We start from the raw sequence: 407,151 nt of genomic DNA on the forward strand, positions 1-407,151 counted from the left end.
AAAGCGTGTGGTCGCCGCCCATGCTGAGCGCGAGTCTGGATGTGGGCGGTGGCCAGGATTCGTAGTTCCGCCACTGCGGCTCGTGACCGAGCACGTAGAGCGTGACGGGCGGATCGTCCATGATTCCGTTCTCGATGCCACGCAACCAGTAGTCCCACCACCGCAGGGCGATGGGCAGGAAATCGACCGCCACGAACGGGGAATCCTGCGGCAGGGTGTGCACCCACGGGCCGACCAACAGTTTCTTGGGCCCGGAAAGCTGTTCGTAGAACCGGGTCACCGCGTCCGGGTAGATGTCCAGCCAGCCACCGACGCACAGCGCCGCGGCGGTGACCGAGCGCGGATCGATCACCCGCTCGCGCCAGCCGGGATCACCGGGCCGATGCCGCGCCATGTCCAGCAGCAGGGGCTCCTTCTCCCGGATCCGGTGCTGCCACCGGAGCTGCTCGGCGGGATCGCCGTTCCGGTGTACCGGTGGAAGCAACTGTTCGGCGAGCATCTGCGCTCCCCAGCGGGCGAACAGTCCCAGATCACCCCGTTCCCCGTGGTACCGCTCCGGATGCAGCGAGCACGCCAGGGGAATGATCGCGCGCAAGGCGGGGGGACGGCGGGAGGCGGTGCGCATCGTCAGCGCCCCGCCGTAGGAGATCCCCCACATCCCGGCCACGCCGGTGCACCACGGCCTGCCCGTGGCCCACTCGAGCACCGCGATCCCGTCCTCGCCCTCCCCGGTGTCCAGCCGGGGGCGCTGGGTTCCGCCGGACGCGCCGACACCGCGAAGATTCGCGAGCACACCCGCGTAACCGCGTTCGGCGAACCAGCGAAAGGGGTGATCGTATCCCCGCCCGCCGAACATGTCCTTCCGATAGGGAATGAGGCTGACCAGTACCGGAACCTGCTCGGCCCCGGCGGGCAGATACACATCGGCGGACAGGGTGACGGCCGGATCAGCGGTCGGGATGCGGACATCACGGTGCACCTCGACCCGATACCGGTCCTCGGCGGGGTTCTGTCGTTTCGTCACTGATACTCCTTGTCCTCGCACCTCGGCGGCAGCACCGCGAGCGGGCGGACGGGTGATCCGGTGGCTCCGGTGATCTTCAGCGGGATCGCCACGAAGAGGAACTCGATCGGCTCCGCGGCGGCGAGCTCTTCCAGGTCGAGCACCTCGAGAAGGTGGACACCGTGCTCGACGAGGAGCGTGAAGTGCGCGGCGAGCACGGGGCGCACACCGCCGGGCGGAATCCGGTCGGTGGCGATCGTATCGCTGCCCACCGCACGGACACCGAGCTCGGCGAGATACTCCGCAGCCTCCCCGGTAAGCCCCGGAACCCCGGTGCCGCGGCCGAGATAGGCACTGGGATCACCGTAGAGCTGTGGCCATCCGGTGCGCACCAGCACGACCTCGCCCGGCCGCGCCCGTGTCCCGCTCAGCGCGGCGCGCAGGTCCCCGGCGGTGATGCCGTATCCGGATTCGAGGCGCCCGATCCCGTGCAGCGCCGGAATGTCGGCGAGCACACCCCGGCAGAGAAACGGGGCGACGGTCTCGATGCCGTGCACCGCGAAGCGGCCGCCGGGGCTGGCCGCGGTGGCCTCCCAGCCGCCGTGCAGCCGGTTGTCCAGAGACACGTGGCAGAGCGCGTCGATGTGGGTGCCGACGTGCCCGCCGGTCATGATCAGTTCGCTGGCGCCGGATCCGCCGGACGAGTCGACATCGTCACCGTGGCGGTGCAGGAGCGCCATCCGGAAACCGGGATGGCTCGGCGAACACGGCATCCCGGTTTCCAGCGGCTGAGCCAGATCGACGATCCGCGCGGTGGCGAGCGTGCCGAACAGGCCGAGGTCGTCGGTGATCATCGGTCCTCCTCGGCTTCGTTCTCGCCCGGTTCGGCGTCCTCCTGGACGCAGCGGTAGGCGGCGAGCGCAACGGCGCGATCGACGAACCGGCCGTCCGGCAGCCGAACCGCGCCGACACCGTGCGCTTCGGCATCCCGCATCGCGGCGAGGATTTCCTCCGCCCGCTCGATCTCGGCCGCGCTCGGCGCGAAGGCGGCGCGGATGACGGGCAGCTGCCGGGGATGGATCGCGGCCCTTCCCCAGAACCCGAACGCCCGCCCGCAGCGGCAGGACTCCGCGAGCCCGGCATCGTCGTCCAGATCGGTGAACGCCGACATCGCCGGTGGCGGCAGACCGGCCGCGGCCGCCGCGATCACCATCCGGCCGCGCGCCCAGGAAAGTGCCCGTTCCTCGGTCGACCGTAGTTCGGCCAGCAGATCGGCCTCGCCGAGTGCGATACCGGCCACTCCCCTGGTGGCCGCGATCTCGGCGGTCCGTTCCAGTCCGGCGGCCGATTCGATGAGGCAGTGAATGTCCGGCGCGGTGTCGCTGCAGAGGAATTCCCCGGCAAGGGCCACCTCGTCGGGACCTTCGACCTTGGGCAACCGCACCCCTTCGACCGCGGGATGCTCGGCGAGGGCGAGCAGATCCCGCTGCCCGAGATCGGTCCGGATCGGGTTGATCCGCACCTGGATCACCGGATCCGGTGGGTGCTCGGCCAGTTCGGCCAGCGAGTCGAGCACCATCCGGCGCGCCGTTTCCTTCGTACTCGGCGCGATCGCGTCCTCCAGGTCGAGGATGACCACATCGGCGCCCGAGCGCAGGGCTTTGCGCAGCTGATCGGGCCGGGTTGCCGGGACGTAGAGCAGGGTCAGCGGGAACCCGTACCCGGTCATGCGATCACCCCGGCCGCGCGCAGCTGCGCGATCCGGTCCCCGTCGTAGCCCAGTTCGCTGAGCACCTCGGTGGTGTGGGCGCCGAGCGACTGCCCCGCCCAGCGAACCTCGCCCGGTGTCTCGGACAACCGGAACAGCACGTTCTGCAGCGTCACCGAACCGAGCTCGGCGTCCGGGAGCTCCACGAAGGTGCCGAGCGCCTGGTACTGCGGGTCGGCCGCGATGTCCGGAACTTCGTAGATGGGGCTGATCGCGGCCTCGGCCTTGGCGAACGCCGCCTGCACATCGACCGCGGAGCGTGCCGCGATCCAGCTGCCGACCGCCTCGTCCAGTTGTTCCGCGTGCCGGGCACGCCCACTGCCGGAGGCGAACCAGTCGCACTCGACCAGATCGGCCCTGCCGACCAGGCGCAGTACCCGTTCGGCGACCGACTGCGCGCTGGTGGAAACGGCGAGCCAGCGCCCGTCCGCGGTGCGGTAGATGTTGCGTGGCGCGTTGCTCGCGGAGCGGTTCCCCAAGCGCCGCGGCACCACACCGAACGCCCGATAGGCCGCCATCTGCGCGCCGAGCATGGTCAGCATCGGCTCGATGATGGCCAGATCGACGACCTGACCGCGCCCGGTGCGGTCCCGGGCGGCGAGCGCCACCATGATCGCGAAGCTGGTCGCCAGCCCGGCGACCCCGTCCGCGAGGGCGAGCGGTGGCAGGGTCGGTGGCCCGTCCGGTTGCCCGGTGGTAGCGGCGAACCCGCTCATCGCCTCGGCGAGAGTGCCGAATCCGGGTTCACCACACCGCGGTCCGATCTGGCCGAACCCGGTGACCCTGGCGACCACGAGCCCCGGGTTGAGCTCCCACAACCGTTCCGGCGCCAGTCCCCAGCGCTCCAGGGTTCCCGGCCGGAAGTTCTCGATCAGCACATCGGCCCCGGCCAGCAGACCGAGGGCGATCTCCTGCCCTTCCGGATGCGCGAGATCGATCGCCGTGCCGCGTTTACCACGGGACAACTGCTTCCATTCCAGGCCCGCGTTGTCCGCGAGGCAACCGTGGCCGCGCACCGGATCACCGAGGCGCGGGTGCTCGATCTTGATCACATCGGCGCCGAAGTCGGCCAGCATCGTGGCGGCCAGTGGACCGGCGAACAGGGTTGCGGCATCGATCACCCGTAGGCTGCTGAGCGGCATACATATAACTTATAACTTACTGCTTGCATGTCAAGGCCCTCGAGCGTTTGATGGAGTCGAGAGTTTGATGGAGTGAGACGCCGTTATCGTGACGGCACCAAGCAGCGCTCGAACAGGGACAGGGTGAATCCAGGACGTGGCACGCAGGAAAGCGTCAGTACCAGGGGAACCCAACGGCCCGGTGGCCACCGCGGCCGGTAGCCGCCCGCCCACCAGCCGGGCCGATTACGTGCACACCGTGCTGCACAAGGAGATCCTCGACGGCACCCTGCAACCGGGAACCCCCGTGCTGCAGGACGAGATCGCCGGGCGCCTGGGGGTCTCCATCACCCCGGTCCGCGAGGCACTGCGCCGCTTGGAAAGCACCGGACTCGTCACCTATCAGGCGCATTACGGCGCCACCGTCACCGAACTCAGCCCGGCAGCCCTCACCGAGCTCTACCAGCTGCGCGCCGCCATCGAAGGACTCGCCGCCAACCTCGCCGCGAACCACATCACCGAGGACGACCTCGCCGAACTCCGGGCCATCCACGCGGAGATGCAGTCCGCTCAGCAGGCCCACGACACCACGGCACTGGCCGAGGGCAGCAGGCGCTTTCACGCCACCATCGCGCACATCGGCGGGCCCGCGCTGCTTTCCCGGCATCTGGCCGGGCTCTGGGACAGCTATCCGGTTCCGCACACCGCCTCCGTGTGGCAGTTCGCGGATGTGGCCGCCCGGTGCGTAGCCGAGCACGGGAAACTGATCGGGGCGCTGGAGAACGGGGACGGTGTTACGGCCCAGCGGCTCATGGAGGACCACATCACCGGTGTTCCGGAGGACCGGGAGGCGCACGAGCTGGACGGGCCGCCCTGCTGAGGCGCCCCCCTGCGGAACCGGCCCGCCGCAGCCGGGCGAATGTCCTTGTGCCAGTACCGCATCGGCGGTTTCCCACCACCACACGCGGAACAGCATGAGCACATCTTGCGGTTTTCTTACCGTGTGCCCGTGAACACTGCCCCTGCGCCGTGGAATACCTACAGTTCTCGGTGTCCAGGCGATTCCGGTGATGCGGGGAACGATGTCGGCGAGAACGCAGCGGTGGCGGCCATCCGGGCGCGGGCCCGCGTGGCGCAGCCCATTGCGCGGACCGTGGCTGACCTCCGTTTTCGGCGCGGTCCTGCTGGCCACGCTGCCGCTGGTGATCATCACCGGTCTGCTGGACTACCTCGCCTACGGGCCGCGGTTCGGGCAGGCGATCCCCGGGGATGTCGGCTGGCTGCATCTGCCGTTCTTCGATTGGCCGACCCGGCCGTCCTGGCTGTTCCGGCTGACCCAGGGCCTGCATGTGGTGCTCGGCCTGATCGTGATCCCGGTGGTGCTCGCGAAACTGTGGTCGGTGATCCCGAGACTGTTCCATTGGCCGCCCGCGCGCTCGCTCGTGCAGGTGCTCGAACGGCTGACGCTGCTGCTGCTCGTCGGCGGGATCCTGTTCGAGATCGCCACCGGCGTGCTCAACATCCAGTACGACTACCTCTTCGGTTTCAGTTTCTACACCGCGCACTACTACGGCGCCTGGGTGTTCATCGGTGGTTTCCTCGCACACGTCGCGCTCAAGCTGCCGAAAATGGTGCGAGCACTGCGATCCCGTTCGTTGCGCACGGAGCTGCGCACCTCTCGCGCGAATACCGAACCGGAACCACGGGATCCGGACGGGCTCGTGGCGCGGGGTCCGCGAAGGCCGACGATGAGCAGGCGCGGCGCGCTCGGGCTGGTGTTCGGCGGTTCGGCGCTGCTCGGCGTGCTGAGCGCGGGCCAAACCCTCGGCGGGGCCAGCCGCTCGGCGGCAATTCTGTTGCCACGCGGGCGAAGCTACGGCGATGGGCCGAACGACTTCCAGGTGAACCGTACGGCGAGCGCCGCCGCTATCACGCCCGCGGCGACCGGCTCGGCGTGGCGGCTGACCCTTTCCGGTGGCGGCGCGCCGCTGCGGTTCGACCGGACCGTGCTCCAGGCCATGCCACAGCACACCGCCGAACTCCCGATCGCCTGCGTCGAAGGCTGGTCGACCACCCAGACCTGGAGTGGCGTGCGGCTGCGCGATCTCGCCGCGCTCGCCGGGATACCGGAACCGGCATCGGCAGTCGTCAGTTCCCTGGAACGGTCCGGATTCAACCGCGTGACGCTGCAGGCGAACCAGGTGCTCGACCCCGAATCCCTGCTCGCGCTACGGGTCAACGGTGCCGTGCTCAGCCCCGATCACGGCTTCCCCGCGCGGATCATCGTGCCCGCACTGCCCGGGGTGCACTGCACCAAATGGGTCCGCTCGATCGAATTCCGGAAACCGTGACATGCGGGCGAACGCGATCAACGGCGCGCACCTGCTCATCCTGCTCGCCAGCCTCGCACTGGCCGGGTACGCCGCCTCCTTCGTGCTCGGCGACCCGCTCGCCCTGATCATGCTCGCCTGGTTCCTTGGCGCGGTGATCGGGCACGACCTGATCCTGTTTCCGATCTACGCGCTCGCCGACCGGGCGGCGGACCGACTCGCGAACCTCGCACCGGTATCCCCGCTGAACTACGTCCGGGTCCCCGTGCTCGGTACCGCGCTGACCTTCGTGCTGTTCTTTCCCGGCATCATCGGCCAGGGCGCGCCGACCTATCGCGCCGCCACCGGGCAGACGCAGGAGCCCTACCTCGTGCGCTGGCTCATCCTGGTCGGCGTCCTGTTCGCGACGAGCGGGCTCTGCTACGCGATCCGGTCGTATCGCGCGCGACGCTGAATCCGCGCGCAGGACTGCTTCGAAACCGTCCTGGCCGCGGTGCCACCGCGGCACTGGGATGTTTCCTCGGAGTGCGCGGGGTGGAGCGTGCCGGATGTGGTCGGCAGCACGATCCGGGGTCTGGAACTCGTGCGGCACCTGGCGGCCGGGCGAGCCGGCCGGTGCGGATCCCCGCGACACCGGGCAAAGCGCACGTGCCGCGTTCTCGCTCACCGTGGCCTCGCTGGAAAATCCCGCACCACCGGCCTTCGTCGCGGCGCACCCGGAAGCGCGGCTGCGGGATTTCCCCGGCGTCGTCACGCTGGAATTCCTTGCGCACAGCTGGGATATCGGGCACCCGGCCGGGGTCGATGAGCGGGCATGCAGGCTGTCCTTCCTCGGCAGGACAGCCTGACCAGCTCAGGGCTTGCGACCGACGCCCGCGTAGACCCCGGACTTCTCCGGCTCGGTGTCGGTCTCGGTTTCGTCCGGCCGCCATTGCGGGGTGAACACCAGGCCCGGTTCGATGAGCTCGAAGCCGTCGAAGAACGGCTCGATCGCCGTCTTGCTGCGCAGTGTGACGGGGTTCGCGGTCTTGCGGTAGGAGTCCCCGAATGCCTGTAGATCCGGCCGGTTGTCGGTGGTTCCGTGCGAGATCGCCATGTAGCTGCCCGGGCAGAGCGCATCCCGGTAGCGGCCGAGGATGGCGCGCGGATCGTCCTCGTCCGAGATGAAATGCAGGATGGTGCACATGATCAGGGCGATCGGTTCGTCGAAGTTCAGCAGTCGCGTGGTGACCGGGTCCTCGAGAACCGCGGCGGGTTTCCGGAAATCGCCGGCCACGATGTCCGCGTTCGGGTTGTCCGCAAGGATCCGTTTACTGTGCATGACCGCGACGGCCTCGTTGTCCACGTAGACGACGCGCGCCTCCGGATCGGTTTCCTGGGCGATCTCGTGCACATTGCCCACCGTGGGGATCCCGGAACCGAGATCGAGGTACTGGTGCACACCGAGGGCGGACAGCTCCCGGACCACGCGCCGCAGGAACCGGCGGTTCAGCGTGGCCACGTACTTCACATCGGGCAGCAGCTGCTCGGCCTGTTGCGCGAACTCGCGGTCCACCGCGAAGTTGTACGCGCCCCCGAGGTAGTAGTCGTAGACCCGCGCCGCGTTCGGCCGGTCGAGATCCACGTCCAACTCGGCCCACTCGTCGTCGATGCCACCCACTGGTTTCACAGCCCTTCCATCATCGGCCATCACGGCAGCAGCACCCTACCGCACCGCCCGAGCCGGGAAACCCTTGTCCCACCAGGGTTTCCCCGGTGCCCCGAAGGAGTGAGGCAACTTGCAGGTCATCCTTGACGCAACTGGCTGGTTGCCATATGGTAGCAACCATTCAGTTGCTATACAATGGAGGTGGTCATGGGCTTTCCCGATCGCATCGAACGGACCCTCGAGCTGGCGCATCCGCCAGAGGTGGTGTGGCGGGCGCTCACCACGGCCGAAGGGCTCGGCACCTGGTTCGGGGACGAGTCGGCGCGGATCGAGCTGCGCCCCGGTGGCCTCGCGCGGATGACCTGGACCCATGGCCATGCGGTGGACATGGTGGTGGAACGGGTGGAAGAACCGCGGGTGTTCGCGTTCTCCTGGCCGGCCTCCGACGGCGAGGACCCGGTGCACACCTATGTCGAGTTCACCCTCGAACCGGCGAACTCCGGAACCCGGCTGACCATGATCGAGACGGGGTTCGCCCGGCTGCCGGGTCAGGAAGCCTACGAATCACACACCGAGGGGTGGACCCGCGAACTCGGCGAACTGGTCGACTATCTGAATGCCGCATGACACCGAGGCGATCGCCGAGCAGGTCTTCATCGCCCTCGCCGATCCGAGCAGGCGCGCCATCCTGACCGCGCTCGCCGCGCACGGCCCGGCCACGGCGACGGATCTCGCCGAGCGGCTGCCGATCACCAGGCAGGCGATCGCCAAACACCTGAACCTGCTGACCGAGGCCGGATTGGTCACCGCCGAGCCCGGGGAACGGCGCCGGGTGCGTTATCGGCTGTGTTCGGCCCCGATGCGGGTGGCACAGCAGTTCCTCGCGGCGATGGCCCGCGACTGGGACGGCCGTTTGGACGCACTGCGCGAACACCTGAACCGAGGAGAGAACCATGACGAATGACGCACTGCCCCCGGTGGTCGATCGGGCCACCTGGCGGGCCGAGCGGAATGCCCTGCTGGACCGGGAGAAGGCGCACACCCGCGAGGGCGATGCGATCGCGGCGGCCCGGCGGCGGCTGCCCATGGTGGAGGTGAACCCGGAGCTGCCGCTCACCGGCCCGGACGGTCCGGTACGCCCGCTGGACGTGTTCGAGGGACGCACCCGGCTGATCGCCTATTTCCACATGTGGCACACCGGAAAACCGGCCGCCGAACAGTGCGAGGGCTGTACTTTCTACAACAGCCAGATCCGCGAACTGTCCTATCTGCACGCCAGCGACGTCACCTATGCCACCTTCTGCCAGGGCCCTTACGTGGAAAGCGTGCGCTATCGCGATTTTCTCGGCCTGGACATGCCGTGGTATTCGGTGCTCGACAGCGCGGAGGAACTGCTCGCCGGGCGCGGGCCGTTCCTGCTGGCGAGTTATCTGCGCACCGGCGGGCGGGTGTTCGAGACCTATGCGACGAGCGGGCGCGGTGTCGAGGTGATGGCGCCGAGCTACGGGCTGCAGGACCTGACCGTGCACGGCCGCCAGGAGGACTGGGAGGACTCCCCTGACGGATGGCCGCAACCGTTCGGCGCAGGCGGGTTCGAACGCACCGGTGGCCGGCCGACCGCCCAGTGGTCCCGCCTCGAATCCTGAGGACAACCGGAGCCTCCTGCCACACCGTACGATGAGCCCAAGATTCGCGGTTCGGCCAAGGGCAGGGGATGTCATGAGCCGGGCCGGCGCGACCGCGCGGACATGGATCCGGTCACCACGAGCGGTTTCCGGGCGGGCCTGGTCTCCAGGGCGCCGGGCCGGACACCTTCGCCCAGCGGATCTCACCGCGCGGCTGCGGGGTCTTCGAGATCGACCAGCCGGAAACCCAGGACCGGAAACGGCGGCGGCGCACCGAATCGGGCCGTCAGCTCCCGGAATTCGTTCCGGTCGATTTCGAAGCCGGGGAATCCTGGCGGGAACGACTGGCGGCGGGGTTCGCTCCGGAGCGTCCCTCGGGCGTCACCGCGACTGGGGTCGTCATCTACCTCACCGAGGACGCGATCGGGGCCACGCTGCGCGAGATCGCGAGCCTCGCCCCGGGTTCCCTGCCGGCGTCGAGGTTCCTGCCGCCCATCGAACTCGCCGCGCCATCCGAACGGGCGCTCATCGAGCAGGTGGCGAAATCCGCGCGCGCCTCCGGGACCCCGTTCCGCAGTTTCTTCCGCCCGACCGAAATGCTCGCCCTGGCCCGCGCGGCCGGATTCGCCACGGCGCACCACGTGCCCTCGGCCGAGCCGACCGAGCGCTCCTTCGCGAACCGGACGGACGGCCTGCGCCCGACGAGCGGCGAGGCGTTCCTACTGGCGAGAACCTAGTGATGCTGCCCGGAGAAGAGCGCCATTAGCCCGAACGTGTGTCAAGACCTTTCGCAAAGCACCTCCTGTTGGTAAGAATTTCACCGTCAGTTGGCCGGTGTCATTCAACGGAAAGCATGAGGGTGCAGATGAGCGAAGTGAAGTCGACCAAGCGTGGCCGGATCGCCGCCGCCGTGGGAACCTCCCTGGTGGTGTCGGCGCTGTCGCTGGGTCTCGGCGCCGCCCCGGCCTCCGCGGCGGGCGCGAGCGCCAAGAGTGTCTGCTCGGGTTCGGCATCCGGCGCCCTGCTCAAGTGGGGACCGGTCTCCAAGCAGTGCTCGTACACCAGCCCGGCGAGCGGCTGGAAGGGCAAGCTCAAGGTCTCCTGGAAGGTCCAGGAGAGCACCAACCAGTACGCGTGCGTGCAAGCCAGGATGGGCAAGGCCAAGCACCCGGACAAGTGGCAGTCGGTCGGCTGCGGGCAGTCCGGTTCCGGCTCGGTCAAATGGCCGGCGAACAGCGCATCGAACCTCGAGGTCCGTGCCCAGGCAAGGCCGAACTCGCCGTTGGTCAACGTCGACTACTCGATCTGAGCGCGCGACCGAGGGGCGCCCCGCACCGCGGGGCGCCCCTCGGTCTTCGCACGGCACAGAGCCTAGGCAGTGGAGCCGAGAATGGACTCCGATTCGCGAATTCCCTCCTCACTGCGCCGCTTTCCGGCCAGCGCCCGTTCCGCCTGGCGGGCGCGCAGTTCGAGGTGCGCCGTCGCGGGTTCGGTGTAGCCGTAACGTTCCCGCGCCTGGGCCGGGGTGAGGACCTCCGGGTTGCGGGGCGGCACACCGAGCAGCACGGGCGCGACGACCGAGACGGTGCTCGGGGAGAGCACGCCGAGCAATCGGAGTTCGGCCTCGCGGTTGAGGTGGGTGAGGGCGAAGGTGATCCTGGCCAGCGGCCGCACCAGCGCGTCCATGGCACGGCTCTGCCGGATCCCGCCGAGTTCGCGCATCCATCGCGGCATGGTGGCCACGGTGGCCTTGCGCAGCGCGAAGGCCATGGCCTTGGTGGCCGGGCGGAAGACGGCGGGCAATGTCGGCAGCATGACATCGGCCTGCAACAGGTGATTCATGGTGTCCTTGGCGACCTGGGAACCGACCAGTTGCGGGCGCATCTCCTCGAAGTACTGGCGAACCTCCGCACGATTGCGGGGAATGTGTTCCCCCGCGCAGGTCTGCAGTTCGGCGGCGACGGCGCACTCCTGCCAGTAGCGCAGCTCGTCCTGCTCGGAGAGCTTGCCGGGACCATAGCGCTCGTAAGCGTAGAGGATCGAGTGCCACGCGGTGAGGTGGATCCACAGCTGCGAACGGGGATCATTGGCGTCGTATTGCCCACCGGAGAGCGGTTCGATCCCGACCGCCTTGGAGTGCACCTTGACCAATACATCGGCGGCTTTGGATGTGGCCCGGCTGTCCCCGAAGGCGACCAGGGCGAAGTAGCGCAGGGTGCGGTCGTAGCGGGTGCGCGGCCGGTCCCAGATCGCGTGTGTCTCGTCCACCGAGGCGACCAGCGCCGGATCGAGTTCCTCGACGACCACCGCACGCTGGAACCCCACCGTCAGCGAGGTCGGGTAGCTCCATACCCGCCAGGTCACCGAATCCGGCCCGAAGAATCCGTAGTCCTCGGCGGGCTCGACGGTCTTCCGGTTCGGGACAGCGACTGACCGTGCCATGAGCATCTCCTCTTCGAGCTACCTACTGACGAGTAGGTAGCGTAGCAGGCTTTCGCCGAATCGGGCATCCCTCGCGCGGAGAAGATTCCACGTCCGGAACACGCCAGACCACGCGGCCGCGGTGTCGTTCGCTGGTCGGAGCCAGTGCCCGCGCAGCGGAGGAGGCCGATGCGGACCCGGAACATCCTCGGCCAGTTCGTCCTGCTCGCGCTGGCCTGGGGAACGAGCTTCCTGTTCATCAAGATCGGCCTGCGCGCGCTGAGCCCGGCCCAGGTGGTGCTGGCCAGGCTGGTGTTCGGCGCGCTCGCGCTCGGCACGCTGCTGCTGGTCACCCGCAGGCCGGTGCCCCGCGAGCCACGGGTGTGGGCGCATCTGACGGTGGTGGCCGCGCTGTTGTGCGTGCTGCCCTTCCTGTTGTTCTCCGTGGCCGAGCAGCGGATCTCCTCCGGACTGGCCAGCATTCTCAACGCCACCACCCCGCTGCTCGCGCTCACCTTCGCCGCGGCGTTCGTCCGGGGTGAACGGATCACCAGGGACCGGGGAATCGGGCTCGGTCTCGGGTTCGCGGGCGTGCTCACCATCATCGGGCCGTGGCACGCCTTCGAAGGCGGTGACCTGCTCGCCGAACTGGCCTGTCTCGGCGCGACCACCTGTTACGGCCTCGCGTTCGCCTATCTGCGACGGTTCCTTGCCGGGCGCGGTGTCGCCGGGCGCGGGATGAATGCCGCCTCGCTCGCCTTCGGCCAGGTGCTGACCGGCGCGGTGCTGATGCTGCTGGTCACCCCGTGGCTGCCGAGCACCCCGGTCACCGGACTCGATCCGGTCGTGGTGCTGAGCATGCTCGCCCTCGGCGCGTTCGGCACCGGCTTCGCCTATGTGTGGAACAACAACATCGTCGCCGCATGGGGCGCCGCGAACGCCGCCGCGGTCACCTATCTGTCACCCGTGGTCGGCGTGCTGCTCGGCGTGCTCCTCCTCGACGAGCCGCTGAACTGGAACCAACCGCTCGGCGCCGTCCTCGTCGTCCTCGGCATCCTCGCCGCGCACGGCCGCCTCCGAGTCCTGCGCGGGAGCGGATTCCTGCGCGGCCGCTGAACCGGTCGACTGTTCGAGAAACCGGAGCAGTTCGACCGGGAACGGCAGCACCAGCGTGGAATTCTTCTCCGCGGCGACTTCCACGACGGTCTCCAGCAGGCGCAGCTGCAAGGCGGACGGGGTCGAGGCCATGGCTTCGGCGGCCTGGGCCAGTTTCGTCGAAGCCTGCAGTTCGCCCTCGGCGGAGATGACCCGGGACCGGCGCTCCCGTTCCGCCTCGGCCTGCCGGGACATGGACCGTTTCATGGTCTCGGGCAGGGAGACGTCCTTGATCTCCACCCGGTCGATGTGAATGCCCCAGCCGAGGGCCGGGCTGTCGATCATCATCTCGAGGCCCTGGTTGAGGTGTTCCCGGTTGGACAGCAGATCATCGAGCTCGCTCTTGCCGATGATGGAACGCAGCGAGGTCTGGGCGACCTGGCAGATCGCCGAGCGGTAGTCCTCCACGTTGACGATGGCCTGCCAGGGATCGGTGACCTGGAAATAGATGACCGCGTCCACCCGGACGGTCACGTTGTCCCGCGTGATGCCGTCCTGCGCGGGCACCGGCATGGTCACCACCTGCATGTTCACTTTGTGCAGCCGGTCCACGCCGGGGACCAGCACGGCCAGGCCGGGACCGCGCACCCGCGGCAGGGTGCGGCCGAACCGGAACACCAGTCCGCGCTCGTACTGCTTCACCACCCGCAGGCTCGCCCCGAGCGCGCACAGGCCGAGGACGATCAGCGCACCGAGCAGGCTGATGATCGTGACAATCACAGCACTCATAGCCACTCACTCCCAACAAACGAGGAATGCGCGTCTCTGACGGTACTCCTGTTGGCGCGGTTCGCACCCTCGGAAACGATTCATCGTAATTCTTTCGATTCCCTGACATCCGGTCCGGATGCGCTGTGCGGGCGGGCGTATCCGGTTAGCTTCCGGGGATGCGAGTGCTTGTCACGGGCGGGGCGGGATTCATCGGTTCACACATCGCGGATCTGCTCGCCGAATCCGGCCACGAACCACTGCTGCTCGACTCCTTCGCCGAGCAGGCACACGGCGGCCGGGTGCCCGGGTACTGCGTGCGGCACGAGCTGGTGCGCGGTTCGGTCACCGATGCCGCGCTGCTGCGCGAGCTGCTTTCCGGCGTGGACGCGGTCAGCCATCAGGCCGCCGTGGTCGGGCACGGTGTCTCGGCCGCCGATGCGCCGGATTACGCGCTGCACAACGATTACGGCACCGCGGTACTGCTCGCGGCCATGTACGAGGCCGGGGTGCGGAAGCTGGTGCTCGCCTCCTCCATGGTGGTCTACGGCGAGGGCCGCTATCACTGCGCCCGGGACGGGATCGTCACTCCGGCCCCGCGCATCGAGGCCGATCTGGCGGCGGGCCGCTACGATCCGCGCTGCCCGGAGTGCGGGGCCGAGCTGGAATCCCGGCTGGTCCCCGAGGACGCCCCGGTCCGCCCGCGAAGTACTTATGCGGCAACGAAACTGGCTCAGGAGAACCTGGCGACGGCCTGGGCCGTGCAGACCGGTGGGAGCGTGTTCGCCCTGCGTTACCACAACGTGTACGGGGCACGGATGTCGCGGGACACCCCGTATTCCGGGGTCGCCGCGCTCTTCCGGTCCGCGCTGCGCGAAGGCAAACCGCCACGGGTGTTCGAGGACGGCGGGCAGCGGCGGGATTTCGTGCACGTCACCGATATCGCGCTGGCGAACCGGCTCGCCGTGGAAACCGAGGCGGGGCGCGGGGAATCGGTGCCGCTGAACATCTGCTCCGGGGATCCGCACACGATCGCGGAGATGGCAACGGAACTGGCCCGTGCCTGTGGTGGACCGGCCCCCGAGATCGTCGGCGGCGCCCGGACGGCCGATGTGCGCCATGTGGTCGCCGATCCGGAGCGCGCGCGGTGGCTGCTCGGGTTCCGCGCGCGGACCGGATTCGCCGAGGGAATCGCGGATTTCGCGCACGCCCCGTTGCGCGGCTGAGCTCAGGATTCCGGCGAGTCCAGCAGGGTGTGCAGGCCTTCGGCGATCTCCCGCGCGGTCTCGGCCGAGCGCGCCAGCATGACCTTCTCGTAGGCGCGCACCCCGTCCTGTGCCCCGTGTTCGGCGATCGCCTCGGCGAGTTCGGCCCCGTCGAGCATGGCCAGGTTCGCCCCGACCCCGAGCGGGGCCATCAGGTGCGCGGCATCGCCGAGCAGGGTGATCCCGGGAACCCCATCCCAGTGGTGCGGCACCGGAAGTCCGTACAGCGGGCGGTGTTTGAGCTCGCCCTCGGCCTCGGTGATCAGTGCGAGCAAGCGCGGATCCCAGCCCGCGTAGTCCGCGAGCAGCCGGGCGCGCACCGCCTCCGGATCGGCGAAGTCCACGTCCGCGAACCAGTCCAGCGGCACCGATTGCGCGGCATAGCAGCGGATGCTCCCGTCCCCGTTGCGTTGCAGGGACAGTCCCTTGCCCGCGACCTTGGCCAGCGCGGAGCCGTTGCCGACCAGTTCGGCGATCTCCGGGTGCCGGGTGTCCGCATCCGGCAGCACGAGTTCGACGAAGGTCACGCCGAGGTATTCGGGAACGGCGTCCGAGAGGACGGGACGTACCTTGGACCAGGCCCCGTCCGCCCCGACCACCACGTCGAAGTCCCGGCTGCCGCTCTCGAAGCGCATCCGGGCCCCGCCGTCCGCGATCGGGGCGACGCCCAGCAGGCGCTGTCCCCATTCCACCGTGCCCTCCTCGAGCGAGTCGAGCAGCATCCGGCGCAGTTCACCGCGGTCGATCTCGGGCGCGAAGGTGTCCCCCTCCTCGGGAACCAGGTGGGTCAGCAGGTTCGCCGCCGTGTCGTAGCGCCGCCATTCCTGCCCCTCCGGCCGGGAGATGGCCAGGAACTTCTCGAGCAGTCCGGCCGAGCGCAGCGCGAGCTGGCCGTCGTCGGCGTGCAGGTCGAGCGTGCCGCCCTGGTCCCGGGCCTCGAGGGAGTCCTCGCGTTCGAAGACCGTGACGGAGAAGCCGTGCCGCTGCAGGACTCGTGCGCAGGTGAGCCCGCCGGGACCGGCGCCTGCGATAGCTATTCGTGGGTTCATACCTCCCAGAAAAGCACACTCACTTCAAAAGTGCAATCACTACACTTTTTAAGTCACACAACTCATGGGGTACGGTGGCCACATGGCTGTGCTGACCCGATCGGACCTTCGCTGCGCTCCTCACTCGCCGGCGCTCGCTACGATGCTCACGAAAGATCCGCTCTCGTGACCGAGGAACCGCAGGGGCGCGAGCCACAGGGACGTCGCGAGCGCAAGAAGGCCCGCACCCGTCAGGCACTGGCCGATGCCGCGCTCGAACTTTTCCTCGAACGCGGCTTCGAGGCGGTGAGCGTGAAGGAGATCGCCGATACCGCGGACGTCTCGGTGACCACCCTGTTCAAGCACTTCCCGAGCAAGGAAGCGCTGGTGTTCGACCAGGAACAGGATGTGGAGGTCTCCCTGGTCGCCGCGGTGCGCAACCGCCCGGAGGGCATGTCGATCCCCGAAGCACTGCACACCTTCGTGCGCTGGTCCACCGAACCCGAGCTCGCCCGGGAAATGGAGCAGTTCACGCGGCTGGTCGAGGACACCCCGGTACTGCGGGAGTACTCCAACCGGATGTGGATGCGGCACAAGACCGCGCTGGCCCGGGCGATCGCCGCGGAGAGCGGGGCACCCGAGGACGATCTCCGCTGCGCCGCGCTCGCCCACTTCGCGCTCTCCACCGGCGAACTGATCCGGGACAGCGCGGACCAGCAAGGAGCCGCCGAGGCCGCGTTCACCCTGCTCGCCGAGGGCTGGGGCTAGCGAGAAAGAGGCAAGCGCACTTCGAAGCGGCATCCGGGACCATGATTGCGCACCCCGATGTGGCCGTGGTGCGCCTCGACAAGGCCCTTCGCGATCGCGAGCCCGAGCCCTCCCCCACTGCCCGCGCCCGGGGTGCGTGCGGTGCTGCCCCGGAAGGCGACGTCGAACACCCGCCCGATCTCCTCGTCGGGAATACCGCCGCAGCCGTCGTCCACGGTGAGCACCGCGTCGGCGCGTTCCACGCCGAGTTGCACGGCCACGGTGCCGTCCGGCGGGGTGTGCCGGATCGCGTTGGACACCAGGTTGCGCACGATCCTGGCCAGTTCCGGATCGCTGCCGAGCACCACCGGCGTGGCCCGCGCCTCGGCCCGCACCCGGACCTGCTTGCCCTGCGCGATCGGGGTTTGCGTGGAAAGAGCGTCGCTGACCACATCGTGCAGCGGGACCTCGGCCATGCTCAGCCGCAACGCGCCCGCGGTGATCCTGGAGAGCTCGAACAGATCGTCGACCATGCCGGAGAGCCGCTGTGCCTCGGTGCTGATCCGCTCGGCGTAGTCGGTGACCTCGGCCGGTTCGGCGACCATCCCGTCGGCGAGCGCCTCGGCCATCGCGCGGATCCCGGCCAGCGGGCTGCGCAGGTCGTGGCTGATCCAGGCGACGAGTTCGCGCCGGGCCGATTCCGCGGCCCGTTCCTTGTCCCGCAGTTCCCGCTCCCACACACTGCGCCTGCCGATGACCCGGGCGAGCACGATCGCGATCGGCACGGTGACCAGGGCGACCATCAGGCATACGAGCAGCATCGTGGTGATCATCGGAGTGAACATGAACCCGCTGATCCCGAGCACGCCCACCAGCGTCGCGAGCACCGGGATGAGCACCAGCACGGTGAGCGCGGTGCCCATGGATCGGTTGCGCAGCAAGAAAAGCAGCAGGCCGCCGAGCGCGATCACGGGCAGCGCGAAGGCGAGTGCCCACGGCAGGATGTCCAGCAGATGCCCGAAAATATCGGCCATCGGTTCCTTCGGCTCGATCACGAGGCCACCTCATCGGGATCGTAGCGGTAGCCGACACCCCAGACCGTGGCGATCCGCTCCGGGCGGGCCGGATCCGCTTCGATCTTCTCCCGCAGCCTGCGCACGTGCACGGTGACCGTGGACTGGTCGCCGAAATCCCAGCCCCAAACCTGCTCCAGCAGATCCGCTCGGGAGTACACGGTTCCCTTGTGTGCCAGGAAAAACGCGAGCAGGTCGAATTCCCGGACGGTGAGCGCGAGCTGGGTGTCGCCGAGCACTGCGCGCCGGGAACCCAGTTCGAGCCGCAGCGAGCCGTCGCGCAAAACCTGATCGACCTCGCGGACCGGCGTCTGTGCCCTGCGCAGCACCGAGGTCACCCGCAGCGCGAGCTCGCGCGGGCTGAACGGCTTGGTCACGTAATCGTCCGCGCCGAGGCTCAGTCCGGCGATCCGGTCCTCCTCCTCGCCGAGCGCGGTCAGCAGTACGACGGGCAGTTGCCCGCGGGCCCGGATCCGTTTGCAGACCTCGAGCCCGCTCGTTCCGGGCAGCATCACATCGAGCACGACCAGATCGGGCGCGCCCTGTTCGAGCATGCCGAGCGCGGTCTCCCCGTCCCCGGCGACCTGGACGGAGAACCCGGCCGCCGCGAGATAACGGCGCACCACATCGCGCACCGTCGCATCATCATCGACCACGAGCACGGTCCGCATGCGTTCTCCTCGTCACCAGTTCGTCAACAGCAGATGGTTCACCAGCAGCGCCGTGCCCGCCTGGGCGAGCAGCCACCACCGCCTGCCGCGCGCGGGCAACAGTGCCGTCGCCGCGAGCAACCACACGTCGAACGGTAACCAGATCCGCTCCACCTCGGCCTTCGACATGCCCGAAAGGTCGGCGAGCAGCACCGCGAGCAGCGCGGCACCGGCGAGCAGCACCACCGCGCTCCTGCGGTGCGCGAACGCACGACGCAGCGCGGGCAGCACGGCGGGGCCGACGGCGAGCACGAGCGAGGCGAGGTTCGCCCACACCCAGTACCAATAGGGCCGCATCGCCCCCACGTCGTCGTGGTAGTAGCGGTGGTGCAGCTGCGCGTATCCGTCGAACCACCAGAACCCGGCCAGGGTGAACGCCGCGACGACCGCGAGCACCCCGAGGATCGCGAGCACCGCCACCGACCAGGAGCGGGTGTAGATCAGCACGGCCACCGCGAGCAGGCCGATCAGCACCAGCCCATAGGACAGGTACAGCGTGCAGCCCAGCAGCAGCCCGGCGGCCAGCGCCACCGGAACGCGCACCGGAACCCGGCAACGCGTGGCGAGCGCGAGCAGCGCGATCGCGCTCGCCGACACCCCGGTGAACACCGCGTCCGCACTGGCCCCGATCCACACCGCGCCGGGAAACAGCACCAGGAAGGGCAGCATCGAACGCGCGGCATCGGGGCGCCCGAGCAGGGCGAGCGTCGCGGGAACGGCGACCACGGCCAGGCAGCCGAACAGCACACAGGCCACCGCTGCCGGACCACCCCCGGGGAGCCCGATCCGCTCCAGCCACACGAAAAATAGCGTCGCCCCGGGCGGGTGACCGGACACGTGGGTCGTCCAGGAACCGGGAACCCCGACCGGGATGCGCGCGCTGAACGTGGCCAGCATCCGCGGGATATCGGTGATGCCGGGGACGTCGTGCAGGTATTCCGGCCATTGCACGAGCCGGCCCGCGAGGCCGGTGCGCCAGCCGTCGATCATGGCGAGCGAGAAGGTCCAGCCGAGCGCGCACAGATAACCGAGCGGCAACAGGTACCGCAACCGCAGCCGTGTGGCAGTGGGCCCATAGCAGACCACGAGGACCGCGAGCAAGACTGCGGGCGCGGTGCCCCAGCCCGCGTGCGGTTGCCAGATCGCGAAGATCGGCGGGGCCGGCTCGAAGAGCACCACACCCGATTCCGGGCGGTTCAGATAGGCACCGAGCGCGGCCGCCGCGGCGACAAGGGCGAGCTGGACCGCCACGGCGACCAGATCGGCCCGTATCCCACGCACCGCCGCACGTTAACGGGCGCACGACAACGGAATCCAGTCCTGGTCCTGGTCCGTCATCACTCGGTAAGAATTGCCGAGACGTCAGAATTCGGTAAGCACCAGGTGCCTTCCGGTGGCTCGGAAACCGACCTAGCGTTCCCCGTATGCGAACCGTTGACGTGGTGCTCCCCTGCCTGGACGAGGAGAAGGCGCTGGCCGGGGTACTCGGCGCGCTCCCCGCCGGCTACCGGGCGATCGTGGCGGACAACGGATCCACGGACGGTTCCCCACTGGTGGCCGCGCGGTACGGGGCTCGGGTGGTGTACGAGCGGCGGCGCGGTTACGGGGCCGCGGTGCACGCCGGACTGCTCGCGGCGAGCGCGGAGATCGTCTGTGTGCTCGACGCGGACGGTTCGCTGGATCCGCGCGAGCTGCCGGAACTCGTCGCGCTGCTGGATTCCGGTGCCACGCTCGCGGTGGGGCGGCGGCGTCCGCGCGGTCGCGGGGCATGGCCCTGGCATGCGCGGCTGGCGAACACGGTACTCGCCACGCTGCTGCGAGCCAGGGGCGCCCCGGTGCACGACATCGCGCCGATGCGTGCCGCCCAGCGGTCTGCGCTGCTCGAGCTCGGAGTGACCGATCGCGGCTTCGGCTATCCACTGGAACTGTTGCTGCGCGCGGCAAAGGCGAACTGGACCATCGCCGAACGGGATGTCGTGTACCGGCCGCGTGCCGCGGGCACCACCTCGAAGGTCACCGGAACGGTACGCGGCACACTGCGCGCGATCCGGGACATGGCGCGGGCGATCGCATGAGTGAAGCTTGCAAGCGAATCGTGGACACCATGCGCCGAAAGAAATCGAGCACTGTCTCGCGAAGCGAGGCGATCGCATGATACCGGCCTGTGTGCTGGTGCTCGCGAAGGCACCGGTTCCAGGATGCGTCAAGACCCGGCTCTGTCCACAAGCGACTCCCGAGCAGGCGGCCGCGATCGCGGCCGCCGCGCTGCTGGACACCCTGGATGCGGTACGCGCCAGCGGGGCGCGCGGGCTGCTCGCGCTCTCCGGTGCGCCGGAGGAGGCCGTGCGCGCCGGGGAATTGGCCGGGGCGTTGCGTACGGTCACCGTGTTCGGGCAGCGCGGAACCGGGCTCGCGGAACGGATCGCGCACGCGCACGCCGATGCCGCCGAGCTCGTTCCCGGGGCGCCGGTGCTGCAGATCGGCATGGACACCCCGCAGGTCTCCCCCGCGCTGCTCGCCGATTCGGGCGCGCGGCTGCACCGGGAACCGGCGGTACTCGGCCCGGCGGACGACGGCGGCTGGTGGGCACTCGGACTGCGAGATCCCTTACACGCCAAGGCGATCACCGGGGTACCCATGTCGACTTCGGACACCTGCACGCATACGCGGGCCGCGCTACGGGAATCCGGTGTGGCACCGGGAGCGCTGCCCGCACTCTCCGATGTGGACACCATGGCCGAGGCTCGCGCGGTCGCCGCGCTGATCCCGCGAAGCCGGTTCGCCGCCGAAGTGCGGGGCTGCCGGTGACCGCTTTCGATCTGAGTCTGACCGGGAGCGTTCCCTGGCTCGAACTGGCGAGCGGGGAACGGATCGAGCTTCCGGTGCACCGCTGGCGGCGCGCCCCGGATACCGAGGATGCCGTGCTGCTCGGCCGCTGCGCCGGTCCCACCATCGATCTCGGCTGCGGCCCCGGCCGGTTCGTCGCTGCGCTGACCGAACGCGGGATTCCCGCGCTCGGCGTGGACAGTTCACCGATCGCGATCGGGCTGGCGCGGGCCCGCGGCGCTCCGGTGCTGCACCGGGATGTGTTCACCGCGCTGCCGCGCACCGGGAACTGGCGGCATGTGCTGCTCGCGGACGGCAATATCGGCATCGGCGGGGACCCGGAACGCCTGCTGCACCGGGCGGCCCGGTTGCTCGAACGCGGTGGCAGCGTGCTGCTCGAACTCGGCCCGCCAGGGCACGGCCTGCGCCGCGAACGCGCCCGGATCGCCAGCAGGGACTGGTTCCACTGGGCTTTTCTCGGCGCGGACGCGGTCGGCCCGCTCGCCGACCGCGCCGGGCTGCACCGGATCTGGTCGGCGCGCGCCGGTCAGCGCTGGTTCACCGAGTTGCGCAAGCCCTGAGCGGTCCTTCGGGGATGCCTCGTCCCTGGGGCCTACCCGAGGATCAGCCCACAGGCCGACGCGCTCGTAACCACCCGATTGGGTAGGTTCACGTTGTGTTCACTACGTCAACCGAGACCCTGGCCCGAGTCCACGCCGAGATAGTCGCCGTGGCGAGAGAGATCCTGCGTGAGCCGGAACTGGCCATCGCACCGGAGGACGATCTGCGCGAGCAGCTCGGCCTGGACAGCGCCGATCTCGCCGAATTGCTGGTCATGCTGGAGGAACGCCTCGGTGTTCCATTGCCCGAACGGGCACTGATTCCCAGCGCGGACTGGGATCCCCTCGCTACGGTCGATACACTCACGCGCACCGTGGCCCGGGAGTGCGACCGTGCTCGACATTGACCGCGTGGCCAAAACCCTCGGCGACCGCACGGTGCTCCAGGACGTCTCACTGAGCGTGCCGCCCGGTGAACGGGTCGCGGTCCTCGGTCCGAACGGGGCGGGCAAGAGCACCCTGCTCAAACTCGTCACCGGCGTGTGGCGCCCCGACCACGGTTCGGTGCGCATCGGGGACGCGGCACCGCGCGAGCGGACCGGCCGGCTGCGGCTCGGCGCGGTCTTCCAGGAGCCGGGCCTCGATCCGTTCATGACCGCGCGGGAAACCCTGCGGATGCACGGAGTTCTGTACGGCCTTTCCGGGCGCCCGCTCGCGCGGCGGTGCGCGGGCGCGCTCGAGGAAGTGGAGCTGACCGAACTCGGCGGGCGGGAGAACCGGCACCTTTCCGGTGGCCAGCGGCGCAGGCTCGAACTGGCCCGCTGCCTCGTGCATCAGGCCTCGGTGATCGTGCTCGACGAGCCGACCGCCGGGCTCGATCCGCTGGCCAGGGAATCCCTCTGGGCGACGATCGACCGGCTGCGCGCCGAACGCGGGATCGCGGTGCTGTTCACCACCCACCATTTCGAGGAGATCGACGGCTGCGACCGGGTTTTCCGGCTGCGTGCAGGGCGATTGGAGGACTGTGGTGCACCCGACCGCGCGGCTTTCGTCTCCGCGTTCGCCCATTGACGGGCTGGCCTATCCGGCACGGGTGACCCTGGTCACCGCACGCCGCGAACTCGGCAGGCTGATGCGGGCCAGGGTGCGGCTGCTGGCCGGAATGGTGCAGCCGATGATCATCCTGTTCGCGCTTGGCGCCGGGCTCAACGCCGCGGTGCGCACCACGCCCGAGGGCACGCCCTACCGGCTCTATGTCACCGCGGGGGCCGCGGTCACCGCGCTGACCACGACCTGTATGAACTCCGCACTGTCCATTGTGGGCGATCGGCAGTCGGGCTTCCTGCGCTCGATGCTCGTCTCGCCCGCCTCGGCCTTCGCACTGCTGTTCGGCAGAACCCTCGGGGTGAGCCTGATCGGCACCGCCCAAGTGCTGGTAGTCGCGCTGCTCGCGATACCCCTGGGCGTCAGCGTCAGCGTGGGCGGGCTCGCCCTGACCGCACTCGCCGGTGCGGTGTGCGCGTTCGCGATCTCCGGGATCGGTTCGCTCATCGCGGCCGCGCTGGACCGCCAGGACAGCGTGAACGCGGTGAACCAGCTGGTCCTGCTTCCGCTGATCTTCCTTTCCGGCGGGATGTACGCGCTCGATTCCGCACCGCTCGCCCTGCGGGTGGCCGGATTCGCCGATCCGCTGCGCTACGCGGTCGATGTGCTGCGCTACTGCTTCGTCGGTATCGCGCCACCGCACTGGCTGCCCGGTGAGATCGGTCTCACCCTCGCCGCCGACTGCCTGGTGATGGCCGCGGCCGGGATCGCCGCGCTGCTCGCCGCCTCCGTACTGCTACGCAATGAACGTCATTAGGAGCTCACCCATGACACCAGAGGATTTCCACGACCGGATCGAGGAACGCGCGAAGGACAGCGCGGCACCGGTCACGTTCTCCGGGGACACCGGTTCCTGGAGCGAGCTGTTCCATGCCGCGCACGGGATCGCCGACTGGCTGAGCGCATCGGGGGTGCGCCGCGGCGATGTGGTCGCGATCGTCGCCGAGGCCGATTCCGGTACCGCGGCGAGCATCCTGGCCACCTGGAAACTGGGCGCCACGGTGAGCGTGCTCGCCGGCTCCTCGAGCACCAAACGGGCCGGGCTCGGCTACCCGGAATGGCTGCGCCTGCGCCTCGAACAGCTGCGGGCCAGGGCACTGGTGACCACCATCGGCGAGCTCGACACCGGTTGGCGGGCAACCGAATCCGGCCCGCTCGGTATGCACGCCCTGCGCAATCCCGGTGATACGGCACAGTTCGCGGATCCGCCGGTGATCCTGCAGCTGACCAGCGGATCGACCGGGACCCCGAAGATCGTCCCGGTCAGCGCGGAGTCCGCGATCGCGAACGTGGAGGCCACCGCACGGCATCTCGGCCTCACCGGCGAGGATTCGGTGGTGAGCTGGCTTCCGCTCAACCACGATATGGGACTGATCGGCACCTTCGTGCTTCCCGCGCTGCACGGTCTTCCGCTTCGACTGTCCACTCCGGACTCGTTTGTGCGCAGCCCGATGAGCTGGCTCACCGACCTCGCGCGAAACCGTGCCACGCTGACCTTCGCGCCGCATTTCGCCTACGCGCTGCTGGCCCGTTACGGCCGGATCCGCACCCCGGAAGAGGACATCGATCTGTCCGCGCTCCGGCACTGCCTCAACGGCAGCGAGCCGATCAACGCCGCGGAGTTCGCGGCCTTCGGGGAGTTCGCCGCCCGCTACGGAATGCCGGAAACCGCGCTGCGGCCCGGATACGGCATGGCCGAGCTCGGTCTGGTGTTCAGCACCGTGGTTCCCGGTGAACCCATGCGCACGGTGACCGCCGATCCGAACAGCCTCGTCTCCGGCGGCATTCCGCGCGAGGACCCGGAAGGCAGCACCGTCACCGGCTGCGGCAAGCCGCTTCCCGGTTATTCCGTCGACATCCGCGATGAGCGCGGTGAATCGCTGCCGCCCGGATCGGTCGGCGAGATCTGCGTGCACGGGCCGAGCCTGTTCCCCGGATACCTCGGCAGTCAGGGCGCGGACCACTTCTGGGCGGACGGCCACTACCGCACCGGCGATCTGGGTTTCCTGCGCGATGGCGAGGTCTTCGTCTGCGGGCGGATCTCCGATGTGATCATCGTGCGTGGGGAAAACCTGGTGCCCCAGGACATCGAGCACGAGGTCGCCGGTCTGGACGAAGTGCGTTCCGGGAACGTGGCCGCGTTCGGGGTCACCGATTCCGGGGCGGAGGCCGTGGTGGTCGTCGCGGAGACGAACAAACCGAGCGAGGAACTGCGCGGCCGGATCGCCCGCCGGGTACGCGAGGCGATCGCGGTGCGCCCGGCCGATGTGGTGCTGCTCGGCACCGGCCGACTGCCCAAGACCACGAGCGGGAAACTGCAACGCCAGCAGTGCAAGCGCAGCTATCTGGAAGGGGCGTGGTCGAAGTGACCCTGCTCGGTACGAACTTCGCGCGCACCGAAAAGCAGGTCTCCCGGCGCATCGACGGCGAGGAATGGCTCGGCATGCAGTGCTTCGTGGCGCTGCGCGGGCAGACCGTGCTCGAGCTCGCCGCCGGGGAGAGCGCCCCGGGGATCGCGATGACCACCGATGATCCGCTGCGCTGGACCTGCTCCTCCAAGGTGGTCACGGCGAGCCTGTTCGCGCGGCTGGCCGACGCGGGCCTGATCGATCTGCACGCCCCGATCCCCGGCTACACCGAGCCGGTCACCGCCGCACGGCTGCTCAACCACAGCGCCGGCCTCGGCGAGCGGGCCGAGGAACCGTTCCTCGCGCCCTACGGACGGGTCGCGGAACGGGCCGGAACCGAACCGCACCATCCCGGCTTCCCCGTCGGACGGCAGCGCCGGTACAGCTCCTTCGCGAACTTCGCGGTGCTCGCCACGCTCGCCGAACGGGCCACCGGCCGCGCGTTCACCGAACTCGTGAACCGGGAAGTGTTCGCCCGCTCCCACGTGCTCGATTCCAGCTTCACCGCCGAACCCGCGCCGACCTGGATCGGGGATTCCGGCTCGGTGCGGCCCGCGCTCGGCGAGCTGATCCCGGCCGAAAGCCTCGGCGCGGTGTTCCCCGGTGTCGGCTGCTCCGGTCCCGCGCGGGATCTGGCCGCCGTGGTGCGCGAGATGTCCCCGCACGCCGAGGATCGTCCGCGCAGCGCGCCCGAGTTCGTCACCGCGACCGCGCCCTTCGTGCCCTGCCAGCGTTCCGGGGACACCGCCGAATGGGGACTCGGTTTCGTGGTGGGCTGGTCGCGGTTCGGCCGCTGCGCCTCCCCGGACAGTTTCGGGCACGCCGGATGCCGTAGTTCCCTTGTCATGCACGATCCGCGGCACGACCTGAGCATCGCGGTCATCGGCAACACCATTTCCGAATCGCTGGTGCGCAGCGAGCGGGTGAAGCCGTTCATCCCGGCGATCTACGACGATCTCGGGCTCTGAATTCTTGTCGTCGAGCAGAGTCTTGTTCTAGAGCAGGGTCTTGTTTTAGAGCAACTGCTCTGTTACGAATGGGGCATGCCGAGACCACGCACGCACGATCTCGATCAGGTACTCGATGCCGCCGAGCACCTGATCGCGACGCGCGGCGCGGCCGAACTGACGGTGCGCGGGCTCGCCACGGAATCCGGGGTGTCCAACGGGGCGATCTACCACGCCTTCGGTTCGCTGCCCGCGCTGCTGGCCAGGGTGTGGCTGCGCGCGGCCACGGATTTCCTCGACCGGCAGGAAACGCTCGCCACGGAGGCGGGCGATCCGGAAGAAGCGGTCCGCGCGGCGGCACGGGCGCCCGCGGTGTTCGCCGGGGATCGCCCGGACGCGGCCCGCATGCTGCTGACCGTCCGCAAGGAAAACCTGCTCGGCCCACGGGTACCCGATGAGCTCGCGGAAGCCCTGCACGCGCTCGACAACCGGGTGCTCGCACTGCTCGTCCGGTTGGCCAAGGCGCTGTGGAATCGCGGAGACGGTGCGGCGGTCGAGGTGATCACCACCTGCGTGGTCGATCTGCCGACGGCCCTGTTCCGCAGGGAGCTCGCCTGGCCGGGCGGCGCCGTCGGCACCGATACCGAACGACGACTCACCGCGGCCGTGCGCGCGGTGCTCGCCATCCCACCCCCGGACCGAGGGAGCTGACCATGCCCGAACTGCGCAAGCACGACGAGGTGTTCGTACTCGATCTCGGCGAGACGGAGAACCGGTTCTCCCCGGACTGGCTCACCGCGCTCGGCGAGCATCTGGACACCGCGTCCGCCGAGGCGGGCGCGCTCGTCACGAACGGTTCGGGAAAGTTCTACACCAACGGGCTCGACCTCGAATGGCTGCTCGCCAACGCCGACCAGTACGCGGACTACGTCGCCCGGGTGCACGAGCTGCTGGCCAGGCTGCTCACCTTCCCGGTGCCGACCGTGGCCGCGATCAACGGCCACGCCTTCGGCGCGGGCGCCATGTTCGCGCTGGCCAACGACTATCGCGTGATGCGCGCCGACCGCGGCTACTTCTGCTTCCCCGAGGCGGATATCGATATCCCGTTCACACCGGGGATGGCCGCGCTCATCCAGGCCAAGCTGACCCCGGCCGCGGCGATGGCCGCCATGACCACGGCACGGCGCTTCGGCGGCCCGCAGGCGCGCGAACTCGGGCTCGTGGACGAGGTCGCCGAGCAGGAACAGGTGCTCGAGCGGGCGATCGAACTGGCCCGCCCGCTCGCCGGTAAAGACCGGGGCACCCTCGGCACGATCAAGTCCACCATGTTCGCCACCGCGGCGAGCACCCTGCGGGGGCCGATGCCCACACCCTAGGCGTTTCCCGAACGCCGATCCCCCTGCATCCGGGGCGTATGTGTTGCGTGGAACGGGTTTTCCCGTCGCGCGGGCACCGATCGGCCAGGGCGGCGAAGGTTTCGATCTCCACCGGCTGCCCGCGCGTCGTCGCGGTGAAGGAGTGCAGGGTCATCGCGCGGACATCCGCCACGAGCTGCGCAGGAACCCGGCCACGGCCCCCGGCGTTGACCCGACTGTGACTGACGATACGGCGCACGCTGCCCGGCCGCGCTGGGGATACCTGGCCGCCCTCTGGTGCCTGCTGTTCGCGGTGCTGCACCTGTACTGGGCGCTGGGCGGCACACTCGGCCTCGCTTCCTCAGCGGGTGCCGAACTCGCGAGCAGGCGCCCGTCCTGGTTCGTTCTCGGCGGGTTGTGGGGTGTGGCCGTGGTGTTGCTGATCGGTGCCGGGTTCTGTGCCGGGATGGTCCGGTGGCGGTTGTCGGGCACGCTCCAGCGCGCCGTGGCGGTACTGGGCTGGCTCGGTGGCGCCGTGTTGCTGGCACGTGGTGTTCTGGTGGAACTGCTGCTGGCGACCGATGCGACCGGGCTCGCCACCGAGGTGGGTGCCGAGCAGACCCGGTGGAGTCTGTTCCTGTGGAATCCGTGGTTCGTACTCGGCGGTGCACTGGTCCTGCTGGCGGCCAACGGACTTCACCGTGGCCGGGGCTGATCGGGGATGCTCGCGTAGTGCGAGGCATCGCCCTGCAGCACCGAACTGCGCCGCCCGGCCACGCTCACCGGAACGTCCCCGGCGAGCGTGATCCGGTGCAGCCGCCGCGGCTGATCGTCGTAGTCGGCGATCGCGTAGTGCTGGGTGGCGCGGTTGTCCCAGATCGCGACATCCCCGCTCTGCCACTGCCACCGCGTGGTGTTCTCCAGCTGGGTCACCCTGCGCTGCAACAGGCCGAACAGCTCGGCGGACTCGGTGCTCGCGAGTCCGGTGAACCGGCGCAGGAAATGCCCGAGCAGCAGGGCGCGCTCGCCGGTCTCCGGGTGCACCCGGACGGCGGGATGTTCGGTCTCGTACACCTGCGCAACGAACTCCTCGCGGTGCGCGCGTTCCTTCACATCCACGCCGCCGCCGTGCCCGATGGCGGCCGCGTAGTCGTAGACATTGCTGTGCACCGCCCACAGTTCGTCCACCAGCGCCCGCAACGGTCCGGGCAGATTTTCGTACGCGGCAACGGTATTGGCCCAGGTGGTGCTGCCGCCGTAAGACGGGAGCTGGACGGCGCGCAGGACACTGATCGCGGGCACCCGGTCCACGAAGGTCACATCGGTGTGCCAGCTGTTCGCTTTCGAGTAGTCCGCGTCGATGGGGAGAATATTGGCGTTCTCGGCATTGCGCACGGTCGGATGCGCGAGCGTCGGCGTACCGAGCAACCGGGCGAAGGCCAGCTGCCCGTGCTCGTCGAGATGCTGTTGCTCGCGGAAGAAGATCACCTTGTGCCGCAGCAGGGCCGCCCGGATCTCGGTGACCGTCTCCGCGTCCAGATCACCGCCGAGCCGCACCCCGTCGATGCGCGCACCGATCCGCGCACCGAGCTGTACCACTTCCGTTCCTGTGCTGTTCGGCACTCCCGCTCGAATCGTCATGCACCGCAGAATGCGCCGCAGCCCGGCGAACGAGCACCCGTTCCTTCATCGTGGCCGCCCTTGACGCGGACTCCGAACGGCTCGGTCACCGATCGAGCAGGCCCGCCCGCTGCAGCTGCTCACCCACGAAGGCTCGTTCGGTCGCATCGAGTGGAACCTGTGGGGGCGCCGTAGTCGGATGGGCGATGATCCCACGCAGTTCGAGCGCGGCCTTGAAGGCACCGAGCGCCGAGGAACCGCGCCCCATCCGCTCGGTACCGCCCGCATGGACGATATCGGACAGCCGCACGAGGCGTTCCTGTTCGCGCGCCGCCTCCGGGTACCGCCCGGCCACGGCGTGTTCGTAGAGCCGCACATAGCCGTGCGGATCCACGTTGCCGAGCCCGGGAACCAGTCCGGCCGCGCCGATGCCCAGCGCGTAGTCGGCGGTCAGCTCGGAACCGGTGAACACCGCGAACTCGGTGAGTTCCCTCGCCCGCAGTTCGAGCAGCAGCCTGCGCAGCGCCCCGTCCTCGCCACTGGAATCCTTGAGCCCGGCGAGCACCCCGTCCGCGGCGAGCCGGGTGACCAGGCCCGCGGACAGCTTGCTGTGCACCGAAACGGGCAGATCATAGGCATAGACGGGCAATCCGGCCCGCCCGGCGATCGTGCGGAAATGCCACTCGATCTCGTGCTCGTCGGTGCGCGCGTAGAACGGCGCGGTGGCCACGATCGCGTCGGCGCCCGCCTCGCGCGCGGCACGGGCGTGCTCGAGTACCCGCAGCGGGCTCATGTCGATCGCCCCCGCCAGCACCGGAACCCGCCCGGCCACCTGGGCGACGACCAGATCGAGCACCTCGCGCCGATGCTCGTCGGGCAGGTAGGCCACCTCGCTGGTGGAGCCGAGCACGAACAGCCCGTGCACCCCGGCCTCGAGCAGATGCGTGACGAGCCCGGCAAGGGATTCCTTGTCCACCAGCCATTCCGGAGTGAGCGGGGTGCACACGGGCGGGATGACACCGTGCAGACGGGTCACAGTGGAGCTCCTTCTCGTTGGGTCTTCCGGTAGTTCTGGCCATCGAGTGCGTCCGCCGACCAGGCCGCCGCCGGGCGGAGCAGGCGCTGCAAACGGTTCGGCGCGTCGATCCCGATGAGCACAAGCACGATCAGGGTCAGTCCGAAGGACAGCACCGCGAGCGCGGTACCGAGGGAGAGCTGACCGCCGAGACTCGCGCCGAGCGCCGGGGCGACCGCACCGCCGAGCGCGCCCACGTTGTAGGTGAACCCGAGACCGGCCGCGCGCTGACCGGTCTCGAAGTAACCGCCGATCCATTTCGGCAGCAGCCCGGAAATGCCCTGGCCGAACACCTGCTGCACGAACAGCAGCGCGCCGAGCAGCAGCAGGCTGTGCCCGCCGACCGCGAACACCGGGAAGATCACCAGCTGGGAGAGCAGCAGGCTGCCCGCATAGGCCCGGCGGGTGCCGAACCGGTCCCCGATGAACCCGGCGACCCAGCAGCCGACCGCGGCCCCGAACCCGGCGAAGAAGACCACGTTCGCCGTTTCCGCCGGGCTGTAGCCCAGATCGGTCTTGACGTAGGTGGGCAGCAGGGACTGGATCGGCCAGGAGTAGAGGAAGGCGGCGAACACGATCACCATCACCGCGATCGTCGCGGGCCAGCGCGGTCCGGAGAACTGCACCAGATAAGCGAGGAACACCACCGCGGCCAGTACGCCGAGCACCGCGATGAGCGGAACACTGGACACCGCCTGGGTGAAGATGAGCACCAGGCAGACCAGCGCGAGCACCGCGCCGAGCAGGTTGAGCGGCGCGCGCTTGCCGGTGAACAGCACCCCGATCATGGTCGGCGTGCTGTTCCCGCGCGACCAGTCCGGTGACTCGGGAAGGCTGCGGCGCAACCAGATCGCGAGCGCGATCGGGGCGAGCCCGATGAAGAACAGGGCACGCCAGCCGAACGCGGGCACCACGAGCGCGTAGACCTGCGCGGCGATGATCGTCCCGAAGGAATAGCCGGAGATCAGGAAACCGCTCGCCTTGTTGCGCAACCGCTGCGGCCAGGACTCGATCACATAGGTCGAACTGGCCCCGTACTCCCCGGCCATGCCGAGCCCGATCACCAGCCGCGCGGCGAACAGTACCCCGTAGCTCGGCGCGAGCCCGCAGGCCAGGGTACCGAGCGAGAACAGCACGATGCTCACCACCATCGCGGTCCGCCTGCCGAACCGGTCCCCGAGCGCGCCGAGCGCCATGCCGCCGATCCAGCGGGAGATGAACGCGGCCGAGACCAGGCTCGCAGCCTCCACCGTGGTCAGCCCGAAACTGTGACTGACCTCGGTCAGCACCAGGGTGATCAGCACGAAGTCGAAGCCGTCGAGCAGATAACCGAGCCAGGCGGCGAAGAACGCCTTCCACTGCCCGCGGTCGAGCTGGCGGTACCACCCTCGTTCGCGCACGGCACCTCCACGCCTCGCTGCGATTCACTCCGGAGATGTTGGACGTTGGACGTCCTGTGTCCTGGGTACGATAGGGCGAGCCGCGCACCTTGTAAAGGAGCAGTTCTTGACCGCACTCGACCCGCTGCCGCGCCGCATCCTCGGCCTCATCCAGGAGCGCGGCCTGCGCACCGGCGATCCGATGCCGACCGAGCTCGAGCTGATCGACCAGCTCGCGGTGTCCCGCAACACGGTCCGCGAGGCGATCCGGTCACTGCGCGCGCTCGGGATCGTGGAGATCCGGCACGGGCACGGCACCTTCGTCGGCGAGGCCTCGCTGCACACCCTCTCCCCCTCGCTGACCTTCCGCGCGCTGTCCGGGGACATCGAGGGACTGCGGAATCTGGTCGAGGTGCGCGCGCTGATCGAGATCGGCACCATCCGCAGGCTGGCCGGTGAACTCGAGGCGGCGACCCTGGACCGGCTCGACGAGCTGTGCACCCGGATGGAACAGGTGGAACTGCACGCCGAGGCGGACCGGCAATTCCACCACACGCTCTACGCCGGGCTGGACAATCCGCTGATCGGGCAGCTGGTGGACCTGTTCTGGACCGCCTATCTGGACGCGCGCGCCGGGATGCGGGTGCCGGAATCGAGCGCGACCGACTGCGTCGCGGACAACCACCGCGCCATTCTCGCCGCGCTGCGCACCGGGGATCCCGAGGCGGCGAGCCAGGCGATGGCCGCGCACTTCGCCGATCTGCAGCACCGGCTCACTCCCTGACCGGCTCCGCGAACCGGCGGTCGATGTCGGGAATCCAGAAACAGATCTCCAGGGTCTTCAACCGGGATACGTGCCAGAGCTTGCGTCCTTCGCGCAGCGCGCTCACCGCGCCGATGGCGGCCAGCACGGCGACCGCCGCCGCGACCAGGCGGTGCCCATCGGGGATGAGCTCGGCCAGTGCGACGACCGTGACCAGGGCGGCGGCCAGCGCGATGTTGCGCAGCATGAGCGACTGCGCGCGCATCCGGGCGATCTCCGTGGCGGCCTCCTTATCGTGGATCTCGGCCGCGGCAAGCAGCAGCGCGGGATCGGCGCGCACGTACGCCCGGTCCCGCGCCTGCGGCACCCTGCGCAGAAATCCCTCCTGCGCCGCGTCCGGGCTCCGGCTCCAGCGCGGCGGCAACCGTTCCAGCTGACTGCCGAGCGGATGGCAGAGGTGCCCGAGCAGATAACTGGCCACCACGGCGGCGACCACGAGCACCGGCGTCGGCATCGCAGTCAGTGCTGCCGGATCCAGCACGCCGAGCCGCAGCAGCACGTAGATCAGGATGGACAGGTGCACGGCGCCCGGTACCGCGAAGCTGAACAGATCGATGATGCTGACCGCGAAGGTCACCGGCTGCCTCCTGAGTTGAGCACGGCACGACCCGATGATCCTGACACAGCCGGCTCAGAGCTCCCGCAGATCCGCCTCCGCCTGAGCGAGCAGCGCCTCGACCGCGCGCACCGCGGCCTCGGGAGCGTTGGCGCGCACCGCGTCCAGGATCGCGCGGTGCGCGGGCTCGGGATCGGCCCAGTGCTCCCGCGCGTGCACGATCCGGTCCCGGACCCCGAGCCCGGCCACGATCACCACATCCATCCTGGAGAGCAGTTCGTTGTGCGCGGCATCGAGCAGGGCGCGGTGGAATTCCAGGTCCGCGGCGATCATCGCGTCCGCATCCGTGTGCGCGGCGACCATGGCGGCCATCGCGGATTCGAGCGCGACCAGGTCTTCCTCGGTGCGCCGCACGGCCGCGAGCCGGGCACCCGCGGGTTCCACGATGGCGCGCACCTCGGCGAGATTGCCCAGGAAATCCCGGTCCGGGCGGGCGCCACCGTGCCAGCGCAGCAGATCGGCATCGAGCAGGTGCCACTGCGCGCGCGGGCGGACCACGGTCCCCCGCTTCTGCCGGGATTCCACCATTCCCTTGGCACCGAGCACTTTCAGCGCCTCGCGCACCACGGTCTTGCTCACCCCGAGCTCGCGCTCGAGGTCCTCGGCGAACAGCGTCGAGCCCGGTGGATGGTCCCCGCGCACGATTCCGGTGCCGATCGCCTCGACGATCTGGCCGTGCAGTCCGCGCGCGGTCACGCGGACTCCTTGGCCACGCTCCACCCGCCGTCCACGACGAGTTCGGTTCCGGTGATGAACGAGGCCTCGGGCGCGGCGAGGAAAGCGACCGCCGCCGCGACCTCCTCGGCCCGCCCGAACCGGCCGGCCGGGGTGGCCGCGACGGTGCTCGCCCGGCCGGACTCGTCCACCCGGTCCCAGGCGCCGGTCAGCACCGGACCGGGGAGCACGGTGTTCACCCGGATCCGCGGCGCGTACTCCACGGCGAGCTGACGGGCCAGCGAACACAGCGCCCCCTTGCTCGCCGCATAGGCGGGATGCGCGGGCAGCCCGGTGTGCGCGTGCACCGAGGAGGTGAACACGATCGCCCCGGAGTTCTCCCACAGCAGCCCGTGGCAGGCACGCACCCCGTGGTACGCACCGCCCAGGTTGACCGCGATCTGGCGCTCCCAGTCCTGCGGGCTCAACTCCTGGACGGGCCGCCGGATGACGGTGAACGCGTTGCAGTGCAGCACATCCAGGCGTCCGTACTCGGTACGCAGCTGTTCGGCGAGCGCGGACCAGTCGGTCTCATCGGCCACATCCGCGCGCCGATAGTCGACCCGGTGCCCCTCGGCGCGCAACTGCCCGGCGAGCTCGGATCCGTCGGCGATATCGGCGAGCAGCACCGCGGCGCCCTCCTCGGCGAGCCTGCGCACCGTGGCCGCGCCGATCCCGGACGCGCCCCCGGTGACCAGGGCGACCCTGCCGGTGAACCGCTCGCTTCCCATCGCGCCTCCTTACCGAAGTTTCGACATTAATTATGCATAAATCTTGACGGAGCACGCACCGAGGCCGCAAGATCCTTGCCGGCTCCCGATTCCCGGAGGTGCACATGCGCACAGCGGCCGTCCTCTGCCTCGCGGTACTGCTCACCCTCACCATGACCGGAGCGAGCGTGGGCGAACAGACCAGGATCACCGTGGACGGCTCTGCCGCGGGCCGAACCTTCGACGGGCTCGGCGCGCTGTCCGCCGGTGCTTCCTCGCGACTGCTGATCGACTACCCCGAACCGCAGCGTTCCCGGATCCTCGACTATCTGTTCAAACCCGGCTACGGGGCGAACATCCAGCTGCTCAAGATCGAGATCGGCGGGGACACCAACTCCACCGACGGCAGCGAACCGAGCCACGAACGCGCGCCGGGTGCGGTGGACTGCGGACGCGGCTACGAGTGGTGGCTCGCCGAGCAAGCGGTCAAGCGCAATCCAGGCATCAAGCTGGGCGCGCTCACCTGGGGCACCCCCGGCTGGGTCGGCGAGGGCAAACAGACAGTGTGGACGAACGAATTCATCGACTACCAGCTCTCCTGGATGCGCTGCGCGAAACAGCACCATCTGAACATCGACTATCTGGGCGGCTGGAACGAGAAGGGCAACGATCCCGGCTGGTACACCCGGTTCCGCGCGGCACTGGACGAACACGGCTATCGCAAGGTGCAGCTCGTCGCCGACGACAGCTTCGACTGGGATGTGCTCAAGGACATGGGCAAGGACAAGGAATTCGCGCGTGCCGTGGACGTCGTCGGCCAGCACTACCCCTGTGGTTACCTCACCGAGCACACCGACTGCACCAGCCCGCAAGAGGCCAAGGCGGCGGGCAAACCCCTGTGGGCGAGCGAACAGGGATCCCAGCGCTACGACCTCGGCGCCACCGCGCTCGCCCGGTCGATCAACCGCGGCTACACCGATGGGCGGATGACCGGGAACATCAACTGGGCACTGGAATGGTCGGCCTACAAGGGGCTGCCGTTCGACGGGGACGGCCTGCTCGAGGCGAACGAACCCTGGTCCGGGCACTACGCGCTCGGCGCCAGCGTCTGGGTGCTCGCGCAGACCACCCAGTTCACCGCGCCCGGCTGGCGTTATCTGGACAGCGGGAGCAGCCGTATCCCGGGCGGCAGCGTGGTCAGCCTGCGCGAGCCGAAGGGGCCGGACTGGAGCAGCATCGCCGAGACGCTGAACGCCAAAACCCCGCAGCGGCTGGCTTTCCAGGTCTCCAATGGGCTCAGCGACGCCCCGGTGCACGTGCGCGCGACGAAACCGGATTCCCCCGAATCACGCGACTGGTTCGCCGACAAGGGCACGATCAGTCCACACGACGGGAAGTTCGAATTCACCGCACAGCCTGGAATGGTGTACTCGTTCTCCACGAAGGGCGGTCAGGGCAAGGGATCCGCGAGCGCACCGGCCGCGCATCCCTGGCGGCTGCCCTATTCCGAGGACTTCGAACACGGCCCGACTCCGCGCTACCTCTCCGATCTCGGTGGTTCCTTCGCCACTGCGCCGTGCACCGGCCGGGCGGGACACTGCCTGCGCCAAGAGGTCGACCGGCAGCCGGTGCAGTGGAACAAGCTGCACAACGCTCCGAAAACGGTGATCGGCGATCCGGACTGGACCGACTACACCGTGGGCGTGGACGCGCGGCCGGCCGCCGAGGGCACGGTGGATCTGGGAGCCCGCGTGGTGAACGGCACCAGCGGCTATCATCTGCTGCTGCACAGTGACGGCAACTGGCAGCTGGTGAAACGCACCGCCGATGGCACCCAGAAACCGTTGAAGGAAGGCAAGATCGGCTCCGACTCCGGCTCCGGCTCCGGCTCCGGCTCCGGCTCCGGCTCCGGCTCCGGAAAGGGCTGGCATCGCCTGGAACTGCGCCCCCGCGGGGCCCGGGTGACGGCAACCGTGGACGGTCAGCAGCTGGCCACGGTCGCCGATCCGGATTACACGATCGGCCAGGTCTCGCTCGGCCTGGACGGTTGGCAGCACGCGCAGTTCGACAATCTCCGGGTGACTCGATGAACCGGTTCGTGCTGGCCGTTTCCGCGATCTCCGCGCTCGGCGGGATGCTGTTCGGCTACGACATCGGGGTGATCTCCGGGGCGCTGCTGTTCCTGGCGCACGATTTCGGGCTCGGCCCGTTCCTGCAGGGTGTGGTGACCAGCGCACTGCTGGTGGGTGCCGCGGTCGGCGCGCTGGCCGGTGGCCGGCTCGCCGACCGGTTCGGCAGGCGGGCGGTGCTCATCACCGCTGCCGGGGTGTTCGTGCTCGGCGCGCTCGGTTCGGCGTTCGCCCCGGAGACCTGGACCCTGGTCCTCGCGCGGTTCGTGCTCGGCCTCGCGGTCGGCTCGGCCTCGCTGGTGGTTCCGCTCTACATCGCCGAGATGACCCCGGCGGCCAACCGGGGCGCGCTCGTCTCGCTCAACCAGCTGATGATCACCATCGGCATCCTGGTCTCCTACCTGATCAATTCCGCCCTCGCCCCGGCGCAGGCCTGGCGCTGGATGCTCGGGCTGGCCGCGATCCCGGCGATCGCGCTCGGCATCGGCATGCTGCTGCTCCCGGACACCCCACGCTGGTTCCTGAGCAAGAACCGCCCGGAGGACGCGGAATCCGTACTGCGCAAGGGAAGGCCACCAGCCGAGGTGGAACCCGAGCTGGCCGAGATCGGCCAGGTGCTGGAAACCGAACGCGGTGCCGCACGCGGACTGTCCGCGCTGCGCGGGCCGCGGGTGCGCCCACTGCTGATCGTCGGCGTCGGGCTCGCGATCATCCAGCAGATCACCGGGATCAACACGATCATCTACTTCGCACCGTCCATCCTGCGCGCCACCGGATTCGGCACATCCGGGGCGATCCTGTCCACGGTCGGAGTGGGTGTGGTCAACGTCGCGCTCACCGTGGTCGCCATCGGGCTGATCGACCGCATCGGGCGCAGGCCGCTCGCACTCATCGGGCTCGCCGGAATGGCACTGTCCGCCGCCCTGCTCGGCGCGGTCTACCTGTTACCGAGCCTGACCGGATTCGGTGGCTACGCCGCCTTCGTATGCATCGCCGCCTACGTGGCCTGTTACGCCGTCAGCCTCGGTCCCGTGGTGTGGCTGATGATCTCCGAGATCTATCCGCTGCGGATCCGCGGCTCCGCGATGAGCGTGTCCACCATCGCGCTGTGGCTGACCAATGTGCTCGTGGCGCTCACCTTTCTGTCCCTGTTCTCCGCGATCGGGGCCAGCGCCACGTTTTGGATCTACGCCGGTATCTGCATCGCCTCCTGGTTGTTCACCTACCGGCTCGTGCCGGAGACCAAACAGCGCACCCTGGAACAGATCGAGGCAGAGCTGGCTGCGTGATCATGGCGGCGCCGAGCGCCTCCGGGGCCGACAGTTGATTAATGCCCTTGGACAAACTTCTTGTGTCACTTCGGCAGTTAATCCATTGCTCGGTTGCCGATGCAACCGGATCCTTAAGTGCGGGCGATGTGCGAGGTGGTGAGCGAGCTGACTCGTACCACCGACGGCGCCACGTATTTCGCGAAAAGGATCTCCGGTGTGTGGCAACACTATGATCTCCCCGGCGAGCATCCGCTGGTCGGCACCGGCGCGCCCGACTACGAGCTCACCGGCGGAACCCACTTCGCCGACCACCTGCACGACGGCCGGGCGCTCCCGCTCGACCCGTCCGGTGCGTTACCGGATCTGGCCGCCGGGTATCGCGACCGCATGCGGACCATCACCACCGCCCCGCCGTGCGGAAAGGCGCCCCCGGCACTGTTCGTGCGGCCCGACGGGTACGTCGCCCTGGCGGGCGAACCGGATCGGCACGCACTGGAAATGGTACTGAAAACCTGACTCGGCGTTCCATCGGGGTATATACCTTCGTGACTGGTTGACTGATTTCATTCATTTTGTATTCGCCGTTTCGTGTCGAGCGATTCTGCTATTATGGAGTCATGAACGCTGGGGTTGTTGTACAGGATTCGGCCGAGAAATTGCTACGCAGACTGGGCGACCAGTTCATGGCCATTCGCCGCGCCGAGGCGGGAATGCTCGATCTGGTGGCACAGCTGGACAAACGCGGCGCGCCGGTGGAGTTCGGTTACCGCGGCTCGCCCGCACGCATGGTGGAAGACGTGGGTCGGGTGGGTCTCGCCGAAGCACGCCGGATCGCCGAACGAGCACGGGCCTTGTTCGGTGCGCTCGGAATCAGTGGTGAACCACTCTCGCCGGATCTGCCGAATACCGCGGAAGCCTATTCACGCGGGGATCTCGGCGCCGAGCATGTGGACCGAATACGAAGATTCGCCACCGAGCTGCCTGCCGATGTGCTCACCGGAGGATCCTGGCCGATCGCGGAGAACTGCCTGGCGCAGATCGCCAGTGAGACCGGGCCGCGTGGGTTGAGCCGCCCGATCCGGGAACTGCATGCGCGGCTCGATCCGGATGGGCAAGCGCCGAACGACCACGAACCCTCGCGCCCGTGGCGGGAAATCTGGGTGCAGCAGCGCGCCGATGATTGGCTCATCGAAGGCCACCTGGACCAGGAAACCGGCCTGAAACTGCGCAGCGTTCTCGACGCACTCAATAAGAACCGTAGCCCGGAAACCGTTGACGGCGCCACGGTGTTCCGGCGGCCGAGTGAACGCGACGCCGATGCGTTCGCCGAGATCGTCCAACTCGCTGCGAATCCGGAAAGCCTTCCCGAAAACGGCGGCGAACCGTTCACGATCGTGGTCACCATGAGCGAAGAATGCCTGCGTGAAGGCGTCGGCGCAGGCACCACCATGGACGGCAGTACCATCCCCGCCACACAGCTGCGCCGAATCGCCTGTGATGCCGGAGTCATCCCTACCGTGCTCGGCAGCGAGGGTGAAGTGCTCGACATGGGCTGCCGGGAGCGCACCGCACCACCCAAACTCCGCCGCCGCCTCATCGCCCGGGACCGCGGCTGCGCACACCCGGACTGCGATAAGCCGCCCGCACTCACCCAGGCCCACCACGTTCGGCACCACGCCAACGGCGGCTACACCACCGAAGACAACATGGTGCTGCTCTGCGCCTACCACCACACCTTGGTCCACCACACCGCGTGGGAAGTCCGCATCCACAACGGGCGGCCCGAATTCAGCCCACCCGGCTATCGCGCGGCGATCTCCGCGGGCCGCCAGACAAGACGAACATCCGGCTCGCCCTCCGCATTGCGGGATCCATCGGTGCGCTGCACGGCGAGAAAACCGTGCCGCTCGTGAAACAGCCGCGCCGGTTGGTTGACCTCGAAGGTCCACAAGCCCAATCCCTGGGGACGCAAGCGCTTGGCCAACGCGATGAACCGATCCCCCACGCCACAACCCCGCCAGGACGGTTCCAGGTACAGCTGCTCCAGTTCCGCGTCCTCGAGCACGAGAATCCCGATCACGGCTTTTCGGGAAACAGAATCCTCATGCACGGCCACCCATGCCTCGCAGTCGGGCACCACCACCGCCGAGAACCAATCCCGCACCTCGTCGTCGTCATGCGCGCGCCGCACGGTCGACAGGGCGGCGGCGAAGGCCCGCAACCACACCTCGGCCATACCGGGCGCATCGGCGGCCTCGGCGCGCCGGAACACGAGATCGGCGGCATCCGGGACCGCATTCATCGCGAAGATCTTGACTCACCAGGAAAGGCGGCGGCCGTCCCGGAAGAACCCGCCGGTCGGTCCGTCCTCGGGGATGTCCACGGCCCACAACACGCTCGCCGCACCGGCCTCGATCGTCCGCCCACCGCGGCCGCCCATCCGGGTCGCGACCCACCCGGGGCAGACCGCGTTCACCAGGATGCGGTCCCTACTGCATTGCGCGGCGAACACCCGGGTGACCGCGTTCAGCGCGGCCTTGGACACCGCATAGGCCGGGGTTCCCGCGCCCATATCGGAGAGCGCCCCGATCCCGCTGGAGACGTTCACGATGCGCCGCCCCGGACGGTTCCCGCGCATCAGCGGCAGCAGCGCGGTGATGGTGCGCCAGGCTCCGATCGCGTTCACCTCGAGCGCCTCGGTGACGATGCGCATGTCCGCGCCCGCGGGATCCTGCCAGGTGTCGTAGTGCACGCCCGCGTTGTTGACCAGCACGTCGACCCGGCCGAATTCGGTGCGCAGCAACTCCCCCAGAGCGGTGGTACCGCGCTCCTCGGTGACGTCGAGTTCGGCGACGAGCACCCGGCCGTTCGCGCCGAGATCGCGTGCGGCCTGACGTCCCGCCTCGGCGTCGCGGGCACCCAGTACGGTGCGGTATCCACGGCTGAGCAGCTGCTCGACCACGGCGAGACCGATCCCACGATTGGCCCCGGTGACAACGGCGATCCGGTCCACGAGGACGATCGTACGAATTAGCGGCCCGATTGACGAGACTCCGAAATCAACAGATCAGCAGAGCCGACAGATCAGCTCAGCGCGGCGGCCACCCCGGGAATGCGCGCGCGGTAGTGCTCGAGCAGGATCCGCGCGGTGTCCACCGAGTCCACCAGCGGGTGCAGCGCGAAGGCGGACAGCGCGGCGCGGCGCGAATGGGTCACCGCGGCCGTGATGGTGTGCCGCTCGCATTCCTTGACCTGCGCGACCAGGCCGAGCTGATGCCCGGAAAGCGGAGCGGTGGCCAGCGGACGGGCCCCGTTCGCGTCCACCGCGCAGCCGACCTCGATGACCGCGTCCCCGGGCAGTTCCGGAAGCGTGGACCCGTTGCGCACGTTGAGCAGCATGCTGGCGTGCTCATCGCGGGCGATCGCGGACATGAGCTCGAGCGCGACCCGCTCGTATCCGCCACCCTCGACATCCGCGGCGGCGCGCTCTCCCTCCCGGTTTTCGGCCATATAGGTGGCATCGCGTTCCCGCCGGGTGCGTTCCCAAGCGGCGAGCGCGGTCTCCGGTGTCTCTGCGGCCCCTGCCTCGGCGACCGCCTCGTAGAACGCGGCTTGCTGGCGCAACAGGAACTCGCCCCTGGTCGCGGCCCCGCCCTTGATGGCCGCGATCGCCTCGCGGGTCCGGTAGTAGTAGTACAGGTACTCGTTGGGCAGGCAGCCGAGATCGTGCACCCACTCGGGGCCGAACAGTTCGCCCTCCTCGATGCCCGCGAGCAGCCCGGGCTCGGCGAGCAGTTCGGGGAGCACATCCCGGCCGTCGTGGCGCAGCCCGCGCAGCCAGCCGAGGTGGTTGAGCCCGGCGTAGTCGAGCCCGGTGCGCGCGGGATCGAGACCGAGGGCGACCGCGGCGCGGCGGCCGAGCCCGATCGGCGAATCGCAGATCCCGATCACCCGTTCGCCGAGCACGCCCTGCATGGCCTCGGTGATCATGCCGGCGGGATTGGTGAAGTTGATGACCCAGGCGTGTGGGCACAACACCGCGCAGCGTTCGGCGATGTGCCGGGCCGCGGGCACGGTGCGCAGCCCGTAGGCGATCCCGCCGGGACCGGTCGTCTCCTGGCCGAGCAGCCCGAGATCGAGGGCGACCCGTTCGTCGGCGGTGCGCCCCTCCAGACCGCCGACCCGGATCGCGGAGAACACGAAGTCGGCCCCGGCCAGCGCCTCGTCCAGTTCGGTGGTCGCGCGCACCTCCGGGGCGCCCGGCACGGTCGCGGCGAGCCCGGCAAGCACCCGGGTGATCGCCTCGAGCCTGCCGCGGTCCAGATCGTGCAGCACCACCTCGTGCACCGGGCCGTGCGCGCCCAGCAGCGCGCGATAGACCAGCGGAACCCGGAATCCGCCGCCACCGAGGATCGTCAGTCGCATGCCAGCATTACCTCCACCCCTGCCGCGGAACAGGTGTCCAGTGTCGCGGAATCGGCGCCCGCATTGGTGACCAGCACGTCGAGTTCGTCCACCCCGCAGACCCGCAATGCCCCCGTTCCCGGGAACTTGCCCTTGTCGGCGAGCAGCACCACCTGCCCGGCCGCGGCGATCATCGCGCGTTTGATCGGCGTCTCCACGAGCGTGCTGTCCAGCACCTGGCCGTCCCCGTGCACCCCGCTCGCCCCGATGAACGCCCGATCCGCCCGCACCTGGCGCAGCGCGTCCTCGGTGAGCGCGCCGACCAGCGAATGGTAGGTGCGCCGCACGAGCCCGCCCAGCACGAGCAGTTCCACGCACTCGTCCGCACGCAGTTCGTCGAGTACGGCCAGGCTGGAGGTGAGCACGGTGACCCGCCGCCCGCGCAGCCGCCGGGCCAGATGCGCGACCGTGGTGCCGATGTCCAGCAGCAGCACATCCCCGTCGTTGACCAGTTCGAGCGCGCACCCGGCCACCGCATCCTTGTCCTCGGGGGCGATCGCGGCGACGTTCGCGAAGGGCATGTCCACATCGGCATCGGCCTCCGCGTGCGCACCGCCGTGCACCCTGGTCAGGGTGCCCTGCCTGGACAGTTCGGCGAGATCGCGGCGGATCGTGGAGGCGCTGACCCCGAGGGAACCGGCGAGCGCGGCCGCCGACATGGGACCGGAGCAGCGCAGCCGCCGCACGATCTCGGCGCGCCGTCGGTGCTGGATCACGCACCGAGCATAGCAGTCGCACTGCGCGTTTTCGCTCGGAAGTGCGCACTAATGATTGTCTTCGCGCATTTTCGTGGTTAGAGTGCTGGGGTCCCGCCCAGCGTCGAGAGGACCATCCCGTGGCCGCGACCGCGTACGATCCGCTGGCCGGTAAGCGCCTCCCCGACAGTCCCGAATTCGACGTGTTCTTGTATGGCACCGTTTTCCTCGACATCGTGTTCACCGGGCTGCACGCGCTGCCGGACGCGGGCACCGAGGTGATGGCCGACGGAATGGGGTCCTGTCCCGGCGGCATCGCCAACCTCGCGATCGCCACCAGCAGGCTCGGCCTGCGCACCGGACTGGCCGCCGCGTTCGGGGACGACGACTACGCGGACTTCTGCTGGCGCACCCTCGCCGAACAGGAATCGATCGACCTGTCCTGTTCGCGGCGGTTCGCCGAATGGCACTCCCCCGTGACGGTCTCGCTCGCCGCCTCCGGTGACCGCACCATGGTCACCCACAGCCACGCCCCGCCGATGGCCGCGACCGAGATGATCGGGCACCCGCCGCGGGCCCGCGCGGTGATCGTGGACCTGGACGAGACCGAGCCGCTGCGCCGCGGTGAGCAGGCTTCCTGGGCCGAGCTCGCCCGAACGGACGGCGCACTGGTGTTCGCCGACGTCGGCTGGGACGCCAGCGGGAACTGGCCCGCGAGCCTGCTCGATCAGCTCGAACTCGCGCACGCCTTCATGCCGAACGCGGGCGAGGCGATGGCCTACACCAGGACCGAGACCCCGCGGGACGCGCTGTACGAGCTCGCCGACCGGGTCCCGCTCGCCGTGGTCACCAACGGCAGGCACGGTGCTATGGCCATCGATTCCAGCACCGGCGAGGAGGCGGAGGTCCCCGCGCTGCGGGTGGACGCGCTGGACGCCACCGGCGCGGGTGACGTGTTCGGCGCGGGAATCGTGCTCGGCACCCTGGCGGGCTGGCCGCTGCCGCACCGGCTCGCGTTCGCCGGTGCCTGCTCGGCGCTCGCGGTGCAGCAGTTCGGCGGATCCCTCGCCGCGCCCGGCTGGGGCGACATCGCCGACTGGTGGCACGCGGTGCGCGACGGCATGAACTCCTGCGCCTACCGGGAATCCCTGTTGCGCCGCTACGGTTTCCTGGACGAACTGATCCCGGTCTTCCCGGTCGGCGCGGTCCGCAGGGCGGCGGCGACCATCGCACGGGCCGCCGACGTCGGGGACTTCTGATGCGCAGGCTCGCGGTGTTCGCCGCCGTCGCCCTGCTCGCGGCCGGTTGCGCCCCGCCCGGCGCGGAGTTCGCGGAGAACCAGCCCGAGGGCAAACCGGTGTCGGCGATCAGCACCGATCCGGCGAAAGCGGGAAAGGTGACCCTGAACGTCTGGGACCAGGAGGTGCGCGGCGGGCAGAACGAGCAATTCAGCCAATTGCTCGCCGAATTCCAGAAACGCTATCCGAACGTCACCATCAATCGCACCTCGAAAAGTACCGATGACGTGCGCACCACACTGAAACTCGCGCTCTCCGGGAACAATCCCCCGGATGTGGCCGAGGTCAACCAGGGCTATCCGGACATGGTCGCCTTCGTCAAGGCGGGCATGCTCACCCCGCTGGACAATTACGCGCAGGTGTACGGATGGAAGAAACGCTATCCGAAAACGCTGCTCGATCTGAACAGCTCGGACCGGAAACGGTTCGGCACCGGAACTCTCTACGGGCTCTCCCAGATGGGCGAGTACGTCGGGGTGTTCTACAACAAGAAGAAACTCGCCGCGGCCGGACTCGAACCACCGAAAACCTGGCAGGAGTTCACCGGCGAACTCGAAAAACTGAAAGCGCGCGGCGAACTGCCCATCCAGTTCGGCAATCTGGACCGGGAGGCGGCGATCCACGTCTTCGGGGTGCTCGCCAACCAGTTCGCCGGGCGGGAAGCGCTGCGCTCGCTGATTCTCGGCAAAGGGCGCGGATCCTGGACGGACCCGAAGATCGTGCAGGCCGCCCGGGTGCTGCAGGACTGGACGCGCCGTGGGTATCTCACGCCCAACGGGAACGGGCTCGGCTACGACGATTCGGCCAAACAGTTCGCCGCGGGCAAGGGCGTCTTCATGATCACCGGGACCTGGGAGACCGAAGTGCTCGGCGCGCCGATGGGGAACAACCTCGGCCTCATCCCGCCACCACCATTGCAACCCGGCGCAGGCCCGGCCACCATCGGCGGGGAGAACTTCGCGCTCGCCATCTCCAGCAAGTCCCGCCATCCCGATGTCTCCGCCGCACTGATCGATTTCCTCACCGACGAACACGCGGCGAAGGTGCTCACCGAAACCGGGAACCTGCCCGCGGTTCCCGGGAACAACGCCGAGCGGCTGCCCGCGGACAGTCCCCGGCGCGCGATGCTCGACGGCTGGGACCGGATCAACGCCGGTGGCGGGCCCGCGCCCTATCCGGACTACACCACGCCGGACTTCTACGACACGATCACCGCCGCACTGCAGGAACTCGTGGACGGGCGACTGAGCCCGGAACAGTTCACCGCAAAGCTGCAAGCCGACGCGGATCACTTCCGGCAGGGACGGTGAGCCATGACCGACATCGCGGGCCGCTACCGCAAGCGGGCGCCCGGTGAGCCGCGGGCAGTCGGCTACCTCTACATCCTGCCCGCCCTCGCGGTGTTCACATTGTTCGTGCTCATCCCGCTGGGGCGCGCGGTGTGGATCTCGCTCTACGACTGGGACGGCCTCTCGGTCGGCACCTGGGCGGGATTCCGCAACTACACCACCCTGTTCACCGATCCCGAGCTGCGCGCGCCGTTCGCCAACGCGCTGATCCTGCTGCTGTTCTTCGCCGCGCTGCCGATCGTGCTCGGCCTGTTGCTCGCCTCGGTCTCCTCCCGGGTCCGGTTGCGCGGGCTGACCTTCTTCCGCACCGTGCTGTTCCTGCCACAGGTGCTCGCGCTGGTCGTGGTCGCGATCGTCTGGCGGTGGATCTACGCCCCGGACGGGCTGCTCAACGCCGCGCTGCGGGCCGTCGGTCTCGGTGACCTCGCCCGCGGCTGGCTCGGCGACTTCCACCTCGCACTGCCCTCGGTCGGCCTGATCGGCACCTGGGTGGAGACCGGGCTGTGCATGGTGCTGTTCCTGGCCGGTTGCCAGCGGATCCCGCGCGAGCTCTACGAAGCGGCGCGGCTGGACGGGGCGGGCGCGGTCCGCGAGTTCTTCACGGTGACCCTGCCTTCGCTGCGCCCGGAGATCGCGGTCGCCGCGACGCTGACCATCGTGGCCGGGCTGCGCACCTTCGACCTGGTGTACGTGACCACCGCGGGCGGTCCGGGCGACGCGACCTCGGTGCCCGCCTACGAGGTGTACCACCGCGCCTTCGAGACCGGGCAGGTCGGCTCGGCGGCCGCCATCGGGGTCGCGCTCACCGTCCTGGTCTTCGCCATCACCCTCGTGGTGACCCGGCTCATCGAAGGGCGGGAGAAATGAACTCCCACGGTGAGCGCCTCGCCAGCTATGTGATCCTCACGCTGTTCAGCGTGATCGCCCTGGTGCCCGTGCTCGGCGTGCTGTTCACCGCGTTCTCCAGCCAGCGCTCGCTGCGCACCGGGTTCGCCCTTCCGGACGGGCTGCACCTGAGCAATTTCGCGGATGCCTGGACCCGCGGGCATTTCGGCGCCTACTTCGGTTCCTCGGCGCTCGTCACGGTCACCGTGGTGCTCGCCGCCGGGTTGTTCTCGATCCTGGCCGGTTACGCCTTCGGCACCATGCGGTTCCCCGGAACCACGCTGCTGTTCTCGGTGTTCCTCATCGGGCTCACCCTGCCCGAGGAAGCGCTCGTGGTGCCGCTCTACTTCGATCTGCGCTCGGCGGGGCTCACCGAGACCTACTGGTCGCTGATCCTGCCGCAGACCGCGCAGTCCGTCGCGTTCGGCACCTTCTGGATGCGTGCCTACTTCCGCAGCGCGCCACGGCCGCTGATCGAAGCGGCACGGATCGATGGTGCGTCCAGCTGGACCACCCTGTGGCGGGTGCTCGTTCCCGCGGGGCGCCCGGCGATCACCACCATGGTCGTGATCACCTTCATGTGGACCTGGAACGAGTTCCTGCTCCCGCTGGTGATGGTGAGCTCGGACGCGCTGCGCACCGTCCCGCTCGGGCTGGTGTTCTTCCAGGGCCAGCACAGCGCGGAGTTCTCGCTGCTCGCCGCGGGCGCGGTGCTCGTGGCGCTCCCGGTCGTGATCGTCTACATCGTTCTGCAGCGCCGGTTCATCGAGGGCATGCTGACCGGCTCGATCAAGGAGTGAGGATGCTCAGGAAATCGGTGCTGTCGACGGCTCTCGCCGCGCTGGTGCTCGCCCTGCTGCCCGGAATCGGCGCAGCGGCCCCGAAATCCGCGAAACCGGGGCACGTGGATGTGCTGTTCATCGGCGCGCACCCGGACGATGAGCACAACAACCTCGCCACCTTCGGGCAGTGGCGGGAGAATTCCGGCATCAGCACCGGAGTCGTCACCATCACCCGGGGCGAGGGCGGCGGGAACGCGGTCGGCCCCGAGGAGGGCCCGGCGCTCGGCGTACTGCGCGAGGGCGAGGAACGCAGGGCGGTCGGCCGCGCGGGCATCCAGGACGTGCACAACCTGGACAAGGTCGACTTCTTCTATACCGTCAGTGCCCCGCTCACCAGGAAGGTGTGGGACGAACAGGACACGCTCGACCGGATCGTGCGACTGGTGCGGGAAACCACGCCCTCGGTGATCGTCACCATGAACCCCGCGCCCGTCCCCGGCCAGCACGGTAACCACCAGGAGGCGGGCCGGCTGGCCACCCAGGCCTACGACGACGCGGCCGATCCGGCGAAGTTCACCGGGCAGGGGCTCGCGCCGTGGAGTGTCGGCCGGTTGTTCGAGGCCGATGCGGACGGTTCCGGTGGCACCGGTCCCGATTGCCCGTTCACCCCGGACGATCCTGCCGAACAGGTCTACGGCGTCTGGGAGGGCGCCTACTCCCGCGAGCACCGCAGCAGCTGGGCCAAGGTGCAGGCGCAGTCCGCGCGCGACTACCGCAGCCAGGGTTTCGGGGACACCGCCGATCCGCCGACGGACCCGGCCGAGATCGACTGCGACCGGTTCACCCAGATCGATTCCCGGGTGCCCTACACGCTCGGCAACACCGCACCGGATGCCATGCTCGAAGGTGCCGCACTGCCCGGAAAAGGCGGCCTGCCACGGGGAACCGGGCTCGAACTGAGCACATCCGAGCAGCATCCGACCCCGGGAAACAGTTTCACCACCACGGTGACCGCACACGCCCCGCACCACGCCCCGCTGCCCGGTGCCCGGATCACGCCACAGCTGCCGGAAGGCTGGTCCGTGCGGGGCGACGGGCGGCTCGACGGGGACGGGAAGGCCCGGTTCACCGTGACCGTGCCACGCGAGGCGAAGACCGGCACCGGGTACCGGATCGGCGCCGAACTCAGCAGCGCGATCGGGCACGGGCAGACGGCGCGCGAAATCGAGCCCGCCCCCGCGGTCACCGCTGTCCCCGCCCGGTTGCCGCAGTACACCGACTTCGACGACTGGTCCGCCCGCACCGGGGTTCCCCAGTTGCAGGGCGGCTGGGAGAACACCCTCTCGCTGGGTTCCGGTGAATCCCGGACGATCCCGGTGCGGCTGCACAACAACGGCGAGCGAGCCGAATCGGGCACGGTACGCCTCGACCTGCCGAAGGGGTTCACCGCCTCCCCCACCACCCGGGACTACCGCGGCCTCGCTCCCGGTGCGGACACCACGGCCGAATTCACCGTCACCGCCACGGACAAGCAGCTGCCCACCGCCGACGACGGCGACTACCGCTACACCGTGCACACCACGAGCGGTTCCGGAAGCCAGGACACCGGCGCGGCACTCGATCTGGTCCCGGCGACCCGTATTCCCGCGCTCGATTCCGCCCCGAAACTCGACGGGATCGCGGGACCCGGCGAATATCCCGGTGCCAGCCTGCCGATCTCCCGGCGCTGGGAAGGCGATCCGTGCACCTCAGCACGGGACTGCTCCGGGTACGCCAAGGTCTCGCGGCATGGGGACACGCTGTACGTGCTCACCCACGTCACCGACGACAAACCGGGCACCGCACTCTCCGCGAAGGACTGCAAACGGCACTGGCGCACCGATTCGGTGGAGATCGACATCGATCCGCGCGGCACCGGCGAGAACACCGCGACCACCTTCAAGACCGGGATCCTGCCGTGGACCGCCGAGGGCGGGCCGTGTTTCGAACGCGATGCGGACAACCACCAGGGCGGCGCGGAAACCGCACCCGGAATGCGGGTCGCCGCGAAGACGGACCAGCCCTATACCGGCTACACCGTCGAGGCCGCGATCCCGATGGCCGATCTGCCCTCGGCGGTGGATCCCGCCCGGATGGGGTTGAACATCCTGGCCTATGACTCGGACACCACGGACAAGACCGGCCAGACCCGCATAGGCTGGTCCCCGTTCTCCGGGGTGCAGGGCGATCCCTATCGCTGGGGGCACGCCGAACTGCCCGGTTATCAGCCACCACCGGACCGTCCTGCCCAGCCGAGCGAGCCGGTCATCGCCAAGACCGCGGCACGCAGCATCGACTCCCCCGCCTCCATCGCCCAGTCGGCCCGTGACGGGATCCCACTCGCCGGGCAGCAGGCGGCACCCACCGGGGACCGCGCGCGGCTGGCCGGACCGGCACTGCTGCGCGGGGGAACACTGACCGCGCTGGTGCACGCCACCGGACCGGGAACCGCACATCTGTACGCCTGGACTCCGGACGGCAGGACGCTGGGCTCGCGCACGATCCCGGTGCACGGCCCGGGAACGCAGCGGATCGAGCTCCCGGTGACCGGTACCCCACCGGCGGGCACCCGGACGCTGCTCGGTTTCGCCGCCGAGCAGGGCGGCACCGCCAGCAGCACGGCGCCCATTCTCGGGAACCGAGCACCATAAAGGGGATAACGATGTCCCATTCGTCCGTTCGGCCCCTCGATCCCGTGGTACAAATTGCTGCGTCGGTACCGACCTCGACGGACAGGAGTACGGTTCGCGATGCGTAGCAAGGTCCAGAAAATCACCCCGCAAAAGGCCGAGACGATGCTGGAGGCGAACACCTCGAACCGGCCCCTTTCCAAACCGGTGGTGCGCGCCTTCGCCGAAGCCATGCGCCGCGGCGAATGGCAGGTCACCCACCAGGGCATCGCCTTCGACACCAACGGCGTGCTCGTGGACGGACAACACCGGCTCGCCGCGATCGTCGCCGCCGAACAACCGGTCGAGATGACCGTGTTCACCGAAGTCCCCGCGGACACCTTCGACGTACTCGACACCGGAAAGCGCCGCAACGCGGCCGATGTACTCGCCATCGAGGGCGAAAAATCCTCGGTGATGCTCGCCGCGATGCTGCGCACGATCTACCTGGTGGCGAACCGCCCCGATGTGAACTGGTCCTCCGGTTCCGCCTCGGTCACCAATACCCAGATCCTGGAGACCCTCGAAGCACACCCGAAAGCCCGGGAATACGTGCACCTCGGCGAGCGCATCTCCGCGGCCACCGGGATGATCAAGTCCGCGGCCGGCGCGGCGAGCTACCTGGTGGACGCCGCCAACAAGCGCGTCGACCTCGAGGACTGGTACGAGGGCATCATCGAGGGCGCCGGGCTGCGCCGCAACGATCCCCGGCTGACCTTCCGCAACACCATGTTCCGGATGGCCCGCAAGGAGGCCGGGCAGGTGCAGCACCGCAGGGAGAGCCGCGAGCACGTCACCCTCTACGTCAAGGCGTTCAACGCCTGGGCGAGGGGCGACAACCTGACGCAGCTGCGGTACGCGGCGCGCGAGGAGTTCCCGCCCATCGCCAAGATCTAGGGTCGCGTGTCGTCAGAGCTCATCGCAGGACGAGTGCTGAACCAGGAACCGGTAGTCGATGCGAAAGCCGGCCCACTGCGTGGGAAATCAGGATAACCGCCGGAATCGACCCTCGAACGGCGAAGAACAGACAGCTTTCCTTCACGCATTACGGTGACGAGAACAGCGCCACCAGCCATCGCCTCGAGCTCGCCGGACGGCATTATCCCGAGCCGCGCGAAGCCGTGAACGCCCGCAGCGCATGCCACCGAGGGCAGCCAGGGCTGTGTTCGCATTGGCACGCCGTCAGAGCCGCTGCCCCCTGGTGCACACGAACTCGTAGAACCAGGACCGGAAACGCGGGTCGAGCATCAGCTCGTAGTAGGCGCGCAAATCCTCGGCGGCGAGGCCCTCGTTCAGCGCGAGCTTCTCGACTTGCCGCACGAGGTTGCTCGACAGCAGCGACGCTGTGCCGCCGCCTTGCGCCGTGTGGATGAAGCTGCGCGCCTCGATGTTCACCAGCCCGACTTCCCGCATCCGCTCGTCAACCTCGTGCGCCCAGGTGAAGGACACCGCGCCTGCGTTCGCGGCGGCGGCATGCGCGGTCTGCTGCACCCGGTGGAACAACGCTTCCTCGGCCGGGCTCGAGGCGGTGACCACCCGGGTCTGCGGACCCACGTAATCGCCGATCACCAGCCAGCCGCCGGGGGTAAGCCGGTCGGCGAGCATGGCCAGCAGCCCGGCACGCCGGGATAGGTGCATCAGCACCAGCCGGACGTGGATCAGGTCGAACTTGCCCCGGCCCGGCACACCGTCGGTGATGTCGTGGCGCAGAACTTCGACTCCCGGAGACTCGGCGAGGTGAGTGGTGTCGACGTCGACAGCGAGGACGTCGGCGCCATACCCGGCGAGCCAGCGGCTGATCGAACCACCGCCCGCGCCGACGTCCAGGCAGCGCATGCCCGGCCGCAACCCCGTGGCCTCCAGGCATGCTGTGCTCTGTGGATCGAGCAGCTCTGCGAGATATCTGACATGGTCGGCCGCGAGCTCCGCGTCGTCGCCGAGCACGTAATCCGGCAAGTCCTTGGCCGTCATCGGTTCCTCCCCTGCTCGCCTGTCGATTCGGCGAAAGCTACACAGCGGGGCTTTCACCCTGCTTTCGCCGTGTTTTCGCCGATCGCGGCCGGCCTGGCCGGTGCTGGGGTACCGTCGAGGACGGTGCAGAGTTTGGGGGCGCAGGGTGAAGTTCGAGGTTCTTGGCCCGGTGCGGGTCCGGGCGGCCGGCGCGGACGTCCCGATCGGCGGGCGGCTGCGGCGGCGCTTACTGGCCGTGCTGCTCGTGCACCCCGACGAACCGGTGCCGGCCGAAATGCTCCAGGAGATCCTGTGGGGTGATCGCGCCGGGCCGCAACGCCTCCAGCTACAGGTGCACCGGCTGCGCGCGGCGCTGGGCGATGAAGCGGGGCTCCTCTCGCACGAACCCGGCGGGTACCGGCTTCGAGTACAGCCCGGCGAGCTGGACGCGGCGGTGTTCGAGCGCCTCGTCGCCGAGGCAGGTGAAAGCGGCGACCCCGACCGGTCCGCGCGGCTGCTGGACAAGGCGTTGCGTCTCTGGCACGGCACCCCGTACCAGGACGTGGACCTTCCGGTGCTGGCCGGTGAGATCGAGCGGCTGTCCGAGTGCAGGCTGCTCGCCGTCGAGGAGTACTACGGCGCGCAACTGCGCCGAGGACGGCACGCCGAGATCGTCGGCGGACTCGCTGACCTGGTCCGCGCGCACCCGTTGCGGGAGCGGCTGCACGGGCTGCTGATGGTGGCCCTGCATCACGCGGGCCGGCAGGGCGAAGCGCTGAAGGCATATCGGGCGGCACGGGCAGTGCTGGTCGCCGAACTCGGCGTCGAACCGAGCAGCTTCCTGCGGTCCCTGCACCGCAGGCTGCTTTCCGGTGAGACGGCCGAACCCGCCGGGCGAGCGCTCCGCGGCGTGACACCCGCCCAGCTGCCGCTCGTCGCGTCCGGATTCGCAGGCCGCGCCGCCGAACTCGCCCAGCTGGACAGGCACAGCGCAGCCGACGGCGGCTTCCGCCCGATTGCCGTCATCGGAACGGCCGGCGTCGGCAAAACCGCGCTCGTCATCCGCTGGGGCCATCGGGTGCGGCATCGGTTCCCGGACGGACAGCTCTATGTGGATCTGCGCGGCTACGGCCCGGACCCGCCGGTGCCATGGGCCGAGGCGCTCGCCGGTTTTCTGCGTGCGCTCGGAGTGGACCCGTCCTCCATCCCGCCGGACGGCGCGGAACGCGCGGCACGGCTGCGCACCTTGGTGCACGACAAGCGAATCCTGCTCATCCTGGACAACGCCCACGACGCTGGCCAGGTGCGTCCACTGCTCCCGGGCACGCCGACCTGCCTCGCCGTGATCACCAGCCGGGATGCGCTGGCCGGGTTGACCGTCCGCGAGGGCGTGGACCGGATGCCGCTGGGCACGCTCACCGTCGAGGACGCGGGCGATCTGCTTACCGAACAGCTTCCCGACCACGATTCCGGCGAACTCCGTGCACTGGTGCGAAGCTGCGTCCGGCTGCCGCTTGCGCTGCGGATCGCTGCCGAGCGGCTGCGTACCGGGCCGGCGCTCGACGACCTGGTCGCGGAGCTGGACGACGAGCAGGCCCGGCTGGACGCACTGGAGACCGGCGACGACCCGAACACTTCGGTCCGCGCCGTGCTCGCCGCATCGTACCGCCATCTCGACCCGGCGACCGCGCACCTGTTCCGGCTGTTCGGCCTGCACCCGGGCAACATCGCCGACCTGCGCGCGATCGCCGCGCTGCACGGTGAAGGGGAGCCAAAGCAGCTGCGCCGCCAGGTCGAGGCACTGGTCCGGGCGCACCTGGTCGAGGTCACCGCCGAGCGCCGCTACCGGCTGCATGACCTGTTGTGGAGCTACGCCGCCGAACTGGCCGCCGCCGATCCGCCCGAGCACCGGCGGGTCGCGCTCGGCCGGTTGCTGCAGCACTACGTGGGCACCGCGGCGGCCGCCGCGCGGTTCATCGCCGGGCACGAGTTCGACCGGCAGCTGCCGACCGCCTGGGCACCGCCGACATACGAGGCGGCCTTGTCCTGGCTGGACGCCGAGCGCACGAACCTGGTGCGGGTCGCGGCCGCCGCGGCCCGGTACGAGTTCCCCGAAACGGTCGCCGACCTCGCGCGGGTCCTGTTCGCCTACCTCGACCTCGGCTGGCACTTCGACGAGGCACGCGAGCTGTATGGCCTGCTGCGCACGGTCGCCCGAAACCATCTCGAGCGAGGAATAGCGGCGCGTGGCCTCGGCCTGGTCGCGTTCCGGGAGGGCCGGCTCACCGAGGCGGAAAGCTGTTTCCGAGACGCACTGGCCGAGCACGAACAGGCAGGCGACCCAGCGCCGTTGGGGTTGACGCTCAACTGCCTCGGCATCGCCGCCGGCTTCTCCGGCCGGAGCGATCAAGCGATCGTCTACCTGCGTCGTTCGCTTGACCTGTACCGCGAACACGGGCCCCGCCCGTCGATGCACCGGCCGCTGGTGAACCTCGGACTGCTCTGCCGGCGAACCGGCAGGCTCGAAGCAGCCGCCAGCTGCTTGCGCGAGGCGCTCACCGTTGCCGAGGAGAACGGCCACCGGCCGGGCGTCGCCCAAGCTCTCTATGGGTTGACCTGCCTGTGCCGCGATACCCGGCAGTACGACGAGGCGCTCGAACACGGTTACCGTGCCGTCGAGACCGCCCGGCGTTGCGGATTCCGGTTCCTCGAAGGCTTGGCCCTCAATCGGCTCGGCACGGTCTACCGCTGCCTGCACGATCAGGATCAGGCGTCCGCGTGTCATCAGGAGGCGCTTTCGCTGGCGAGAACGACCGCCAACCCGCACCTGGAAGTCATGTCGCTGAACGCCATCGCCGACACGCATGCTGCAAGCGGAGCCGACGCCGAAGCAGCCACTTGCTACACGGAAGTCTTGCGGCACACCGCAAACGGCGAGTTCGGCTACGAGCGCGCCCGTGCCTACGAAGGACTCGGTGACTTGCACTCCAGCGCGGGCGACCCAGACCTCGCGGCCGGGCAGTGGAACTGCGCCAGATCGCTGTACCGCGGCCTCGACCAGGCCGGAGCGGACCGGCTTGAAGACAAGCTTGCCGAGGGCGAGGGGTGACTGTCGCGTGGGCAAGGTGCCGAAGAGCTGGAGCCGCCGAACCGAATTGTTCCGCGGAAAGCCCGGGAACGCGGCGATCGGCATATCCGATAACCATGAATCCGGGAAGCAACAACACGATCAGCGAGGCACGGGACCGGATAATTACGAATCCAATTCGACCGGAAAGGGCACCGGGCCGCGCACTCCGGGCCGCAGCCGCAGCAACCGGCCGGCGAGCGGCTGCTCCGCGCGCTGCTGTTCGGTGAGCAGATCCCGGGCCGTGGTGACGTACAGCTCGTCCCGGCCCGGGCCGCCGAAGGCACAACTGGTCGGGTGCGAGACCGGCAGCTCGATCACCGAATCGAACCGCCCGTCCGGGGCGTAGCGGTGCAGCGCCGCGCCCCGGATGAGCGCAACCCAGACGAATCCGTCCTCGTCCACGGTGAGCCCGTCCGGGCGCCCGTGTTCCTCGGTGAATTCGGCGAACACCCGCCGCGCCCCGAGTTCCCCGCTTTCCGGGTCGTACGCGATGGCCTCGACGCGCATGCTCGGCGTGTCCACGTAGTAGAGAATGCCGCCGTCCGGGCTCCAGCCGAGCCCGTTGGAGATGGTCACACCCTCGAGCACCGGTTCGAACGCCCGTGCCCGGTTCAGCCGGTACAGGCAGGCGGTCCCCGGCAGCTGCGCGGTGTGCATGGTGCCCAGGTACAGTCGTCCGCGCGGATCGGCGGCACCGTCGTTGAACCGCATATCCGGCCGGTGTGGCACCTCGGCGAGCACCGCACCGGTACCGAGCTCGATCAGCCGATGCCCCACCGCGGCGAGCAGCGAGCCGTCCCGCGCGGGCAGCACCGCGGAGACCGGTTCGCCGAGGTGCACGCTCGTTTCCGCACCGTCGGCCGGATCGGTGCGGTGCACGAAACCACCCGGGATGTCCACCCACAGCAGGGTTCCGCTCGCCGCGTCCCACAGCGGCCCCTCGCCGAGACCCGCGGTGACCGCACCGAGCGGTTCGATCGCGCTCATTCGGCAGCCGCGCGGAAAGAACGGGCCGCGGTCGCGAGTTCCTCCGCCTCGAAGGAGCCGTCCTTGCCGACGCCGAGCAGCCGGGTGCCGATGCCCACCGCGCTCGCCCCCTTGGCGAAGCACTCCCGCGCGAGCTCCGCGGTGACCCCACCGGTGGCCATGAAGGCAGGCGTGGACAGTGGGCCACGCAGCTGGGCGAGGTAGTCCGCGCCGACCGCGTTGATCGGGAACACCTTCACGATGTCCGCTCCCGCGCGCACCGCAGCCACCACCTCGCTCGGGGTGAACGCGCCGGGCACCGAAACCAGTCCGAGCCGTTTGGTCGCCGCGATCACCTCGGCATCGGTGTTCGGGGAGATCACGAACTCCGCACCGTGAACCGCGGCGCGCTCGACCTGTTCCGGTTCGAGCACCGTGCCCGCGCCGATCCGCACATCCGCGCCGAATTCCTTGCGCAGCGCGGAAATCGCCGCGAACGGTTCCGGGCTGTTGGTGGTGACCTCGAAACTGCGCAGCCCGTGTTCGCGCAGTGCCGCGGTCAGCCGGACACAAGCCGCGACGTCGATCCCGCGGTAGATCACGGTGATCCTCGTACGCAGCAGGTGCTCGAGTACCTCGTTCACGTGCTCTCCTTCTTCTCCGGCGCGGCGAGTGGATCGGCCTTGCGGCTGAGCCTGCGTCCCCCATCGATCGGCACCTCGGCGCCGGTCATGAACGAGGACTCGGCCGAAACGAGAAAACACACCAGGGCGGCCACCTCCTGCGGGGTGCCCATCCGGCCGAGCAGGGTCGGCGGCTCGGCACCGAACGAGCGCCCGTCGAGCGTGCTGTCGAAGGACGGGGTCGCCACCACCCCGGGCACCACGGTGTTCACCCGGATGCCGAGCGGGGCGAGCTCCACGGCCAGTGACGCGCTCGCCGCCCGCACCCCGCCCTTGCTCGCCACATAAGGACCGTAGCCGGGCACCGGAAGCGCCTCCTGCAGGCTGGCGAAGTTCACGATCGCCCCACCGCGTCCCATGGCCCGCAGTCCCCGCGCCATCGCCGCACTGAGCAGGCCGAGCGCGGTCACGTTCACCCGGAAAACCCGCTCCAGCTCGGCGAACCCGGCATCCAGGAATCCCCCGGAGGGATAGGCGGCCGCGCAGTTGACCAGAATGTCGGTCCCCGCCTCGACCCGTTCGGCGAGCGCGCCGATCTGTTCCGGCTCGGCGAGGTCGGCGATCAGGTGCTCGTCCAGTTCGGTCACCCGCCGGTCCCGGTCGACCGCCAGCACCCGCGCGCCCCGCTCGGCGAGTGCGGTGGCCACGGCGCGCCCGATCCCGGCGGCCGCACCGGTCACCACGGCCGAGCAGCCCGCGATTCCGGTCATCTCACCCCTTCGTCGCGGTCACGTAGGCCAGTGCCCCGGAAACGTGCAGCCGGACATCGGTGAACCCGCACTCGTCCAGCCATTCCCGCACCTGCGTGGTGTTCGCGCTCGGCCCGAGCAACCCGAGCGCGTGCCCGAGCACCTCCTGTGGGCGGTACCGCGCACCGGCGTCGGTGCGGAACCAACTCGCGCGCAGGGCACCACCCGGACGCAGCACCCGCGCGATCTCGGCGAGCGCGGCACCCGGATCGGGGAAACAATGCAGCCCGGTCAGGCTCACGCACAGATCGAACTCCCCGTTCGCGAACGGCATCCGCGCCACATCGCAGGCCTGCGTGTGCACCTGATCGGTCACCCCGTGCCGCTCCGCGGTCCGCTTGGTGCGCTCGAGCATCGCCGGGGCGATGTCCGCGGCGACATAGCGGATGCCCTGGTCCCGGCGCAGCCCGCGCAGTGCCACCCCGCTGCCGCAGGGCACGTCGAGCACCGCGCTGCCCTCGGGGAGCTCGCCGATCGCCTCGGTCGCCGCGTAGAGCAGGCCGATATCGCTGCCGAAGGCCATCCGCGCGGTCGGTTTGGCCAGCCACGGGCGATCGATCCCGAAGGAGTACACCATCGCCCAGGGATGGTTCAGCCGCCATACCTCGCTCACGTTCATGGCAGCCATCGTGACACGGATTAGCGGTTCAGAGCAGTACGTCCAAGAGGAACACCATGCCGAGGCCGCACACGCTCACCAGCGTCTGGGTGCTGGTGTGCACCTTCGCCGCCTGGCCGAGCGTCATCCCGAAGGACTCCTTGACCAGCCAGAAACCGGCGTGGTTCACGTAGTTCAGCCCGATCGAGCCCGCCCCGATGGCGACCACGAGCAGCGCGGTGTGCCAGCTGTCCAGGTGCGCGGCCAGCGGGGCGACGATCCCGGTCGCGGCGACGATGCCCACCGTCGCCGAGCCGGTGGACAGCGAGAGCAGCAGCGCGACCAGCCAGCCGAGCAGCAGCACGCTCAGGTGCATGTGCGAGGCGGCGGAAGCGACCGCGTCCCCGATCCCGGTGTCCGTGAGCACCTGGTTGAACGCCCCGCCACCACCGAGGATCAGCAGCACCCCGACGATCGAGCGCAGCCCATCGGAGACGGATTTGCGCACCGCCTCACCGGGCCGCCCGCGAACGAGCGCGAGGGCGATCAGGGCGACGAGGAAGCCGATCAACATCGCCACTACGGGTTCCCCGAGGAAGGTGAACACCGCGCGGGCACCCGAGCCCTTGGCGAACACGATCTCCGCGACCGTGCGCGCGAGCATCAGCACCACCGGGATCAGGATGCAGGCGATCGCCCAGCCGGTCGGCACCCGGTGCTCGGGTTCGTCCTTGTCCCCCGCGAACTGCTCGACGAGCGCCTTGTCCGGGACGACCTCCACCCGGGGTGCGAGAAACCGCGCGAACAGCGGGCCGGAGATGATCACGGTCGGCACCGCGCAGATGAATCCGGCCAGGATCGTCTGGCCGAGCGGGGCGTGCAGCCCGGAGACCACGGTCAGCGGGCCGGGATGCGGGGGAACCATGCCGTGCAGGGTGGCCAGCGCGGCGATCGCGGGCACGGCCAGCTGCACATAGGGCGAGCGCAGCCCGGCCTCGGTCTGCACCCGGTGCGCCACGCTGAACACCAGCGGAAGCAGCACGATCAGCCCGACCTCGAAGAACATCGGGATACCGATCACGAACGCCGCCCCGGCCATGTACCAGGGCAACAGCCTGCTGCTCGCCCGGGACACGATCGCGGTGGCGATCCTGGTGGTCGCCCCGGAATCGGAGAGCAACCTGCCGAGCATCGTGCCCAGCGCCAGCGTGATGCCCACATCACCGAGCGTGCCGCCGGCGCCGTTCTCCAGCGATTTCGCGATGTGCCCGAGCGGTTCCCCCGCGGCGAGCCCCACCGCGAGCGAGACCACCAGCAGGGCGACGAAGGGATGCAGCCGCAGCCGCGAGTTGATCAGCGCGATCAGCACCGCGATCGCGACCACGAGCACCCCGATCAGGTACCAGACCTGCACGTTTCCCCTTCTTCCCGGTTCGCGGCGACCCCGGGCGAAGTTTAGCTATGCTTTACATTCGCTGGTCGCTGGGGTGAACCGGTCGAACGGGACGGTCTCAGATGACCCCGAGGGCGAGCATGGCGTCGGCGACCTGGATGAACCCGGCGATGTTCGCCCCGGCCGAGTAGTTGCCCGGCACCCCGTACTCCTCGGCCGTTTCCAGGCAGCGGTCGTGGATTCCGCGCATGATCTCGCCGAGCCTGCGTTCGGTGTGCTCGAAGCTCCACGAATCGCGCGAGGCGTTCTGCTGCATCTCGAGCGCGCTGGTCGCGACCCCGCCCGCGTTCGCGGCCTTACCGGGGGCGAAGGCGACCCCCGCGGTGGTGAGCAGCTTCACCGCGTCCGGGGTGACCGGCATGTTCGCGCCCTCGGCGAGGATCCGGCAGCCGTTGCGCGCCAGCACCGTGGCGTCCTCGGCGTCGAGCTCGTTCTGGGTGGCGCTGGGCAGGGCGATATCGCAGGGCACCTGCCACACGTTCCCGCTGGTGGCCAGCCGGGCGTCCGCGCCGCGCAGCCCCGCGTACTCGGCGAGGGTCCCCCTGCGCACCTCCTTGACCTCGTTGAGCAGGGCGAGGTCGATGCCCTTCTCGTCCACCACGTAGCCGGTGGAATCGGAGCAGGCCACGACCGTCCCGCCGAGCGCGTGCACCTTCTCGATCGCGTATCGCGCCACGTTCCCGGAACCCGAGACCACGACCCGCTTGCCGTCGAAGGAGTCCCCGTTCGCGTGCAGCATCTCGTCCACGAAGAACACCACGCCGTAGCCGGTGGCCTCGGTGCGCACCTGGGAACCGCCGAAGGAGTGTCCCTTTCCGGTGAGGATCCCGGATTCGTAGCGGTTGGTGATCCGCTTGTACTGGCCGAACAGGTACCCGATCTCGCGGCCGCCGACCCCGATGTCCCCCGCGGGAACATCGGTGTACTCCCCGATGTGCCGGTACAGCTCGGTCATGAAGGACTGGCAGAACCGCATCACCTCGGCGTCCGAGCGGCCCTTCGGGTCGAAATCCGAGCCGCCCTTACCGCCGCCGATCGGCATCCCGGTCAGCGCGTTCTTGAAGATCTGCTCGAAACCGAGGAACTTCACCACGCCCAGGTACACGCTCGGATGGAAGCGCAGCCCGCCCTTGTACGGGCCGAGCGCCGAATTGAACTCCACCCGGAATCCGCGGTTGATCCGCACCGTCCCGGCATCGTCCACCCAGGGCACCCGGAAGATGATCTGGCGTTCCGGCTCGCACAGCCGGGTCACCACCGCCGCGTCGGTGTAGCTCGGGTGCTTGGCCATGACCGGGCCGAGGCTGTCCAGTACCTCGTGTACCGCCTGGTGGAACTCCTGTTCACCGGGGTTGCGCCAGAGCACCTCGTCGTAGATGTCCTGCATCTTCTCTCCAAGGCTCGGCATACCCGATCCTCCGCTTCCTGCACGTCGCCAAAAGGCACAGGTTATCGGCGATCCCGGATACATCGGCCCCGAGGTGACGCGGCTAACGCGCGCCGCGCTGAGTGAAGTCCCACACCGCGCGGGCCATCCGGTGCACCGCGTCGGTCCCGGCGGCCGTCGTGCCCCGGGTGGTGAACACGACCAGCACCTCGGAACCGGGCACGAGATAGTAGCCCGCGTCGTGGGTGACGAGATCGTCCAGGGTCCCGGTCTTGTGCGCGACGGGCGCACCGGGCGGAAGCGCGGCGGGAATCAGCTCGTTCAGCCGCTGATCGCGCAGGAACCCCAGGGCGATGGCGCGGGCGGGCCCGGCGAGCAGCCGCCCGTCCCACAGAGCACGCAGCAGCTTCGCGATATCGGCCGCGTCCAGGTAGTTCTCCTTCCCGTGCTGCTGCGCCTCGGTGTCCATCATCTTGCGCTGCAGGACGGTGGCGTGCAGCCCGAGCGAGCGGATCAGCGCGTTCACCGGGCCGAATCCGATCCGGTCGATCAGCAGGTTCGTCGCGGTGTTGTCGCTGTAGATGATCATGTACCTGGCCAGCCGGTGCAGGCTGACGTCCTGGGGCAGCTTCTCGTGCTGCAACTGCCCGGTGCCGCCGACCACATCGGAGCGGTCCACGCGCACCCGTTCGGCGAGCGAGAGCTCTCCGCGCTCGGCCATCCGCAGCAGTTCGGCCAGGATCGGCAGTTTGATCACGCTGGCCGAGGGCATCCTGGTCCGCGCGCGGAATTCGATGCGCTGCCGGTGTCCTCCCGCGGCGAGGTTCTGCACCGAGACCCCGACCTGGGCCTCCGTGGTGTGCGCGATCGCGGCCAGCCGCGCGCGCAGCGGTGCCCAGTCCCCCGCGCCGTGCCCGGGGGGCGCCGCGACGGACGGCGCCGCGGTCGCGAGCACCCCGAGACAGGTGAGCAGGACGGCCAGGGTTCGTGCTCGCCTCATCGCTGCTCCCGTCGTCCGGACTTGCGCAATACCGTGCCGCGTCTGCCGCCGAGTTCGCCACCGATGAGCGCGAATTGCCCGCCGAGCAGCACGTGTTCGGTGCCGCGCGCATAGGCGAGCGGGTGCGCGTAGCTCGCGGTGTCGACGATGGTCTCCGGGTCGAACACGGTGATGTCCGCGATCTTCCCCTCGGCGAGGATTCCCCGTTCGGCGAGCCCGATCCGCGCGGCGGGCAGCGAAGTCAGTTTCCGCACCGCCTCGCTCAGGCCGAGCACCCCGCGATCCCGGTGGTATCGGCCGATCGCGCGGGCGAAGGTACCGAAATGCCGCGGATGCGGGTGCCCGGCGTTATGCACGTCGAGCACCCAGCCGTCGCTGACGATGGCACTGCGCTCATACCCGAGCACGATGTCCACATCGGACTCGGCCATGGCGTGGTTGACGATCCACACGTTCCCCTCGTGCGCGGCCAGGATGTCCAGCGCGGTCTCGGCCGGTGGACGGCCCCGTTCCCCGGCGATCGTGGCGAGCGTGGCACCGATCCGGTCTGCGTAGGGGCCTTCGGGCAGCGCTGCGAGCACGGTTGCCTCGGGCAGGAAGGTGCGCCCGGTCTTCGCGGTCAGTTCCGCGGCGATGCGCGTATAGCTTTCCTCGTCCCGCAAGCGGTTCACCAGTCCGGCGAACCCGCCGTCGAGTGCCCAGTTCGGCAGCCGCGAGCTCAGCCGGGTGGAAGACGCCGCGTAGGGATACACATCGCAGGCCACGTCGATTCCCTCGGCGCGCGCGGATTCGATGCGGCGCAAGGCATCGGACACCTTGCCGTGATTGGCCGGTCCCATCGCCTTGAGGTGCGAGACCTGCAACCGCACCCCGCTGCGCCGCGCCGTCCCGATGGCCTCGTCCACCGCATCGAGCAGCGCGTCCCCCTCATCGCGCATGTGCGTGCTGTAGAGCAGATCGTACGCGGCGGCCTCGGTGGCCAGGGCGACCACTTCCTCGGTCGCCGCGAAGGATCCGGGCGCGTAGATCAGCCCGGTGGAGAGCCCGAACGCGCCCTGGTGCGCCGCCTCGGCGAGCAGCTCCCGCATGAACCCGAGCTCCTCCGCGGTGAGCTCGCGGTGTTCGGTTCCCGCCGCGGCCACCCGCAGCGCCGCGTGCCCGACCATGGGCGCGAGGTTCACCGCGGGGCCGGCGGCCCCGATCGCCGTCGCGAACCCCGCGAAATCCGGCCAGGTCAGTTCCGCCTCAGCGCTGACCTCCCGGGCCATGATCGCGGTGAGCGCCGCGTCCCGCCCGCCCACCGAGGGAAACGGGGAACTGCCGCAGTTTCCCGTGACGATCGTGGTGACCCCTTGGCGCACATAGGATTCCGCGCCCGGATGCACCGTGATGGTGAAGTCGGCGTGCGAATGCAGGTCGATGAACCCGGGCGCGAGCACCAGTCCCGAGCAGTCGAGCACGGTATGCGCGTCCGTCCGGCCCACATCGCCGATCAGGGCGATCCGGTCACCCGAGACGGCGAGATCGGCCCTGCGCGGCGGATTTCCGGTCCCATCCACCACGGTTGCACCGCGCAGCAGCACATCGAACACGATTCGGTTTCTCCCTACAGTAGAACGAACAGGATCAGCAGATACATCACCGCGGCCGGGATGAGCAGTACCCAGCCGACCGAGAGCATGGTGCGCAGCCTGGTGGACTCGGCGAATCCGAGCACCGACATCATGTTGGCGTTCGGGAACGGTCCGTAGGTGTCCGCCTTGGAACCCCACAGATAGGTGACCGCCCAGGCGGCCGGGGTGATCCCGAGACTGGTGCCCAGCGCCCCGAACACCTTGTTCAGCAACACGACGTGCGCCGCCGTGGCCCCGGGAACCCCGAGCCAGCCGAGTAGCGCGACCCCGGCGGCGAAGCCGAGCGCGGGCAGGTCGTGCAGCGTCGGGCCGAAATGCGCGAGCAGCACATCATAGGGCTTGAGCTCGTTCACGATCTCGAAGAACGCCGAGAGCATCCAGAACAGCAGAAAGGTCTCGATCATCCGGCCACCGCCCCGGCAGATCGCCGCGACCGCCGCATCGGCGCGCAGCCCACCGGCGAGTGCGGTGACCACGGCCAATACCGGGAGCGCGACAAGCGGGAAAGTTGTGCCCGATCCGGAGACCGTGGCATAGCCGACGGCAAGCACCAGCGCGATACCGAACACGATGCTCGCGCGCCTGCTGTGCTCTCCGGAGCTCTGTTCGCCGGAGTCACCGGCCAGTTCCGGGGCGTAGAAGTCGTCGCCCCGTTCGACCGCGCGCCGTTGCACCCGCGGCACGATCAGCAGCGAGAGCAGGATCGAGAGCACCGCCAGCGGTCCCGCGGCGACCAGCACATAGGTGCCGTAGTCCACTGTGGACGCGTCCAGGATCGCGATGTTCGAACCCGCGAACGGGGCGAGCGCGAGACCGGCGCAGCCGCCGAGGAACATCATGCTCGCGGTGGCCGAGCGGGTGAATCCGGCGCGGGCGAGCACCGGGAGCACGATCGGCGCGGCGATCGCGAGCGCCCCCCGCGAGGGTGCCGAGCGCGAACACCAGTACCAGACAGGCCGCCATCACGCCGAGTTGCAATGCGATCGCGCTGTCCTTGCGCACCATGCGCAGGATTCCGCGCACGATCACATCCGCGACCCCGGTCACCCGCAGCACCTCGCCGAGACCGGCACCGAGCACCACGATCAGCCCGATCATGGTGACGCTGTCCCCGAGCGAGTGCCCGAGCAGTTCACCGACCCCGGACGGCGAGCGCTGATCGAGCAGAATCCCGGAGAGCAGCGCGAAAACCGTGGCCAGCAGCAGGTTCATCCCCGAAAGGGAGAGCACCGCGTAGAGCACCACCGGCGCGAGCCCCCACACCGTCGGGGTGTGCACGAGCGCGCCCAGCACCGCACTGCCGATCAGCGCGGCGAGCGCGATGCCGTAGCGCATCAGCGCCGCGGTCGATCGGCTTGTCCGCATTGACATCCGCACTCCAAGTCGGCCGGGTGTTCGGAACCGGGTCCGGCCCGCCGAACAGCCTTGGTGAGCCGAGCGCCACCTTGTCCAGAATGCCGGAAACCGTCACCATGACCGGATGAGCGCAGTATCCGTGCGGGATTCCGTCGACGAGGTGGACCTGGCGTTGATCAATGCCGTGCAGGTGCGGCCGCGGGCATCCTGGTCCACCCTCGGGCGTGCGCTCGAACTCGACCCGGCAACCGCGGCACGGCGCTGGGAACGGTTGCACGCCGCCGGTCTCTCCTGGGTCACCTGCGTGGTCGGGCCCGCGCGGCATACCGATTTCTGCATGGCCTATGTGGAGATCGGGTGCGCACCGGGACAGCTCGACGCCGTGGCGAACACCCTGGCCGCGCACCGGATCGTGCGCTACGTGCATCAGCTCAGCGGTCCGTACGGGCTGCTCATCGTGCTCGCCAGGCGCTCACCCGCGCTGATCTCCGAATTCCTGCGGGATACCGTCGATCCGCTCCCCGGGGTTCACTGCTGGCAGGCCGAGCTGCGCACCGTCGGGTACAGCGAGGCGAGCAGCTGGCGACTGCGCAGCCTGTCCCCGGCACAACGGCACGCCCTCGATCCGGCACGGAACGACACCGCCGCACCCACCCGCATCGATGCGACCGATCAGCGGATCTACCGGCTGCTGCACGAGGACGGGCGGATGCCGTTCACCGAGCTCGCCGAACGCGCCGAGATCAGCGAGCCCACCGCGCGGCGCAGGCTCAACCGATTGCTGGACAACCGCTATCTGCGGCTGCGCTGCGATATGGCGCAGTCCATCTCCGGTTATCCGGTCACCGCCGTCATCCGGGCGAGCGTCGCCCCGGAACGGCTCGACGAGATCGCGCGATCGCTGGCCACCTGGGCCCAGCTGCGGCTGTGCTGCGCGCTGACCGGGGAACGCAACCTGTTGCTCATGGTCTGGCTGCGGGCACTGCACGAACTGCCCCGGTTCGAGGCCGAGATCACCGAGCGCACGCCGGGGCTGCGCATCGTGGACCGCGCGACCTGCCTGCACACCGTCAAACAGATGGGCAGGCTGCTCGATATCGAGGGGCGCAGCATCGGCAACGTCCCGCCCGATCAGGAAAGCTTCCCGGTGCGCTGACCGCCCGTCGCGGTGCCGTGTCGTGCCCGGCCGGGGACCACACCACCAAAGTCGAGCCGCGCGCGAAGAACTCGATACCAGCACCCCGAATTCGATATCGTTTTCCCGCATATACGTGGTCGCTTTCGTTTCCGCATATTCGGCCGGTTCATCCGCACTGGTTCCCTTGAGGGAAAACACTGGCCCGCATAAGAGCGCGCCTTGCCGTAATCCGTCCCGACCCCTTGTTTTCACGGCACGGCCCGATTGATCCGCGTCCGTGAACAACAGCGCATCCGCCTTCCTTTTTCACTCAGCGAGGCGATCCGCGCTTTTGCCCAGGATTCGCTTCCCGCCGCGCTCACCGGATCATCCGGGCACTCCTCCGAACTCGCACAACCATAACGATCACGGCGGCTGACGGCGTATATCGAACCCCACTTGACGAACCGACTCATGTCATCATCTCCGCGAATCCGCCGGTTCATCGCCAAAGCCTCAGTGCCCCGAAAGAAAACCCCCGAAAGACGGCGCTCCGCAATGCGAGAAACCCCCAAACCGGTCGGTTTGGGGGTTTCTCACTGTGCGCCGTCAGGGACTCGAACCCCGAACCCGCTGGTTAAGAGCCAGCTGCTCTGCCAATTGAGCTAACGGCGCCTGCTGGACCTACTGTCCCGCGAACGAAAAAACTCTAGCACGGTCCGAACCGGGGTCATTCACCGGGGGTCCCGGTTCATGTCCTTGCCCGGGAGGTGGTGGGCACCGGGCATCATCGGTCAAGAGCCGAGCCTGGCCACCAGCACGGAATCGACCGGCGCCACACTGCCGACGGCCGCACGCAGGATGTGGCCATGCTCGGCACGCACGGCGCTGATCGTCTTCACGGGGCCCGGCACCGGCCCGTCCCGATCAGTGGGCCCGTCCAGACCCTGACGGACTGCGAGCTCACCGCCGCGGCGTACCGAGGATCGGCTCCACCGCGCGCCGGACCTCGCGCGGCAGCCCTGCACGGCACGATCGCGACACAGCGCAGCGCCCCCACCGGCTGATGGGGGCGCTGCTGCCTGCATGGAGCGGCTGACGGGAATCGAACCCGCGTAGCTAGTTTGGAAGACTAGGGCTCTACCATTGAGCTACAGCCGCATGCACCCTCGGAAGGGCACATGCCCGATCATAACGTGTCCACGGTAGGCTGTTCACCGGGACCCACACGGGACGTGGCGCAGCTTGGTAGCGCATCCGCTTTGGGAGCGGAGGGTCGCAGGTTCAAATCCTGTCGTCCCGACAGCATGGCCGTGACCAGCGAAAACACCTCGCCGGTCACGGCTTTTCTCGTGCGCGGGAGTGAGCACAGCGCTCAGTGACACTCCGCTCGAGAGGTTTTGGACATGCGTACTGAGGTCCCCGAACCGTTCCTGTCGCTCATCAAAGAGTGGTGTCGATCACTCCGCAGCGAAGGGAAGAGTCCCCGCACGATCCGGGGCTATCGTGACGCTGCGTGTTGGTTCCATGCATGGCTCGCCGACGACGAGGACGCCCCTGCCGAGCCGCGCGATGTTCAGACATCACAGGCGCGTGCCTGGATCGCCCACCGCATCGAGACGACCAGCCTCGGCAACGCGAACAACAACTACCGCGCCCTCCAACAGTGGTTCAACTGGCTGCTGGCCGAGGACGAAATCGACGTTCATCCGATGGCGCGAATGAAACCACCGAAGGTGCCGGAGCAGCCTGTCCCGGTCGTCTCCGACACGCTGATGAAACGCGTCCTCGACGGTTGCAAGGGCCGCGACCTCCGCGCCCGCAGAGACGAGGCGATCATCCGGTTGTACTGGGACACCGGGGCACGACTGTCCGAGATCGCCAACCTCGATCTCGACGACCTGGATCTCGAAGTCGACGTCATCCGTGTCGTGGGAAAGGGCGGCAAACCCCGGGCAATCCCCTTCTCCACGAAAACCGGACAAGCACTCTCCCGCTACCTACGAGTACGCAAACAACACCCACAAGCCGACTTGGTGTCAGCACTCTGGCTCAGCGATCGCGGCCGCGGGCCCCTCCAAGCCAACGGCATCAAGCTGATCATCCGCCGCCACGAACGAGCCCACGCCGCAGCACGACGCTTCAGACTCGGGAACCACCTATGAACCGTTGTCCAGCACGCCCATCGTCGACGGCAACGCGCGCTGGACAAGGTGCGAAGAGATTCCTTCGAAGACATCGACCCGACATGCCCCCGCCGGTGAACGCATCGAACGCGCCCGACAGACACGCCTCGCCGACTATGCCAGAATGAACCATCTCAGCTCGCTGCGTCGGCGGAATCGCGCACGCCAATGGATTCTCCCCAGCACTGTGCCGTTTTGACATCGCCGGGATCACGGCGTGCGGCGGCCACCAGAAAACTGGGATCGATCAGCACCCGCGGGAAGAACAGAAAGCCAGCTCCGGGAACACCCGGATCCGGCCGTTACCGGCGAAAAACGGTGCACCGCCGACCATGATCACCACGGGCACCACCGCCAGGGCCCACTGCGGGTGTCTGTTAATTCTCGGTTCGCGGCCCGCGTTCGCCGGTCACGGTGCGTTCGGTGCGGAACCGGGTTTCCGGCCGTGGAAACGGCGGTGCATATCGTGTATCCGTTCAGCGATCTCGGGGACCGGACCGCTGACCTCCACACCGGGCACGACGGCCTTGATCGGCAGCGCCCGTACTGGCGCGGCCGGCACCGACAGCTCAGCCAGCCAGTTCGCCAGCTGCTCGGCCGAACTCGCGTAGACGATGCGACCGAGACCGGCCCAGCCGTGCGCGGCGGCGCACATGGGGCAGTGCTCACCCGAGGTGTAGACGGTGGAGCTCGCGCGCTGGCCGGGCGTGAGATTGTTCGCCGCCCAGCGCGCCAGTTCGAACTCCGGATGACGCGTACGGTCTCCACTCGACACTCGGTTGCGGTCCTCGAACAACACCTCGCCGTCCTCGGCGACCAGGAGCGATCCGAACGGTTCATCACCGGCCGCGAGGGACTCGGCCGCCAATTCGACGCAACGGTTCAGGTACCGCAATTCGGTTGCGCTCATCAGCGTACGGCCCTCCCAATGGGGACAATGGGGATTTTACCGGAAACGGACGGATCTTCAGGCGGTCGGCGCATCCGCCACATGCCGCTCACCGCCGTTGCGCTGCTGCCACCGCCGGTAGACCTCGACGGCCGACTCACGCGGTGCATAGCGCATCGGCAACCGGCGTTCGGTGTAGTCCTTGGCGAACTCGTCGTAGAAGGTACCCAGCTCGAAGTACTTCCGGTCATCCACATAGTGCGGCTCATAGGCAGCACGCGTGGTCAGGAAGACGACCTCATCCGGGCTGCAGTAATAAAGGGCCCCCAGACACATCGGGCAAGGCTGGGCCAGCACATAGATGGTGCATCCGGTCAGATGCTCCGTGCCGAGGCCGGTACACGCCTCCCGGACCGCGAGTATCTCGGCGTGCGCGGTGGGATCGTGGGTCTGCGCGACCTTATTCGCGCACTCGGCGAGAACAGCGCCGTCCCGCTCGATGACCGTCGCGAAGGGGCGCCCTCTGGCTTCGACATTCCGGCGGGCAAGGTCGATCGTGCGCTGAATGAAGTCCATGATTCCTCGATCGCGTGGGTAATTCGCATGCTCCGACGCGTCCCAGCCTGCAGCAACCGAGCTATAGTGTCCAAGACGAAGAACTCATGATCACCATTGGTATCACCTATAGTCCTCGCATGAGACCGGAACTGCGGCACCTGCGCTACCTGCTCGCCGTCGCCGAGCACGCCAACTTCACCCGCGCCGCCGAAGCGCTGCGGGTCTCCCAACCGACGCTGTCCCAACAGATCGGGCAGCTCGAGCGGGCACTGGGCGCACCACTGCTGGACCGCACCGGAAAGACCGTGCGCCTGACCGACACCGGCGAAACCTACCTCCGCTACGTCCGAGCGGCGCTACGCGATCTGGCGGCAGGGGAACGCGCCGTTGCCGACGTCCAAGACCTCACCAGCGGACACCTGCGCCTGGCGATGACTCCCACGTTCACGGCGTACCTGCTGGGGCCTGTCCTCACCGCATTCCACGAGCACCACCCCGGACTGAGCCTCGACGTGCGGGAATTCACCCAAGACCACATCGAGGCCGCCCTGCTCGCCGACGAACTCGACCTGGGCATCGCCTTCCGGGGCCCACACCCGAGCGGCATCGAGAGCACCGAACTCTACGAGGAGTCCCTCGATCTGGTCGTCGGCCCCCATCACCCGTACGCGGGCCGCACCGGCAGCCTCCCGGTCAGCGAAGTCAGCAGCAACCGGCTGGCCCTGCTCAGCACCGAGTTCGCCACCCGCCGCGAGATCGACGCCTACTTCGCCGAACACCGGACACAGACACACCTCGCGGTCGAGGCCAACTCCGTGACCGCACTGACCGAGGCTGTCGGCCACACCGAACTGGCCACCATCCTGCCCGACGCCATCACCCGCGACCACCCCGAGCTCTACCCGGTGCGGCTCGACCCGGCCATCCCCACCCGCACCGTATGCCTACTCCACCGGAAAAACGCCTACCACAGCGCGGCTTCCCGTGCCTTCGAACGAATCGTGCACCGATACGACCCGTACCGGCCGACCTGACGCGGTGCAGATCACGAACCAGCAGATCGATGCGTCCGGTGCCGACGACGGAATCTCTTACAGGCGCAGGATCGTGGCGAGCAGTCGCGGTGAGCGCCCGATCGCCTCGGTGGCGGACTCCCCCGGGATGGCGCAGCCATCAGTCCGAGCACGAGGGCGGTGTCCATCCATACCCGGGGCGATGCGTCCAGGTCCGGCAGGTCGGCCGGTTCACGTCCCGAGAACCAGGTGCGGATCCCGGGGAGTGGGCAGCTCTGCAAGGCGCAGCCGGTACCGACGAGCGGTCCGGTGCGCTGTCCCGCCACCGGGCGAGGAGCGGTCGTTGAGGGCTGTCCAGTCGTGTAGCCGGGGTTCGAGTGCGGTGACCCGCCGGTTCCGCGCGCAACGGCCCGTCCCCGAAGTGCTGGTCACCGAGACCGTGATCGGGCGGCACATGCCGATACCGCACAGGAACCGGAAACGAAGTGCCCCAGAGCGGCGTGCTCTCCACCAGGATCCGGCACCTCGCGTCCGGGCCGAGTCACCCGTATCCCGATGAGTGGGAGACACGCTGGCAGGGGACGCGGCTCGGTCATAACGTCTTCGTTGTCGCGGCACGACGAGGAGAGGGCTGGTCGCGCATGACACTGGTCGACAGCCCACCGGAGCACACCGCCCGCGAACCCGGCGGTGGCGCGGCACTTCACGGCCACCGCACCAGCCACCGGCTCGTGGCCGATTCCGATCTGGCGAACCGGTTCTCACCGCAGCCAGCACCGAACGAGTGCCGCATGGCGGTGAGGACCACCAGCCGCACCCTGACGAGCCGCACGAAATGAGAGACGATTACATGTACCCGACACATCCCGTCCTCGACGCCATCGCCGAGTATGCCGAAGAGCTGCGGCGCCTGGAAACGGAATCCATCGAGCTGCGCAAGCTCGCCCCGGAGATCGTCAAGCGATTCCGCGAAATCGGCGTCATGCGACTCTTACAACCCGGACGGTACGGTGGAATGGAGGCGGATCCGAGAGTTTTCAACGAGGCCATGTACGCCATCTCCCGCGCTTCGAGCTCGGCGGGCTGGGTGACCGGCGTGGTGGGTGTCCACGCCTGGCACATCGGCCTGTTCGACGACCGGGCTCAGCGCGAGGTCCTCGGCGAAAACCCGGACACCTGGTTGAGTTCTTCCTATGGACCGGCCGGAAAGGCCAAACGTGTCAAGGGCGGGCACGTGCTGACCGGCCGCTGGGGTTTCTCCTCCGGCAGTGACTACTGCGACTGGGTTTTCGTCGGCGGCCTCGTCACCGACGAGGCCGGTGGGCCACCGGAATATCGGCACTTCCTGCTTCCCCGTCCGGACTACGAGATCGTGGACGTGTGGCACGCGTCCGGACTGGTCGGCACCGGTAGCAACGACATCGTGGTGAGTGAACAGTTCGTGCCGGATCACCGGTCGCTCAACGTCTCCGACACGATGGAGCGCAACGTTCCCGGAAAGGAGATCAACACCTCGCCGATCTACAACCTGCCTTGGTTCGGCGTGCTGCTCAATTCGGTGGTCGTCCCGTTGATCGGGATGGCGTCCACCGCGCTGGATGAAGCACTCCAGATACACCGGACCAAGGTCTCCGCCAATCCGGCCATGGTGCCCAATGATCTGACGCTGACCCGGTTCGCCGAGGCATCCGGGGCGGTCGATCTCGCCCGGGATCTGTTACTGCGCAACCTCGGCGACCTGTACGACACCGCGTGCGCAGAACAAGGACCGACGCTCGCTCAGCGGATGCGCGGCAAGCGCGATCACATGGTCGCGGTCGAGCTCGCGGTTTCCGCGGTCGACAAGGCATACCAGAGTGGCGGACCGAGGTCGATCTGGAATACCAGCCTGATCCAGCAGCTGTGGCGGGACGTGCACGCCGGTCAGCACCATGCGATGAACCTCCCGGACGGCGCCTATCCGGTCTACGGCCGGTACCTGCTTCAAGGTGAAGCCATTCTGCCCAACATCGTCGGCGCCTTCTGACCGGCAACAGATTGGAAAGGACCGATCATGCCCATCCACTCACTCGGCTATCTCCGACTGAACGTGACCGACATTCCGGCCTGGCGGAGATTCGCCGGGGAATTCCTTGCCATGCAGGAGGTTTCCGGATCGACCGAGGGAGCACTGCACTACCGCATCGACAGCTTCCACCACCGTCTCGCACTGATCCCTGCCGAAACCCCCGGGCTCGCGGCAGCCGCTTTCCAGGTCACCGACTCCCGGGATCTCGACCGGATGGTCACCGAACTGGAAACGGCCGGATCGACCGTCACCCGAGGCAGCAAAGAGGACTGCGAGCTCCGGCAGGTCAGTGGCTTCGTTTCCTTGACCGATCCCGGTGGCAACCCGATCGAACTCTTCCACGGGCCACGGTTCGACCACTCGGTTCCCGTCACGCCAGGAGTCTCCGCGTTCGTCACCGGCGACCTCGGGATGGGCCATATCATCCTGAACATGGCCGATGTCGAAGCAGGCTACCGGTTCTACGTCGACCTGCTCGGCTTCAGTGAACGAAATACGACCGAGTCGCCCGACGGGACGCTCTATTTCCTCGGCTGCAACGCCCGCCAGCACACCCTCGGGCTGGCTCCGGCCGCCGGCCCCGGACTGCTGCATTTCATGTTCGAAGGCGTGAACCTCGACGACGTCGGGCGGGCATTGGACCGTGCATACCGATACGAGGTGCCGATGATGCAGTCGCTGGGGCGGCACACCAACGACAATATGGTCTCGTTCTACGTCTGGTCCCCGGACCTGCACGCGGTCGAGTTCGGCTATGACGGCGAGCGGGTCGATCCGGACACGCCGAGCTATGACATCACCGAGGGCGCGTTCTGGGGCCACCATTTCACTCCGCCGCCCTCCCCCACCGGGTGAACCGGCGGCGGCGGTGGACGACGCGATGACCCGGTTCTCGCATCACGGCACCGGAGCTGATCCGGATTCGGTGGCCGATGCCCCGATCCTGCTCAGTGAGAACGGTCCAGCAGTCGCGGCGGTCGTGTCCTAGATTGCCAGCAGAAGACTCCTCACGAGTGCCGGCTCGGTGGTGCTTCCACCGTCGGCCCGGAGTTGCCGCACAACACCTTGTGCGACGGGACGCGGAAAGGGCCGGCATGGGAAAGCGGGAACCGGCGGCACCGGTATCGATGATCGACCGTGTAGTCGACATCCTTGATTCATTCCTGGTCCCGGGAGGTCTGACGCTGGCCCAGGTCGTCGGCAGGACCGGGCTGCCGCGTTCCTCGGCACACCGGATCCTCGATCAGCTGGTCCGGACAGGTTGGTTGCGGCGTGACGAGTTCGTCTACCACCTGGGCGCCAGGGTGCGCGATCTCGGCGCCATCGCCGCGCATGAGCAGGAACTGCGGGCGGCCGCCGCACCGCACCTGCGGGAGTTGCACGCTTCGACCGGGCTGGCAGCACAACTGTCCCTATTGGACGGTTCCGATATCGCCCTGCTGGACAACGTCGCCGGGCGGTTCACCGCGCGGGTATCCGGCCGCGCCGGTGATCGATTCCCCGCCGTGCACACCGCTGCGGGCAAGGCGATGCTCGGATTCGCCACCGACGCCGTGGCCGAAGCCGTGCTGGCAACGCCGGGCGTCGAGGTAGCCCGGACGCGCGCGGAACTCCGGGCAGTGCGGGCCTGTGGCATCGCCTTCGATCGGGAGGAAGCGCTGCACGGCATCGGCAGCGTGGCGGCGCCCCTGACCGCGCCCGGTGCCCGGCCGGCGGCGATCGCGGTGAGCGGGCCGATACAGCACCTCGACATGAAGAGACTCGTCTCGCCGGTGCGCGCCGCAGCCCACAAGATCACCTGCGCGTTGAGCTGTTCTCCCTCGGCAGAAACCATCGGCTACGTGGACTGCAGCTGGCCGGTCTATCCCCGGCATCACCTGCACCCGCTCAACGACGAGAACGGCACCACCGTGGCCTAACCGAAGTAGTCAGCGACGCGACACCGGACCGGGTACCGCGGCCGCTGTCTCGGGCCAGCGGAAAACCCTTGACCTGAACGGAAAATCGAACGAAGACAAAACCCGCTGCGCACATTCATGGTACGCAACGGGTTGCTCGGTCGACGGCTCGCGGCCCGTTCAGCCAGCCGGGCGCGGCACCGCAGCGAACGGCACCACCGTAGCCAACGGTGCGGCGAACAGCACCTCCTCGGCACTGCCAGGTCCGCTTCCCCCGCCCTGCGCCTCGTGCTCGGCGATCGCCGCAGCGGTCTCGATCGGATCCTCGTCCAGGTACAGCACCCGCGCGCGCACTTCCCCCTCTGCCCAGACACGCGGCTCGCCTCCCTCCGGCCAGAACGGATCCTTCGACTGCGTCAGGCGAAACGTCCAGCCACCCATCACCCCGGGTACGTCCAATAATTCGGGCAGGTGTTCCCGGTCGTACCAGCGGTACAGTTCGTGGGCCTCCGCGCCGAGCGGATCGGCGATCCTGGACAGCGTCACGTGCACACCGCGGTTGGGGCAGTAGGGCAGGACGTCCTCGGAAACCAGCGTACGTGCGGCGACGTATCCCTTCAGCGGCGCGAAGAATCCCATGAAGCGACGCACCACGCTCGGAACGGCCGGTCCTCTTCCCCAGTGCACCGAGTCGATGGCGAGCCGGTCCCATTCGGCAATGCTGCGCTCGTATGGCGCGCGGAACCAGTACATCGTCATGGAATCGACACCGGAAAAGCCGTCGGTGCACCGTTCCACCGAATCGGCATCCGCCAGCCTGGTCCAGCGATCCCCCCACGCTACGCCGGGAAGCGCGCGGTTTTCCGGCAGATGGTCGTACAACTGCCAATCGTGATAAACGGGCAGATATTTCGGATCCGTAACATCCACGAACGAAAAGAAGGCGCGCTCGGAGAACATCGAAACCTCTTCATGTGCGGAATAAACAGCGAATGCTTGCGAGGTATCTTATCGCGGATTCGACTTCGGGCCAAGTGCGCACCGGCCCCGGAGGCCAGCGCCAGCCGGCCTGGCGGGGTTCACCGCGCGGCGTGAACCTCCGGCATCACCGCTTCAGCGAACCAGCGCAGGAAATCGAGATACTCGGTGATGGAACCGATCGCCGCGGGCGCTTCGATCACGGTTCTGGTGATCCCGATCGTCCGGTATTCTCCGGCATAAGCCTCGATCAACCGGTCCCGCTCGGCCGTCAGCCCGGCGGCACTCATGTCCGCGAATGCCGTGGGCAACACGGCGCCACCAGGTGGTGTCAGCCAGTTGACATCGAAGGTCTCCGCTTTTCCGTCGAAATCCTGCTGCGAGCGCAGATAGTCCAGCAGCGGCGGGATTTCCTCGATACCGAGGCCGGTCGGGTTCGGCTGCCACCCATCATACCGAGCGGCGCGGCGCAGCGCCGGTTTGGAATTGCCGCCGATACAGATCGGCGGGCGGGGACGCTGCACGGGCCTGGGTTCGACGGCAAGTCCGGTGATCGTGAAATGATTCCCGTGGTACTCGGGCATGGAGTCGCTCCACAACGTGGTCAGCGCAGCCAGACTCTCATCGGTGATCCTGCCGCGTTCGGCGAACGGCACGCCGAGAGCCACGAATTCCTGTTCGGCATGGCCGACGCCTACCGATATGTTCAGTCGTCCACCGGACAGCACATCGATCGTCGACAGCGCCTTGGCCAACCGGAGCGGATGATGGTACGGGAGCACGAGGACCGCGGTGTCCAGCCGGATGCGGCGCGTCGCGGCAGCGGCGAAAGCCATGACCGACAACGCGTCCTGCCAGTACGCGCCGAGCCGTGGAACCTCGAATTGCGGCACACCGAGATGTTCGGAGACCGAGACCGTGTCATAGCCCAGCGCATCGATCTCGCCGAGGAGATGACGGAATCCGTCCGCGTCGAGTTCCCCCGCCCAATCATATTTTCCGGGAAGCCGATTGGTCCCCGGAAGGATGATGTCGAATTTCATGACGGTCACCTTTCCACGGCCGACGGCCAGCCGGGCAGTCGATAGAGCGGATCGGCACTCGATGGATGTCCACTCGGACCTTCGCCCTCCTTGTGCCGGAACAGACCAGCGTCGCTGCGGGTCCAATCCCTCGTGGCCAACCGCTCGGCGATCCGCCACTGGCCGCTTCGCCGTTCCATCCGGTCTATATAACGGAATCCCGTGGTGAAATCGTGGTCCGGTTCCCCGCCAAGGACAGCCCGGTGCGTGGCTGTGCCGTACGACTCGCACCGGGCCGCATCGCCGTCCAGTTCCACGAGCTGCTGCCCGATGAGATGGTGCGTTCCCGCGAAGCGCCGCAGAATTTCGCTCAGCCAGGCGATGTACGCCTCGATGTCTCCGGTGAATCCGGTGTGCCGGTCGATGGCATCCGGGTGGTAACACGTCCGGAGCAGGTCGAAATCGCGCCGGTCCACGGCCCGGCAGTAGCGGAACACGACTTCGGTGATCTGCTGGCGATCGATCAGTTCGGAAAGCTGCTTTGGAGTCACGACAACCACTTGCCCCTTCCGCCGGTGAGCATCGCGCAGATCGGCGTGCGTGCGTGGGATGCGTCGCCGCGCCTATCCGCCACGCGGCCCGTTTCGCTAGACTACCAACCAGACGCTTGGTCTCATAGGAGTTTCCCGGACTCGGACGCAGCAATCCGTTCGCAATCGACGAAAGAAGGCCGACAACATGGCAGTGAGGATGGGCGTCAATACGCCGATCGTGCTGCACGTCCCGGACCGCAACTCCGAATGGGAGCAGACGGCGGGAATCGCAGAGGTGGTGCGCATCGCCGAACGAGCCGACGAATTGGGCTATGACTTTCTGACCTGTAGCGATCACGTCGGCGTTCCACAAGGCTCACCGTCTCCGATGATGGGCGGAATGCGCGGAACCCGTTACTGGGATCCACTGGCCACGTTGTCGTATCTAGCCGCCCGCACTCGAGGAATTCGGCTGTGCACCAACGTTCTCGTCCTCGGCTACCATCATCCGCTCGCGATCGCCAAACGGTTCGGCACCCTGGACATGCTCAGCGGCGGGCGGCTGATTCTCGGTGTCGGTGTCGGCAGCACGGCCGAGGAATTCGCCGTACTCGGTGCCCCGTTCGACGACCGGGGACCGCGCGCCGACGACGCGATCGGTGCCCTCCGTGCGGCGATGTCCGAGCGGCTGCCATCCTATGACGGCCGGTATTACCGGTTCTCCGGACTGGTGATCGAACCTCACGCGGTGCAGCGAGAAGTGCCGATCTGGGTGGGCGGCAACACCCGGCGGTCCGTACGGCGGGCCACCGAGCTCGCCGACGGCTGGCTGCCCGCGGCACTGTCCCCCGAACAGCTGCGCACCAGGCTCGAACAGCATCCACCGTCCGGACCACGATTCGAGGTCGTCGTCAGTACCACCGAAGCGCTCGATCCGGTGGGCGACCCCGATGGTGCCCTCCGGACGGTCACCGCGCTCGAGGAGGCTGGTGCGACCACCGTCCTGCCCCGCCTGCTGCACCATTCCGAGCAGCACTATCTCGAAGGATTGCAGGCGCTGGCCGAGCTCTCCTGTTTCGTGCCGCGGCCATGAGGACCGGTGCCCGCCACGGCGGCCGAGCCCGGGTGACCGCCCCGTGTTCGGTGATCCTGCTGCTGAAGCGCACCAGGGTGTCGTGATACCGGGGCGTGCGGCTCGGCACCTCCGCGCACCCGTTTCTCCGGAACTCTCTACGGGTGCCACCGACGTCATCATGCGCCCCCTGCCCGTGCGACGCGCGTGATCGCCCATCCGCTGCCTCACCGAACCGGACGAGGTGAGCGCCCGGACGTGGCAGCCCAGCCGTGGTTCGGTGTGCGGTGCATCAACGTGGTGCACGGGTACTCTCGGCGAGGGAAGCCCTGGGTGGCACACCGAGACATCGCCCGGTCCGGCGATCACCGATGTGAGAACGGAATCGTGCCGGGCGCCAGCGCCTGGAAGCGGTACAGCTGCGACGCCCCGGAACCACCACCGGTCGTGATGTAGCCTGCGCGCTCACCAGGTTTGATCACGACATTCGAAACCTTGTATCCGTCCGGTAGCGAAGGCAGCGCGACTCGTCCGATGATCTTGCCGAGCTTGTTGATGACGACCAGTTCCTTGCTCGCCAGTTCGGCCTGATAGACATTACCCGCGGAATCGACCGTATTCGAATCGGCGCCGGAACCGTCCAGATTCGCCATGACCCGCGGATAACCGGAAAACCGCGTGGTGTCCATCGTGCCGTCCGGATTGAGCCCGATCTGATCGACACGGTTGGCCTGCAGCTCACCGACCCAGATCTGGTCTCCCTCGGGCGACAACGAGATTCCGTTCGGCCTCGCCAGTCCGGCGGTGACCTGGTCCAGCGCTCCATTCGGCTGCAGCCGGTAGACACCACCGACCGGGTCGGCAAGTGTCCCGTCGAACGAAGTGAAATAGAGATTTCCCTTCTTGTCGAATACCATATCGTCCGGATAGACCGGCGAACCGTGATAGTCCTCGACCACTGTGCGCATCCCGGTCCCGTCCCGATTCATGCGCATGATCCTGCCGTTCACCAGATCCGCCAGGTAGACCGAACCGTCCCGATCGACCGCGATACCGGAGAACACGCTTGTCTTGTCGCGGTAGAGCGGCACGCTCTTGCGGGTGGACATGTCCAGTTTGAACACCCGGTTGCCATCGGCGTCGCCGCCGACGCTCACCCAGTACAGGTTGCCACTCCGGTCGAATCGCGGGGCTTCGGCGAACGGCTCGGCGTCCGCCTTGCTCGGCTGTTCCAGCGTGGCATACGGCCGGGCCACCAGAGTGACTCGATCATTATGCACCGCACCGGAACCCGGCTCGCCCATCGCGCGGTCGGCATGGCCGCCGAACACGTACGAGGCCGCGAAACCGGCCACGACCGCGGCGGCGAGTACGCTGGTGCGCCGCCCACGAGAACGCCATCGAGAATTCATGTATACCGCCCATCGTCATCGTTTTCAGGGGTTTGCCCGCACTGGCCAGACCGCACGATCCGGATCGCCGGTGGACGTGATTCACCGGCCGGGGCTGGAACCTTTTCCGTGTCCTGCGCGGCACCCGAACCTCCCCGCCGGGTGATGTCCGGGTGAACCCGGCGCGACAGGGTGCGCGGGCCGTATCGGAATGGGGTGACACCACCCGAAAACTGGCGGTGTCAACGTCCCGCATGCCATGATCGCCTCGGCGCACCGGCGAATCACCTCGCACATCCGGGCGGGGGGCGAACGGGAGCCGAGCACGAACGCTCGTGACGGAAACCGAGCGGCCTTCGCGAAAAGAATCGAGGAGTTACCATTGGCGGACGAGACAAAGTGCCGGAAATGGACCATCGGCGATCGAACAACCGGCCGGTTCGCATGACCGGCCGACAGGACGCCACGGTCCTCGTGGAACGCCGTGGTCGAATACTGCTCGTGACGCTGAATCGCCCGTCGGCGCGCAATGCCATCGACGGCGCCGTGGCGGAAGAACTGGCGGCGGCCGCGCGTGAACTGGACAGCGACCCGGAGCTTTCGGTCGGCGTGCTCACCGGGACGGGGCAGGACTTCTGCGCCGGTATGGACCTGAAAGCCTTCGCCCGCAAGGAAGACATGAGTCCGGTCGTGCGCTTCATCCGCGAGGGGACCCGCAAGCCGCTCATCGCCGCCGTCGAAGGCCACGCCGTCGCGGGTGGTCTCGAGCTGGTACTCGCCTGTGATCTGGTGGTCGCCGCGTCCGACGCCCGGATGGGAATTCCCGAAGCGACCGTCGGCCTGTTCGCCGCCGGTGGCGGGCTGCTGAGGCTTCCCGATCGCATCGGGTCGAGCCTGGCGCTGCAGATGGCGCTGACCGGGGACCCGGTTTCCGCCGAACGGGCATACGCCGCCGGTTTCCTCGCTCGGCTGGCCGAACCCGGAGAAGCGGAACAGGAGGCGCTGCGCTTGGCTGAGCGAGTGGCACACAACGCGCCACTCGGTATCGCCGCGTCCAAGGAGCTGATCCGTGCGGGCCGCGGTATGACGGAGGCACAGTTCTGGGCGTACCAGGCACCGCTGCGCGATCAGGTGTTCACATCCGGGGATGCCCGGGAAGGTCCACGGGCCTTCGCGGAGAAACGTCCGCCCCGCTGGACCGGAACCTAGGCGGACGAACGAGATGACCGGCCGCCTCCGGTGCTGAACCGTTGTGCGGCAACGCATTCCGGAACCACCTCGCGCGGAGTTCTTCGGCATGCCCGAAGACGCGGCGGTGCGCTCACCGATCGACCGTGGGCGCACCGAACTCAATTCGACCGGGGTGCGGGAGGCGGGCAGGGCCGCCACGCAGACCTGTTCGCCCGACAGCCCGGCAACGGCCGGATCGGCGATGGCCGGATGGCCAGCCAGGCTCAGCAGCACCGGATTCGCCGGGCACGCGACGATATCGCCGTGTCGCACGCCTCGCCTGTGCCAGGCGGCGGCCATCCGGTTCGCACTGCTGTCGAGTTCGACGAAGCGGATCGACTCACCGGCCAGGGTCGCGGCGGGCGCGTCCGGATGGATGCGCAGACCACGATCGAGCAGGTCCCCGATCAGCATCCGCATAGCGCCTCCCGGTTCCGTCAGGTTCCCGATTGGGCGTGACTATCCGTCCCCGGCACCGCGGCATCGGAGCCCGTTCGCCGAGTCACGCGACCGGACCGTGTCAGTCACCGCTTCCCTGTGTCGGCCCGATTTAAGTGTACTCTATTCAGGCGATCAGGTTCAATGAACCGAGTCGGGCATGGTCGGCAAAGCACCCGAAGCCGCCGGGTCCGTACACCATAATCTGACGATATTCGCCCATTTCCATTAAAATGGTGCCATCCGCGGCTGCCGCTGGACATGGCCGAGACCGAGGTGATCTTCCTACCGCCAGTCGGTCCGACCAAAAATAAGTATACTCTTCTTTGTACCGGCAGGAAGCGAGACGGCAACGGGGCGACCGCCCCGGTTCCCCGGATGTGCCCGGGTCAGGCGGTCATTCCGCCGTCGATCACGAAATCCTGCCCGGTGCAGTACGAGCTCGCCGCACTGATCAGGAAGGCCACCAGGGCGCTTGCCTCCTCAGGGGCACCCGGCCGGGAGATCGGGATGGTCGCCACCGCGCCGCCGCCCGCGCGTGTTTCCTCGGTGATCATCTGGGTGTCCATCGCGCCGGGACAGATCGTGTTGACTCGGATCCCGTACCGGCCCAGCTCGGCCGCCGCCGACCGGCTCAGCCCCCGGACCGCCCATTTGGACGCCGAGTAGAGCGCGGCCGTCGAATAGCCCCGGATACCGGCTACCGAGGCTATGTTCACCACGGCGCCACCATGTTCGCGCATCAACGGGAAGACCGCCTGCATCCCGTTCACGGCACCGAGTACGTTCACCCGCATCTCCAGATCGAACAGGCGCTCATCGGATTCCAGCAGCGAAACCGGCTCGTAGACGCCGGCATTGTTGACCAGTGCGTCGATCCGGCCATACCGGCGCCCGATCTCCTCGACGACCGCCGTCCACTGTTCCCGATCCGTGACATCGAGCCCGAGGCCGAGCGCCGCCGAGCCCGCTTCGTTCAGTCGCGCGGCGGCCGATTCGGCGGCACCGGCGGCGAGATCGGCGAGCACCACCCGGGCTCCGCTGTCGGCCAGCACCCGTGCGTGTGCCGCACCGAGTCCGCCGCCTCCGCCGGTGATCAGCACTACCTTGTCATCGAGATCGATGATGGGTTTCGCCATCTGCCCTCCACTCACTGACAAATGTTCGGTGAGACCGCGGTCGCAGCATCTTCCGAGCCGAAGGAGAGCAGCGAACGGGGCCTGGGGCGGCGTGGACACACACCGGAGCCGCCGCTTTCCATGATCACGGGAGAAACAGGCGATCGGCCACCGGCGTCTCGGACAGCGGGAATCCGGCTCGACCGGGCGCCGAATTCTCGTAGTTTCCGGATGGCGGCCGGTTTCCGCGCGCCGCCACGGCCACGATGACACCCGCGGAGCGGCGAGCAGTGCTCGGCACCGCCCATTCCGGAGGTTGCGGATGACCGATACGGCTACGGCCGACCGGGTGAACGAATCGGTGGGCGCGGCCATGCGGCACGCGCTCGAACTCGGCGAGACCGGAATCCAGGTGGCGGCATACCGACACGGGGAACTGCTCGTCGACCTGAGTGCGGGCATCGCGGATCCGGCCACCGGGGCGCCCGTCCGCCCGGACACCCTCTTCCACGTCTTCTCGGTGTCGAAAGCGGTCACCGCCACCGCCGTGCACGTGCTCGCGGCCCGGGAGGCGCTCGACTACTCGGCTCCCGTAGCGCGGTACTGGCCTGAATTCGGCGCGAACGGCAAGGGACGGATCACCGTGCAGACCTTGCTCAGCCATCGGGCCGGTATCCCCTGGATGCCGGACGGGGTGACACCGCGGCTGCAGGCCGACTGGGCCTGGATGATCCGGCGGATCGAAGCACTCGCACCCGCCTTTCCGCCAGACACCACGAACTGCTATCACGCCCTGGTGTGGGGGTGGGTCGTCGGAGAACTGGTGCACCGCGCCGATCCGGAACATCGCGACTTCCGGACCTTCGTCACCGAGGAGTTGTTCGCGCCGCTCGGCATCGAGGACATCCACTTCGGCCTGCCCGAGGATGCGGTGCACCGCCGTGCCCCGGTACTCGGCGGGGAACCGCCTGATTCGGCTTCCGGGGAACACTTCCTCGGCATGCCGAGAGCGGTCTATCCCGGCGCGGCCGCCTTCAATCTGCCGGAGACCCTGCGCGCGGTGCATCCCGGTGCGGGCGGCGTGGCCACCGCGCGAGCGATGGCGCGGTTTTTCGCGATGCTCGCCCAACGTGGCGAACTGGACGGGGTCCGGGTGCTGCCCGCCCGGCTGGTCGACCGGTTCTGCACCCCGCGCGAGAACATGGCCGGACCGGACCGGTATCTCGGCAAGCCCGCACCCATCGGCGCGTACGGCTACTGGCGCGGCGGCGCGGGAGCGCACCCGGTGGTCGGCGAGCATCCGGCGCTGCTCTATCACCCGGGCGCCGGTGGTTCGATCGCCTGGGCAGAGCTGGACACCGGACTGTCCGTGGCGATCTGCCACAACGGCATGCATCCCGGAGCTGTCGACCCGGACCGGCACCCGTTCGTCCCGATCGCCGACGCCGTCCGGAGATTGTGCCGCACGTCCTGATGCCATCCGCAAGTCCCGGCGCTGCAGTCGTTCCGCGCGCCCCGCCGACGACCACAGAGGAGAACCCCGCCATGTCCACCGCACGTGAGGAGCTCGTCGAGCTGACCCGATCGGTGGCCGGTGCGGTCGGGCGCACCGGCGTGCGCCAGAAGCGGATGCGCGTTTTCCGGACGGCTGCGCGCGGCGGTGGACGAGCTGGAGCGCAGTCGCCTCTCCGGGGTCCCCCGGATGTCGTTCACCGAGGCGGTCGGCGCGCCGCAGTACACCTGGCAGAACCACGATCCCGCTCTGCCCGGTCACCTGGACGAGGGCCCGGCCGGAGTCATGCACGGTGGGGTCTCGGCCTGGCTGCTGGATTCGCTGCTGTCCAGTTTCGTGCAGTACCACGGGATCCCCGGCGTGACCGCCACGCGCACGGCGGACTGCCGAAGGCCGATCCCACTCGATCGCGGGCTCACCCTCACCGGCCGTCTGGACGGGGTCCGCCCCACACAAGGCCAGCGCGACGGGCACGGTGGCGGTCGAGGCACGTGGCGTGTTCGTGCGCCGGAAACAGCGGCGATGAGACCGGCTGGCCACTGCCACCGCGTTCAGGGGGCGAGTCTGCGGAAGCAGCGCACGGCGAGCTCGGCGGGTGAATCGGCTTCGGCCTGTTCTGCTGCCCATGCTTCGAGGGCGACCCTGATCGCGTCCGTGGCCGCCGCCGCGACCAGCCGCAGTTCGAGCTCCCCGGTTTCGGCCGCGATGCCCGCCAGCACCGGGACCAGCAGTGTCTCCGACTCACGGTTGACCCGGTACCAGACCTCGGCGAGGGAGGAGTCCTTCGCGGCGGCCCGCAACAGCCGTCGGGTGCGTTCGAGACGGTCCGTCTGGTCGGTGTCCTGCGGCGTGAGCGCCCCGCGGATGGCCTCCTCGACCGCCGGAAGCAGCCGCGCGCCACCGGGGGTGTCCGCGAGCCGGGCGCGCCACATGTCCCCGCCCACGGCAAGAGCCGGTGCGACGGCGTCCTCTTTGCTCCGGAAGTAGCGGTAGAAGGTGCGCAGCGAAACTCCGGCCGCACCGGCGATGCCCTCCGCCGTCACTTCCCCGGGACCGTGGTCGGCGAGCAGCCCGAAGGCCACCTGTGCGATGTCGAGGCGGGTGGCGGCCTTGCGCCGTTCGGTCAGGGAAAGGTTCCGGTTGTCCACGGACCAAGACTCTCAGACCAGCCAATGTGACACACCATGCATATCTGACACGTTTTGCCACTACGGCATACACTGGACATGTAGGTTCGGATGAGCCAAAGAGATGAGAACCATGAATCGTTTCGAAGGACGCCGGGTGCTGGTCACCGGGGCCGGTTCCGGCATCGGCCAGGCGAGCGTGCTGCGGATCCTGTCCGAGGGCGGGCGGGTGGTCGCGGCCGACCGCAGCGAGGCGGGCCTGGCGGACACCGTGTCCAAGGCCGGGGCCGGTGCGGACCGGCTGACCGAGATCGTGCTGGACATCGGGAACGAGCAGTCCGTGCGCGCGGGCGTGGCGTCCGCGGTGGACGCACTCGGCGGCCTGGACGCGCTGGTGAACGCGGCGGGCATCCTGCGCTCCTCGCACACCCACGAGACCTCGCTCGACCAGTTCGAGCAGATCCTGCGGGTGAACCTGGTCGGCACCTTCCTGGTCATCCGCGAGTCGATCCCCGCACTGCTCGAGGGCGAGCGGCCGGCCGTGGTGAACTTCAGCTCCACCTCGGCGACGTTCGCCCACCCGTACATGGCCGCGTACGCGGCGAGCAAGGGCGGCGTGCTGTCCATGACCCATGCGCTGGCCGCGGAATACGCCAAGCAGGGCATCCGCTTCACCGCCGTGCAGCCGGGATCCATCTCGTCCGGCATGACCGACGGTTCCGGGCAGAGCAAGGCCAGCACGGGCCCCGGGCTGCCCGAGGACGCCGACATGGCGCTGTACGCGAAGCTGCAGCCGGCGATCGGTCAGGGTTTCGCCGGTCCGGAGACGGTCGCCTCCGTGGTCGCGATGCTGGCCAGTGAGGATGCCGCTTTCATCACCGGAACCGAAATCCGGATCGACGGGGGCACGCACTACTGAATGGTTCCGCGCGGTCGTCACCACCGAAGCCGACGGGGAACGGAGCGGCTTCACGGTACGGCAACGACCCGGCCGATCAGCTGCCCTGACTCCAGTCTCCGGTAGGCGTCCTCGATATCGGCGAGCGCGAACACCTCCGTCGGATTACTGATCGCGCCGGTCCGCGCCAGTTCGATGACCGCGCGTGTGTCGGCTATATCGGATCCCTGGAAAGTGAACACCTCACCGTCGCGCGGCAGCCCGGAAAACCAGTTCCCACCGAAACCGCCACCGCCCGCACCGACCAGTCCGAACGCGCCGCCCGCGGCGAGCGCGCCGAGCCCGGCGGCGATCGAACCGTCGGTGCCGACGAAATCGAGCACCACATCGGCCCCGGCGCTGCCGGTGAGTTCGCGGATCCGCACGGCCGTGTGTTCGTCCACACCGTGGATCGCTTCGTCCGCACCGAGTTCGAGCGCCTGAGCGCGCCGGTTCTCCGCGTGGTCGACGACGATGGTGCGCGCGGCACCGAACAGCCGCACGTACTGCACGGCGAACCTGCCCAGTCCCCCGGCGCCGAGAATCACCGCGGTGGCACCGGGTAGCAGCCGGGAGCGCACCCGCCGGACCGCGTGATAGCTCGTCGAACCCGCATCGGTCAGCGGGCCAGCGGTCACCGCGTCGAGTCCGCCGAGCGGCAGCAGATCTCTGGGATCCTCGACCAGGACGTACTCGGCCAGACCGCCGTCTCGCCCGTATCCGCGTCCGGCGCTGCCGCCTGGGCACGCGTTGTCCTGGCCGGTGATGCAGTACCGGCAATGCCCGCAGGACGCCGCCGCGACGAGCGCCACCGCGTCCCCCTCATCGAGGCCCAGCTCGGTGTGCGGGCCGATCCCGGCGATCCAGCCGGTGGTCTCGTGGCCGAGGGTGAACGGCATCGACCAACCCAGCGGTTCCCCGAACTCGGCGGGGATGCCGATCATGCCCAGATCGGAATGGCAGAGCCCACATCCGGCGACCTTCATCAACACCTGTCCCGGTCCCGGCACGGGCACCGGGACTTCGCACAGTTCCGCGGCGCCCCGCCAGGACCGGATTCGATACGCCTGCATCAGCCTTGTCCTTTCGACTGCCCGGCGAAGCGGCGCCGGTCACCGGTTGGCTTCCACCATGCGACGGAACCCGGTCCGCCACGAGACCGTGCAGATCGGCCCACCCACCAGTTCGCGCAGCTTGCCCGCATCGGGGCACACTCCCATGATCGCGGCCTCGGAGTGCCGCACGCTCGCCTCGCATCCGGCAAGGCGTGCGAGGTATCCGGTCCACTCCGCGATGCCGACCTGCTCGTCGCCGCACCAGTTCACGATCGTCGGCGGTGTGCCCGCCGCGCCGAGCAGTATGGGCAGGGTACGCACCATGTCGTCGAGGTGGATCGGGGCGAAGACATCCGGAAAACCCGGATGCACGGCCACCGGTTCCCCGTCGAGCACCGTCCGCAGATGCATCAGCGGGAACCCCGTGTGGTCGCCGTAGGGAACGTTCAGCCGGGCGATGGTCACCGGCAGCTCGAACAGCCGGGCGCAGGAGCGCACCACCGCCTCTGCGGCGATCTTCCCGATGCTGTAGGTCGGGAAGACCTCGCGCATGCAGTCCCCGAGCGGATCGTGTTCCGCCCGTGGCTGCGGATGCGGCGCGTAGACCGCGGTCGAGGAACAGTGCAGGAAGGCCTCGGCATCCCGGTAGCGGGACACCAGCATGGCGGCCGGTTCGACGTTGTTGCGGTGCGCCCGCTCGAAATCCGGCTCGGTGAACAGGTCGACGGCGAAGTGCAGGACGTAGTCGGCATCGGGCAGTTCCTCGGCGAGCTCTCGCGGTGTGCGCGCCGCGAGGTCGATGGTCAGCGGCCGGACTCCCGCCGCTTCGAGGCGTTCTTTCGCGCCGGAGTCGCCGAACCTGGCCGCTCCCCACACCGTGTTGCCGACCGCGAGTGCGCTCGCGACCGCCGAACCGACGGCACCACTGGCCCCGGTGACGAGGATTCGCCTGCCGGTGATCATCCGGTTTCCCTCCCTGATCAGTGGCCTCGGCCGGATTCCGGATACCGGTCAGGACCGGGCCGCGGCGGGTGCGACCGGCGTGTCCGAGCGCATCCGCCCGGCTGCGTGCCGCGCCACGATCGTGCCGTACACCAGCCCCTGGCCGATGGTCGCGCCCGCGCCCGGATACACCTTCCCGAACACGTTCGCGGCGGTATTGCCGATGGCGTAGAGCCCGCCGATCGGGGAACGGTCGGCGCGCAGTACCCGGCCCTGCCCGTCCGCCCGTAGTCCACCGCAGGTGCCGAGATCACCGAGCACGATGCGCACCGCGTAGAGATTCCCCTGCAACGGGCGCAGATTCGGGTTCGGCGTCATGCTCGGATCGCCGTAGTAGCGATCGTAGGCGCTGGCACCACGGCCGAAGTCCTCGTCCACCCCGGCCCCGGCCAGTTCGTTGAACCGCCGCATCGAGGCGGTGAACCGCTCGGCGGGCAGCCCGATGCTGCGGGCCAGCGCGGCCGCGGACGAGGCCTGGTGCGCGATACCCGCCGCGAACCAGCTCTGTGGCAGCGGCATCCGGGGGAACACCCCGGCGGCGAACACATAGCTGTTGCGGTAGCGCTGGTCGAACACCAGCCACATGTCCCCGACCGGATCACCGGCGCGCTCCCGCCCGAGCACGGTCTGCCCGAAGCTCATGTAGTCGGTCGCCTCGTTGACGAACCGGTTCCCGTTCTGGTCGACGAGCAGCGAACCGGGCAACGAACGCTCCGCGAGCAGGACCAGCGGATCCTGACCGGGCAACGGGGCGACGGCCGGGAACCACCATGCCTGGTCCATGAGGTCGAGGTCGGCGCCCGCCTGCTCACCCGCCCGGATGGCATCCCCGGTATTGCCCTTGTTGCCCAGGCTCCACCCGGCTTCCAAAGCCTCCGACTGGTAGGTGTGCCGCCAGGCCAGGTCGTGGTCGAAGCCCCCCGCGGCAAGCACCACGCCGCGGCGCGCCCGCACCGTGACCATGCGGCCGTCCTGTTCGAGCACCGCACCCGTCACCCGGTCGTCCTCGATGAGCAGGTGCCGTAGCGAGGTGCGCGTCCACACCGGGATTCCGGCGCGCAGCACGCCCACGTAGAGCCCAGCGGCCAGCGCCTGTCCACCCGCCACGTACTCGCGGCCGATGAGCTTGCCGCCGATGCCCTGGGCGACCCGGCGCAGCGCCTTCGGGAAACCCTTGCGCGGCATGCGGAACATCAGGTTCATCCACTTGTAGTCGAACCCGGTGATCGGCATCGGCAGCGGTGATTCCAGCGAGGAGGGCCGCAGGCGCGCGCGTTCCTTGCCGAGCACCCCGAGATCGAACGGGAGACATTCGCAGGTGCGTCCGGCCGCGTTACCACCGGGCAGCTCGGGGTGATAGTCCGAGTAACCCTTGCTCCACATGAACCGCATCGGGGTGCTGCGTGCCAGCATCCGGACCGTTTCGTCGCCGTGGCGCAGGAAATTCGTCCACCGCTCGTCCGGCGCGCTACCGTGCACCGCGGCGCGCACGTACTCCTCGGCCCGCTCCGGCGAATCGATCGCCCCCTGCTCCGCGAGCAGCGAACTCGCCGGTATCCAGAAACCTCCGCCGGACCGCGCCGTGGATCCGCCGACATAGTCGGTCTTCTCCACGATCAGCGCGCTCAACTCCTGCTGCCGCGCGGCGAGCGCCGCCCCCATCCCGGTACCGGAGCCGACCACGAGCAGGTCGACCACGGTGTCGTGCGCTCGAGTCGGCGGTGGTGGCGTACTCGCATGCATGGTCTTCTCCTCATCGGGTCATGGGGTCATCGCGTCGACGAGCGGGTGACGGGAACCTTCTCCGGAGCTCACCATCGGCTTACGGTCCGGGAAACCTCTGTTCCCACTCATCGGGACCGTCGTCCGCTTTCCCGGTGAGCGGGACAGTCGATTTTCCGCGGATGCACCGCTGGGGATCCTGGAAACCCGGTAACGGTGGAAGGGACGACGATGGCCGCACAACCGCAACGCACTGTCATGCCGAGACACGTCGACGAGATCGGCTCCTTCGACCTCGAGACCGATGTGCTCGTGATCGGCTACGGCTGCGCGGGCGCCGCCGCGGCCCTGGAAGCCGCACGCAGCGGTGCACGGACGATGCTGCTCGAACGGGCAGGCGGGCCCGGTGGCTCCTCGGCTCTTTCCGGCGGCGAGATCTACCTCGGCGGCGGGACCCCGATCCAGCGAGCCTGCGGCTTCACCGACACGCCCGAGGAGATGGCCAAGTTTCTGCTCGCCGCTCTCGGCCCCGATGCGGACGACGAGAAGATCGGCCACTACGCCGAGCACAGCGTCGCGCATTTCGAGTGGCTGACCGAACACGGAGTGCCGTTCAAGCCGAGCCTCTGGGACTCGCCGAGCTGGGTGCCGCCGAGCGACGACGGTCTCATGTGGATGGGCGAGAACAGCTGGCCGTACAACGAGATCGCCGTTCCGGCACCGCGCGGGCACCGGCCGACCGCCGAGGGATTCGGCGGCCGGCTGCTGATGGAACGGCTCGCCGCCGCGGTGTCGGCCGCGCGAGTCGACGCCCGGTTCGACAGCTACGTCACCAATCTGGTGCTCGGCGCGGACCGCGGGGTGGCCGGTGTCGTGGCTCGAAGGTACGGCGCGGAGTTCACCGTCCGTGCCCGGAACGGCGTCGTGCTCACCACCGGTGGTTTTGTGGACAACGAGGAAATGCTCGCACTGCACGCGCCGCAGCTCGTCGGCCTCGGCAAGAACAGCGACGGCGCCGATGATGGCCGCGGCATCCTGATGGCGCAGGCGGCCGGCGCGGCGGTGAAACACATGTCCGCAGGCCAGATCGGCATCTCGCTGATCCCGGGGATGATCGCGCGCGGCATGATCGTGAACGGCAAGGGCCAGCGGTTCATCAACGAGGACACCTACCCCGGCCTCGTCGGTCAGGCGGCGCTTTTCCGCCAGGGCATGGACGTCTGGGTGATCATCGACGAACAGGGCTACGAGGCGATCCCCGAGGCGGAACGCTGGGGCGTACGGCCCACCCAGGTCGCCGATTCGCCCGGGGAGCTCGCCGAGCTCATCGGTCTGCCTCCCAGCGCGTTGCGCTCCACCGTCGAGGTCTACAACCGGCACGCGAAAAACGGCGAGGATCCCCTGTGTCACAAGGATTCCCGCTGGCTGCGGCCATTGTCCGCACCGTTCGCCGCGATCAGCGTTGCGGCGGGTATGAACGCACCGGCCGAAGGCGGAGTCGAAAGCGGCAAGGGCGCGTCCGTGTTCACCATCGGCGGGCTGCGCACCACCGTCCACGGCGCGGTCCTCGACCTCGACGGGGCGGCGATCCCCGGGCTGTTCGCGGCGGGCCGGGCCACCTCTGGGCTGCATTCCTGGGGTTATGTCAGCGGCACCTCACTCGGCGACGGCACATTCTTCGGCCGGTATGCCGGGCGCGCGGCCGCGGGCGGGAACGGCACCCCGTGACCGAATCCGCCCGGCGGTTCGCCGTCGACGAACTGCATGCCTTCACCGCGGCCGTCTTCGAAGCACTCGCCGTGCCTGCCGAGGACGCCGCCCGTACGGCGCGGATCCTGGTGGACGCCGACCTTTCCGGGATCACCACGCACGGTCTGTCGAACCTCGCCGAGCACTGGCACTACGTCCGGGGCCTGCGCGCCGGGGTGGTCGAACCGTGCCCGCGGATCGAAGTGCTCCGGGAGACCGGGGCGACCGCGGCGCTGGCCGCGGGCGCCGGACTGGGCCCGGTGGTGGCCGACCGGGCGATGCGGATGGCGATCGACAAGGCCGAAGCCCACGGCGTCGGCACCGTGACGGTGCGCGACGGTCGTCATTTCGGTGCGGCGGGTTATTACGCCAGAATGGCCGCCGAATGTGGCCTGGTCGGGATCGTCATGGCGCACACTTCCCCGAGCGGCGTCCCGCCCGGGGCGACGGTCCCCGCGGTCGGCACGAACCCGATCGCCATCGGTGCACCGATTCCCGGCGCCGCCCCGTTCGTGTTCGACATGGCCGTCACCGCGGCGGCCGGGACGAAGGTGCTCAACGCCGCCCGGGATGGTCGCAGGCTCCCCCCAGGGCTGATCGTGGACGCCGAGGGACGCACGACAACCGATCCAGGGCGGTCCGCCGGTCTGCTGCTGCTCGGCGCGGGAACCGGCGGCGGGCACAAGGGTTTCGGTCTCGGCGTGATGGTGGACATCCTCAGCGGGCTGCTCTCCGGTACCGGTACCGGTCTGTTCCAGCAGTACGGTCCGGAGTGGCGGATCGGCTACTGGATGTCCGCCTGGCGCATCGAGGCGTTCACCGATCCCGAGGACTACGCCCGGGAGGCGAGCCGGATGGCGGAGGGCCTGCATGCGCTGGACCCCGCGCCGGGAACCGCCGGCGTGCTGCTGCCCGGCGAGCGGGCCGCCCGCTGCCGGGAGGAGAACCGGTCCGGTGGCGTGCCGCTGCACCACGCCGTGGTGGACGGCTGCCGCTCGGTCGGCGCGGACCTGGGAATCCCGTTCCCCGCGCCGCTTCCGGCCACCTGAGCCGGGCCCGGCTGCGGCGCCGCGCGCCCGGACCGTCCCGCTCAACGGGAGGGCGCCGGACGCCGCACCGCGGCGGACCTAGCATCCCTGACGGCAGCAGGACCCGTCGTGTCCGGACAACTCCGGACCCCTTTCGATTCGGCAGGTGATTCCCGGATGACGACCGTTGACGTTGCTTCGCGGACGAGTCGCGGTGCGTACACGTTGAACTACCACGAGGCGGGGTCCGGTCCAGCGCTGGTCATGCTGCACGGCTCGGGGCCGGGCGTCTCCGGGATGTCGAACTTCGCGGCGAATCTCGGTCCGCTTTCCGGACATTTCCGCACCATCGTGCCGGACATGCCGAGCTTCGGGGACAGCCCGGCGGCCACGTACAGCAGGCCCTATCCGGAACATGCGGCGGACGCGGTGATCTCGCTGCTCGACGATCTGGGCATCGACAAGGCGCATCTGGTCGGGAACTCGATGGGCGGATTCGTGGCACTGGAGACCGCCTTCCACTATCCGGAGCGGGTGGGCCGGATGGTGCTGATGGGCCCGGGCGGGATAGCGGCGGAGCTGTTCTCGCCGCCGGTATCGGAAGGTGCGAGGCGGCTGTTCGAGTTCATGGACGCGCCTTCCGAGGAAGCGATGCGCGCCTGGGTGGACACCATGGTCTCCGACCCGTCGACGGTGTCCGCGGACGTGATCCGGGAACGCACCGAACGCGCGCTCGCCCCGGGAGCGATCGAGCGGATGCGCGCGGTGTTCGGTTCGCTCGGCAATCCTTCGGCGCACGGTCCGATGTGGACACGAGCCGACCGGATCGCCACACCGACCCTGGTGACCTGGGGACGTGACGACCGGATGTTGCCGCTGGAGGGCGCTTTCTTCGGCGTGCGCCGGATGCCTGCCGCCGACCTGCACATCTTCTCCCGCTGCGGGCACTGGGCGCAGGTCGAGCGCAAGACCGACTTCGAGCGGCTGACCGTCGAGTTCCTGAACTCACCGGCCTGACCTTCGATCACCGGCCTCCGGCTCCGCGGTGGGATCTCCGCGCGGCCGGAGGCGTTTCGTGCCCTGACCGGCGGTCACGCCTGATCGTCCCCGAGGGCCGGCGGCGAGAGCCGGTCGTTCGCCGTGACCCCGCCGTCGACGAACAGGGTTGTCCCGGTGACGAACGCGGCCTCCTCGCTGAGCAGGAATCGCACCGCCCCGGCGACCTCCTCCGGCTGCCCCAGCCTGCCGAGCATCGCGTCCCGGTTCATCCGGTCCGAGCGCGCGCGATCACCGAGGCTGCGGCGCAGCATGGGGGTCTCGATGTAGCCCGGGCAGACCGCGTTGACCCGGACACCGGCGGGTCCGAGCCGGGCGGCCAGCGACCGGGTCAGGCCGAGCAGCCCGGCCTTGGATGCGCTGTAGGCGGGGATGCCGCCCTGTCCGAGCGCCGCGTTGATCGAGGAGATCCCGACGACGGCGGATCCCGGAAGCGCCCGGAGGTCCTCTTCGAGTGCGGCGCTCAGATAACCGTAGGCGGTCAGGTTGACGTCGAGAACTCGCCGCCACTCGGCCGGATCCAGCTCGGTCAGCGGCCCCGAGTCCACGATCCCCGCCGCGTGCACGAACCCGCCGATCCGGCCGACGACCGAGCGTGCCGTGTCGAGCGCGGCCGGATAACCGTCCACTTCGGACACATCGATCGCGGTGGTCTGTACGGGGACCTCCAGTTGCCCGGCCACCACGGCCAGTCCCCGTTCGTCACGGTCCCAGAGGACGACCGGCCGTCCGCGGGCGGCCAGCAGCCGCGCGCAGGCGGCACCGATGCCGGAGGCGCCACCGGTCACCAGGACCGGGCTGCGCGGGGCGAAAGCCGCCTCCTCGGATTTGCTCGGCATGATGTGCTCCCTCGGATCGGTCTTGGTCAGGTTTTCCGGCCGCTGATCGCGAACCGGCCGCGCGAAAGAGAGAATCGCTCCGGCTTGCCGGACTCAGCTGCCCGAACGATTCCCGCTCCCGGTGCCGGACTCGCGCACCACCGACTCGCGCACTGCGGACCGCATCACCTGCCCGGTCGCCGGGGTACGCGGAATGACCTCGGTGACGACCACCCGCCGCGGATGCTTGTAGTTCGCGAGTCCACCGAGCCCGGCGCGCAGCGTGGCCACATCCGGGACCGGAACCCCCGGCTCGGGTACGACCACCGCGCAGACCAGCTCGCCCCACTGTTCGTCGGGAAGCCCGACCACGGCGGTGTCCGCGACCCCGGGTAGTTCCCGTAAGGCGGCCTCCACCTCGGCGGGCGCCACGGTCTCGCCTCCCGAGCGGATCACTTCTCGCTTGCGGCCGGTGATGTGGATGAATCCGTCCTCATCGCGGTACCCGATGTCGCCCGAGTAATACCAACCGTCCCTGACCGCGGCCGCGGTCGCCTCCGGCAGGCGGAGATAGGAGTTCATCAGCGTCGGCCCGCGAAAGAGCAGTTCCCCGTCCGGCGCGAAGCTCACCACCCCGGTCGGAGCCGGACGGCCGACGCTGCCACGCTTCGCGTCGAGTTGCCACTCCCGCAGCCCGGCGACCGGTCCGGCCTCACTGCTGCCGTACAGGACCGCCTGCTCCGCGTTCGGAGCGCGATGGCGCAGCCGCTCGAGCAGATCGTCGCCGACGCGGGAGGTTCCGGTGTAGGCATGACGCAGGCACCCCAGATCCCCGTCCGCGGCCAGCACCCGGTCCCAGACTGCCGGAATGCAGTACATCCCGCTCGGACGGCGCCGCTCGACCGCGGCCATCATGGTCGGCGCGTCGGCCCGTTCCACGAGATGGACCGCGGTGCGGGACATCCAGGCCTCGATCACGTACTGCCATCCGCCGTAGTGGTACAGCGGGAAACTGGTGAGCAGGCCACCGTCGCCGCGGATCATCCCGCCGAAACTCGCCCCGCCGGACGTGGACCGCAGCCACGTGGCGCGGTGGCTGACCGAGACTCCCTTGGGACGGCCCGTACTCCCGCTCGTCAGGTAGATGATGTGCGGATCGGTGTCGGCGAGCTCGGTGTCGACCTCCGTGCTCGAGGCCGCCGCGGCGAGGGTGAACAGATCATCGGGTGCGTCCGTGTCCATGGTGACGACCTCGGCGCCCGCATCGCGGGCGCCGTCCCGGCGTTCCTCGTCCACGGCGACCAGGCGCGGGCGGAGATAGTCCACGATGCCTGCCGTCTCCTCCGCGCTCAGCACCGGGGACAGCGGCGCGAAGATCGCCCCGATTCGCGCACTGGCCAGAAAACCCGCCAGCGAGCGCAGGGATGTGCCCGACCACCAGCCGAGGACATCACCGTGGCGCAACCCGAGCCCGAGCAAGGCGTGCGCCACCCGGTTGGCCTCGGCGTCCAGATCGGCGAACGAGATCGTGTCATCGCCCAGCGAAGCCGCGGTCGCACGGGGTTCCAGGATCGCCGCGTTCGCCACCGTGTCACCGATCAGCAGGTTCACGTCGAGTCCTCCTCATCCGCCGGCTTGACCGGGATCTCATTTTGGATTAAAAATCAAAACATGACAAGCGCCCGCCCGGCCGCCCCTCCGGCCGAACTCCAGCTCCTCCTGATCGGGATCGGTGGCCAGGGCATCCAGCTGATCGGCAAGACACTCGCGCAGGCCGCCACCAACACCGGCAAACACGCCATGCTCGCCGCCGACTACGGCGGTGAGATGCGCGGCGGCCCCTCGAACGCCTCCGTCGTGATCGGTACCGAACCGCTGCGCTCACTGCCGATCCTGCCGAGCGCGACGGCGGCGATCGTGGCCAGCCACAAGTTCGCCGGACCGGTGCCGCAGCGCCTGCGCGAAGGCGGCCTGCTGTTGCGCAACTCCTCGGTGGTGGACAGCGGTGCGGGACGCGAGCATCACCGGGTGGTCGAGGTCCCGGCGACCGCGATGGCCACGGAGCTCGGTGCGCCGCAGGCGAGCGGGTTCATCCTGCTCGGCGCGTTCAACAGGCTGACCGGACTGGTGCCGGAGGCGGAACTCGTCACCGCGATGACCGCGCTGCTGCCGCCGTACCGGGCCCAGCACGCGACCAAGAACGCCGAGGCGCTGTCCGCGGGAGCCGCCGCGGTCGCCGGGCAGGAGGCACCGAGGTGAACACCGCCGTCGCCAAGCCATCCATGCAGTTGCTCGAAGGGGCAACGGCCATCGCCGAATCGGCCATCCTCGCGGGCTGCCGGTTCTTCGCCGGTTACCCGATCTCCCCGTTCACCCCGCTGCTCGAGCACATGTCCCGGGCACTGCCCGAGAACGGCGGTGTCTGCATCAACGCCGAGAGCGAGATCGAGGGCGCGAACATGGCGCTCGGTGCGGGCGCGACCGGGGCGATGGCGGCTACCGGCTCCTGCGGCCAGGGCCTCGCGCTCATGCAGGAGACCATCGCCGAGGCCGCGCTCAACGAGACGCCCATGGTCGTGTTCAACCTGGCCCGTAACCAGCAGGACTACTTCCAGGCGACCAGGGGCGGCGGCTGGGGCGACTACCGCACCATCGCCTTGGCGCCCAAGGACATCCCCGAAGCCGTCGAGCACACCCAGCTGCTGTTCCACCTCTCCCGGCGCTACCGGGCGCCGACGCTCCTCTACGGGGACCCGCTGCTGGCCCAGACCAGGGTCGGCGTGCACCTGCGCAGGATCGAATTCGACGAGTTGCCGCCGCAGGACTGGGCGCTGGACGGAACCGGCGGCGGCACCGGGGAATCCCGCCAGATCTGGACCTGGGCGATGGGCAAGGCCACGAATCCCGGGCTCGGGCCGGACGGACACTGGCAGCAGGTGGCCGCGAAGTTCGACCGGATCGCCGAGCTCGAACAGCGCAGCGAGCAGCGCTACGCCGAGGATGCCGACACTCTCGTGGTGTCGTTCGGCTCGGCGGCCAAGTTCATCGAACACGTCGTGGAGGAATTGCGCGCCGAAGGACACCGGATCGGCTGGTTCCGGCCGATCTCGCTGTGGCCGTTCCCCGGTCCCGCGCTGGCCGGGGCGACCGCCGGGATCAAGCGCGTGCTGGTGTTCGAGCTGAACGCCGGGCAGATGCTCGAGGATGTGCGGCAGTACGCCAGGGACCGCGACGCGATCCGGTTCATCGGCGGCGTCAGCATCCACGAATCCGGACTCTCGTACGGGCCGCTGCTCGACGCCCCGGAGATCCGTGCGCGCATTCTCGCCGCCATCGCCGAGGATTCGACAAGGAGTACATCATGACCCAGGAACTCCGGATCGTTCCGACCGACCGTCCACCGGCCGACGGCAAGGCGCGCAAGGTCGCCGATTTCCGCCCTTCGCTCATGCTCGGCGAGCACGGGCTCTGCCCCGGCTGCGGGGAACCGGTCGCGCTGCGCATCCTGCTGGAGACCCTGCAGGATCTCGGCATCGTGAACAACTCCATCGGCGTGGTCGGGCACGGCTGTTACGGCAGCTTCGTCCGGATCATGGACGTCGACGTGTTGCAGTGCCTGCACGGGCGGGCGCCGTCCTGCGCTACCGGGATCAAACGGATGCGCCCGCAGACCGCCGTGTTCACGATGCAGGGGGACGGCGACATGGTCAACGAGGGACTGCAGGAAGTGCTGCACACCGCGGCACGCGGGGAGAACGTCACCGCGATTCTGCTCAACAACGGGGTGTTCGGGGATACCGGAGGACAGCAGACCGCGACGACCGTACTCGGCCAGCGCACGAAGACGAGCATCGAGGGGCGCGACCCAGGACTGCACGGGCATCCGATCCCGGTCGCCGATCTGGTCGCGAGCCTCGACGGCGTCGGCTATGTCGCTCGCGGCGCGGTGGGCACAGCCGGATCGATAGCCCGGACCAAGCGAATGATCCGCGCCGCTTTCGAAAGCCAGCTCGCCGGTGAGGGATTCAGCCTCGTGGAGATCCTCACCATGTGTCCCACCGGCTGGTTCGTCGGCGCCCCACAAGGTCCGGACTACCTCGCGGAATCGATGGAGCAGGTCTTCCCGCTCGGCGACCTCCGCGCCCGGCCGAAGCCGTCCGGAGCAGGCGCATGACCGGGTACGAGGCGGGCCTCACCCCCGCGCAGGCCCGGTCGCGCCTGGTCCGGGTCAAGACCAGTGACGCGGTCGCCGACAACGTGCTCGACCTGCTGTTCGCCGGAGAACTCCGCCCTGGTGACCGGATCGACATCGATGGCCTCGCCGAGATGCTCGGGGTGAGCAGGGCTCCGGTACGCGAGGCCCTGGTGATGCTGGAGCGTGACGGGCTCGTCGAGATCCGGTATCACCGCGGCGCCTTCGTGGCCGACCTCGACGCCGCGGCGGTCCGGGAGAGTTTCGAACTCTACGGACTACTGACCGCACTCAGCAGCAGACGGGTCGCCGAACGACGTGATCCTGCCGTGCTGGAGGCGCTGGACACCGCGATCGCCGAGATCGAGGAGGCCGATTCGGTCGACGAGTTCGAGATCAAGGCGCGCGAGTACCGGCGAATCGTCAACCGTGCCTTCGCCGGAAGCAGGCTGCGCGCCGTACTGCGCACCTTCAGCGGACTCGTCCCCGCCGCGTCCCGGTTGACGATGCCCCGCTCGATCGACCGCGAACGCGACCTGCTGCGCGCCGAGCACGCGGCGATCGGACGTGGTGATCCGGACGCGGCGACCGAAGCCGTCGTCGAACACATCTGGATGCTCGGCGAACTGGCGGTGCAGACACTGCGGGAGCGCGAGGTGATCGGCGAGGAGGAAGACGAGGACGCGGACCGGCGCGACCATGCCGAGATCGCGCGGACCCTCGACGTGCTGGAGTCGAAACGCCGAGCACGGAAGGGAGCGGCGAAATGAACCAACCACGGGGAACGGTGGTCATCGACACCGAGCGGTGCAAGGGCTGCGAGCTCTGCATCGAGGCGTGCCCACCCGATGTACTGGTGATGTCGACCGAGGTGAACGAGACCGGCTACCGCTATCCCCTGCTGCAGTCCGGGTGTACCGGCTGCACCGCCTGCCGGATGGTCTGCCCGGACCAGGTTTTCGAGGTCTACCGGTTCGACGCACGAGGTGCCTGACTCGCCGGATGGGCACGCGCCACACCGGCACCGGCGAGCTCCGAACGAACTGCCACAAAGGAGTGCAGTGATGTCTTCGGTCGATCCCCGGCTGGTGTCCGCATCCACCGGGAACGAGCACTTACACCGTCCGGGCGCCAGGACTTTCCTCGCGGTGAATCTGGGTAACGCGCTCGAATGGTACGACTGGTCGATCTTCGCGGTTTTCGCCGTCTATTTCGCCGATGACTTCTTCGGCAACGGCGATGGCGTCTCCAGTCTGCTCTCCACATTGGCGACCTTCGCGGCCGGATTCGTGATGCGCCCGCTCGGCGGCCTCGTCTTCGGCCGGATCGCCGATCGCCGTGGCCGCCGCGGTGTCCTCGTCCTGACGATGATGATCGTCGCCGCGGGCAGCATCCTGCTCGCGCTCAGCCCGACCTACCGGCAGATCGGACTGGGTGCCTCGGTGTGGCTGCTGGTGCTCCGGTGCGCACAGGGCTTCGCGCACGGCGGTGAACTCGGCGGGGCCTACACCTACATCGCCGAGATTGCTCCCGCGGCCAAGCGCGGTCTGTGGGGCAGCACCGTGACGATGTCCACCGTGGTCGGTACGGTGCTGGCGACTCTGGTCGGCGCGCTGCTGCGGACCGGGATCAGCGAGGAGCAGATGGGCGCGTGGGGCTGGCGGGTTCCGTTCGTGATCGGCGGGCTGCTCGCGCTACTGGGCCTGTGGCTGCGCCGGGGCCTGCACGAGCCGGAGGTGTTCACCCGCTCCGCGGAGACGGTCGCGGCGGACCGGCGCGTCACCGGGCTGTGGGCACACCGCGGCGCGCTGCTGCGGGTCGTGGCCATCGTGGCGGGCAGCACGATGATCAACTACGTGTGGTCGGTGAACGCACCCGCCTATGCCATCAGCTTCCACGGCATGAACGACACCGCGGCGCTGTGGGTCGGCATGGGAGCCAACCTGTTGTTCCTCAGCACGCTTCCGTTGGCGGGCATGATCTCCGACCGGTACGGCCGGAAGTTCAACCTGATCGTCTGGGGTATCGGCTCGGCAGCGCTGGCGTTCCCACTCTCCGCGTTGCTCGGCCCCCATCCGATGAGCCTGCTGCTGGCCATGATGCTGGCCCTGGTGGTGCAGTCGTTCAGCGGGAGCATCCAGGTCGCCCTGTTCGCCGAGCTGTTCAGTACCCGGGCCAGGGCCGCGGGTGTCGGTCTCGCGGTGTCGATCTCCGCCGCGATCTTCGGTGGTACGGCGCCGTATCTCGACTCCTGGCTCACCGCACGGGGCTTTCCGGAGGTGTTCACCGGATACGCGGTCGTGCTCGCACTGATCGGCATCCTGGCCCTGGTGCGCATGCCGGAGACCAAGGGCATCGATCTGGGCGTCCACAGTGGACTGAGCACACGGCTCAGATGAGATTGTCCTCCACGGTGAACCCGAACTCGCCGCGGCCGTACATGGCCAGTGCCCGCTCGACGTCGTTGGCCACGTGCACGCTGCCCGCGTGCGCGTCCCGCCAGGCGCGTTCGATCGGGTTGCCGCGCCGCAGCGAGTTGCCCCCGGCCATCTTGAACAGGATGTCGATGGCCTCCAGCGCGCGTTCGGTGCCGCGCACCTGGTCCCGCCGGGTGCGCAGGCGCAGCTCCATCGGGATCTCGCGCCCGCCGAGGGCGCATTCGTAGAGCTCGCGGATGTTGCGCTCCTGCTGCAATACGGCGGCGTCGACCTCCGAGGCAGCCCTGGCCACCGCCACGTGGGCGAACGGGTCGTCGACGAACCGGTCCCCTCCGTAGCTCAGGCGCACCCGGTCGCGCAGCACGGTGAGGTAGTCGCGGTAGCAGCCGGTCACGATGCCGATCAGCGGCGCGGTGACCGTGGTGGTGAAGATCGAGGCGAACGGCATCCGGTACAGCGGCCCGCTGTTCACCCGCTGGCCCGGCCCGCGCAGCTGGACCTGGTCGTAGTTGCGGATGCAACGGTGCTCTGGGACGAAGGCGTTCCCGACGAGGATGTCGTCGCTGGCCGTCCCGCGCAGCCCGGTGGCATCCCAGGTCCGCTTGATCGTGTAGTCGGTCCGGGGCACCAGCACGCTGAGCACATCCACCGGCCTGCCGTCCTGCCCGAGCACACAGGCGCCGAGCAACGCCCAGCTCGCATGCCCGCATCCCGAGGAGAAGCTCCACTGCCCGGACAGCCGGTATCCGTTCTCCCCCACCGGTTCGAGCCAACCGACCGGAGCGTAGGCCGAGGACACCAGGGTGTCCGCGTCCTGCCCCCACACCTCCTGCTGGGCCCGCTCGTCGAACAGCCCCAGTTGCCATGGGTGCACACCGAGCACCGCGGTGATCCAGCCGGTGGACCCGCAGGCCGCGGACAGTTCGCGGACCACCTGGTAAAACTCGACCGGGTTCGTTTCCATCCCACCGAACCGCTTCGGCTGCAGCATCCGGAACACGCCGGCGGCCTTCAGCTCCGTCACGGTCCGTTCGGGCACCGCCCCCTCGGTGTCGGCGTCCGCTGCCCGGGACGCGATCCCCTCGAGCAGTTCGCGCACCGCTTCCCTGACCTGGTTCATCGACACACTCCCAACCGCACCGCCGCCATAGTGGGCCATCCGCCGACGCCGCTGCCAGGTTTCGTCCCGCCCACCGGGAACCGAGCCCCGTACATGCCCGGTCGGCGCTACCGTAACCGCCCTCGGTACAACGGAAGGGATCGGGACGATCGTGATTCGTGAGGACAATCGGCTGGCGGACCTGCCCATGACGACACTGTCGTGCCGCACCTGTGCCGCCGAGGTACTGGTGCGCAAGGCCAGCTGGCAGCAGACCAGTATCCAGTGGGACTGCACCGCATCCGCGGCCTGCCTCGAACGGCAACGGCACCGGGAGAAGGGTGTGCCGTTCGCGGCCTGTACCGCACTCAGCGAGTCGATCTCCCGCGCGGCGGTCTCCGGCGAGTTGGACATCGCTCAGGAGTAGGCCACCGCGCTCGCCGGAAATCCCGGTCAACGGGACGTTTCCGATCCGGTGGGGACCGGCGCAGCGACTCTCCGGACCAGGAGGTTGATCAACGGGATGAGCACCCAGCACGGCTCCCGGCGGATCTAGCGTGGACCCCATGACCGTTTCGAGAACCGTGCCGTCGCGGAGTGAGACCGCACCGACACCACACACGATGCGCCGGGCGATGGGCAATTTCGCGACCGGTGTGACCGTCGTGTGCGGCCTCGACGAGGACACCCCGGTCGGCTTCGCCTGCCAGGCCTTTGCCAGCGTCTCACTCGAACCGCCGCTGGTGCTGTTCTGCGCGGACCACCGCGGCCGGGCCTGGCCGCTGATCCGTGCTGCCGGGCGGTTCAGCATCAACGTGCTCGCCGAGGAACAGGACGAGCTCTGCGCACGGTTCGGAACCCGTCAGGGCCGGAAGTTCGACGGCCTGCCCTGGCAACGATCCCGTTGGGACACACCCAATCTGCCCGGGGTGCTCATCCGCGCCCACTGCGCGGTGGACGATGTCCACGTGGCCGGGGACCACGATGTGGTGATAGGGACCGTGCTCGAGATCGAGGAGCCCGGCGCGCACCGGCGTCCGATGGTCTTCCACCGCGGCGGGTTCGGTATCCAGGACGAGACCGGCAGCTGACCGGCCTCCGACGGGGCCGGGCAGCGTTCCGGCCCGGCTCACTGGCGAACAGCGAGCCGGGCCGGATGTGCGGATGATCAGTCGTCCGCGCTCAGTGTCGCCAGCGGTTCGGCGGCGGACCAATCGTGGCCCCAGTAGGAATCCGCGGTGATCTCCTCAGCGGTGTAGGAATCCTCGTCGACCAGCATGCCCTGGGTGCCGTACTCGATGTCCCAGCCACCGGGGGCCCGGACGTAGAACGAGACCATCTTGTCGTTGGTGTGCCTGCCAAGTGTCGAGGAGATCGAGAACCCGGCACCGCGCACCCGGTCCAGTGCCCTGCCGACCGCGTCCAGCGAGTCGACCTCGACCATCAGGTGCACCACACCGGGCGCACCGACCTGCTCGGCGGGCAGCACCGCGAGGCTGTGGTGGCGCTGGTTGACGCCCATGAACCGGATCCGCGGCGCGGCCCCATCGGCATCCGGCGGCCCGGCCTTCATCGCGCCGCGCGGCAGGAAGCCGAGAACCTCGGTGTAGAAGGAAACCGTCTCCTGCACCGCCGTGGTCGGCAGCACGATGTGCCCGAGCCCCTGTGCCCCGGTGACGAAGCGCTGCCCGAGACCGGTCAGCAGTGGGGAATGGTCGAGCACCGGGCCGAAGAAGACCTCCACCTCGACCCCCGCCGGGTCGGTGAAGGTGATGGCCTGTTCCACGTCCCTTGCGGCCGCCTCGGCGGGTGAGAGCTGCTTGACCGCGATACCCGCGGACTCGACCGCCCGGCCGATCGCGGCCAGTGCGAACTGGTCCCGCGCTTCCCAGCCGACGGCCAGCACCTGGTCGAGGACGCCGGGCAACACGCTGACCCGCGCCGCGCGCTCATCGACCCGCAGATACAGGCCGCCCGGCTCCGGTCCGCTGCCTTCGGCGAACCCGAGACAGTCGATGGCCAGCTCCCGCCACCGTTCGATGTCGGCCGTCTGCACTTTGACGTACCCGAGACCGCGAATTTCACTCATTGCGTTTCCCCGTTCGGATTGTGTTTTCAGATCATGACCCGCAACGGGCCAGGGGGTGGCTCGATGTCCAGTCCGCCGAGCGCCGAGGAATGGAACGCCGCGCCCGGAACGTGCACCGCGTGCACCATGCCCATGTGCGCGTCCCGCCAGAAACGCTGGATCGGATGGTTCATCCGCATCCCATTGCCGCCGGAGCGATCGACGATCTCATCGAGCGCGCGCACAGCCCGGCGCGCGGCCTGGATCTGGGTCCTGCGCCCCCGCGCCCGCTCGGCGAAGCTCGGCCATTCCCCGGCCGCGGCCCGGTCGTAGAACCACTTGATGTTGTCCAGCAACGCCGAACGGGACGCGGCGATCTCCGCGGATGCCTCACCGACCGCGTAGAGCACATAGGGGTCATCGCGGATCTGGGTCCCGGTGACCTGCACACGGTTGCGCTGATAGGCGAGGTGATGGGCCAGCGCGCCCTCGGCCATCCCGATCACCGAGGCGGTGATGCCGAGCGGGAACGCCTGGGTGAACGGCATCCGGTAGAGCGGATTCGTCAATCCGGCCTCGGCCGCCGCTTCCCCGCAGGCGACCCGATCGTAGGTGAGCACCCGGTAGTCCGGGACGAAGGCGTCCTCGACGAGGATGTCCTTGCTCCCGGTCCCGCGCAGTCCCACGACATCCCAGGAGTCCTCGACGATCCGGTAGTCGGCGCGCGGAATGAGCACGTGCATCTGCTCCACTTCGGGCAGTGGCTTGCCGTCCGCATCCCCGATCACCGCGCCGAGGAAGAGCCAGTCGCAGTGGTCGGTCCCGGAAGAGAACTGCCAGTGACCGCTGAAAAGGTAGCCGCCGTCCACCGGACGCAGCACACCCATCGGAGCGTACGGCGAGGCCATCCAGGTCTCCTGGTTCTCGCCCCACACCTCCTCCTGCACCCGCGGATCGGCCATCGCCAGCTCCCAGGGATGCACCCCGACGACGCCGGCCACCCAGCCGGAGGATCCGTCCAGCGCGGCCAGCCTCATCACCGCTTCGGCGAACTCCACCGGGTGGCTCTCCGAACCGCCGTACTTCTCCGGCTGCTGCATCCGGATGATGCCGGAATCCCGGATGAGACGGGCTGCCCTGTCGTCAAGGCGGCCCAGCTTCTCGTTGCTCGGGCCGAGCTCGGCGATCCGGTCCGCGTTCTCGTTCAGGAACTCGATTGTCTTCTGGCTCATGCCATCCCCAACTCCGTTGGTCTGCTGTGGATCTGGGCACACACGAGTCCGGGCACGGTCTCGGTGAGTTCGTCTTCGACGGGATTCCCCGCTCCCGCCTGGAATCCTGTCAAGGGCGGGGGCCTGGGCACCCGGCGGCTCTCGCCGACCGGGAGAGTGATCGCGTCCCGGTGCTCATTCGTCATAGCTGACCCGGAGGTGATCACTCAGCGGGACGGACTGGCAGGCCAGTACGATGCCGTCGGCGAGGTCCTCGGGTTCGAGTACCTCGTTGCGCAGCATCTCGACTTCCCCTTCCAGGACGAAGCAGGCGCAGGCACTGCAGTTTCCCTCCCGGCAGGAGAACGGCGCGTCCACACCGGCCTCCAGGAACGCGTCCAGCATCCGCTCGCCCTTCGGGCAGGATACGGTCTGTGTCTCGCCTTCGAGCTGTACTTCCACGGTGGCCGAGGGGCCGCTGTGGTCGAGTGCGGACCGCGGCTCCGCGAAGGGATCGGTGTCCAGCGAGAAGAACTTCTCCTGGCGGACGCGTTCGGCGGCCACACCGGCGGCGGCCGCGGCGGCGGTGACCGCGGCCATGTAGGGCTGCGGTCCGCAGACGTACATCTCGCGGTCCCGGTACGGGCGCAGATGCTCGCGCAACAGCTCCATCGAGGGCAGCCCCTGTACCGATTCCAGCAGATGCACCGTGTGCAGCCGGTCCGGGTGTTTTCCTTGCAGGGCGAGCAGTTCCTCGCCGAAGATCACCGACTGCTCGTCGCGGTTGGCATAGATCAGCGCCACCCGGCCGGTGCCGCCGTGCAGCACCGACTTGAGGATCGACATCATCGGGGTGATGCCGCTGCCCGCGGCGACCAGCAGCAGATCCGCGTCCAGCGAGGACGGCGTGAACATTCCCGAGGGCCGCAGCACTTCGAGCTCGTCGCCGACGTTCAGGTTGTCGCAGAGCCAGTTCGAGCCATACCCCTCGCCGGTGCGTTTCACCGTCACCTGCATCGGCTCGCGGAGCAGTGGCGAACTGGACAGCGAATAGCAGCGCGCCGCCCCGCCCTCCCGATCGGTCGGCACGTTGATCGTGAGGAACTGGCCGGGGCGGTAGCTGAACCGCTCGGCATCACCCTCCTCCGGTTCCAGCACGATCGAACGGGCGTCCTCGGTCTCGGCACGGATCGCCGCGACCCGAAGCTTGTAGGAATGTGTCACCGACATCCGGCGTCCTCGCCCCGGGCGGGCCCGATCGGCTCGCCACCGTGCCGGTCGAGTACAGCCGTCATACGCCGACTGCCTGCTGCTTGGCGAGGTTGTCGGCCACTTCCTGCTTCCAGGCTTCGATGGCCTTCGAGGTATCGATCTCGAATTCGAACCGATCGGTCATCTCCGGGGTCACCTCGGCGGCGTCCACATAGAACTGTTCGTACCAACGGCGCAACTGATAGACCGGACCGTCCTCCTCGCACAACAGTGGGTTGTCGATGCGCGCCTTGTTCTTCCAGATCTGCACGTCCTGCAGGAACCCGGCCTCGACGCCCTTGGCCATCGCCTTGGCCATCGACTCGGACTCCTCGGTGGGCATACCTTCCGGTTTCTTCACTCGCAGCCCGTATTGCAGGATGAAGCTGTCCTTGGTCACGGGGTAGTGGCAGTTGATCAGCACCGTGTCGACCATGCCTGCCTCGAACTCGTAGCTCAGGTAGTCGATCATGTAGGATGGTCCGTAGTACGACGCCTCGGAGTACTGCTTGAGCAGCTTCGGCATCGGCTTTCCGTCCTCGTCCACGTACATCAGCAGATCGTCACGCTGATGCCCCTCGTAGTACTGGGTGGCCACGTGCCCTTCGAACACATTGCGGCAGGAGGTCGGGAACGCACCGTGCACATAGAAGAAGTGCGCCATGTCGACCACGTTGTCGATGATCTCCCGGCAGTTGACGTTGACCAGGATCGGTTTCCACAGCCAATCGGTCCACTCGCCTTCCTCGAGCCCACGGATCGCGGGCACGGCGAACTCCTCGGGAGGCTGGTTACCCTCCGGGTCGTTCCAGACGAACAGCAGCCCGTCGCGCTGCATCGTCGGCCACGCCTTGGTCCTGGCCCGCAGCGGCACCCGGCGTGAGTACGGGATCTGCTTGCACCGTCCGTCGCCGCCCCAGCGCCAGTCGTGGAACGGGCAGGCGATCTCGTTGCCCCGCACGGATCCCTGGCTGAGGTCGCCGCCCATATGCCTGCAGTAGGCGTCGAGCACGTTGACGGTGCCGTCCTCGCCCTGGAACACCACCAGTTTGCCGCCGAACGCGTTGATCGTGTGCGGCTGGCCATCGCCGTAGCTGCTGGCCAGCCCCAGGCAATGCCAGCCACGAGCGAATCGTGTGGTGACCTCGGTGGCCTCAATGGAACGCACTTCGGCGTCGTTGGCATCGACAGCTGACACGTCGACCACGGTCCCTTCCTCATCGAACAACGGAGCCTCACTGAACACCGGAGATCATCGACGTTAATCGGGCCGACGGAACCCGATCCCGCCCGATCCTGCTGACCGGGACACCATCCGCAGGCTGCGCTGACGCCCGCCGGACAGCGGTCCGCGCCCGGTGCGGCCGGGGAATCCGCCCGATCGACGGAACACGTCAGTCGACGACCACAGAGCTGTACTCGGGTGGCGGCGCGAGGAACCGGCGATTCGAGACGGGTGCCTTGCCGTCCACGTCGAGCACGCCGAGTTCTTCACCGAGCTCGGCGCCGACCAGCACCCGGCCGGAGTAGGCCATCCGGTCCGGGGAATCGGCCAGCGCAGCGATCACCCGGCCGGTGAACTCCGGAGATTCCGCCAGCCCGGCCAGTTTCCCGTAGCGCTCGTTCCCCGCGGCAAGCACAGCCTCGGTGCGTTCGGTGCGCAGCAGCCCCATCCAGACCGACACCGCCGCCACACCGTGCGGCCGCAGATCGTGCGCCATATCGTGCGCCATCTTGTCCACGCCGGCCTTCACCGCACCGTAGGCGGGACCGTGCATGTAGCACATGCCGCCGAACGCGGAGGTGTGCACCAGCAGACCGGCCGGGCTCCGGGTCAGCAGCGGTGCCCCATAGTAGCCGGACACGTAGCTCGACCGCAGTCCGACATCGAACATCCGTTGCATGGCAAGCGGTTTCCGCCAGAACGGTCCCGGATCGACCAGCTCGTCCGGGACGATGAACGCGTTGCTGACCAGAATGTCGAGCCTGCCGTGTGCCCGCTCCACCCGGTCGAACAGCGCGGCCGTCTGCTCGTCCTCGGCGTGGTCGCACACCACCGGGATGCCGGTGCCGCCCCGGGCGCTGATCTCCTCAGCCGTCGCGTAGACGGTTCCCGGCAGCGGGGCGGCCCCCTCGACCTCGGTGCGCCCGGTGACGTACACGGTCGCCCCGGTCGTGCCGAGCGCCAGTGCGATGCCCTTGCCCGCGCCGCGGCTCGCACCGGTGACCACGGCCACCCGGTCGGCGCTCATCGCCGCTGCGCCATGTGCAGCGCGGCGAGATGGCTGAACACCATGGAGGAACCGATCGGGTTGCCACCGCCGGGGTAGGCCGTCCCGCTCACCGCGGCCATCGAGTTGCCCGCCGCGTACAGTCCCTGGATCGGCGCGCCGGAGACGTCCAGCACCCGCGCGTCCGGATCGGTGCACAGCCCGCCTTTGGTGCCGAGATCCGAAAGCCCGAAGGCCACCGCGTGGAACGGCGGCTGCTCGATGGGCACCAGCGGCGACCGGTCACCCGTGAAGAATCGATCGTAGGGCTCCTCCCCTCGCCGGAAATCGGTGTCCACCCCGGACTCGGCCATCCGGTTGAACCCCCGCACGGTCGCCGCAAGCCGATCGCCGGGCACGCCGATCCGATCGGCCAGCCCGCCGAGAGTGGCGGCGCTGTGCCACAGTCCCGCCCGCTCGTAATCGGAGGACTCACCGAGCGGGACGCTGGTCGACTGCACCGGTGGCCGTGCGCCCGACCGGTCGTCGTAGACCATCCAGAACGGCAAGCGGATATCCCCATCGCGCAACCGGTCCAGCACCACACGGCCGATCCGGTCGTAGGGCAGCGACTCGTTCACGAACCGCTCGCCGTGCACGTCGACGAAGATCCCGCCGGTGAACCAGAGGGAAAACGTGGACCGGCCGTCGGGATGCGTGATCCCCGGCGACCACCACGCCTCGGACATCAGATCGGTGTCCGCGCCGAACTCGATCGCAGCCTGGATCGCCGCACCCTGATTTCCTTGCGGGGCCATCGAATCCCGTGCCGCGCCGGGCACTCCGTACCGATCGCGCAGTCCCTGGTTGCGTTCGAATCCACCGGAGGCGATCAGCACCCCGCGTCGTGCACCGATCCGCCGTCTCCCCTGCCCCGTCGAGACCAGCGCGCCCTGCACAGCCACACCGTCACCGAGCAGCCCTTCGCACCTCGCGGCCGTGCGCATGGTGACGCCGTCGCGCCGGGAAAGGGCCAGCAACAGCCTGCCGAGCAGCGACTGACCGCCGATCAGCTCGTCCGGGAGCGGCACTTCACCGCGATCGCTCGGCAACGGTGGACGCAACCGTTCGCGCAGCGAGCCGAGCCGTGCCGCGGGCATCGACGGAGCCATGATGTGCCGTCCGTCGCCTCGTGCCTTCGGCGCGGATCCGTAGTAGTCCGGCCACGGATACTTGCGGAACTCGAAGGCGTCGTCGCTTTCCAGGTAATCGATCAGCCGGGGCCCGTTGTCCAGATAGGCATCCTGCAGCGCGCGCGGGGTGCGTTCACCGACGACCGCGCGATAGTAGGCTCGCGCATCCTGTGGCCGGTCGTCATCGCCCGCGCGGCGCAGCGCCGCGTTGCCCGGCAACCAGAGCCCGCCGCCGGAGTAGGCCGTCGTACCGCCGAAGTACTCGGTCGACTCCACGACGAGTACCGAGAGTCCTTCGCGTGCCGCGGTGTAAGCGCCGGTCAGCGCGCCGCCCCCGGAACCGGCGACCACCACGTCGTATTCCTCGTCCCAGGCCCGTTCAGACATCATCGGCATACCGTTCCGGTCGCTCTCGGCAGGATGCGGCGCGCCCGCGGCGGCCCGCTTCCGGACATGCTCGCCCGCGAGCCGAGCCCGGTGGCCGGTCCATCCCACTCATCAGGACGGCCGCTCCCCTGCCTCTATGGCGGCGGTCGGTTGCTTCAGTGACCACGCCTGCGCAGTTCGCCCGCGCTGCGCGGTTTGGGCTTCGCCGGCCCGCCGGCACGTCGCTTCGACTGCGCGGCCAGCAGCTCGTCCAGCTCGGCCAGCATCAGATCCATCCGGTCCCGCTCGTCCGCGTAGTAGCGCTCGGACCAGCGCAGCACCAGCTCGGGAAACGCCCAGTCGGGCTCGGTGGCTGCGCCCTTGGCATCCGCCTCGGCGTACCGGCGCAGTTTCTCCGCGCGCTCGCGATGAGCTGCCAGCCGCTCGCGGAGCGAATCGGGGGCGCCGAGGTGTCCGAGCCACATGCGCAGCATCACGCTGTGTTTGAGCACCACCGGTTCCAGTACGGATTCGTTGGCCCACCTGGCAAGCGCGGCCGCGCCGGGTTCGGTGATGGAGTAAAGCCGCTTGTCCCGCGCGTCGTTCCTGCTGACCACCCGCGAGGCGGTGTAGCCCAATTCCTCCAGCTTGCGCAGCTCGGTATAGATCTGGCTGAACGACGGCGACCAGAAGAAGAACTGCAGGCTCCAGTCCGCCCACTTCTTCACGTCGTAGCCGGAGAGCTCCGAGCCGAACGAGAGCAGGCCCAATACCGCCCAGCTCGTGGTTCGCAACGCCGGGAGCGCTTCGTCGTCGGTCCGCTCGGCTGCCATAACTGCACGATATCTCGCCTCACCAATCGTCACCGCGGTCCGGTCGGGCACGTGCGCCGCCACCGATCGGTCCGTTCCGGCGGCTTCCGGCGACTGGTCGTGAGTATACCTATTAGGTATAGTCGCCTCAGCGGGTGTTCTCGCCGAAAGGGAGTCGCGTGCACAACGAAGTCATCGGTCCGCCGCCGGAGCCCGCGGGCCGTCCCCCACCGGTTCGGCAGGCGGATCGGCCCTGTTCCGGGCAGACCCCGGCCGCGCTCGGGCAGCCGCCCGATCCCTGCCGGTCCGTTTCCGGCACCGGCACGCACGCACACCCGGTCGCCGGACCGGCGCACCCCGAAAGGTCCTTCGCCCGAAGGATTTCCGGACCTTTCCTACGCACCCGCGGCTGATCTCTCGACGGCAGCGCCGTGCGCAGCTTTCACCGATCCCCGGCAAGGCCGAAGGAGCACGTACATGGAGCAGAACGATCCCGTCGACGTCCTGGTCATCGGCGCCGGATTCGCGGGGATCTACGCGGTACACGCCGTCCGCGAAGCCGGTTTCACCGTGCGCTGCCTGGAGGCCGGCGCCGGAGTGGGTGGCACGTGGTATTTCAACCGCTATCCGGGCGCGCGCTGCGATGTGGAGAGCATCGACTACTCGTATTCCTTCGACGACGTGCTGCAGCAGGAATGGAAATGGAGCGAACGGTACGCGACACAGCCGGAAATCCTGGCCTATATCAACCACGTCGTCGAAAGATTCGGCCTGCACAGGGATATCCGGTTGAACTGCCCGGTGGTCGCGGCACATTTCGATGAGCACGTGACGATGTGGCGGGTGCGGGCCGAGTCCGGAGAAGAGCACTCGGCACGCTATCTCTTCTGTGCCACGGGATCGCTTTCCGCGGTCAACAAACCCGATATCCCCGGCATCGACCGCTTCCGCGGCCGGATGATCCACACCGCACGCTGGCCCGAGGAGGGAACCGGGTTCGAGGGTATGCGAGTCGGGGTCATCGGGACCGGATCCTCCGGTATCCAGTCGATCCCCATCCTCGCGCGCGAGGCCGAGCACCTGACCGTCTTCCAGCGCACCCCCAACTGGAGCGTGCCCGCGTTCAACCGTCCGCTGACCGAAGCCGACCAGACGCGCATCCGCGAGGAGTACCCACGGCGCCGCCGCGTCTCCCGGGCGAGCAGCGGCGGATCCGTGCACGTTCCACAGCCGAAGAACGCGGCCGACTGCACACCGTCCGAGCGGGAGCAGGCGCTGGAACGCGGCTGGCGCACCGGCGGCGTGTTGTTCGGCAAGACATTTCCCGACCAGTACACGAATCTCGCCGCCAATGGCTATGCCAGCCGGTTCGCCGAGCGCAAGATCCGGGCGGTCATCGACGATCCCGCCACCGCGGATATCCTCATCCCGAAGAACCAGCCGATCGGAGCGAAACGCATCTGCACCGATTCCGGTTATTACGAAACCTTCAATCGCGCCGATGTGAGCCTTGTCGATCTACGCGCCGAGCCGATCCGCGCCGTCACGGAAACGGGTATCGAAACGGACCGGTCGCGGTTCGAGCTGGACGTGCTGGTGTTCGCCACCGGTTTCGACGCGATGACCGGTGCACTGAACCGGATCGATCTCCGTGGCGCCGGCGGAAGACGCATCCAGGATGCGTGGCAGGACGGTCCGGTGACCTACCTCGGCTACCAGGTGCCGGCGTTCCCGAACCTGTTCCTGCTCAACGGACCCGGCTCCCCCTCGGTGCTCGCCAATATGGTGCTGACCTCGGAGGCACAGGTCGACTGGCTGGTGACGCTGCTACGGACCGCACGGCAGCAGGGCACGAAACGAATCGAGGCGCGTTCCGACGCCGCGGAGAAGTGGACGACGCGGATCGACGAAGCTGCGGAGGAAACCATATTCGTGCATACTGATTCCTGGTATCTGGGCTCGAATATCGCCGGAAAACCACGCCGTTTCATGATGTATCCGCTCGGCCTCGGCAACTACCGGAAAAGCTGCGATGAAATTGCGGAAAACGACTACGAAGGGTTCATGTTCGACGGACACTGAGCCATCGGCCGGTACAGCTCCATGAGCTGCGCCGGGCATGAGGAAGCTTGCCCTACCACGAAAGGGAGGAACTCAGTATTCTCGATAATCGAGCACGCGCTTGATGATGACATCGTCACCGAAGGAGCTGACCGTGTCACGCACATGCGATACGAACCGGAAACCCGTTTCCGCCTGCGGCACCGACGGACACGAAACGGGTCTGCGGGCGCTCCACGGTGGCACACACGAGAACGGCGACTCACACAGCGGAACGCACCCGCCCGGCGCCCCGATATCCGCTTGCGCCGCGGGGCGAACGGCTGCGCTCGGGTACACACGACCGGAGGAGAGATGACACCAGTTTCCGCGGCGATAGCATCCGCAGCCACGACATCCGATCCGCCCGGGCCTGCCGAACCGGCCCGGTCCTCCGATAGCGCCGTGCCGCAGTCCATGTTGGAGCGCATGACCCTGATCATGAACTGCTTCTACGGCAAGGCGGTTCGGCACAGCATCGAGGATGTCGCCCGGGCGACCCAGCTGCCCCGCTCGACCACGCACCGCATCCTCGTGGATCTGGTCCGGCTCGGCTGGCTCACGCAGACACCCGCGGGCTACGGCATCGGCAGCAGGGCACTGTCCTTCGGCAGCGACGGCGGATACGGCGGGCTCCGCAAGGCCACCGCACCGCTGCTGCACGATCTGGCCATGCGCACCGGCATGGTCGCCCATCTCGGTGTCCTGGTGGACGCCGAGATCTACTACCTCGACAAGGTCGGCGGGCGGTTCGCGACGAAAGTGCCTTCGCAGGTCGGCGGCCGCGCACCGGCACACTGCACCGCCCTCGGGAAGTCCATGCTGGCCTGCCTGCCGCCCGAACAGGTCGACCGACAGCTCGCCGGCGGCCTCGGCAGGCACACCGAGCGCACGATCTGCCGCCTCGACACGCTGCATCACGAGCTCGGGAGAATCCGCGGGCGCAACGGGATGGCCTTCGAACGCGGCGAATGCTCTCCCGCCGTGGCATGCGTGGCCGTGGCGATCCGCTCCGCGGACGGCCCGGTCGGCAGCATCTCGTTGTGCGGCGAGGCGGGCACGCCACTGGAGCGGATCGCACCACTGGTGGTACAGGCCGCCAGGGAAGCGACCCATGATCTGTTCGGTCCGGCGCGCAAGAACACGGCGGGGCGCAAACATCCGCCCGAGCTCGGGCCTACCTGGTCGGTCGAGGCGATGAACGCGTTGCTCGCGATCGGCTCCGGGCAGGACTGGATCTAGCGCCGCCGCACCGCGGACACGCATCGATCGGCAAGGCGGATCCGGCCGCACGAACGTCGCTGCGGCACTTCTGTCCAGAAAGGACAGACGAGGCAATACCTCATGCTCCGAAGCAAAACGATGCGATCTGTTGCCAGGCAAGCGATAGCTTTGCAAACCACTGTCCACTCGGTACGATCAGCGGATGCGCTATGCGGTCATGGCCCCCGTATCGGCCGGTGTCACGGCGGACCCGGATTGGATCGGCGGGTTCGCCGAACACGCGGAACAGTGCGGCTTCGAGTCGTTCGTCGTGGTGGAGCACGCGGTGGTCGTCACCGGATACGAGAGTGTCTACCCATACGACCGGTCCGGCAAGATGGAACTCGGTCCCGGATGCGACATCCCCGACCCGCTCGATCTGCTTGGCTTCCTCGCGGCGCGAACGAGCAGCATCGGTCTGGCCACCGGAATCCTCGTGTTGCCCAATCACCATCCGGTGGTGCTCGCCAAGCGGGCCGCCACGCTGGACGCGCTCTCCGGCGGACGACTGCGGCTGTGTGTCGGCGTCGGCTGGATGAAGGAGGAAATCGAGGCCTGCGGCACCGATTTCACCACCCGGGGCAGACGGGCGGACGAGCAGATCGATGTCCTTCGGGCGCTCTGGAACGGAGACAGCGAGCACGGCGTGAGTCACCACGGCGAGTTCTTCGCCTTCGACCGTGCGGTGACCCGGCCCATTCCGGCCCACCCGATACCGGTGCACATCGGCGGACACAGCCTGGCGGCGGCGCGCCGCGCGGGGCGGAGGGGGGACGGCCTGCAGCCGCTCGGTGTCAGCGGGGAGAAACTCGCCCGGCTGGTGCGCGTGATGCGCGAGGAGGCCGAAGCCGCCGGGCGCGACCCGGACGCGCTGGAGCTGACCCTCGGCCACGGCGTTCCGGCGGTCACCGTGGAGAAGGCCGAATCGCTTGCCGCCCGCGGGGCCGACCGGATCCTGCTCGCCCCGACACCTACCGAGGATCTCGCCGCCGCGAAGGACGAACTCTCCGCCTGCGCGCAACGACTGGCGCTGCGCTGAACATGCGACCGACAAGTGCGGACCACCTCGCTCTCACCGATCTGGTCGCCCGGTACGGCGCGCTGGTCGATGACCGTTCCCCGGCTGTCGCGGACCTGTTCTGCCCGGACGCGGTGCTCGGCTTGCCCGAGCCTCCGGAGAGCCTGGAACCGGTGGCCGAGCACGAGGGACGGGCCATGATCCGGGAAGCCCTTGGCGCACTCGGAGATTTCCCAGTCACTCAGCACGCCCTGGTCGGCTCGGTGTTCGACGATGGAGCGGCGCAGGGCGAGGCGACCGGGCGCATCGCGTGCATCGCGCACCATGTCCGCGAGCGCCCGTCCGGCGAACTCGGCCGCATCACCTGGCACCTGCGCTACCTGGACCGGTACCGGCACACCGCACAGGGCTGGCGGATCGCCAGCCGGGCCGTGCACATCGACTGGATCGAGACTGCCAGACCGCGCGGCTGGCGGATCGGCGGGCAGCGGTGAACCGGCGGGTCTGTGTCGTCACCGGGGCAGCCGAGGGCATCGGCACGGCCATCGCCCGGCGGTTCGCCGCAAGCGGGGATGTCGTGGTGCTCAACGACGTCGACGCCCGCGCGGCGGAGCTGACCGCGCAGCGGATCGAAGGCTCCGGCGGCCACTGTGTGCTGGCCTGCGGGGATATCACCGAGGAGCCGGTGGTCGCCGAGGTCGCCGAGACCGCGTTGGCGGTCGCGGACGGGCGGGTGGACGTACTGGTGAACAACGTCGGCGACTTCCGGCCCGCCGCGTGGACCTTCCTGCACTCCACACCACAGCAGTGGCAACGGCTCTACGAACTCAACCTGTGGCACGTGCTGGCACTGACCCACGCCTTGCTGCCCTCGATGGTCGAGCGGGAGCAAGGCGTGATCATCAACAACTCCACCGTCGAGGCGTTCCGCGGCATCCCGGGCAAGGCCGTCTATTCCGCGTTCAACGCCGGGGTTTCCGCGTTCACCAAGAGCCTGGCGGTCGAGGTCGGCCAGCACGGGATCCGGGTGAACGCCATCGCCCCGGATCTCGCCGACACACCGCAGACACCCGCGGCGGCGATGCTGCACGGTCGGGATCCGGACCTGATCCGCACCTGGGTTCCGCTCGGCAGGTTCGGTGATCCGGACGACTACGCGGCGGTCGTCGAATTCCTGGCCTCGCCGCAGTCCTGCTACCTGACCGGACAGACGATCCCGGTCGACGGCGGCACCCTGGCCGCTTCCGGCTGGTACGGCAGGGCCGACCGGAAAGGCTGGACGAATCTGCCCAACGAGGCCTGAACCCGGCTCCGCTACGACATCGGCGAAGGAGACCACATGCGCAAGCAGCTCGAGTTCGGATTCACGGCCGGGGATCTCGTGCTGATCACCGGTGCGGGCAGCGGCATCGGCCGGGCGACCGCGGTCCGCGCCGCCGAGCTCGGACTCTCCGTCGCGGCCTGGGATCTCGATCAGCCGGGCGTGGCGCAAACCGCTGAACTGATCACGCGCGCCGGTGGCCGTGTCCTGCCGGTTCTGGCCGATGTCGGGGACGCCGCGGCCGTGGAACGCGGATTCTGCGCCACCCGGCGGGAATTCGGTGAGATCCGTTACCTGGTGAACAACGCCGGTCCTTCCTCGGCAAGCGAGATCGAGTTCGATGCGGGTGTCCGGATCGCCGTCGGCAGCGTCCGGCGGATGACCGAGACCTGGCTGAGCGAGCCGGTGCCTCCCGGCGCCGCACTGGTCAACATCGCCTCGGTCGCCGGGAACTTCCTCGGCACCGCCTCGGACTGGTACTCCGCCTCGAAAGCGGCCATCGCGGGCTACACCAGGCATCTGGCCGGCTACCGCAGCGACGAAGTGCGCAGCAACGCGGTCGCCCCCGGCATGGTGGACACCCCGCGGCTGCGGGGTTTCGCCGCGAGCGAAGTGGGGCAGCGTTCGCTGCAGCTCAACCCGATGGGCCGCATGGCGGTCGGCGATGACATCGCGTTCGCGATCCTGTTCCTGCTGTCCCCGCTCGCCACCTACATCAACGGAGTAGTGCTCCCGGTCGACGGAGGCTGGCTGATCGCCCAGTAGCCGATCGTCCGGTCGTCCGGTTCCGGTCGGCGCGCTCAGGCGCGCAGCCCGAACTCCTGCCGGGCGATCAGCCCGCGCATCACCTCGGAGGTGCCCCCGCCGATGGTCTCCAGGATCGTCTGCCGCCAAAGGAACTCGGTGTCCGTGCCGACCGCAAGCGCCTGCTGCGCACCGAATTCCAGCCCGGCGTGGGCGATATCCTGTGCCAGCGTAGTCCCTGCCAGCTTGTGATAGGCGGCGGGAACCGCGGAAGGCGCGCCGCTGATCACCTCGCCGAGCAAGGCCAGCCCGAGCGCTTCCACTTCGGTGACCCGCACGGCCAGCTGGCCCATCCGGCGCCGCACGACCGGATCCCCGGCCACCCCGGCATCCTCCAATGCAGCCAGCACATCGTGCAGATCGCGCCGCAGCCGCTTCGGCGGGAACTGCACGTGTCGCTCCACCGCGAGTGCCGAGGAGACGACCTGCCAGCCCTGGTCCTGCGCGCCGACCCGATTCGCGGCAGGCACCCGCACACCGTCGAACCTGACCTCGTTCAGCCGCCCGCCGTCCAGCGTCGGGATCGGCGATACCGAGACACCCGGTGTGTCCAGCGGTACGATCAGCACGCTGAGCCCGCGCGACCGGCTGTCCTGCGCTCCGGTGCGACACAGCAGCCAGATGTAATCCGACCAGTGTGCGTTGGAGGTCCAGCATTTGGCGCCGTCGACCACATACTTCCGGCCGTCTCGGCGGGCACGGGTACGCACCGAGGCCAGATCGGATCCGGCGTCCGGTTCCGAGTAGCCGAGGCAGAAATTGATCCGGCCGCGGCGCAGTCCGGCCAGGAACCGGTTCCGCTGTTCGTCCGTGCCGTGCGACATGAGTGCCTTGGCCACCAGACCCGGTCCCATCGGCGGCCGGGCGGCCCGGGCATAGGCCAGCTCGTCCCAGAGAATGAACTCGTAGGCCGGGGAAAGCCCACCACCGCCGAATTCCTCCGGCCAGGACAGGGAAAGCCAGCCCCGTTCGCCGAGCGCCCGGTAGACCTGGCGTACCCCGTAAGCGGTGTCCGTACCGCGGTGGAAATAGCCATTCATCCCACGGAACTCGGTCAGGAATTCGAGCACCTCGGCACGGAAAGCCTCTTCCTCACGCGTGAAACCGAAATCCATGTCAGTCTTCCGTACCGGTGGTCCAGCGCGGCTCCCGGCCCTCGGCGAACGCGCGCGGCCCTTCCTTCGCGTCCGGATGCGCCCAGTGCATCCGCAGCAGCGCCCAGCCGTACTCGCAGGCCTGCGCGTACCCCATTTCCAGCGAACCCCAGATCGCTTGCTGGGAAAGGGAAACCGCGGCCGGTGAGTTGCGCGCGATCGCCTGCGCCATCTCCTCGGCGGTCTCCATCAGGCTGTCCGATGTGGTCAGTTCATCGACCAGCCCGAGCTGATAGGCGCGTTCGGCAGGCATCCGGTAGCTCTTGCCCATCATGGTCATCCGCAGCGCGGACCCCAGTGGCAACCGCTTCGCCAGCCCGATGTTCTCCATCGCGCCGACCAGCCCGACGTTGACGTGCGTGTCCAGGAAACTGGCGTGGTCCACCGAGACCACGATGTCGGCATCCACCACGAAGTGCAGTCCCGCACCGGCCACTACTCCGTTCACCGCGCTGATCACCGGCTTCCACACCCGGTTCTGCTTCGGTGACCAGTAGACCTCATCGGTGAGCGGGCCGGTTCCGGTGCTCATGCCGCCGCGCTCGGCGACCGCGCCGACGTCCGCACCGGTGCAGAAGTGCCGCTCGCCGGAGCCGGTGACGATCGCCGCGCGGATCCACGGGTCGTCGCGTACCTCGCCCCAGATCTCCTTGCACCGCGGCATCATCGAACCGGTCAGCGAGTTGCCCCGGTGCGGGCGGTTCAGGGTGATGTACGCGATGTGGTCACGCTTCTCGAAAAGCACCTCGTCACTGGGCGCCTCGTCCTGCTCACGCATCATGGCCGACCTTTCTGGAAATACCCTGCCAAAACCTGTTCACCGGAGCCGTCGGCATAGCCGGGCGGTGTCGCCAGCGCCCGGATGCGCTGTGCCACCCGGCCGATCGGGCCTTCCACGGAGTAGCCGATCGCGCCGAAACCCTGGTGCGCGGTCAGCGCCGCGCCGACCGCGGCGCGGGAAGCCGACAGCCGTGCGGAGACTGCGAGTACTTCTCCGTCCTCGTGCCCCTCGTCCATGGCGAGCGCGGCCATCATGGTCAGCTTCTCGGCCGAGGTCAGCGCCAGGCCGGCGGTCACGATGGGATGTGCGACCGCCTGGAACGAACCGATCGCCTTGCCGAACTGGATCCGGGTCCGCGCGTGCTCGGCGACCCCGTCGAGCAGCCGCCTGCCCGCACCCCACAGGTACGCCGCAAGCGCGAGATCGGAGAGTGCCCGCGCGGTCGGGACCCGGTCCAGCGCCTGGGCCAGACGCAGCCCGACCCGGCCCCACGGTTCGCCGCCGAGCATCTCGACCGGCTCGACCTCACCGACCGGATCGGCCAGCCACGCCCCGTCGCCATCGGTCTCGATGAACACTCCGGCCAGCGGCGCCCAGGGCAGCAGCGGTCGCTTTCCGAGCGAGACCAGTGCCTTGCCCTGGCTGAGCAGGACGGCCTGTCGCTCGGGCAGCGCATGGGTGGCGAACACGGTCGCCGCGATCGGTCCCGGCGCGGCGGCGCGGCCGAGTTCCGCACAGGCCGTCACGATCTCACCGGCCCCGGCACCCTCACCGGGAACGGCGAGCGACAACAGGCCGAGTTCGGCCAGGCCGTGCCAGAACGGCCAGGGGAAACCCTCGGCAGCACGCACCTGCTCGGCGCAGTGCGCCGCGCAGTAGTCGCGCACGCTCTCCGCGAGCATGCGCTGTTCGTCCGTTCTGCGCAGCGAGACGCTCATGACGCCCTGCCCCACCGTGCGGCGACCACGGCCCGATCGTGTCCCCGGCGGCCGCCGAGCTCGGTACGCAGTGTCTGCATGCGCAGCGTCCACAGATGCAGGTCGTGTTCGGTGGTGAGCCCGACCGCGCCCATGATCTGGTGCGTCTCCCTGGTGACCCGGCCGAGCGCGGCCATCGTGTGTGCCGCGGCGACCGCGGCCGATTCCGCCCGGGCGCCGGAAAAGGCGGCCTCGTAGACCAGCCAGCGCGCTCCCTCGACGGCCACGCTCAGCTCGGCAAGCCGGTGCTGCAGGGCCTGGAACGAGCCGAGCGCTCTGCCGAACACCTTGCGGTCTTTGGCATAGGTGACTGCGATATCCATGGCTTGGCGCATCATTCCCACTGCTTCCGCGGACACTCCGACCCGCCACCAGTTCATCATGGCCGCAGCCGTTCCCGGGCCGAGCTCACGGCTTTTCCGGGATACCGGCCGGGCGAGCGGATAGCCATAGGCGGAGGGCACCGGTTCGGCCGTGTCCGGGTCGAGTTCGGCGAGCACGCAACGCGGCCCGTCGGCGAGCAGCATCCGGGTGGCCTGCGCGCCGTAACGGATCGGGCCAGGGTCCCCGGCGACGGCGAGCACCACCGGGCCTTCCGGCGGTTCGAGTCCGAGTGCGGGCAGCACCAGCATGCGCGGCACCGGGGTGACCGCGCCGAGCCGCATGGCGATTCGTTCCACCGCGAGTGTCGCGTCCAGCGGACCGGCTTCCTCGGCACCGAACAGCTCCTCGAAACCGCCTTCGCGCAACGCGGCCTCCAGTTCCCGGTCGTAGGCGCCGAGCTCGGCCAGTTCCCGGCTGCGCTCGGTCCCGGCATGCCGGTCGAGCAGGGTGTCCAGGGCTTCGAGCAGCGCGCGCTGGGTCGATGAGAGTTCGAAATCCACGGCTAGTCCTTCGGCAGTTTCAGGATGAGGCGGGTGATCAGGTTGAGCTGGACCTCATAGCTGCCCGCCGCGATTCCCGCGCCGAGCGAGTTGCGGAACTGGGCGTCGCCGAGCTCCCCTTCGGCGAGTGCCTCGCTGCCGAGAACATCCACGGCCAGGTCCCCGACCGCCCGCTCGGCCAGCACCATCGCCGCGCGCGCCTGGTTCGCCAGTGGCGAGGGTTCCTTCGCTTTCGCGCGTTCGTCGATCACCCGGTACACCAGTACCCGTGCCGCCTCGCACTGTGCGCGCGCCGCGCCGAACTGTTCCTGAATGCCTTCGTCCCCGAACAGGCCTGCTTCGCGGCACCGCTCGGCCAGCCGGTCGAGCACCAGAGCGGCCCGTGCGTAGCGCGGTGCTCCGACCCGTTCATAGGCGAGGGTGCGCCGCACGATCCGCCATCCCTCGTTCTCCTCGCCGAGCAGACACTCGGCCGGGATCCACGCGTCGGTGAGGAACAGTTCATTGAACGAATGCTCGCCGACCAGCCCGCTGATCCTGCGGACCTCGACTCCCGGTGTGTCCAGCGGCAGCAGGAAAACCGAGATCCCGGCCCGCCCGGACGCGGTGGAACCGGTGCGGGCCAACAGGAAGCAGTAGTCCGCGACGTTCGCGTACGAGGTCCAGATCTTCTGCCCGTTCAGCACGAAACCGTCCCCCTCGCGGACCGCCCTGGTGCGCAGTGCCGCGAGGTCGGTTCCGGCCTCCGGTTCGGAGAATCCCTGACACCAGAACACTTCGCCGCGCGCGATCGGCGGGAGCAGTGTGCGGCGCTGCTGTTCGGTGCCGTATTTGATGAGCGCCGGTCCGACCCAGTTCACGTTCATGTACTGGGGACCGCGCGGTTCACCGCGCTTCCACATCTCCTCACCGAGCACGAAATGCTGCCAGGCACCCTGGCCGCCACCGCCGTATTCGGGCGGCCAGTGCGGGGTCAGCCAGCCTTTGTCGGCCAGCTTGCCGACGAACGCGCGGGAGAACTCGCTGTAGACCGCGCTGCCGAGTCCGGTCTCGGAACGCTGCCAGTCGGCGAGCTCCCGGTCCAGGAACGCGACGAGCTCACGACGGAAGGCCGCGTCCTGCTCGCTCCAGGCGAACTCCATCAGGTCCCCCCACCCGGCCAGTTGTTCCTTCGGCTCATTCCGGCAGCTCCCCTCACGGAGACGATATCCAATTCAGTACACTCTATTGTTCGTTCCGTCGATCGACAAGACCGCACCCAGTGCGCGGACGATCACACGCGCCACTCTGTAGCCACAGGCTTTCGCGGTACGGCAGTCGATTCGCCTGTCTTGTCAGTACACGTTAAAGAGGATACTCTTTTAGCCAAGGGTGAGGGTCAGGACACGGAGGTCCCGATGGTCGAACAGGAACCACACCTGCCGGAGCCGTCTCCGCCCGCCACCGATGGCCGGCAGCTGCGCAAGGTGACCCTGTCGAGCCTGCTGGGCACCGTCATCGAGTACTACGACTTCCTGATCTACAGCACGATGGCCGCCCTGGTGCTCGGCGACCTGTTCTTCCCCTCGATGAATACGGCCATGTCGACCATTGCCTCGTTCGGCACTTTGGCGGCCGGCTACGTGGCTCGCCCGCTCGGCGGCCTCGTCTTCGGACACTTCGGCGACCGGCTCGGCCGCAAGTCGATGCTGATGGTGACGATGACGCTGATGGGCGCGGCCAGCTTCCTGATCGGAGTGCTGCCCACCTATGGCTCGATCGGCATCGCGGCTCCGCTGCTGCTGGTCCTGCTCCGGGTGATCCAGGGCCTCGCCGTCGGGGGCGAATGGGGCGGCGCGGCGCTGATGGTGGTGGAACACGCCGACTCCCGGCGCCGGGGATTCTGGGCGGGCATCATGCAGCTCGGTTCGCCACTCGGCTCGTTCCTGTCCACCCTGGTGCTCACGCTGGTCACATTGCTGCCCCAGTCCGCCCTGCTGTCCTGGGGCTGGCGACTGCCGTTCCTGCTGAGCGCACTGCTGCTGATGATCGGGCTCTACATCCGGCTGCGGGTGACCGAGAGCCCGGTGTTCCGGGCCGCGCTCGCCGAGCGGAAAGCCACGAAGCAGCCACGGGTTCCCGCCCTGCAGGTGCTGCGCCATCCGCGTGCGCTGGTGCTCGCCTGTGCAATCGGCATCGGACCGTTCGCACTCACCGCGCTGATCAGCTCGCACATCCTCGCGTATGCCAAGGGACTCGGCTACGAGACCGCCGATGTCGCGCGGGCGCTGCTGCTGGTGGCGGCCGTCGGGATCGTGTGCATCCCGCTGTTCTCCGCGCTCTCGGACCGGTTCGGGCGCCGTGCTCTCGGCCTGACCGGCGCTCTCGCCACGGTCGCCTACGCATTCCCGCTCTACGCCATGGTCGACAGTGGCTCCGTCGCGGCACTGACCATCGGCCTCATGCTCGGGCAGGTGCTGCAGAATCTGATGTACGCGCCGCTGGCACCCATGCTCTCCGAGATGTTCGGCACCGGCGTCCGCTATACCGGTGTCTCACTCGGCTACCAGCTGGCCAGCCTGATCGGCGCCGGCTTCACCCCGCTGATCGCCAGCAGCCTCGTCGCGGCGACGGGCGGGTCGAGCGTGCCACTGAGCATCGTGGCCACGGTGGGCGCCGTCATCACCATCGCGGCGATGGTGCTGCTGTCCGAGACCCGTGGCCGCGATCTGACCGCGGTCCCGTCCACACCGACCGAGGACGAACGGTCCACAGTGGACGGTGCGAGCGGCTCCGCGCGGAGGAGCTGAATGCGCACGACGATCGCCGAGGCCGCCGCGGCCCTGCGTTCCGGCGCGACCACCGCGGTGGAACTGCTCCGGTCCCGCCTCACGGCCGCGGATGCGCACGACACCGACCTCGGTGTCTACCTGTCCAGGTTCGACGACACCGCGTTCGCCGCGGCCGCCCGGGCCGACGCCGAGCTCGCCACGGGGCAGGATCGCGGTCCGCTGCACGGCATTCCCTTCGGGGTCAAGGACTGCATCGCCGCCGAAGAGGGCACGGTCACCGCGCAGAGCACGGTACCGGGCGCGGCCCTGCGGCAGGACGCTCCCGTCGTGGCACGGTTGCGCGCGGCGGGCGCGGTACTCACCGGCAAGACCACCATGATGGAGTTCGCGATCGGCGCACCGGATCCGGACGCGCCGTTCCCGCTGCCGCGCAATCCGTGGCACACCGCGCACTACACCGGGGGCTCCACCTCGGGCTCGGCCAGCGGCATCGCGGCGGGCATGTTCCTCGGCGGGCTCGGCACCGACACCGCGGGCAGCATTCGCTATCCGGCGGCGGCCTGCGGAGTGACCGGGCTCAAGCCGACGTTCGGCCTGGTACCCAAGAGCGGCTGCATCCCGCTCGGTGACAGCCACGACCACGTCGGCCCGCTGGCGGCGACCGCGTGGGACTGCGCCATGATCCTCAGCGTCATCGCGGGCAGCGCGCCGGACGACCCGAGCTCGACCGGCCGCGGATTCACCGCCCGCGCCGGGCACCGGGGACGCCCGCTGGCCGGTCAGCGCATCGGTCTGACACGGTTGCCGGGCGGGAATCCGGACGTCTGCCCCGAACTCGGGCCCGCGCTCGACGCGGCGGTGACCGAACTGCGCGCGTGCGGCGCCGAAGTCGTGCCGGTGGAGCTGCCCTGGTACGAGGAACTGACCTGGGTGGCGCGGCTCGGGCTGGCCGCCGAGGCGTTCGCCTACCACGCGACGGGGCTGCGCGAGCACTGGTTGGAGTACGGCCCCGGGACCAGAATGGCCATCGTGCGCGGATCGCTGATCTCGGCGGGCGATTTCGTGCAGTTGCAGCGCGTACGCCGGGCAGGTCAGCGTAAGCTCGCCGAGCTGTTCACCGGTGTCGACCTCGTGGTGACACCGACCTCGACGCACGGCGCGCCCGAGTTCCGGCGGCTGTGCACCGACGGTATGGCGGAAACGGCCTTCACCGCGTACTGGAACGCGGTCGGCAATCCGGCGGTGTCGGTGCCCATGGGGTTCACCGCCGAGGGGCTGCCGCTCGGGATGCAGATCGCGGGCAGGCCGTTCGAGGACGCAGGCGTTCTCGCGGCCGCCGATGCCTACCAGTCGCGCACCGACTGGCACCGCCGCTCGCCCGCCCTGTCCGTTGCCGCAGTCGAGGAATCGTCCCGATGAACACCGCCCCTTCGGACATCGTCCCCGCCCTGCTCGCCGCCGCGGGGCTGACCGTCTCCGCCGAGGAACAGGCGCGGCTGATCGCCGAGTATCCGGCCTGGAGGGCACGGATGGACACGCTGTACGCCCTGCCCGAGGCCCGCTACGAGTCACCGGCACCGGTGTTCGGCGCGCAGCCCGGCCACACGAGCGAGCGCCCATGACACCTTCCTGCCGCGCCGGCTCGGCCACACCGCCTCCCGTTCGGGACGGGAGGGCATCATGGAACGGACCCGGAAAGGAGCGACGCCCGTGGGCAGTGCACTGACGGTCCCGGACTGGTTGCGCACCATCGGCGACCAACCGCACGGGGCGAACCGGCGCGCCCTGCTCGACGAGTGCGGTGAGCTCACCTTCACCGAACTCGTCGACGCGGTGGACGCGGTGAGCGCCGGGCTACGCGAGGCCGGGCTCCGGCCCGGCGACCGCGTGGTCACCGCGATGCGGCCATCCATCCCGCACCTGGTGGCCATCCTCGGCGCGATGGCGGCCGGAATGGTGGCCGCACCGCTGAACATCCGGCTCACCGCACCGGAAGCGCGCACCTACCTCTCCGCCCTCGAACCCGCGGCGCTGCTCGCCGACCCGCCACACGCGCAACTCGCCCGCGGGACCGGTTTCCGGACCATCGAGCTGGCATCGGCCGCTCGTGCGCTGCCCATCGCGCAGCGGCTGGCACCGGTACACGGCGGCCCGGCCGAGCGTTACCTGCCGGATGAGCAGGACCTCGCGGTGATCTTCGGGACCGGCGGAACCACCGGCACCCCGAAGGGGGCGGTGCACACGCATCGAAGCCTGTGGCTCTGGCTGAACACGTGCGTGCTCGGCAATCCCCGGAGCCTGAACGATGTGGACCTGTTCTTCTCGCCCTTCTTCCACATCACCCTGGGCACCAACCTGCTCGCCCCGCTGATCGCCGGCGGGCAGGTGTGGATCCAGTCGCGTTTCGAAGCCGCCACGGCCCTCGCGGCGATCGACCGTGGCGCCAGCAGGCTGATGGGTGCGCCGACCATGTTCGAGGAGATGCGCGCCCGGCCGGAGTTCGCCACCAGCAGCCGCGAGCACGTCACCGCGATCCGGTTCGGCTCCGCGCCGTCCACCGGTGAGTTCGTGCGCGGGCTGCTCCGCGATTTCCCCAACGCGCGGATCCGCGCCGGGTTCGGAGCCACCGAGTTCGGCTCGGTGCTGGGCTTCGATCACGAGGACCTGCTCGCCGGGCGGTTCACCGGCGTCGGCAGACCGCTGCCCGGGGTCACGGTGCGGATCCTCGGTCCGGACGGCGAGCAGGTGCCGCCGGACACCGTCGGCGATCTGGTGGTGTCCTGTCCCTGGCAGACCAGCGGCTACTACGGCCTGCCCGCGGAAACCGCCGCGACCTTCCAGCCCGACGGCGTGCACATCGGCGATCTGGCCTCGCGGAGCGCCGAGGGCTGGGTGCACATCGCGGGCCGCCGCAAGGAGATGATCATCAGCGGTGGAGAGAACGTCTACCCACGTGAGGTGGAGGAAGTGCTGCTGCGTCATCCGCGGGTGACCGACGCCATCGTCTACGGCATGCCGGACGAGCACTGGGGGGAACGGGTCGAGGCGGGCATCGTCGCCGCGAACGGTGCCCCGCCGGAACTCGACGAGCTGCGCGACTACTGCCGCGCCGAACTGGCCGGCTACAAGATCCCGAAAACCTGTCGGCTGCTGACCGAGATCCCGTTGACGGCCAACAACAAGCCGGACCGCCGGACGGTTCGCGAACAGGCGCTCGCCGGCCACGGGAAGGGCTGACCCTCCGGCGCTCGGCCGCGGTGCCGCCTGAGGAGGTCAGTCCACCGCCTCGCGCAGCACTGCCTTGCGGATCTTCCCGGTCGAGGTCTTCGGCAGCGCCCCGAAGCGGATCTGCTTGGGCACCTTGAAATGCGCGAGACGGCCGCGCAGCCAGCCGATCAGCTCCGCCTCGGTGACCGCACTCGCCTCGTCGGCGCGCACGAACGCCACCGGCACCTCGCCCCACTTCGGATCGGGTCTGGCCACCACCGCCGCCTCCGCGACCGCCGGATGCGCCAGCAGCACCTGCTCCACCTCGATCGAGGCGATATTCTCGCCGCCGCTGATGATCACGTCCTTGAGCCGGTCGCGGACCTCGATGTAACCGTCCGGATGGCGGACCGCGACATCCCCGGTGTGCAGCCAGCCCCCGGTGAACGCGGCCGCGGTGGCTTCCGGGTCGTCGAGATAGTGCGACATCACCGTGTTCGAGCGGATGACCAGTTCGCCGAGCGCGCTGCCGTCGGCCGGGACGTCCTCGAACGCCTCGGTCACCACCCGCGCCGATTCCACGTTCACGGTGCGCACACCCTGCCTGGCCATCAGCGCCGCCCGCTGCTCGGGCTCCTGCGAGCGCCACTCCGGTCGTGGCACGCAGACCAGCGAGGGCCCGTATGTCTCGGTCATCCCGTAGAGGTGGACGATCCCCACACCGAGCCGGGACATCTCCTCGATCGCGGTCGGCGAGGGCGCCGCTCCCCCGACCGCGAACAGCACCCGCTGATCGAACGGCGCACCCTCCTGGGCTCCACGGTGCTCGACAAGCGAGTCGAGCACGACCGGGGCCCCGCACAGGTGCGTGATACCGGCTTGCCGGATTACCTCGAGCGCGTGCACCGGATCCACCTTGCGCAGCGCGACATGCCGGGCCCCCGCTGCGGTCACCGCCCACGTATAGCACCAGCCATTGCAGTGGAACATCGGCAGCGTCCACAGGTAGCGCGAGTCCGGCCGCAGTCCCGCGGAGACCACCTGGCCGAGCGCGTTGAGGTAGCCGCCGCGGTGGGTGTAGACCACGCCCTTCGGACCTCCGGTGGTGCCCGAGGTGAAGTTGATGCTCAGTGGCTGCCGTTCGTCGCCGGGCAGCCGGAGCGGCGCCGGTGTCGCCGTGCGCAACCAGCCGGTGTAGCCCTCGGTGTCCACGGTGTCCTCGGCCCCGATGGTCACGACCTCGCGCAGCGAGGTCACCCGCTCCCGGATCCCGGCGACCCGGTCGGCGAGCGTGTGGTCGACCACCAGCACCTTCGCCCCGGCCAGCCCCAGCACCAGTTCGTACTCCTGCCCGGAAAGCCGGGTGTTCAGCGCCACCAGCACGCACCCGGCACCGGGGATCCCGTAATGCGCTTCGAGCAACGGAAGATCGTTGGGGGCGAGCACCGCAACCCGGTCCCCGGCCACCAGGCCGAGCTCGATCAACCTGCCCGCCAGCCGCTGCGCCCTCTCCAGCAGCCCGGACCAGCTGACCTGCGCCCCGGCGCCGGTGCGGACGCCGATGTCGTCACCGCCGATATCGGCCGCGCGGTGCAGAAAGCTCAGCGGACTCAGCGGAACCTCGTTCGCCTCGGCGGGATCGTGCACCCGGGGCATGCTCACCTCCTCCTCACACCACGGCCACGGGGCGCAGCGGGGATCCCGTGCCACCGCGTACGGTCAGCGGAAGACCGAGGAACAGGAACGTACTGACCCCGTTCGCGGACAGTTCCTCGCAGTTCACCCATTCCATGATGTGCACACCGTGCTGCTGCAACAACAGCACATGCACCGGAAGTGGACTGCCCGGCACCGTCGATGGCCGCACCTCGAACGCTACGGTGTCCGCGCCGACATAGCGAACGCCGTGGGAAACGAGCCATTCCGCCCCGTCCAGCGCCACCCCGCTGCCCGCGCTGTGTTCGTCGATCTTTTTCATGTCCGGCCAGTACTTCATTTGCCCGGTGCGGACCAGGACGATGTCCGAGGGACCGATCGTGACGCCGGCTTCCTCCGCTGCCAGCCGCAGGTGTTCCGCACCGATCGCGAAGTGCGGCGCCAGCACGTCCGCACCGAGCGCGCGCGGCACGTCGAGCAACACCCCGCGGCCGATGATGGGCGCGAGCTCCGAGGCGTCGCCGCGCAGCGCACCGTAGTCGCCGAGCGCGGTGGCCGAGGACTGTCCGCCGTGCCACTCGTCCTCGCTGCCACAGGTGACGTGGCAGAGGGCGTCGATGTGGGTGCCGGTGTGCAGCGTCCCGGACACCAGCTCCGAAACATACCCGACCTCCACCTCGTTGTCCCCCCTGTCGGCGAACGGGAACCGGCCCTCGTTGCGCTGCCCCTGCGGGGAGTTGTAGGTGACGACCTCGAAGCGCGGGTACCCGCCGAACGACGGCATGTGCCGCCACCAACCGGAGGCGAGTTCGTACACCCTCCCCTCAGTGGGGACGCCGAGACCACGCAGCACATCCGCGGCGGGTGCAGGGTTCTCAGGACTCATCGGGATCTCCTTCGCACGAGCCGATCCGCGGCACCCCCGGACGCCGGCCGAGGCAGCCGTGCGCAGTACCGCACCCCGGGACGCCCGGTCCGGACGGCCAGGTTTCCTCCGCATCGCCGTGCGGCAGTCGCCGGTAGCCCGGCCGCGACCTCGAACCTCTCTTCGTCACATCCTAAAGAGTATACTCTTTAGGAGACAAAATCGAGTACGATCATAAGGATCATCAACCGATTCAGCCCATCCAAACGAAAATCTGGTCAGCCGCGAAACCTTCAGGGCAAGAAAGAGTGTACCCTTTACCGTAAAGGTGTGCCGATACGTCCAGCACGGCGGTGCCGTCACAGCAGCCGGGCGATCGCCTGCAGATGCCGCCGCATGCGGTACTGGCCGAGCGGAGCGTCCCCGGCGATGATCGCGGCGACGATCGCCCGGTGCGCCTCGTGGGACTCGACGGCGGCCTCGTGCTGCCCCTCGCTGTCGGCGCCGCCGGTATCCCATTCCTGTTGAACGATTTCCTGGTCGAGTTGGGTCAATACCTCGACGAACAAAGTGATCGCCGGATTTTCCGCGAGTTCGGCGATCACCCGGTGCAGATTACGCGCATGCCCACGCGTGACACCCTGCTCGATAAACTTTTCCTCGACACGCAGGGCATCTTTCAGCAGCACGATTCCCGATTCGGTGAGATTCTCCGTCGCCTGCACGATGCCCGCGAGTTCGAGCGCCGTGCGAGCCTCGAAAAGCTGCTCCCGGGTCACCTCGGCATGCCGCAGATAGACCCTCGCGGCGTTGCGCACCACGCCGGGATCCGGTTCGGTCACCACCAGGCCACCGCCCGGCCCCCGGCGCATCGTGGCCATCTGCTGGTATTCGACAAGCCGGACCGCCTCCCGGAACACGGCCCTGCTCACCGAATATCGCTCGATCAGCTCGCTCGCCGAACCGAGCACCGAGCCGGTAACCCAGCCACCGGAAATAATGTCCTTTTCGATCTGCTCGGCGACCTTTTCCGCGAGCCGCTGATTGGGTTTATCGGTCACCGCCGGTTCCACCGATCCTTCGCCGGCCATTGATCGACCCCCGTTTTACCGTACGTCCGCAGGCTCACCGATTCTGTCCTGACCACCATAGCTCATGATCGATTCGAACCGCGCTGTCCACTTTCCCGCGCAGCGAGCCAGACACCGGAACGGCCGGTGCGCCGACCCACACACTGCAACCGCGCGGTGGCCCCGCCGCGGGTCAACCCTTCGGTCACCGGACAACCGATCCGGAACACAGCGCCGGGCACCGCGGCTGCGTGGCGATTTCCGAACAGGGGACCCACGAATGGAGCCAGGGTCGCCTTCTCGTGCGAGCCGCTATCTGGACAGACCCACCGAGCGGATCAGAGTCTGTCTCGGACGGCGTCCTACTCGGTGTCGGGGCGCCGGCGTCGTTCAATCGGTGCCGATGTGCGAGCGCGATCGGTTTCGGCGTGGCTGGCCCGTTCTTCGGACTCCCGAAGTACCTCTTCAGCCATGGACTCGGCGGTCTCCTCGTCGGGGACGACCTCTGTTTGATCTGCGTAGTCGGTGTCACCGGGGTGCTGCTCCTCGGGCAGGAGGTTCGCACGCTGTCGGATTCGTTGTTGATCGGGCTGATCAGGAGTCGACATGGAGACACCTCGCGATCTTGTCCACGGCAAGCGGCGGTCGTCGGTCATTGTCGCATGGCCGTGTCCGGGCCAAAGCAGCTCCTCGGTGTCGAGGGACCACGTCTGCCCGGGCCGTTGGCAACCGACGAGCCCGGAGAACTGGTGAACGAACGTCGGTGAGGTCAGTCGGTGTTGGTGTCGTTGTCGGCGACGAGCCATCGTGCGACATCGATCAGTTTTACGTTGCTGTCCTGGGAGACTCGGGACAGCATGGCGAAGGCGCGGTCACCGTCGATCTTCTCTCGATTCATGAGGATCCCTTTCGCCTGGCCGATCAGATCCCGGTTGGTCAGCGCCGCACCCAGGTTGTGCTGGTTCATCGCCTCGGCATAGGCCACCGCGGCGTGTTGGGCGAACAGATGCCCGATCACCTGGGATTCTTGTCCGAACGCGTGGGGTCGATGGGCGTACAGATTCAACGCGCCGAGTGTGTCGTCACGGACGTAAAGCTGGAATGACAGCGTGGCGTGGACGCCGAACTCGACGGCGTGTTCGGCGAAACGCGGCCAGCGAGGGTCATTCGTCATATCCGCGATCTCGACGGTCTGCTCTTCGCGGAGCGCGCTCAGGCAGGGCCCTTGGTCCAGCTCCACCTGTAACGCATCCAGCCTGGTGGCAAGTTGATTGGTCGGCGCATCCGAAACGATCTGATGACCGGCAACAAGTGAAATCCCGGCTTCGTCGGCGCCCGGCACGGTCGTGGCCGCGAGCTTGACCATACCTTGAATGGTCGCGCCCCGGTCGGGCTGCTCGTGCAATTCGACCGCGATCCGCGCCATCGTCTCGGCCAGCTCGTGGTCCCGCGGACCAGAGGGGTCTTGCAACGGTTTCATTTCCCTGCCTCATATTCTCCCGATCAGAGCTCCGAACGGACCGGGTCGGCCGCGCAATCGAGAGCGGCAGCCACCGTCGTTCCGGTACTCCTCGCGCTTGTCGTCGCTCACGATGTTACGTGTCTCCAGACGTTGTCGGCCCCACCGGACGCCTGCTATCCGTCGGCCCTGGCCACGACCGGTACTTCCCAGCCGCTGCCGGTCTCGGTCCAGGCGGCGCTACGGGTGAAGCCTACTGCCACCAACTCATCCTCGACCTCATGCGGATCGGTGGGCTGCTGACCCAGTTCGACGGTCCGCGCCGGGATGCCACGGTCGTCTACCACCGTCAGTTCCGCTGCTGCACGCTCGATACGGGCGAGATAAGCCAAAACGACACTCCATTACTCGTCATCATTGCGAACGAAACGGCGCTCTACCCGATAACGGCGGAATCCAAACACGACAGCGCGATCGACGTGTCGTGATCCCCCATCGCCTTTCGGGTTCAGCGGCCACGCTCGGAGGATGATTGTTCGCGGGTCGATGTTCAGCAAGCAGCCGTCAGGGCCACTTCCATCCCGCCATGAACGACGACCCGGCATGGTAACCGGAGCTGCCGCATTTCCTCGGCGGATCCGGATGCTGACGGCACCGGAACCAGCGAGGACCACCTCGCGGATCGGCCACGCGGGCAGGAACGGGCGGCCTGGTATGCGCCGTGGTGTTGCATACCAAGCGAAAGCCTCGTACGGTCGGACACAGACAGGCGGTGAAGCCAACGCCGCATCCGTAAACCACAAGCGACGGGTTTGCGTATGCCATATGTTGGCGGTGCGACCCGGAGCATGTTTCGGGAGCGTGCCGATGTGCATACCGCTGGATGATGTTGCTGTCCCTTCCCCGGTCCTTCCTGGCGAGCGCGGTGCCGCAGTGGCCTCGCTTTCGCCGCTGCGATTGTATCGGCGCGTCGAAACCGCTGGGATCCTGGTGCTCACCGCGGTTGGTGAGGTGGACACCACGACGACGCCGATACTCGACAAGGAACTAGACCACATCGCGGCCCAACCATCGGTTCGGGCGGTGGTGGTCGATTTTTCCTCGGTGACGTTTCTCGGCGTGGCCGGAATGGAACTACTACTGCGAGCCGCCGGATGCGCGGCCGTACGTCGGCGCGAATTCGCGCTCGTGGTCGGAAATCCGGCGATGTGGCGAACCCTGGAGATAACGGGGGCCGAACCGGCTCTGCTGTGTTACGGGTCGCTGCACGAGGCCGTCGAGGCAGCTGCGACACACTCGCAATACCTGGCTGCCATCGGCAAAACCGGAGAGACCCGAGTATCGACCGATGGGAACGCCGATGAAACCTGATACCGATGTCGGACACGCGCAGATCGAACAAGGGCTACAGGCCTACATCGCCCTGCCCGGCCATCTCACCGAATACCCGCACAAGGATGTGGCACTGACCTGGGATCAGTCCTGTGGATAGGCATGCGCGCTCGAACCGGGGCCCGGTGCGGAATTGTCCACACTGGCCTATTACGGCGACGCGCTCGTTCCGGAGCCGCGCGAGGTGATCGCGTTCGCGCGGACCGTTCTGGCCCACGGGCCCCGCATTCTCCGGTCGAGCCTGGCCGCGCACCCAGTCCACTGCTTCGCGAAAAGCACGACGGAACCGTTGGTGTTACGAACCCTGTTCCGGTCACTGAGCCTGGTTGAGCCGCTGCGCGCTCTGCCGTAGGTGCTGGACCATTGCCGTGGTGGCCGGGTTCAGCGGTCGTTCGGCGGCCAGTGTCAGGCCGACGGTGTGGCCGATTCCCTCGAGGTGGACCGGGAGGACCGCCATGCTCGGGTCCCCCTGGTCGATCGGGCTGGGCAGCACTGCCACTACGTCCGAGTCGATGAGCAGCTGGCGCATGGTGAGGAACGAGGTGGTCTCGACTCGGTTGACGGGCAGACCGAGGCGGTGACGGACGAAGTAGTCTTCCAGGTCTCGCCGCAACCTGGTCTGGGTGCTGGGGAGGATCCAGGGGTAGTCGAGTAGGTCCGTGAGCGTAATGTCGGCCTGCTCGCGTGCGGGGTGATGTGCTCCGACGACGATCTGCACCGGTTCCTCGTACAACAGGTGCCGGACGACCGCGTCGTTGCTGGGGGCGGTCACGCGTCCGACGACCACGTCCAGCCGGCCCGCTACCAGGTCGACCAGAAGTGTCTCGGGGGATCCTTCCCGTACCTCGATGGTCAGGTGCGGGTGGTCGGTCTTCAACGCGGTGATGGCCTTGGGCAGCAAGAGAGTCGCCCCGGTCAGGTGCGATCCGATGACGACCGTGCCGCGATCGGCATCGGCGATCTCGGCGATATGGCGCGCGGCCTGCCTGAGCTGGGCAATGACCGCTCGCGCCTGCTCGGTAAAGGCCACGCCATAGATGGTCGGGGTGACACCCCGGGCGCCGCGATCGTAGAGGGGGACGCCGAGGATCGATTCGAGCTCGTGCAGCCCTCGGGTCAGCGCCGGTTGGGTCAAGCGCAGGGCCGCAGCGGCTCCGAGAACGCTACCCTCTTCTGTCAACGCGTCGACCAGGACCAGGTGGCGTAGTTTCATCCGGCCGTCGAGCAGCCGCGGGATGTCCATGACCGCACAGTATCGGCCCATCGAGGCGGAGCGCGTGATCATGCACCGGGACGCGGCGCGGCGGGAGTCGTGCCGGTACCTCGACACAGTAGCGCCAGGCGAGCAAGGTATGCCGGTTCCTTATACCTCACACGAAAACCCGTATTGGTCAGTTATGCCACACCGGCGGGAGACTGGCCGCACCGTCAGGAACTCCGTGATTGGACCGGTATGAACAACAACGCCAGTGGATCGGGATCCGTGGATTCCACGAAGGATTCGGGGGCACAGCTGGTGCTGCTCGGCACCCAGAGTGGACCGATCCCTGGTACGCGGGCAGGCATTGCCACCGCACTGGTGGTGGACGGGGCGATCTACCTCGTCGATGCCGGCAGTGGTCTGCCTCGCCAGTTCTTCAGTGCCGGCCTCGAGTTCTCCCGGGTGCGCGGAATGTTCATCACGCACCTGCACTCGGACCATGTGGCCGACTACTTCAACTTCTTCTCGCTGAACTGGACGAACTGGGACTTCCACCGACAGACAGTCGAGGTCTACGGTCCGGGAAGGGCTGATGCCACCGGTCCCGACGACTCCGGTACACCCGGCCTGCCGAGCACGCCGGATGCGCCGCTTGTCGCTCCGGAGCTGCCGACACCGGGGATCACCGACCTCACTCGGTTGTCGATCGCGGCACATGCCTATGACCTCAACCAGCGGCTGCGCTCGACTCGCCGTGTCGGCGGCCGGGCGCTGGAGTTCACCGGGTTGGACGGCCGCCCGATGCTGCGGTCGCATGACATCACGGTGCCGACCGATGCCAACGTCGCGGTGCCCTGCCCGCCGATGGCACCGATTTCGGTCTATGCGGACGATAAGGTCACGGTCACCGCGACGTTGGTGCAGCATCCTCCGGTGTTCCCGGCCTTCGCCTTCCGATTCGAGACCGCGTACGGATCGGTGGTGTTCAGTGGCGATACTGCCCCATGCAAGAACCTGGCCGAGCTCGCCCAAGGCACCGACGTGCTGGTGAACGAGGTCATGGCCGTTGATCCGGCTGTGGCGCGTTTCGCCGGCACACCGTTGTACGAGTCGATGGCTCGCCAGTTCACCGATGCTCACACACCGCACCGCACCCGGCCGGCGGGACCGGGCGTGGCGGAGGTGCCGGGTGTCGGGGCGCTGGCCCAACGAGTGGGTGCAAGGTCACTGGTGCTGACCCACATCTATCCCGGAGACGGCTCGGTGCCGGACGAGGAGTTCCAGACAGCCGCTGCTGAGGAGTTCGCCGGTTCGGTCGTCGTCGGCCACGATCTGATGTCGCTTGATCTCCGCCGGTCGACCACCACGTCTTCGGCCCGCTGAGTCTGGTCAGTGCCTGCACGGAAGGACATCCGGACCATGACAGCTCTACAGTTCGCATCACTGGCAACACTGGTGGCGATGTTCGTCCTGACGGTGTGGCGGAAGGTGAACATCGGGCTTATCGCGTTGCCCGCCGCCTACATCCTGTCCCTGGTGGCGGATGTCCCGGGGAAGGCGTTCATGAGCATGTTCCCGGTGAAGCTGGTGATGCTTGTCATCGGTGTCACGCTGCTGTTCGCGCATGTGGACCGCAGCGGGCTGCTGGAACACTCGATCCGGACCGCTATGCGATACGGCGGGCAGCGCACGTGGGTGGTCGCCGGGATCTGCTTCGTCATCCCCGCCGCGCTCACCGCCGCCGGAGCCTACGGTCCCGCATCCGCCGCGATCATCATGCCGATCGCGTACAGGCTGTCCAAGCAGGCGAAGATCAACTATTTCACCCTCGGTACCGCGACCATCTTCGGTGCGATCGGCGCGACCTTCTCTCCGTTGAGCGCCAGCGGCGCCCTCGTCAAGTCACTGTCCGCCAAGGCCGGTCGGGACTACTCCACCGGTGCGTTGTTCATCCTGCCGCTCATCGGTACTGCCGCCATCACCGCGGTCACCCTGCTTGTCGTTCACCTGCTGGAGTCGCGAGCCTGCACGGTGCGCCGCTCGGCTGCCCGCGAGGCGCTCACGGTGGAGGACCCCGACCACGAGACGGTCACGGCGCAGGCAACCACCACGAGCTCGGCTCAGCGCGGACACGGGGAAGCCCCCACCCGCGATAGCCCGGCGGGCACAGCGCGACACGGTTGGTCCGGCGTTATGGACACGGACGCGGCCATTATCCCTGAACGGCGCAAGCACCTCACCTCCTACGAGCTGGCCTGCCTGTGCACCGTCGTCGGTATGTTGATCGCGGTGTTCGGCTTCAATCTAGACGTCGGTTTCGTCTCCCTTGCAGGCTCGCTGCTGCTGTTCCTGGTCTTCCGCCCGCCCGAGAAGGACATCATCAACGCCATCCCCTGGCAGGTCGTCTTCCTCATCAGCGGTTTGCTGATGTACATCGGGGTGCTCACCAAGATCGGCACGCTCGAAGCCATGGCCACGGTTCTCTCCGGTATCGGCACCCCGGTCCTCACGTTGCTGGCGTTGGCCTACTTGTGCGCCCTGATGTCCAACGTCGAGTCCGCTGCGATCCTCGTCCTCGGGATCCTGGTGCCCGTCGCCCTGGCCGTCTTCGGCAGCTCACCGATCGCGCTACTCGCCGCACTCATCGTCGTCGCATTGTGCTCCGCCGCACCGGCACTCAACCCCGCGCATATCGGCGGGGCACTCGTCCTCGCCAGCGACGACCCCGCACGCGAACCATTCACCTTCAAGAAGCTGCTCTGGCACGCGATCGCCGCCACACTCATCGTGCCCGGCGTGGTCACCCTGACCGTCATACCGCTTGTCACATGACAACCACCCAACGCCACCGACGGGCGCGCACGAAACTCGGCTCTGGCGCACGCCTCCGCGCTTGTTCTCCAGATCAGAGTCGCCTGTGCCAGCCGCAACGAGCAGCTCAGCTTCCAGAAGGGCTTGTTCAGGCCGCGACTCACATTGCCTAAGAGGGGCACGAGTCCATTTCGTGACCTTCACACCCTGCCGGGGAGTCAGACGTGGCGTGGCGAGCCGCCGCGCGCAGTCTGCCACCGGCGCGGGCAACCCCACAAGCGGGGAGCCGGGTACCACGGACCCCACTGCGGGACGCCACGGTCAGCACTGACCGCAAAAACCCGCCGCACGTCAAGGTAGGTCCACTGTGGACAGATAGAAGTTGATCACCGTTACCCTGGCTCCATTGTCCCTTGGCAAGGGGAACAACTGGAAATGCGACATCAACTGGTCGACCGCCGAAACCCCTGGTTCGGTCACCGTATCGCGCAACGGCAAAACGCCCGCCAAGGACACCGGACCGAACCGCGGGTCCGGCCTCACTCAGCGAGGTAGGTCTCGTGGCAGGTGGCGATATCCGCACGATCACCCGGCGAAGAAGACCGGCGTTGCGCGGCGAAATTCCACGAACACCACGCTATCGGGACCGCTGTCCACAAAGGCCGGTCGGCCAGCCATCGTGCCGGTCAGCGAACAGCGGTACACGCACCAGAACAGATCAAACCCGGCCAGATCTTTGAAACAGGACAGTCCGTACGTGTCATCGGATTGACCGAGTGTGCCAGAGGGTGCCGGAGCGTTCCCAGGCCCATGCGTGAGCCGGAGTACGGCTTGCGTTCGGCCGATGAGCGTGACGGCGGCTCTCGCCGGGCTTCGCCCGGACGTTCTGCCGGCTGAGCTCGCCGATCCGGTCTCGCGGGTGGGCGGTCAGCGGACCCGCTGGTTGATCGAGCGCACCAGCTCGATGAACCGGCGGGGTTCCTCGGCGTGCATGTCGTGGCCGCTGTCGACCTCGACCAGCTCGACGTCCCTGATCAGCGAGGCAATCCGGCGAGCGTCGTGGTCGTCGATGGCTCCCTGCAGAATCCCGTCCGGTCCGTACTTCCAGTTCGCGTGGATCAGCGTTGTGGGTGCTCGGATCCCGCGCAGTGTCTGCTCATGATCGAATCCATGATCCCAGTCTCCGGTGTAGAAGGCGTCGCCGAAGCGGGGATCGTAGTTCAGCATCGAGCGCTGCATGTCGTTCCAGCTGGGCGGCATGAACAACAGCGTGATCGGCCGGTCCGGATGCCGGACATGCCGGCGTAGTCCGGTCCGGATGATCCGGTCCGCGCTATCACCGAAGAAGTCCCAGAGCTTCTGGTGGGTGAAGCTGTAGGCGATCCAGTCGGTCTCGCCGGACTGGAGGAAGGCATGGCAGTTGCTGGCCAGGTCGACCCAGTTCCAGGTTTTCCGTGCCCGCGGCAGAACAGTGGTGAAAAGCGGCGGGTCCTCCAACACCGCGGCGTGCACAAGATCGGGCCGGTGGCCGGCAAGCCAGGCCGCCAGCTGACCACCCGACGAGTGCCCGGATACGGTGACCGGCGTTCCGATCACGTCCTCGATGAAACGGGCGAGATCGGTCCCGATCGCCGAGGCAGAGTACTTCTCTGGCACTCGATCGGAGCCGCCGTGGCCGTATACATCGATGGCGAAAACGGAGAAGTCCCCGGCAAGCTCGGGCAGTACCGGGGCGTAGCTTTGCCAGTCGACACCCTGCCCGTGGATCAGCAGCAACGGCGGTTTCTCGCCCGCCGGTCCGGCCGCGTAGTTGATCGTGGATCCGTTGATGATCACGGTCTGCTCGACGAACCCGGCGCATCTGGTCCGTGTTCTGGCCGCGTCGTAGGCTTTCACGTTCCGGACAGCCCACCCGCCGGCTGCGATCCCGGCCATGGCCACCAGCGAACCGCCCGCGGCGAGTGCGATACCGGCCTTGCCGATGTTCGCGGTGCGGAACCTCATGGACCGATCATATCCGGCTCGTCGCTCGCCGTCCCCGTCTTCGCTGCCGGCCATCCGGATCGCCGTGCCCAGCATGACCCGTCCCGCGCCGGGGCTGCTCCTGCGCCGGGAAACATGGCTTCATTCCGGTGGCTCTCAGCACGGGAGAGCTCGCGACCACATACGCGGATTGTCTCGAGCTGACCGATTGCCGGTGGACTGGTACAACCCCGCCACGATGCCCGGCGTGTCGGGCGGGAAGACACGGCCCCTGACACAGACCCGGGCCGGGGGCGATAATGGGTAGGTGACACCGACTCAGTTACGTGCGTTTGCCGCTGTTGTGCGTTTGGGTTCGGTGCGGCGCGCCGCTGCTGAGTTGGGGGTCTCGGAGGCGGCGGTGTCGTTGCATGTCGGACAGCTGCGCAAGGAGTTGTCCGATGAGTTGTTCACGCGGGCGAATTCGGGGCTGGCGTTCACGCCGGGTGGGTTGCGGTTGGCGCGGCGGGCGGCGGAGATGCTGAGTTTGCAGGAGCGCACGGTCGTGGAGGTGAGTCAGGCGGGGCACGGTCGGCGTTTGTTGCGGGTGGGGGCTTCGAGCTTGTTCGCCGAGCATGCGGCTCCGGGGTTGATCGAGGCGTTCACGGCCCGTGCGGCGGATTTGGACGTGGAGTTGGCCGCGCACAGCCCGGAGCAACTGCCCGGTCTGCTGCATACGCGAACGGTGGATGTGGCCCTGGGGCCGCGTCCGGCGGTGGTCGACGCGGGTGTGGTGTACCGGCCGTTCCTGAATTATCAGATGGTGCCGGTGGCCGCGGCCGAGCATCCGTTGGCGGCTGGGCAGGCGGACCCGGCGCGGTTACGGGAGCAGACGTGGCTGCTCGGCCCGTCCGCGGCCTCAGAGGTCGGCACGGTCGCCGATGTGCTGCGGCAGCTGGGGATACCGGAGGGGCGCCAGCGGATATTCCAGAGCCATGCCGCTGCGTTGGAGGAGGTCAAACGCGGCCATGGCGTCACGCTCGCGCTGGCGTTCACGGTGCGACCGGATCTGTCCCGGGGCACGCTCGTGAGCGTGGGTGGGGGCGCACTGTGCTGGAACGGGGCGTGGCACACGGCGGTCCTCGCCGACAGTGGTGCCCCGGCCGCGGCGTCGGAGCTGGTGCGGTTCCTGTCGACTCCCCGTGCGACACAGGCGATGGTGCGTGGACCGGGAGTACACGCGGGCCGGTTCCGCCCGGCCGTGCACGTCACGTTGTGGAGTTAGCGGGTCGCTGTCCCGGTGATGACGGTGATGGCCGCACCAAGTGATTCGAGTGTGCCGGCAGGCAACAGTGCGTCACAGTAAGGCAGGGCGGCGGCCATCGCGGCCACTCGGGGACTGAAACCACGTGCGCCGGCGCGGGGGTTGAGCCACAGCACGCGGTGGGCTCGGCGACGCAGCCGTGCCATGGCGCGGGCGAGCTCCTCCGGGGGATCACTGTCCCAGCCATCGGAGGCGATCAGCACGATCGCACCGCGGGTGAGATCGGCATGCGGCCCGGAAAGGAGAGCGCGGAGGTTGGTGGCGATGCGGGTGCCGCCGAACCGGTCGGTGACGAGCTCGCTGGCGTGGTCGACGGCTTGCCCGGCGCAGCGGTGCCGCAGCACGGTGGTCAACCGGGTGAGTGTGGTGCCGAAGGCGAAGACCTCGGTGTGTGTTTCCACCGCCAGGGCGCGCATCAGGTGCAGATAGACAGTCGCCTGGGCGTGCATGGATTGGCTGACGTCGGCCAGGAGCACGACACGGCGGGGTTTGTCTCTGGGACGGTGTCGGGCGAGGTGGGCCGGTTCCCACCCGGTACGGCGCGCCCGGTGCAGCGTCTCGCGCAGGTCGATGGTGCGGCCACGATGGTCGTTCACTCGGCGACGGCTGCGGCGGGTCGGCCAGTGTGGAGCCGCTTTCCGTAGCCAGGAACCGAGTTGGGCCAGCTGCATGTCGTCGAGGTGTTCGAATGGGACGTCCGGCGTCCCGCTCCGGGGACTCGGGCTGCGTAGCGCGATCACGATGCCCCCATCGGAAGTGTCGGTGCGGGACACCGGGTCGGGAAGTGTGCTCCACGGAAGGGGGTCGTCGTCAGGACCGTGCTCGGGTTGACCGGGGCCGGTGCCCGCGTCGTCGGCGTGCCCGCTTGTCTTCGCCAGCGGAGTTCGCCGGGCATGCGGGTCGACCGCGAGCGTCGCCTCGCCGAACACCTGCGCGAACACCGTGTCGAAGATGCCGATTTCGCTGTGCCGGTTGACGAGGCTGATCCGGGCGCTCCAGTACAGCCGGGTGATCGAGTCCGGGGCGCAGGCGGCCAATGCCTTGGTGAACGTCTCGACCGCCGGTGATCCGACGGTCAGGCCGTGTCGGCGCAGCCGCACGGCGAACGCGGTGGCGAACGCGGCCCGGTCCACGGCGGGCAACAGCGCCGTGGACCGTCCCGATGACTCAACTCGAGGTGTTTCCACGGCCACGGCCGATCATGATGACGACCGCGACGAGCGCGAGTACGGCCGCGGCGACCGGCAGGGCACGTTTGGCGACCGAATCACCGGCCAGCGAGAGGACGTCCACCGGTGCCGTTTCGCCGCTGCTGTGCGTACCGGGCCGGGTTGCCGCCGGGGCGACGGCTCCCGTCGGCCCGGTGCGAGCCTCGCCGGTCGTGCCGGAGGCCTTGTTCACCGGCTCGGGTGTGGGCTTGGGCAGGATCTCCGCCTCCAGCGCCGTGGTGAACCGGCCGAGGAGTTTCTCCGACACCTCTTGGATCATGCCGCTGCCGAACTGGGCGACTTTGCCGGTGACGGTCAGATCCGTGTCGACCGTGACGGTCGTCTTCTCGCCGGATTCGCGGAGCCCGGCGGTGATGGTGGCGGAGGCATTGCCGGATCCCCGGGTTTCCTTGCCTTTCGCGTGGATCACGGCGTGGTGCTGGGTGGGGTCTTTCTCGGTGAAGGTGATGGTGCCGGAGTAGGTCGTGGTCACCGGTCCGACCTTGATCTTGACCTGACCGGAGTAGACGTCCCCCTCAGCGCCGGTCAGTTGGGCACCGGGCATGCAGGGAGCGATGCGCTCGATATCGGTCAGTACCTCCCAGGTCTTGTCGATCGGTGCGTTCACGGTGAACTCGTTGTGCAGTCGCATTCGGTTCCTTGTCGTTGTCGGTGGTGGTCGTCGGCCTAACCGGTCGCCCGGCCCGGATCGCCGTCCCCGCTCGAATCGGCGGCATGCAGTTCGGCGAGGGCCTCGGCGATCGTGTACCGGTCGTCCGGGGTCTTGGCCAGGGCGCTGAGGGTGCGTACCGCGTCGGTGCGGACCAGTTCGGTGGCTCCGAGCGCGGAGAGCGCGGCGACCCAGTCGATGGTCTCGGCCAGGCCGGGGGGCTTGTCGAGGTCGAGCTCGCGCACCCGTCCGAGGAAGGCCGCGGCGGAATCGAGCAGCGCGGTGTTGGCGGTGGGCACACGACGGCGGAGGATTTCCACGGCACGGGCCGGTTCGGGGTATTCGATCCAGTGGTACAGGCAACGGCGGCGCAGGGCGTCGTGCAGTTCACGGGTGCGGTTGGAGGTCAGCACCACGATCGGGGCGTGTTCCGCGGTGACCGTACCGAGCTCGGGGATGGTGATGGCCGATTCACCGAGGAATTCGAACAGCAGGGCCTCGAATTCGTCGTCGGCGCGGTCGATCTCGTCGATGAGCAGCACCGGTGGGATGGGCCCACGGTGGCGCACAGCCGCCAGGATCGGGCGCTCCTGCAGGAACTCTTCGGTGAAGAGATCCGCGTCCTGCAGTTGTCTCCCGCGTGATTCGGCGAGCCGGACGGCCAGCAGCTGACGCTGATAGTTCCACTCGTAGAGGGCTTCGCTCGCGGTGAGTCCCTCGTAGCACTGCAGCCGGATCAGCGCAGTGCCCACCATGCTGGCAAGGGCCTTGGCCGCGGTGGTCTTCCCGACGCCCGGCTCGCCCTCCAGCAGCAGTGGCTGCCCCAACGTCAGCGCGAAGAACAGCGCGGTGGCTGCTCCGTCATCGACGAGATAGTCCACCCGGTCCAGCCGTTCACGGATGTCGTCGGGATCGGTCACCGGGATGCTCATCCGCGGACTCCGGTCTCGGCCAACAGCATCTGGTAGTCCTCCCAGGTATCCACATCGGGCGGTACGGTCGTTTCCACCGCGAGCTCGACGACCTCCGGGGTGCGCTCGAGCAGTGACCAGACGGCCTTGTCACCGTGCAGGGCGGCCAATTCCCGGAACAGCTCGGCGTGGAACCAGAAAGGATGCCCCACCCCGTCGGTGTAGCGGCACACCCCGGCCGGACTGGCACCGGCGGCGCGCAGCAGTTCCCGGACCGTCTCGGGCCGGATACCGGGCTGGTCACCGGGCAGCAACACGAGCCCCTCCGCCCGTGGATCCACTGCGGGGATCGCCTGGCGCAGCGAGTTTCCGCACCCGTGCCGGTGATCGGGTACCTCGACGATCCGCGCTCCGGACAGGTCGACGCGAGCCCGGACTCCCTCGGCCGCCCCGCCGAGGGTGACCAGCAGCTGGCCGAACGCGCAGCGCCGCGCCGTGTCCATGGTCGCGTCCAACAGGGTCGCCCCACGGTAAGGCAGAAGCTGTTTCGGGTGCCCGAGCCGCCGGGAACTCCCCGCGGCGAGTACGAGACCGGTCACGAACACGGTGTCACCGCCCGGTTTCCGGTCAGGTACCGGGTACGGCAGGTATCGGCGCAGAACCACACGTCGGCACCGTCGACGACCGCGTGCGGCGTGTCCGGGCCGACCGTGACCGTCATCCCGCAGACGGGATCCTCGGCGATCCCCGGTTCCGCCGGTGCGACGCCGGGCACGCCGAGGTGCTCGAGGCGGATCGCGGCGATGATCTCGGCCATGATCGACACGGCTATCTCGGGCGCGGTGCGCGCACCGATGTCCAGGCCGACCGGTGCGTGGATCCGAGCCCGTTCGTTCTCGGTGAGTTCCATCTCCGCGAACAGCGCTTCGGCGCGCCGTTTGCTGGCCACCAGCCCGATGTAGCCGATCCCGGCTTCCAGCCCGGCGCGAATGCTGTCGGTCTCGTCGTGGCCGTGGCTGGCGATCACCACGGCCGTGGCTCCCGTGGGCTCGCCGGTGCGCCGTGGGGCGAACTCGAGCAGTTCGGCCATGTTCGTCACGGCGTCGGCGATCGGGGACTGTCCGGCGATCCACAGCACGGGCGAGGGCAACAGAGGCTCGAGGAAGATCTCCAAGGCACCACCGGAAAGACAGGGATTGACCACCACCCGTGCGCCCGGTGTGTCGGGGAATGCGGTCTCCCCCTCGGGCAGTACGCGCAGCAGCACGGACTGCCGGTCGTGCAGGGCACCGAGCGCGGCGGTGCGGACCGAGTTCTCGGCGCACTGCCCGCCGACGAATCCCTCGATGACACCGTCGGGCAGCACGATCGCATCGTCGCCCGGACGCACCGAGGTGGGAACCTGGGCGCGGACAACGACGGCGTGCACGAAAGGCACACGCCGGGTACTCAACTCACGCATCCGTGTCGCTGTACCGGTTCGCATCTCAGATCGGGGGTTGTGGGTTGCCGCACATCGCTTCCCATACCCGGGACGGCGTCAGTGGCATGTCCGCGTGGTGAACGCCGAACGGCCGCAGTGCGTCGATGACCGCGTTGACGATCGCGGGCGGGGAACCGACGGTCGCCGATTCGCCGACGCCCTTGGCGCCGATGGGGTGGTGTGGGGACGGGGTGACGGTGTAGCCGGTCTCCCAGTCGGGAACCTCGAGCGCGGTGGGGATGAGGTAGTCCATCAGCGAGCCGCCGAGGCAGTTGCCGTCCGAGTCGAAGGCGATCATCTCCATCAGCGCCATGCCGACGCCGTCGGTCAGCCCGCCGTGCACCTGGCCTTCGATGATCATCGGGTTGATCCGAGTGCCGCAATCGTCGACGGCGATGAACCGGCGGACCGTGACATGCGCCGTGCCGGGATCGATGTCGACTACGCAGATGTAGGCGCCGTGCGGGTAGGTGAGGTTCTCCGGGTTGTAGCAGATCTGTGCCTCCAGACCGCCCTCGATGCCCTCCGGCAGGTCGCCGGCGCCGTGTGCCCGCATGGCGATGTCCTGGATGGTCACCGATTGTTCGGGATCGCCGGCGACCTGGAAACGCCCTTTCTCCCATTCCAGATCCGCGATCGAGACCTCCAGCATGCCCGAGGCGATCAGCTTGGCCTTGTCCCGGACCTTGCGTGACACCAGTGCGGCCGCGGCCCCGGAAACGGGCGTCGAGCGGCTGCCGTACGTGCCCAGACCGAACGGCGTCTGATCGGTGTCACCGTGTACGACGTCGATGTCGGCCGGCGGGATACCGAGTTCCTCGGCGACTATCTGGGCGAACGTGGTCTCGTGGCCCTGTCCCTGCGTCTGCACCGACAACCGGACCACGGCCTTGCCGGTCGGGTGCACCCGAAGCTCGCAGCCATCGGCCATGCCGAGCCCGAGGATGTCCATGTCCTTGCGCGGCCCCGCTCCCACGGCCTCGGTGAAAAACGAGACACCGATGCCCATGATCTCCCCGCGAGCCCGTTTCTGTTCCTGCTCGCGGCGCAACTGCTCGTATCCGGCGATCTCCATCGCCTTGCGCATCGTCGGCTCGTAGTTCCCCGAGTCGTAGACCCATCCGGTCTTCGTGGTGTACGGGAACTGATCGGGGCGCAGGAAGTTGTCCAGCCGCAGCTGTGCCTGGTCGACACCGAGTTCGTCGGCGAGCCTGCTGACCATCCGCTCGACGAGGTAGACGGCTTCGGTGATCCGGAAGGAGCACGCATAGGCGACCCCGCCGGGCGCCTTGTTCGTATACACCGCGCTCATCGAGCAGTAGGCGGCTTCGAGGTCGTAGCTGCCGGTGAACACCCCGAAGAAGCCAGCGGGATACTTGACCGGTGCCGCGACTCCGTTGAAGGCCCCGTGATCGGCGAGCACATGGGTGCGGATCGCCAGGATCTTGCCTTCCTTGGTGGCCGCGATCTCCCCGCGCATGACGTAGTCCCGGGCGAAGCCGGTGCTGGTCAGGTTCTCCGAACGGTCCTCCATCCATTTCACCGGTTTCCCGGTGACCAGGGAGGCCACGATCGAGCACACATAGCCGGGATATATCGGAACTTTGCCGCCGAAGCCGCCGCCGATATCCGGGGAGATGATCCGGATTTTGTGTTCCGGGAGTCCGGCGACGAGCGCGTACAGGGTGCGGTGCGCGTGTGGGGCCTGGGTGGTCGACCACAGAGTCAGCCGCCCGTCCACCGCGTCGTAGTCGGCGACCGCCCCGCAGGTCTCCATCGGGGCCGGGTGCACGCGCGGGTAGACGATGTCCTCGGACACCACCACGTCAGCCTTCGCGAAGACCTTTTCCGTGGCCCCGGCGTCGCCGGTCTCCCAGTCGAAGATGTGATTGTCGGTCTTGCCCTCGATCTCGTCCCGCACGACCGGCGCGGCCTCATCGAGGGCTTTGCGGACGTCCATCACCGGGTCGAGGGGGTCGTACTCGACATCGATGAGTTCCAGCGCGTCGCGGGCGGTGTATCGGTCGTCGGCGACGACGAAGGCGACCTCTTGGCCCTGGAACCGCACTTTGTCGGTGGCCAGCACGGACTGCACGTCATTGGAGAGCGTCGGCATCCACGCCAGTCCCTTGTCCGCCAGCATCGTGCCGGTGACCACCGCGTGCACGTGCGGCAGGGCTTCGGCGGCACTCGTGTCGACGGACACGATGCGCGCGTGCGCCATGGGGGAGCGCAGGATCGCCAGATGCAGCATGCCGGGGAGCTGGACGTCGTCGACATAGCGGCCCTTGCCGCGTACGAATCGCGGATCTTCCTTGCGCAGCATCCGCCCGTAGCCGACCGGTTTCTGGTCGTTGTCCTCGAATCGCTCGGTCCGCTTCGGCTCGGTGGTGGTCACGATGCGCTCCCGCTGGGTACGGCCTCGGAGTCAGTGACATCGGGTTCGGTCGCCTCCGCACCATCGGGGTGCGCGGCAGCCCACTGCACCGAGCGCACGATGGTCGCGTAGCCGGTGCACCGGCAGATCTGACCGGAGATCGCTTCCCGCACCTGCTCGTCGGTGGGGTGCGGATTGCGGTCGAGCAGCGCCCGCCCCGTCATCAACATGCCCGGCGTGCAGAAGCCGCACTGCAAACCGTGGCACTCCACGAATCCCTGCTGAATCGGGTCGAGCTCACCGTCGTGTTCGAGCCCTTCGACCGTGCGTACCTCGTGCCCGCCCGCCGAGGCGGCGAGCACGGTGCAGGATTTCACCGGTTCCCCATCGAGCCACACCACGCAGGTGCCGCAGTTGCTGGTGTCGCAGCCCCAATGTGTGCCGGTCAGCCCGAGGTGATCGCGCAGGAAGTGCACCAGCAGCAACCGCCCCTCGATCTCCCTGGTCACCTCGACCCCGTTGACAGCCATCGTGACCTGCATGTTCAGTTCCTCTCCACGATTCGCCGCACCGCCTGGCGCAGCGTCCGTACGGTGAGCTCCTTCGCGAGGTGGCGCTTGTAGTCGGCGCTTCCACGCTGGTCGGTGCTGGGTTCACAGTGCTGCGCGGCGAGTTCGCCTGCCCGGGCGAAGAGTTCTTCGGACGGTGCCTGCCCGCGGCAAGCCTCCGATACCGCCGTGATGCCGTTGGTGTTCGGGCCGACCGCGGCCAGCCCGACCCGTGCGTCACTGAGTACCCCGTCCTCGAGCCACACCGCGGCGCCCGCGGAGACCACCGCCCAGTCCCCGGCGCGGCGCTCGACCTTCTCGTAGGCGCTGGAACCGTTGGGGTGCACCGGAATACGCAGTTCGATGAGCAGTTCGTCATCGCCGACGGCCGTCTCGTACGGCCCCTGGTGGAACTCGTCCATCGCCACCACACGGTCGCCACCGGGGCCTCGGATCACGCAGCTCGCCGCCAGCGTCGTGCACACCGCCGACAGGTCTTCCGAGGGGTCCGCCTGACACAACGACCCGCCGATCGTGCCACGATTGCGCACCACCGGATCCGCGATCACCCGCTCGGCGTCGGCGAAAATCGGGAACATCCGTCCCAGCTCGTCCGACTCCAGCAGCTCGCGGTGCCTGGTCATCGCCCCGATCCGGGCCTCGGTGGGATCGATCCGGATATAACCCAGTTCATCGTGGAGATCGTTGATGTCGATGAGGTACTCCGGCGTCGCCAATCGCAATTTCATCATCGGCAACAGACTGTGCCCACCCGCCAGGATCTTCGCCGTATCCCCATAACGGCCCAACAGATTCAACGCATGGTCGACATCGCTCGCCCGCTCGTACTCCAGGGCAGCCGGAACCTGCATGGCCTGACCTCTTTGTCGTCGTGGTGGAGAACCACAGTCGACACTTCCTCGCGTGTCACCGTCAACACGACCTAAGCAAACCCTTAAGCCGGGCGCACGCCTGGACCTTCCCGTTTCCGCAATTGCGGTCGGACTCGCCGTCTCCATCCATATCTGCGCCATCGAATCCGTGCCCTCCGCCGCACTACTCGATTCCCGCCGCTGAACGCTCGGCAGCGCCGGCTCCTGGGTACGCGATCACTGCCGACCGCACTGCTTAAGGTATGGCTTAACCGCGGTTGACCCGGAACCCGCCGCGACGCAGGATGCTAGTTCTCCGGTGCGAGCGCGGGGACATTCCCGGCGCGTCCGGCGCGGATCTCAGGGAGCCATAGTGCGGGAAATCGTCGAGGAACTGCAGTTCTGGACCGCCGCCAGGCTGCGGTATGCCGTGGCGACCGTGGTGCGCACCTGGCACTCGGCCCCGAGGCAACCGGGTGCGGCGATGGCGGTCTCCGAACACGGCGAGGTGGTCGGCAGCGTGTCCGGAGGCTGCGTCGAGGGCGCGGTCTATGAACTCGCCCACGAGGTGATGCGCTCGGGGAAACCCGTCGTGCAGCGTTATGGTGTCAGTGATGCCGACGCGTTCGAGATCGGCCTGACCTGTGGCGGCACCGTCGAAATCCTCGTTCAGCCCGTCGACGGCGACCATGATCCCGATCTTCCCGCCCTCCTGGCCGCGATCACCGCCCAGCAAGCCTGCGCGGTCGCCACGGTCCTGTCCGGATCGTGTCTCGGTCAGCAGCTGATCCTGACTCCGGATCAGCTGCACTCCACGTTCGAAACGCCCGGACTGGCTGCCCGCATCGTTCCCCGTGTCCGCGGCATGCTCGCCCGTGCGGCCACCGGGTCCGTCACCATCGGCTGTGCCGGACCGTACGGCCAGGAGGCCGTCGAAGTGTTCGTGCAATCCTTCGCGCCCCCGCCGCGCATGCTGATCTTCGGTGCCGTCGATTTCACCACCGCACTGCTACGGGTGGGCAAGCACCTCGGTTATCACGTCACCGTCTGCGATGCCCGCCCTGTGTTCACCACCCGCGAGCGGTTCCCGGATGCCGATGAGCTGGTCGTACGTTGGCCCCACGACTATCTCCGCGATACCGACGTCGACGAACGCACCGTCCTCTGTGTCCTGACCCATGACCCCAAGTTCGACATCCCACTGCTCGAACACGCTCTGACCACCCCCGCCGCGTACATCGGTGTGCTCGGCAGTCGCCGCACCCACCGGGACCGGATCCGGCGGCTGCACGAACGCGGTACCACCGACAGTCAGCTACGGCGCCTGGCCGCACCCATCGGCCTCGATCTCGGCGCCAACACGCCGGAGGAGACCGCGATCGCCATCGCCGCCGAGATCATCGCGCTCGACAATGGCGGCACCGGCCAACGCCTCGCCACCACCGAGCAGCCCATTCACCACGCACGACCCGTCCACCCCCTTCCCATCGCATGAGTGGCCATCGTCCCCGGACAGTGCCGCGGATGCGGTAGTGGCCGTCCTCGGCCGAGCCGGCTGAGAGTCGATACCCGAGAGAATCAGTACGGTGTGAACAATTATGCCGATGTGGCGCCTGCGCGACTTTCACGACCACGACCTGGACCAGGCCATCGAGGTGTGGGACCAGAGCCGGTTCGAGGACGAACCAGCGCCCGCTTTCCCCCTTTCCGAGGTGATGGCCGCTGCCCGGAGCGGGCACCCGGCCGTCGTGGCGGTCATCGAGGACGAGCTCGTCGGGATCGCAGTGGCCCGGACACAAGGAGAGCGCGCCTGGGTGCTCTTGATCGCGCTGGCGATCCGCTGGCGCCACCACGGGATCGGCAGTGCCCTGCTGACAGAACTCGAACGCAAACTGCGCGCGCTCGGCATCCGCCGCATCAGCGCGCTGCTGCCACCCGATGCCGTCGGCGCCGCGGCGCTGGAACACTGTTCCTACCGGTCCCGCACCGACCTGGTGTATCACGAGAGGCTGGACCCGCAGAGCCCCGCCGACACCGACGTGCTCGCCGAACTCGGCGGGCGCCTGCTCCCATCCGGGCTCTGGGACGCGCTCGCCGGGATGACCCGGGAAAAGCAGATCGTCGAACAGCGAATCGTGCTCCCGCTTGCGCATCAGGCGGCGGCCGCCCGGCACGGCGTGCGCCCGCCCAAGGCCGTCATCCTGTTCGGCCCGCCGGGCACCGGAAAGACCAGCTTCGCCCAGGCCATCGCCTCGCGGCTGGGATGGCCCTTCGTGGAACTGTTCCCCTCGCGGCTCGCCGCCGACGCACCCGGAGGGTTGGCGAGCTCGCTGCGCGAGACCTTCGCCGAGCTGGCCACCCTCGAGACCGTGCTGCTGTTCATCGACGAGGTCGAGGAAATCGCCGCGGCCCGCTCCGGAACCGCCGCCGACCCCGGTCACGGAGTGACCAATGAACTGCTCAAACTCATTCCCGGTTTCCGTGAACACGAGGACCGCCTGCTGGTGTGCGCCACCAACTCCGTCCGCTCCCTCGACCCGGCCTTCCTGCGGCCCGGCAGGTTCGACTACACCATCCCGATCGGCCCGCCCGACGCGACCGCCCGCGCGGCGATCTGGAACCGCTACCTCGACCAGGGCGCCGACACGATCGAGATCCCCCGGCTGGTCGAGGCCAGTGCCATGTTCACCCCGGCCGACATCGAATTCGCCGCCCGCAAAGCGGCCCAGACCGCGTTCGAACGCGAGATCCTGCAGCACGGCCACGATCAGCCGGTCAGCACGAACGACTATCTCGCCGCCATCACCGAGACCCGGCCCAGCCTCACCGCTGCCACGCTCGCCGCGTTCGACCAGGACATCGAGCAGTACACCCGCCAATGAACCCACCCGGCCACTCCTGCTCTCCCGGCACGGCGTCGGCGTAGGCTCGCGGTCGTGGAGCTGAGCGAACTATCTTCGGCACCCGCCGATCCCACCGAACGCGCGCTCCGCTACGAGCGGGATGGGTGCCTGTTGGTGCGGGACGCCGTGGATCCCGCACAGCTGGAGGCGATCAGTACCAAGGTGACCGCTGCTCTGCGCGCGGGTGGACTGGCGATGGCAACGGAACTGCGTTGGAGCGGAGCACCCGCCGGTGACCTCGAGGCCACCGGGATCAACGATGTGCCCGCGCTCGACGAGCTCGTCGAGCGCATCGACGGCGGTACCGATCCGCTGCGGCCGGTGGCCGGGGACATCTGCGGGAAACCCATGGTGGTGTGGCGGAGTCTGCACGTCTTCGCCGCTGTACCCGATGATCCCGCACACGTGACGGTGCCGCATCAGGACAACTTCGCGGTCCGCCAGGACGGTGATTACCGGCGATTGTGGATCGCCCTTTCCGAGATCCCGTTCGGAGACGGCGGACTCGGGCTCGCCGCCGGCTCGCACCGTTGCGGGCGCCTGCCGAATGTCGAGCTCTCCGGATTCGCCGATCGGAACACCGGGAAACCGGCGACCGGGATCGACCCGCATCAGGTCGGTGACCGTTGGCAGACCGCGGCGATGCGGCCCGGCGACGTGCTGGTGTTCCGGCCCGGTGTGGTGCATCGCGGCTTGCCGCCGGTCAGTGACCGAATCCGGCTGGCGCTCGCGGTGATCGTCTCGGCGGCGACCGACCCACTGCCACCGATGATCTACACGGGCCCGGAGAACCGCGCTCGCCGCGCACGGATCCGCGAGCTGGCCGCGCCGTTCGGCCTCTCCGAGTTGCAGTTGCTGGCAGTTGCCGCCGATCTGAACCGGGCAGGAGCGGGCATCGACGCCGAAACCGTACAAGCGGCTGCCGAGCGGCACTTGCGTCCGTAGTCGCGGGCCACCGGGCCGTCGACATCGCGTGTCTGCGGTGATCTGATAGGTGCCGATGACGAACCACAGACTGGTCACCAGTGGCATATGGCTTCTTGGGCTCGTGGTCGGCTTGGTCGTACTCGCCGTGGTCTCCTTCGGAATCGGTCGCTACCTCCTGGACCCGCTGACCGTGCTCCGCACGTTGCTCGGCGAAACCGGTGGGGTGGAAAGGACGGTGGTGTTCGAGGTCAGAGCACCACGGATACTGGGTGCCCTGCTTGTCGGCGCGGCACTGTCCGCATCGGGGGCGGCGTATCAGAGCGTTTTCCGCAACCCGCTCGTGTCACCCGACATCCTCGGTGTGTCCGCGGCGGCGGGGTTCGGCGCCTCGCTTGCACTGTTGCTCGGTCTCGCCTCCGCGGTGCTGCAGGTACTCGCGTTCGGCGGCGGCATCCTCGCGGCGGTGCTGTCCGTGCTGATCGGCCGCGTGGTCGGCAGAGGATCCACGATCGTGTTCGTGCTCGGTGGCGTGGTGGTCGGCGCCATGTTCCAGGCGCTCATCTCGGTCACGCAGTATCTGGCCGATCCGCAGAACACCCTGCCCGAGATCACCTTCTGGCTGCTCGGGGGCCTCGGCAGGACCACGCTCGACGGGCTCGTGGTGCCTGCGGTGATCGTGGCCGGGTGCCTCGGCGTGCTGTGGACCATGCGGTGGCCGTTGACCGTGCTCGCGGTCGGTGACGACGAGGCACACACGCTCGGTGTCCACCGTGGCCTGGTGTGGTCCCTGGTCATCGGTTCCGCGACCCTGATGACCGCCACGGTGGTCAGCGTCGCGGGGATCATCGGCTGGGTCGGTCTCGTCGTGCCACATCTGGCCCGATTGGTGACAGGACCGGCCTTTGCGAAGCTGCTCCCGGTCGCCGCGCTGCTCGGAGCGGGTTACCTCCTCGTGGTCGACGACATCGCACGGGCGGCCACCGCGGTGGATCTGCCGCTGGGCATTCTCACCGCACTCGTCGGCGCGCCGTTTTTCGTCGTGCTGCTGGCGAAAGCAGGGCGAGCATGGCGGTGACGGTCGATGGACTCGAGTTCGAGTACCGCAACGGCGGTCACCGGTTGGCCGGTGTGTCATTGCACGTCGCCGAAGCCGAGGTGTGCGCGCTACTCGGCCCGAACGGTGCGGGAAAAACCACGCTGCTGCGCTGCGTTCTCGGTCTGCTCGCCCCGCGGCGCGGCAGCATCACGATCGCCGGGCAGGACATCACCACCCTGTCGACGCGCGAGCTCGCCAGGCTGGTCGCCTACGTGCCGCAGTCCACCGGCATCACCTTTCCGTTCAGCACCCTGGATGTCGCGGTCATGGGCCGTACCCCGCACTTCGGCATGATCGGCACACCCTCGCGCACGGACCTGAACGCAGCCGAAAGCATGCTCGACCTATTGGGCGTCGGCAGACTGGCCGAGCGCCCCTTCGCCAGCCTCTCCGGCGGCGAGCGGCAACTGGTCCTGCTCGCGCGGGCCCTGCTGCAGCAGGCACCGGTCCTGGTGCTCGACGAACCGACGGCCGCACTCGACTACGGCAACGAGATCCATCTGCTCGGTGTCATCGCCGAACTCGCCTCCGCGGGCAGGACGGTACTGATGAGCACCCATCAACCCGACCATGCGCTGGCCCACGCCACGCGCACGGTGTTGATGCGGGACGGGCGGATCACCGCGGACGGCCCGTCCCACGAGGTGATCACCGGGGAACGCCTCACCGAACTGTACGGGACGCCGCTGCACGTCACCGACGTATCCCTGCCCGAAGGGCAACGCATCCGGACGTGCGTGCCCGTCCCCACCGCACCGAGGAGCGCGCCATGAAACGCATCGTCCCATTACTGCTCGGCTTGCTGCTGCTGACCGCATGCGGCCAGGCGACAAGTACGGCTCCCCGCGGAGCAAGCCGCACCGTCGTCGACATGACGGGCCGGACGGTCACCGTGCCCGCCACGGTGACCAAGGTGGGCACCAACTACCCCGCGGTCAACGAGATCCTCTACCTGTTGGGCGGAATCGACAGACTGGTTGCCACGGACAAAGGCGAGAAGACCGACTCCGCACTGTTCGGGCAGCTCTACCCGCGCATCAAGAGCGTCTCCGCACCGTTCACCGGTGCCAGTGCCGAGGTCAACGCCGAACAACTGCTCGCCGACAAACCGGACGTGGTGTTCGTCGTCGCCGGCAGTTCCGCGGCGCAGCGCATGCAACACCTCGGCATCCCCGCGGTGACACTCACCGCGTTCAACACCCCGCAGCAGATCGAGGCGGGTGTGTCACTGATCGCTCGTGTGCTCGGTGGCGATGCTCCGGCCCGCGCGAAGCGATTCACCCAGTACTACAACCAGAACATCGAGAAGGTCACCGCGGTCACCAAGGCCATCCCCGATGCCGACCGCCCGAAGGTCTACTACACGGCCAACGGCCCGCTCTCGACCGAAGGTGGCAACTCCATCGTCACCACCTGGATGAACCAGGCCGGTGCGCGCAACATCGCCGCCGAGCACGGTGTCACCGCGCCCCCCGTGTTCGCCACCGTCACACTGGAGAACATCCTCGCCTGGAACCCCGACTTCATCGTCTGCCGCGACGCACCAGCCTGCCGGGAAATCCTCGCCGACCCACGCTGGCAAGCTGCGACCGCGGTGCGCGAGCACCGGGTTCTGGTCAACCCCCAGGGAACCTTTGTCTGGAGTGTGCGCAGTGCCGAGTCCGCACTCCAACCGCTCTGGGCCGCCAAGACACTGCACCCCGAGAAGTTCCGGGACCTGGACATGTCCGCCGAAGTGCAGAACTTCTTTCACACCTTCTACGGACACGCGCTCACCGGCGCCCAGCTCGACGAGGTCTTGCATCCGGGCGATCAGTGAGCGTACGCCGTGCGGGACATCGTGTCCTGCCAGGGCGAGCGGGTCGCCACCAGCGGCTGCCGTGGCCGAGCCAGGGCGGTGCCCAGCGAGAGGACCGGGTGACCACCATCGAGGCAATCGAACTCGGCCATCACTTCAGATGTGGTGCCGGCTTTCCTGGGCAGGTCCACCCGACGCTGTCGGCGTTTTCAGGCGGCTAGCCTTTCGAAAGCCGCTCGTAGCAGGTGGTCGAGTGCCCAGGGGATGGAGGTTACGCTGGGAGAGCTGAAGGCCATCGCTGTCTGATCGTCGAGCATGACCGCTGTTCGCTTGTGCACTGCGGTCAGCTTGTTCCAGCCCGGCATCTTTTCCAGTGCACGAGCTTTATCGCCGAGTGGCCACATGAGTAGCAGGTCGGAATCGAGGACGTCCATGTTTTCCGGGGAGACGAGGACGCGGGTCGCTCCTCGGGATTTCTCCTTCGCGATCGGATTCAGTTTCAGTCCCAGTGAAGTCAGGACGCGGGCGGCGGGATCGGTTTCGGCGGTCACCAGTCCGAATTGTGTGCCGGTGAACTGGCCGAACGAGAACGTCTTACCCGACGTGCCGGAGAAATGTTCGCGGAAATCGGCTATTTTGGCGTTGGCGTTGTCGACCAGCGACCGTGCCTCGTCTTCTTTTCCGAGAATCCGTCCGGCTGTCGTGGTGATGTCTTGCCATCCGTCGAGAATGGCATTCTTGGTCATGACAGGTATTGTCGGCGCAATTTCGGACAACCGTTGGTAGGAATTTTTGTTCTGGTATCCGGCGAGGATCAGATCCGGCTTGACAGCGGCCACTTTTTCATACGGAATCGTCTTACCGCTCATGGTCACGATCTCGGCACGGTGCCGCGGCGTCCAGGGGAACGAGCCATGAGAGCCGGAAAACCCTTGACTGAAGAATTCCGCGGTGATCGGCTGGTGCAGGCCGGCCAGGGCATCGGTCCATGCTGGATTCATGCTGACGATCCGGTGCGGGTGCCCCGCAACGGTGGTCTCGCCGAATTGGTGATCGATGGTGAGCTCACCGCCGTGACGACGGTTCTGCTGTTCTGGTGACGCCGGTCCGCACGCGGTCACGGTCGGCACGAGGATGGCGACCACGAAGACCACCGCCGGCAGCAGGCGTCGCCGGACGAAGGTCGCGGCACGTTCGGACATCGCATCTCCTTGGTTGAATACCGTCTGACAACGGCCGGCCGGTTGAGGGCGGTGCCTTGCCGGTGACCGTGATGCGGCTGCGGGTTTCGGTCTCAGGCACGTGGCGCACACCGTCGACGGACCGGAGATCCCGGTGTGGTGGAACAGCGGTGATGAGCGGTTTCACCTGTGAGGGCCGCGTCACCCGGCCGGTCGGGTGACGCCGGTGGAAGAACCTGACAAGCCGGGCTGGTCCCTTGATGATCGGATGGATTCGAACATGCAGACCTGGTGGTGCGGCCATGGCGAATGCGCACCGAGAGGGCGGGTACTGCGCAGACCCGATCCGTGCAGCCTCGAGAATTCGGTGTGTCGTATCCACTCGGTGACCGGTGGGGTGGTTTATCCATCGGGAGGAGGTTCCCGGTTCGGTGTGCCGGGCGCGTCGACGGCAGGTAACCCGAGACGCTCCCGCAGCGTTTCCGTGTACGTGCTCGGTACCGCGCCAGCGCGCTGTAGTTCCGGCACCACCGCTCCGACGAAGGTCGTCAGGTCTTCGGGAAGCAGTGTCGGCAAAACGGTGAACCCGTCCGCCGCACCCTTGTCGACGGCATCGATCATCTGCTCGGCTATTCCGGAAGCCGAGCCACAGAAATGCCAATGCGCCGCCATCGTGGCATCGCTGGTGCGGTCCTCGCCTCCGAGCGAGATCACCGCGCTCGGCATGACCCGTACACTTCCCGGCGCTCGTCCGGCTCGCTCGACCCGCCGGCGCAGATCAGCGGTGAAGGCCCGGCCCTGCTCGACATCGGGGAATCGCGTGAACACGATGTCCGCCGTGCCGGCCGCCCGGCTGCGGAATCGCTGCGATTCTCCTGCCTGTACTACCAGTGGGCGCCCCTGTGGTGAGCGGCCGAGGTTCAGTGGTCCCGCGACCTTGAAAAACTCGCCTTGATGATCGATCCGCCGCACCGAACCCGGCAGGGCCCAGCGATCGGCCACGGCATCGGCGACGACCGCGTCGGCTTCCCATGAGCCCCAGAGCCGCAACACGACCTCGATGAACTCCAGGTGACGGCGGTGTCCCTGCTCGCTGTCCAAGGACGGCAGATGACCATAGTTGTGATCCTCGAGACCGGGATGCGAAGACACGGCGTTCCACCCCGCGCGGCCGCCGCAGAGATGGTCCAGACTGGCGAACATCCTGGCCAGTCCATACGGTTCGAACCACTGGGTCGATGCCGTCGCGACCAGGCCTATGTGCGTGGTCGTCGCGGCCAGATAGCTCATCAATGTGATCGGTTCGAACCAAGCGTTTCCCCGCAGTGTCGGGTCGTCCTCGGCCCTGCCGTTGACCGTGTTCTTGTCCGGCACGAACAAATAATCCACACAACCGCTCTCGGCGATCGCCGCGACGTGTGCCTGGCTCACCGGATCGAGCACCCGCCGGTCGAACCCGGGAGAACGAACCCAGTCCGTCTGTATCTGCACCGGGCTCATCGGGAACACCGCCAACCGTACTCGTGGAGTCATCGCCCTCTACCGATCACGCTCAACCTCCACACAAGAGCAGCGAATACGTCAGTTCCCGGCATCTTGGTGAGGTTAGCCTAACCTATTTCTCGGCAACTGGCGAGCCATCTGGTGCGGACGTATCGAGTGAGGGCGTACCGCGGCTCGTCTTGTCGGCACCCCAGGCGCGTAGGTCGAGACCTTCGCGGCAAGGCGTCCAGGACCGGGTGCAGAGGGTCACGGATTTCTCGTGGCGAACGGCCGCACCCCGGCTGATGGCGACTTCGAGCCGATTCGCGCTTTCGCACCGAACGTGACGATGGTGGGGGAAGTGTTCGTGCAAGATCGTGCGAACCGTCCACCACGGCGAGCGCTACCAGCTCCGCATCCGCGCCAGCGGCGACACTTTCGCCGAGCAGTTCCCCGCTGCGGCGCGAGCGACCCGGGCGCTCTCGCGTCATCACCGGCGGGCGCCCGCGTCCCGCCAGGGATCACCGTGCCAGTGGAGTCGGTCAGGGCGGAGTGCGCATGGTCTCGGATCGATACAGGTGGGCAGTGGGCCACCTACGTGTGGTGCATCTGGTCCCGCACTCATCGGGCCTGTCGGTGAGTGCGCTGTGCGGAGCCCGGGTGTACCCGCGCACGATCCTGAGCGGCATGCCTCGGCACCTGCCGATGTGCCTGGCCTGTCGCCGGGCCGCGTCATGACCCGCGAGCAGCTTCGTCGCATTCACCCGGGACCCGGAATGGGGAGTCCGGCTCCCGGCTGTGGCCGTCCGGTCGGTGATGTCGGGGAAACCGACCGGACGGTCCCGATACCCGAGAAACGCCCTGCTTCCGGAGGTGAGGCAACCAGGGAAAGCGGGCGCGCGAACCCTTGGCCGGAGCCGTCACGGTGACCGGGCCTCGAGAACCGATGCCCTTGGTGCGAGAGTTGTTCGTCGACCGGGTGGTGCGGATTCCGGTGTAACCGAGCGGGCCACCCCGGTAATCGTGCACGAGCGTTTCGGTGGTGCGGCGCCTCAGGCCGATGGGTCCGCCGGAAGTGGCCTGCCGAGCCAATCACGGTAGAGCGCTTCGAGGTCGGTCAGGAAGTCGAACACGATCGGGAAACCGGGTGACGCGGCCTCGAGCAGTGTCATGCAGCCAGGACAGAAGAACTCACGCAGCTCCATCCGCTCGGGGTCACCGGAGTGGATGGGACAGACATCCGCGATGCCTTCGCGCTCGACGCCGATGAGCGCGCTCAGCTTCCGGTTCTGCCGGTGATCGCCGAGCTCCTGTCCCCGGTCGCATTTGACGATCCGGCCGTGGGCGGACTGCACGATCGAGAGGACTTGGACACGTGTACCGAGGCCCCGGAGTCTACGTATCCACAGCGCCCCGGCTGAGGACCTCCCGCTCGCCCGCCGTGTACAGGCTACGGTTCTCCGTGCGGATCAGTGTGGGAGCTCTGACCACACCGAAACCAGCGACCGTGGTCATTCCGTTGGCGGATAAGGTATGAGGCTGCTGCCGTGTTCGTCGGCGCGTAGTGGTTTTCCGATCGCGGGGAAGGCGCGTTGCGGGCAGGCGGGGCGTTCGCAGACCTTGCAGCCCATGCCGATCGGGGTGGCGACGGCGTTCGCACCGAGGTCGAGACCGTCGGCGTAGACGAGTCTGTGGGCGTGCCGCAGTTCGCAGCCGAGTCCGATGGCGAAGGTCTTGGCGGGGTCGCGGTGCCCGCCGGTGGCTCGGGTGACGGTCCTGGCGATCCAGAAGTACTGCTTGCCGTCGGGCAATTCGGCGATCTGGGTCAGGATCCGGCCCGGTGCGCTGAAGGCCTCGTAGACGATCCACAGTGGACACGAACCGCCGACGCGGGAGAAGTGGAATCCGGTGGCGGACTGGCGTTTGGAGATGTTGCCCGCCCGATCCACCCGGACGAACGAGAACGGCACGCCGCGGGTGCGTGGCCGTTGCAGGGTGGACAGCCGGTGGCAGATGGTTTCGAACCCGACGCCGAACTCTTCGCAGAGCCGGGCGATGTCGTAACGGTGCCGTTCTGCCGCACCGAGAAAGGCCCGGTACGGCAGGATCAGCGCCCCGGCGTAGTAGTTGGCCAGCCCGGTCCGCGCCAACCGTCGCGCGGTCTCGTCGGTGAAGTTCCCCTCGGCCACCAACCGGTCGATCACCTCCCCCGCCTCCAGCAGGGCCAGTTCGGAGGCGAGCCGGAACGCTGCCTGACCGGGGCGCAGCGTCGCGGACAGCCGTAGCACCCTGCCGCGTGCTTCGTATCGGTGCTGATCGACACCGAGGTGTTCGCTGACGACACGCACGCCGTGCCGTTCACGCAGCCTGGAGATCAGGCCAGCGCGCACCTCTCCGGGATGCAGCCGTAGTTCGGTGGCCAATGTCTCGGCGGGTACGTCGAGTGCGGCGACGTAGTTGCGGCGCTGGTAGAACCAGTCCCGGATCTGCTCGTGCGGCTGCTGGGCAGCGGTGCGATCCAAGCCTTGCTCGGCAACCAGGGTGGCGATGTTCTCCACGGCTTCCCGGTACCGGCGGTGCAGCGCGACCAGGGTGCCCGCGACCTCGGGCAGTTTGGTGGTGAGCTCGTCGATACCCGCGGCGGAGACGGCGCCGCCGACGGTGTCGTCGGCGAACACCTCGCGCACGTCGGCGATCAGCCGCGCGGTGTCCTGGGGGGCGAAGAAGTCCGCGTCCACGCCGAAGGTTTCGGTGAGCTTGAGCAGGATCGGCAGCGTCAGCGGCCTGCCGTTGTGTTCGAGCTGGTTCACGTAGCTCGGCGAGATCTCCAGCAGCCTGGCCAGCTCGGATTGGCTCATCGAGCGGTTCTCCCGCAGCTGACGCAACCGCGCGCCCGCATACGTCTTGTCCATGAAATGACTTTAACAACTATTACAGACTATGGCGGAACATTCACAACAATTCACTGCCCATAACCATAGTGAAGCACTCTCCGGTGGTGCCAAGCTTGGTCCAGATCGCCACAAGGTTCACAGGAGGCAGCCAATGAGTGGGGAAATCGCCCGGGTCGGTGTGGTCGGTGCCGGGCAGATGGGGGCGGGGATCGCCGAGGTGTGTGTACGTGCCGGGCTGGATGTGCTGGTCTGCGAGCGTGCCGAGAATGCCGCGAAGGCGGGGCGGGAGCGGATCCTCGGCTCGCTTGACCGTGCGGTGCGGGCGGGCAAACTCGATCGTGGCGAGTCCGAGCGCGCGGCGTGGCGGTTGCGCTTTGTCACCGATCTCGGCGAGTTGGCCGACCGGCAGCTGGTGATCGAGGCGGCCACCGAGGATGAGCAGGTCAAGACCGAGCTGTTCGCCACCCTGGACAAGGTGGTCGAGCATCCGGGCGCGATTCTGGCTTCCAACACGTCTTCGATTCCGATCATGCGGCTCGGGATGGCGACCGGCCGGGCTCAGCAGGTGGTCGGATTGCATTTTTTCAATCCGGTACCGGTGATGCCGTTGGTCGAGGTCGTGGATTCGTTGCTGACCAGTCCGTCCACCGCGGACCGCGCGGAGCATTTCGTCACCGAGACGCTCGGTAAGCAGACGGTGCGGGCCGGGGACCGGGCCGGGTTCGTGGTGAACGCTTTGCTGGTGCCGTATCTGCTCTCGGCGATCCGGATGGTCGAGTCCGGCTTCGCCAGTGCCGCCGATGTGGATCGTGGCATGCAGCTGGGTACCGCGCACCCGATGGGCCCGTTGCGGCTGACCGATCTGATCGGGCTGGACACGGTGGCAGCGATCGCCGACTCGCTGTATGCGGAGTTCAAGGAGGCGCTGTACGCACCGCCGCCGCTATTGCTGCGGATGGTCGACGCGGGGCTGCTCGGCACCAAGTCCGGTCGTGGTTTCTACGTACACGAGGGAAAGTGATGATCGACCACACTGTTCGTACCTACCGATCCGCCGAGGCGCTGCCGCGCACCGAGCAGCTGGCCTGGAAGCTCGCCGCGGTGGCCACCGATCCGGTTCCGGTCACCGCGGAGGTCACCGAGATGGTGATCAACCGGGTGATCGACAATGCCGCCGTGGCGGCGGCCGCACTGTCCAGGAGGCCGGTCCGTACGGCGCGCGAGCAGGCCCTTGCCCATCCCGCAACCCCGGGGGCGGCCGTGTTCGGCGTGCCCGGCCGGTACGGCCCGGAATGGGCCGCGTGGGCGAACGGGGTCGCGGTGCGCGAGCTCGACTACCACGACACCTTCCTCGCCGCGGAGTATTCGCACCCCGGCGACAACATCCCGGCGATCCTCGCGGTCGCCCAGCACACCGGGCGCTCCGGGACGGATGTGGTGCGCGGGATCGCCACCGGATACGAGCTCCAGATCGACCTGGTGCGCGGGATCTGCCTGCACGAGCACAAGATCGACCACATCGCCCACCTCGGGCCGTCGGTCGCGGGCGGTCTCGGTGCGCTGCTCGGACTGGACACCGAGACCGTGTACCAGGCCATCGGGGCTGCCCTGCACACCACGACGACCACCCGCCAATCCCGCAAGGGCGAGATCTCCTCGTGGAAAGCCTACGCACCGGCGTTCGCGGGCAAGACCGCGATCGAGGCGATGGACCGGGCAATGCGCGGGGAAGGCGCACCGAGCCCGATCTACGAGGGCGAGGACGGGGTGATCGCCTGGCTGCTCGGCGGGCCGGAGGCGAGCTACACCGTCGGCCTGCCCGCACCCGGTGAACCCAAGGCCGCGATCCTGGACAGCTACACCAAACAGCATTCGGCCGAGTACCAGAGTCAGGCGCTGATCGATCTCGCGCGCAGGCTCGGCCCGCGCATCGGAGAGCTCGGCAAGATCGACCGCGTCGTCATCCACACCAGCCACCACACCCACTACGTCATCGGTTCCGGGGCGGGTGATCCGCAGAAATACGATCCGGAAGCCAGCAGGGAAACCCTGGATCACTCGATCCCGTACATCTTCGCGGTCGCCCTACAGGACGGCAGCTGGCATCACGAACACTCCTACACGCGCGAGCGCGCGACCCGCCCGGACACCGTGCGGCTGTGGCAGAAGATCAGCACCGTCGAGGACCCCGAATGGACCCGCCGCTACCACGAACCCGAACCGGCCTTCGGCGGACGCGTGGAGATCACCCTCGCCGACGGATCCACCCTCACCGACGAGATCGCGGTCGCCGACGCCCACCCGTCCGGTGCCCGCCCGTTCGCCAGGCAGCAGTACACGGCGAAGTTCCGCGCCCTGGCCGAAGGCGTCGTCACGGAACAGGACCAGGAACGGTTTCTGGACACCGTGACCCGGCTGCCCGAACTCGACGCCGCCGAACTGGGCGAGCTCGCCCTGCCCGCGGCCCTCGACCCGGCGTCCACGACGAGAGGAATCTTCTGATGCGGCACACCGACAAAATCGCGACCGAGAATCAAACCGCTTTCCGTATCTGATGCGGAACGAATTCCGACAAGGGGACACCCATGTCCGCACCAACCGTCCATAAAGGACTAGACGGGGTGGTCGTCGACACCACCACCATCTCCGAGGTCAACTCGGACACCAACTCGCTGACCTATCGGGGCTACCCGGTGCAGGACCTCGCCGCGAACGCCAGCTTCGAACAGGTCGCCCACCTGCTCTGGCACGGCGAGCTCCCGACCGGGGAACAACTGGCCACCCAGCAACGAATCGAACGCGCCCACCGCGCACTGCCCCGGGATGTGGTCGCCACACTGCTCGCCCTGCCGGAGATCGCGCACCCGATGGACATGCTGCGCACCGCGGTCAGCATCCTCGGCGCGGAAGACCCGAATACGGACAACACCCCCGAGGCCGGCCACGCGAAGGCGCTGCGGTTGTTCGCCGCCCTGCCGAGCATGGTCGCGCTGACCCAGCGCCGCCGCCACGGCTTGCTCCCGCTCGCCCCGCGCGAGGACCTCGGCTATGCGGAGAACTTCCTGTACCTGACCTTCGGCACGGTCCCGGAACCGGCCATCGTCCATGCCTTCGAGACCTCGCTGATCCTCTACGCCGAGCACAGCTTCAACGCCTCCACCTTCACCTCCCGCGTGGTGACCTCCACCCTCTCCGACCTCTACAGCGCGGTCACCGCGGCCATCGGGGCGCTGAAAGGACCCCTGCACGGCGGCGCCAACGAAGCGGTATCGGCCACCTTCGAGGAAATCGGCGCGGCCGCGAACGCGGAACCCTGGCTGGACCGCACACTGGCCGAGAAGCGCAAGGTCATGGGCTTCGGGCACCGGGTCTACAAACACGGCGACTCCCGGGTCCCGATGATGCGCCGCGCCCTGCAGACCGTGGCCGAACTACGGGACGGACACCGGCTGCTCGATCTCTACGAAGCGTTGGCCGGGGCCGTACACGCGCGCACCGGGCTGCACCCCAATCTCGACTACCCGGCCGGTCCCGCTTATCACCTCATGGGCTTCGACACGCCGGTGTTCACACCGATCTTCGTCGCCGCCCGGATCACCGGCTGGACGGCGCACATCAACGAGCAGCTCGCGGCGAACAGCCTGATCCGCCCCTCGAGCACCTACACCGGCCTTCCCCCGCGCACCATGCACTGAACAGTCAAGGAGGAAACCGAACATGGCCTGGACAACGCTCCGCGAGCACGGGCTGACCGGTCTACTCGGCGGTATCGCCACCCAGCTGATCGCGACCGAGGCGATGCACCACCAGCTCGGCTGGGACCGCAACGCACCTTCGCTGTACCGGGTGTTCAGCAGGAACACCCCCGAGCGCTGCTGGGTCGAACAACTGCCCCTCGACCGGCACCCGGCACGACTGTGTGCCGAACTCGACCAGTTGCGCGACACCGAGCCGGACATCACGCAGCATCGCGCCTGGCCACCGGTGGCACACATCCTGGTGCTCGAGGGATGGTCACGGGAATACCGGGCCGATTCGGTGGACCAAGCCGAGCGGCTGCGCGCCGCACGAGACCACGCCGACCTACCCGGCAGCGTGGAGGTTCGCGAAGCCGTTGCGGTTACCGAGGATCGACAGCTCCAGCTGCACCGGCAGCGCGGTTGCCGGCCGCTGTTCAGCTGCCGGTCCCTTGCCGAGGAACCAGGGGTGCACCTGGCGGGCGATCTGCTCGCCCGGCTTCGCGTCCTGCACTGCTCGACGATCGCAGTGCCCTCATGACGCGAAATTCGAATGTGACCGACATCTCTCCGACGTTCGTGGCAGGGCGGAAATCGCTGTTGGTGCGGTGCATATGACCGACCGCTGACGAGATATTCACCCCTGCACCTATTTGCGGACAGCGGATGAGGCAGTAGCCTGTGGAATTGCTGGTGGTTCGCCGGAACCGGTGAGCAACAACGGATTCGGCGAGGCAAGAGGGAACCCGGTGCGATTCCGGGACTGCCCCGCAGCGGTAAGCGGAAACGAAAACCGCGAAAGGCACTGGGCCCGCACGGGCCTGGGAAGCCGCGGTGAGTAGGAACCCCGGGACCGGGAATGTCCGTGAGTCCGAAGACCTGCCACCGGTACGTTCCGCAGCGTGCGGAGCGGTGTCCGAGGCCTCGCGGGAGGGCACTCCGGGCGATTCGTGGCGCGCGCCTTGCCCACGGTCGGCGGAAAATCCGTGTGGCCCCGGTCGGTTTGTTTCGTCGACCTGAGGAGAGGGCGTTGACCAGCAGCATCGGATCGACCGTCTTGGGATATCCCCGAATCGGCCCCAACCGCGAACTCAAGCGGGCCCTGGAGCGGTACTGGTCGTCCCGTATCGAGGAGGCAGAGCTACGCGGGGTCGCCCAGGCACTGCGCAAGGACACCTGGCTCTCGCTGCGCGATGCCGGACTGGACTCGGTTCCCGGCAACACGTTTTCCTACTACGACCAGATGCTGGACACGGCGGTGACCTTCGGGGCGATTCCGGAGCGTTACACGAAGCTGGGTCTCGGCTCGCTCGACACCTATTTCGCGATGGCCCGCGGCGTGGAGTCGGTTCCGCCGCTGGAAATGACGAAATGGTTCGACACCAACTACCACTATCTGGTTCCCGAAATCGGTCCGAAGACGAGCTTCTCCGTCCACGACAGGACCGTGCTCGAACAATACCGGGAAGCCGAAAAACTCGGCGTCACCACACGACCGGTACTCGTCGGCCCGCTGACTTTCCTGCTACTCGCCAAACCCGCCGCGGACGCCGGTGACGGATTCAAGCCGCTCGACAAACTCGACGCGCTGCTCGAACGCTATGTGGAACTGCTCGGCGAACTGCACGCGGCCGGGGTCGAATGGGTACAGCTGGACGAGCCCGCCTTCGCCGCCGACCGGACCGCGGACGAGCTCGCCGCGCTGCGCCGCGCCTACGACACGATCGGCAAGCTCGGCAACCGCCCCAAGATCCTGCTCACCGAATACTTCGGTGAGCTCGGCGAGGCGCTCCCGGCGTTCGCCGAGGCCCCCGTCGAAGCGATCAGCCTGGACCTCGTCGCGGGCACGGACGCGCTGGACAAGCTGGCGAAAACCGGGGCGCTGAAAAAGAAGACGGTCGTCGCCGGGGTCGTCGACGGGCGCAACATCTGGCGCACCGACGTCGACCAGGCACTCGATGTCCTCGACAAGGCCGGGAAAGCGGTCGGTGAGCTCGCGGTCGGCACCTCCTGCTCGCTGTTGCACGTCCCCTACGACGTGACGGCCGAGGAGATCGATCCCCAGGTGAAGACCTGGCTGGCGTTCGCCGCGCAGAAGGTTCGCGAGGTCGTCCTGCTCGGCAAGGCGGCGCGCCAGGGCAAGGACGCCGTCGCCGCGGAACTCGCCGAGGCGCGGGCGCCCATCACCGACCGGGCCGGAGCCGACCGGGTGCGCGACAAGGCCGTGCGGTCCCGGCTGGCGGCGCTGAGCCCCGAGGACACCGAACGCGCTCCGTACGAGCAACGGCGGACCGCGCAGCAGAAGGCACTCGGGCTTCCGGTGCTGCCGACCACCACGATCGGTTCCTTCCCGCAGACCACCGATGTGCGCAAGGCACGCGCCGCGCTGCGCAAGGGCGAGATCGACCAAGCCGCCTACGAGCAGCGGATGCGCGAGGAGATCGGCCGCGTCGTCGGTTTGCAGGAAGCGATCGGCCTGGACGTGCTGGTGCACGGCGAACCCGAACGAAACGACATGGTGCAGTACTTCTCCGAGCACCTCGAAGGGTTCATCAGCACCGCCAACGGCTGGGTGCAGTCCTACGGATCGCGCTGCGTCCGCCCGCCGATCCTGTTCGGCGACGTCTCCCGTCCCAAGCCGATGACCGTCGAATGGGCCTCCTACGCGCAGGGACTCACCCAGAAAGCGCTCAAGGGCATGCTCACCGGACCGGTGACCATCCTGGCCTGGTCCTTCGTCCGGGACGACCAGCCGATCGCCGACACCGCCAAACAGGTCGCTCTCGCCATCCGCGACGAGGTCGGCGATCTCGAAAGCGCCGGGATCGGCGTCGTCCAGGTCGACGAACCCGCACTGCGCGAACTGCTGCCTCTGCGCTCGGCAGAGCACCAGGAATACCTCGACTGGGCCGTCACCGCGTTCCGGCTGGCCACCTCCGGTGTGCAGGACCGCACTCAGATCCACACGCACCTGTGCTACTCCGAGTTCGGCGATGTCATCAACGCCATCGTCGCCCTCGAAGCCGATGTCACCAGCATCGAGGCCGCGCGCTCCCGGATGGAAGTACTCGAGGACCTCAACGCCGTCGGCTTCGCCCGCGGCGTCGGGCCCGGGGTGTACGACATCCATTCACCGCGCGTGCCCAGCACCGAAGAAGTCACGGGGCTGCTGCGCGCCGCCCTCGACGCCGTGCCCGCCGACCGGCTGTGGGTCAACCCCGACTGCGGCCTCAAGACACGCGGCTACCAGGAAGTCGAAGCCGCGCTGAAGCACATCGTCGACGCCACCAAAACGGCGCGGTCCACAACCGGGTAAAGACGTGTGGCCGGGGCGGTCTCCTCGAACTCGCCGGCCCCGGCCACACCACCCGGAGATCCAGCACGTCCCCGATGCATGCGGTCGCTTCGACATCCGGCCGGATCACGGTCCCGGCGATCCGGAACACGTCGCCCCGGGGCGACATTTCCCTTGGCGCAAACCGATTCTTTCCCGGACCCGGACAACCGGCGGGTGCAGACAGAGGTATCGGAGTAGTGCCGGTGTCGTTCCTGTGAACAGTGAGCCAGGCTGCTGCGGTTGCGGAAGCGCCACCGCTATTACATTCTGTGGTGTCCCCTCGTCGAACAGGAGTGGGTGTGGACAGCCACGAATGCCATTACGAAACAACCGGTGCGCACACCCCGTCGAGCACCGCGCGGCGAAAGACCGCTCCCGGCGCCGAACCGGGAGCGGCCGCGGTAGCGGGACTCATGCCGAATGGTCTGTGCCAGGGCGGCTACGGTCCGAGAGCCGAAGGCTGGTGCCAGCGCCCCTACGAACATCCCGCCGCGGGCCGGGGTACGGCCCATTCGGTTCTCGGCGTGCCGGCGCGCGAACGGGAGCCGGTGCGCGGTTCGCGCGCGATACTCACCGTGAACCACGGCGATCGTGGTTTCGACTGCCCAGGATGCGCCTGGCCGGATGACGACCCGTACGCGGAAGTACTCGGCGGGCTGCACCACATCGCCATCTCGGTGGAACCCGGACAGTGGCACCGCCTGGTCGCCAAGCTCGACGAGGCGGGGATCGAACACGAGATGCACAGTAAGGTTTCGGTGTATTCCCGTGATCCGGACGGCGCACGCATCGAGCCGATCTCCGATCCGCTCGGCGAGATGTACGGCGACACTGTCCGGTGACCGCGATACGCGACGCCGCCCTCCGGCGGGGACTGAGTGTCCGGGAGACGGAGTCCATCAAGGTCCGGTCCGCACGGGATCGCGGTACCGATCAATGCGTTCAACCGCATCTCCATCCTCAGTGAACATCCGGTGCGCCCACGCGATTCCGCGGGAAAGTTGATCCGATGAGCAATCTCGACGAACATCCCCACCTGTCGGTACTCGATTCCGGGCAGCCGTGCACGGCGGTCGATATCCTCGAGCCGCGCCTGGTCCCGCTGGGCGGGCCACGCGCCATGACCGTGTACCGGACCTTGCCGCAACGGACCCGCTCGCTGGTGGGTGCCTGGTGTTTCCTCGATCATTACGGGCCCGACGACGTCTCGGCCACCGGCGGCATGCAGGTACCGAGGCATCCGCACACCGGCCTGGCAACGGTCTCGTGGCTGTTCACCGGCCGCATCGACCATCTGGACTCCGGCGGGAACACGGCCGCGGTACTGCCCGGCGAGCTGAACCTCATGATCGCCGGACAAGGCATCACCCACCAGGAGATCAGCAGCGATGACACCCGCACCCTGCACGGCGTCCAGCTCTGGTACGCACTTCCCGAGGCAACGCGATTCACCGAGAACGGATTCGAGCACTACACGCCGGAGCCCGTGCATGCACCTGGCCTGACCGCACGGATCTTTCTCGGCGAACTGCTCGGTTCGGTTTCCCCGGTCGCCACCCGCACCCCCGAACTGCTCGGTGCCGAACTGCTGCTGGACCCCGGCGCATCGGTATTCCTGAACGTCCGGGCCGACTTCGAATACGGGCTGCTCGCCGAGACCGGGGAGATCACGGTCAACCAGATCCGCGCGGAACACCGCAGCCTGGCTTATGTGCCACCGGGCGCGGACACGCTCAGCCTCACCGCGGGTCCCGAGGGCGCACGTGCGGTGCTGCTCGGCGGGATCCCGCTCGACGAGCAGATCGTCATGTGGTGGAACTTCGTCGCTCGCAGCCACGAGGAGATCGCCGAATTCCGCCGCCGCTACCAAGCCGAGCTCGGGTTCGAAGCCGGGCATCCGGCAGACGCCGGTAAACCCTCGCTGTTCGGACGGTTCCCGAGCGGCCAGCGGCCACCGCTTCCCGCACCCGAGCTGCCCGCGGTACGGCTGCGGCCACGCGGACAGAACCACACCGGTACCGAGAACACACCCGGGCAGGGAAGGCGATCATGACCGAAAACCGCTTCGAGGTACGCGAACGACCCGAAGAGTCGCGTTATGTACTCATCGATCTCGACGCCGCGGGCCCGGCCCGGAACGCCATCGGCGAGGAATCCTACGTCGATGTGGAGAACCCCGGAAGCACCCATCGCGTGTTGTTCCACACCGGCGTCTCCGAGGAGTACGGCGGGCGGGGACTCGCCGCATTCCTGGTGCGCACTGTCGTCGAAGACGCCATCGCCAAGGGATACGGCATCGTTCCGGTCTGCCCCTATGTCGCCGCGTGGCTACCGAAACATCCCGAGTACGCCGGGCATGTCGTCACACCCGATCCCGAGCATCATCGCGCGGTGCACGCACAGCAGGGGTGACCGGCCCTGCCCGGTAGGGAACGGGTGTCGATCATTTCACCGATCCGGAGTTCTTGCGCTGGCCGGCCTGGAAGCGCGCCTTCTTCTGCCGGTTCCCGCATGTGTTCATGTCGCACCATTTGCGGGTGCGACTCTGGCTGGTGTCGAAGAAGGCGGCCTGACAGGTCGGTGAGGCGCACAAGGCCAGCCTTCCGTCTCGTTCGCCTGCGATGATGCTGACCGCGTCGGCGGCGATCACGCTGAGGGCATCCTCCACGCGGGACGCCGAGCCGAGCCGCCATCGCCGATCGCCCTCGGGCGTCAGTACGGCCGCGGCCCGCCCCTGAATGCTGCGGTCGTTGATGATCCGGACAGCAGGCGCGGGAAGCGGATCCGCGACCGCGGCCGCGGTCGCGGCGGCGTGCATCGCCTCCCGCAGTTCCCTGGCGAGTTCGAGCTGGGCGGCGGTACACGAATCCACCGCGAGGCCGCTCACCGCCAGCCAGTCGACGAGTCGCCGCGGCGTGGGAATGCGCTCCACGGCATCGCCACGGCGCTCCGTCAGCGTCGCCGTGAAGCTGGTCGCCAGCACGGTACCGAGACGGAAGTCAGGGAACTCAGCACGCATGGAACCACCTTAGCCGGTTGCACACCGAGATACCGGCATGCTAGAACCATCTTAGCCGGTTCTTCCTAGGTCAGGAGGTTTCATGCCCACCCTCACCAGCGACGTGCACGCATTCGAAGCCCGCGCGACCGACGCCGAACTCGAGGATCTGCGCGCGCGATTGGCCGCCGCGCGACTGCCGGAAACCGAGACGGTCCATCGCCGCGCACCCGATCCACGCCGATGGGATCAGGGTGTTCCGCTCGCCGATCTCCTCGATGTCGTGCACTACTGGCGCACCGGATACGACTGGCGATCGTTCGAAGACCGGCTCGACCGGATCGGCCAGTTCCGCACGACCATCGATGAGCTGGGAATCCATTTCCTGCACCGCCGGTCCGCGCGCACGGATGCCACTCCGCTGCTCCTGACGCACGGATGGCCGGACAGCGTCGTCCGGTTCATCGATGTGGTGGACGAGCTGACAGATCCGGAAGACGCCGCCGCGCCGGCGTTCCACGTCGTGATTCCCTCGCTGCCGGGCTTCGGGTACAGCGACAAGCCGAACACCACCGGGTGGGGAACCGAAAAGATCGCGGCCGCCTGGGTGGAACTGATGAGACGGCTCGGCTACGGCGAATTCCTCGCCCACGGCGGCGACTGGGGAGGCAACATCACCACGATTCTCGGCGGCAGGTTCCCGGAACACGTTCTGGGCATCCACACCCTGTTCGCGCAGGGACCGCCCGGCCTGCCGACGGAGGGACTGACGACGATCGAGCGCGGATGGGCCGAGGAAACCCATGATTTCTGGCAGCACCGCGCGGCGTACGCCAAGCAGCAGGCGGCCCGGCCGCAGACCATCGGCTACTCGCTCGTCGACTCACCGGTCGGACTGCTCGCCTGGATCCTCGACAAATTCGCCGAGTGGTCGGACACCGAGGACAGCCCGTTCGAGACGATGTCCCGGGACAGGATTCTGGACGACGTCACCCTGTATTGGCTGACCCGAAGCGGCGCATCAGCGGCCCGCATTTACTACGAGAGCCACGATTCGCTCGACCCCGAACTCCGGGTCGACGTCCCGGCGGCGATCACCGGGTATCCCCGCGATGTCGAGAAGTGCCCGCGGCCCTGGGCGCGGGAACGGTACCGGCAGATCGTCCGGTGGAAGACACCCGAAAGCGGGGGACATTTCCCGTCACTGGAGGTTCCCGGATATTTCGTCGAGGATCTACGCGAAGGGCTCGCGGCGGTTCTGGCCGCTCATCGGTGAACGCACCCAACGGTGCGAGCCGGAAGCCCCTCGAAGGCCTCCGGCATCCCCCGCGCTCATCGAGGTGCTCGCCGGATCGGTGCTGCTGAAGGTGGGCCCGGCAACGGAATCACCTCGCCGGTACAGCGCCCGTCCGGATGCATCAGCCAGCCGACCCGTTTGCTCGTGCGCAGGATGACCGAACCGTCCACGATCCCGCCCGGGGGCAGCAGCCGTTCGAGAACGTCCTGCAGGGAAAGAAGATCGGCCAGGTCGGCGGTCCACGCGTTGACCACGAGGCTCGCCGAACCGGTCACCGACATGCACAGCCGGATCCGGGGATCCTCGCGCAACCGGGCCACGGTCTCGGGCAGTGCGCTGACCGGTAACCGGCACCACCACACCGCGTGCATCGGCCAGCGGGTATGCAACTGGGCGATCTCGCAGCGCAGCCGCAGCACCCCGGAGCCGAGCAGCGCGGCGAGCTGGCGGCGCACGGTCGATGCCGGGCGGTCCAGCCGCTGGGCGAGCTCGGCCGCGGTGGCCCTTCCGTCGTAGGCCAGCGCGGTCACCAGCGGTTCGAACACCCGGGAACGCAGGTAGACGGGCTCGTCCGGCCGGGCACGGTCGCGCTGCCCGGATCGCAGGATCGCCTCGCGCTGTCCCCGGTCGAGCGCGTCGAGCTGCCACTGACTGCCCTCGATGTGCATGCGGGCGCCGAGGTGGGAGCGGACCGTGGCCACTCCCGGCATAGCGCGCAGCTCGTCGAGCAGCAGCGCGGACAGTTCCCCGAACGTACCGGCGGACACGGTCAGCAGCAGATCCCTGCCCTGCGCGGCGTGTTCGAGATTGTGCACCCGGGGCATGCGTGCCACCCGCGCCGCCACCTCGTCCACGGATCCGGGAAGACAGTCCACCTCGACCAGCGCGACGACCGCGTCCCCGGAGAGCGCCCCGTGCACCGGATAGGCGGTCACCCAGGCAAGTCCGGCCGCCCGCAACCGCTGCCAGCGCTGGGCGAGCGCGGTGGGTGAACTGCCGAGCACCGGGGCGAGCACCGTCCAGGCGGCGCGGGGCCGCAGCTGCAAGGCGTGGATGAGCGCCAGATCGTCCTCGTTCACATCATCGTGATCGATTTCTTGCTGGTCAGTGGATTCAGTGATCATATCCGTCGATCGGTCAGGTTTTCGCGGGTGTCGTTCCAGAATACGGCCGGACAGCGTGAACCGATGAAGGAGGGCTCGTGGACCTGCTCGACGACGCGGAAGAGATGCGGCCCGATCTGGTCCGGCTGCGCGAGGAACTGCACCGGATCCCCGAGGTCGGCCTGGAGTTGCCGCGCACCCAGGAGCACGTCCTCGAGGAGCTCGGCGGACTGCCGCTGGAGGTCACCACGGGAACCGAGACCACCTCGGTCACCGCCGTGCTGCGCGGCACCGTCGAACCTGCCGATGGGCGGGAGCCGAGCACGGTGCTGCTCCGCGGCGATATGGACGCGCTGCCGATTCCGGAAAGTTCCGGGGAGGACTTCGCCGCCACCAACGGCGCGATGCACGCCTGCGGCCACGATCTGCACACCGCGGGGCTGGTCGGGGCGGCACGCCTGCTCAGTGCCCACCGGGATCGCCTCGCCGGGAATGTCGTGTTCATGTTCCAGCCCGGCGAGGAAGGCTACGACGGGGCCCGGGTGATGCTCGGGGAGGGTCTGCTCGAGGCAGCCGGGCGGCGCCCGGACCACGCCTACGCGCTGCACGTGGTGCCGCACCGCCTGCCCGCGGGACTGGTTTCCGGGCGGGCCGGGACGACCCTGTTCGCTTCCTACACCCTCGAGGTCACCGTGCACGGCACCGGCGGGCACGGCGCGACCCCACACGAGGGCAGGGATCCGGTCGTCGCCGCCGCCGAGATGGTCAGCACCCTGCAGACCGCGGTGACCCGTTCGTTCGACGTGTTCTCCTCGGTGATCGTCACGGTCGGCAGGCTCTCCGGTGGCACCTCGGCGAACATCATCGCCGACACGGCCTCTTTCGAGGCGACGGTGCGCACCACCAATGCCGATCTGGAGCCTCGGCTGCGCGAGGTGTTCGGCCGCTACCTGGAGGGAATCGCCGCGGCACACGGGGTTTCGGTGGAAATGCGGCTGGTCCCCGGTTATCCGGCCACGGTCAACGATGCCGCCGAAGCCGAGTTCAGCGCGCACGTGGCCAGGGAACTGTTCGGCGAGCAGCGATTCGACAGCCCGGACCATCCCACCCAGGGATCCGAGGACTTCTCCAGGGTGCTGCAGGAGGTGCCCGGCGCGCTGCTGTTCCTCGGCGCCCACATCCCGGATGCGGATCCCGCCTTTGTTCCGGCCAACCACTCCCCCAAGGCCCGGTTCGACGGATCGATGACCAGCCAGGGCGCCGCGTTGCTGGCCGGACTCGCTGCCGGACGGCTGGCCTGCTGAATCCCGGTCAACGAACGATTCGGGTGACCAGGTCGTGGCCGAGCCCGTACAGCTTGCTGAGCACGATCCGGTACCGCACGGATCTCCCCTGCCGCTCGCCGATGACCAGCCCCGCGTCCCGCAATTTGCGCAGATGCCGGGACACCTGTTGCGGGCTCATTCCGGTGCGAGTGGCCAATTCCGTCGTGGTGCAGGATTCGTTGATCAGGTGACGGCACAACCCGAGCCGCACCGGATCGGTGAGCGCCAGCAGCCGGGCCCGCACCTGTTCGAGACTGTCTTCCTCGGTGTGCTCGGCGGGGAACTGAACCAGTACCGGCAGGTTCATTCCCGGTTCGGACTCACCCTTGACCAGTAAATGCGGGTGACCGAACCGGGTGGGGACCAGGACCAGTTCCCGCCGGGTCAGGGAAAACCGTGCGGACTGCAGTTTCTCGAACCGCACGGTCTGCGCGGCGTTGTCGACCTCCGCGGTCGGGGACAGTGAACTGACCACGAGCGGAAGCGGGCCGGTGCGCACCCGTTCGCCGAGCAGCTCGACGGAACCCCGCATGGCTGAGCGCAATCGCGGCCACAGGGCACCGAAGAACAGCTCCCCGGCACCGAGCAGTACGGACAGCAACCGTTCGCGTACTCGTTCCGGATCGGCGACCAGTGCCGCGGCCAATGCTCCCCGCGCGGGCGAGCGATTGTTGCAGGCGCGCACGAATTCGCGCGCTCCCCCGGCATCGTCGAGCTCCCACGGGCAACTCTGCGCGAATCCGTGCACCGCGTCGGCGCACAATCTGGTGAACACATCGACATCCAACCGCTCCAGCGCGGCGACCGCCTCGTCCAGCTCACCGCTGCCGTCCGCGGTCAGCGGCAGCAGCAGCCGGGTCCGGAATCGCGCCCACAACGGTTCCAGGCGGCCGAGCTCCACCGCGAACCACTCGGGCAGGCCCGCACGCACCTCGCGCACCCAGCGCGCCCGATCGGGGTGGTGGCCCGGTTCGGCGAGCACATGCAGGCAGGCCATCAGTTCCGCGGCCGCATCGCATCGGGTCCGGACCGATTCCGGGCGGATCCCGTGCAGATCGAGTACGACAGCCACGAACGTATCCAACCATCACCACTGCGCCGATGTTTGTCTCAGGTGCGGTAAACATCCATCCGATTCCGGGCAGTCGGTTGCCATACTCCCTCGCTGTACCGCTGAACCGACGTGAGGTGAACCGATGCCCGATGCCGTGCTTTCCGGACCGATCACGGAAACGGAGACCTCCCGGGCGCATGTGCTCGAACCGTACGGGCTGGACCGGCTCGCGGAGTACGACTACGTGCAGGAGGAATACCTCGTGGAGGGCACGGCCGCGGGCGCCGGGTTCGGCACCCGGATCCTGGTGCGCAGGCCCGCGGATGTGCGCCGGTGCAGCGGAACCGCGATCACCGAGGTGAGCCACATCTGGGGCGGTACCTCGGTATGGCGGGCGATCAACCGGTTCGTCATGCGCGGCAACCACGTCTGGGTGGAGATCGATTCGCAGGCACCGTCCGCGATGGGGCTCGTCGCGGCCTCGGCTCCGGAGCGGTACCGCTCGTTCCGGTTCCTGGAAGGCGAACACGCCAAGGATTTCGCCGCGAGCATCCCGTTCGAGCCTGGGCTGGGCCGCGAAGAGCTCGCCGCACGCTACGACGCGTTCATGGCCCGCTGGCGGGCGGCGACCCCGCAGTCGCCGGAGATCATCGCCGCCACCGCCCGCGCCCTGCGCGCGGGACTCCCGGGATGTGGCTTCGCCGCCCGGAAAATCTTCTTCGGCGGGATCTCGCAGACCGGCGGCGTGGTGCGCGAGTTCATCGGCAACCACCACGCGGAATACCCGGTCTTCGACGGCTACCTGCCCGGCGCTTCCGGCGGTCCCGCGCTTCCGGACATCGACGCCCCGGTGATCGAGGTACTCGGCGAGGCCGAATTCCAGTCCGTCCGGGAACCCTGCGGGGTTTCCGGCCAGGTGCGTGGCCTGACTCACCGGCGCGCGGACGGTCCGCTGTTCCGGCTCTACGAGGTCGCCGGGATGGCGCACCGGGAGACCCGGTACATGTCGGCGGCGGATCGCGCCCGGTTGGCCCACTGCCCGCTGCCGGAGGCCGCGCGGTGGAGCACCTTCCCGAACGGGCACGTCTACCACGCGCTGTGGCAGGCGCTGCTCGACTGGAGCGAGCACGGTACCCCGCCGCCTCCGGGCAAGGTCCTGGAAACCGTTGCGGGCACCGAGGAACTCGTCCGCGATGAACACGGCAACGCCCTCGGCGGGTTGCGCACCACCTACACCGACGTACCGGTGTCCACGCTCGTCGCGGCCACCCCGGTCGGGCGCCCGAGCTGGTACCACGGCAACGAAACCCCGTTCCCGGCGGATAAACTCCGCCGCCTCTACGGGGACGGCGAACGCTACCGGCGCGCCGTCGCGGCCCGCCTCGAGGAATACATCCACGAAGGCACCTATCTGCCCATCGACGCGGAGGAGATCCGCCGCGCGCCCGTTCCCGCCCCGAACTGAGGTCAGCCCCATGTCCGCTTCCGCCCGCACCACCGTGCGCGATGTCGCCGCGGCCACCATCGGACACGGCATGGAGAACTACGCGTTCTCCGTGTACGCGCTCATGTCCGGGGTGATCGCGGAAAAGTACTTCCCGGCGAGCAATCCGGCGCTTTCTCTGCTCGCCTCGGTCGCCACCTTCGGCGTCTCCTTCCTGATCCGACCGTTCGGGGCGATCGTCCTCGGCGTGTACGCCGACCGCAGGGGCCGCATCCCGGCACTTTCGTTGTGCATCAAGCTGATGTTCATCGGCACCGTGCTCATGGCGTTCATGCCCAGCTACGCCAGTATCGGGGTGCTGGCTCCGATCGGCATGTTTCTCGCGCTGCTGATCAAAGGATTCTCCTACGGCGGCGAGTTCTCCAGCGCCGCCTCGTTCCTGATCGAACGGAATCCGGCGCGGCGCGGGTTCTTCGGCAGCTGGGTCATCGCCAGCCAGTCGATCGCCAGCCTGCTCGCCGCGGTGCTGCTCACCGTGCTCACCGCGGCGCTGCCCGATACCGTCTTCGACGCCTGGGCCTGGCGGATCCCGCTCGCCTTCGGTGTGCTCGTCGGCCCGGTCGGCTACTACCTGCGCCGGAAACTGCGCGACTCCGCCGAATACCACGCCGCCCGCACCGAAGTCCGGCGACACCCGCTGCGCGAGGTGTTCAGTACCCAGAAAACCCGCATGCTCCTGGTCATCGGGCTCGTCGCGTTCTCCTCCTCGAGCAGCTACCTGGTCACCTACATGCCGACGATGAGCGTCCGCGAGCTCGGCATGCCGTCGTCCGCGACTTTCCTGGCCGCCGTGGTCGGTTACACGGTCTCCGTGGTCGCCGATCCGGTCGCCGGGCACTGCTCCGACCGATTCGGCCGGGTACGGGTCATGGTCATCGGCAGCATCGGCCTCGCCGTCACCATCCTCCCGCTGTTCCTGTTGTTGACCACGAACCCGCTGCTGCCGGTCATGATCACCGTCATGGCGCTGATCGCCCTCATCAAATCCTGTTACACCGCGCCGAACACCGCGTTCAAGGCGGAAATATTCCCCACCCATATCCGCAGCACCGGGCTTTCCATCGGCTACAACATCGGGCTCGCCCTGTTCGGCGGCTGCACCCAGCTCATTTCGACCGGGCTCATCCAGCTCACCGGAACCGCACTGGCGCCCAGCTTCTGGCTCATCGCCACCGCGATCATCAGCACCGTCAGCGTCTGCTGCGCCGCACGGCTCGGCCGGAGCAGGCCCCGGGAGGTCGTGCGCGCGGCGGTGCGGTGAACGGCCTCGGTCGGTACTGGACGGGAACCCACACCGCCAGTTCGTGGCCGCCCGGTTCCCGGAAGTGGAACCGGTCAGCGCGCGGTGAGCGCCGTGTAGAGCTCCGGGCGGCGGTCCGCGAACAGGCCCCACATGTAGCGTTCCTCGCGCGCCCGCTCGAGGTTCAGCCGAGCCACCAGTACCTCTTCGCCGTGTTCCCCGGCCTCGGCGAGGATTTCCCCGTGGTGGTCGGCGATGAAGGAGTTGCCGAGGAATTCGAGGCTGCAACCGTCCACAATGGATTCTGTGCCCGTCCGATTGCTCGCCAGCACCGGGATGAAGTTGGCGGCCGCGTGTCCTTGCATGCAGCGCCGCCATTGGGGCATGGGTGTGCCGCCCGGATACAGCGGGTCGCTGCCGATCGCGGTCGGGTAGAGCAGCAGGTCCGCGCCTCGGAGTGTCAGCACCCGGGCCGCTTCGGGGAACCATTGGTCCCAGCAGACTCCCGCGCCGATCCGGCCGACGGCGGTGTGCCAGACGAGCAGACCGGTGTCCCCCTCGGAGAAGTAGAACTTCTCGAAGTAGCCGGGGTCGTCCGGGATATGGGATTTCCGGTAGACGCCGAGCAGGCTGCCATCGGCGTCGATCATCGCGACGGAATTGAACAGCGCATTCGGTGTTCGCTCGTAGAAGCTGACCGGCAGCACCACGCCGAGTTCGGCCGCCAGCGAGCGCATCCGGGTGAGGACCGGCGAACGGTCCGCCTCGCACGCGCGTGCGAGGTGGACCGGATCCTGTTGCTGGCAGAAGTACGGCCCGGCGAACAATTCCTGGAGGAGCACGAGTTGCGCGCCGTGCGCGGCGGCGTACCGGATGAGCCGTTCGGCGCGGTCGAGATTCTCGCTCTGCCGGTCGGTACAGGACATCTGGGTGACCGCGACGTTGATCGCCATGGCATGCCTCCTGATCAGTCGATGGCGTGCCGGGGCGCCAGCAACCGCACCACCGCGGCGACCCGCTCGTGTTCCGCGGCCACGTCGATCCGGGCCCGGAGCAGTTCCGCTTCGCCGGTGCCGCGTGCGGCGGCCGCGACGGTGCGCCCGTCCGGGGCGATCACGCGGCTGCCGCCCAGCATCGGAACCCCTGGACCGCACTGCTGGTTGGCCATGATCCACCACTGGCCGTTGGTGATCGCGTGTGCCGGATACAGGGTGTCCCACCAGGATTCCGCGTCCACCTCGTAGGCCGCGGGGGCGAGCACCACACCGGCACCGGCGGCGGCAAGTTCCCTCGCGGTCTCGGGGAAATCGCCGTCGAAACAGATGGCGCAGCCGATGCGGCCGAGTTCGGCGGTGTCCACGGTCTCGAACCGGCTGCCCGCGGCGAACACACCGGGTTCCCCGCCCGGGGGATACAGGTGCACTTTCCGTTGCGCCAGTACGAGTTCGCCGGTCGAATCGAAGACGAGCGCGGTGTTGTACAGCAGTTCGCCCGCGGATTCGACGAACGTTCCGGCGCACAGCAGTATCCCGTGCTTCGCGGCGAGTGCGGCGAACCGGCGCGCCCGTGGCCCGTCGAGCGGTTCGGCGACGGCCGTGGCATCGCGGGGCAGCGATTCGTTCCGGTAGCCGCAGGCCCACAGTTCGGGCAGCACGACAACCGAACATCCCTGCCCCGCGAGTGTGCCGATCGCTTCGGTGGCAACGGTTTCGTTGTACTCGGGATCTCCGGGAACCGGAGCCCACTGGGCGATGCCGACGGTGACCGGTTGCGCCGTGTTCATCGAGCGAGGAATCCGCCGTCCACGGGGAGCGCGACACCGGTGACGAACCCGGCATCGGCCGAGGAAAGGAAGGCCACCCCGGAGGCGATCTCCTCCGGCTTGGCCAGCCTGCCCATCGGGATCGGTTCGGCGAGCTTGGCCTTCTCCGCCTCCACATCGCCGTCGCTGAGCAGCGCGTTCAGCAGCGGGGTGTCGCAGTCGGACGGGCAGATCGCGTTGACCCGGATCCCGGAGGTCGCGTACTGCACGGCCATGTGCCTGGTGAGGTTGAGCACCGCGCCCTTCGAGGCGTCGTAGGCGCATTCGTCCGGCAGCGCGGTGAAACCGAAGACCGAGGCGATGTTCACGATCGCTCCCCCACCGGCGGCCAGGATCGCGGGAACCCCGTGCTTCCCGGTCAGGTACATGCTCTTGACGTTGATCGCCATGACCCGGTCCCAGTCGTCTTCCGAGCACGCGACGACATCGCCTTCGGCGGCCAGGATCCCGGCGGCGTTGACGATCACGTTCAGCCCGCCGAGTGCCTGCACCGTCCGCTCGACGGCCGCGGCCACCGCGGCCCCGGAGGCCACATCGCATTCCACGGCCACCGCGGTGCCGCCCGCGGCCTCGATGGTCTTCGCGGTCTCCTCGGCGGCGTCCCGCCGGATGTCCACCACGGCGATGGTGGCGCCTTCCTCGGCAAGGCGCAGCGCGCAGGCACGCCCGATGCCCGATCCCGCACCGGTCACGAACGCGGCTTTTTCTTCGAGTCCTCGCACTATCGGTCTCCTTGGTATCTCGGTCCGGCTCAGTACTTCAGCCAGGTCGTCTTCAACGCGGTGTACTTGTCCAGTGAGTGCAGCGAGAGATCCCGGCCGAAACCGGACTGCTTGACGCCGCCGAACGGGGTGATGGGATTCAGCGCGTCCACGGTGTTCAGCGAAACGGTGCCGACGCGCAACCGGTCGGCGATCCGGTGCGCCCGCGAGATGTCCTGGGTCCACACCGAGGCGGCGAGGCCGTAGACGCTGTCGTTGGCCAGGCGCACCGCCTCGTCCTCATCGGTGAACCGCTGCACCGCGAGCACCGGCCCGAAGACTTCCTCGGTGGCCAGCGGGGAACCGGCCGGTACCCGGTCGAAGACGGTCGGTTCGATGAAGGCGCCCCGGCCGTCGACGGCGACCCGGTTGCCGCCGAGCAGCAGTTCGGCGGATGAGCGCGCCTGGTCGATATAACGCTGCACGCGGTCGGCATGCCCGGCGTCCACGAGCGCGCCCATGGTCGCCTCCGGGTCGAGCGGATCGCCGGGGCGGATCTTCGCGGCCCGTTCGGCGATGCGCCGCAACAGGTCATCGGCGATCGATTCGTGCACCAGGAGCCGGGAATTGGCCGAGCAGACCTCGCCCTGATTGGCGAAGATCCCGAAGCAGGCCAGTTCGGCGACCTCGTCGAGATCACCGGCGTCCGCGAACACGATGTTCGGGCTCTTTCCGCCGCATTCCAGCCAGACCTGTTTCATATTGGACTGTCCGGCGTATTCCAGCAGCAGTTTGCCCACCTCGCCGGAACCGGTGAACGCCACGCAGTCGATGTCCGGGTGCCGACCGATCGCCTGGCCCGCTTCCTCGCCGTAACCGGGGACGACGTTGAGCACCCCGGCGGTGATCCCCGCTTCGAGGGCGAGTTCGCCCAGCCGCAGCGCGGAAAGCGGCGACTGCTCGGCTCATGTCCAGCGATTCGGTCAGCGCCAGCTCTTCCGTGTTGGCCCGGATGAGGTCGGCCAGCCGCAGCAGCGCGGCCTTGCGGGTCGCCGGATCGGCGCGGGACCAGTCGCCGCGCTCGAACGCGGCCCGGGCCGAGCGCACCGCCCGGTCGACGTCCGCGTCCGCGCACCGGGCGACATCGGCGATGTTCGCCTCGGTCGCCGGGTTGATCGAGGCGAACCTCCGCCCCGATTCCGCACCGGTACGGACACCGTCGATGAACGCTGCCGCATCGGGACGGAACTCCGCGGCCAGTTTCGCCCACTGCTCGTGGGTGCGGTCGGTCAAGGCTATTTCCTCGGTCATGCGATTGCCTCCTTCACGAAGCCGAGCTGGAGTCACCGGCGAAAGCGGCTTCACCGAGCGGATTCGCCCGCCGCCGCGTGTACCGCGCGACCAGGTAGTAGAACGGGCAGGTGATCACGAGCCCGACGATCCAGGAGATGTCCACCCCGTTGAGCAGTCCGGCGATGGGCCCGGTGTAGAGGCTGCTGGAGAAGAACGGCACCTGGATGACGATGCCGAGCAGGTACGCGGCGATCGCGGCACCGTTGAAGCGCCCGTAGATACCGCCGTCCGCGCGGAAGAACGACTGCACGTCGTACTCGCCGTGCCGCACCAGGTAGTAGTCGACGAGGTTGATCGCGGTCCACGGGGTCAGCACGTACAGCAGCAACGCGATGAAGTTCTCGTATACGACGAGGAAGTTGTCCTTGCCGGCCAGCGCGAGCAGCAGTGCCGCGGCGAACACGATCACCGCGACCACCGCACGCCCACCGGCCCGCGGAACCCAGTTGCGGCGCAGCGTCTGCCCGACGGTGATCACGCAGAGCACCCCGCAGTACAGGTTCATCGCGTTGGTGTTGGCGACCCCGACGGAGAACACGATCAGCACCACCGTGCTGATGCCCGGGGTGAGCTGGGCGAGCCCGGCGACCGGATCGTCCCCGCCGACGATCACCCCGACAAGCGCACCGAGCACCATCGGCAGCACCGAACCGAGCACGCAGCCGCCGTAGGTGGCCCAGAACGCGGGCTTGGCACCGGTTCCCTTCGGCATATAGCGCGAGTAGTCCGAGACATAGGGCGCGTAGGCGATCTGCCACAGTGCCGCGGCGGAGATCGTGCCGAGCAGCCCGGTGGGGCTGACGCTGCCGCGGCCGAACAGATCGGCGGGCACCCCGTGGACGAACAGTACCCAGCAGAACGCCAGCAGTAGCGCCAATCCCGCCGCGATCGTCATGACCTTGCTGTAGGTGTGGATCAGCTTGTACCCGAATATCGTGGCCGCGACGCTGACCACGCCGACGATCACGATTCCCGCGGGCACCGAGAGAACCGGCGCCACGACATGCAGGGATTGCCCGCCGAGCACGAGGTTCGACGCGAAGTAACCGGCATACATGATGATCACCAGCACCACGACCATCAGGGCGCCGTACACCCCGAACTGACCGCGGGTCTGCACCATCTGCGGCACACCCAGTTGCGGGCCCTGCGCGGAATGCAGCGCCATGAAAATGCCGCCGACGAGATTGCCGATCAGGATGCCGGCCAGTGCCCACCCAAGGGGAAGGTGATAGACCGTAGTCGAGAGAACACCGGTCGCTATGGTGAGCACCATGATGTTGGAGCCGAACCAGATCGTGAACAGATCGCGCGCCCGGCCGTGCCGCTCGTTCTCCGGGATCTGATCGATCGTCCGCGATTCCACGGTCGGGGTCGCTGAAGCGCTCTCCATTGAGTCAGCCTTCCTGCTGCCACGCCACACAGCGCTGAACGGGTAGTCATTTTCGGTGGCCGCGCAGGATCATCGGTTGCCGTGTCCTGGACCACAGAGGGATTAGAAGTCATCCTGATTCAATGGGAATCAACAGTCAATCGCATAATACTGGACCTAGGCATCAAAAAATTTGATGATGTGAGCCGTCCGGCAACCCCGACGAAGAGGTCTTCATGGCAGGCGACGTCAACTTCACTCTCGTCCAGCTACGGTACTTCGCGACCGCCGCGGAGGCGTGCAGCATGACCGCGGCTGCCCAGCAGCTCAGGGTCTCCCAGTCGGCTGTTTCCACCGCGGTTTCCCAGCTGGAGCATTCACTCCAGGTGCAACTGCTGATCCGGCACCACGCGAAGGGGCTTTCGCTGACCGCGGCGGGCAGCCGGTTCCTGCAGGAGCTGAAGAACTTCCTCGCGCACGCCGACGATCTGGCCGAGACCGCGCGCGGATTGGGCACCCGACTCAGCGGCGAGCTGGTGATCGGCTGTTTCCTCTCGCTGTCCCCGTTTCTGTTGCCCCGGCTGTTCGCGGGGCTGACCGAACAGCACCCGGATCTGCGGGTGCAGGCGATCGAGGGGGAAACCGAGGAACTGCAGGAGGCACTGCTGAACGGCCAGTGCGAGCTGGCGCTGATGTACGAGATGGACCTCGCCGAACCGCTGACCACCGAACAGATCACCGTGGCGCCACCGTATGTGATCGTGCCACCACGGCACCGGTTCGCCAGGCGGAAAGGGGTACGGATCGCCGAACTCGCCGAGGATCCGTTCGTGCTCTACGACCTGCCGCACAGCCGGGAATACTTCATGTCCCTGACCGCGAGCACCGGAGTGTCCGTGCAGCCGCGGTATCGCAGCTCGAACTATGAGACCGTGCGTTCACTCGTGGCCAACGGCCAGGGCTATTCCATCCTCAATCAGCGACCGGTCCGGGACACGACCTACGACGGTGGCCAGGTCGTCACCCTCCCCTTGCTCGACCCGGTGTCACCGCTGCCCGTCGTCCTCGCTTATCTGCGCAACACGCGGCTGACCCGCAGGGCGCAGGCCTTCGCCGCGTTCTGCCGCGAGCTGCTGCGCAGCGAGGACTGACGGCCGGCGGCTCAGTGCCCCTGGTAGGTGCTCTGGATGGCGATGTGGTCGGCCACGAACTTGGCGTCGTGCCACACGCCCCAGATGAAGCTCGATCCGCGCCGCGCCAGCCAGGGCAGCCCGAGGAAGTAGACACCGGGCTCGGTGGAGATACCGCGCCGGTGCGCAGGCCTGCCCTGCTCGTCGAGTGCGTCCACCTGCAGCCAGCCGTAGTCGACGGCGTAACCCGTTGCCCACACGATCGAGGTGACCCCGGCCGCGGCGAGATCGAGTTCGAGCATCGGATCGGTGACACACTCCGGATCGGGGCCCAGTTCGTGGGCTTCCGGTTCCTCGGGCAGATCGAGGCCGTAGCGCTCGATATAGGCGTCGGCTTCCTCGAGCAGCGACAGGTAATTGGCGTCCCCGTCGGCGATATTCGTGCCGAGATCCGGCGCGAACCGGATGGTGCCGTTGTCGAAGGAACTGGTCAGCCCGACAAGGTTGATACCCAGATCGGCCAGGGCACGGAAATCCACCGTCTGACCGCCGCGTGCGCCGCTGACCGCGATGGTGACGTGTTCCGCGCCGCGCGGCGGGGTTTCGGCGTCCCACTTGCCGAGCACCCCGAGCCACCACACGAAGTCCCGGCCGCGGTAGCGGCGCGGCGGCCGGTCGTGCGGGCCGACGGAGAGATAGACCGAGCGTCCCGAACGGCGCAGCTCCTCGGCGATCTGCACCCCGGAGGATCCGGCCCCGACGACCAGCACGGCCCCTTCGGGCAGCTGTTCCGGATTCCGGTAGGTGCTGGAGTGGATCTGTTCGGGACCGGCGTCCCCGGGAATGATCGGGGGAATCACCGGCCGCTGGAACGGTCCGGTCGCGGCGACGACGAACCGGGCATCGATGGTGCCCTCGCTGGTTTCCACACGGAATCCGTGCTGTCCGGGTTTGCGCTGCACGGAGGTCACTTCCACTCCGGTGCGGATCGGAGCGGCGATCTTTTCCGCGTATGCCTCGAAATACTCCGCGATCTGATCCTTCGAAGCGAAGGCGTCCGGGGCGAGGTCGCCGAACTCCAGTCCGGGAAAGCGATCGTGCCAGGCGGGTCCGTTGGCGACGAGGGAATCCCACCGCTCCGAACGCCAGCGCTCGGCGATCCGGTGCCGTTCCAGAACGAGATGCGGCAAACCACAGTCGCTCAGGTGCTCACTCATCGCCAGACCGGACTGTCCCCCACCTACGACGAGGACCTCAACCTCTTGGTTCGGCATCCCAGACCTCCACTTCGGAACAACGGGCCAACCGCTTCGGGGCCGCTTCGGCGCCGCCGAGCGCCTCATCGAATCCTCGCGGTGAACCAAGCTCCTGTCCAACAGATCTTGTTGGCCTTAAAGTTCTGATTTCCTGATACAGATCCGGACCGATCTTCATCTACTGAACTGATCTTCTGATGTTGAAAGATCTATTGGACAGAACATGCCTGAGCGCGGCACGCTGTCCGGGATCGGTGCAGAATCAGGAGACAATCGATGACCGTCCACAAGCGGATCCGTCCGTTCAACACCCGGGACACCTATCCGGAGCAGAACCTCGACAACGACCTGTGCCAGGCCGTCGTCGCCAACGACACCGTCTACGTCCGCGGGCAGATCGGCCAGGACCTCGACACGAGCGAATCCGTGGGCGTCGGGGACGCGGCCGCGCAGGCCGAGCAGGCGATGGCCAACATCACGATGCTCCTCGAAGAGGCGGGCAGCCGGATGGAGCATCTGGTCAAGCTGACCATCTATCTGATCGATCCGCGTTATCGCGAGGCGGTGTACAGCGCCGTGGGCCGCTGGACACGTGGCGTGCACCCGATTTCGACGGGGCTCGTGGTCTCCGCGCTCGCCCGCCCGGAATGGCTCTGCGAGATCGACGCGATCGCGGTGATCCCGAAGGAGGAACAGTGACCTTCTCGCTCGTGGCACGCGACGATTCCGGGGCGAGCCCCCGGTTCGGCATCGTGGCCAGCTCATCCAGTCCCGCGGTGGTGGCCAGGGTCGCGCACCTGCGTCCCGGGGTCGGCGCTGCCTCCTCGCAGAACATCACCGATCCGCGACTGGGCCCGGCACTGCTGGACCGCCTCGCCGCGCACGGCGCCGCGGAGCGGGCGATGTCCGAAGTGACAGGTTCGGCCGAGCACATCGGCTACCGGCAGCTGACCGTGCTCAGCCGCAGCGGACCCGGTTTCGCCTACAGCGGCGAGAAAACCCTCGGCACCCATGCGACGGCGGTCGCCGAGGGCGCGGTCGCCGCGGGAAACATGCTCGCCGGTGAGCACATTCCGCAGGCGATGATCGAGGCCTTCACCTCGGCCACGGGCGAACTGGAGCAGCGGCTGCTGGCCGCCGTGCGGGCCGCGATCGCGGCAGGCGGCGAGCAGGGACCGGTGCACTCGGCCGGTATGGCCGTGGTGTCCGATGTGGACTGGCGGGACACGGATCTGCGGGTGGACTGGGCCGAGGACCCCATCGAGCGGCTCGCCGAACTGGTCGAACTCTGGCTGCCGCAGCGGGATGACTACGTGCGCCGCGGCCTCGATCCGGCGGCGGCTCCCTCCTACGGCGTACCGGGAGATCTGTGATGCCCTCGCTGAAGGACGCGGCTCGCGAGCAGGTGGACCGGCATTCCGCGGAACTGATCCGGCTTTCCGAACGGTTGCACGCCGATCCGGAAACCGCTTGGGAAGAGCACCGCTCGGCGGCCATGGTCCCGGAACTGCTCGACCGCGCCGGGTTCGCGGTGACCCCGGCCTACCTCGGCCTGGAGACCGCGTTCCTCGCGCGGTTCGGCAGCGGGCCGACCAGGATCGCGCTGTGCGCCGAGTACGACGCGCTGCCGGGTCTGGGGCACGCCTGCGGCCACAACCTCATCGCGGCCAGTTCCGTCGGCGCGGCGCTCGGTCTTGCCGCCGTGGCCGAGGACGCCGGGATCACCATCGAGGTGTACGGCACCCCGGCCGAGGAGGGCGGCGGCGGGAAGATCGAACTGCTCGACCGCGGTGCCTTCACCGGGGTGGACCTCGCCATGATGATCCACCCCGCCCCTGTCGATGTCGCCGAGGCACGGCCGTTCGCGGTCAGCCACTCGAAGATCAGCTATACCGGGAAATCCGCGCATGCCGCGGCCTATCCGGAGGCGGGCGTCAACGCGGCCGACGCGTTCACCGTGGCCCAGGTGGCGATCGGGCTGCTGCGCCAGCAGTTGCCGTCCACCACCCGCGTGCACGGCTGCGTCACACATGCCGGTGACGCACCGAACGCAATCCCCGAGCACACCAGCGGGCGCTGGTACGTGCGCGCGGAAACCCTTGAGGAACTGGCCGAGCTCGAACCCCGGGTGATGCGGACCTTCGAGGCGGGCGCGCTCGCCACCGGCTGCGAGCTGACCGTGGAAGCGGAAAGCAAGCCGTACGCGGAATTCCGCACCGATGAAGCCACCCTGGCCGAGTACCGGGCGAACGCCGTGGAACTCGGCCGCGAGTTCGCGCCACCGGGGATCGCGGGGCGGATGAACCGTGCCTCCACCGATATGGGCAATGTGTCGCAGGTCGTGCCCGCCATTCACCCCTATATCGGCATCGGTTCCCTGCCCGCGACCAATCATCAGCGCGAGTTCGCCGCGTTCTGCGTCGGCGCGACCGCCGAGCGCGCGATGCTCGACGGTGCCATCGCGCTTGCCTGGACCGGTGTCGACCGGGTGAAGCGGGTGCAGGCGGCATGAGCACCCGGATCGAGCACGACATGCTCGGCGAGATCGAGGTTCCCGCTGCGGCCTACTATGGGGCCCACAGCGCCCGCGCCCTCGCCAATTTCCCCATCACCGGGGAAAACCTCGCCGACCGCCCGCATCTGGTCACCGCGCTGGCCGCGGTCAAACAGGCGGCTGCCGCGGCCAATACCGAGATCGGCGCACTCGATGCCGCCAGCGCCGAGGCGATCACGCGCGCCTGCGCCGAGATCCGCGCGGGCGCACTGCGCGAAGAGTTCGTCGTGGACCTGATCCAGGGCGGCGCGGGCACGTCCACGAACATGAACGCCAATGAGGTCATCGCCAACCGGGCACTCGAACTGCTCGGGCACGCGCGCGGGGACTACGCGCACCTGCATCCGCTCGATCACGTCAACCTCGGCCAGAGCACCAACGACGTCTACCCGACCGCGGTGAAACTCGCGCTCGACGGGTACCTCGGCGAACTCCTCGGCGCGCTCGCCGGTCTTCGCGCGGCGTTCACCGCGAAAGCGGGCGAGTTCGCCGACGTGGTCAAGATCGGCCGCACCCAGTTGCAGGACGCGGTGCCGATGACCCTCGGGCAGGAATTCGGCGCCTACGCGGCCACCCTCGCCGAGGACGAACAGCGCCTCACCGAGGCCCGCCCGTTGTTCCACGAGCTGAATCTGGGCGGCACCGCGATCGGCACCGGCCTCAACGCTCGCCCCGGTTACCGGGAACGGGCCATCGAGCATCTGCGCTCGCTCACCGGGATCACCACCCTGAGCAGTGCGCCCGATCTCATCGAGGCCACCCAGGATGTGGGCGTGTTCGTGCAGCTTTCCGGGGTGCTCAAACGGGTCGCGGTCAAACTCTCGAAGATCTGCAACGATCTGCGGCTGCTGTCCTCCGGTCCGCAGGCCGGGCTCCGCGAGATCGCGCTGCCCGCCAGGCAGGCCGGATCCTCGATCATGCCCGGCAAGGTCAATCCGGTGATTCCCGAGGCCGTCAACCAGATCGCCTTCGAGGTGATCGGCAACGACGTCACCGTCACCCTCGCGGCCGAAGGTGGGCAACTCCAGCTCAACGCCTTCGAGCCGATCATCGCCCGTGCGCTCAGCGCAGGGATCGACCACCTCACCAACGGGATCGCGATCCTCACCCGGCACTGCGTCACCGGCATCACCGCCAACCGGGATCACCTCGCGGGCACCGTCTCCGCATCGACCGGCCTGGTGACCGCGCTGAGCCCCGCCCTCGGCTACGAGATCGCGTCCTCGGTCGCGCTGGAAGCCCAGCACACCGGGCGACCGGCACTGGAACTCGTACGGGAGCGGGGTCTGCTCAGCCCGCAGCAGCTTCGCGCTCTCACCAGCCCGCAGGCCCTCACCGGCCAGCCCGGCACTGCCTAGCGGAGGGTTGTTGCGTCGGCACCATGCCTTCATCCACGGTGCCGACTGGGAAGTCCGAATCCACAACGGACGGCCCGAATTCATCCCGCCGAATACCACACGCACGAAGGACGTGCCTCGAAGTGCCGATCAGACGATATCGCACGTGAGGACAGCCTCGGCGTGTCGTTGATCGAATAGGGAATTCAACAAACGACGCCACGTCCCCGAGTACGGCAATCGACGAGTGGCTACGACTTTCCCGTTTCCCGCGAATATCTTGATCGGCTCGCCGCACCGTATTCTCAGAGGCGGCGGTAGGTGCGACCGGTGTCGTCCTGCGGATGGCCGTGCGAGGTGAGGAAGTAGTTGGGGCCACGGCGCTGGACGTTCTCCGGAAGCGGGAAATCTCCGGCCAGGTCGGCGCGGACGAAGAAAGCGTTGACCCCGGCCATTTCGCAGTGCACCAGCCGATAGCCCTTTTCGGCGGCCAGTCCGGTCAGGGCGCCGAGCGAGGCACCGAAGAATACGGTGCCCGACCAGGGTTCGGTGCCGGGTGGCTGGACCAGTTTTTCCTCGGGCGAAAGGGCGGAATTGTATTCGATGACGAGGACGCGGGGCCGGTAATCGCGTAACGCTTCCCAAATCCAGTAGTCGCCGCCGTCGATATCGATGGAGACGATATCCGGTTCCGCGGGCACCTTTCCGATACCGAAAAGCTCCTCGGCCCGATCGGGAGTGACCGTGGCGTGCAGGGTGGTCACCGCCTGGTTCCAGCGGTATTTCTGATGGAGAAGGTGATTGTGGGCGGGGTCGGCCTCCATGAACAATCCGTGCCAGCCGAGCACATCGGCCAGCGCGATGCAGTTGCCCTCGCGGCCGGATTCGACACCGAACTCGACGAACCAGCAACCGGTGACACCGATACGACGCAGGATTTCGGCGATCACGCCGTCCTCGCCGTTCTGCGAAAAGAGTCGGTATTCGTAGCCGGTGAGCGCGGTTTCCCCGTCCGCACCGCCGGGATGCGCACCGATCCGGCGGACCCGGCGCATGTACTCCGGAAGCGCCGAATACACGACATCGGCCTTGCGCCTATCCGACTCGGTGAACACGCCGACACTGTAGCAATACCGCGCCACTGGGCGCTTCGTTCGCCGGGACCGGTCCCGAGCAGTTCCGGTACTCCTGTTCCATGCCACCGCGGGGCCGCTGATCGAGGTCGCCGAGCGGAACGGGCTCACCGCCGGGATGCAGCCGGACCGAACTGGGCAACCGGATCGGCAATCGCCCGGTGTTGTGCAGTCACCACCGCGTACCGGCGTAATCGAGCTGTCGATGCCGCCTGCTCACCCTGCGGTCGTCCTCGCCGACGCAAATGCGCACATCCGGGCGGTTGCGGCCGAAGTAGAGCCCTCGCCCGTCCTTCGGTGCCACGGGGCGGCCCGCCGCACAGGATGAGCGCGAACAGGGTGCCCGGCGCCGATTCCGGCACCCCCGGCCGCGGGTGTCCTGTCCACTCGGCTCCCGTTCGGCGCGGCGACCACAACCGTGGGCCCGATGAACGCGGTCCCCGCGAGAACCAGAACGCTCAGTGTTCTCCTGATCATGTGCTTCCCCTGTCTGCCGTCCGGTCACCGCGAGGCTAGGGCCCCGGTCCGGGACCGCTCCCGGGAACCGGACGGGCGCGGTGCCCGGAGACCGCGGGTGCGGTGCAGCAGCCAGATGAAGTAGGGGGCGCCGACACAAGCGGTGATCAGACCGGCCGGGAGCTGGGCCGGGGCGATCACGGTCCGGCCCAGCAGGTCAGCGAGGCACACCAGGATGCCGCCGAGCAGGGCCGCGACCGGGAGGCTGCGGGCGTGCCTCCGGCCGATCAGCGCCCGTGCGGCGTGCGGAGCCATCAGGCCGACGAACGAGATCACCCCCGCCCCGGCGACCGCGGTTCCGGTCAGCAGCACCGCGCACACCAGGGCGATGAGCCGGTTCCGCGGCACCGGAACGCCGAGCACCCGGGGCGTTTCCTCGTCCAGGGAAAGCAGATCGAGCTCGCTGCGCAGGCGCACCAGCACCGGCGCCACCATCAGCACCGCGGCCGCCATCGGAATCAGCTGCTCGAAGGTCCGGCCGTAGGTGGATCCACCGAGCCAGGTGAGCGCCTTGGTCTGGTTCCATGGATCGGTCAGTGTGATCAGCACGGTCACCAATGCCTGGCTGGCGGCCTGCGCGCCGAACCCGATCAGCACGAGTTGTTCCCCGGCGAAGCCGCGTTTGGTGGACAACGCCACGACCAGTGCGGTCACCAGTGCGGCACCGATCCCGGCGAACCCGGTCTGTGCCCAGAAACCGATGCTGGGCACGATCGTGATCGCGGCCACCGCGCCGAGGCTGGCCCCGCCCGCGACACCCAGGATTCCCGGCTCGGCAAGGGGATTGCGAGTGAGCGTCTGGATGAGCGTGCCACCGATGGCCAGGCAGGCGCCCGCGAGCAGCGCGGCGAACACCCGGGGCAGGCGGTTGTCCAGCACGCTGCGCACGATCGGCCCCGCTTGGCCGCTCAGCCAGTTGCCGATATCGCCGAGCAGCAGTTTCGCGTCCCCGAGCAGGGCGGCGGTCAGCACCACCCCGACCACGGCAGCGAGCAGCACGACGAGCGTGATCGCGAACCGGAACCGAGACACCCCACCGGCGATCCCGGCCGTCGGCGGTTCCACCGCGCCCGAACTGCGCGCGGAACGCGCCAGGGTCACCAGGAACAAGACCCCGAGCAGGGTCGTGACCACCCCGGCTGGGACATCGAGCGCCCCCTGCGCGCCGATGATCGCCCGCAGCAGCACATCCGAGCCGAGCAGCAGCGCGGCACCGACCGCAGCGGAGAACGGGATCGAGGCGATGTGCCGGTGCAGCCCGCGCACCGAACGGGAGAGCAGCCGCACCAGGGCGGGCGCCGCGAGACCGACGAACCCGATCGGCCCGGTCAGCGTCACCGCGCACGCGGCGAGCAGCACCGCGAGCAGGATCGCCGTCCCGCGCACCAGCCCCACCCGGACCCCGAGGCTGCGCGCCTGGTCGTCACCGAGCCGCACCAGATCGAGCCTGCGGGACAACAACAGCAGCGCGGCGAAGGCCAGCACGACGACCGGGGCGAGCATCCGGATCCCGCCGAGCCCGTTCTGCGAAAGCGATCCCGCGCCCCAGGCGAACAGGCCCTGGGTCCGCTGGGAGAACAGCACGAGCAGCATCGAGGTCACCGAGCTCATCGCGAGCGCGATCGCCGTGCCCGCGAGCACGAGCCGCACCATCGCGGTGCCACCGGTCCCGGCGAGGGCGAGCACCAGCACGGCGGTGGCCAGCCCACCCGCGAACGCCACTCCCACCGTGCCGAACAGCGGGAAGGAACCGCCGGTCACCGCGACCGCGGTGACCGCGAGATAGGCGCCCGCATTGACCGCGAGCGTGTCCGGGGCCGCCATGATGTTGCGGGTCACCGATTGCAGCGCCGCGCCCGCGGTGCCGAGCGCGGCACCGACGAGCAGCGCGACCAGCAGCCGGGGCAGCCGCGATTCGAGAACGACCGCGGTATCGGCGCCCGAACCGCCGCCGAACACCAGCCGCAGCACATCGACTGCGTCCACGGCGGCCGTTCCCTGGGTGAGGTGCACGATCGCGCCGAGCACCAGCAGCACACCGAGCCCGATGCCCAGCAACAGCGGCCGCGACCACTTGGCGGGGGCGGCACCGTCGAGATCCACCGCGCGGCTACTTCTTGAGCGCGGCGACCGCGGCGTCGGCATACTGCTGCATGGACTTCGGCCCGCCGAACATCCACAGCGAGTCCGGGAGCCGTTGCACCTTCCCGCCCTTGACGAACGGCAGCCCCTTCCAGATCGCGTTGTTCGCCAGCTCCTTGGCGAACGGGTCCCCATCGGAATCATTGGCCGAGTACCAGAACCGCACATCGGGCAGCCGGGTCAGTCCCTCGACATCGGCCTTGCCGAGGCCGTAGGCTGGATCACCGGTCATCGGCCACGGATTGCCGAGACCGAGCCGCGCGAACACCTCGGAAACCTGCGATCCCTTGGTGTACGGGCGGATCGTGACCGTTCCGGAGGCGACGTAGGCATCGGCGAATGCCACCTTCTCCCCCGTTGCGCCGAGACCCTCCACGGCATTGCGATCCTCGGCCAGTTTCGCGTCGAACTCGGATTTCAGTTTCGTGGCGCGGTTTTCGGTACCGGTGGCCGTGGCGATCGTGTTCAGCCCGCGGAACATCGTGCCGAGGGAATCCTTGAGGTCCCCGCCCTTGATGACGACTACCGGGAGCTTCGCCTCGATCTGCGCCAGCGCGCTTTCCGGAAGACCTTCGGTGACCACGACCAGATCCGGCGCCAGGGACATGAGCGTGTCCAGGCTGGGTTCACCGCGGGTTCCGATGTCCTTGACCGCGCCCCGCAACGGTGCCGCGCTGACCCACTGCCCATAACCCTTCGGATCGGCAACGCCGACCGGCATCACCCCGAGCGAGACCAGATCCTCGACCGCGTTCCATTCCGTTGCCACGACCCGTTTCGCGGTGTGCGGCAGCTGCACCGTCTTGCCACGGGAATCGGTGACCGTGACCGGAACGCCGCCGTTCTTCGGCGAACCGGCGCTGGGCTTCTCGGTGGTGCCGCAGCCGGCGAGCGTGACGAGGGCGAGCAGCAGCGCGCCGGCGATTGCCTTGGTACTACGCATTTTTCTCCTGTTTCCGGGGCGATCAGGCTGGGGTGCGCGCGTTGAACCGGCCGAGCGCGCGGGTGCGGATGCGCCCGTCCACCGGATCGGTCCGCACATCGACACGAATGTCGTAGGCGCGGCTGAGGTTGTCCACGGTCAGCACCTCGTCCGGTGTTCCCTCCGCGGTGACCCGGCCCTGCTCCAGCAGCAGCACCCGGTCGGCCACCGCCGCGGCCTGGTCCAGATCATGCAGGACAACACCCACCCCGACGCCGTGTTCATCGGCGAGATCGCGGACCAGGTCCAGGATCTCGACCTGATAGCGCAGATCGAGGAAGGTCGTCGGTTCATCCAGCAGCAACAGCGCGGTATCCTGGGCGAGACAGCTCGCGAGCCAGGCGCGCTGAGCCTGGCCACCGGAAAGGGCGCGAACCGGCCATTCCGCGAGCGCGGTGAGCCCGGTGGCGGCCATCGCGCGCTGCACCGCGGTTGCTCCACCGGGATCCCTTCCACCCCACCGCGTGCGGTGTGGATGCCTGCCGAACTCGACCAGTTCCCGGACCGAGAGCCCATCAGGAGTGGTGCGGTGCTGGGAGAGCAGGGTGATCCGGCGCGCCAGGTCCGTTGTGGACAGCGCGCGCAGATCCGTACCGTCGGCGAACCCGATCTCCCCGGAAACCGGCCGGTGCAACCGGGCGAGTGCACGCAGCAGCGTCGATTTGCCACTGCCGTTGGGACCGATCAGCGCAGTGACCGTGCCTGCGGTGAGCGAGATCGAGGCCGCGCGCACCACGACGTCGCGGCCGTAGGCGATATCGACCTCATAGGTGATCAGGCCGTCGATGCCGGGATGCGGGGAGGCGAACACCTCCGCAGACTAAGGAAAGGCTTACCTAAAGAACAAGGTGCTGCTGATCACCGAAAACGCTGCGCGGCGCCCCCGACACGGCGCGTCAACAATACAAGCGTGAAATCCGGAAACACGGCAAGCGTCAGGGAATCGCAGACTCCACATCGGACAGCACCCCGTCGACGCCGTGCAGCAGCTCGGCGATTTCGCTCGGCCCGGCGATCAGTGGTGGTGCGATCATCAGCATGGTCGCACCACGGTCATCGCCGCGCAGAATGAGACCGATCCGGGCGAACGCGGCGGGCAGCACCTCACCGAGCACGGTCGCGGACTCCGCCTCGGTGAACTCCCGGCCCACGAGCCGGTCTGCCATGAGCTCGACGGCCCAGAAGAATCCCGTGCCGCGGATCTCCTTCACACATCGGTGCGCCGCGAGCAGCTGTGCCAGACCGGCGCGCAGTTCGGGTCCATTCCGGCGTACCCCGTCGAGAATCGATTCCTTGTGAATGGCATCGATCGTCGCGACGGCCGCCGCGGTCGCGATCGGATGCCCGCCCCAGGTCGCACCGTGCGCGAACATGCCACCGCGCCGGTCCCCGGAAAGCTCCTCCAGCAAGGGTTTCCGCACGATGAGCCCGCCGAGCGGGGCATAGCCCGCGGTGACCCCTTTGGCGAAGGTGATCAGGTCCGGCACCACGCCGAACCGGTCGCTGCCGAACCAGTGTCCCAACCGCCCGAACGAACAGATGACCTCATCCGCGACGAGCAGCAGGCCGTACCGGTCGGCGATCCTGCGCAGCTCGGCCCAATAACCGTCCGGTGGCACCAGCGCGCCCCGGCCGTTCTGCACCGGCTCCGCGATGATCGCGGCGACCGTGTCCGGCCCCTCTTCGAGGATGCGATCCTCGATGGCCCGCACACAATCCAGAGCCGCGGGATCACCGCAGTCACCGGTATGGCCGACGGTGTTCGGCACCCGCCCGATCCCGGGAAGCAGCGGTCCGAACGGTGCCTTGATCTTGTCGAGGCCGGTGACCGAAAGGGCGCCGAGTGTCGTGCCGTGATAGGCGAGGTCGCGCGCGATGATCTTCGTGCGCCGCGGTTCTCCGCGGGTGTAGTGGTACTGGCGGGCGAACTTCACCGCCGCTTCGACCGCCTCGGATCCGGAGTTCACGAAGAAGGTGGTCTGCAGATCGCCGGGCGCGAGCTCTGCGATCCGTGTCGCGGCCTCGATCGCGGGCGGATGCGCAGCGGACCAGTTCGTCGCGTATGCCATCGCCTTCGCCTGCTCGCCGATCGCCGTGGCGATATCCGAGCGCCCGTGCCCGAGATTCGCGCAGTACAGACCGGAAAGCCCGTCGAAGTAGCCGCGCTGTTCGCTGTCGTAGAGATGGCAGCCGGAACCCCGCACGAACACCGGGAAATCGGTCTGCTGCCACGACCGCCGAGGGGTGAAGTGCGGGCCGAGATACTGCCGTGCCCGAGCACGGAGGTTCGCTGTGTCCATACCGTCCTGCCTTCCGGTCAGAGTGGGTACCGTGTCGATCATAATGTTCAACATTAGACAGCTTGTCAATAAATCACCCATGTCACACCCCCTTCTTGCCATACCCAGAGGTATCGTTCGACAACAGACCGAATGTTCATCGCGATAAGGGAGCGGCGGGGATGACCACGTGACGGAAGAAAGCAGGCAGCAGGCCCGCACGATCGGCCAGAAGGTCCTGCGACCACGGCAGCAGGTCGAAGAATACATCCGGGCGATGATCCTGTCCGGCGAACTCAAAAGCGGCGAGATGCTTCCCCCGGAGGCCGAACTGGCCAGCCAGTTCAACGTCAGCCGCGGCACGCTGCGCGAGGCGCTGCGTTCCCTGACCACCCAGCATCTGCTCCGGAAGGCGCCCGGTTCGCGCGGCGGCAACTTCGTCCGCTCGGTCGACCACCACTCATTGGGCTCGGTCGTCACCGATTCACTGCACAATCTGCTGACCCTGGGCAGCATCGTGTTCACCGAGGTTGCGGAGGTCCGCCAGTATCTCGAGGCCCCGGCGGCCCGCCTCGCCGCCGAGCACCGGACCGAGGAGCACCTCGAACGCCTGCGGGATATCGTGCGACGGCAGAAGAAGGCCTCGGTGGACGACCCCGAGGTTCCCAAGCTCGATGAGCGATTCCACTCCCTCATCGCCGAGGCATCGGGAAACCGGGTACTCGCCGCGCTCGTGGCCGCGCTGCACCACGAGACCGAACCCGTGCACTACCTCGATCTCTCCCCGGAGGTCGGACGCGCGACGGTCCGCCAGCATCACGCGATCGTCACCGCGATCGCAGCCGGGGACGCGGACGCGGCCGAGGACGCCGTCGTCGAGCACCTGACCTATCTTCGCGAGCACCTCGCGCTCCGCTCAGCCGACTGACGGAAACCCGAGCTCAGGCAGGCGAAACACGCCTTCATCCTGGTGCCGGTGCCCGCGCGTCCGCTTCCGGTTCCGCCGCCCCCGAGGCGCTTTCCTCGGGGCGGCGTTCGTCATTTAAAAGTTGGACCTTGAACAAATAGTCAGGATCGTCTATCGTTCGGCAACCAGGTCCACTCGAGTACCGCGCCCGCTCCGCCCGACCGGCGGCAGAGACGCGAACAGACCGCCGCCACCAGCCCCGACATGCTCCCGGCCGTGCCAGGACACGGTCGCGCCAGTCGCACACCGATGACGCGCTATCAGACAACGCGAACTCGTCGCGCGGGGACGTCATCGCCGTGCTCACACAGCCGTGAACACGGTGCCCTCGCCCGGCGAGCGCCGCGGAAAGCGAAGTCCATGAGCAATCCGACGCGCACGCCTCAGGACACACCGCACCTCAACCCGACGATCACGTTCTGGCCCCTTGTCCTGCTGGGACTGGCCTACATCACGCCGACCATCGCCCTGGATCTGTTCGGCACTTTTTCCCGAGCCAGCAACGGAACGCTGACGACCTCCTATGTTCTGACCACGGTCGTACTGCTGTTCACGGCGCTGAGTTACAGCAAGATGTCGAGGAGATACCCGGCGGCCGGTTCGGCCTATACGTACACCCGGCGGGCGATCGACTCACGGATCGGTTTCCTGGTCGGCTGGCTGACCCTGCTCGACTACCTCTTCCTCCCGATGGTCGTCTGGCTGATCAGCGTCGTCTACCTTTCCGAACAGTTTCCCGGGGTGCCCAAGTGGGCCTTCCTGGTACCGCTCATCGCGCTCACCACGCTGATCAACGTACTGGGGATCACCGTGGCGAGACTGGCGAACGTCCTGCTGATCTCCTATCAGTTGCTGGTTCTGGCACTGTTCGCGTTCTTCTCCATCCGTCATCTGATCGGCGAGGGCGGCGTCGGCGCAGTGGTGAGCACCGGACCGTTCTGGAATTCCGGGTCGACGGTGGCCGCTGTTTCCGCGGGCGCGGCACTGACCGCGTACAGTTTCATCGGATTCGACGCGGTGAGCACATTCGCCGAGGACACGGTGCAGGCGAAAAAGGTGATTCCACGCGCCATCATCACGACACTGTTGATCGCCGGACTCATTTTCGTGATCGTTTCCTATATCTCCCAGGTATTGCACCCTGGCGGTGATTTCCACCATGCGGATACCGCATCGCTCGATCTGGCCAAGAAAGTCGGCGGCGAATTCCTGCGGTCCCTGGTGCTCGCCGAGGTCATCATCGGCGGGGTCAGTGCGGGGATACCGATCCAGGCATCCGGTGCGCGGCTGCTGTTCGCCATGGGCCGCGACGGAGTGCTGCCGAAGCGCTTCTTCGGCAGGCTGTCCAGGAAATTCGGCACCCCGGCGAACAACATCCTGTTGATGGCCGCGGTTGGTCTGCTCGCACTCGGCATGAGCCTGTCCACCTCGACCTCGTTCATCAACTTCGGCGCGTTCACTGCCTTCGCCTTCGTCAACATATCGGTGATCACTCTGTGGTGGCGCGAGCGCCGGACGAAAAGAAAAGGAATACTCGGCTGGATAATTTTCCCGTCGATCGGCCTCGCCGGAGTTGTCTGGTTGATGACCAGCCTCGATTCGCACGCACTGAAATTGGGTGCGATTTGGCTACTCGTCGGGATAGGCTGGCTCACGTATCTCACCAAATTATTCCGCAGGGAACCGCCGGAAATAAGGCTGGACGAAGCGGATCAGGAAACCGAAACCCGAAAATCGAAAAACACACAGGAGGCAACCCCGTGACAGCGAGCGAGCAGACCGTCGTGACCGTTCCGGCACAGAGCGGACGCGCGACGCGGATACCCGAAGGCGCGAGCCTGACGATCGTCGACGTAGAAGGCCAGCAGGTCGGCGATCTGTGGATCATCGATGCCGCCGACGACACGCGATGGCTCTCCACGGCCCACACCCGGGACCGCGTCGAGCGATTGTTCCCCCGGGTCGGCGAGCAGTTCATCGACCAGCGTTCGCAGCCGATCCTGGAATTCCTCGAGGACACCTCGCCGGGCAACCACGACATGCTGTACGCGCCGTGTGACCGATGGCTCTACGAAGGCGAAGGGCTCTACGAGCACCCGAATTGCCTGGACAACTTCACCACGGCGGCGGCATCGATCGGGCTGAACCCGCCGGTCGTCCCGGATCCGCTGAACATCTTCCAGAATTCCAATCCCGAGCCCGACGGAACACTCGTCGTGGGGACCGCGAAGTCCAGGCCGGGCGACCGAGTCACTTTCCGGGCCCTGCGGGGCGTATTCGTCGTGCTGACGGCGTGCTCCGTGGACTACTGGCCCACCAACGGCATGCGGTGCACCCCGCTGGAGATGCATATCGGCCGGGCACGATGAGCGAACATCCGACCCGGATCGTCACCGCGGCGACCATCAGAACGATGAGCGAATCCGCGCCGCGGGTGCAGGCGATGGCCCTGCTCGGGGACCGGATCGTCGCCACCGGGCCGCTCGCCGAACTACGCGAGCGGTTTCCGCAGGCCGAACCGGTGGACTACGGCCCGGCGACCGTGGTTCCCGGGTTCAACGACGCGCACCAGCATCTGATCGACCTCAGTGCGACCCTCGATCAGCTGGACGCTGGCGAGGAGCGCTTCACCGACGCACGGGCCTTGCTCGACGGACTCGCCGAACGGTGCGCGGATACACCACCCGGGCGCTGGGTGCGGGCCTATCGCTACGATGACACCCGCGGCGGTGGGCCCGGGATCACCAGGGCCGACCTGGACCGCGTCAGCACCCGGCATCCCATTCTGGTCACCCAGGTCTCCGATCACTGGGGTGTGCTCAACTCGCCCGCACTGCACCTCGCGGGCCATCCGGCCGAGGGCGACGGAATCGTCGCCGAACTCGAACTGTTCCGGCTTGCCTGGAGCGACGAACCGGTCGTCGAACTGCCCTCGACCGCCGAACGCGTCCGTGGAGTCGAGGTACTCAGCCGGAAATACCACGCCGCCGGGATCACCTCGATCGGCGACGCCCTGGTCAGTCCCGAACAGCTCGGGCTCTACGCACAGGTACGCAGGCAAGGAAGGCTGAGCCTCCGGGTGACCGCGCTCATCGACGCCACCTACACCGATGGCTTCCTGGACAACGGGATCGGCACCGGTTTCGGCGACGAATGGCTGCGCGTCGGCGGTTTCAAGGCATTCGTGGACGGAGCGGTCGCGGGGCGCGGCTGTTTGCTCGAGGAACCCTTCGAGGGCACCGAGGACCACGGCATCCAGGTCACGCCACCCGAGGAGCTGGCCGCCCTGTTCGCTCGCGTACACCGGGCGGGCAGTGTCCTCGCCGTGCACGCCAACGGTGACCGGGCGATCCGGCAGCTGCTCGACGTGATCGAGACCAACCGTGATGGCGCCCCGGGACCCGCGCAACCGCACCGGATCGAGCACTGTTCGGTCCTCACCGAGCAGGCATTGGAGCGGATCAGCCGGGCCGGGCTCGCCGCGGTCCCGTTCGGCTGCTTCGTCGCGGCGCATGGACCGAAACTGCTCGACTGGTACGGAGCCGAGCGGCTGCAGCGGATGTTCGCCCATCGCTGGCTACTCGACGAGGGGATCCCGGTCGGCGGCGCCTCGGACTACAGCGTCAGCCCGTACGAACCACTGCTGGCGCTGCAGAGCATGGTGACCCGCGAGTCCGCCGATGGCACCGTTCTCGGGCCCGCGCAGCGGATCAGCGCAGCCGAAGCGCTGTGGGTGTACACGGTCGGTTCGGCAATGGTGGCCGGCGAGCAGCGGTACAAGGGCAGGCTGGCGCCGGGTTATCTCGCCGACTACGTCGTGCTCGGCGCCGATCCGCTCACCGCGGATCCCCGGGAACTGTCCACGATTCCGGTGCGGCACACCGTGATCGGCGGCGAGACCGTCTGGTCGGCGCCCCATGAGTAGCCGCACCTTGCCGCTCGACGAGGCCGCGCGGGCCGAGCTCGACCTGCTCCGGGAAGGTGCGGAGCTGATCGCGCGGAATCCGCCCCGCCACGTTCCGGATCCACTCGCCGAACTGCGCGGGCGCACGACCGGTGGGCGCGAGCTGCCCGCACTACCGGAACCGCCCGCGGACCGGATGACCACCGGGTTCGCCGAACGCGCGGAAACCTTCCGGCGAACCGATCCGGGTCTCGGTGCCTTCGTGTGGACGGACTGGACGCCGCGGGCCGCAGCCGGCCCACTCGCAGGAATCCCCTTCGGTGTCAAGGAGAACATCGATGTGGCCGGGCACCCGACGAATGCCGGGCGCGGGGTGGAGCTCGCCAGGGCCAGCACCGACGCCGCGGTCGTGGCCGCACTCCGGCGGGCCGGAGCGGTGCCGGTGGCCGGATGCTCGATGACCGAGCTCGCGCTCGCCCTCGACGGGAATCCGCATCGCCGCACCACGCGCAATCCGCACGACCCGGTCCGGATCGCGGGCGGCTCGTCCTCGGGTTCGGCGGTGGCCGTCGCCTCCGGCATGGTGGACTTCGCCCTCGGTACCGACACCGGCGGATCGGTGCGCATCCCCGCGGCGTTCTGCGGTGTTCTCGGCCTGAAACCGACGTTCGGCGCGGTCCCGATGCCCGGCTGCGTGCCGCTGGCCCCGACGCTGGACCACCTCGGTGTGCTCACCGCGACGGCCTCCCGCGCCGCGACCGTCCTCGACGCCGTGTCCGACCTGCGTCCGCCCGGTCCCGGCCTCCGGCGACGAGTCCGCATCGGCTGGCCCGTCGACTGGGCCGAACAGGCCGATCCCGCCGTCGCCACCCGGTGCCTCGACCGGCTCCGCTCCGCTCCCGTGGAGCTCGTCGAACTCGGATTACCGGTCACCGCAACGACTTCGGCCGCGGCGAACTACCTCGTGCTCGCCGCCGAGGCGGCACGATCGCTGGCCGCAGCGGTGTGCGCGGATCCCGCACCCGATCCCCGCGTGCTGGCCACGGTCGCCGCCGGATCCCACCTCGGCGGGCACGAGGTTGAACTGGCGAACCGGCAGCGGCTGCGTATCGCGGGTGAACAACTCGCCGCGCTGCGCCGGGTGGATGCCATCGCCACCCCGACCGTGGGAGTCACCGCACCCGAGATCGGCGCGCCTTCGGTGCCCGGCGGACGAACACTGCCCTGGCCGGAGATCGGCGACCGGTTCACCGCCGCGTCCAACTGTACCGGTTTTCCGGCCGTCAGTGTCCCGGTGACCACCGGTCATCCCCTGCCCGCCGGGGTGCAGCTGATCGCCGGTCCCGGGGAGGACCGCTGGCTGCTCCGGCTCGCCGGGCTGCTGGAACCCAGGAACCAACGCCAAGGAGGGCGCTAACCGTGCACAGCGAGAACGAAGGACCCCTGCGCGGGCTCCTGGTCGTGGATCTGACCACCTCGTACGCCGGTCCGACCGCGGCGATGTACCTCGCCGATCTGGGCGCGACGGTGGTCAAGGTCGAACGACCGGGCCGTGGCGACGACACCCGCGGTTGGGGACCGCCGTTCGTGGACGGCACCTCCGCCTGGTTCGCCTCGGCGAACCGCAACAAGAAGTCGGTGGTGCTCGATCTGCGCTCCAGTCGCGGGCGCGAGGTGCTGCTGCGCCTGCTGGACACCGCCGATGTCTTTCTGCAGAACATGAATCCGGCGAAACTGGCCCGGCTGGGGATCGACGGCGAGACACTGCGGACACGCAATCCCCGGCTGATCTACTGCGCCATGTCGGGTTTCGGTCTCGACGGGCCGCACAGCGAACTGCCCGGCTACGACCTCATCGCCCAGGCACGCTCCGGACTGATGTCGGTCACCGGAGAGGCGGGGCGCAGTCCGCAGCGGGTCTCCACCGCGCTCTCCGATGTGGTGAGCGGAATGTGCGCGACGATCGCGATCAGTGCCGCTGCGGTGCGCCAGTCACGCACCGGTGCGGGCGAACTCATCGACGTGTCCTTGCTCGACACCGATCTCGCGCTGATGGCTCCCCGGATCGCCGCCTACCGGGCGGGGGAACCGGAACCGGAGCCCAGCGGCGGAACCGACTCGGTACTCGCGGTCTATCAGCCGTTCCAGGCCGCCGACCGCAGCATCGTGGTCGCGATCGGAAACGACGCGATGTGGCAGCGATTCTGTGCCGCGCTCGACCTTCCGGAACTCGCCGCCGATCCCGCGCTCGCGGACAACGCGGGCCGCCGCGACCATCGCGCCCGGATCATCACAGCCGTCGCCGATCGGCTCGCGGTCCGCCCGGCCGCCGAATGGCTCGATGTCCTCGCCGATGCCGAGGTGCCCTCCGCACTGGTGCAACCGCTCTCCGAGGTCCTGCGGGATCCGCAGGTCGTGGCACGGGGCGCGCTGCTGCCGGTGCCCGGTTCCGCGGGTGAGCTGGTGACCGTGCGCAGCCCGTTCCGGCTCGCCTCGACGGAACCGCGCAATGGCCGGTTCCCCGAACTCGGCGCCGACACCCGGGAGACGCTGCGCGGGCTCGGCTACCCCGAGGAGGAGATCACCGCGCTCGTCTCGGCGGGCGCGGTCGCCGAGACGGCACCCGCGCACGATGCGGAGGCCGCCTCATGAACGCGGTGCGAACCGAACGGTGTGGCTCGGTGACCACGGTGACCATCGATCGCCCCGCGGCGCTCAACGCGCTCAACGCCGAGGTACTGGACGCCCTGCAGGCCGCGGTGACCGAGGCGGCCGCCGATCCGGTCGTACGGGCGGTCGTGCTCACCGGCAGCGGAGAGAAGGCCTTCTGCGCGGGCGCGGACCTGAAGGAACTGGCCGGGATGGGCCCGGATCGGGCCTACCCGGCGATGCGTTCGGGACAGCGAGTTTTCCGTGCCCTGGAACGGGCACCGGTGCCGATCATCGCCGCGGTCAACGGGATCGCGCTCGGCGGCGGATTCGAACTGGTGCTCGCCGCGACCTTTCCGCTGTTGTCCACCCGGGCCTCGCTCGGGCTTCCCGAGTCCGGCCTCGGCCTGATCCCGGGATACGGCGGAACCCAGCGACTACCGAGCGCCGTCGGCAGTCGGGTGGCCACGCACCTGATGCTCACCGGAGCCCGGATGGACGCGGAGCGGGCCTACGCACTGGGGTTGGCTCCCCTGCCACCGGTGCCCCCGGAGGAACTGCTGCCCGCCGCAACCGGCATCGCCGAGACGATCGCCGCACAAGGCCCGCGTGCGGTCCGGGCGATCCTGGCGGCGATCGATTCCGGCCGCGATGCCCCGCTGGACACCGGACTGGCCGTGGAGACCGGGCTGGCGGCCACGGCCGTGGCCGGCGCGGAATCGACCGAGGGCGTCAGCGCTTTCCTCGATCGCCGCCCCGCTCGGTTCGCCGATCCGGAGGAGCCGCGATGAGCACCGAACCACTCGAGATCGACACCGAGCCGGACGCCTATCTGGCACTGCACGGGCTGCTCGACGAACCCGCCGCGGATGCCGCGCTGACCGCCAGGGAACGCGCGGTTCGCGCGAAGACCAGGAAGCTCGTGGCCCACGAGGTCGTGCCCCGTGCCGCGGGCCTCGATGCGACCGGCGAGTTCGCCGCGGACGGTGTGCGGGCCCTGGCCGCGGCCGGACTGTGCGGGCTGCTCTTCCCGGAACGGCTCGGCGGCACCGGCGATACGCATCGCGCCTATGCCCTCGCGATGGAGGAGATCACCGCGGGCTGTGCGGCGACCAGCCTGATCTTCATGACCCAGATGCACGCCGGTTACCCGATTCTGCTCGCCGGGGACGAGGAGCTCGCACGGCGCTACATCCCCGGTCTGCTGGACGGATCGTGCTACGGCTCGCTGGCCATCACCGAGCCGGAGGCGGGTTCCGATGTCTCGGCGCTGACCACCACCGCCACCGCGACCGGTCACGGCTGGCGGCTGCACGGCCAGAAGACCTTCATCACCAGCGGTGACCGCGCCGATGTGCTCGTCTGCTTCGCCACGGTGGACCGGAAACTCGGCAGAGACGGCATCACCGCGTTCGTCGTGGAGGGTGGCTGGGACGGGGTTCGCCGTGGCCACCCGTTCCGGAAGCTGGGGATGCACGGTTCGAGCACCGCCGAGCTGTTCTTCGACCGGGTCCTCGTGCCGCGGGCGAATCTCCTCGGCGAACCGGGCGGTGGCTGGCCGATCGTGCTGGGTTCGGTGGTGAAATCCCGGATCAGCGCCGCGGCACAGGGTGTCGGCCTCGCCCGCGCGGCCTACGCGCGCACCCTCGCCGCACTGACCCGGCTGCACGGCACCCGGCTTCCGGAGGAGCACTCCTTCGCCCTCGCCGGACTGCGCGGGCGGATCCTCCAGGGCAGGTTGCTGCTGCACGCGGTGGCCAGGCAGCTCGACAACGCCGAACCCGTCACCCCCGGTGTGGTCGGCGTGATGAAGCAGTCCTGCACCGATCTGGGCTTCCAGGCTGCGGTCGAGGCCACCCGCATCCTCGGCCCGCACGGCGATCTCGCCTGTCTCGGGGTCGAACGCTGTCTGCGCGACGCCAAGGTCACCCAGATCTACGACGGAACCAACGAAATCCAGCGGCTGCTGATCGGCCGTGAAACCACCCGCGCGATGGAGAAACCACTATGACAACACTGGAAGGCAAGGTCGCGATCGTCACCGGCGCGGGCCGCGGACTGGGCCGATCGATGGCGCGGGCGCTCGCCGGTGCCGGGGCCGCGGTGACCGTGGCCGCCCGCACCGGAGGCGAGCTCGACAGTTTCGTCGAGCAGACGACGGCATCCGGCGGCCGGGCGCTGGCGGTGCCGGCCGACGTCACCGACGAGTCCGCGGCGTCCCGAATGGTCGAGGCCACCATCGCGGAATTCGGCCGGATCGACGTGCTGGTCAACAATTCCGGCATCGTGGCGAGCGGTCCGCTCGTGGACCAGTCCGCCGCGGAGTGGGACCGGGTCATCGCCACCAATCTGCGCGGCACCTACCTGGCGACCAAGGCGGTGGGCGGACACCTGATCGCGCAGCGCTCGGGCAAGGTCGTCAATATCGCCTCCAACTTCGCCCTCCAGGGCGTCGCCGGGCACGCGGCCTACTCCGCGTCCAAGGCTGGGGTGATCGCGTTCACCCGCTCGATGGCCGTCGAATGGGCCCGACACGGTATCCAGGTCAACGCGCTGGCCCCGGGCTATTTCGCCACCGCGCTCAATGCGGAACTGCGCGCGGACCCGGAAGCACTGGCCAAGGTCACCCGGGCCATTCCCGCCCGGCGGATGGGCGAACCGGATGAGCTGGAGTCCTGGCTGCTGTTGTTGTCCGGCAGCGCATCAGACTTCATGACCGGCGAGACCATCGTCATCGACGGCGGCCAGAGCGTCCGCTGAAACCGATCCAGGAGTTCTGATGAACAACGAGAACCACACCGTCGCCGTCCTCGGCGCGGGCACGATGGGCGCGGGGATCGCCACGGTGACCGCGCGCGCCGGGTACCGGACGATCCTCTTCGACATCGACGAGCACAACCTGCGGCGCGGAATCGGGACCGTGCATGGGTTTTTCGACAAGAGCGTCCGGCTCGGCAAGCTGGACGCGGACGACGGCCGGGCCGCCAAGGAGGCGCTCAGCGGCACCACCGAGCTGGCCGAACTCGGCCCGTGCACGGTGCTCATCGAGGCGGTCGTCGAGGACCTCGCGGTGAAAACGGAGTTGTTCGGCCGCCTCGACGGGATCATCGCCGAGTCGGCCCTGTTGCACACCAACACATCCACGCTCTCGGTCACCGGGATCGCGTCCGGCTCACGATATCCGGAGCGGGTCGTGGGCACCCACTACTGCAATCCCGCGCCGCTGATGAAACTGGTCGAGCTCGCCGACGGCAGGCACACCGCCGGATGGGCTCACCGGAGCACCGCCGAATTCCTCGCCTCGCTCGCCAAGACGGCCGTGGTGACCGAGGATCGCCCCGGTTTCATTGTCAACCGCTTCCTCATCCCGTGGGAGAACTCCTGTATCCGTGCACTGGAATCGGGACTGGGCAGCAAGGAAGCGATCGACGCAGCGGTGCCCGGGGCGCTCGGCCAGCCGATGGGACCGTTCCGGCTGCTCGACATCGTGGGCATGGACATCCACCAGCAGGTCGCCACCCGGCTGTACGAGCAGCTGCGCGATCCGCGGTTCTTCCCGCCGCCGATGGTCGACCGGATGGTCAGCGCGGGCGACCTCGGCCGCAAGACCGGCCGCGGTTTCTACGAGTACGACGACACCCGCCTTTTCGGATCCTGAGGAGTCCCAATGAACGAACCAGTCCCCGACTTCCCGCGGATCGGCCTGCTCGGTTTCGGCACCATGGGCGCGGGCATCGCGCAGGTGTTCGCCGCATCCGGCCGTTCGGTGCTCGTGCTCGAAACCGGATCCGAACGCCTCGAAAGCGGATTCGCCGCGGTGTCCGCTTTCCTCGAGGAGGGTATCGCGCGCGGAAAGACGACGGCCGACGAGAAAAGCGCCGTGCTCGGCCGGATCGCCGGCACCACCTCGGTGGCCGAGCTCGGCTGCGTGGACGCCGTCCTCGAGGCCGTCACCGAGGACCCCGGAACGAAACAGGCGTTGCTGGCCAGGGTCGCGGCGGTGGTAACGGAACACACTCCCATCCTGAGCAACACCTCGGCGCTGTCGGTCACCGAGCTCGCAGCGGCGCTGCCGAACCCGGAACGCGTCGCGGGCCTGCATTTCTTCAACCCGGCCCCACTGATGCGGACCGTGGAAGTGGTGCGCGCCCTGCAGACCGAGCAGGCGCTCATCGACCGGCTGGTGGCACTGGTCGGGACGCTGGCGGGCAAGAACGCGGCGGTCGTCAAGGACCGTCCCGGTTTCCTGGTCAACGCCCTGCTGATGCCCTACCTCAACGACGTCGTCCAGGCCTACGACGAGGAACTGGCCACCGCGGCGGACATCGACCTGGCCATCGAACTCGGCCTCGGTCACAAGATCGGACCGCTGCGGATGCTGGACATGATCGGGCTCGACGTCCACCTGCACGCCACCACCGCGGCCTACACGGCAACCCTGGATCCCGCCTATGCCCCGCCGCCGCTGCTGCGCCAGCTGGTCGCGGCAGGACGGCTCGGCGACAAGACCGGACACGGCTTTCACAACCGCTGCCACTCCCGGGAGGACGACTGACATGGACTACGAGGACATCCGCATCGACACCGAGGGCCCGGTGCACACCATCACCATCGACCGCGCCCAGGCGGGCAACAAATTCCGCCACCGCACCTGTCTCGAGCTCTTCGATGCGCTGCAACGATTCCGGCTCGATCCGGAACTGCGTGCCGCGGTGCTGACCGGCGCGGGCGAGAAATTCTTCTGTATCGGCGGCGAACACGAACCGGCGACCTCGCTCGATCAGTCGCAGGTGCTGCCCATCGTCGACGTGTACCAGGCCATCGACACCATTCCGAAGCCGGTGATCGCCGCCGTGAACGGGTTCGCGGTCGGCGGCGGGAACGTGCTGCAGAACGTGTGCGACCTGAGCATCGCCGCAGAACACGCGGTGTTCCGGCAGGTCGGCCCGATGGTCGGCAGCTTCGACGCCGGATACGGCAGCTGGTATCTCGAGGACACCATCGGGCGCAAACGCGCCAAGGAGATGTGGTACTTGAACAAGAAGTACTCCGCCGCGCAGGCCCTGGAAATGGGACTGGTCAACGAGGTCATCCCGGCCGCGGGGCTGCGGGCGCGGGCAGCGGAGGTGGCCCGGGAGATCAGCTCCCGCAGCCCGCTGGCGATCGGCGGCATGAAAGGCGCCTTTTCCGCCCGGCACAACGGGGTTTCCGGTCAGGCACGAATGGCCCACGATCAGCAGCTGAGCCTCTACCTGCGGACCCGTGAGGCACACGAGGTCAGTGCCGCGTTCGGTGCGCGCCGGGTCCCCGAGGACGAGAGTTTCTGGTCATGAACCCACCCACGCGGTGGTACGGACCCACACTCGAAGGAGAGCACCGCGATCTGCGGGACATGCTGGACGAGTTTATCGCCGCGCACGATCACCCGCTCGAGGACGATCCCGCAACGATCGCCGAACTGGTCACCGAGCTCGCCCGGCTCGGTGTCTGGACCCTCGGCACGGCCGAAGGTGGTGGGGCCGGCCGTGGCCTGACGGCACTCGCCATGGAACGGCTCGGCCGGGCCTGGCCCGCCCTCGGCTGGGCTTCGGCGCAGGCACACGCGGCGGTGGAACTGTTCGCCGGAGACGAGCGGTGCACCGCGCTGCGTGCCGAACTCCACGCGGGCACCGCGGCCGTCGCCGTGGTCGATGCCGCCGCGGCACACGTGCACCTCGCCCGGCGCGGGACGACACTGACCGGGACCGTGGACCGGGTCGACACCGCGTGCGCGGACCCGCATCTGCTGCTGCTCACCGGGGTGGACACCGCGGTCCTCGTCGACAAGGCGGCACTGACCCCGAAACCCGTGCGCCGCACCGGATTCGGCGGGGCACTCACCCGTGCGCTGCGCGTCGAAGCCGCTGCGGACCGGCAGCGCGAACTGACCGGGGTGGACGTCCGGGCCGCGCGGACCCGGTTACGGCTCGGCGCTGCCGCGGTGGCCACCGGGATCGCCGGAGCGGCGACGGCCGCGGCCGCGGACTACGCCGCGCAGCGCCACCAGTTCGGCGCGGCGCTCACCGCGATCCCGACGGTGCGGCTCTCCCTGCTCGACCAGGCCGCCCGGGCCACGGTGCCACTGGCTGCCGCGTTCGCCGCCGCGGACGATCCGGTGCAGACGCTCACCATCGCCCGGCAGGCCTGCGACGACGCGGTCGAGGCCGCCGCTGCCGCACTGCAGTCCCACGGTGGATACGGCTACCTCACCGAATACGGGGCCGAGCGGCGGTTGCGCGACGCGGTCTCACTGCGCGCGGCCGCGGACACCGAGGGTGCCGCGCGCACCGCCGCCCGAACCCTGCTCGGCCTCACCGCCGAGGCCACGTCCATCCGGAGGAAATCCCCATGACCGACCCGGCCAACCGAAGCCTCAGCGCGATCCTCGGCGGGCAGTACACGCCGGTCGGGGAGGAAACCGCCGCAGCCTGGCGTGCCACGGGCTGGTGGGCGGGCCGGTCGCTCCGGTCCCTGCTCACCGAGGCGGCAACCGCGCATCCGGACCGCACCGCCCTGATCGGCCGCGGCGGCGGGGAGCGGATCAGCCGCACCTACCGGGAATTCTACCGCGCGGCCCACCACGCCGCGAACGTGCTCGCCGCCCTCGGGGTGGGCATCGGTGACGCGGTCGTCCTGATGCTGCCGAACCGCGTGGAATACGCCGAGCTGGTGTTCGGTATCAACGAGCTCGGCGCGATCTACGCCGGAATCCCGGTGAGCTACGGCGAACAACAGGCGGCGGCGATTCTGCGCCGGAGCAAGGCCAAGGTGTTGGTGATCCCACGCCGCTGGCGCGCAACCGAGCATCTCGAACTCTCCAGGACACTGCGCGCCCGGATCCCCACCCTCGAACACGTGCTGATCCTCGACGAGGACGAAACCGGGCTGCGCGAGGGAGAATCGCTGTGGTGCGCGCATGCCGGTGCGCCTGACCACGGGTTCCCGGAGCCGGACCCGGCCCGGATCTGCTACCTCGGTTTCACCTCGGGCACCACCGGCGAACCGAAAGGGGCCATGCACAGCCACGACACACTCGGCTACGCGATTCGCGGGCTCGCCGAACATCTCGGTCCGGCCACCCTCGGCGATCCGATGGTGCAACTGGTCGCCTCCCCCGCAGGGCACCACACCGGATTCGCCTTCGGCATCCTGCTCACCGTGCTGCTCGCGGGTACCGCCGTGCACCTGGACCGGTGGGAACCGGAGACCGGAACCCGGATCATCCGCGATGAGCGCTGCACCGCGTTCTTCGGCGCCCCGGCGTTTCTCCAGGATCTGATCCGCACCGGACTCTCCCCGGACTGCCCGTTGCGCTGCCTGGTGATCGCCGGGGCACCGGTGCCGCGCACCCTGCCCGCCAAGGCCCAGGAAGCGCTCGGTGCCTACATCTGCCCGGCGTGGGGACTCACCGAGTGCAGCATCATGAGCTCGGCCACCCCGCACGAACCCGAAGCCATTCAGCGCACCGATGGCGCGATCCTCCCGGGCTCACGGGTCCGGGTGGTGGACGCCGTGGGCGCGGACCTGCCCGCCGGACACACCGGTGACCTGCTGATGCGCGGTCCCGGCGTGGCCTATGGCTATTACGACCGCCCCGATGCGACCGGGGAGTGCTACCTGCCCGGCCTGTGGTTCCGCACCGGTGACCGGGCAAGCCTGGGCGAACACGGCTGGCTCACCCTGCGCGGCCGCACCAAGGACATCATCATCCGCGGCGGTGAGAACATCCCGGTCACCGAGGTCGAATCGGCTATCTTTGAGCATCCCGATGTGCTCAACGCGGCCGTGGTCGGCATACCGGACGAGCGGCTCGGCGAACGTGCCTGCGCGGTGCTGGTCGTCAAGGCCGGTCACGCGGACCCTACCGTCGAGGCGCTCGGCCGGTTCCTGCTCTCCAGGGGCCTTTCCAAGCACTATCTTCCGGAGCGGGTGGTCAGCCTTCGCGAGCTGCCGATGACCGCTAGCGGCAAGGTTCAGAAGTTCAAACTGCGCGAGATGTTCGGCTGACCCGGGGGTAGGGATCAGCGTCGTTGCAGTGCTTTGAATTCGCCGAGCCAGGCGTAGTTGGGCGCGGGGGTACCGTCCGGGAGCGGGCGCACCGTACGCGAGGCGAACAAGCTGTTCAGCAGCCAAGGTTGCTTGTCCGGGCCGAAGTTCTCCGACATGGCGGCGTCCGGGCTCACCCCGTAGGTGGCTACGGCGAGCCTGCCGGTGGCGCGGAATTTCTCCGTCTGATCGCGCAGGAAGGTTCGATTGTTCTCGAACCACGGGCTGGTGCGCAGCAGGTCGTACCACCGCTGCTGAGGAAACGGCTTGCCGAGGGCGTTCTTGATGACCTGCCACACTTTGGTATCCGGCCGGATGTGGTACTCGGCGGCGTACTCCGCGCTGACCCGGTCGGTGAGATGTTTCTGCCAGAGGTGCACCAGGGAGAACTCGGTGGCGAGAAATTTCTTGTCCGGGCCGAGTCGTGGCCGGATGTAGTCGAGGTAGGTGTCGACACCGGCCGGATCCGCGACGTGCGGGTGGATGTCGGTGCCCGCGATCTCCGGAGTGTCGCGCACATAGGACATCCAGCGTTCGGTGCCCTTGCCGATCTCCCCTGGCTCGTCGAGCTTGGTGAGCGCGCCCAGATACAGCGCGGTCTTGTCCCCGCCCGGATGCGCGGTCCGGGATGCGATGACATGACCGGCGATGGCCTCGTAGAATTCGTTGAGCGCACCGTTGTTCCGGTCCGGGCGTGGGCATTCGATGAACGGCTCATTGCCGATCACCAGGATGTCGACCTTGCCGAGTGCCGCCTCCAGCACCTTGTCCAGCCGGGCGAACTCCGCCCGCATCGCTTCGGAACCCTTGCGTGGCAGCGGTTTCCCGCGGTTCGGAAAATACGGGAACTTCAGCGAGAGCACGGTTCCGTAGCCGTGCGCACCGGCGCGCAGCAAGGTACCGATCGCACGCGACTGCGCGGCTTTCGCCTTGCCCGCATCGGGCAGCGCGAAAAACCCGCGCACCCACGTCGCATTCGCCTCCCCGAGCTCACCGAAAAGGTTCTCACTCGGAGCACCGTTGAAGTTCGCGCCGAGCACCCCGTCCGGCGCGGGCGCGTGCACCCGCCGGATCGGATCGGCACTGCCCGGCTTGTCGTGCAGCGAATTACAGGCCGTGGCACCGAATGCGCCGAGCCCCGCGAGCATGGGCACCTGGAGCAGGCGGCGCCGGGACAATCCACTCATGCCCGGACCCTCTCAGCCACACCGTGAAATCCCCATCTGTCCCGGTCTCGGCGCGCCCCGGAGAACCGCTCGGTGATCCGTGGCCGCGGGTATTCCGGTCACCAGCACGGCAGGAGCCGTACCGCATGGCAGACCGAGGAACTTTCCGTGCATCCGATGCCCGGGCAACCGGCCCGGATCGGCGGTTCCAGCCGGCGGTCGCTGACCCGGGCCGCCGGTTCGAGCGAGATCGGCTTCCGCACCGGGGAGAGCGCGCTGATCGCCCGCCGGATCGGCCCCGATCAATGCCCGGCTGACTGCGTTCACCAAACGGGCCGTGCGGCGGGCCCTCCGGCCGGGATCGATCGGTATCGAGGAATTACGGGCGGAACTGCCACCGGGCCGGGTCGCCTCAACGGCCGGTGATCTCGTCCTCGGACAGCTCGGACAGGGTGCCGAGCGCGCGCAGGAAGGGCTGGCGCTGCCCGGCGGGAAGCAGGGCGAGCAGCCGGTTCTCGTTGGCCTGTATCCGGTCCCGCACGGCGGCCCGCAGCGCACGGCCGGACCCGGTGATGTGCAGCAGCCGGGCCCGCCGGTCGGCGGGATCGGGCTCGCGCGCGATCAGTCCGGCCTCCTGCAGCTCGTCCAGGGTTCCGATGATCCGCGTCTTGTCCGCGCCGATCTCCTTGGCCAGCGCGGCCTGGGTGCTCGCCGGGCACCGTTCGAGCGCGTTCAGCACCACGTAGCCCCACATGCTCACCCCGTGCGCGGCGAGCACCGGGCGTTCGGCCGCGATCAGGCCACGCACCAGCTGCCCGAGCATGGCGGCGAGGTCAGGGCGTTCTCCTTCCGCTGCGGTCATGCGATGAAGATACACGTTGACCAATGATATGCGAGTGCTTATGATAAGCGTATGCACATCAATTATCTGGCCGAACAGACCGCACGGCTGCGCGAACTCAACACGGCCGCCGTCCACACGAATATCGAACTGGTCTCGCACACCCGGGCCGAGGACCTGATCCGGCCGACCCCCTGCGCCGGTTGGGCCTTCGCCGATCTGCTCGTGCACATGACCCGGCAGCATTACGGCTTCGCCGCCGCGGCCCGGGGAAGCGCGGATCCCGGGGACTGGCAACCGCGCGCACTCGGCACCGATCCGGTGAACACCTATCGTGAATCGGCGGAACATCTGCTGAATTCGTTCGCCACCGAGGATCTGTTCGAACGGAAATTCGAGCTTCCCGAGTTCGCCAGCCCGGAACCGTTTCCGGCATGGCTCGCGGTCAGTTTTCATTTCCTCGACTATGTCGTGCACGCCTGGGATGTGGCGAAAACCCTGGACCTCGGCCTCGAATTCGATCCCGGACTGCTCACGGTCGCGTTCGATATCGCCCGGATCGTGCCGACCGGGGAACAGCGCGCGGCAACCGGCTCCTCCTTCGCCCCGGAAATCGACTACAGCGGGGAATCCGTGCTCGACGCCATCATGGCCCACCTCGGCAGGTCACCGGAATGGCCGGAAACCACAGCGGCATAGTCCGAACGGCGCGGTCAGCACGAACGGAGAGTGAACCGCACATCTATTTCGCGTCCACCGAGCCGCGCTGCGTCGGCGACGGCATCCCTGCCGCGAACCTCGCACTGTCCACATCGGACTGAACCGGGCGGGCGAACCGTCCCGTGGAATACGGCGACAGAATCGGCCATGCACGTGATGACCCACCCGCGTGCATGGCCGATGGCGTGGAACACTCCCCCGGATACCCGGCCGCGCCGATCTCTCCGGGAACACCGTGGCGACTCGGGTACCGCACGGTCACCACGAACCGCGTCGGAGCGGATTTCCGGGCCATGAAACCGGAAAGGCCCATCACGGACGTCCGATTCGAGTTCGTTCCCCCGTTCGGCGGCAGCGACTGAAGCACACGGCGCACCCCTGGCATGTAACGAAAAACTGCACCTCAGCGATGGCGCGACAACCCTCAGTTCCCGAATCCCCACCATGGGTGATGAGGCCCAGAGATCACCCAGGCCACCGGAAACCGGAGCGAAGCATCTGAGACGATCGTACAAAACACGGTGAGCTCGTAGTATTCACGGAGAAATGAACCACCCGACATATTCACGGACGACCATTCGTCCCTTTTTTACCGTGTATGACGAGGGTCACCACATCGGAGTATTGGCCGGGCGTGGTTTCCCATTGCTAGCGTTGCCCCGTCAGCAGGCTTCTCCGCGAGGCAACGGTGCGATTTTCGCGGATCCGCTGCCTCATTTCATTTTCTGTTTCTCATGAGAGCCGCTGATTTATGTTGTCCATCGAATACGAATCGAGGTCACCAATGAACACGCTGAAGAAGGTGGGCGCCACCGCGGGCATCGGGCTCGCGCTCGCCCTCGGCGTCACCGCGCCGAGCATGGCAGCCGAATCCCACGGCGGGGTCCACTTCCAGGAGAAATGGCAGGGCATCGTGTGGCCCTGGACCCCGGTTCCGCCCGGGTGCCAGAAGAACATCATCTGGATGCAGTGCAAGTAATCCAGTAGCAGGTGGCGGCCCTCCATATTCCCGCTCTCCGCCCGGAGGGCCGCCCCCTCACCAAAACCACGCCTACCGACATAATCGGAAAAGGGCGCGGATAACGATCAGAAATACGTTTGCCAAACAATCGGCGTATTGCTCCCCCACCATGGTGAGCGCGTCGAATATCGCTCGAACCTCTCAAGAAGTTGCTCGAGGAAACTCCGGAAAGCGGTGCGCTCGTGACCGAACCTCGCCCCATCCAGATCAGTGCCGAACACGACTCGCCACGCGAACTCCGGCTCTCCGCCGCGCAGTCCGCGGTGTGGTACGGACAGCGGATCGACAGGCGGAACCCGATGTTCAACATCGCGCTCTACCTGGATGTACGCGGTGCGGTGGAGCTCACCCTGCTCAGCGACGCCTTCGATGCGGTGCTCGGCGAGACCGAGGCCCTGCGCGCGCGGGTGCTCGCGCACGATGAGCAGCCGGTGCAGGTGCTCGACGCGCCGGGAACCGGTGTCCTGGACGTGCTGGATCTGCGCGCCGAGCCGGATCCAGTCGCCGCCGCGCTCGACTGGATGCGCGCGGAGCACGCCCAGCCGCTGAATCCGGTGCGCGGCGGGCTGTACCGGGCCGTGGCCCTGCAGGTCGCCGAGGATCGGGTGCTGGTGTACCAGCGGGTGCACCACCTGATCATGGACGGCTACGGCGCCGCGCTGGTGCTCGCCCGCACCGCGGAGATCTACCAGGCGCTCAGCACGGATTCCCGGCCACCGGAGTGCGCCTTCGACACCCTCGCCGAACTGCTCGCCGAGGAGGACGCCTACCTGGCGGGCGCGGAGTACGCCGCCGATGAGCGGTACTGGCTGGACCGGTTCGCCGACCGGCCGGCCGCGAGCAGCCCGGCACGCCGCGACGAACCGATGGGGAATTCCTTTCTGCGGCACAGCACCGAGATCAGCGAAGCCGAGCGGATCGAACTCGCCGGGACCGCGCGGGCGCTCGGCACCGGGATCGCGCCGCTGATCGTGGCCTGCTTCGCGCTCTATCTGCACCGGGTGACCGGGGACCGGGATGTCGTCTTCGGCCTCCCCGTGCCCGCGCGGCGCACCAAGACCGCACGGGTCACCCCGGGCATGCTGTCGAACATCCTGGCGCTGCGGCTGCGCGTGCACCCGGAGACGAGCATCGCCGAACTGGTGCGCTCCGCATCGGACGAGATCCGCGCCGCACTCCGGCATCAGCGCTACCGCAGCGAACGGCTGCGCGCCGAACTCGGTGCCGCGGTGCTCGACGGGCCGACCATCAACATCCTTCCCCAGCAAGCGAAACTCCCCTTCGGTGCGCACGAGGCCAGCACGCACAACCTCGCCGTCGGCCCGGTCGAGGATCTTGCCGTCGTCGTGGAGCAGCGCGCGGAAGGGCTGCTGCTGAACCTGGACGCCAATCCCGGCCGGTACACCGCGGAGGAACTGGCCGGGCACGCCGAGCGGTTCGCCGCCGTGCTGCGCGCCGCCGCGGCCGATACCGGGGCCAGGGCGGCGGATGTCCTGCTCCACGAGGAATTCCCGCTCGCCGCCGAATACTCCGCCACGGAGCCGACGATCCCGGACCTGTTCGCCACCCGGGTCGCCGAGACCCCGGAAGCGACGGCACTGCGCGAAAAAACCGCCGCGTTCAGCTTCCGTGAACTCGACGAATGGTCCAACCGGTTCGGCAATGCCCTCGCGGCCCGCGGGATCGGGAAGGGTGACACGGTCGCGGTGCTCGCCGACCGTTCCTGCGCGACGATCGCCGCGCTGCTCGGGGTGTTCAAATCGGGAGCGCGGTATCTGCCCGTCGATCCCGCCTATCCGGCCGAGCGGATCGCGTTCCTGCTCGAGGACGCGGAACCGGCGCTGGTACTCGGGGCGAGCGAGCCGCGCCCCGGCGGGCTGAGCTTCACGCAGTGCGCTGCTTTTCCGGCCACGCCGCTGCGCTGCCCGGCGCCCGCCCCGGAGGACGCCGCCTATCTGGTGTACACATCCGGTTCGACCGGCAGGCCGAAGGGTGTCGTCGTGGAGCACGGCAGCCTCGCGAACCTGTTCGCGCACCAGCGCTCGGCGATGTTCGATCCGGCACGCACGGCGACGGGTTCCCGGGCGCGGGTGGCACACCTGGCCGGAACCGCGTTCGACGCCTACTGGGATGCCGTGTTGTGGCTCGCCGACGGGCACGAGCTGGTGTTGCTCGAGGACGAAGTGCGCACCGATCCGCAGGCCTGCCTCGACCGGCTCAGACAAGCCGGGATCGACGCACTCGGTACCACTCCCTCTTATCTGCGCCAGCTGCTCGCGAACGGCCTGCTCGACGGTGCGGGGCACCCTGCGGTGCTGTTCATCGGCGGGGAGGAGATCGATCCGGAACTGTGGAACCGGCTCGGTTCGGTTCCCGGGCTGCTCGCGGTCAACCTCTACGGCCCGACCGAGACCTGTGTGGACGCGGTCACCGCGCGGCTCGCGGAGCGCGAAACCCCGGCGATCGGGCAGCCGGTGCGCGGGATGCGCGCCTATGTCCTCGATTCGAGCCTGCGCCCGGCCCCGGCCGGGATGCTCGGCGAGCTCTACCTGAGCGGGCCCGGTCTCGCCCGCGGCTATCACCGCCGCCCCGGTATGACGGCCTCGGCTTTCCTGGCCGATCCCTTTGCAGCAGAGTCTTTTGCGGGTAAGGGATCGCGCATGTACCGCACCGGTGATCTCGCGGTTCGCTGCACGGACGGCAGCATCGAGTTCGCCGGGCGGGCCGACCGGCAGGTCAAGATCCGGGGCCACCGCGTGGAACCCGGCGAGGTCGAGGCACAGCTCGCCGCGCTCGAACCGGTGGACCGCGCGGCCGTCGCGGTGCGCGGAACCGAGGAGTCGCGCAGGCTGCTCGCCTATGTCACACCCTCCACCGTGGACACCTCGGCGCTCGCGGAACGGCTCGCCGGGCAGCTGCCCGCGCACCTGCTCCCGGCGCAGATCCTGGCCATCGCCGAACTCCCGCTCACCGCGAACGGCAAGCTGGACCGCGACCGGCTCCCCGAACCGGAATCCGCACCGGCGACCGCATCGGCCGGCCACGCCGAACAGGTCTGCCGAGAGCTGTTCGCCGAGGTGCTCGGGCTCGGCGCGGTGGGCCCGCAAGAGGATTTCTTCGCGCTCGGCGGGCATTCCCTGCTCGCCACCCGGCTGCTGGGCAGTCTGCGCGAGGCACTGGGCGTCCGGCTGCCGATCCGGGCGCTGTTCGAATCGCCGACCCCGGCGGAGCTGGCCGCGCGCATCGCACTCGGCCGTACGGTCACCGAGCAGGACCGGCGGCGCCCCGCGCTGCGCCGCATGCAGCGGGGACCGCGCCTGCCACTTTCCGGTGCCCAACGGCGGTTGTGGTTCCTGCACCGGATGGACGCGGCGGGCACCGAGTACCACATGCCCGCGCTGCTGCGATGCACCGGAACGCTGGACCTCGGCGCGCTGCGGGCCGCGCTCGGTGACCTGCTCACCCGGCACGAGGCGCTGCGCACGGTGTTCGCCGAACAGGACGGCGAGCCGTATCAGCGGGTGCTCGAAGCGCCGGAGATCGCGCTGCGCTGCGAGCATTCAACCGACTATGAACATCCGCAGGACTGCGCGGCCCGGGTACGCGCCGAACTGGACCGCCCGTTCGACTTGAGCACCGAGCTCCCGCTACGCGCGCTGCTGCTCGGCACCGGGGAACACGAGCACCTGCTGGTGCTGGTGATCCATCACATCGCGGGCGACGGCTGGTCGTTCACCCCGCTCGCCAGGGACCTCGGTACCGCCTATGCCGCGCGGGCGAAGGGCCGGGAGCCGGAATTCGAACCGCTCGAGGTGCAGTACGCGGATTACGCGCTCTGGCAGGCCCAACTACTCGGTGACCGTGCGGACCCGGAAAGTCCGGCCACCCGCCAGCTCGCGTTCTGGACCTCCGCGCTCGCCGCGCTTCCCGAACCGGAACTGCCGCTGGATCACCCGCGCCAGGGCACCCGGCGGCCCGCGGCCGGTTCGGTCCCGCTCGAGCTCTCCCCGGAAACCCACGCGCGCATCGCCGAGCTCGCCACCGCGCACGGAGCGAGCACCTTCATGGTGCTGCACGCCGCGCTCGCCGCGTGGTGCCACCGGATCGGGGCAGGCAACGACATCCCGATCGGCACCGCGATCGCCGGGCGCACCGAGCCCGCGCTCGCCGAATTGGTCGGGCTGTTCGTGAACACGCTCGTGCTGCGCGCCGATCTGTCCGGGGCGCCGAGCTTCACCGAGCTGCTGCGCCGGATCATCGAGACCGATCTGGCCGCCTTCGAACACCAGGATCTGCCTTTCGATCAGGTCGTCGAGGCGCTCGCACCACAGCGAATCCCGGGCCGCAACCCGCTTTTCGACGTGATGTTCACCCTGCAGAACAACGCGGCCGCGGAGCTCGAACTCCCCGGTCTCACCGTGTCCCCGACCCAGGGTGAGCCGGGCGCGGCGAAATTCGACCTGTCCTTCAGCCTGCGCGAGACGTTCACCGCTGCCGGGGAACCTGCCGGGATCACCGGAACCCTGGAGTACGCAAGGGATCTGTTCGACGCGGCGAGCGCGGACGGGTTCGCCGCCACGTTCACCGCGCTCACCGGGGAACTCACCGGATCGCCGCACCGCCCGGTCCGGTCCGCGGACCTGCTCGGCGCCCGGACCGGATCGCGGCTGCACGGACCGGATTCCGCGCTGACCGGGGCCACGGTTGCGGATCTGTTCGCCGCGCAGGTGCGCGCCCGCCCCGAAGAGCGCGCCCTGGTCTGCGGGGCGGTTGAGCTCACCTTCGCCGAACTGGACGCCCGCGCCGGGGAACTGGCCCGGTTGCTCGCCGGGAACGGGGTGCTGGCCGGCCAGACCGTCGCGGTCGCGCTGCCCCGCTCGGCGGACACGGTCGCCGCGCTGCTGGCGGTCACCGGGATCGGCGCGGTGTACCTGTCGGTCGACATCGAGTACCCGGACGCGCGAATCGCCTACCTGCTCGCGGATGCCCGGCCCGCCGTCGTGTTGTGCACCCGGGAGACCGCCGCCCGGTTCGGCGCGGATGTTCCGGTACTGCGCACCGAGCAGCAGGCACCCGAAATGGAGCTGCCCGCCGGGCCGAGCGCGCAGGACCCGGCCTATCTGCTCTACACCTCGGGCTCGACCGGACAACCTAAGGGCATCCTCGTCGAGCACGGTTCGCTGGAGAATCTGCTGCAGAACCACCGGCAGCGGCTGTTCCCCGCGCAGCGCGCGCGGGTGGCGCACCTTTCCGGGGTCGCCTTCGACGCGGCCTGGGATCCGGTGCTGTGGCTGCTCGATGGGCACGAGCTGCACCTGATCGAGGAACGGATGCGCCGCGATCCCGAGGCACTGCTCGGTCATCTCGACCGGGAGGGCATCGACTTCTTCGAGACCACACCGTCCTATGTGGACCAACTGGTTTCGGTCGGCCTGCTCGAATCGGCCCGGCCGCGCATCCTCGCGGTCGGCGGTGAGGCGGTGGAGAAATCGCTCTGGGACCGGCTCGCCGCGGCCCCGCGGATCCGCGCGGTGAACATGTACGGTCCCACCGAGACCTGCGTGGACGCGGTGTTCAGCGAGATCGGCGAGCGGGAACACCCCGCGATCGGTTCCCCGGTACCGAACACCAGGGCCTACGTGCTCGACGCCGGACTGCACCCGGTCCCTGCCGGGGTGCCCGGCGAGCTCTACCTCGCCGGTCCCGGACTGGCCCGCGGCTACCACGGGCGAGGCGGGCTCACCGCGGAACGGTTCCTTGCCGATCCGTTCGCCTGCGACGGAACACGCATGTACCGGACCGGGGACCTGGTGCGCCTCGGCCCGGACGGGGCACTGGAATTCCTGTCCCGCACCGATGATCAGGTCAAGCTGCGCGGCTTCCGGATCGAGCTCGCCGAGATCGCCACGGTGCTCTCCGGGGCACCAGGGGTAGCCGCGGCCCGGGTGCTCGTGCACGGCCGGCGACTGCTCGGCTATGTGGTCGGCACCGGAGCCGAGGTGGACCTGGACGCGGTGCGCGTGCACGCGGCTCGCGCACTGCCGGAATACATGCGCCCGCACGGGATCGCGGTGCTCGAGGAGTTCCCGCTCACGCCGAACGGCAAACTCGACCGGGACCGCCTGCCGATTCCCGAGGCGCCTGCGGGCAGCGGCCGGGCACCCAAGGATGCGGGCGAGGAACGGCTCTGCGCGCTGTTCGCGGCGACCCTCGGGCTGCGCGAGTTCGGCGTGGACCAGGACTTCTTCGCAGCGGGCGGCCATTCGCTGCTGGTGACGAAACTGATCAGCCGCATCCGCGCGGAGTTCGGCGTGGACCTTCCGTTGCGCACGGTGTTCGAGGCACCGACACCGGAGACGCTGGCGCAGTGCTGGTCGCAGGCGCGCACCGCGGGGCCTCGGCTGGTGCCCGGACCGCGCCCGGAACGGATCCCGCTTTCCTACGCACAGCTGCGGATGTGGTTCCTCAACGACTTCCAGGGCGCGGACGGCGGATACAACATCGCGATGGCGGTGACCCTGCGCGGCCAGCTGGACCGCGCGGCGCTGCACGGGGCCATCACCGAAGTGTTCGCCAGGCACGAGAGCCTGCGCACCCTTTACCGCAGCGAGTCCGGGGAGCCGTACCAGTTCGTGCTCGGCGCCGAACTCGCACGGCCACCGCTTCCGCTCGTGGACGTCGAACCCGAACAGCTGAGCGGGGCGCTGGCCACCGACGGCGCGGAGGGCTTCGCACTCGAACGGGAACTGCCCGCACGCGCCAAGCTGCTGCGGCTCGGCGAGCGCGAGCACGTGCTGCTGTTCGTGGTGCACCACATCGCCTCGGACGGTGCCTCGACCGCCCCGCTGGCCCGTGATCTGGCCGAGGCCTACCGCAGGCGGCTGGGATACGCCGAACCGGCCCGGCCACCGCTGGGCGTGCAGTACGCGGATTATGCGCTGTGGCAGCGGAAAGCGCTCGGCGGCGAGAACGAACCGGATTCCCCGGTGCGCGCCCAGCTCGACTTCTGGACCCGTGCCCTCGCCGGTCTTCCCGAGGAATTGGCGCTGCCGCACGACCGGCCGCGCCAGGCGAATCCGGCCCACCACGGCGGCATGGTGCGCTTCGAGCTGTCCCCCGAGACCTATTCCCGGATCACCGCGCTGGCCAGCGGGCACGGGGCGAGCGTGTTCATGGTGCTGCACACCTGCCTCGCGGTGCTACTCTCCCGGCTGAGCGGGGAAACCGATCTGGCGATCGGCACCCCGGTCGCCGGGCGCGGGGACGAGGCGCTCGAGGATCTGGTCGGCCTGTTCGTGAACACCCTCGCACTGCGCACCGACCTTTCCGGGAACCCGGGCTTCACCGAGCTGCTGGCCCGGATCCGGGACGGGGACCTCGCCGCGTTCGACAACCAGGAGGTGCCCTTCGAACGGGTCGTCGAGGCACTCGCCCCCGCGCGATCCCTCGGCAGGCACCCACTTTTCCAGGTGATGCTCACCCTCCAGAACAACGCCCGCACCGAGCTGTCCCTGCCCGGCCTGGATGTGGAGATCGCGGAGTTCGACAGCGCGGGCGCGGCCAAGTTCGACCTCTCGCTCTCGTTCACCGAACGGGACGCGGGGCTGGCCGGAACACTGGAGTTCAACGCGGATCTGTTCGACGCGGTGACCGCGCGGGAGATCGCCGACCGGTTCTCCGGTCTCGTCGCGGAAGCGGTCACCGCACCGGAGCAGGCGATCGGCGAGTTCGAGCTCACCCTGCCCGGCGAACGAGACCGGTTGTCCGCGGCGGCCCGTGGTGTGCGGGTGCTCCCCGAGGGCGCGACCGTGGTGCACGAGTTCGAGCGGATGGCCGCGCAGGCGCCCGCGGAGGCGATCTCGGTCGTCTGCGAGGACGAGGTACTGCGCACCGCGGAGCTCGAGGCGCAGGCGAACCGGATCACGCGGCTGCTGCGCGCACGCGGGGTGCGCCGCGGTTCGGCGGTCGCGGTGGCGGTGCCCCGTTCCGCGCGCACCACGGTCGGCATGCTCGCGGTGCTCAAGGCCGGTGCGGTGTACGTGCCCATCGATATCGGTTACCCGAGCGAGCGCATCGAGGCGGTACTCGCGGACGCGGACCCGGACCTGGTGCTGACCGAGACCGGGGTTCCGCTGCCCTCCGGGTATTCCCGGGTGGAACTGGACACCGACCCCGAGGACGGGTTCTCCGGCGCGGAACTGGAGACCGAGCGGCCGCGTGGCGCCGATCCGGCGTATCTGATCCACACCTCCGGATCGACCGGGCGCCCCAAGGGAGTCCTCGTCCCGCACACGGGCCTGGTGAATCTGCTGCACCAGCACCGCACTGAGCTGTTCGGCCCGGACCGGCTGCGGGTGGCGCTGACCGCGGCGATCTCCTTCGACGCCTCCTGGGATCCGTTCCTGTGGATGGTCGCCGGACACGAGCTGCACATCCTGGCCGAGCGGCACCGGAAGGATCCCGAGGAACTGGTCGGCTACCTGCACGAGCAGCGCATCGACTCGGTCGAGGTCACCCCGACGCAGTTGCGTCAGCTCGACGCGGCCGGGCTGTTCGGCTCCGCGCACTCCCCTTCGGTGGTCACCGTCGGCGGGGAGGCGATCTCCGCGCAGGGCTGGACCCGGCTGCGGGACCTGGACGGGGTGCGGGCGCAGAACTACTACGGCCCAACCGAGACCTGTGTCAACGCGATGGCCGCGCGCATCGAGCACGGCGATCGCCCGCATCTGGGCCATCCGATCGTGAACACCGATGCCCATGTGCTGGACGCGCGGCTGCGGCCGGTGCCGTTCGGCGTGGCCGGTGAGCTCTATCTCGCCGGGGCGGGCATCGCGTACGGCTACCTCAACCGCACCGGGATGACCGCGGAGCGGTTCGTCGCCAATCCCTTTACGGCGGGGTCGTTCGCGGGCAACGGAACCCGGATGTACCGCACCGGGGACCGGGTGCGCAGGCTCCGCGACGGGACCCTGGAATTCCTTGGCAGGACGGACAATCAGGTCAAGGTCCGCGGGTTCCGGATCGAACTCGGCGAGGTGGAGTCGGCGCTGCTGGACCAGCCCGGGATCACCGAGGCAGCCGTGCTGGTGCGCGGGGAGGCACTGGTGGCCTATGTGGTCACCGATACCGAGGATGCGCGCTGGCTGCGTGCCGCCCTTTCCCGGACCCTCCCGGAGTACATGCTGCCCTCGGTGTTCGTCCCTGTTCCCGCGCTTCCGTTGACGCCCAACGGAAAGCTCGATCAGTCCGCGCTGCCGAGCCCGGGCCGCAGCGGCGAAATGATCGGCCCGCGCTCGCCGAAGGAGGACGTGCTCTGCCGCCTGTTCGCCGATGCGCTCGGCCTGGAGCGGGTCGGTATCGACGAGAGTTTCTTCGAGCTGGGCGGGCATTCGCTGCTGGCGAGCAAGCTCATCGCGGCTGTGCGCGAGACGCTCGGGGTGCGGCTTTCCATCCGCAGGCTCTTCGAGCATCCGACCGTTGCGGGACTGGCGGACAAACTGCGGGACGCGGGCGGGGACGACTCGTTCGAGGTGCTGCTTCCCTTGCGTACCACCGGATCACGCCCGCCGCTGTTCTGCGTGCACTCGGCGTCGGCGCTGTCCTGGCCGTATGCCGGACTGCTCCGGCATCTGCCCGGCGATCAACCGCTCTATGGCCTGCAGGCGCGCAAGCTCAGCGATCCCGGGTACACCCCGGCGAGCCTGACCGAGATGGCGCTGGACTACCTGGAGCAGATCCGGCGCATCCAGCCGCACGGCCCCTATCATCTGCTCGGCTGGTCGCTCGGCGGGAACATCGCGCACGAGATGGCGGTGCGGCTGCAGGAATCCGGCGAACGGGTGGCGCTGCTGACCATCGTGGACTCGCATCCGCACGCCTGCTCGGAAGGGCTGGCGACGGTGAGCGAACCGGAGCTGTTCCAGTCCTATCTGCGGCTTCAGGGTCACGATGTGCCCGAGGACTGGTACCCGACGAGGGCCGAGGTGCGCGAGCTCTATCAGCGCACCGGAAACCCGCTCGGCAGCCTGGACGAGGACGCGATCGGGGCACTGGTCGCGGCGTTCTCCTCGCACGGCGACATTCTCAACGGCGCGGAGATCGGCACCTATCACGGGCCGACGTTGTTCTTCGGTACGCAGGAGGACTCCCCCTTCGACCGCGGCTGGGGCGAGTACCTGAACGGCCCGGTCGAACACCACAATGTGCCGTTCCCGCACGCGCTGCTCATGCGGCCGCCCGCGCTGCAACAGCTCGGCCCGGTGCTGGCGAGGCGGTTGCGCACGGCACAGGACAAGATCACCCAACAACGGACGAGTATCGGGAGCTGAGCATGGCCGATCGTGTGACCAATCCGTTCGAGGCGCAGGACGAGGAATACCTCGTGCTCGTCAACCACGAAGGGCAGTACTCGCTGTGGCCGCACTGGTGTGCGGTGCCCGGCGGCTGGACCGTGGCCTACGGCCCGGACGAGCGCGCCGCCTGCCTGGAATACGTGGAGCACACTTGGACCGACATCACCCCGCGCAGCCGCACGGCCGGTGCCCGATGACCGCGCACGTGCGCATCGAGGGCCTGCACAAGTCCTTCGGTTCGAAACCGGCACTGCGCGGGGTGGATCTCGCCATGCGCGGCGGTGAGGTGTTCGCGCTGCTCGGCCGCAACGGTGCGGGAAAGACGACCACCGTGCGGATCCTGACCACCCTGCTGCGCCCGGATTCCGGGCAGGTGTTCGTCGCCGGGCACGATGTGCTGCGCGCCCCGGACCGCGCGCGCTCCGCGATCGGGGTTTCCGGGCAGTATGCGGCGGTCGACGAGAAACTGACCGGGTTCGAGAATCTGTATCTGGTCGCGCGGCTGTACGGGATGCGCCGGGCGCGCGCGGCCGATCGCACCAGGGAACTGCTCGCCCGGTTCCATCTGGACACGGTGATGCACAACCGCGCGGGCAGCTACTCCGGTGGCATGCGGCGGCGCCTGGACCTGGCCGGTGCGCTGATCGCCGAGCCCTCGCTGGTGGTGCTGGACGAACCGACGACCGGGCTCGATCCGCAGAGCAGGCAGAACACCTGGGCGCTGGTGCGCGATCTCGCTGGCAAGGGCACCACGGTGCTGCTGACCACGCAGTACCTCGAGGAGGCCGATCAGCTCGCCGACCGGATCGCGGTACTCGAGGACGGCGCGGTGGTCGCCGAGGGCACCGCGGACGAACTCAAACGCATGGTCGGCGGGGAACGCATCGAACTCGTGCTCACCGAGGCACGCGATATCCCCGCCGCGGAACAGATCCTCGCCGAAATCGGGGACACCGTGCCGCATGTGGACGAAAGCGCGCGGCGGCTCGAACTGCGCACCGAGAGCGGGCAGATCGCGCTCGCCGATGTGGTCGCCCGGCTGAACATGCGCGCGATCCCGGTGCTCGATCTCGGCCTGCGCCGGGCCACGCTCGACGATGTCTTCCTCGCGCTCACCGAGGAACCGGCCGCCAAGGAGGTCCCGGCATGACCGTGCTCAGCACGCCCACCGGCGGATTGACCCGGATCGCGCGCGATGCGGGCAGCCTGGCCTGGCGCAACCTGCTCAATATCCGGCGCACCCCCGGTTCCCTGCTGGCCAGTATCGTGCAACCGGTCATGTTCGTCGTGCTGCTCGCCTACGTGTTCGGCGGCAGCCTCGGCGGTCCCGCCTATCGGGAGTACATTCTGGCCGGGATCTTCGTGCAGACCGTGACCTTCAACGCCTCGTTCACCACCATCGGGCTGGCCAACGATCTGCAGAAGGGGCTCGTGGATCGGTTCCGCGCGCTGCCCATGTCCCGGCTCGCGGTGATCCTCGGGCGCACCAGCTCCGATCTCACCACGAGCGTGCTCAGCCTGCTGGTCACCACCGTGTGCGGGCTGGCCATCGGCTGGCGCATCCGGGGCAGCGTGCTCGACGCCGTCGCCGCCTATCTGCTCGTGCTGCTGTTCGCTTTCGCCATGTCCTGGGTCGGCGCGTACATCGGGCTCGTCGCGCCCAGCGTGGAGGTCGCGCAGAGCCTCGGGCTGATCTGGCTTTTCCCGGTCACCTTCATCTCCACCAACTTCGCCTCGGTGGTCGCGATGCCCGAACCGCTGGGCAGTATCGCCGCGTGGAGCCCGATCAGCGCCGTGTCCACCAGCGTGCGGCACCTGTTCGGGAATCCGGCCCCCGGGGGACTGCCGCAACCGGAGGGCTGGCCCGCACAGCACGCCCCGCTGTACGCGGTGTTGTGCTGCATCGGGTTGATCGCGGTGTTCATGACGCTGGCGGTGCACCGCTACCGGCGGGTGGCGAGCCGCTGACCGGGTGAAAGGGCGCAGGGCACTCGCCCGCGCGGTAGCCTGCCCGCATGGCCGACACCGCAGCGCGGCCGAGCGTGTACCCCGACCTGCGGTATGCGGACCCGAAAGCCGCGATCGGGTTGCTCAGCAGGGATCGAGACACCGATCGATACGGCATGCACAGCCCCCTCGCGCTGGAGGGCACCAGCCAGGCGTTGTGCGTCCGGGTGCCGGACGGTGCCCTCGAGGGCCACCGGGCTCGGGCGGAGGCCTGCGGAGCGCGGATGCTGAACCCGGTGCACGATTCCCTGGCCGGAGTCCGCGAATACTCGTGTAGCCGACCCGGAAGCCCACGTCTGGACCTTCAGCAGCTACACCGGGGAGTGAAACCACCACTCAACCGAGCAGCAGGGCGGCCGGATACCCTGCGGCGGCCACGAGAACCGTGACGCCGATGCCGAGCAGCACCGGGCCACCCCTGCGCACGAGTATCACGGTCAGCAGCGCGATACCGAGCAGGATGGAAAGCACCCAGTAGAACCATCCGGTGGTGTCCGCGATCACGAGCAGCCCGTAGACGCCCTCCCCGATCGCGATCCCGGCGAGCAACCCGGCGCCGAGGACCGCCCGGCGGGGTTCACGGCGCAGCCAGCAGGCGGCGGTCCCCACGAACGGTCCGGCCAGCACGCCGATCAGACCCCACTCCAAGGGGTGATAAGGGAATCCGCGCAGTTCCGCGGCGAGGGTATAGCCGAGGACGAGCGCGAGGAACCCGATGGCACCGTACACCGCCGAGGCCGGAGTTGCCTGCCGGGTCAGCCACACCAGCAGTGCGGTGATCAGGGGCCAGCCGCTCACCGAGTTCGCCAACGGCGCGAGCGCCTGCGGCAGCACGCCTCCCTGCGCGAACGAGGTGGCGGCGCCGAGCAGGAGACCGGCGAGCAGCACGACCGCACCGCACAGCAGGACATCCCGGATCTTGGCAGGAGCAGGCATCGAGGCACGAGCCTACCGCTGTTCCCCGGGTTCCGAGGGGCACCGGGCCAGTGGTGGTGTCACCGGGAAAAGATCTTCTACGCTGTGCCGGTGGAACTCGGGTTGCGCGACCAGCTCGACAGGCCCGGTGACCGGCGTGCGATGTCCCCGGGGACACGCCGATGACCGAGTCCCCGAAGTGGTCGCGCCGCAGGCTCCTGGCCGCGGGCGGTATCGGCCTGCTCGGGCTCGCCACCGCCGGGCCCGCGCTGCTGCAGAGCTTCTCCGGGGCCGCGGAGCCGCTCGGTCCCCAGTGGTTCTGCGGCCCGTACCAGGGTGGTCCGGTGCTGGACACTCAGGGAACGCCGATCACCCTTCCGCACTGTCCGGTCACGCTGTCCTGGCGGGACTGGCGGCCCGCGGCCTGGGAGCGCACCTGGGTGTATCGCTGCCGGTTCGACGCCCCGCCCGCCGAACGGCTCTTCCTCGACATCGGCGCGGTGCTGACCAGCTCGGCCGTGTTCCTCAACGGGCAGCGGCTCGGTGGCCGGATCGGCGGGTATCTGCCGTACACCCTCGAACTGAGCAGGCTGCTCGGTCCCCAGGACAACGAGCTGGTGGTGGTCGTGGACGGGCAGTGGCAGCAGAACGTGCCGCCGAACCGGCCGCATGCCAGAAACCCCTCCGCGATCGACTTCTACCAGCCGGCGGGCATGTACCGGCCGACCCGATTGCGTGCCGAACCCGCGCTGTACGTGCGGGATGTGTTCGCCAGACCGATGGATGTGCTCGACGAGGGACGGCGGCGCGTCGAGGTGACCACGGGCCTGAACACCACGCGCCCGCCCGCCGAGCCGGTGACGGTCTCCGCCGAACTGCTCGACGGCGAGCGGGTGCTGGCGGCGGTGAGTACCCGGACGCGGCTCACCGCGCCCGGCGAGCACCAGGTGCGGCTGACCCTCTCCGGGCTGGCCGGGATCCGGCTCTGGGACGTCGAGGAACCCCAGCTCTACCGCGTTCGGGTGCGGGTGCACGGTGGGGCGGAGCGCACCGTGCGGATCGGGTTCCGGGACGCGCGGTTCCGCGAGGACGGGTTCTATCTCAACGGCCGCCGGCTGCAGCTGTTCGGGCTGAACCGGCACCAGTGGTACCCGTACACCGGCGGTGCGATGCCGGATCGGGTGCAGCGCAAGGATGCCGAGATCCTGCGCGGGGAGCTGGGCTGCAATATGGTCCGCTGCTCGCACTATCCGCAGTCCGAGGCGTTCCTGGACGCCTGCGATGAGCTCGGCCTGCTGGTCTGGGAAGAGGCGCCCGGCTGGGACTATCTCGGCGATGTGGTCTGGCGCGCCCGGTCCCGCCGGGATGTGCGGGACATGGTGCTACGGGACCGGAACCATCCCTCGATCATCATCTGGGGAACCCGGCTCAACGAGACGGGTGAGGACGCGAAGCTGTACACGGTCACCGACGAGATCGCCCAGCGGCTGGACGGCACCCGGCCGACCAGCGGGGCGGTCCGGTACATGAGACGCGAAGCGAAACGGGCCCGCGCCTATGCCAGTGCGCGGCGCAGCCAGGATGTGTTCGCCTACAACGATTACAGCGATCCGCGCACCGGGCTGCAGCCGCCCCGCGCGGACCTGCCCTACCTGGTGACCGAGGCCGTCGGGGCGATGATCGGTCCCGGGCATTACCGGCGCACCGACGCGGCACACCTGCAGTCCACGCAGGCACTGCTGCACGCCGCCGCGCACGACGCCGCCGCCTCCGATCCGGAGTACTGCGGGCTGCTCGGGTGGTGTGCCTTCGACTACCCGTCCTCGTGGAAACACTCCATCGACGGGATGAAATGGGCCGGGGTGTGCGATTTCTTCCGTATCCCGAAGCTCGGCGCCGCGTTCTACCGCGCGCAGCGTGATCCGGCACGCGAAGCGATCGCCGAACCGGGATTCTACTGGGATTTCGGGAAACCGCTTCCCGAGCACGGACCGGGCAGGAACGCGCTGATCTACTCGAACTGCGACACGCTCACCATGGCACTGGACCACGGGCCACCGCGCGAGCTGCGCCAGGATCACGAACGGTTCCCGCATCTACGGTTCCCGCCGTTCCGCGCCGATCTGGAATTCCGCGGGCACCGGCCGGTGGAGCTGCGTCTGGACGGTTACCTCGGCGGCCGGCTCGCGATCACCCGCCGGTTCTCCGCCGACCGCTCGGCGGACCGGCTCGAAGCGGTCTGCGACGACAGCGAACTGCGCGCCGACGGGGCGGATGCGAGCAGGCTGGTGCTGCGCGCGGTGGACCGCTTCGGCGCGCAGCGCACGCACGCCTCCGGGGACGTACTACTCGAATCCACCGGCCCGGTACGGATCGTCGGCGACAACCCGTTCCCGATCGGCCGTACCGGTGGCGCGGGCGCGGTCTGGTTGCGCACCATGGCAGGCGAACCGGGGCCGATCACCGTGCGGGCCAGGCATCACCTGCTCGGCAGCGCGACCGTCCGGCTGCGGGCGCGCTGATCTCGCCGAGTGTGGGTCACCGCCGCCCGCCGGGTTCCTCACGGCATCGCATGCGGATCATCGGTGCGCACACCCTGCCAGCGCGAGGGCGGCCAGATGATGAACTGCGCCTTGCCGATCACGTTGTCCACCGGAACCGTGCCGCGCACCGGATCGGCATCCGCACCGTTCTGGTACCGCGAATCCTTGGAATTCTCGCGGTTGTCCCCCATCACCCACAACTGCCCCTGCGGGATCTTCACCGGCCCGAACGGAGCTCGCCGGTTACCGAGCCCCGGCTGGTGGTAGATGTAGGGCTCGTTCAGCGGTTTACCGTCCACCAGCACCCGGTGCTGCGCATCGCAACAGGAAACCGTCTGGCCGCCCACCGCGATCACCCGCTTGACCAGGTCGTACTCCGGCGGATCACCGATACCGATCGAGGAACCGAACTGCCGCAACCAGCTCGTGAACACATTCGAGGCGGGATCCACCTTGAACTCGTTCTCATCCCAGCCATCCGGCGCACGGAACACGACCACATCGCCCGGGGACGGATCGGTGAAGTCATAGGTGATCCGGTCCACCAGGATCCGGTCCGGCGTGCACCCCGGGCAACCGTGCAAAGTCTGCTCCATCGACCCGGAGGGAATGGAGAACACCCGCGCCACGAACGTCTGGATCAGGAAGGTCAGCACCAGGGCGACCACAATCAGAATGGGCAGTTCCTTCCAGAACGAACCCTTCTTCTTCGGCTTGCCCTCGGTTTCCGCGTGGTCGTGTGTGGACACCCGGTGAAGTGTGCCAGAGCACCGAGCCCGTCAGATGGCCCGGTGGTTGCGGTGGGGTTCCCGATGAACCGGCGCGCTGCCGGCGAGCAGCGGAACGGGCAGCGGCCGGGTTCGCGCCTGCGTCGGTGGGGCGCGGAACTGCTGGGAGACATAGGCCAGCAGGTAGGGCAGCGCCGCGCGCGCGGTGTGCCAGGTGTGGTTGAAGCCGTATTCCTTGTGCAGTACGGCGTTCTGCCCATCGGCCTGCAGCGCGTGGACGATCCGGTTGCCGGTGGTCACATCGGTCGGCGCCCCGGTACCGACATCGATCAGCGCGGCCATCGGGTGCGGGAACCGCATCCCCGGCAGGTACGCGCGCGGGGTATTGGCCCGCACCAGCGCCCGGTTGCCGCCGAGCAGCGCCGCCGAATCGCCGAGATCGTCGTAGGGCAGGGTGATCAGCATCGTGGAGTATTCCTCGGTGTGGTGCAGTCCGGCGTTGAGCGCGCAGAACCCGCCACCGGACATTCCGCCCAGCGCCCGGCCCGCGCGATTCGGGATCGTGCGGTACGCGGCATCGATCCGGCGCGGCACGGTGCCGGTCAGATAGCTCTCCAGTTGCGGGCCGTGCGGCACGTTGAGGCATTCCCAGTCGGTACTCGGACTACCGGCGGTCATGTCCACACCGACCAGGATCATCGGCTGTACGAGACGCTGCCGGTCCAGTAGCCGCGCGGTGTTCATCGCGTCACCCGCGGTGAACCAGTCATCGGGTCCCCCGTAGGGATAGCCGTGGATCAGGTAGACGACCGGATACCGTCTGGCCGCGTTCCGCCGGTCGAAATAACCGGGCGGCAGCAGAACATTCGTCGTTCCGGACGGGATGTGCAGGGACGGATCGGCGATGGATATCCGTTGCAGCACGGAATCCCCGTTGCCACTCGGTGTCGCGGAGGTGGGCAATCGCGCGGCGGCCTCGCGCTGTTCCGGATCCTGCTGCTGATCGTCCCCGAGCCATCCGGCAAGCCAGGAAGTGGCCGGGCCACCACGGTCGAGCAACCGCGCCAGATCATGCGTGGTGCGTACATAGCCGACGTAGCTGTTCACCCCGGCCGCGACCGCGAAAACGGCGCACACCAATGCCGCCGCGAGACAACTCCAGCGCGCGATCCTGCGCCGACGCAGCCACCAGACCCCCGCGATCAGCAGCGCCGTGACACCGGCCGCGAGGATCCAGATCCACGGAGCTTCCCATGGACCGGTGGCACGGGTGGCATCCAGCACATTCTCCGGCAATGCCGGTACCGTCGCACCGCGATGGGGATGACCGGGCACGCCGCACCTCCCTCGAAACTCATTTCTGCCATCAAGACGCCCGGACCGGGATCGGGTTGCCCCCGGTGGCGAAAAACCATTTCTTCCAGAATACTCTGCCATTTCCGGGTTATACGCCGGACAGAAAAGGTTAGCGGACGGCAAAATCCGATTCGAGGAAAGTCAAACCCGCGACCAAGTATGCTTTAACTTTCGTCCGCTCAGCGGGACAGCTGGTATCCGGCTGCCTCACGGTCCCAGGTTTCCGGGGTACGACCGCGTTCCCGCAACACCGATTTGCGCACCTTTCCGTTGGCGGTGAGTGGCAGCTCGGTCACGAATTCGATATACCGCGGCACGGCGAAATAGGCCAGCCGTGCGGAGCAGAATTCGGTCAGTTCCTCGGCGGTGAGCCGCTGTTCCGGTTCGAGCAGCACAGCGACCATCACCTCGTCCTCGGCGAGTTCCGAGGGCACGGCGAAAGCAGCCACGTTCTGCACGGCCGGATGCAGCCCGACGGCCTGCTCCACCTCGAAGGAGGAGATGTTCTCGCCCCTGCGCCGGATCGCGTCCTTGATCCGGTCGAGGAAGCGGAACCAGCCGTCGGGTTCCCGGATCACCCGGTCTCCGGTGTGGAACCAGAGATTGCGCCACTGCTCGACCGTGGTTTCCGGGCGGCCGTGGTACCCGGTGGCGAAGGCGAACGGGTCCTCGTGGCGCAGCACGAGTTCCCCCGGGGTGCCGTCTGGGACCTGCGCGTCGTATTCGTCCACCACCCGCGCCTCGAATCCGGCGCGCACCGGTCCGAGATACCCGGGCCGCTGCTCCTGCGGTCCAGCCCCGATCACCATGTTCGTCTCGGTGGCGCCGAATCCGTCCACGAGGGTGATGCCGAACCGTTCGGTGAACGGGCGCTGCAGCGAGGCCGGGGTCGCCGGGGCGAGCGCCACCCGGGCCCGGTGTTCGCGGTCGGCCGCGCTTTCCGGGCGGCTGTACAGGATGTTGACCATCGCACCGAGCAGATAGGTCACCGTGGCACCGGAATCGGCGAGCTCGGTGAGGAACCGGGATGCGGAGAACCGTTGCCCGAGAACGTATTCCGCCCCGGCGACGAGTGCCTGACCGAAGGCGTTGAGCGCGTTCGTGTGGAACAGCGGAAGGCAGGTGTAGAGCACATCGCCCTCGACGATGCCCAGCGCCTCGGTGACGTGCACACCCCACCAGTACAGCTGCGCCTGCGGGCAGCAGACGCCCTTGGCCGGGCCGGTCGTTCCGGAGGTGTACAGGATCGTCATGGTCTCACCGGGTTCCACCGGGGCGGCCGCGACCGGACCGGCGGACTCCGGCATGGGCACGATCTGGTAGCCGGGCGGTGGCTGCTCGGGAATCCCGTCCAGCGCCCACACCGTCTCCAGTCGTTCCGGGCGCTCGACCAGTGCGAGATGCCGGATCAGCGAGGTCTCCGCGATCAGCAGCCGGGAACCGGAATCGGCGAGCGCGTGCCGCAATCCTTCGCCGCGCAGCGCGGTGTTCAACGGAACCGCGACCGCGCCGATCCATGCGCAGCCGAGCACCACGTCCAGCAGCTCGACCCGGTTGGCGGCCAGCACCGCCACGTGATCACCACGACGAATCCCTTGCCCGGCAAGGGTTCCACCCGCAACGGCGGCGGCGTCCCGCACCTGGGCGTAGCTGCGCCGCAGTGCACCGATCCGCAGGAAATCCCGGTCCCCGAACCGGTTCGCCTGGCGTTCGAGCAGCGCGGGAAGCGTGCACTCCGAAAGCGGCAGCCCCCTCATGCCACACCTGCAGGCACATAGGCACCGTCGGTTCCGGTGGACAACCGCACCCGGGTGCCCGGTTCCGCATCCGCGGGCAGCGCGGCGACCACGAGCGGGCCCGCTTCCGAACGCACCGAGCCGATCCGTGCTTCCCGCGCCTCGGTGAGTTCCTCGAGGAGACCATGCGCGGCGTGCACGGTACCGAATTCGGTGCCGTGGCAGCGCGGGCACACCGGCCGCGGCGGGAAATGCACATGATGACAGCGCAGGCAGTCGCGCATCGGTATCCCTTCACTCATACGGCCTCCAATACCGCGAGATTGCCGAGTGCCCCATAGCGGTAGAGCACCATGCCGTAGCCGGTCACCGCGGCGAGCCGGGCCTCGACCTGACGCTGCCCGGCCTGACCGCGCAATTGGCGCACCGCCTCGACCAGGCCGTGCAGCCCACCGCCCGCTCCCGCCTGCCCGGCCGAGAGCTGGCCTCCGGATGTGTTGCACGGCAAGGATTCCCAGCGGGTATGCAGGAACCTGCGCAGATCTCCGTCCGGCACCAGACCGAGATCGGCGAGCTGGGCGAGCACCATCGCCGGATAGTCGTCGTACACCTGAACCAGATCCAGGTCCCCCGGCCCGCACCCGGCGCGTTCCCAGACCTCGGGCGCGATCCCAGCGATCCCGGTGACCAGACCATCGCCCTCCTGATCGTCCGGATTGACCGAGGTGCCCATAGCGCGCACCCGCACCGCGCCCGGTCCCGGATCGGCCTCCACGAGGAGCGCATCGGCCCCGGTGACCACCGGAACGCAGTCGTAGCGGTGCAGCGGCGGGGCGACCGGGGTCGCTGCCAGGTATTCCTCGATCGTCAGCGGGGCGCGGTACACGGCACCGGGATTGTGCGCGGCCCAGCTCCGCTGGCGCACCGCGATCGCCCCGTAGTCGGCCCGTTCCAGGCCATGGCGGCGCAGCTGCCGCTGGGTCAGCAGGGCGAACAGCGCATTGGGGCCGTTGAGCGGAAGCGGGGCCAGGTGCTCGGTGGTCGCGCGGTTGTATCCGGTGACCAGTTCGTGGAACCGGCCGGGGGGAAACGCGTCCCCGGCGAGCACGAGCACCGTACGGCACTCGCCCGCGGCCACCGCGCGCACCGCGTGGCCGAGCATGTTGATCCCGGACCCGCCGCCGTTCGTGTCCTCCATGATCCAGCGCAGCCGCAGGCCGAGCCGCCAGGCGAGGTCCACCGCGTGATCCGGGGCGAGCGTGAAACTGGCGACCGCGAGCCCGTCCACATCCGCGAATCCGCGCCCGGCATCGCGCAGCGCCCGCGCGGCCGCATCGGTGAGCACGCTCTCGGTCGTGGTGTCCGCGCCCGGATGGCGCCGATAGGGCGATTCCCCGCTGCCGGTGATGCCCGCCTCGGTCATGATGCTCCTTCGGTGAGAGCCTGTTTGTCCGGCGCCCGATCCCCCGGCCGGGTCTCCTTCGCCGCGAACACCGCGATCGCGGTCAGCACACCGAGCACGATCAGGTACACCGCGACCGGCCAGGAGGAGCCCGCCCAGCCGAGCAGGCCGACCGCGATGATCGGGGAAAGACCGCCCGCGATCACCGAGGCGAGTTCGTGGCCGAGCGACATTCCGCTGTAACGCACGTTCGCGCCGAACAGTTCGGAGAAGAAACTCGGCTGGGTGCCGATCATCGCGCCGTGACAACCGGCGACCGCGATCGTCAGCGCCAGCCACACGTTCATCGGAACCCGGGTGTCGAACAGCAGGAAGAACGGGAAGGCGAACACCACGAGCCCGATCGCGCCCGCCAGATAGACCGGACGCCGCCCGATCCGATCGGAGAGCGCACCGAAGCCGACCATGGAAAGGCCCTCGATCGCCGAGGCCACCACGACCCCGATCAGCACCGTGTTCCCGCCGAGCCCGATATGCGTGCCGTAGGCCAGCGAGAAGGTCAGGAAGATATAGGAGGCCCCGTTCTCGGCCAGCCGGGCGCCGAGGGTGATCAGCACGCTGCGCGGATACTTCCGGATCGCCTCCCATGCGGGTAGCCGGGACCGCTTCTGTTCGGTGGCCTCGGTGAATTCCGGGGCCTCCGAAATACGCGACCGGATCGCCAATCCGATCGCGGCGGCCAGGATGCTGAGCAGAAACGGAATACGCCAGCCCCATGAAAGGAACTGCTCGCTCGGCATCGCCTGCATTCCCGCGAACAACAACGAGGAAAGCACCGATCCGGTCACCACACCGGTCTGGCTCCACGAGGAATAGAAACCGCGCCTGCACGCCGGGACGTGCTCGCTGATCAGCAGCACCCCGCCGCCCCATTCCCCGCCGACGGCCGCGCCCTGGATCACCCGCAGCAGCACCAGCAGGATCGGAGCCCACACACCGATCTGGTGATATGTCGGGAGAACACCGATCAGGAAGGTGGATATCCCCATCAGGCTGAGCGTGACGACCAGTACTTTCTTACGGCCGATCCGGTCACCGAAATGCGCGAAGATCACACCGCCGATGGGGCGGGCCAGAAATCCGACCGCAAAGGTGCCGAGCGAGGCGAGGGTACCGATCAACGGCGCGGCAGGCGGAAAGAACAATTTGTTCAGTACGAGCGCTGCCGCGGTCGCATACAGAAAGAAATCGTACCATTCCAGAGCGTTTCCGGCGTAACTCGCGAGTACCACTTTCCATGGCTTGTTTCGGACGGGCGAGGTAACCGTGTTTGGCATGACCTACCTCATTCCGGGGCGTACCGGGGCACAGCCGATCTTCGGCCCGCTTCCGGCAAGTTCCAAGCCCATCGGTCCGCTGACCGGACCGGTGCTCGGCGCGTGTCCGAGAGTTCTCGTCCGTCCCGAGCGGGAGTCCGATCGGCGGGTGCTTCGCCGACATCCACGCGCACGCACTTCGGCAACGTCCACACGCAGGTACTTCGCCGACGTCCATGCGAAGGTACTTCGCCGATGGCACAGCGCAGCGGGACACGGAGCTCTCAGCTGTGCCCTCAGCCGGTGAGCGTGCGCCCGAGTCCGCGGCTCGCGGTCTGCAACGCGGGCACCAGCCTGCGTGGATCGAACCGGTCCGGCGGCGCGACCAGGGAGAGGCAGCCGATCAGCGCGCATCCGGCGAAGACCGGGACCGCGACCGCATCGCAGCCGGTCGCGTGTTCCTGCCGGTCCACCGCGTAGCCGCTCTCCCGTACCGAGGCGATGTTCGCGCGCAGGGTGTCCGGATCGGTGATGGTGTACCGGGTCCGCGGCCGCAGTCCGGCTTCGATCGTGCGGCCGAGCACATCCTGCTCGGCGAACGCGAGCAATACCTTCCCGCTCGCGCTGCAGTGCAGCGGGCTGCGGTTCGGCGCCCGGCTCGCGGAGATCCCGCGCGGCCCGAGGAACCGCTCGATCCGGAACAGTTCGAGATCCCCGCGCACCCCGAGGTGCACGCTTTCCTGCGTGCTCGCGAACAGGTCCTCCATGAACGGCAGCGCCGCCGCGCGCAGCTTCAGGGTGCGCGGCACCTGCAGGCCGAGCTCGTAGAGACGGGGGCCGAGCCGGTAGCGCCCGTCGTGGCGCTCGAGCACTCCCCAGGAGAGCAGTTCCGCGCCGAGACGGTGCACCGTGGCCTTCGGCACCCCGCTGCGCCTGGCGAGCTCGTTGAGCCCGAGCACCTCGTTGCGCGCACAGGTCTCCACGATCGCCCGCACCTTGATCAGCAGCGAATCGCCCGGTTCCTCCGGCATCCGCTCACGGTAGCCCCTTTACATGGTTCCGGTCAGCGCCTGCAGTCCGAGGCTGCTCGCGGCGACCGCGATCCACAGCAGGGCGCCGAGCAGCAGCGGACGGTGCCCTGCCTTGCGCATATCGGAGAACCGCAGCGAGAGCCCGATCCCGGCGAGCGCGGTGGTGATCAGGAAGGTGCCGACCGCAGAGAGCACCGGGTGCCAGCTCTCCGGGAACACGCCGAGGCTGTCCAGGGTCGCGGCGACAACGAAGCCGATCAGGAAGGCGGGCACGATCTTGCGCCAGGGCATGGTGCGCAGGTGCAGTTTGCCGCCGGTGGCCTGTTTGCGGGCGGTCAGCACCGCGAGCACGAGCACGATCGGGATCAGCATCAGCGTGCGGGTCAGCTTCACGACGATCCCATACGCGCCCGCGTCACCGCCGTAGGAGTACGCCGCGGCCACCACCGAGGAGGTGTCGTTGATCGCGGTCCCGCTCCACAGCCCGAAGGCGTGCGGACTCATTCCGAGCGCGTGCCCGATCGGCGGGAACAGCAGCACCGCGGCGATGTTGAAGGTGAAGATCGTGCCGATCGCGTAGGCGACCTGGGTCTGCTTCGCGTTGATCACCGCGGTGGTCGCCGCGATCGCCGAGGCGCCACAGATCCCGGTGCCCACCCCGATCAGCGTCTGGGTGTCCCCACGTACCCCGAGCGCTCGGCCGAGCAGCCAGGCCCCGAGCAGCGCCACCGCGAGCGTGCCGAGCATCACCGGGAGCGAATCCCCGCCGACCTTGACCACCTGGGTCAGCGAGAGACCGGTTCCGAGCACCACGATCGAGGCCTGCAGCACCGGCTTGGCCGCGAACGCGTAACCGGGGGCGAGCCGTTCCCCGCGCAGTCCGGGCACCACCGCCGCGGCAACCGCGCCGAGCAGGATGCCGAACACCGGGCCGCCGACGATCGGCACGAACTGACCGAGAACCGTCGCCACCGCGGCCAGCAGCAGGGCGATCACCAGGCCCGGCAGCCGCCTCGACACATTCGCCTGCCAGGACGGCCGGACTTCCCGGTCCGTCTCGGTAGCCGTGGACACCACCGGCGCTCACCTCACTCCGTAAATGTACGCACATTTACGTTAGGAGAGGTACGCACATTTGACAACCGGTACCGTGCGGGCATGGCGAGAAGGACACTCGATCGGGTTGGCACCGAACCCCTGTGGCGCCAGCTCCAGCGCGAACTGCTCACTCGCCTGGAAGCCGGCGAGTTCACCGAGCTTTTCCCAGGTGAGCTGGCACTGGTCGAGGAGTACGGGGTCAGCAGGCACACCGTGCGCCAGGCACTGCGCCAGCTGCGCAGCGATGGCGTGATCATCGCCGAACGCGGACGCCAGCCACGGGTCGCGCCCGCGCCGGAGATCCAGCAGCCGATGGGCGCGCTCTACAGCCTGTTCGCCTCCGTCGAGGCCGCCGGGCTGGCCCAGAACAGCATCGTGCGCGCCTTCGACACCCGCGCCGACGCACTCATCGCCGAACGCCTCGAGCTCGAGGCCTCCACCCCGCTGGTGTACCTGGAGCGACTGCGGCTCGCCGGAGAGGAACCGCTCGCCCTCGACCGCGTCTGGCTACCGGCCGCGCTCGCCAAACCACTGCTCGACGCCGACTTCACACACACCAGCCTGTACAACGAGCTCGCCACCCGGGCCGGGGTGCGCCTGGACGCGGGCGAGGAAGAGATCCACGCCGTGCTGCCCACCCCCGCCGAACGCGCCCAGCTGCGCTGCCCGGCCGGGGAGGCCGCCTTCTCCATCAACCGGCTCGGTTACGCGCAGGGGACCCCGGTCGAATGGCGGCACACCCTGGTACGCGGTGACCGGTATGCCCTGACCGCGCGGTTCTCGGCGGCGACCGGGTACCAGCTCATCCAGCGCCTCGACGAATAGGACTCGCCGAACGCGAGAACGCCCGCTCCGCCGACCACCTCCCGCGTCTGTACGTACTTCCTTCATTCCGCTTGGGTATACCCGCTCTCCGAACCAATCCTGGAATCCCGGCGGAACCCGGGGACAACCCAGGAACGCAGCCGGTCCGCCGTTACGGTGAACGGGTCGCACCGGATCGATGAGAGGACACCATGTTCACCGGACTCAGTGCTTTCCCGCTCACCCCGACCGATGAGGAGGGGATCGATGAGCGCGCGTTCGCGGGACTGGTCACCCGGCTCGCGCAGGCCGGTGTGGACTCGATCGGGGCCCTGGGCTCGACGGGCGGGTATCCGTACTTCGACCGCGCGGAACGGGCGGCGGTGGGACGGATCGCGGTGGAGAACGCGGCGGGGATCCCGGTCATGATCGGCATCGGCGCGTTGCGCACCAGGGATGTGCTGGCGCTCGCGGAGGATGCGCAGCAGGCGGGCGCGTCCTCGGTGTTGCTGGCCCCGGTTTCCTATCAGCAGCTCACCGAGGACGAGGTGTTCGGGCTCTACGCGGAGGTCGCGCAGGAGCTCTCGGTTCCGCTCTGTGTCTACGACAACCCGGGAACCACGCATTTCACGTTCAGCGATGAGCTGTACGCGCGGATAGCGGAATTGCCCGCGGTGGGCGCGATCAAGATCCCCGGGGTTCCCGCCGAACAGGCAACGGAACGGATCGCCGCGCTGCGCGCGCTGCTCCCCGAACGGGTGGCGCTCGGGGTCAGCGGTGACCCGCTGGCGGCCGCGGGCCTGCAGGCGGGCGCGCGGTTGTGGTTCAGCGTGCTGGGCGGGTTGCTTCCGGAGCCGTGTCTCGCGCTCACCCGCGCCATCGCCGGTGGCGAACCGGTCGGCGAGCTGACCATGCGGATGCGTCCGCTGATGGATCTGTTTCTGCGCTACGGCAGCATTCGCGTGGTCGCGGCCGCGGCGGCGCACCTCGGCCTTGTCGAGTCCCCCGCGCTGCCGAAACCGCTGCGCGAGCTGGACTCCTCGGCGCGCGCGGAGGTGGCCGCCGCGGTACGCATGGTGACCGCGTAGCTCCGCACACATCGGATCGCACGAGGGTATTGACGCGCCTGGACAACAGTCGCCATCATTGCGCTATAAGCAACAAGACTTGTAATACGCAACAATCCCTCTCCGATGGCGAAGGGAGCGGTCGATGAACATCCTCCTCGCCGACACGCTGCCGGACGACTTTCGCGCCGAGCTCACCGCACTCGGGCACCACTGCACCGATGCCCCGGAACTGGACGCTGCGGGCCTGCCCGCCCGGTTGGCCGGGCACGAGGTGCTCATCGTGCGCAGCACGGTGGTCACGGCCGAGGCGCTGCGAGCGGGCGAGGATCTGCGCCTGGTGATCCGCGCGGGCTCGGGCACCAACACGATCGATGTGGCCGCGGCCGGGGAACGCGGGATCGCGGTGTGCAATGTGCCGGGCCGCAACGCGATCGCGGTCGCCGAACTGGCCTTCGGGCTGCTGCTCTCCCTGGACCGGCACATCCCGGAGGCGGTTACCGAGCTGCGGGCCGGGCGGTGGGACAAAAACCGGTTCGCCGTGGCGCGCGGCATCAAGGGCCGCCGCATCGGGATCGTCGGCCTCGGCCGGATCGGGCTCGCCTTCGCCGAACGCGCGGTGGCCTTCGGCGCCTCGGTGTACACACTCGCCAAGGCGGGCCGCGACGCGGAGACGCTCAGCCGGGCGCGGGCGATCGGAATGCGCTATGTCGACGGGCTGCCCGAGCTCGCCCGTACCTGCGATGTGCTCTCCCTGCATCTGCCCTCGAACGCGGGCACCCGCCAGCTGGTGGACGCCGCACTGCTCGCGGAACTGCCGCAGGGAGCGATCGTGCTCAACACGGCACGGGGCGAGCTCATCGACGAACCGGCACTGCTCGCCGCGCTGGACGGCAAGGGACTGCGCGCCGGGCTCGACGTGTTCGCGGACGAACCGGGGTCCTCGACCGGCGCGATCCACTCGCGGCTGGCCGCGCATCCGAATGTGCACGGCACGCACCACATCGGCGCCTCGACCGAACAGGCGCAGCAGGCGGTCGCCGAAGAGGTGCTGCACATCCTGGCCGATTTCACCGAGGGGCGGCTGCGGCACTGCGTGAACCGCGAGGCGATCGGGCTCGCGCTTTCCTCCGGTGGTGCGCCGTGAGCGCCCCGCTGACCGTGCCCACCGATGTGCTGCGCACCAGGGCTCCCCGGCTGCGGCTGATCACCGAGGAGAACCGGCAGATCGCGGTCCCGGCGCCCGCAGTCGTGGTGTACCGCGTCGAATCCGGTGGGCACCGGCAGACCGGGATCCTCGTCGAGGTCGCCGTGGACGACTACCGCGCGGGCCGGATCCGCAGGCATGAGGAAACCCAGCCCGACCGGGTGCGCCTGTTGTGCGAACAGCGCGCGGCGGACGGTTTCGAAGAAGTCCCGGTGGCCCTGGCCCAGCCCGGCCGTCCCGCACTGCGTTCCGTGCTCGCCCGGATCACCGAGCACCCGCCGTGGACCAGCGTGACCACTCCCGATGGCGCGCATCATCAGGTCTGGGTGTGCGAGGATCCGGAGCTGCTGCGCGCCGCCGGTGCCGAACTGGCCGCGACCGATGTGCTCTACATCGCCGACGGGCACCACCGGATGGCCGCCGCCGACCAGGACGGGGCGGCGGTGTCGGCGGGCGAGCTCGACCAGCAGCCCGCGAACGCGTTCACCCTCGCGGCCGTGTTCCCCGCCGAGGAACTGCGCATCCTCGGCTATCACCGCCATGTCCCGCGCCCGCACGGGGAATCGGCGCGCGCACTGCTCGCCAGGCTCACCGCGGCCGGTCCGGTCCGCACCGTCGAACCGCATCCGGTTCCCGAGTCCGCGCCCGGCGAGGTGGCGATGTGGCTGGACGGGAACTGGTACCGGTTGCGGCTCTCCGGAGACCGAGCCGAGCTGGACGTGGTCACCTTGGACGAGCAAGTCCTCGGCCCGGTCTTCGGGATCGGTGCGGCCACGCCCTTTTCCGGGACCGCGGCCGAGGTCGCCGCGTTCTGCGCCGAACACGAAACGATCGGGTTCCTGCCGCATCCGCCCTCGGTGGATGCGGTGCTCGGAATCGCCGATGCCGGTTCGACCATGCCACCGAAATCGACCTGGTTCGATCCGAAGATCCGTTCCGCGTTGTTCCGGCGTGCGCTGCGCTGAATTATCGCGCGGTACAGCCGTGTGTCGGTTTCCCGGCGAACCGATCCTGCATCCACGACCACATCTGCGGAATGCTCCCGAAATCGTAGACGACGTGTTCGGGAATCAGGCTCAGGTGATATTCCACATCGGCGCCTCGGGCACACCACTGCCGATAGGTTCCCTGGTTGTATTCGGGGCGGATGATCTCGTCGAGCGCCGACTGCTGAATGAGCACGGGCGCGGTCGGGGTGAGTTTTCCGGTGCTGGATTCCGCCATGACCCGGTTGACTTCCGGATCGGTGAACAGATCGGTTTTCGCGTATTTTCCGATATCCTTGAACGGTTCCATGGCGAGCAGTTCCAGCTGACAGCGCTGGGAAATCCGGCCCAGTTCACGTTTTCCTTCCGGGGTGAGCAGCCTGCGCAGTTCCGGATGTGCCCGCAGTTGTCCGGCCACCCCGCCGAACGCGAACCCGGAGAACGGTCCGCCGTTCACCCCGCGCAGGGTTTTCTTGAGATCACCGGGAAAAGCACCGGCCACGAATCCCCGCACGTTCAGTTCCGGCGCGTACCGCGGCTGCAGCTGTGCGGCCCAGGCGGTCGCCTGCCCCCCACCGGAATAGCCCCACACGCCGACGGGGGTGTGCGTGTCGATTCCGTCCGCACCGAGCTGTTCCGCGGCCCGGATCCCGTCCAGGGTCGCCTGACCGGCCATCGGTCCGACCGTCCACTGCATATCCGGGCCCTGGTAATCGGTCATCACCGAGGCCCACCCGCTGGCCAGCGGGAGGAACAGCCCCGTGGTGTCCTTCTCGAGGCCCACGCGCAGACCGTAGGAGGGATTGCACTGGCTGCCGAGGCTGTCCGTGGCGATCTGATAGGAGAACAGTTTCGCCTGCCCGTCTTTCGGCGGGATCAGCGGCAGGATCACCGTGCTGACCACGCTCACCGGGCGGCCGTGCGCATCGGTGCTGCGCACGAGCAGCTGCCAGGTGCGCACCGGGACCGGAATGCCGTAAGCCTTCGGGGTGATCCGGCGTTTGCGCAGAATCGAGCCGGGCGCGGTGTTCTCGAACCCCTTGGGTGGCTTGTAGAACGGGTCATCGGCCGGAAACGCGGGCCAGCCGGGCGGCGCGTGTTCGTGCCCGGCGGCCGGATCCGTTGCCGGGGCCGCGGCCGCGGGACCGGAAGCCAGGCCGAGTAGCCCGGCGAGCAGGAGCGCGATCAAGGAAATCGGCAACCATCGGCGTACGCGCATCGGGGGGCTCCCTACCGCCGCAAAAGTAATACGGCCGTGGTAGTATCTCGGTGAGACCGATCATAGATGCCGTTACCGTGAGGTTGTCAATGGCGACTACACGTGGTGTCCGCCGAGTACGGCAGGACCGCAGCAGGCAGCGCCGCGACGCGTTGCTCGAGGCGGCCGTGGAACTGATCGAGGAAAGCGGTCTGCGCGCGGTGACCCACCGGGCCGTCTCGGTACGTGCCGGATTCTCCCCCGCGACGGCGGGTAATTATTTTCCGTCCACCCAAGACCTGATCGAGCACGCCCTCCGCCATCATGTCGGACAACGGGCCGAGCGGCTCGCCGAGACCCTGCGCGAGGCCGTCGCGGGCGCGGAGAACCTGACCGAGATCGGCGACCGGATCGCGCGCGCACTTGTCGAGGGCCGCACCGGCGTGACGGCCGCGCAGTACGAGGTCTACCTCGAAGCCTCCCGCAATCCCGCACTGCGCAGCGCCGTCGGCGAAGCCATGTCCGCGTTCGAAGAGGCAGCCGTGCCACTGCTGACCGCGCTCGAGGTGGCCGATCCGCGGCGCGCGGCGCGTTCCTTCGTGGCGATCGCCGACGGTTTCGCCGTGCACCGGCTCGCCAACCCGATGCCCGCCGATGAGGAGATCTCCCTGATCAACGAGGCGCTGGCCGGAGTGCTCGTGGCCAGCGTGCTGCCCATCGAGCGGATCCGGGACATTCTCCCGGAATGGCAGGGACGGCGCTGATCCGGCTCAGCGCTGGCCGAACTCGACGTACTCGCGCAGCCGGCGGCCGGTGTAGACCTGGCGCGGGCGGTCGATCTTCGTGGCCGGGTCGTGGAACATCTCGCGGTAGTGGGCGATCCAGCCGGGTAGCCGCGCGATCGCGAACAGTACCGAGAAGTATTCCGTCGGGAAACCGATCGCCCGGTAGATCAGCCCGGTGTAGAAGTCGATGTTCGGGTAGAGCCCGCGTTCGATGAAGTAGTCGTCGGAAAGGGCGCGCTGCTCCAGTTCCTTGGCGATGTCGAGCAGCGCGTCATCGGCGCCGTTCTTGCCGATCAGCCGGTCGGCGGTGGCCTTCACGATCTCCACCCGCGGATCGTGGCTACGGTAGACGCGGTCCCCGAAGCCCATGAGCTTCACCGCGGGGCGCCCCTGCTTGACCCCGGTGAGCAGCCCGTCGATATCGCTGCCGGTATCGCGAAGCTTCTCCAGCATGTGCACCACTCCGGCGGTCGCCCCGCCGTGCAGCGGGCCGAAAAGGGCGTTGATCCCGGCCGAGACCGAGGCGAACAGATTCGCCTGCGAGGAACCGACGACGCGCACCGTCGAGGTGGAGCAGCTCTGTTCGTGATCGGCGTAGAGCATCAGCAGCAGATCGAGTGCCCGGACGACCTCCGGATCGGGCACATAGCGTTCCCCGGGCGCTCCGAAGGTCAGCTGCAGGAAGTTCTCCAGCAGCCCGGCCTCGTTGTCCGGATAACCGAACGGCAGGCCGATCGATTTCTTGTAGGCGTACGCGGCGATCACCGGGACCTTGGCGAGCAGGCGCACCGTGGACAGTTCGACATTCGGTTCGTCGAACGGATCCAGGCTGTCCTGGTGGAAGGTGGAAAGGGCGGAGACGGCGGAGGAAAGCACCGGCATCGGGTGCGCGTCCCGCGGGAAACCGTCGAAGAACCGCTTCAGATCCTCGTGCAGCAGGGTGTGCCGGTTGATCTGCTCGGCGAAATCCGTGTAGTGCGCGCGATCCGGGAGCTCGCCGTGGATCAGCAGATAGGCCACCTCGATGAAATTCGAGCGTTCGGCGAGCTGTTCGATCGGATAACCGCGATAGCGCAGAATGCCCGCTTCGCCGTCGATATAGGTGATCTGCGAACGACAGGATGCCGTGTTCACGAAACCCGGATCGAGCGCCGTCATCCCGGACCGGTCGAGCAATCCGGAGAGCTCGATCCCGGGATGTCCTTCGGTGGCCTCGACGACTGGCAGCTGGATGTCAGCATTACCGGGCTGGAGGGTGACGGCGCCGGTCGTGTTGTCCCGCATGCGTGCCCCTAACAGGTGAGTTCGGTCGACCTGTACCGCACGCTAGACCACCACGGGCACGCTCGGGAACCCGGTCCGCGAACCGTTCGGAAACCTTCATCGAGCCGTCAGCTCGCCAGCACGGATACCGCGAACAGCACGAACCCGACGGAGAGCCCGATCAGCGAGGCATTATCGACATAACGGTACAACCGGGTTTCGCCCCATTCCGGGCGGAAGGCCAGCGGGAAGAAGGCCAGCGGCGCGGTCCAGCACACCACCGAGAGCAGGATCGAGGCGAACAGGGGCGGATCGGGCACCGCCGCGCCGAACGCGGTGAGCACGGTGCCCTGCATCAGCATCTCGATGTGCCCCTGCCGGATCCGGCGCGCGTCCCGCAGGCCGGCCCGCAATCGCTGGGCCCGCGGGGTACGGGTCACGTACACCATGGCCCAGCCGGTGAGCGCGCCGACGGCGAGTTCGAGCACCCCGACCTTGACAAGGAAATGCATCAGCCGATCCCACCGGGAAAGTAGGGCGCTTCGGCGTACCACGGCAGCGCCGCCCAGACCGCGGCCGCGATGGTGAACGCGCTCTGGTCCGCGAAGGGCGCCGCGACCACCTGTGCGCCGAGCGGCATCCCGGAGTCCGCGAGCGCGGCGGGCACCGCGACCACGGGGCAGCGGCTGGCGAGGTTGAACGGTGCGCACATCGCCGCATCCAGGTTGTGCCCCGCGTCCACCCCGTCCACGATGATCGGCTCGTCCACATAGTCGAGCCCGGCCCGCAGGCTCTCCATCCCGGTCGTCGGGCACAGCAGGGCGTCGAAGCGGGCGAACACGTTCGCGAGGTCGGCCTGCACCCGTGCTTCGGTGCGCACCGAGCCGTACCGGCCGAGCTCGGCGAAGGCGGCCTCCCCGCGTTCCACGAATTCCTTGGTATAGGGCAGGATCCCGGAACCGCGCTCGGCCATCGTCTCCCGCACCATCGCGGCCAGGATCGCGCCGTAGTGCGCCCAGGCCGCGTGCATGATCTCCGCGCGCCGCCAGGGCAGTTCGATCTCCTCGACGTGCACGCCCTGTTCCCGCAAGCCCTCGACGGCCTGTTGCAGCGCGCCTGCCACGCTCGGTTCCACCGGATAGTCCCCGAGGCGCGTACACAGCGCCACGCGCATACCGCGCGCCCGGTCGGCTACCGCAGCGACACAGAATTCCGGGGCGGGGACCGAGGTCGGATCGACCGGGTGCCGCCCGGCGATGACATTGCCGAGCAGCGCGCAGTCCTGCGGGCCGCGGGCCAGCGGTCCGTCGTGGCAGTAGTGGTCCAGGTTGTACGGCGGGAGCGCGGGAACCCTGCCATAGGGCGGTTTGAAGCCGGTGACCCCGTTGAACGCGGCCGGGATCCGGATCGAGCCCGCGATGTCCGATCCGGTGGCGAGCGCGGCGGTCCCGGCCGCGAGCGCGGCACCCGAACCGCCCGAGGAACCACCGGAGGAGCACTCCAGCCGCCACGGGGTGCGGGTCACGCCCCACAGTTCACTGTGCGTGAATCCTGCGGTGCAGAATTCCGGTGTCGTGGTGCGCGCGTGCAGGATCCCGCCCGCCGCGCGGATGCGTTCGACAGCGGGATGGGTCACCTCCGCGATATCGCCCTCGGTCAGCGCCGAACCCTCGCGCAGCGGCAGTCCGGCGATGGGCTGCTCCTCCTTGATCGCGACCGGCAATCCTTCCAGTGGGCGGGCCGTTCCGGTGGCATAGCGGCGTTCCGCCTCGCGCGCCTGCTCGAGTGCCGGTTCGAAGAAGGTGTCGGTGAACGCGTTCACCGACGGCTCCACCTCCTCGGCCCGTTCGATCACGGCGGTCATCAGCTCCTGCGGGGAGAGGGTGCCCGCGGCGAACCGCCGCCGTGCCTCGACCGCGCTCAGGTAGACCAGCTCGGTGTCCATCAGTGCTCCAATGCTTCCGCGAAGAAGGCCTTGACCGATTCGAGCACGGGCATGCCTTCGTGCGCGACCCCGGGAACCACATCCTGGCGTACGGCGATCCCGTGCCGTTCCAGGCTCGTGCGCAGGGCGCGCATCCGGTCCTGCCGGTTGGCGCCCTGCCGATCGACTCCGGGCATCCATCGCGGGCTCTCCGGGCCGATCGCGATCTCCCAGGTCTCGGTGTCCCGTTCGCCGATCACCAGCTGCACCGCGACCGCGCGCATCGCCTCGATATCGGGCGCGATACCGAACCGTTGCCCGAGATCCCGTACCCCGACCCAGAAATCCGCCTCGGTGTCCAGCAGGGTCACCACACCGGGCGCGCCGACGGAAACCGCGCGCAACCGGTCCGGATGCAGATAGTAGAAGCGGTGCGCGAAATGCCCGCCGCCGGAGAATCCGTGCAGTAGGAACCGTTCCGCGTCCAGCCGCCAGGTATCGGCGGCCTCGGCGACCATGCCGAGCAGCACTTCGTCGAACCGGATTCCCTCGTACTCGATGAATTTGTAGTTGTCCAGTTCACCGGGGCGCCCGATACCGGCCGGGAACAACGGGGCGAGCGCGATGCACTGGTGGCGCTCGCAGAATTCGGTGAACGCGTCCCGGTAAGTGCTCGCCCCGCGCTCGGTGCCGTGCACCAGCACGACGAGCGGATACACCGTTTCCCCGTCCTCGGCATAGCTTTCCGGGACATAGGCGCAGTAACTGAACCGCTGATCGGCCTGTGCCGCGAAAAACGGGGTGGTCCCGAAATGGTAATAGGAGAGCGTTTCACCGTGCCCCGGCACGTTGCGCATGCGAAATTCCCTTCTGTTTTCCACGTTTGACTTCCAGCCTCCTGGAAAGCCAGGACAGCAACACGTTCAGCAGCAGATACACGACAGCGACGGCGAGATAGGTGGGCAGCAGATTCGAGGTGTACTCCCCCATGACCTTCGCCGAGTCGAGCAGTTCGGGATAACTGACCACATAGCCGAGTGTGGTGTCCTTGAGCAGCGCGATCAGCTGACTCACCAAGGCCGGGGTGAGCGCGCGCAGCGCCTGCGGGATCACCACGGCCCGCATCGCCTGCCCGCCGGTGAGCCCGATCGCCTGCGCCGCCTCGATCTGGCCGCGGTCCAGGGCGAGCACCCCGGCGCGCACCAGTTCGGCGAGCACCGCGGTGTGGTGGATGACCAGGGAGAACACCAACTGCCACAAGGGATCGATCCGGATCCCCGCGACCGGCAGCCCGAGCAGGAAAACGTAGATCACCAGCAACAGCGGGATCGCGCGGAACAGTTCCACATAACCGGCGGCGATCCGGCTCAGCGCGCGCCGCCGGGACATCCGGGCCAGCGCGACCAGAATTCCCAGCGGCAGCGCGATAAGCCCGGCCACCACCGCGGCGAGCAACGTGGAACCCAAGGCCTGCAACAGGAAGCGTTGTACCGGCCATTCCGCGAACACCGTCCAGCGGTCCGCCTCGAGCTGGCCGCGCGCGCCGAACCGCAGCACCACGAGCGCCAGGGCACCGAGCAGCGCGAGCACGGTCAGCACGGTGACCGCGCGGATCCGGTTCCTGCCCCGTGGTCCGGGAGTGTCGAAGAGGAAGGTGCTCACCGGTTCACCGCCCGATCCGCGTACGACGCTCGAGTACCCCGCCGACTAGGCCACCCGCGAGCGTGATGAGCACATAGCAGAGCCCGGCGCACAGGAAGGCGGGCACCGGTTCCGCGTAGTTCACATTGAGCATCCTGGTCACCCCGGTCAGGTCGAGCACGCCGACCGAGGCACTCAGCGAGGTACTCAGCGCCACCGCGATGAACACATTGGTCAACGGCTGGATCATCGCGCGGAACGCCTGCGGCAGCACGACATGACGCAGCAGCTGGCCGAAGCGCATACCGATCGCGCGGGCCGCCTCAACCTGCCCGATGCCGATGTTGTTGATCCCGGATCGCACCGCCTCGCACACGTAGGCGGCCGCATAGGTGGCCACCCCGGCGACCACCGAGGCGAACAGGGACATGCTCAGCCCGATCTCCGGCAGCGCGAACACGATGAGCACGAGCAGCATCAGCAGCGGAACATTGCGGAACACCTCGACATAGCAGCCGCCGAGCCAGCGCAGGATCGGCACCGGGCAGACGCGCAGCACCGCGACGATCGTGCCGAGCACCAGCGCGCAGCCGAACGCGGCCAGCGTCAGCTCGGCCGTGGTGAGCAGCCCGCCGCCGATCTTGTCCACATTGGACCAGAGGACATCCATACTCGCTCCTTGTCTCGGCGCGTCAGGAACCGGGCACCGAGCCGATCACCGGCGGTTTCGGCGGATCGTGCCGCTCGACCGTGCCGATGGTCGCCCGCCACAGCCGGGCCCAGGATCCGTCCGCGTAGATGCGCCGCAGCCAGTCGTCCACCACACGTTTGAGCTCCGGGTCCTGTTTGGACATACCGATCCCGAACGGGGCGTCCTTCGTCGGTGGTCCGGCGAATTTCACGTCCTCGTGTTTGAGCACGAATCCGGAGAGAATGGCGCTGTTGAGGAAGAACGCGTCCACCCGGCCCTGGCGCAGTGCCTGCAGGCACTGCGAAGCCGAATCGAAGATGACCTGCTGCGCGCCCGGCTGTTGCTGCTGCAGCGCCTCGGCGGCGACCGCGGGCATCGTGGCCGTGGTGACCCCGTTCAGATCGGCGAGCCCGTGCACGCTCGTGTTGTCCGCGCGCACCAGGATCGCCCCGCCGCCGATCAGATAGGGGCCGGCGAAATCCACCAGCCGCGCGCGCTGCGGGGTGATCTGATAGGTCGCGACGGTGAAATCGGTGGTTCCGTTCTCCAGCAAGGCTTCCCGGGTGTCACTGGTGACGTTCACCCACTGCACATCCGGTTTTCCGGTCAAGTACTTCGCCAGCATCTTCGCCAGGCTCGCGTCGAATCCGGTGTATTCCCCGGTCATCGGGTTCTTCATGGAATACAGCGGGACGTCGTAGCCGGCCCCGATCGCGACCGCGCCCTTGCGGTGGATGGCCAGCGCGGCCTTACTGCGTTCGAGCGCGCCCGTTCCGGCGACCGGCGCCGCGTCCAGTACGGCGCGCACCGCGGCCGGATCACCGCCGGATGCCTTGTCGTAGCGCGAGTTCACCGCCCCCGAACAGGCGCCGAGACCGAGCATCACGGCCAGCAGGGCGGCGAGAGACCGCCGCGAGGAAACCATAGGAAATGACCCCATCACCGTTGATGTAGTGGCTATTGCATTTCTTCCGTCACTGCGTCGCGTGCACTACACTAGCCATCTGTTGTCGGCACCACAAGAGGGGTCATCGGACGTAATGCCTACTACAAGCAGTGTGTGGGGACGGCCGCTCGCGGACCGCATCGCCGCGCACGCCCATGAGCTGACCGCCACCGAGCTGCGGGTCGCCGAGTACCTGGACGCGCACGGTGAGGAGGTCATCTTCGCCACCGCGGGCGGGCTCGCCAAGGCGATCGGCACCAGCGACGCCACGGTGGTGCGCACCGCGCGCGCACTCGGCTATTCGGGGCTGCCCGAGCTCAAACACGAGGTGGGCCAACAACTCGTGCAGGTCAACAAGCCCGCGGCGCGGTTGCGCAAGCGCATCGAGCACGTCGGCGCCGAGACCGGTGAGCTGCTGGACGAGGTGTTCGCCGAGGGCACCGAACGGCTCGCCGAGACGCGGCGGCTGAGCCGGACCGGACACGTGCGCGCGTGCATCGACTGTCTCACCGATGCGGATGCGGTCGTCGGCTACGGGGTCGGCGTCTCCGCGCTGGCCGCCGACTATCTCGCGACCAGGCTCACCCGGATCGGCAAACCGGCGCGGGCGATCTCGGCGACGGGTTTCCGGCTCGCCGACGAACTGCTCTCGCTGACCGGCGGTGAGGCGCTGGTGCTCTACGCGCCCGGCAGGATGCTCGCCGAGCTCGAGGTGATCCTGGAGCACGCGCACCGGGTCGGCGCCAAGGTCGTGCTCGTCTCCGACGCGCTCGCCGCCCGGATCGGGGACCGGGTCGACCACGCGCTAACCGCGGTGCATTCCGGGAGCGGGCTCACCGGGGAATGCCTGGCCTCCGTGCTGCTCACCGACGCGCTCGTACTCGGTGTCGCCGCCAGGGACCAGGACCGCGCCACCGCGGCCTCCGATCTGCTGACCGCGCTGCGCGGCAGGCTCGGCGCCGAGTAGTTCAGCGCAGTTCCGCGCTCAGCCCGGCAAGCAGCACCCGGAGCCCGAACGCGAACCGGGCCTCGAAGTCGAAGAACAGGTCCATCGGCGTGGTCGCGACATGCGGATACGCGGCCCCGGGCAGCACGGCGGCGAGCAGTTCCCCGCGCTCGACCCCGTCTGCGCCCTGCTGCTCGAGCACTTCACCGAGGACATAGCAGAACAGCGTGGTACAGGCCAGCAACGCGGATTCCGGGGAGAATCCGGCGTCCCGCCAGATGGCGAAGATCTCCTCGGCCACGGTCAGCGTCGGCCGTTTCGTCGTGTAGCTGCCACCGACGATCCGGGCCCCGTCCCGGCGCGCGAGCAGCGCCGAGCGCATCGCCTTCGCGAACGCCGCGGCCCGCGCGTTCCAGTCCGCGCCACCGCGTTCCATCCGTTCGGGCACCTCGGCGAGGATGACCTCGGCCATCTCGTCGATCAGGGCTTGCTTCCCGTCGAACAGGCGGTAGATCGTCGGCAGCTGCATATCGAGGCTGGTGGCCAGTTTGCGCATGGTCAGCGATTCGAGACCGCCGGAATCCACGAGCGCAAGGGCGGCACGAGCCACCGTCTCCGCCCGTGCCGTGGTCTTCGTCTCCCGAATTGACACGTTAACGATGTTATCACTAACTTGGACACAGTAGGTGTTAACGTTGTTAACGCGTCGAGTTGACCACGAAGAAGGCCGCTGCCATGACGAATGCCGCTGTCCTGCCGGAGACCGCTGCCGCGCCGAAAACCGTCGCGATGATCGTGCGCCAGCTGCGCTATGAGGCCGAGGGAGTCGTCTCGGTCGAACTGTGCGCGCAGGACCGCTCCGAGCTGCCGCCCTGGCGCCCCGGTGCGCACCTGGAACTGGTGCTGCCGACCGGGATCACCCGGCAGTACTCGCTGTGCGGATCACCGGACGATCGCTCGGTCTACCGCATCGGGGTACGCCGGGACCGGATGAGCCGCGGCGGATCCGAGTACGTGCACGCCTTTCTGCGTCCCGGCCAGCCGATCCAGGTCCGCGGGCCGCTGGACAACTTCCGGTTCACCGAGGCGGCGGCGTACCTGTTCATCGCGGGCGGGATCGGGATCACCCCGATCCTGCCGATGCTGCGCGAGGCCGAAAACCTGGGCGTGCCATGGCAACTCGTGTACGGCGGGCACACCGCGGACTCGATGGCCTTCCTCGACGAACTCGGAGAGCACGGCGAGCGGGTCTGGCTGTATCCCAGCGACCGGGGGAGCCGGATCCCGCTCGAGGACTGGCTCCGCGAACCGCGCACGGATACGGCGATCTACGCCTGTGGCCCGGAATCCCTGCTCACCGAGATCGAGGAGGGCGCGGAACACTGGGCACCGGGCAGTGTGCACCTGGAGCGCTTCAAATCCCGGCCGAAGGCCACGAGTGAGAACACCGAGATCGAAGTGGTGTGCGCTCGTTCGGATCGGACGGTGACCGTGCCCGCCGACCGCAGCGTGCTCACCGCGCTCGAGGACGAAGGGCTCCCGGTCGCCGGATCCTGCCGGGAGGGAATCTGCGGTACCTGCGAAACCCGGGTGTTGCAGGGAACTCCCGAGCACCGCGACGACATTCTCTCCGAGGCCGACCGCGCCGCGGGCGACCGGATGTTCATCTGCGTCTCCCGCGCGTGCGACCGGCGCCTGGTACTCGATATCTAGCCACTCGACATCCGGAAAGGAGGCGGCCATGACCGACATCGCCCATGGCGCGGCGCCCGAACGAACCGCCGCCGACGACTACGAACCGATCGACCTGAACCGGATCCGGGAGATCATCGGGAAACCGGAACAGTTCATCCTGGAGAAGAAGGAACCGCGTCTGGGCGAGTTCGATATGCGGTTCCTCGCGCACAGCACGTTTTTCGTACTCGCCAGCGGGAACGAACTCGGCCACCTGGACACCAGCCCGAAAGGGGACCCGCCGGGATCGGTGAAAGTCCTCGATCCGTGGACGCTGGCCATCCCGGACCGGCCGGGCAACAAGCTGGCCGACACCTTCGAGAACGTCACCCGCAGCCCGGGCGTGGGCATGGTGTTCCTGGTACCCGGAGTGCGGGAAACCGTGCGGGTCAACGGGGACGCGTTCATCACCGAGGATCCCGAGCTGCTGGACCGCCTCGGCGCCGAGGGAAAACCCGCCGTACTCGCCACGATCATACGGATCCGCGAAGTGTTCTCCCAGTGCGGCAAGGCGGTGATCCGCGCGAAACTGTGGCAGGGTGACGACCGCGGGCTCGGCGAGGCGGTCACGAACGGAAGCACCTTCGCCACCATGGCCACCGCCCAGGACGCGGGCAAGTTCAACCGCAGCCTCGGTAATCAGGCGGGCGGGCTCGACGCCGTGCTCGAGGAACACTACGAACACGGCCTGTACTGAGCTACTCCCCTGGAGCGAGTACGTCGGCGAGGATGCGCGCGGCCTCGGCGATCAGTTCGTCGTCGTAGCCGGCCTCCGGTTCGTGTTTCCTGGTGAGGACGGCAAGCACCAGCGACGTTCCGGCACCGGTCCACGCGATGCCGACGTCGTTGCCCGAACCGTAGGCGCCGGACCCGGTCTTGTCCCCGATCAGCCAGGAATCGGGCAGCCCGGTGCGGAACCGCTTGGCGCTGGTGGTGTTGCCGATCAGCCAGCCGGTCAGCCGGGCGCGGTGCGCGGGATCGAGCGCGGTGCCGAGCGCGAGGCGTGCGTAATCCTCCCCGATCGCCCGCGGGGTCGTGGTGTCCCGCGGATCCCCCGGCGCGATGTCGTTGAGCTCGGTCTCCCACCGGTCGAGCCGGGTGACCCGGTCGCCGAGGCTGCGGCAGAACCGGGTGACCCCGGCAGGCCCGCCGATCTGGCGCAACAGCAGGTTTCCCGCGGTGTTGTCGCTGTAACAGATCGCGGCATGGCACAGCTCGGCGATGCGCATCCCGCCGCGTACGTGGTTCTCGGTGATCGGCGAATTCTCGACCAGGTCCTCGTCGGTGTAGTGCACGATCCGGTCGAGGAAGGTCCCGTCACCGTCGCGATCGCGCATGATGGCCGAGGCGGCGAGCGTCTTGAAGGTCGAACACATCCCGAACCGCTCCCCCGCGCGGTGGGTGGCCGTGGCCCCGGTGCGCAGATTTCGCGCGTACACACCGAGATGGGCCTGGTGCGCGCGTTCCAGTGCACGCAGCCGGTCACCGGTACCGGATGCGGCGGCCGCGGGACTCGCGGCGAGCAGCCCGGCTGCCGGGACGGCAAGACCGGCACCGAGCAGGGAACGCCGGGATACGGACATGCAGTACTCCCCTCATCGATTCGGGTTCGTTCCCCGAGCCAACCAGCACCCGCCCATTCATGTCCAAGAGAGATAGTTGAAGCGAGCATGCCTTTTTGATATACGTGTCTGGTGGACCTGCTTGCGCACCTCGAGGCGTATGTCGCGGTCGCCGAGGAGGGTGGTTTCTCCGCAGCGGCCGAACGGCTCGGTATCGCGCAGCCCTTGCTGAGCAGGCGGATCAAGAACCTCGAGGAATATCTCGGCGGTGCACTGTTCGATCGTTCCCGCAGGCGGATCGCGAACACCGAGCTCGCTACGCTGTTGCTTCCGCACGCCTCGGATGTGCTCGGCCGCGCCGAACACATCCGCACCCTCGCCCGGACCGCGCTCGCCACCCGGACCCCCGTGCTCGGCATGCCGCCGGACTGCGCACCCGCCGCGCTGGCCAGGGTGCTGCGCACCGGTGCGGACCGGGAGGATCCGCTCACCATTCGCGAACTGCCCGCACCGCAACGGGAAGCGGAACTGGCCGAGGGCGGGATCGCCTTCGCCCTGCTGCGGGTCCCCCCGCAGCGCTGCCGGATGCGGGTGCCGCTCGGTCTCGGTACCGCGGAACCGCGCGCCCGGCCGGTGCATCTCGACCAGTTGCGGCCGCGCAGGGCGAGCACCGAGCAGGTCCCGCGCATCCTGCTCACCCCGGAGGACGCGAGCGGATTCGCCGTCGAACGGCTGCGTAAGGCCGTCGCGCAGGCCGGGCTCGCCGAACAGTGCGTGTACACCGGCGATTCCACGTCCACCGCGGTCGCCGAGGCACTGGCCGGGAACGGCCTGCTGCTGTGCCCGGAGGCTTTCGCGCGCACCCACGAGCTGGCCTGGTCCCCGCTGGCCGATCCGGCGCTGCACCGCGGTTACACCCTCACGGCCGCGCGCGGCTCCCGGGTACCCGGCTGGCTGGAACCCCTGCTGGCCACGGTGATCGGAGCGGTCGGGGAAACCGGTGCGCCGCGACCGGAAGAGCCCGTGGACCGCGCACACCTGGCGGCGCGCGGATGACCCCGGTGTACCGGGCCAGTGCCGCCGAACTGCTCAGCACCGCCGAATCCATCGCCACCGCCTGGCAGCGGATCGGCACGAGCGGTTCCTTCCTCGCCCGCGAGCTGCACACCGGGCGGGAACTCGGGTTCGATGTGCACACCGCGCTCCCGCTCGCCTCCGTGATCAAGGTCCCGATCGCGCTGGTGGCGCTCGACCGGATCGCCGAGGGGGCCCTCGATCCAGCACTTCCGGTGACCATCGATCCCGCGGACAAGAGCGTCGGGCCGACCGGGGTTTCCGCCTTCCGCTACCCCGCCATCCTCGCGGTGGCCGATCTCGTGCACCAGATGCTGACCGTCAGCGACAACGCCAGCGCCGACGCGGTGCTCGACCTGCTCGGCCTGGACACCGTGGAAGATCGGCTCCGCGAATGGGATTGCGCCGGAATCACCGTCCGGCACCGGATGAACCGGATGTATGAGTGCGCCGCCGGGATCGCGGGCGAGAACAGCATTCTCGCCCTGGAATTGGCCATCCGCGAGGAGAGCAGCCTCGAACCGCTCGATCCCGCGCACGCCAACCTCGGTTCCGCCGCCGCGCTCGTCGAACTGCTCGAACGCATCTGGCTCGACCGCGTCGCGCACCCCGAAGCGACCGCGGAACTGCGCCGCATCATGGGCGCACAGGTGTTCACCCAGCGGCTCTCCGCCGAGCTGCGCGCCGACGCCGTCCGGGTGAGCGGGAAAACCGGGACCTTCCTGCACCTGCGGCACGAAATCGGTGTGGTGGAAACCGATTCCGGCGACCGGATCGCCGTCGCCGCGCTCACCAGATCCGACCGGCGGGCGAGCATCGCACCCGATGTGGACCTGGCGATCGGGGCGGCCGCGCGCTCGGCCTTCGAGGCGTTGCGGGGCTAAGCACGGGGCAGCCGGTGCGCGGACACGGCCCGGCCAGCGATGAGGTGTTCCGCGACGATCCCCGGCACGTCCCCAGGGCCGATTCGCCCGTACCAGACGTCATCGGGGTGCACGGCGAGTACGGGCGCGTGATTGCACGGGAACAGGCAGCCGGTCTGTGTGACGAGCACTCGATCGTCGCCGATTCCATTGTCCCGCAGGGTTTCCTTGACCGCGGCCGCAGTGTGTTCGGCTCCGTACGCACTGCAGCGCGGACCGCGGCAGACGAACAGGTGGTGCCGGTATCCGGGTACGTGTTCCCAGGCCGGGGAACACAACGGTGCGGCATCGGTGACCGGCTTGGTGGGTTCGGTGAGCAGTTCATCCAGCTCGCCGGGATCGGTGAGCACTCGTGTTCCGACGTGGATGGCGAGCGAATGTTCGTTGGTGCGTAACCAATGCGCGGCCACCCGGCGCAGCCAGGAGAGCTGCCCTGGTTCACCGTGCAGGTTCACCGGGATGAGGGTGATCGCGGTGTCCCCTGCTGCCCTGCGTTGGTCGAGCATCGTGCACAGGCTGGGCTCGCCGAGGTGCAGATAGGCCACGTGTTCGGCTATCCCGCGCAGTTTTTCGTGTTCTTGCGCGGCCCGCAGGTTGAGCCCGACGAGCACAGTCACGGATTCCATTGGATATGCGGCCTTCCGGTGATCGGATGGGTGAGCACGCGTGCCGAGACGGCGTAGACCTCGGCGAGCAGTTCCGGGGTGAGGACCTCGTCCGGGGTTCCGTACGCGACGAGCCGCCCGGCGTCGAGCACGGCGAGCCGGTCGCAGAACGCGGCGGCGAGTTCGAGGTCGTGCAGCGCGGTGAGGGTGGTGATGCCGAGTTCGCGCACCAGGCGCAGCAGGCCGATCTGGTGCGCGAGGTCGAGGTGGTTGGTCGGTTCGTCGAGCAGCAGCAGGCTCGGCTGCTGGGCGATTGCCCTGGCCAGCTGGGTGCGCTGGCGTTCCCCGCCGGAGAGGGTGGACCAGCTGCGTTCGCTCAGCTGCGCGACCTCGGTCCGGTGCATCGCCTCGCGCACGGTGTCGTCGGATTCCGTCGCGGAGAACGAATTCCGGTGCGGTGTGCGGCCGAGCGCGACCACCTCGGCCACCGTGAGCGCGAGCTCGGTGTCCGCCTGCTGGGCGAGAAAGGCGATCAGGCGCGCCCGTTCCCGGTTGCCGAGCTCCCCCACCACCCGATCCCCGGCGAGTACCCGGCCGGTGCTCGGGGTGCGCAGTCCGGCGGCGAGCTGCAACAGGCTGGACTTGCCGGACCCGTTGCGCCCGAGCAGGCCGACCAGTTCTCCTTGCGGCACGGTGAACCCGATCGCGCGCAGGATCTCCGTGCCGCGAACCGACCAGCCGAGGTCTTCGAATCGCAGTTCGGTCATCGCGCCACGTCTGCCTTGCGCCGCAACAGGATCGCGAACACGGGGACACCGATCGCCGCGGTGACCACACCGATCGGCACCTCGCGATCGGTGAGGACGGTGCGCGCGCACGTGTCCGCCCACACCAGCAGAATCGCCCCGCACACCGCGGTGAGCGGAAGCAGCCTGCGGTGTGCGGGTCCGAACAGGAGGCGAACCAGATGCGGCACCACGAGTCCGACGAATCCGATCGCGCCGGTCACCGCGACGATCACCGCGGTCATCAGGGAGGTGCCGATCATCAGTCCCCAGCGGAATCCGGTGACCGGAACCCCGAGTGTGCGGGCGGAATCCTCGCCGAAGGCGAGCGCGTCCAGCCAACCGGCGAATCCGAGTATCACCAGGATCGCGAGCACCGCGGTCACCGCGAGCCAGCTCGCCTCGGTCCAGCGCACCCCGGCGAGCGAGCCGAAGGTCCAGGAGACTATCCGCCGCGCGGCATCGGAATCCCCGCGCACCAGGACCACGAAGGAGGTGTATGCGGAGCAGAGTTGCCCGACCGCGACCCCGGCCAGCACGGTGCGCGTGGTGGCCAGCCCGCCGGTGCGGCCCATGGCGAGCAGGAAAACCAGCAATAGCGCGCTGATCGCGCCGAGAAAGGCGCCGATACCGAGGGAGGCGAAACCGCTGGCACCGAACACGATCACGGTGACCGCACCGGAGGTGCCGCCGCCGGAAATCCCGAGCAGGTACGGGTCGGCGAGTGCGTTGCGGGTCAGGGATTGCAGCACCGCGCCCGCGAGCGCGAGTCCCGCCCCGGTCGCCGCGGCCGCGACCACCCTCGGCAGCCGTAGTTGCCAGACGATCTCGTCATCGAGCACCGTGACGCCACCGGTGACCAGTCGCATCCGCCGCGCGATCACCTCGAGCACCGTGCCGACCGGGACGTGCACCGGGCCGAGCGTCACACACACCGCGAGACTGGCGAGCAGCACCAGGATCGCGGCAGCGAGCGTGAGCCACACCGCCGTGCTTCGTCCGATCATCGGGACTCGAGCCCGCGCGCCACGGTTTCCGCTCCTTCGGCGAGCCGCACCCCGGGCATCGATTCATCGAACGGGAGGATCACGAACCGGTTGTGCCGCAACGCTTCCAGTGCGCGCAGCGCCGGATCCTGGCGCAACCGCGCGATCTTCTCCTGCGCGGTGGAGAATCCGGCGTCGCTGAGCACGATCACATCGGGGTCGGCCGCGACGACCTTCTCCCAGCTCGCGTCGGCCCAGCCACCGGGCAGATCGGCGAACACGTTGCGCAGGCCGAGGGTGCTCATGATCAGTTGCGGGCCACCGTGTCCGGCACCCGCATAGGGAGCCTTGTCCCCCGAGTCGTACCAGAAAGCGGTGCGCCCCTTGCCCGGCTTGCGCTTGTCGAGCGCGGTGACCTCGGCCCGCTGCCGCGCGATCACCTGCTCGGCCTTGTCCCGGGCGCCGAAGGCCTTGCCCGTCTCGGTGAGTTCCTCGTACACGGTGGACCAGGAGAGTGCACCACGCAGTCGATCCTCCGCGCAGCCGAAGGGGGAGAGATAGGAGGGGATACCGAGCTGGTCGAGCCCGGACTGCGGGCCGATCGCGTCCTTTTCGTAGGCACTGGAGAAGGTCGCGTACACGAAGTCGGGTTTGCCGGCGAGCAGCTTCTCTTTGCTCGGATACTTCTTGGCGAGTACCGGGATCTTGGCGTAGGCGGCCTGCCATTTCGCGGGCAGCGGGTTGTCCAAATAGGACGTTCCGGCGAGCTGCCCGGAAACCCCGAGGGCGAGCGCGATCTCGGTCGCGCCCTGGTTGAGCGCGACGGCACGGCGCGGGCGGTCGCGCAGCGTCGAGGAGTGACCGCAGCTGGACACGGTGACCGGATAGCCGTTCCCGGAACCGCGTGACGCGGCACGCTCCTGCGGTGGACCGGCACAGCCCGCGAGCACGAATGCCGCAAGCAGGAAGGACAATCGGGCACGACCCGAGGCACGCATGTGAGCTCTCCCAACCCTCGTGGACACACGCGCCGTGGCAGGTCTCCTGGCTCTCGGGTCGACACCACCACACCGGCCTTCCCGGGCTCGCGCCCAGTGGCCGTCGTGCGACTCGGTGTGGTGACTCACCGATCACAGTGGCGAGGGCCGCGCCGGTCTCGCACCGGCTTCCCTTGACCACGGCTCGAGCGAGCATACCGGTTGGAGCCCACGGCAAAACGAGAGACCGCGCACATCTTCCGGTCGCGGCCGGATACGCGCACAATGATCGGGTGATCGATCCTCGGCTGCGTATGCTCCAGCTCGTCGCCCGGTGCGGGACGGTGACGGCCGCCGCGGCCGCACTGCACTACACCCCGTCCGCGGTCTCCCATCAGCTGCGCCAGCTCGCCGCCGAGCTCGGGGTGGAGTTGGTCGTGCAGCAGGGCAGAGGGATCCGGCTCACCGCGGCGGCGCACACGCTGCTCGAACACACCGAGCGGCTGCACGCGCAGGTCGAGCGGGCCCGCGCCGAGCTCGCCACGATCGGCGACGAACCGGGCGGGCGGTTCACCATGTGCGCCTTCTCCACCGCGGCGAGCAGGTTGCTCCCCGCGGCGGCCGCACGACTGCGGGACGCTTATCCGCAGGTGACCGTGCGGCTGATGGAAGCGGAGCCGAGCCGCTGCTTCGACCTGCTGCTTGCCCGCGAGGCCGATCTGGCCCTCGTGGTGGTCACGGCGCAGAATCCGCCGCTCGACGATGAGCGGTTCCAGCAGTACTCGCTGCTCGACGATCCGCTCGATCTCGTTGTGCCGGAAGGACATCCGCTCACCACCCGCCCCGCGGTGCAGCTCGCCGATGCCGCGCGGGAACCGTGGATCGTCGGCCGCCAGGAGAGCACCTACTACCAGCTGGTGCTCACCGCGTGCATGGCCGCCGGGTTCACCCCGGACATCGCGCACTATGCCGATGAGTGGGACACCGGAACCGCCTTGGTGGCCAACGGTTTCGGAGTGATCCTGGTGCCGAGGCTGGCGCGGCTACACTCCGACTGGCCGGTGGTGCGGCTACCGCTGCACGGTGAACCGGCACCGGCGCGCCGGATCCTGGCCGCGGTCCGCCAGGGCGCCGAGGCACATCCGACGGTGGCCAAGGCACTCGAGGTGGTGCACGAGGTCAGCCTTCGATGACCAGGGGCTCCTGAGGTTTCGCACAGCAGAGCAGGATCCGGTTGCGTTCGATCTCCTTCGGCCGGATCCCACCATTGTGTCGCATGTGGACCGATCCGGAGAGGAGCGTGTGCTTGCAGGTGCCGCACATTCCCTGGCCGCAGGAAAACGGCACACTGACCCCGGCCTGCTGTGCCGCGTCCAGCACGGTCTGCTCGGCCCCGCATTCGAAGCTGGCCGCGCCGAGCCGCACCGGATAGTTCACCGTGCTCGGTCCCGTCTGTTCGACGGTGAACCGTTCCTCGGTGTAGTTCCCCGGATCCGCGCCGAGCAGCGCGAGAATCTCGGTGATCCGTTCCCGGTAGCCGTGCGGCCCGCAGCAGAACACCGCGCGCTCGGTGATATCGGGGACGAGCGCGGCTAGCGATTCGGCGGTGAGGCCCGCACGCCCGTAGCTGTTCGCCACCCGGAAATTCGGGGCACTGGCAGCGATCGCGTCCAGCTCGGCGCCGAAGATCCGGTCGGCCGGGCCGCGTGCGGTGTGCAGGAACACCGCATCGGCCGTGCTGCCGAGATCGAACAGGGTCCTGATCATCGCCATGACCGGAGTGATGCCACTGCCCGCGGACAGGAACAGGTATCGTGACTCCGGCCGCGTGGTGTAGGAGAACTGTGTTGCATAGGAAAATCGCCCGAACGGGCCGCTCGCCTCGAGTGTCTGCCCGACGCGCAGTTCCTCGTGCAGGTAACCGGATCCGGCACCACCGGGATGGTGTTTCACCGTGAGCTCCAGGGTTTCCGGGCGCGTCGGCGGGGAGGCGATCGTGTAGCAGCGTTCCCCGACCGGGAGCCGCAGCATCAGGTACTGGCCGGGCCGGAACGCCAGCGCGGTATCGGGTTCGAACACGAAGGTCCGCACATCGTGGGTGGCGGGCCGGATCGCCGTGCAGCGTAACCGGAGCTCGACCGGTTCGGGGGTGTACCGGGCCTCTTCCGCGAGCAGAACGGTCATGCATGCGCTCCCAACCGGTCGAGATACCAGTCGCAGAACTGGTCGACCTGGTATTCGCTTGTGGTGTACGGGCCGGGAACATAGGCGGGGCTGCGCACTCCGAGTTGCGCGCGCTCCACGAATCCGGCGTCCTGTTCGTTCGTCCTGCGCCACACCTCGGTCAGCTGTTGCCGGTCGAAGTCGCGTCCCTCGACCGCGTCCTCGTGTACCAGCCAGGTGGTGCGCACCAGGGTTTCCCCTGCCGAGAGCGGGACGGCGGAGAAGGTGACCGCGTGGTCGCTGCACACGTGCAGCCACACATTCGGTTGCAGGTGCAGGGAAAACCGGCCCAGTCTGGGTTCGCCGATATCGCCGAGCAGTTTCGTGCAGATCACCCGGCCGTCGCTGCTGAACGACTCTCCCGCGCCGTCCATCGGTTCGCGCTGCACCCGGAATCCGCTCACTCGCCCGGACAGCTGCTCGATCAGCCGGTGCGCAAGGCCGAGCGAATCGCAGGTGTCCCGCAGCGCGGTGTCCGCGGCGACGTAGCGGTCGAACGCGGCGCGCAGGGTGGCCGGGACTTCCTCGTCGGTGTAGCCGTAGGTGGGGAACAGTGAACAGGACAGTTCCGGGTGCCCGTCGCAGTGGTAGCACTCCCGGTTGTTCTCCATCACCAGCTTCCAGTTGCCCCGTTCCACCAGGTCGATCTGCTCGATCACCGTGGCACGGTCGAGCCGGTGCGGTGCGGCGTAGCGTTCGATGATCGCGGCGACCTCGGCGAAATCCTCCGGCGGATGTTCGGCGAGGCAACAGAACACGAATCCGCCCGCCACCTGGACGGCCACCGGTTTGAGCCCGAAACAACCGGGATCGAAGCCCGGCGGCGGGGACACCGCGTGCAGCAGTGAGCCGTCGGTGCGGTAGGTCCATTTATGGTAGCCGCACACGATATTGCCGACCGATCCGCTGGATTCGGTGAGGATCCGGGCGCCGCGATGGCGGCAGACGTTGTGCATGGCGCGCACCTGTTCATCGTCGTCGCGCAGCACGATCACCGAGTACGGGCCGATCTCCACGGTGACGAAGTCGCCCGGTTCCGGGATTTCGGCCTCCGTGGTGGCCAGTAGCCAGTGCCGCGCGAAGATCGCCTCGATATCGGCGTGGAAGATCTCCGGGCTGGTGTAGAACTCGGCGGGCAGGCTGTGCCCTTTCTTGCGGCGCGCGATGAGTTCGGCGATCCGCGTGTCGACGAGCGTGGTCATTGCGATGGCGCTCCTTTCTTGGCCTCGCATGGCCCGATCGCGGTGCACAGGCGCAGCGCGTCGAGCACGGCGGCGTGGATATTGCGGCTGGTGACCGCGTCACCGATACGGAAAAGGGCGAACTCGCCCGCGGGGTTGGCCACGATGTGCTGTTCCGTTCCGGCGAGCAGCGCGGTGTGGTCGACCTCGCCGAGATTGGCGGATTCGGGAAGCAGTGCGAAATACAGTTCGTCATTGGGCAGGGTGCCGCGTTCGGTGACGACCCGGTCCACGGTGATTTCATGTTCGTGTTCGGCGTACTCGCTGCGCAGCCGGGCACGTAGCCGACCTTCGGCACGGCGGACCGCGACCAGTCGTTCGGCGAGCGTGGTGGTCACCCCGTGTTCGGCGAACACCTTCAGGTAGCCGGGGGCGATCATCGCGCCCACATCCGGGGCAAGGGCGCGTTCCGGGGTCGCGTACCGCACCCGCGCCCCGGCGTTTGCGAGCACCTCGGCCGCGTCCAGTGCCTGGTTGGCGCCGTGCTCGTCGTACACGAGCACGTCCCCGGCCGCCTGGGTTCCGCCGCTGAGCACATCCCAGGTGTCCTCGATGAGTTCGCCGCCCTCGCCGAGGAATGCCCGTGCCGGGCTGCCTCCGGTCGCGAGGATCACCGTGTCGGGCCGTTCGGCGCGGATGTCCTCGGGTTCGGCGAGCATCCCGAACCGCAGCCGCACCCCGGCCTGTTTCGCCTCCCGCACCCGCCAGTCCACGATGCCGAGCAGATCGCGCCTGCGCGGGGAGCGCGCGGCGAGCAACAGCTGCCCGCCCGGTTCCTGACCCGCTTCGAACAACACCACCTCGTGACCGCGCCCGCCGAGCACCCGCGCCGCTTCGAGCCCGGCAGGGCCCGCCCCGACCACCACGATCCGGCGCGGCGCACCGTGGATCGGGCTCAGCTCGTGCGGCAGGGTGCCTTCCCGCCCGGTTGCCGGGTTGTGCACGCATTTCGCGGCGCCGTCCGAATAGATCGCGTCAAGGCAGTAGCTCGCCCCGACACAGGGGCGGATCCGGTCCTCCTGCCCGGCGCGGATCTTCGCCACCAGATGCGGATCGGCGAGGTGCGCCCTGGTCATCCCGACCAGGTCCAGCATGCCTTCGGCGACCGCGTGCCGTGCGGTGGCCACGTCCGCGATGCGGGCGGCGTGCATGACCGGGATACCGAGCTCGCGTTTGACGGCGGCGGTGAACTCCAGGAACGGTGCGGACGGTGCGCCCATCGGCGGGATCACCCTGGCCAGCGCGGCATCGCTGTCGATCGTGCCCTTGATGGTGCTCAGGAAATCGATTCCGTCCGCCAGATAACAGCGCGCGGCGGCGAGCCCTTCGGCCAGCGGCAGCCCGCCGGCGCAGGATTCGTCCAGTGCCATCCGGATTCCCACGATGAACTCCGGCCCCACCGCGGCCCGTACCGCCGTGATCACCCTGCGCGGGAAGGCCATCCGTTCCTCGAGCGAGCCGCCGTCCGGATTGGTGCGCGGGGAAAGGAAGGAGTCCAGGAGATGCCCGTAGGACTGCAGTTCGATCCCGTCCAGCCCGGCCGCCACGCAGCGCTGTGCGGCACTGACGTAGTCCGCGAGGATCCGTTCCAGATCCCACGGTTCGGCGATCTTGGGCACGCTGCGGTGCGCGGGTTCACGCTGCGGTGAGGGGTGCACCAGCGGCAGCCAGTCCCCGGTGAAGTTGCTCGACCGCCTGCCGAGATGGGTCACCTGGCACATCACCGCGGTCCCGTGCTCGTGCACCGCATCGGTCAGCTCGCGCAGCCAGGGCACGATCTCATCGCGGTGCAGCTGCAGATTGCCGAAGGCCGGTGGACTGTCCCGGGAAACGACCGCCGAGCCGCCGATCATCGTCAGCCCGACCCCGCCGCGCGCCTTCTCCACGTGATAACGCCGGTACCGGCCCTTCGGCAGCCCGTCCTCGCTGTAGGCCGGTTCGTGCGAGGTGCTCACGATCCGGTTCGCCAGGCGCAACCGGCGAAGGTGATAGGGACGCAGCAGCGGGTCGTCTTCACGCATGCCGACCAGTGTCGGGCCAATCCGATGGTGCGGAAAAGCGAATGCTCGGCAACGGTACCGTGCAACGCCGGTACAAGATCGACAATGCCGAAATTCTCGTCACGCTCGGTCGAGGCTCGCGCGATCAGTCGCGGGGGACAGTCGTTTCGACCGCACCGTACGACCTTCCACGCGGTCCGGCAGCAGCCCCATGGCCGTGGTGCCCATGTCGAACATCGAAGACCGCACCGTGGTCAGCGGAACCGGCATGTCCCCTGCGACGGAAATGTCGTTGTAACCGATGACCGCGACATCGGCGCCGGGGCGCAGCCCGTGTTCCCGCAACGCCCCCATGCCCCCGATGGCCGCACTGTCGTTGACGGCGAAGATCGCGGTAGGACAGGGGAGCCTGGCGAGCAGTTCCGCCCCGGCCACGTCCCCGCCCTGGGTGTCGAACGGCGAGTGCAGCACGTAGTCGTCCGGGATCGGGAACCCCTCGACCTCGAAGTGTTTGCGAAACCCTCTCGTCCGCTCCACTCCGGTACTCGCGTGCGGCTCACCGGCGACAACGGACTCGAAGGCAAGGTCGCGATCATCACCGGGGCCGCCAGCGGCACCGGACGCGCGCTCGGGCTGGCCTACGCGTGAGCGGGCGCGATCAGTGTGCTCGGCTACCACCCCGGGGCGACCCCGCATCCAGTATATCGGTTCCCGGAGGCGTCAAAACCGTTCGCGAAAATCTGTGGATAACCTGGAGCGCTGTGGATAGTTTGGCATACACGAGCTTTTCTACCTCTTTGTACTTGAGCACGAAACCTAGCTTTCCGGGCATTTTCATTTGATCATTCACATTATTTTCTGCTATCATTTATTCATGAACACTGGGGATGATGAAAGTAAACTTCTGAATCGGTTGTGCGCGTATGATCGTATGCAGGCCGCTTTTGATGCCGCTGTTCTGGATCACACATATGCGCTGTGGCGTGAACAGTGTCGGCATGTCGACGATTATCCGCTGGAGTCGGTGATCGAGGAGATGCGGCTGGTGCGCAATATTCCACGCGGCCGGGCGATCGATACCGCGGAGACCGCGATCTTTCTGCACGAGCACATGCCGGAAGCACTGGCATGCATGCGCGAGGGACTGTGGAGTTTGTTTCACGCCTCGAAAGCACGGGAAATACTCGAATCCCTTCCAGGGGAAGCACTAGCGGCAGCGGATTCCCGGATCACTGAGCGGTTGCGCGATAAGGGGCGGCCTCGGGAATGGGTTCGGTATGTGCGGCATCTCGCGGACGGGCTGGCTCCGGAAGCGAAGGCTGCTCGCATCGCAGCGGCGCGGGCGAGCAGATATGTGTCGTTCCAGGACGACGGGGACGGTACCGGCACCCTGTTCGCCCGGCTGCCCAGTGAAGACCTGGCCGCCTGCCAGACACGGGTCGACAAGATCGTGCGCTCATTACGCGGGCGTGGCGACTCGCGCACCCTCGACCAGCTCCGCGCCGATGTGGTCACCGACCTGTTGACCGGGCGCGACCAGCATTCTGGGGTTCGGGTCGTACTCAACGTCCACGTCCCACTTGGCGTCGCCCTCGAAATCAGCGAGGAGTACTGCCGCATCAACGGACACGGTGAGATACCCGCCCACACGGCACAAGCCATGCTCGCCGATCCGCGCAACGCGGTCCGTAAAGTCCTCACCGATCCAGACACCGGCGTCATCCGCGGCCTGGGACGACGCCGGTACCGGCCCAGCAACCGACAACGCGAATACGTTCGCCTCCGCGACCAACACTGCAAGGCCCCCGGCTGCTGCCGACCCATCGCGGAGATCGATCACATCCAAGCCTGGGCCGAGCAGGGCACAACAGACCCGCACAACCTCCAGGGCCTGTGCCGACTTGACCACAAACTCAAATCCGTCCCCGGCTGGCACCACACACTCGACCACCGCACCGGCGAACTCGAAGTCACCACACCGAGCGGACACACCTATCGCAACGACATGGCCGATGATGCACACGATGAGGGTCTATCGCGATAGCGGTTCACCGCCCGCGTTCGTCAGCAGGTTTCGGCGACTGGGAATCGGTCGCGGTGGGTCGCGCAGAGTTCCCAGATGGCATTCCGCACGCTTTCGTCCAGAACGGCGTCCGGCCACCGGGTGGGGATGATCCTCTTGTCGAAGTAGGTACTGCTGGTTTCCCGGACCACGGGACCGGACGCGCGATAGACGCTGGATCGGGTGGCCTCGAGCAAGGTCCGGTGGTCGTACCTGACCGGCATCGCGAGACGCAGCACGATCGGACATGCGAGACGCGGGCAGGTGTCGATGGTGAGGCTCTTGTTCATCGCCGTTACGAGGCGGCCCCCGTGCCCGAGCCGGGGCCGGGCCAGCTGCTTGTCCGGGTGCACGCGGTCGGCGTCAACCCTCCCGACTGGTATACGCGCGAGGGCATGCCCGACGTGCCGGCCGAGCTGAAGCCACCGGTCGAGCTGCCCCTGATTCCGGGGACCGACATCCCAGGCGTCCTCGCGGCGACCGGTGCCGGCGTCGAGGGCTTCGCGTCGGCGACGAGGTGTTCGGCCTGCTGAACTTCCCGCTCTCCTTGCAGGGCAACGCCTACACCGAGTACGTCGCCGCGTCGGCGGCGGACTTCGCGCACAAACCGGCCGGCGTCGACCACGAACACGCCACGGCCGTGGCCATGTCGGGGCTGACGGCGTGGCAGTTCCTGATCGAGCTCGGCCACGACTTCCCCTCGCCGTTCCAGCACGCCCAGCACCGCCCGATGGCGCTCGGCGCCGAGAGCACGGTCCTGGTCAACGGCGCCGCGGGCGGCGTCGGGCACCTCGCGCTACAGCTCGCCAAGTGGCAAGGCGCCCTGGCCATCGCCGTCGCGTCCGGCGTCCATGAAGCGTTCCTGCGTGACCTCGGCGCCGACGAAGTCATCGACTACACAACGGACCGCTCTGAGGAGGTCACTCAGGATGTCGACCTCGTCCTGGATCGCGTTGGCGGACCGCAGAGTAAGCGCTTCCTCAAGACGGTCAAGCGCGGCGGCTCCCTTCACCCGGTCTACTTCGGCGAGTTCGACGACGAGGAGAACGCGAGGCTGGGTATCACGGTGACGGCCGCGCAGGTCCGATCGAGCGGCGCGCACCTGGTCAAGATCGGCTGCCTGCTCGAAGACGGTACCCTCCGCGTCGCGATCGACAGCGGCTTCCCGCTCGAGGACGCCCAGGCCGCGCAGGACCGAGCAGCGCGGGGCACCTCCAGGGCAAGATCGTGCTCACCGTCGCATGAGCCCGGCAGAGCGGCTCGCCCTCCACGAAACGCCCCATCGCCGGACGCGAGGCGATCCTGGAGTTCCCGCGTAGGCCGCGGAAACCGGGCAGCGGCGGCACCACCCGACCAACGTCGTCACCCGTAAGAGACACGCCCTACCCGAAGGCCTCCGCGAGCCACCAGGCCCCGCCGTCCTCGGCGATCTTGGCGTCCACCACGAGCGGCCCGCCCGGCCCGGCAGCGAGCCAGCCCCGCACCGCGTCCAGGTCGCTGCGGGCACGCACGGTGACCCCTTCGGCGCCGAATCCGCGCGCAATGGCGGCGATGTCGGTGTCCGGGAACCGCACGGTGTCCAGATCGGATCCACCACCGCTGTGCCCGTTACCGCTGTGTCCATTACCGCTGTGTCCATTACCGCTGTGCCCCTTGCCGAAGTGGTGCACCTCGGCACCATAGGCGGCGTCGTTGTAGACCATGATGAGCATCGGGATCCTCAGTCGCACCACGGTTTCCAGTTCGGCCACGGCCATGTGGAATCCACCGTCGCCGAGCGCGGCCACCGGGATGCGGTCCGGGCGGGCGAGTGCGGAACCGATCGCGGTGGCCAGCCCGAGCCCGATCGACTGGAAGGCTTGGGTGAAACAGAAGCCGTATTCGTCGGGTACCCGCAGATACGCGCTGGGATATCCCATGAAGTTGCCGGAGTCGATGGACACGATGCGCTCGGCGGGCAGTAGTTCGTCGAGCGCGATGCTCAGGGTGCGCGGATCGATCCGGCCCGCCGCGGTGATCTCGGGATACGGTTCGGCGCCGACCCAGCCGCTCTCCGCGAGGCGCGCGCGGATCTCCTCGGTGCGGTACCCACTCGCCCGGTGGCCGCGCGCGCCGAGCTCGGTACGCAGATCCGCGCAGGTGCTCACCACATCTCCGAGCACCGCGAGCGCCACCGGGAAGTACGCGCCGAACGCCGACTGTTCCACGTCGACATGCACGATTTCAGCTTGCGCGCCAAGCAGTTTGCCGTGCCGTGTCGTCCAGTTGTTCAGCGCGGCACCCCAGCCGACGATCAGGTCGGCCTCCGCGATCAGTTCCGCGGTGAGCGTTCCGGAGAATCCGCCGGAAATCCCGAGCGCGAAGGGATCCCCGGTGAAGAGCCCGTTCGCGACGGCCGAGGTGGCCAGCAGGGCACCGCTTTCCTCCGCGAGCGCGCGCAGTCCCGCCCCGGAACCACGCGCGCCCCGCCCGGCGATGAACACGGGCCGGTCCGCCGCGGCGAGCAGATCGGCGAGGGCGGTGACCGATTCCGCCGCCGGGCGGACGGATTCCGGGGCGGCCACGGTATTCGGCTCCGGTTCGGGCACCGATCCGGCCTGCACATCGGTGGGCACGCTGAGCACAACGGTGCGGCGCTGCTCGAGCGCGGTGCGGCAGGCGCGAACGGTGTCCGCCTTGGCGCTCGCGACCGAGTGCACGCGTTCGGCGACCGCACCGACCGCGCGCACCATGGCGTCCTGATCGATGCGGAAATTCGAGCGGACCGCGGAATCGGGCGTGTCCGCGGTGAGCACGAGCATCGGGGTCCTGCTCTTGGCCGCTTCACCGATCCCGGTGACCGCATTGCTGAGCCCGCAGCCCTGATGCGTGGTCACGACCGCGAGCCGTTCGGTCATCCGCGCGTACGCATCGGCCATCGTCGCCGCACCCATCTCATGGCGCGCCGCGGTGAACGGAACCCCTTCGGACCGCAAGGCGTTCGTCAGCGCGAAATTCCCGCTCCCGATCACGCCGAATGCCTGCCCCGCACCGGATCCGGCGATCACCCGGGCGATCAGTTCCGCGACGTTCATGCCCGCCCCACCAGGGCGAGCGCGCGCGCCGGGCTCCCGGAACCGCCCACGATCGGCAGCGGGCTCACCACCACGACGGCACCGGTCGCGGGAACCCGGGAAAGGTTCTGCAATTGGGTGAGGCCGTATTTCCCGGCACCGAGCAGCAGATCGTGGCAGGGAAACGGCGGATCGAGTTCGAACCCGCGTCCGGCATCGGTGCCCACGGTCTCCACCCCCACCCCGGCGATCGATGATTCGGCGAGATAACGCGCGCATTCCGGGTCGATTCCCGGAGTGTGCGAACCGTTCTCGTCGCTGTTCAGGAATTCCTCGGTGTCTCCGGACCGCGCGTCCCACCCGGTCCGGTAGAGCAGCCAGCCGCCTTCGGGAAGGGCGCCGTGCTCCGCCTCGAATGCGTGCACATCCTCGGTGGTGAGCAGGAAATCCGGATCCGCGGCCGCTTTCCCGGACACGTCCAGCACGACCGCGGGCCCGACCATGGAGCCGAGCGGCATTCCCGCGATGTCCGTGCCGTCCTTCCCGGAGTACCAGTGCACCGGCGCGTCCACATGGGTACCGGAATGCTCACTGGTGTGGATGTTGTTGTGATACCAGCGAGGTCCGCGGTCGTCGTAGCGGCTGACCTCTTCGAGCTCGAAGCCGAGCGTATTGGCGAACGGTTCGGGAAGCCGGAGGATCGGCGTCCCGGAATGCAACCGTGCGGTGAGGTCCACGACCTCGACGGAGCCGCCACGCAATGCGGCGGACAGTTCGGTCAACACCGACATGGACAGCCTCCAGTTCTCATACCGTGCCGACTTCCGGGCGGGGAACCCGGATGCCTTTCGCCTCGAGCCGGGGAATGACCTCCGCGGCGAAGAATTCCAGCTCCGTCACATAGTCCACAAAGGACAGCGTCATCCCGGAAAGCCCGGCGTGGGCATACCGTTCGATCTCCGTGGCCACCTCGTCCGGGGTACCGATCAGTGGGCAGGTGCCGTGCCCGGCGGCGAACCGGGAACGGAAGGTGGCCAGCATGTCCTCGGTGAACGACTGCGCATGCATTCCCTGCAGCCGCATGAGGTTGTCCACGGCTTCCCAGTCCGCGTACTCCTCGGCGTAGTAGTGCAGATATTCCCGCGCCTCCGCGTGGCTGGACCGGCAGACCACGTGCGCGGGCGACATCACGCCGACCTCGCGGCCGTATTCGGCGCGCGCGGACTCGGTCAGCTCGGCCACCACGCGCTCCCCCTCGGCCGGATCCGCGATGATGGTGAACACGAAATTCGCGTTGCATGCGGCGAACGCGCGCCCCTGCTTGCTCGAACCGGCATTGAGGATCGGCAGGCTCGACTGCACCGGTTTCGGCATGGATTCCACGCCACGCAGGGAAAAGAACCGGCCGTCCAGGTCGAAGCGGCCCTCCCGGGTCCACAGTGCACGGACATGGTCCCACCATTCCTGGGCCATGGCGTACCGGTCGTCGTGTTCGCTTGGCAGCGTCACACCCATCGCCTCGTACTCGGGCTGATTCCATCCCGCGACGATGTTCAGCCCGGCCCTGCCCTCGCCGATCTGGTCGACGGTGGCCAGCTGTTTGGCGCTCACCACGGGATGATTGAACGCGGTGTGCACGGTCGCGAACACCACGATGCGCCGGGTGCTCGCCAGCAGACCTGAGGCCCACGGGATCGGTTCGAGCACCCCCTCGTGAAAATTCGTCTCCCCGCCGTAACCGATCCAGCGCGCGATCGGCAGGATGAAATCGATCCCCACCCGGTCGGCCAGCCGGGCAAGGCGCAGGTTGTCCGGCCAGCTCGCGCTCCACCGCTCGGGAATTCTGGTCACCGCGAGTCCACCGGTGCAGTTCGGGGAGAACAGCCCGAGCTTGAAGTCCCCGCCATCGCTGAGCGCGTTATCCATACCGGCTCCTTCGTAGCGCTATTGCGTAACGATGACCGTCGTCACTGTTCCGTATTATCGGCCGCGCGTCAACGCCGTGGCAACCAGATGCCCCGAACCGCCACCGAGTCCGGGGCCGGGATGTGTCGCGGCCCCGATGTGCCACAGCCCGCGCACCACCCCGGTGTGCCGCGCGGCCGAGGGCACTGGCCGCCACAACAGGTTCTGGTCCAGTTCCGCCGAGCCACCGTAGGGATCCCCGGCCACGGCATTGCGGTTCGCGGCGAGCAGATCGGGCGGGGCGAGCACATCCATGCCGAGCACCTGCGCGCGCAGCCCGGGAGCGTGCACCGCGATCCGGTCGAGCACCCGCCCGGCGTAGGCGTGCGCGAGTGCCGGCGTCCACGGTCCCGCCTCCAGTTCCCCCGCCGCGTCCCCGCGCACTTCCCAGGGCACCTCCTGCAGTTGCAGCCACAGGCTCGCCGCGCCCTCGGGTACCCTCCCGGAATCGAGCACGTACTGCTGCCCGACGACCACGGTCGGCTCGCCGGGCAGCAACCCGGCCTCCGCCTGCGCGCACGCGATACCGGTACTCGCCGCGCCGTCGGAGATGTGGATCAGCGGCGCACGCCCGAGCAGTGCCTCGCGCCAGCGCGGCGGACCGGAGAGCGCCACATGGATCTGCATGGCCGCGCGACCGGGGCGGTACCGCGCTGCCTCGGTCCGTACCGCTGCGGGAACCTCGTGCGGCGCAAGCAGTTCACCGTAGAGCGCGCCCGGGCCGACCGAGGCGAGCACCGCGCGCTTCGCCCGGATCGTCTGCCCGGCGACCCGCACCCCGATCGTCCGCCCGCGCCTGGTCAGGATGCGGTCCACCGGGCTCGCGCACCGCACGTGCACCCCAAGCGTGCCGAGCAGACCGGTGAACGCCTCGATGAATCGCGCAGCCCCGCCTTCCACAAGTGGCATCCCGGTCCCATGCAGGGTCGCGGCGAGCACCGGGAGCATGAACCCGCCGGAGGCACTGTCCGGGGCGAGCCCGGCATGCAGCAACCACGGGGTCCAGAGCCGGTCGACCTCCCAGCCGTCGAACTCCCTACGCAGCGCGGCGCGGCCGCTACTGGCCACATCCCGGAGCAGCCGTTCGGCACGGCCCGGCCTGCGCAGCAATGGCGCGGCGGTGCGCAGTGCGCGCAGCGAACGCAGTTCCCGGCCGAGCAGCGCGCCCGCGATCGGTGCCACCTCGCCGAACCGCTCGAGCATGGCGAGGTAGGCCTGCCGGTCGCGGGGCTGTTCGAACCCGGCGGCGGTGCGTTCCGGGTCGCGGTGGGCGAACACCGCCTGCCCGTCCGCCCCGACACTCGCGGTGATCAGTCCCTCGGTGTTGCGATAGCGCAGCCCGTGCGCGTGCAACTCCTCGCCGAGCGCGGCATAGGCGGGCCCGGACACGAAAAGTGGATGCCACGAGGAAAACGTGTCGTGCACATAACCGGGCAGGGTGCGCTGCTCGCTCGCGATGAACCCACCGATCCGCTCATTCGCCTCGAGCAGGGCGACCGACCAACCGGCCTTCGCCAGTTCGGCGGCCGCGACCATTCCGTTGATCCCCGCCCCGATGACGACCGCGTCGAATTCACTCACGGCCGCAAAGCTATCCGAACGCCGTGTTACTCGGAAGGCAGTGCGGCCCGGGAATCGCCCATTCCGGCCAGCAGGTCCCCGTGTTCGGCGAGCCGTTCGCGCACCTGCCGCGGCCCGAATGCCAGCGGTTCGCCACGTTCCACCTCGGTCCAGCGCAACGGGGTGGACACGGCGGGTTCCGGGCGGGCGCGCAGCGAATAGGCCGCGATCGTGGTCTTGGCCGGATTGTTCTGGCTCCAGTCGATGAACACCCGCCCGGGGCGCACCGCCTTGGTCATGGTCGCGGTGATCAGCTCGGGATGGCGCCCCGCGAGGCGTTCGGCGAGCCGTTTCGCGTACCGCGAGCTCTGCTTCTCCTCGGTGGCCGTGACCGGGACATAGAGCTGCATCCCTTTGGAACCGCTGGTTTTCGGGTACGCGCAAAGTCCGTCCTCGGCCAGCGCGTCGCGTAGCAGCACCGCGACCCGGCAGCACTCCACGATGCCGGCGGGCGCGCCCGGATCGAGGTCGAACACCAGCTGATCCGGCAGCCGCGTGCCCTCCCCGATCCGCCACTGCGGCACATGCAGTTCGAGCGCGGCGAGGTTGGCGGCCCAGACCAGGGCGGGCAGCTCCTCGAGGAACACGTACTCGGCCGTACCGCTGCGGGTGGGGATCCGCGCGGTGCGTACCCATTCGGGAGCGTGGCGTGCCGCGTGCTTCTCGAAGAAGCCTTCCCGGTCCGCGCCGTCCGGGAACCGCATCAGGGTCACCGGGCGTTCGGCGAGCCGTGGCAACAGGGCCTCGGCCACCGCGACGTAGTAGTCCAGCACATCGCGTTTGGTGAACCCGGTGTCCGGATAGAGCACCTTGTCGAGATTGGAAATGCGCAGTACACGCCCGCCGACGGAGACCGGAATATGCTCCGAGCCCATTACCCGAACTCCTTTTCCCTCGGCGCTGACCTGCGATAAAGGGTATCGTTTCGCAGGAAAGGGCACGATCATCGAGGCGAGAAGGGCGGGTGCACCCCCATGCGGTCGATGTGGAAGGGCACGGTCTCGTTCGGCCTGGTCGCCATTCCGGTGCACCTCTACGCGGCCACCGAGAGCAAGACACCCTCGTTCCGGCAGGTGCACGCCGCGGACGGCGGGCGCATCTCCTACCGGCGCACCTGCTCGGTCGACGGGGCCGAGGTGCCCTACAGCGAGGTCGCGAAGGGGTACGAGGCCGAGGACGGTCAGATGATCGTGCTCACCGACGAGGACCTGGCCAAGGTTCCGGTGCCCACCACCAAGGCGGTCGACGTGGTGGAGTTCGTCCCGCTCGAATCCATCGACCCGATCTACTTCGACAAGAGTTACTACCTCGAACCGCAGAAGATGGGCATCAAGCCCTATCTGCTGCTGCGCGACGCCCTGCACAAATCCGGCCAGGTCGCCATCGCGAAGATCGCCATCCGCAACCGCGAATCACTCGCCGTGCTCCGGGTGCACGCGGACGTGCTGGTGCTCTCCACCATGTTGTGGCCGGACGAGGTGCGCAAACCCGAGTTCGACTTCCTGAACGAGCAGGCCCCGGAGATCCGCCCGCAGGAACTGACCATGGCCGGCTCGCTGATCGACTCGATGGCCGACGAGGTCTTCGACGCGCGCAAATACACCGATGCCTACCGCGAGGCGCTCGAAGCGGTGATCGAGGCCAAGATCGAGGGCCGCGAGGTCACCGAGACCGAACAGCAGCCGACCGAACAGGTCGTCGATCTCATGGCCGCGCTCTCGGCCAGTGTGGACGCCGCCAAGCAGCAGAAGAAGGACGATCAGGACTAACCTGTCACGTTTCCCGCTCCCCGCTTGTCTTCCCTGGCGACCGGCCAGAAACCGAGCAAGGAGCGCAGCCATGCCCCGTATCTCCCTCGACCCACCCCGAAGCCTCGCCTACCGCGTCGGCACCTGGTACACCACGCGCATGGCGGGCCGCGCGTTCGATTCGCTCAAGGCCGTCGCGCACAACCGGCGAGTGCTGTCCACCCTGCTGATCACCGAGCAGCGGGTGACCAAATGGCGCGCCCTCGACCCGAAACTCAAGCACATGGCGCTGATGGTGTCCGCGGCCCGGATCGGCTGCGCCTGGTGCATCGACTTCGGCTACTGGGAGGCCGCCGAGCTCGGCATCGCGAACGAGAAGCTGCGCAAGATCGCGGACTGGCGGTCGAACCGGGATGCGTTCGCCGAGCTCGAACTGCTCGTGCTGGAGTACGCGGAAGCGATGACCGCGACCCCGCCGCAGGTCGGCGATGGGCTTTCGGCGCGGCTCAAGGACCTGCTCGGCGAGGCGGGCCTTGTGGAGCTGACCGCGATCGTCGCATTGGAGAACTTCCGCTCCCGAGTGAACAGCGCGCTCGGGCTGACCGGCCAGGGGTTCTCCGACAACTGCGCGGTGCGCCCGGCCTACGATGAAGCCCGTGGCTGACGTCTTCGAAGAGCACCGCGGGATGCTGTTCGGCATCGCCTACCGGCTGCTGGGCAGCGTCGCGGATGCCGAGGACATCGTGCAGGACGCCTGGTTGCGGTGGGCGAAGGTCACCGAGCCGGTCGAGCATCCCAAGGCCTACCTCGCGCGCACGGTCACCAATCTGGCCATCAACCGGCTGCGCTCGGCCGCGGTCACCAGGGAGTCCTACGTCGGTCCCTGGCTGCCCGACCCCCTGGTCACCACGCCGGACGCCACCGACGGCGTGGAACTGGCCGAATCGGTATCCCTGGCGATCATGGTCGTGCTCGAATCGCTTTCCCCGCTGGAGCGCGCGGTGTTCGTGCTGCACGAGGCATTCGGCTTCGGCTACACCGAGATCGCGGGCATGCTCGACCGGTCCGCGGCGAGCGTGCGCCAGCTCGGCCATCGCGCCCACGAGCACGTACAGGCCCGCCGCCCCCGGTACGAACCCGCCGAGCAGCAGCGCAAGGAACTCACCGAACGGTTCCTCACCGCGAGCGCGGGCGGGGACATCGCCGAGATGATGAGCGTGCTCGCCCCGGATGTCACGCTCGTCAGCGACGGCGGCGGCAAGCGCAGGGCCGCGCTGCGCCCGGTGCTCGGCGCCGACAAGGTCGTCCGCTTCATCCTCGGCGTCTGGCAGAAGCTTCCCCCGTCTCCGGTGGTCAGCGGGGTCCTGGTGAACGGGGCACCCGGGATTCTGATCAGCGCGGGCGGCGAACCCGACACCGTGGCCTGTTTCGAGGTGGCCGACGGCCGGGTCACCGAGATCAACGTGATCCGGAACCCGGACAAGTTGCGCCACATCACAGCGATCTGACTTGCCAAACCCATACCTCCTGGGGGTATGTTCGTAATGACGGACATACCCCCAGGAGGTATCGATGGCAGCCACCGAGCACCCCGGCTACGCCGAGAACAAAGCCGCCCACCTGCGCAGGCTCAAGCGCATCGAAGGTCAGGTCCGCGGTCTCGCGCGCATGGTCGAGGAGGACAAGTATTGCATCGACGTCCTCACTCAGGTCTCCGCAACCACACGTGCCCTGCAATCGGCTTCCCTCGCCCTGCTCGACGAGCACCTGCGCCACTGCGTCAGCGACGCGATCTCGGACGGCGGCGACGAGGCCGAAGAGAAGATCGCCGAAGCCAACGACGCGATCGCCCGGCTCGTCCGTTCCTAGAAATTTCCGAAAGGACGAACTCTCATGAGCGAGCAAACCATCACCGTCACCGGGATGAGCTGCCAGCACTGCGTCAACGCGGTCACCGAAGAGGTCACCGAGATTCCCGGCGTCACCGGCGTCGAGGTGAACCTGGAGACCGGCGCGGTCACCGTGACGAGCGAGGCACCCGTTGCCGACTCCGCGCTCGCCGCCGCGATCGATGAGGCCGGCTACTCCATCAAGGGGTGAGCCGCCGTGCAACGGATCGAGCTCTCCCTCGGCGGGATGACCTGTGCATCCTGCTCGACACGAATCGAGCGCAAGCTCAACAAGCTCGACGGCGTGCAGGCGACGGTGAACTTCGCCACCGAGAAGGCCACGGTCAGCTTCCCCGACTCGCTCGGGCCGGACCGGCTGATCGAGACGGTGGAACAGACCGGTTACTCGGCGAGCCTCGATGCGGGCGAAACCGAGGACAAGCCGGACAACGGCCCACTGTCGCGGCTCGCGGTCTCCGCCGCGTTCGCGATTCCGGTGGTCGTACTCGGCATGGTGCACGCGCTGCACTTCGACGGCTGGGCCTGGCTGGCGTTCGCGCTGACCACCCCGGTCGTGGTGTGGGGCGCGTGGCCGATCCACCTCGCCACGGTCACCAATCTCCGGCACGCCGCCGTCACCATGGACACCCTGATCACGGTCGGGGTGCTCGCCGCGTACGGGTTCTCCGTCGTCGGCCTGTTCACCGGGGCCGCGGAGAACTACTTCGAGGTCGCGGCCGGGGTGACCGTGTTCATCCTGACCGGGCGGTATCTCGAGCACCGGGCGCGCAGCGGGGCCGGGTCCGCGCTGCGGGCGCTACTCGAACTGGGCGCCAAGGATGTAGCGGTCCTGCGCAGCGACGACGGCGAAGGTACCGAGCAGCGGGTCCCGATCGACTCGCTGCGGGCCGGTGAGCTGTTCGTCGTCCGGCCGGGCGAGAAGGTCGCCACCGACGGCGTGGTGCACTCCGGAGCCTCCGCGGTGGACGCCAGCATGCTGACCGGGGAATCGGTCCCGGTGGAGGTCACCGAGGGCGATTCGGTGGTCGGCGGGACGATCAACTCCTCGGGCACGCTGACCGTGCGCGCCACCGTGGTCGGCGCGGACACCCAGCTGGCGCAGCTGGCCAAGCTCGTCGCCGACGCGCAGGCGGGCAAGGCCAAGGTGCAACGGCTCGCCGACCGGGTCTCCGCGGTGTTCGTGCCCGCCGTGATCGTGCTCGCGCTGCTCACCCTCGCGGCGTGGCTGGCCTTCGGCGGTTCGGTGGACGAGGCGTTCACCGCCGCGGTCGCCGTGCTGATCATCGCCTGCCCGTGCGCCCTCGGCCTCGCCACGCCGACCGCGCTGATGGCGGGCACCGGCCGGGGCGCGCAGCTGGGGATCCTGATCAAGGGTCCGCAGGTGCTCGAATCCACCCGTGCCGTGAACACGATCGTGCTGGACAAGACGGGCACGGTCACCACGGGCCGGATGCGGGTGGTCGAGGTCAGCGGTGCGCGGGAGACCCTGCGTATCGCGGGCGCGGTCGAGCACTCCAGCGCGCACCCGATCGCCCGCGCGATCGCCGAGCACGCCACCCGCGAGTTCGGTGAGCTGCCCGAACCGGGCGGGTTCCACAGCCTCGACGGGCTCGGGGTCAGCGGGACGGTGGACGGTGAGCGGGTGCTCGTCGGCAGGCCCGCCCTGCTGGCCGAGCACGAGATCACGGTCCCCGCGCAGCTCGGTGAGGCCATGGCGGCCGCGCAGGCCAGCGGGTACACCCCGGTGCTCGTGGCCAGGGAGGACAAGGCGATCGGCGTGGTGACCGTGGCGGACACGGTGCGCCCGGAAGCGGCCGGTGCGATCGAGTCCTTCCGTGCGCTCGGCCTGTCCCCCGTGTTGCTCACCGGGGACAACGAGCGGGCGGCCCGCACCGTCGCCGCGACGGTCGGGATTCCCGAGGTGATCGCCGAGGTCACCCCGGCGGGCAAGGTGGAAACGGTGCGCGCACTGCAGCAGCAGGGCCGCACGGTGGCCATGGTCGGTGACGGGGTCAACGACGCGGCCGCGCTCGCCGGTGCCGATCTCGGGCTCGCGATCGGAACCGGGACCGATGCGGCCATCCAGGCCTCGGACCTGACGATCGTGCGCGAGGACCTCGGCGCGGTGGCGGACGCGATCCGGCTCGCCCGGCGCACCCTCGCGATCATCAAGGGCAACCTGTTCTGGGCGTTCGCCTACAACATCTGCGCGCTGCCGATCGCGGCGCTCGGACTGCTCAACCCGATGATCGCGGGCGCGGCGATGGCGTTCTCCAGCGTGTTCGTCGTGACGAACAGCCTGCGGCTGCGCCGGTTCAGCTAGCGGTTCCCCAACAGCGAAAGGCCCCGGACCGAACAGTCCGGGGCCTTTCCGTGTCTGGCTGTGCTCAGTCGGCGACCTTGACGCCCATGGAGCGCGCGGAACCGGCGACCACCTTGACGGCCTGGTCCACGGTCTCCGTGTTCAGGTCGGGCATCTTGCGCTCGGCGATCGAGCGCAGCTGATCCTGGGTGATCGAAGCGGCCGGGGCGCCACGGCCCGGCGTCTGCCCGCCGCCCTTGAGGCCGAGCTCCTTGCGGATGAGGAAACTCGTCGGCGGGGTCTTGTAGCGCAGCTGGTAGCTACGGTCCTCGAAGACCGTGATCACGACGGGCACGATGTCACCGCGGCTGCCCGAGGTCGCCTCGTCGTACTCGACCTTCACGCCACGCGTGTTCACACCGGTCGGACCGAGCATCTTCCCGAGGTCGACCATCGCGGCGTTGCCCGCCTCGAGCTCGAGGGTCGCCTCGAACGTGATCTTCTGCTTTGGAGGCATTCGCCTGACCCCTTAGCCCTTCAATGTCGCTGTCTCATTCAGTGTCAATAATCCCCCGCGTGCGGGCACGTGCAGGCCCGAGCAACCAGTGTACGTGACGGCCGATGACCGGCTCACAGCACCTCCCGGTCTCCCGGCGCGGCGGCCCGATCGCACGGGCCGGGGACGGGATAATCACGATCGTGCATCATGGTGGCGTTTGCGTAAGCCGATCTGAGTATCGGAACAAGCAAACGGCTATGACGATTAGGTGACATGTGACTCGCCGCGCAACCCGCGTGAGTGGTCATGCGTCTACTGGTGAGCGGTTTCGCAAGCGGCACCCGTAGGCGAGCAGCAGGACGACCTGGAGGTTATGGGCGTGGAGGACTGGCGACGCCGCTCCGGCGAGCCCGATGGGCGACCGCCGCGAGCCCCGTCGACATCCCGAGACGTGCCGCCACCCGGCCGCAGGCCCGCCCAGGATCCGGCCCGGGCGGCGCGCCAGCCGCAGTCCGGCCGCCGCGCCGAGAACGCCAAGCCCCAGGCCACGCGGCAGCAGGGAGCCAAACCCCGCAGCGGCGAGACCGAGCGCCCCTCGCCCACCCCGCACACCCAGGCCACTCGCCCGGTCGGTCAGCCGAGGTCCAGCGCGGCCCGGCGCAGGGCGCGCAACCGGCACCGCATGGGCCTGGTCAGCAAGGTCCTCATCGCCGCTCTCTCGCTCTGCGTGTTCGCGGTCAGCGCCTATGCCTGGGTCACGATCACCCGGCTGAACAACTCGCTGACCACCGCGGACATCGGCGGGCAGAAGGCACCGGACGGGTCGATGGACATCCTGCTGATCGGGATGGACTCGCGGACCGACGCCCAGGGCAACCCGCTGCCGAAGGACCTGCTCGACCGGCTGCACGCGGGATCCGCGGACGGCGAGATCAACACCGACACCCTGATCCTGGTGCACATCCCGAACGACGGGCGCAAGGCGACGGCGGTCTCCATCCCGCGCGACTCCTACGTGCAGATCCCCGGCCACGGGAAGCACAAGATCAACTCCGCGTTCGGCAGGGCCAAGAACGACGAGTTCACGAAGCTGCAGCAGCAGGGCATCAAGGACCCGCGTGAGCTCGAGGTCAAGTCCAACCAGGCGGGCGAGAAACTCACCATCAAGACGGTCGAACAGCTCACCGGAATGGGCATCGACCACTTCGCCCAGGTCAACCTGGCCGGTTTCTACGACATCTCCAAGGCCATCGGCGGCGTGCCGGTCTGCCTCAAACAGGCCGTCAACGACAAGCAGTACTCCGGCGCGGTCTTCGCGAAGGGCGAGCAGACCGTGCAGGGCGCCAAGGCACTCGCCTTCGTCCGGCAACGGCACAACATTCCCGGCGGCTCGACCGACCTGCAGCGCAACCGCCGTCAGCAGGCGTTCCTCGCCGGGATGGCGCACAAGATCCTCTCCGCGGGCACCCTGACCGACCCCGGCGCGCTGAACAACCTCATCGGCGCGGTGAGCAAATCGCTGGTGATCGACCAGGGCTGGGATGTCACCGGCTTCGCCCAGCAGATGCAGAACCTCACCGGCGGCGCGATGACCTTCTCCACCATTCCGGTGGAAAGCCTCGCGATGAAGACCGACACCGACGGGGAGGCCGTCAAGGTCGACCCGCAAGAGGTGAACGAGTTCATCCGGGGCCAGGTCGGCGAAAAGCCCGCCGCCCCGAAGTCCTCCGCCGCGGCTCCCCCCGGCCAGGCGGACAACAAGGGGACCACCGTGGATGTGCGCAACGGCACGGGCTCCTCCGGCCTGGCCGGCGCCGTACTCGACGCGCTCGGCAAGAAGGGCTTCACCAGCGGTGGCACCGGCAACTCGAGCAGCCGCTCGAGCACGGTGATCCGCTACCCGAGCGGTGGCCGGTCGGCCGCCGAAAGCGTCCGCACCACGCTCGGCGGGCATTACACCCTCGAGCAGGACACCTCGCTGCCGGACAACACCGTGCGTGTCTTCCTCGGCAACAATTACGACGGGCCCGGAGCCAGCGACGGCTCCTCCACGAGCAGCTCCTCCGGATCCTCCTCGGACAGCTCCTCGTCCAGCAGTTCTTCCTCGTCGAGCAGCTCCGCCTCGAACGATTCCCAGGCCAAACCGACCCCGCCGATGCCGCCGATCACGGCCAACGGAACGACCTGCGTGGACTGACCGCGGGGTATTGTCGACCGTACTAACACTATCGGGTGATATGCACCACCCGTTGAATGACGCAAACCCGCGTCACGGTGGCCCTGCAACGTCGTCCCACCGGGGAGCGGGCAGCCTGCCCGGTCGCAACGAATCGGCGGAGGACACCGAAACCGTGGAGATGGACATCGCCAGCTACCAGCGCGCCCTCGGCGACGAGCTGCGTCGCATTCGTCGGCAGCGCGGCTGGACACGCAAAGACCTGCAAGAGCGGATGCCCTCGGAGGTATCGCTGCAGACGCTGGCCACCTACGAGCTCGGCACGCGCCAATGCACCGTCATTCGCCTCGTCGAACTGTGCATAGCGCTCGAGCATCACCCGCATGAGGTACTCGCGCGCGTGCACGACCGCGTCTTCGGCAACGACCGGTCCGGCAAGGTCAAGATCGACCTCGGCAAGGTAGCCAAGGACGACCAGCCGGAACTGCGCCCCTTCCGCCGATGGGCGCGCGACCGGCTCGGTGAGGTCGGGGCGACCCAGGAGATCGCGCTCGATCTCCCCGCACTCGAGCAACTCGCCGCGCTGTGCGGACTGGACACCGTCGAACTGGTCAGCAAACTACGCCCGTTCACCAACCGCCCCACCGAACAAAGCGGATTCACCCCACGCTGACCCTCCCGCAGCCGAACCTCCCGCACAACGAGTCGGGCGCGATCCCCCGCGGGGTGGGATCACGCCCGACTCGACAAACCCGCCAGCTCAGCCCGCCCCGACCAGATCCTCGTCCTTCGCCAACCGAGGACTGCGGCCGAGCAGCGCGAACTCGGCGGGAGCGATCCGCCGGGTCCGGCGCCAGTAGTTGAAGGTGAACCCGGGCCAGACGGTGCGGTTCACCCCCATGCTGTCCAGGTACCAACTCGTGCAGCCACCGGTCGACCACACGCCGTTCTCCAGCTGCTGCTGCACATCCTGGTTGAACCGGTCCTGCACGGACTTGCGCACCTCGATGGCGCCCGCCTTGCCCTTGTCGACCAGCTGAATCGCCTCGCCGACGTAGCGCATCTGCTGCTCGATCATGAACACCACCGAGTTGTGTCCCAGCCCGGTGTTCGGCCCGAGCAGGAAGAACAGGTTCGGGAACCCGGCGACCGCGATCCCGTTGTGGGTCTGGATCCCGCTCTCCTGCCAGGTCTTGTCCAGCCGCTGGCCCTCGCGCCCGATCACGTCCAGGTATTCGAGCGAGTCGGTCACGTGGAATCCGGTGCCGTAGATGATCGCGTCGACCTCGTGTTCCACCCCGACCGAGTCCACCACCGAATGCTCCCGCACCTCGGCGATCCCGTCGGTGATCACGTCGACGTTGTCCCGGTTCAGGGCCGGGTAGTAGTCATTGGACTTGAGCACCCGCTTGCAGCCCATGGTGTAGTCCGGGGTGAGCTTGCGGCGCAGTTCCCGGTCCTTGATGCTCGCAGCCATGTGCTTGCGTGCCACCTGCTCGGCGAGCCGCATCAGCCACGACTGCCCGTTGAACCCGATCGCGCGCATCTCGTTGATCCAGTACAGGAAGTCGCGGTAGAGGGTCTGGGCGAACGGGATCCGTTTGAACGCCTGCCGTGCCCAGCCGGGCATGTCGTAGTCACCCTTGGGCATGATCCACGGCGGGGTGCGCTGGAACAGCTCCAGCTTCGCCACCTCGGGCGCGATCTGCGGCACGAACTGCACCGCGGAGGCACCGGTCCCGACCACCGCGACCTTCTTGCCCCGCAGGTCGAAGTCGTGGTCCCACTCCGCGGAGTGGAAAGCGGTCCCCTCGAAGCGTTCGATCCCGGGCAGCGCGGGCACGTTCGGAACGTGCAGCGCCCCGATCCCGGAGACCAGGAACTGCGCGCGGTACTCGGTACCCTCGGCGTCGTAGATGCGCCAGAAGCTGCGCTCCTCGTCCCAGCGGGCCGTCTTCACCTCGACCCCGTAGCGCATGTGCCGGTACAGATCGTGTTTGCGGGCCACCCCGCGCAGGTACTCCCAGATTTCCGGCTGCGGTGAGTAGGAGCGGCTCCAGTCCGGGTTCTGCTCGAACGAGAACGAGTACATGTGTGACTGAATGTCGCAGGCGCAGCCCGGGTAGGTGTTGTCCCGCCAGGTGCCGCCGACATCCTTGGCCTTCTCCAGGATCACGAAGTCCTCGATGCCGTCCTGCTTGAGCCTGATGCCCATGCCGAGGCCGGAAAATCCGCTGCCGATGATCGCCACCTTGGCGATCGCCTGACTTGTCGGTTCAGCCATGCCTGTGCTCCTGCCGTGCTCGAATGGCGTCCTGCGATGATGTTACTACAAGTAGGTTACCGATGGTAGATTTGATCGCGGATTCGCGTAGACTGAACCCCGTGACGGCCACCGGAAACGAACAGGCACCAGTCCGCAAACGCATGCCCCGAGCCGAGCGCGAGCGGCAGATGCTCACCGTCGCGGAGGAGATCTTCGCCGCGCGCGGGTTCGTGGCCACCTCGATGGACGAGATCGCCGAGCGGGTCGGTGTGTCCAAGCCGATGCTCTACGAATACTTCGGCTCCAAGGAAGGCCTGCTCATCGGCACCATCCGGCAGGCGCGCGCCGAACTGCGCCGCAGCACCGAGGAGGCCGTGCTCGGGGCGATCGACATCGAGGACGCCCTGCGCAAAGGGCTCGTCGCATTCTTCGAGTTCATCACGAGCCACCGCCAGTCCTGGTCACTGCTGCGCAACGAGGGCGCGCTGATGGCCAACTCGGCAGGCTCCGAGGTCGAACAGACCCGCCAGCAGCAGACCAACCTCATGACCGCGCTCATGCAGGGCTTCGCCCCCACCGTGGACGAGAAGTCCAGGGAGGCCGCGGCCGAGATCCTGGTCGGCGCCTGTGAACGGCTCGCCACCTGGTGTGAGCACCGCGACGAGGTCACTCCGGTGCAGGCGGCCGAATACATCATGCGTGCGTGCTGGTACGGCATGCTCGCCGAGTTTCGCGGGGACGCCCAGAACGCGTAGATTACCCGTTGGGAGTGATGTGGTCCTCGGTGAACCGTTCGGGAAGGGCGGCCACCGAAGGCAGGAACGGGAGGCAGCGATGCAGGAACCGATCACGATCAACTACACACGTGACGGCGACGACTGGAAACTCACCGCGACCCGCGCCGAGGAGGAACTCAGCGCCAGCGCGACCGGACTGATCGCCGCACGGGACAAGGCCGACCAGCTGGTGGAGAAACTCGCCGCGGGCGAGGAGGAAAAAACCGTCGTGCACCTGCTCGACGGCGACGCCTTCGCCTTCACCGACGCCTACCTGCACGCACGGCTGAGCACCGGGACGGGAACAGCCGCGGAACCGGCGGCAACGGAACCGGCAAAGAGCACGCCCGCGCAGGTCAACGGCACCGCACAGGCCAACGGGAAGGCTTCGGCGACCGAATCGGCGACCGCCGAGGACAGCGGTGCGGAACCGGCTCCCGCCGCCGAACCCGAGGCCGACGTCGCCGAGGCCAAATAGCCGCTAGCGGAACAGCTTGCGCAGGACGAGCAGCCCGACCAGGGCTCCGGCGCCGATCAGCGCATACTTCACCTTCGGCTCCGCCAGCTTGGCCTGCACCGTCGAACGGGCCGTATCCGCGAGCCGCTGCGGATTCGCCTTCGCGCCCAGCTGGTCGAGCGTGCCCGCGAGCGCGTCACGCGCCTGCTCGATCTCGTGTTGAATCGTCTCCGGGTCCCGCGCCACAGTTCCTCCTCGTACCCTGCTGCTGGCCAACCGTAGAGCACCGAACCCGCGAAGTGCAGTCGGGGGCTCGCTGTAGACTTCCCCGCGGAGCTGGGGCCCGTAGCCCAATTGGCAGAGGCACATGGTTTAGGTCCATGACAGTGGGAGTTCGAGTCTCCCCGGGCTCACCCGATCGGCCCGATTCCGCTCGCTGCCTCGCAGCTTCGCCAGGATCGGGTGGTGATGATGTTGGGGGACCGAGTCCCCCAAATCCCCCACGGTGCGAGCTCCGAGCAGCGCGGTGTCGGGTCGGTCAAGTAAGGGCCCCCGCGCTCAACCAGCCTGGGGGTCACCGGGAGCGCGGGGGCGGAGGCCGCCGCTGGGGTTCGACGGCTAAGACTTACGGTAGCGGAGCACGCACAACTCGTGACGCCTCCATTCGGGGGAATTTTGGCCTCCGGGTACCGACATAACGCCAGATCACCTGGGTAAACTTGCACTCTGCACGCTCGAACTTCACGAAGGTGACGGTAGGGTTCCCCCATGGACAACGCGGCCGAGCAATCGAATCCGGTGCCCGGGGAGGCCGAGGCCGGACCGGGAACGGTACTGAATGCGACACCCGCCCTGAGCGCGACCGAGTTCGCCGAGCGGTTCAACGGGTACGCGCAGGCCGCACGGGCCACGGCCATGCAGGCGAAAGCGAAGAGCGACACCTACGGCGAACAGCTGGCCAACGCACGCGCCGACGTCTACGAGAAGGCCGCGGGCATGGTCGGCAGGCTGCCGCTGGACCAGGCCGCCGCGGACATGATGGGCATCGCGGGCAAGACGCACGTGCGCAAGGCGCCGCTGATGGACTTCGACAGCAGCGGCCTGCAGTACATCGCCTCGCGCGCCTGGCAGTACTGCGCGCTCACGATCGACCCGAACCTGCCGGAGCAGGCACCCGCATGGGAGTGAACGGCTGGGTTCGCTGGCTGGAGACCCGGGGCCTGTACGAACCCGGCGAACAGACGAGCACCCGCTCGGATTGGCGCAATCTCGCCGTCGTTTCCGTGCTCTGGTTCCTCGGGGCGGGGCTATTGCTCGCCTTCCTCGTGTTCGCGCGGTGACACCCGATACCGTGGCGCCATGACGGAACGGTTGTCAGAAGGCCAGCAAGCGCCCGCGTTCACCCTCCCGGACTCGACCGGGAAGCAGATCTCCCTCGCCGACTACAAGGGCGGCAAGGTGATCGTCTACTGCTACCCGGCGGCAAGCACCCCGGGCTGCACCAAGGAAGCGTGCGACTTCACCGAAAATCTCGCCCTGCTGAACGAGGCGGGGTACGCGGTACTCGGAGTTTCCCCGGACAAGCCGGAAAAGCTCGCCACGTTCATCGCCGAAGAGAACCTGACCTTCCCGCTGCTCTCCGATGTGGACAAATCCATGATGACCGCATGGGGCGCGTTCGGCGAGAAGAAGAACTACGGCAAGGTCGTGCAGGGCGTCATCCGCTCGACCTTCGTGGTCGACGAGCAGGGCCGCATCGAACGCGCGCTGTACAACGTGCGCGCGACGGGCCATGTCGCCCGGCTGATCAAGGATCTCGGCGTCTAGACCGGACAGCTTCTGTGCGGGGGCTCGCGTCCGCTCACGTAGATGGCCGTGGTCAGCACGGGCAACACCGAGCAACGCGAGCCCACCGGTACTCAACTGCGGTGACCGGAATCCGAGCGGGAGCTCGCCATCACGGCAGAAACGCCCTGATGTTCTCCGGGACCTCACGGTCGAATGTCGCCCCGTTGAACGACCCGCCACGGTAGAAAACAGTCTGTTCGAACTGCGCGGCCGCATGGAAGACAGCGTTGTCGAAGTCGGCGCCCCTCCTGAACAGACTGTGTCCGAACACCGCTACCGCGTTCCCTGATTCGCCAGCATGGAATGTTGTCCGACGGAACCGCGATTCATGGGTAAACATCACGTTGTCGAAGAACGCATTGGCATGAAATACCGTTCCGCTGAAGTCCGATATTCCACGCATCGTCGCATTACTGAAGCGGGCATCGTATCGAAAATCGGAATCCCAGAACACAGCGTGCCCACCAAAATCAGCGCGACTAAAATCAGCGATCCCCCGGAAACGCGTCACCGTCTTAGAGCCATCTCCACTGAAGTTGGCATAATCCAGAAACACCGCACCCCCAAAGGAGCACGAATGGAATTCGCATCCAGAAAAACCCGTAGTGCCGTTAAATTTCGTGTTATTAAACAGAACTGAGTACCTGAATTCTGCTCTCGCGAAGGAACTGGAGCCATGGAATTCGGCCTCATCGAATCGGATGTCTCCAGCGAACTCAGTACCATCGAAAACACAATCGCCGACAAACTGCGCGTCCACGAACGAAGCATCAGCCAGCTCACAGCCACTCAACGTGAAGTCGATGAGGGTCGCACCGTCGAGATCGAGGGACATCTCTGGCCAGAATTCCGACCCAGGTGAGAGGTGTTTGGCGAGCACTCGTTGCGCCGCGATCCGTACCTGTCTCTCACCGGCTGCCCCATCAGGATCGTATGGCATCCGCAGGTAGGCGCACAGCACGTTGACGATGGTCTTTCGCTGCCCGGTGATCTCCTGCGCCAACCGCTCGAGTGCGTAGATCCCACCAAGCCGTACTGCTGCTTTGTCGGATCCGATCTGATCCACGGCACTGGTATAGAGCTCATTGATTCGTCGCGCTTCGGCGTCACGTTCGGTGGCGGCCGCTGCCGAACGTTGCTGGGCCAGAGCACGTTCCTGCCGGTCGTGGTCGGCCTCGATCGCGCGCTGGCGTCGCCAAGCGAGGTAGAGGGCGAACACGCCACCGCTACCTGCACCGACACTGAGGCCGATTTTCACGGCGTCCAGCACGCCCGACATTCGCCGGTCAGCGGGCAACCAGCTCGCTTCGATCCACCACACCAAGCCGCCGCCGACCGCGATCGTCAGCAGCACCGCCGCACAGGTGACCAGCAACAACGACCGACCGGTCACCGTATGCGAGTCAGTCGAGTGCGGCTCCTCAGCCGGCAAAGCCACCCCGCTCAGGACTCGGCGAAGGTGCGCAGCGCAGGGAGCAGTTCACGCAGTGCGCGCCCGCGGTGCGAGAGCTCGTCCTTGCGTTCATCGGACAGTTCCGCCGCGGTGTACCCGGGTTCCTCGAGCGGGGCGAAGATCGGGTCGTAGCCGAACCCGTTGGTGCCACGAGGTTCGCGCACGAGGCGGCCGGGCCAGGTACCGCGTACGACGGTTTCCTGACCATCCGGCCGGACCAGGGCCGCGGCGCTGACGAACGCTGCGCCGAGCCGTTCCTCGGGAACGTCGCGAACCTGGGCGAGCAGCAGTTCGAGGTTGGTCTTGTCCTGGCCGTGTTGCCCGGACCAGCGCGCGGACAGCACACCGGGCATGCCGTTGAGCGCGTCCACGGCGAGCCCGGAGTCGTCGGCGACCGCGGCGAGACCGGTGGCGCGCACCGCATCGCGTGCTTTGTCGAGGGCGTTCCCCTCGAAATCCGGTGCAGTCTCGGGGGCCTCGTCGAAGGGCGGGACGGAGTTGAGGTCGAGCAGCTCGAGTCCGATTCCCGCGGCGGCGAGGATGCGTTCGAGCTCGACGCGCTTGTGCTGGTTGCGCGTGGCGATCAGCAAGGTGCTCATTTGCCCTTGCCCTTCCCACCGGATTTGTTCGCCGGGGGCTCGGGCAGTTCGCCGGGGTAGGGCGCCTCGAGCGCGGCGGCCTGGATCTTGCAGAGCTCGTCGCAGCCCGCGGTGGCCAGGTCGAGCATCTTGTCGAGGGTGGAGCGGGGGAAGGTGGCGCCCTCCCCGGTGCCCTGCACCTCGACGAGGGTGCCCGCGTCGGTGGCGACCACGTTCATGTCGACCTCGGCGCGCGAGTCTTCCTCGTAGGGCAGGTCGAGCCGGACCCGCCCGTCGACCACGCCGACACTGATCGCGGAGACGGCGCAGGAAAGCGGTTTCGGGTCGGCGAGCGCTCCGGCGGCGCGCAGCCAGGTGACGGCGTCGTGCAGGGCGACGTAGCCACCGGTGATCGCCGCGGTCCGGGTTCCGCCGTCGGCCTGCAGGACGTCGCAGTCGATCACGATGGTGTTCTCGCCGAGCGCGGCGAGGTCGATGCAGGCGCGCAGCGATCGGCCGACGAGCCGGGAGATCTCGTGGGTGCGCCCGCCGATCTTGCCCTTGACGGATTCGCGGTCGCCGCGGGTGTGCGTCGCGGAGGGGAGCATCGCGTACTCGGCGGTCACCCAGCCGAGCCCGGAGCCGGTGCGCCAGCGCGGGACCCCTTCGGTGACACTCGCGGCGCACAGCACGCGGGTGTTGCCGAACTCGACGAGTACCGAGCCGGCGGGCCAGTCCTGGAAGCCCCGGGTGAGTTTGATGTCCCGAAGCTGGTCATCGTTTCTGCCATCGGTGCGAGCCACGCGAACACCCTATATGGCATACCTCGAGCCGCTGCTGACCACCGTTGGGCGGGCCCCGTACGACTCCTTGGCCTCGGCGATCACCGCGCCGGGATCGGTCCACGGCGGGATGTGGGTCAGCAGCAGCCGCTTGGCCCCGGCCCGCGCGGCCAGCTCACCCGCCTCGCGCCCGGAAAGGTGCAGCGCGGGCGGGCGATCCGGGCCGTGGGTCCAGGAGGCCTCGCACAGCAGCGCGTCCGCGTCCGCGGCCAGTTCCTCCAGTGCCGGGGTCATGGCGGTGTCCCCGGTATAAGCCAGCACGGTGTCGCCGTGCCGGATCCGGAAACCGAAGGCCTGGCACACGTGCAGCACCGGGAACACGGTGACCTCGAAGGGACCCAGGTGCAGGGTCTGCGCGGCCAGCGAATGGAAGGCGAACACGTCACCGAGGTCGGTCTCGGCGAGCTCCTTCGCACAAGGGGCGTGCGCCGCGGCCAACCGGCTCGGCGCCTCGGCGGGGGCGTACACGTCGAGTTTGTGCCGCCTCGGGTCGAAGGGCGGCTCGGGGTGGAACCGCCGGTGCACGATCAGCGAGGTGAAGTCCGCGCAGTGGTCCGGATGCAGGTGCGAGAGCAGCAGCGCGTCGATGGCGAACGGGTCGAGCAGGGCGGAGAGCACCGAGAGGGTCCCGTTGCCCAGATCCATGACCAGCCGATACCCCTCGGCCTCGACGAGATACCCGGAAGCGGGCGCGCCTGGCCCGGCGAAACTACCCGAGCATCCCAAGACCGTCAGCTGCACATTGTGCAGCGTTACATACTACGGAGGGGCATCAAAAGGGCGAGCGGTACGGACCACACCGTGATCCAGCTAGCTGTGTCCCAGGTCGGGGCCGAGACGGTGTCCTAAAAGCCGGGCGGCCAGCTTGTCGAAGGCGCCCTGGTCGCCGGTGGCGAGCACGACGTGCTCCGGTGGCTGGTCCTCCGGCGCGGCGAGCTCGGTCTCGGTGAGCACGCGCACCACATCCTTGGTGGTCTCCTCGGCGCTGGAGACGAGCGTGACCGAGTCCCCCATCGCGATCTGCAGTACCCCGGTGAGCAGCGGATAGTGCGTGCAACCGAGCACCAGGGTGTCCACACCGGCGCGCTGCAGTGGTTCCAGGTATCCCTGGGCGAGGCCGAGCACCTGCCGACCGGAGGTGATACCGCGCTCCACGAAGTCGACGAACCGCGGGCAGGCGGCACTGGTGACGGTGAGCCCGCTGGCAGCGACGAAGGCGTCCTGGTAAGCGCGCGACCGCACGGTCCCCTCGGTGCCGATCACCCCGACCCGCCCGCTGCGCGTGGTGTTCACCGCGCGGCGTACCGCGGGAAGCACCACCTCGATGACCGGGATGTCATAGCGTTCCCGCGCATCCCGCAGACAGGCCGCCGAGGCCGTGTTGCAGGCGATGACCAGCATCTTCACCCCGTCGGCCACGAGCGCGTCCATCAGTTCGAGCGCGCGGGCCCGCACCGTGGCGATCGGCAGCGGGCCATACGGGGCCACCGCGGTGTCCCCGATGTAGCGGATCGATTCGCCGGGCAGCTGGTCCATGATCGCCCTGGCGACCGTGAGCCCACCGACGCCGGAATCGAAGACGCCGATGGGCGAGGAGCTCGTGCTCACGTGCTGCTGTGTCGTCGGTTCGCTCGCAAGCCCGCTCACGGAGTACTGATGGTAGTCGGCGCGCTTTCCTCGCTCTTACGCTTGCCCGCTTTCGCTGCCTTGGCCGCGAGCCAGGCGGCCAGCACCCCGCCGAGCGCGCCGAACAGGTGCGCCTGCCAGGAGATGCCGGGATTCAGCCCGGGGATGAGCCCGAAAAGAGTGGAGCCCCAGAAGAACAACAGCACGATCGCCACGATGATCTGCCCGAAGCTGCGGTTGAACAGCCCGCGCACGAGCAGGAAGGCCAGCCAGCCGAAGGCGATCCCGGAGGCGCCGATGGTCACCCCGCTGCCGGTCAGCCATACCCCGATCCCGCTGACCAGCCAGATCAGTACGGTGGAGGCGATCCACGGCCCGATCCCCACCGCCATGGCGAGGAACCCGAAGATCAGCACCGGGATCGTGTTACCGAACAGGTGCGCCCAGCCACCATGCAGAAGTGGTGCCCACACGATGCCCGGCAGCCCGGAAAGCGACCGCGCATCGATCCCGTACTGACGCAGATCCCAGTGGAAGCCGAGCCAGTTCACCAGCGAGATCAGGTAAAGCGCCGCGGTGAACGAGACGATCACCAGGCCCGCGCGCACCGGGGAGGCGGGCAGGACGCGTTTGGTCAGCGAGTTGCTCGTGGCCGGTACCGGAGCGGGCTGCGTGGTCATGTCTCCACGGTAGCCCCGTGAATGGTCCATCGGCTCGGGGAGAACCCTGGGATTCCCCAGGGTTCGCGTGCGAGGATGCCCTCAATCGCGACAACCCGAGGGAGAGTTTCCGTGACCCTGCCGACCCGATCGGCCCTTTCCTGCGCGCCTTGGGCCGCAGGCGGCCCTACGATGCTCGGAAAGGAGCCGCTCTCGTGACCGAACGGCTCAGCGGCGAACCGCAGATCGTCACCGCTGCCCACATCCACACCATGACCGGTGAGCCCGCGCGGGCCTTCGCGTACTCCGGCGAGCGGATCCTCGCCACCGGGGAACTCGCCGAGTTGCGGGAGTCCTTCCCCGGGGCGCGGGTGCACGATTTCGGCGCGGCCACGGTGGTTCCCGGGTTCAACGACGCGCACCAGCACCCGACGATCTGCGCCGAGCAGACCCTGCAGGTCGACCTCTCCCCCGACCGCATCCGCGATACCGAGCAGCTGATCGCCGCGCTCGCCGAACGGGCCGCGCACACCCCGAAAGGCCAGTGGGTGATCGGTTCCGGATACGACCACTACCGCTCGGGCGGCGGCGTCGAGCTCACCCGCGCCGAGCTGGACCGTGCCTGCCCGGAACACCCGGCACTCGTGGTGAGCGTGACCCTGCACGCAGGCACGGTGAACACCGCGGGCCTCCGGCTGGCCGGACTGCAGCGGCCCGAGGACGCCCCGCCCGGTGGAGAACTCGGCGTCGGTGCCGATGGCGAACTGAACGGGGTCATGCACGACCAGGTGCTCTACGACCTCGCCTTCCCCGCGTTCACCAAGCGCGAGACGATCGTGCCCCAGCCCGAACCGGCCGACCTGCAGCAGGCGTTCTGCGATTTCGCGATGCGGCTGCACGCGGCCGGGATCACCTCGGCCGGTGACGCCCTTGTCGCCCCTAAGAGCTGGGAACTGCTCGATGCCGTGGAACGCAGCGGGCGGCTCACGCTGCGGGTCAACGCGCTGGCCTCCTACGACCACTTCGACTACTTCCGCGCGCTCGAACGCCCCGCACCGGACGCGGTGACCCGGCTGCGCCTCGGCGGGATCAAGACCTTCGCGGACGGCGCGGTCAACGGCGGCATGTGCCTCGTCGAGGAACCGGTGATCGGCGCGACGGGCAACGGGATCGCGCGCATGGAGCCCGAGGAGATGAACGAGGTCGTACGCACCGTGCACGATGCGGGCTGGCGGGTCGCGGTGCACGCCAACGGGGACCGCGCGGTGCGCTATGTGCTGGACGCCATCGAGGCCGCGCAGCAGGCGAACCCGCGCGCGGATGTGCGCCACCGGCTGGAACACACCAGCGTGCTCAACACCGAGGTGATCAAACGGATGGCCGCTCTCGGCGCGGTCGCGGTGCCGTTCGCCGAGTACGCGCTCGCGCACGGGGACAAGCTGCGCGCCTACTACGAGCCCGAGCGCCGTGAGCGGATGTTCGCCCACCGCGCGCTGCTCGATGCCGGGGTGCCCGTCGCCGGTTCCTCCGACTACCCGTGCGGGCCCTACGAACCGCTGTTCGCGATGCGCAGCTGCGTGGCCCGCAAGGACCGGACCGGCGCCGAATTCGGTCCCTCGCAACGGATTTCGGCCACCGAGGCACTTGCCCTGTTCACCACGGGCGCGGCGTACAGCTCGGCCGAGGAACACACCAAGGGCAAGCTCGCGGAGGGCCAGCTCGCCGATTTCGTGGTGCTCGACGCGGATCCGGCGCAGGTGGATCCGGACGAGCTCTCCGAGATCCCGGTGCGCCAGACCTGGGTCGGCGGCGAACGGGTCTGGGCCGCGGACGGCGAATAGGCAGGACCGGAACATGGACGAGAGTGGTGCGGGCACCGACAACGGCCTCCGGCACGGCATCACCGAACCGGCCCACCGGGGCGGCGAACGCACCGCCCTGCTCGGTTTCCTGCGCCGCCAGCGCGAACTGGTGGCGTGGAAGGTTCGCGATATCCCCGAGGAGGTGCTGCACTCGGTGTCCACGCCGAGCGGGCTGACGCTGCCCGGTGTGGTGCGCCACCTGACCAATGTGGAGCGCTCATGGATCCGGGACGTCTTCGCCGGGCAGGACGGACTGGTCTTCGACTGGACCGAGGCGGATCCCGACGGGGAGTTCCACGTGCCCGGCGAGGTCACCATGGCCGAATTGCTCGCCGACTACGCCGCCGAGGCCCGGCGTTGCGAGGCAGTGGTTTCGGCGGCCGCGTCACTCGACGTGCCCTCGGCCACGCGCGGCTTCTCCCTGCGGTGGATCCTGCTGCACCTGATCGAGGAAACCGCGCGCCACCTGGGGCACATCGACCTGCTCCGGGAGAAGGCCGACGGCCGGGTCGGTGAAGAACCGGGTGAGGAACCGAGCTAGGGGTTCCGGGAATCAGCTGAGCGTGCGCGGGGCGATCGTGACCGGCGCTCCGGCGACCGGAAAGTCGGTCGCGCCGGTGCAGTCCCCGATCGGCTGGTGTCCGGTCGCCGTGCGCACGTGCGCGGTCCGCACGGGCCTGGTACCCGGCGTCGGCTTGTCCCGATCGAGTTCGACCGTCCAGTACCGATCGATCCCGGCTTCGGCGTACTCGGCGAGTCTGGTGACGCCCTCGGTACGCCGGGATCCCGGGCAAAGCACCTCGACGACCGAGTGCGCACTCGACCTCCACCGCCGATGCCTCGGCGGGCAGCCCCGCTTCGAGCTGACTGGCCAGTCGCCGGGCGGCCCGCCGGTGAATCGGTAGTGGCCGCGGTGTCACCGCGAGCACGCCTCGGCACGTTCGAGCCGATGCCGGTCGTCCTCAGGCAGCCCCTCCCAGTCCGCGAGGGTCAGCAGGCGCGTCGGCCAACTCCTCATTTCAGGCCCACAAATGGCCGTCGAGACGCTCCGCGGCGTCGTCCAGGGTGCCCGAATAGGCCCCGGTGGACAGGTACTTCCAGCCACCATCGGCGACCACGAACACCACATCGGCCGGTTTGCCCGCACGCACCGCCTTGTCCGCGGTGGCGAGTGCGGCGTGCACGATCGCCCCGGTGGAGATGCCCGCGAAGATCCCCTCGGTCTCCAGCAGCTGGCGGGTACGGCGCAGCGCGTCGTAGGAACCGACGGAGTAGCGGCCGGTGAGCACATCCGGGTCGTAGAGCTCGGGAACGAAGCCCTCGTCCAGGTTCCGCAGCCCGTAGACGAGCTCGCCGTACCGCGGTTCCGCGGCGATCACCTGCACCTCCGGCTTCTGCTCGCGCAGGTACCTGCCGACCCCGACGAGGGTTCCGGTGGTGCCGAGCCCGGCGACGAAGTGGGTGACCGAGGGCAGGTCACGCAGGATCTCCGGGCCGGTGCCCGAATAATGCGCGCGGGCGTTGGCCGGGTTGCCGTACTGGTAGAGCATCACCCAGTCGTCGTGGTCCTTGGCGAGCTCCTTGGCGCGGCGCACCGCCTCGTTGGAACCGCCCTCGGCAGGCGAGTAGACGATACGCGCACCGTAGGCCGCGAGCAGCTGTTTGCGCTCCTCGCTGGTGTTCTCCGGCATCACGCACACCAGGCCGTAGCCCTTGAGTTTCGCCGCCATGGCAAGCGAGATCCCGGTGTTGCCGGAGGTGGGCTCGAGGATGGTGCAGCCCGCGGTGAGCCGCCCGTCCGCCTCGGCCTCCTCGATCATCCGCAGCGCGGGCCGGTCCTTGATGGAACCGGTCGGGTTGCGGTCCTCGAGCTTGGCCCACAGCCGCACATCCTCGCTCGGGGACAGCCGGGGAAGGCCGATCAGCGGGGTCTCGCCGAGGGCCTCGAGCAGCGAGGAGTAGCGCGCCACCTCAGCCTCCGGCGACGGCGGGCAGGATCGTGACGTTGTCGCCGTCGGCAACGGTGGCCTCGAGCCCGCCGGCGAAGCGCACATCCTCGTCGTTGACGTACACATTCACGAAGCGGTGCAGGTTCCCGTCCTTGACAAGGCGCCCCTTGATGCCACCGTGATTGGCTTCCAGGTCGTCGATCACCTCGGCGAGCGTGCCGCCCTTGGCGTCGACGGACTTCTCGCCGCCGGTGTGGGTGCGCAGGATCGTCGGGATCGAGACGGTCACGGCCATGGTGTTTCTCCTCGGAGTTCGGGTTCGGATACTGCCGGCGCTATCAACAACGTCAGGCGAGCCTGCGGTTATTCTGCTTATTCGACGATCGACACGTCTTCTTCGGTGACCACACCGTCGAGGATGCGGTAGGAACGGAACTCGTGGCTGTCCGGTTCCCTGGTGGACACCAGCACGTAGTGTGCGTTCGGTTCGGAGGCGTACGAGATGTCGGTCCGACTCGGGTACGCCTCGGTCGCGGTGTGCGAGTGGTAGATCACCACCGGTTCCTCATCGGCGGCGTCCATCTCCCGCCACACCTTGAGCTGCTCGCTCGAATCGAACCGGTAGAAGGTGGGCGACCGCTCCGCGTTGATCATCTCGATCATGCGGACAGGCCGATCCGATCCCTCCGGGCCTGCGATGACCCCGCACGCCTCGTCCGGGTGATCCCGGCGGGCGTGCGCGAGGATCGCGTCAACGAGATCTCGACCGATGCTCAACACGCATCCGATCCTACTGGTTGGCGCTGCCCGTTCCAGGGGATGAGATATCCAGCTCGAAGGTCTGGCCGCGCAGTTCTCCGGTACCGAACCCGGGGTGCGCCGTCTCCTCGGCGAGGCGGAACCCGGCCCGCTCGTAGATCCGCCGCGCGTCGGTGAGCACGTGCGTGGTCCACAACACGACCCTGCGATATCCGGTGCGGCGGGCGAACTCCACGCATTCGCGCACCAGCCGGGAACCCACCCCGAGTCCGCGCGCCCGGGGTTCCACGAGCAGGCAGCGCAGCCGCGCGGTCTCGGCGTCCGCGCGCATACAGAACACCGCGCCCACGGCCTCCCCGTCCAGCTCGGCGATCCACGCGGCCTCGCGCTCGGTGTCCCCGCGGGCGGCGAAATCGGCGATGATCCCAGCCACGAGGGTTTCGTAGCTCGCATCCCAGCCGTACTCCTCGGCGTAGCGCGCTCCGTTGCGGGCGATCACCTGGCCGAGTTCACCGGGCCGGGGCGCACGCAGCACCATCGTGCGCGACCGCGGCCGCTCACCGAGCACCTCGCGCACCGTACGCAGCGCGTCGAGCAGCCGATCGCGCTCGGCCCCGGTCAGGTCCGCCAGGTGCTCCCCGATGTGCGCCGAGGAGGCCCGATCCTGTTCGGCCTGCGCGGACCTGCCCCTCTCGGTGAGTGTGACCAGGTGTTTGCGCGCGTCCGCGGCGGGTTCCTTGACCGCGAGCCCATCGGTGGCGAACCCGCGCAGGATCCGGCTCAAGTACCCGGGATCGAGGCCGAGCCGGGTGCGCAGTTCGGTGGTGTCGATGCCCGGGGTCTCGGCGATCTCGTAGAGCACCCGGGATTCGGCCAGCGAGTAGCCGAGCCCCATGGCGCGATAGTCGAGCAGGCCGATGTGGTTGGTGTAGAAGCGGTTGAACGCGCGGACCTCGCCGATGGCATGCGAATCCTGCGACTGCTGCGACTTCGTTGTCGATTTCATTGCCCACCTCGAGGAACTCATTGACTCCGTCAACGAGTTTAGATGGCCAAACCCGCCGCTGTCACCAGCTGCGTCTGCACGAACTGCACCCAGGCCACGTTCACCTGGCTCGCCGCCACCCGGCCGAGCAGATCTCCGTCCCGGCGCACGTAGAGCCAGCGCGCGTGCGCGAGGGCGATGAACCAGTCGTCGACCATCCGCTGGTCGGTGAACCGAACCACCGCGGAACCGTCCCAGGCACGCAGTACCCGTTCGAGGGCGCCCAGGATCTCCGCGCGCAGCGGCTCGTCCCAGCGCCGGTGGAACTCCTCGTTCTCGCCCGGGTACACATCGGGGGCGAACCGGGCGAGGAACTGGCGCTGTCTGCGGCCGTCGCGGCGGTCCGAGAGCTTGGCGCCGAGTTCGGTGAAGATCACCCGCACCGAGACCGCGGTCGGTTCGGAGAACCGCAGCTCGGGAACCTCGCCGGGCACCGCTTCCACGTAGTCATGCATCGGTTGCCTCCTCGGGGGTGATGCGCGCGAGCATGCCGAACGCCAGCAGCCGTGCCGCGAGCTCCTCGGCCTCGCCCCGCTCCGGGTAGCTGCCCAGCTCGACCGACCCGTCGGCGTGGGCGCGCCGGGCGTAGCTCGCGGCGATCCCCTCGGACCAGCCGAACACGCGGTGCAGCGCGTAGGCGACCGCCTCACTCGCGTTCACATCGTCGGAGATCAGACTCAACCGCACCATGACCGTGCACGATATAGACCATGCCGCAGGAGAAGACAACGCATGCTGGCGAACCGCACGAGGCAGGCACGAGCGATCGGCTCAACTGGCTGCGCGCCGGGGTGCTCGGGGCCAATGACGGGATCGTGTCGACGGCGAGCATCGTCGTGGGTGTCGCGGGCGCCGGTGCCACCCCCGCCGCCGTACTCACCGCGGGAGCGGCCGGGCTGTTCGCCGGTGCGATGTCCATGGCCTCCGGGGAGTACGTCTCGGTGTCCAGCCAGCGCGATGCCGAGCAGGCGATGCTGGCCGAGGAGCGCGCCGAGCTCGCCGAGGATCCCGGGGCCGAACTGACCGAGCTCGCCGGGATCTACGAGGCCAGGGGGCTCACCCCGGAACTGGCCCGCCAGGTCGCCGAGCAGCTCTCCGCGCACGATGCACTCGGTGCGCACGCCTCGGCCGAGCTCGGCATCGACCCGGATCACCTGGCCAGTCCCTGGCAGGCGGCACTGAGCAGTTTCCTCGCGTTCAGCGCCGGCGCGATCCTGCCGCTGCTGTCCGGGGTGCTGCTCACCGATCCGTACCGGGTTCCGGTCACCGGTCTCGTGGTGATCCTGGCGCTGACCATCACCGGCACCACCAGCTCCCGGCTCGGGCACGCGCCGCGGCTGCGGGCCACGGTGCGCAATGTGCTCGGCGGGCTGCTCGCGATGGCGGTGACCTACGGGATCGGCACCCTGGTCGGGCACGCCATCTAGGGCTGTTCCCTGGTGGCGGAGCCGCTTCACACTGCTGGCAACCGGCACCGCGGCGGGTTCTCAGGCGTCTCGTCGCGAGGACAGCGCCGACGTGGTGTGTCGGCATACCTGAGGAGACGATCCCGGAGCGAGGGGCGCATGAGGTTCCGCCACCCGCACCGCCACTCAGGCTGCCACGCGACCAATTCTCAGCCGAACGCTTCCGGCCAGACATCCCGGTAGGCGGGCACCCCGTCGAGCCCGGTCGCGGCGAGCAGGCCGTGCACCATGGCGCGGGTGAACACCTCGGCGGCCGCGGTGCCCAGTTCGTCACGCACCCGGGGATCGGCGATCGGCGCCTCGGTCCCGGTGGCCATGGCGAACACGGTGTCCCCGTCGAACATGGAGTGCGCGGGCCGTACCGCCCTGGCGAGCCCGTCCTGACCGGACATGGCCAGGCGCTGCGCGGCGGCCTTGTCCAGCGAGGCGTCCGTGGCGACCACACCGATGGTGGTGTTGAGCGGGTTGGGAAACTCGACCAGTTCGGCAGGCCGGTTCGGAATGGCGATCCCGTAGTCCCCCTCGGCACCGGGATCGATGCCGTACGGCCGCCCGGTCGCCGCGTCCACGGCCCGCCCGGCCGCGTTCACCGCGACCAGCGCGCCGAGGGTGTATCCGGCGGTGGTGCGGGTGCTCGCGGTGCCGATCCCCCCCTTGAGCCCATCGGTGGTCGCCCCGGTCCCCGCGCCGACGGTGCCCTGCTCGACCCGGCCCCCGGCCGCGGCACAGGCGAGGTAGCCGAACTCGGCGTCGGGACGGTTGCCCCAGTCCGAACGCGGCAGGTCGAACAGCACCGCGGCGGGCACGATCGGCACCACCATGTGCGGCCGGGTACCGACCGGGAGCCCGTGCCCGTGTTCACCGAGCCAGCGCATCACCCCGTCCGCGGGAGCGAGCCCGTAGGCGCTGCCCCCGGAAAGGCACACCGCGTGCATCCGCTGCACCAGGTTCTGCGGGGCGAGCAGATCGGTCTCCCGGGTCCCCGGCGCCCCTCCCCTGCTGTCCACGCCACCGGTCGCACCCGCGAGGCAGCGCACCACGGTGGTCCCGGTCGCCCAGCCGGTTTCGAGGCGCTGATGCTGCCCCACCTCGATGCCCGCGACATCGGTGATCGAGCCGCTCATAGGCTCACCCCTCACAGAACCCGCAGCAGGCTGTCCTGCATCCAGGTCAACCAGTGGTAGACGGCGAGCTGGGCGGCGCGTGGATCATCGGAGGGAAGCTGTTCGGGCATGTCCTCGGTGACCCCGATCATCGAGCCGAGCGCGAGCCGCAAATCGTTGAGCGCGGAAAGCCAGGAGCTCGCGGTCTCCTCGTCCAGCGAGACGGTCCCGCCGTCGGCGGGCACGGTCTCCAGCAGGGTCGCGGCCACGCCCTGTTTCGCGGCGAGCAGTTCGGGCTCGTGCAGCGAACGCAGCGCGGCCGCCGAATCCGCGTACTCCGCGCCCTCCGCGGTGTCCATCCGGTGGAAATCCGGAAGCAGCCGGGACAGCACCGGATCCCGCGGCGCGGTGGCGGGCCCGGTACGGATGCCGGTGAGTTCGGCGAGCTCGTCCTGCGGGGTCTCGCTCTCCCGCTCGGCGAACAGTTCGGTCAGTTGCTCGACGAGGGTACGCAGCAGAGCCGCCTCATGCCGGTCGAGTTTGGCGAGGATGCGCTCGCCCTTGCGCCGCCAGTGCTTCATGCGCCCGGCTGCTCCATGGTCGCCCACAGCCCGGCCGCGTGCAGCCGCGAGACATCCCCCTCGACCTTGTCCTTGGAACCGGTCGACACGATCGCCTTTCCCTTGTGGTGCACGTCGAGCATGAGGCTGGTCGCCTTGTCCTTGCCGTACCCGAACAGCTTCTGGAACACGTAGGTCACGTACGACATGAGATTGACCGGGTCGTTCCACACCACCGTCTGCCAGGGCAGGGCGGCACCGGCCTGTTCGGCGCGCTCCTGCTCGACTTCCGGGGTCGCCTGGGTGGACATGACTCCATGGTGGCACATCCGTTGCGGCGACTCGGCGATGAGATCGCCCGGAAACCGTGGTGATCGGGTTACCGTACGCAGCGTGACAGGCAGTATTTTGCATCGGCGGATGCGTGCACACGATCCCGATGAGCCGCATCGCGCGGCGACCCCTCTCGAGCTGCTGTTCGACCTGGCCTTCGTGGTCGCGGTCGGCTTCGTGGTGGAAGAGCTCGCGCACGCAGTCGAGCAGGGCCACGCGGGACTCGGCGCGGGCCGGTTCCTCATGGTGTTCTTCGCGATCTGGTGGGCCTGGGTGAACTTTTCCCACTTCGGCTCGGTCTACGACACCGATGACGCGCTGTATCGCGTGCTGACCATGGTGCAGATCGGCGGGGTGCTGGTGCTCGCGGCCGGGGTGGAGCCCGCCTTCACCGAGGCCGATTTCACCGTGATCGTGATCGGCTACGTGATCATGCGCATCGCGATGGTGTGCCAGTGGCTGCGTGCCGCGGTGGAGTACCCGCAAGCGCGCAGGAGCTCGCTGTTCTTCGCGGGCGGGATCCTGATCGTGCAGCTGGGCTGGATCGGGCGGCTGTTCCTGCCCGACTCGCTCGCGATCGCCAGCTTCATCGTGCTCGCGGTGCTCGAGATCGCCGTCCCGGTGGTCGCCGAATCCGCGGGCGGGACCACCCAGTGGCACCCCGGCCACCTGGCCGAGCGCTACAGCCTGTTCATCATCATCGTGCTCGGTGAGCAGGTGGTCGGTTCCACCAACGCGCTCGTCGAGGGTTTCAAGGAGCCGGACCACCTCACCGAGCTGATCGGGGTCGCCGTCGGCGGGCTCGTGGTGTTCATGGCGCTGTGGTGGCTGTACTTCGACCGGTTCGAAGATCACCCTCGTACCCTGCGCGGCACGCTGACCTGGGCGTATGGGCACTACTTCCTGCTCGGCGCGATCGCGGCCGCCGGAGCGGGGGTCGAGGTCGCGATCGTCGCGGTGAGCAAGGATGTGCCCGCCGGACCGGCGCTCGCGATCCCGGTGGCGGTGTATCTGCTCGGGCTCTGGCTGCTCTACGGCGGGCCGAAGGCGAACCTGGTCGGCAAGATCGCCGGGCCGCTCGCCGCGGTCCTGATCCTGGCCGGGGCGTTCACTCCGGCCGCCTTCTGGGTCACCGTCGCGGTCCTGGTGATCTTGGTCGCGGTGAAAACGGTGAGCGCTCGCGGTGAATCCGAACCGGCCTAGGCTCGGTGCCATGTCGTCCACGGCACTGCTGACCGACCATTACGAACTGACCATGCTCGCGGGCGCGCTGCGCGATGAGCGCGGCATGATCCCCTGTGTGTTCGAGGTCTTCGGGCGCCGGTTGCCCGACGGCCGCCGCTACGGGGTCGTCGCGGGCACCGAACGAGTGCTCGAGGCGATCGCGGACTTCCGCTTCGGTGAGCCGGAACTGGAGTACCTGCGGGCGCATGAGGTCGTGGACGAGCGCGCGCTCGACTGGCTGGCCGGGTACCGGTTCACCGGCGATGTGGACGGGTATCCCGAGGGCGAGCTGTACTACCCGGGATCGCCGATCCTGACCGTGCACGCGCCGTTCGTGGTCGGCGTGGTGCTGGAGACGGTGATCCTGTCGATCCTCAACCACGACAGCGCGATCGCCTCCGCCGCGGCCCGGATGGCCTCGGCGGCCGGGGAACGCCCGATGATCGAGATGGGTTCGCGGCGCACCCACGAGCAGTCCGCGGTGGCCGCGGCCCGGTCCGCCTACCTCGCCGGGTTCGCCTCCACCTCGAATCTGGAGGCGGGCCGCAGGCACGGCATCCCGACCAAGGGCACCTCGGCGCACGCGTACACACTGCTGCACGAGACCGAGGAGCAAGCGTTCGCCTCACAGGTCGCCGCGCTCGGCCCGGGCACCACCCTGCTGGTGGACACCTACGACATCACCGAGGGCATCAACACCGCGGTCCGGGTCGCGGGCACCGGGCTCGGCGCGGTGCGCATCGACTCCGGGGATCTGGGCGTGATGGCGCACAAGGCCCGCGAACAGCTGGACCGGCTCGGCGCGCACGACACCAGGATCGTGGTGTCCGGGGACCTCGACGAGTACGCGATCGCCGCCCTGCGCGCCGAACCCGTGGACGCCTACGGGGTGGGCACCTCCGTGGTGACCGGATCCGGTTCCCCGACCGCCGGACTGGTCTACAAGCTGGTCGAGGTGAACGGGCGCGCGGTGGCCAAACGCAGCTCGCACAAGGCCTCCATCGGCGGCGCGAAGGCCGTGCTGCGCAGGCACAAGGAAACGGGCACCGCGCTGGAGGAGGTCGTGCACCCCTGGAGCAGGCAGGTGCCGCTCGGTGCGCACGACACCAGGATCACCACGCCGCTGCTGCGCTCCGGTTCCCCGGTCGAAGGCCTGCCGGCGCTCGCCGATTCCCGGGAACGATTGCGTGACGCTCTGGTGCGCGTGCCCTGGGAAGGGTTGAAACTGTCGAGGGGCGAACCGGCGATCCCGACGACCTTCCTGGAGTAGACATGAGCGAGCTTGCGAGCGAACCATCGTCACCGGTGCGCGCACTGCTTGTCGTGGATGTGCAGAACGACTTCTGCGAGGGTGGCGCGCTCGCGGTCGCCGGCGGCGGGGCGGTCGCGGCGGCGATCAGCGCGCACCTGGCAGCCGAGCGGTACGAGCACATCGCGGCGACCCGGGACTATCACATCGATCCCGGGGAACACTTCGCCGCGGAACCGGATTTCGTCACGTCCTGGCCGGTGCACTGTGTCGCGGGTACCCCTGGCGCGTCCTTCCATCCCGAGCTGGATGTCGCCCCGATCGGCGCGGTGTTCTCCAAGGGGCAGTACTCGCACGGCTACTCGGGTTTCGAGGGGACCGGGCTCACCGCCTGGTTGCGCGCGCGTTCGGTGGACCAGGTGCACATTGCGGGCCTGGCCACGGATCACTGCGTGCGCGCGACCGCGCTCGACGCGGCCCGCGAAGGTTTCCCGACCACGGTGCTGCTCGACCTGTGCGCGGGTGTTTCCGAGCAGACCGTGGCCGATGCCCTCGAGCAGCTGCGCGCGGCAGGGGTACACCTGGTCTAAGACGTCACGGTGTTCAAGACGTCACCGTGCAGTGCACCGAGCCGACGTAGATGTCCCCGGATGCGGGCCCGCCCTCCGGGAACAGCTGCACGTGCAGCGCGTTCATGGTGAGGCTGCCGTCCCGCGTGGGGGATGGCACCACCTCGCCGAAGGTCAGCTTCGCCAGCGGCTTGTCGCCCTGCCCGGCTCCGGGCACGGTCACCGAGTAGTCGGCCGGAACCTTCTCCGGTAGCTCGACCCCGTAGTAGCCGCCGACCGAGAACCGTGCGGCGCTCTGGCCCGTCGTGCCCTCGCAGCCCGCCTGGTAGGAGGAGAAACCGATCTCCGGTCCGCCGTAGGCACGCAGCGCGGTGAGCCGGAAGTCCGCCCCGGTGGCCGACATCGTGGTCTTCTTGTGCGCGGTGTCCTGGGCACAGCTGCTCTGGCCCTTCCCGAAGGCGGCCACATCGTCCTGTGTCACGCCCTCGGTCGGGAACTCCCCCGGATGCGCCAGATCGCACGGCGCGAGTGCGTCGATCGTGGTGTTCTTTCCGTCGATGACCACCGAGGCCGAGCCGAGACTGGCCGTGCCCGCCACCGTCGCCGCCGTGGCGTTCGCGGCCGCCGCTCCCACCAGCAGACCGCACGCGCTCAGCCCGAAGGCAGTCATCGCCCTGCGTATCAACATGCGCACAGCTTTCCGAGGTGTCCTCCCCGGAACAAGTCGCCCGACCGGGTAAGGTCGCCGGGTGCCATCCGTGACCGCCGAAGACACCCTCCTGGACACCGCGGTCGTCGCCATCGGTGGCGCGCCGCGTGAGGGACAGGTGCGCATGGCCGAGGCCGTCGCCCGCTCCATCCGTACCGGTGCCCACCTCGCCGTGCAGGCCGGAACCGGAACCGGGAAATCGCTCGCCTATCTGGTGCCCGCGGTCGAGCACGCGGTGCGTTCCGGAAGCACCGTCGTGGTCTCCACATCCACGATCGCGCTGCAGCGCCAGCTCATCGACCGCGATCTGCCCCGGCTCGCGGACGCGCTCGAGAAACGGCTCGGGCGCCGTCCGGAGTTCGCGATGCTCAAGGGGCGGCGCAACTATCTGTGCCTGCACCGGCTGGACTCCGGTCCGGACGAGGACGAGGAACCCGAGGCCCTGTTCGACCCGTTCGCGGCCTCGGCGACCGAGCGGGCCGTGCGCAGGTTGCGCGAATGGGCCGAGCAGACCACCACCGGGGACCGCGATGAGCTCGTGCCCGGGGTCGCCGACAAGGCCTGGCGCCAGGTCTCGGTGACCGCACGGGAATGCCTCGGCCAGCGCTGCTCGCTGTTCACCGAGTGCTGGGCAGAGAAGGCCCGTGGTGCGGCGGGGCGCGCCGACATCGTGGTCACCAACCATTCGCTGCTGGCCATCGACGCCCTGGAGAGCGCACAGGTGCTGCCCGAGCACGAAGTGGTCATCGTGGACGAGGCGCACGATCTCGTGGACCGGGTGACCTCGGCGGCGACCGCGGAACTCACCGGGGCGATGGTGTCCACCGCGGTGCGCCGCTGCGGCAGGCTGATCGACGAGGCGACCGTGGACCGGCTCGGCGAAGCGGGCGATGCGGTGGCCGCGCTGCTCGGCGAACAACCCAGCGGGCGCCTGGATGTGCTGCCCTCCGCGCTCGGCAACGCGCTCGCCGCACTGCGCGATGCCGCGAAGGCCTGCCTGGACGCGTTCGGCCCGGCACGCAAAGAGGAACAGGACGCCGCCACCGCGCGCAAGATCGCCCTCGCCCTGCTCGACGACATGCACGAAACCGCCGAGCGGATGCTGCGCGCCTTCGACGCGGAACTGGGCGAGCGCTTCGACGTGGTGTGGTGCACGAACGACGGTGAGCGCCCCGCCGTGCTGCGCATCGCCCCGCTCACCGTGTCCGGGCTGCTGCGCGAGCGCCTCTTCGGGCAGAGCACCACGATCCTCACCTCGGCGACGCTGGCGCTCGGCGGCAGCTTCGAACCGCTGGCCAAACAGTGGGGACTGCCTGCCGAACGCGAACCCGCGGAACCGGATCCCGGGGCCAGCACCGAAAAACCCGCACCGTCCGATGTGGACACACTGCGCTGGACGAGCCTGGATGTCGGTTCCCCGTTCGAGCACTCCTCGCACGGAATCCTGTACGTGGCCAAGCATCTGCCCGCACCCGGCCGGGACGGTACCCCGCCGCCGGTGCTCGAGGAGCTCGCCGATCTGGTGGACGCCGCCGGTGGGCGCACCCTGGGCCTGTTCTCCTCGATGCGCGCGGCCAAGGCAGCGGCCGAATACCTGCGGGACAAGACCGAACTGCCGATCCTGTGCCAGGGCGAGGATTCCACCGGACAGCTGGTGCGCAAGTTCAGCGAAGACCCGTGCACCTGCCTGTTCGGCACCCTGTCCCTGTGGCAGGGCGTGGACGTTCCCGGGCCGTCCCTGCAACTCGTCGTGCTCGACCGGATTCCCTTCCCGCGCCCCGACGACCCGCTGTTCTCCGCGCGCCAGCGCAGCGTGGATGCCCGTGGTGGCAACGGATTCCTCACCGTCGCCGCCACCCACGCCGCCCTGCTGATCGCCCAGGGAACCGGGCGGCTGCTGCGCACCGTGGACGACCGCGGCGTGATCGCGGTGCTCGACCCGCGCTTCGCCACCGCGCGGTATTCGGGTTTCCTGCGTTCCTCGCTGCCGTCCTACTGGCCGACCAGCGATCCGACGGTGGCCAGGGCCGCACTGCACCGATTGGACAAGGCCGCGGGGTAGTTACCGGGCTGATTTCCGCCGTGCCCCTGGTACCGATGCTCGTAGATCCGGCGGATCCGGACTGCGGAACACCGTGCCGACGGCGAGGGCCATGACCTCGAGTGCAGCCCGCAGGTGGCGTGCGCGTGAGCCACACCTGCCCGCGGACCGGTTCGAGGGCTGCTGAACCGCGTCAGCTCCCGCTGCCGTATTCGCGGGTGAGGATCTCCAGGTTGTGCCCGTTCGGGTCCTCGAAGTACACCCCTCGGCCACCGTCATTGGTGTTGATGGTGTCCGGGCGGTTGTGCCCCGGATCGGCCCAGTGCCGCACTCCGCGGTCCTTGATCCGCCCGAAGATCTCGTCGAACTCGGCCTCGTCCACCATGAATGCGTAGTGCTGCGCGGGAATCTCGCCGTCGCGCTGCATGACATCGAGGGTGACCTCGTTGGCCGGTTTCACCATCAGGAAGGGGCCGAACTCCTCTGGTTCGGGCAGGCCCAGGATCTCGGTGAAGAACCGCGCGGTCTTCTCCCTGTCGTTCGCCGCGACGATGGTGTGGTTGAGCTGTACCGTCATGATCGCCGACCTCCTCGTCGGGTTCCGTCAACTGACATCCCCGACGATAGAAGCTCGACTTAACTGGAGGTCAACTGGCGAGCGTGGTGCGCACGGTCACAGTTCCCGGATCGACTTCGGTGTATCCGGCGTCCTGCACGGCGACGGTGCCCGCTCGTTCCTCGAGGGCGGCCCATTCGGCGGTCGCGGTGCGCACGGCACACGGATAACCGCGGGCCGCCCAGTCGGCGATCCAGTCCAACTCCCCCGCCTCGAGCGCGGCGGCGGCCAGCAGCATGCTCGCGTGCCCGACCTGGGCGGCCGCCTTGCCGAGCGTCATCGGCACCGTCGGGTTCAGCCACAGCACCGGCTCACCGGCCCGCGGTGCTCCCGGAGTGTCCGAGGGCAGTTCCGTGCCACCGACCTGGAGCCTGCGCACCGCCTGCGGTGCCTCGTCGACCAGGTGCGGAAGCAGGGCCCGCGCCTGTGCCCCGTCCTTGTCCACGGTGATACCCGGCAGTTCGGCGGCCGCGCGCCAGTGCGCCCCGCGGGCCCGCCTGGCCACCTTGCGGATCTGCACGTCCAGCCAGTCGTGCACCGGACGGTGCCAGGGCCCGTCCTCGGCGGTGCGGTCGTCGAGGCACACGGCGACCGCCGCGGAGGCCGCCGCCTCGAGCAGCGCGGTCCGCGCGGGTGGTTCGGCCTTCTCGATGCGCAGGATGACCGGCATCGCACGCACCTGTTCGGGCGCCTGCGGGGCCGGGCCGCGCTCGAGCAGCGGGCGAAGGGTCTCCGGGTGCACCTACACCGCCGGGCGGGCGGGTTCGAGTCCGTCGGCGAGGTCGGCCGCTTCCACCTCGGCGCGGGTCACCCCGAGCAGGAACAGGATCGGGTCCAGGAAGGGGTGCGAGAGCGCGGTGTCGGCGACCTCGCGCAGCGCGGGCTTGGCGTTGAACGCGACACCGAGACCGGCCGTGGTGAGCATGTCGATGTCGTTCGCCCCGTCACCGACGGCCACGCACTGCTCGAGGTCCACCTCGGCCTCGGCGGCGAACCGGCGCAGCGCGGTCGCCTTGCCCTTCCGGTCGATGATCTCGCCGACCACCCGGCCGGTGAGCTTGCCGTCCACGATCTCGAGTTCGTTGGCCGCCGCGAAGTCCAGGTCCAGTTCGCGCACCAGGCGGTCGATGATCTTGCCGAAACCGCCGGAGACCACGCCGCAGGTGAACCCGATGCGCTTGAGGGTGCGCACGGTGGTCCGGGCGCCGGGGGTGAGTTCGAGCGCTTCGGCGACCTCGTCCAGCACCGAGGCGGGCAGCCCTTCGAGGGTGGCCACCCTGCGGCGCAGCGATTCGGCGAAGTCGATCTTGCCGGCCATTGCTTCCTCGGTCACCTTGCGCACCTGATCCGCGCAGCCCGCGTGCTCCGCGAGCAGTTCGATGACCTCGCCCTGGATGAGGGTGGAGTCCACGTCGAACACGACCATGCGCTTGGCCCGCCGCGCCAGCCCTACCGGCTCGACACTGATGTCCACCCCGATGCGGGCCGCCGCATCGGCGAGCGCCCTGCGCAGTTCGGTGTCCGAACCGACCGCGTCCGCGTTGTTCTCGTCGATGGACACCCGCAATTCGAGCCCGGTGACCGGGTAGTCGGCGATGCGCCGGATGGAGTCGATGTTCACCCCGAGCCCGGCCAGGGTCCGGGCGACCTCGGCGAAGGCTTTCGCCGTGACCGGCCTGCCGAGCACGACCACCGCGTGACTCGGCTCCGCGATGTGCGCGGTGGCCGTGGCGTCCGCACCGATCAGCACCTCGACGTGCATGCGCACGCTCGCCATGCCCTGTTCGACAGCTTCCTGCAGGCCTTCCGGGTCACCGGGAGCCTCCACGAGAACCCCGAGCACGAGCCGTCCGGAGATGACGACCTGTTCGACGTCGAGGATGTGCGCCTCGTGGCGGGTGAGCACGGCGAACAGCGCCGAGCTGACTCCTGGCTTATCCGGCCCGGTGACCGTGATCAGCACACTTGTAGGACTCACATCTGCGAGTCTTCACTGCTTGACTCACCCGAGCCAACAGTGCTGTGCGCCTTGTCACCGCCGTGGTCGACCGGCTTCCCGAAGAAGGACAGGTAGCGCTCCTTCTCCGCGCGTTCGGCGATGTGCGGGTAGTGCAGGTCGAAGGCGGGCCGTTCGGACCGGATCCGGGGCAGCGAGGTGAAGTTGTGCCTCGGCGGTGGTGTCGAGGTGGCCCATTCCAGGGACATGCCATAACCCCACGGGTCGTCCTGGGTGACGACCTCGCCGTAGCGGTAGGAGCGGAAGACGTTGTACACGAACGGCAGCACCGAGAAGCCCAGCACATAGGAACCGATCGTGGAGATCGTGTTCAGCGTGGTGAACCCGTCCGAGGCCAGATAGTCCGCGTAACGGCGGGGCATGCCCTCGTTGCCCAGCCAGTGCTGCACGAGGAATGTCAGGTGGAACCCGATGAAGGTCGTCCAGAAGTGGACCTTGCCGAGTTTCTCGTTGAGCATGCGTCCGGTGATCTTGGGGAACCAGAAGTACATGCCCGCATAGGTCGCGAACACGATCGTGCCGAACAGCACGTAGTGGAAGTGCGCGACCACGAAGTACGTGTCNGNGANNTGGAANTCNANCGNNGGCGNGGCCAGNANNANNCCGGTCANNCCACCGANCAGGAAGGTGNCNAGGAAGCCNANCGAGAACAGCATCGGTGTCTCGAAGGTCAGCTGCCCCTTCCAGATGGTGCCGATCCAGTTGAAGAACTTCACCCCGGTGGGCACCGCGATCAGGAAGGTCATGAAGGAGAAGAACGGCAGCAGCACCGCACCCGTGGCGTACATGTGATGCGCCCAGACACTCACCGAGAGCGCGGCGATACCGAGCGTGGCGTACACGAGGCCGCGGTATCCATACAGCGGTTTCCGGGAGAACACCGGGAAGATCTCGGAGACGATCCCGAAGAACGGCAGCGCGACGATATAGACCTCGGGGTGCCCGAAGAACCAGAACAGGTGCTGCCAGAGGATGACCCCGCCGTTGGCCGGATCGAAGGCGTGCGCCCCGAGCACCCTGTCGGCCATCAGGCCCATCAGGGCCGCGGTCAGGATCGGGAAGGCGAGCAGGATCAGGATCGAGGTCACCAGGATGTTCCAGGTGAAGATCGGCATCCGGAACATCGTCATCCCCGGAGCGCGCAGCGTGATGACCGTGGTGGTCATGTTCACCGCGCCCAGGATGGTGCCCAGACCCGAGACCACCAGTCCGGCCACCCAGAGGTTCCCGCCCAACCCCGGCGAGTGGATCGCGTCGGAGAGCGGGGTGTAGGCGAACCAGCCGAAGTCGGCCGCACCGCCCGGGGTGAGGAAGCCGGAGAGCACGATCAGTCCGCCGAACAGGAACAGCCAGTAAGAGAAGGCGTTCAGCCGCGGGAACGCCACATCGGGCGCACCGATCTGCAACGGGAGCACGAAGTTCGCGAAACCGAACACGATCGGGGTCGCGTACAGCAGCAGCATGATCGTGCCGTGCATGGTGAACAGCTGGTTGTACTGCTCCTGGGACAGGAACTGCAGGCCCGGCCGGGCCAGCTCGGTGCGCATGAGAAGCGCCATGATGCCGCCGACGAGGAAGAACCCGAACGCGGTCACCATGTACATGACGCCGAGCTGCTTGGGGTCCGTCGTGCGGAACATCGAAAGCAGATACGAGCCCTTCGCCGGGGTATGCGCGTGATACGCGCGGGTAGCGATCGGCTTCGGAGCTACCGCCGTCACAACTGCCTCCTGCACACTGCGTGGTTCCCGTACCGGCACACAGGGTTGACCGGCACACAGCGATGGTATCCCTCTGCGTATCCGACGGAAACGGCAACCCAAGTGATCTTGCTGGGATGATCCTCGCATGACCGAGCTGGCCGCCCTCGTCGAGTTCGCCGAGGGGTACGGAGTGCGCTGTACTGAGCCACGGGTACTCCGCGACCGGGCCAACCTGCTCGTGCACCTGCATCCCGCCCCGGTCGTGGCGCGCCTGCCCGGCCTGGTCCGCGCCCTGCGCCGGGACACCGAGCGCCGTCTGAGCGTGGATCTGGAGCTGGCCGGGTTTCTGCACGAACGGGGCATTCCGGTCGTCGCACCGAGCACCGAGCTGCCGCCGGGGCCGCACCGGATCGGGGGACGGAGCTGCACGTTCTGGACTTTCCACCAGTTGGTCGGCGGCACCCCCGGTCCAGGGGAGATGCGAACCGGTATCGCGGCCATGCACGCAGCGCTGTCCGGCTACGAGGGTGACCTCACAGGACTCGGCCCACTCGCTGACCTGCGGCTCGGCCTCGAGCGTCTGGACTGGAGCGATCAGGAGCGCGTGATCATCGACACGAAGATCGAGCGGTTCGCGAGATTGCTCGCCGAACTGCCCGCCCAACCGCTGCACGGGGACGCGCATTCGGGAAACGCCCTGGTCACCACGCAGGGCCTGGTGTGGACCGACTTCGAGGACAGCTGGCGCGGACCGGTCGAATGGGATCACGCGGTCGCCGCGCTCGGTGCCGTGCCCGTTGGTCCGCCCCAGCGTGGTGCCGCCGTCGACCAGTGCTCGGCACTGCGCGCCTTGCACGGTGCGATGTGGCAACAGGTACTGCGACCGGGCACCGAGACCGCGGCGCGGGCGAGGGCGAGGCTCCTCGTATGACCGAGCTCGCCGACCTCACGGACTACGGCCCCTACTTCACCGTGCGCACCGGTGCGGGTTCCGGGCCGCGGCTCGCCGAGCTCTACCGCTCCCCCGGACTCGTGCGCGCCACCATCGAGCAGACCGGCGCGGCCCTCGGCGGTGTCCCCGACCGGGTCGCCGCCGGTACCTGGCACCTCGCCTGCTGCGCCTACCTCGTGTCACCGCCCCTCGGCGGGTGCGCACACGGCGAGCTCCCGCTGCTCGATCCCGAACACACCTGGTGGAACACGAGTGAGCCGGTGCGGCTGTCCACCCTCGAACCCACCTGGCTGCCCGCTTCTGCGGATGGCATGCGCACCGTGCTCGACACCCATTTGGTGCCGCTGCTGCACAGCGTGCGGGCCGCGGTCAAACTCGCCGAGCCGATCCTGTGGGGCAACCTCGCCTCGTCCCTGGTCGGTGCCGCGCGGGTGCTCGGCGCCGAGGCCCCCTGGCCGCTCGTGCGGGACCTGCTCGACGGGCTCGGCGCCGGGGAACTCGATGAGCGGCTGCATTTCCGGCGCCGTTCCTGCTGCCTGTTCTATCGGGTACCGGGCGGCGGCTACTGCGGTGACTGCCCGCTCGGATAGGCCACTTACGGAAGCAGGGACAGGGCATCGACGTGGCCAGGGCGAACGACTGTGAAGTGCCGCTGGTCGAGTGTGGCGACCTCGGACACATTCAGCCGCTCGGCCACAGCGATAACAGCAGCATCGGTGGTGCCAAGAGGCAGGTCTCCATACTGCTCAACCAGTTCCGCCGCCCGCGCGTAATCAGCGAAGGACAGGTCCCCGACTTGAAAAGTTCCGTCAGCAAGTGACCGCAAGAAGAACGCTTCGGCCTGCGCACCGACTCTGGTGCCAAGGAGGTAGCCCACTTCGGCAACAACGGGAGCGGGCACGATCATCTCCCGATTGGCCAGATGCAAGCCGGTGAAGAGGTCCACGCACCGTCGGTAGTCAGGATCCCGATGAAATGCCGCTGCGACCAGCGGGCCGGTGTCAACGATGATCACTTGTACTGGCCGAAGCCCTCGGCAAGCAGTTCGTCAGCACGGGCGCCCACCGCAGTGCCATCACCAGACGCGATGCCGAAAAATTTCGGTGGCCACGGCCTGTCATGCACCGACCGAAGGTGCCGACGAACATCGGCAAGCACAACTGGCACCTGGTCGTCCGGGATCTCGTTGACCAAGCGCTCCAGTTCCTCGCGGGCACCGCTCATACTCCCACTCTACGGCACTGACCAGGCCATCGCTGGTAACAACGCGAACTCAAGGGGTAACGACCTGTCGGGTACCGGGCGGCGGCTACTGCGGTGACTGCCCGCTCGGATAGGCCACCGTCAGCAGGTGCGCGCTCGCGCCGAGCAGGGCCGGTTCGGTCTCCACCCGCCGCAGGCCCTCGAGCAGCCGCCGGGCGGACCCGGGAGCGGCGAGGCGTTCGGCGAGCACTTCGTCCCCGAACAGCCAGCTCGCGCCCTCCACGGCGTAGGTGACCGGATCGGTGAGCCCGGCCTCGCGTGCCTCGGCGGCGAGCTCGTCCGGGTGGTGGAAGTAGGCGGTGGTGAACCAGTCCGGCGGGGCGTCCTCGCGCGGATGGTGCCCGATGCCTCCGAGGTCTCCGTCGATGAGCGAACGAAATGCCGGGTCCGCATCGAGTCCGAGGCGCATACCGTCGTGCAGCGAGGCGAACCGGCTGATTCCGGCGACCGCGACGCAGCCGCGGCTCACCCGGGCCGCCTCGCGCCAGGCCGCGATCCGCTCCGCGCGTTCAGTCAGGTGGTAGAGCGGGCCGAGTACCAGCACCGCGTCGAAGCTCCCCTCGGCGAACCGCAGTTCCCTCGCGTCCCCGAATTCGGCGTCCAGCCCGGCCTCGCGCGCCTGCGTCACGTGCTTCTCGGCCGCATCCACGAGGGTCACCCGATAACCGAGCCCGGTGAGCCAGTGCGCGTACCGGCCGGGTCCGCCGCCGAGATCGAGGATCCGCGACGGGCTCGCGGGCAGATGCCGCGACAGAATGTCCTTGGTGCGCAGGAACTCGACCTGACCGTGTGGGCTCTCCAGCCTGCGTTCCTCACTGATGTCGGCGTAGTGGCGCAGCATCGACGCATCCATGCGCGAACCCTGCCAGGCCGCAGCTCCCGCGGCCACCGATTTGTTCCGCGCCTACCGAGCGCAGCTCGGCGAGCGCCGGACTCACGCGGCTCCGACCGGGAAAGCGCTGATTGGGAAGGCGCTGATCCGGAAGGCGCTGATGAAGGGGCTTTCCTGCACGGTGTCCTCGCCGACCTCTTCGAGATACAGCCGAACTGCCTCGATGAGGTCGGTCTTCGCTTCATCGATCCTCCGGCCTTGCGAGGCGACCCCGCCATACGAGCCCCGGTCCGGCCACCCGGATGGGACCGGAGAACGCGCCGCGCGCGGCCGCGATCGCCCGCGCCGGATCGGTACCCGGCCACAGATGGGTCAGCAGGAGCTCGCCGACCCCGGCTTCCCGGGCGTACTCACCTGCCTGGCGGGCGCTGGACAGGTAGGCGGCGTCCTCCTCGGGCACGCTCTCAGGGTAGGTGGCCTCGGCGAGCAACACATCGGCGTCCGCGGCGAGCTCGGTGATCGCGGCACTCGGTCCGGTGTCCCCGGTATAGGCCAGCCGATCCCCACCCGTGACACGCAGGCCGAGGTTCGGCACGTGGTGCGGCAGGAGCACCGGCAGCACCTCGAACGGCCCGATGCGCACCGGTTCGCGCGCCCGCAGTTCGTGCACCCGACAGGCGGAGCGCACCGCGGCGACCTGGTCGAGCGCGAGTACCCGGTCGAGCGCGTCCCGCGGGGCGTGCACCGGCAGCGGCGGCTCGCCTTCGAGCGCACGGGCCCGCAGCAGCGGATTCAGATCGGCGCAGTGGTCGGGGTGCCCGTGGGTGACGGCGACGGCGTCCAGTTCACCCGCGGCGAGGTACCGCTGCAGTGCGGCGAAACTGCCGTAGCCGGGATCGAGCAGCAGCCGGTACCGCTGGTGTTCGAGCAGGTAGCCGCTACACGGCTGCTCGGCGCCCGGCCAGGCGCCCGCCCCGCCGAGCACGGTGAGTTTCATCGGTCGAAGAGGGCGAGCAGTTCCTGCTTGCCGAACATCTCGGCGGACTGGCGCGCGGTCGGTGCCCCGGCATCCGGGTCGGCACCGCCCTCGGCGAGCACCCGCACCACGTCGTTCTCCCCTTTGAACACGGCCCCGGCGAGCGGGGACTGGCCGCGGTCGTTGAGCTTGTCCGGATCCGCGCCCCGGTCGAGTAGCGCACGCACGGTTTCCGGGTGCCCGTGATAGGCGGCGAGCATGAGCAGCGTGTCTCCGGATTCGTTGGCGAGGTTCACCGGAACCCCGGCTTCGACATAGGCGTCGAGTTCGCCCGTGTTTCCGGTGCGCGCCATGCCGAACAGCCGGGTCGCGAGCTCGACGAGATCTTGGTCATCGCCCATATCCGGATTCTGGCATGTTTCCGGTTCACGGCCATATGCTGACCGGATGCGACCGGCTCGACTGCTGTGGCGTACCTGCGCCCACGCGCTCAATGGCAAGCCAGGCACGAACGAACACCAGCTGCGCAGGGCGGTGTTCGGCAAGACGGTGCTCGTCACCGGTGCCTCGTACGGGATCGGTGAGGCGACCGCCCGGCTGCTCGCCGGTGCGGGGGCGACCGTGCTGCTGATCGCCCGGTCCGCGAAACGACTCGATGAGGTGACGGCCGCGATTCGCGCGGACGGCGGGGACGCGCACGCCTATCCGGCCGATCTGACCGATACCGACTCGGTGGACGGGCTGGTCGCCCGGATCCTCGAGGCGCACGGCCAGGTCGATGTGCTGGTGAACAACGCGGGCAAGTCGATCCGGCGTTCGATCGAGCTCTCCGAGAACCGGTTCAGTGATTTCCAGCGGACCATCGACATCAACTACCTCGGCCCGGTCAAGCTCACCCTCGCGCTGCTGCCCTCGATGCGCGCCAGGGGCTCCGGTCATGTGGTGAACGTGTCCACCTGGGGCATGCGAATGTCGCCCGGGGCGCGCTGGGCGGCGTATTCGGCTTCCAAGGCCGCCTTCGACACCTGGTTCCGCACTTTCGGCAAAGAGGTCCGCTCGGCGGGCATCACCACCACGAGTGTCTACATGGGACTGGTGCACACCAGGATGAGTGCGCCGACCGCGGCCCTGCGCAGTGTTCCGGGCCTGAGCCCGCAGGAGGCCGCCGGGATCCTCGCGGACGCGATCGTCACCCGCAAGCTCAAGATCGAACCGCCGTTCATGGCACCGCTCGCGATCGGCCTCTACACCTTGCGCACCCCGGTGGAACTGCTCAGTGCTGCGCTGTACCGCTTCGGCTCGGACAGCGAGGCTTCGATCGCCGCGGTGCGCGAGCAGGAACCCCGGCGCTCCCAGGTGTCCTAGAGCGCGTCCGGGACGCGGGAGCAGGACAACTCCCGCCGGTCCTCGAGGCCGCACCAGCACCGAGAGGGCACGCGAAGGTACCTCGCCGACCTCGCCGCGCAGCAGGGCATGGGGTTCCCGGACGTGCTCTCGGCATCACAGGTGCCGCAGCTTCGGCCACAGCACCGACCACGGAGCACGCAGACCGGAGCAGCGCCAGATGGGCACATCCTTGGTGGCGCCGGGAAGCCCGAGCCGCGCATCGGCTGTCCCCACCGGTTCCAGGTTCGCACAGATCGGGTCGAACACCACCCGGTCCCCGACGGCGAGCGCGGGGCGCGCCGAATCCGGTGGTGCGCCGAAGTAGCCGAATCCGCGGGATGGGCTGTACACCGGGGGTAGTCCGTAGCGGGGTCCGTACCGGTCCAAAGCGCTTGCCTGCCAATAGGATTCGGCCAGCAGCACCGCACCTTCCCGTTCGTGGGGCGCCAACCCGCGGTAGGCGCGCGCGGTACTCGCGGTGAGTTCCCGCCAACCGAACTGGCCGTTGATGCTCAGCTTCGTCGCCAGTTCCGCCTGCCCGTGCACCGGTTCCACGGAATCGGCGGGCTGCCAGGGAAGCACGTACAGCGCCGAACCGATCGAGGCCGAGGTCAGCACACCCGACACGGTCTTACCGGGGATCCGCAACCGACGCCTGCCCAATTCGGCGGCACCGGCGGCCATCAGGGCGGCGAAGATCCCGGCCACGTAGTACTCGCGCCCATTCAGCACCAGGAACACCGCGAACAGCAGCGCGGTGGTCAGCACCAGAAACCGATAGTCGCGCAGGTGTTCCGCGCGCACCAGGCGCCACAGGCCGTAGCAGAGCAGCGGAACACCGAGCACCCCGGCGAGCGCGATGGCGAGTGGGATGAACAGCGGCCGCCCGGAAGCGAACTCCTGTTCGCTAGCCACCACCGAACTCATGCCCAGTTGCGGCCAGCCGTGGTTCGCCTGCCACACAAGGGAAGGCAGCATGCTCAGCACCACAATGGCCGCGCCGAGCCAGAGCATCGGCCGGGTGAGCATCCGGCGCGGCCCGAGCAGCAGCACCGCCACCCCCGCGCTCAGCCAGAAAAACGGGATCAGCCATTTCACCTGCATGTCCACCGCGGTCGCGATACCCGCGCCGAGTAGCAGCAGGTCGTTCCCGGTACGCACCCAGCGCACCAGGAACCAGGTGATCAGCACCCACAGTGCGGTGTCCACGGTGTTCGTCGCGAGAATATGCCCTTGCAGGAAAAGGAAAAACGAGCTCGCGTACGCGGTAGCGGACAGCAGTTGCGCGCCTTTCCCCCCGCCGAATTCCCTGGCGAGCAACCCGGCGAAGAACACGGCACCCGCCGTGATCAGTGCGGCGGGAACGCGCAGAGCGAACACCGAGCCGGGCGCGATCGAATCCATGAGGTATGCGAGCAGCGGGAGAACCGGCCCCTGATCGGCATAACTGAATTCCAGGCGGTGCCCCGCGGCGAGGAAATACAGTTCATCGCCGAAGTACCCGTACCGGCTCGCGAAAACGAGCAGCAGCACGAGACTCGCGAGGGTGATCAGCGATACCCCCAGTTTCGCGAATGGCACGGGCAATTGGGGTTCCACGCGATTTTCCGCGGTCAGCGTTGCCATCGCCCACCTCACAGGGTCATCAGATCAGGCCACAGTTTCGACCATGGCTCGCGCAGTTCGGCGCAGCGCCAGATCGGTACATCCGTTGTCTCGCCGGGAAGACCGAGCCGCGATTCGGATTTCCCCAGTGGCTCCACCCGGTTGCACGCGGCACGCAGCGCGGGCGCGGTCCCGCCGATGTAGAGCACGGTTTTCGCCGAGTCCGGTGGCGGGCCGAAATACCCGAATCCGCGGCCGGGGCTGTACACCGCGGGCAATCCGTGCTGCGCGCCGAATTCGTCGAACGCGGCCGCCCTGGTGTAGGAATCGGTGACGAGTACCGCGGTTTTCCGCTCGTCCGGGGTGAGCCGGTGATAAGCGTTCGCGGTCGAGTTCATCAGATCCTGCCAGCCGAACTGACCGTTGAGGGTCAGCTTCTCGGCCGCGTCCTCGGGCCCGTGCACCGGTTCGATCTCCGCGGCAGGGCGCCACGGCAACAGCACCACCGAGGACCACACCGCGACAACCGCGAGCACCCCGATCGCCCAGCGACCGAGCGGATAAACCTTGTCCCGCAACAGTTCCGCCGAACCGGCCGCGGCGAGCACCGGAAACATCCCGACCACGTAATAGGGCCGCCCGCTCGCGATGACGAAGAAGACGAACAACAGGATCGCGGCCGGGGCGAGGAACCGGTACGGGCGCAGCCGTTCGGCACGGAACAACCGCCACACCCCGTAGCACAGCAGCGGAACACCGAGCACTCCGGCGAGTTTGAGCGCTTCCGGGGTGAACAGCAGCGGACCCCGGGCCGCGGCCTCGTCCGTGCCGATGATCTCGCTCATGGCCCGCTGCGGCCAGCCATGTTCGGCCTGCCAGACCAGGCTCGGCACCATGCTGACCCCGACCAGGAAGGCCCCGGTGAGCAGCATCGGGTTGATCAGCATCCGGCGCGGCCCGCAGGCGAGCACGGCGAGCGCGACACAGACCCAGAACGCCGGGATCAGCCATTTCACCTGCATATCCACCGCGGTGACACAACCGGCGGCGAACAACAGCACGTCGTTGGGTGTCCCAGCGGCCCTGGTGCGCACCCAGCGCACCAGCAGCCAGGTGATCAGCACCCACAGCACACTGTCGATCGTGGCGGTGGCCAGCAGATGTCCTTGGGACAGCAGGAAAAGCGAACTGGCCGCGGCGAGCGCGGAGAGCGTCTGCGCCCCGCGTGTCCCGCCGAACTCTCTGGCGAGCAGCCCGGCGAGCAGCACGATCCCTGCCGAGGCCAGTACCGAGGGAAGGCGCACGGCGAACAGCGAGCCGGGTGCGATCAGATCCATCAGCCTGGCGATCGCGGGCACCAGCGGACCCTGATCGGCGTAGCTCACGTCGAGCCTGCGCCCCGCGGCGAGAAAGTACAGCTCGTCCCCGAAGAAGCCGTACCGCTCGATCACCGCGAGCAGCAACCCCGCGGTCGCGAGTGCCACCAGCCCGATCCCGAGCTTCGCCACCGGCGCACGCGTGTTCGCCTCGCCCATCGCCGAATCCCCCTCGTCGCTACCGGCACACCATCCTCGCGGTCGCCTCGACCGCGGCGCGCGAATAGCGTTCCATGTCGAAGTCCTCCGTGCGCGAGACCCGGCCGGCAAGGCCGTCGATGGTGTCCCGGATGACCATGGCCGTCATCCGGAGGTCGAACTCGGCGAACTCCCCCGTTTTCTGTCCTTCCTCGAGCAGTTCGACAAGCGGATCGAGAATGTCCGCGCTCTCCTGGGTATCGCGGAAGTACAGCATGCCGTCCCGATCCCGGAGATTGCCGATCACATCCACGAACACCCGCAGATGGGTGCGGTGCTGCCCGATGAATTCGAAGTTCGACTCCAGATAGGCGCGCAGCTTCGGCCAGGCCCCCTCCGCCGCGTCGATCCGCGGGGCCATGAACTCACCGCCCGCGATGTAGAGCTGGATGACGAGCTGGTGCAACAGATCGTCCTTGCCGTCGAAATGATAGGAGATGACGCCTTTGGAGATGCCCGCACGCTCGGCGATCTTGGCCAGCGAGGCCTTCAGGTAGCCCTGCTCGGCGATCACCTCGACCGCGGCCTCGATGATCTGACGGCGGCGCGCCTCCTCGATGAACGTCCGGCCTTTCTGACCAGCCGACTCACTTTCTGACCGCATGGCCAAACTTTAGCATCGGAGACGGGTCAGGCCAAGGGCATGTCCGGTTGGTGTTGGCGAACCGGCAGAATGGTGCCCCGTGAGCAGCCCTACGCCTATCCCACAACGGATCGCAGAGGAACTCGGCATCGAGCAGCGGCAGGTGACCGCGACGATCACGATGCTCGACGACGGTGCGACGGTGCCGTTCATCGCGCGCTACCGCAAGGAGGTGACCGGGGCACTCGACGATGTGCAACTGCGCACCCTGCACGAGCGGCTCGGCTATCTGCGCGAACTCGACGAGCGGCGCACCGCGATCCTGGACTCGATCCGGGAGCAGGGCAAGCTCACCGGGGAACTGGAACAGTCCATCAACGCGGCCGAGACCAAGGCCCGCCTCGAGGACATCTACCTTCCGTACAAGCCCAAGCGGCGCACCAAGGCGCAGATCGCCAGGGAACAGGGCCTGGAACCGCTCGCCGACGCGCTGTTCGAGGACCCGGACAACGAGCCGGACACACTCGCCGCGCAGTACGTGACCGAGGAGGTCGCCGACGCCCAGGCGGCACTGGACGGGGCTCGCGCCATCCTCGTGGAGCGCTTCGGGGAGGACGCCGATCTGGTCGGTGAGCTGCGCGAGACCATGTGGACCCGGGGAAGGCTGATCACCAAGGTCCGCGAGGGCAAAGAGAGCGAGGGCGCGAAGTTCGCCGACTACTTCGACTTCGCCGAGGAACTCGCCTCGCTGCCGAGTCACCGGGTGCTCGCCGTGTTCCGTGGGGAGAAGGAAGGCGTGCTCGATCTGACCGTCTCCCCCGAGCCCTCCGATGACGAGGTGCCCGGACCAAGCGAGTACGAGCGCGCGATCGCGGCCAAGTTCGGCATCAGCGACCAGGGCCGCGCCGCCGACTCCTGGCTCACCGGCGTGGTGCGCTGGGCCTGGCGTACCCGCATCCTGATCCGACTCGACGTGGACCTGCGGGCCCGGCTGCGCGCCGCCGCCGAGGACGACGCAGTCGGTGTGTTCGCCACCAACCTGCGGGACCTGCTGCTCGCCGCGCCCGCGGGCACCCGCCCGACCCTCGGGCTCGACCCGGGCCTGCGCACCGGGGTGAAGGTGGCCGTGGTGGACGCGAACGGCAAAGTCACCGACACCACCACCATCTACCCGCACGCCCCGACGAAACGCTGGGACGAATCGCTGGCCGCCCTCGAAGCCCTTGTCCGCAAGCACGAGGTCGAGCTGATCGCGATCGGCAACGGCACCGCGTCCCGGGAGACCGACCAGCTGGCCGCCGAGCTGATCAAGAAGTCCAGCGCGAAGCTGACCAAGGCCGTGGTCTCCGAGGCGGGCGCCTCGGTGTACTCCGCCTCCGAATACGCCTCGACCGAACTGCCGGCGCTGGACGTCTCGCTGCGCGGCGCGGTCTCCATCGCGCGGCGGTTGCAGGACCCGCTCGCCGAACTGGTCAAGATCGAGCCGAAATCGATCGGGGTCGGCCAGTACCAGCACGACGTGTCCGAGCTCAAGCTGGCGCGCAGCCTGGACGCCGTCGTCGAGGACTGCGTGAACGCCGTCGGTGTGGACGTGAACACCGCTTCGGCTCCGCTGCTGACCAGGGTTTCCGGGATCACCGCCACGCTCGCGGAGAACATCGTCGCGCACCGGGACGCCAACGGCTCTTTCCGTAACCGGGTCGCGCTCAAGGAGGTCGCCCGGCTCGGCCCGAAGGCCTTCGAACAATGCGCGGGATTCCTGCGCATCCAGGGCGGCGAGGATCCGCTCGACTTTTCCAGCGTGCACCCCGAGGCCTACCCGGTCGTGCGGCGGATCCTGTCCAAGACCGGTGCCGAGACCGGCGAGCTGATCGGGAACACCACACTGCTGCAGGGTCTGCGCCCCGAGGAGTTCACCGACGATTCCTTCGGCGTGCCCACGGTGAGCGACATCCTGACCGAACTGGAGAAGCCGGGCCGCGATCCCCGTCCGGAGTTCGCCGCCGCCAGGTTCGCCGACGGCGTGGACACCCTCGCCGACCTGAAGGTGGGCATGGTGCTCGAGGGCGTGGTCACCAACGTCGCCGCCTTCGGCGCCTTCGTGGACGTCGGGGTGCACCAGGACGGGCTCGTGCACGTCTCCGCCATGGCGAAGCGGTTCGTCTCCGATCCCCGCGAGATCGTGAAGTCCGGGCAGATCGTGCGAGTCAAGGTCCTGGAAGTGGACATCCAGCGCAAGCGCATCGGGCTCACGCTGCGCCTCGACGACCCGACCGACGGCTCGAAACCCGCGCAGGACAAGGAGAATCGCGGTCAGCGCGGTGGCGGTGGCGGTGGCGGGAAGGGCGGCAACCGCGGTAACGGCGGCGGCAAAGGCGGGAAGCAGGGCGGCGGAAAGCCGCCCCGGGACCGGGCGCCCCAGGGCGGCGCCATGGCGGACGCGCTGCGCCGGGCCGGTCTGACGGGCAAGTAGTTCGGCGGTGGTGTCCGGGGAGCGGTCTCCCCGGACACCATCGGCCATGATTCACGGTGGCGCTGCGGGGTTTCGAATGGTTTCGAGCGCACATAGGTGCCCTCGTACTCGTTCCGCGAACCCGGGACAGCCTACTCGGCGCAACTGATCGGGCAGATTGACCGAACCGAGCCGTCCACTCCAGTATCCGGCCTGTTCTCCCGTGACCGAACGGACAAGATCTGGCCGGTTGTCCTCGACAAGGAGGAAGAACTCGTCGGGGCAATACACTTCGTAGGGCACGTTGTCCGGATCGCGATGCTTGGTGAAGTCACGGTCCTTGGTGAGGACCAAGTCGGCTCCACACGCGATGGCCGCCGCGTGCACGTGACGGTCTTTTTCATCGCTGCCGGGAAATGTGCCATCGATACGGAAATCATCCACCCGGCCACCAGCAAAGGTCGCGGCAAGGCTGTCACGAATGCGGGTGACCTGACCTCCTGAGGCGTTCGGATGGCGAGCACGGAAACTGCTGATGACTTCGGCAAGGATGTCTTCCGTCCAGTAAATCCGGAAGAATTCCTCCGCCGACTGCCGGGTGAACAGCAGCGCGATCCAATCGCGGATCGTTCGGGAATACAGCACGTTGGCATCGACAAGAACCCCCAGAGCAAGCATGGCGACAGGTTAGCGGGACCGACCGACGAAGTACCGTTGTCTCCGCACCCCTCGAGCACGCGGAGGCTATCCCTCGAATTCGTCCTCGGTAGCCCGTAGCGCGTCGAATGCCCGGCGCTGCCCGTTCTTGCGTTCCGCCCGGAAAGCCTCGACGTCCTCGGCACGGAGCCGGGTGTGACTGCCCACCCGGTGAGCAGGCAGCTCACCGCTCTTGATCGTCTTCATCAACGTCGGCCGGGAAACACCGAGTAACCGGGCGGCCATCGTCGTGGTGAGTTCCTGCGGCATGGCCCGCACCGTGACCGTCTCCCCGCGGGCGACAGCCTGCAGCACACGGTTGACCACGGTGGACAACTCGACCGGAAGTCTCGCCGAGGTTCCGGCACTCGCCACATTCACCGAGAAGCTCTGCACAGCGGCCTTCTCCAGCAACTCCCGAGCTTGCGCGCGCTCGGCAGGAGTAGCCAGCAACACCTCGCGGCCGGTGTCCGCCTCCGTCGACATCGGTCCCCTCCTGTTCAGCGTCAGCCGCTGCCCAGTATGCAAGGTTTCACTTATAACTGCAACCCAGTGGCGTTCAGGCGCCGGACACCCTCCTTACTGCACCGGGTTGGTCAGCGTGCCGATTCCCTCCACGGTCACCGAGACCGACTGGCCCGAGGTGATCGGGCCGACCCCGGCCGGGGTTCCGGTCAGGATGACGTCCCCGGGCAGCAGCGTCATGACCGTGGAGATCCACTCCACGACCTTGCCGACATCGTGGATCAGCAGCGAGGTGCGCGAGTCCTGTTTGCGCTCGCCGTCCACCTCGGTGTGAATGGGCAGATCGGCCGGGTCCACGGCGGTGTCGATCCACGGGCCGAGCGGGCAGAAGGTGTCGTGCCCCTTCGCGCGGGTCCACTGGCCATCGTGTTTCTGGTGGTCGCGCGCGGTCACGTCGTTGGCGACGGTGAACCCGAGCAGGGCATCCCGTGCCTTGCTCGCGGAGACGTTCTTGCACGGGGTGCCGACGATCGCGGCGAGTTCCCCTTCGAAGTGCACCTCGTTCGAGCTCGCGGGCAGCTTGATCGGCAGGTTCGGGCCGATCACCGAGGTGTTCGGTTTCATGAAGATCACCGGATCGGCCGGGGCCTGGCCGCCCATCTCGGCCGCGTGATCGGCATAGTTCTTGCCGATGCAGATGATCTTCGTCGGCAGGATCGGGGCGAGCAGCCTGGTGTCGGCGAGCTTCCACTTCCGCCCGGTGAAGTTCTTCTCCACCCCGAACGGATGCTCGGCGATCTCCGCGACCACGGCATCGGCCCCTTCGCCCTCGACGGCGGCGAAAGCGACCCCTTCCTGATGAGCAATCCTCGCGATACGCACAGGGTCACTCTAACTGCTGCTCTCGGTGCGCACCCGATACGCCTTGTGCGCGAGCGCATCGGCCAGGGCCAGCCAGCTCGCCTCGACGATGTTCTCGTGCACCCCGACGGTGGTCCACTCGCGCGCGCCGTCCGCGGAGTCGAGCAGCACCCTGGTCACCGCGTCGGTGCCGTGTGCCCCGGCGAGGATGCGCACCTTGTAGTCGGCGAGCGCGACCTCGTCCATCCAGCTCAGGTGCGGACGCAGGGCGGTGCGCAGTGCGGCGTCCACGGCGTGCACCGGGCCGTTCCCCTCGGCGGTCGCGATCACCCGCTGCCCGCCGACGTGCAGTTTCACCGTGGCCTCGGAGACCACCGAGCCGTCCGGGGCGTGGTCGATGATCACCCGGTAGGACTCGAGGGTGAACACCGCGGATTCGGCCTCCGCCTCGCCCGCGTTGCGCCGCAGCAACAGTTCCAGTGAGGCGTCGGCGGCCTCGTAGGACCACCCGGCCGCCTCCCTTCGCTTGACCTCGTCCACCGAGGCGGTCAGTGCCTCCGGCCGGGCGGCCAGGTCCACGCCGAGTTCGCGGCCCTTGAGTTCCAGGCTCGCCCTTCCGGCCATCTCGGTGACCAGTACACGCATGTCGTTGCCCACGAGCGCGGGGTCGATGTGGTTGTACAGCAAGGGATCCACCTTGATCGCGCTCGCGTGCAGGCCCGCCTTGTGCGCGAAGGCCGATGCACCGACATAGGCCGAATGCGGATCCGGGGTGATGTTCGCGAGTTCGGCGATGCCGTGCGAAACCCGGGACAGCTCCCCGATCGCGCCCTCCGGGAGCACCGGCATGTCCAGCTTCGCGACCAGATTTCCGAGCACCCCGAACAGATCCGCGTTGCCCGCGCGTTCGCCGTAACCGTTGGCGGTGCACTGCACATGGCTGACCCCGGCCTGTACGGCGGCGATCGAATTGGCCACCGCACAGGATGTGTCGTCCTGGCAATGGATCCCGAGCCGGAGCCCGGTCTTCTCGCGTACCTCGGCGACCGTCTCGGCGATTCCGATCGGGAGCTGGCCGCCGTTGGTATCGCAGAGCACCACCACATCCGCGCCCGCCTGGGCTCCCGCGTCGAGCACCCGCAGCGCGGTCTCCGGATCGTGGGCGTAGCCGTCGAAGAAGTGCTCGGCGTCGAGGAACACCCTGCGGCCCTCACCGACCAGGAAGCGCACGGTGTCGGCGACCATCGCGGCCGCGGTCGGCACATCGGTGCGCAGGGCGCGTTCGATGTGCCTGCGATCGGATTTCGCGACCAGGGTGATCACCGGGGCGGCGGACTCGAGCAGCGCGCGCACCTGGGGATCCTGCGCGGCCCGGGTGTCCGCCTTGCGGGTGGCGCCGAACGCGACGAGCGCGGCGTGTTTCAGTTCCAGTTCCCCGGAAGCGGCGCGGGCGAAGAACTCCGTGTCCTTGGGCAGCGCGCCGGGCCAGCCGCCCTCGATGAACCCGACCCCGAGGGAATCGAGCAACCGGGCGACGGCGAGCTTGTCGGCGACCGAGTAGGAAATCCCTTCCCGCTGCGCGCCATCGCGCAAAGTCGTGTCGTAGACGTGGAATTCGTCCCCGAGCGGGGTGTCTTCCGGACGGGTGCGGGTCACGGTATTTCTCCTGTGGTGGCGGGACGCTGTGCTGCTCGGGCAAAACCAAAAAAAGAACCTCCCGTACGGATACGGGAGGTTGGCGCATCGGGTGCGTTTTGTGAACGGCTACCCGATGCGCTTGGCGATAATGCCGGTCGCGGTGCTGGTGACACGCTTCATGACCGGCATGATCGCATGCGCCGCCGGCGTTGTCCAACCGCCGGTCATGCGCCGGTTCCGTGCTGTGGCGCGGAAACGAGTGCGGCGAGCCGGTCACCGACGGCCGAGGTGGTTCCCGGGTTCGCGTGGTCCCGGGTGGCGAGGTCGAACGCGACCGAAGCCTCGATGCGCCGCGCCGACTCGCGTTCACCGATGTGGTCGAGCAGCAGCGACAGGGAAAGAACCGCGGCCGTCGGATCGGCGATCCCCTGCCCGGCGATGTCCGGGGCGGACCCGTGCACCGGCTCGAACAGCGAGGGGTTGGTGCCGCTCACGTCGAGGCTGCCGGAGGCCGCGAGCCCGATCCCACCGGTCACCGCGGCCGCCAGGTCGGTGATGATGTCGCCGAACATGTTGTCGGTGACGATCACGTCGTACCGCGCGGGATCGGTGACCAGGTGAATGGTCACCGAGTCGACGTGCTGGTAGGAGACGGTGACCTCGGGGTGCTCGAAGGAGACCTCCTCGACAACCCGGGACCACAGCGAGCCGGCGTGGGCGAGCACGTTGGTCTTGTGCACCAGGGTCAGGTGCTTGCGCGGGCGGGCCGAGGCACGGGTGAACGCGTCCCGCACCACCCGGTCCACCCCGTGCATGGTGTTCACGCTGACCTCGGTGGCCACCTCGTGCCTGGTGTCCTTGCGCAGGATCCCGCCATTGCCCGCGTAGAGCCCCTCGGTGCCCTCGCGCACGACGACCAGGTCGATCTCCGGCGGCTCGGCGAGCGGGCTGCGCACCCCCGGGTAGAGCTTCGAGGGCCGCAGGTTCACCGCGTGGTCGAGCTCGAAACGCAAGTTCAGCAGCAGGCCGCGCTCCAGGATGCCGCTCGGCACGGTCGGGTCACCCACCGCGCCGAGCAGGATCGCGTCCTGGTCCCGCAGCTCGGAGAGCACCGACTCGGGGAGCAACTCCCCGGTGGCATGCCAGCGGGTCGCACCGAGGTCGTAGCGCGTGACCTCGGCACCAGGCGAGACCTCGTCGAGCACCTTCAGCGCTTCGCCGATGACCTCTGGACCGATCCCATCACCTGGGAGCACGGCAAGCCGCATCTAAACCTCCACTGTTATCGCTTACCGAGCACACTACCGGGCGACACCCGCCGCCGGACGAGCGACGGTGTCCAAATCGCGAGATGCTGATCAGCGGAAATCGACCGAGTGCGCGGTGCGCGCGCCGATCGCCGCGCCGATCTTGGCGAGCACCGATTCGTCCACGGCGTGATCCACCCGGATGAGCATGGTCGCCTCGGAACCGCTCGTGGTCTGGGACAGCTGGGCGGCCTCGATGTTCACCCCGGCCTCGCCGAGCAGGGTTCCCGCGGTCCCCATCACGCCCGGCCGGTCGGCGTACTCGAGCAGCAGCACGGTGCCCTCCGCGCGCAGGTCGAAGTGCCGGCCGTTGATCTCCACCAGCTTCTCCACCTCGTCCAGCCCGGTCAGGGTGCCGGAGACGGAGATCGTGGAGCCGTCGGACCCGGTCGCGCGCACGGTCACCAGGCTGCGGTGGTTCGGGCTCTCCGATTCGGTCTGCACATCGGCGCGCACCCCGAGTTCCTCGGCCAGGTTCGGCGCGTTCACGAAGGTGACCTGCTCATCGACCAGATCGGCGAACACCCCGCGCAGCGCGGCCAGCGGGAGCACGGTCACATCCTCCCCGGAGATCTCGCCGCGCACCGCGACGGTAATCGAGGTGGGTGCCTTGGCCGAGAGCGCGGCGACCACGGTGCCCAGTTTCTGGGTGAGCGGGAGGAACGGGCGCACCTCCTCGCCGACGGGGCCACCGGCCACGTTCACCGCGTCCGGGACGAATTCGCCACGCAGCGCCAGCAGTGTCGAACGGGCCACATCGGTGCCCGCACGGTCCTGCGCCTCCGCGGTCGAGGCGCCGAGGTGCGGGGTCACCACCACGTTGTCCAGGCCGAACAGCGGGCTCTCGGTGGTCGGTTCGGTACTGAACACGTCGAGGCCCGCGCCGCCGACCCGGCCCTCGCGGATCGCGTCGGCCAGCGCCTGCTCGTCCACGAGCCCACCACGCGCCGCGTTCACGATGATCACGCCCGGCTGGACCTTGGCCAGCTTCTCGGCGTCGATCAGGCCCTTGGTCTCCGGGGTCTTGGGCAGGTGCACGGAGATCGCGTCGGCGCGGGAGAGCAGTTCGTCCAGCTCCACCACCTCGACACCGAGCTGCGCGGCCCGCGCCGCCGAGACGTACGGGTCGTAGGCGATCAGGTTCGCGCCGAACGCGGCGAGCCGCTGTGCGACCAGCTGGCCGATCTTGCCGAACCCGACAATGCCCACGGTCTTGCCGTTGATCTCCACACCCGAGTAGGAGGAGCGCTTCCACTCCCCGCCGAGCAGGCTCGCACAGGCCGCGGGGACCCGGCGCGCCACCGAAAGCAGCAGCGCGATCGCGTGCTCGGCCGCGGAGACGATGTTCGAGGTCGGCGCGTTCACCACCATGACGCCCTTGGCCGTGGCCGCCTCGACCTCGACATTGTCCAGTCCCACCCCGGCGCGAGCGACGACCTTGAGCTTGCTGCCCGCGGCGTACACCTCGGCGTCGACCTTGGTTGCCGAGCGCACGAGCAAGGCATCCGCCTCGGGGAGCGCCTCGAGCAACGCGGATCGGTCGGTCCCGTCCACATGGCGGATCTCGAGCTCATCACCGAGCACTTCCAGCACGGAGGGCGCGAGCTTCTCTGCGATCAGAACGACTGGACGACTTGCGTTAGTCACGATAGCTGCTCATTTCCTGCGTGGTACGCGAAACATAGGACAAAACCAGTGGACACCGCACTGTGCCCACCCCAGCCAGCAGTGTAGTGCTCGAACTCGGGACGTCCAGGGCGTACAACGACATGGAATACCGGCCGATCACACTCCGTGCACAAAAATCGGGGCACCGTCCGCAATGGACAGTGCCCCGATTCGGTTCTCGCGTACCTTTTGAGCAGTGTCGTTGAGCGGCGAAGCCGCTCTCACCACCCCCGCAACTCGCACCGCGGCGGGTTCTCAGCCGTCTCCTCGCGAGGACAGCACCGCCGTGGTGTATCGGACATACATGAGAAGGTGATCCCGGAGCGAGGGGGCGGCTGAGGTTCCGCTATCCAGCCCCTCGCAATCCAGCCAGGCGAAACCTCACTAAGCGGTGTCGTTGAGGGGGTTGTCCACCCAGGACATGAGCCCGCGGAGTTTCGCACCGACCTGCTCGATCTGGTGCTGCTGGCCCTGCTCACGCAGCTTGGTGAAGTTCGGGCGGCCGTTGTCGTCCTCGGCGATCCACTCCTTGGCGAAGGAACCGTCCTGGATCTCACCGAGGATCTTCTTCATCTCCGCCTTGGTCGCGTCGTTGACCACGCGCGGACCGCGGGTGAGGTCGCCGTACTCGGCGGTGTCCGAGCAGGAGTAACGCTGCCGGGCGATGCCGCCTTCGTAGATGAGGTCGACGATGAGCTTGAGCTCGTGCAGCACCTCGAAGTAGGCGATCTCCGGCTGGTACCCGGCCTCGACCAGGGTCTCGAAGCCCGACTGGATCAGGTGCGAGGTGCCACCGCAGAGCACCGCCTGCTCGCCGAACAGGTCGGTCTCGGTCTCCTCCTTGAAGGTGGTCTTGATGACCCCGGCGCGCGAGCCGCCGATGCCCTTGGCGTAGGAGAGCCCGAGCGCGAGGCCGTTGCCCGAGGCGTCCACCTCGACCGCGACCAGGTCCGGCACGCCCTTGCCGTCGACGAACTGACGGCGCACGAGGTGCCCGGGGCCCTTCGGCGCGACCAGGATGACGTCCACGCCCTCCGGCGCCTGGATGTAGCCGTAGACGACGTTGAATCCGTGCGAGAAGCACAGCACGTCACCGGCGTTCAGGTTCGGTGCGATCTCGTCGGCGTAGACCTTGCGCTGCACGGTGTCCGGCGCCTGGATGGTGACGAAGTCGGCTTCCTTGGTCGCCTCGGCCGGGGTGAGCACGCGCAGGCCCTGCTCCTCGGCCTTGGCGCGGGACTTGGAGCCTTCGGGGAGCCCGATACGGACGTCGACGCCGGAGTCGCGCAGGGACAGTGCGTGAGCGTGCCCCTGGCTGCCGTAGCCGATCACCGCGACCTTGCGGCCCTGGATGAGCCCGAGGTCGGCGTCATCGTCGTAGAAGATTTCCGCGGCCATGTGTTATTGCTTTCCTTCCAACGTTCGATCTTGCTCGGCTTTTCGAACTACTCAGCGCACCGAGGTAGCGGTGATCGACCGCGCTCCCCTGCCGAGTGCCACCATTCCCGACTGCACTATTTCCCGGAGCCCATACGGCTCGAGCATCCGCAGCAGCGCATTCAGCTTATCGGTGTTTCCTGTCGCTTCGACGGTGACCGCTTCTGGCGAGACATCGACCACCTTAGCGCGGAACAGCTGTACGGTTTCCAGCACCTGGCTGCGCACGGTCGCGTCCGCGCGCACCTTCACCAACAGCAACTCCCGCTGTATGGAAACGGCGGGTTCGAGCTCGACGATCTTGATCACGTTCACCAGCTTGTTGAGCTGCTTGGTGACCTGTTCGAGCGGGAACTCCTCCACCGAGACCACGATGGTCATACGGGAGACATCCGGATTCTCTGTCGGCCCGACCGCGAGCGATTCGATATTGAATCCGCGCCGCGAGAACAGACCGGAAACCCGTGCGAGAACACCTGGTTTGTTCTCGACGAGAACCGAAAGTGTATGTGAACTCATTGCCGCCCCCGATTCGCTTCGTCGATCATTTCCGATTCCTCGACCGGCGGCGCTACATCATCGCTGTCGAAAAGTGGGCGTATATCACGGGCCGCCATGATTTCGTCGTTTCCCGTTCCGGCGGCGACCATGGGCCACACCTGAGCATCCTTACCGACGACGAAATCGATCACCACGGGGCGGTCGTTGATTTCCATCGCCTGCTTGATGACCGCGTCCACCTGTTCTTTGTTCTCCGCGCGAAGACCCGCGCAGCCGAGTGCCTCGGCGAGCATCGGGAAATCCGGGATATTGTGTTTCTGGGTGCCCAGATCGGTATTCGAGTACCGCTCGTCATAGAACAGGTGCTGCCACTGGCGGACCATTCCCAGATTGCCGTTGTTGATCACGGCGACCTTGATCGGGGCGTCCTCGATCGCGCAGGTGGCCAGTTCCTGGTTGGTCATCTGGAAACAGCCGTCCCCGTCGATGGCCCACACCTGCTTGTCCGGAACCCCGAACTTGGCGCCCATCGCGGCGGGCACCGCGAAGCCCATGGTGCCGAGGCCCCCGGAGTTGATCCAGCTGCGCGGCCGCTCGTAGCCGATGAACTGGGCGGCCCACATCTGGTGCTGGCCGACCCCGGCCGCGTACACCGCCTCCGGCCCGACCAACGCGCCGATCCGCTCGATGACGTACTGCGGGGACAGCGTGCCGTCACTCGGCCACTCGTACCCGAGCGGGAAAGTACCGCGCGCGTCGTTCAGGTACTCCCACCACGCGGTGTAGTCACCGACCGGGCCCTGCTGGGTGTGCTGCTCCTTCACCGCATCGATGAGCTCGATGATGATCTCCTTGGCGTCCCCCACGATCGGCACATCCGCGTGCCGGTTCTTGGAGATCTCCGCAGGGTCGATGTCCGCGTGCACCACGGTCGCCGAGGGCGCGAAGGAGTCGAGCTGGCCGGTGACCCGGTCGTCGAACCGGGTGCCGAGCGCAATCATCAGGTCCGCGCGCTGCATGGAGGCCACCGCGGCGACCGAGCCGTGCATGCCGGGCATGCCAAGGTGCGAGGGATGCGAATCCGGGAAAGCCCCGCGCGCCATCAGCGTGGTGACCACCGGGACCCCGGTGAGCTCGGCGAGGTTGCGCAGCTCGGCGTCCGCTCCGGACTTGATCACTCCGCCGCCGACGTAGAGCACCGGCCGACTGGACTTCGCCAGCAGCCGCGCCGCCTCGCGCACCTGCTTGCCGTGCGGGCGGGTGGTCGGCCGGTAACCGGGCAGATCGAGTTCCGGCGGCCAGGAGAACGAGGTCGCCTCCTGCAGCACGTCCTTCGGGATGTCCACCACGACCGGGCCGGGGCGTCCGGTGGAGGCGATGTGGAAGGCCTCCGCGACCGCGCGCGGGATGTCACGAGCCTCGGTGACCAGGAAATTGTGCTTGGTCACCGGCATCGTGATGCCGCAGATGTCGGCCTCCTGGAAAGCGTCCGTGCCGATCAGCGCCCTGCTCTGCTGGCCGGTGATCGCCACGACCGGGACCGAGTCCATGTGCGCGTCGGCGAGCGGGGTGACCAGGTTCGTCGCCCCCGGACCGGAGGTCGCCATGCACACCCCGACCTTGCCCGTGGCCTGCGCATACCCGGTCGCGGCATGCCCCGCGCCCTGTTCGTGGCGGACAAGCACATGGCGCACCCGGGTCGAGTCGAGCAGCGGATCGTACGCGGGAAGAATCGTGCCCCCGGGAATCCCGAAGACCACCTCCGCGCCGACCTCCTCGAGCGAACGGACGAGGGACTGCGCACCGGTGACGCGTACTGGGGCGCCACTCGGCGGAGCCGGGACCGGTCGTTGCGCTGCCTGCTTTCCCTGGCCGGGCTTCGCGGATTTGTCCCCGGACTGACCGGGGTCCTCGCCGCGTGCCCGACGCGTTGCGCTTGTCATCTGCCTGCCTTCTTACTTTTTTTCGGGTCCAGACACGAAAAAACCCCCGACGACCTGGGTCGTTCGAGGGTGCGCGTCGACGAGCTACTTCTCAGGCGTCGACGCGCCCTGGAAGTACGAGAATGCTCGTGTACATCATGAGCGGAAGGTTAACGGTTGACGGTCAGATCCGTCAACAGGGCGGGAATCATGTCCCGGATGATGAAACCAGGGGGTGTGTGGCACCACCCCGTCGTGCTAAGGCACCCTTGACGGGTGCCGGTGACGAAGGACGAACAGATGTCGGACCAGGAACAAGCCGAGCCCACGCTGCCGAAGCGACTCGTCTTCCGCTTCCCGCGCACGAGCCTGCTCGCCGTGCTCGCCGTCATGGTCTTCGCGATTCCGTTCGCCTCCGGCTGGCCGCCACTGTGGCTGATCTACATCTTCCCGCTCGCCGCCGGATACGCGGTGATCCGGCTGCGCACCATCGTGGACGCCGAGGGCCTGCACGTGCGCGGCATCGCGGGCAGCAAACACATTCCGTGGTCCGCGCTGCGCTCCCTGCGACTCGGCGAGCGTTCCTGGGTACGCGCGGTGCTCGCGGACGAGACCGAGTTCACCCTGCCGACCGTCCGGCTGCGCCATGTGCCCGCGCTCTCCCTGATGTCCGGCGGTCTCATCGCCGATCCCACCGAGAAACCGCGCGAGTGAGCATCGCCCGAGGAACGAGGGCGGCGCGGAACGACGTGGTTTCGAGGCCGGTCCAGCAGAAACCGCGCGAGTGAGCATCGCCCGAGAGGCGTCATGACCGGGGTCGCGTGTCCGGTCACCGCGAAACCCGGTGCGGTACAGGAGTAAACTGGTCACCACCGGACCATTACGGCGCCGCGGCGCGTTCAATCAGGTGCGCGCCCCTGACGCCTGCCTCGACAATTTTCTGTATTCGATCACGGAGGAGCCGTGCCCGAACTGCGCTCCAAGACCACAACGCATGGTCGCAACGCCGCGGGGGCCAGGGCCCTGTGGCGCGCCACCGGTATGACCGACAGCGATTTCGGTAAGCCGATGGTGGCCATCGCCAATTCCTACACCCAGTTCGTGCCCGGTCACGTACACCTTCGCGACCTCGGCCAGATCGTGGCCGAGGCGGTCGCCGAGGCCGGGGGGATCGCGCGCGAATTCCACACCATCGCCGTCGACGACGGAATCGCGATGGGCCACTCCGGAATGCTCTACTCGCTGCCCTCGCGCGAGATCATCGCGGATTCCGTCGAGTACATGGTCAACGCGCACCAGGCCGATGCCCTCGTGTGCATCTCCAACTGCGACAAGATCACCCCCGGTATGCTCAACGCCGCCATGCGGCTGAACATCCCGGTGGTGTTCGTCTCCGGTGGGCCGATGGAGGCAGGGAAGGCCGTCGTGGTGGACGGGGTCGCGCATGCGCCGACCGACCTGATCACCGCCATCTCCGCCTCGGCGAACTCCGGGGTCGACTCCGACGGGCTGACCGCCGTCGAGCGGTCCGCCTGCCCGACCTGTGGTTCCTGCTCCGGGATGTTCACCGCGAACTCGATGAACTGCCTCACCGAGGCGCTCGGGCTCTCCCTGCCGGGTAACGGTTCCACGCTCGCCACGCACGCCGCGCGCCGGGAACTGTTCGAGAACGCCGGCCGGACCGTGGTCGAGCTGGCCCGCCGCTACTACGAGCAGGACGACACCTCGGCGCTGCCGCGGGAGATCGCGAGCAAGGAGGCCTTCGAGAACGCCATGGCGCTCGATATGGCCATGGGCGGATCCACCAACACCGTGCTGCACATCCTCGCCGCGGCGCAGGAGGGCGAGGTCGACTTCACCCTCGCGGACATCGAACGCATCTCGCGGGATGTGCCCTGCCTTTCCAAGGTCGCGCCGAACTCCGACTACCACATGGAGGACGTGCACCGGGCCGGTGGAATCCCGGCGATCCTCGGCGAGCTCTACCGCGCGGGCAAGCTCAACACCGGGGTGCGCACCGTGCACTCGTCCACAATGGACGAATGGCTCTGCGCGTGGGACATCCGCGCCGAGTCGCCGAGCACGGAGGCCACCGAGCTCTACCACGCGGCACCCGGCGGAGTGCGCACCACGGAGGCCTTCTCCACCAGCAACCGCTGGGACGAGCTGGACACCGACGCGGCGAACGGCTGCGTGCGCGACCTCGAGCACGCCTACACCGTCGACGGCGGGCTCGCGGTGCTCCGCGGCAACCTCGCCGAGCGCGGCGCTGTGATCAAGACCGCGGGTATCGAAGAGGAGCTGTGGCACTTCGAAGGCCCGGCCAGGGTGCTCGAGTCCCAGGAACAGGCGGTCTCGGCCATCCTGAACAAGGAAATCCAGCCCGGGGATGTCGTGGTGATCCGCTACGAGGGACCCTCCGGCGGACCGGGCATGCAGGAGATGCTGCATCCGACCTCCTTCCTCAAGGGCCGTGGTCTCGGCAAGTCCTGTGCGCTGATCACCGACGGCCGGTTCTCCGGCGGTACCTCGGGGCTCTCGATCGGGCACATCTCCCCCGAGGCCGCGGGCGGCGGGCTGATCGGGCTCATCGAGGACGGCGATCGGATCCTCATCGATGTGCACGATCGCAAGCTCGAACTGCTCCTCGACGAGGGCACCATCGCCGAGCGCCGCGCCAAGATGGAGGCCAGCGAGCGGCCGTGGCAACCCAAGGACCGGCAGCGTCCGGTCACCCAGGCGCTGCGGGTCTACGCCCGGATGGCCACCGACGCCTCGACCGGCGCGGTCCGCGACGTCACCCAGTAGCGGCGAGGTTTCCGGATCGGGGCGGGCATGACTCGCCCCGATCCCGCCACGCCGGTTCTCACCAGCGCAGGCGTAGCTCCCTGGGCCCGTGCACCAGGCGCCCGGCGCGCCAGGGCACCTGTTCGGCACTCTCCGCGAAGCGCAGTCCGGGGAACGCCTCGATCAGTGCGCCGAGCCCGACCCGTAATTCCATCCGGGCCAGCTGCGCACCGAGGCAGTGATGCACCCCGTACCCGAACCCCACGTGCGGATTGGCCTCCCGGTCGAAGTCGATCCGATCGGCGCCCGCAAATACCGATTCGTCCCGGTTCGCCGAGCCGAGCGCACCGATCACGGATTCGCCCGCACGCACCAGGACCCCGGCGAGCTCCACATCCTCGGTGGCGATCCGCGCGCTGCCGCCATTGCCCAGCTGCACATAGCGCAGCAGTTCCTCCACCGCCGATTCGAGCAGCTCCGGCTGCTCGACCAGACGTGCCCACAGGCCGGTGTCCAGCAGTGTGAAAGTGAAGTTCGCCAGCTGATTCGCGGTGGTCTCGTGCCCCGCGACGAGGATGCCGACGCCCATCTGCACCAGCTCGTCCTCGCTGAGCCGGTCGGTGTTGTCCCTGGCCTCCACGAGATCGGTGAGCAGGTCCCGGGAGCGCTGCCCTTCCGGCTGCGCACGCCGCGCGGCGATGTGCTCGCGCAGATAGGCGAACAGTTCCTCGCGCGCCTGCTCGATCTCCTCGGCCGTCGCCGCCGTCGTACTCAGCATGATCTGGGCGAAGTGCTGGAAAAAATGCCGGTCGGTCGCAGGGACGCCGAGCAGTTCGCAGATCACCGTCACCGGGAGCGGCAGGCAGAACCGATCGACCAGATCCGCGGGCGGCCGCATGCCCGCGATCAGCTCGCCGACCACCTGCTCGGTGCGCGGACGCCAGCGCTGCACGTTCTTCATGGTGAACGCGCTGGCGACGAGCTTACGCAGGCGCGAGTGCTCCGGCGGATCCATCGCGAGCAGCCCGCCCGGGCGGACCCGCGCCGGAGTGGTCCGCGGGATGTCTTCCCCGACCGTCGCGGCACGGGAGAACCGTGGGTCGGCGTAGACCTGCTTCACATCGGCGTACCGGGTGACGAGCCAGGCCTGGCCGCCGTAGGGCAACTCGATGCGCTGGATCGGGCGTTCGGCACGCAGTTGGGCGAACTCCTCCGGCGGCGCCAGCTCTGCCGGCTGCTCGAAGGGGTACTCCAACACATCTGTCGTCGCCATCTCCGCTCCTTTTTGCAGTTTCTGCATTTTTTCGAGCGTAGCCCGTCTGCTCCGCCGCGGACAAGCAACTCGATCGGTTGCGTTCGGTTTTCCCAGTACACCGCGGGTCTCTTGGCCTGCCCAGCCCCAGAGCCGCGCGAATGGTCCATTCACGCGGCTCTGCTGCGGCGCGGCCGCCGAACCCTGCGGTAGGAAGGAGGCATGGCCCAATCCGCTGTCACGATCGACGAATCCGAACTCCGCACCCGGGCGGCGGAATTGCTGACCGCGCTCGCCGGTGCCGGCGCCGAGCTCCGCGAGGACCAGTGGCAGGCGATCCGCGCCCTCGTCCTCGACAACGCCCGGGTACTCGTCGTGCAGCGCACCGGATGGGGAAAGTCGGCGGTCTACTTCCTCGCCACCGCCCTGCTCAGGGAACAGGGCGCCGGGCCGACGGTGCTCATCTCCCCGCTGCTCGCCCTGATGCGCAACCAGATCGAGGCGGCCGCGCGGGCCGGGATCCGTGCGGCGAGTATCAATTCCGCGAACATCCAGGACTGGGAGCAGGTGCGCCAACAGGTCGCCGATGGCCTTGTCGATGTCTTGCTCATCAGCCCGGAACGGCTCAACAATCCCGATTTCCGGGATTCGGTGCTGCCCTCGCTTTCCGCGAGCGCCGGGATGCTCGTGGTCGACGAGGCGCACTGCATCTCGGACTGGGGGCACGATTTCCGGCCCGACTACCGCAGGCTGCGCGCCATGCTCACCGAGCTCCCGGACGCGGTCGCCGTGCTCGCCTGCACCGCGACCGCGAACGACCGGGTGGTCCGGGATGTCACCGAACAACTCGATCTCGGCGGACGGGACACGGTCGTGCTGCGCGGTCGGCTGGACCGGGAATCGCTGCGCTGTTCGGTCGTCTCGCTGCCCAGTTCCCGGCAGCGCATCGGCTGGCTCGCCGAACACCTCGCCGAGCTACCCGGCTCGGGGATCATCTACACGCTCACCGTGTCCGGCGCCGAGGACGTCGCGGATGTCCTCACCGCGCAAGGGTTTCCGGTCGCCTCCTATACCGGCCGCACCGAACCGGCCGAGCGCGAGCAGGCCGAGCAGGACCTGCTGCACAACAAGGTCAAGGCGCTCGTGGCCACCTCCGCGCTCGGAATGGGCTTCGACAAGCCGGACCTCGGATTCGTCGTGCACCTCGGCGCCCCGTCCTCTCCGGTGACCTACTACCAGCAGATCGGCCGCGCGGGCCGCGGCGTACGCAGCGCGGAGGCGATCCTGCTCCCCGGGGCCGAGGACCGGGATATCTGGGCGTACTTCGCCTCGATGGCCTTCCCACCAGAACCGGTCGTGCGCGCCGTGCTCGACGCGCTCGGCGCGGCGTCGAAACCGCTGTCCACCGCGGCACTGGAACCACTCGTCCCGCTTTCCCGGTCCCGCTTGGAAATGGTACTCAAGGTGCTGGACACCGATGGCGCCCTGCACCGGGTCCGCGGCGGCTGGACCATCGGCGAGCAGGAAAGCTGGCACTACGACACCGAACGCTATGCGCACATCGCGCGCGCCCGCGAGGCCGAGCAGCAGGCGATGCTCGACTACGCGTCCACCGAGGGCTGCCGCATGCTTTTCCTGCTGCGCCAGCTCGACGATCCGACGGCGCGCGAATGCGGGCGCTGCGACAACTGCACGGGAGAACGGCCGGGCACTCGGGTCAGCGAGAGCACCGTCGCCGCGGTCGGCGGCCGGTTGGACGCACCGGGTGTACCGGTACCGCCGCGCAAGACCTGGCCGACCGGGATGGCGGGCCTCGGCGTCCCGCTTTCCGGCAAGCTCCCCGAGGACCAGCGCGCCGAGGAGGGCCGGGTACTCGGCAGGCTCACCGATATCGGCTGGGGCAACCGATTGCGCACCCTGTTCGCCGACCCGGACGGACCGGTACCGGACGAGGTGTTCCAGGCTTGTGTCCAGGTGCTCGCCGGATGGGACTGGGCCGAGCGCCCCACCTCGGTCGCCGCGATCACCTCGACCGGGCGGCCCGAACTGGTCTCCAGTCTCGCCACGCGGCTGTCCCAGGTGGGCAGGCTCACCTGGCTCGGCACCGTGCACTCCGCGGGAACCGGCGAAGGGCGCACGAACAGCGCGCGACGGCTCGCCGCGGTGCACGGCGCGCTGAGCCTCGGCGAGAAACTGCGCGCCGCCCTCGCGGACAATCCGGGGCCGGTGCTGCTCGTCGACGATCGGGTGGACACCGGCTGGACCATGACCGTGGCGAGCAAACTGGTCCGGGAAGCGGGCGCCGGATCGGTGTACCCCTTCGCCCTGGCTCAGGTCGGCTGAGACCGAACCCGGCCTCAGGCCTGGCCCGGAACGGGGCGAGCACCCCGCACCTCTCGGGTCAGGACGTCCTGCACGGTCGAGCGTTCGAGTTCGGCCGCGACGGCCTCGGCGACTGCGCCGTCGATGGCGGTCAGCGAGCGCTGAACACCGCGGCCGACCGGGCAGTCCGGGTTGGGCCCGTGCAGCCCGAGCACCTGATCGTCGCCCTGCAGCAGTCGCCACACCCGCGCGAGCGTGATGTCCCCGGCGGGCCTCGCCAGCTCCCAGCCCCCGTGCACCCCGGGCCGGGAACACACCAGCCCGGCCTCGCGCAGCGGCCCGAGCACCCGCCGCACGTGGACCGGGTTCACGTTGGTGCTCGCAGACAGTTCATCCGAGCTCACCGGACCACCTTCGGCCTGGCCCGCGAGGTAGGTCAGCACGTGCACGGCGACCGCGAACTGGGTGTTCTTCGAGCTCGGCATACCCCCATGTTGCCATATCGCCATCGTCGTGGTTACAGTTAATTCGTAATCACAATAGCTACAGTTAGGTTTCGCGATGACGATCGCCATCACCGGGGCTTCCGGCGCGTTGGGGCGGGCAACCGCCGAGCTCGTACTGCAGGCCGTGGATCCGAGCGAGGTCGTGCTCACCACCCGGCACCCGGACTCGCTCGCCGAGTTCGCTGCTCGCGGTGCCGGGGTGCGCCCCGTCGATTTCGCCGATCCGCGCACGCTGGCCACCGCGTTCACCGGCGTGGACCGGCTGCTGCTCATCTCCACCGATGCGGTCGGCGCCCGGCTGGACCAGCAGCGAGCCGCCATCGCCGCCGCGGCCGATTCGGGGGTCGGGCACATCGCCTACACCTCCGTACCCGAGCCGGTCCCCGCCAATCCCGCGCTGGTGGTTCCCGATCATGCGGGCACCGAGCAGGCGCTGCGGAACAGCGGCGTGCGGTGGACGATGCTGCGCAACAACCTGTACGCGCACATGCAGATCCCGGTCATCGAACAGGCCATCGAGGCCGGCCGGCTGGTGACCAATACCGGTGCGGGCGCCACCGCATACGTGAGCCGAGAGGACTGCGCCGCGGCGGCGGCCGCCGCGCTGACCCAGGACGGGCACGCGGACAAGGCGTACGACATCACCGGCCCCGAGGCGCTCACGGCCGAGGACCTGACAGCCCTCGCCAGTGAACTCGGCGGCCGCGAGGTCGAGCTCGTGCACACCGAGGATGCCGCGTACGCCGCCGGTCTGCGGGCGGCCGGTCTCCCCGAGGAGGTCGCGGAGGTCGTGACCTCGTTCGGCGCAGCGAGCCGCGGTGGTTTCCTCGGCAACACCAGTTCAGCGGTCTCGGACCTGACCGGCCGCACACCGGCGGCCCTGGCCGATATCATCCGGGAGGCACTACGGTCCTGAGCGCTCGCTCAGTTCGACCGCAGCGGCACCAGATCGTCGGCGTGCACCACCTCACGGCGCTGCTCGGGCGGTAGTTCCCCCGTCGACTGCCCGGTCATCGTGGCCAGTTCCTTCGCGTCATAGGCCACCACGCCGCGGGCCACCACGGCACCGTCCTCAGCGAGTAGCTCGACCACATCCCCGGCGTTGAACGTCCCGCCCACCTCGAGGATCCCGGCGGCGAGCAGGGAACGGCGCCGCCGGGTCACCGCGGTGACCGCGCCCGCGTCCAGCCGCAGCCGCCCGGTGGCATCGGCCGCGTAGCCGAGCCAGAACCGGCGGGCGGTAAGCCTGGCCTTCCTGGGTGCGAATGCGGTGCCGACGCTCGCCGAGTCCAGGGCCTGCTTCGCCTGTTCGGCCCCGGCGAGCAGGACCGGGATCCCGGCACCCGAGGCGAGCCGTGCGGCGGCCAGTTTGGAGGCCATGCCACCGGTGCCGAGCCCGGATGCGGCGACCGTCTCCACGCCGACCCCGTCGAGCTCGGCCGGATCGGTGATCTCGGTGAGCACCCGCGCCCCGTCGAGCGCCGGGTTGCGGTCATAGAGCGCGTCCACATCGGAGAGCAACACCAGAGCCTCCGCGCCGACCAGATGTGCCACCAGGGCGGCGAGCCGGTCGTTGTCCCCGAAGCGGATTTCCTCGGTGGCCACGGTGTCGTTCTCGTTGACCACCGGAACCGTGCCCATCCGCAACAGGGTCGCAAGGGTGCGCTGGGCATTGCGGTAGTGCGAGCGGCGCACCACATCATTGGCGGTGAGCAGGACCTGCCCGACGGTGAGTCCGTTGCGGCCGAACGCCTCGACGTAGGCGTGCACGAGCGCGAGCTGCCCGACGCTGGCCGCCGCTTGTTGTTTGGCGATGTCCTTGGGGCGGCGCGGGATGCCCAGCGGGGCCAGCCCCGCCGCGATGGCGCCCGAGGAGACGAGCACCACCTCGCCACCGGCGTTCGCACGCGCCGACAGTGGTTCCACGAGCGCGTCCAGCCGGGCCGCGTCCAGGCCGCCGCGGGCCGTGGTCAACGAGGACGAACCGACCTTGACGACGATGCGTTTCGCCGTAACGATCGCTTCCCTGGCTTCCGACACCACACGCTCCTTTCGCCGCAAGGAAACGCTGCCACAAAAGAACCGCCGCGGTTACTGATTTTCCTGCTCCTCGAGACCGCGCCTGCGCCTGCGTGCCTGTTTGCGTTCCGCCGCGCTCGGCCGGTCCGGTCCCTCGTCGAGGCGCGGATCGCTTCCCCTGCTGTACATGGCGACGGCGACCCCGGCCGGAGTGGACGGTTCCCAGTCGAAGGAGACCGAGCCGATCGTGACCGGGCTTCCGGGCACCGCGCCGAGCCGGGCCAGCTCCTCTTCCACGCCGAGCCGGGCGAGCCGGTCACCGAGGTAGCCGACGGCCTCGTCGTTGGTGAAATCGGTCTGCTTGATCCAGCGCTCCGGACGCTCGCCGCGCACCACGAACCCACCCTCGGTGTCCGGGTCCTTCTCGATGGTGAATTCGGCGCCGCCGATCGCCTTGGGGCGCAACACGATCCTGGTCGGCTCGGCCGGTTTCACCGCGGCACGCTGGCTTTCGACGATCTCGGCGAGCGCATAGCCCAGCTTCGCGAGGCCCTCGCGGTTCGCCGTGGACACCTCGAAGATCGGCCAGCCACGGCCCTCGAGATCCCCGCGCACCAGTTCGGCGAGATCGCGGGCATCGGGAATGTCCATCTTGTTCAGCGCGATGATCCGCGGTTTGTCCGCCAGGTTTCCGGAAAGCGATGGCGTGTAGCGGGCGAGTTCGGATTCCAGCGCATCGATGTCCGAGCTCGGATCCCGCCCCGGCTCCTCGGTCGCGCAGTCCACCACGTGCACGATCGCCGCGCAACGCTCGATGTGCCGCAGGAAGTCGAGGCCGAGCCCCTTGCCCTCGCTCGCGCCCGGGATGAGGCCGGGCACATCCGCCATCGTGAACACGGTGTCCCCGCTGGTGACCACGCCGAGATTCGGCACGAGCGTGGTGAAGGGGTATTCGGCGATCTTGGGTTTCGCCGCGGAGAGTACGGAGATCAGCGAGGACTTGCCCGCCGAGGGGAACCCGAGCAGCCCGACATCGGCGACCGACTTCAGCTCGAGCACCAGCTCACGGTGCTCCCCCGGTTCGCCGAGCAGCGCGAATCCGGGCGCCTTGCGTGCCTTGGAAGCGAGCGCGGCGTTCCCCAGTCCGCCGCGGCCGCCGTTCGCCGCGAGCAACCGGGTGCCCTCACCGACGAGATCGGCCACCACCTCGCCGTTCTCGTCCAGCACCACGGTGCCGTCCGGTACGGCCAGCTCCAGATCCTCCCCGTTCGCCCCGTTGCGGTGCGCGCCCTTGCCCTGTTTGCCGTTGGTCGCGCGGACGTGCGGGTGGAAGTGGAAATCGAGCAGGGTGTGCACACCACGGTCGACGACGAGGCTCACGCTGCCGCCGTTGCCACCGTTCCCACCGTCCGGGCCGCCGAGCGGTTTGAACTTCTCGCGGTGCACGGATGCGCAGCCGTGGCCACCGTCCCCGCCGGTGACATCGATGGTCACCCGGTCGACGAACCGCGACATCCTCACCCTCCTCAAAAGTGTCCACAGCTCGAGCATCCTCGACAACTCGAGCGTCTTTCAACGAAAAAAGGCGGGCCGGGACGTGAATCCCGGCCCGCCCTGGGCGTGAAAGCCCGAAAACTGGCTATTCGATCAGGCGTCCGCCTCGACGATGTTCACCGTCTTACGGCCACGCTTGGCACCGAACTGCACGGCGCCGCCGGCGAGCGCGAACAAGGTGTCATCGCCGCCGCGGCCGACGTTCACGCCGGGGTGAAACTTGGTGCCACGCTGCCGGACGATGATCTCGCCCGCGTTGACGAGCTGACCACCGAAGCGCTTGACTCCGAGCCGCTGGGCGTTCGAGTCGCGACCGTTACGGGAGCTGGACGCACCCTTCTTGTGTGCCATGGCGGAACTCCCCTACTTGCTGATTCCGGTGACCTCGACGCGGGTCAGCTGCTGGCGGTGACCCTGACGCTTGTGGTAGCCGGTCTTGTTCTTGAACTTATGGATGCGGATCTTGGGGCCCTTGGTCTGCTCCATCACCTTGCCGGTGACGGCGACCTTGGACAGCGCGCTCGCATCGGTGACCACATCGGCCCCGTCGACGAGGAGCACGGCCGGGAATTCGACCTCGGCGCCCGACTCGCCTGCGAGGCGCTCGACCTCGACTACATCGCCGACGGCCACCTTGTACTGCTTGCCGCCGGTCTTGACGATCGCGTACATCGGGCGGATGTCTCCTACTCCATCAACGGACTGCTGATTCTCGGGCCTCATTTCGAGGCCGCACGTTCGCGCCCCACCGGACGGTGGGCCGCAATCGAGGGTACACCCCCGACTTCGGCGGGGGTGTACCCGGGTCGACTTCACCGTCCGCCGAGCCCGGCCGCGAGCACCGTGCCCGCCGGAGGCTCACGCCTCGGGTGCCCCGCTCGGCCGGGAAACCACCCTGCGGCCGCGGCGCGGGGCCTGGGTGCCCGCGACCACGCTCGCACTTCCGGTCTCGGTCGGCACGTGGCCGTTGTTCTCCGGCGCGCTCGTCGGCTGCGGCGGACCGGCGGGGCGCTGCGCCGGGCTGTGCGCCTCACCCGAAGCACGGCTTTCGGTGCCGGTTTCCTCGACCGCGGTCGAGGCCGCGACCGATTCGGGCCGCTCGTGCCCGTTGGTCCCGTTCACCGCCGGGCGCGGCGCGGACTCGGTGCCCTTGTCCCCGGACCCCGCCTGCCCCTCGGGTGCCGCCTGCCCCTCGGGTGCCGCCTCGGCCGCCTTGGCCTCGATGGCCTCTTCCTCAGCTTCCTCGGAGTCCTTGCCCCCGGTGTCCTTCTGCGCCGCTTCGGCCGCCTTGGCGTGCAGCAGGGCGGTCGCCGCGATGCGCTGCGCCGCGCGCTGCGCCTCCTCGGGATCCTGTTGTTGTTGCTGCTGTTGTTGTTGCTGCTGTTGTTGTTGCGGTTGCTGCTCGCCGCGGTCCTTGTTCTTGCGCGACTTGCGGCCGTTGCCGTTCGAGGCGGGCGGGGCACTGGGCGCCGGTGTGTCCACCGGGGTCGCCGAGACCATCACACCGCGGCCCTTGCAGTGCTCACACGGGGTGGAGAAGGCCTCGAGCAGACCGGTGCCGACTCGCTTGCGGGTCATCTGCACGAGCCCGAGCGAGGTGACCTCGGCCACCTGATGCCGGGTACGGTCCGTGCCGAGGCATTCGGTGAGCCTGCGCAGCACCAGATCCCGGTTCGACTCGAGCACCATGTCGATGAAGTCGATCACGATGATGCCGCCGATATCGCGCAACCGCAGCTGGCGCACGATCTCCTCGGCCGACTCCAGGTTGTTCCTGGTCACCGTCTCCTCGAGGTTGCCGCCGGAACCGGTGAACTTCCCGGTGTTCACATCGATCACGGTCATCGCCTCGGTGCGGTCGATGACCAGGTAACCACCGGAGGGCAGCCAGACCTTCCGGTCGAGCGCCTTGGCGATCTGCTCGTCCACCCGGTACTCGGTGAACACATCGCTCTGCGCGACGTGCTTGCGCACCCGCGAGGTCATCTCGGGCGCCACGTGCTCGACGTAGGAGTTGATGGTCTCCCATGCGGTGTCCCCAGCGACGACGAGTTCGGCGAAGTCCTCGGTGAACAGATCCCGCACGACCTTGACCAGCAGGTCGGGCTCCTCGTAGACGAGTTCGGGGGCCTTGACCGACTTGGACTTGCTCCGGTCGTTGATCGCCTCCCACTGCACCTGCAGCCTGCGCACATCCCGTTCGAGGTCTTCCTCGGAGATGCCTTCGGAGGCGGTCCGGATGATCACGCCCGCGTCCTCGGGCACGATGCGCTTGAGGATGTCCTTGAGCCTGCGGCGCTCGTTGTCCGGGAGCTTGCGGGAGATCCCGGTCGCCGAGCCACCGGGCACGTAGACGAGGAACCGGCCGGGAAGCGAGATCTGGGTGGTCAGCCGCGCGCCCTTGTGCCCGACGGGGTCCTTGGTGACCTGCACGAGCACCGAGTCGCCGGTGGAGAGGGCCTGTTCGATGCGCCGCGACTTACCTTCGAGGCCCGCCGCGTCCCAATCGACCTCACCCGCATAGAGCACCGCGTTGCGGCCGCGGCCGATGTCGACGAACGCGGCCTCCATGGAGGGCAGCACGTTCTGCACGCGGCCGAGGTACACGTTGCCGACCAGCGAGCCGGAACCGTGCGCGGTGACGAAGTGTTCGACCAGCACGCCGTCCTCGAGCACCCCGATCTGGGTGTGCTCGCCCTGTTCCCGGACGACCATGCGGCGCTGCACGGATTCCCGGCGGGCGAGAAATTCGGCTTCGGAGAGGATCGGGGTGCGACGGCGTCCGGCCTCGCGCCCGTCCCTGCGGCGCTGGCGCTTGGCTTCGAGCCGGGTGGAACCGCGCACCGCACGCACCTCGTCGCCGGAACCGTTGTTCCCGTCGCGCACGTGGGTGACCGTGTTCGGCGGATCGCCTGCGGCACCGCCGTTGCCGTCCTCGGTGCCCTTGCGGCGGCGCCTGCGCCTGCGCCTGCGGGAGCCGCCGTCCTCGTCACCGTCCTCGGTGGCGTCGGTGTCCTCGGTCTCCTGCTCCGCAGGCCCGTTCTGCTTGTTCTGGTTCTGTTTGTTCTGGTTCTGCTTGTTCTGCCCCTGTTTGGGCTGGTTCTGCTTGCCCTGATTCGGCTTCTCGCCGTCCTGCTTCTCGGTCTCGGTCTCGGCCTCGTCGTTCGCCGCGTTGTCCGCACCCTCGGCCGCATCGCCGCCCTTGCCCCGGCCACGGCCACGGCGGCCACGGCGGCGACGTTTGCGGTTGGCGTCCTCGCTGTCATCGTCCTCGTCCTCGCTCACCGAGGCATCCGCCCCGGTCTCGGACTCCGCGGCGGCGGCTTCTTTCGTCTCCGGGACCACCTCGGCGGGCTCGGGCTCGGGCTCGGGCGGCAGGAACAGCGGGGAGGCCGCGGCGAACACCGGCGCGGCCGGCGGCTGGTGCTTGACCAGCTGGTTGGCGGGGGCGAGGGTGAGCGCGCCACTCGATTCGGTCTCGGCCTGCGCGTTCTGTTTCGGCCCGAGGAACAGCTCGGGAACCCTGCGCGCCTGCTCGGTCTCCTCGGCAACGACCTGCTCGGTCGTTGCGGTCTTTGCGGTCTGCGCGGCCGGTTCGGGCGCCGCCGGTTTCGTGGTTTCGCCCGCCTGCTGCTCAGTCGCCGCGGGCCCGCCCGCGACCGGTTCCACCGGAGTAGCGGGCTGCTCTTGCTGCTCCCCGAGCGGATTGCCCAGGTGATCGGCGACCCGCTGAGCGAGCTCGCGGTCCACGCTCGACTGCACCGTCCGTGCGGAACCACCGAGTTCGGTGATCGCGGTCAGCACCGCCCGCGAAGAGGTCGCCAGCCGTTTGGCGAGCGCGTGCACCCGCAGTTTCGCGGGCAATGCCTCGGCTGTGGACGGTGTGACGTTATCCCCGCCGGTGGATTCGGCGGGGTTGTCCGTGTTCGACATACAACTCCTTCGCCCCCGGGCGCACCCGTTCCCGATGACAGGGAAGGTCGCGGCCGCGCAGGGGCACTTTCGGTGTTCGTTTGTACCCGCTCCTGCGTCCCAGCAGCGGGAAACCTTGCCTTCCGCCTACCCATGGTTCCTGGGTAGGCGAGGTCGGTCGACGAGGCGCCGTTCAGCGCTCTTGCCTCCTGGCCTCCGGCGACCAGCTACGTGGAAGACATCCGGTCTCCGACGAGCGGATCGACGAGCTGGCCTGCGTCGTCGAGTGGTCCCTGTGCGATCCGGCTCGCCTTCGCGGGGCCGCCGAACCACTCGTGACCGGTGACAACGTGAAGCGCACGCAGCACATCGTCGGGTCGTACGGTCGGTGTCATCTGCCGTACCACCACCTCGAGTATCCCATATCCGGGCGCCTTCGGGACCCCCTCGCCCGGAGGTTGTTTCGCCACATGCCCGCTCACCTGCGGGAACGACTCCGACACAGGTTCTACCTTGATCGAGACACAGGCATGACGGACATCGATGTCTTTGAGCCCGCTCTTGGTCCGGCGTGGCACGATCACTTCCTCGGCGTCGAGCAGCGCGGCGACCGCGTCCTCGAGCGAGGCGTCGTCGGGAACGGGAACGGTGATCCGCCACCGGCTGGCCAGCATCCGGTCGGCAAGCGCACCTTCACCCGCGGTGACCACCTGGAGCACCGCGACATCTCCGGGCAGCGCGGAACCGAGGCGTTCGGCGATCGAATCGGGTTCGACCGATTCGGTGAGGCCGATCTCCACGTACTCGGCCTCGCTCGCGGTCCCGGTCGGCGCGGCACCGATCCAGGACAGCTTGGGGTGCGGGCTGAAGCCCTGCGAATAGGCGATCGGCAGCTCCGCCTTGCGCACCGCACGCTCGAAGAGGCGGGCGATATCGCGATGCGAGGCGAAGCGCAGTTTGCCGCGCTTGGCGTAGCGGAGCCAGAGCTTGCACGCGGTCGGCGCGGACGGATTGGGGCGGTCGTCGGCCACGGGACGTTCCTCAGACGGGGGTGATGGGCAGCAGGGTGCGGCCGGTCGGCCCCATTTCGATCTCGGTGCCCATGCTCGGGCAGACACCGCAGTCGAAGCACGGGGTCCACCGGCAGTCGTCCTGCTCCTGTTCGTCGAGCGCATCGCACCAGTCGTCCCAGAGCCACTGTTTGTCCAGGCCGGAGTCGAGGTGATCCCAGGGCAGGACCTCGTCCTCGGCGCGTTCCCTCGTGGTGAAGAAGGCCACGTCGACGCCGTGCGGTCGCAGCGCCTCGTCCCCGCAGCGCATCCAGCGCTCATAGGAGAAGTACTCGTGCCAGCCGTCGAATCGGCCGCCCTCGCGCCACACCGCCTCGATCACCGCGCCGACCCTGCGGTCCCCGCGGGAGAGCAGTCCTTCGATCAGCGAGGGCTTGCCGTCGTGGTAGCGCATGCCGATGCTGCGGCCGAGCGAGCGGTCCGCGTTGACCTCGGTGCGCAGCTTCTTCAACCGTGCGTCCACGATGTCCGGATCGCACTGTGCGGCCCACTGGAAGGGGGTGTGCGGTTTGGGCACGAACCCGCCGATCGAGATGGTGCACCGGATGTCCTTGCGCCCGGCGGCCTCGCGACCGGCCCGGATCACATTGCGCGCCATCTCGGCGATCTGCAGCACATCCTCGTCGGTCTCGGTGGGCAGCCCGCACATGAAGTACAGCTTGACCTGCCGCCACCCCTGCGCGTACGCGGCGGAGACGGTCCGGATCAGGTCCTCCTCGGAAACCGTCTTGTTGATCACCTTCCGGATGCGCTCGCTGCCGCCCTCCGGGGCGAAAGTGAGCCCGGAACGGCGGCCGTTGCGGGTCAGTTCGTTGGCCAGGTCGATGTTGAAGGCGTCCACCCTGGTCGAGGGCAGCGACAGCCCGGTGTTCGTGCCCTCGTAGCGGTCCGCGAGCTGCTTGGCGAGGTCCCCGATCTCGGAGTGGTCGGCCGAGGACAGCGAGAGCAGCCCGACCTCTTCGAACCCGCTGTGCTTGAGCCCGTTGTCCACCATCTCGCCGATGCCCTGCAGCGAACGTTCGCGCACCGGCCGGGTGATCATCCCCGCCTGGCAGAACCGGCAACCACGGGTGCAGCCGCGGAAGATCTCCACGCTCATCCGCTCGTGCACCGATTCGGCGAGCGGGACGAGCGGTTTGCGCGGGTAGGGCCACTGGTCCAGGTCCATGGTGGTCCGCTTGCTCACCTGTTCCGGGGCGGCGGCGCGGTTCGGCGTGGTGCCGGCGAGCCTTCCGGTCTCCTGGTCGTAGCCGGCCTCGTAGAACCGCGGCACGTACACGTTCCCGGTCGCGGCGAAGCGTTCGAGCAGCGCCTCGCGGCCCTCGTGCTTGTGGTCACGCACGATCGCGGTGAGCTCGATGACCGCTTCCTCACCGTCCCCGAGCACCGCCGCGTCCACGAAGTCGGCGATCGGCTCCGGGTTGAACGCGGCATGCCCGCCCGCGATCACCAGCGGATGCGAGTCGTCGCGGTCCTCGGCGTGCAGCGGGATCCCGGCGAGGTCCAGCGCGGTGAGCAGATTGGTGTAGCCGAGCTCGGTGGCGAAGGAGACCCCGAGCAGATCGAAGGCCCCGACCGGGCGATGCGCGTCCACGGTGAACTGCGGGACCCCGTGCTCGCGCATCAGCTCCTCGAGGTCCGGCCACACCGAGTAGGTTCGCTCGGCGAGCACATCCGGGATCTCGTTGAGGATTTCGTACAGGATCATGACGCCCTGGTTGGGCAGGCCGACCTCGTACGCGTCCGGGTACATCAGGGCCCAGCGCACGGTCGTGGAATCCCACTCCTTCACCGTCGCGCCGAGCTCGCTGCCGATGTACTGCACAGGCTTCGAAACGCGGGGCAGCAGCTCCTCGAGCGCCGGGTATACCGATGACACACTCACACCGACAAGGGTAAACGGCGCACGGTAACCTCCCGGGTATGGGCAACCGGCCGATCGTGCGCGCGCTGTTCGGCATGCTGCTCGCGCTCGGCCTCGTCGGGATGCACGCGGTCGCGGCCGTGGGCGCCGAGCACTCGCCGCAGAGCCAGCACGTGGTCACGCACCACGCGGCCACCGAGGCATCCACCCCGCCCGCCGCGCCCGGCGAACACCAGGGCACGGATCACTCCTTCATGCACCTGTGCCTGATGGTGCTCACCTTCCTCGGCCTCACCCTGCTTTTCGTGCTGCTGGGCACGGGGTGGCGGGCCGCGACCGATCCGGCGCGCGGCAGCCCACGCGGCGCGCGCGTCCCGATCCGCCCACCGAGACCGGCGGGCCGGAACCTGCTGAACCTGGTCTGTATCTCGCGGACGTGAGGGCCGCGGTGCCTGGCAGGCACTGCCGTATGCCTTTCGGAACGTCCAGCGATAGCTACTGACCAGGAGGAATCACCATGCGCATTCGCGCGCTCACCGTCGCCGCCCTCGGCGCCGTGCTCACCCTGTCCGCGTGCGGCGGCACACCAGCACAGCGGCAGGCCCAGCACAACCAGGCGGATGTCATGTTCGCCAGCCAGATGATCCCGCACCACAAACAGGCCGTGAGCATGGCCGATATGGTCCCGGCGCACACCAAGGACCCGAAACTGCGCTCATTGTCCGAGCAGATCAAGAAGGCCCAGCGGCCCGAGATCGACACGATGAGCGGCTGGCTCGATTCCTGGGGCGCCAAGGACCAGGCGAGCGAACACTCGGGGCACGCCATGACCGGGATGATGAGCGAGCAGGACATGTCCAAGCTCGGCACCGTGAACGGGAAGACCTTCGACACGATGTGGCTGGACATGATGATCAAGCACCATCAGGGCGCGGTCGACATGTCCAACACCGAGCTCCAGGACGGTTCCGCCAAGGAGGCCAAGCAGCTCGCCCGGGACATCATCGGCGCTCAGCGCAAGGAGATCGGCACGATGCGGGGCATGCTCGGCTGAGCAGTGAACCGGGGCCGGTCGCGAACCGGCCCCGGTTCACCACAATCCTTTCACTGGTACATCCAGGTGAGCCGTCGTCGTTTTCGTATGCCCGACCGATATTGATTGCTAACGTCATCGGCACCCAGTCCGGAAATGGGGTATTCGGGGAGCGGAGGGGCGAAATGGCGCGACGGAAAACCTTCCTGGCGTCGCTTGTCGAAGCACAGCAGAGACGCGCAGCAGAACGAGAGCGTGCGCGAGTCCAGGAATTGCGTGAACAACAACGCATGCAAGAAAAATTGGAACGCGAGGCAGTAGCCGAGGCCAAAGCCAAAAAACGCGATCAGGAAAAACGCGAACGCGAAGCCGCTCGCCGAAGGGAACAAGAAGAACGAGACCGAATTCGCGCAAAGACACAAGCCGAGCAGGCCGCAAAGCGAGCTGAACGTGAAAAGGCTCAAAAAGTCGCGCAGGCCGAACGAGAACGAAAGGCTCGCGAGCGAGAGGCCGAACAAGCACGCATCGATTCACTTCGACAAGAGGCATCGGAACGTACCGAGCGCATCGACTCTCACCTCAACGAGATCCACAGAGTGCTGATCGAACGTGCCACATCACTGCGCTCGCGGAGCCACGAGATAAGCGATGCCTTCAATAGCTCAGGGCCATCCTCGGCAGCAGAGCGGATAAAACAACTCATCGAAGCATCGCCTTATCCCGAAGGCTGCTTACCACGTATAACCGCGGAGCTCCACCCTCAGGAGCGCCAACTCATGGTGGACGCCGAACTACCACGGCAGGAAATCATCCCGGATGTCGTATCCTACCGGTTCGCCTCTAAGGCGAAAGAAATCCGACCGGAGACGCGGAAGATCGCGGAAACGAAGCAATTGTACCAAGATGCGATCGCGCGGATCACATTACGATGTGTCGCGGAACTGCTGTACGTGACGCCAGCACCAATGGTGAACAGCGCCATTGTGAACGGCTTCGTTTCCACGAAGGACAAAGCCACGGGACAGCCGACCCGACCGTGTGTCATCAGCGTCGAGGCTACCCGGGAGACCATGGACGAGATCGTGCTGGACGAGCCGGAACTGGATCCACTCCGGTGCTTGCATCATCTCCGTGCCATCGTCTCGCCACACCCCTTCGACCTGGAACCGGTCAAACCGGTGGCGTACTTCGATCCGGCGAAGTACAAGCTGGTTGACGAGATCGGCGCGGTCTCCGGCTTGGACAGCCGTATCGACTTGCTGACCCTGTCTCCTGTGGAATTCGAACACTTGATGCAGCGCCTGTTCGAGGCTGTCGGACTCAAGTCCTGGGTGCGTAATACCCAGATCTCCCGCGACGAGGGGATCGATGCCGTGGCGATCAACGAAGACCCATTGGTCGGCGGCGAGTGCGTAATCCAGGCAAAGCGATACAAAGCAATCGTCGGCCTGGAATCCGTGCACGCACTGGCCGGAGCAATGTCGGCCAAGTCCGCGACCAGAGGAATCCTCGTCACCACATCGTGGTTCGGTAAAGCCAGCAGGGACTTCGCCAGTGACCATGGACGTATCCAACTCATCGACGGCCGCAATCTGAAATCGATGCTCGCCGAACACCTCGGCCTTGACGTTCTTATCAGCCTGCCCAAACTCCCACCAGGCTGGGAACGCGACGAGGTCAGCTAGTTCGATACAACAGCGCACCATCCCGACCGTTCACCACGGGACGGTCTCCCCGAAGCGGTCCAGGTACGCCAGCCCGGGTTTTCCCCGCCGGGAGAGCAGCACGTCCACCACGCGCGGGGTGCTCTCCTCGATGGTGAACGGCGCGTCCGGCCCGCCTAGGGCGGTATGGATCCAGCCGGGCGCCATGAGCACGAACGCGCGCCCGGTACCGGACTGGCGGATGGCGAAGCTGCTCATGAACATGTTCAGGGCCGCCTTGCTGCCCCGGTAGACCTCGCGCGATCCGGCGATGTTGTTCGTGATGCTGCCCTGCCCGGAGGACATGGCCCCGATGAGTCCGGCGGCGGACACCAGGTCTTCGAGGGCCTCGATGACCCGCATCGGGCTGAGCGCGTTGGTGACCATCACCTCGACGAAATCGGCCGTGGAAACCGAGCCGATCGGGGTCTGCTCGTTGTTCGTGGTCCCCGCGTTCACGAACAGCAGATCCAGCTCGCGGTGCGCGAGCCGTTCGTGCAGCGGTGGCAGCTGTCCGGGTTCGTTGATGTCCAGGTGTTCGACCTCGATGCGGCCCTCCGAGCCGTCGGCCAGCTCGTGCAGCGGGGTCCGGGCTTCCGGATCCCGGACCGTGCCGATGACCTGCCACCCCCGGCCGAGGAGCTCGGCCGCCATCGCGTGCCCGAGCCCTCGGGAGGCGCCGATGATCAGCGCGGTCGGGGTAGATCCTGTCGTGTGAGTCAATGACTGTCCCTTCGAATGCCTGCGATGTGCTTCGAGTGTTCCCGCCACGCGGTCTTCGGTGCACGTTCGCCGCCGGTATTCGTAGGATCACGGCTATGCCTGGCCCTGTTGTGCGTGAATCCGTCGCTGTATCGCCCGACGATGTGCGTCTCATCCGGGCGCTCCAGATCGCGCCACGGGCCTCGTTCGCCACGATCGCGAACGCGCTCGGCCACTCCGAGGCCGCGGTCCGTCGCCGTTATCGCAGGCTGTGCGCCGACGGCGTGGTCCGCATCGCCGGTGTGGCCAATCCGGGGGCTTCGGGTCAGAGCCGCTGGTTGGTGCGCGTGCGCTGCCGCCCGGGCAGTGCCGCGGCGATCGCCGGGGCACTCGCGAAGCGCGCGGATGTCAGCTGGGTTGCCCTGGCCGCGGCGGGCTCGGAGATCACCTGCGCGGTCCGGTCCCGGAGCGCGGAACAGCGGGAGAACCTGCTCGGGCAGCGGCTTCCGCGCACCGCGGCAGTCCTCGATGTCAACGCGTCCGTGATGCTGCGCCAGTTCGTCGGCGGCCGCGCGCACTACTGGGCGGCGCTGCGCGGCACACTGACCCCGGAGGAGGAATCGGCACTCGGCGGCGCGGAGAGCCCGTTCCCGGAATCCCCGGTGGTCGCCGCCGATCCGGTGCGGCTCACCGAGGCGGACGAAGGGATGCTGAACCTGCTCGCCGCGGACGGCCGCGCCAGCCAGGTCGATCTCGCCGCGGCGGCAGACCTCACCCCGGGGCGGGCCGGGCGCCGGCTGCAAACCCTGTTGCGGCACCGGGTCGTGCACGTGGATGTCGAGATCGCCCCCGCGGCGCTCGGCTATCACGCCAGGGCGAACCTGTGGCTGCGCGTGCACCCCTCGGCGATCAAGAGCGTCGGACGGACCCTCGCCGAGGAACCCGGGATCGCGTTCGCGGCGGCCATCTCCGGGCCGTACAACCTGAACGCCGTGGCGCACTGCCGGGACCTGGACGAACTGTTCGAGTTCAGCACCGAGCGCATCGGCGCGCTTTCCGGAGTGCAGAGCATGGAGCTCTCCCCGCTGCATCAGCAGGTCAAACAGGCGGGAACGCTCGTATACGAGGACCGGCTCGGCCCGCGCCCGGATCAGGAGGTGTCGAGCGATTCCAGTTCGACCGAGCCACCGGGCCGCACCCGGCGCGCCCGCCGATAGCCGTATCCGGCGTACACGGCGAGCCCGAGCACCAGCCAGCCACCGAGGCGGGCCCAGGTCTCCCAGTGCAGATAGGACATCAACCAGATGGAGAACCCGATGCTGCACAGCGGCACGACGGGCATTCCCGGGCAGCGGAAACCGCGCCGCAGCCCGGGCTTGCGGTAGCGCAGCACCAGAACGGCACCGGAAACCAGCACGAAGGCGAGCAGTACGCCGATATTGGTGAGCTCGGCGACGGTGTTGATCGGAAAGAGCCCGGCGAGCGCGGCGGCGATGATCCCGATGCTCCAGGTGGCGCGGTGCGGGATCCGGCGTTTGGGATGCAACACGGCGAAGGTCGCGGGCATGAGGCCATCGCGGCCGAGCGCGTACCAGATACGTGCGGCACCCATCATGAAGGAGAAGGTCACCGTGACGATGCCGATGATCGCGCCGAGGGCGACGATATTGGCCACCCCGGCGAAGCCGACACTGCGCAGCGCGCTGGAGAACCCGCTCTTCGGGTCGAGCCGGGAGTAGTGCTGCATTCCGGTGAGCACGATGCAGGCGAGCACATAGAGCACCATGGAGACCCCGAGCGAGATCAGCATCGCTTTGGGTAGATGACGGCGCGCGGAGACGCTTTCCTCGGCGGCCGAAGAGAGCGCGTCGTAACCGAAGACCGCGAAAAACACGGTGGACGCGCCGGTGAGCGCCCCCGTCACGCCGAACGGGGCGAAGGGATGCAGATTGGCCGGGTCGAGCCGGGTGAACCCGAGCACGATGACCACGAGCACGATCAGGATCTTGATGATCGTCAGCACCGTCTCCACCCGCGCCGAGGTGCGCGTTCCCCTGGTGAGCAGCCAGGCGACCGCGAGGCAGATGAGCATGGCGATCAGGTCCACCCGGTGCCCGGCCCCGGTCCCCGGTGCGCCGAGCGCCCACTGCGGCAGGTGCATGCCGAGCCCGTCGAGCAGAAACCCGAGATACCCGGACATGCCGATCGCGACGACGGCCACGATCGCGGTGTACTCCAGCAGCAGGTCCCAGCCGACGATCCAGCCGACGAGTTCACCGAGCACGGCCGCACAGTAGGTGTAGGAGGAACCCGCCCGCGGCACCATGCCCGCGAACTCGGCGTAGGCGAACGCGGCGAACAGCGAGGCGAGCCCGGCCACGAGGAACGATACGAGCACCGCTGGACCCGCGGTGTCCTTGGCGACGGAGGCGGCGAGGCTGAAGATCCCGGCACCGATGATCGCGCCGATCCCGATCATGGTCAGCTGGGTGAGCCCGAGCGTGCGCACCATGCGCGAACTGCCGGGCGGTTCGGCGGGCAGCGTCCGCCGCAGCACGCCGCTGGGCCCGGTACCGAACAGGGTGGACAGCCGCGATACCGCCATTGGCACGCTCCGATCCGAGGTGAGCGAGGTTGCCGATCACCTTGGAACACGCCGGGTCCGCGGGGAAGAGGAAGCAGGCCGAGACCCGCGCGCCCTCAGCGTGAGGTGCGCTGTGGGTGCCCGGTCAGATCGATGGTGAACCACACCTCGTCGCGGTAGTCCTCGTCCCCGAGGTGCACCGCGCCCGGCCAGCGACCGCGCTCGGTCCAGCCGTGCTCGGTGTAGAAGCGCTCCAGCCCGTCCCCGGAGCGCACCCCGAGGGACACGGTGCGCAGCCCGATCTCGCGGGCGTGCGCTACCGCGGCGTTCAGCAGCGCACCGCCGACGCCGAGGCCCTGCGCCGCGGGACTGACCATGAGCCTGCGCACCTCGCCGCGATGCTGGACCGCGGGCACATCGGCGGGGACCAGGAACACCACACCGAGCAGCCGCTCCTGCTCATGAGCCACGAAGAGCAGTTCCTGCCCCTCGGCGACCGCGGCGAGCACCGCGTCGGTGGCCGAACGGATCAGTTCCGGATCGTCGGCCGCGGTGAACCCGACCGCTCCCCCGGACTCGGTGACCTCGGCCCAGAGCGCGGTGAGCCGCTCGGCGAAGCCATCGCCGAGGGTCCGCGCGAGCTCGACCCGTGCCATGACACCACTATGGCAGGTCCCTGGTGAACCACACCTCAGCACGGTATCCGCCGTCCGCGAACCGCACCGCGCGTGGCCAGCGACCGCGCTCGGCGAAGCCGTGCGCACGGTAGAATCCGCCGAGGCCGGTGCCCGAGCGGGTGCGCAGGAAAACCGCCTCGACACCATCCTTCACCAGCGCGTCGAGGCCGTGTTCGAGCAGGCGGGTGCCCCAGCCGGTCCCCTGCAGGCCGGGGTGCAAACCGAGCCATTCGAGCTCGGCGGTGTGCCTGCGTACCGGCCGGTGACCGCGGCGGAAAATACGCGAACCCGCGGACACCGGACTCGTCGAAGACCACGAACAGGTAGCTGTCCGGGGATCCGAGCCCGTCCACGACCGCGCGCGCCGCCCCGCGGACGGCCGCGTCCGGATCACCCCGGTCGCTGTGTCCGACGGCGCACGCTCCTCGCTCGGTCCGAGCCTCGCTCGCTAGCGCTCGCTACGATTCTCCCTCGATCGTCGCATGCGCGAGTCAGCCCAGCTCGGGGAACCACAACTTGATCTCGCGCGCGGCCGATTCCGGGGAGTCCGAGCCGTGCACCAGGTTGTACTGGGTCTCCAGGCCGTAGTCGCCGCGCAGGCTGCCCGGGGCCGCCTTCTCCACCGGGTCGGTACCGCCGGCGATCTGGCGGAAGGCCGGGATCGCGCGGGTGCCCTCGACGACGATCGCGACGACCGGACCGGAGGTGATGAACTCGAGCAGGTCACCGAAGAACGGCTTGTCCTTGTGCTCGGCGTAGTGCTCCTCGGCCACCGAGCGCTCGACGTCACGGAGTTCGAGCGCGGCCAGTCGCAGGCCCTTGCGCTCGATCCTGCTGATCACTTCGCCGACCAGGCCGCGCTCCACGCCGTCCGGCTTGACGAGGACAAGGGTGCGCTCACTCACGATTGATTACTCCTTCGATCAAGTATTACCCGCGCATAACCGTAACGGGTGGTCAGCCGCCGTCTTTCGCCAGGCAGGCCAGTTGCCCCGAGGACGGGGAGCGGTAATACCAGACATCGGCTTCCGGCAGATCGGTGCACGCCGAGGCGGGGGTGGCCGTTGAGGCCATGCGCACCACCCGCGAGGCGTCCCGATCGGTGCCGCAGTCGACCCGGTGCGCGCCCTTGTCGGTGCCGAGCACCACACAGTCCCCGGTGTGCAGCAGCAGCGAAACGCAGTACACCGCGTTCGCCGAATCGTCCCGCTGCACCGCGCCCCAGCGGGTGAAGTCCGCGACCGCCGCGCAGTCCTGCGGGGTGCGCCCGACCGCGTTGATCACGAACACCGATTCGTCCCCGGTGCACGAGGCGGGGCGCAGCGATCCCGGGTGGTCCGAGTAGAAGCAGGAACCGACCGCGAACGGGGTGGCACCGGCCCCGCTCGGCAGCGCGTGCCCGGCGACCTCCGCGCTGTTGCCCATGCCGATGGAGAGCAGGCCGAGCAGGGCGCCGACGGCCAGCGCGAGCACCAGACCGAGGACGAGCAGCACCCTGCTGCGCACTAAGACCCCTGCCCGTCACCCGGTTGCTGACTCGGCAGGGTGCCCTGCCGGTACCGGCGGAGCACATCCGCGCGCAAGCGCAGCATGATCACCCAGATGATCAGGAACAGCACCCCGATGACCGCGAGCGCGCCGAGCACCAGCCCGCACAGGCTCACCACGACCTGCAGGCCGAGCCCGGCGATCGGGCTCCAGGAGAAGCCGAGCAGCCCGCACAGCGCGAGCAGGGCGACCACGAGACCGAGCACCACCCAGCCCGCGCCGCTGGCGAACCCGCCGCCGAGCTTCGCGGCCACCGGGAGGGCGAGCGCGATCACGATCGCCTCCATGACCAGCGCACCGGCCATGACGCCACGGAAGGACCGCGCCGGATCCTTGGCCTGGGGCTGCTGGTCCGCTGCTTCCTCTGGCTGCGCACCGTCTGGTTTGGCACCGTCTGGGGTCATGCCGGATCCTTCCCGAACAGTGCGCGTGCCTCGCCCGCGGTCACCACCGATCCGGTCACCAGCACTCCGGCGCCGGACCACTGCTCGTCGGCTTCGTCCTCGGTGAGCGCGACCGCGCGCTCGACCGCGTCGTCGAGGCGCCCGACGACCTCGACCCGTTCGTCGCCGAAGATCGCCTCCGCACGGTCGGCGAGTTCGTGCGCGGGCAGTGCGCGCGGCGAGGAGTTGGTGGTGAGCACGATCGAGGAGAGCACCGGTTCGAGTGCGGTGAGGATGCCGGTCGCGTCCTTGTCCCCGAGCACGCCGAGCACCCCGACCAGTTTGCGGAAGGCGAACTCGGACTCGATGGCCGCGGCGAGCGCGGCCGCGCCGTGCGGGTTGTGTGCCGCGTCGGTGAGCACCGTCGGCGCCGAGCGCAGCCGTTCGAGCCTGCCGGGAACCCGCACGCTCTCGAATCCCTCGCGCACCCGGTCGATGTCGAGCCGGTGACTCTTGCCCGCACCGAAGAACGCCTCCACGGTCGCGAGCGCGAGCGCGGCATTCGCGGCCTGGTGCGCGCCGTGCAGCGGGAGGAAGATCTCCTCGTACTCGCCGCCGAGCCCCTGCAGCAGCAAGCGCTGTCCGCCGATCGCCACATCCCGTTGCAGCACACCGAATTCCGAACCCTGGCGGGCCACGGTGGCATCCATCTCTGCCACCTTCTCCAGAATCGTGCGCGCGGCCTCCGGCTCCTGCTCGGCCAGGATGACGGTGGCGCCTTCCTTGATGATGCCCGCTTTCTCCTCGGCGATCCCGGACAGATCGCTGCCGAGGTATTCGACGTGGTCGATGCCGACCGGAGTGATCGTGGCGACCTGACCGTCGGCGATATTCGTGGAGTCCAGCCTGCCGCCGAGTCCGACCTCGACGATCCCCACCTCGATGGGGGCGTCGGCGAACGCGGCGTAGGCCATCGCGGTGAGCACTTCGAACTTGGAAAGCGGCACCTCGGCACTTTTGTCCACAATGGACAGATAGGGCTCGATCTCCCGGTAGGTCTCGATATAGCGCTTCGCCTCGATCGGCGCGTTGTCGATGGAGATGCGCTCGGTGACCGACTGCAGGTGCGGGCTGGTGAACCGGCCGGTGCGCAGTCCGATCGTGGACATCAGCGCATCGATCATCCGCACGACCGAGGTCTTGCCGTTGGTCCCCGCGACGTGCAGCACCGGATAGCTGCGCTGCGGCTGGCCGAGGATGTCGGCGAGCGCGGCGATCCGCGCCAGTGACGGGTCGATCTTCGACTCGGGCCAGCGGGTGTTGAGCTCGGCTTCGATCACGCGCAGCTCGTCCAGCACGGCCGGGTCCTCGCGCGGCACCTCGACTCCTACTCCTCGCACCGTTTCCTACCTCGCCCGAGTCTACGCACCGCACCGGATCACCACCCGCTTGGGCGTCGCGGCCACCGGCGGACCGGAGCACTATGTCGTACATGCTCCGAACACGCGTCATCACGCTGTGCAGTCTGGTCGGCGTGCTGCTGCTCGGCCTCGGCACATCCGCGAGCGCCCTGCCGAGCCCCCGCTACCAGCACTACGTCGCCCTCGGTGACTCGTACACCGCAGGTCCGCTGATCCCCATGCAGCGGCTGAGCCCGCTCGGCTGCTTCCGGTCCACGAACAACTACCCGACGCTCCTGGCCGGCAAGCTCAAAGCCGAGGACTTCACCGATGTGAGCTGCTCCGCGGCGACCACGGAGCACATGACCACCGAACAGAAAGTGTTCGCGGGCACGAACGCCCCGCAGCTGGACGCGCTTTCCGACGACACCGACCTGGTCACCCTCGGCATCGGCGGCAACGATTTCAGCGTGTTCGGCACCGTCACCGGCGAATGCCCGAAACTGCGCGAGAACGATCCGAAGGGCGCGCCGTGCCAGGCGAAGTACGCAGACACCTTCGCCAAGGCCTACCCGGAGATCACCCAACGCATCGCGGCCGTGCTCACCGGCATCCACCAGCGCGCGCCGAAGGCGAAGGTACTCGTGCTCGGTTACCCGGACATCGTGCCGGCCACCGGGACCTGCCCGGACCGGCTCCCGCTCGCGGACGGGGACTACCCCTTCGGCCGCTCGGTCGAGATCTCGCTCGACGACGCGATTCGCGCGGCGACCGAACAGGACGGGAACGCGTCCTATGTGGACACTTTCACCCCGACCGAGGATCACGATGTCTGCGCGAAACAGCCGTGGATCAACGGCAAGACCCTCAACCCGTTCGCCGCGATGGCCTATCACCCGTTCCGCGAGGCGATGGTCGCCGAGGCCGGGCTGGCCTACCGGCTGCTCGGCGGGGACGCGCGCGCGGTGCTGAACACGCCGTACCCGGTGCACGGCCCGGTCGCGAACGAGCACCAGCTGCGTTCGGCCACGGCCGGTTAACCGTCCAGGTGCTCGCGTAGCGTGGGCAGGAATCGCCGGTCGGTGGCCAGCCAGCCGAGCTCGCCCAGTTCCGGTGCGCGCACCCAGCGCACACCGAGGTGCTCGGTGGCGACCGGTTCGGCCGCCGGATCGGCGAGCCGCGCGGTCCACAGGTGCAGCACCAAACCCGCGCGCAGCGCCACCGCGGGCCCGATCCGCTCGCCGGGCAACACCTCGACGGCCAGTTCCTCCCGGCATTCCCGGCGCACCGCGACCGGCTCGGTCTCCCCGGGTTCCACCCGTCCACCGGGGAACTCCCAGCCGCCCGCGTCCTCCGGCGGATAGGCACGCTGCTGGGCGAGCACCCAATCCGCGCGCAGCAGCGCGGTCGCGACCACGATCACGGGCGGGACGCTACCGTGCCGCGGGCCAGCGGATGTCGAAGCGCGCCCCGCCCTCCGGGGAGTCGGCGACCCGCACACTGCCGCGCCGGGCCCGTACCAGTTCGGCCACCAGCGCCAGGCCGAGTCCGCTTCCTCCCGAATCGCGCGCCCGGTCGTCGGCGAGCCGATAGAAGCGGTCGAACACCTTGGCACGGTGTTCGGCCGCGATACCCGGTCCGTCGTCGTCCACGAGCAGCCGCACCGAGCGACCGCTGGGCAGCACGCTGACCCGGATGTGCGCGTGCGCGTACCGGCGCGCGTTGCGCAGCAGGTTGTCCAGTACCACCTTCACCTCGGGCGCGGCCGAGAGCACGCTGCACTCCCCCGCGGGCGCCTCGAACCAGACCGGAGTCCCCGCGCCGAGGCGTTCGATGGCCGCGTGCACCGCGAAGGCGAGGTCCACCGCCTGCGCCTGCGCGATCCGGCCCGCGTCCGAGCGGGCGAGCACCAGCAGGTCCTCGACCAGGGTGGACAACCGCTGCGCCTCGGCCTCGATCTCGGCGAGCACCTCCTGAGCGGCCTCCGGATCCGGATGCAGCACCGCGACCTCGGCCTGCGCGCGGATCGCGGTGACCGGGGAACGCAGCTCGTGCGCCGCGTCCCCGGTGAACCGCTGCAGTCGCGCGGTGGCCTCGTCCCTGCGCTGCAGCAGCCCGTTGAGCGCGGCGGTGAGCTCGTGCAGTTCGTCGTGCGCGACGGGTTCGGGGAGCCGTTGCCCGGTCGGCAGTTCCCGTGCCGCGGCCCGCATCTTGCGGATCGGGCGCAGTACGAAGCGGATCGCCAGCCAGCACAGCACGCCCACCCCGGCGGCACCGAGCACCGCACCACCGATCATCCACTGCCGCGCGGTGTGCACCAGGTAGCCGTAGCCGGTCAGCGGGACCGCGGCGGCGACGAGGCGCTGTGCCCCGTCCGGCGCGGTGACCACGCCGCCGAGCCAGCGCAGCATCGGCTCGCCGTTCTCGTTGACCGGAACGCCCGCCTTGAGCGCGTCGAGCTCGTGCCGGTCGAGTGGGGTGCGCGCACCGCCGTCGACCGGTCCGCCCGCAGTGTCCAGCACGCGCACCGTGACCCCCGGCGAGGGCGGGGCCATCGCCGAACCGTGCGCGACCGCGGACCGCGCGGCACCCAGTCGCGGCGCGATGGCCTCGTCGGCCGCGTTGATCGTGAGCGTTCCGAGCAGGCTCCCGGACAGCAGCACGAGCACCAGCAGCAGCGCGAGCGAGCCGAACGCGACGACCAGGCTCACCCGGAAGGCGAGCGAACGGCGCAGCCACCAGCCTTTCACGGTGCGGCGACCAGATAGCCGTGTCCGCGCACCGTGCGCAGCAGTTCACCTGCCCCCGCCGCTTCGAGCTTCTTGCGCAGGTACCCGACGTAGACCTCGACGGCATTGCGGGTGGCCGCCTGCTCGTCCCCCCAGGCGGCGCGCAGCAGCTCGTCCTTGCTCACCGAGGATCCCGGACGGCTCGCGAGTGCTTCGAGCACGGCGAACTCCCGCGGGGAAAGCGGCAGCGGTTCGCCGGAGAACCGGGCCTCCCTGGCGCCGCGGTCCACTTCGAGCTCGCCGACCCGCAGCACGCCCGCCCCCTCGTCCGCTCCGCGCCGCAGCAGGGCCTTGACCTGGGCGGCGAGCACCACGAAGGAGAAGGGTTTCACCACGTATCCGTCCGCGCCGAGATCGAGCCCGTCGGCCTGGTCATAGTCCCCGTCCTTGGCGGAGACCAGCAGCACCGGGGTGCGCACCCCGTCCGCGCGTAACCGTTCGAGCACCCGGTAGCCGGAAAGCCCGGGCAGCATGATGTCCAGCAGGATCACCGAGAAGCTCCCGGTCCCGGCCAGTTCGAGGGCACTGGGTCCGTCGGCGGCGGTGACCACATCCATCCCCTCCGCGGTCAGCCCGCGCTGCAGCGCCCTGCGCACGCCCAATTCGTCGTCGACCACAAGCACTCTCGGTTTCACGGGCTCAGCATGCCTTGTCCTGGGCACGGATGCCGGGTGCTCTCAGTGCGGTCTCAGCTTCCGGGGTGCATGCTCAGTGGTGTGGACGGGGAGAACCGAAGGAGAAACCGCATGAAGACCAAGAAGGTGACCACCGGCATCGCGGTCGTCGGCGTGCTCGCGGGCGCGGCCGGGCTGGCGATCGTCACGGTCCCCGCAGGCGCCGATCCCGCGCCGCAGCTGCCGAAGGTGAGCCCGGAGTCGCTGGTCAGCTCGGCACTGCAGGCCAAGCCCGCCCAGTTCGGCGGCACCGTGAGCGCCACGAGCAACCTCGGCATCCCGCTTCCCGAGCTCAAGCAGGGCACCGACGGCAACTACAGCGCACAGGTCTACTACGGCGGCGGGGACAAGTACCGGCTGACCAGCGCCCAGCAGGGCGGTGCGCAGCACACCACGGTCTCGGACGGCTCGACGCTGTGGAACTACGGCTCGAAGGACCGCACGGTCAACAAGCTGCCGATGCAGCAGGTCAAGGCGCACGAGAAGGCGATGCAGGAGCGCAGCAAGGGCGATCCGGTCGCGATGAGCAAGCAGCTGGTCGGCAAATTGCGCCAGTCCAGCGACCTCACCGTGGACGGCACCGCGCGGGTCGCCGACCGGGATGCCTACGAGCTGGTGCTGACTCCGAAGCCGAGCGAGAAGACCCTGGTCCGTGAGGTCCGGGTGGCCGTGGACGCGCAGACGCGGATGCCGCTGCGGTTCGAGGCCTTCGGCAACGGTTCCTCCGATCCGGCGCTCGAGTTCGGCTTCACGAAGCTCGATGTCGGCCGGCAGGACCCGGCGCTGTTCTCGTTCACCCCGCCCCAGGGCGCGAAGGTGACCACGGTCGACCCGGGCAAGCACATGGACAAGCTCAAGAAGCAGCCGAAGCAGCAAATGCGCACCGTCGGCGAGGGCTGGGACACCGTGCTCACCGGGAAGCTGGACGCCAAGAACGCGAAGCTGCCGCAGGGCAAGCAGGAGTCCGGTCAGCGCAACACCCCGGCCGGGATCATGGACCGGTTCGCCAAGCCGGTGCACGGCGCCTACGGCAACGGCCACCTGATCAGCACCTCCATCGGAACCGCGCTGATCACCGATGACGGCCGGTTCGCCGCAGGGCTGGTTCCGCAGCAGGTCCTCGAGCAGGCGCTGGGCACCAAGTGACCACCACGATGCGACCCACTCCGGGCCCGGGGGCGGAAACGCTCCCGGGGCCCGGGGCCGGGAAGGACCAGGAACTCGCCGCCGCGACGCGGGGACTCGGCAAACGGTTCAAGGGGGTCGACGCCGTCTCCGAGCTCGATCTCGAGGTGCCGCGCGGATCGGTGCTCGGCCTGCTCGGGCCGAACGGTTCCGGCAAGACCACCACGATCCGGATGCTGCTCGGGCTCACCGCGCCGAGCACCGGAACCGCGGAGCTGCTCGGGGCGCGCATGCCCGAACAGGCCCAGCAGGTGCTGTCCACGGTCGGCGCACTGGTCGAAGGACCCGGTTTCCACTCCTTTCTCTCCGGGCGGGACAACCTGCGCCGGTGCGCGGCCGCCGAACCCCGGCTGGCCACCCGTTCGATCAAGGCCGCCGTGGATTCCGCGCTCGAACGCGTCGGGCTCACCGAGGCCGCCGACCGGCGCTACCGCGGCTACTCGCTGGGCATGAAGCAGCGGCTGGGGCTCGCCGCGGCCCTGCTCGTCCCGCGCGAACTCGTGATCCTGGACGAGCCGACGAACGGGCTCGATCCCGCGGGTACCCGTGAGGTGCGCGCGGTGATCGGCGAGCTGCACCGCGAGGGGACCACCGTGATCGTCTCCTCGCACCTGCTCGCCGAGGTGGAGGCGACCTGTACGCACGTCGCCGTGATGAACCGCGGAAGCCTTGTCGCACAAGGACAGCTCGACGAACTGCTGGAGGCGGGAAACACCGGCCTCGAGGTGCGCACCGAGGATGCGCCCGCCGCGCTCGAGGCACTCGGCGCGGAACGGGTGCCCGCCCGCGAGGTGGAGGGCGGAGTGCTCGTGGACCTCACCACCGCCCGCCCGGAGCAGGTGCTGCGTGTTCTCGTGCGGGCCGAGGTCGCGGTGACCGAGGCACGCAAACAGCGCACCGGTCTCGAGGACCTGTTCGCCCAACTGACCGAGGAAGGAGCGCAGGCATGAGCCCGGAGGCGACGAGCGCGGGAGCATCGCAGCGAGCCCTGGCGAGCGAGGAGCGCACCGGGGGAGGAGTGCAGGCATGAGTACAGCCACCCTGGCCGAACCGGCGACCGGCCGCACCCTGCGTGCCGGCGCCACCCGGGCCCCGCTCGGCCGGTTGATCGGCTCCGAACTGCGCTGGATGCTGTTGCGCCGCAGGACCGTGTTCGCGCTCGCGGGGCTCGCCCTGATCCCCATCATCATCGGGATCGGGCTGTCCGTGGCCACCGGATCCGGCATGCTCGCAGGCGGACTGGACACCCTGCTGCGCGGCAACGGCCTGGTCCTGCCGATGCTCACCCTCCTGCTGCTCGCCAACCTGTTCCTGCCGTTGATCGCCTCGATGTTCGCGGCGGACGCGATCGCGGGCGAGTCCGCGAGCGGAACACTGCGCGGGCTGCTCGTCGCCCCGGTCGGGCGGCTGCGCCTGCTCGGCGTCAAGGCCTTCGGAGTCGCGGTCGCATCCCTGGTCGCGGTGCTCGTCGTCGCGATCACCTCGATCATCATCGGCGAGATCCTGTTCGGTGGCACCGGAATGCTCAGTTTCTCCGGCACCCCGGTCGGACTCGGCGGCGCACTGGGCCGCATCGGGCTCGCCGTGCTGTGGACCACCGTGCAGCTGTTCGGCATCGGCGCGGTCGCGCTGGCCATCTCCGCGTTCACCGAGCACCCGCTCGTCGTGATGGCCTCGACCCTGGCCGGCGTGATCGTGTTCAGCGTGCTCAACAACATCTCGCAGCTCTCGGCGATCCATCCGCTGCTGATCACCAACGGCACCATGAGCGGGGCGATTCCCGGACTGCTCGGCGGTCCGATGGACCTCGGCCCGTACGGCCAGAGCATGCTCGTCGCCGCTTGCTACACGGTCATCGGGCTCTCGATCACCGCGATCCGCATGGTCAATCCCCGCTGAGGTAGTTCTCCTGAGGCGATCCACGACCGGGGCCCGGTCGCTCACGAACCGAACCGTCCACGCTGAGCGACCGGGCCCATTCCTCCGTTCGCCGGACTGCCGGTTCTCGAGCCCCGTCGTCCATTTCTGCCGAGCAGAGCGTGGACGCGTCCGCCGACAGCGCCCTCTCCGGGAGCGGGTACCGCTGCATCGACCTCGACGACTGCTGGGCCGCGAAGGCGCGAGACCCGGCAGCCGGTGCCCGACCCGAATCGGTTGCCGCACGGCATCAAGGCGCTCGCCGGGTACGACAACTGCAACAACCCCGGCCGCCCCGCCGAGGCCCGGTCCAAGGCCGTGTGGCGCCACCGCGGACATCTCCGATGACGGGGATTCCATGACCGGCATCCAGGGGCACAAGGTCCGCGACGGACACCGAGGTGTGGGTGAAGCCGATGTCCGATGGTCCGGTCGCCGCCGCGTTGTTCGATCGGGGCGCCGGGGCCGTGAAGCTGGCCGGGTCTGGCCAGAACCGCGTTGAGTCGTCACCATGGCCGTATGACTGCACTACTGAGCGAACAACAGATATCGGACGCACTCGGCGAACTCCCCGAATGGCACCGCGAGGGCGAGGCCATCACCCGTTCCGCGAAACTGCCCAGCTTTCCGGAAGCGATCACCGCCGTGGACCGCATCGCCGAGATCGCCGAGCGCGCCGATCACCATCCCGATATCGACATCCGCTGGCGCACACTCACCTTCACCTGTGCCACCCATTCCGAAGGCGGAATCACCGAGAAGGACACCCGGCTCGCCACCGAGATCGACAACGTGCTCGCTTCCTTCGGATAGTGCCGGTAGAAACCGATCCGGCCGCCAGTAGGTCGACTCGTCTTGCTACACAAGCACGAATCGCCCTCGAGTCGACCTACTTCCGGCCCTTTGGTAAAGCCCGCATGAAGCGCTGATCACAGGTCCGCGCGGGACGCTAACGATCGGCCCGCGCGGGGCGATCTCATGGGTGCGCAGAGAAAATTCGGGGAGTGCACCAATGTTGAACATGTCCACCAGCCACGCAGGCGTCCACAATCATCGGACCGCCACCATCGTCGCCGCGGTCCTCGCCCTGCTCGGGGTCGTGGCCCTGTTCAGCACCGTGCCCGTCGATTTCGCCGTATTCATCCTCTTCGCCGCGGGCATCGTGCTCGCCGGTGGAGCCGTGCTGATCTACACCGCCCGCCAGTACCGCCGCTTCGACGACGAGTGAGCCATCCCGGCGCGCGATGAGTTTTCGGCGCGGCACCGGTCTGGACGGTCATGCCCCCTACGACGACGCACATGACCACCTCGCTCGACGGCTTCGCGGCCGGACCCGAACAGTCCCGGGACGACCCCCTCGGCCGCGGAGCCATGGCGCTGCACCGGTGGCACCTCGACGGTGAATGGCTCGCCGATAACGAGAGCGACCTTCGCTGGCGCGACTGGTTGCTCCGGCCCCGCGGCGCCTACGTGATGGGCCGGAACATGTTCGGGCCCGTGCGCGGCGGCTGGGAGAACGATCCCGAATGGCGCGGCTGGTGGGGCGAAGAACCGCCGTACCACGCCCCCGTCTTCGTCCTCACCCATCACGAACACGAGCCGATCGAGATGGCGGGCGGAACCACCTTCCACTTCGTCACCGGAGGCTTCGCCGAAGCGCTGCGACTCGCCCGCCGAGCCGGAGACGGCGACGTCGACATCGCGGGTGGTGCCTCGACCGTGCGTCAGGCACTCGCCTCCGGCGAACTCGACGAACTCACCCTCGACATCGCCCCCGTCCTGCTCGGTCAGGGTGAACGACTCTTCGACGAAACCACCACCGCGGCCACACTCGAACTCATCGAGGCCGAACACACCCCGCTGGCCACCCACATCCGCTACCGCGTGCACCACTGAGCCGATCCGGGGCCCGCGCGATTTTCCGCGCGGTGCCCGGATTCCGGCTGCTAACTTGGTGCGATGGAGAAGGGGCAACCCAGCAGGACGGCATTGGCGACCGCCTATTGGCGCGCATACCACCAAGTGCTCGATGAGCCGCGTGTGCTGGAGGACCCACTGGCCCTCCGGATCCTGCGGCTGTCACCGGATGATCCGGCCGAGCGGAACGGCGAGCGCTGGGATCGGTTCGGTGGCACCAGCGGCAGCCAGCTCGGCAGGCGACTGTTCTTCGCCACCCGCAGCCGCTTCGCCGAGCAGGTGATCGGCGAAGCCGTGCACGGGGGAACCCGGCAGGTGGTGTTCCTCGGGGCGGGCCTCGACACCTTCGCCTATCGCAACCCGTTCGCGGAACTGCGGGTGTTCGAAGTCGATCATCCCGATACCCAGTCGTGGAAACGACAGCAGCTCGCCGCAGCGGATATTCCGGTCCCGGACTCGGTGACTTTCGCCCCGGTCGATTTCGAGACCGACTCACTCTCGGACGGTTTGGCGGACGCCGGATTCAGCCGCGATGAACCCGCCGTCTTCGTGTGGCTCGGGGTCGTCTTCTACCTGACGCAGGACGCGTTCCAGGAGACGCTGCGGTACATCACCGGACAACGGCGATCCGTACGGCTGGTCCTCGACTACCTGCCCGCCCCGGCCACCGCGGACGAGCAAGCGGCACTGCGGGGCCGGATGGAGCGGCTCATGAGCGCAGGCGAACCGTTCCTCAGCATGTTCACGCCCACCGAGATGGACGGGCTGCTCCGGTCGGCGGGATTCACCGCCGTCGAGGATCACGCGGCGGAGTCACTGATCGAGGGCTACCGCGGCTCGCCCCTGCCCGAAGACGCCGCCCTCCCGAGGCCGGTTTCGCGGGTACTCCAGGCCGGGCGCTGAGCCCATCGGTGGCCGTCCAGGGGCTCCGGAAGCCGATCCGCGTGGATGACGTGCAGCTCGCTGACCGCCCGGGTCAGCGCGACGTAGAGCCGCTGCAGGCCGCGGGCTTCCAACGCGGCGATCCGGGCGGGTTCGACGACGAGCACGGTGTCGAACTCGAGCCCCTTGGTGAGGGTCACCGGCGCCAGGGTGAGGCGTTCGGCTTCCAGGCTTGCTTCATCGGCACCGAGAACGGTGTGTTCGATCCCGTTTCCGGTCAGGGCGCGCTGGAGCTCGGGAACATCCTCGTCCGCGGCGATGAGCCCGACCGATCCCTCCCCGGCCAAGGCGGCCGCGCAGGTGGCGACCGTGGCCCCGATCGTTTCCCCAGGAGCGGTTTCGGTGATGTGCAAGGCCTCGGCGGACTGGCGAAACGACGCCGGGCCACGCAGTTCCGGGGCGATGTGCGCAAGCAGCCGGGCGGCGTAGTCGATGACCTGTGCCGGTACCCGGTAGCCACGGGTCAGTTCCTCGATCCGGCCGTCCGGCCGGTCGAGGTGGGTCAGCACGGTGGTCCAGTCCTCAGCCGCGGACGGGCTGGTGGCCTGGGCCAGATCACCGAGCACGGTGCAGGAACCGGCCATGCGGCGCGCGATCGCCCGGATCTGCATCGGGCTGAGATCCTGGGCCTCGTCGACGACGATGTGCCCGAGCCTGTCCGGTGTCTCGATCAGCGCCGCGCATTCGTCGAGCAGTGCCAGCTCGAGGCTGGTCCAGGCCATCGCCTTCAGGCTGCGCGGGCGCGGGGTGCGCAGGATGGCCTGCTGTTCCTCGGGGGAAAGGATTCCGTCCGCGGCATGCGCCAACCGGGTCCGGTCGGTGAGCAGCTCGAACACGAGGCGGTCCGGACCGGCCATCGGCCACATCTGCCGGACGGCGCGGCCGATCGCCTTGTTACGGCGCAGCTGGGCCGCGGTGGTCGTGCCGGTTCCCCCGGCCCGCTCGATCTGGCGTAGCACCAGTTGCGCCAGGCGCCGGGCCAGCAGTTCACGACCGGAGCCGTAGTCGATCTCGCGACCGCGCACGAGGTCGAGTTGTTCGGCCAGTTCTTCCTCGGACAGGCGCCAGGTCCGGTGCCGGTGCTTGAGTTCCAGCGGCTCCGGCGGCAGTTGGATCCGGGACCACAGGTGCCGCCGGACGACCTCGGCCATCCGGGCATCGCCTTTGATCCGCGCCGCCCGCGGATCCTCGACGTGTTCGACGGTGTGCCCCGAACCGGTGAGCTCGTCGATCGTGGTCTGCGATACCGCCACCTCGCCAAGGGCGGGCAACACGTGGCGAATGTAGGACAGGAAGGAACGGTTGGGCCCGACCACCGCGACCCCGCCGTCGGTGCGCAACCGTTCCCGCTCGGCATAGAGCAGATAGGCGAGGCGATGCAGGCCCACCGCGGTCTTTCCCGTTCCGGGCGCGCCCTGAATGCACAGGGTGCGCTCCAGCGGGGCGCGCACCAGGCTCATCTGTTCGGGCTGGATCGTGGCCACGATGTCGCGCATCGGGCCCTTGCGCGGCCGTTCGATCTCCGCGGCGAGCAGACCGCTGCCGCCGGGTGTGTCCTGGCGATCGATCGGTTCGTCCTCGTACGCGGTCAGCACGCCGTGGTGATCGAAGCCATACCGGCGGCGCACCCGGACCCCCATCGGATCCGGGTAGCTGGCTTCATAGAAGGCACGGGCCAGCGGGGCACGCCAATCGATGACCAAGGGTTCCCCGCGCGCATCCCGGACACCCTGGCGGCCGATATAGACCCGATCGCCTTCCGGCGTGCGAGTATGCGGCCCACCCCCGTCCTGCTCATAGATCCGTCCCGGCGGGTAGTCGAGGCGGCCGAAGAACAGCGGGACCTCTTCCAGGTCCGAGAGCTCCTCGACCCGCTGAGTGCGGAACTGCCGCAACGCGTGGAAGAAATACTTGTTCTCCACGGCGTCCCCCACCTCACCGGCCCCCGTGGCGAGCGCGATGCTGATCTCCGCACGCATGCGGGCCAGCTCCGCACGGCAAGCGTCCAGGTAATCGCGTTCGGCGCGAATCTCCGGCTCGACAGCGTTCCGGTCGGTCTGGTGCATGGTCGTGGCTGGCCTCACTCGGCAACACTAAACTTTACTCGGTTAATTTTACAACTCAGTTAATTTGCTAACCAAGACAGCCTTGGCTAGGCTGCGGTCATGGCCGAGCCAGGACTGCGGGAACGCAAGAAACGCCGCACCCGTGAGACGATCACCGAGGCGGCCTTCACCCTGTTTCAGGAATCGGGATTCGACAACGTCTCCGTCGTCGACATCGCCACCGCGGCCGAGGTGTCCAAACCCACCCTGTTCGCCTACTTCCCCACCAAAGAAGACCTCATCCTGCGCCGCTTCCTCGACGACGACAGCGGGCCCGCGATCATCGTCCGGAACCGCACGGCAGACACATCCGCGCTGCGGGCCCTACGACAGGACTTTCTCGAACGGCTCGCCCACCGGGACACCCTCACCGGCCTCGACGACAGCGCGCTCGCCATCACCTTCCACGAGCTGCTGTACTCCACGCCGACCCTGATGGCCCGGCTCACCGGTTACATGCTCGACCAAGAACGAAAACTCGCCGAAGAATTGTGCGCCACCGGTGGGGTGAGCGAGAAACTCACCGCGCGGATCCTGGCCGCACAGATCTTCGGTATCCAGCGCATCCTCTCCACGCACAACGCCGAGGAAATACGCTCCGGCCGCCGCGCCGAGGACATCCACCCCGCCGCGATCGCCCAGACCGAGGCCGCCTACGACAGGCTGGAACGCGGCTGTTTCGGTGACGCGGCCGGGTAGCCAGCGCTCAGGCTTTGCATTCCAGCAAAGAGAGAAAAGTTTCTGTAAACAAAACCTTGCGATCTCCAGATTTACAAGGACGACGATAGTCAATCCTATAAAGAAACTTATACGCGCATGCGCCACAGATCCGCTATTCACCAATACTGCACTCATCAAGACAACGCTCATGCGAATAGCATGTCGCATAATTACCCGAATTTCAATCTAGCCGAAATAAGCACAGATCCCAGTGGGTGCCACTATGCTAATGACGCCTCAGCGGTCGATATCATCATCCTCCAACAAGTCCATCGCCTCACTCCACAAGTCTCCCATCGCAGAATCATATCGCTCACACACCCTGGGATTCGTGGACATTATTCGCCAACCAAGGTCCACTTCGAGATTTAAAAGATGCACTTCAACAATTCCTTGCAGGATAGACGGCTTGCGCGCGTCAGCATGCTTGAAACATATGTTGAATATCGCTGAAAGTGTCTGGCGAAAAAGTCGAATGGTATCTCGCGCCACATTCAACACTCCATGCGGAGATGCCCCCGCATGGAAGATTCCCGAGCCAGCCTCGACAGTTCCCAAAAGGCCGTACGCATCCGCTCCATGTACGGAATGATGGGCGTCGTGGACGCGATCGATATATTCGTCGACACGCGCGAGCTTCTGAAGATGCTGCCACCCGGGCTTGGTCACGCCTAATCTTCTGGCAGTGATCCTGGCGGCCCATCCATAGAGTCCCGCGTACTCTGCACCAAACCGTCGAACCAGTCGACGTTTCATTACCTCCGGGCTTGGAAGGTTCGCCTCCCATTCGGTCCGACCGGTCTTGGCGCGCTCATTGGCCAGTATGATCCAACGGTGTTCCTTGTACCTGGTCGCAGTGAACCGGTCTCCCATCGCAATTACCCGTGCAACTACGAGGATCTCCGAAAGTGCCCGCCACCGCGATTTTGCCCCGTATGCATAACCGTGGTCCAGCAGTATCGCGATTTCACGCACTGTGGAAATCGCTCGAGTAGATAGTCCTGCAAAGACGTATCGAGCATGCTCTGGAACCGCTTTCCCCCAGGCCGATACTACGATGCGCGTCGCAGCATGACTGAGCATAGCTGCCTCGAATATTGGAAGACGACCAATATCGCGTCGTATCAACGCAGGAACGCCATCAAATTCTCGCAATGATAGCTCGCCGAGCTCGTGAAATCTTCCTTCAACGGAAAACAGTTCGTTATCGATGAGATCGGGGAGATTATCGGAACCACGCCACCTCCGGCCGATGTGGCTCGCAAACTTCGATAGCTCCTCAATGGCCTGGCTAGCAACCTCAGGAGGCCCTGAATCATTGGATTCCGACACAACCGCTCGATTCTACTACCAAGACTCTCATCGACAACCGTCATACATTGAACTTGAAATCCACGATGTCGCCGTCGGTCATGACGTAGTCCTTGCCCTCCATGCGGACCTTGCCCACGGATCGGGCGGCGTTCATGGATCCGGCTTCGATGAGGTCGTTGTAGGAGACGATCTCGGCCTTGATGAAGCCGCGTTCGAAGTCGGAGTGGATGACCCCGGCAGCCTGGGGCGCGGTGGCCCCCTGCGGAATGGTCCAGGCGCGCGATTCCTTGGGACCCGCGGTGAGGTAGGTCTGCAGCCCGAGGGTGTGGAATCCGGCGCGGGCGAGCTGGTCGAGGCCGCGTTCGCTCTGGCCGATGGATTCGAGCAGTTCCTGGGCGGATTCCTCGTCGAGTTCGATGAGTTCGGATTCGATCTTGGCGTCGAGGAACACGGCGTCGGCGGGCGCGACCTGTTCGGCGAGCTTGGCGACCCGGTCGGCGTCGGTGAGCACGGATTCGTCGGCGTTGAACACGTACAGGAACGGTTTGCTGGTGAGCAGGTTGAGCTCGCGCAGCGGTTCGAGGTCGAGCTCGTTGCGCGCGGCGGCGAGCGGGCGCCCGGAGTCGAGCACGGCGTGCGCGGCCTTGACCGCCTCGAGCTGGGCGCGCTTGTCTTTGTGGGTGCGCGCTTCCTTCTCCAGCCGGGGCAGTGCTTTGTCGACGGTCTGCAGGTCGGCGAGGATGAGCTCGGTGTGGATGACCTCGATGTCGCCGGTCTCGTCCACGCTGCCCTCGACGCGCACCACGTCCGGATCGTCGAACACCCGGACGACCTGGCAGATGGCGTTCGCCTCGCGGATGTTGGCCAGGAACTGGTTACCGAGGCCCTGGCCTTCCGAGGCGCCCGCGACGATGCCCGCGATGTCCACGAAGGACACGGTGGCCGGGACGACCTTGGCGCTGTCGAACATGCCTGCGAGCACGTCGAGCCGCTGGTCGGGCAGGTTGACCACGCCGACGTTGGGTTCGATCGTGGCGAACGGGTAGTTCGCCGCGAGGACGGTGTTCCTGGTCAGCGCGTTGAACAGGGTGGACTTGCCGACGTTGGGCAGGCCGACGATTCCGAGGGTGAGGCTCACGGCGAACCAGTGTAGATGTCGCCCCGATCGGTCCCGGCAGCCCGCCGGACGGCCGTGACCGATTTCCGCCAGCCGGGTGCCGTGGACGATGGCAGTATGCGGATATGACCACGGGTATGGCGGTGACCGGAACCGCCACGATGACAGGAATCTGGGCCCAGCCGGAGCGCGCCTATCGCATCGCGCAGGCGAAGGATTCGCGCTTCGACGGGTGGTTCATCGTGGCCGTCCGCACTACGGGCATCTACTGCAGGCCGTCCTGCCCGGCACGCACCCCGAACCGGGAGAACACGCAGTTCTTCCCGACGGCGGCGGCCGCGCAGAACGCCGGGTTCCGTGCGTGTCGCCGCTGCCTGCCCGATGCGCTCCCCGGCTCGCCCGAGTGGGATCTGCGCGCCGATCTCGCGGGCCGGGCGATGCGGCTGATCGCGGACGGGGTGATCGAACGCGAGGGGGTCGCGGGCCTGGCCTGCAGGCTCGGTTACTCGCAGCGGCACGTGACCAGGGTGCTCACCGAGGAACTCGGCGCGGGACCGCTCTCGCTGGCCAGGGCGCACCGGGCGCACGCGGCCCGGCTGCTCATCGAGACCACCGCGCTCTCCTTCTCGGACATCGCGTTCGCCTCGGGGTTCGCGAGCGTGCGCCAGTTCAACGACACGATCGGCACCGTGTACGCGGCCACCCCGTCTCGGTTGCGCTCCGCGCGGCATCGCCGGGTCGCCGACACCCAGGGCAGGCTCGCGGTCCGGTTGCCGGTGCGGGCGCCGATGGACTCGGCCGGGGTGCTCGGATTCCTCGCCACGCGCGCGATCCCCGGTGTGGAGGAACTCACCGAGGACGGGTACGCGCGAACCCTGCGGCTGCCGCACGGTCCGGCGGTGGTGCGGCTGCGTTTCGAGGACGGCACGGGTGGCCGGGCCGCCGTGCACTGTTCGTTCTCCCTCACCGATGTGCGCGATCTGGCCACCGCCGTGACCCGGGTGCGCAGGCTGCTCGACCTCGACGCCGACCCGGTCGCGGTGGACGAGGTGCTCGGTGCCGACCCGGCGCTCGCGGCTTCGGTGACCGCCAGCCCCGGGATCCGGGTGCCCGGTGCCGTGGACGCCGCGGAGATCATCGTGCGCGCGGTGCTCGGTCAGCAGGTCTCGGTCGCCGCCGCGCGCACCGCGCTCGGCCGGTTGTGCGCCGACCTCGGTGACCGGATCACCGAGCCGGACGGGACACTGCGCACCCTGTTCCCCACCGCCGAGGTGCTCGCCGAGCGGGGTGGCGAGGCGCTGCGCGGTCCCCGGCGGCGGGTCGAGACCGTGGTCGGGGCGATGCGCGCGCTCGCGGACGGCAGCCTCGAGGCTCATCTGGGCCGGGATCCCGCGGAACTGCGTGCGGATCTCGAAGCGCTGCCCGGTATCGGGCCGTGGACGGCGGGCTATGTGGTGCTGCGCTTGCTCGGCGCCCCCGATGTGCTGCTCACCGGAGACCTCGCACTGCGCAAGGGCGCCGAGGCGCTCGGTCTCCCGGACACCGCGAACGGTCTGCTCCGGCACGCGAACCGGTGGCGGCCCTGGGGTTCCTACGCGGGCATGCACCTGTGGCGGGCCGCGCACCTGGCGAGCACCGAACGCGCCCCGGCCCGAAGCGCCTGATCCCCTTGGACCCGAAATCTGACCGGAGCACTCTCATGATCACGACAACAATGAGCACAACATTGTCCACCACGACCGCCAGTTCGTCCACTGTGGACACTCCGATCGGCCCGTTCACCGCGCTGGTCGCGGCGGACGGCGCGGTACTCGGGTCCGGGTGGACAGCGGATACCGACGAACTGATTCCGCAGATCGCGCCCTCACTGCGCCCCGCCGAGGTGCGCGGGCTGCGCGATCTCGGCCCGGTTACCGAGGCCGTGCACGCCTATCACCGCGGCGAGCTCGCGGCGATCGACGGGATTCCGGTGCGCCAGCGCAGCGGGCCGTTCCTCGAACACGCCTGGGAGGTACTGCGCGGAGTGACACCGGGGGAACCGATCACCTACACCCGGTTCGCGGAACTGTCCGGGCGCCCGGATGCGGTGCGGGCGGCGGCCGCGGCCTGCGCCGCGAACGCGGCCGCGCTGTTCGTCCCGTGTCACCGGGTGCGGCGGATCGGCGGGGCGCTCGGCGGGTTCCGCTGGGGTCTGGACGTGAAGCGGTGGCTCATCGGGCATGAATCACTCCGCCCAGGGTGCGGCTGACGGTCCTCTGCCGTCGCGAGCGGGAGCCGGATCGACGGTGCCACCGCGGGGCACCCACACCCGATCAGCAAGGCGGACGACGACCTCGCAACGGCGCTGCGAGGTCGAAAGCCCAGCGGGAGGACAACGCCGCGAAGCGCCGATATGCCACGCGGAGGTACTTCGCCGACGTCTCGCGAAGATACTTCGCCAATGTCTTGCGAAGGTACTTCGCCAATGTTGCAGCGCAGCAGGCAATGGGACCGTCAGTCGTGCCCTAGCCGGATCGTAGTTCGAGGGTGGATCCGCCGCGGGATTTGCGGACCCGCAGCTGGGTCGGCACCCGCTGCCGCAGTTCGTCCACATGCGACACCAGCCCGACGATGCGCCCGCCCGCGCGCAGTTCGTCCAGGATGCTCATCACGTCCTCGAGCGAGTCGGCGTCGAGCGTGCCGAATCCCTCGTCCACGAACAGGGTGTCCAGCTGTGCTCCACCGGTCTCGGCGGCGACCACATCGGCGAGGCCGAGTGCGAGGGCGAGGGAGGCCATGAAGGACTCGCCACCGGAAAGGGTCTTGGCGGGACGCACCTGTCCGGAGTAGTCGTCGAGCACGTCGAGCCCGAGGCCGCCCCGGGTCCCGCGGGCACCGGCTGCCTCGCTGTGCACGAATCCGTACCTGCCCTGGCTCATCGTGCGCAGCCTGCTGCTGGCCGCGATGGCGACCTCTTGCAGCCGGGCCGCGAGCACGAAGGCGCGCAGCGACATCCGCTTGGCGTTCTGGCCACGCCCGTTGACCACATCGGTCAGCGCGTCCAGTTCCGCGAAGCGCTCGCGCATCGGTTCGGTGTTCCGCCAGTGTTCGCGCAGCCGGGTGGCGAGCGCTTCGGTCTCGTCGCCCTGCCGGACGGCGCTGCGCAGCGCGCCGACGGCGTGTTCGAGGGCGGCGCCGGCCTCGGCGAGCGCGGAATCCGCTTCGGTGGTTTCGCCTGACTCCGCGGGATCGATGCCCGCATTTTCCTCGTCGTCGAGCACCGAACGGGCGCGCAGCCTTGCCCGTTCGGCCTCGGCGAGGTGTTCCTCCAGCGCGGCGATCTCCGCATCGGTGCGCGCGGCGGCGAGGGCCTGTTCGGCGGAACCGAATCCGGCCTCCTGCACCGCGGCATCGACCGCGGCGGACCGCTCCTGTTCCGCGGCACGGCGCACATCCAGTTCGGCGCGGGCCTGCGCGAGCGCGTCGATGGCATTGGCCAGGGCGAGCAGGTGGTCCCGGTGCGCGCCGACGTCCTCGAAGTCCCCGCGCGCCTGTTCGAGCACATCGGCCCGCTGCGCGACCCGGCCGCGCGCCCCTGCCTGCTCGGACTCGCCCGCGGCCGATTCGGTGCGCACCGCGGTGAGTTGTTCGTGCAGTTCGGTCTGCGCGCGTTCTTCCTTGTGCAGGTGTTCGGTGCGTTCCCCGGCCGCGGCGGCCTCGGTGGTGAGTTTGGCGTGCCGCTGCTGAAGCTCCGCGAGGCGTTCGGCGAGTTCCTCCTCGCCCGCCCCGTCCAGCCGTTCCAGCACCGCCTGCACGGCGCGGGTGTGTTCCTGCACCTGCCGCGCGGCCTCGTCCCGGCGCGCCGCGGTCTCCTGCTCCGCGGTCGCCGCGGCGGATTCCTCGTCGTCCCCGACCACGCCGAGGGTCAGCGGGGCAGGTTTCGGATGTTCCTTCGAACCGCAGACGCTGCACGGCTTGCCGCGTTTGAGCTCTCCGGCGAGTTCGGCCGCCATGCTGTCCAGCCGGCTCGCCCGCAGGTCGAGCACCCGTTCCCGGGCGCGCTGGTGCGCGTCGACCGCGCTGCGCTGTTCCTGCTCGGCCGACCGCAGCTGGTCACGCAGCGCGGGAAGCCTGCGGGCGGCGGCGAGCCGTTCGGTGAACGCGTCCCGCTGTTCGGTCGCCGAGGGCAGCAGGGCCGCGCTGCGGTTGGCGTCCTCCACGAGCGCCCGGCTCTGCTCGATCGCGGCGGGCAGGCTCGCGAGCTCGGCGTCGAGTTTCGTCTTGCGTTCGGCGAGTTCGGTGAGGCGATCGGTGAGTTCGGTGATGGCGCGGATATCGGTTTTCTGCGCCTCGGCCTGCTCGACCAGCGCGCTCAGTTCGCCGCCGCGCTGACGGTAGTCCCCGGCGAGCGCGCGCAGGTCCGCGCTGGGCTGTTCGCTCAGCTCGGCCCGCCGGGCGGTAGGCAGTGCGTCCCGGGCCGCGTCGACCGCGGTGTGCGCAACCTCGCTGCGCCGTTGCGCTTCGGCGAGCTGCTGGCGGGCCGCGAGTACCGGGACCACCTTGCGCCCCTGGGCGAGCTCGGTGGCCTTGGCCGCGCGAACGGGCTCGGCCGCGTCGAGCTCGGCCAGCTCGGCCGTGGCCTTACGCACCCGATGCACCCGTTGTGCCCGGGTGCGTGCCGCTTCGGCGGCCGCGCTCGCCTTGGCGGCCGCCTCGCGAGCGGTGCGTTCCTCCTCGGTGCTCGCCTGCACCGCGGCCTTCCGCTCGTGCAGCAGCTGCCCGAGCCATTCCTCGCCGACGCCCTCTTCGGGCGGTTCGATGCCGACGACCTGGGCGATCCGCGCGACCAGCTCATCGCCCTTGGCCTGTTCCGCCTGCAGTTTTCCGCGTTCGCGGGCGCGCAGCTCGGCGAACCAGCGCTCCACCTCGGCGAAGCGCTGGGTGCCGAACAACTGCTCGAGCAGGTGCTCGCGTTCGGCCGTCTCGGCGCGCAGGAACCGCGCGAACTCCCCCTGCGGCAGCAGCACGACCTGGAAGAACTGCTCGGCGCTCATCCCGAGCAGCCGCTGCATCGTCCTGCCGATCTCGTCCAGCCTGGTGAGCGCGGCACGGTCGGCGTCGTCCAGCCAGACCAGGCTGCCCTTCGCGGGCTGCTTGGTCGTGCCGTCACCACGTTTCTTCGGCCGGTCGTACTCCGGGCTCCTGCTGATCTGCAGCCGCTGGCCCTGCACGGTCAGTTCGAGGCGCACCTCGGTCGGCGTGTCCGGGGAGGAAAGGTCACAGCGCAACCGTTTCACCTCGCCCCGCGCCCCGGGAACGGCACCGAAGATGGCGTAGGCGATCGCGTCGAGCAACGAGGTCTTCCCCGCGCCGGTGTCACCGTGCAGCAGGAACAGGCCGTCCGCGCCGAGGGTGTCGAAATCGACCGTCTCGTGTCCCGAATAGGGGCCGAATGCGGAGACTTCGAGCCGGTGCAGCCGCATCAGACCTCCCGTTCTCCGGCGCCGACCGAGGTGAATGCGCGGCCGACCAGTTCCCGTTCGGCCCCGGTGAGCTCCGCGCCGCGGCAGTGCGCCACGAAGGAGTCCGCGACCTCGAGGTCGTCCCGGCCGGTCACGGCCTTGGTGTAGTCGCCTGCGCGCTGCCGTTCGTCCTGCGCCGGGGTCCATTCGAGGCGCACGGCGTACGGGAACCGCTCGCGGAGCCTGCGCATCCCGTCGACGGGGCGGACCCGGTCGGTGAGCGTCGCGGAGAGGTAGTGCTCATGCAGGCCGTCCAGCTCCGGATCCGCGAGCAACTCGTCGAGTTCCCCGGTGACCGTGGCCAGCGGCCGTGGCACCGGCAGCGGCTGCCGTTCCACGCCGGTCAGTCCCGAGGCACCGAACTCCGCGATGAGTACGGATTTCTTGTGGTTCTCCTCGGAGAACGAATAGGCGAGCGGGCTGCCCGAGTACTGCAGGTGTTCGGCGAGCCGCTGCGGGCCGTGCAGGTGTCCGAGCGCCGCATAGTCCACGCCGTCGAACACCGATCCCGGTACCTGCTCGATACCGCCCTGGACCAGTTTGCGCTCCGAATCCGAAGCGGCCCCGCCGGTCACGAAGGCGTGCGCGAGCACGACGGAACGGGTCCCCGGCCGGGATTCCAGGTCCGCGCGCACCCGGCGCATCGCCTCGGCGAGCACGGCGGTGTGCGTGCGCTCCTCGATCTCGAACACCCGCCGGGCGATATCCGGCTCCAGGTAGGGGATGCCGTAGAACGCGATCTCGCCGTGCTCGTCGGGAAGCAGGATCGGCGTGTCCAGCGAACCGATCTCGGTGCGCAGGTGCAGGCCGCCCGCCTCGGCGAACTGGGCGAACACCCCGATACGTGCGGCCGAATCGTGATTGCCCGCGGTCACGATGATCCGTGCACCGGCCTCCCCGATCGCGGTGAGCGCCCTGCCACAGACCGCGACCGCCTCGGCCGAGGGAACCGCGCGGTCGTAGAGATCACCCGCCACGAGTACGACATCGATCTCGCGCTCCGCGACGAGGTCCGCGATCCCGCGCAGCACCGACTCCTGGTCGGCCAGCAGGTCCTGGCCGTGGAAGGTCCTGCCGATATGCCAGTCGGAGGTGTGCAGTACGCGCATACAGCCAAGGTAGGCCCGCCCGCCGACAATTTCCGCCACCACCCCTGGCGTGTCACTCGAATGTGTGTTCGAATAGGTGTCCCGCGATGCGATCCTGCTGATTGCCTGCCTTTCGCCGGTGATCGGCATCGCCGTGCTGGGGTACGCGCTGTGGAACGCCGACGGGAACGCGAAGTCGGTCGGCAGCGTGTGACTGCTGATCGGGGCCGGGACCGGTGTCACCACGATGCTCCGGAAACACCGTGCCCGGCCGCAGCGGCTGACCACCGTCATTTCCCGGTGACCAGCTCGCGCAGGATCTCGGCCAGCGCGGCGACCGTCGGCCGGTTCTGCGCCGCGGCACGCACGATCACGACGATGTGCCGTTCGAACTGCTCGGTGAGTGCGAGGACGCGGAATCGGGAAGGGCGCAGTCGGAGCATGAGATCGGTGACCGGAGTCGTTCCGAACCCGGCCTCGACCAGTGCCAGCGACGCGGCGGTATCGGTGACCTGATGGCGCACATCGGGTTCGATGCCTGCGCGGCGGCAGACGGCGAGGATCGCCTGTCCGTAGTGGGTATCCAGGTCGGGCAGGATCCAGCCGAGCTCGCCGGTGTGTGCGAGGCTGATCTCGCGCACGCCGGTCAGGGTGTGTTCGGGGACCGCGAGACCGAATCGTTCGGTCAGCAGCCGGAGTTGCCGCAACGCGGGATCGTGCGAGATCGGCATGTCCGGGTAGTCCAGCCCGAGCGCGAGATCCACCGCGCCGGTGGCCACGGCGTCGTGCACGTCATCGACGACCATCTCCCGGCTCTGCACGGTCAGTTCCGGGTGTTCGGTACTTGCTCTGGTCAGGGCGAGCGGCAGGATTTCGGCCGCCGCGGTGGCGAACAGTCCGACGTTCAGGGTCCCGGACACGGTGCGATTGGTGCGCTCCAGCGCGGCAACGGCGTCCGCCCCGATATCGAGTATCCGTTCGGCGTGCGCGGCGAGGACGAGACCGGCCTCGGTGAGCTCGACCCGGCGGCCGACGCGACGCAACAGCGGCGTTCCCGCGGCCCGTTCGAGGGTATTGAGTTGTTGGGACACCCCGCCCGGCGTGTAGCCGAGTGCCTCGGCCACCGCGGTCACCGTTCCCCTCCGGGTCATCTCGACCAGCGACCGCAGCTGTGCGCTCGTCCAGTCCATCTACTGATCCTAAATGATTTGAGGGAAAAACTGTGAATAGACCTCAATGGTTTCAGCGTCGACCATGAGAGAAATCCGCGCGACGACTACCGGAAGGACCGCATTCGATGCCCCGGACTCCCCTGCCTCGGCGCGCATCCGTTGTCATCATCGGCGGCGGCGTGATCGGCACCAGCATCGCGTTCCATCTCGCCGAAGCCGGGGGCACCGATGTGCTCTTGCTCGAGCGCGGCGAACTCGGGACCGGTTCCACCTGCCGCGCGGCGGGAGGGGTGCGCGCCCAGTTCTCCGATGAGCTCAACATCGCGCTCGGCGCCCGGAGCCTGGAAGCGTTCACCCGGTTCGCGCAGCGTCCCGGTCAGGAGATCGACCTGCATCAGGTCGGTTATCTGTTCCTGCTCACCACGCGAGCGCAGGTAGCCGCCTTCGAACGGGATGTGCAGCTGCAGAACGAGCTCGGGGTCACCAGCCGCATGATCGAGGTCGACGAGGCCGAACGGCTTTCCCCGTTGATCGACACCGACGGCGTGCTCGCCGCCGCGTACTCGCCCGAGGACGGGCACTGCACCCCGGAATCGGTGGTGCTCGGCTACGCCTCCGGAGCCCGCCGCCACGGTGCCGTCCTGCGCACCGGTACCTCCGTGCTGGACATCGAACGCCGGGGCGACCGGGTGACCGGGCTGGTGACCGATCAGGGCACGGTCGAAGCGGACACGGTGATCTGCGCGGCGGGCGCGTGGTCGGCCGGAATCGGCGAACTGGCCGGGGTGGAGTTGCCGGTGCAGCCGGTGCGGCGGCAGGTGATGTTCACCGAGCCGATGCCGGATCTGGCGCCGGTGGTGCCGTTCACCGTGGATTTCGCGACCTCGTTCTATTTCCATCGGGAAGGTAGTGGCTTGTTGCTCGGGATGTCCGATCCGGAACAGGAGCCGGGATTCCACCTCGATTACAGCGAGGAGTGGCTGCCCCGCCTCGGCGAGGCCATCGGCACCCGGGCGCCCGCGCTGCTGGATGTCGGGCTCACCCCCGGATGGGCGGGACTCTACGAGGTCACCCCGGATCACAACGCGCTGATCGGCCGGGCCGCGGAACCGTCGAATTTCCTGTATGCCACGGGTTTTTCCGGTCACGGCTTCCTGTTGGGACCGGCCGTCGGTGAGGTGGTACGGGACCTCTGCCTGGACCAGGATCCGTTCGTGGACATCGGTCCGCTCGATGTCCGGCGCTTCGCCGACGGCGCGGCGATCCGCCCGGAAACCCACATCGTATGACACGGTCGTCGAGAGGAAGGATGCCGGTGCACACACTTGCCCCAGGGCAGCTGCGCGCAGAGTTCGCACGAAGGCTCTCGGAGATACCTGTCCGGCGAGGGCATCAGGGACAGCTCCCGCGCAGCCACCGACTACGACCTGGACTGGCTTTCCGGCGCGATCGATCGCGACATTCAGGATCCGAGGCCCAGCAGAATACTTCGATCGCCGAGATCGCACGGGAGCTCGACCTGCCCGGAGACCTTGCACCACACGACAACCTCGACCCGAACACCTCAGCAGAAAGACTGTCCCTACTACCGATCAGGAGAAACGGATGAACATTCCCGCCAGCACCGAAACCCTTCGCCAGCGCGCCCATGCGGCACTGGCCGCGGTCGGCGCCACCGTGCCCGAAGGCACGGGTCTGACCGCGCGCAGCCCGATCACCGGGGACGCCCTGTTCGAACTGGGCGCCAGCACCGAACAGGGCACCGAGGCCACCATCGCGGCCGCCCAGAGCGCCTTCCACACCTGGCGCAGTACGCCCGCACCAGCCAGGGGCGAACTGGTCCGCCGGCTCGGGGATCTGCTGCGCGAACATAAAACCCAGCTCGCCGGGCTGATCACCATCGAAGCGGGCAAGATCGAGTCCGAAGCGCTCGGCGAAGTGCAGGAAATGATCGACATCTGCGATTTCGCCGTGGGACTGTCCCGCCAGCTCTACGGCCGCACCATCGCCTCCGAACGCCCCGGACACCGGCTGGCCGAGACCTGGCATCCACTCGGCGTGGTCGGGGTGATCTCCGCGTTCAATTTCCCGGCCGCCGTCTGGTCCTGGAACACTGCCGTCGCCCTGGTGTGCGGCGACACCGTGGTGTGGAAACCCTCGGAGGCCACCCCACTGATCTCGATCGCGGCCGCTCACCTGCTCGACCGGGCGGCCAAGGAAACCGGTGCACCTCGCGAGGTGCACCGGCTGCTGCTCGGCGACCGGGCCGTCGGCGAACAGCTCGTCGACGACCCACGGGTGGCACTGGTCAGCGCGACCGGCTCCACCCGGATGGGTCGCGAGGTCGGTCCGCGGGTTGCCGCCCGTTTCGGGCGCAGCCTGCTGGAACTGGGCGGTAACAACGCCTCGATCGTAGCGCCGTCCGCCGATCTCGACCTGGCACTGCAGGGCATCGTGTTCGCCGCCGCGGGCACCGCGGGACAACGCTGCACCACACTGCGGCGGCTGATCGTGCATCGCGATATCGCCGAGGAACTCACCGAACGACTCGTGGCCGCCTACCGCAAACTCCCGATCGGCGACCCGTTCGCCGAGGACACCCTCGTCGGTCCGCTCATCTCCACCACCGCGGCCGAAACCATGCGCAACGCCCTGCAGCAGGCCGAAGCCGAAGGCGGGGAGATCCTGGCCGGGGGTGGTTCGCGGCTGGTCGAGCAGGCACCGGGCGCCGCCTATGTGGAACCGGCCGTCGTGCGCATGCCCGCGCAGACCAAGGTGGTGCGGGAGGAGACTTTCGCCCCGATCCTCTACGTGCTCACCTACGATTCCTTCGACGAGGCCATCGCCCTGCACAACGCGGTACCCCAGGGGCTGTCCTCCTCGGTGTTCACCCGCGATCAGGGCGAGGCAGAGCGGTTTCTGGCCGCCGAGGGTTCGGACTGCGGGATCGCGAACGTCAACATCGGCACCTCCGGCGCGGAAATCGGCGGCGCCTTCGGTGGGGAGAAGGAAACCGGTGGTGGCCGGGAGTCCGGTTCGGACGCGTGGCGCGCCTACATGCGCCGGTCCACCAACACCGTGAACTATTCCACTCAACTGACGCTCGCGCAGAACGTCAGCTTCCTGTAGTCCTGCCGAGGAGAACGCCACCGTGGCTGCGGCAGCCGCGGTGGCGTTCTCCTCGCCGTTTCCGGTTCACCCTGGCAGGCGCCCCTTGCTGCGCATCGCCGCACGCACCCGTTGCTCGGCAAGCCGACGTCCGGCTTGGTGTGGTGTCCCTCCGGCGCGGGCCGTTTCCTCGAGGACGGTGCCCGTATTGGCGCGCAGCGTCTCCGAGATGGTCGCGAACACCTGGTCGGTATCGGCACGGAAACCGGAGTAGCGGGCATCCATGGCGAACGCGGCGGCGATCACCCCGCCCGCGTTGGCGACGAAGTCCGGCACCACCGTGACACCCCGCCCGGCGAGTACCGCCTGGGCTTGCGCCGAGGTCGGGAGATTCGCGCCCTCCACGACCAGCTTCGGTTTGATCATCTGCGCGGTCGCCTCGTCGATGACATCCTGCACGGCGGCGGGAACCAGCACATCGCAGTCGACGAAGAGCTCCGTTCCGGTGGCCAGGGAATTGCCCATCCGGGACACGAAGGCATCGCCGTACTCGTCATGGGCTTGGCCCAGCGCCGCGACATCGAGCCCGGCGGGATCGTGCACGGCACCGCGTACGGTGGACACGGCGACGATGGTGGCGCCGAGTTCGGTGAACCGCTCCGCAGCCGCCCTGCCGACGGCTCCGTACCCCTGAATGGCGACCCGCGCACCGGAAAGCGGCAAGCCGATCAGCGCGGCACCGGCATCGGCGGCCTCGGCCACCCCGAAACCGGTCAGGCCCAGCCGGTCATAGGCGACCCCGCCCAGATGCGCCGGAGTGCCGACGGCCGCACCACGGTCACCGAGTTCGTCCTGAATGATCGCGGCGTCGTCCTCGGTCAGGCCCATGTCCAGACCGAACACGTACTCGCGTGGCACCTCGTTGTGCAGCGCCCGCGCGAACGCACGCAGCACGGCTTCCTTGTCCGGCGCGGTGGGATCCGCGGCGATACCGGCCTTCGCCCCGCCGTAGAACAGGTCCACCGCGGCCCATTTCCAGGTCATGTTCCGCGCCAGCCGGGCCACCTCGGTAGCGGTGACCGTCGGCGCCATCCGGGTACCGCCCTTGCCGATGCCGCGGGCGGTGTTGTCGATGACCAGCACCCCGCGCATTCCGGTGCGACGATCCGAGACCACCACGATTTTCTCCGGCCCCCAATCATCGATGAGGCCGAGCGTGTCGTTCATGCAGATTCCCACACCAACACCATGCCGGTGCGCGATCACCCAACCAAGGCGAGCAGTACGACAGTATTTGGGTTACAGCGAAACTTTTGCTTGCCCTCTCGGTGTTCCGTTATCGAGGCGTGCTGCCGATCCGATCGGAAAGGAAGTCGGCGACCGTGCGTGGTTCGCGACCGAGGAGTTCGGCCAGCAGCGGATCGGTTCCGGCGAAGTCGCCGCTTCGCGCGGCCTGGAAGAACTGCAAGAGCATCCGCGCCATGTGCTCGGGCGCGCCCGCGGTGATGCGGTCGGCGAGCCACTGCTCGTCGTCCAGCACGGCTCGGGTGATGTCCCGGCCGGTGAGCTCGGCCGCGGTCATGGCGATCTGGTCGAATGTGACGGCATGGCGCGCGGTGAGCGTGACGGGGCCGTCGAAGGCACGCTGCCCGGCGAGGATGACCGCGGCGGCTTCGGCCAGATCGGCGCGATCGGTCCAGGAGGCCGGGCCGTCGGCCGGTGCGGCGATGGTGCCGGTCTGCTGCCAGGGGCCGAGCAGCCAGTCGAGACTGTGCGCGTAGAACCCGTTGCGCAGTGAGGTCCAGGCGATCCCGGACGCCGCGAGCAGGGCTTCGGTGCCGGCGTGTTCACGCGCCGGGCCGAACGGGCTGTCCTCGCGTACGTTCTGGTGGCTGGTGTACAGGATGCGCTGTGCCCCGGCGGCGACCGCGGCCTGGATCACGTTGCCGTGAAACTCGATTCCCTCGCCGTCCGCGGCACTCTGGGAGACCAGCAGCACCTGGTCGGCACCCTCGAACGAGTCGCGCAGTGCGGCCGCGTCGGCGTAGCTGCCGTGCCGGACGCGCACGCCGCGGTCGGCGAAATGCCGTGCCTTGGCGACTTCCCGGACGCTGACGCCGATCCGGTCCGCGGGGATGCGCCTGAGCAGGTGTTCGACGACGGCACCGCCAAGGGCGCCGGTCGCTCCGGTGATGACGATCATGATCATCGCCTCCGTGGTGTCGTGGAGCGCTGGAGCAGCGGCAGCAGCATGTCGTCGACGACGTGCTCGACGAAGCCCCGGTCGCAGGGCTGTCCGGCGAACACGAGCCGGTGCACGATGAGCGCCGGAACGATCTCGGCGAACAGTCCGGCCGCACCGGGGGCGAGATGATCGTCCGGCACCCCACCGAAGGGCCGCTCGGTCATCGCCGCCTCGTCGCGTCGCAGAATCCGCCGCATCTCCGCTGCCAGGTCCGGATCACTGCGCATCCCGGCGAACAGGGCGCCGAGCAGCCCGATCTCCTGCCCGGCGATCTGCCCGGCCAGCCATTCCACGGTTCGCAGCAGGGCCTTCCGGAGATCACCGGTCCGGAGCGCGGGCGGAACACTCGCCGCACGATGCTCGACCGCAGCGGCCACCAGCGCGGCCTTACCACTGTGGCGCCGGTAGACCGTCGGTTTGCCGACTCCGGCCTCGGCCGCGACCGACTCGATGGACAACTGCTCGTACCCGACCTCGACCAGCAGTTTCCGTGTCGCGTCGAGGATCGCCAGGTCCCGGTCGGCGTCCCGCGGTCTCCCCCGGGCAGGCGCCGCTCGGCGGGATTCGGACACTGCTGCCTCCATTTATGAAACGAAACGGGAACGTAATTAAAATACCTCGGTACCCACCGGCTGGCAACCAGGGATCACGCCTCAGCCGCGTTTGACGGTGCGAACCACAGGCGCCGTATCGGCCTGGTGCACGCCGGGCAAGACAGCGATCTCCTCGGTCAAGTACCGGTAGAGGGAGTCGGTGTCCGCGCACTGGATGGTGGCGATGAGGTTGCTCGGGCCGGTGGTGGCCGCGGCGAAGGGCACCTCCGGATGCGCGGCGATGGCCGCACCGGCCCGGGCCAGTTCGGCGGGGGCGACGTTCAGCCAGAGGTGCGCGGAGACCGCGAAGCCGAGCCACGCCGGGTCGACGGTGGGCGCGAAGGTCAGTGCGCCCGCACCGCGCAGCTGGCCGATCCTGCGGCGCACGGCCGATTCGGAGGTACCGGCTGCGGCGGCGAGTTCGGGAAAGGTGGCGCGGCCGTCGCGTTCGAGCACGTCGAGCATGGCTTCGTCGGCCCCGCTCAGCACGTGGGCGCCCTCGCCGGATTCCTCGGCTGCCGGGCGCAGCGCGACGACCTGGTCCTCGGACAGCGCCCGCAGCCACGCCTTGGGGGTCTGCGCCGTGGTGAACTTGCGCAGCACGTAGTGCGCGGACATCGAGGCGACCTGCGGGGTGCGCGGCAGCTTGCCGAGCAGCAGCTCGTCGCGGTGCGATTCGTCGCGGGGGTGCACCGCGCAGATGATCTCGGTGCCGCCCGAGGCCAGCCTGATCCAGGCGGTGTCGTCCCGGCGCGCCAGTGCGGCGGCCACCGCGCCCGCCGCCTCGGGAACGGTGTGGATGCGGGCGAGCCAGGTGACCCGGCCGACCTGGCGCGGTTCGAGGCTTCCGGCCACGGTGATCCCGGCGGCGCGGAGGCGCTGGTAGCGGCGCGCGACGGTGTGCGCGGAGACACCGAGGACCTCGCCGAGCCGGGCGAAGGAGGCTCGCCCATCGATGTCGAGCGCCTGCAGCAGCGCCCGATCCGGCTCGGTCAAGCTGAGCGATTCCACCACTATATGGTATCTGAATGGCCGTTTCCGCCGAAGATGACCGTAGTCATGGCCTTGTGCCGCCGACAGCTTCAGAGTCGTGGAGACAGCACACGAAAGGCAGGCAGAACCGATGACGGTATTGGTGACCGGTGCGACGGGCACGGTCGGACGCGATGTAGTGGCCCAGCTGACCGCGCGGGGCGTTCCGGTGCGGGCGCTGACCCGTTCCCCGGAAAACGCGGAGTTCCCGGACGGAGTCACCCCGGTGGCCGGGGATTTGCTGGACACCGAGGCGATGCGGGCGGCGCTGTCCGGGGTCGATGGCGTGTTCCTGCTCAGCCCGGTCGCCGCGGACGAGCTCACCGGAACCCTGAACACCCTCGATCTCGTCCGCACGGCCGGGATCCGCAGCCTCGTCTACCTCTCGGTGATCCACGCCGAGGCATTCACCGACCCGCCGCATTTCGCGGCCAAGGCCGCCGCCGAGCGGATGATCGCCGAAGCGGGATTGCCCGCCACGATCCTGCGACCGGGCTACTACATGCAGAACGACACCCAGTGGCATTCCCCGCTGGAGCACGGTGTCTTCGTCTCCCCGGTCGGGAACCGGGCGGTGCTGGCCACCGACACCCGCGATCTCGCCGAGGTGGCCGCGGTGTCTCTGATCCAGCGGATGCGGGCGGATCACGTCCTGCCGTCCGAGACGCTCGACGTGGTCACCCCCGAAATCCTGACCGGAGAGGCGATGGCGGCCGTCTGGAGCGAGGTGTCCGGACGGCCCGTCGCCTACGCCGGGGACGACCTGGACACCTTCGAACAGCAGATGCGGCGGTTCCTGCCCGCCTGGAACGCCCACGACCTGCGCCTGATGTTCCACCGGTTCCAGATCGATGGCATGACCGCGGCCCCCAGAGCCGATCAGCGCCTCCGCGAACTGCTCGGCAGGCCGATGCGCACCTACCGGGAATTCGCCGCACAGACCGTGGCGTCCCGAACCGACTGAGCACCGCAGCGGGCAGATTCCGCAGCTAACCGTGCACCGGAGTCAGCACGCCGCAAGCATCCTCGATCACCTGTGCCGCATCCAGTACGGCATCCTCGCGGAACGCGGGGCCGATCAGCTGCACCCCGGCCGGCAGCCCCTCGGCGAGCCCGGCCGGGACGGCGACCGCGGGCGCACCGACAGCGGTGGCCCACACCGAGAGGGTCATCGACCTTCCGTAGCGCCGTTTATCCTCCGCGGACCGGGATTCCTGGCCCGGCGTGAAGCTCACGCGGGTGCTGACCGGACCGAGCAGCAGCGGGGTCACCACCGCCTGGCGCGCCCACGCCCGGCGCACCGTCAGGTGCCGCGCGGCGCGGTCGAGGTACCCAGCGAGATCCAGTGGCGGATGCTCGGCGAGGTCGAACTCGATGTAGCGGGAGGCTTCGGGGCCCACCATGGCGCTGATCGCCGGCCAATTCCGGCGAACTCGGTGAGCACCATGCCGGTGTACACCTCGAGGGCTTCATCGAGCATCGGCGGGTCGACCTCGCCGATCTCGTACCCCGCCTCGGCGAGCGCGCCTGCCGCGATCTCCACAGCCTCCGCGATGGCCGGGTCCACGCCGTGACCGCCGGGATCACGCACGATTCCGACGGCGCGGGGAAGATCCGGCCCGGCGGTCGGCGCCGGAACGGCGCGCGGATCACGGGGATCGGCGACCGCGAGGATCTCGAATACGGCACGCAGATCCGGCACACCGCGGGCGATCGGGCCGTCGACGGGGAACAGCGCGGAGGCGGGGGTGGGGTCCGCGGTGCCGATCCGGTGATCGGCGGGAAACCGGCCCGGTGTCGGTTTCAGTCCGGTCACCCCGCACAGTTGCGCGGGCAGTCGCGTGGAGCCGCCGGAATCGTTGCCGAGGCCGAGCGCGGTCATCCCGGCGGCCACCGCGACGGCGTCCCCGCCGCTGCTGCCGCCCGGCGTGACACCCGAATCCCAGGGATTGACCGTGTCTCCGAACAGTTCGCTGCGCGGATGCATCCCGGTGAGCGTCAGCGTCGGCATATTGGTGTGCCCGAGCACGACCGCACCGGCGCGGCGCAGCAGATCGACGGGCGGGGCATCGGCCTCGGCGACACGTCCGGCGAAAGCCCGCAGCCCGTGGGTCGTGGCGAGCCCGTGCACATCCGTTGTCTCCTTCACCGTGACCGGAACCCCGGCCAGCGGGCCGACCGGTTCACCACGCGCGACCGCCGCATCGATCGCGGCCGCATCCCGGTGGGCCTGCTCGTCGCACCGGGAGGTGATCGCCGCGAGCCGCGGGTTGAGCTCATCGATCCGGGCGAGGTGGGCCTCCAGGATCTCGATGGCACGGGAGCGGCCCGCGGTCACCTCGGCGCCGATCCGGGTCGCGGGCCAGCCGGTGAAGTCGTCCATGCGGTCAAGATACAATGCTAAATCTGGGTACTGAACTGAATATGAAACCGGAAGGAGCGGCGACGGTCCGGCAACGGCTCTCCCGGCAGGAGTCGCAGGCGCTGACCCGGACCCGGCTGCTCGACGCCGCGGCCGAGGTGTTCGCGGCCAACGGTGCCGCGGGAACCTCGGTCGAGCAGATCACCGAGCGCGCCGGTTATTCGCGCGGGCCTTCTACGGTCACTTCGGCGGTAAGGACACCGCGGTCGCGGAGCTACTCGAACACCGAACCCGCCGGGAACGCGCCGAGCTGGCCGCGCTCGCCTCTGCCCGGGCGACACCTGGGAGGCACTGCGTTCCTGGCACCGCGAACGGTCCGCGCACAGCGAGGAATGGCCGGCGCTGCGCCTGGAACTGGTGCGACACACGCTGCGCCGCCCGCCAGGGGAGCGGTCGGTACTCGCCGAGCGCGAAGCCATGGCACGGGCGGCACTCACCGAAGCCGTAGCACACGAGATCGGGAGCTCCGGGGCCGAGTTTGCCGCGCTCGTGGTGCACGCACCGGAGGACGGTCTGGCGATTCAGCGCGCCATCGATCCCGATTCGGTCCCGGCCGATGCGATCGTGACCGCCACCGAACTCGTCCTGCGCGGGGCACACGCCGGATAGCCCTCGGTCACAGCCTCCAGATGTCGATGCCGACCGGATGACCGCGTTCGCTGAACAGGCCGTCCGGGCTGGTTTCCTTGAGTAGCAGGCGCAGCGCAGTTTCGAATTCGGCGCGCCGGTCACCGAACAACCCCGGTGCCGAGCTGGACTGGGAGAAAACGGCGGCCACGATGTCCTCGGTGGCACGGGTGTGCACGCGCCCCGGAAGGTCGATCCGTTGTGCCACGGCGAATCCCGCCGCCCGGTAGACCTCGTCCTCGCCCGAGGGGGTGCCGTGCGGGAGGTGGGATCGGCCCGCACGGCGGACCGGACCCAGATAGGCACGCACCAATTCGGTGATCGAGTCGTGCGGTGGTCGCGGATACGGCAATTCTTCGGCCGCATCGAGTCCCCGATGAGTCGTGGCGTGCACATGTGCACACGCTCCCCCGGTCGCCAGCATTCCGCGCACCACGGGGAGAACCGTCGCCCGGTCCATCCAGTGCAGTGACTGCGCGAGGGTGATCAACCGGAATTTCCCAAGCCCCGCAGGCAATTCCTCGGCGCGCATGGACAGCCACCGCACATGGGCGACACCCGATCGCGCGGCGAGCAGAGCGGCCTGGTCGAGCATGTCCCGGTCGGCGTCGAGCCCGATCGTTTCCGCGAACAGGTGCGCCAGCGGCAAGGTGAGCGAACCCGGGCCGCAGCCGAGATCGAGCAGCCGCCCGCTGCCGTCGAGGTGCAGGGCGGCGGCCAGGGCCGGGGCGAGCTCGGCCGGATACGGCATGCGGCCCCGCGAATAGTAGGCGGCACTACCGGAATAGAGCGAGGGATCCCATTCCCAGTCTTGCTCGGCCACACCGCCCAGTCTAGCCGTGGAACCTCGTCGTCTCACCGAGTTCCGCGCGGGCCCGGAGCTCGGGCCCGAAAAAAACCGCTACCGCTCGGTGAGCCCGCGCAGCATCTCCTCCTGGTGCCGGTGGCCGATGGTCTCGTAACCGAGCACGGTCACGAACGGGGCGAGCATCACCACGAGCAGGCACACCGCGAGCCCGGTACCGGCGAGCGAAAGCAGGACCGCGAGCAGCAGCACCGCGAGGGTGACCGAGATCAGCACCAGGTGGAAGCGGTCGAAGGCGGACAACAGCAGGGTGTGCAGCAGATAGACCATGCCCAGGTACACCGCGACCGGAATGGCCAGCGCCAGCACGACGCCGGTCTCCCCCAGCTCGGCGCGGTGTTCCAGCTGCAGTCCCGCGATGTGCAGGCCCGCCCCGGTCGCCGCGATCGCGAGGAACAGTGGCAGGTGCCCGAAACCGAACAGGTACCCGCGCCGCCTGCGGTGGGCGAGCATCTCGCCGAACGGGGTGAGGAAGTACATCCACCACATCCCGAAGGTGAGCCCGACGCCCGCGATGACCACGGCGATCGCGTCGCCGTCCCAGTGGATCCGCCCGGGGCCGCCGAGCAGTCCGGAGGACGAGGCGACGGTGCCGACCACCCCTTCGCCGAGGGTGATGATCGCGAACAGGCTGTACCGCTCGGCGAGGTGATGCGGATGCCACGGGGTACCGTCCGCGCGGCCCTGGGCGAGCGAGGGAAGCACGAGCTCCAGCACCGCGAGGGCGGCGAGCAGCGGGACCATGACCGGCAGCGGCAGCCGCACGAAGGCGATCACGATCCAGCACACCTGCACGATGACGGTCCACCGGATGCTGGCCATGCCGACCCGGTGGAACGCGGGCGATTCGCGGGCGGCGCGCCACCACTGCAGCACCATCCCGAGGCGCATGACCACATAGCCGAGCACCATGACGCGGACCTCCACGTGTCCGCCCTCGGCCACCGAGGCGAACATCGCGGGCAGGCCGAGCGCGAATACGACCACACCGATCATCTGCAGCATGGTCAGGATCCGGTCGAGCCAGTCATCGGTGCCGAAGGCCGAGGCGAACCAGCTGAAGTGGATCCAGGCGAGGCAGATCGCGAACATTGCGAGCACGAACGCGAGGACGGCCGCCCACACCCGGCCCTCGGCGAGCAGTTCGGCGAACTGGGATGCCGCGGTGCCGACCGCGACCACGAAGGTCAGATCGAACAGCAACTCCAGCGGTGAGGACACCCGGCCGGGTTCATCCGGTGAGCGACCGGACATGGGTACGAGGCGGCGAGTCAACGAACGCATGCTTCCCCTCTGGTGCCGCGGACCGATCTCTTGGCCAGTAGAACACGAAGCCGGTCAGGGAAGATAACGTTCGAGTTCCTCGGTGTGGTGATCAAGGTGCTCGCACAGCAGCTCCTGGGTGCTCGCCAGATCGAATTCCTCGAGCGCCTCGATGATCTGCCGGTGGTTCTCCACCGCGCGCTGCGGGCGATCGGGCTGCACGAGGAACGCGGCGATCCCGGTGCGCTGCTGGCGATCCCCCATGGAGGAGTACACCTCGGTGAGCACGGTGTTACCGACGGCGGTGACCAGTGTGGTGTGGAATTCCCGGTCGCAGGCGATGATCTCGGGGTACCCGGCGTCCTCGGCGGTCAGCTTCTCCTGGCGTTCCACGATGGGGCGCAGTTCCTCGGCGACCTCGATCCGGCGGGTGCACAGTTCCTGCACCGCATAGAGTTCGAGCGCGAGCCGGGTGCGGTGCAGTTCCCGGATCTGGCGCGCGGTGATCTGGGTGACCAGTGCGCCCCGGCGCGGGAGCAGCTGGATGAGCTTCTCCGCGTCGAGGCGCAGGAAGGCCTCCCGGACCGGGGTGCGGGAGAGTCCGGTGACCTTGGCGATGTCCATCTCGGTGATGAGATCGCCCGGCGGCAGCACCAGATCCACGATCAGCCGCTTGATGTACTGGTACGCGAAATCCTTCGCCGGGGTATCCCGCGGGCGCTCGACGACCGGGAGTTCGGGTCGTTCCTGGGGAAGTGACTCGGGCCGCCGCATCGCCTCTGCTGTCCTGCCTCTCGTTCCGGGTACCCGCGCATTCTACGTGTGCGGGGCCGGAATCACCGCGAAACGGCGGTTGGCGAGCGAGGGATTGGTGGCGCGCACCCGTTCGACGCGCTCGGCGTGCAGCCGCGCGAGCGCGATTCCCGGCTGTTCTCCCGCTCCGGCGAGCACGCTGCCCATCGGGTCGACGATCATGCTCTGCCCGGTGCAGAACGGCCCGGTCTGCCCCGAAGCGAGCACATAGCTGGTGTTCTCGATGGCCCGGGCGCGGGCGAGCACGCTCCAGTGTTCCTCCTTGGCCGGTCCGGCGACCCAGGCGGCGGGCACCGCGATGGCATTCGCCCCCGCATCGGTCAGGCTGCGCGCCATTTCCGGGAACCGCAGGTCGTAACAGGTCATCGCGCCGACGCGGAGGCCGCCGAGCCCGAACACGAGCGGTTCGGCGTGCTCGGCGGGTTCGATCCGCTCGGATTCCCGGTAACCGAAGGCGTCGTAGAGATGCAGCTTGCGGTAGACACCGAGCCGTTCCCCGCCGGAGCCGATCGCCACGAGGGTGTTCGAGGCCCGCGAACGGCCGGGAAGCAGTTCGGTGAACCCGGCGAGCACGGCGATACCGGCGTCCGCGGCGAGCTCGGTGAGGCAACCGGTGAATTCCCCGTCCAGCGGTTCGGCGTACTCCCGCGGTTCGCTGCGCTGCTCCGGATCGGCGTACATACTGCTCTCCGGGGTGATGACGAGTTCGGCACCCGATTCGGCCGCGGAGTGCACCGCTTCGGTGACCAGTTTGCGGTTGCTTTCCTTGTCTGTTCCGGTGGTGAACTGGGCCACGGCAACCGTGATACTCATGCGTTCTCCTTGGCGTCGAGCGGCCGTTCGGGATGGACGAAGAACCAGCAGACCGCACCGAGCACCCCGGCGACGGCGAGTACGAGCATGGCGAGCACCCAGTCTCCCCCGATGCCGACGAGGATCCCGGTGAACAGCGGTCCCGCCGCGGAGATCAGATTGCCCCACAGGTTCGTCCAGCCGCTGACCGTCGCCGAATGCTTCCCGCCCAGATCCTGGCAGGCGGCCCACACCTGGACCTGCACCGTGCCCACCGAGCCGAGACTCAGGCACAGGAACAGGATCATCAGCGTGGTGTCCGCGGAAAGCGCGCCGAGCACGAGGAAACCGGCCGCGGCGAGATACCCGATGGCCGCCAGCCAGACCCGGGGCCGCCAGCGCCGCAGCACCCGGTCGTTGAGCGCCCCGATGCCGAAAACCCCGATCAGCATGGCGATCCAGGGCAGCGAACCCAGAAAACCCATCTGCGACAGGGACAATCCGCGCGCCTGCACCAGATAGGTCGGCAGCCAGGTGGCGAAGAATCCCTGGATGAGCAACAGGAAGGCGTACTGCGCGCCGATCGCCCAGAACCGCAACGAACCGGCGAACACCCGCCAGGACAGCTTCTGTTGCTGCTGATCGTCTTCCCTGCCGGATTCGATGTAGTCGACCTCCGCGCGGGAGATCCGCGGATGCTCGCGCGGTTCGTCGCGGGCGAACCACCACCACGTTAGAGCGAGGATCGCGCCGAGCACGGCGAACACGTGGAACACCTGACGCCAGCCGAACGCGTCGATGATCCATACCACGAGCGGGGTTCCCACGACATTGCCGAGATACAGCCCGCACAACAGGATCGAATTGCCGCGCGACTGCTCGCGTCGCGGGAACCAGCGGTGCAGGGTGTACACCGAGGCGGGCCAGTCGGCGGCCTGCCCGATTCCGAGTAGCACCCGGATCACCACGAACCCCAGGAACACCAGGCCGTACGGAGTCAGAAAGGTGAACACGGACCACCACAGGCCCGCGACGGCGAGCGCTTTGCGTGGCCCGAACCGGCGGGTGATGATTCCGCCGGGTACCTGGAAAAGCGCGTAGGCCCACCAGAAAGCGGTGAGAATGACCGACATCTGGGTGACCGAGAAATGCAGGTTCTGCTGGATCACCGGCGCGGCAGCGGTCATCGCCGCCCGGTCCATGCTCATCACGAAGGTCACCGGGAGCAGCAGCCCGGCGCTGAGCACCCAGCGAATGCCGCCACGCGGCGGATTCCGCGTCGCGGCAGCGGGTTGCGCGGGGGCCGAGGTCCGTACCATGAGCGATCACTCCTTTGTGCGCTCTTTTCGTGTACTGCGCTATTCGGCCGGGTGCCCCTCGAATGCCGCGAGCGCACCCGACCATTCGGCGAGCCGCCCGCCACCGGAGATCTTGTCTTTCAGCGCCGGCTCACTCGATTCCTTGTCCTGCAAGGTTTCCGCGATTTCCAGTGCCTCGCCCGGAGCGAGTACCGCGACACCGTCCGAATCACCGAACACCACATCGCCCGGCCGGATCACCGCACCGCCGACCGTAACGGGAACGTTGATCGCCCCTTCCACGCCGAGAATCCGGGTGGTCAGCGCGGAAACCCCGGAGGAGAACACCGGAAGCCCGAGTTCCAGGATCTCCTGCACATCGTTGATCGCCCCGCTGATCACCGCACCGACCGCGCCCCGCGCCGCCGCCGTGTACGCCACCATTCCGCCGAAACACGAACGCGAATCCCCGGACTGGTCCACCACGAGCACATCCCCGGGCCGCAGTTCGTCCACCGCGACATGCAGGGCCGTGGAATCCAGTTGTGGCAACCGGACCGTGAACGCCGTGCCCACGAAACCGAGCGGTCTGCGGACCGGGACGAGCCCGCGCGGGAAACCGTGATCGCGGAGATGGCCGAGGGTCGAGGTCTGCACTCGGGCGAGTGCTTCCACGATCTCGGCGGAGATGGCTTCCGGTGCTTTACCTCGGATGAACAACGCTGTACCTCCCAGATCAGACCACCTGAACATGCGCTAGGCATACCGAACGCATGCGTTGAGTATGTGTACCCCTGCCTCGCGGTGTATCGCAAGAATGCATCCGGGCTTGAACGGTCCAGCCGCTACGGGGCGCCGGACGGGGAACCGCGCAGGCGGAACTCCTCCAGAAGCGCAGCGGGTGTGCCGCTGCGCGGTGCTCCCCCGAGTTCGAGGAGCCAGGCCTCCCGAGAGGGCCCCAACCCTGAACGCCGCGCAGTTCGCGACGCCTGGGAGTGGCGCAGCTGAGCTACGACATCGGCACCGTGTCATTCGGCGGGCGCACCCCGATCGTCGTGACCTGACTGCTCACCACGACCGGTTCGGCACTGGCACCCGCCTTCTGGATCACCGCACTCGCGGCGGTGTTCCTGCTCTCCGTGTAGCAGAGCCCCCGTGGTGTATCCGCCGCCGCAACGCGAGGGAACAGTAGACGAGCCCGACGAGAACCGGCACCTCGATGAGTGGGCCGACCACCCCGGCGAGGGCTTGTCCGCTCGTGGCGCCGAAAGTCGCGATCGCGACCGCGATGGCGAGCTCGAAATTGTTGCCCGCCGCGGTGAACGCCAGCGTGGTCGCGCGCGCATAGGGCAGCCGTAGCGCGGCACCGAGCGCGTACGAACCGGCCCACATGATCGCGAAGTAGACCAGCAGCGGCAGCGCGATCCGCAGCACGTCGACCGGGCGGTGGGTGATCTGGTCTCCCTGCAAGGCGAACAGGATGACGACGGTGAACAGCAGGCCGTAGAGGGCGATCGGGCCGATGCTCGGCAGGAACCGGTTCTCGTACCATTCGCGGCCCTTCGCGCGCTCGCCGAACCTGCGCGTGAGATACCCGGCGATGAGCGGGACACCGAGGAAGATCAGCACCGAGCGCACGATCGCCCATGCGGAGATGTGCAGTTCGGTCTGCGCGAGGCCGAGCCATCCGGGCAGAACCGAGAGATAGAACCACCCGAGCGCGCCGAACGCGATCACCTGGAACACCGAGTTCAGCGCGACGAGCACGGCAGCGGCCTCCCGGTCACCGCAGGCGAGGTCGTTCCAGATGATCACCATCGCGATGCAGCGGGCGAGCCCGACGATGATCAGACCGGTGCGGTACTCGGGCAGATCCGGCAGCAGCAGCCAGGCGAGCGCGAACATCAGCGCGGGGCCGATGATCCAGTTCAGCAGCAGGGAGGGCCACAGCAGGCGCCGGTCACCAGTGACCGAACCGAGCCGGTCGTAGCGGACCTTGGCCAGCACCGGGTACATCATCACCAGCAGCCCGATCGCGATCGGCAGCGAGATCCCCTCGATGGCCACCGCGCTCAGTGCCGTGTTCAGCCCCGGGATCACCCGGCCCGCGAGCAGGCCGAGCGCCATTGCGGCCAGGATCCACACCGGGAGGAACCGGTCGAGCCGGGAAAGCCGCGCCAGCACGCCCTGCTCGGTGCTCGCGGTGGCGGTCATGCGGGTACCTCGGCAGGGACGAGCACCGCGGACAACCGCCCGAGCACCTCGGCGCGCACCCGGTAGTACACCCAGGTGCCCCGGCGCTCCCCGGTGATCAGTCCGGCCTCCCGCAGCACCTTCAGGTGGTGCGAGATCGTCGGCCCGCTCAGTTCGAAGGCGTCGGTCAGATGGCAGACGCAGACCTCACCACCGGCCTGCGAGGCGATCAGCGAGAGCAACCGCAGCCGCACCGGATCCGCGAGCGCCTTGAACAGCGCGGCCAGTTCCCCGGCCTGCGCGGCGGACAGCGGATCACGGGCCAGTGGTGCACAGTCCTCCGGTTGCTTCGACATACATCTATCTTGACAGCTATCGAAGCAGAGAGCAATCTCGATAGCGATCTACTTAGATGAAGTTCTCATCAGAGGAGCGATCATGTCACGTGTGCAACTCGCACTGCGGGTCGGCGACCTGCCCGGCTCGATCGAGTTCTATACGAAGCTGTTCGGCACCGGACCGGCGAAACTGCGGCCCGGATACGCCAACTTCGCGATCACCGAGCCCGCCGTGAAACTCGTCCTGCTCGAAGGGGAACCAGACCAGGACACCGTGCTCGATCACCTCGGTGTGGAGGTCGCCTCGACCGAGGAGGTCGACGCCGCCACCGAACGGCTCACCGGAGAAGGGCTCGACACACTCACCGAAGACGACACCACCTGCTGCTACGCGGTCCAGGACAAGGTCTGGGCGCACGGCCCCGGCAAGGAGCCCTGGGAGGTCTATACCGTCAAGTCCGACGCGAGTCACCACTAGATAAGTGGCCATGTGTCGAGGGCATCGGCTCACCAGTGGCCCGTTCGACGCAAGCCGGTGTCGCGAGGTCAGGGCAGCGTTCGCGTGCGACATGAGGGCCCGCTGTCACGGGACGGAGCGAATCAGTCGGCGGGCGTCGCGTCCCGCTCGGTGAAGACCTCGCGGGCGACGAAGGTCGCGTTCAGGGCCCGGGGGAAGCCGCAGTACACGGTGGCGTGCAGCAGCGCTTCGGTGATTTCCTCGCGGCTGATGCCGACGTTCAGCGCGGCGCCGATATGCACCTTGAGCTGCGGTTCGCATCCCCCGAGAGCGGTCAGAATCCCGAGAGTGACCAGCTGACGGCTACGCGGATCGAGTCCGGGCCGGTCGTAAATATCCCCGAACGAGAACGCGGCCACGTGGTGCCCGAGCGCGGGGTTGACGTCGGCGAGCGAGTCGACGACAGCCTCACCCTGATNCCCGTCGATCCTGGACAGCACCGATTGCCCGTGACGGCGGCGGGCGAGGTTGTCCGGACTGTCGATNTCGTACTGCGCGGCAGTGCTGGTCATGGCTGGTGTACCTCCTGATAGACAGCGATCTTGTACTCGGTAGCGGCAAGGGCGAGCTGCAGTCCGGCGATCCGGGACCGCA

General features: G+C 68.4%; 388 protein-coding genes, 4 tRNA genes, 4 pseudogenes and 2 riboswitches (1 of these 398 only partly in view). Of the genes and pseudogenes, 186 read left to right on the plus strand and 210 right to left on the minus strand.

Going from position 1 to position 407,151, the window contains the following annotated elements; translation table 11 throughout:
• The 4 genes in view from A37U_RS46105 to A37U_RS0130070 are tightly spaced (each overlapping or abutting the next) and all read right to left on the minus strand, a layout consistent with a single transcriptional unit that may run on beyond the window.
• Positions 1–1,024 carry the 5' portion of a CocE/NonD family hydrolase gene (locus tag A37U_RS46105; protein ID WP_020500380.1) on the minus strand. Its footprint begins 926 nt before the window's first position, so only the first 1,024 of its 1,950 coding nucleotides appear in the window; it begins with the start codon at positions 1,022–1,024; the stop codon falls past the left edge of the window.
• A complete protein-coding gene (locus A37U_RS0130060) occupies positions 1,021–1,857 on the minus strand; it encodes a cyclase family protein (protein ID WP_020500381.1) in 837 nt (278 codons plus the stop codon). Before A37U_RS0130060 ends, A37U_RS46105 begins: the two co-directional genes overlap by 4 nt.
• Positions 1,854–2,732, minus strand: a complete 879-nt coding sequence (locus A37U_RS0130065; RefSeq protein WP_020500382.1) for an HpcH/HpaI aldolase/citrate lyase family protein — start codon at positions 2,730–2,732, stop codon at positions 1,854–1,856. The genes A37U_RS0130060 and A37U_RS0130065 overlap by 4 nt, the downstream gene beginning before the upstream one ends.
• On the minus strand, positions 2,729–3,913 hold the full coding sequence (locus A37U_RS0130070) for a CaiB/BaiF CoA transferase family protein (RefSeq protein WP_020500383.1): 1,185 nt from the start codon (positions 3,911–3,913) through the stop codon (positions 2,729–2,731). The genes A37U_RS0130065 and A37U_RS0130070 overlap by 4 nt, the downstream gene beginning before the upstream one ends.
• 136 nt (positions 3,914–4,049) lie before the next feature.
• On the opposite strand from A37U_RS0130070, the gene A37U_RS46110 reads away from it, so the two are divergent.
• The 4 genes from A37U_RS46110 (at position 4,050) to A37U_RS0130090 (ending at position 7,070) form a co-directional block, all read left to right on the plus strand.
• Entirely contained in the window at positions 4,050–4,772 is a 723-nt protein-coding gene (locus tag A37U_RS46110) for a GntR family transcriptional regulator (RefSeq protein WP_205623060.1), read from the plus strand.
• Between the two features lie 202 nt (positions 4,773–4,974).
• Positions 4,975–6,243 carry a molybdopterin-dependent oxidoreductase gene (locus A37U_RS0130080; protein ID WP_051111787.1) on the plus strand — a complete coding sequence of 423 codons (1,269 nt, stop codon included), beginning with the start codon at positions 4,975–4,977 and terminating at the stop codon, positions 6,241–6,243.
• Position 6,244: 1 nt separating this feature from the next.
• Positions 6,245–6,676 (plus strand): hypothetical protein, encoded by a 432-nt coding sequence (locus A37U_RS0130085; RefSeq protein WP_020500386.1) that lies wholly within the window; start codon positions 6,245–6,247, stop codon positions 6,674–6,676.
• Between the two features lie 94 nt (positions 6,677–6,770).
• The gene (locus A37U_RS0130090; RefSeq protein WP_020500387.1) at positions 6,771–7,070 is read left to right on the plus strand and encodes a hypothetical protein; all 300 of its coding nucleotides are present in this window, start codon (positions 6,771–6,773) and stop codon (positions 7,068–7,070) included.
• Between the two features lie 5 nt (positions 7,071–7,075).
• Here the strand turns inward: A37U_RS0130090 and A37U_RS0130095 are convergent, their stop codons facing one another.
• Positions 7,076–7,891, minus strand: a complete 816-nt coding sequence (locus A37U_RS0130095; RefSeq protein ID WP_240437720.1) for an SAM-dependent methyltransferase — start codon at positions 7,889–7,891, stop codon at positions 7,076–7,078.
• A 186-nt stretch (positions 7,892–8,077) separates the two neighbouring features.
• Between A37U_RS0130095 and A37U_RS0130100 the strand changes: the two genes are divergently transcribed.
• The 6 genes and pseudogenes from A37U_RS0130100 to A37U_RS0130125 all read left to right on the plus strand — a co-directional run bounded on the left by A37U_RS0130100 (position 8,078) and on the right by A37U_RS0130125 (position 10,804).
• A complete protein-coding gene (locus tag A37U_RS0130100; protein ID WP_020500389.1) occupies positions 8,078–8,497 on the plus strand; it encodes an SRPBCC domain-containing protein in 420 nt (139 codons plus the stop codon).
• Entirely contained in the window at positions 8,487–8,834 is a 348-nt protein-coding gene (locus A37U_RS0130105; protein ID WP_020500390.1) for an ArsR/SmtB family transcription factor, read from the plus strand. The genes A37U_RS0130100 and A37U_RS0130105 overlap by 11 nt, the downstream gene beginning before the upstream one ends.
• On the plus strand, positions 8,824–9,516 hold the full coding sequence (locus A37U_RS0130110) for a DUF899 family protein (RefSeq protein ID WP_020500391.1): 693 nt from the start codon (positions 8,824–8,826) through the stop codon (positions 9,514–9,516). Before A37U_RS0130105 ends, A37U_RS0130110 begins: the two co-directional genes overlap by 11 nt.
• A gap of 161 nt (positions 9,517–9,677) precedes the next feature.
• A pseudogene (locus A37U_RS55135) lies at positions 9,678–9,932 on the plus strand (class I SAM-dependent methyltransferase); the annotation flags it as partial.
• 99 nt (positions 9,933–10,031) lie between these two features.
• On the plus strand, positions 10,032–10,232 hold the full coding sequence (locus tag A37U_RS54035; protein WP_240437721.1) for a hypothetical protein: 201 nt from the start codon (positions 10,032–10,034) through the stop codon (positions 10,230–10,232).
• 128 nt (positions 10,233–10,360) lie between these two features.
• Positions 10,361–10,804 carry a hypothetical protein gene (locus A37U_RS0130125; RefSeq protein ID WP_240437722.1) on the plus strand — a complete coding sequence of 148 codons (444 nt, stop codon included), beginning with the start codon at positions 10,361–10,363 and terminating at the stop codon, positions 10,802–10,804.
• 62 nt (positions 10,805–10,866) lie between these two features.
• Here the strand turns inward: A37U_RS0130125 and A37U_RS0130130 are convergent, their stop codons facing one another.
• Positions 10,867–11,937 (minus strand): oxygenase MpaB family protein, encoded by a 1,071-nt coding sequence (locus A37U_RS0130130; protein ID WP_020500395.1) that lies wholly within the window; start codon positions 11,935–11,937, stop codon positions 10,867–10,869.
• 168 nt (positions 11,938–12,105) lie between these two features.
• Here A37U_RS0130130 and A37U_RS0130135 point away from each other — a divergent pair.
• Positions 12,106–12,915, plus strand: a pseudogene (locus A37U_RS0130135) (DMT family transporter); the annotation flags it as partial.
• Here A37U_RS0130135 and A37U_RS50375 read toward each other — a convergent pair.
• A complete protein-coding gene (locus tag A37U_RS50375; RefSeq protein ID WP_083934015.1) occupies positions 12,877–13,800 on the minus strand; it encodes a slipin family protein in 924 nt (307 codons plus the stop codon). The pseudogene A37U_RS0130135 and the gene A37U_RS50375 overlap by 39 nt on opposite strands.
• Before the next feature lie 158 nt (positions 13,801–13,958).
• Between A37U_RS50375 and A37U_RS0130150 the strand changes: the two genes are divergently transcribed.
• Positions 13,959–15,005 carry an NAD-dependent epimerase/dehydratase family protein gene (locus tag A37U_RS0130150; protein ID WP_020500400.1) on the plus strand — a complete coding sequence of 349 codons (1,047 nt, stop codon included), beginning with the start codon at positions 13,959–13,961 and terminating at the stop codon, positions 15,003–15,005.
• Positions 15,006–15,007: 2 nt separating this feature from the next.
• On the opposite strand, the gene A37U_RS0130155 is transcribed toward A37U_RS0130150, so the two are convergent.
• Positions 15,008–16,093: an FAD-dependent oxidoreductase gene (locus tag A37U_RS0130155; RefSeq protein WP_020500401.1), complete on the minus strand. Its 1,086-nt coding sequence runs from the start codon at positions 16,091–16,093 to the stop codon at positions 15,008–15,010.
• A gap of 165 nt (positions 16,094–16,258) precedes the next feature.
• Between A37U_RS0130155 and A37U_RS0130160 the strand changes: the two genes are divergently transcribed.
• Complete coding sequence (locus A37U_RS0130160) at positions 16,259–16,840, plus strand: TetR/AcrR family transcriptional regulator (protein WP_020500402.1); 582 nt, start codon at positions 16,259–16,261, stop codon at positions 16,838–16,840.
• On the opposite strand, the gene A37U_RS0130165 is transcribed toward A37U_RS0130160, so the two are convergent.
• From A37U_RS0130165 to A37U_RS0130175, 3 genes are read right to left on the minus strand one after another with little or no spacing between them, the layout of a single operon-like run.
• Positions 16,837–17,874, minus strand: a complete 1,038-nt coding sequence (locus tag A37U_RS0130165) for a sensor histidine kinase (protein WP_020500403.1) — start codon at positions 17,872–17,874, stop codon at positions 16,837–16,839. The two genes, A37U_RS0130160 and A37U_RS0130165, sit on opposite strands and share 4 nt — an antisense overlap.
• Complete coding sequence (locus A37U_RS0130170) at positions 17,871–18,563, minus strand: response regulator transcription factor (protein WP_020500404.1); 693 nt, start codon at positions 18,561–18,563, stop codon at positions 17,871–17,873. The genes A37U_RS0130165 and A37U_RS0130170 overlap by 4 nt, the downstream gene beginning before the upstream one ends.
• A 12-nt stretch (positions 18,564–18,575) precedes the next feature.
• Positions 18,576–19,883, minus strand: a complete 1,308-nt coding sequence (locus tag A37U_RS0130175) for a hypothetical protein (RefSeq protein ID WP_020500405.1) — start codon at positions 19,881–19,883, stop codon at positions 18,576–18,578.
• Positions 19,884–20,026: 143 nt separating this feature from the next.
• Between A37U_RS0130175 and A37U_RS0130180 the strand changes: the two genes are divergently transcribed.
• The 11 genes from A37U_RS0130180 (at position 20,027) to A37U_RS0130230 (ending at position 28,517) form a co-directional block, all read left to right on the plus strand.
• On the plus strand, positions 20,027–20,677 hold the full coding sequence (locus A37U_RS0130180) for a glycosyltransferase family 2 protein (RefSeq protein WP_020500406.1): 651 nt from the start codon (positions 20,027–20,029) through the stop codon (positions 20,675–20,677).
• Positions 20,678–20,753: 76 nt separating this feature from the next.
• Positions 20,754–21,410 carry a TIGR04282 family arsenosugar biosynthesis glycosyltransferase gene (locus A37U_RS53160; protein WP_020500407.1) on the plus strand — a complete coding sequence of 219 codons (657 nt, stop codon included), beginning with the start codon at positions 20,754–20,756 and terminating at the stop codon, positions 21,408–21,410.
• Entirely contained in the window at positions 21,407–22,009 is a 603-nt protein-coding gene (locus tag A37U_RS53165; RefSeq protein WP_020500408.1) for a methyltransferase domain-containing protein, read from the plus strand. The genes A37U_RS53160 and A37U_RS53165 overlap by 4 nt, the downstream gene beginning before the upstream one ends.
• Before the next feature lie 95 nt (positions 22,010–22,104).
• Entirely contained in the window at positions 22,105–22,395 is a 291-nt protein-coding gene (locus A37U_RS46120) for an acyl carrier protein (protein ID WP_083934019.1), read from the plus strand.
• Positions 22,382–23,059, plus strand: coding sequence for an ABC transporter ATP-binding protein (locus A37U_RS46125; RefSeq protein WP_020500410.1), 678 nt, complete (start codon positions 22,382–22,384; stop codon positions 23,057–23,059). Before A37U_RS46120 ends, A37U_RS46125 begins: the two co-directional genes overlap by 14 nt.
• Positions 23,016–23,849 carry an ABC transporter permease gene (locus tag A37U_RS0130205; RefSeq protein WP_157183119.1) on the plus strand — a complete coding sequence of 278 codons (834 nt, stop codon included), beginning with the start codon at positions 23,016–23,018 and terminating at the stop codon, positions 23,847–23,849. The genes A37U_RS46125 and A37U_RS0130205 overlap by 44 nt, the downstream gene beginning before the upstream one ends.
• A gap of 10 nt (positions 23,850–23,859) precedes the next feature.
• Positions 23,860–25,461, plus strand: coding sequence for an AMP-binding protein (locus A37U_RS0130210; RefSeq protein WP_020500412.1), 1,602 nt, complete (start codon positions 23,860–23,862; stop codon positions 25,459–25,461).
• Entirely contained in the window at positions 25,449–26,468 is a 1,020-nt protein-coding gene (locus A37U_RS0130215; protein WP_020500413.1) for a serine hydrolase domain-containing protein, read from the plus strand. The genes A37U_RS0130210 and A37U_RS0130215 overlap by 13 nt, the downstream gene beginning before the upstream one ends.
• A 75-nt stretch (positions 26,469–26,543) precedes the next feature.
• Positions 26,544–27,158 carry a TetR/AcrR family transcriptional regulator gene (locus A37U_RS0130220; protein ID WP_020500414.1) on the plus strand — a complete coding sequence of 205 codons (615 nt, stop codon included), beginning with the start codon at positions 26,544–26,546 and terminating at the stop codon, positions 27,156–27,158.
• A gap of 2 nt (positions 27,159–27,160) precedes the next feature.
• Positions 27,161–27,823 carry an enoyl-CoA hydratase/isomerase family protein gene (locus tag A37U_RS0130225; protein WP_020500415.1) on the plus strand — a complete coding sequence of 221 codons (663 nt, stop codon included), beginning with the start codon at positions 27,161–27,163 and terminating at the stop codon, positions 27,821–27,823.
• A gap of 217 nt (positions 27,824–28,040) precedes the next feature.
• Positions 28,041–28,517, plus strand: a complete 477-nt coding sequence (locus A37U_RS0130230; RefSeq protein WP_086010850.1) for a DUF3995 domain-containing protein — start codon at positions 28,041–28,043, stop codon at positions 28,515–28,517.
• Here A37U_RS0130230 and A37U_RS0130235 read toward each other — a convergent pair.
• The 3 genes from A37U_RS0130235 to A37U_RS0130245 form a co-directional block, all read right to left on the minus strand.
• Positions 28,499–29,443, minus strand: coding sequence for a TauD/TfdA dioxygenase family protein (locus A37U_RS0130235; RefSeq protein WP_040589107.1), 945 nt, complete (start codon positions 29,441–29,443; stop codon positions 28,499–28,501). The two genes, A37U_RS0130230 and A37U_RS0130235, sit on opposite strands and share 19 nt — an antisense overlap.
• A gap of 85 nt (positions 29,444–29,528) precedes the next feature.
• Positions 29,529–30,458, minus strand: a complete 930-nt coding sequence (locus A37U_RS0130240; RefSeq protein WP_020500418.1) for a dihydrodipicolinate synthase family protein — start codon at positions 30,456–30,458, stop codon at positions 29,529–29,531.
• Positions 30,455–31,897 carry an MFS transporter gene (locus A37U_RS0130245; RefSeq protein ID WP_020500419.1) on the minus strand — a complete coding sequence of 481 codons (1,443 nt, stop codon included), beginning with the start codon at positions 31,895–31,897 and terminating at the stop codon, positions 30,455–30,457. Before A37U_RS0130245 ends, A37U_RS0130240 begins: the two co-directional genes overlap by 4 nt.
• Before the next feature lie 106 nt (positions 31,898–32,003).
• Here A37U_RS0130245 and A37U_RS0130250 point away from each other — a divergent pair, with 106 nt between their 5' ends.
• Positions 32,004–32,660 (plus strand): FadR/GntR family transcriptional regulator, encoded by a 657-nt coding sequence (locus tag A37U_RS0130250; protein ID WP_020500420.1) that lies wholly within the window; start codon positions 32,004–32,006, stop codon positions 32,658–32,660.
• On the opposite strand, the gene A37U_RS0130255 is transcribed toward A37U_RS0130250, so the two are convergent.
• The 3 genes from A37U_RS0130255 to A37U_RS0130265 are packed head-to-tail and all read right to left on the minus strand — an operon-like array spanning position 32,650 to position 34,760.
• On the minus strand, positions 32,650–33,276 hold the full coding sequence (locus tag A37U_RS0130255) for a hypothetical protein (protein WP_020500421.1): 627 nt from the start codon (positions 33,274–33,276) through the stop codon (positions 32,650–32,652). The two genes, A37U_RS0130250 and A37U_RS0130255, sit on opposite strands and share 11 nt — an antisense overlap.
• Positions 33,277–33,330: 54 nt before the next feature.
• Positions 33,331–34,011 carry a FadR/GntR family transcriptional regulator gene (locus tag A37U_RS0130260; protein WP_020500422.1) on the minus strand — a complete coding sequence of 227 codons (681 nt, stop codon included), beginning with the start codon at positions 34,009–34,011 and terminating at the stop codon, positions 33,331–33,333.
• Entirely contained in the window at positions 34,008–34,760 is a 753-nt protein-coding gene (locus tag A37U_RS0130265; RefSeq protein WP_020500423.1) for an SDR family NAD(P)-dependent oxidoreductase, read from the minus strand. The genes A37U_RS0130260 and A37U_RS0130265 overlap by 4 nt, the downstream gene beginning before the upstream one ends.
• Before the next feature lie 104 nt (positions 34,761–34,864).
• On the opposite strand from A37U_RS0130265, the gene A37U_RS46130 reads away from it, so the two are divergent.
• The 4 genes from A37U_RS46130 (at position 34,865) to A37U_RS46140 (ending at position 40,052) form a co-directional block, all read left to right on the plus strand.
• A complete protein-coding gene (locus A37U_RS46130) occupies positions 34,865–36,829 on the plus strand; it encodes a glycoside hydrolase family 30 protein (RefSeq protein WP_020500424.1) in 1,965 nt (654 codons plus the stop codon).
• Positions 36,826–38,157: a sugar porter family MFS transporter gene (locus A37U_RS46135; protein WP_020500425.1), complete on the plus strand. Its 1,332-nt coding sequence runs from the start codon at positions 36,826–36,828 to the stop codon at positions 38,155–38,157. Before A37U_RS46130 ends, A37U_RS46135 begins: the two co-directional genes overlap by 4 nt.
• 198 nt (positions 38,158–38,355) lie before the next feature.
• Positions 38,356–38,655 carry an aromatic-ring hydroxylase C-terminal domain-containing protein gene (locus A37U_RS0130280; RefSeq protein ID WP_157183120.1) on the plus strand — a complete coding sequence of 100 codons (300 nt, stop codon included), beginning with the start codon at positions 38,356–38,358 and terminating at the stop codon, positions 38,653–38,655.
• A gap of 101 nt (positions 38,656–38,756) precedes the next feature.
• A complete protein-coding gene (locus A37U_RS46140) occupies positions 38,757–40,052 on the plus strand; it encodes an HNH endonuclease signature motif containing protein (protein ID WP_020500427.1) in 1,296 nt (431 codons plus the stop codon).
• Here the strand turns inward: A37U_RS46140 and A37U_RS50385 are convergent.
• The 4 genes from A37U_RS50385 to A37U_RS0130300 form a co-directional block, all read right to left on the minus strand.
• Positions 39,941–40,441, minus strand: coding sequence for a GNAT family N-acetyltransferase (locus A37U_RS50385; protein WP_083934024.1), 501 nt, complete (start codon positions 40,439–40,441; stop codon positions 39,941–39,943). The two genes, A37U_RS46140 and A37U_RS50385, sit on opposite strands and share 112 nt — an antisense overlap.
• Positions 40,442–40,456: 15 nt before the next feature.
• Positions 40,457–41,152 carry an SDR family NAD(P)-dependent oxidoreductase gene (locus tag A37U_RS0130290; protein ID WP_020500428.1) on the minus strand — a complete coding sequence of 232 codons (696 nt, stop codon included), beginning with the start codon at positions 41,150–41,152 and terminating at the stop codon, positions 40,457–40,459.
• A 71-nt stretch (positions 41,153–41,223) separates the two neighbouring features.
• Entirely contained in the window at positions 41,224–42,564 is a 1,341-nt protein-coding gene (locus tag A37U_RS0130295) for a 6-phospho-beta-glucosidase (protein WP_020500429.1), read from the minus strand.
• Positions 42,555–43,319: a DeoR/GlpR family DNA-binding transcription regulator gene (locus A37U_RS0130300; protein WP_020500430.1), complete on the minus strand. Its 765-nt coding sequence runs from the start codon at positions 43,317–43,319 to the stop codon at positions 42,555–42,557. Before A37U_RS0130300 ends, A37U_RS0130295 begins: the two co-directional genes overlap by 10 nt.
• 119 nt (positions 43,320–43,438) lie before the next feature.
• Between A37U_RS0130300 and A37U_RS0130305 the strand changes: the two genes are divergently transcribed.
• From A37U_RS0130305 to A37U_RS0130330, 6 genes are all read left to right on the plus strand, one after another.
• Positions 43,439–44,557: a carbohydrate kinase family protein gene (locus tag A37U_RS0130305; RefSeq protein ID WP_020500431.1), complete on the plus strand. Its 1,119-nt coding sequence runs from the start codon at positions 43,439–43,441 to the stop codon at positions 44,555–44,557.
• A complete protein-coding gene (locus A37U_RS0130310) occupies positions 44,557–45,906 on the plus strand; it encodes an extracellular solute-binding protein (RefSeq protein WP_020500432.1) in 1,350 nt (449 codons plus the stop codon). The genes A37U_RS0130305 and A37U_RS0130310 overlap by 1 nt, the downstream gene beginning before the upstream one ends.
• A 3-nt stretch (positions 45,907–45,909) precedes the next feature.
• Positions 45,910–46,812 (plus strand): carbohydrate ABC transporter permease, encoded by a 903-nt coding sequence (locus tag A37U_RS0130315; RefSeq protein ID WP_020500433.1) that lies wholly within the window; start codon positions 45,910–45,912, stop codon positions 46,810–46,812.
• Positions 46,809–47,630, plus strand: coding sequence for a carbohydrate ABC transporter permease (locus A37U_RS0130320; RefSeq protein WP_020500434.1), 822 nt, complete (start codon positions 46,809–46,811; stop codon positions 47,628–47,630). The genes A37U_RS0130315 and A37U_RS0130320 overlap by 4 nt, the downstream gene beginning before the upstream one ends.
• Positions 47,631–47,632: 2 nt before the next feature.
• The gene (locus tag A37U_RS0130325) at positions 47,633–50,302 is read left to right on the plus strand and encodes a sugar-binding protein (protein WP_020500435.1); all 2,670 of its coding nucleotides are present in this window, start codon (positions 47,633–47,635) and stop codon (positions 50,300–50,302) included.
• 99 nt (positions 50,303–50,401) lie between these two features.
• Positions 50,402–51,217, plus strand: a complete 816-nt coding sequence (locus A37U_RS0130330; RefSeq protein WP_020500436.1) for a hypothetical protein — start codon at positions 50,402–50,404, stop codon at positions 51,215–51,217.
• Positions 51,218–51,502: 285 nt separating this feature from the next.
• Here A37U_RS0130330 and A37U_RS48730 read toward each other — a convergent pair whose 3' ends face one another.
• Positions 51,503–52,291: a class I SAM-dependent methyltransferase gene (locus A37U_RS48730; protein WP_020500437.1), complete on the minus strand. Its 789-nt coding sequence runs from the start codon at positions 52,289–52,291 to the stop codon at positions 51,503–51,505.
• Positions 52,292–52,436: 145 nt separating this feature from the next.
• Here A37U_RS48730 and A37U_RS46150 point away from each other — a divergent pair, with 145 nt between their 5' ends.
• Positions 52,437–55,379: an AfsR/SARP family transcriptional regulator gene (locus A37U_RS46150; RefSeq protein WP_020500438.1), complete on the plus strand. Its 2,943-nt coding sequence runs from the start codon at positions 52,437–52,439 to the stop codon at positions 55,377–55,379.
• A gap of 144 nt (positions 55,380–55,523) precedes the next feature.
• Here the strand turns inward: A37U_RS46150 and A37U_RS0130345 are convergent, their stop codons facing one another.
• The 9 genes from A37U_RS0130345 to A37U_RS46170 all read right to left on the minus strand — a co-directional run bounded on the left by A37U_RS0130345 (position 55,524) and on the right by A37U_RS46170 (position 64,751).
• Positions 55,524–56,387, minus strand: a complete 864-nt coding sequence (locus tag A37U_RS0130345) for an SMP-30/gluconolactonase/LRE family protein (RefSeq protein WP_020500439.1) — start codon at positions 56,385–56,387, stop codon at positions 55,524–55,526.
• Complete coding sequence (locus A37U_RS0130350) at positions 56,384–57,010, minus strand: bifunctional 4-hydroxy-2-oxoglutarate aldolase/2-dehydro-3-deoxy-phosphogluconate aldolase (protein WP_020500440.1); 627 nt, start codon at positions 57,008–57,010, stop codon at positions 56,384–56,386. Before A37U_RS0130350 ends, A37U_RS0130345 begins: the two co-directional genes overlap by 4 nt.
• The gene (locus tag A37U_RS46155) at positions 57,007–57,759 is read right to left on the minus strand and encodes an SDR family NAD(P)-dependent oxidoreductase (RefSeq protein WP_020500441.1); all 753 of its coding nucleotides are present in this window, start codon (positions 57,757–57,759) and stop codon (positions 57,007–57,009) included. The genes A37U_RS0130350 and A37U_RS46155 overlap by 4 nt, the downstream gene beginning before the upstream one ends.
• 1 nt (position 57,760) lies before the next feature.
• Positions 57,761–58,417: a class I SAM-dependent methyltransferase gene (locus tag A37U_RS46160; protein ID WP_020500442.1), complete on the minus strand. Its 657-nt coding sequence runs from the start codon at positions 58,415–58,417 to the stop codon at positions 57,761–57,763.
• 28 nt (positions 58,418–58,445) lie between these two features.
• Entirely contained in the window at positions 58,446–59,810 is a 1,365-nt protein-coding gene (locus A37U_RS0130365) for a GntP family permease (RefSeq protein ID WP_020500443.1), read from the minus strand.
• Positions 59,811–59,907: 97 nt separating this feature from the next.
• Entirely contained in the window at positions 59,908–61,257 is a 1,350-nt protein-coding gene (gdhA, locus tag A37U_RS0130370) for an NADP-specific glutamate dehydrogenase (protein WP_026197757.1), read from the minus strand.
• An 82-nt stretch (positions 61,258–61,339) separates the two neighbouring features.
• Positions 61,340–62,236: a serine hydrolase gene (locus tag A37U_RS46165; protein ID WP_020500445.1), complete on the minus strand. Its 897-nt coding sequence runs from the start codon at positions 62,234–62,236 to the stop codon at positions 61,340–61,342.
• Entirely contained in the window at positions 62,233–63,828 is a 1,596-nt protein-coding gene (locus A37U_RS0130380) for an N-acyl-D-amino-acid deacylase family protein (RefSeq protein WP_020500446.1), read from the minus strand. Before A37U_RS0130380 ends, A37U_RS46165 begins: the two co-directional genes overlap by 4 nt.
• A 14-nt stretch (positions 63,829–63,842) precedes the next feature.
• Positions 63,843–64,751: a hypothetical protein gene (locus A37U_RS46170; protein ID WP_020500447.1), complete on the minus strand. Its 909-nt coding sequence runs from the start codon at positions 64,749–64,751 to the stop codon at positions 63,843–63,845.
• A gap of 599 nt (positions 64,752–65,350) precedes the next feature.
• On the opposite strand from A37U_RS46170, the gene A37U_RS0130390 reads away from it, so the two are divergent.
• Complete coding sequence (locus tag A37U_RS0130390) at positions 65,351–66,382, plus strand: Lrp/AsnC family transcriptional regulator (protein WP_020500449.1); 1,032 nt, start codon at positions 65,351–65,353, stop codon at positions 66,380–66,382.
• Between the two features lie 563 nt (positions 66,383–66,945).
• Here the strand turns inward: A37U_RS0130390 and A37U_RS0130395 are convergent.
• A tRNA-Lys gene (locus A37U_RS0130395) sits at positions 66,946–67,018 on the minus strand.
• A 412-nt stretch (positions 67,019–67,430) separates the two neighbouring features.
• Positions 67,431–67,504 (minus strand) — tRNA-Gly (locus A37U_RS0130405).
• Between the two features lie 68 nt (positions 67,505–67,572).
• On the opposite strand from A37U_RS0130405, the gene A37U_RS0130410 reads away from it, so the two are divergent.
• Positions 67,573–67,646 (plus strand) — tRNA-Pro (locus tag A37U_RS0130410).
• 103 nt (positions 67,647–67,749) lie between these two features.
• Positions 67,750–68,508, plus strand: a complete 759-nt coding sequence (locus A37U_RS46175; RefSeq protein WP_020500451.1) for a tyrosine-type recombinase/integrase — start codon at positions 67,750–67,752, stop codon at positions 68,506–68,508.
• 430 nt (positions 68,509–68,938) lie between these two features.
• On the opposite strand, the gene A37U_RS0130425 is transcribed toward A37U_RS46175, so the two are convergent.
• Positions 68,939–69,439 carry a nucleoside deaminase gene (locus A37U_RS0130425; protein ID WP_020500453.1) on the minus strand — a complete coding sequence of 167 codons (501 nt, stop codon included), beginning with the start codon at positions 69,437–69,439 and terminating at the stop codon, positions 68,939–68,941.
• A 57-nt stretch (positions 69,440–69,496) separates the two neighbouring features.
• Positions 69,497–69,994: a nucleoside deaminase gene (locus tag A37U_RS0130430; RefSeq protein ID WP_020500454.1), complete on the minus strand. Its 498-nt coding sequence runs from the start codon at positions 69,992–69,994 to the stop codon at positions 69,497–69,499.
• 119 nt (positions 69,995–70,113) lie between these two features.
• Here A37U_RS0130430 and cynR point away from each other — a divergent pair, with 119 nt between their 5' ends.
• The 5 genes from cynR (at position 70,114) to A37U_RS46180 (ending at position 74,976) form a co-directional block, all read left to right on the plus strand.
• Positions 70,114–71,010 (plus strand): transcriptional regulator CynR, encoded by an 897-nt coding sequence (cynR, locus tag A37U_RS0130435; RefSeq protein ID WP_026197760.1) that lies wholly within the window; start codon positions 70,114–70,116, stop codon positions 71,008–71,010.
• A gap of 620 nt (positions 71,011–71,630) precedes the next feature.
• A complete protein-coding gene (locus A37U_RS0130440; protein ID WP_020500456.1) occupies positions 71,631–71,828 on the plus strand; it encodes a hypothetical protein in 198 nt (65 codons plus the stop codon).
• On the plus strand, positions 71,825–73,015 hold the full coding sequence (locus A37U_RS0130445) for an acyl-CoA dehydrogenase family protein (RefSeq protein ID WP_063712855.1): 1,191 nt from the start codon (positions 71,825–71,827) through the stop codon (positions 73,013–73,015). Before A37U_RS0130440 ends, A37U_RS0130445 begins: the two co-directional genes overlap by 4 nt.
• 27 nt (positions 73,016–73,042) lie before the next feature.
• The gene (locus tag A37U_RS0130450; protein WP_020500458.1) at positions 73,043–73,912 is read left to right on the plus strand and encodes a VOC family protein; all 870 of its coding nucleotides are present in this window, start codon (positions 73,043–73,045) and stop codon (positions 73,910–73,912) included.
• 272 nt (positions 73,913–74,184) lie between these two features.
• The gene (locus A37U_RS46180; protein ID WP_169526963.1) at positions 74,185–74,976 is read left to right on the plus strand and encodes an IclR family transcriptional regulator; all 792 of its coding nucleotides are present in this window, start codon (positions 74,185–74,187) and stop codon (positions 74,974–74,976) included.
• A gap of 159 nt (positions 74,977–75,135) precedes the next feature.
• On the opposite strand, the gene A37U_RS0130465 is transcribed toward A37U_RS46180, so the two are convergent.
• The 3 genes from A37U_RS0130465 to A37U_RS0130475 form a co-directional block, all read right to left on the minus strand.
• Positions 75,136–75,915, minus strand: a complete 780-nt coding sequence (locus tag A37U_RS0130465) for a hypothetical protein (protein ID WP_020500461.1) — start codon at positions 75,913–75,915, stop codon at positions 75,136–75,138.
• A 119-nt stretch (positions 75,916–76,034) separates the two neighbouring features.
• Positions 76,035–76,976 (minus strand): TIGR03619 family F420-dependent LLM class oxidoreductase, encoded by a 942-nt coding sequence (locus A37U_RS46185; RefSeq protein WP_020500462.1) that lies wholly within the window; start codon positions 76,974–76,976, stop codon positions 76,035–76,037.
• Positions 76,977–76,981: 5 nt separating this feature from the next.
• Positions 76,982–77,506 (minus strand): nuclear transport factor 2 family protein, encoded by a 525-nt coding sequence (locus tag A37U_RS0130475; RefSeq protein ID WP_157183121.1) that lies wholly within the window; start codon positions 77,504–77,506, stop codon positions 76,982–76,984.
• 187 nt (positions 77,507–77,693) lie between these two features.
• Here A37U_RS0130475 and A37U_RS0130480 point away from each other — a divergent pair, with 187 nt between their 5' ends.
• Positions 77,694–78,581 (plus strand): LLM class F420-dependent oxidoreductase, encoded by an 888-nt coding sequence (locus tag A37U_RS0130480; RefSeq protein ID WP_026197761.1) that lies wholly within the window; start codon positions 77,694–77,696, stop codon positions 78,579–78,581.
• 344 nt (positions 78,582–78,925) lie between these two features.
• On the opposite strand, the gene A37U_RS0130485 is transcribed toward A37U_RS0130480, so the two are convergent.
• A complete protein-coding gene (locus A37U_RS0130485) occupies positions 78,926–79,972 on the minus strand; it encodes an SMP-30/gluconolactonase/LRE family protein (protein ID WP_020500465.1) in 1,047 nt (348 codons plus the stop codon).
• 423 nt (positions 79,973–80,395) lie between these two features.
• On the opposite strand from A37U_RS0130485, the gene A37U_RS0130490 reads away from it, so the two are divergent.
• Both A37U_RS0130490 and A37U_RS0130495 read left to right on the plus strand, forming a co-directional pair.
• The gene (locus A37U_RS0130490; protein WP_020500466.1) at positions 80,396–81,160 is read left to right on the plus strand and encodes a crotonase/enoyl-CoA hydratase family protein; all 765 of its coding nucleotides are present in this window, start codon (positions 80,396–80,398) and stop codon (positions 81,158–81,160) included.
• Positions 81,161–81,391: 231 nt separating this feature from the next.
• The gene (locus tag A37U_RS0130495; protein WP_020500467.1) at positions 81,392–81,640 is read left to right on the plus strand and encodes a hypothetical protein; all 249 of its coding nucleotides are present in this window, start codon (positions 81,392–81,394) and stop codon (positions 81,638–81,640) included.
• 368 nt (positions 81,641–82,008) lie between these two features.
• Here A37U_RS0130495 and A37U_RS0130500 read toward each other — a convergent pair whose 3' ends face one another.
• The gene (locus A37U_RS0130500) at positions 82,009–82,758 is read right to left on the minus strand and encodes an SDR family NAD(P)-dependent oxidoreductase (RefSeq protein ID WP_020500468.1); all 750 of its coding nucleotides are present in this window, start codon (positions 82,756–82,758) and stop codon (positions 82,009–82,011) included.
• A gap of 301 nt (positions 82,759–83,059) precedes the next feature.
• Here A37U_RS0130500 and A37U_RS0130505 point away from each other — a divergent pair, with 301 nt between their 5' ends.
• The gene (locus A37U_RS0130505; protein WP_020500469.1) at positions 83,060–84,211 is read left to right on the plus strand and encodes a serine hydrolase domain-containing protein; all 1,152 of its coding nucleotides are present in this window, start codon (positions 83,060–83,062) and stop codon (positions 84,209–84,211) included.
• A gap of 590 nt (positions 84,212–84,801) precedes the next feature.
• Here A37U_RS0130505 and A37U_RS0130510 read toward each other — a convergent pair.
• Positions 84,802–85,398, minus strand: a complete 597-nt coding sequence (locus A37U_RS0130510; RefSeq protein ID WP_020500470.1) for a TetR family transcriptional regulator — start codon at positions 85,396–85,398, stop codon at positions 84,802–84,804.
• Between the two features lie 112 nt (positions 85,399–85,510).
• On the opposite strand from A37U_RS0130510, the gene A37U_RS0130515 reads away from it, so the two are divergent.
• On the plus strand, positions 85,511–86,296 hold the full coding sequence (locus tag A37U_RS0130515) for an SDR family NAD(P)-dependent oxidoreductase (protein WP_026197763.1): 786 nt from the start codon (positions 85,511–85,513) through the stop codon (positions 86,294–86,296).
• A 50-nt stretch (positions 86,297–86,346) separates the two neighbouring features.
• Here A37U_RS0130515 and A37U_RS0130520 read toward each other — a convergent pair whose 3' ends face one another.
• From A37U_RS0130520 to A37U_RS0130530, 3 genes are read right to left on the minus strand one after another with little or no spacing between them, the layout of a single operon-like run.
• Entirely contained in the window at positions 86,347–87,387 is a 1,041-nt protein-coding gene (locus A37U_RS0130520; protein ID WP_020500472.1) for an alcohol dehydrogenase catalytic domain-containing protein, read from the minus strand.
• A gap of 39 nt (positions 87,388–87,426) precedes the next feature.
• Positions 87,427–88,332: an NAD-dependent epimerase/dehydratase family protein gene (locus A37U_RS0130525; protein WP_020500473.1), complete on the minus strand. Its 906-nt coding sequence runs from the start codon at positions 88,330–88,332 to the stop codon at positions 87,427–87,429.
• A 48-nt stretch (positions 88,333–88,380) separates the two neighbouring features.
• Entirely contained in the window at positions 88,381–90,114 is a 1,734-nt protein-coding gene (locus A37U_RS0130530; RefSeq protein ID WP_040589112.1) for a 3-ketosteroid-delta-1-dehydrogenase, read from the minus strand.
• A gap of 237 nt (positions 90,115–90,351) precedes the next feature.
• On the opposite strand from A37U_RS0130530, the gene A37U_RS0130535 reads away from it, so the two are divergent.
• From A37U_RS0130535 to A37U_RS0130545, 3 genes are all read left to right on the plus strand, one after another.
• Complete coding sequence (locus A37U_RS0130535) at positions 90,352–91,821, plus strand: FAD-dependent oxidoreductase (RefSeq protein WP_020500475.1); 1,470 nt, start codon at positions 90,352–90,354, stop codon at positions 91,819–91,821.
• Positions 91,818–92,891, plus strand: a complete 1,074-nt coding sequence (locus A37U_RS46190) for an Ldh family oxidoreductase (RefSeq protein WP_020500476.1) — start codon at positions 91,818–91,820, stop codon at positions 92,889–92,891. The genes A37U_RS0130535 and A37U_RS46190 overlap by 4 nt, the downstream gene beginning before the upstream one ends.
• A 156-nt stretch (positions 92,892–93,047) precedes the next feature.
• Positions 93,048–93,887, plus strand: coding sequence for an alpha/beta fold hydrolase (locus tag A37U_RS0130545; protein ID WP_026197765.1), 840 nt, complete (start codon positions 93,048–93,050; stop codon positions 93,885–93,887).
• A gap of 74 nt (positions 93,888–93,961) precedes the next feature.
• Here the strand turns inward: A37U_RS0130545 and A37U_RS0130550 are convergent, their stop codons facing one another.
• Together A37U_RS0130550 and A37U_RS0130555 are read right to left on the minus strand one after the other, a co-directional pair.
• Positions 93,962–94,765, minus strand: coding sequence for an SDR family NAD(P)-dependent oxidoreductase (locus A37U_RS0130550; RefSeq protein WP_020500478.1), 804 nt, complete (start codon positions 94,763–94,765; stop codon positions 93,962–93,964).
• Positions 94,766–94,858: 93 nt separating this feature from the next.
• Entirely contained in the window at positions 94,859–96,355 is a 1,497-nt protein-coding gene (locus A37U_RS0130555; RefSeq protein ID WP_020500479.1) for a class I adenylate-forming enzyme family protein, read from the minus strand.
• A 60-nt stretch (positions 96,356–96,415) separates the two neighbouring features.
• Between A37U_RS0130555 and A37U_RS0130560 the strand changes: the two genes are divergently transcribed.
• The 6 genes from A37U_RS0130560 (at position 96,416) to A37U_RS0130585 (ending at position 101,335) form a co-directional block, all read left to right on the plus strand.
• Positions 96,416–97,003 carry a 2-oxoacid:acceptor oxidoreductase family protein gene (locus tag A37U_RS0130560; RefSeq protein ID WP_020500480.1) on the plus strand — a complete coding sequence of 196 codons (588 nt, stop codon included), beginning with the start codon at positions 96,416–96,418 and terminating at the stop codon, positions 97,001–97,003.
• Positions 97,000–98,109 (plus strand): hypothetical protein, encoded by a 1,110-nt coding sequence (locus tag A37U_RS0130565; protein ID WP_020500481.1) that lies wholly within the window; start codon positions 97,000–97,002, stop codon positions 98,107–98,109. The genes A37U_RS0130560 and A37U_RS0130565 overlap by 4 nt, the downstream gene beginning before the upstream one ends.
• On the plus strand, positions 98,106–98,918 hold the full coding sequence (locus tag A37U_RS0130570; RefSeq protein ID WP_020500482.1) for a thiamine pyrophosphate-dependent enzyme: 813 nt from the start codon (positions 98,106–98,108) through the stop codon (positions 98,916–98,918). Before A37U_RS0130565 ends, A37U_RS0130570 begins: the two co-directional genes overlap by 4 nt.
• Complete coding sequence (locus tag A37U_RS46195) at positions 98,915–99,706, plus strand: GntR family transcriptional regulator (RefSeq protein ID WP_020500483.1); 792 nt, start codon at positions 98,915–98,917, stop codon at positions 99,704–99,706. Before A37U_RS0130570 ends, A37U_RS46195 begins: the two co-directional genes overlap by 4 nt.
• Entirely contained in the window at positions 99,703–99,930 is a 228-nt protein-coding gene (locus A37U_RS0130580; RefSeq protein WP_020500484.1) for a 4Fe-4S dicluster domain-containing protein, read from the plus strand. Before A37U_RS46195 ends, A37U_RS0130580 begins: the two co-directional genes overlap by 4 nt.
• 70 nt (positions 99,931–100,000) lie before the next feature.
• Complete coding sequence (locus tag A37U_RS0130585) at positions 100,001–101,335, plus strand: MFS transporter (protein WP_020500485.1); 1,335 nt, start codon at positions 100,001–100,003, stop codon at positions 101,333–101,335.
• Here A37U_RS0130585 and hsaA read toward each other — a convergent pair.
• Positions 101,328–102,494 carry a 3-hydroxy-9,10-secoandrosta-1,3,5(10)-triene-9,17-dione monooxygenase oxygenase subunit gene (gene hsaA / locus A37U_RS0130590; RefSeq protein WP_040589182.1) on the minus strand — a complete coding sequence of 389 codons (1,167 nt, stop codon included), beginning with the start codon at positions 102,492–102,494 and terminating at the stop codon, positions 101,328–101,330. The two genes, A37U_RS0130585 and hsaA, sit on opposite strands and share 8 nt — an antisense overlap.
• Positions 102,495–102,681: 187 nt before the next feature.
• On the opposite strand from hsaA, the gene A37U_RS0130595 reads away from it, so the two are divergent.
• Both A37U_RS0130595 and A37U_RS0130600 read left to right on the plus strand, forming a co-directional pair.
• Entirely contained in the window at positions 102,682–102,900 is a 219-nt protein-coding gene (locus A37U_RS0130595) for a ferredoxin (protein ID WP_205623061.1), read from the plus strand.
• Between the two features lie 139 nt (positions 102,901–103,039).
• The gene (locus A37U_RS0130600) at positions 103,040–103,564 is read left to right on the plus strand and encodes a flavin reductase family protein (RefSeq protein ID WP_040589116.1); all 525 of its coding nucleotides are present in this window, start codon (positions 103,040–103,042) and stop codon (positions 103,562–103,564) included.
• A 77-nt stretch (positions 103,565–103,641) separates the two neighbouring features.
• Here the strand turns inward: A37U_RS0130600 and A37U_RS0130605 are convergent, their stop codons facing one another.
• From A37U_RS0130605 to A37U_RS0130635, 7 genes are all read right to left on the minus strand, one after another.
• Positions 103,642–104,562: a VOC family protein gene (locus A37U_RS0130605; RefSeq protein ID WP_020500489.1), complete on the minus strand. Its 921-nt coding sequence runs from the start codon at positions 104,560–104,562 to the stop codon at positions 103,642–103,644.
• Positions 104,563–104,588: 26 nt separating this feature from the next.
• Positions 104,589–105,773 (minus strand): acyl-CoA dehydrogenase family protein, encoded by a 1,185-nt coding sequence (locus A37U_RS0130610; RefSeq protein ID WP_020500490.1) that lies wholly within the window; start codon positions 105,771–105,773, stop codon positions 104,589–104,591.
• A 174-nt stretch (positions 105,774–105,947) separates the two neighbouring features.
• On the minus strand, positions 105,948–106,982 hold the full coding sequence (locus A37U_RS0130615) for a ferredoxin--NADP reductase (RefSeq protein ID WP_020500491.1): 1,035 nt from the start codon (positions 106,980–106,982) through the stop codon (positions 105,948–105,950).
• Between the two features lie 61 nt (positions 106,983–107,043).
• Positions 107,044–108,201: a 3-ketosteroid-9-alpha-monooxygenase, oxygenase component gene (locus tag A37U_RS0130620; RefSeq protein ID WP_026197768.1), complete on the minus strand. Its 1,158-nt coding sequence runs from the start codon at positions 108,199–108,201 to the stop codon at positions 107,044–107,046.
• Positions 108,202–108,397: 196 nt separating this feature from the next.
• On the minus strand, positions 108,398–109,255 hold the full coding sequence (locus A37U_RS0130625; protein ID WP_026197769.1) for an SDR family NAD(P)-dependent oxidoreductase: 858 nt from the start codon (positions 109,253–109,255) through the stop codon (positions 108,398–108,400).
• Entirely contained in the window at positions 109,252–110,796 is a 1,545-nt protein-coding gene (locus A37U_RS0130630) for an FAD-binding protein (protein WP_205623062.1), read from the minus strand. Before A37U_RS0130630 ends, A37U_RS0130625 begins: the two co-directional genes overlap by 4 nt.
• A 152-nt stretch (positions 110,797–110,948) precedes the next feature.
• Positions 110,949–111,605, minus strand: coding sequence for a PadR family transcriptional regulator (locus A37U_RS0130635; protein WP_020500495.1), 657 nt, complete (start codon positions 111,603–111,605; stop codon positions 110,949–110,951).
• A 456-nt stretch (positions 111,606–112,061) separates the two neighbouring features.
• Here A37U_RS0130635 and A37U_RS0130640 point away from each other — a divergent pair, with 456 nt between their 5' ends.
• The 6 genes from A37U_RS0130640 to A37U_RS0130670 all read left to right on the plus strand — a co-directional run bounded on the left by A37U_RS0130640 (position 112,062) and on the right by A37U_RS0130670 (position 118,051).
• A complete protein-coding gene (locus tag A37U_RS0130640) occupies positions 112,062–113,666 on the plus strand; it encodes a flavin-containing monooxygenase (protein ID WP_020500496.1) in 1,605 nt (534 codons plus the stop codon).
• A 447-nt stretch (positions 113,667–114,113) separates the two neighbouring features.
• Positions 114,114–114,926 (plus strand): IclR family transcriptional regulator, encoded by an 813-nt coding sequence (locus tag A37U_RS0130650; protein ID WP_240437723.1) that lies wholly within the window; start codon positions 114,114–114,116, stop codon positions 114,924–114,926.
• 184 nt (positions 114,927–115,110) lie between these two features.
• The gene (locus A37U_RS0130655) at positions 115,111–115,986 is read left to right on the plus strand and encodes an LLM class F420-dependent oxidoreductase (protein WP_020500499.1); all 876 of its coding nucleotides are present in this window, start codon (positions 115,111–115,113) and stop codon (positions 115,984–115,986) included.
• Positions 115,987–115,988: 2 nt separating this feature from the next.
• The gene (locus A37U_RS0130660; protein ID WP_020500500.1) at positions 115,989–116,459 is read left to right on the plus strand and encodes a nuclear transport factor 2 family protein; all 471 of its coding nucleotides are present in this window, start codon (positions 115,989–115,991) and stop codon (positions 116,457–116,459) included.
• Entirely contained in the window at positions 116,456–117,268 is an 813-nt protein-coding gene (locus A37U_RS0130665) for an SDR family NAD(P)-dependent oxidoreductase (protein ID WP_020500501.1), read from the plus strand. Before A37U_RS0130660 ends, A37U_RS0130665 begins: the two co-directional genes overlap by 4 nt.
• Before the next feature lie 36 nt (positions 117,269–117,304).
• Positions 117,305–118,051 (plus strand): SDR family NAD(P)-dependent oxidoreductase, encoded by a 747-nt coding sequence (locus tag A37U_RS0130670; RefSeq protein ID WP_020500502.1) that lies wholly within the window; start codon positions 117,305–117,307, stop codon positions 118,049–118,051.
• A 35-nt stretch (positions 118,052–118,086) separates the two neighbouring features.
• On the opposite strand, the gene A37U_RS0130675 is transcribed toward A37U_RS0130670, so the two are convergent.
• From A37U_RS0130675 to A37U_RS0130695, 5 genes are read right to left on the minus strand one after another with little or no spacing between them, the layout of a single operon-like run.
• Positions 118,087–119,205 carry an acyl-CoA dehydrogenase family protein gene (locus tag A37U_RS0130675; RefSeq protein WP_020500503.1) on the minus strand — a complete coding sequence of 373 codons (1,119 nt, stop codon included), beginning with the start codon at positions 119,203–119,205 and terminating at the stop codon, positions 118,087–118,089.
• A 1-nt stretch (position 119,206) separates the two neighbouring features.
• Complete coding sequence (locus A37U_RS0130680) at positions 119,207–120,025, minus strand: enoyl-CoA hydratase/isomerase family protein (RefSeq protein WP_020500504.1); 819 nt, start codon at positions 120,023–120,025, stop codon at positions 119,207–119,209.
• On the minus strand, positions 120,022–120,963 hold the full coding sequence (locus A37U_RS0130685; RefSeq protein WP_040589186.1) for an acyl-CoA dehydrogenase family protein: 942 nt from the start codon (positions 120,961–120,963) through the stop codon (positions 120,022–120,024). Before A37U_RS0130685 ends, A37U_RS0130680 begins: the two co-directional genes overlap by 4 nt.
• Complete coding sequence (locus A37U_RS0130690; RefSeq protein WP_020500506.1) at positions 120,960–121,886, minus strand: acyl-CoA dehydrogenase family protein; 927 nt, start codon at positions 121,884–121,886, stop codon at positions 120,960–120,962. Before A37U_RS0130690 ends, A37U_RS0130685 begins: the two co-directional genes overlap by 4 nt.
• Positions 121,887–121,888: 2 nt before the next feature.
• The gene (locus A37U_RS0130695) at positions 121,889–123,028 is read right to left on the minus strand and encodes an acyl-CoA dehydrogenase family protein (protein WP_020500507.1); all 1,140 of its coding nucleotides are present in this window, start codon (positions 123,026–123,028) and stop codon (positions 121,889–121,891) included.
• 255 nt (positions 123,029–123,283) lie between these two features.
• On the opposite strand from A37U_RS0130695, the gene A37U_RS0130700 reads away from it, so the two are divergent.
• The 4 genes from A37U_RS0130700 to A37U_RS0130715 all read left to right on the plus strand — a co-directional run bounded on the left by A37U_RS0130700 (position 123,284) and on the right by A37U_RS0130715 (position 127,894).
• Positions 123,284–124,675, plus strand: coding sequence for an MFS transporter (locus A37U_RS0130700; RefSeq protein ID WP_020500508.1), 1,392 nt, complete (start codon positions 123,284–123,286; stop codon positions 124,673–124,675).
• Complete coding sequence (locus tag A37U_RS0130705) at positions 124,676–126,076, plus strand: amidase (protein ID WP_020500509.1); 1,401 nt, start codon at positions 124,676–124,678, stop codon at positions 126,074–126,076. It begins immediately after the preceding gene.
• Positions 126,073–126,279, plus strand: coding sequence for a hypothetical protein (locus A37U_RS0130710; protein ID WP_020500510.1), 207 nt, complete (start codon positions 126,073–126,075; stop codon positions 126,277–126,279). The genes A37U_RS0130705 and A37U_RS0130710 overlap by 4 nt, the downstream gene beginning before the upstream one ends.
• Before the next feature lie 88 nt (positions 126,280–126,367).
• On the plus strand, positions 126,368–127,894 hold the full coding sequence (locus tag A37U_RS0130715) for a class I adenylate-forming enzyme family protein (protein ID WP_020500511.1): 1,527 nt from the start codon (positions 126,368–126,370) through the stop codon (positions 127,892–127,894).
• A 36-nt stretch (positions 127,895–127,930) separates the two neighbouring features.
• On the opposite strand, the gene A37U_RS0130720 is transcribed toward A37U_RS0130715, so the two are convergent.
• The 5 genes from A37U_RS0130720 to A37U_RS0130735 all read right to left on the minus strand — a co-directional run bounded on the left by A37U_RS0130720 (position 127,931) and on the right by A37U_RS0130735 (position 132,935).
• A complete protein-coding gene (locus A37U_RS0130720) occupies positions 127,931–129,520 on the minus strand; it encodes an AMP-binding protein (protein ID WP_020500512.1) in 1,590 nt (529 codons plus the stop codon).
• A gap of 13 nt (positions 129,521–129,533) precedes the next feature.
• Complete coding sequence (locus tag A37U_RS0130725) at positions 129,534–130,406, minus strand: cyclase family protein (RefSeq protein ID WP_026197773.1); 873 nt, start codon at positions 130,404–130,406, stop codon at positions 129,534–129,536.
• A gap of 338 nt (positions 130,407–130,744) precedes the next feature.
• On the minus strand, positions 130,745–131,446 hold the full coding sequence (locus tag A37U_RS0130730; protein WP_026197774.1) for a FadR/GntR family transcriptional regulator: 702 nt from the start codon (positions 131,444–131,446) through the stop codon (positions 130,745–130,747).
• 371 nt (positions 131,447–131,817) lie between these two features.
• On the minus strand, positions 131,818–132,063 hold the full coding sequence (locus tag A37U_RS52065; protein WP_157183123.1) for a hypothetical protein: 246 nt from the start codon (positions 132,061–132,063) through the stop codon (positions 131,818–131,820).
• 161 nt (positions 132,064–132,224) lie between these two features.
• Positions 132,225–132,935, minus strand: coding sequence for a GAF and ANTAR domain-containing protein (locus A37U_RS0130735; protein ID WP_157183124.1), 711 nt, complete (start codon positions 132,933–132,935; stop codon positions 132,225–132,227).
• Positions 132,936–133,195: 260 nt separating this feature from the next.
• On the opposite strand from A37U_RS0130735, the gene A37U_RS52070 reads away from it, so the two are divergent.
• From A37U_RS52070 to A37U_RS54535, 3 genes are all read left to right on the plus strand, one after another.
• The gene (locus tag A37U_RS52070; protein ID WP_157183125.1) at positions 133,196–133,402 is read left to right on the plus strand and encodes a hypothetical protein; all 207 of its coding nucleotides are present in this window, start codon (positions 133,196–133,198) and stop codon (positions 133,400–133,402) included.
• Positions 133,403–133,847: 445 nt separating this feature from the next.
• Positions 133,848–134,285 (plus strand): STAS domain-containing protein, encoded by a 438-nt coding sequence (locus tag A37U_RS52075; protein ID WP_020500517.1) that lies wholly within the window; start codon positions 133,848–133,850, stop codon positions 134,283–134,285.
• Positions 134,275–134,406: a DUF6292 family protein gene (locus A37U_RS54535; protein ID WP_020500518.1), complete on the plus strand. Its 132-nt coding sequence runs from the start codon at positions 134,275–134,277 to the stop codon at positions 134,404–134,406. Before A37U_RS52075 ends, A37U_RS54535 begins: the two co-directional genes overlap by 11 nt.
• A gap of 213 nt (positions 134,407–134,619) precedes the next feature.
• Here the strand turns inward: A37U_RS54535 and A37U_RS0130760 are convergent, their stop codons facing one another.
• Positions 134,620–135,549: a LysR substrate-binding domain-containing protein gene (locus A37U_RS0130760; RefSeq protein WP_026197777.1), complete on the minus strand. Its 930-nt coding sequence runs from the start codon at positions 135,547–135,549 to the stop codon at positions 134,620–134,622.
• A gap of 240 nt (positions 135,550–135,789) precedes the next feature.
• Here A37U_RS0130760 and A37U_RS46210 point away from each other — a divergent pair, with 240 nt between their 5' ends.
• Both A37U_RS46210 and A37U_RS0130770 read left to right on the plus strand, forming a co-directional pair.
• On the plus strand, positions 135,790–136,890 hold the full coding sequence (locus A37U_RS46210) for an MBL fold metallo-hydrolase (protein WP_040589191.1): 1,101 nt from the start codon (positions 135,790–135,792) through the stop codon (positions 136,888–136,890).
• Between the two features lie 36 nt (positions 136,891–136,926).
• Positions 136,927–138,339, plus strand: coding sequence for an SLC13 family permease (locus A37U_RS0130770; protein WP_020500521.1), 1,413 nt, complete (start codon positions 136,927–136,929; stop codon positions 138,337–138,339).
• Between the two features lie 906 nt (positions 138,340–139,245).
• Here the strand turns inward: A37U_RS0130770 and A37U_RS46215 are convergent.
• Complete coding sequence (locus A37U_RS46215; RefSeq protein ID WP_063712858.1) at positions 139,246–140,322, minus strand: alpha/beta fold hydrolase; 1,077 nt, start codon at positions 140,320–140,322, stop codon at positions 139,246–139,248.
• A 286-nt stretch (positions 140,323–140,608) separates the two neighbouring features.
• On the opposite strand from A37U_RS46215, the gene A37U_RS0130780 reads away from it, so the two are divergent.
• A complete protein-coding gene (locus tag A37U_RS0130780; RefSeq protein ID WP_026197778.1) occupies positions 140,609–141,565 on the plus strand; it encodes a LysR family transcriptional regulator in 957 nt (318 codons plus the stop codon).
• On the opposite strand, the gene A37U_RS0130785 is transcribed toward A37U_RS0130780, so the two are convergent.
• From A37U_RS0130785 to A37U_RS0130820, 8 genes are read right to left on the minus strand one after another with little or no spacing between them, the layout of a single operon-like run.
• Entirely contained in the window at positions 141,562–142,797 is a 1,236-nt protein-coding gene (locus tag A37U_RS0130785) for a vWA domain-containing protein (RefSeq protein ID WP_205623063.1), read from the minus strand. The two genes, A37U_RS0130780 and A37U_RS0130785, sit on opposite strands and share 4 nt — an antisense overlap.
• A complete protein-coding gene (locus tag A37U_RS0130790; RefSeq protein ID WP_020500525.1) occupies positions 142,772–143,464 on the minus strand; it encodes an SRPBCC family protein in 693 nt (230 codons plus the stop codon). The genes A37U_RS0130785 and A37U_RS0130790 overlap by 26 nt, the downstream gene beginning before the upstream one ends.
• A gap of 35 nt (positions 143,465–143,499) precedes the next feature.
• A complete protein-coding gene (locus tag A37U_RS0130795; protein WP_020500526.1) occupies positions 143,500–144,414 on the minus strand; it encodes an AAA family ATPase in 915 nt (304 codons plus the stop codon).
• Complete coding sequence (locus A37U_RS0130800) at positions 144,411–144,998, minus strand: nucleotidyltransferase family protein (RefSeq protein WP_020500527.1); 588 nt, start codon at positions 144,996–144,998, stop codon at positions 144,411–144,413. Before A37U_RS0130800 ends, A37U_RS0130795 begins: the two co-directional genes overlap by 4 nt.
• Positions 144,989–145,855, minus strand: coding sequence for an XdhC family protein (locus tag A37U_RS0130805; RefSeq protein ID WP_086010851.1), 867 nt, complete (start codon positions 145,853–145,855; stop codon positions 144,989–144,991). Before A37U_RS0130805 ends, A37U_RS0130800 begins: the two co-directional genes overlap by 10 nt.
• Positions 145,856–145,880: 25 nt before the next feature.
• Positions 145,881–148,274 carry an aerobic carbon-monoxide dehydrogenase large subunit gene (locus A37U_RS0130810; protein WP_020500529.1) on the minus strand — a complete coding sequence of 798 codons (2,394 nt, stop codon included), beginning with the start codon at positions 148,272–148,274 and terminating at the stop codon, positions 145,881–145,883.
• The gene (locus A37U_RS0130815; protein WP_020500530.1) at positions 148,271–148,795 is read right to left on the minus strand and encodes a (2Fe-2S)-binding protein; all 525 of its coding nucleotides are present in this window, start codon (positions 148,793–148,795) and stop codon (positions 148,271–148,273) included. The genes A37U_RS0130810 and A37U_RS0130815 overlap by 4 nt, the downstream gene beginning before the upstream one ends.
• A 2-nt stretch (positions 148,796–148,797) precedes the next feature.
• Positions 148,798–149,673 carry an FAD binding domain-containing protein gene (locus A37U_RS0130820; protein WP_020500531.1) on the minus strand — a complete coding sequence of 292 codons (876 nt, stop codon included), beginning with the start codon at positions 149,671–149,673 and terminating at the stop codon, positions 148,798–148,800.
• Between the two features lie 373 nt (positions 149,674–150,046).
• On the opposite strand from A37U_RS0130820, the gene A37U_RS0130825 reads away from it, so the two are divergent.
• The 6 genes from A37U_RS0130825 (at position 150,047) to A37U_RS0130850 (ending at position 156,418) form a co-directional block, all read left to right on the plus strand.
• The gene (locus A37U_RS0130825; RefSeq protein ID WP_020500532.1) at positions 150,047–151,168 is read left to right on the plus strand and encodes an XdhC family protein; all 1,122 of its coding nucleotides are present in this window, start codon (positions 150,047–150,049) and stop codon (positions 151,166–151,168) included.
• 103 nt (positions 151,169–151,271) lie between these two features.
• Positions 151,272–152,555, plus strand: coding sequence for an ATP-binding protein (locus A37U_RS0130830; RefSeq protein WP_020500533.1), 1,284 nt, complete (start codon positions 151,272–151,274; stop codon positions 152,553–152,555).
• Positions 152,556–152,609: 54 nt separating this feature from the next.
• Positions 152,610–153,521, plus strand: coding sequence for a phytanoyl-CoA dioxygenase family protein (locus A37U_RS0130835; RefSeq protein ID WP_020500534.1), 912 nt, complete (start codon positions 152,610–152,612; stop codon positions 153,519–153,521).
• A 55-nt stretch (positions 153,522–153,576) separates the two neighbouring features.
• A complete protein-coding gene (locus tag A37U_RS0130840; RefSeq protein WP_020500535.1) occupies positions 153,577–154,578 on the plus strand; it encodes a FecCD family ABC transporter permease in 1,002 nt (333 codons plus the stop codon).
• The gene (locus A37U_RS46220) at positions 154,569–155,372 is read left to right on the plus strand and encodes an ABC transporter ATP-binding protein (protein ID WP_020500536.1); all 804 of its coding nucleotides are present in this window, start codon (positions 154,569–154,571) and stop codon (positions 155,370–155,372) included. The genes A37U_RS0130840 and A37U_RS46220 overlap by 10 nt, the downstream gene beginning before the upstream one ends.
• Positions 155,369–156,418 (plus strand): ABC transporter substrate-binding protein, encoded by a 1,050-nt coding sequence (locus A37U_RS0130850; RefSeq protein ID WP_020500537.1) that lies wholly within the window; start codon positions 155,369–155,371, stop codon positions 156,416–156,418. Before A37U_RS46220 ends, A37U_RS0130850 begins: the two co-directional genes overlap by 4 nt.
• A 188-nt stretch (positions 156,419–156,606) precedes the next feature.
• On the opposite strand, the gene A37U_RS0130860 is transcribed toward A37U_RS0130850, so the two are convergent.
• The 4 genes from A37U_RS0130860 to A37U_RS0130875 form a co-directional block, all read right to left on the minus strand.
• Complete coding sequence (locus A37U_RS0130860; RefSeq protein ID WP_020500539.1) at positions 156,607–157,599, minus strand: ABC transporter substrate-binding protein; 993 nt, start codon at positions 157,597–157,599, stop codon at positions 156,607–156,609.
• Positions 157,600–157,980: 381 nt separating this feature from the next.
• Positions 157,981–159,078, minus strand: a complete 1,098-nt coding sequence (locus tag A37U_RS46225; RefSeq protein WP_157183126.1) for an LLM class flavin-dependent oxidoreductase — start codon at positions 159,076–159,078, stop codon at positions 157,981–157,983.
• A gap of 1,034 nt (positions 159,079–160,112) precedes the next feature.
• On the minus strand, positions 160,113–160,415 hold the full coding sequence (locus A37U_RS46230) for an acetone carboxylase subunit gamma (protein WP_020500541.1): 303 nt from the start codon (positions 160,413–160,415) through the stop codon (positions 160,113–160,115).
• A 156-nt stretch (positions 160,416–160,571) separates the two neighbouring features.
• Positions 160,572–161,972, minus strand: a complete 1,401-nt coding sequence (locus A37U_RS0130875; protein ID WP_020500542.1) for a short-chain fatty acyl-CoA regulator family protein — start codon at positions 161,970–161,972, stop codon at positions 160,572–160,574.
• Positions 161,973–162,105: 133 nt separating this feature from the next.
• Between A37U_RS0130875 and A37U_RS0130880 the strand changes: the two genes are divergently transcribed.
• The 8 genes from A37U_RS0130880 to A37U_RS0130915 all read left to right on the plus strand — a co-directional run bounded on the left by A37U_RS0130880 (position 162,106) and on the right by A37U_RS0130915 (position 171,440).
• Positions 162,106–162,975, plus strand: a complete 870-nt coding sequence (locus tag A37U_RS0130880; RefSeq protein ID WP_020500543.1) for a 3-hydroxybutyryl-CoA dehydrogenase — start codon at positions 162,106–162,108, stop codon at positions 162,973–162,975.
• A complete protein-coding gene (locus A37U_RS0130885; RefSeq protein WP_020500544.1) occupies positions 162,975–164,456 on the plus strand; it encodes an MmgE/PrpD family protein in 1,482 nt (493 codons plus the stop codon). The genes A37U_RS0130880 and A37U_RS0130885 overlap by 1 nt, the downstream gene beginning before the upstream one ends.
• A gap of 83 nt (positions 164,457–164,539) precedes the next feature.
• On the plus strand, positions 164,540–165,649 hold the full coding sequence (locus A37U_RS0130890) for a bifunctional 2-methylcitrate synthase/citrate synthase (protein ID WP_026197781.1): 1,110 nt from the start codon (positions 164,540–164,542) through the stop codon (positions 165,647–165,649).
• A gap of 22 nt (positions 165,650–165,671) precedes the next feature.
• On the plus strand, positions 165,672–166,232 hold the full coding sequence (locus tag A37U_RS0130895; RefSeq protein WP_020500546.1) for a hypothetical protein: 561 nt from the start codon (positions 165,672–165,674) through the stop codon (positions 166,230–166,232).
• 136 nt (positions 166,233–166,368) lie between these two features.
• Positions 166,369–166,592, plus strand: a riboswitch (cobalamin riboswitch).
• A 129-nt stretch (positions 166,593–166,721) separates the two neighbouring features.
• Positions 166,722–169,007, plus strand: coding sequence for a 5-methyltetrahydropteroyltriglutamate--homocysteine S-methyltransferase (metE, locus tag A37U_RS0130900; protein ID WP_020500547.1), 2,286 nt, complete (start codon positions 166,722–166,724; stop codon positions 169,005–169,007).
• A 320-nt stretch (positions 169,008–169,327) separates the two neighbouring features.
• Positions 169,328–169,870, plus strand: coding sequence for a VOC family protein (locus tag A37U_RS54040; RefSeq protein WP_240437724.1), 543 nt, complete (start codon positions 169,328–169,330; stop codon positions 169,868–169,870).
• 167 nt (positions 169,871–170,037) lie between these two features.
• The gene (locus A37U_RS0130910; protein WP_020500549.1) at positions 170,038–171,081 is read left to right on the plus strand and encodes a pirin family protein; all 1,044 of its coding nucleotides are present in this window, start codon (positions 170,038–170,040) and stop codon (positions 171,079–171,081) included.
• Positions 171,078–171,440 (plus strand): GNAT family N-acetyltransferase, encoded by a 363-nt coding sequence (locus A37U_RS0130915; protein ID WP_020500550.1) that lies wholly within the window; start codon positions 171,078–171,080, stop codon positions 171,438–171,440. The genes A37U_RS0130910 and A37U_RS0130915 overlap by 4 nt, the downstream gene beginning before the upstream one ends.
• Positions 171,441–171,471: 31 nt before the next feature.
• Here A37U_RS0130915 and A37U_RS0130920 read toward each other — a convergent pair whose 3' ends face one another.
• A complete protein-coding gene (locus tag A37U_RS0130920) occupies positions 171,472–172,047 on the minus strand; it encodes a CGNR zinc finger domain-containing protein (RefSeq protein WP_020500551.1) in 576 nt (191 codons plus the stop codon).
• Between the two features lie 82 nt (positions 172,048–172,129).
• Between A37U_RS0130920 and A37U_RS0130925 the strand changes: the two genes are divergently transcribed.
• Positions 172,130–173,302, plus strand: coding sequence for an epoxide hydrolase family protein (locus A37U_RS0130925; protein ID WP_020500552.1), 1,173 nt, complete (start codon positions 172,130–172,132; stop codon positions 173,300–173,302).
• Positions 173,303–173,358: 56 nt separating this feature from the next.
• Here A37U_RS0130925 and A37U_RS0130930 read toward each other — a convergent pair whose 3' ends face one another.
• The gene (locus A37U_RS0130930; RefSeq protein WP_240437725.1) at positions 173,359–174,402 is read right to left on the minus strand and encodes an Lrp/AsnC family transcriptional regulator; all 1,044 of its coding nucleotides are present in this window, start codon (positions 174,400–174,402) and stop codon (positions 173,359–173,361) included.
• Between the two features lie 122 nt (positions 174,403–174,524).
• On the opposite strand from A37U_RS0130930, the gene A37U_RS0130935 reads away from it, so the two are divergent.
• Positions 174,525–175,730, plus strand: coding sequence for a M20 metallopeptidase family protein (locus A37U_RS0130935; RefSeq protein WP_020500554.1), 1,206 nt, complete (start codon positions 174,525–174,527; stop codon positions 175,728–175,730).
• Positions 175,731–175,737: 7 nt separating this feature from the next.
• Here A37U_RS0130935 and A37U_RS0130940 read toward each other — a convergent pair whose 3' ends face one another.
• Positions 175,738–176,823 carry an ArsR/SmtB family transcription factor gene (locus A37U_RS0130940; RefSeq protein WP_020500555.1) on the minus strand — a complete coding sequence of 362 codons (1,086 nt, stop codon included), beginning with the start codon at positions 176,821–176,823 and terminating at the stop codon, positions 175,738–175,740.
• 124 nt (positions 176,824–176,947) lie between these two features.
• Between A37U_RS0130940 and A37U_RS0130945 the strand changes: the two genes are divergently transcribed.
• Both A37U_RS0130945 and A37U_RS46240 read left to right on the plus strand, forming a co-directional pair.
• Positions 176,948–178,270, plus strand: coding sequence for an alpha/beta hydrolase domain-containing protein (locus A37U_RS0130945; RefSeq protein ID WP_020500556.1), 1,323 nt, complete (start codon positions 176,948–176,950; stop codon positions 178,268–178,270).
• Positions 178,271–178,280: 10 nt separating this feature from the next.
• Entirely contained in the window at positions 178,281–179,570 is a 1,290-nt protein-coding gene (locus tag A37U_RS46240; protein ID WP_020500557.1) for an MFS transporter, read from the plus strand.
• Between the two features lie 74 nt (positions 179,571–179,644).
• On the opposite strand, the gene A37U_RS0130955 is transcribed toward A37U_RS46240, so the two are convergent.
• From A37U_RS0130955 to A37U_RS0130975, 6 genes and pseudogenes are all read right to left on the minus strand, one after another.
• The gene (locus tag A37U_RS0130955; protein WP_020500558.1) at positions 179,645–180,502 is read right to left on the minus strand and encodes a nitrilase-related carbon-nitrogen hydrolase; all 858 of its coding nucleotides are present in this window, start codon (positions 180,500–180,502) and stop codon (positions 179,645–179,647) included.
• Positions 180,503–180,516: 14 nt separating this feature from the next.
• Complete coding sequence (locus tag A37U_RS48740; RefSeq protein WP_020500559.1) at positions 180,517–181,332, minus strand: carbon-nitrogen hydrolase family protein; 816 nt, start codon at positions 181,330–181,332, stop codon at positions 180,517–180,519.
• A complete protein-coding gene (locus tag A37U_RS0130965; protein ID WP_020500560.1) occupies positions 181,329–182,093 on the minus strand; it encodes an SDR family NAD(P)-dependent oxidoreductase in 765 nt (254 codons plus the stop codon). Before A37U_RS0130965 ends, A37U_RS48740 begins: the two co-directional genes overlap by 4 nt.
• A 29-nt stretch (positions 182,094–182,122) precedes the next feature.
• On the minus strand, positions 182,123–182,968 hold the full coding sequence (locus A37U_RS46250; protein ID WP_020500561.1) for an aldehyde dehydrogenase family protein: 846 nt from the start codon (positions 182,966–182,968) through the stop codon (positions 182,123–182,125).
• A gap of 103 nt (positions 182,969–183,071) precedes the next feature.
• Positions 183,072–183,383 (minus strand): annotated as a pseudogene (locus A37U_RS54045) (aldehyde dehydrogenase family protein); the annotation flags it as partial.
• Positions 183,384–183,396: 13 nt separating this feature from the next.
• Positions 183,397–184,818, minus strand: a complete 1,422-nt coding sequence (locus A37U_RS0130975) for a purine-cytosine permease family protein (RefSeq protein ID WP_020500562.1) — start codon at positions 184,816–184,818, stop codon at positions 183,397–183,399.
• Positions 184,819–185,033: 215 nt separating this feature from the next.
• Here A37U_RS0130975 and A37U_RS0130980 point away from each other — a divergent pair, with 215 nt between their 5' ends.
• Entirely contained in the window at positions 185,034–185,948 is a 915-nt protein-coding gene (locus tag A37U_RS0130980) for a LysR family transcriptional regulator (protein ID WP_020500563.1), read from the plus strand.
• Between the two features lie 11 nt (positions 185,949–185,959).
• Here A37U_RS0130980 and A37U_RS0130985 read toward each other — a convergent pair whose 3' ends face one another.
• Positions 185,960–187,201: a flavin-containing monooxygenase gene (locus A37U_RS0130985; RefSeq protein ID WP_020500564.1), complete on the minus strand. Its 1,242-nt coding sequence runs from the start codon at positions 187,199–187,201 to the stop codon at positions 185,960–185,962.
• Between the two features lie 258 nt (positions 187,202–187,459).
• Here A37U_RS0130985 and A37U_RS0130990 point away from each other — a divergent pair, with 258 nt between their 5' ends.
• The 4 genes from A37U_RS0130990 to A37U_RS0131005 are packed head-to-tail and all read left to right on the plus strand — an operon-like array spanning position 187,460 to position 191,095.
• Entirely contained in the window at positions 187,460–187,882 is a 423-nt protein-coding gene (locus A37U_RS0130990) for a RidA family protein (protein ID WP_020500565.1), read from the plus strand.
• The gene (locus A37U_RS0130995) at positions 187,879–188,556 is read left to right on the plus strand and encodes a DUF1028 domain-containing protein (RefSeq protein WP_020500566.1); all 678 of its coding nucleotides are present in this window, start codon (positions 187,879–187,881) and stop codon (positions 188,554–188,556) included. The genes A37U_RS0130990 and A37U_RS0130995 overlap by 4 nt, the downstream gene beginning before the upstream one ends.
• Positions 188,556–189,695 (plus strand): M20 family metallopeptidase, encoded by a 1,140-nt coding sequence (locus tag A37U_RS0131000; protein WP_020500567.1) that lies wholly within the window; start codon positions 188,556–188,558, stop codon positions 189,693–189,695. Before A37U_RS0130995 ends, A37U_RS0131000 begins: the two co-directional genes overlap by 1 nt.
• On the plus strand, positions 189,692–191,095 hold the full coding sequence (locus A37U_RS0131005; RefSeq protein ID WP_020500568.1) for an aspartate ammonia-lyase: 1,404 nt from the start codon (positions 189,692–189,694) through the stop codon (positions 191,093–191,095). Before A37U_RS0131000 ends, A37U_RS0131005 begins: the two co-directional genes overlap by 4 nt.
• A gap of 284 nt (positions 191,096–191,379) precedes the next feature.
• Here A37U_RS0131005 and A37U_RS46255 read toward each other — a convergent pair whose 3' ends face one another.
• From A37U_RS46255 to A37U_RS0131030, 5 genes are all read right to left on the minus strand, one after another.
• Positions 191,380–192,189, minus strand: coding sequence for a hypothetical protein (locus A37U_RS46255; protein WP_157183127.1), 810 nt, complete (start codon positions 192,187–192,189; stop codon positions 191,380–191,382).
• A gap of 519 nt (positions 192,190–192,708) precedes the next feature.
• Complete coding sequence (locus A37U_RS0131015; RefSeq protein WP_020500570.1) at positions 192,709–194,826, minus strand: iron ABC transporter permease; 2,118 nt, start codon at positions 194,824–194,826, stop codon at positions 192,709–192,711.
• Between the two features lie 7 nt (positions 194,827–194,833).
• Entirely contained in the window at positions 194,834–195,808 is a 975-nt protein-coding gene (locus A37U_RS0131020) for an ABC transporter substrate-binding protein (RefSeq protein ID WP_020500571.1), read from the minus strand.
• A 22-nt stretch (positions 195,809–195,830) separates the two neighbouring features.
• The gene (locus A37U_RS0131025; protein WP_020500572.1) at positions 195,831–196,658 is read right to left on the minus strand and encodes an ABC transporter ATP-binding protein; all 828 of its coding nucleotides are present in this window, start codon (positions 196,656–196,658) and stop codon (positions 195,831–195,833) included.
• A 124-nt stretch (positions 196,659–196,782) separates the two neighbouring features.
• A complete protein-coding gene (locus A37U_RS0131030; RefSeq protein ID WP_026197783.1) occupies positions 196,783–198,147 on the minus strand; it encodes an aspartate aminotransferase family protein in 1,365 nt (454 codons plus the stop codon).
• 169 nt (positions 198,148–198,316) lie between these two features.
• On the opposite strand from A37U_RS0131030, the gene A37U_RS0131035 reads away from it, so the two are divergent.
• From A37U_RS0131035 to A37U_RS0131100, 14 genes are all read left to right on the plus strand, one after another.
• On the plus strand, positions 198,317–199,054 hold the full coding sequence (locus A37U_RS0131035; RefSeq protein ID WP_020500574.1) for a FadR/GntR family transcriptional regulator: 738 nt from the start codon (positions 198,317–198,319) through the stop codon (positions 199,052–199,054).
• Positions 199,055–199,453: 399 nt separating this feature from the next.
• Positions 199,454–200,857 (plus strand): APC family permease, encoded by a 1,404-nt coding sequence (locus A37U_RS0131040; RefSeq protein ID WP_020500575.1) that lies wholly within the window; start codon positions 199,454–199,456, stop codon positions 200,855–200,857.
• Positions 200,854–201,462, plus strand: a complete 609-nt coding sequence (locus A37U_RS0131045) for a DUF1989 domain-containing protein (protein WP_020500576.1) — start codon at positions 200,854–200,856, stop codon at positions 201,460–201,462. The genes A37U_RS0131040 and A37U_RS0131045 overlap by 4 nt, the downstream gene beginning before the upstream one ends.
• Before the next feature lie 44 nt (positions 201,463–201,506).
• Positions 201,507–203,018, plus strand: coding sequence for an amidohydrolase (locus A37U_RS0131050; RefSeq protein WP_240437727.1), 1,512 nt, complete (start codon positions 201,507–201,509; stop codon positions 203,016–203,018).
• Positions 203,011–204,414, plus strand: coding sequence for an amidase (locus A37U_RS0131055; RefSeq protein ID WP_020500578.1), 1,404 nt, complete (start codon positions 203,011–203,013; stop codon positions 204,412–204,414). The genes A37U_RS0131050 and A37U_RS0131055 overlap by 8 nt, the downstream gene beginning before the upstream one ends.
• A gap of 2 nt (positions 204,415–204,416) precedes the next feature.
• A complete protein-coding gene (locus A37U_RS46260; RefSeq protein ID WP_020500579.1) occupies positions 204,417–205,649 on the plus strand; it encodes a CaiB/BaiF CoA transferase family protein in 1,233 nt (410 codons plus the stop codon).
• Positions 205,646–206,437 carry an enoyl-CoA hydratase/isomerase family protein gene (locus A37U_RS0131065; protein WP_020500580.1) on the plus strand — a complete coding sequence of 264 codons (792 nt, stop codon included), beginning with the start codon at positions 205,646–205,648 and terminating at the stop codon, positions 206,435–206,437. The genes A37U_RS46260 and A37U_RS0131065 overlap by 4 nt, the downstream gene beginning before the upstream one ends.
• Complete coding sequence (locus A37U_RS0131070; RefSeq protein WP_020500581.1) at positions 206,434–207,657, plus strand: acyl-CoA dehydrogenase family protein; 1,224 nt, start codon at positions 206,434–206,436, stop codon at positions 207,655–207,657. The genes A37U_RS0131065 and A37U_RS0131070 overlap by 4 nt, the downstream gene beginning before the upstream one ends.
• Positions 207,654–208,406 (plus strand): SDR family NAD(P)-dependent oxidoreductase, encoded by a 753-nt coding sequence (locus A37U_RS0131075; RefSeq protein ID WP_020500582.1) that lies wholly within the window; start codon positions 207,654–207,656, stop codon positions 208,404–208,406. Before A37U_RS0131070 ends, A37U_RS0131075 begins: the two co-directional genes overlap by 4 nt.
• Before the next feature lie 19 nt (positions 208,407–208,425).
• Entirely contained in the window at positions 208,426–209,304 is an 879-nt protein-coding gene (locus A37U_RS0131080) for a 3-hydroxyacyl-CoA dehydrogenase family protein (protein ID WP_020500583.1), read from the plus strand.
• Between the two features lie 9 nt (positions 209,305–209,313).
• A complete protein-coding gene (locus A37U_RS0131085) occupies positions 209,314–210,201 on the plus strand; it encodes a 3-hydroxyacyl-CoA dehydrogenase family protein (RefSeq protein ID WP_020500584.1) in 888 nt (295 codons plus the stop codon).
• Between the two features lies 1 nt (position 210,202).
• Positions 210,203–210,979 carry an enoyl-CoA hydratase-related protein gene (locus tag A37U_RS0131090; protein WP_020500585.1) on the plus strand — a complete coding sequence of 259 codons (777 nt, stop codon included), beginning with the start codon at positions 210,203–210,205 and terminating at the stop codon, positions 210,977–210,979.
• Positions 210,976–212,037, plus strand: a complete 1,062-nt coding sequence (locus A37U_RS0131095; RefSeq protein ID WP_020500586.1) for an acyl-CoA dehydrogenase family protein — start codon at positions 210,976–210,978, stop codon at positions 212,035–212,037. Before A37U_RS0131090 ends, A37U_RS0131095 begins: the two co-directional genes overlap by 4 nt.
• Entirely contained in the window at positions 212,034–213,692 is a 1,659-nt protein-coding gene (locus A37U_RS0131100) for an AMP-binding protein (RefSeq protein ID WP_020500587.1), read from the plus strand. The genes A37U_RS0131095 and A37U_RS0131100 overlap by 4 nt, the downstream gene beginning before the upstream one ends.
• Before the next feature lie 14 nt (positions 213,693–213,706).
• Here A37U_RS0131100 and A37U_RS0131105 read toward each other — a convergent pair whose 3' ends face one another.
• Positions 213,707–214,918 carry a hypothetical protein gene (locus A37U_RS0131105; protein WP_051111780.1) on the minus strand — a complete coding sequence of 404 codons (1,212 nt, stop codon included), beginning with the start codon at positions 214,916–214,918 and terminating at the stop codon, positions 213,707–213,709.
• Between the two features lie 391 nt (positions 214,919–215,309).
• Positions 215,310–215,759, minus strand: a complete 450-nt coding sequence (locus tag A37U_RS0131115; RefSeq protein ID WP_026197787.1) for a MarR family winged helix-turn-helix transcriptional regulator — start codon at positions 215,757–215,759, stop codon at positions 215,310–215,312.
• 51 nt (positions 215,760–215,810) lie between these two features.
• Between A37U_RS0131115 and A37U_RS0131120 the strand changes: the two genes are divergently transcribed.
• The 6 genes from A37U_RS0131120 to A37U_RS0131150 all read left to right on the plus strand — a co-directional run bounded on the left by A37U_RS0131120 (position 215,811) and on the right by A37U_RS0131150 (position 229,799).
• The gene (locus A37U_RS0131120) at positions 215,811–216,437 is read left to right on the plus strand and encodes a TIGR03086 family metal-binding protein (RefSeq protein ID WP_020500591.1); all 627 of its coding nucleotides are present in this window, start codon (positions 215,811–215,813) and stop codon (positions 216,435–216,437) included.
• An 805-nt stretch (positions 216,438–217,242) separates the two neighbouring features.
• Positions 217,243–217,437 carry a hypothetical protein gene (locus tag A37U_RS0131130; RefSeq protein WP_020500593.1) on the plus strand — a complete coding sequence of 65 codons (195 nt, stop codon included), beginning with the start codon at positions 217,243–217,245 and terminating at the stop codon, positions 217,435–217,437.
• Between the two features lie 224 nt (positions 217,438–217,661).
• Complete coding sequence (locus tag A37U_RS46265; protein ID WP_157183129.1) at positions 217,662–227,807, plus strand: non-ribosomal peptide synthetase; 10,146 nt, start codon at positions 217,662–217,664, stop codon at positions 227,805–227,807.
• Between the two features lie 2 nt (positions 227,808–227,809).
• A complete protein-coding gene (locus A37U_RS0131140; protein ID WP_020500595.1) occupies positions 227,810–228,028 on the plus strand; it encodes an MbtH family protein in 219 nt (72 codons plus the stop codon).
• Positions 228,025–228,981: a daunorubicin resistance protein DrrA family ABC transporter ATP-binding protein gene (locus A37U_RS0131145; RefSeq protein WP_020500596.1), complete on the plus strand. Its 957-nt coding sequence runs from the start codon at positions 228,025–228,027 to the stop codon at positions 228,979–228,981. The genes A37U_RS0131140 and A37U_RS0131145 overlap by 4 nt, the downstream gene beginning before the upstream one ends.
• Positions 228,978–229,799 carry an ABC transporter permease gene (locus A37U_RS0131150; RefSeq protein WP_020500597.1) on the plus strand — a complete coding sequence of 274 codons (822 nt, stop codon included), beginning with the start codon at positions 228,978–228,980 and terminating at the stop codon, positions 229,797–229,799. Before A37U_RS0131145 ends, A37U_RS0131150 begins: the two co-directional genes overlap by 4 nt.
• Before the next feature lie 375 nt (positions 229,800–230,174).
• Here the strand turns inward: A37U_RS0131150 and A37U_RS0131155 are convergent, their stop codons facing one another.
• On the minus strand, positions 230,175–230,774 hold the full coding sequence (locus tag A37U_RS0131155) for a DUF6518 family protein (RefSeq protein ID WP_020500598.1): 600 nt from the start codon (positions 230,772–230,774) through the stop codon (positions 230,175–230,177).
• Positions 230,775–230,935: 161 nt separating this feature from the next.
• Here A37U_RS0131155 and A37U_RS0131160 point away from each other — a divergent pair, with 161 nt between their 5' ends.
• On the plus strand, positions 230,936–233,275 hold the full coding sequence (locus tag A37U_RS0131160; RefSeq protein WP_020500599.1) for a glycoside hydrolase family 2 protein: 2,340 nt from the start codon (positions 230,936–230,938) through the stop codon (positions 233,273–233,275).
• A 38-nt stretch (positions 233,276–233,313) separates the two neighbouring features.
• Here the strand turns inward: A37U_RS0131160 and lepB are convergent, their stop codons facing one another.
• The 8 genes from lepB to A37U_RS0131200 all read right to left on the minus strand — a co-directional run bounded on the left by lepB (position 233,314) and on the right by A37U_RS0131200 (position 241,942).
• On the minus strand, positions 233,314–234,045 hold the full coding sequence (gene lepB / locus A37U_RS46270) for a signal peptidase I (RefSeq protein WP_020500600.1): 732 nt from the start codon (positions 234,043–234,045) through the stop codon (positions 233,314–233,316).
• Positions 234,046–234,075: 30 nt separating this feature from the next.
• Positions 234,076–235,359 (minus strand): alpha/beta hydrolase, encoded by a 1,284-nt coding sequence (locus A37U_RS0131170; RefSeq protein WP_240437728.1) that lies wholly within the window; start codon positions 235,357–235,359, stop codon positions 234,076–234,078.
• A 200-nt stretch (positions 235,360–235,559) separates the two neighbouring features.
• On the minus strand, positions 235,560–237,137 hold the full coding sequence (locus tag A37U_RS0131175) for an ATP-dependent acyl-CoA ligase (protein ID WP_020500602.1): 1,578 nt from the start codon (positions 237,135–237,137) through the stop codon (positions 235,560–235,562).
• On the minus strand, positions 237,134–237,418 hold the full coding sequence (locus A37U_RS0131180) for a zinc ribbon domain-containing protein (RefSeq protein ID WP_157183131.1): 285 nt from the start codon (positions 237,416–237,418) through the stop codon (positions 237,134–237,136). The genes A37U_RS0131175 and A37U_RS0131180 overlap by 4 nt, the downstream gene beginning before the upstream one ends.
• Positions 237,415–238,539, minus strand: a complete 1,125-nt coding sequence (locus tag A37U_RS0131185) for a thiolase family protein (RefSeq protein ID WP_020500604.1) — start codon at positions 238,537–238,539, stop codon at positions 237,415–237,417. Before A37U_RS0131185 ends, A37U_RS0131180 begins: the two co-directional genes overlap by 4 nt.
• Positions 238,536–239,855, minus strand: coding sequence for an MFS transporter (locus tag A37U_RS0131190; RefSeq protein WP_051111781.1), 1,320 nt, complete (start codon positions 239,853–239,855; stop codon positions 238,536–238,538). Before A37U_RS0131190 ends, A37U_RS0131185 begins: the two co-directional genes overlap by 4 nt.
• Before the next feature lie 275 nt (positions 239,856–240,130).
• Positions 240,131–240,865 (minus strand): IclR family transcriptional regulator, encoded by a 735-nt coding sequence (locus tag A37U_RS46275; RefSeq protein WP_020500606.1) that lies wholly within the window; start codon positions 240,863–240,865, stop codon positions 240,131–240,133.
• Positions 240,866–240,883: 18 nt separating this feature from the next.
• Positions 240,884–241,942, minus strand: coding sequence for a YeiH family protein (locus tag A37U_RS0131200; protein ID WP_020500607.1), 1,059 nt, complete (start codon positions 241,940–241,942; stop codon positions 240,884–240,886).
• A gap of 81 nt (positions 241,943–242,023) precedes the next feature.
• Here A37U_RS0131200 and A37U_RS0131205 point away from each other — a divergent pair, with 81 nt between their 5' ends.
• The 4 genes from A37U_RS0131205 (at position 242,024) to A37U_RS46280 (ending at position 246,006) form a co-directional block, all read left to right on the plus strand.
• Positions 242,024–242,788, plus strand: coding sequence for a GntR family transcriptional regulator (locus tag A37U_RS0131205; protein ID WP_020500608.1), 765 nt, complete (start codon positions 242,024–242,026; stop codon positions 242,786–242,788).
• A 191-nt stretch (positions 242,789–242,979) separates the two neighbouring features.
• Positions 242,980–243,855, plus strand: a complete 876-nt coding sequence (locus A37U_RS0131210) for a dihydrodipicolinate synthase family protein (protein ID WP_020500609.1) — start codon at positions 242,980–242,982, stop codon at positions 243,853–243,855.
• A gap of 124 nt (positions 243,856–243,979) precedes the next feature.
• Positions 243,980–244,981, plus strand: coding sequence for an NAD(P)-dependent oxidoreductase (locus A37U_RS0131215; RefSeq protein WP_020500610.1), 1,002 nt, complete (start codon positions 243,980–243,982; stop codon positions 244,979–244,981).
• A complete protein-coding gene (locus tag A37U_RS46280; protein WP_020500611.1) occupies positions 244,978–246,006 on the plus strand; it encodes a DUF1015 family protein in 1,029 nt (342 codons plus the stop codon). The genes A37U_RS0131215 and A37U_RS46280 overlap by 4 nt, the downstream gene beginning before the upstream one ends.
• A 1-nt stretch (position 246,007) precedes the next feature.
• Here the strand turns inward: A37U_RS46280 and A37U_RS0131225 are convergent, their stop codons facing one another.
• Positions 246,008–247,246, minus strand: a complete 1,239-nt coding sequence (locus A37U_RS0131225) for a lipase family protein (protein ID WP_020500612.1) — start codon at positions 247,244–247,246, stop codon at positions 246,008–246,010.
• An 89-nt stretch (positions 247,247–247,335) separates the two neighbouring features.
• On the opposite strand from A37U_RS0131225, the gene A37U_RS0131230 reads away from it, so the two are divergent.
• Positions 247,336–247,989: a TetR/AcrR family transcriptional regulator gene (locus A37U_RS0131230; RefSeq protein WP_020500613.1), complete on the plus strand. Its 654-nt coding sequence runs from the start codon at positions 247,336–247,338 to the stop codon at positions 247,987–247,989.
• 6 nt (positions 247,990–247,995) lie between these two features.
• Here the strand turns inward: A37U_RS0131230 and A37U_RS0131235 are convergent, their stop codons facing one another.
• The 7 genes from A37U_RS0131235 to A37U_RS0131265 form a co-directional block, all read right to left on the minus strand.
• Positions 247,996–249,294: a citrate synthase gene (locus A37U_RS0131235; RefSeq protein WP_020500614.1), complete on the minus strand. Its 1,299-nt coding sequence runs from the start codon at positions 249,292–249,294 to the stop codon at positions 247,996–247,998.
• Positions 249,295–249,401: 107 nt separating this feature from the next.
• Positions 249,402–249,785 (minus strand): hypothetical protein, encoded by a 384-nt coding sequence (locus A37U_RS0131240; protein ID WP_020500615.1) that lies wholly within the window; start codon positions 249,783–249,785, stop codon positions 249,402–249,404.
• Positions 249,785–251,218 carry an amidase gene (locus tag A37U_RS0131245; protein WP_020500616.1) on the minus strand — a complete coding sequence of 478 codons (1,434 nt, stop codon included), beginning with the start codon at positions 251,216–251,218 and terminating at the stop codon, positions 249,785–249,787. The genes A37U_RS0131240 and A37U_RS0131245 overlap by 1 nt, the downstream gene beginning before the upstream one ends.
• Entirely contained in the window at positions 251,218–252,054 is an 837-nt protein-coding gene (locus A37U_RS0131250; protein ID WP_020500617.1) for an alpha/beta hydrolase family protein, read from the minus strand. The genes A37U_RS0131245 and A37U_RS0131250 overlap by 1 nt, the downstream gene beginning before the upstream one ends.
• Positions 252,029–252,859, minus strand: coding sequence for an amino acid ABC transporter permease (locus A37U_RS0131255; protein WP_020500618.1), 831 nt, complete (start codon positions 252,857–252,859; stop codon positions 252,029–252,031). The genes A37U_RS0131250 and A37U_RS0131255 overlap by 26 nt, the downstream gene beginning before the upstream one ends.
• Before the next feature lie 4 nt (positions 252,860–252,863).
• Positions 252,864–253,508: an amino acid ABC transporter permease gene (locus A37U_RS0131260; RefSeq protein WP_020500619.1), complete on the minus strand. Its 645-nt coding sequence runs from the start codon at positions 253,506–253,508 to the stop codon at positions 252,864–252,866.
• A 22-nt stretch (positions 253,509–253,530) separates the two neighbouring features.
• Positions 253,531–254,454, minus strand: a complete 924-nt coding sequence (locus tag A37U_RS0131265; RefSeq protein ID WP_020500620.1) for a transporter substrate-binding domain-containing protein — start codon at positions 254,452–254,454, stop codon at positions 253,531–253,533.
• Between the two features lie 133 nt (positions 254,455–254,587).
• Here A37U_RS0131265 and A37U_RS0131270 point away from each other — a divergent pair, with 133 nt between their 5' ends.
• A complete protein-coding gene (locus A37U_RS0131270) occupies positions 254,588–255,442 on the plus strand; it encodes a MurR/RpiR family transcriptional regulator (RefSeq protein WP_020500621.1) in 855 nt (284 codons plus the stop codon).
• A gap of 1 nt (position 255,443) precedes the next feature.
• Here A37U_RS0131270 and A37U_RS0131275 read toward each other — a convergent pair whose 3' ends face one another.
• Positions 255,444–256,073, minus strand: coding sequence for a TetR/AcrR family transcriptional regulator C-terminal domain-containing protein (locus A37U_RS0131275; RefSeq protein WP_205623065.1), 630 nt, complete (start codon positions 256,071–256,073; stop codon positions 255,444–255,446).
• A gap of 59 nt (positions 256,074–256,132) precedes the next feature.
• On the opposite strand from A37U_RS0131275, the gene A37U_RS0131280 reads away from it, so the two are divergent.
• The gene (locus A37U_RS0131280; protein ID WP_240437729.1) at positions 256,133–257,134 is read left to right on the plus strand and encodes a PDR/VanB family oxidoreductase; all 1,002 of its coding nucleotides are present in this window, start codon (positions 256,133–256,135) and stop codon (positions 257,132–257,134) included.
• Positions 257,135–257,162: 28 nt separating this feature from the next.
• Complete coding sequence (locus tag A37U_RS0131285) at positions 257,163–257,852, plus strand: MSMEG_1061 family FMN-dependent PPOX-type flavoprotein (protein WP_020500624.1); 690 nt, start codon at positions 257,163–257,165, stop codon at positions 257,850–257,852.
• 1 nt (position 257,853) lies between these two features.
• On the opposite strand, the gene bla is transcribed toward A37U_RS0131285, so the two are convergent.
• Positions 257,854–258,738: a class A beta-lactamase gene (bla, locus tag A37U_RS0131290; RefSeq protein ID WP_020500625.1), complete on the minus strand. Its 885-nt coding sequence runs from the start codon at positions 258,736–258,738 to the stop codon at positions 257,854–257,856.
• Positions 258,739–258,849: 111 nt separating this feature from the next.
• On the opposite strand from bla, the gene A37U_RS0131295 reads away from it, so the two are divergent.
• The gene (locus A37U_RS0131295; RefSeq protein ID WP_020500626.1) at positions 258,850–259,773 is read left to right on the plus strand and encodes a LysR family transcriptional regulator; all 924 of its coding nucleotides are present in this window, start codon (positions 258,850–258,852) and stop codon (positions 259,771–259,773) included.
• Positions 259,770–260,675 carry a serine hydrolase gene (locus A37U_RS0131300; protein WP_020500627.1) on the plus strand — a complete coding sequence of 302 codons (906 nt, stop codon included), beginning with the start codon at positions 259,770–259,772 and terminating at the stop codon, positions 260,673–260,675. The genes A37U_RS0131295 and A37U_RS0131300 overlap by 4 nt, the downstream gene beginning before the upstream one ends.
• On the opposite strand, the gene A37U_RS0131305 is transcribed toward A37U_RS0131300, so the two are convergent.
• The 4 genes from A37U_RS0131305 to A37U_RS0131320 are packed head-to-tail and all read right to left on the minus strand — an operon-like array spanning position 260,672 to position 264,088.
• A complete protein-coding gene (locus A37U_RS0131305) occupies positions 260,672–261,331 on the minus strand; it encodes a (2Fe-2S) ferredoxin domain-containing protein (protein WP_026197793.1) in 660 nt (219 codons plus the stop codon). The genes A37U_RS0131300 and A37U_RS0131305 overlap by 4 nt on opposite strands.
• Positions 261,328–262,086 (minus strand): ABC transporter ATP-binding protein, encoded by a 759-nt coding sequence (locus A37U_RS0131310; protein WP_020500629.1) that lies wholly within the window; start codon positions 262,084–262,086, stop codon positions 261,328–261,330. Before A37U_RS0131310 ends, A37U_RS0131305 begins: the two co-directional genes overlap by 4 nt.
• The gene (locus tag A37U_RS0131315; RefSeq protein WP_020500630.1) at positions 262,083–263,111 is read right to left on the minus strand and encodes a FecCD family ABC transporter permease; all 1,029 of its coding nucleotides are present in this window, start codon (positions 263,109–263,111) and stop codon (positions 262,083–262,085) included. The genes A37U_RS0131310 and A37U_RS0131315 overlap by 4 nt, the downstream gene beginning before the upstream one ends.
• The gene (locus A37U_RS0131320) at positions 263,108–264,088 is read right to left on the minus strand and encodes an ABC transporter substrate-binding protein (RefSeq protein ID WP_020500631.1); all 981 of its coding nucleotides are present in this window, start codon (positions 264,086–264,088) and stop codon (positions 263,108–263,110) included. The genes A37U_RS0131315 and A37U_RS0131320 overlap by 4 nt, the downstream gene beginning before the upstream one ends.
• Positions 264,089–264,107: 19 nt before the next feature.
• Positions 264,108–264,285, minus strand: a riboswitch (cobalamin riboswitch).
• A 75-nt stretch (positions 264,286–264,360) separates the two neighbouring features.
• Between A37U_RS0131320 and A37U_RS0131325 the strand changes: the two genes are divergently transcribed.
• Positions 264,361–265,260 carry a LysR family transcriptional regulator gene (locus A37U_RS0131325; RefSeq protein ID WP_026197796.1) on the plus strand — a complete coding sequence of 300 codons (900 nt, stop codon included), beginning with the start codon at positions 264,361–264,363 and terminating at the stop codon, positions 265,258–265,260.
• Here A37U_RS0131325 and A37U_RS46285 read toward each other — a convergent pair.
• The 4 genes from A37U_RS46285 to A37U_RS46290 all read right to left on the minus strand — a co-directional run bounded on the left by A37U_RS46285 (position 265,247) and on the right by A37U_RS46290 (position 270,068).
• Positions 265,247–266,251 carry a flavin reductase family protein gene (locus A37U_RS46285; protein WP_020500633.1) on the minus strand — a complete coding sequence of 335 codons (1,005 nt, stop codon included), beginning with the start codon at positions 266,249–266,251 and terminating at the stop codon, positions 265,247–265,249. The genes A37U_RS0131325 and A37U_RS46285 overlap by 14 nt on opposite strands.
• Complete coding sequence (locus A37U_RS0131335) at positions 266,248–267,492, minus strand: aromatic ring-hydroxylating oxygenase subunit alpha (protein WP_020500634.1); 1,245 nt, start codon at positions 267,490–267,492, stop codon at positions 266,248–266,250. The genes A37U_RS46285 and A37U_RS0131335 overlap by 4 nt, the downstream gene beginning before the upstream one ends.
• Entirely contained in the window at positions 267,489–269,552 is a 2,064-nt protein-coding gene (locus tag A37U_RS0131340) for an oxidoreductase (protein ID WP_020500635.1), read from the minus strand. Before A37U_RS0131340 ends, A37U_RS0131335 begins: the two co-directional genes overlap by 4 nt.
• Positions 269,553–269,651: 99 nt before the next feature.
• Positions 269,652–270,068: a substrate-binding domain-containing protein gene (locus A37U_RS46290; RefSeq protein WP_020500636.1), complete on the minus strand. Its 417-nt coding sequence runs from the start codon at positions 270,066–270,068 to the stop codon at positions 269,652–269,654.
• Between the two features lie 301 nt (positions 270,069–270,369).
• Between A37U_RS46290 and A37U_RS48745 the strand changes: the two genes are divergently transcribed.
• A complete protein-coding gene (locus A37U_RS48745) occupies positions 270,370–271,575 on the plus strand; it encodes an HNH endonuclease (RefSeq protein ID WP_157183133.1) in 1,206 nt (401 codons plus the stop codon).
• A gap of 20 nt (positions 271,576–271,595) precedes the next feature.
• Here A37U_RS48745 and A37U_RS52735 read toward each other — a convergent pair whose 3' ends face one another.
• Positions 271,596–271,883, minus strand: a complete 288-nt coding sequence (locus A37U_RS52735; RefSeq protein ID WP_020500639.1) for a hypothetical protein — start codon at positions 271,881–271,883, stop codon at positions 271,596–271,598.
• A 21-nt stretch (positions 271,884–271,904) separates the two neighbouring features.
• Between A37U_RS52735 and A37U_RS54050 the strand changes: the two genes are divergently transcribed.
• Both A37U_RS54050 and A37U_RS46305 read left to right on the plus strand, forming a co-directional pair.
• Positions 271,905–272,126, plus strand: a complete 222-nt coding sequence (locus A37U_RS54050; RefSeq protein WP_240437730.1) for an alcohol dehydrogenase catalytic domain-containing protein — start codon at positions 271,905–271,907, stop codon at positions 272,124–272,126.
• Complete coding sequence (locus A37U_RS46305) at positions 272,111–272,965, plus strand: NADP-dependent oxidoreductase (protein WP_240437731.1); 855 nt, start codon at positions 272,111–272,113, stop codon at positions 272,963–272,965. The genes A37U_RS54050 and A37U_RS46305 overlap by 16 nt, the downstream gene beginning before the upstream one ends.
• 10 nt (positions 272,966–272,975) lie before the next feature.
• Here the strand turns inward: A37U_RS46305 and A37U_RS0131360 are convergent, their stop codons facing one another.
• Genes A37U_RS0131360 through ligD form a run of 5 tightly spaced genes read right to left on the minus strand, consistent with a single transcriptional unit; the run spans position 272,976 to position 279,106 of the window.
• Positions 272,976–274,667, minus strand: coding sequence for a thiamine pyrophosphate-binding protein (locus tag A37U_RS0131360; protein WP_020500640.1), 1,692 nt, complete (start codon positions 274,665–274,667; stop codon positions 272,976–272,978).
• Positions 274,664–275,437: a cyclase family protein gene (locus tag A37U_RS0131365; protein WP_020500641.1), complete on the minus strand. Its 774-nt coding sequence runs from the start codon at positions 275,435–275,437 to the stop codon at positions 274,664–274,666. The genes A37U_RS0131360 and A37U_RS0131365 overlap by 4 nt, the downstream gene beginning before the upstream one ends.
• A 16-nt stretch (positions 275,438–275,453) precedes the next feature.
• Complete coding sequence (locus tag A37U_RS0131370) at positions 275,454–276,572, minus strand: LLM class flavin-dependent oxidoreductase (RefSeq protein ID WP_020500642.1); 1,119 nt, start codon at positions 276,570–276,572, stop codon at positions 275,454–275,456.
• Between the two features lie 54 nt (positions 276,573–276,626).
• Positions 276,627–278,192 carry a phytoene desaturase family protein gene (locus A37U_RS0131375; RefSeq protein ID WP_020500643.1) on the minus strand — a complete coding sequence of 522 codons (1,566 nt, stop codon included), beginning with the start codon at positions 278,190–278,192 and terminating at the stop codon, positions 276,627–276,629.
• 26 nt (positions 278,193–278,218) lie between these two features.
• A complete protein-coding gene (gene ligD / locus A37U_RS0131380; protein WP_020500644.1) occupies positions 278,219–279,106 on the minus strand; it encodes a non-homologous end-joining DNA ligase in 888 nt (295 codons plus the stop codon).
• 99 nt (positions 279,107–279,205) lie between these two features.
• Between ligD and ku the strand changes: the two genes are divergently transcribed.
• The 6 genes from ku to A37U_RS0131410 all read left to right on the plus strand — a co-directional run bounded on the left by ku (position 279,206) and on the right by A37U_RS0131410 (position 284,212).
• Positions 279,206–280,000 carry a non-homologous end joining protein Ku gene (gene ku, locus A37U_RS0131385; protein WP_020500645.1) on the plus strand — a complete coding sequence of 265 codons (795 nt, stop codon included), beginning with the start codon at positions 279,206–279,208 and terminating at the stop codon, positions 279,998–280,000.
• 70 nt (positions 280,001–280,070) lie between these two features.
• Positions 280,071–280,643, plus strand: coding sequence for a carboxymuconolactone decarboxylase family protein (locus tag A37U_RS0131390; RefSeq protein WP_020500646.1), 573 nt, complete (start codon positions 280,071–280,073; stop codon positions 280,641–280,643).
• Positions 280,627–281,487, plus strand: a complete 861-nt coding sequence (locus A37U_RS0131395; protein WP_040589125.1) for a sigma-70 family RNA polymerase sigma factor — start codon at positions 280,627–280,629, stop codon at positions 281,485–281,487. Before A37U_RS0131390 ends, A37U_RS0131395 begins: the two co-directional genes overlap by 17 nt.
• A 64-nt stretch (positions 281,488–281,551) precedes the next feature.
• On the plus strand, positions 281,552–281,848 hold the full coding sequence (locus A37U_RS0131400) for a metal-sensitive transcriptional regulator (RefSeq protein ID WP_020500648.1): 297 nt from the start codon (positions 281,552–281,554) through the stop codon (positions 281,846–281,848).
• A gap of 24 nt (positions 281,849–281,872) precedes the next feature.
• Positions 281,873–282,079 carry a heavy-metal-associated domain-containing protein gene (locus tag A37U_RS0131405; RefSeq protein ID WP_020500649.1) on the plus strand — a complete coding sequence of 69 codons (207 nt, stop codon included), beginning with the start codon at positions 281,873–281,875 and terminating at the stop codon, positions 282,077–282,079.
• Between the two features lie 36 nt (positions 282,080–282,115).
• Positions 282,116–284,212 carry a heavy metal translocating P-type ATPase gene (locus tag A37U_RS0131410; protein ID WP_063712864.1) on the plus strand — a complete coding sequence of 699 codons (2,097 nt, stop codon included), beginning with the start codon at positions 282,116–282,118 and terminating at the stop codon, positions 284,210–284,212.
• Between the two features lie 64 nt (positions 284,213–284,276).
• Here the strand turns inward: A37U_RS0131410 and A37U_RS0131415 are convergent, their stop codons facing one another.
• On the minus strand, positions 284,277–284,708 hold the full coding sequence (locus tag A37U_RS0131415; RefSeq protein ID WP_020500651.1) for an uL11 family ribosomal protein: 432 nt from the start codon (positions 284,706–284,708) through the stop codon (positions 284,277–284,279).
• 433 nt (positions 284,709–285,141) lie between these two features.
• Here A37U_RS0131415 and A37U_RS46310 point away from each other — a divergent pair, with 433 nt between their 5' ends.
• Together A37U_RS46310 and A37U_RS0131425 are read left to right on the plus strand one after the other, a co-directional pair.
• Positions 285,142–286,887 carry an LCP family protein gene (locus tag A37U_RS46310; RefSeq protein ID WP_020500652.1) on the plus strand — a complete coding sequence of 582 codons (1,746 nt, stop codon included), beginning with the start codon at positions 285,142–285,144 and terminating at the stop codon, positions 286,885–286,887.
• Positions 286,888–287,041: 154 nt separating this feature from the next.
• The gene (locus A37U_RS0131425; protein WP_026197797.1) at positions 287,042–287,539 is read left to right on the plus strand and encodes a helix-turn-helix domain-containing protein; all 498 of its coding nucleotides are present in this window, start codon (positions 287,042–287,044) and stop codon (positions 287,537–287,539) included.
• A gap of 87 nt (positions 287,540–287,626) precedes the next feature.
• Here the strand turns inward: A37U_RS0131425 and A37U_RS0131430 are convergent, their stop codons facing one another.
• The gene (locus A37U_RS0131430; protein ID WP_020500654.1) at positions 287,627–289,150 is read right to left on the minus strand and encodes a flavin-containing monooxygenase; all 1,524 of its coding nucleotides are present in this window, start codon (positions 289,148–289,150) and stop codon (positions 287,627–287,629) included.
• A gap of 143 nt (positions 289,151–289,293) precedes the next feature.
• Here A37U_RS0131430 and A37U_RS0131435 point away from each other — a divergent pair, with 143 nt between their 5' ends.
• Both A37U_RS0131435 and A37U_RS49200 read left to right on the plus strand, forming a co-directional pair.
• The gene (locus A37U_RS0131435; protein ID WP_020500655.1) at positions 289,294–289,887 is read left to right on the plus strand and encodes a TetR/AcrR family transcriptional regulator; all 594 of its coding nucleotides are present in this window, start codon (positions 289,294–289,296) and stop codon (positions 289,885–289,887) included.
• Between the two features lie 79 nt (positions 289,888–289,966).
• Positions 289,967–290,386 carry a hypothetical protein gene (locus A37U_RS49200; RefSeq protein ID WP_040589256.1) on the plus strand — a complete coding sequence of 140 codons (420 nt, stop codon included), beginning with the start codon at positions 289,967–289,969 and terminating at the stop codon, positions 290,384–290,386.
• A gap of 3 nt (positions 290,387–290,389) precedes the next feature.
• Here A37U_RS49200 and A37U_RS0131445 read toward each other — a convergent pair whose 3' ends face one another.
• Positions 290,390–290,611: a DUF3618 domain-containing protein gene (locus tag A37U_RS0131445; RefSeq protein WP_020500657.1), complete on the minus strand. Its 222-nt coding sequence runs from the start codon at positions 290,609–290,611 to the stop codon at positions 290,390–290,392.
• A gap of 93 nt (positions 290,612–290,704) precedes the next feature.
• Between A37U_RS0131445 and A37U_RS0131450 the strand changes: the two genes are divergently transcribed.
• The 4 genes from A37U_RS0131450 (at position 290,705) to bcp (ending at position 292,192) form a co-directional block, all read left to right on the plus strand.
• A tRNA-Leu gene (locus A37U_RS0131450) sits at positions 290,705–290,778 on the plus strand.
• A 355-nt stretch (positions 290,779–291,133) separates the two neighbouring features.
• Positions 291,134–291,553, plus strand: a complete 420-nt coding sequence (locus A37U_RS0131455) for a hypothetical protein (RefSeq protein WP_020500658.1) — start codon at positions 291,134–291,136, stop codon at positions 291,551–291,553.
• The gene (locus A37U_RS51125; RefSeq protein ID WP_020500659.1) at positions 291,544–291,705 is read left to right on the plus strand and encodes a hypothetical protein; all 162 of its coding nucleotides are present in this window, start codon (positions 291,544–291,546) and stop codon (positions 291,703–291,705) included. Before A37U_RS0131455 ends, A37U_RS51125 begins: the two co-directional genes overlap by 10 nt.
• 19 nt (positions 291,706–291,724) lie before the next feature.
• Positions 291,725–292,192, plus strand: coding sequence for a thioredoxin-dependent thiol peroxidase (gene bcp, locus A37U_RS0131465; RefSeq protein ID WP_020500660.1), 468 nt, complete (start codon positions 291,725–291,727; stop codon positions 292,190–292,192).
• Positions 292,193–292,322: 130 nt separating this feature from the next.
• Here bcp and A37U_RS48755 read toward each other — a convergent pair whose 3' ends face one another.
• The 6 genes from A37U_RS48755 to A37U_RS0131495 all read right to left on the minus strand — a co-directional run bounded on the left by A37U_RS48755 (position 292,323) and on the right by A37U_RS0131495 (position 297,392).
• On the minus strand, positions 292,323–293,591 hold the full coding sequence (locus A37U_RS48755; RefSeq protein ID WP_157183135.1) for a pentapeptide repeat-containing protein: 1,269 nt from the start codon (positions 293,589–293,591) through the stop codon (positions 292,323–292,325).
• 65 nt (positions 293,592–293,656) lie between these two features.
• On the minus strand, positions 293,657–294,265 hold the full coding sequence (rdgB, locus tag A37U_RS0131475) for an RdgB/HAM1 family non-canonical purine NTP pyrophosphatase (protein WP_020500662.1): 609 nt from the start codon (positions 294,263–294,265) through the stop codon (positions 293,657–293,659).
• Entirely contained in the window at positions 294,262–295,047 is a 786-nt protein-coding gene (gene rph / locus A37U_RS0131480) for a ribonuclease PH (RefSeq protein WP_020500663.1), read from the minus strand. Before rph ends, rdgB begins: the two co-directional genes overlap by 4 nt.
• 9 nt (positions 295,048–295,056) lie before the next feature.
• The gene (locus A37U_RS46325; RefSeq protein WP_040589127.1) at positions 295,057–295,827 is read right to left on the minus strand and encodes an MBL fold metallo-hydrolase; all 771 of its coding nucleotides are present in this window, start codon (positions 295,825–295,827) and stop codon (positions 295,057–295,059) included.
• Positions 295,828–295,896: 69 nt separating this feature from the next.
• The gene (gene murI / locus A37U_RS0131490; protein WP_026197799.1) at positions 295,897–296,694 is read right to left on the minus strand and encodes a glutamate racemase; all 798 of its coding nucleotides are present in this window, start codon (positions 296,692–296,694) and stop codon (positions 295,897–295,899) included.
• 35 nt (positions 296,695–296,729) lie between these two features.
• The gene (locus A37U_RS0131495) at positions 296,730–297,392 is read right to left on the minus strand and encodes a rhomboid family intramembrane serine protease (RefSeq protein WP_020500666.1); all 663 of its coding nucleotides are present in this window, start codon (positions 297,390–297,392) and stop codon (positions 296,730–296,732) included.
• Positions 297,393–297,586: 194 nt separating this feature from the next.
• On the opposite strand from A37U_RS0131495, the gene A37U_RS0131500 reads away from it, so the two are divergent.
• Positions 297,587–299,212: an amidohydrolase gene (locus A37U_RS0131500; RefSeq protein ID WP_020500667.1), complete on the plus strand. Its 1,626-nt coding sequence runs from the start codon at positions 297,587–297,589 to the stop codon at positions 299,210–299,212.
• Between the two features lie 13 nt (positions 299,213–299,225).
• On the plus strand, positions 299,226–299,774 hold the full coding sequence (locus A37U_RS0131505; RefSeq protein ID WP_020500668.1) for a DinB family protein: 549 nt from the start codon (positions 299,226–299,228) through the stop codon (positions 299,772–299,774).
• A gap of 12 nt (positions 299,775–299,786) precedes the next feature.
• On the opposite strand, the gene A37U_RS0131510 is transcribed toward A37U_RS0131505, so the two are convergent.
• The 7 genes from A37U_RS0131510 to A37U_RS0131540 form a co-directional block, all read right to left on the minus strand.
• Complete coding sequence (locus tag A37U_RS0131510) at positions 299,787–300,032, minus strand: hypothetical protein (protein ID WP_020500669.1); 246 nt, start codon at positions 300,030–300,032, stop codon at positions 299,787–299,789.
• 220 nt (positions 300,033–300,252) lie between these two features.
• Positions 300,253–301,203, minus strand: coding sequence for a PLP-dependent cysteine synthase family protein (locus tag A37U_RS0131515; protein WP_020500670.1), 951 nt, complete (start codon positions 301,201–301,203; stop codon positions 300,253–300,255).
• 1 nt (position 301,204) lies between these two features.
• A complete protein-coding gene (locus tag A37U_RS0131520) occupies positions 301,205–301,477 on the minus strand; it encodes a MoaD/ThiS family protein (protein ID WP_020500671.1) in 273 nt (90 codons plus the stop codon).
• 77 nt (positions 301,478–301,554) lie between these two features.
• Complete coding sequence (locus A37U_RS0131525) at positions 301,555–301,962, minus strand: Mov34/MPN/PAD-1 family protein (protein WP_020500672.1); 408 nt, start codon at positions 301,960–301,962, stop codon at positions 301,555–301,557.
• A gap of 10 nt (positions 301,963–301,972) precedes the next feature.
• Positions 301,973–302,947, minus strand: coding sequence for a bifunctional helix-turn-helix transcriptional regulator/GNAT family N-acetyltransferase (locus A37U_RS0131530; protein ID WP_020500673.1), 975 nt, complete (start codon positions 302,945–302,947; stop codon positions 301,973–301,975).
• 38 nt (positions 302,948–302,985) lie between these two features.
• Entirely contained in the window at positions 302,986–303,441 is a 456-nt protein-coding gene (locus A37U_RS0131535) for a DUF2017 family protein (protein WP_020500674.1), read from the minus strand.
• A complete protein-coding gene (locus A37U_RS0131540; protein ID WP_020500675.1) occupies positions 303,434–303,676 on the minus strand; it encodes an ATP-dependent Clp protease adaptor ClpS in 243 nt (80 codons plus the stop codon). Before A37U_RS0131540 ends, A37U_RS0131535 begins: the two co-directional genes overlap by 8 nt.
• A 20-nt stretch (positions 303,677–303,696) precedes the next feature.
• On the opposite strand from A37U_RS0131540, the gene A37U_RS0131545 reads away from it, so the two are divergent.
• Positions 303,697–304,413 carry a VIT1/CCC1 transporter family protein gene (locus A37U_RS0131545; RefSeq protein WP_020500676.1) on the plus strand — a complete coding sequence of 239 codons (717 nt, stop codon included), beginning with the start codon at positions 303,697–303,699 and terminating at the stop codon, positions 304,411–304,413.
• 188 nt (positions 304,414–304,601) lie between these two features.
• Here A37U_RS0131545 and A37U_RS0131550 read toward each other — a convergent pair whose 3' ends face one another.
• Genes A37U_RS0131550 through clpS form a run of 3 tightly spaced genes read right to left on the minus strand, consistent with a single transcriptional unit; the run spans position 304,602 to position 306,426 of the window.
• Positions 304,602–305,576, minus strand: a complete 975-nt coding sequence (locus A37U_RS0131550) for a P1 family peptidase (protein ID WP_020500677.1) — start codon at positions 305,574–305,576, stop codon at positions 304,602–304,604.
• A gap of 11 nt (positions 305,577–305,587) precedes the next feature.
• Positions 305,588–306,136, minus strand: a complete 549-nt coding sequence (locus A37U_RS0131555; protein WP_020500678.1) for a DUF2017 domain-containing protein — start codon at positions 306,134–306,136, stop codon at positions 305,588–305,590.
• Positions 306,133–306,426 carry an ATP-dependent Clp protease adapter ClpS gene (clpS, locus tag A37U_RS0131560; protein WP_020500679.1) on the minus strand — a complete coding sequence of 98 codons (294 nt, stop codon included), beginning with the start codon at positions 306,424–306,426 and terminating at the stop codon, positions 306,133–306,135. Before clpS ends, A37U_RS0131555 begins: the two co-directional genes overlap by 4 nt.
• Positions 306,427–306,508: 82 nt before the next feature.
• On the opposite strand from clpS, the gene A37U_RS0131565 reads away from it, so the two are divergent.
• The 3 genes from A37U_RS0131565 to A37U_RS0131575 are packed head-to-tail and all read left to right on the plus strand — an operon-like array spanning position 306,509 to position 309,511.
• On the plus strand, positions 306,509–307,651 hold the full coding sequence (locus A37U_RS0131565) for a low temperature requirement protein A (protein ID WP_026197802.1): 1,143 nt from the start codon (positions 306,509–306,511) through the stop codon (positions 307,649–307,651).
• 10 nt (positions 307,652–307,661) lie between these two features.
• Positions 307,662–308,942: a nicotinate phosphoribosyltransferase gene (locus tag A37U_RS0131570; protein ID WP_020500681.1), complete on the plus strand. Its 1,281-nt coding sequence runs from the start codon at positions 307,662–307,664 to the stop codon at positions 308,940–308,942.
• Positions 308,943–308,944: 2 nt separating this feature from the next.
• Positions 308,945–309,511: an isochorismatase family protein gene (locus A37U_RS0131575; RefSeq protein ID WP_020500682.1), complete on the plus strand. Its 567-nt coding sequence runs from the start codon at positions 308,945–308,947 to the stop codon at positions 309,509–309,511.
• 13 nt (positions 309,512–309,524) lie between these two features.
• Here the strand turns inward: A37U_RS0131575 and A37U_RS46330 are convergent, their stop codons facing one another.
• On the minus strand, positions 309,525–310,178 hold the full coding sequence (locus A37U_RS46330) for a hypothetical protein (RefSeq protein WP_157183136.1): 654 nt from the start codon (positions 310,176–310,178) through the stop codon (positions 309,525–309,527).
• 61 nt (positions 310,179–310,239) lie between these two features.
• Here A37U_RS46330 and A37U_RS0131585 point away from each other — a divergent pair, with 61 nt between their 5' ends.
• Complete coding sequence (locus A37U_RS0131585) at positions 310,240–312,261, plus strand: ATP-dependent DNA helicase (RefSeq protein ID WP_020500684.1); 2,022 nt, start codon at positions 310,240–310,242, stop codon at positions 312,259–312,261.
• Positions 312,262–312,433: 172 nt separating this feature from the next.
• Here A37U_RS0131585 and A37U_RS0131590 read toward each other — a convergent pair whose 3' ends face one another.
• The 4 genes from A37U_RS0131590 to ctaD form a co-directional block, all read right to left on the minus strand.
• Positions 312,434–312,817, minus strand: coding sequence for a VOC family protein (locus A37U_RS0131590; RefSeq protein WP_020500685.1), 384 nt, complete (start codon positions 312,815–312,817; stop codon positions 312,434–312,436).
• Positions 312,818–312,887: 70 nt separating this feature from the next.
• Positions 312,888–313,598 carry a peptidyl-tRNA hydrolase gene (locus tag A37U_RS0131595; RefSeq protein WP_020500686.1) on the minus strand — a complete coding sequence of 237 codons (711 nt, stop codon included), beginning with the start codon at positions 313,596–313,598 and terminating at the stop codon, positions 312,888–312,890.
• The gene (gene serB / locus A37U_RS0131600) at positions 313,599–314,834 is read right to left on the minus strand and encodes a phosphoserine phosphatase SerB (protein WP_026197804.1); all 1,236 of its coding nucleotides are present in this window, start codon (positions 314,832–314,834) and stop codon (positions 313,599–313,601) included.
• Entirely contained in the window at positions 314,831–316,594 is a 1,764-nt protein-coding gene (gene ctaD / locus A37U_RS0131605; RefSeq protein WP_020500688.1) for an aa3-type cytochrome oxidase subunit I, read from the minus strand. Before ctaD ends, serB begins: the two co-directional genes overlap by 4 nt.
• A 127-nt stretch (positions 316,595–316,721) precedes the next feature.
• Here ctaD and A37U_RS46335 point away from each other — a divergent pair, with 127 nt between their 5' ends.
• Positions 316,722–317,507, plus strand: a complete 786-nt coding sequence (locus A37U_RS46335) for a phosphotransferase (protein ID WP_020500689.1) — start codon at positions 316,722–316,724, stop codon at positions 317,505–317,507.
• Complete coding sequence (locus A37U_RS48760) at positions 317,504–318,118, plus strand: (2Fe-2S)-binding protein (protein ID WP_020500690.1); 615 nt, start codon at positions 317,504–317,506, stop codon at positions 318,116–318,118. Before A37U_RS46335 ends, A37U_RS48760 begins: the two co-directional genes overlap by 4 nt.
• Positions 318,119–318,123: 5 nt before the next feature.
• On the opposite strand, the gene A37U_RS0131620 is transcribed toward A37U_RS48760, so the two are convergent.
• Entirely contained in the window at positions 318,124–318,543 is a 420-nt protein-coding gene (locus tag A37U_RS0131620; RefSeq protein WP_020500691.1) for a type II toxin-antitoxin system VapC family toxin, read from the minus strand.
• Complete coding sequence (locus A37U_RS0131625; RefSeq protein ID WP_020500692.1) at positions 318,540–318,752, minus strand: hypothetical protein; 213 nt, start codon at positions 318,750–318,752, stop codon at positions 318,540–318,542. The genes A37U_RS0131620 and A37U_RS0131625 overlap by 4 nt, the downstream gene beginning before the upstream one ends.
• Before the next feature lie 32 nt (positions 318,753–318,784).
• Between A37U_RS0131625 and A37U_RS55140 the strand changes: the two genes are divergently transcribed.
• Positions 318,785–318,865, plus strand: coding sequence for a (2Fe-2S)-binding protein (locus tag A37U_RS55140; protein WP_420806273.1), 81 nt, complete (start codon positions 318,785–318,787; stop codon positions 318,863–318,865).
• Here A37U_RS55140 and A37U_RS0131630 read toward each other — a convergent pair.
• The 3 genes from A37U_RS0131630 to A37U_RS0131640 form a co-directional block, all read right to left on the minus strand.
• The gene (locus A37U_RS0131630; protein WP_026197805.1) at positions 318,838–319,644 is read right to left on the minus strand and encodes a class I SAM-dependent methyltransferase; all 807 of its coding nucleotides are present in this window, start codon (positions 319,642–319,644) and stop codon (positions 318,838–318,840) included. The genes A37U_RS55140 and A37U_RS0131630 overlap by 28 nt on opposite strands.
• Before the next feature lie 220 nt (positions 319,645–319,864).
• A complete protein-coding gene (locus tag A37U_RS0131635; RefSeq protein ID WP_020500694.1) occupies positions 319,865–320,620 on the minus strand; it encodes an MBL fold metallo-hydrolase in 756 nt (251 codons plus the stop codon).
• Positions 320,617–321,000, minus strand: coding sequence for an ankyrin repeat domain-containing protein (locus A37U_RS0131640; RefSeq protein WP_020500695.1), 384 nt, complete (start codon positions 320,998–321,000; stop codon positions 320,617–320,619). The genes A37U_RS0131635 and A37U_RS0131640 overlap by 4 nt, the downstream gene beginning before the upstream one ends.
• A gap of 46 nt (positions 321,001–321,046) precedes the next feature.
• On the opposite strand from A37U_RS0131640, the gene A37U_RS46345 reads away from it, so the two are divergent.
• Positions 321,047–321,964 (plus strand): SDR family NAD(P)-dependent oxidoreductase, encoded by a 918-nt coding sequence (locus tag A37U_RS46345; protein ID WP_063712856.1) that lies wholly within the window; start codon positions 321,047–321,049, stop codon positions 321,962–321,964.
• A gap of 135 nt (positions 321,965–322,099) precedes the next feature.
• On the opposite strand, the gene A37U_RS0131650 is transcribed toward A37U_RS46345, so the two are convergent.
• The 3 genes from A37U_RS0131650 to A37U_RS0131660 are packed head-to-tail and all read right to left on the minus strand — an operon-like array spanning position 322,100 to position 325,768.
• A complete protein-coding gene (locus A37U_RS0131650; RefSeq protein ID WP_020500697.1) occupies positions 322,100–323,611 on the minus strand; it encodes an ArnT family glycosyltransferase in 1,512 nt (503 codons plus the stop codon).
• 8 nt (positions 323,612–323,619) lie between these two features.
• Entirely contained in the window at positions 323,620–325,125 is a 1,506-nt protein-coding gene (locus A37U_RS0131655) for a glycosyltransferase family 39 protein (RefSeq protein ID WP_020500698.1), read from the minus strand.
• Positions 325,126–325,144: 19 nt separating this feature from the next.
• Entirely contained in the window at positions 325,145–325,768 is a 624-nt protein-coding gene (locus A37U_RS0131660) for a TetR/AcrR family transcriptional regulator (protein WP_020500699.1), read from the minus strand.
• A 79-nt stretch (positions 325,769–325,847) separates the two neighbouring features.
• Between A37U_RS0131660 and A37U_RS0131665 the strand changes: the two genes are divergently transcribed.
• On the plus strand, positions 325,848–328,220 hold the full coding sequence (locus A37U_RS0131665; protein ID WP_026197806.1) for a Tex family protein: 2,373 nt from the start codon (positions 325,848–325,850) through the stop codon (positions 328,218–328,220).
• Between the two features lie 51 nt (positions 328,221–328,271).
• Here the strand turns inward: A37U_RS0131665 and A37U_RS0131670 are convergent, their stop codons facing one another.
• The 9 genes from A37U_RS0131670 to A37U_RS46350 form a co-directional block, all read right to left on the minus strand.
• Complete coding sequence (locus tag A37U_RS0131670) at positions 328,272–328,877, minus strand: PIN domain-containing protein (protein ID WP_026197807.1); 606 nt, start codon at positions 328,875–328,877, stop codon at positions 328,272–328,274.
• A gap of 66 nt (positions 328,878–328,943) precedes the next feature.
• Positions 328,944–329,381: a helix-turn-helix domain-containing protein gene (locus A37U_RS0131675; RefSeq protein WP_020500702.1), complete on the minus strand. Its 438-nt coding sequence runs from the start codon at positions 329,379–329,381 to the stop codon at positions 328,944–328,946.
• A gap of 93 nt (positions 329,382–329,474) precedes the next feature.
• A complete protein-coding gene (locus tag A37U_RS0131680) occupies positions 329,475–330,242 on the minus strand; it encodes a fumarylacetoacetate hydrolase family protein (protein ID WP_020500703.1) in 768 nt (255 codons plus the stop codon).
• A gap of 9 nt (positions 330,243–330,251) precedes the next feature.
• Positions 330,252–331,877, minus strand: coding sequence for a citramalate synthase (gene cimA / locus A37U_RS0131685; protein WP_020500704.1), 1,626 nt, complete (start codon positions 331,875–331,877; stop codon positions 330,252–330,254).
• A 206-nt stretch (positions 331,878–332,083) separates the two neighbouring features.
• Positions 332,084–333,127: a 3-isopropylmalate dehydrogenase gene (locus A37U_RS0131695; protein ID WP_020500706.1), complete on the minus strand. Its 1,044-nt coding sequence runs from the start codon at positions 333,125–333,127 to the stop codon at positions 332,084–332,086.
• A 90-nt stretch (positions 333,128–333,217) separates the two neighbouring features.
• On the minus strand, positions 333,218–334,813 hold the full coding sequence (gene serA / locus A37U_RS0131700) for a phosphoglycerate dehydrogenase (RefSeq protein WP_026197809.1): 1,596 nt from the start codon (positions 334,811–334,813) through the stop codon (positions 333,218–333,220).
• A gap of 405 nt (positions 334,814–335,218) precedes the next feature.
• Positions 335,219–336,232 carry a ketol-acid reductoisomerase gene (gene ilvC, locus A37U_RS0131705; RefSeq protein WP_020500708.1) on the minus strand — a complete coding sequence of 338 codons (1,014 nt, stop codon included), beginning with the start codon at positions 336,230–336,232 and terminating at the stop codon, positions 335,219–335,221.
• Between the two features lie 51 nt (positions 336,233–336,283).
• Complete coding sequence (ilvN, locus tag A37U_RS0131710) at positions 336,284–336,790, minus strand: acetolactate synthase small subunit (protein ID WP_020500709.1); 507 nt, start codon at positions 336,788–336,790, stop codon at positions 336,284–336,286.
• Positions 336,787–338,715 carry an acetolactate synthase large subunit gene (locus A37U_RS46350; protein WP_051111782.1) on the minus strand — a complete coding sequence of 643 codons (1,929 nt, stop codon included), beginning with the start codon at positions 338,713–338,715 and terminating at the stop codon, positions 336,787–336,789. Before A37U_RS46350 ends, ilvN begins: the two co-directional genes overlap by 4 nt.
• 255 nt (positions 338,716–338,970) lie before the next feature.
• Here A37U_RS46350 and A37U_RS0131720 point away from each other — a divergent pair, with 255 nt between their 5' ends.
• Positions 338,971–339,408, plus strand: coding sequence for a PH domain-containing protein (locus tag A37U_RS0131720; RefSeq protein WP_020500711.1), 438 nt, complete (start codon positions 338,971–338,973; stop codon positions 339,406–339,408).
• Between the two features lie 249 nt (positions 339,409–339,657).
• On the plus strand, positions 339,658–341,502 hold the full coding sequence (ilvD, locus tag A37U_RS0131725; RefSeq protein ID WP_020500712.1) for a dihydroxy-acid dehydratase: 1,845 nt from the start codon (positions 339,658–339,660) through the stop codon (positions 341,500–341,502).
• Positions 341,503–341,560: 58 nt separating this feature from the next.
• Here ilvD and A37U_RS0131730 read toward each other — a convergent pair whose 3' ends face one another.
• Positions 341,561–342,754 carry a cytochrome P450 gene (locus tag A37U_RS0131730; RefSeq protein ID WP_020500713.1) on the minus strand — a complete coding sequence of 398 codons (1,194 nt, stop codon included), beginning with the start codon at positions 342,752–342,754 and terminating at the stop codon, positions 341,561–341,563.
• Between the two features lie 201 nt (positions 342,755–342,955).
• On the opposite strand from A37U_RS0131730, the gene A37U_RS0131735 reads away from it, so the two are divergent.
• Entirely contained in the window at positions 342,956–345,076 is a 2,121-nt protein-coding gene (locus A37U_RS0131735; protein WP_020500714.1) for a RecQ family ATP-dependent DNA helicase, read from the plus strand.
• A 14-nt stretch (positions 345,077–345,090) separates the two neighbouring features.
• On the opposite strand, the gene A37U_RS0131740 is transcribed toward A37U_RS0131735, so the two are convergent.
• Positions 345,091–345,540 carry an Rrf2 family transcriptional regulator gene (locus tag A37U_RS0131740; protein WP_020500715.1) on the minus strand — a complete coding sequence of 150 codons (450 nt, stop codon included), beginning with the start codon at positions 345,538–345,540 and terminating at the stop codon, positions 345,091–345,093.
• A gap of 76 nt (positions 345,541–345,616) precedes the next feature.
• Between A37U_RS0131740 and A37U_RS0131745 the strand changes: the two genes are divergently transcribed.
• Positions 345,617–346,477, plus strand: coding sequence for an NAD(P)H-binding protein (locus A37U_RS0131745; protein WP_020500716.1), 861 nt, complete (start codon positions 345,617–345,619; stop codon positions 346,475–346,477).
• 8 nt (positions 346,478–346,485) lie between these two features.
• On the opposite strand, the gene proB is transcribed toward A37U_RS0131745, so the two are convergent.
• From proB to A37U_RS0131780, 7 genes are all read right to left on the minus strand, one after another.
• Positions 346,486–347,601, minus strand: coding sequence for a glutamate 5-kinase (proB, locus tag A37U_RS0131750; protein ID WP_020500717.1), 1,116 nt, complete (start codon positions 347,599–347,601; stop codon positions 346,486–346,488).
• Between the two features lie 51 nt (positions 347,602–347,652).
• Positions 347,653–349,095, minus strand: coding sequence for a GTPase ObgE (gene obgE / locus A37U_RS0131755; RefSeq protein WP_020500718.1), 1,443 nt, complete (start codon positions 349,093–349,095; stop codon positions 347,653–347,655).
• Between the two features lie 132 nt (positions 349,096–349,227).
• A complete protein-coding gene (rpmA, locus tag A37U_RS0131760; RefSeq protein ID WP_020500719.1) occupies positions 349,228–349,485 on the minus strand; it encodes a 50S ribosomal protein L27 in 258 nt (85 codons plus the stop codon).
• 12 nt (positions 349,486–349,497) lie between these two features.
• Positions 349,498–349,806 (minus strand): 50S ribosomal protein L21, encoded by a 309-nt coding sequence (gene rplU / locus A37U_RS0131765; RefSeq protein ID WP_020500720.1) that lies wholly within the window; start codon positions 349,804–349,806, stop codon positions 349,498–349,500.
• Between the two features lie 186 nt (positions 349,807–349,992).
• Positions 349,993–353,067 carry a translation initiation factor IF-2 N-terminal domain-containing protein gene (locus A37U_RS0131770; protein ID WP_020500721.1) on the minus strand — a complete coding sequence of 1,025 codons (3,075 nt, stop codon included), beginning with the start codon at positions 353,065–353,067 and terminating at the stop codon, positions 349,993–349,995.
• 206 nt (positions 353,068–353,273) lie between these two features.
• Entirely contained in the window at positions 353,274–354,077 is an 804-nt protein-coding gene (locus tag A37U_RS0131775; RefSeq protein ID WP_020500722.1) for a TIGR03936 family radical SAM-associated protein, read from the minus strand.
• A 10-nt stretch (positions 354,078–354,087) separates the two neighbouring features.
• The gene (locus tag A37U_RS0131780; protein WP_026197812.1) at positions 354,088–356,001 is read right to left on the minus strand and encodes a TIGR03960 family B12-binding radical SAM protein; all 1,914 of its coding nucleotides are present in this window, start codon (positions 355,999–356,001) and stop codon (positions 354,088–354,090) included.
• A gap of 38 nt (positions 356,002–356,039) precedes the next feature.
• Between A37U_RS0131780 and A37U_RS0131785 the strand changes: the two genes are divergently transcribed.
• The 3 genes from A37U_RS0131785 to A37U_RS51130 all read left to right on the plus strand — a co-directional run bounded on the left by A37U_RS0131785 (position 356,040) and on the right by A37U_RS51130 (position 358,698).
• Positions 356,040–356,420, plus strand: a complete 381-nt coding sequence (locus A37U_RS0131785; RefSeq protein WP_020500724.1) for a DUF6153 family protein — start codon at positions 356,040–356,042, stop codon at positions 356,418–356,420.
• 77 nt (positions 356,421–356,497) lie between these two features.
• Positions 356,498–357,034, plus strand: a complete 537-nt coding sequence (locus A37U_RS0131790) for a DUF305 domain-containing protein (RefSeq protein WP_020500725.1) — start codon at positions 356,498–356,500, stop codon at positions 357,032–357,034.
• Positions 357,035–357,198: 164 nt separating this feature from the next.
• On the plus strand, positions 357,199–358,698 hold the full coding sequence (locus tag A37U_RS51130; protein WP_026197814.1) for a restriction endonuclease: 1,500 nt from the start codon (positions 357,199–357,201) through the stop codon (positions 358,696–358,698).
• Between the two features lie 30 nt (positions 358,699–358,728).
• Here the strand turns inward: A37U_RS51130 and A37U_RS0131800 are convergent, their stop codons facing one another.
• Positions 358,729–359,439: an SDR family NAD(P)-dependent oxidoreductase gene (locus A37U_RS0131800; protein WP_026197815.1), complete on the minus strand. Its 711-nt coding sequence runs from the start codon at positions 359,437–359,439 to the stop codon at positions 358,729–358,731.
• Positions 359,440–359,582: 143 nt separating this feature from the next.
• Between A37U_RS0131800 and A37U_RS46355 the strand changes: the two genes are divergently transcribed.
• Positions 359,583–360,635 carry an Lrp/AsnC family transcriptional regulator gene (locus tag A37U_RS46355; RefSeq protein WP_240437732.1) on the plus strand — a complete coding sequence of 351 codons (1,053 nt, stop codon included), beginning with the start codon at positions 359,583–359,585 and terminating at the stop codon, positions 360,633–360,635.
• Here A37U_RS46355 and A37U_RS0131810 read toward each other — a convergent pair.
• From A37U_RS0131810 to folC, 7 genes are all read right to left on the minus strand, one after another.
• Complete coding sequence (locus tag A37U_RS0131810; RefSeq protein ID WP_020500730.1) at positions 360,569–362,023, minus strand: amino acid permease; 1,455 nt, start codon at positions 362,021–362,023, stop codon at positions 360,569–360,571. The two genes, A37U_RS46355 and A37U_RS0131810, sit on opposite strands and share 67 nt — an antisense overlap.
• Positions 362,024–362,118: 95 nt before the next feature.
• The gene (locus A37U_RS0131815; RefSeq protein ID WP_020500731.1) at positions 362,119–362,658 is read right to left on the minus strand and encodes a GNAT family N-acetyltransferase; all 540 of its coding nucleotides are present in this window, start codon (positions 362,656–362,658) and stop codon (positions 362,119–362,121) included.
• Between the two features lie 7 nt (positions 362,659–362,665).
• Positions 362,666–362,977, minus strand: coding sequence for a GNAT family N-acetyltransferase (locus tag A37U_RS46360; RefSeq protein WP_020500732.1), 312 nt, complete (start codon positions 362,975–362,977; stop codon positions 362,666–362,668).
• A 193-nt stretch (positions 362,978–363,170) separates the two neighbouring features.
• Positions 363,171–363,584: a nucleoside-diphosphate kinase gene (ndk, locus tag A37U_RS0131825; protein ID WP_020500733.1), complete on the minus strand. Its 414-nt coding sequence runs from the start codon at positions 363,582–363,584 to the stop codon at positions 363,171–363,173.
• Between the two features lie 52 nt (positions 363,585–363,636).
• Entirely contained in the window at positions 363,637–364,185 is a 549-nt protein-coding gene (locus tag A37U_RS0131830; RefSeq protein ID WP_020500734.1) for an LppU/SCO3897 family protein, read from the minus strand.
• Positions 364,185–364,631, minus strand: coding sequence for a DUF4233 domain-containing protein (locus tag A37U_RS46365; RefSeq protein ID WP_051111783.1), 447 nt, complete (start codon positions 364,629–364,631; stop codon positions 364,185–364,187). Before A37U_RS46365 ends, A37U_RS0131830 begins: the two co-directional genes overlap by 1 nt.
• The gene (folC, locus tag A37U_RS0131840; RefSeq protein ID WP_020500736.1) at positions 364,628–365,989 is read right to left on the minus strand and encodes a bifunctional tetrahydrofolate synthase/dihydrofolate synthase; all 1,362 of its coding nucleotides are present in this window, start codon (positions 365,987–365,989) and stop codon (positions 364,628–364,630) included. The genes A37U_RS46365 and folC overlap by 4 nt, the downstream gene beginning before the upstream one ends.
• 113 nt (positions 365,990–366,102) lie before the next feature.
• Here folC and A37U_RS0131845 point away from each other — a divergent pair, with 113 nt between their 5' ends.
• Positions 366,103–367,050: an SGNH/GDSL hydrolase family protein gene (locus tag A37U_RS0131845; RefSeq protein WP_083934073.1), complete on the plus strand. Its 948-nt coding sequence runs from the start codon at positions 366,103–366,105 to the stop codon at positions 367,048–367,050.
• Here the strand turns inward: A37U_RS0131845 and A37U_RS0131850 are convergent.
• From A37U_RS0131850 to A37U_RS0131860, 3 genes are read right to left on the minus strand one after another with little or no spacing between them, the layout of a single operon-like run.
• On the minus strand, positions 367,047–367,433 hold the full coding sequence (locus A37U_RS0131850) for an NUDIX domain-containing protein (protein ID WP_020500738.1): 387 nt from the start codon (positions 367,431–367,433) through the stop codon (positions 367,047–367,049). The two genes, A37U_RS0131845 and A37U_RS0131850, sit on opposite strands and share 4 nt — an antisense overlap.
• Before the next feature lie 10 nt (positions 367,434–367,443).
• A complete protein-coding gene (locus tag A37U_RS0131855) occupies positions 367,444–368,760 on the minus strand; it encodes a sensor histidine kinase (RefSeq protein ID WP_020500739.1) in 1,317 nt (438 codons plus the stop codon).
• Entirely contained in the window at positions 368,757–369,422 is a 666-nt protein-coding gene (locus A37U_RS0131860; protein WP_026197816.1) for a response regulator transcription factor, read from the minus strand. Before A37U_RS0131860 ends, A37U_RS0131855 begins: the two co-directional genes overlap by 4 nt.
• A 123-nt stretch (positions 369,423–369,545) precedes the next feature.
• Here A37U_RS0131860 and A37U_RS0131865 point away from each other — a divergent pair, with 123 nt between their 5' ends.
• The 8 genes from A37U_RS0131865 (at position 369,546) to A37U_RS0131900 (ending at position 375,395) form a co-directional block, all read left to right on the plus strand.
• Entirely contained in the window at positions 369,546–370,619 is a 1,074-nt protein-coding gene (locus A37U_RS0131865) for a LolA family protein (protein ID WP_020500741.1), read from the plus strand.
• On the plus strand, positions 370,616–371,608 hold the full coding sequence (locus tag A37U_RS0131870) for an ABC transporter ATP-binding protein (RefSeq protein ID WP_020500742.1): 993 nt from the start codon (positions 370,616–370,618) through the stop codon (positions 371,606–371,608). Before A37U_RS0131865 ends, A37U_RS0131870 begins: the two co-directional genes overlap by 4 nt.
• 76 nt (positions 371,609–371,684) lie before the next feature.
• Entirely contained in the window at positions 371,685–372,557 is an 873-nt protein-coding gene (locus A37U_RS0131875; RefSeq protein ID WP_020500743.1) for an ABC transporter permease, read from the plus strand.
• Between the two features lie 237 nt (positions 372,558–372,794).
• On the plus strand, positions 372,795–372,923 hold the full coding sequence (locus A37U_RS54055) for a hypothetical protein (RefSeq protein WP_020500744.1): 129 nt from the start codon (positions 372,795–372,797) through the stop codon (positions 372,921–372,923).
• A gap of 171 nt (positions 372,924–373,094) precedes the next feature.
• Entirely contained in the window at positions 373,095–373,388 is a 294-nt protein-coding gene (locus tag A37U_RS0131885; RefSeq protein ID WP_020500745.1) for a 4a-hydroxytetrahydrobiopterin dehydratase, read from the plus strand.
• Positions 373,389–373,596: 208 nt separating this feature from the next.
• A complete protein-coding gene (locus A37U_RS0131890; protein WP_157183137.1) occupies positions 373,597–373,803 on the plus strand; it encodes a hypothetical protein in 207 nt (68 codons plus the stop codon).
• Between the two features lie 71 nt (positions 373,804–373,874).
• Complete coding sequence (locus A37U_RS0131895) at positions 373,875–374,471, plus strand: dihydrofolate reductase family protein (RefSeq protein ID WP_020500747.1); 597 nt, start codon at positions 373,875–373,877, stop codon at positions 374,469–374,471.
• Between the two features lie 63 nt (positions 374,472–374,534).
• Entirely contained in the window at positions 374,535–375,395 is an 861-nt protein-coding gene (locus A37U_RS0131900; protein ID WP_026197818.1) for a class I SAM-dependent methyltransferase, read from the plus strand.
• Here A37U_RS0131900 and A37U_RS0131905 read toward each other — a convergent pair.
• Positions 375,320–377,518, minus strand: coding sequence for a HelD family protein (locus tag A37U_RS0131905; protein WP_240437734.1), 2,199 nt, complete (start codon positions 377,516–377,518; stop codon positions 375,320–375,322). The genes A37U_RS0131900 and A37U_RS0131905 overlap by 76 nt on opposite strands.
• An 81-nt stretch (positions 377,519–377,599) precedes the next feature.
• Between A37U_RS0131905 and A37U_RS0131910 the strand changes: the two genes are divergently transcribed.
• Positions 377,600–378,238, plus strand: coding sequence for a TetR/AcrR family transcriptional regulator (locus A37U_RS0131910; protein WP_020500750.1), 639 nt, complete (start codon positions 377,600–377,602; stop codon positions 378,236–378,238).
• Positions 378,239–378,496: 258 nt separating this feature from the next.
• Here the strand turns inward: A37U_RS0131910 and A37U_RS52085 are convergent, their stop codons facing one another.
• Positions 378,497–379,591: a DUF5677 domain-containing protein gene (locus tag A37U_RS52085; protein WP_157183138.1), complete on the minus strand. Its 1,095-nt coding sequence runs from the start codon at positions 379,589–379,591 to the stop codon at positions 378,497–378,499.
• Positions 379,592–379,631: 40 nt separating this feature from the next.
• On the minus strand, positions 379,632–380,711 hold the full coding sequence (gene ychF / locus A37U_RS0131920) for a redox-regulated ATPase YchF (RefSeq protein ID WP_020500752.1): 1,080 nt from the start codon (positions 380,709–380,711) through the stop codon (positions 379,632–379,634).
• 104 nt (positions 380,712–380,815) lie between these two features.
• Here ychF and A37U_RS0131925 point away from each other — a divergent pair, with 104 nt between their 5' ends.
• Together A37U_RS0131925 and A37U_RS0131930 are read left to right on the plus strand one after the other, a co-directional pair.
• Positions 380,816–382,354 (plus strand): DNA-3-methyladenine glycosylase 2, encoded by a 1,539-nt coding sequence (locus A37U_RS0131925; RefSeq protein ID WP_020500753.1) that lies wholly within the window; start codon positions 380,816–380,818, stop codon positions 382,352–382,354.
• Positions 382,355–382,389: 35 nt separating this feature from the next.
• On the plus strand, positions 382,390–382,938 hold the full coding sequence (locus A37U_RS0131930) for a methylated-DNA--[protein]-cysteine S-methyltransferase (RefSeq protein ID WP_240437735.1): 549 nt from the start codon (positions 382,390–382,392) through the stop codon (positions 382,936–382,938).
• 256 nt (positions 382,939–383,194) lie between these two features.
• Here A37U_RS0131930 and A37U_RS0131935 read toward each other — a convergent pair whose 3' ends face one another.
• The 3 genes from A37U_RS0131935 to A37U_RS0131950 form a co-directional block, all read right to left on the minus strand.
• Complete coding sequence (locus A37U_RS0131935; protein WP_020500755.1) at positions 383,195–386,152, minus strand: AAA family ATPase; 2,958 nt, start codon at positions 386,150–386,152, stop codon at positions 383,195–383,197.
• Entirely contained in the window at positions 386,152–387,300 is a 1,149-nt protein-coding gene (locus A37U_RS0131940) for an exonuclease SbcCD subunit D (protein ID WP_026197819.1), read from the minus strand. The genes A37U_RS0131935 and A37U_RS0131940 overlap by 1 nt, the downstream gene beginning before the upstream one ends.
• A gap of 269 nt (positions 387,301–387,569) precedes the next feature.
• Positions 387,570–388,469, minus strand: coding sequence for a LysR family transcriptional regulator (locus A37U_RS0131950; protein ID WP_020500757.1), 900 nt, complete (start codon positions 388,467–388,469; stop codon positions 387,570–387,572).
• 107 nt (positions 388,470–388,576) lie between these two features.
• Between A37U_RS0131950 and A37U_RS0131955 the strand changes: the two genes are divergently transcribed.
• On the plus strand, positions 388,577–389,740 hold the full coding sequence (locus A37U_RS0131955; RefSeq protein WP_020500758.1) for an NAD(P)/FAD-dependent oxidoreductase: 1,164 nt from the start codon (positions 388,577–388,579) through the stop codon (positions 389,738–389,740).
• 316 nt (positions 389,741–390,056) lie between these two features.
• Complete coding sequence (gene amaB / locus A37U_RS0131960) at positions 390,057–391,580, plus strand: L-piperidine-6-carboxylate dehydrogenase (protein ID WP_020500759.1); 1,524 nt, start codon at positions 390,057–390,059, stop codon at positions 391,578–391,580.
• Between the two features lie 66 nt (positions 391,581–391,646).
• Here amaB and A37U_RS0131965 read toward each other — a convergent pair whose 3' ends face one another.
• The 4 genes from A37U_RS0131965 to A37U_RS0131980 form a co-directional block, all read right to left on the minus strand.
• On the minus strand, positions 391,647–392,786 hold the full coding sequence (locus A37U_RS0131965; RefSeq protein ID WP_020500760.1) for a Glu/Leu/Phe/Val family dehydrogenase: 1,140 nt from the start codon (positions 392,784–392,786) through the stop codon (positions 391,647–391,649).
• Between the two features lie 109 nt (positions 392,787–392,895).
• Entirely contained in the window at positions 392,896–393,768 is an 873-nt protein-coding gene (locus A37U_RS0131970; protein WP_020500761.1) for an SDR family oxidoreductase, read from the minus strand.
• On the minus strand, positions 393,765–394,376 hold the full coding sequence (locus A37U_RS0131975) for a TetR/AcrR family transcriptional regulator (protein WP_020500762.1): 612 nt from the start codon (positions 394,374–394,376) through the stop codon (positions 393,765–393,767). The genes A37U_RS0131970 and A37U_RS0131975 overlap by 4 nt, the downstream gene beginning before the upstream one ends.
• Before the next feature lie 81 nt (positions 394,377–394,457).
• Positions 394,458–395,408, minus strand: a complete 951-nt coding sequence (locus A37U_RS0131980; RefSeq protein ID WP_026197822.1) for an Lrp/AsnC family transcriptional regulator — start codon at positions 395,406–395,408, stop codon at positions 394,458–394,460.
• A gap of 112 nt (positions 395,409–395,520) precedes the next feature.
• On the opposite strand from A37U_RS0131980, the gene A37U_RS0131985 reads away from it, so the two are divergent.
• Entirely contained in the window at positions 395,521–396,393 is an 873-nt protein-coding gene (locus tag A37U_RS0131985; RefSeq protein ID WP_020500764.1) for an SDR family oxidoreductase, read from the plus strand.
• Between the two features lie 25 nt (positions 396,394–396,418).
• Here the strand turns inward: A37U_RS0131985 and A37U_RS53170 are convergent, their stop codons facing one another.
• Positions 396,419–396,832 carry an amidase family protein gene (locus A37U_RS53170; RefSeq protein ID WP_205623066.1) on the minus strand — a complete coding sequence of 138 codons (414 nt, stop codon included), beginning with the start codon at positions 396,830–396,832 and terminating at the stop codon, positions 396,419–396,421.
• A complete protein-coding gene (locus tag A37U_RS46370; protein ID WP_205623067.1) occupies positions 396,733–397,812 on the minus strand; it encodes an amidase in 1,080 nt (359 codons plus the stop codon). The genes A37U_RS53170 and A37U_RS46370 overlap by 100 nt, the downstream gene beginning before the upstream one ends.
• A 41-nt stretch (positions 397,813–397,853) precedes the next feature.
• Between A37U_RS46370 and A37U_RS54060 the strand changes: the two are divergent.
• Together A37U_RS54060 and A37U_RS54065 are read left to right on the plus strand one after the other, a co-directional pair.
• A pseudogene (locus A37U_RS54060) lies at positions 397,854–397,979 on the plus strand (hypothetical protein); the annotation flags it as partial.
• A 229-nt stretch (positions 397,980–398,208) separates the two neighbouring features.
• Positions 398,209–398,460 carry a hypothetical protein gene (locus A37U_RS54065; RefSeq protein ID WP_240437739.1) on the plus strand — a complete coding sequence of 84 codons (252 nt, stop codon included), beginning with the start codon at positions 398,209–398,211 and terminating at the stop codon, positions 398,458–398,460.
• A 7-nt stretch (positions 398,461–398,467) separates the two neighbouring features.
• On the opposite strand, the gene A37U_RS0132000 is transcribed toward A37U_RS54065, so the two are convergent.
• The 8 genes from A37U_RS0132000 to A37U_RS0132040 form a co-directional block, all read right to left on the minus strand.
• Positions 398,468–399,301 carry a class I SAM-dependent methyltransferase gene (locus A37U_RS0132000; RefSeq protein ID WP_020500766.1) on the minus strand — a complete coding sequence of 278 codons (834 nt, stop codon included), beginning with the start codon at positions 399,299–399,301 and terminating at the stop codon, positions 398,468–398,470.
• 78 nt (positions 399,302–399,379) lie between these two features.
• The gene (locus tag A37U_RS0132005) at positions 399,380–400,564 is read right to left on the minus strand and encodes a low temperature requirement protein A (RefSeq protein WP_240437736.1); all 1,185 of its coding nucleotides are present in this window, start codon (positions 400,562–400,564) and stop codon (positions 399,380–399,382) included.
• Positions 400,565–400,681: 117 nt separating this feature from the next.
• Positions 400,682–401,380: a GntR family transcriptional regulator gene (locus A37U_RS0132010; RefSeq protein ID WP_020500768.1), complete on the minus strand. Its 699-nt coding sequence runs from the start codon at positions 401,378–401,380 to the stop codon at positions 400,682–400,684.
• A 42-nt stretch (positions 401,381–401,422) separates the two neighbouring features.
• Positions 401,423–402,232 (minus strand): carbon-nitrogen hydrolase family protein, encoded by an 810-nt coding sequence (locus tag A37U_RS0132015; RefSeq protein WP_020500769.1) that lies wholly within the window; start codon positions 402,230–402,232, stop codon positions 401,423–401,425.
• A complete protein-coding gene (locus tag A37U_RS0132020) occupies positions 402,229–403,530 on the minus strand; it encodes an MFS transporter (protein WP_020500770.1) in 1,302 nt (433 codons plus the stop codon). Before A37U_RS0132020 ends, A37U_RS0132015 begins: the two co-directional genes overlap by 4 nt.
• A 39-nt stretch (positions 403,531–403,569) precedes the next feature.
• Positions 403,570–404,229, minus strand: coding sequence for an RraA family protein (locus A37U_RS0132025; RefSeq protein ID WP_020500771.1), 660 nt, complete (start codon positions 404,227–404,229; stop codon positions 403,570–403,572).
• Between the two features lie 387 nt (positions 404,230–404,616).
• Complete coding sequence (gene arsB, locus A37U_RS0132035; protein ID WP_020500773.1) at positions 404,617–405,723, minus strand: ACR3 family arsenite efflux transporter; 1,107 nt, start codon at positions 405,721–405,723, stop codon at positions 404,617–404,619.
• Complete coding sequence (locus tag A37U_RS0132040; protein WP_020500774.1) at positions 405,720–406,058, minus strand: ArsR/SmtB family transcription factor; 339 nt, start codon at positions 406,056–406,058, stop codon at positions 405,720–405,722. The genes arsB and A37U_RS0132040 overlap by 4 nt, the downstream gene beginning before the upstream one ends.
• Positions 406,059–406,140: 82 nt before the next feature.
• On the opposite strand from A37U_RS0132040, the gene A37U_RS0132045 reads away from it, so the two are divergent.
• Positions 406,141–406,518, plus strand: coding sequence for an ArsI/CadI family heavy metal resistance metalloenzyme (locus tag A37U_RS0132045; protein ID WP_020500775.1), 378 nt, complete (start codon positions 406,141–406,143; stop codon positions 406,516–406,518).
• A 122-nt stretch (positions 406,519–406,640) separates the two neighbouring features.
• Here A37U_RS0132045 and A37U_RS0132050 read toward each other — a convergent pair whose 3' ends face one another.
• A complete protein-coding gene (locus A37U_RS0132050; RefSeq protein ID WP_020500776.1) occupies positions 406,641–407,069 on the minus strand; it encodes a carboxymuconolactone decarboxylase family protein in 429 nt (142 codons plus the stop codon).
• Positions 407,070–407,151: the final 82 nt, after the last annotated feature.

The sequence above is a fragment of the Sciscionella marina DSM 45152 genome, assembly GCF_000379465.1.
Classification (GTDB): Bacteria; Actinomycetota; Actinomycetes; order Mycobacteriales; family Pseudonocardiaceae; genus Sciscionella; species Sciscionella marina.

Excerpts from the sequence above, each read along its gene's own strand:
- A37U_RS0131105 (WP_051111780.1), bottom strand. The coding sequence starts at position 214,918 with ATGAGTGGATTGTCCCGGCGCCGCCTGCTCCAGGTGCCCATGCTCGCG.
- A37U_RS0130625 (WP_026197769.1), bottom strand. The coding sequence starts at position 109,255 with ATGAGCGCCGACCGGGTGGCCGTGGTCACCGGTGCGAGCCGCGGCGCG.
- A37U_RS46215 (WP_063712858.1), bottom strand. The coding sequence starts at position 140,322 with ATGAGGTTCCGCACCGCGAACATCGGCAAGGCCGGTATCGCACTCGCC.
- A37U_RS0131365 (WP_020500641.1), bottom strand. The coding sequence starts at position 275,437 with ATGTCGGTGTTGACCGAACTGTCCGCCGCATTGCGTGGCGGCTCCGTC.
- A37U_RS0131310 (WP_020500629.1), bottom strand. The coding sequence starts at position 262,086 with ATGACCGAACTGCGATTCGAAGACCTCGGCTGGTCGGTTCGCGGCACG.
- A37U_RS0131055 (WP_020500578.1), top strand. The coding sequence starts at position 203,011 with ATGAGTAGCCGCACCTTGCCGCTCGACGAGGCCGCGCGGGCCGAGCTC.
- A37U_RS53170 (WP_205623066.1), bottom strand. The coding sequence starts at position 396,832 with ATGGTGGGCCCCGAAGCCTCCCGCTACATCGAGTTCGACCTCGCCGAG.
- A37U_RS0130850 (WP_020500537.1), top strand. The coding sequence starts at position 155,369 with ATGAAACGCATCGTCCCATTACTGCTCGGCTTGCTGCTGCTGACCGCA.
- A37U_RS0130760 (WP_026197777.1), bottom strand. The coding sequence starts at position 135,549 with ATGGACATCCCGCGGCTGCTCGACGGCCGGATGAAACTACGCCACCTG.
- A37U_RS0130090 (WP_020500387.1), top strand. The coding sequence starts at position 6,771 with ATGTGGTCGGCAGCACGATCCGGGGTCTGGAACTCGTGCGGCACCTGG.
- A37U_RS0130570 (WP_020500482.1), top strand. The coding sequence starts at position 98,106 with ATGACCCAGGAACTCCGGATCGTTCCGACCGACCGTCCACCGGCCGAC.
- A37U_RS0131570 (WP_020500681.1), top strand. The coding sequence starts at position 307,662 with ATGTCGTCCACGGCACTGCTGACCGACCATTACGAACTGACCATGCTC.
- A37U_RS50385 (WP_083934024.1), bottom strand. The coding sequence starts at position 40,441 with ATGAATGCGGTCCCGGATGCCGCCGATCTCGTGTTCCGGCGCGCCGAG.
- A37U_RS0130110 (WP_020500391.1), top strand. The coding sequence starts at position 8,824 with ATGACGAATGACGCACTGCCCCCGGTGGTCGATCGGGCCACCTGGCGG.
- ilvN (WP_020500709.1), bottom strand. The coding sequence starts at position 336,790 with ATGAGTTCACATACACTTTCGGTTCTCGTCGAGAACAAACCAGGTGTT.
- A37U_RS0130955 (WP_020500558.1), bottom strand. The coding sequence starts at position 180,502 with ATGGCGATCAACGTCGCGGTCACCCAGATGTCCTGTACCGACCGGCAG.
- A37U_RS0130425 (WP_020500453.1), bottom strand. The coding sequence starts at position 69,439 with ATGAGCGCAACCGAATTGCGGTACCTGAACCGTTGCGTCGAATTGGCG.
- A37U_RS0130210 (WP_020500412.1), top strand. The coding sequence starts at position 23,860 with ATGACACCAGAGGATTTCCACGACCGGATCGAGGAACGCGCGAAGGAC.
- A37U_RS0130535 (WP_020500475.1), top strand. The coding sequence starts at position 90,352 with ATGCCGAGACACGTCGACGAGATCGGCTCCTTCGACCTCGAGACCGAT.
- A37U_RS0130495 (WP_020500467.1), top strand. The coding sequence starts at position 81,392 with ATGGCCAGCCAGGCTCAGCAGCACCGGATTCGCCGGGCACGCGACGAT.
- A37U_RS0131745 (WP_020500716.1), top strand. The coding sequence starts at position 345,617 with ATGACGATCGCCATCACCGGGGCTTCCGGCGCGTTGGGGCGGGCAACC.
- A37U_RS0131225 (WP_020500612.1), bottom strand. The coding sequence starts at position 247,246 with ATGCGCGTACGCCGATGGTTGCCGATTTCCTTGATCGCGCTCCTGCTC.
- A37U_RS0130515 (WP_026197763.1), top strand. The coding sequence starts at position 85,511 with ATGAATCGTTTCGAAGGACGCCGGGTGCTGGTCACCGGGGCCGGTTCC.
- A37U_RS48760 (WP_020500690.1), top strand. The coding sequence starts at position 317,504 with ATGACCGAGCTCGCCGACCTCACGGACTACGGCCCCTACTTCACCGTG.
- A37U_RS0131260 (WP_020500619.1), bottom strand. The coding sequence starts at position 253,508 with ATGGATGTCCTCTGGTCCAATGTGGACAAGATCGGCGGCGGGCTGCTC.
- A37U_RS0131635 (WP_020500694.1), bottom strand. The coding sequence starts at position 320,620 with ATGAAACTCACCGTGCTCGGCGGGGCGGGCGCCTGGCCGGGCGCCGAG.
- A37U_RS52065 (WP_157183123.1), bottom strand. The coding sequence starts at position 132,063 with ATGTCGACTCCTGATCAGCCCGATCAACAACGAATCCGACAGCGTGCG.
- A37U_RS0131410 (WP_063712864.1), top strand. The coding sequence starts at position 282,116 with ATGACCTGTGCATCCTGCTCGACACGAATCGAGCGCAAGCTCAACAAG.
- A37U_RS0131095 (WP_020500586.1), top strand. The coding sequence starts at position 210,976 with ATGAACCCACCCACGCGGTGGTACGGACCCACACTCGAAGGAGAGCAC.
- A37U_RS46335 (WP_020500689.1), top strand. The coding sequence starts at position 316,722 with ATGACCGAGCTGGCCGCCCTCGTCGAGTTCGCCGAGGGGTACGGAGTG.
- A37U_RS0132015 (WP_020500769.1), bottom strand. The coding sequence starts at position 402,232 with ATGAGTATCACGGTTGCCGTGGCCCAGTTCACCACCGGAACAGACAAG.
- A37U_RS52070 (WP_157183125.1), top strand. The coding sequence starts at position 133,196 with ATGCGGATCGGTGGGCTGCTGACCCAGTTCGACGGTCCGCGCCGGGAT.
- A37U_RS51130 (WP_026197814.1), top strand. The coding sequence starts at position 357,199 with ATGGCGCGACGGAAAACCTTCCTGGCGTCGCTTGTCGAAGCACAGCAG.
- A37U_RS0131495 (WP_020500666.1), bottom strand. The coding sequence starts at position 297,392 with ATGACCACGCAGCCCGCTCCGGTACCGGCCACGAGCAACTCGCTGACC.
- A37U_RS0130600 (WP_040589116.1), top strand. The coding sequence starts at position 103,040 with ATGACCGTTTCGAGAACCGTGCCGTCGCGGAGTGAGACCGCACCGACA.
- A37U_RS46175 (WP_020500451.1), top strand. The coding sequence starts at position 67,750 with ATGCGTACTGAGGTCCCCGAACCGTTCCTGTCGCTCATCAAAGAGTGG.
- A37U_RS0130910 (WP_020500549.1), top strand. The coding sequence starts at position 170,038 with ATGAGCAATCTCGACGAACATCCCCACCTGTCGGTACTCGATTCCGGG.
- A37U_RS0130720 (WP_020500512.1), bottom strand. The coding sequence starts at position 129,520 with ATGCCCCGGGTGCACGATCCCGCCGAGGCGAACGAGGTTCCGCTGAGT.
- A37U_RS0130725 (WP_026197773.1), bottom strand. The coding sequence starts at position 130,406 with ATGAGTCCTGAGAACCCTGCACCCGCCGCGGATGTGCTGCGTGGTCTC.
- A37U_RS0130150 (WP_020500400.1), top strand. The coding sequence starts at position 13,959 with ATGCGAGTGCTTGTCACGGGCGGGGCGGGATTCATCGGTTCACACATC.
- A37U_RS46155 (WP_020500441.1), bottom strand. The coding sequence starts at position 57,759 with ATGACCGGAATCGCGGGCTGCTCGGCCGTGGTGACCGGTGCGGCCGCC.
- A37U_RS0131005 (WP_020500568.1), top strand. The coding sequence starts at position 189,692 with ATGAGCACCCGGATCGAGCACGACATGCTCGGCGAGATCGAGGTTCCC.
- A37U_RS0130125 (WP_240437722.1), top strand. The coding sequence starts at position 10,361 with ATGAGCGAAGTGAAGTCGACCAAGCGTGGCCGGATCGCCGCCGCCGTG.
- A37U_RS0131675 (WP_020500702.1), bottom strand. The coding sequence starts at position 329,381 with ATGTCGACGGAGGCGGACACCGGCCGCGAGGTGTTGCTGGCTACTCCT.
- A37U_RS0131535 (WP_020500674.1), bottom strand. The coding sequence starts at position 303,441 with ATGCATGACTACGTGGAAGCGGTGCCCGGCGAGGTTCCCGAGCTGCGG.
- clpS (WP_020500679.1), bottom strand. The coding sequence starts at position 306,426 with ATGTCCACCCAGGCGACCCCGGAAGTCGAGCAGGAGCGCGCCGAACAG.
- A37U_RS0130660 (WP_020500500.1), top strand. The coding sequence starts at position 115,989 with ATGCGACCGACAAGTGCGGACCACCTCGCTCTCACCGATCTGGTCGCC.
- A37U_RS51125 (WP_020500659.1), top strand. The coding sequence starts at position 291,544 with ATGGGAGTGAACGGCTGGGTTCGCTGGCTGGAGACCCGGGGCCTGTAC.
- A37U_RS0131000 (WP_020500567.1), top strand. The coding sequence starts at position 188,556 with ATGCCCTCGCTGAAGGACGCGGCTCGCGAGCAGGTGGACCGGCATTCC.
- A37U_RS0130520 (WP_020500472.1), bottom strand. The coding sequence starts at position 87,387 with ATGCAGGCGTATCGAATCCGGTCCTGGCGGGGCGCCGCGGAACTGTGC.
- A37U_RS0130445 (WP_063712855.1), top strand. The coding sequence starts at position 71,825 with ATGAGAGACGATTACATGTACCCGACACATCCCGTCCTCGACGCCATC.
- A37U_RS0131145 (WP_020500596.1), top strand. The coding sequence starts at position 228,025 with ATGACCGCGCACGTGCGCATCGAGGGCCTGCACAAGTCCTTCGGTTCG.
- A37U_RS0131810 (WP_020500730.1), bottom strand. The coding sequence starts at position 362,023 with ATGGCGGTATCGCGGCTGTCCACCCTGTTCGGTACCGGGCCCAGCGGC.
- A37U_RS52735 (WP_020500639.1), bottom strand. The coding sequence starts at position 271,883 with ATGAACAAGAGCCTCACCATCGACACCTGCCCGCGTCTCGCATGTCCG.
- A37U_RS46285 (WP_020500633.1), bottom strand. The coding sequence starts at position 266,251 with ATGACCGTTCTGCTCGCGGAAGAGGCCCGGTACACCCCCGAACCGGTC.
- A37U_RS0130220 (WP_020500414.1), top strand. The coding sequence starts at position 26,544 with ATGCCGAGACCACGCACGCACGATCTCGATCAGGTACTCGATGCCGCC.
- A37U_RS0130480 (WP_026197761.1), top strand. The coding sequence starts at position 77,694 with ATGGCAGTGAGGATGGGCGTCAATACGCCGATCGTGCTGCACGTCCCG.
- A37U_RS0130705 (WP_020500509.1), top strand. The coding sequence starts at position 124,676 with ATGCGCACGACGATCGCCGAGGCCGCCGCGGCCCTGCGTTCCGGCGCG.
- A37U_RS0130560 (WP_020500480.1), top strand. The coding sequence starts at position 96,416 with ATGACAAGCGCCCGCCCGGCCGCCCCTCCGGCCGAACTCCAGCTCCTC.
- A37U_RS0131090 (WP_020500585.1), top strand. The coding sequence starts at position 210,203 with ATGGACTACGAGGACATCCGCATCGACACCGAGGGCCCGGTGCACACC.
- A37U_RS0131315 (WP_020500630.1), bottom strand. The coding sequence starts at position 263,111 with ATGATCGGACGAAGCACGGCGGTGTGGCTCACGCTCGCTGCCGCGATC.
- A37U_RS0130695 (WP_020500507.1), bottom strand. The coding sequence starts at position 123,028 with ATGGAGTTCGCCTGGAGCGAGCAGGACGCGGCCTTCCGTCGTGAGCTC.
- A37U_RS0131120 (WP_020500591.1), top strand. The coding sequence starts at position 215,811 with ATGCACATCAATTATCTGGCCGAACAGACCGCACGGCTGCGCGAACTC.
- bla (WP_020500625.1), bottom strand. The coding sequence starts at position 258,738 with ATGTCCGTATCCCGGCGTTCCCTGCTCGGTGCCGGTCTTGCCGTCCCG.
- A37U_RS0131080 (WP_020500583.1), top strand. The coding sequence starts at position 208,426 with ATGAACAACGAGAACCACACCGTCGCCGTCCTCGGCGCGGGCACGATG.
- A37U_RS0132010 (WP_020500768.1), bottom strand. The coding sequence starts at position 401,380 with ATGCGGCGGCCCGAGTCACTTCCCCAGGAACGACCCGAACTCCCGGTC.
- arsB (WP_020500773.1), bottom strand. The coding sequence starts at position 405,723 with ATGACCGCCACCGCGAGCACCGAGCAGGGCGTGCTGGCGCGGCTTTCC.
- A37U_RS0131815 (WP_020500731.1), bottom strand. The coding sequence starts at position 362,658 with ATGGCACGGGTCGAGCTCGCGCGGACCCTCGGCGATGGCTTCGCCGAG.
- rdgB (WP_020500662.1), bottom strand. The coding sequence starts at position 294,265 with ATGAGCACCTTGCTGATCGCCACGCGCAACCAGCACAAGCGCGTCGAG.
- A37U_RS0131075 (WP_020500582.1), top strand. The coding sequence starts at position 207,654 with ATGACAACACTGGAAGGCAAGGTCGCGATCGTCACCGGCGCGGGCCGC.
- A37U_RS0130630 (WP_205623062.1), bottom strand. The coding sequence starts at position 110,796 with ATGATGTCTGAACGGGCCTGGGACGAGGAATACGACGTGGTGGTCGCC.
- ku (WP_020500645.1), top strand. The coding sequence starts at position 279,206 with ATGCGGTCGATGTGGAAGGGCACGGTCTCGTTCGGCCTGGTCGCCATT.
- A37U_RS46370 (WP_205623067.1), bottom strand. The coding sequence starts at position 397,812 with ATGGACGACTTCACCGGCTGGCCCGCGACCCGGATCGGCGCCGAGGTG.
- A37U_RS0130635 (WP_020500495.1), bottom strand. The coding sequence starts at position 111,605 with ATGGCAGCCGAGCGGACCGACGACGAAGCGCTCCCGGCGTTGCGAACC.
- A37U_RS0131790 (WP_020500725.1), top strand. The coding sequence starts at position 356,498 with ATGCGCATTCGCGCGCTCACCGTCGCCGCCCTCGGCGCCGTGCTCACC.
- A37U_RS0130180 (WP_020500406.1), top strand. The coding sequence starts at position 20,027 with ATGCGAACCGTTGACGTGGTGCTCCCCTGCCTGGACGAGGAGAAGGCG.
- A37U_RS46330 (WP_157183136.1), bottom strand. The coding sequence starts at position 310,178 with ATGTTGATACGCAGGGCGATGACTGCCTTCGGGCTGAGCGCGTGCGGT.
- A37U_RS46275 (WP_020500606.1), bottom strand. The coding sequence starts at position 240,865 with ATGCCGGAGGAACCGGGCGATTCGCTGCTGATCAAGGTGCGGGCGATC.
- A37U_RS0130130 (WP_020500395.1), bottom strand. The coding sequence starts at position 11,937 with ATGGCACGGTCAGTCGCTGTCCCGAACCGGAAGACCGTCGAGCCCGCC.
- A37U_RS0130550 (WP_020500478.1), bottom strand. The coding sequence starts at position 94,765 with ATGCCGAGCAAATCCGAGGAGGCGGCTTTCGCCCCGCGCAGCCCGGTC.
- A37U_RS53160 (WP_020500407.1), top strand. The coding sequence starts at position 20,754 with ATGATACCGGCCTGTGTGCTGGTGCTCGCGAAGGCACCGGTTCCAGGA.
- A37U_RS0130060 (WP_020500381.1), bottom strand. The coding sequence starts at position 1,857 with ATGATCACCGACGACCTCGGCCTGTTCGGCACGCTCGCCACCGCGCGG.
- A37U_RS48740 (WP_020500559.1), bottom strand. The coding sequence starts at position 181,332 with ATGAACACGGCGCAACCGGTCACCGTCGGCATCGCCCAGTGGGCTCCG.
- A37U_RS46165 (WP_020500445.1), bottom strand. The coding sequence starts at position 62,236 with ATGAGGCGAGCACGAACCCTGGCCGTCCTGCTCACCTGTCTCGGGGTG.
- A37U_RS46345 (WP_063712856.1), top strand. The coding sequence starts at position 321,047 with ATGCGACCGGCTCGACTGCTGTGGCGTACCTGCGCCCACGCGCTCAAT.
- A37U_RS0131180 (WP_157183131.1), bottom strand. The coding sequence starts at position 237,418 with ATGAGTGAAGGGATACCGATGCGCGACTGCCTGCGCTGTCATCATGTG.
- A37U_RS0130945 (WP_020500556.1), top strand. The coding sequence starts at position 176,948 with ATGCCCGATGCCGTGCTTTCCGGACCGATCACGGAAACGGAGACCTCC.
- A37U_RS0130530 (WP_040589112.1), bottom strand. The coding sequence starts at position 90,114 with ATGCATGCGAGTACGCCACCACCGCCGACTCGAGCGCACGACACCGTG.
- A37U_RS0130315 (WP_020500433.1), top strand. The coding sequence starts at position 45,910 with ATGACCGACATCGCGGGCCGCTACCGCAAGCGGGCGCCCGGTGAGCCG.
- A37U_RS0131405 (WP_020500649.1), top strand. The coding sequence starts at position 281,873 with ATGAGCGAGCAAACCATCACCGTCACCGGGATGAGCTGCCAGCACTGC.
- A37U_RS0131215 (WP_020500610.1), top strand. The coding sequence starts at position 243,980 with ATGAACATCCTCCTCGCCGACACGCTGCCGGACGACTTTCGCGCCGAG.
- A37U_RS0131875 (WP_020500743.1), top strand. The coding sequence starts at position 371,685 with ATGAGTACAGCCACCCTGGCCGAACCGGCGACCGGCCGCACCCTGCGT.
- A37U_RS0130770 (WP_020500521.1), top strand. The coding sequence starts at position 136,927 with ATGACAGCTCTACAGTTCGCATCACTGGCAACACTGGTGGCGATGTTC.
- A37U_RS0130105 (WP_020500390.1), top strand. The coding sequence starts at position 8,487 with ATGCCGCATGACACCGAGGCGATCGCCGAGCAGGTCTTCATCGCCCTC.
- A37U_RS0131630 (WP_026197805.1), bottom strand. The coding sequence starts at position 319,644 with ATGGATGCGTCGATGCTGCGCCACTACGCCGACATCAGTGAGGAACGC.
- A37U_RS0130920 (WP_020500551.1), bottom strand. The coding sequence starts at position 172,047 with ATGCGTGCTGAGTTCCCTGACTTCCGTCTCGGTACCGTGCTGGCGACC.
- A37U_RS0131175 (WP_020500602.1), bottom strand. The coding sequence starts at position 237,137 with ATGAGGGGGCTGCCGCTTTCGGAGTGCACGCTTCCCGCGCTGCTCGAA.
- A37U_RS0131740 (WP_020500715.1), bottom strand. The coding sequence starts at position 345,540 with ATGCCGAGCTCGAAGAACACCCAGTTCGCGGTCGCCGTGCACGTGCTG.
- A37U_RS0130830 (WP_020500533.1), top strand. The coding sequence starts at position 151,272 with ATGCCGATGTGGCGCCTGCGCGACTTTCACGACCACGACCTGGACCAG.
- ligD (WP_020500644.1), bottom strand. The coding sequence starts at position 279,106 with ATGGGCTCGGAGCATATTCCGGTCTCCGTCGGCGGGCGTGTACTGCGC.
- A37U_RS0130885 (WP_020500544.1), top strand. The coding sequence starts at position 162,975 with ATGATCGACCACACTGTTCGTACCTACCGATCCGCCGAGGCGCTGCCG.
- A37U_RS0130735 (WP_157183124.1), bottom strand. The coding sequence starts at position 132,935 with ATGAAACCGTTGCAAGACCCCTCTGGTCCGCGGGACCACGAGCTGGCC.
- A37U_RS0131150 (WP_020500597.1), top strand. The coding sequence starts at position 228,978 with ATGACCGTGCTCAGCACGCCCACCGGCGGATTGACCCGGATCGCGCGC.
- A37U_RS0131520 (WP_020500671.1), bottom strand. The coding sequence starts at position 301,477 with ATGGCCGTGACCGTCTCGATCCCGACGATCCTGCGCACCCACACCGGC.
- ilvC (WP_020500708.1), bottom strand. The coding sequence starts at position 336,232 with ATGGCCGCGGAAATCTTCTACGACGATGACGCCGACCTCGGGCTCATC.
- A37U_RS0130085 (WP_020500386.1), top strand. The coding sequence starts at position 6,245 with ATGCGGGCGAACGCGATCAACGGCGCGCACCTGCTCATCCTGCTCGCC.
- A37U_RS0131050 (WP_240437727.1), top strand. The coding sequence starts at position 201,507 with ATGAGCGAATCCGCGCCGCGGGTGCAGGCGATGGCCCTGCTCGGGGAC.
- A37U_RS46195 (WP_020500483.1), top strand. The coding sequence starts at position 98,915 with ATGACCGGGTACGAGGCGGGCCTCACCCCCGCGCAGGCCCGGTCGCGC.
- A37U_RS0131900 (WP_026197818.1), top strand. The coding sequence starts at position 374,535 with ATGGAGAAGGGGCAACCCAGCAGGACGGCATTGGCGACCGCCTATTGG.
- A37U_RS0131695 (WP_020500706.1), bottom strand. The coding sequence starts at position 333,127 with ATGCGGCTTGCCGTGCTCCCAGGTGATGGGATCGGTCCAGAGGTCATC.
- A37U_RS0131205 (WP_020500608.1), top strand. The coding sequence starts at position 242,024 with ATGGCGAGAAGGACACTCGATCGGGTTGGCACCGAACCCCTGTGGCGC.
- A37U_RS0130655 (WP_020500499.1), top strand. The coding sequence starts at position 115,111 with ATGCGCTATGCGGTCATGGCCCCCGTATCGGCCGGTGTCACGGCGGAC.
- A37U_RS0130700 (WP_020500508.1), top strand. The coding sequence starts at position 123,284 with ATGGTCGAACAGGAACCACACCTGCCGGAGCCGTCTCCGCCCGCCACC.
- A37U_RS0130610 (WP_020500490.1), bottom strand. The coding sequence starts at position 105,773 with ATGAGCCAGAAGACAATCGAGTTCCTGAACGAGAACGCGGACCGGATC.
- A37U_RS0130430 (WP_020500454.1), bottom strand. The coding sequence starts at position 69,994 with ATGGACTTCATTCAGCGCACGATCGACCTTGCCCGCCGGAATGTCGAA.
- A37U_RS0130605 (WP_020500489.1), bottom strand. The coding sequence starts at position 104,562 with ATGAGTGAAATTCGCGGTCTCGGGTACGTCAAAGTGCAGACGGCCGAC.
- A37U_RS0131540 (WP_020500675.1), bottom strand. The coding sequence starts at position 303,676 with ATGGTGCGGTTGAGTCTGATCTCCGACGATGTGAACGCGAGTGAGGCG.
- A37U_RS46140 (WP_020500427.1), top strand. The coding sequence starts at position 38,757 with ATGAACGCTGGGGTTGTTGTACAGGATTCGGCCGAGAAATTGCTACGC.
- A37U_RS0131230 (WP_020500613.1), top strand. The coding sequence starts at position 247,336 with ATGGCGACTACACGTGGTGTCCGCCGAGTACGGCAGGACCGCAGCAGG.
- A37U_RS0130545 (WP_026197765.1), top strand. The coding sequence starts at position 93,048 with ATGACGACCGTTGACGTTGCTTCGCGGACGAGTCGCGGTGCGTACACG.
- A37U_RS0130235 (WP_040589107.1), bottom strand. The coding sequence starts at position 29,443 with ATGACGATTCGAGCGGGAGTGCCGAACAGCACAGGAACGGAAGTGGTA.
- A37U_RS0130820 (WP_020500531.1), bottom strand. The coding sequence starts at position 149,673 with ATGCAGGTTCCGGCTGCCCTGGAGTACGAGCGGGCGAGCGATGTCGAC.
- amaB (WP_020500759.1), top strand. The coding sequence starts at position 390,057 with ATGAACATTCCCGCCAGCACCGAAACCCTTCGCCAGCGCGCCCATGCG.
- A37U_RS0130795 (WP_020500526.1), bottom strand. The coding sequence starts at position 144,414 with ATGAGCATCCCGGTGACCGATCCCGACGACATCCGTGAACGGCTGGAC.
- A37U_RS0130465 (WP_020500461.1), bottom strand. The coding sequence starts at position 75,915 with ATGTTCTCCGAGCGCGCCTTCTTTTCGTTCGTGGATGTTACGGATCCG.
- A37U_RS0130815 (WP_020500530.1), bottom strand. The coding sequence starts at position 148,795 with ATGCAGGTCACGATGGCTGTCAACGGGGTCGAGGTGACCAGGGAGATC.
- A37U_RS0130790 (WP_020500525.1), bottom strand. The coding sequence starts at position 143,464 with ATGCGACTGCACAACGAGTTCACCGTGAACGCACCGATCGACAAGACC.
- A37U_RS0131320 (WP_020500631.1), bottom strand. The coding sequence starts at position 264,088 with ATGCGTGCCTCGGGTCGTGCCCGATTGTCCTTCCTGCTTGCGGCATTC.
- A37U_RS0131660 (WP_020500699.1), bottom strand. The coding sequence starts at position 325,768 with ATGCGGTCAGAAAGTGAGTCGGCTGGTCAGAAAGGCCGGACGTTCATC.
- A37U_RS0131160 (WP_020500599.1), top strand. The coding sequence starts at position 230,936 with ATGACCGAGTCCCCGAAGTGGTCGCGCCGCAGGCTCCTGGCCGCGGGC.
- A37U_RS0130840 (WP_020500535.1), top strand. The coding sequence starts at position 153,577 with ATGACGAACCACAGACTGGTCACCAGTGGCATATGGCTTCTTGGGCTC.
- A37U_RS0131925 (WP_020500753.1), top strand. The coding sequence starts at position 380,816 with ATGACCACGGGTATGGCGGTGACCGGAACCGCCACGATGACAGGAATC.
- A37U_RS0130860 (WP_020500539.1), bottom strand. The coding sequence starts at position 157,599 with ATGTCCGAACGTGCCGCGACCTTCGTCCGGCGACGCCTGCTGCCGGCG.
- A37U_RS0131370 (WP_020500642.1), bottom strand. The coding sequence starts at position 276,572 with ATGGATAACGCGCTCAGCGATGGCGGGGACTTCAAGCTCGGGCTGTTC.
- A37U_RS0131590 (WP_020500685.1), bottom strand. The coding sequence starts at position 312,817 with ATGACGGTACAGCTCAACCACACCATCGTCGCGGCGAACGACAGGGAG.
- A37U_RS0130100 (WP_020500389.1), top strand. The coding sequence starts at position 8,078 with ATGGGCTTTCCCGATCGCATCGAACGGACCCTCGAGCTGGCGCATCCG.
- A37U_RS0131885 (WP_020500745.1), top strand. The coding sequence starts at position 373,095 with ATGACTGCACTACTGAGCGAACAACAGATATCGGACGCACTCGGCGAA.
- A37U_RS46220 (WP_020500536.1), top strand. The coding sequence starts at position 154,569 with ATGGCGGTGACGGTCGATGGACTCGAGTTCGAGTACCGCAACGGCGGT.
- A37U_RS0131020 (WP_020500571.1), bottom strand. The coding sequence starts at position 195,808 with ATGCGTAGTACCAAGGCAATCGCCGGCGCGCTGCTGCTCGCCCTCGTC.
- A37U_RS0131240 (WP_020500615.1), bottom strand. The coding sequence starts at position 249,785 with ATGCATTTCCTTGTCAAGGTCGGGGTGCTCGAACTCGCCGTCGGCGCG.
- A37U_RS0130325 (WP_020500435.1), top strand. The coding sequence starts at position 47,633 with ATGCTCAGGAAATCGGTGCTGTCGACGGCTCTCGCCGCGCTGGTGCTC.
- A37U_RS0130615 (WP_020500491.1), bottom strand. The coding sequence starts at position 106,982 with ATGTCGGTGACACATTCCTACAAGCTTCGGGTCGCGGCGATCCGTGCC.
- A37U_RS0131390 (WP_020500646.1), top strand. The coding sequence starts at position 280,071 with ATGCCCCGTATCTCCCTCGACCCACCCCGAAGCCTCGCCTACCGCGTC.
- A37U_RS0131655 (WP_020500698.1), bottom strand. The coding sequence starts at position 325,125 with ATGGGCGAGGCGAACACGCGTGCGCCGGTGGCGAAGCTCGGGATCGGG.
- A37U_RS0131335 (WP_020500634.1), bottom strand. The coding sequence starts at position 267,492 with ATGACCACGCTCGTCGACACGCGGATCGCCGAACTCATCGCGCGCCGC.
- A37U_RS0130525 (WP_020500473.1), bottom strand. The coding sequence starts at position 88,332 with ATGATCACCGGCAGGCGAATCCTCGTCACCGGGGCCAGTGGTGCCGTC.
- A37U_RS0131770 (WP_020500721.1), bottom strand. The coding sequence starts at position 353,067 with ATGTCGAACACGGACAACCCCGCCGAATCCACCGGCGGGGATAACGTC.
- A37U_RS0131435 (WP_020500655.1), top strand. The coding sequence starts at position 289,294 with ATGCCCCGAGCCGAGCGCGAGCGGCAGATGCTCACCGTCGCGGAGGAG.
- A37U_RS0131955 (WP_020500758.1), top strand. The coding sequence starts at position 388,577 with ATGCCCCGGACTCCCCTGCCTCGGCGCGCATCCGTTGTCATCATCGGC.
- A37U_RS0131940 (WP_026197819.1), bottom strand. The coding sequence starts at position 387,300 with ATGCGCGTACTGCACACCTCCGACTGGCATATCGGCAGGACCTTCCAC.
- A37U_RS46365 (WP_051111783.1), bottom strand. The coding sequence starts at position 364,631 with ATGACCCCAGACGGTGCCAAACCAGACGGTGCGCAGCCAGAGGAAGCA.
- A37U_RS0130440 (WP_020500456.1), top strand. The coding sequence starts at position 71,631 with ATGACACTGGTCGACAGCCCACCGGAGCACACCGCCCGCGAACCCGGC.
- A37U_RS0131735 (WP_020500714.1), top strand. The coding sequence starts at position 342,956 with ATGGCCCAATCCGCTGTCACGATCGACGAATCCGAACTCCGCACCCGG.
- A37U_RS0131085 (WP_020500584.1), top strand. The coding sequence starts at position 209,314 with ATGAACGAACCAGTCCCCGACTTCCCGCGGATCGGCCTGCTCGGTTTC.
- A37U_RS0130680 (WP_020500504.1), bottom strand. The coding sequence starts at position 120,025 with ATGATGCGTGAGCAGGACGAGGCGCCCAGTGACGAGGTGCTTTTCGAG.
- rplU (WP_020500720.1), bottom strand. The coding sequence starts at position 349,806 with ATGTACGCGATCGTCAAGACCGGCGGCAAGCAGTACAAGGTGGCCGTC.
- A37U_RS0131455 (WP_020500658.1), top strand. The coding sequence starts at position 291,134 with ATGGACAACGCGGCCGAGCAATCGAATCCGGTGCCCGGGGAGGCCGAG.
- A37U_RS0130295 (WP_020500429.1), bottom strand. The coding sequence starts at position 42,564 with ATGCGACTGACGATCCTCGGTGGCGGCGGATTCCGGGTTCCGCTGGTC.
- A37U_RS0130980 (WP_020500563.1), top strand. The coding sequence starts at position 185,034 with ATGGCAGGCGACGTCAACTTCACTCTCGTCCAGCTACGGTACTTCGCG.
- A37U_RS0131785 (WP_020500724.1), top strand. The coding sequence starts at position 356,040 with ATGGGCAACCGGCCGATCGTGCGCGCGCTGTTCGGCATGCTGCTCGCG.
- A37U_RS0131040 (WP_020500575.1), top strand. The coding sequence starts at position 199,454 with ATGAGCAATCCGACGCGCACGCCTCAGGACACACCGCACCTCAACCCG.
- A37U_RS0131430 (WP_020500654.1), bottom strand. The coding sequence starts at position 289,150 with ATGGCTGAACCGACAAGTCAGGCGATCGCCAAGGTGGCGATCATCGGC.
- A37U_RS46185 (WP_020500462.1), bottom strand. The coding sequence starts at position 76,976 with ATGAAATTCGACATCATCCTTCCGGGGACCAATCGGCTTCCCGGAAAA.
- A37U_RS0131545 (WP_020500676.1), top strand. The coding sequence starts at position 303,697 with ATGCCGCAGGAGAAGACAACGCATGCTGGCGAACCGCACGAGGCAGGC.
- cynR (WP_026197760.1), top strand. The coding sequence starts at position 70,114 with ATGAGACCGGAACTGCGGCACCTGCGCTACCTGCTCGCCGTCGCCGAG.
- A37U_RS0130895 (WP_020500546.1), top strand. The coding sequence starts at position 165,672 with ATGGCCTGGACAACGCTCCGCGAGCACGGGCTGACCGGTCTACTCGGC.
- A37U_RS0131910 (WP_020500750.1), top strand. The coding sequence starts at position 377,600 with ATGGCCGAGCCAGGACTGCGGGAACGCAAGAAACGCCGCACCCGTGAG.
- A37U_RS0131890 (WP_157183137.1), top strand. The coding sequence starts at position 373,597 with ATGTCCACCAGCCACGCAGGCGTCCACAATCATCGGACCGCCACCATC.
- A37U_RS0131415 (WP_020500651.1), bottom strand. The coding sequence starts at position 284,708 with ATGCCTCCAAAGCAGAAGATCACGTTCGAGGCGACCCTCGAGCTCGAG.
- A37U_RS0131285 (WP_020500624.1), top strand. The coding sequence starts at position 257,163 with ATGACCGACATCGCCCATGGCGCGGCGCCCGAACGAACCGCCGCCGAC.
- A37U_RS0131250 (WP_020500617.1), bottom strand. The coding sequence starts at position 252,054 with ATGCGCAACGTGCCGGGGCACGGTGAAACGCTCTCCTATTACCATTTC.
- A37U_RS0131950 (WP_020500757.1), bottom strand. The coding sequence starts at position 388,469 with ATGGACTGGACGAGCGCACAGCTGCGGTCGCTGGTCGAGATGACCCGG.
- A37U_RS0130345 (WP_020500439.1), bottom strand. The coding sequence starts at position 56,387 with ATGAGCGCGATCGAACCGCTCGGTGCGGTCACCGCGGGTCTCGGCGAG.
- A37U_RS0130880 (WP_020500543.1), top strand. The coding sequence starts at position 162,106 with ATGAGTGGGGAAATCGCCCGGGTCGGTGTGGTCGGTGCCGGGCAGATG.
- A37U_RS0130485 (WP_020500465.1), bottom strand. The coding sequence starts at position 79,972 with ATGAATTCTCGATGGCGTTCTCGTGGGCGGCGCACCAGCGTACTCGCC.
- A37U_RS0130585 (WP_020500485.1), top strand. The coding sequence starts at position 100,001 with ATGTCTTCGGTCGATCCCCGGCTGGTGTCCGCATCCACCGGGAACGAG.
- hsaA (WP_040589182.1), bottom strand. The coding sequence starts at position 102,494 with ATGAACCAGGTCAGGGAAGCGGTGCGCGAACTGCTCGAGGGGATCGCG.
- A37U_RS0131640 (WP_020500695.1), bottom strand. The coding sequence starts at position 321,000 with ATGGGCGATGACCAAGATCTCGTCGAGCTCGCGACCCGGCTGTTCGGC.
- A37U_RS0131505 (WP_020500668.1), top strand. The coding sequence starts at position 299,226 with ATGGACGAGAGTGGTGCGGGCACCGACAACGGCCTCCGGCACGGCATC.
- A37U_RS0131185 (WP_020500604.1), bottom strand. The coding sequence starts at position 238,539 with ATGACCGAGGCGGGCATCACCGGCAGCGGGGAATCGCCCTATCGGCGC.
- A37U_RS0131530 (WP_020500673.1), bottom strand. The coding sequence starts at position 302,947 with ATGAAATCGACAACGAAGTCGCAGCAGTCGCAGGATTCGCATGCCATC.
- A37U_RS0131190 (WP_051111781.1), bottom strand. The coding sequence starts at position 239,855 with ATGCCAAACACGGTTACCTCGCCCGTCCGAAACAAGCCATGGAAAGTG.
- A37U_RS0130675 (WP_020500503.1), bottom strand. The coding sequence starts at position 119,205 with ATGGATTTCGGTTTCACGCGTGAGGAAGAGGCTTTCCGTGCCGAGGTG.
- A37U_RS46130 (WP_020500424.1), top strand. The coding sequence starts at position 34,865 with ATGCGCACAGCGGCCGTCCTCTGCCTCGCGGTACTGCTCACCCTCACC.
- A37U_RS0131065 (WP_020500580.1), top strand. The coding sequence starts at position 205,646 with ATGAACGCGGTGCGAACCGAACGGTGTGGCTCGGTGACCACGGTGACC.
- A37U_RS0130890 (WP_026197781.1), top strand. The coding sequence starts at position 164,540 with ATGTCCGCACCAACCGTCCATAAAGGACTAGACGGGGTGGTCGTCGAC.
- obgE (WP_020500718.1), bottom strand. The coding sequence starts at position 349,095 with ATGTCGCGGTTCGTCGACCGGGTGACCATCGATGTCACCGGCGGGGAC.
- A37U_RS0130640 (WP_020500496.1), top strand. The coding sequence starts at position 112,062 with ATGGAGCAGAACGATCCCGTCGACGTCCTGGTCATCGGCGCCGGATTC.
- A37U_RS0131575 (WP_020500682.1), top strand. The coding sequence starts at position 308,945 with ATGAGCGAGCTTGCGAGCGAACCATCGTCACCGGTGCGCGCACTGCTT.
- A37U_RS0131210 (WP_020500609.1), top strand. The coding sequence starts at position 242,980 with ATGTTCACCGGACTCAGTGCTTTCCCGCTCACCCCGACCGATGAGGAG.
- A37U_RS0131245 (WP_020500616.1), bottom strand. The coding sequence starts at position 251,218 with ATGGACACCGAGCTGGTCTACCTGAGCGCGGTCGAGGCACGGCGGCGG.
- A37U_RS0131130 (WP_020500593.1), top strand. The coding sequence starts at position 217,243 with ATGAACACGCTGAAGAAGGTGGGCGCCACCGCGGGCATCGGGCTCGCG.
- A37U_RS0130985 (WP_020500564.1), bottom strand. The coding sequence starts at position 187,201 with ATGCCGAACCAAGAGGTTGAGGTCCTCGTCGTAGGTGGGGGACAGTCC.
- A37U_RS46225 (WP_157183126.1), bottom strand. The coding sequence starts at position 159,078 with ATGAGCCCGGTGCAGATACAGACGGACTGGGTTCGTTCTCCCGGGTTC.
- A37U_RS0131030 (WP_026197783.1), bottom strand. The coding sequence starts at position 198,147 with ATGGACACAGCGAACCTCCGTGCTCGGGCACGGCAGTATCTCGGCCCG.
- A37U_RS0130685 (WP_040589186.1), bottom strand. The coding sequence starts at position 120,963 with ATGAGCGTCTCGCTGCGCAGAACGGACGAACAGCGCATGCTCGCGGAG.
- A37U_RS0130710 (WP_020500510.1), top strand. The coding sequence starts at position 126,073 with ATGAACACCGCCCCTTCGGACATCGTCCCCGCCCTGCTCGCCGCCGCG.
- bcp (WP_020500660.1), top strand. The coding sequence starts at position 291,725 with ATGACGGAACGGTTGTCAGAAGGCCAGCAAGCGCCCGCGTTCACCCTC.
- A37U_RS0131930 (WP_240437735.1), top strand. The coding sequence starts at position 382,390 with ATGATCACGACAACAATGAGCACAACATTGTCCACCACGACCGCCAGT.
- A37U_RS0131970 (WP_020500761.1), bottom strand. The coding sequence starts at position 393,768 with ATGATCATGATCGTCATCACCGGAGCGACCGGCGCCCTTGGCGGTGCC.
- A37U_RS46350 (WP_051111782.1), bottom strand. The coding sequence starts at position 338,715 with ATGACAAGCGCAACGCGTCGGGCACGCGGCGAGGACCCCGGTCAGTCC.
- A37U_RS50375 (WP_083934015.1), bottom strand. The coding sequence starts at position 13,800 with ATGAGTGCTGTGATTGTCACGATCATCAGCCTGCTCGGTGCGCTGATC.
- A37U_RS0130225 (WP_020500415.1), top strand. The coding sequence starts at position 27,161 with ATGCCCGAACTGCGCAAGCACGACGAGGTGTTCGTACTCGATCTCGGC.
- A37U_RS0132020 (WP_020500770.1), bottom strand. The coding sequence starts at position 403,530 with ATGGTACGGACCTCGGCCCCCGCGCAACCCGCTGCCGCGACGCGGAAT.
- A37U_RS0130990 (WP_020500565.1), top strand. The coding sequence starts at position 187,460 with ATGACCGTCCACAAGCGGATCCGTCCGTTCAACACCCGGGACACCTAT.
- A37U_RS0130330 (WP_020500436.1), top strand. The coding sequence starts at position 50,402 with ATGCGTAGCAAGGTCCAGAAAATCACCCCGCAAAAGGCCGAGACGATG.
- A37U_RS0131935 (WP_020500755.1), bottom strand. The coding sequence starts at position 386,152 with ATGCGGCTGCACCGGCTCGAAGTCTCCGCATTCGGCCCCTATTCGGGA.
- A37U_RS0131730 (WP_020500713.1), bottom strand. The coding sequence starts at position 342,754 with ATGGCGACGACAGATGTGTTGGAGTACCCCTTCGAGCAGCCGGCAGAG.
- A37U_RS0130500 (WP_020500468.1), bottom strand. The coding sequence starts at position 82,758 with ATGGCGAAACCCATCATCGATCTCGATGACAAGGTAGTGCTGATCACC.
- A37U_RS0130070 (WP_020500383.1), bottom strand. The coding sequence starts at position 3,913 with ATGCCGCTCAGCAGCCTACGGGTGATCGATGCCGCAACCCTGTTCGCC.
- A37U_RS0130490 (WP_020500466.1), top strand. The coding sequence starts at position 80,396 with ATGACCGGCCGACAGGACGCCACGGTCCTCGTGGAACGCCGTGGTCGA.
- A37U_RS0130080 (WP_051111787.1), top strand. The coding sequence starts at position 4,975 with ATGTCGGCGAGAACGCAGCGGTGGCGGCCATCCGGGCGCGGGCCCGCG.
- A37U_RS0130915 (WP_020500550.1), top strand. The coding sequence starts at position 171,078 with ATGACCGAAAACCGCTTCGAGGTACGCGAACGACCCGAAGAGTCGCGT.
- A37U_RS0131895 (WP_020500747.1), top strand. The coding sequence starts at position 373,875 with ATGACCACCTCGCTCGACGGCTTCGCGGCCGGACCCGAACAGTCCCGG.
- A37U_RS0130170 (WP_020500404.1), bottom strand. The coding sequence starts at position 18,563 with ATGCGGACCGTGCTCGTGGTCGATGATGATGCGACGGTGCGCGATGTG.
- A37U_RS0131115 (WP_026197787.1), bottom strand. The coding sequence starts at position 215,759 with ATGACCGCAGCGGAAGGAGAACGCCCTGACCTCGCCGCCATGCTCGGG.
- A37U_RS0131360 (WP_020500640.1), bottom strand. The coding sequence starts at position 274,667 with ATGAACGTCGCGGAACTGATCGCCCGGGTGATCGCCGGATCCGGTGCG.
- A37U_RS0130390 (WP_020500449.1), top strand. The coding sequence starts at position 65,351 with ATGAGCGCAGTATCCGTGCGGGATTCCGTCGACGAGGTGGACCTGGCG.
- A37U_RS0131070 (WP_020500581.1), top strand. The coding sequence starts at position 206,434 with ATGAGCACCGAACCACTCGAGATCGACACCGAGCCGGACGCCTATCTG.
- A37U_RS0130065 (WP_020500382.1), bottom strand. The coding sequence starts at position 2,732 with ATGACCGGGTACGGGTTCCCGCTGACCCTGCTCTACGTCCCGGCAACC.
- A37U_RS0130265 (WP_020500423.1), bottom strand. The coding sequence starts at position 34,760 with ATGGGAAGCGAGCGGTTCACCGGCAGGGTCGCCCTGGTCACCGGGGGC.
- A37U_RS46240 (WP_020500557.1), top strand. The coding sequence starts at position 178,281 with ATGTCCGCTTCCGCCCGCACCACCGTGCGCGATGTCGCCGCGGCCACC.
- A37U_RS0131300 (WP_020500627.1), top strand. The coding sequence starts at position 259,770 with ATGACCCCGGTGTACCGGGCCAGTGCCGCCGAACTGCTCAGCACCGCC.
- A37U_RS0131400 (WP_020500648.1), top strand. The coding sequence starts at position 281,552 with ATGGCAGCCACCGAGCACCCCGGCTACGCCGAGAACAAAGCCGCCCAC.
- A37U_RS0131985 (WP_020500764.1), top strand. The coding sequence starts at position 395,521 with ATGACGGTATTGGTGACCGGTGCGACGGGCACGGTCGGACGCGATGTA.
- A37U_RS46160 (WP_020500442.1), bottom strand. The coding sequence starts at position 58,417 with ATGAACGTGAGCGAGGTATGGCGGCTGAACCATCCCTGGGCGATGGTG.
- A37U_RS0132040 (WP_020500774.1), bottom strand. The coding sequence starts at position 406,058 with ATGTCGAAGCAACCGGAGGACTGTGCACCACTGGCCCGTGATCCGCTG.
- A37U_RS0130670 (WP_020500502.1), top strand. The coding sequence starts at position 117,305 with ATGCGCAAGCAGCTCGAGTTCGGATTCACGGCCGGGGATCTCGTGCTG.
- A37U_RS0131235 (WP_020500614.1), bottom strand. The coding sequence starts at position 249,294 with ATGCGGGACAACACGACCGGCGCCGTCACCCTCCAGCCCGGTAATGCT.
- A37U_RS0131650 (WP_020500697.1), bottom strand. The coding sequence starts at position 323,611 with ATGGCAACGCTGACCGCGGAAAATCGCGTGGAACCCCAATTGCCCGTG.
- A37U_RS0130320 (WP_020500434.1), top strand. The coding sequence starts at position 46,809 with ATGAACTCCCACGGTGAGCGCCTCGCCAGCTATGTGATCCTCACGCTG.
- A37U_RS0131140 (WP_020500595.1), top strand. The coding sequence starts at position 227,810 with ATGGCCGATCGTGTGACCAATCCGTTCGAGGCGCAGGACGAGGAATAC.
- A37U_RS0130805 (WP_086010851.1), bottom strand. The coding sequence starts at position 145,855 with ATGCGTGAGTTGAGTACCCGGCGTGTGCCTTTCGTGCACGCCGTCGTT.
- A37U_RS46135 (WP_020500425.1), top strand. The coding sequence starts at position 36,826 with ATGAACCGGTTCGTGCTGGCCGTTTCCGCGATCTCCGCGCTCGGCGGG.
- A37U_RS0130310 (WP_020500432.1), top strand. The coding sequence starts at position 44,557 with ATGCGCAGGCTCGCGGTGTTCGCCGCCGTCGCCCTGCTCGCGGCCGGT.
- A37U_RS0130975 (WP_020500562.1), bottom strand. The coding sequence starts at position 184,818 with ATGGAGAGCGCTTCAGCGACCCCGACCGTGGAATCGCGGACGATCGAT.
- A37U_RS0130650 (WP_240437723.1), top strand. The coding sequence starts at position 114,114 with ATGACCCTGATCATGAACTGCTTCTACGGCAAGGCGGTTCGGCACAGC.
- A37U_RS0131865 (WP_020500741.1), top strand. The coding sequence starts at position 369,546 with ATGAAGACCAAGAAGGTGACCACCGGCATCGCGGTCGTCGGCGTGCTC.
- A37U_RS0131555 (WP_020500678.1), bottom strand. The coding sequence starts at position 306,136 with ATGAAGCACTGGCGGCGCAAGGGCGAGCGCATCCTCGCCAAACTCGAC.
- A37U_RS0131670 (WP_026197807.1), bottom strand. The coding sequence starts at position 328,877 with ATGCTTGCTCTGGGGGTTCTTGTCGATGCCAACGTGCTGTATTCCCGA.
- A37U_RS54535 (WP_020500518.1), top strand. The coding sequence starts at position 134,275 with ATGAAACCTGATACCGATGTCGGACACGCGCAGATCGAACAAGGGCTA.
- A37U_RS0131550 (WP_020500677.1), bottom strand. The coding sequence starts at position 305,576 with ATGAGCGGCTCGATCACCGATGTCGCGGGCATCGAGGTGGGGCAGCAT.
- A37U_RS0131625 (WP_020500692.1), bottom strand. The coding sequence starts at position 318,752 with ATGAGCGGTGCCCGCGAGGAACTGGAGCGCTTGGTCAACGAGATCCCG.
- A37U_RS0130155 (WP_020500401.1), bottom strand. The coding sequence starts at position 16,093 with ATGAACCCACGAATAGCTATCGCAGGCGCCGGTCCCGGCGGGCTCACC.
- A37U_RS0130450 (WP_020500458.1), top strand. The coding sequence starts at position 73,043 with ATGCCCATCCACTCACTCGGCTATCTCCGACTGAACGTGACCGACATT.
- gdhA (WP_026197757.1), bottom strand. The coding sequence starts at position 61,257 with ATGCCGAGCCTTGGAGAGAAGATGCAGGACATCTACGACGAGGTGCTC.
- A37U_RS0131395 (WP_040589125.1), top strand. The coding sequence starts at position 280,627 with ATGAAGCCCGTGGCTGACGTCTTCGAAGAGCACCGCGGGATGCTGTTC.
- A37U_RS0130505 (WP_020500469.1), top strand. The coding sequence starts at position 83,060 with ATGACCGATACGGCTACGGCCGACCGGGTGAACGAATCGGTGGGCGCG.
- A37U_RS0131155 (WP_020500598.1), bottom strand. The coding sequence starts at position 230,774 with ATGCCTGCTCCTGCCAAGATCCGGGATGTCCTGCTGTGCGGTGCGGTC.
- A37U_RS0131845 (WP_083934073.1), top strand. The coding sequence starts at position 366,103 with ATGCTCCGAACACGCGTCATCACGCTGTGCAGTCTGGTCGGCGTGCTG.
- A37U_RS49200 (WP_040589256.1), top strand. The coding sequence starts at position 289,967 with ATGCAGGAACCGATCACGATCAACTACACACGTGACGGCGACGACTGG.
- A37U_RS48730 (WP_020500437.1), bottom strand. The coding sequence starts at position 52,291 with ATGACGGCCAAGGACTTGCCGGATTACGTGCTCGGCGACGACGCGGAG.
- A37U_RS0131340 (WP_020500635.1), bottom strand. The coding sequence starts at position 269,552 with ATGCGTGAAGACGACCCGCTGCTGCGTCCCTATCACCTTCGCCGGTTG.
- A37U_RS0130580 (WP_020500484.1), top strand. The coding sequence starts at position 99,703 with ATGAACCAACCACGGGGAACGGTGGTCATCGACACCGAGCGGTGCAAG.
- A37U_RS0131265 (WP_020500620.1), bottom strand. The coding sequence starts at position 254,454 with ATGGTTTCCTCGCGGCGGTCTCTCGCCGCCCTGCTGGCCGTGATGCTC.
- A37U_RS0130595 (WP_205623061.1), top strand. The coding sequence starts at position 102,682 with ATGACGACACTGTCGTGCCGCACCTGTGCCGCCGAGGTACTGGTGCGC.
- A37U_RS0132045 (WP_020500775.1), top strand. The coding sequence starts at position 406,141 with ATGTCACGTGTGCAACTCGCACTGCGGGTCGGCGACCTGCCCGGCTCG.
- rpmA (WP_020500719.1), bottom strand. The coding sequence starts at position 349,485 with ATGGCACACAAGAAGGGTGCGTCCAGCTCCCGTAACGGTCGCGACTCG.
- A37U_RS0131965 (WP_020500760.1), bottom strand. The coding sequence starts at position 392,786 with ATGAACGACACGCTCGGCCTCATCGATGATTGGGGGCCGGAGAAAATC.
- A37U_RS0130925 (WP_020500552.1), top strand. The coding sequence starts at position 172,130 with ATGCCCACCCTCACCAGCGACGTGCACGCATTCGAAGCCCGCGCGACC.
- A37U_RS0131100 (WP_020500587.1), top strand. The coding sequence starts at position 212,034 with ATGACCGACCCGGCCAACCGAAGCCTCAGCGCGATCCTCGGCGGGCAG.
- A37U_RS0130875 (WP_020500542.1), bottom strand. The coding sequence starts at position 161,972 with ATGGACAAGACGTATGCGGGCGCGCGGTTGCGTCAGCTGCGGGAGAAC.
- A37U_RS46180 (WP_169526963.1), top strand. The coding sequence starts at position 74,185 with ATGATCGACCGTGTAGTCGACATCCTTGATTCATTCCTGGTCCCGGGA.